A 461,373-nucleotide genomic window follows, 5' to 3' on the forward strand; every position below is an offset into this window, starting at 1 on the left:
ACAGCCCGGCGGAGACCCGGGTGCACCCATCGACACCATCGCCTTTGACGACCTCAGCTTTGGGTACACGGCTGGAGAACCCGTCCTTTCCAACGTCAGTTTTGCCGCAAAAAAAGGGGAGACCATCGCCATCGTGGGCCCCACGGGCGCGGGCAAGACATCCATCGTCAGCCTCCTCGTCCGGTTCTGGGATCCCCAGGGCGGCACCATCCGGGTCAACGGCCATCCCCTGGCCGAGCTGGATCCCCAAAGGTGGCGCAGCCGCATCGCCATGGTCATGCAGGACCCCTTCCTCTTTGCCGGTACCATCCGGGAGAACATCCTCCCCGACCCGGACCGTCCCCCCGCCCCCGAAGCCCTTGACGCCGCCCTGCGCCAGGCCGGGTGCGGCTTTGTCCTGGACCGGCTGGACCAGGGCCTCGACACCCTCCTCACCGAAGGGGGCCGCCCTCTGTCCAGCGGGGAACGCCAGCTCCTCTCCATCGCCCGGGCCTTTGTAAAAAACCCCGAACTCCTCATCCTGGACGAGGCCACCAGCTATGTGGACTCGGTGAGCGAATCGGAGATCCAGGCGGCCCTGTCCCGGCTCATGGAAAACCGCACCACCTTCCTCATCGCCCACCGCCTCTCCACGGCCCGGCACGCCCACCGCATCCTGGTGGTCAAGAAGGGTCGCATCGCCGAATCGGGCAGCCACGACGAGCTGATGGGCAAAAAAGGACTCTACTTTCGCATGCAGCAACTGGAAAACAGCACAGGCCATGTTCCTTCCTAAGGGTTGCGCAAACCAATTCAGTCAGGATAAGATGCAAGACAAACCGGGTTTCATTCCAGAGCCACCGTCATCAAGGAGGCCCCCATGATCATCTCGTTAAACATCGCCAAAGCCATCATTACCGACGGCCAGAACATCCTGATGCTCATGAAGGAGTACGACAACGGCCAGACTCTCTACACCCTGCCCGGCGGACGACAGAAAGCAGGGGAGACCCTGGAAGAGGCCGTAGTCCGGGAGGTCCACGAAGAGGTGGCCGCCACTGTCAACGTCCTGGGTCTCCTGGGCGTCTACGAGCACAGCCACCCGGCACGCAAAGACCCGGAGATCACCCAGCACCATGTGGAGTTTGCCTTTCTCTGCGAACTCACCGAGCCCTACGACCCCGTCATGGGGCACGCCCCGGACCCACATCAGGTTTCCGTGGAGTGGGTCTCCAGGCAATCCCTCCAGAAGCTCACCCTCCACCCCGAAGAACTGGAAGGATTCCTCAAAGCCTTCAAGCTTCCCGACCCCCCGATCTATCTCGGGCAGATCTCGTGACATTGAAGGGCCTGAGGAAACAACTCTGCCAGTCTCCCACCGGTGCGCACGGCAGTTCCACGGGCTCCCCGGGCCTGCCCCTTACCTGATAAATCCTCCCTGCCCTTCCCTCAATTCCGGTTGGACTTTTGCTGCCTCAGGTATATGGTAAGAAGGTATGCATGAACAGCCGAAAGGCCCCGCGCCGAGAGCCACCGGCATACCAAGTTGATATCAAAAGCCATACAAACAAAAAAAACAGCACGTATAAATACCTTCACGCTTTATACGAAGCATAAAAAGTTCCCACGAGAAAAAGAGAAAAGAGAGGAGAAAAGAAAGATGAAAGACGTTCTGCACGCAGCAGGCGAATTCGTCACGCGCCACAGGGGGCTGGCACCCGAGACGCTGGAAACGGCCCTCATGGGTGACTTGGAGGCCCGCTCAACGACGTGTGAGGTCAATGAACACGGCATTCACTGGATCGAAACCGGAGACGGCCCCCCCCTAGTGCTGGTCCACGGCTGGTCCTGCTCCGGTTTTTTCTGGAAACCCATGATCCCCCTGTTCAAAGAAAAATACCGGGTCCTGGCCCCGGACCTTCCCGGCCACGGCCTTTCGTCCAAGGAGCATACGTCCTACCTTCCCGAAAAACAGGCGGAAAGGCTCCTGGCCTGGCTGTCGGAAATCGGCGTGGAACGGTTCACCCTGGTGGGCCACTCCATGGGAGGTGAAATCGCCGCCCGCATGGCCCTGCAAGCCCCGGACCGAATCCAGACCCTGACCCTGGCCGGTGCCATCGGCTTAAAGCAGGTCCTGGACCGACTGCCCTGGTACGCCCGCCTGGCCCTGGCCCCTGTGCCCCAGAAAGTCATCAACCGGTTCCTCACGGAAAAGGCCCTGGCCCAAAGCCACCGCCTCTTCATGACCGGCCCGGGACGTCCGGACTACCCGGAGTGCACCCGGGACATCATCCTGACCAACACCAACACGCCCATGGACCTGGCCACCCTTACCCAAACCACCCGCGACGGCCTCTTCCGGGACTTCCTCGACGGGTGCGCCACCGGGATCAACCTGCCGACCCTCTGCATCTGGGGGGAAGTGGACAAGCTCGTGCCCCTGTCCGCGGGTGAGGAGTATGCCCGCCTCATCCCCGACGCGCACCTGGCGAAAATACCGGCCACCGGCCACATGATCCCCTGGGAAGAGCCTGAGCGCATGGCATCGGAGATCATCGGCTTTGACGAACAACACCGATAACGCCCCAGCTCATCCTTGCACGGCGCCCCCTGGGGACCCTGCCGGGAGCCAGATTTTTGCCAATTTTTGTGCGTTGGGTTTGGTAAACAGGGCATAATAAAACGTTTGAATGCATGCCGTTTTAAAGGCGGATGTGACTTGCCCCGGGGAATGAGGGACAAAACGCATCCGCTTCCTGTTTTTAAGATGGCACACCTTGCGGGGGGAGGCTGTTTTTGAGCTGAATAGTACCCTGTTTCGTATATCTTTTTTTTACCGTGTTCTAAATGTATTTGCCTTGACAAAACCACCTTTTAAATATGACACGTTCAGTGCTTTCTGATAGGATCAGGACCATTCGTGCCCGGACCGAAAACACGGTCCAATAGAGAGCCGCCAGGCAGTGCCCGGGCCCCTAAAGGCCCAAGCCAGCACCACGCCGCAGCCCCCCGGCATATGTGGTTTCACGTCGCCCCTCGGCAGCACGGGATGGACGGCATCCTTGATCAAAGCCGGCGATGCCCCTTTCGAGACAACATCGCCCCTATAGGGGCCTCACCGTAAAATGAACCAACGTCTCGGGACGCTTCGCCCGCGTCGTCACGACCCAACCTTTTCTTTTAAGGAGACACACACAATGGCATCACTGAAAGGAACCCAGACCGAAAAAAACCTCCTCACCTCCTTTGCAGGGGAATCCCAGGCCCGCAACCGATACACCTACTTCGCAGCCCAGGCAAGAAAAGAGGGGTACGTCCAGATCTCTGCCATCTTCGAAGAGACCGCCAATCAGGAAAAAGAGCACGCCAAGCGATTTTTCAAGTGCCTTGAAGGCGGGGAAGCGGAAGTGAAGTGGAGTTTCCCGGCAGGGGTCATCGGAACCACCCTTGAAAACCTCAAGGCAGCAGCCGAAGGGGAGAAGGAAGAGTTCACCAGCATGTACCCCGGCTATGCCAAAGTGGCCCGTGAAGAGGGCTTCGAGGCCATCGCCGTGATGTTCGAAAGCATCTGCGTCGCCGAAGAGCACCACGAAAACCGCTACCGCGCCCTGGCCGCCAACATCGAAGAAGGAAAAGTCTTCAAGCGCGAAGCCGGCACCGTCTGGGCCTGCCGCAACTGCGGGTACATCCACACCGGCGAAGAGGCTCCGGCCAGCTGCCCGGCCTGCGCACATCCCCAGGCCCACTTTGAGCTGAAGCCCGACAATTATTAATGGTTACAATGTAACCAGCATAAAAAAGGCCCCCGGTGATCCGGGGGGCTTTTTTAATCATAGTGAGACAAAACAGGGAGTTATCGAAACTCAAAGGTGTGCTCCCGCTCGGTGCTCACCTCCCCCACCACCCCGGTAATGGTGTTGTCCGTTCCTTTGTGGGTCCAGACCGTCACCTCATGGGGAAAAAGGCCCCCGGGGGTATCGAAGGGAACACTGTGGTAGTAAGTGTCGTGGCCGAAGCTCACGGCCCAGTAATAGGAGCGCACGTCCCCACCGTTGGCCCTCAGTTCAATGAAGGCCTCGTCCTTGGCCTTGGTCATCTTGTAGGCGATGCGCCCGTTGACAATGGCCCAGGGTTTGTAGATCCCGTTGAAAAACCCGTTGGGAAATCCGTTGAACTTCAGCACCAGCTTCTTCTCACCGGTGGTGGCCGGGGGGGCTACGGCCTTGATGGTCACCTCGCACACCCTGCCGTTTGACGCCGTCCAGTGGGACCCGCCATACTCCGGCCCCTGGCCCTTGGGAACGTGCCTCAGCACGGCAAGGGTCTCGGTTCCGCGGGACGCTGACCCCCCTTTTGCAAGGACCCACTCTCCCTTTGCACTGGCGCAGTCCCGGCCGTAAAGCCCCCCTGTGCCGAAGAGCGTTCGGAAAACAGGACAGGCCCCTTCCGACACCACCTCTTCATACAAGCCGTTTTCCACGCCCTGAACCGGAGACGCCACCTCCACATACCGGGGCATCCGAATGGTGATGAGGCGCTGATCCGGCCCGGAGTCGGTGACGGACTCGTCCACCCGCTCCACCGTGGACTCCGGGACGCCCACGGTCTGGCCGGCCACGGTATAGTAGACCATGCCGTTTTCTTTGTAGTACGTATCGGTGAGGATCTCCCGGCCGCTCTTCATGTAGATCACCGCTGCGTCGGCGGCCGTGGCCCCGACAAAAAGAGCACAAAAAACAACCCATGCTACCCGCTTCATACGTGTCCCTTTTTTGATAATGGTGTATTGAAAAAATCCGGTGGACAAACCGTCCCTAAATGACATACCCCCAACAAAGAGCAAGAATCAAGGGGGATAAGCAAAGAACGCCCGGCAGGCAGGTTGCCGGGACATGAAAAACAGACGTCACCCAAAAACGATGTCCACAGGGTTCGCGAGGTTGCATCACAATCCTCCGGCAGCAAGGAGTGCCACCTTGAACGCCCACTTCCCACAAGAATTATTCCCTCAATATTTCAACTGGTTGATATCCAAAGCAACCATCCATAGCAAAATCCCCATGAGATAGCCCTGCGACACCGACGCTGCCCTGTGGACAGACTCGGTTTCCGGTGTTATAGTCCGCACTCCTTGGCGCACTTCGGTCGGCGCCATCCACTTCCGTCCCGCAGTTCCGCGGACCAGGGAGTCCAACACACAAGCCCGGCCCAGGCCGACCCATGACTGCCGATGTATCCATGGCTCAGGGGCAGGGTGATCCCGGAGTTTTCTTCCCCATGTTATTTTCACAGCTCGGCCTTTCCGCCGAATTGTTGCGCGCGATAGCGGATCAGGGCTATGAGCAGGCCACCCCGATCCAGGAGCAGGCAATCCCTCTCGTTCTCAAAGGCCATGATGTCCTTGCCGGTGCCCAGACCGGCACCGGTAAAACCGCAGGCTTTGCCCTGCCCATGCTCCAGCGAATGCAGGCCAACCCCATCAAAGGCAAGCGCCGCGTGGTCAGGGCCCTGGTCCTGGTCCCCACACGGGAGCTGGCCGCCCAGGTCGGCGACAGCATCCGCGACTACAGCAAGTACATATCCTGCCACACCGCCGTGATTTTCGGCGGAGTGGGCATCAACCCCCAGATTTCAAAGCTCAGAAGGGGCGTGGACATTGTCGTGGCAACCCCGGGCCGTCTCCTGGACCACCTGCAGCGGGGCACCATTGACCTCGGCAGGGTTGAAACCCTGGTCCTGGACGAAGCCGACCGCATGCTGGACATGGGCTTTATCCACGACATCCGCAAGGTGATGACCGAGCTCCCCAAAGAGCGCCAGACCCTGTTGTTCTCGGCCACCTTTTCCAAGGAGATCAAAAAACTCTCCAGCGACCTGCTCAACGCCCCCTCCACCATCCAGGTGGCGCGGCAGAACACCGCCGCCGAGCGCGTGACCCAGGTGGTCCACCCCGTGGACCGCACCCGAAAACTGGAGCTGCTCTCCCACATGATCGGTGCCAACAACTGGAGCCAGGTCCTGGTCTTCACCCGCACCAAGCACGGGGCAAACTGGGTCAGCAAACAGCTCCAGCGCAACGGATTGATCTCGGACGCCATCCACGGCAACAAGTCCCAGAACGCCAGGACCCGGGCCCTCAACGATTTTAAAAATGGAAAAGTCAGGGTCCTTGTTGCAACAGACATCGCTGCCCGGGGCCTGGACATCGAACAGCTTCCCCACGTGGTGAACTACGAGCTCCCCAACGTGCCCGAGGACTACGTGCACCGCATCGGCCGCACCGGCCGCGCCGGACAAGACGGCCACGCCGTCTCCCTGGTGTGCGTGGATGAAAACAAGCTGCTCTCCGATATCCAGCGGCTCCTCAAGCGCAAGATCACCACCGAGGTCATCCCGGGCTATGAGCCGGATCCGTCCATCGCGCCCGAGCCCATCCTCAAGCGCAAAGGCAGGCGCCCTGCACGCACCGGACGCTCCGGGGCACGGCCCCAGCAGACCGCCCGCAGAACAGGCGGAAACGGCAACCGAAGCAACTCCGGCGGCAACCGTCAGGGCGGACACAGCCGTTCCGGCGGCGGTCGCCAACGTCGCGCGAGCTGATCTTAAAGCCGCATTCAAGGCACACGTGGCCGTGCCGAATCCCCCAGGGGCGTTCGGCACGGTCATCTCCGCCCCTCCTTTTTATCTTCCTGAGAAACTATTCAGTTCCGATAAGATGCCTCCGGTGACAAGGTGTGCCACCTTGAAAGCAGGGTGCGGGTGTGCTTTGCCCCTCGTTCCTCGGGTCAAGCCACATCCGCCTGTAAAGGAGGCTGAATCCAAGAAGAATGGCCACCCACCCCCGACTTAAACCACTGTAATAAATCTTTATTTATCTCATCCAATCGCTTTTTCAGCGAACATTTAGTCTATATCATGCAACACAGAACACAGCGGTGTGTGCCTTAAGGAGAGAGCAGCACCCTCACTGCCTCTTTGCCAACTTTTAAAACAGTTGCCCATGGGAAATCCCCAGAGAAAGGATACAGAGCATCACTAAATATAGCAAAACTCGATATAGACCTATATACTCATTGAAACTAAAAATTTGATCCCCTTTTTTAAAAAATATAGTCATAGGGCTTTTGTTGATCCGTGGCCTTAAAAGCCCCATCGTTTTTTTAATTAAGGAGTTTGTTGTGCATCCCGTTTTTCGTTCTCTATCCTGCCTGATCCTTCTACTTGTCCTTGCCGCACCGGCATCTGCCACCCCCTTTCTCACCGACAGCAGCCTTGAGCTGAGGCTGCGGGCCACAGGTGAAAATGCCCGCACCGACTCGGGGTACGGCCCTGAAACCTCACGAAACCAATCCGCAGGGGTCTTTAGCCTTCACTATGCATCCGGCCTGTTCAAAAACTGCATTGGCGTGGATGCCGTGGCCTACCACGTCATTCCCTTTAAATACGACAAAAAAAACGCCGCAAACACATACGGAAAAGACGAAACCTTTTTTCAGGAAGGAAAAAACGGTTTTGGAAAAGTGGGGGTCAGCGTCCGCATCACCCCCAATGACAACCTCCTGCTTCGCTATGGGCGCATGGAATCCGACCACGTCCTTCTGGGTCCGGGGGACTACAGAACCACCCCACGCATGTATGAACTGGTATCCGGTCAAATCTCCTGGGAACCTGTCACCCTGACCCTGATGCATGTCATGGGCGGCAGCGACTACTCCGACGACACCTTTCACAAATTCGGCCCCTACAAGGGGGACTGGCGGGACGGGATCGTTGATCCGCAGCCGGTTCAGATTGCTGATCTTCGATTTGAAAAAGGGCCCTTCGGCCTCAAAGCAGCCCATGGGCGCCAAAAAGAGATTCTTGAATATACCTTTCTGGAAGGGACCTGGTTCCATACGTTTTCTGACCTCTGGAACATCCAGACCGCTGGCGGGTACCGTCTCAAAAACGACACAAAACCCCAACACGAGGATATCGACCATACCCTCGGCATGGTGGGCGGCCAGGTGATCCTGACCCGAAAAAACACATGGGTGAAGTTCGCGATCTCCGATGTTGAGAAAAACACCGACTTCTTCGAATCCATCGACGGAACCATGGGAACGGACTGGGCCTTGAATGGCTCTACCCTGGCCGGTTGCAAGGACAATGGCTATTACACCACCGGGGTCCAGGGCATCTTCAACCATGACGGAGAGACCGCCCAGAAAATCGAAATCGGCCACGATATCACAGCTGGCCTCCTCTCCGGGCTTTCCGCATCAGCCTACTACGTGGAAGGACGCAACCTCCACGACGGCTCGGAGTATGTGGATAACTTGAGGCAGCATGAGTACGGCGGCCGCCTTGCCTATGCCCCCCCTGCCCTCCCCGGCCTCGCCCTTGAGATAGAGCACGGAAGCAACACCATGAAATCCGACGGGGAGTACGGCATGGACCAGAAGATATCCAACACCCAGGTGAATGTGACTTACACCATGACCCTTTTTTAAAATGAGCGGAGCAACCATGCACATCAAACAGACAATCCAGGTCCTGGTCCTGGCGTGCGCTTTGCTATCCTCAGCTTTTGTCTCCCCCGCCGTTGCAGCACACGCCGTGATCAAGATCGACTGCTGCAAGCCCGGCGGCTGCTTTATCGTAACGAAAAGCCGTTTTGGGAAACGCCACCAGGCCAAGCGCTTCGACTCCAAAGAGCAAGCCGAGGCCTTTATCAAAACCCTCTCCCCGCGGCTGAAGCACATGCACCCCCGAGCCGTGGAAACCGACTGACCAACCCCGCGCCCCTCCTCCGCACGTACCTTTAGAGGGCGTGCGGCGGAGGCACGTTCAAGGGTTAACCCTCGCTGACTTCTTGCAGAAACGCTCTCAGGGAAATGGGGTGACGAGTCAGGCCCAGTTTTTTCCGCAGGTGGTGCCGGTGGGTGTTGACGCTTCCCACGGAGATGCAGAGCAGGTCGGCGATCTCCTTGGTGCTTTTGCCGGATTTGATGAGATGGGCGATGCGGGTCTCCCGAGGCGTCAGGTTCCAGCCTGAGGTGGCCAGGGCCTCTGAAAAGGGGGAGGTGAACTCATCCAGGCCAGCCTCGGCCACCCTGAGGAGCGATCGCTGGCGAGGGGTGAGGCCCGTGGCTTTGAGGTCTTCCAAGGGCTGGCGGACAAGATGGGTAACGTTGGCGGCAAGGCGGGTTTCCAGAAGCCCCTTGTCCTCTGTTTTCAGGGCCATCACCGTCCTCAGGGCCGACTTCAGCTCGGCCACCTGTGCCTCCAGCTCGCGGACCCGGGCCTCTGCTTTCGTTCTGGGGGTCACATCATGGATAAAGGCAAGCACGCCGCTGACCCTGCCAGTGCTGTCCACAACCGGGGCGTGATACGAATTCCAGAGGGTCGTTACCTTTTTGTCCCCGAGGTCGGCCTCCAGAACCATGTTGCTCAGGGCCATGGGGCGTCCATGATCCAGGGTGCGGGCCAGAATGGGTTTCAGCCGCTCCGTGCACGCCGGGACGCAATCAAAATAGGAGACACCCCTGCCCGCCTCGGGAATCCCAAGGTTGTAGCGGGACAGGATCTCGGCATATCCCCGGTTGTACCCTGTGAGGGAAAACCGCTGATCCAGCAGCAAGGCGGCCACCGGCATGTCGGCTTCCATGAGGTCTCTGGCTGTCTTTTCCGCATACACCGGCGCTCTCCCATGCGTTGCTTTCACAGATTCTCTCCTTCCATCCAGGTGCGTTATGCCGTGACGATATATCGCCACCGGTTGCCGTTCCCACCCATGTTATCCCATGGGGGCCAAAGGGCAAGTCTTAGCCCGACTATAGAGCCCTGTGCCTACTTTTCTCTGCACTCTTTCCATATGGACTTCCCAATGTCCCACGATAAACTGAGGGGCATCAGATAACGGTCGGGGAGCCTGCCTCGGCCCCACAACAGGGAGAAGACACATGGCCGCAGAGCTGGTTATCAGAAATGGACACATCATCACCGTCGACAACGACAACAGCATCCGGGAAGCCGTGGCGGTGTCAGCAGGACGCATCGTCGCCGTGGGCACAAATGAAGAGATGGCCCCCCACATCGGGCCTGCCACCCGGATTCTCGACCTCCACGGCCACACCATGCTGCCCGGGATCAACGACACCCACATGCACGGCCCCTACTTCGGGGCCACCCGGCCTCCCCTGGCCCTGGACCTCACGGCCCCTGCGGTAACCTCCATTGAGGAGATGGTGGGTGCCCTGAAGGCCAAGGTGGCCGAGACACCTGCCGGAGAATGGATCCGCGGGTTCGGCTGGGATGTGGGGACCCTGAAGGAGTGCAAAAACGACCCGTCCCGCATGCCCCGGAGATCGGACATCGACGCGGTCTCACCGGACAACCCCGTGGTGTTCAACGACTTTTCAGGCCACACCCTGCTGGTGAACAGCAAGGCCCTTGAGATTGCGGGCATCACCGCCCGGACCCCGGCCCCACCCTCGGGGGAGATGGAGCGGGACCTTGCCACCGGAGAGCCAACGGGTCTCTTCAAGGAACCGGCGGCCATCGCCATGGTCTCCACCCACATTCCCCTTTTGACCCGGGAGGAAAAGCGCCAGGCCGTGCTCACCGCCATTCACGAACTCAACAAAAACGGCATCACCAGCTTTACGGACGCGGCCATCGGCCCGGGGGGCGAGACCATGCTCTTCGGGGTCATGAGCGGTGAGTTCGTGGAGATCTACCGGGAGCTTCTTAGTGAAGGAAAGCTCACGGTTCGCACCAACGTGCTCCTTCTCCTGGGAGACTACGGGGCCCTGACCCTTGAAGACATCCAAAAAAACATGGCCGGCTTCCCCATCCCCGGGGACACCGACCCGCACAGGCTTCAGTTCTCCGGGGTCAAAATGTTTGCAGACGGGGTCCCCCTCACCGGCACCAGCTGGATGAACGAGCCTTACGAGGCCGGCGGGTACGGAGCCTCCGTGGTCCCGGGTGACACTGAAGAGGAGAAACGGGACAACCTCAAGGAGATGGTGAACTACGTCCACTCCAAAGGCTTTATGGCAGGCATCCACGCCACGGGCGACCGGGCCGTGGACGCCGCTGCCGAGGCCTTTATGTACGCCTGTGACAACAACCCCGATGTGGCCGTAAGGCACCAGCTCATCCACGGGGACTTCATGGACCCTGAGACCACCCGGGCTTTAGGCAAGTACCCCTGCGGGGTCTCCATGCAGCCCACCATCGGCGCCATGATCTCCGACTTCGAGGTTGCCGTGGTGGGCGCCGAAAGGGCAGCAAAGGAGTTTCCCGCACGCATGGTCCTGGAGAGCGGCCTGGTCCTCACCTTCAGCTGCGATGCCCCGGTCACCCTGCCCAACTGGCGCCAGGGTGTCCAGGCTGCGATACTGCGAGAAAACGCGGTATCCGGAAGGGTCAACGGACCGGAAGAGCGCATCACGCGGGAAGAGGCGATCCGTGCCTACACCCTGAACGGCGCCTGGCAGGACAACATGGAAAAAGAAAAAGGGTCCATCGAGGTAGGAAAAGTGGCTGATTTCTGCATCCTGGGGGAGGACATCCTCACCGTGGACGCCCGCCGCATCGGGGAGATCCCGGTGCTGGCAACGGTATTCAACGGGGAGATCGTCTTTGACGAGAGCAAGGGGTTGTTCGGGGAGTAAAGAGCCGGGAACCTGCAGTGAATCCGAAGGCCCGTCACACGGCCTTCGGGTTGCCGCCCGGACTGGAGGGGCCCGGTGAGGCGCCTCGGCGCACTGGCAGGGGCATGGGTATATTTCAGATTGTACCCAGGCATGGTGTTCAACATGAAATATGGAGGTAAATAATACCCCCGCCGCCCCTTGGCGACCCCACCGGGACCCGACACCTATGCTATCTTTTTTTCTATGTATTATCAACTTCATTGTGCATGCAAAACGGCTGGAGCAATTCCAGTCATAGCGTCCGCATAATGCCCTCCAGGCAAAGCAGCCAGGGGCAAAAAGGATCAATCGCTATAACAAGACAGTACATCTTATGACTACCATTCGTAAGCATTGAATTCCCATTATCCCATTGACTTTTTCCTCACGCCTCCCCATATTGTTATCCAAACTTACATTAATCAAAATAAAATAGAATGACTGACATCTGCAGTGTACCCGTTCCGGTCCTGCTCATGCCACAGCCCGACGCAACGCCCCCGGTCGAACCTCCGTCCCGATGATGAAAGGAATGTGCAATGCTGAAACACCTCAAGGTCAAGACCAAGATGCTTCTCTACATCGGCACGGTCGCTTTTCTCTCCTTTGCCGTGACCATCGGTGTGGTCGCTGTAAAGGCCGGAAACATGGCCAAAAGAAGCGCCAAAGAGAACGCCATGGAAACATCCTACCGATACGGCGGCGTCGTCAAAGCGGAGCTGGAGACGGCCATGACCGCTGCCCGGACCCTGGCACAGACCTTTGAGGGCCTGAAACTCTCCGGGGATACCCCCGGACGAGAGGCCGTGGACACCATCCTGGCAAGCCTCGTTGCCGACAACCCCTCTTTTCTCAGCACCTGGATGGTTTGGGAACCCGACGCCCTGGACGGTCGCGACAACGAATTCGCCGCCACACCGGGTTACGACGCCACGGGGCGCTATGCCCGCTTTGCCAGCCGAAAAGGCGGAGAGGTTTCCCTGGCGGCCCTCAAGGGGTATGAGACCAAGGCTTACTATCGCCTTCCCAAGACCCAGGGCACCGAGACCCTCATGGAGCCTTTCATGGGAAGCGTCAACAACCGGGAGACCCTTATGACCACCCTGGCCGTGCCCATCCGCTTCCGGGGAGAGATCATGGGGGTTACGGGCGTCAGCATGGCCCTTTCCACGCTCCAAAAACGGCTCGCCGACATCCGGATCCTTGACACCGGCTACCTCACCGTCATCTCCAACGCAGGCACCTACGTAACCCATCCGAAAACAAAACGCATCGGCAGATCGGTGCTGGAAACCGACCCCTGGATCAAGGGCCTCCTCGGCAAGATTGCCTCTGGACAAGGCTTTGATGTGGCCAACCACTCGGCTTCCCTGGGGGAAAAGGTGGTACGGATCTGCGAGCCCATCCGCATCGGCAAGGCCAAAACCCCGTGGGCCGTCATGGTCAACGTGCCCTTGAGCGAGATCCATGCCGAGACCGACAGCATCAGGCGCATCAGCATGGGCATCGGCACGGTGTCGGTGCTGCTTCTCATTGCCATCATCTACGCCATCGTCCACAGCATCACCGGCCCCATCAAGGAGGGGGTCGATGTTGCCGAGGCCATGGCCACCGGGGATTTCAGCCGGACCCTGACGGTCCGGAACAGGGACGAGGTGGGAAAGTTGGGGGAGTCTCTCAACCATGTGACGGAAAACATCGGCGGGGTGATTCGGGAACTCGCCTCCGGGGTCGAGACCCTTTCGGCCTCATCCGCTGATCTCGCCGCCGTCTCCGGCCAGATGTCCTCCGGGGCGGGACTTGCCGCCTCCAAGACCGAGACCGTTGCCTCGGCAAGCGAAGAGATGAGCACGGGCATGACCGCCGTTGCCGCGGCCATGGAGCAGGCATCCACCAACGTCTCCATGGTGGCCGCGGCCGCCGAGGAGATGACCGCCACCATCCAGGAGGTGGCCCAGAACACGGAGTCGGCCCGTAGCATTGCGGACACCGCCGTCACCCGTGCCAGACAGGCCCACACGCAGATCTCGGACTTAGGGGCCGCCGCCCAGAAAATCGATGCCGTCACCGAAACCATCACCGACATCTCCGACCAGACCAACCTCCTGGCCTTGAACGCCACTATCGAGGCGGCCCGGGCCGGTGAGGCAGGCAAGGGGTTTGCCGTGGTGGCCTCGGAGATCAAGGAGCTGGCCCGGCTCACGGCCATGGCCACCGGAGACATCCGAGACCAGATCGGTGGTATCCAGCAGGCCACAACGATCTCGGTGGACTCCATCAACGAAATCACCACGGTCATCGACGAGATCAGTGAAATCGTGGCCACCACGGCCACAGCCGTGGAAGAACAGGCCGCCACCACCCGGGAAATCGCCGAAAACGTCAACCAGGCATCCCAGGGACTCTCAGAGATCAACGGCAACGTGGCAACAAGCGCCAAAGCCGCCGACGGCATCAGCGGAGACATCGCCGAAGTCCACAGCCAGGCAAGGGAAATGACAACCAGCAGCGCCACGGTCAGTACAAACGCCAGTGAGCTTCTGGACCTTGCCGGACGCCTTAAAGAGGTGGTGGGACGGTTCAGGGTGTAAGGGTGGTGTAACGATTCCGTTCAAACAAGCCTCCGGCGGCCCTGCCGGGGGCTAAACTTTTAAAAAGTTTAGCAAACAGGTCACAAAAAAATATTTGCATGAATGCCGTTTTAAATGCAGAAGTGATTTGCCCCGAGGAACGAGGGGCAAATCACTTCCGCTACCTGCTTTCAAGGTGGCACACCTTGCCGCCGGAGGCACGCTTTTTGCCGGGTACTTTCACCATAGAAGGCAGGCTGAATCGTTACAGGGTGTTCTTGGTCCGACGGCGATGAATGCCCAGTTTTTCCATGCGGCTCCGAAGGGTGGTCCGCGGAAGACCGAGCCTCACGGCCGCGCCTTCTTTGCCTCCCACCACATGGTTGCAGGCTTTCAGGGCGGATTCGATGTACCGTCGGTCGATGGTGGCAAGGGGAAGGACCTGGTCCGGGGTGGTGACCCTGTCAAAGACCGACAGAAGGGACGAGGCCTCTTTACCTGCGCCATCCGAAGGGTTCAGGAGAGAGCGGAAGGAGACGGAGCCACACCCCAGGATGAGCCAGCGCTCCAGGATGTTTTCCAGCTCCCGGATATTGCCGGGCCAGTCATAGGACGCCAGCTCGCTGAGTTCGAAGTTGTTGGGAAAAGGGGCGGTGCCCAGGTTCATCTCCCGGGCTTTCTTGCGTATGAGGTGGGCCACCAGGGCGGGGATATCCTGCCTGCGCTCCCGCAATGGGGGAATCCGGATGGGAAAGACGTTGAGGCGGTACCAGAGGTCTTCCCGAAAGGTCCCCTGGCGAACCATCTCCTGAAGGTTTCGGTGGGTGGCGCAGACAATGCGAAGATCCAGGGCAATGACCTTGTGACCGCCCACCCGCACGACCTCGCGGTGCTGGAGCAGGCGCAGGAGCTTGACCTGGGCGGTCAGGGAGAGCTCCCCGATCTCGTCAAGGAAGACGGTGCCCCCGTCGGCAAGCTCCAGGCTCCCGGGCTTTCGCCCCCCGGCCCCGGTAAAGGCTCCCTTCTCGTGGCCGAACAGCTCGCTTTCCACAAGGGTTTCGGGGATGGTGCCGCAATCGATCTTGATAAAGGGGCTGGCGCTTCGAGGCGACAGCGCGTGCACCGCGTTGGCGATCACCTCTTTGCCCACCCCGGTCTCCCCCAAAAGAAGCACGGAGCTGTCCAGGGGCGCCACCTTGCGCACCGACGCCATCACCGGCCCCAGGCCACCTGTTTCACCAATGACACTCCCCTCCACGGCACTTCCCATTTTTTTTGTCAGCTCGTGTTTTTCGTAGCGATACTGCTCTTTCAGGTGGAGCACTTCCTGGTACCGCAGGGTGTTGGAGAGGGCCAGGGCCATGGGCTCCTTCAAAAGGCTGAAGAGGTCCTGGTGGGTCGGGGTGAAGAGGTTCCTGCCGCTGGTGACGGCGATGAGGGCGCCGATGCGCTCCCCGTCCAGCATGAGGGTGATCGCCATGAACGAGTCATCGGCTGTGCCCGCATGCCGGACATACTCCCCGGCAAGCAGATCCCGCTCCGGGTCCTCGATGACAATGGCGGATTCTGTTCGCTTGAAGGCCTCCTCCACGTACTCCGCACCCTGTTCAATGTGGAGGTATTCCGGAAAGGCGTTGAACGCCTCATGCATCAAGGAGGCATACCCCAGGCGCTTGAAGCAGTTTTTCGGGTAATCAAAGTAGATCAGGACAAGCCGGTTCATGGGTATCCGGTCTTGCATGGACACCAGCAATCGCTTGAGGACCTGATCCATGTCCAGGCTCGCGCTGATGCACCCAATGGACTCCCTGAAAAACGAAAACCGCTCCGAATCACTCACAGGCTCCTGCATACACCCCCACCGTCACTTTTCAGCTCAACATTGCCTCCGACAGCCTTGCCGGGGGCCAAACGTTTGATCCGCCTCCAACCAAGGACTCCAACGCGACGAAACGTTCGACAAACAGGTTTTGTTTTTTGGGAACGCGCCCCACTTCAAAATAAAAGCACAAAAAGCAGCCTCCGGCGGCAAGGTGTGCCACCTTGAAAGCAAATTACCGCCGGGCTTTGCCCCTCGTTCCTCGGGTCAAATCCCAGCGGTATTCTGGCGAGCCATTGTGTGATTATGTGTTTCCGACAGCCTCGTCCCTCTTAGTTTTGCGAAGCTTTGCTCAAAAAGCAACCCGCCGGAGTGATTCCGGTCAACGTAAAGCGAAGCCCAAGTTCCCCATCATCGTATAAGTCACACACCACGCGAATGCCCCGAAAACGGTTACATGGTGGCCACCTTCATGCATTCGCCACAGGGTTTCCAGGTGCCTACACCTAACCGCCGGCGTTATTCCGGTTAACGTCAAGCGAATCCCCCATACCCTTCATCGTGTTTCCAGAAGAATAACATGGGCCTCTCCAGCGTATGCGGGTGCCATATGTCACACACCACGCGAATGCCCCGAAAACGGTTGCTTAATGCCCTCCTCCATGCATTCGCCACAGGGTTTCCAGGTGCCCCCACCTGGCCGCCGGAGGCTTGCTTTTCCCCTCTACCGGGGTCAGTTGAACATCCGCCTGATGAGCTTCAGCTTCCAGGGGGCGTAGGGCCAGTACTTCAGGGGAGCCTCAAAAAAGGTGGGTTTGTCCAAGATGCTCTTGTAGTGGGTAAAGGCCCGAAAGCCCGCTTTGCCGTGGTAGTTGCCCATGCCGCTGGCCCCCACTCCCCCAAAGGGCAGGTTGGGGTTGCTCAGGTGCATCAGGGAGTCGTTCACCGCCCCGCCCCCGAAGGAGACCTCCCGAAGGACCTTGCGGATCCGTGCCCTGTCCTTTGCATACACGTAGCAGGCAAGGGGCTTGGACCGCTCCTTGACCTTGCCGATGGCCTCGTCCAGGTTGGAGAAGGCGATGACCGGCAAGATGGGACCGAAAAGTTCATCTTCCATGACCGGGTCTTCGAAGTTTACCCCGTTCATGAGGGTGGGGCTGATGGTCCGGGTATCCCGGTTCACCTCCCCGCCGTGGAACACCTTGGCCGGGTCGATGAGGGCGGCCAGCCTCTCCAGGTTTCGCTCGTTGATGATCTGCACGTAGTTCTCCCGAAGGTCCTCTCCGGGAGCGTAGCGGGCCTGTATTTCCTCTTTCAGGGCGGCAAGCAGGGGCGCTTCCACCTCTTTTTCCACCAGCACGTAGTCCGGGGCAATGCAGGTCTGCCCGGCGTTGAGGAACTTGGCCCAGGCAATTCGCCGGGCGGCCACCCGGATATCGCAACCCGAAAGCACAAAGGTGGGGCTCTTGCCCCCGAGTTCCAGGGTCACGGGGGTGAGGTGTTTGGCCGCCTTCTGGTAGATGATGCGCCCCACCGGAATGCTTCCCGTGAAAAAGACCTTGTCAAAGGCGTTCTCCAGCAGCTCTGTGGTCTCCTCCACCCCGCCCTCCACCACATGAAAGTAGGCATCGGAAAAGCCCTGGTTGATGATCTCGGCCATGACCTGTGAGGTTCGGGCGGGCAGCTCGCTGGGCTTGAGGATCACGGTGTTCCCTGCGGCCAAAGAGGAAAGCGCCGGAATCAGGGAGAGGTTGTACGGGTAATTCCACGCCCCGATGACAAGGGTGGTGCCCAGGGGCTCGGGCAGGATGTAACTTCTGGACGGCACATTGGCCAGGCTCCCCGGGACCCTTTTTCTCCTGCTCCACCGGGGCACCTTTTTCACGAACATGTCGATCTCATGATAAATCTGGGAGAGCTCGGTGAGGTAGGTTTCAAACTCGGACTTGCCGAAGTCCTCGTAAATGGCCGTGTTGAGCCTGGCCTCGCTGGCTTTGAGCAACGCCTTGAGCTTTTTGAGCTGCGCCACCCGAAAGGCCGGGTCTTTGGTCGTGTTTGTGTTGAAGTACTCCCTTTGTTTCTCGACAAGCGCCTTTGCATCCATGGTTGCTCCTTGTTCGGGTAGGTGGTTGAAGCCATGCGGGCATCAACCTGTGCAGAATCCGTTCCAGGCACGCAAAAAGGAAAAGCGCCCCGCGATCCGGCCATGGGCACAGGCGGGGGCAGATGGGACAACCTTCTGTTCAGGCAGTATAATCCGGGCAACAACAAAACAACAAGAAAGGAAAAGCACCCGGCAACCGGAGGGCATCACAGCGCCCCCGGTTGCGACGGCAAAGACGACATTTCGCCACACAGAGCCCATCAAGACGGTATATCGCCTCGACGGATCTCCCTGCCCAAGCCCAAGACCCTTTTGGCGTCTTCAAGGATCATATAGAGGGCCGGGATGAGAAGCAGGGTGATGAGGGTGGCAAAGAGGATCCCAAAGCCCAGGCTGATGGCCATGGGGATAAGAAACTGGGCCTGGACGCTGGTCTCCAGGATCATGGGCACGAGGCCGAAAAAGGTTGTGAGCGAGGTCAGAAGAATGGGACGAAACCGTCGCTGACCGGCCTCACGGGTCCCTTCGAGGATGGTCATGCCCCTGGCCCGATTGGTGTTGATGCGGTCGATCATGAGCAGGGAGTCGTTGACCACCACCCCGGAGAGGGCGATGACGCCGAAGAGGCTCAGCATGCTCAGGTTGTAGCCCATGAGAAGGTGGCCGAAGATGGCCCCCACAATGCCGAAGGGGATGGCGAACATAATGATCACGGGCTGGCCGTAGCTTTTAAACGGGATGGCCAAGAGAGCGTAAATGGCAAACAGGGCCAGGAGGTAGCCCTCTTTCAGGCTCCCCAGGGACTCGCGTTTCTCTTTCTCCTCCCCTGCGAACCCATAGGAGAGGCCGTCGTAGGTCGCCATGAGGCCCGGAAGCAGCTTCTCCCGGATATCGGCGTTGATCTCCCCTGCGTTGCCCTCTTTGGCGTTCACCGTGGCCGTGACATTCACTACCCGCTTGCGGTTGTTCCGGGTGATGGTGGAGTACCCCCGGCCCCGGTCAAACCGGGCGGCCCGGGCAATGGGGATCTCCCCTCCACCGGGGGTGCGGATGCGCATGGCCGTGAGGGTCTGCATAAGCCTGCGGTCCCCTTCCGGGTAGCGGATCTTCACCTTCACCTCGTTGCGACCGATCTGCAGGCGCAAGGCTTCGCTGCCGAAAAAAGCGCCCCGCACCTGGCGGGCAAAGTCCGCCTCGGTGACACCCAGGGTCTTGGCCTCGTCCGTAAGGGTGAACTTGATCTCCCCCTTGCCCGGTGAGAAGTTGTCCTCAATATCGGTAACACCCGGGTAGCCCGCCACATAGGCTTTCACCTCTTCGGCGGCAGCCTCCAGGACCCGGTAGTCAACATGCCGCAGCTCCACGTCGATGTCGGCGCCCATCTGCACCAGGTCCGTGGTAAAGGTCAGGGAATCGGCGCCGGGGATCTCCCCCACCTTTTTCCGCCACAGGGCCTTGACCTCGCTGATGGGTACGGAGCGCTCTTCGGCCCGGGTCAGGAACAGGGCCACCTGGGCGATGTTTGTTGAGGACGCGGCGCCCTCGCCGTCGTTTCCAGGCCCGGTGGCCGCCATGGCCCCGCCCACGATGGCGTAAACATGGCGAAAGATGGTGGGCTCCCCCGGGTTTTCTGAATCCATCTCGGCCACGGCCTCCATGGCCGTTTCAATGAGCATGTCGGTCTGGCGGCCCGTGGCTTCCAGGGTGGTGCCCACGGGCATCTGCAGGGCCGCGGTGATGCGCTCCCCTTCCACCTCGGGCATGAAGGTAAACTTGATGAAACCGGATCGGACCAGCCCCACGCTCATCAAAAGCAGGGCGATACCGATGGCAAAGGTGGTGTACCGATGGGCAAGGGCCAGGTCCAGGGTACGCTTATAGGGGCCGGACACAAAGCGTTCCAACCGCTCCCCGAAATGGACCCGCACCGCATCGATGCGCCCCAGCACCGGGCCGGAAAGGGGCTTGGCCGATCCCCCGCTCAGGTGAGCGGGAAGCACGAAGAGACTCTCCACAAGGGAGACCAGGAGAAGAGAAATCACCACGATGGGCACCGCCACCATGAACTTGCCCATGGTCCCGGCCACAAAGGCGATGGGCAAAAAGGCGGCCACGGTGGTGAGGATGGAGAAGGTCACGGGAACCGACATCTCGGCGGCTCCGTCGATGGCGGCCTGGAGAAAGGGCTTTCCCTTTTCGCGATGGGCGAAAATATTCTCCCCCACCACGATGGCGTCGTCCACCACGATCCCAAGGGCCAGGATAAAGGCAAACAGGGAGATCATGTTGATGGAGACGTCAAAGGAGGGCATGAGCATCAAGGCGCCCATAAAGGAGATGGGAATTCCCAGCATCACCCAGAGGGCCAGGCGCAGCTCCAGGAAGAGCCCCAGCACGATGATCACCAGGCACAGGCCCAAAAGGGCGTTTTTCTTCAAAAGATTGAGGCGGCTCTCCAGGAGTTCGCTGGTGTCGTTCCACACGGCCGCGCGCACCGAGTCCGGCCACTGAGCGTTGAGCTCGTCCACGTAGGCCAGCACGATGTCGGAGATCTCCGTGGGTTTCTGGTCGCCCACGCGAAAGACGTTGATCATGGCCGCGGGCTTGCCGTCAAAACGGGCGTAGGTGCCCGTGTCTTCAAAGCCATCGGTGAGAACGGCAATGTCTCCCAGCCTCACCGTGGCCCCGTTGCCTCCCCGGACAATGACGATGTCGGCGTACTCAGCCGCCTTGTAGCGTTTCTCCTTGGTGCGCAGCAGGATCTCTCCGCTGCGGGTCTTGATGGTGCCCCCGGGCAGATCCAGGGAGGCCTGGCGCACGGCCGCGGCCACGGTCTCCATGGTGAGGCCGTAACGCCTCAGGTTCTCCTCCGTCACCTCCACGGTCACCTCGTAGGGCCGCACCCCGCCCAGCTCCACCTGGGTGATCTTGGGATGGTCAAGGAGCTGGTTTCTCACCATCTCGGCCCGCTCCCTCAGGGTCCGTTCGGGCAGGTCGCCGTAGACCACCACGGACACCGTCTCCTGAAGGTTTAAGATTTTACTGACAATGGGCTGCTCCGCGTCTTCCGGGAAGGTGGTGATGCGGTCCACCTCGCTCTTGATGTCCTGGAGCACCACGTTGGGGTCCACCCCGGTGCGCAGCTCGGCGATAACGCTGCCCCGGCCCTCGAAGGCCTGGGAGGAGAGCTCGTCAATGCCGTCGATGCCGGAGATGGCCTCCTCGATCTTCAGGATGATGCCCTCTTCCACCTCGTCGGGGCCCGCCCCGAGGTACTCCACCTCCACCCGGACCTTGTCCAGGGCGATCTCGGGAAACACCTCCTGCTTCACCCCCAGGCCCTTGATCAGACCGCCCACCACAAACACCATCATCAACAGGTTGGCCGCCACATGGTTGTTGGCCATCCATTCAATCCATTTTTTCATTTCGGCACCTAAGGGTCACACAACGTTATAGGTTTGAATACTTGCCCCGACATCGCCTCCTACGCAAGGTGGAGGGCACCTTGAAACCCTATGGCGAATGCATGAAGGTGGACACCATACTGACGTTTTCGGGGCATTCGCGTGGGGTATGACATATGGCAACCGATTTTGCTGCAAAGACCTATGTCATTCGCCTGAAAACCCCATGCCCTTCATGGGGTTTTTGCTTGGCTCTAAGCGGAATAACTCCGGCGGCTCCGCCCGAGGCTTTTTTTTGAGCGGGATGGTTACCAAACATTCTTCTTTGTGGACCACCCCGCACAAACCATCGGCATTCATATCGGGCAAAGCCCGTCAGCGAATGGGATCGGCCTGAGGAACGAAGGCCGGGAGCATTCGCGATACTGGGGTGCAGGGGATGTATCCCCTACCCGCCGGAGGCACCCCGATCAGGGCGCTGCCTGCCACTGCCTCAGCTTCATGCCCGGGGCGGCCCCGGCAACCCCGGAGGTAATGGCCAGCTCACCTTCCGCAAGGGGACCTGTAACAATGGCCCGGGCCTTGCGGCGCCACACCACGGTCACCTCCCGCACGGACAGGGTGTTTTCCGGGGTGAGGACATAGACCCATTTGCCGTCCACCAGGGCTTCAAGGGGAATGGAAAAACCGGAGTCAATGGGCCTGCCCGTCAGCTCCACCCCCACGTACATCTCGGGGACCACGGCGGCCACCTCATCCTTAAAAGGGGCTTCCACCCTCACCAGGAGCCGTGCCATGCGGCCGTCCGGGTCCACGTCGGCCAGGCGCCTCACCAGGCGTCCGGTGCGAAGGGCCTTTTCTTTGCCCGCCGTCAGGCTCACCCGGACCTCGTGTTGCTCCGGGTCCACCCAGGCCAGCTCTTCGGCCGTCACCGGCACCACCACGTCCATGCGGTCCGAGGCCAGGAGGCGGGCCACAGTCATGCCCTGGGAGACAAACTGGCCCGGGGCCACGGTTTCGGCAAGGACCCGGCAGGCAAAGGGGGCCTTCACCGTGCAGCGCGCGATATCCAGGCGCCGTGCCGCAAGGTCGGCCTTTGCCCCTTCAAGCTGGGCTTTGGCAGACGCCAGCTGCGGTTCATAAAGCAAGAGGGGGGAAGGAGTCATGCCCTCACGGCCCGGCATCCGTTCCCACTCCAGCTTGGCGGACCGGGCCTTGGAGCGCACCTCGGCCAGGGCCAGGGCGGCCTGGGCCACCTGGGATTCGGCCTTGACAGCGGCCAGGCGGTAGTCTTCGTCATCCAGGGTGAACAACACCTCCCCTGCGACAAAGGACTTGCCCACTTCCATGTGATCCGCCGTCACATACCCCGACACCCTGGGCACCACGTCCATCTGCTGGAAGGGAACCACCGTGCCCTGGGTCACGATGCGCACCCGCCCTTCGGCGCGGGTGACGGGCACGGTCTCCACCAGCTGGCCCCGCTCTTCGGCCGTGGTCCTCTCCGGTGCCCGTTTCAGGTGGATCATCACACGCATCACCAGAAACCCCGCCACCAGGATCACCAAGGGCAGGATCCATTTCAGCCGCGGGCGCCAGTTTTGTCCCATGGTTCTCTCCTTGCTCGACCGCCGTTCATCTTCCATGACCATTACTCCGTTTCTCTGTGTGTCGTCACATACGTCTCAACCCATGTGTCGCTGAAAGACCCTCCCAAAGCACGGGCCAGGCCGATGCGGTTGGACAGGAGAAGGCGCCGGCTGGTTGCCAGGCGGCTCCGGGCTTCATTTTCCGCGATACGCGCGATCATCAGGGTCAGGTAATCCGAGGCGCCTTCCAGGTACCGGCTGGTCACGTAAGCCGTGGTGGCCGATGACGCATCCAGGGACTCCTTGAGGCGGGCGTCTTCCCGCTCGCCGTTGCGGCACCGGGTGAGGGCGTCCGCCGCTTCGGTGAAGGCGGTAAGGGCCGTGGTACGGTACCGGGCCAGGGAATCGTCAAAGGCAGCCCTGTCGGCCTCCACCAGGGATTTTCGCCGTCCCCAGTCGATGAGGGGGGCCAGGAGCTCACCGCCGATGTTCCACACCGGGCCGCTGTTGGACCCCGCTTCCCAGCCGTCTCCGGCCCTGCCGTACCCGGCCGTGAGGCTGAAGGTGGGAAACCGGTCCGCCAGGGAGACGGCAACGGCCTCATCGGCCTTCATCACATCCAGCATGGCACGGACCATATCGGGTCGTCCGAGGATCAGGCGTGATGAAAGGGGATCCCGGGCCAGGGGAGCCATGGTGGGAAGGGGCTTGTCCGATATACCGGGGACAACGGCCTCAAGGCCTCCGGGTTTGCGATTTAGCAGGGCAGACAGGGCATGGTCGGCCACAGCCACGTCGGTGCGGTACCTGGCAAGGGTCACCTCATCCACGGCCAGCTCGGTGCGGGTGTCGTAGACATCCCGGGCCGTGGCCGTGCCCTGGCCGTAACGCCACTCAATCATCTCCAGCAGCTCCCGGCGCAGGGCCACGCGCTCCTCGGACAGATCCTGCTGCACCTGACGTTCAAGGCGGAGGTACCAGGTGTCCGCCACCTGGGCCGATACGGTCACAAGGGCTTCGGAAAGGGAGGCAAGGGAGGCTTCCCGATCCAGGGCCCGCTGATTTTCAAGGGCCTGCCTGCCGCCCCAGAGGTCCAGCTCGTAGGAGGCCGCCGCCGACAGGTTCCAGGAGTTGGAGATCCCGGCCATAAACCCTTCGGTGCGGGCGCGGCCCGCAGAACCGGTGAGATTGACCCCGGGAAGATCCGCCGCTTTTTGCGCCCCCAGTAGCGCCTCAGCCTTTCGCACGTTGGCCGCGGCCCTATCCAGGGTGGGGTTCTCCTCCAGGGCCGTCTCCACCAGCGTGTTCAAGGTCTCGTCTTCCAGAAAAAGCCACCAGTCCACCTCCGGGCGCGGGGTTTTATCCCCTGCCTCCCGTAAATCCGAGGCCTCCTCGGCCAGGGCCCCGGGCGCTGTCCGGTCATGGACGGAGCAGCCTGAAAGGATCCCCAGGCCAAGGGCCAGAACCATCATCCATCTTCGTTTCATGTGTCCTCCATGCCCCGTGTAACAAAATCGATGAGGGAGTCCACCACCTCGTCTTCGGGAATGGCCGTGGTCAATTCCTTCGGGCAGGAGTCCGTCTGGTGCCCGCGCACCGCATGAATCGCGTGCTGCATGGCCCCCAGGGACATCCGTAACCTCAAGACCACCTCCTCTTCGGGCAGGTTCGGGAGGGCCTCCCAGAGGGTCTCTAAGTACTGCTTGAGAAGGGGCTCGATCAACGGCCCCACACGTTCCATCATGGCCCCTTTGTGCTCGGTGAAGACGCGGCTCATGATGATGGAAAACCCGCCGAACTCCGGCTGGACAACCGCCCGGAGGGTGGGCTCGATAAGGGCCGTCATCACCGCCCGCACCGACGGACGCTCACCGGCCTCAGCCGCCTCGGCCCTCACGGCATCCAGCCGGGCCAGCCGAATGGCGTTGAGGGGCTCAAGGCGCCTTCGGAGCACCGCGTCCATGAGGTTCTCCTTGCTGCCGAAGTGGTAATTCACCGACGCGACATTGACCCCGGCGCGCTCGGTAATCTGCCTGAGGGAGGTACCGTGAAACCCCAGCTCAGCAAAAAACGACTCCGCTGCGTCCAGAATATTTGCCTTGGTCTCTTCCACCGCCATCTCTCGTCTCCTCTTCCAGTTATCCGCTTCAACCACACCATATCCCGGCATGTTTTCGATTCTGATTCAGCTTAATTCAAACATTTGTTTAAATCAACTGTTCATTTCAAACAAATGTTTAAAAAAATTCTTTTGTAACGATCAAGGGAGACGAAGGGCAAAGCCGACAAAGGCCCGCAAGACGGCAGGACATGTGCATGCCAGGGCACACGTATCGGAACTCATCTGAATAGAACCGGAAGAGATGGAGAAGAAAAACAGAGCGGCCCGCCCGCAACCACGGGCCGTGAAGGGTCTTTTTGAATAAGGAGGACGGAGGGTGGTGCAAACCCCAGCCCGGATATTTCACGGGTCGAGCAGAAAACGGTGAATTACATGGTGGGTTTTTGAACTACCTCAACAATCGGCGGCCCTCACCCACCTGCTCTTGTTTGGTGGTTTGCGTATGACATATCCGGGTCAGCAGGAGCCGGAAACAGCCCAGCGACCGATGGCCTCGGAGACCCCGCAGGTGTCGTTGTCGGAAACAGAGGCAAAGCAGGCTTTCAGGTCGTCCGGCGCGTTGGCCACCACAAACCCCTTGCCCGACCAGTGAAGGAGGTCTTCGTCATTGTAGTCGTTGCCCACGGCCATGGTCTGAGAGGGGCAAACCCCGCATTGCTCGGCAAGAAAGGAGACCGCCTCGCTCTTGCAGATCCCCTTGGGGAACACCTCCAGCCAGGTGCTGGTGCCGTCAAAGGGCGAGGTGGTGCGGATCACGGTGAAATCGGCCAGAGCCTCGGTGATTTCGGCAAACAGAGAGCTGGCGCGAACCTCCCGGGTAATGGCCAGGAACTGGGACGCCGGGCCGGAAAAGTGCCCGTTGATGGGCTCGGAAAACCCGTCGTAAAAGGAGAGACGGGTATCGAAGTCGGGGTTCTCCGGGGCGTGCCGGTGGTAGACAAAGCGATGCCCCTCGGGCACGGCCCCGTGGACCATGTAATCCAGGCCAAAGGAATCAAAGACGCCCTTGATGCACAGGCAGGCCTCATGGGAGAGGCTCGCCTCCCGGATCATGTTGGCCGCCGGATCGGGATAGCGGGCGATACCCACCCCGGTGGAAAAGACAAGGTAGTCCACGGGCAGATCCGCAGGGGCGGCCTTCATGAAGGAGTACAGATTTCGCCCCGTAGCGATGACGCGGATGACGCCCTGCTCACCCAGCTGCCGAAGGCTCTCGAGATCCTCGTCCGCCACCGTGCGGTCGCTGCGGAACAGGGTCCCGTCAAAATCCGTAATCATCATGCGCTGCATGGGCCGTTCCTCTTTCCTTTCCAGGTTTCATGGCATCGGAGCCCCACAAGACGGCCCCATCAAACGCCATAGCGTACCATGAAACATCCCGCGTCTCAATCAACGACAAACCGCACGTCCGAAGCCCCCCCGGAAAACCGGAAAGATTTGACGAAGGCACCGTCAACCACGTATCATCAAAAAATTGATACCCTTTCGTACCGGATCACCACCTGTGGTCATCCCCGTTGAAGGAGATCAGCACTCAACGCCTTCTGGAACCATGCCAAACGCAACCGGGCCCCGGCCCGCCTTATAAAATGATATAAAGGCCGCCATGAAAAAAGCCTTTGACGACATCATCTCCGCCATGAGCAGGGTGGTTTTCGGCAAAACCCACGAGGTAAAACTTGCCATCACCTGCCTCTTTGCCGGTGGACACCTCCTCATCGAAGACCGACCGGGCATCGGCAAGACCACCCTTGCCAAGGCCCTCTCCCGCTGCCTGGGGCTTGGCTTCACCCGGATGCAGTACACCAGCGACATGCTCCCCGGCGACCTCCTGGGGGTCTCCGTCTTCGATCAGGCCAGCGGCAGCTTCGTCTTTCACAAAGGGCCGATCTTTACCCAGGTGCTCCTGGCCGATGAGATCAACCGCGCCACCCCCAAAAGCCAGAGCGCCCTTCTGGAGGCCATGGAAGAGTGGCAGGTCACCGTTGAGGGCAACAGCTACCCCCTGGCCAAGCCCTTCTTCGTCATCGCCACCCAGAACCCCCTGGAGCAGTCCGGCACCTTTCCCCTGCCCGAGTCCCAGCTCGACCGGTTCCTCATGCGAATCAGCGTGGGGTACCCGGACCGCAAAGCCGAACGGGAACTCCTTGAAACCGGGAACCGAAAGCACGCCATTGAAAAAATCCGGCCGGTGCTGAACACCGAGCAGGTCATGACCATCCGAAGCAGCATCGCCGCCATCCATGTCTCCGCCGCTTTTCTGGACTACGTGCAGGACCTCCTTGATTTCACCCGGAACGCCCCCCACTTCACCCACGGTCTCTCCCCCCGGGCCGGGCTGGCCATCCTCCACGCCACCCGCTCCTGGGCCTGCCTCAACGGCAGGGACCACGTGATCCCCGAAGACCTCCAGGCTGTCTTCCCCTACATCGCCGGACACCGGCTCCAGTCCCGGGAGACCCGGTCCGAATACTCCTTCCGGCAGCTCCAGGACCTGCTCATGGAGGTTCCCGTCCCGTGAGAATCGCCGCGGCAAACGCCCTGCTCCGGTTCACCTCCCGGGGCCCTCGACGGCCCCTTCCCCTTGGGATCAGGGCCCTGCGCATTTACATCCTCCCCACGGGCCGGGGACTCCTTTTTGCCTGCGCAGTGACAGCCATGATCGGGGGGGCCCTGAACTACACCAACAACCCCGGGTTTCTCTTTGCCTTTCTCCTGGCCTCCATGGCCCTGATGTCCACCCTCTACACCCAGAAAAACATCAAGGTGCTCACCCTGGTATCGGAAAAGCACGTCCCTGTCTTTGCGGGCAAGCCCCTCTGGTTTGAGCTGGCCGTCAAAGCCGATGCAGCCCCCCGCTACAGGGTCGCGGCAGGTTTCAAAGACCAGGGACGCGTTGTGCGGGACATCCCGGCAGGGGAAACAGTCACCTTCCGCCTGCCCCTTGAGACCCTGACGCGAGGACGCTTTCGGCCCCCGCCCCTCATCGTGGAGTCCACTTACCCCTTCGGGCTCTTCCGCACCTGGGTAAGCATCCGGCTGGATGCCCACTGCCTTGTCTTTCCCGCGCCCCTGCCCCATGCCTTTGAAACGGCCGCAGCCCCTACCCCTGGGCAAGGCGCAGGCACCTCCCCCCACTCCGAGACCGGCGACTTCAGGGAACTCAAGACCTATCGGCCGGGGGACCCCGGAAGCCGAATTGCCTGGAAGCCCCTGGCCCGGGGCCAGGGACTCTGGACCAAATCCTTTGAGGCAGAGCAGAACCACGCCGTGACCCTCTCCTGGGACCTCATCCGGACAACAGGAACCGAGGCCCGCATCAGCCACCTCTGCCACCTGGTGCTGGAAGCCCACCGGCAAGGAATCCCTTACGGCCTGTCGGCCCCGGGCATAGCCATCGCTCCGGGTGCCCCGGCCAGCGTCCCCCATCGGGACCAATGCCTCACCGCCCTGGCCATGATGCCACCAAGCGATTAACAATAAGCGTGCCTCCGGCGTCGAGGTGAGCCACCTCGAAAGCATCTTGCCATGAGAACATGAAAGAAAAGGTTGGACCAACCACCGTGTCGACGTCTTCAACAAAAAAAGGCCGCCATCCCAGGGAAGAGGCGGTGAAAGACACCTTGCCCCTTCTGGTGGCGGCCCTTGCGGCCGGGCTGATTCCCCACATGACCCATCTCAGCCCCTGGATCCCAGTCTGGTGTATCGGGTTCTGGGGGTATGCGGTCCTGTCCGAGCCCAAGGGGTGGCCCCTGCCCCGGACCCTTTCCCGCGTGTGCCTCACCTTCCTGGGGTTTGCCTGCGTGTTTGTCTCCAGCAACGGGGTCATCGACAACCGCTTCGGGGCAAGCCTCCTGTGTGTCATGGCGGGTTTGAAGCCCCTGGAGACCCGGCGGGAACGGGACCTGTTCATCGCCATTTTCATTGCCTATTTCATGGTGGTCTCCAGCCTCTTTTTCTCCGCCTCCCTTGTGATGACAGCGTACATGGTGGCAGCCATGATCCACATCACCGCCATCCTGCTGCGCATCAACTGTCCTGCGGTCCCCTTAAAAGAAGCCTTCAAGGTGTCGGGGGCCATCACCGGCAAGGCCGTCCCCCTCACCCTGGTCCTCTTCTTCTTTTTCCCGCGCATCGACGGCAGCCTCTTCGGGATCACCGCCACCAGAAGCGCCTCCTCGGGGTTTTCAACCACCCTCTCCCCGGGCAGCGTCTCTCAGATGGTCAAAAGCCAGGCCCCTGTCTTTCGGGTAACCTTTGACGGAGTCATCCCCGCTTCGGACCAGCGCTACTTCCGGGGCATCGTCTTCCAGACCTTCAACGGCACCTCCTGGCGCGCCGCCATCCGCCCCCCATCGGGGGCAACGGTCAAAGGTTCCGGCCCCCTTGCGTCCTACGAAATCATGGTGGAAACCAAAAACACGGACCGGCTCTTTCCCCTGGACCTTCCCGTCACCCTGCCCAAGGGCACGGCACAGTTGGCGGACCACACCATGCAAAAGCCCAAGGGCGGCCTCAAGGAAGCGCCCTACCGGTTTGGCTCCGCCACCGCCTACACCACCGGGTCCTTTGCCCCCTGGGAAGCTGTGTTCACCCGCCTGCCCGCCGGGGGAAACCCCCAAAGCCGCCGCCTGGCCCGTCGCTGGCGGGCCCAGGCCACGGATGCCCGCCAGGTGGTGGACAGCGCTCTGGCCTATCTCGGCACCAACGGGTTCGTATACACCCTCACACCTCCCCTTCTCTCCGGGGAGAGGATCGACCGGTTCCTCTTTGACACCCGCAAGGGCTTTTGCGAACACTACGCCTCGGCCTTTGTCTTTCTCATGCGGGCCGCAGGGGTTCCGGCACGCATCGTGGGCGGCTACCTGGGCGGCACCGTCAACCCCATGGGCAACTACCTCATCGTCCGGCAGGCCGATGCCCACGCATGGGCGGAGGTCTGGCTTAAAGGACAGGGTTGGGTGCGGGTGGACCCCACGTCAGCCGTGGCCCCGGACCGGGTGGAGCGGGGGGCGGGCTTCGGGCTTCCCGAGGCGGACCGCCCCTCCTTTTTCATCGGCGACGGCGCCTCCTTCCTGGCCCGGGGGCTCCAGCGACTCAGCCTGGGGTGGGATGCCCTCAACTACCACTGGGACACGCGGGTCATCGGGTACTCCGGCAGCCTTCAGGAGGCGTTCCTTAAAAAACTGGGCGCCTCGTCCCGATCCGCCAAAGGATGGGTTGCCGCTGCAGCCTGGGGGGTTGCCCTCTGCTGCGCTGTCTTTGGACTGGCCTGGCTGATCCTGGAGCTGCGAAGCCGCACCAAAATCCCGCCGGTACGGGCCAGCTGGGCGCTCTTTCAAAAGAAAATGGAAAAAGAACAAATCACCCGCCACCCGGCCACCGGCCCCCTGGACTTCCTCGACCGGATCAAGAAAGAGGCCCCCCACCTTTACCCCGAGGCCCGCAGGATCATCCGCCTTTATGTGGCCCTCACCTACGGCCCGGGTGGTGACAGCACCGAAAGGCCACAGGAACTGAGGCGGGCGGTGAACCGGTTCAACCCGCGTAAAATACGCCCCCGATCCCCCAAAACCGGGTCTTAGGAAAAGCAGCCCCCTAACGGATCGGCATCAAGCGATTTTTTGTATTGCGTCCCCTTTGAATTCGTGTAAGCTGGGGCGCCAATACAACACGACAACATGGGTAAACCATCAAATTAGGATATGACACCACCATGAAAAAACGACTGAGAAAAAAACTGCACGTGGGTGAGTTCCAGGAGTTTGGCTTCAACCTCACCATCAAGTTCACCGACCAGAACACCAACGAGGCCCTGGACGCCTTTGTGGAGTCCTTCCTGGATGAAGTGATCGATCCCAACGGCCTGGATTTCGGCGGCGGCGGAGACCGTTTTGACTTTGCCGGTTTCGTGGTTCTGGCCACCCGCGGCAGCGTCACCGACGAGCACCGAGCCCTGGCAAACGCCTGGCTCGAAAAGCGTGACGAGGTCGTCTCCTTTGAGGTGGGCGAGCTGGTGGATGCCTGGTACCCTTAGGCCCACAAAAAAATAGGGCGAAGGCGCGATCATGGACGCCTTCGTCCGCCCTGACCTATTCAGGAACCGCACCTTCGCCCCGGGCCCGTCACAGGCCCATACCGTTCCATGGCTTCCCGGGCCGGCGTCGGGATCTCATCCCCTTCTCACCCGAGTCATCCGGCTCTCCCTCGCAAACCAGCCATGGCATCATAAAAAACTACCCTTAAAAACAAAAAAACCACGAAATGATGACGGACCGCGCTCTCGCGATGCATCAGCCTTCGTGGCTTAAGATTAGCCGTTTCCAGCCCTTTCCCATTCGGGGCCAAAACGCATAAAGAACCATTTTTGCTTCTGAAACCTACAGGCTTCCGTTGCCTTCCTTCCTGTCACACCCCGCCACCCGTGTCAACCGTTTTTGCACAAAAACGACGATCACATCCCTTCAAATCAAAGCGCTTCACGGCCTGCCACGCCCATCCCCCGGATCACCGAAGCATGAAAGATCCGGTACAAGCGGGTACATTTTTCCGTAAAAATCCTGTATACACCGTAAGGTTACGAGTAATGCAGTAAGGCGTTTTCCCCATGGGAACACCGCCTTTTCAATCCCATGCCATGAGGTCTATGATGAAAAAGCTCGCCATTGATGCTGCCACCACCCTGTTCGCCCTGCTGGCCCTGCTGTCGGTCTGCCCCACAGCCTCCGCAGCCCAGCAGCCCCCCACCCTGCGCATCGCCCTTTTGCCCATCCCCGATGTACTGCCCGTGTTCGTGGCCGAGGAAAAGGGGTACTTCGAAGAGGCGGGCATCCGCGTGGAGACCCTCCCCGTGGGCAGCGCCCTGGAACGGGACCAGCTCATGCAGGCGGGCCGCATCGACGCCATGGTCAACGAAATCTCGGGCACGGCAAGCTTCAACCGGGAGACGGTACGCATGAAGATCGTGGCCGTGGCCCGGGCACCCAAGGGGAGTTCGCCCCTTTTTCGCATCCTCTCCAGCCCCGGCTCAAAGATCACCACCCCGGACCAGCTTGCAGGGGTTCCCATTGCCGTTTCCAAACACACCGTCATCGAATACCTCACGGACCGGCTCCTGGGCGACAGCGGGCTCTCTTCCAAAGAGATCGTCAAAAAATCGGTGCCTGTCCTGCCCGAGCGCATGCAGCTGCTCCTCTCTGGACAGATCAAAGCGGCCACCCTGCCCGATCCCCTGGCCTTTGCCGCCATGAAGGCCGGTGCCCATGTGGTGATGGACGACACCCGCGCCCCCCTGTACAGCGCAAGCGTCCTCTCCGTCAGCGCCGAAGCCTGGACCGGCAATGAACAGGCGGTGGGGGCCTTTGTGGACGCCTGGATGAAGGCTGCCCAAGACATCAACGCCGACCCCGAGAGTTTCCGTCCCCTGATGCTTAAAAACATCCGGGTCCCCAAGAACGTCCGCCAGAGCTTTGTCATTCCGCCCTTCCCCGTCAACACCGTGCCATCAAAGGCACAGTGGGACGATGTCATGGCCTGGATGACGGAAAAAGGCATCCTCAAAAAACCTGTCGCCTACGGCACCTCCGTTGTGACCGGCCGTTTCAAGGAGTAAGCCGAGACCTGTGACAACTCCCATCATCGACATAGAGACCCTGGGCTTCCGCTACCGGGACCGAGCCCCCATTTTTGAGGATTTTTCTCTCACCATCCGCCAGGGCGAGGCGTGGAGTGTCATCGGCCCATCGGGCTGCGGCAAGACCACCCTGCTCTACCTCATGGCCGGGCTGACCCGGCCGGACTCAGGGGTGATCCGCGTGGGGGGCGCTCCCATTGAGCGACCCCGGCCCCGCACGGGCCTGGTGCTTCAGGACCACGGGCTCCTGCCCTGGGCCACGGTGGAGGAGAACACGAAGCTGGGGTTCAAGATTCGCGGGTTTTACGGCCCCGACGGCAAACACAGCCCCGAAGACGCCAAAAAAGACCCCGAGACCGAAGAGGCCCTGACCCGACACTGGCTCTCCTGGCTCGGCATCGATCACGTGCGGGAAAAATACCCCGCAGAGCTCTCCCGGGGCCAGCGCCAGCGGGCCGCCATTGCCCGAACCCTGGTCCTCTCACCGGACCTCCTCCTCATGGACGAGCCCTTTTCCGCCCTGGACGCCCCCATCCGTGAAGAGCTCCAGCGGGTGATGAACCGCTTTCACCGGGAGACCGGGCTCACGAGCCTCACCGTCACCCACGACATCGAAGAGGCCGTGGTCCTGGGCGAAAAAATTCTCGTCCTGTCCGACACCGTGAACCAAACGCCCACCATCGTGGACAATTCCCACGCCGGAGACCCCGACCTGCGCATGGGCAGACAGTTCCTGGACCAGTGCAGCGCCCTGCGCGCCCTCATCGAAACCCGGTCCCGAAAGGAGGAGCCATGAGCCAGACACGTCGGCGCTCCACCCCCATGGGAACCCTTCTGGGCAGCCTCACCCTGCTCCTGCTCTGGCAGGTGGCCTCCATGCTCCTTGCCCGGCCCATTTTGCCGCCCCCCACCGTGGTGGTGCCCCTGTTCATCAAGGCCCTGCCCGGAGAACTGGGCCTTCACCTTTTAGCCAGCACAGCGCGGGTCCTGGCCGCCATCCTCCTGGCCGTCATCACGGCAGCCCCCCTGGGCCTGGCCCTGGGCCAGCTGCCCAAACTCGACCGCATCGTCGGGCCCCTGGTGGCCATCATCTACCCCATCCCCAAGATCATCTTCCTGCCGGTGATCTACGTGCTGCTGGGGATCACCGATCTCTCCAAAATAACCCTCATCGCCTTTATCATCTTCTTCCAGATCCTGGTGGTGGTCCGGGACGAAGCCGCAGGCCTCCGGCGCGAGCTCATCATCTCGGTGCGCTCCCTAGGCGCGGGACGACGGGCCCTCTTCCGCTACGTCTACCTGCCTGCCTCCATTCCCGCTGTGCTGACGGCCCTGAGGGTCTCGGTGGGCACGGCCGTGGCCGTCCTATTCATCGCCGAACAGTCCCTCACCAGCTGGGGGCTCGGCTACTACATCGTGGTGGAGACCTACCAGGTCCTCATGTACCCGGAGATGTACACAGGCATCATGGCCATGGGCCTCCTGGGCGCGGCCCTCTATGTCCTGATCCATACCATCGAACGAAGGTACGCAAAGGGGTAAAAAGAAGACGAAATGCAGCCTCCGGCGGCCAGGTGGGGCACCTGGTAACCTGGTGGCGAATGCATGAAAGGTGTCGTGACATGCGCCACTATCGGGGCATTCGCGTGAAGGGTCATATAAGGCAACCTGTTTTGGGAAGAGACCTGTTTTATTGGTCAAAAAATCGCCACATGTACCGTTGGAACAGGGTTGACCTTGCTCGGAATAACACCAGGGGCCAAACGGGTTAACATGTTTACAAACAGAGCTTGAGTTCGCCCTTCCAAGCCCCTGACTGAAACAATAAAAGCATTAGAAACGTTTTTTTGCAGCTTGCCAGGACGTAGCCTGTACCTTTTTTCAAAAAAGCGACCCGCCGGAATTCGCCCGGTTGGAGTCAAGCGAATCCCCGATGCTCTTCATTGGGTTTCCAGAAAAATGAAATGAGCCTCTCCCGCAAAAACAGTTGCAACATGTCACACACCGTGCGAATGCCCCGAAAACGTTTGCATGATGGCTGCCTCCATGCATTCGCCATAGGGTTTCAAGGTGCCCCCACCTTGCCGCCGGAAGCATTTTTTATTTATTAAGGAGTTCCCCATGTCTGTCGTTCAAACCCTTACTGCATCCCCCTGGTTCCTTGCCATCCGGCCCAAAACCCTTCCCGCTTCAGCGGCTCCGGTTATCGTGGGTACGGCCTGTGCCATGGGCGACAACGCCTTTGCCTTTCTCCCGGCCCTGGCTGCCCTTTTCGGGGCCATGTTCCTTCAGGTGGCGGTGAACCTGGCCAATGACTACTTTGACAACAAGCACGGCATCGACTCGGAAAAGCGCATGGGGCCTGTGCGGGTAACCCAGAGTGGCCTCATCGCACCGAACCGGGTCCTGGCCGCCATGGTGCTCTGCCTGGTGCTGGCCACTGTCACGGGGATCTACCTGGTGGCCCGGGGCGGCCTGCCCATTGTGGTCATCGGCGTGCTGTGCATCCTCTCCACCCTGGCATACAGCGGAGGGCCCTACCCCATCGCCTCCAACGGCCTGGGTGAGCTTTTTGCCTTTCTCTTTTTCGGACCGGTGGCGGTGTGCGGCACCTATTACGTCCAGGCCCTTGCCATGGGCCCCCGGCCCCTCATCGCCTCCATCCCTGCAGGCCTCCTGGTGGCGGCCATCATGAACGTCAACAACCTCCGGGACATCCCCACGGACTCCGTGGCAGGCAAACGGACCCTTGCCGTTCGCATGGGGCGCGGCATGAGCTCCGTCTTCTGCGGACTCCTTGTCCTCATCCCGTTTTTCATGCTGCCCCTGCTCTTCCTCTCCGGCTTCATGGGCGCTGCGGGCTTCCTGGCTCTGGGAGCCTCTCCCATGGTGCTGCCTATTATAAAGGATCTCTTCCACACCAAGGGCCCCGCCCTGAACGAGACCCTGGCGTCAACGGCCAGGCTCTCGGTGGTCTTTTCCCTGCTCTTTTCCGTGGGCCTTGCCGTATAAGAAAAGGCCGCACCCCCAGAACAAAAGCCTTCGGGGGCTGTTCCTGTGCATGGTCACGTTACAAAAGGCCTTTTCAGCAGAGCAGCCCCCTTTTGCCTTTTTCCTTACCCAACCCGTATATAAGGTGAAACGCCCGCCGTTTCTGGAGCCAGGGACGTTCTCCGCGCACCCCGCCCTGCTGCCGGAACTCACCGAACCACAGAAAGCCCCCCGTCGTTTCAACTCAAATCGCAGAAACACACCCCGAACATTCCTTTTCGCGAATATTATTCAGTTCAGTTTCGCGATTGACGCAGAACAGGCAAAAGGCAGCGAATCGGCGAACCGTCCCCTTGACCGAACAACACTGTTTTTCACATATGTGATATATCAGATATCAAATAAATTCAGAACATTTCCGCCCGACAACCAGGGTACCAACCCTGGACCAACGACTGAATTTTACGTCAACGTCAGTTCACGGCGCGAAAAAAATGAGCATGGGCCTCTTTGTATTATTCGGCTGATCCCCATAAAGCCCGAATAAAATTCGGAGCGGTCTCCCCCCTTTTTATAAGTCATTCTAAAACTTATCGCAGGTAAATTACTTCAACCCATTTTTTTGCGGATTTTGCGCCTACTCCATTGCCCGATCCCTTGGAATATCTCGCTCAATTTTTTCTTGAACTGTCATATAAACTGTGTTTTGGTTCGATCTTAACGGTCAAACTAATAATACAAAGCGCTACACTGAATGTTTTGCGCCTTTGCTGAGTTCTCCTGAACAGCCAGAGACGTCCCCGGATAAAATCTGCCCAGGATCACGAACCGAGCATGCGATCTCATTTGCTTGCCATTGTACTCTCTATTAATCAAGGACTGCGATACCTGAGCAGGTATTTACATTCAGAACGCTGTGACCGAGCGCGTGAACATCACGCTGCATACAGAACATGCCATCCGCATCACGATAATTTTGATTTGACATATTTTTAAGATCACTTTGAGAAGGAGAATTGTCATGCGTTTTGCCAAAAACAACGATGTACTCGGAACCGTAAACCGTGGAAACCCCGCTGAATCAGGACTTTGCACCCTTTGCCGCGCCGACTGTCAGGGCAAATGCGAGACCTGGCTCTCCAGCATGGTCGGCCGTAAACTCCTTTACCCCCGTGATTTCGGTGTGGTCACCGCTGGTGCCAACAACACCACCCACCTGGGCGTCTCCTACAACTCCCTGCGAATCCAGGGCTACGCGTACGGCGCCATGGGCCTCAACGGCACCCTCACCAACGACCCGGACGACTGCATCTTCCCCAACGTGGACCTGACCACCGAGTTCGGTAACGAAATCAAGACCAAGTGCCGCATGCCCCTGATGACCGGTGCCCTGGGTTCCACCTTCATTGCCGCCAAATACTGGGACTCCTTTGCCATCGGCTGCGCCCTGACAGGTATTCCCATCGTCGTCGGCGAAAACGTCGTGGGCGTGGACCAGAAGTCCATCATCGAAAACGGCAAGGTCATCAACTCCCCTGAGCTGGACCGCCGCATCGAAACCTACCTGCGTTACTATGACGGCTACGGCGCCATCATCGTTCAGCTCAACGTGGAAGACACCCGTAACGGCGTGGCCGAGTACGTTGCAGAGAAGTACGGCGACAAGTGCATCATCGAGCTCAAGTGGGGCCAGGGCGCCAAGGACATCGGCGGCGAGATCCAGGTCTCCAGCCTCGATTACGCCACCTTCCTTAAAGAGCGTGGCTACGTGGTTGACCCCAACCCCCTCCTTCCCGAAGTTCAGGAAGCATTCAAGAGCGGTGCCATCAAGTCCTTTGCCCGACACAGCCGCCTCGGTGGAACCAACCTCAACAGCGTAGAGCTCGTTCGCGAAGACTTCATGAAGAGCGTGGACTACCTCCGCAGCCTCGGCTTTGCCCGCATCTCCCTGAAGACCGGTTCCTACGGTATGGAAGAGCTGGCCATGGCCATCAAGTTCGCCTCCGAAGCCAAGCTCGACCTGCTCACCATCGACGGTTCCGGCGGCGGCACCGGCATGAGCCCCTGGAACATGATGCAGAGCTGGGGTGTTCCCTCCATCAACCTCCACGCCAAGGCCTACGAATACGCGGCGGCACTGGCTGCCAACGGCCAGGACGTTGTGGACATCTCCTTTGCAGGTGGTTTTGCCCTGGAAGACAGCATCTACAAGGGCCTGGCCCTGGGTGCCCCCTTCACCAAGCTCATCTGCATGGGTCGTGCCCTCATGGTTCCCGGTTTCCTCGGGGCCAACATCGAAGGTGCCATCCACCACGAGCGCAAGGAAAATGTCAACGGCAACTGGGATGCACTTCCCAAGACCGTTACCCAGTTCGGCACCACCCCCCAGGAGATCTTCTCCTGCTACTACGACATCGAAAAGAAAGTGGGCAAAGAGGAGATGGAAAACATCCCCTACGGCGCCATGGCCATCTGGACCCTCGCCGACAAGCTCGGCTGCGGCATCCAGCAGCTCATGGCAGGTGCCCGTCGTTTCTCCATGGACACCCTGACCCGAAACGACATTTTCGCAGCCAACCGCGAGACCGCCGAAGAGACAGGTATCCTGCACATCTCGGACATCAACGACCAGTCCGCCAAGAAAATCCTTCTGGGATAATCTCCCTGGCAGGCGGCGCGTTGACCACCGCTGCATGATATAAAAAAAAGCCCCCGGTTTTCCGGGGGCTTTTTTGTTATGACAGGCACTCTGGCATGTCGATGCGAAGTCCGGGCACGGCGTCGCGGGCCTCTGCAAGGGTCTCGGGGCGGGAGCGGTAGAGGGACGGGTCCACCTGGGCGGCGCCGTTTTTAAGGTCGGTGAGGGGCCACCCGGCTGAGGAAAGGCGGGCAAGGACAGTTGACGGGTCGCTGAGCATCTCGGCGTGGGGCACCAGCAGGATCTCGGAGTCGCCCCGGGCATTCACGTCCCGAACCACCTCCGCCACCAGCTCGTGGTATTTCTGAAGGACAAAGGGGGGACGGCGCCTGAACATCTTGAGATAGCTCACCTCGATCTCCTTGGGATCCCGGGTCATAAAACAGATGCGATAGGGGTGAACGGGCAGCCCCTTGAGCCGCCAGTGCAGCACCTTGATGAGCTGCCCTGAAAAAATCCCGGGAAAGCCGGGGTCATCGAACTCTTTGCGGCCCAGCTCGAAAAACCCTTCCGGGTTTGGGTGGTAATCCTCCCTGCCGTACTTTTCCCCCAGCACCTCATCTTTTCTCGAGTTGTACCGGGCCACCATGCCCGCCCCTTCAAGCACCTTCATCATCATGGAAGTCCCGGATCGCATGTATCCCGAGACAATATATACCGGCTCGTCCATTTCCCTCTCTCCTTGCCTGCGTCTACCCAAAAACCTTTCCAAGCCATCTGCTATAATACACCCCCAGGCCCCGGCGCCACCTTTTCCGTCACATGTAATGACGGGACGCATCTGAAACCGCTCCCCATTCGCTATTTCCCACTCGATATTCACTATTGACCATTCACTCCCCACCCCCCTTTTCCTATTTCCTCCCGCCCCGTCCGATGGTATGAACGGACCACCTAAGGCTATCCGGCCATTGCCCCGTCCAGACTCGTTAAGGAATTGTTATGACGACCCGAGTGTTCACCCACAACCACCCTGTCACCCCGGGGATGCGTGCGTCCCAAAAGGGGCATGCCCCCCTGCTCCTCTGGTTCACCGGTCTCAGCGCATCGGGAAAGTCCACGGTGGCCGGTCTTCTGGAGCAACGGCTCCATGATCACGGGGTCCACACCATCCTCCTTGACGGGGACAATGTCCGCTCCGGTCTCAACCAGGACCTGGGGCTCTCACCTTCCGACCGCAAAGAGAACATCCGCCGCATCGGAGAGGTGGCAGGGCTCTTCCTGGATGCCGGGCTCGTCACCCTCTGCGCCTTTATCAGCCCCTACCGCGCCGAACGGAACGCCCTGCAGGAAAAATTTCAAAACCGGTTCGTGGAGATCCACGTATCCACCCCCCTTGAGGTGTGCCGCACCCGAGATCCCAAAGGCCTCTACGCCAGAGCAGAACAGGGGGTCCTCACCGGCATGACCGGCCTGGACGCCCCCTACGAGCCCCCGGAAAATCCGGATCTCACCATCGACACTAGCACGCGTTCCCCCGAGGCCTGTGCCGGCCTTCTCCTGAGCCAGATTCTCCCAATGCTGAAAAGGCAGCCCTGACATGGAATTCACCGCCGTTGCCCTCATCATTGTCTCTGCGTTTACCCATGCGGGATGGAACCTCTTGGGAAAACACGAGCACCCCTCCATCGCGTTTTTCCTGGTGGCCACCGTCATCGGCACCTTGGCCCTTTCGCCGGTGGTGCTGCCCGTGGTCCCCACCGTGCTGCGGTTTCCCCCGGCGGTCTGGCTTCCCCTGACCGTGGGGGGGCTCTTCCAGTGCCTCTACTACACCAGCCTCTCTGCGGCCTATCGGTGCGGAGATCTCTCCGTGGTCTACCCCATTGCCCGGGCTTTTCCCCTGGTCTTTGTGGCCGCCGGGTCTTTTCTCCTGGGGCGGGGTGACGCCATCTCCGCCACCTGCCTTGCGGGCGGCGCCTTGATCATGGCGGGCTGCTTTGTGCTGCCCCAGGCCTCCTTTAAAGACATCCGTCCGGGGGGATATCTCAACCGCGCCTCGGCAACGGCCCTTGTGGTGGCCCTGTGCACTGTGGTCTACTCCCTGGCCGACGACCACTGCATCCGCCTGCTCTCCCCCCTGACGGACCAGGGCATCTCCTCCTTCAGGCTCTCCCTGCTCTATCTTCTCGTCCAGAACCTCACAAGTATCGGCTTTATGCTCCTTCTGGTCCTGCCAAGGGCAACGGCCCGGGGGCGTCTCCGGCACACGGTCACCCGGCGCCTCAAGAACGCCGCCGTCACCGGTATCGGCGTTTCCGGCACCTACAGCCTGGTGCTCACCGCCATGAACTTTGCCTCAGACGTCACCTACGTGGTGGCCTTCCGCCAGCTCAGCATTCCCCTGGGCGCCCTCATGGGCATGGGGATCCTCAAGGAGAGCCGCACCGCGCCAAAATTCACGGGCATTGCCATCATGTCCGTGGGGCTTGTTCTCGTGGCTGCGGGATGATTCTTCAGTGGAAATCCTGACAAAAACCCTGTATAAACTCCCCCCAAACACGCTTAAATCCAGAAAGGGCCTGACAGGGCTCTTTTTTATAAAACCGGGGAGTTCACATGAGCCAGGTTAACGAAAAGATTTTTATCGACGCCCTCCAGATGGAACGGGACTGCTGGGGATTTGCCAAGAAAATTTTCACGGCAGGGGAAGATTTTGAGATCCTCTCGGGCATCACGCGGGGCGGGGCCCAGATCTGTATCTACATGCAGGAGGTCTTTGGCCTCCTTTCCGGAACCCCCAAGGAGTTCACCACCATCCACGCCCAGTCCTACACGGGCATCGCCCAGGCCGGTGAGGTTCTGGTAGAGAACCTGGACTCTTTGAAGCGCCGCATGGAAAAGGGCAAGCGCCTTCTCATCGTGGACGACATCTTCGACCGCGGAAAAACCTTCAAGGCGGTGTACGAGCGCGTTCTGGACGAGGTGGAGTGCAACCCCGAAGACGTAAAAATGGCGGCCCTCTACTACAAGCCGGAAAACACCCAGGTGGACATCACCCCCCACTTTCATTACCGCAAATACGCCTCCCAGGACTGGCTGGTCCTCCCCCACGAGCTGGAAGCCCTCTCCAAAGAGGAGCTCGCCGCCAAGGGATTCATCTTCCCGGATCCGACCAAGGGCAAGTAGCCCAACCTCCGGCTCAAACGCAGAAAAGCGGACCCCATACGGGGCCCGCTTTTTTTGTTTTCCAAGGGCATGGGAGCTTTATATACCCTACACCGTTACCGGCACCCAGCGTTTCATAAAACACACCTCAAACGGCAGGTGGTCAAAACGCTTCACCGACTCCGTCTCAAAGCCAAGGGACCGATACCAGGCCTTCAACTCGGCAAACTCTGAAATGATGCCGATGCCCAGGGTATCGACGCCCAGGTTGGCTGCCTCCCCCAGGGCATGGGCAACAAGGCGGATACCTGCTCCGCAGCGCCTCCTGTGGGGAAGAACCGATAACCTCTCCACGTACATTTCCTGATCCGACGCCCGTTCCAGGGCCATGCACCCTGAAGGAGAGCCGTCGGTATCCAGGAAAAAGTACCTCACGCCCCGTTGAAAATCAGCCTGAACCCACGAGTCCAGGCAAAAGGAGGGGTGCTTGGGACAATTTTCCTTTGTAAGGTCAAAACGCTCTGCAACGTCCCGGTGGGAGAGGCGTATCATGTCGGCAAGGGTATCCGCATCCTGCACGCGGGCTTCTCGAATTGTCATCTCTGCCATCACGTTTTCTCCGTAGTCATCTCAGCCTGAAAATCCGTATCGCCCTTTATCATGCGCCCGGGCGCCCCCTTTGTCCAAACCTTTTCACACGTCTCTTCCGTGTGTTACCCCAGGGGATACAGAGCTGGATGGCCACAGCCACGGCACACCCCGGTGGCTTTTTATTTTCTCCGATGCAAGGCAACAGAACCCTCACGTCCCCGACACACAACCGAAACAGGGATGTCTTTAAAATACATGCAACCACTCATCAAGGAGGCCATGTATGAGCACGCTCATCAAGACGTTCACAACCTGTGACGTGAGACTCTTCCTCTGGATTGTCCAAAGGCCCCGTGCCCAGCGTATCGCCGGGGTGTTCCGCTGGATCTCCCGGCTGGGGGACGGCTACCTCTACCTTGCCGCAGGATTGGGCCTTGCGCTCTTCGAGCCTGTAAGAGGACCCTACTTTCTTGCGGCCGGGCTCCTGGCCTTTGCCCTTGAGCTGCCCCTCTACCTGTTCCTGAAGCACACCATCCGAAGGCCCCGGCCCAACCACGCCCTGGGCCAGGTGTCAGCCTTCATCACCCCGTCGGACACCTTCAGCTTTCCCTCGGGCCACAGCGCCGCCGCCTTTGTCACGGCCACCCTGGTGGGACACGTCTACCCCGCCTTCATGATCCCGGCCCTGGGCCTGGCCTTTCTCATCTCCCTGTCGCGGGTGATCCTGCGGGTCCACTACCCCACGGACATCCTGGCGGGCATGACCCTGGGGATCAGCAGCGCCGTCTCCGCCCTTCTCCTGATGCCGGGAGGGACCCCGTGAAGATCTTTTACGGTGTCCAGGCCACGGGAAACGGCCACATCACCCGAGCCCGAATCCTGGGTCGTGCCCTTGAAGCGGCAGGAGCAAACGTTACCTGGCTCTTCTCCGGCAGGCCGCCGGAAAAACTCTTCGACATGGAGGCCTTTGGTGACTACCGGGCCTGCAAAGGGCTTACCTTTACCACGGTAAAAGGACGCATCGCCCCGCTGAAGACAGCGGTCAACCTCTCGTTTCCCACCTTTTTCCGGGATGTCCGCGCCCTGGACCTGTCTGGTTTTGACCGCATCATCAGCGACTTTGAACCGGTCACGGCCTGGCATTGCCGCTTCCATGGCCTGCCGTGCCTGGGCATTTCCCACCAAAACGCCTTTGCCGACCCCGTCCCCGTGGAAGGGGCCCGGCCCCTGCAGCGCCTTGTCATGAAATGCTTTGCCCCCTGCACCACCTCCGTGGGCCTTCACTGGCATCCCTTTGCCCCGCACATCCTGCCCCCCATCATCGACACGGCTCACTCCGCGGCTCCACCGGACCCAGGAAAAATTCTGGTCTACCTGCCCTTTGAAGAACGCCGCGCCGTTGAGAAGGTCCTTGCCCAGGCAGGACAGGCCCGGTACACGGTCTATTGCGACATCAACGCCCCCCGGGACCAGGGGAACCTGCATCTCCGCCCCTTCAGCCGCACAGGGTTCCAAAAAGATCTTGCCACCTGCCAGGGGGTGATCAGCAGCGCGGGCTTTGAGCTTGCAAGCGAGGCGATCCACCTGGGCAAAAAGCTCCTGGTCAAACCCGTGGACGGCCAGATGGAGCAGCTCTCCAACGCCAGGGTCCTTGAACTCCTTGGCTTTGCGACTCGCATGGAACGCCTTGCCCCACACACCGTCACAGCGTGGCTGGATGCCCCCATGCCCGCCCCCCGTCCCTTTCCCGACACGGCATCGGAGCTGGCCCACTGGATCACCCGCGGCTGCACCGAAAAAATCGACCTTCTCTCACGGCGCCTCTGGGCACGCGCAACTCGCCATGATCCCCTTCGGGCCATGGACCGGCCCACCGGCCGTCACCCCGATCCCCCCCTCCCCGCCCGGGGTTTTACGGCCTGAAGCCCCCTTAGCCCGGATATTTCATCAGCAAAGAAGGAACATTCTGCCGCCTTTCCTCCCCGCCCAGCCAGCCGGACTCCGGTGCCCCCCTTTACATTGTCCTAAACCTGCCCTATATTTATCCATTCGAGCAACGACACCACTGGTTGATGCGGTTGTTGGAAACGTCACCGCCAGCCGACGACACGGCGTGCGGGCACGGATGAAAAAGTAACGGACAACTATACAGCGCGGGCCCTTTGAACGCCGAGGCATTCCCGAGGCCGGACAGCGGTCGTCCCCCACCACCTTACCTGGGTGGCTGTATTGCTTTTTTTCCCTGCCCGGCCCCTGCGGCAGCTGGCGACATGTTGTATATATAACGCGGCCTCACCCATTTGTTTTTGAGGCCATCATGGGTTTATCCATGTCATTTACCTTGCCACTCACACTGGGCCTTATGAAAAAGAAATTAGGAATCAAAATCGGACGGAACGAACTCTGCCCCTGCGGCAGCGGGAAAAAATACAAGAAGTGCTGCGCTTTGAAAAAAGGCCAGCCCGATCCCGACAACGTGGAAGCGTATTACAAAAACAAGTTCGACATCCGCCTGAAAAAGCCGGAAGACATTGAAAAAATAAGGGTCGCGGGCGATCTGGTGGTCAGGACCCACGAGCTGGTCAAAGAGATGATCAGGCCGGGCATCACCACGGATGAGATCAACACCGCCGTCCACGAGTTCACCGTCAAGAACGGCGGCATCCCCGCCCCCCTCAACTACAAGGGCTACCCCAAGAGTGTCTGCCTCTCCCTGAACGATGTCATCTGCCACGGCATCCCCGGAGACCGGGTCCTCAAAGACGGCGACATCATCAACGTGGACATCACCTCCATTGTGGACGGATTTTACGCAGACGCCAACCAGACCCACTATGTGGGCACCCCGTCCAAGGACGCCGTGAAAATCGTGGAGGTGGCCAAAGAGAGCCTGAAGCAGGCCCTTGCCGTGGTGCGCCCCGGCAACACCATCGGAGACATCGGCCACGCCATCCAGAGCTACGCCGAAGGCCAGGGCTGCTCTGTGGTCCGGGAGTTCATCGGCCACGGGGTGGGCTACGAGTTCCACGAAGGCCCCCAGGTCCCCCACTTCGGCCGCAAGGGCCACGGCATCCCCCTGGTGCCCGGCATGGTTTTCACCATCGAGCCCATGATCAACTTAGGGAGCCCCGAGCTCTATATCCTCGATGACCAGTGGACCGCCGTCACCCGCGACGGCTCCCTCTCCGCCCAGTTTGAGGAGACCATTGTGGTCACCGAAGAGGGCTTTGAAAGCCTCACCCCCCTGGGCCTGTAGACACAAGCCCCTGCACTGCCCCCGGCCTCTCCGCCGGGGGCAGCGCCTCCGTCACATGGTTTCCGAATCATCCTCCGACACCGAATCCAGGATCACCTTCTGAAAAGTCCGGTCAAACAGGTAGATACGAAATGCCCGCCCCATGCGGGTCAGCTCCAGGGTCATGGCGCTGTTCTGCTCCACGCTGAGTCCCCGGCTCACCCCCCGTCTCAGCTTCATCTCCCGGGCCACCATCTTGCCCACCAGATCCGAATAAAAGGTGAGGTCCTCCAGGTCCACCCCCATGGCCAGGGCTTTCCGGGCCAGGGACGCCACCATCACGTCCTCCCGATCATACTTTCCTTCGCTCACCGGAAGCAGAAGGCCTAAGGCCTCCAGCCGTTCCACGATCTCTGCGGTGAGGCCGGTGTCGCGGATAAAGACCTCACGCGAAATGGCCTGGGGATCCTCCTGGCCGAACACCACCTCGTGGAGGCTGGCCATCACCGCCACCTCATCGTCGGCTGCGTTCTTGTGGAACAGGTCCCCGATCTGCGCCAGGGAGAGGCGATGCCGGTTCTGCAGCAGGCGGATCAGCCGGATCCGCGCCACGGTGTCCGGGGGGTACCACGCCACATTGGTCTCGGTCTTCACCGTTCCCGGCAGGAGCCCCAGGTTGGCATAGTGTTGAATGGTGGACCCGGGCAGCCCCGTCAGCGACTTGAGGTCGCGCATCTTCACATAAGGCACCCCGCGATTCGTACGGGGAATATCTTCGGATATCATCTGCTCCATTGTGCCTGATCCTCGATCCTTCGCATGGGTTGGCAATTCCGCCCCCACAGGCCTGGAATTGTAGAATTTTATCACCGTGTGTATCCCGACGCGGGTTGTCCAAACCCGACGACACGACCCTGCCGTCGTGGTGGCAGGCCCCTTCCCCATGTGCCTTTTTTTTTCAAAAAAAACAGCGGTTCAACAAAAAACCATAGTGGGTCTGAGCACTTACATAAAAAACAACAAATTCGAGTTTAAAACTGAGGAAAGCAATTACCGCGCGCCTCGGGGACTTGCGGCAAGAATGGTTCCGATATTAAAACATTGTTTACCAAGTTTCAACCACCAAAGTGGCAAGTGAAACTTTCCGCTTTACACACGAATTGACCGTCTGCTAAAACTCACTCAGTGGAGAAGGGGGAAGTAGACATTTCAGTAGTTTCATGGTGCACTTTCCGGCCCCTAAAGATTTGCTTTTGCAACTTCAAGGAGTCCAAAGATGAACATCACCGTCCTTAGTGGGAGCCCGAAGGGTAAGGACAGCGTTACCCTGCAATCGGTCAACTACATCAGTAAACTGTTCCCGGAACATACCTACGATGTGTTCCACATCGGCCAGACAATCAACGCCCTCATGGAAGAAAACGGAGATGCCTTTGACGCCGTCATGGAGTCAGTGAAACAGGCAGACCTCATCCTCTGGGCCACACCCGTCTATACCTGCCTGGTGCCTGCCCAGTACAAGCGCTTCATCGAGAAGGTGTTTAACGACGGCAAAGCCCCGCTATTCAAGGGAAAATATGCTGCGGCCATCTCCACCTCCATCAACTTCTTCGACAACTATGCCGTGGACTACCTCCGGGCCATCAACGACGACTTAGACACCCTCTTCGCCGGCTCCTACTCCGCAGATTCCTACGACCTCCTCAAGGAAGAAGGACAGATACGCCTGGCCCAGTTTGCCGCGCAACTCTTCGAGGATGTCGCCTCCGGGGCCATGTTCGGCAAGCGCACCTACCCGCTCTCCTACAGCTGGCATGTCTACGAAAGCGGCCCGGCGCCTGAACCCGTGGACTCAGGCCCCCTGAAAGTGCTGCTCATCCAGGACGAAAACTACGACGGAACCAATTTAGGGCGCATGGTGGCACGCTGCACCCAAGGGTTCAAGGCGGACATCGAGGTGGTTACCCTCTCAGAGCTCAACGTCAAGGGAGACTGCCTGGGCTGTATCCAGTGCGGATTCGACCACGCGTGCATCTACGAGGGCAAAGATGACTTCATCGACTTTGCCCGGGAAAAGGTGGCCCCGGCCGATATCCTCATCCTCGCCGGTGAAATCAGGGACCGGTGGCTCTCGTCCACCTGGAAGCAGTTCTTCGACCGCAGCTTTTTCCAGAACCATGTTCCCGCATTAAAGGGCAAGCAGGTGGGCCTGCTCCTCTCCGGCCCCCTCACCCAGATGGTGGCCCTGAAAGGGACCCTGGACGCCATCGTCGAATGGCAGGGCGCCCACCTTGCCGACACCGTCACCGACGAGGTGGAGAGAAGCGGCTTCATTGACTCCCGCATCGATACCATGGTCCGCCGCATCACCGCCTTTGCCGAGCGCGGGTATGTGCGCCCGGCCACCTTTGTGGGCATCGGTGGCCGAAAGGTCTTCCGAGACGACGTGTGGGGACGCCACCGCTTTGTCTTCCAGGCCGACCACGCCTACTACGAAGCCAACGGGCTCTACGATTTTCCCCACGACGACGCCGACGCCATGAAGATGAGCGAAGACATGATCAAGCTCACCCAGGACCCGGACATGCGTCAGGCCATACGGAAAATGCTGAAAAAAGAGATGGTCAAGCCCCACAAAGGCATCGTGGAAAAAGCCGACACCCCCAATGACTGAAGGGCGGCATAAATAAATACCGTTCGGTTTCCTCATCCAAAAGCCCTGCACGCCCGACTTGACGCGTGCAGGGCTTTTTTCATTCCTGTTTTCCCGAAACCCGCTCCCTTTGACGGCCTCAACCCATCAACACACGCCCAGCCCCTTGATAGGGAACCCGCACGCAAAAAACATCATGGATTCCCCACCATAGCCACAATTCCCTTGACAAATGACCGCCAGTCACGGTTTTTTAATGACGCATCACCATTCCACAACAAGGCGAAACACCATGGTTTCAGGCCGAGCCATCGCCACGGCCTTCGACGTGACATCACACCAGGATTTCCGAGGAGTGTACCATGACCCGACATGTCCTTCGCTGTTCCTGCCTTCTTCTTGCCGGGGCCCTTGCCCTGGCCCTTTTTTCCACCCCTGCAGCAGCCAAGACCTGGAAGCTGACCTACAGCGTCTTCTTTCCCGCCTCCCACGGCCAGGCCAAAGCCGCCGAAGCCTGGGCCAAAGAGGTGGAAAAACAGAGCAACGGCCGCATCAAGATCACCGTCTTTCCCGGCGGAACACTCACCAACGCCAAAAACTGCTACGACGGGGTCACAGGGGGCATCTCCGACATCGGCATGTCGGTGTTCGCCTACAACCGGGGCCGCTTTCCCGTCATGGAGGCCTGTGACCTGCCCATGGGCTATCCCGACGGCCTCACCGCCTCCCGGGTGGTCAATGCCTACCACCGGGCCATGGCCCCCAAAGAGCTGGACAAGGTCAAGGTGCTCTACCTCCACGCCCACGGACCGGGCCTGCTCCACACCAAAAAACCCGTGGCCTCCCTGGCCGACCTCAAGGGCCTGAAGATCCGCTCCACCGGCCTCTCGGCCAAGGTGGTAAAAGCCCTGGGCGCCGTGCCCGTGGCCATGCCCCAGGGCAGCACCTACGAGGCCCTTCAAAAGGGCGTGGTGGAAGGCACCTTCGGGCCGGTGGAAGTCCTCAAGGGCTGGCGCCAGGCCGAGGTGATCTCCTCCACCACCCTCTGCAAAACCGTGGGCTACACCACCACCATGTACGTGGTGATGAACAAGCGAAAATGGAATGCCCTGCCCGCCGACCTGCAAGCCATCTTAGAGCAGACCAGCGCCCGGTGGGTGGATGTCCACGGCAAAGCCTGGGACGAGCTGGATACCTCAGGCATGGAAGCCAGCCTTGCCCGGGGCAACCGCACCGTGGAACTCTCCAAAGAGGAAAACGCGGCCTGGAAAGAAGCGGTCCGCCCGGTGGTGATGGATTACATCACCCGGGCCTCAGAGAAAGGCCTTGACGGAGCCACCCTGGTGGAGACCCTCAAACGCATCATGGCCCTCCAACTCCAGGGGAGGGGCGCATGACCAGGCCGGGCCCGCTCACCACAGGCATCACCAAGGGAGCCACGTTCTCTGCCTGGCTCGCCGCCGCCTGCCTTCTGGCCATGATGGCGGCCACCTGCCTGGATGTTGTCCTGCGCTTCTTCCGCAGCCCCATCGCGGGGACCTACGAAACCGTGGGGTTCCTCAGCGCCCTCATGGTGGCCTTTGCCCTGGCCGACACCACCCTCAAAGGGGGCCACATCGCCGTGGCGTTCCTGAGGGAAAAGCTCCCCCCGGCCCCTGCAAAATGGCTGGACCGCACCGTCACCCTGGTGCTCATCCTCCTCTTCGGCCTCCTCACCCTGCGCATGGGCAGCCACGCCCTGGAGCTGAAAGAAGCCGCCGAGGTCTCCATGACCCTCAAAATCCCGGTGTGGCCCGTGGTGGCAGGCATCACCGCAGGCATGGGTCTCTTTGTGGCCGTACTGGCCACACGGCTAAAGTAGCGAAAAGCGTGCCTTGTATGGTCAAAAAGCCAGCCTCCGGCGGCCAGGTGGGGGCACCTGGAAACCCTGAGGCGAATGCATGAAAGCAGACATCATGCAACCGTTTTCAAGGCATTCGCATGGTGTGTGACATGTGGCCGCCGCTTTTGCAGGAGAGGCCCATTTCATTTTTCTAAAAACACGATGAAGGGTTTTGGAATTTTCTTAATATCACCCGGACTAAACAGATTATGAACCGTCCCGTAAAGCCGCCAGCTTTGGTTGCGGGCGGAGCCCGCAGAAAATGCCATTACGATTTGCCCTGAGGAACGAAGGGCGAAGCGCAATGGCAACCTGCTTTCGAGGTGGCACACCTCGCCGCCGGAGGCTTTTCGGCATTTTCAACCGAGCTATTGAAGGTCTGTATCTTTATGATGTCTCCAACAACCGCCGGGGCCGCCGGTTTTCTTTTTCTCTTTGCCCTTCTCTTCACGGGCATGCCCGTGGGCTTTGTCATGGCCCTAACCGGCATCCTGGGGTTTGGTGCCCTGGTCTCCTTTGACGCGGCGTTGAATTTGGCGGTGCGGGACATCATCGACGTCTTCGGATCGTACAACCTCACCGTGATTCCCCTGTTCATCTTCATGGGCCAGATTGCCTTCCATGCGGGCATCAGCACCCGGCTCTTCAAGGCAGCCTACCGGTTCATGGGTCATCTGCCCGGGGGCATGGCCATCGCCACCATCGGCGCCTGCGCCGGATTTTCCGCCATCTGCGGCTCCACCAACGCCACCTGCGCCACCATGGCCTCGGTGACCATCCCGGAGATGAAGCGTTACGGCTATAAGGACACCATGGCCGCAGGGGTGGTGGCGGCAGGGGGGAGTCTGGGGATCCTCGTGCCCCCCAGCGTCATCTTCATCCTCTACGGCATCATGACCGAGCAGTCCATCGGGGGACTCTTCATGGCAGGCATCCTTCCGGGGATCCTGCTCACCCTGCTCTTTGCCGCGGCCGTTGCCGTCTGGGCCCTCATCACCCCGGAGGTGGCGCCACGGGGACCCAAAAGCACCACCAAAGAGCGCCTGGCGTCGTTGAGCGGCCTGGTGGAGACCCTGCTCCTCTTTGCCCTGGTCATGGGCGGGCTCTTCTTCGGCATTTTCACTCCCACGGAAGCGGGGGGCATCGGCGCCTTCGGCACCCTGGCCATTGCCCTGGCCCGAGGCACCATCGACGTTTCAGGCTTTGCGGCCGCCCTCTTCGAAACCACCCGCATCTCCTGCATGATCCTTGTCATCGTTGCCGGGGCCACCATCTTCGGCCATTTTCTGGCCGTCACCCGCATTCCCTTTGAAATCGCCACGGCCGTGGCGGACATGGCCCTGCCCCCGTATGCCGTCATCGGCCTCATTGTCCTGGTCTACCTGGTGGGCGGGTGCTTCATCGACGCCCTGGCCCTGATCATGCTCACCGTCCCCATCTTCTACCCGGTGGTCACCGAGCTGGGGTTTCACCCCATGTGGTTCGGCGTGGTCATCGTGCTGGTCACCCAGATCGGCGTCATCACCCCCCCTGTGGGAATCAACGTCTACGTGGTGCGCAGCGTGGTGCCCGAGATCCCCCTTTCCGTGATCTTCAAGGGGGTGCTTCCTCTGCTTGCGGCCCTGGCCCTGGCCGCCCTTCTTGTGATATTCTTTCCAGATATTGCCCTGGTCCTTCCCGAGGCCATGGGATAACCCGAGCAACAGGCCGAGAGGACAGCACCATGCATCTCAGACACATCATCGCAGGACTTCTTGCCGCGGCCTGGGTTCTCTCCAGCGGGACCGGATATGCGGAATTCTACCAGTACAGAAACGAAGACGGGGTCATCTGCTTTACCGACGACCTGAGCCAGGTGCCCAAAGAGGAGGCGGAAAAATCAAAGGTCTTCTACGACCAGTTTGACGAGAAGCCCGAAGAGCCCGTGGTCGACCTCAAAGAGGAAGAGATGACCAAGGAAGAGCGGGAGCGGAAGGGCAAGCCCGCCCCCGTGGCCAATGCGCCCTCTACCCGGTTCACCTTTGCCGACAACAAAATCCTGGTCCGGGTGACCATCGGCAACAACAACCGGACGGTCTCGGCCATCCTGCTCCTGGACACCGGGGCCAGCACCACGGTGATCCACAAGGCCCTTGCACGCCGCATCGGTCTGAGGAACATGGCTACGGGCCATGCCTCGGTGGCAGGCGGCCACACCATCCAGACAGGTATCACCAGGGCGGATTTTATCTCCCTGGGTCCCAAGAAGCTTGAAAACCCCACCATCACGGTCATTCCCTATTACGGAGGCCATACCCAGCACGAAGGCCTTTTGGGCATGGATTTTCTCAAACACTTTCCCCACACCATCGACACGGCAAACCATCGCATCCTCTGGGCCAAGTAATCAGCCACTATGTTCCCCGTAAAGGAGGAATACCCCCATTGCGATTCGTCGATGTCGCCCGGCTCTCCCCAGCTTGCCCCGCACCCGGAAAGCCCCGGGGGGCAAACCCGCCTTTCCCGCGTGCGGAGAAACCGAAAAAAACACGTTTTTCCACGAAAAATCCATTTACAATCAAGGCATGAATTCGGTAAGAGATCCTGTAACATGAAAGGGATCATTCTCAAGCTGTTTCCTCTTCCCCCACCCGACCGGTGGACATCCCATCCGATCACGACGAGACAGGCTCACGATGCTTTTCAACCCCCGCCAGGGTGACCGGCGGTCAGCAATCCCGCAGGAAGGGCGCTCCACGTGCCTGCGTCCTGTAAGGAATCCGGCACCCCTTGTGATATTTGATGGCAAGCCATCCACCAACACAACATGAAGGAGTCGTTGCATGAAAATCGAGAAGATCGGCAGCCGTATTGCCGGCCTGATGAAACAACGGGGCATCACCCTGGAGGATCTTGTGGAGCGCACGGGACTTCAACGGGAGTTCCTGGAACAGATCGGTCGTGAGAAAGAGTATTTCCCCTCCCTTGGCCCCCTGCTCAAAATTTCACGGGTCTTAGGGGTCCGCCTGGGCACCCTTCTTGATGATCAGGTAAGCGAAGATCCTCTTATTGTGCGCAAAGGCGATCAGAAAAGAGAGATCGACATGCTCCCGGACAAGGACAAGCCCGTTGCCCTCAGGTTCTTCTCCCTGGGCCAGGGCAAAACCGACCGGCACATGGAACCCTTCTTCATCGAGATCCTGCCTGAATCTGCCCATGACAAAAAACTCTCCACCCACGAAGGGGAGGAGTTCATCGTGGTCACCCAAGGGGAGGTGGAGGTCATCTACGGCACGGAGACCCACCTGCTCAAGGCCGGGGACAGCATCTACTACAACTCCGTGGTCCCCCACTACGTAAGCTGTGCTTCAGAGACCCCGGCGTGCATCTACGCGGTGCTCTACATCCCGGAATAGTGGGGACGGACGCCCGCCACGCCCGTGCCATGAAGATCCCTCGGTTACGAACCCGGCCCGTGAAACGGGCCAGCGCAATACGGAGCAGCAGACCATGACCACCACCAATCTTCGGGAACTGACCTTAGGGCAGATCCTCGACAAAGCCGTTGCCGAGCACCCGGACAACGAAGCCATCATCTACGTGGACCGGGACTTTCGGCTCACCTATCGCGAATTTGGCGAGACCGTGGACCGGGTGGCCAGGGGCCTCATGGCCCTGGGGGTCCAAAAGGGAGAAAAGGTGGCGGTCTGGGCCACCAACATCCCCTACTGGGTGACCCTTCAGTTTGCCACTGCCAAGATCGGCGCCATCCTCCTCACCGTGAACACCAACTACCGCTCCGCCGAGCTGGAGTACCTGCTTAAGCAGTCGGAGTCGGAGAACCTCCTTGTCATCAACGGGTATCAGGACGCCGACTACATCAACATCGCCTGCGACCTCATCCCCGAACTCAAGACCTGCCAGCGCGGCTACCTCAAAACCGACACATTCCCCCACCTCAAACGGGTCTTTTTCCTGGGTCACGAAAAGCACCGGGGCATGTACTCCATCCCCGAGATCGAAGCCATGGCCCCCATGATCTCAGAGGAAGATTACCAAGCCCGCCAGGCCACCCTCTCCTGCCACGACGTGGTGAACATGCAGTACACCTCCGGCACCACCGGATTTCCCAAGGGGGTGATGCTCAGCCACCACAGCATCGGCAACAACGGCTTCTGGATCGGCGAAAACCAGAATTTCACCCATGAAGACCGTCTCTGCCTGCCGGTTCCCCTCTTTCACTGCTTTGGCTGCGTCTTAGGGGTCCTGGCCGCCGTCACCCACGCCAGCACCCTGGTAGTCTTAGAGAGCTTCGACCCGGTGCAGGTGATGGCCTCCGTGGAAGAGGAGCGCTGCACAGCCCTTTACGGCGTGCCCACCATGTTCATCGCCATCCTGGAGCACAAGCTCTTTGCCAAGTTCGATTTTTCCTCGCTTCGCACCGGCATCATGGCCGGGTCCTCCTGCCCCATCAACGTGATGAAGCAGGTGATCCGCAAGATGTACATGAGCGAAATCACCATCTGCTACGGCCTCACCGAGGCCTCTCCGGTGATCACCCAGACCCGCATCGAAGACAGCATTGAAAAGCGCGTGGAGACTGTGGGCAAAGCCATGCCCGAAATCGAGGTAAAACTCATTGATCCGGAAACCGGAGACGAAGTGGCTCCGGGAACCCAGGGCGAGCTCTGCTGCAGGGGATACAACGTGATGAAGGGCTACTACAACATGCCCGAGGCCACGGAAAAAGCCATTGATAAAGACGGCTGGCTCCACTCCGGGGACCTGGCCACCATGGACGAGGACGGCTACATCACCATCACCGGCCGCCACAAGGACATGATCATCCGGGGCGGGGAGAACATCTACCCCCGGGAGATCGAAGAGTTCCTCTACACCATGGAAGAAATTCAGGACGTCCAGGTGGTGGGCATCCCCAGCCGCAAATACGGCGAGGAAGTGGCCGCCTTCGTCATCCCGAAACAGGGGGCCGATCTCCTCCCCGAAGACGTGCGGGACTTCTGCCGGGGAAAAATCAGCCGCTTTAAAATCCCCAAACACGTGGCCATTGTCGATGCATACCCCATGACGGCCAGCGGCAAGGTGCAGAAGTACAAAATGCGGGAAAACTACAAAACCTGGTTTCCCCATCACGAATAGCGGAAAAAACACCAGGGGATAAATCCCCTGGACCCCAGGTTCGCAAATGCTCCGGGGCTCGTTCCTCGCCCTGCGCATTTGCGCCCCTGGGTTCCAAGGGCTCAGCCCTTGGCCGCCGGAGGCTTTCCCCTACCGCCATGCCGCGCTTCGCACAAAGCACGGCCCTCCCTGGTCGGTGCCCCCCACGGGGTCCGTATCCGGCGATGGGCTTGCCTTGGGAATGGCCACGGCAAGGGGGTCGTCGATGGTCCCGTTGACCTCGCCGTCGGCATCACCTGCACCTCCGTCGGTGAGGGTCACGTAGAGGGTGTTGCCTTCCATGCGGCATCGTTCCGTGATCTCCACGTATCCTGCCTCCGTCACCTTGTAGACCCGAGTCCCCTCAAGAAGGATTGAAGGAATCCCCACGGGCAGTTCCACGCTCTCCCCTGAAGGCACGGAAACCACCCGGTAGGCAAGGACCCCGTCGGGGAACTCGGCATCACGGGGTTTTCCAGTTGTCCCCAAAGAGGGGTCGAATTCCGAGAGGGTCCTCACGTCGGCAAGTTTCACCCCCCTTTCCAGCACTGAGGCATCCAGGGTAAAATGGCCCGTGTTGGTAACGGCCGCCACCGTGGCACGGGAGCTGTCCCCGGGAAATTTTTCCAGGGAATCGGGCACCCCGTCGCTGTCGTCGTCTGCACCCGGATTTGCCGTGATAAAGTGCAGCACAAATGTCTCGTACAGGCTGTTTCCCGCCCGGTCACGGACCGAGGTAGAGATGGTCAGGGTCAAGAGGGTATCGGCGGGCAGATCCGATTCGGGGATCACCACCAGGGTCCGGGAGGCCTCCACATACACATGGCGAAAAGACGGCTTGACGCCTCCGGCTGTGGTGAGGTTCACGGATGCAGGCGTCAGGCTTTCCGGGTCCATGGGCTCGCTGAAGGTCACCATGGGGGTGATGTTGAGGGAAACGCTGTCGTCGTTTTCTCCGATGTTGCACCCTGTCACCCGGGGCTCTTCCGTGTCGGGAGCCGACAGGGTGGTAAAACGCACCTGCTCGCCGTAGGCCGTGCCCCCGGTGTTCACGGCAAAGGCCCGCACATAATAGGTGGTGCCCGGGGACAACCCCGTCATGGCATGCCCGAACAGTCCGGTGGAGCCGGTCTTGCCTCCGTCGGTTCTGGAGCAGGTGGTATCCGGGTCCTGGGTGTCGGACCAGCACACCCCGTAGCTCACGGGATGCCTTAGCCCGAGTTCTTTCAAGTCCCCCCGCCCTGTGGCCGAGGTGGCGGCGATTTCCCACGGGGACAGGGTAGAGACCACGGCAGCCCGGGGATGTTTGTAAATGAGTCCCACAGAGGTCTCATCCCCGTCGGGCAGCTGAAAGGTATAGGTCCCCTCCGAAACACCCGGTCCCTTTTTGGCCTTGAGGCAAAGCTCAATCTCCTGAAATGTATCGCTTGGTGGCGCCATGATCAGACAGGGAGACTCCACGGCAACCCCACCCGGATGATAAACGTTCCCACCCCAGGTATCTTCTCCCAACCGCCTCTGCACCGGTTCCCCGTCCGTCAAAAACCGCGAGTCCCCATAACAAAAAAAGTCAGAATACGGAGTAAAAAAGTCACTGCCTGCGCCCTTCACCTTCAACTCTCCGCAGTCAAAGCCATTGATGTTATTGAACCTCAATCGGATGATCTCATCGTTTCCCACAAGGGTCGCGGGCTGTCGGGCCTCTTTCGTGGCCCAGGTGGCGGTCTCTTCGGTGCCGTCGTCATTGCGCCAGCGCCAATTCGTGTGTGCAACGATACGCGCGGAGGCATCCGCAGCAAAGAGCAGGACGCATAGAAACAATGCCATCAAGCAATGGGTGCGTTTTTTCATCAAGTATCTCCATGGTTCACGATTTTTTTGACGGTACAATAGGTCACAAACGGCTCTTTGGACTCCCGCCTCTGCACAATGATGCCGGAGGCGGAAATATGGCCGGACACCCCGAGGTTGTTGTTGACCACCAGGTCTTTGCGGTTCCGGATGGCCAGGAGCCGATTGAAGTAAAAATGGTGACGGATCAGGGGCGTGCCTGTGAACCAGTTGTTGTTGGCCAACACCACCAGGAAATCGTAGGGGCTGCGGGCAAAGGAGGCTGCCACCCGGTTGGTGCTGCTCTCGTTGCAGATGAGCACCCCGATGCGGGCACGGCCTGCCGCAAGGATCCCCCGGTTTGCCTCGGCAGGCTCTTCAAAGGGAGAGGCCTCAAAAAACGGAAGTTTCATCCCTGAAGCAGGCATTTCGATGCCCTTCAGAAGATTCTGTTTGTCGTAGCGCCCCGTCACCTGCCCCTTGCCGGTAAAAAGGTAAGCCGAATTAAAGGTGTGCCCCTTAACAGCGGTGGTCATGCCGATAAGGTGCAGGGTGTCGGCTGAGGTGTTTGTGGCCTTCAGAATGGCCAGAATGAGGTCATCATCCGGCCTGTAGGACCAGGGCACGACGCCCTCGTTCCAGATGGTCAGGCACTGGCCCTTCCCTTTAATGGATGCGGCCAGCCCCAGAAGGCGTTGCGCATACTCATCCACCCGCTCCCGGGTCCACCGCAGGGTAAACGAGGAGTTGTCGTTGGCAAGGGCCACAGGAAACCCGCCCGTGCGAAGCCCTTCCACCTGACGGACCGCCAGGGCCCCTCCCCCGTGAAGCAGGGCAAGAAAAAGCACAACAAAGGCCGCCCAGACTGGGGAGCGCCCTTTGATCGCCCGGGCACACACCAGATTGAGCACCAGCACGACAAAAGAGAGCCAAAAAATCCCTCCCAAGGCCGCCAGCTGACTCACATAAAGATTTCCGGCCTGGGAAAACCCCATGGGGTACTGAAACCAGGGAAAGCCCTCCAGAAGGTGGTACATTCCCATCTCCGCAAGGATGGCTGCCGCGGGCCAGAAAAGCAGCTGGACACCAAAGGGTTTCCTTCGCACCGGGACAAAGAGCATCAGGATAATTCCCGCCTTTGCGGCCATGATCCCCACGGCCACGCCGTGACAGAGCAAGGCCACGCCCCACCGGTCGCCTGTGTACCTTAAAGCGGCCCCAGCCACCCAGAACGACATGACCAGCCCGTAGGCCAGGCCTGCCCAGCACGCCTGTGCCACGGGCTTTTTTGCGCTCCGCACCGCAAGGAGAAAGGGAACCAGGCACACCCAGGCCAGCCAGGAGACCAGGGCCGTGGTGGCCACGCCCAAAAGCGCCCCGGACAAAGCCGAAAAGCCGACCCCACATGTGCTGAACCGTCTCCCTTCGCTGTTTCGCTCCATCAGGCACTCTCCCGCGCCAGGGCCTGATGCCAGCACCTGAGGGCCCCGCCAAAAAAAGTCACGGCATCAAAGGGGACCTCCATCACCTCCTGCCCGGCGGCCCGCAGACTGTCGGCAACGCGCGGCACCCCTGCGGTTAGGATCAAAGCCTTCTCATCCAGGATCAGGCCATTGCAGGCAAAGCCTTCCAACGCCTCGGCCGCCGATACGCCTACGGTCTCCCACTCATCCAGGCATTGAGGCAGGCCGTCAGGAAAGGCCTCGGGGTACACCACGGCCAAGCCTTCCTTCGGTGTGGAGAGACAGCAATCCAGGTGAAGCACATGGGGACTGAGCCTCACCCCATGGACGCGGTAGCCCGCTCCCAGGTACTCGGCCAGCCAGCGGACGCCCTCGGGGTTGCTTGCATTGCCGGAAAGCCCCACCAGAATGTCCCGCCCCAGCACAAGGACGTCTCCCCCTTCGAGGACAGCTCCCCGCCCCCATGGGGCGGTCCCCCTTCCGTACACCGGCGGCGGCACCAGGGGGGGCATGGAAACCCGGGCCATTTTGGTTTGTGCAAACCGCCGGTCCAATGCCCGCCGAATCCCGAAGCGTTCCCGCCGACGAAACGGGAACAGGAGCTCCGTTTCGATGAACCTGTCCCCAACCACCAAAAGCGGATCCCGGGGATAGAGCTGAGACCCGCAAGCAGGGAACGCTGTCGAAAAAAGGCTCAGCTCTTGCGGGGTCATCTCCGGGGCCCTGTGGACCGTGACGCCCCGGTCCATCAGCACCTTGATAACCGCCGTCATCTGGCGATCCATGCGTTGAAAAAGGGCAGAATCTGCCTCGGCCAGGGTTTTCCCGGCATGGGCTCCAAAAAACGCCTGCCATTTCCGGGGAAACCGCCGGCGAACTTCCGGGGACAGGTTTTCCGGGATCTTTACGTAAGGCGATCCCACAACGGCCTCTTTGAGGGTTCCCCACTCATGGGCAACCCCAAGGGACACCCCGGCCACGGTCGAAGCGCCATCGAGCAGGGCAACACGACCCATGCCGAGGCCTGCCAGCGCGAGGGAGGCTGCGGCCATGCCCTTGAGCAGGGTACGGCGGTTGATGTCAGGGTCTTTCATCACAAAACCATCCATGGGGTCAGGGATACGGGGAAAGGCAAAACCGGGCTGGACGCAGCTGCTCCCCAACCCGGTCCCCGCAGGTTTCCCACCTTAACGACCGATAAAAAGGGTAAAACGCACGAACGCCCCCAGCAGGTCCAGGTCTTCGGCCGTGGCTCCGGGAAGCAGGTCGGACCCTTCATGATGGGTATAGGAGAGACCGGCGCGGAGCCCCCAATAGTCACGGGTAAAGCCTGCGGCGATTTCCACCCCGGGTCCGGATCGGTAGTCCCGCAGAGGGCCATCCAGATCGGCGTCGAGAAAGCGCCACAAAAAGGCCATCGAGCTTACGGGCCGGATGGCTCCCAAGACAGGAACCGTGCACTCGGCACCGTGCCGGGACGCGCCCAGGGCCAGGGTCAGCGCACGCACAGAACCGTCATCGGGGCCCAGGGAGGGAGAGAGTTTCCAGCGCATCCAGTCGTGTCGCACGCCGCCCTCCAGATCCCAGTTCCCGTTCAGCCGATACGCCACCTGCACCATGGGGCTGATGCCGTGACGCACGCTCAGGTCGTAAGCCTCCCCCCCGTACGTTGAGGTGGCTTCGGCCCCATACCCGGCAAGGTCCACGCCGAGTTCCACGGCCCATGGGGATGCACTGTCTGATGAAAAGAGAGGATCGCCCTGTGCCGCGGCATCAGGGGAAGGGGATTCCAGGGCATGCAATGGAGCGCTCAGAAACATGCAGAGCAACCACACGCACCAGAAGAGTCGATATCTTGGAGAGTACATAACGTGCCTTTCGATGATTCCTTAATTCAGCATACCCGGTACAACCCGGAAGGCTGACTGAATGAAGTAAACCACCAATCGGCAAAAGTATACGCCCCCTTGGGGGCCCACCTGTCAGAGACCTGTCGTTTTCACGTAACCTGTTAAAACGAGATAAAAACCACCGGTGGGATGTCCTACCCCCAAAAGCTCTCCATGACCGCTTCCTGCTCTTCCAGGCTGTGGCCCGACCGGCGCAGGGACTTTCGCAACTGCTCCACCTGGTCCAGGGCCTGGTGGGGACGGTCTGCCTCAAGGCAGAGATCATGGATAAGTCGATTGAGGGACGGAGAAAGGGGAAGGAAGGTGAGGGCACAGCGCCCGGCATCCAGGGCCCGGTCCGTGCCGTGGGTCTGGGCCAGCACCGGACACCACGCCAGGGCGGCAAGGCGTACTTCCCGGGGGTCGGGGACAAAGGGGGCGGGATCCTTGAGAAGGGAAAAGGCACGGGTCAAAAGAACGGAGGCGGTCCAGGGGCGTTTCTGCTCCAAGATCAACCGCCCCTCTTCCAGCAGGTCATCGAGGCGGGCCGCCTCGCACCGGACATGGCGCAGCACAGCCGTGCCCGCGTCAATGGCCAGATAACACCGGGGCGACGTCGCGTCCAGGGCTGCGCCCAGGGTCTGCCTCAGGCGCTTCATGAGGTTGTCGAGGCGCCCCCTGAGGCCTCCGGGCTCCTTCTCTGGCCAGAGAAGGGCAGCCAGGCGATGGGCAGTCATGCAGGTGCAGGGCTCCCCAAGCAGGAGGGTGAGCAGCCGGACCTGCTGGGCCGCTCGAATCGTCACCGATTTTCCCGTGGAAAGGCAACAAACATCAAGGCGCCCACCGGGGGCGGGTCGGATGTCCAGCACGGGCACGGCGCTGCCGTCTTCCAGGAGATCCACGCCCAGCATTTGCCTGGCGGCCAGAAAAGCCCGTCGGCTCTCGGCTCCCCCGGACACCGCCGCGGTGAGCATGGGCGTGAACGTGCGGGGCTCAAACCCGGCAAAATTAAGGCAATCCACGGTCTCCATCATGGAGAGCATACGCGTAACAGTCCCCATGGCGGCATCGACCTCGCCGTCCGTCAAGTATCGCCTGGCCAGGTATCCCAACCCCAGAACCTGGATGGAAGCATCCTCGAAAAGGGTGTGGTCTGAGGTGTGCTGGATCAGGATGGGCACCGCACCATCATCCCCCGGGTCCAGGCTTCGGCTGCACCCCAGGATCATGGCACAATGGCGAGCGTAGTAGTGGCCGCAATCAAGGGGTCCCACCGGCCCGATCTCCGCAGACAGGGCCCGGGCTTCGTCGTGCCTGCCCAGGTGAGCCAGGCACAGGGCCTTCCAGCTAAGGGTCACGGCGTGGATGTTGTCTTGCCCGCCATCGGTGGTGAGTACCTCGTCAAATATCCCGAGGGCCTCTTCTGCCCGGCCTCCGCGCAACGCAGCCAGGGCGTCCCAGGTACGGGTCATCTTCACCAGGTAGGGCGACGAAAGAAAAGGCGCAAAATGGGTCTTCACATACCCCCCGGCCAGGGTAAAATCATCCACCCGGCCGCGGATACGCAGGATGTTCAAGAGACAAAAGTGGACGGCAAAACGGCTTGACGGGCTCAAGGCCGCCATGCGCTCCGGCACCACCCTGGCGTCGAGTTCGGCAAGGGCACTGGGAACGTCCGTCCGCAGGATGGCGTGCAAACAGGGCACCAGGAGGCTGAAAAGATCCAGGTGATCTTCACCACCTGCTGTAAGTTCCGGTTCCAGAAGGCGAAGCAGACCGCGGGCTGCGGCCCCGTCCAGGGCGTAGCATGCCCCCAGAGTCAGGGCCGCCAGGATATGACGCCGGTGATGCGCCGCCAAATCGATGGTTTCAAGAAGGTCCCTTCCCCGCTCGATGTCCGGGGCAAGCCTGCCGTAGGCCCCGCCGTGGAGCACCTCATACTCCACCAGGCGACCGATGGCATGAAGCTCTCCTGCCCCATCACCTGCCTCGCGCATGCCGTCAAGGCTCTGCTCCAGCCACTGCCAGGCGGAGACAGGGTCCTTGGTGAGCAGGATGATCCCCCGACAGAGGTCCAGCCAGGGATAACTTTTTGAAGACCAGGGCGATAGCACATCGAGAAAAGAGGCAACCAGGGCAAACCGGCCCCGTCCAAGAAGCGCCAGCCCGTGAGAACTCAGCTCCTCGGCAAGCCTTTGATGACAGCCTTCCCGACTCAGGCAGAGCAACCCCTCCTCCACAAGGCCCCGTTCAAGGCATCCGGCACCCAGCACCTCGGCCCAGCGGCGACAAAACTCCGGCATCAGGCTGGATTTACGAGCTGCAAAGGCATCCCGAAGCAAGTGATGCAGGATGACCCACTCCCCATCCTTGTCTTTCTGAATCCTCACAAAGCACGCCCTGTCCGCAAGGGAGGCAAGCTGCTCCCCCTCGGCGCGCCAGGGACCGTCGTCCGTCAGGATTCCTAAAGGAATACGCTCCAGACCCGCCAGAAGGGTCATCCTGGGAGACGCCTCGGTCCAGAGAAGATCCATGGCCCCGAGAATCCGACTGCCGGAGAGTTTGGGAAAATGTCCGGACAAGGGCCTGCCGCTCAGCCGCCCGTGCTCCAGGATCAGCCGCACCCCTCCGGGCCACCCTTCGGAGAGGGCATGGATGTCCCGAATGGTGTGGGCCGCAACAGGGTCTCCTTGGGCAGCCTGCACCACCTGGGCGGTTTCGTCCAGGCTCAGGGCCAGAAGGTCATTGTCGATGAAAAGGGTGTCCCCCAAGGGGGCCAGGACCGCGTGATCCGGGTACTCACGGGTCAGGATCACCAGGTGCAACGGACTGTGGGCAAGAAGCTGCTGCAGGCAGGTACGGTTTGCCGGGCTGTCCATGACCAGGTGGTAGTCATCCACAATCAGCAGGCCCGGCCCCAGATCGGGGGCTGCTTTTACAAGCCGCGCCAGGGCCTGCTCCCAGCGATTCTCTGGTAAGCCGCCCTCGGGCAGGGAAGGCAGCCCCAGGCTGTGGATCAGCCCGTCCATAAAGACCGACGGGTCATCCTGAGACGGTGAGCAGGCATGCCAAAGGGACGGGGCCGAGGCCATCAGCTGCCGTGCCAGCGTGGTCTTGCCCTGACCGGCACGGGCCGCCATGACCAGCAGGCGAAAGTCACCGGAAAAGAGCATCCGGCAATGGGAGAGAGCGTCGTGGCGGATGACCGGATCGGAATGGCTCATGGGTACGTCCTGAAAAGAAATGATGAATGCAACGATTCAGTTGCCTCCGGCAGGGCCGCCTGAGGCAATGATGAGCTGAGTCATTACCCAAAAAACTTACTTTAGCCGGATCCCTTTCCTCTGCGCAAGCCGGAAAACCCGTCCTTTCCTTCACCCTTCGCCTTTTTGCCTTTACCCCTTCCCCTTTAGCCCTCAGCCTTTTTGCCCTTAGCCCTTCCCCTTTAGCCCTTAGCCTTTTTACCTTTAGCCCTTTCTCCCATTCCCCCTTGACCTCTCCCCCCTCATCCGCAAAAATAGACATTCACACGCCCACCCACGGGCAGCAAACCGTACCCAACCCATCTCCGTGACATAGAAAACGAAAAAGGACCCGACATGATGAAACGCACCTGCATATGCCTGTTCCTGACAGCCGCCCTTGCCGTGACCGCCGCAGCCTGGGCCACACCGTCCTCCTGCCCCAACAAAACGGCCGACCCGTCCTCCCCATGCCCCCGCACCACCTGCACGGCAACTCAGGAAGCCTGCCTGACCCAGCACCGCACATGCGTCGCCCAGATGAAAAAACGGCCCCCCTGCGGCCGCACCGCGCCCAAGGTGATGGTCAAGGAAGAAGATGGCTGGAAGCTTGTGGTTCACATCCTCCAGCCGGGCAGCCGAAGCCAGGGCTACCACGGGAGCCTTTATAAGGACGGCAAACGCATGGAAGGAAAAAAAGGAGAGGCCCTCAAAACGCCCTGGGGCACCTTCACCTGGCAGGGAGCCATGGACGAACGCCACCATCTTTGGGACAGCACGGGCTGGGTGAGCAAAGACGCAAACCCCTTTGCCGAAAGCGCCGTCACCACCCCCAAAGAGCAGACAAGCATGGAGGAGCTGGACAGGCAAATTGAGGAAGAGATGAAAGGGACGCAGGGATCAGACCTTTAATTCAAAGCCCCATTTTTTTCATCCATTTCCACAAGGTGACCCTGCTCACCCCCAGGAGCCTTGCGGCTTCGGTTTTCACGCCCCCCGCCCGAAAAAGGGCGGCCTCCACGTCATCCCTGGTCACGGCCCGCCGTCCCCCCTGAAAGGGGACGGCTTCCCGGGAGTTCCCCACATGGACGGGCAGGTGCTCCACCTCCACGCGCCCGTTTCGGCTCAGGACCATGGCATACTCCATGGCGTTGCGCAGCTCCCGGACGTTCCCCGGCCAACCATAGGCGTCAAGGACTGCTGCAGCTTCCGGAGAGATGCCGGTCATGGGCTTTCCGTCCCGCAGGGCAAACCGCGTAAGAAACCGGTTGGCTAGGATCAGCACGTCGCCGTCGCGCTCCCGCAGCGGCGGGCAGATAACGGGAATGACGTTGATTCGGAAATAGAGGTCTTCCCGGAAATCCCCCCTTTCAACAAGGGCCCCCAGGTCCCTGTGGGTGGCGGTGATAACCCGCACATCCACCGGTACCGGGGTGTGGTCCCCCACCTTTTCGATCACCTTCTCCTCAAGGACCCTCAGCAGCTTCACCTGAATCGGGGCAGGCATGTCCCCGATCTCATCCAGGAACAGGGTGCCGCCGTGGGCCGCCTCAAAGCGACCGACCCGGTCCCGGGAGGCACCGGTAAAGGCCCCCTTCACATGGCCGAAGAGCTCACTCTCCAGAAGGTTTTCATTCAAGGCTGCACAGTTCACCTTGATAAAGGGCGCCCCTGCCCCCATGCTGCCCGTATGAATGGCCTGGGCAACCAGCTCCTTTCCCGTGCCGCTCTCGCCCTGGATCAGTACCGGGGCCGTGGAGGTAACCACACTGTCGATAAAGGCCAGGAGCCGGCGAATCGCTGCGGACTCCCCTTCGATGCCGTGGTGCTCCCGACTGGCCACCACCTCCCGTGCCAGGTCGTCCACCCGGTTCTCCAGGGCCACGAGTTTTCTCATGTCCGTAAGGATCTCCACGGCCCCGAGAACCTTCCCGTCTCCGTCTTCCATCACGCGGGCCCGCTTCAACACCGGGATGCTCTCACCGCTCCGGCACTTGATGGTGCATCGCACCACCTTCTCCCCCCCTGAGGCAAAAAGGCTGCAGTGCGGATGTTCCCCACCCTTTTCAAACCGCTTGCAGCCCGAGCAGTTCAGCATACGGCATGGGCCCCCTTTCAGCTCCTGCCGGGAAAACCCCGTGAGCTCCTCGGCAGCCCGGTTGGCATCGAGGATCCGCCCCTTGCTGTTCACAACGAGAACGCCGTCGGCAAGGGTGTCGAAAATATGGGAAATCAGGTGTTCCATGGGTCACCTCATGGGCGGAGTTAACGTAAATTAACATTTGTTGCCATACTTACGTTAATTTATTAACACACCCCAAACACACCTGCAATATGAAGCTACCATTTCCATATGTTACACGTGCAGCCACCTGGCACACCCTTTGCTCTTAACCATGAATGCAACTATTCAATGGCCTCCGGCGAGGCTGTTTTTTCACACATCGAAGGGAGAGGTTATGGGAGGAAACATGATGCGAAGGCTGGGGCTGATCATGGCGTGCCTGGCCTGCTTCGGGCTTGAATCTGCCCGGGCGGACGAAGCACCGGGACGCGCCATGGCAAGGCAGGCCACGGCAGACACCACACCGTGGATCACCACGAGCCATGCCGACCATGACATCTTGAAGCAGAATTTCACCTCGGGAAGCGAGGTGACCAAAGCCTGCCTCACCTGCCACAACGAGGCAGGCAACCAGGTGATGCAGACCATCCACTGGACCTGGCGGGACCCCGACAGCCCTGAAGAGGAGAAAATCGGCAAGGCAGGCCTGACCTTGAACAACTTCTGTATCAGCATCCACGGCAACGAGCCCCGATGCACTTCCTGCCACGCGGGATATGGCTGGAAAGATAAAAGCTTTGATTTCACCGACGAGACAAAGATCGACTGCCTCGTCTGCCATGAGCAGACAGGCACCTACAAAAAATTCCCCACCATGGCGGGTCTGCCCGTGGACAAACCCAAAAAGTTCGGGAAAAAGACCTTCACCCCGCCGGAGTGGAACACCGTGGCCCAGAGCGTGGCACGCCCCACGCGAAAAAACTGCGGCACCTGCCACTTCTTCGGCGGCGGTGGAGACGGGGTCAAACACGGAGACCTGGACTCCTCCCTCTTCATGCCGGACAACGCCCTGGATGTGCACATGGATGCCAAGGGCAAAAACTTCGACTGCGTGCGCTGCCACACCACCGTGGCCCATGACATCGCGGGCCGCTCCTACCGCACCCCGGCCTTTGAGAGCCGAAAAAGCCTGGTGGAGGATGATTTGACCCACAAAATCTCCTGCGAGTCCTGCCACACGGCCACCCCTCACCAAAAAGGATCCAAGGCCAACGACCATACCGACAAGGTGGCGTGCCAGACCTGCCACATCCCCACCTTTGCCCGGGAAAAGCCCACCAAGATGTGGTGGGACTGGTCAAAGGCCGGCGTCAAAAAGGAGGGAAAACCTTACGTGGAAAACGGCCCCTACGGCAAGCCCGTCTACATGACCAAGAAAGGGGACATGCGCTGGGAGAAACACGTCAAACCCGAGTACTTCTGGTTCAACGGCAGCATCGAGACCCTCACGGCCCGGGACACGGTGGATCCCTCAAAAGAGATCGCCGTCAACCGCCCCCTGGGTGACCGAGAAGATCCCAACGCCCGCATCTTCCCCTTCAAGGTCCACCGGGCCAGACAGCCCATGGATGCTAAGGCGAAAAACCTCGTCATCCCCCACCTCTTCGGAAAAAAGGGGAGTGACGCCTACTGGAAAACCTACGACTGGAACCGGGCCGTGGCCAGCGGCATGGAGCACGCCGGGCTTCCCTTCAGCGGGGAGCTCGCCTTTGCCGAGACCAGCTACGTCTTTCCCATCACCCACATGGTGGCCCCCAAAGAGGAAACCGTGGCCTGCGCCGAATGCCACACCCGGGAAGGGGGCCGTATGGACGCACCCCACCTGGCAGGTTTCTACATGCCGGGCCGCGACACCGGCGGCCCCCTGGAAGCCTCGGGCTGGGCACTGGTCCTGGCATCCCTTGTCGGTGTCGTGATTCACGGGACCTTACGCATCCTGGCACGGCGAAAAGGGTAAAAACGTGCCCTGGCGGAGAGGGATTGATCCCCTCCACCCAGGTTGCGGTTGCACGACGCACCTTTTTGTACTCGTTTCCAGGCTCTGGGAGGCCCTGCCTCCCTTACTTAACTGACCGGAGCGAAGCGACTCCACGGCCTTTCGCCTTTATCCATTGGCCCTTCGCCCGTTTTTTTAAAGGATATCCCATGAACCAACCCATCTATCTTTTCACCCGCTACGAGCGCCTCTGGCACTGGTTCCAGGTGGCCGTCATCACCGTCCTCATGGTCACGGGCCTTGAGGTCCACGGCAATTTTACCCTCATGGGCTTTGAGGCAGCCGTCACTATCCACAACATCTCCGGCATCGCCTGGGCCGTGGCCTTTGCCTTCTTTGCCTTCTGGATCGCCACCACCGGCGAATGGAAACACTACATCCCCACCACCCGAAAGATGGCCCTGGTGGTGCGCCACTACGCCGTGGGCATCTTCAAAGGCGAGCCCCACCCCGTCCCCGCCACGGAGCGAGCCAAGCACAACCCCCTGCAGCGGATCGTCTACCTCGTCTTCTCGGCAGTGCTCCTCCCCCTTCAGATGGTCACGGGGTTTCTCTATTACACCGTCAACACCCGCACCGACTTCATGGCAGACGTCGGCTTGGGAGCCATCGCCGTTATCCACACCCTGGGGGCCCTTATGATCCTGGCCTTTGTGATCATGCACGTCTACATGATCACCACCGGCCCGACCCTTACCTCCCACGTGAAGGCGATGATTACCGGGTGGGAGAAGTAACACGAACGAGCATCGGTCGACAGAGCACAGATAAAAAAGCCCTTTACCCGTTTTGGAGTAAAGGGCTTTTTTCTTGCCCTGAACGCCATCAGCCACGTATCATGCTGGAGATCTGAGACTGCAAAGCCCAAGGGAGTATCCTCACCCTCAAAAACCGAGTATGGCAAACCACAGGCAAGCGCCCCCATGAATGATAAAGCCCTTATCTTAGCAGACATCGAAGGCATCATCGGCGTTCACGCCAAAGCCCAGTGCACGCCCGGTGTCCATGCGTGGCACAAGGCAAGGCACCTTCTCACAGCCGATGTCAACGCCGCGGCCCGGGGCCTTCTTGACGCCGGTTACCACCGCATCACCGTCGGCGACATGCACGGTACGGGCTTTAACATCCTCCCGGAAAAACTCATGGCCGAAGCTCGCTGCGAGCAAGGCCACCGCTGGCACCCCGTGCCCCTCATCGGCACCATGCCCGAGGCAGACTGCGCCGTGATGGTCGGCTGGCACGCAGCCCCGGACCAGGAAGGGTTCAGCCCCCACATTTTCCATAAGCGTTTAAGAAAGCTCTGCATCAATGACAGCCCCGTCACCGAGGTGGAACTCTTCTCCGCCGTGCTGGGAGAACACAACATCCCCGTCACCTTTGTCAGCGCCGAAGGCGTTGCCTGTGACCGTATCCAGGGCCACATGCCCTGGATCCATCGGTTCGACGTCCCCAAGCGCCCCATCAGCCAATCACAGATCCGAGACCTTCGCACCCGGCTCACGGACGAAGTGCGTCAGGCCGCCTCCAACAGCAACGCACTCCCGCTGGTGTGGGGCACCCACAAGGTCACCGCCACCTTTCCCGACGAAACACAAACCTGGACCTCCCCGTCAGCGACCACAACCTTCCGCCGCCTCCTGGCCGATACAGCCCTGGGCTTTGCCCCGGGTGCCGCCATCCCCTGCCTCCTCTTTATCCTGCGCACCCGCTGCCGCATGGAGGAGTGGGCAAGAAAACGATAAAACCATGCCTCCGGCGGCGAGGTGTGCCACCTCGAAAGCAAGGTGCGAATGCTCCGGGGCTCGTACCTCGCCCCGTCACATTCGCTGACGGGCTTCACAGGTTACGGAGACATCACACATGGAGGCAGAGCCTCCGAAAAACATTCCCAGGCGGAGCCTGGGAACAATGGTGTCCGGGCGATGGGGACGAAAACAGGCCGATGGCCCAAACGATGATCAAGGGTTGACGTTTCCTTGAAAGGCGGATGTTTTTTGCCCCGAGGAACGAGGGGCAAAGCGCATTCGCAATCTGCTCTCAAGGTTGCACACCTTGCCGCCGGAGGCTGTGCTTTTTGGGATGTACACTTACCAAACAAAAACACCCCTGAACCGGCTGACACGGTTCAGGGGTGTTTCATGTTTCAGGTGGAGGACCTGGAAGAAAGGGAATTAGGCGGTCTTAATCGACCTTCTCGGCTTTGTAGCCTGCGCCTTTCCAGGCGTAGATGCCACCGCTGTAGCGGTAGACGTTCTTGTAGCCGAGTTTCTTGGCCCAGACCGCACCGTTGTGGCTCCGGGTGCATTTGACAAACCCGCAGTAGACGATGATGGTTTTCTCTTTGTCTGCGCCGAGGAGGGCTTCGTATTCGGCCTGGGTTTTACCGGCGGTCTCATCGTTGTTCCAGGTGTTCATGTCGGGGATGGGGAAGAGGAACTGCACGGCGCCGGGAACGTGGGCCTTTTTGTAGCTGGCTTCATAGGGCATGGTGTCCACGATGACCATCTCTTTGTTTTCATCGATCATCTTCTTCAACTCGGCGGTGGTCACCAGGTCGTAGCCGCCGCGCTGGATCTCGCGCACGAGTTTGACGGCGCCGGTCTCTTTTTCCACCTCTTTTTCAAACTTGCTCTTGCCGAAAGCGAACACGTTGCCGGCCAGAAGAAGGGTCAGGCCCACCGCAATCACCGCAGAAAATCGTTTCATCGTCATTCTCCTTAAAAAAACCGTTTCAAAAACCGCATAAATCCAAACACACAAAAAGGACTGTTCAATCCGCAAATCAACCGACGGGATGCGCTGTCATGCCATTCGAGGGTCAAGTCCCTGGACATCGACACGTTGATCCGCACCGCGCCTCAATCGTCGGCTCACGGCCGTCAGGCCCATGAGCCCGAAAAAGAAAACATCCCGGTAAAGGGCTGTGCGAAGTCCGCCAAAGGCCCGCGCCTCAGGATCTTCCGGGCCAAAGCATCCGCAATCGATATCGAGGCCGAGGTAGATCCCGTAGCCGAGGATCGCCATGAAAAACAGCAGAAGCACAAACAGGGTCTCCAAGGCCCCCCGCATATCGAAAATCAGGGCCAGCCCCGCCACCACTTCCACCACGGGCAACACCACGGCCACCAGGCCGGAGAACCCCTCGGGAAGAAGTCCAAAGGCATCGATCACCACGGTAAAAGCGGCCGGGTCCATGAGCTTTCCCGCACCGGACCACAGAAAAATTCCGGCCACCAGAAACCGGAGTCCCCTGTAAACCCATCTGTTTTTCAAAACATATGCCATGGTTCCCCCTGCCATCACCGTGCTTTTTCGACCGATTTCAATGGTGTTGCATATATCGGGCAGTGAGTAAAAAAACCAATCGTTTGTATTGATGGCATGGGGAAAAACCATTTACGATTTCAATACGGCCCCACCACGCCGTGAGGGCAAAACCACCCTGGCACTCCCCGTCCATCTGTGGCACACTTTCCCCATGAAAACGCACCCAGCCCCCTTTCCCACACTGACCGCCATCATCCCCACCCTCAACGAAGAGGCCGGAATCACTGAAGCCGTGGAAAGCCTTGCCATGGACGGGCCCTTTCTGGAAATCGTGGTGGCCGACGCAGGATCCACGGATGCCACCTGCATCCTGGCAGAGGCTGCCGGGGCCCGGGTGGTGAGGTGCGCACGTAAGGGCCGGGGCTTGCAGATCGCCGAGGCGTGGGCCACCTGCCACGGGGATGTATTGGTGGTGCTCCATGCCGATGCCCGCTTTCCTGCCCACGGCGCCGAGGCCATCCAGAGGGTCCTTGCCCACAGCGCCGTTCCCGGCGGCTCCTTTTCCATGGGGTTTTCCCCTGCCACGGCCCGCACCCGTCTCATCACAGGGTTAAATCACCTGCGCTGCCACACCACGGGCATCAGCTTCGGCGACCAGTGTCAGTTCGTAAGGCGCTCAGTCCTTGACGGGGCAGGGGGATTTCCCCCCATGAAGCTCATGGAGGATGTGGAGCTCTCCCTGATGATGAAGCGCGCAGGAAAGCCGGTGCTTCTCCCCCAACGGGTCACCGTCTCCCCCAGACGATGGCAAGCAACCCCCTTCACTCAAGGCGTCACCCGTGTCCTCTTCCTTTTCTTTGCCTATCTCATCAGACGGAAAATGGGCCGTCCCCCCGGTGACGGAGGCTGGTACCACAAAAAGTACTACAGCGCCTGACGAAGATTTCATATCTGCTGTATCAGACAGAAGATCAGTTCCTATTTTCCTATAAAGAAAAAACCGTTGGGGCGTTCGGCTTATTGCCGGACGCCCCAGTTATTTAGACTCCTCCCCCCTTGACAAACCGGTGGATTCCTCCTATCTGCACAGTGAAAACAAGTTAAAATTATTCACTGACAGTCTTTAAGGATTCTTCTATGGAACACATGGGTATCGTCTCGATTCTGCCGGTTGTGCTGGCAATCATCATCGCAATCAAGCTCAAAAACGTCATTCCGGCACTCTTTGCAGGCGTCCTCACAGGGGTTCTCATCCTCTCAGGGGGTCACCCCGTCACGGCTGTCACCACCATGATCAAATCCTATCTCTTTGCCCAGGTCGCCGACAGCTACAACGCGGGCGTCCTGGTTCTCCTGGTTTTTATCGGGGGATTTGTGGGGCTCATGGAAAAATCAGGCGGGGCTGCCGCCTTTGCCCTGAAGATGACGGAGATCGTCAACAACCGGTTCAAGGTGCAGCTCTCCGCCTGGCTGGGGGGAATCATCGTCTTTTTCTCGGACCTCGGAACGCCCCTCATCGTGGGGCCCATCTCCGAACCTCTCTTTGACAAGCTGAGGGTCTCCCGGGAGAAACTGGCCTGGATCATCGACTCCACAGCCTCCCCCATTGCCGTCCTCGTTCCCTTCATCGGCTGGGGGGTCTACGTCATGGGCCTCATCCAGAAGGAGTTCACAGCCCTGGGCATCGCCGAATCCGACTGGACCGCCTTTATCAAGGCCATTCCTTTTCAGTTCTACCCGATCCTGGCGGTCATCATGGTGCCGGTGGTGGCGTTCACCGGCTATGAGTTCAGCGCCATGGCCCGGGCCGAGAAACGAACCATCGACACCGGGGAGCGCTACTGGCCCCACTCCAAGCCCCTGAGGCACGCCAACGATGAGCGGAACGCCAACAGCAAGGCCATCCTCATCTGGCTCCCCCTCATCGTCCTCTTCGTCACCCTCTTCGGCATCCTGGGCCCCTTGGGATTTCCCCTGAAAAAGGTCCCGGGCAGCACCTTTCGCACGGCCCTGAGCACCGGGTACCTCTTTGCCGCCATCACCATCATCTCCCTCATGGTCTTTCATAAGGTGAAAACCCTGGGCGAAAGCTTCGACATCTATTTTTCCGGGATGAACAAGATGATGAACGTGGCGGTGATTCTCGTGCTGGCCTGGTCCCTGGGGGCTGTGGGGAAACACATGGGAACGGCAAACTACATCATCGAGGTGACCCACGGCACCCTGCCCGCCTGGGGCGTGCCTGCCGTGGTCTTTTTGATCGGTGGGATCATGTCCTTTGCAACGGGCTCATCCTGGGGGACCTTTGCCATCCTCATGCCCCTGGTCATCCCCATGTCGGAAACCCTGGGTGCCCCCCTCCACGCCTGCATCGGGGCGGTCCTCTCCGGCGGGCTCTTCGGAGACCACTGCTCTCCCATCTCCGACACCACCATCCTCTCCTCCACGGGGGCCGGATGCGATCACATCGACCACGTGGAGACCCAGCTGCCTTACGCCCTGCTCAACGGCACCGTGAGCCTCGTGGCCTACCTGCTTGCGGGCATCACGGGCAGCGCCCTCTGCCTGCTCCTGGCCATGGGCACCATTGTGGCCTCCCTGGTGATCCTCTCCAAACGAAACGGCGTCCATATCCCCAACACCACCGTTGAGGATGTGGAGCGGCTCACCGCAGAGCCTGCCGCGGCCCGGGAGTAAGAAAACAACGCACCTCCGGCGGACAGGGGGGACGGGGCAAAGACTCCGTCCCCTTTAATGCGTTTCCTTGCCTGCCGGGGGAACGGGACTCAGCATGTCCGCCACCAGGGCGTCAATGGCCTCTTTCCGGGCGGCATCCGCTTTTTTCATGTCTGCCATGCCCTGGGCCAGGGTCCGCCAGGCAGGCTCTTTGTCTCCCGGCCTGAACATGGCCACCAGGATGGAGCCTTTTTGAAAGGCCGACTGGTTGATCCCTTCGGTGGAAAGCCCTGCCACCATGCCGGTTTTCCGAAAAATATCCTCATCGGTAATCTTCGACTCCATCCCCAGGCCGAAGCCCATGATGAAATCGGGTTCCGCAGACATCGCCACCAGCACGTAGCCTTTGCCTTCCATGGTCCTGCGGATGGCATCCCGCGTCATGCCCACAAGCATCTCCGCACCGGATCCAGAGCCAAGGTAGGCGGCATTGCCCACCGGATAGATGGCAAAAGCACGTGCCGGAGGGGCCACCAGGCCCAGGTCTCCGATCACCAGCTTGCTCACGGTCCTGGGCTCGTTTCCAGACAGGGATGCACAGCCCGCAAGCAGCACCAGCCCCACAAATCCAAACCAGATCTTCTTCATGGTCCACCTTAAATTGATTGCATTGTTTGAGGGTAACAATTTATCAACAACAACGTATCAGACGGTCAAACCATGCGGTTCCCTGTAAGATCACCCCATGGATGCGGCGATGCGATTGACCTCAGCCATCACGGAGTCCACGTCCACGGTAAGGAGCCTGCCCTCTTTCACCACCTGCCTGCCCTCCACAAAAACGTCTCGCACATCGGCCCCTGAGGCGGCATACACAAGGTGGGAGACGGGGTTGTGGGTGGGGGTGAGGTGGGGTTTGTTCATGTCCACCAGGATGATGTCCGCGCGCTTGCCAGGGAGAAGGCTGCCGATACTCCCCCCCAGGCCGATGGCCTTGGCGCCTTCCCGGGTGGCCATCTCCAGGACAGTCCAGGCGTCCATGGCCACGGGGTCCAGACTGTATGCCTTGTGAAGCTTGGCCGTCACCTGCATGTCGTTGAAAAGGTCCAGATTGTTGTTGCTGGCCGCGCCGTCGGTTCCCAGGCCCACGTGGATTCCCTTGTCAATGAGGGCCTGGGCCGGGCAGAGCCCCGAGGCGAGCTTGGTGTTGCTCCCCGGGTTGTGGGATGCGGCGGCACCGCGGCGTGCCACAAGGTCCATGTCCCCGTTGTTCATCCAGACGTTGTGGATGAGCAGGGTGGCCTCGTCCAGGATGTGGAGGTCGTCCAAAAGCTGATACGGGGAAATCCCCCGCTCCTCTTTCAGGCGCTGCACCTCGTCTTCGGTTTCTGCCACGTGGATCTGGAACAACACGCCCAAAAGGCGGCAGGCCTCCTTGGCCGCGGACAGGGTCTTTTCGCTACAGGTGTAGGGGGTGTGGCAGAAGATGGACGGGGTGATAAGGGAAAAACGATCCTTCCACGCCTCCACAAAGGCGGCGGCTTTTTCCACGTTCACAGAAGGGTCGGGCACCCCGGGCGCGGGAAAATCGATGACGCCGTGGGCCAGCACCCCGCGCATCCCGGTCTCCACCACGGCTTCTGCCACCTCCCCTTCGTAAAAATAGCCGTCACACACCGTGGTGGTGCCGGACAAGAGCATCTCCGCGCAGGAGAGCAGGGCCCCTGCCCGCACCGTCTCCGGGTTGATGTGGGCGGCTTCGGCCGGGAAGATATGCTCGTTGAGCCATGAGGCCAGGGGCATGTCGTCGGCCAGCCCCCGGAACAGGGACATGGGGCTGTGGCAGTGGGTGTTCACAAGGCCGGGCATCACCACGCAGCCTGTTGCATTCACCACGGTCTCGGCCTCGGGGAGCGTGTCCCCCGCCCGGAACACAGCCCCCACCACCCCGTCTTTCACCAGCACAGCGCCCCCGTCGTAAACCTCGCGGTCCGTCATGGGGAGCACCCACCCGCCCTTGATTAACGTCGTCCCTCTGGTCATTGCTCCGTCCCTTTCAATAAAGAATCGCTTCTATGATCAAACGGCATCCCTGCCGCTTCCCACCCGGCCACGCCCTATCCCCTGCTCCCTACTCCCTACTCACTATTCACCTATTACCTATTGACCTATGACCTGTTTCAACACCATCTCAAACCCCGGCCGCGCTTTCTCTGCCACGGCCAGCACCTTTTCCACGGTGGCCTCTTCCGGGTTGTCCGGATCGTTGATGTTGGTGATGAGGGAGAGGCCCAGGGTACTCATCCCCGCATGGGTCGCGGCGATCACCTCCATGACCGTAGAAAACCCCACACAGTCCGCCCCGATGGTCCGTAGCCAGCGCATCTCGGCCGGGGTTTCAAGGCTGGGGCCCATAAGGCCCGCATAGACGCCCTGGCACACCGGCACATCCAGGTCGCGGGCCATGGCAAAGGCTGCATCGGAGAGGTCTCGGTTGTAGGCATGGATCATGGAAGGAAAGCGGAGGCCCCAGTCATCGTTGTTGGGACCCACCAGGGGATTTTCACCGGTGAGGTTCAGGTGGTCCCGTATCACCATGAGGCTCCCCTCTTTAAAGGTAGGGTTGAGACCACCGGCGGCGTTGGTGACGATGAGGGTCCGGGCCCCCAAGGCTCGGGCCACCCGAATGGGAAAGGTCACCTCACGGGCTGTGTAGCCCTCGTACAGATGAAAGCGCCCCTGCATCACCATCACTGGGGTACCGGACGCATCGCCGCAAAGAAGGCACCCGGCGTGGCTCTCAACGGTGGCCAGGGGAAACCCGGGGATCTCCCCGTACATCAGGGAAGCCTCTTCCGAGACAAACCCGGTGCAGTCGGACAGGCCGGTACCTGCCATGATCAGGATGTCGGGGGTCTTTGGCCAGCGGCTCCGAATATGAGCTGCGGCCTCGGTCAGTCGTGCGGTGCTCTCATCCATGGGCGCTCCCTTGTATGAACGGTGGACTCAGGTATGCTTCATGATGGAACAAAAAAGATATCGTTTTGCTGATGTCGCCATCTACTATCCCTTGGGGGCGAAAGGCTTGTCAAGAGCATCCCCGCTTTTCAAGCCCCTTGCTCCTTCGGCCCCGGGATGCGGTGCGCTGCGGACCGGCGTACAGGGGCTTTCCAGACGATTCTTTTCTGGCACCGGGAATCGTTTTTATCGATTTTATCCTTGAAAGGGTTGACCAATCGTGGTTGATTCTTATCTTCATTGAAAAACGTTCGGCAGCCCCAAAAATCATACGGCCCTTCAAAAATTCCAACCCAGGCGCCCTGTGACGGCCAGCCGAAAATGCTCAAGGCAACAACGCCTCGTCGGGACATCATGGACTTTCGAAATGTCGGCAGCACCCGGCTGCAAGCATTCGTGAACCGCCGGGTGGATGCGAGGCCATATATTATGCTTAACGGGAGAATACCATGTGGGATTATACGGAAAAGGTCAGGGAGCACTTTCTGAACCCCAGAAACGTCGGCGTGATTGAAAACGCCAGCGGTGTCGGTGAAGTGGGGTCCCTCTCCTGCGGTGACGCACTGAAACTCACCATTCGCGTGGGCGAGAACGATATCATTGAAGACGCTAAATTTCAGACCTTTGGATGCGCAAGCGCCATCGCCTCCTCTTCGGCACTGACCGAAATGGTCAAAGGCCTGACCCTGGACGAAGCAACCAAGATCACCAACGACGACATCGCCGAGTTCCTGGGTGGTCTTCCCAAAGAAAAGATCCACTGCTCCGTCATGGGCCGCGACGGCCTGGAGCGCGCCATTGCCGACTACCGTGGCGAGGTGGTGAAAGAGACCCAGGGCAACGTGGTCTGTGAATGCTTCGGGGTCACCGACCTCGAGATCGAGCGCGCAGTGAAAGAAGACGGCCTGACCACCATCGACCAGGTGATCAACCACCTCAAGGCTGGCGGCGGCTGCGGCAAGTGCCACGACGACATCGAAGCCATCATCCACAAGATCAAGGGTGATGCGCCCATGGAGATCATCAAGCCCGTGCGCATGAGCAACATGCAGAAGATCAAGCTCATCGAAAGCACCTTGGAGCGTGAGATCAAACCCACCCTCCAGAAAGACAGGGGCGACATCGAGCTTGTGGACGTGGTGGGCGACAAGGTCTACGTCCGCCTCCAGGGCTCCTGCGCCTCCTGCAGCAAGTCCCAGATTACGCTGAAAAACCATGTGGAAGCCAAGCTCCGGGAGCTGGTGACCTCGGAACTTGTGGTGGAGGAGGTGAAGTAATGCGCACCGTATATCTTGACAACAACGCAACCACCCGAGTGGCAGACGAAGTCCTCGAAGAGATGATCCCCTGCCTGCGGGATGTATACGGCAACCCCTCATCCATGCACCACAAGGGCGCCGAAGCCGGTGAGCCCCTGAACCTTGCCCGCCGGCGCGTGGCAGCCCTCCTGGGCGCCCAGCCGGAAGAGATCCTCTTCACCAGCTGCGGCACCGAGAGCGACTCCACCGCCATCAACGCGGCCCTGGTGGCTTACCCCGACCGAAAGCACATCATCACCACCATGGTGGAGCACCCCGCGGTCCTGAGCTACTGCGAGTACCTGGAGAAAAAGGGCTACCGCGTTACCTTCGTCCCCGTGGACAAAAAGGGATGCCTTGATCTCAAAGCCCTGTACGCGGCCGTCTCCGAAGAGACCGCCATTGTCAGCATCATGTGGGCCAACAACGAGACCGGCACCATCTTCCCCGTGGAAGAGATCGCCAAGAAGGTAAAATCCTTGGGCGCGGCAGTCTTCCACACCGATGCGGTGCAGGCTGTGGGAAAAATCGACATCGACATGGCCGACTCGGCCATCGACATGCTCTCCCTGTCCGGTCACAAGCTCCATGCCCCCAAGGGCGTGGGCGCCCTTTACATCCGCAAGGGCACCAAGTTCGCCCCCTTCCTCATGGGCGGCCACCAGGAAAAGGGACGTCGTGCCGGCACCGAGAACCACTCCTCCATCGTGGCCCTGGGCCGCGCCTGCGAGCTTGCCGCAGAAAAGATGGAAGAGGAGAACACCCGGGTCAAGGCCCTTCGGGACCGCCTTGAAAAAGGCCTTCTTGAAACCATCCCCAACAGCTTTGTCAACGGGGACCTGGATAACCGCCTGCCCAACACCTGCAGCATCAGCTTCGAGTATGTGGAAGGCGAAGCCATCCTCCTGATGATGAACGAGTTCGGGATCTGTGCTTCTTCGGGATCTGCCTGCACCTCGGGCTCCCTGGAGCCCTCCCACGTGCTGAGGGCCATGGGCGTGCCCTTTACCGCTGCCCACGGCACCATCCGGTTCTCGTTGTCCATCGACAACACCGACGAGGACATCGACACCGTCCTTGAGTGCCTGCCCGGCATCATCAACACCCTGCGCCAGATGTCCCCCTTCTGGGCAGAAGCCATGGCAGCCAAAGCCTGATCAAAACGGGAATGTCCACAAAACGCCCGTCATAAAAAACCGCCCCCCGTATTCGGGGGGCGGTTTTTTTGGTTGCGACGGTCACCTGACGCCCGGCGGCCACCTTCCGGAAACCTTCCAAGGCGTCAGGGAAACTGGGTTTCAAGGGCCTGGCCAGCCAGGCCCCCAAGGATCACAGCAGGGCATTGTGGGAGAGGTCGATCGTGGTGACCGGCTTGTGCTTGCTGCGCCATTTACCGACGCGCTGCCACTGCTCCCGCTTCTCCTCTTGCGTCCTGCGCTCAACACCCTTCCACGTGCCGGATTCCACGCGACGCCTGTCCTGGGCGGAGCGGTTGACCATCGTCTGTTTGTGTTTCATCCCATTCCCCCTTTCCCGTGCACGAAAGACCTTCATCACCATGCAACCGGGGGTACCGGAGCGACATGGCGGATTGCCTCGGCGGGCACCCTTGCGCCGCTGCCGCCCCTCGTTGGTCGTGGGCCGGTGACGGACATGGAAGAGATCAAAAAAACATCGCGGCCGGAAATCAAACGGAAAAAGAGAGAGAAAGGGAAAAGGCACTCATGGAGAGTGAAAGCAAGGGGTGAGGCAGCGCATCCATGTCCGTGTCACCTGCTACTATACTACGACGATAGAAAAATCCTGTCAAAGGGATGCACATGTTGTAACCCTTTTCCTGAAAGCGTCTCTTAAAGGGCATGGACCATGAATGGCGACGTCTCCGGGGATTTGCCCGGAGGCTTGTGTGCCCAACCCGGTGAACCCCGTACATGAAGGACACCCATGAACCCGACTTTATCACGACGCGCGTTTCTCAAGGAGAGCGTTGCCAGCGCAGCCACGGCGGTAACGGCAGCAGCCCTGCCCGCACGGGCCGAGGCCGCAGACCCCGAGGGCTACCTCACCACCCTGATGGACCTCTCCAGGTGCGTGGGATGCGGTGAATGTGTCATGGCCTGCAAGGAGGCCCACGAAAAGGACTTCCCCCAGCCCCAAAAGCCCTTTCCCGCCATGCACCCCAGCCGGGTGCCGGTGGAGGACTTCAGCGATGAACAGGATGAGGAGGGGCGCCTCAGCCCGTACAACTGGCTCACCATCCAGGAGGCCGAGGTCACCGTGAACGGCGAAGAGCAGACCCTATACATCCCCAGACGCTGCATGCACTGCATCAACCCGCCCTGCGTAAAGCTCTGCCCCTGGGGCGCGGCAGTCCAGGAAAAAAACGGGCTCTCCCATATCAACGACGCCCTCTGCTTAGGGGGTGCAAAGTGCCGCAAAGCCTGCCCCTGGCACATCCCCCAGCGCCAGACCGGGGTGGGGCTCTACCTGGACCTATTGCCCTCCCTTGCCGGGAACGGAGTGATGTACAAGTGCGACCGCTGCCACACCCGGCTCAAAGATGGAGAGGAGCCAGCCTGCATCGAGGCCTGCCCCGAAGGGGTACAGAGCATCGGACCAAGGGACGAAATGATCGCAAAAGCCAGGGCCCTTGCAAAGGAGATGAACGGGTACATCTACGGCCTGGAGGAGAACGGGGGCACCACAACCATCTACGTCTCACCCGTCCCCTTTGAGACCCTGAACAGCGCCGTGGACCAGGGCCCAGGCCTGCCCGACCTCGCCCCCCACGGCAACAGCATGGCCCTGGCGGAAAACGCGGGAACGGCAATGCTCCTGGCGCCCCTGGCCGGATTTGCAGCGGCCGCAGGGCGCGTCTTTCTGAAGCTCAAAAAAGCCTCAAAGGAGGAGAAAGCCCCATGAACCCATTGTTCCGCACCCTCTTTCGGGTCAACATGCTCTTTCTTGCCTTAAGCGGCGTGGGCCACATGCCCATCTTCAAGCGGTACTACATCGCCGACATCCCGGGCTTCGGCTGGCTGGCGGAGTTCCATATCACCCTGGCCGTCCACTACCTCACCGCCGCCCTCTTCCTGGCCATGGCCGCCTGGCTCGTCACCACGCACCTCCTGGAAAAAGGCGGCCCCCTCACCGCCGCCGCACGGGTGAAAACAGGCCTATATGCGGCCATCATCGCCTCGGGGGGCCTTCTGGTGATCAAAAACCTTAAAGGGGTCTACATGCCGGCGGCGGCCATCACCACCCTGGACCTCATCCACCTTTTCGGGGCCTTTGCCTTGGGTGTTGCCGCCCTTGTGGCCGCCATCAAAGGCACGGGATGGATCAGGTCCGCCGAAGGATAACGGAGAAAAGGCCTTCTATGGTTAAAACCGGTTTAAAAAGCAGGCCTCCGGCGGCAAGGTGGGGCACCTTGAAACCCTATGACGAATGCATGAAGGCAACCATTTCGCGACAGATTTCGGGGCATTCGCGTGATGTGTGACATCTGGCAACCGTCTTTGCAGGAGAGGCCCATTTCATTCTTCTAAAAACACGATACAGAAGGTTTGATAAAAAGGTCGTAGAGGCACAACCCTTGGCCGCCGGCAGTGCGGTTAAATCCACAATGGACAAGTGGCAACAACGTATCCTGTTACGTCGAAGCTTGTGAGCCAACCCGCATAAACCATCGGCGTTTATGTCGGGCGAAGCCCGAACCGAAGGCGCGTGCGCATTTTCCTGAGGAACGAAGGAAAATGCGCACGCGCAATCAGTTTTCGAGGTGACTCACCTCGCCGCCGGAGGCACGCTTTTTGCCGGTCACTTTAGTCATAGAAGACAAACTGAATCGTTACGTTTATTCGCTGTCCAACGTCCGGACTTTGCGATAATCTGAACCATGAAACACCAAGCCCGGATATTTCACGAGTCGGGTGCACCCATATTCAAGGCATCAGAGCTGCAGATGTAGTGGTTTACCTCAAAGCTCTGATAACGCAGAAGATGGGTGCACTCGGCTCGCCCGAAGGGTGAGAAAATCAAACAGCAAACGCTGATTTACATTTTACATTCTAAAAACAGCTGACACTTTTATTGTAGCCATCCGAAATCATATCATTTTCCTTTCTGATGGTTGGTTTCTCATGAAATATCAGGGCACGGGGACTTTGCCCCTTAAAAGAAGGAGTATCATCATGAACGCACTGCTTGCCATGGGACTCATCGTCGTGATCTGGATCGCCCTCCAGGTCTGGATCCTGCCTAAAATGGGGATCAGTACCTGAATGAGCGACGCCTGCCAGGTGGCGGGAAAAAAGAAAAAAGGTCGGGGACAAGCCAATGGGAAGGGACGCAAACCGGGTGCCTGACATCACGGACCAGGATACGGAGCTCATCACGGCCATCCAGAACGGGGCCGCAGAGAGGTTTGAAGAGCTGGTGACGCGGTACGAAGGAAAGCTCTACAACTTCGGACTCCGCATCTGCAAGGACGCCTCCGACGCCGAAGACCTTGCCCAGGAGACCTTCATCAACATCTTCCGGTATATCAAAGATTTTCGGCAGGAGACAAAATTCAAAAACTGGATGTACCGCATCGCCACCAGTGTCTGCCATCGCATGAGGCGCCGGTCCAAATACGCCCCGGAGCGGGAGCTCTCGCTTGATGAGTTCCTGCCCGCTGACCACGCCGACATTGACACGGAGCTGCCGGAATGGGCGGCCATGCCCATCCGCCAGGTGTTGAACCGGGAGCTGGGGGAGCACCTCAAGACATCGGTGAAAGAGCTGCCCCCCCAGTACCGGCTGGTTCTGGTCTTACGGGACATGGAGGGATTCTCCACAGACGAGGCCGCCGAGATCCTGGGCATCACGCCCGCCAACGTCAAGGTGCGGCTCCACCGCGCCCGTCTCTTCCTGCGGGAAGAATTAAAGGGGTATTTCCATGACAACCAACCACACACACCATGATCACGAAGCGTGCCTGAAGCTGTTTGCCAAACTCTCGGAATACATCGACGGGGAGACCGATGAGGTCACCTGTGAGGCGATCCGTGCCCACATGGAGGCCTGCCCCTGCTGCACCACGTGCCTGGAGACCCTGAAACGGACCGTTGGATTCTGCGAAGAGGTGGGGGAGGAACCGGTCCCCCCCGGGTTTTCCCAAAGGCTGAGGAAGGCCCTAAACAACATGCCCCACGGCAGTATGCCCTAAGGCGTAAAAAAAGCCCCCGGCGGTCCTGCCGAGGGCCAAACGTTCAAAATATCTACCAAACAGGTCGTAACACAGCCTTTCCAAGCCCAGCCGGAGGCAACCTGAAGGGTGCTCGCCGGTTTTAGAAGACGAATACGGCCACGGGAACCACGGCGGCTGCCGTGGCAACGGCGCCTGCGGTCTCGTGGTCTTCATCGGCAGCTCCCAGGCCTGCGGCCAGCACCAGGGCTGCCGTGGCCAGGTACCCGGCCCCTGCATGGATGTTCTCACGTGTCCACCCATCCCTGAAATTGATCCCCCCGCCGTAGGCCATATGGCCGGAGGTACCGGCAGCCACGCCGCAGAGGGCGGCGCTGGCCCCGCTGATCTTGTGAAAGGTGGAGTCATCCCCCGAGGCCACAGCCATGATGGTGAGGGCAATGGCCCCGTAGCCTGTGATGCGGTGGGTCTGATAAACATCGGGCATGTAAAAAAGCGGGGTGGCGTATCGGTCCTGATAGGTGTCCAGCTCCGCATCCTCGGGGTAAAGCTGCTCTTCCTGGTAGGTGACGTCGTCGGACGGCTTCATGTAATCGGGGGTCTGGTTCCAGCCCGCGGACACGGGACCGGCCCCCCCAAGCACCATGCCAGCCAACACCATCCACACCAGGCACCTGCGCCCCATCCAAAGCATCCCTTTCTTCATCAGCATCCTTGCTCCTTTTCCCCCGAAAAGGGGGACATTGCCACGGCCTGGGCCGTGCTGTTCCATCCGTGAACGAAAACACTTTTTATCCTGAACGCACCGGCAGTTGAACGTGTGCCGGTGGCTCCGGGTCTTGCCTACTTTTTTCAATCTGTGCCACGGGAAATCTCGGAAACGATGTCATGAAATTTATCCCTGATAGGGATTCTATCGGACACCGCCCAAGGGAGGTTTAATCGATTTTCCGGCCCGTAGCCTTCCTGCCCATCCGTCGCATTCTTCCCTCCGGGAGGGCAGGCTGTGTCCCACGGGGGCCTTTTTTGTGGCATTCCCGATTCACCTGTATTATATAACGGGCTGCAATTCGGATGGAAATTCACGAACAACGGAAAAACACGGCGTCGCCCGCCACCGAAAGGGGCGATGCGAAATACCATAGAAAAAGAGATGATCAAGAAAAAACCATACGGCGCCAACGCCAAAGAGCAGCTCAAGGCCAGCGCACGGGACAAAATGTACCGTTTTCTCCTGGCCGATGACACCGTCCGCGGTGTCTTTGTCCATGGAACCCGCATGATCAACGAAATGCGCGGCAACTTCGACCTGGGGATCCTGGAGACCTACATCCTCGGCCACGCCTACCTGGGGTGCACCCTCATGAGCGCCAACTTAAAGGGCGGGGACCGCATCGGCCTCTCCCTGGACGGCACCGGACCGGCCAAAGGCCTCTCCGTGGAAGCCAACGCCTACGGCGAGGTGCGCGGCTTCCTTAAAAAGAGCCCCATCCCGGTGAAGGCCCCCCTGGAGAGCCTCAACATGTCCCCCTTCCTCGGGGCAGGCATGCTCACCGTCACCAAGGTCATCGAGGGGATGAAACAGCCCTACACCGGCCAGGTGGCCCTGGAGTACGGCAACATCGCCGAAGACCTGGCCAACTACTGCTTCACCTCTGAGCAGACCCCCACGGTCTTCAACCTCAGCATCAACTTCGACCAGGACGGCGAGGTGGTGGGAGCAGGAGGCCTCTTCCTCCAGGTGATGCCCGGAGCCCCTGAGGAGACCGACAAGAAAATCGAAGAGCTTATGGCCTCTTTCCCCTCCCCCGGGGACATCGCCGAGCGGGCCGAAAACCCCGAAGAGGTCATTGAAACGGTCTTTTCCGAACTCTCGCCCAAGCTCCTTGGGAGCCACCGCGTGGAGTTCTTCTGCCGCTGCTCCGAAAAGGCCTTTGCAGGGCACCTTGCCATGCTCCCCAAAAAGGACCTGGCCGCCATCGCCAACGAAGGCCCCTTTCCCGTGGAACTTCGGTGCCACAACTGCAACAGCGTCTACCACTTCTCCAAAGAGGAGATCACGGAGATCCTGAACAAGAAAAAGGCTAAAGGCTAAAGGCTAAAGGCTAAAGGCTAAAGGCTAAAAAGCATGGAATGGCTGTGCTCCGTCAATCAATAAAAAAATGCCGGGCACAGGCCATCCCACCAAAGGGTCAACCGTCTCAACATATGCGTCTCCCCTTCGCCAACCTCGGCGCTATGACCGGTCAGCGGCTGTGATCAAACCCGGGGAACGAGGGGCTGAGAGCAACCGCAAACCCGGGAGTCTTTATTGTCACGCGTCATCACCGGTCTTGAACACCTTCTGGAATCACCGCCTGCCTGGGCGCGGGAGGGCAAACTGGCCCTTCTGGCCAACCCTGCGTCGGTGGGCCCTTCGTACCGCCACGCCCGCGACCTCATGGCCGAGGCCCTGCCGGGGAGCCTGGGGGCTCTTTTCTCTCCTCAACACGGTTTTTTTGCCGACAAGCAGGACAACATGATCGAATCGGGCCATGGGCTCGACCCGGTCACCGGGGTGCCGGTCTTCAGCCTCTACGGCGAAACCCGCTGGCCCACGGACGAAATGCTTGAGGGCATCGACACGGTGGTGGTGGACATCCAGGATGTAGGCACCCGCGTCTACACCTTTATCTGGACCCTCACCTACATCATGGAGGCGGCGGCTGAAAAAGGCTTTCACGTGGCGGTCCTGGACCGGCCCAACCCCATCGGCGGGGTTAAGGTGGAAGGCAACCTCACAGAAGCGGCCTACACCTCCTTTGTGGGGCGCTACCCCATTCCCATGCGCCACGGCATGACCATGGGCGAGCTGGCCCTCTTCTTCAACGAGCGGTTCGGCATCGGCTGCGACCTCACCGTGGTGCACATGAAAGGCTGGACCCGATCCATGCACTTCGGCGACACCGGCCTTCCCTGGGTGCTGCCCTCCCCCAACATGCCCTGCGAAGAGGCGGCCCTGGTCTACCCCGGCCAGGTGATCCTGGAAGGGTGCAACCTCTCGGAAGGGCGGGGCACCACCCGGCCCTTTGAGCTCTTCGGCGCCCCCTACCTCGACACCACCAAACTTAAAAACACCCTGGACCCCGCCAGCCTTGAAGGCTGCATCCTCCGGGAGACAGGCTTTGAGCCCACCTTCGGCAAATGGGCGGGTGAGCTCTGCAAGGGCTTTCAGATCCACGTCACCGACCGGGAGCGTTTTGCCCCGTACCGCCTCAGCCTCGACATCATCCGGGCGGCCATGGCCAACCATCCCGATGAGTTTGCCTGGAAGCAGCCCCCCTACGAGTACGAATACGAAAAACTCCCCATGGACATGATCCTGGGATCTCGTACACTCAGGGAAAGCCTTGAAGCAGGAACGGCCATTGATAAACTGGAAGCACAGTGGCAGGATGGACTCGACGATTTCAGGAAGAGCCGGGAAGCCTTTTTGATCTACAACACCTGACGCGGAGCAGACCATGGCCAAACAGGACGATGAGGGCGCCCTCTGGAAACGCATGAGTTTCAAGGGCAACAAAGTGTGGGCGGAGGTGGATGAAGCCGAGGCCCTTCGCCTTGACGGCGGGCGTGTGCGCATCAAGTACAACCTCAAGCAGCCCCATGAATACAAGGTCTATCCCGATACCCTGAAGTCCGACGCCCCGGAAAACCTCATCCCCAAAGGCGCCAAAAAGAAAAAAACAGAAGAGGAAAAAACACCCCCTCAAAAAGGGGAGGTCAGCGTGCCTCCACCCCAGCGCCCCGGCCTTGTGCGCGAGGTGCCCCTGGAAGGACTGTCCACCACCGAACCCGGCGTCATCCACATCTTCACCGACGGAGCCAGCTCCGGCAACCCCGGCCCCTCGGGCATCGGGGTCTTTTTCCGCTACGGGCCCCACGAGCGGGAGATCTCCCGGAACATCGGCCAGGGCACCAACAACATCGCCGAGCTCGAAGCCATCCGCACGGCCCTCTCCGAAGTGAAAAAGCCCGAGCTTCCCGTGCGCATCTACACCGACTCCAGCTACGCCCTGGGCCTCATCGCCAAAGGCTGGAAAGCCCAGGCCAACCGGGAGCTGGTGGAAGAGATCCGCGCCCTCACCCGAAAGTTTGCAAACCTCGTCTTCGTCAAAGTCAAAGGCCACGCCGGTTTTCCCGAAAATGAAAAAGCCGACCAGCTGGCCACCTCCGCCATCAAAAACTAAAATACAGGGGCTACAGCCCCTGCACCCCAGGCTCGCGAATGCTCCAACCCTCGTCCCTCGGGTTGTCACATTCGCTGACGGGCTGCGCCCGTAATGGACGGGGTGTGTCTCAAAAACAAAAAAACGCAGGCTGTATTCACATGAATACCGCCTGCGCCTGGCCTTCAGGGACCTGTTTGTGGGGATAAGGAGGATTACTTAGAAGATGTAGGAGAGGTTGATGCCGCCGGAGACGGCGAAGTCATGGTCGACATTGGTGAAGTCTTCGTAGTCGCTGGTGTCCCTGACGTTGACCACGTAATCCAGAGCCACCTTGCTCCAGGAGTAGCCGATACCGAAGGAGGCCTGGGCACCGGAAAAATCCTTATCGGCTTTGACACTCACACCGCCGATGGTCCCGCCGTCGTACTCCCAGGTTTCGGTAAACACCCCGATACCACCGAACACGTTGAACCCTTTATAGAAGTTGGTACCCAGAAGAAGCTGGAGATCGCCGCCGCTTACGTCCCATTTGGAGTCGTCATCATTTTCTGCGGCGTAAAACGCCCCTCGCAGGGCCACATGCTTGGTAAAACACGCGGTGCCCACAATGGCCCCCCCGTAGAATTCCTCATCATGGCTGTTTACGCTGGAGCTGTCGTCAGCAATGATCAGCCCGTAGGTTCCCACACCCAGCTTGAACTTGGTCCCGCTCTCTTCCGCCATGGCGTTTCCTGCGGTCATCATCATACATACGGCCACTGCCAACCCTGCAACTGCTCGAACTGCTTTTTTCATCGTGATACTCCTAAAACATAAGTGGTACGTCAAAGCCTCAACAGAGGCGGTTTATTTCCTATCAACGGGTCGGAAGCTACCACAGGGCTGATGCATCAGGTATGATCTGCTTCACATCTCCAAAAAAAATGGAAAAAATGTGCATAAAAAGCAGAGGCACCGCCATCAGACAACAAAAAAGGGGTTGATTTCAGCCAAGAAATCAACCCCTTAAATACGATACCTTTATTTCAAAAAAAGATCAGTGGCCGCCGCCCTTCCCTTCTTTTGTGTCCTTAAGGGCTTTAAAGATGCACCAGTTGAGCCCCACGGTGAGGATGATCAGCACGTACCACATCCCCCCGAAAAACAGGTAATGGCCCGCGTCCCAGACCCACTCCCAGACAAATGGAAACATGGCTCTCTCCTTTTCATGCCGGGGCCTGTGATAAAACCAAGGCCCCGGTTGGTTGGTCGTTTACGGTCTCTCGACAGGGTTGAGCTCTTTCTCCTGGGGAAACACCGGCAGGTACCGATAGGAAAGAGCAATGATCAGGATGGCCCCTGCCACGGGCAGGATGGTGGTGGCCCACTCCTGCCACGACGGAAAGTAGAGGACCCAGGAATCAAAGGTCATGACCGGCATGGCCATGGGCTGCATGACCATGACCCAGCGGTTCACGCACACCCCGATGACGGCCAGGGTCACGGCGACGATAAAAAGCCTGCTGTTCTGGCGCCACTCTTTTTTAAGGAGAATGGCCGCGGGCACGATGCCGCAGATCACCAGCTCCAGGATCAGAATCCAGATGCCGTGGTAGTTCTGGGAGTTGGTGTAAAACTCCATGAAGGTAAAGCCGGTCTTGGGTACGGTCACCACGGCCCACCAGATGGTATCGGCGATCTTGGCCACCATGTAGGTGCCCAGCATCCACCCGGAGATCTTGGCCAACAGGTCGTAGACGTTGTCCTTGACCAGGCGCTTGCCCGTGATCTTCTCGGTGATCTTGCAGCAGAGCATGGTAAAGCAGGGACCGCAGGCCGCCGCAGACCAGGTGTAGAGAAAGAAGGTCCAGGGCCAGATAAAGATCCCGTCCCTCAGGCCGAAGGGGCGCCCGTAGAGCACGCCGGTGACGCCGCCCAGGGATCCCTGGTGGAAGCAGGAGAGAAAGGCGCCGGTGGCGGCAAAGACCGCCATCACCTCGTGCATGCGGTGGCCCAGATTGTGAAAGAAGGGATTCTGGTCGATCTTTCGGTTCTCCAGCACCAGCGGCAGGTACTCAATGGCCAGCACCGACAGGTAGAGCGAAAGACAAAAAGCCACCTCCGTCAACATGGAGTGGACGTTGGCGTGCCAGAAAATAAACCACCCGCGCAAGGGCTGGCCGATGTCGATGGCCAGGATCAGCATGGCGGAGCAGTAGCAGCAGAAACCCACGATAACGGCAAAGTTGATGATGTTCTTCAGCTCGTCTTTTCCCACCACGTAGCGGAGAAAGCCGGTGAAGAAGGCACCGCCTCCCACGGCGATAACCGCCAGGTCGGCCCAGATCCAGAGGGCAAACCCGTAGGAATCGTTCATGTTGGTCTGATTGAGGCCCTTGAACCAGCAGAGGTAGGCGGCATAAAGCCCCCAGACCACCAGCGCCGCCGGAATGACCAGACCAAGGGTAAACCGCTTGAGAGAGCAACGCTCAACACCTTCGGGTATCAAAGCAGAGTCCATAAATCCTTACCCCTCGCCGCCTCCACCTGTGTGCAGGCGGCCATTTAGAGATTTTTTAAAACGCCCGTGGCTGCCGGGCGTCTGTCTTGTCCTGATAGAAGCGGGCCTGATCAGTGGCCGCCCTTGCCCTCAAGGTGATAGGCTCCGGGTTTTCCGGTGGGCTCTTCGCTGCTCACGTAGTTGTCACCTGCCCGTCTCACCCACTCACGGCTGGAGAGGTAGTAGACCTTCGGGTTGGTGTGCAGGCGTTCAAGCAACCGGAATGCACGCTTGTCTTTTTTCAGGGTGTACACGGCGTGGTCGGGGTTGTTCAGGTCCCCGAAGGTGATGGCGCCGGAAGGACACGCCTGGGTGCACGCAGTCTGGTACTCCATCTCCTCCACGTCCCGCTCTTCCAGATAGGCCTTCTCCTTGGCCAGCTGGTAACGGTGGAAGCAGAAGCTGCACTTTTCCACCACACCGCGCATACGCGGAGAGACGTCCGGAGAAAGGGACTCTTCCACCTTGGCGGGCCAGACCGGGTCCCACCAGTTGAAGTAACGGGCGTGATACGGGCAAGCCGCCATGCAGTACCGGCAGCCGAAGCAGCGGGTGTAGATCTGGCTGACAATGCCGGTGGAGTGGTCGTAGTCCGTGGCTGTTGCCGGGCAGACAGACACGCAAGGGGAGTGACCGTCGTCGTGCTTGCCGCCGCAATGCTGGCAGGGGCGGGGAATATAGCAGATCTCGGTGTCGGGGAAATCCTTGCCGTTGGTGATGCGGTAGACCCGGATCCAGGTCGTGCTCAAAAGCTTGTCGCTTTCGTCTTTCCTGACGGGGACGTTGTTCTCGGCCGAGCAAGCCACCATGCAGGATCCGCACCCGGTGCACTTGTCGAGGTCGATGACCATGCCGAATTTCTTCGCCCTCGTATCGTTTGATTCCGTATTCATGAAAAACCTCGTATGAGATGGGTTTTCGTCAGTTGTTCACGAGCCGTTGCCGCCCTCAGGCTACCCCTTGGCCAGGGATGCCTTGGCGCCCCAGGTGCAGTTGAGCCCTGTGGCAGGGTCGGCCATGGTGCCGGAAAGGGCTGTGTAGCTCGCCCCCTTGCCCCCGATGTAGTCGTCAAAGGCGGTATGCCCCAGGCCTGCGGCCAGGGCCACCACACCGGGCATCACCCCTTCGAAGAGGGTGACCACCACCTTGGCGCTGCCAAAGGGTGTGGACAGGGTAGCGGTGTCGCCGTCTTTGAGACCCGCCTGCCTGGCGGTCTTGGGGTGAAGCTCCACATGGGAGACCCCTTTGGTCAGCATCCGGTCCGAGATGGTCTTCATGGTAAACGGAGCGTCGGCCACGGGGCCGCTGGCAATGCGCAGGGACCACCTCGGCACCAGGGTGAAGGGAAGGCCGGAAGCCGTTCCTTCGGCAGCCAGGGCCACGGGTCCTTCGGGGATGACAAAGGTAAAGCGCTGGGACGTGCCCAGGATGCGCTCAAGGCCTTTTTTCCAGGCGATGTCACCCTGCCAGGTACCCTCGTCGTAAAGGGTCTCCCACATCTCCCCGCAGCTCTCTTCGAGGTAGGTTTCGTAGTCGTCCCAGCCAAAGGAGTCGCTGCCGCCTTCCAGCTGAGCGCCCACGCTGATGAGCACGTCCCCGGTGTGCTTGGTATCCATCACCGGGTCAATGGCTGGCTGGGCCAGGTTGACGGTGGGTCGCTCCAGGCCAGCACGAACCGGCACATCCTGGAGTTTTTCCAGGTGGGTGTGGTCGGGCAGGATCAGATCCGCCATGGCCGCGGTCTCGTCCATGTAAGGAGAAAAGCTGACGATGGTGCCGATGGCGGCCAGGGACTCTTTTGCCTTGTCCGAGGTGGCCAGGGTGTAGAAGGGGTTGGTGCCCCAGTCCATGAGGAGCTCGGTCTTGCCGGGCTCGGTAAGCTCTGCGAGCTTGGCCCCCAGGTCGGCGGTTTCGGCGGTGGCCACGGCGTAGGGCAGGGCCCCCACCTTCACCAGGCCGCCGTCGCGCTGGACGGACCCTTTCAGGGCGTTCAGGGCAAAGACCGCCAGGGCCTCGGCAAGGCTCACGGGGGTCTCCCCTTTTCCGCGACCGCAGATGGCCACGGGACGGCGTGCCCCGGCAAAGGCCACGGCCACCTTTTTCACCATGGCAGGAGTGACCCCTGTCACGGCTTCGGCCTTCTCAGGCGCGTAGTTCTCAAGGAGCCAGGCGCTGAAGGCGTCGAACCCTTCGGTGGCCGTTGAGACAAAGATGTGATCGTAGAGTTTTTCCTGAACCATGGCAGCGGCCACGGAGAGGGCAAACACCCCTTCGGTGCCGGGCTTGGCAGGTACCCACATGTCGGCCATGGAGGCGGTGGTAGAGAGGTAGGGTTCCACCTGGATCATCTTTTTGGAACCGGCGGTTTTGACCATGCGCACCGGAGCGCCCCACCCTTCGGCCACGGCGCTGCCGAGGCTCAGGATCAGGTCGGTGTTTTCCATATCAAAGCCCACGCCTTCCCCGGGCTTGCGGCCCATGGTCATGGCCATGGCCTGCTCCAGGGTGTCGTGAACAGACGGCAGGGTCAAAAAGCGGTCGGAACCCAGGGTGTCCAGCAGGCGCTGGAACAGGGCGGGAACGCTGCCGCTGCGGGAGGCCGACAGAGCGGCCACGCCCTTGCCGTCGGAGAGGCTGCCCAGCTTTTCCGCCAGCTGCGCTTCGGCCTCTTCCCAGGAAATGCGGTTCCATTTGCCCTCACCCCGCTTGCCGGCCCGCACCATGGGGCCCTCGATGCGCGAGGGGCCGTAGAGGAGCTGAGTGGCCGAGATGCCAATACCACAGAGGTCACCGCTGTTCACGGCGCTCTCGGGGCTCCCTTCGATTTTCACCACACGTTCGCCCACCTTGCGCACCGCAAGGCTGCAGCCGCCGGGGCAGAGGGTGCACGCCCCACCGACGTAATAGTACTCTCCGGTCTCGGGAACCGGCGTCCAGGACCAATTCTGGGTCCAGATGGACACATCGTCCGTCAACTTCCAGGGAAGGGGAGAGAGCAGGGTACCGGCCGTGGCTCCCATTCCCAAAGCGAGAAAATGTCTCCTGTTGATCTTCATATGTGAATCACCCCTTGAAAGGATTGATCGTTCGCGTTGAAGCTAAAAAACAGCGTCTACTTGTGGCACTGGAAACAGGCACCTTTGCTGCCCATGGTCTCCTGATGACAGGCGCCGCAGTCGTCCATCTTCATGCGGTCCCAGCTGTTTTTCTTGATGCCGGCGATGTTCTTGCCCCAGATGTCCCGGCTGTAGCCGGTGATCCGGTTCTCTTCGTAAGGCTTCAGGCTCTCGGACTCGCCGATGTCCCCGTGGCACTCCGCACACTCCATCCCCGCCCCTTGCACATGGGCGGCGTGGGAGAAAAAGACACAGTCAGGCTGCTTGGAATAGATCTTCCAGGGCACCTCTTTGCCTTCGGCCACATATTCGTTGACGAAGGTCTCTTCGGCTTCAGTCTCGCCCTGCACCTCTTCGTGGCACTCCGCGCACTGCTCCAGGGTGGGAACCCCTGCAAAGGTTCCGTCTTCACGGAAGTAATGGCAGCTGTCGCAGTCCCCCACCGCATCGGCGTGGGTGACATGGCTGAAATCAAAGGGCTGCTCACTCTTGGAATAGAGAAGTTTGGGGAAAACGATCCACCCTATGGCAAGGCTTGCGGCCAGGCCCACGATAAAAAAGAGGGCTACCAATCCCGATTCCCCCTTTTTCTCCGGACCTCCGGGTGACCCCGTTTGCTCACGACCAGTCTGTTTTTCACCAGTTAGGCTCATGAAAACTCCACGTGTTAATTGTTTTAAGCACCAGATACCCGACCACCGGGTGGTTCAGGCATGCGCCGCGTCCTCGGATAGTTCAAAAAAAGGGGCGCGGACATACAAAAAGCCCCTGGCCCCCTGTGATCTTACCGGGTGCTAACGGCTTTTTCCGAACCTGTGAACGGCAAGGCCGAAACCGAGAGCCGGGGCACGCATTGCACCGGCCTTGTCAAGCAGCCTTACCAGGTATAGCAAACCGGCATTCCCCCTTCGCCGGCCTTCACGCATTTGATTGCGTTTCTTATACGTGCTCATGCGTCCTTTTTCAAGCCATGGCAACCACGCCCGATGCCTCACGGCCCTGTCCGGAGCCCCACGGCGCAGCAACTAAGTACCTGCAGAAGAAACAGATTCAAGCGACACGACAGGCAAAAAGAAAACGGGTTTCAAAACGGGTCTGAGGTGGTCCGATGCAGCGGTCGCGTCACGCCGGTTCCCACTTGGGGACAACGGTTCGCTTCCCGGTCGCCGTCCCGCACCACCCCGGGGAACAGCCCCAAGGGGCACCCCCGGAATTTACTGCCATTTCACATGCATGAGGCTTTGAAACGCTGAAAATTGCTAGCCTCTTTTCTATAGTAACGACGCCGCACGTGTCAATAAAAAGATCCTTATCGTTTCACAAAGCAAGAAAATGAAATCCCAACGGCTCCGGTGGGTTGTTCCCACCCCAAAAAAAAGAGCCGCCCCTCCCCTGACGGGAAAGGCGGCTCCGCTTCAATCCTTGATTGATCTCCCTTACATGCTGCCGTAGCTGTGAAGCCCGGGGAGAAAATTGACCCCGAAATAGGTAAACATCACGGCCATGAACCCGATGATGGAGATGACGGCGATCTTGGCCCCGCCCCAGCCCCGCATGTAGCGCAGGTGAAGCATGATGGCGTAAACGAACCAGGTGATCAGAGACCAGGTCTCCTTGGGGTCCCAGCTCCAGTAGGAGCCCCAGGCCGAGTTGGCCCACACCGCGCCGGTGATGATGCCCACCGTCAGGAACAGGAACCCGAACATCACGGTCTTCTGGATCAGCTCGTCCAGGACATACCCCTCCGGAAGCCGGGAAATAAGGCCCCCCTCCCGGATGGTGGTGCACTCCCTCACCAGGTACATCACCCCGATGCCGAAGGCCGTGGCAAATCCGGCATAGCCGAGAAAGCAGGTCACCACATGGGTGGTGAGCCAGTTGCTCTTCAGGGCCGGGATCAGCGGCTGAATCTTGTCGTTCACCGTGGGGGACAGGGAGGCGTAGGCCAGGGCCAAAAAGGCCAGGGGCATGGCAAAGGTGCTGATCATGTAATTTCGGTACCGCACCTCGATGACCAGGGAGATCACGGCGATGGTCAGGGCAAAAAAGACCAGGGACTCGTAGAGGTTGGACAAGGGGATGTGCCCGTACCCGTGCCCGTAGGACTCCACCCACCGAAGCAGGAACCCGGCCAGGTTGCCCAGGGCCCCCACCACGGCGATATACCGCGCGCTCCGTGCCGGTGCCTCCTTACCGAAGATCCACCCGGAGATGTACAAAACGGCGGAAAAGCCATAGACAAAAGTCACAATGGACAAAATCAGGGAACTGTTGTTCATCTCTCCACCTGCCTTTCAGGACTAATGGCCTCACGGTCGAGTTTTTCGGTCAAGCGGCGAAGCACCATCTCCATGCCCAGCCTGTTTTTGTTTGTGTTTCCATAGAGGGTCACAGCCGACCCGGTGGAAGTCGGTTCCACAGCCACCATAAAGCCTTTGTGGCTCATGAAAAAGGTGATGTAGCACCCGGCGATGAGAAAGAGAAACCCGGCATACACCAGCCACACCCCGGGGTCCTTGGTCACCTGGAGCCCCGTGTAGTACCGCTGCGGAAAGTCCGCCACGGCAATCACCACATCCCCCTGCCGCATGCGGTCAAAGCCGGGGGATTTCACCGGAAGGGCCAGGCGGGTGGCCTCTCCCTCCGCGCTCTCCAGAACGCCGAGCACAGCGCCCCCCATGGACCTGCCGTGGAACCTGTAGTTGTTCATGAAATGCATGGGCGTAAAGGTCCCTAAGCCTTCGGGGATGGCGATGGGCTGCCCGAAATCACCGTCAACCGGGTAGCTCATGCCGCTGGCCTTGCTCGTAAAGGAGAAGGTTGCGGACTTCGGGGGCACCGTGCCGTAGCTGGCCTGGTAAAAACTGATGCCCCTGTAACGCAGGGGATCGTTCACCACGATCTGCTTTGAAAGGACTTCGGCCCCGCCCTCGGTCACCACGAGGTCGGACCGATACTCCTTGGGCGCACCCGTGTCGTAAAAAGAGACGGAAAAGGCATCGCATCGAAGTTCAAAGGGAAGGGGCATGGCCGCGTTGGAGCCGTTGAGCCTGACCACCTGGCTGCTCTCCCCTTCGGCCAGGTTCAGGGTCCCTTCGTACCCGAACAGGGAGCCCAGGAGCCCCCCCAGCAGGAGCAGCAGGACGGCGCCGTGGACCACATAAACCCCGAGGCGGGTCCAGCGGCCTTTTTCTGCAAAAAGATAGCGCGCATCCCCTTCGTCCACGGGGGTAAAGGTACCCATGGGCGCCTTAAGCTTTCCGGAGAGCACCCCGGCCACCTCGGAAGGGGACCCGGCCATGGACAGGGTCTCCCCTTTGATGGCCTTGCGGTAGGCCTCCGGGTTGAGGCGCTGTGTCTTGCCGATGATCTTGAGCACGGCGGGCAGGCGATCCATGGAGCAGATCACCAGGTTGATCCCCAGCAGCAGCAGCAACAGCTGAAACCACCAGGAGTGGTACATATCGAAGATATCGAGGAACGACAGCACGCGGTACGCGGCCTCACCGAACCGATCCACGTAAACGGCGGGAGACGCGTTCTGGGGAATCACCGTTCCGATGATGGAGGTGACGGCCAGGAGCGTCAGCACGATGACGGAAAGCCGAACCGATGCAAAGACACCCCAGAGGGTGTCGACCAGCCCTTTTTCCACTTGTTGTTTGTTCATAGATCCCTTTCGGCGCACCATCTACGTGGTGCGTTTGTCAAAAGTCACAGCCGAAGGCTTTGAGCGACAATGAAGCGCCCTTGCCCCCTGCGGCCCCAACGGGCAGCGCATGATACCACACCGAAAGGCGCGGGAACAACGTCAATCGTATCAGAACCCTATACACATGTGTGTCGCATAGCTGACTCACAATGCGGTCCACGCAAAAAGGCCGGGCAGTCTGTCTGCCCGGCCTTTCATCTGTTCAGCAATCCCTTGCCCCTTACATATCGCCCTGAACCACCTGGGCAATGTTAAAGGCCTGGTCCCCGGTTTTCTCCAGGTTGTTGAGGATATCCACAAAGAGGATCCCTGTCTCAACGGAACAGGAGCCCTTCTGGAGGCGCTTGAGATGATGCTTCTTGAACTGCTTGCGCATCTTGTCGATGGTGTTCTCGTCCTCGGTGTCGATGGCCCTGGGAAGGCCGCCCGCGTTATACGCCTTGATCACATTGTCCGTAAAGCGGATGGCCACGTCGTAGATCTCCTCCATCTCCTGCATGGCCTCGTCGGAAAAGCGGATATCGCTCTCGATGAGCTTTTCCGTGTAGTTGACGATGTTCTCGGCGTAATCCCCGATCTTCTCCAGGTCGTGGAGCACATGCAGGATGTTGTTGAGCTCCCGGGAGGTCTCGGCGCTGATCTGCTCCTGGTTCAGGCGGACCAGGAAGGTGGAGATATCCTTTTCCAGAAGATCCACGGTGTTCTCCAGCTCGTAGACCTTGTTGATGGTCTTTGTGTCCCGGGAGAAAAAGGCGTCCCGGCTCAGCTTCAGCATCTCCAGGGCCAGCCCCGACATGCGGCTCACCTCTTTTCTGGCCTGGGAGACCGCAAAATCAGGGGTCTCGATGAGGCAGTCGTCCAGAAAGACCAGGCCGTCGTCCCGGCCGTTGCCCTTGCCCGGAATCATCCGCTCGCACAGGCGCGCCAGGATATGAAGCACGGGAACGAAAATGATGAGGTTGACGATGTTAAAGCCGGTGTGGACGTTGGCGATATGGCGGGCGATGTAAGGAAGGTTACCGGAAGCGTTGACAAAGTTGGGGTCCCCCGGCGTCAACACATCCACGGCCTGCATGAAGAACTTCAGGAAGAAGAGCATGTAGCAGACACCCAGGGCGTTGATGAGAAAATGGCCGAAGGCGGCCCGTCTCGCCGTGGGGTTGGTGCCGATGGCCGCTAAGTTGGCGGTGATGGTGGTCCCGATATTCTCCCCGAGGACCAGGGCGCACGCGGCGTAGTAGTCGATGAGTCCCGTGGATGCCATGGCCACGGTGATACCGATGGTGGCCGAGGAACTCTGGACGACCATGGTCAGCACCGCGCCTGCGGCAACGGCCAGCACCGGATGATGGGAAAAGGTGATGAAGGCCTGCTGGAAGAACTCGCTGTGCCGCAAGGGAACAAACCCGTCCTTCATGATCTTGAGGCCGAGGAAGAGAAGGCCGAAGCCGATGATGACCTCTCCCCAGTAGTGGTACTTCTTGTTGCTGGTAAACATGCGCATAAACACGCCGATGCCGATGGCAGGCAGGGCAAGTTTACCAATTTTAAACGCGATGAGCTGCGCCGTGACGGTGGTGCCGACGTTGGCCCCCAACACCACGCTCAGGGCCTGGACCAGGTTCATGAGCCCTGCGTTGACAAAGCCCACCACCATGACTGTCGTTGCGGAACTGCTCTGGATCACCGCGGTCACCACCAGACCTACAAAGGTCCCGATGACCCGGTTGGTGGTGAGCTTTTCAAGGATGTTTCGCAGGCTGCTGCCCGCTGATTTCTGAAGGCCTTCCGACATCATCTTCATGCCGTAGAGAAAAAGCCCCAGCCCACCGACCAAACCGTAGACAAGCGCCAACCAGTTAACTGATTCCACCTAAATCTCCTGTAGTAACAGTACATTACACAGACGCGCCGTCTCAGTCTCCATGCAGGCGCACCTCACGTGAGTCGTAAATGTTTGTGGGGACTATATAAATGATCACCTGCATAAAATCAAGACCATTGCGACCCCCGGCCAGAGGCCTGCCACAAAGATGTTATCCCACCGTATACATTGCGTTTCCACCCCACCCCAAACCCTTGCTGATACGTTCTTTCCCAAGAAACATGACAAGGAAATAACTCACTGCCCCCTCACCCGGGTTTGAAACAGGCAAAAAAAAAGCCGCCCCGTTTTTGGGGCGGCATAAACTATGGCGGGGCTAAAACGGCGATCAGGACGACGGCACGGGCCGTACCGTCAGGACCGCGCCCCCCGGAACCTTGAGATAGGTTCGGGCCAGGGCCTGGAGCTCGGCTGCGGTTACGGCAGCATAGTCCTCCAGAATATCCCGGGGCCAGACCAGTTTTTCAGGATACCTCGAGGAGTCCTGCATGACGCTGTTGAGCCAGTACCCGTTGGTACGCCGGTAGTCGGCGATACGGTTCACCACGGGGTCCACCACACGCCGGAGTTCATCTTCGCTGGCCGGTGCCGCGCGGAGGCCGTCGGCGATCTCTTTCACCGCCGCGATGACCTCGTCCACCTGCCCGGGGCTCACGGTAATGACGGCACGGAGGGTACCATACTCCGGGTAGGCCCTGCTGGACCGGTTCCAGGCCCTGGGGGAGTAGGCCGCCCCCAGGTTTTCCCGAACGGTCTCACGCAGGCGCTCGGAGAAGAGGGACCCCAGGATGGAGAGACGGCGCACCGTGTGGATATCGCCCATGCCCGTGGTGGGCCAGGCCACCGTAACCACGGCTTTGTCGATGGAGCTCTCCACGGAGAGATCAAGGCGCTTTCCCTCGGGAAAGGCAAGGTCGTGGTCCGGGGCAGGCTGCGCGGCCTTGCGGGGAAGCGATCCAAGCCACTGCCCGCACAGAGAAATCACCTCCTCGATGTCCATGTCCCCCACCACGGAGAGCTCCAGGGGCGCCCCTTGCAGGTCGGGCATGACAAAGCCTTTGACAGCCTCCAGATCGATGCCCTCAAGGGAGGTCCCCGGGTACCCGAAACGGGCTGTATCTCCGGTGAGAAAGGCCTCAACCTGCTTCTGGAGCACGCCGTCCACGGTGCGATCCATCTCTTCAAGCCCCTGGGTATAGCGCTGGGTCGAAAGGTGGTAGGCCTCCTCTTTGAGGCGGGTGTCGGTGAGCTGGGTAAAAAGCACCTGGAACATGAGCTCCAGCTCCCCGGGGATGGTACGGCCCGAAAGGCCGAACCCGTCCTGCCCCGCGCCATAGTGGTAGGTGGTGTTGGTACCGGCCATGGCCCGGGCTGTCTCGTCACGGCCCAGGCGTCCCAGTCCGCTCTCGTTGACCACCATCTCGGAAACCGAGGCCAGGCCGGGAACAAGGTCCGGGGCCCCTTTGACACCCTGCCCGAATCGCAGGGAGTACAGCACCTCCCTGGCCTTGAAATCCGTCTGCTTCAGATTCAGGACCAGGCCGTTTTCAAACGTGACCACGGTGATCCCGAGGTCGTCGTGATCCACCCGCGAAGCGACTTTGCCCGGGGTTTCAGGTACCGGAAGGTAGGGGAACGCCGCCGCCGTCCTGGCCGGGGGCGGGGTGGCCGCCACAAGACCGCTCTTCTTATAAGCGGCAAGAAGGACGGCTTCTGGGCCTTTGTCACCGGCCTCCAGGCAGAGGTTGCCCTCCACCATCACAAGGCGATGGGAGGGGTTCCACACCTCTTTGAGAACGGTGTGCAGCTCGTCTGCCGTTACCGCGTCCACCACAGGCTCGAACAGGCGGCGCGCATCCCCGGGGGAGACAACCACCTTCTCCGTGGTGTAGCTCCGGATCAAAAGGGAAGCCAGGGCCCTGCTGTCCCGCGTGGAGGCCTTCTCCTCTGCCTGCAGGAGGGCATTTTTCATCTCCTTTTTGACCCTTGCCACCTCATCGGGTGCAAACCCGAAGGCCAGGGCACTGCGCAGGGTATGGTCGATGACGGCAAGACTTTCCTCCCAATTCTCTGCATCACAATCCGCCGCCACAATGCCGTAGCGCACATGGCGCAGATAGGTTCCGGCCCCTGCTCCGGCCGAGGTAAAGGGGGTACCGGGCTTTCCGATACGCTCCTCCAGCCGGTTGTCAAGGATCCGGCTCGCCATGTCAAAGAGCATCTGCTCCCGTCGGACGGCAAAGGAATCGGGCTGCCGCGCCACATGGCTCAGCACCTGAAGGGTCACAGAGGTACTCCCCGCCTCGGGGTTGTAGGCATAAAACGCCTTGGTCCCCACATGAGCAAATGATCCTTCGTCGGGAATCTCCCCTTCCGGGGCACGGGCTTCAAGGGAGGAAAAGCGGTCCCGGATCAGCGCCGTCACTTCGGCGGGGTCCACGTCTCCCACCACCACCACGGCCATGTTGTCCGGACGGTACCAGGTGTCGTAGTAACTCCTCAAAAGAGCCGAGTCCGCGCCCTTGATGACCGACTCCAGGCCAATGGGGTGCCGCTCGTTGATCCGCATGCCCGGCAACGCAAAGGCCAGGTTCTTCACAAAGCTGCGGTAGGATTCGGAGTCCCGGTCTCTCTTCTCGGCCAGGATCACCCCGCGCTCCCGGTCCACCTCGGACTCCAGGAGCAGGGCCCCGCCCGCATAGTCGCGCATGACCAGAAGCCCTTCGGCCAGGCTCTTGGTGTCGCCCGCGGGCAGCACCACGTCATAGACGGTTTCGTAAAAGCCGGTATGGGCGTTGGCATCGCCGCCAAAGCGCATGCCGATGCGCTGAAAGTATTTGATGAGCTCACCCGGGGGGAAGTGCTCGGAGCCGTTGAACAGCATGTGTTCCAGGAAGTGGGCCACGCCCCGCTGGGCTTCGGTCTCGACCATGGAACCCGATTTAACGGCCAGGTGCATGCTGACCCGGTCCTTGGGCTCCGTGTTCTTCATCACGAGATAGGTCATCCCGTTATCGAGGACCCCTTCCACCACGGCCGGGTCTTTGGGAAGGCGCGGTTCCGGAACGGTGGTCGTGCCGACGTCCCGTCGGGCACACGCAGCGGTGACAACCAGCATCACGGCCAGCAGGCCGTAAAGGACACGTTGAAACGATTTTCCTGTCATGGTTTCTCCCTCAAATAAATAAAAAAGGCCGGTTGGACGTCATGACGTTCTTCCCGGCCTCGCTATCATCGATTGTGCATGTGGTCACCGAACAAAGGCAAACCAGATGTACCCGACAAAGATCCCCGCCCACATCACGGCAGCGAGGTACCCGAAATAGTTGATGGGTTTTTTGGCCAGGCCGTATCGGTCCACCGTCCCCACGCGCTTGTGGCAGCTCGGGCAGGTCTCTGCAGCCAGCGACAGGCTGGTAAAACAATACGGGCACCTTTTGGACGGGAACACCCGTTTGGCTTTTGCTTTTCCCATGCACCATCTCCTGCTGAGTGGTTGTCGTGAGGGTCGTCTGGTCTTCTGGTCGATGGGCGACAGGCTTGAATATGCATCGGCGACCGGCTTTTCTCTCCGGACCCCGTGCGGGATCATGGCGGTATCGCGCAAGCCTTATTTGGTCAGCGCATACAGTTATGTATGCTACCATAAAAAAAACCTGCCGGGCAAGCCAATGAAGCGTTTCCGGCAGGTTTCTCGTCTCTTCGGGCCAGGGGTCAGGCCCCGGGCTCGTCCCCGGACGTCAGGAAGCCCGACACCCAGGGCCGCTTATTCGTCGTCGGCCGTGGCGAAACGGGGATCCCGCTTGATCTCCGCGGCGTTTCGCAACTCCTCAACCCACTTGGACAGCACATCGCTGCGCTTGCGATTGAGAAGCTCGGTTTTCAGGGCTTCCGATGCCTCGGGGTACCCGTCCAGGCCGGGAATCTTCTTCTCTTTGAGGGCCACCACATAGTAGCCTCCGTTGCCGCTGATCACCTCACCGGCAACCGGCTCTTCGGCGTTGAGGCCAAAGGCCGCTTCAATCACCTTGCGGTCCAGGGTATCGGCCCCTTTGCCATCCCGGGTAAACAGGGGAGACTCTGTGACCTTGGTCCCTTCGGGGAAGTCCTTGCCTTCCTTGAGGAGGGCCAGGAGGGCCGCAGCCTCGGACTCGGCTTTCTTGGCCTTGGCCTGGGACAGGGCATCGGCCTGTACAGCCTCTTTTACGGCGGTGAGCTCAGGCACAACGGACTCTTTCTTCTCCATGAGCTGAACGATGTAGTAGGTGCCGTTGTATTCCAGGATATCGCTGACCCCGCCGACCTCCAGGTCGAAGGCGTCTTTGGCGATACGCATGCGATCCACGCCGGGAACGGACTCGGGACCTTTCCAGCGGGTAAAAAATGCGCTTTCGGTTACCGGAAGCTCGGCGGTCTCGCCTGCCTCTTTGAGGTTGTCGCTGCCCAGGACCATGTCAAAGGCATTTTCCGACGCAGCGTAGGCGTCGGCTTCGGCCTGCTCATCCACAAGGCCCTGGCGGATTTCGTCGGACACCTCGGCCAGGCTCTTTTCCGTGGCGGGGTTTTTCTTCTCCAGCTTGATCACGTGCCAGCCGAACTGGGTCCGGACCGGCTCGCTGATCTCCCCTTCGGTCATGGCAAAGGCCTTGTCGGCAAAGGGCTTCACCATGGAGCTGTGGTCAAAGGCGCCCAGGCGCCCGCCGTCCTTGGCCGAAGGCCCTTCGGACAAGGCCTTGGCCAGTTCGGCAAAATCCGCGCCCTCGGCCGTGGCCTTGGCGTACACCTCATCGGCCCGCTTCCGGGCCGCAGCCTCTTCCTCGTCCGTGGCCTCATCGGCCACCTTGATGAGGATATGGCTCGCCTCCACGGTCTCAGGGGTCTGGTACCGGGCCAGGTTGGCCTCGTAGGCCTCTGATATTTCCTCGTCGGAGACACTCACCCGGGTGCGGAAGTCATCGCGGCTGAACCGCATAAAGGAGATCTTGGCCTCGGGGTCGGTTTTGTATCGCTCTCCATTTTCCGCAAAATAGGTCGTGACATAGTCATCGTCCACGGTGACATCCGCATAGGTGGCCGGATCAAACAGGGCGTAGCGGACCGAGGCTTCGGTGTTCTTGTATTTGTAGAGTTCCTGAACTTCGCCGTCCGTTACCTGCACGCCGCTTTCCACCATGCTTCGCAGCTTGGAGATGAGCATGGCCTTTCTCTGCTGTGCTTCAAACTGGGGAACGGTGAGCCCGTTCTGGCGAAGGAGAGCCTCATAAAGCGCCATGTCAAAGACGCCGTCCCGCTGAAAGTAGGGCAGCTCCGTGATGGCCTTCTCAAGCTCCTTGTCGGTCACCTGAAGCTTCAGGCGCTCGGCCTCCTGGGTCATCAGCTCACTGGTAATGAGGCTCTCCAGGGCCTGCTCACGGAGCCGGAACATTTTGATCATCTCCTGGCTCAGGTTTCCGCCCAGCTGACGCCGGTACCCTTCCACCAGTTCATTGTAGGCCAGTCGGTAATCGTCCCAGCTGATAACGGCCTTGTTCACCTCTGCAACAATGGAGTTGCCGCTGTTGCGGTCCGGTCCGAGTCCAAGAAAAATAAATACCAGGACAATAACGCCCAGCAGTATCTTGATTATCCAGGAGCCGGCATTGTCACGCATCATTTGTAGCATCAATATACCTCTGTACCCTTATTGTCGTCGTTGGTTTCGGGGGCTGGAACGGATGGGCGGCACCATCTGGTAAGGCAGTTGCTTGCGCATCACGACAGGATAGCCGAATGCGGTGAATCATCACCGCCCGGCGGCCGCAGCAAACGAGTGCCGCCACCTCATTTTCCCACGCCCATACGGGTTCATACCCTTATATTAAAAAACTCGAATACCTTTACCATCCCTTGTTTTGAGAGTACAGAATTTATTTTAAGCCCCCCGGGGCGCCCCGGTATTTCAAATGGGTCCGGGGCCCTATCGTCTCCGGGCATGCCGGAAGCGCAAAAAGAGTCATTTTTTTCATTGACACCCGTGCGGTGATGGTCTAAATACTCTCTCGTTTGTTGCGAGCGATTCTTTAAACGCACCAAGCACACACCGTGGGGCTGTAGCTCAGCTGGGAGAGCGCATGACTGGCAGTCATGAGGTCAGGGGTTCGATCCCCCTCAGCTCCACCATAAAAGATTTCAAAGGCCTGTCGATTCCATCGACAGGCCTTTTTTTGTTCCCCCCTTCCTTTTGGCCCGGTTGACCGGCAGTCACCGTCGGCGTTATACTGTTCCACCCGACACACCTTTATTAAGGCCACACCGGAACCCCCGGCACCCGCGCCTTAATCTTCAGCAAAAAGCACAGGAGACCCCATGGGCACCTTGAAAATCGCACACACCAACTTCACTGTTTTCGATCTTGACAAAAGCCTCGCCTTCTACACCGAGGCCCTGGACTTTGAGATCGTCCGCCGCCATAAGGCCGAAGACGGCAGCTTTGTCCTCGTCTACCTGGGAGACGGCACCGGCGGTCACCAGCTTGAGCTCACCTGGCTCAAAGAGCGAACAGAGCCCTACAACCTCGGCGACAACGAAATCCACCTGGCCGTCACCACCGATGCCTACGACGCCTGGCATGCCCGCCACAAGGAGATGGGCCTGAACCTCTGGGAGAACGAGGCCATGGGCATCTACTTTGTGGAAGACCCCGACGGGTACTGGATCGAAGTGGTCCCCGAAAAGATGATGAAGTAACATTTCTATTTATTACATTTTGAAGGAAGGGTATCGCCATGCAGTTCAGCACGACCGACACACGTATCGGATGGATCGGAACCGGGGTCATGGGGCAGTGGATGTGCCGCCACCTCATGGACCACGGCTTTCAAGCCACCGTCACCAACCGCACCAAAGCCAAGGCCCAGCCCCTCATGGACCTGGGGGCCCAGTGGAAAGAGACCCCCGAGGAGGTGGCGGCCGCCTCGGACGTGATCTTCACCATCGTGGGATTTCCCAAGGATGTGGAAGAGGTCTACCTCGGAGAATCCGGCATCCTCAAGGGCGCGCGACCCGGCACCGTGGTGGTGGACATGACCACCACCTCCCCGAGTCTTGCCCAGACCATTTATAAAGAGGCCGCATCCAAAGATGTCCAGGCCGTGGACGCCCCGGTCTCCGGCGGGGACGTGGGCGCCCGCAACGCCGCCCTCTCCATCATGGTAGGAGGCGACCACGACACCGTAAAAGCACTGACCCCGCTGTTCGAGATCATGGGCAAGCAAATGGTCCACCAGGGCCCCGCCGGATCCGGCCAGCACACCAAGATGTGCAACCAGATCGTCATCGCCGGCACCATGATCGGCATGTGCGAATCCCTGCTCTACGGAGAAAAGGCCGGGCTCGACCTTGAGGTCATGCTCTCGAGCATCACGGGCGGTGCCGCCGCCTGCTGGTCCCTGGACAACCTGGCACCCCGGATCCTCAAAGGGGAGTTCGACACCGGATTTTTCGTGGAGCACTTTGTCAAGGACATGGGCATCGCCCTGGAGGAGGCCCGGCGGATGAACCTGGCCCTGCCCGGCCTCGCCCTGGTCAATCAGCTCTACCAGGCCGTCATGGCCCATGGGGGCTCGCGCATGGGCACCCAGGCCCTCATGCGCGCCCTGAAGCAGCTCAACAACGCCACCTGACAACACCCCCGCTCGGGGCGGCCCCGGCAGCCCCGAGCCCTGCAACACGCCCCGTTTATTTACCTTTCCCCCCATCCGGCCCCTCTGATATACTTTTCTCACACAGCAACACACCTCAGCGCCCGGCACGCACCGGGCAGCCCCTTCAACCCCCACATGGACGGATGCATGAAAAGAGGCCTCTGGCTTGCAGCCCTGCTGATGACCTGCCTGGCCACACGGCAAACAGGCATCGCAGCAACGGATGTGGTCGTGTATTGCGACGACAACTACCCACCCTACAGCTACGCGGTGGAGGGGCAGGCCAAGGGCATCTACCCCGCCATCCTCGAGCAGGCCTTCCAGCGCATGGAGGGGTACCGCGTCACCATCCTGCCCATCCCCTGGAAACGGGGCCTTCACGACATCGAAAGCGGCAAGGTGTTCGCCATCTGCCCACCCTACTTCAGGCCCCGAGCGCGACCGTACATGTGGCCCTACTCCACACCCATCCTCCAGGAAAAAGTGGTGCTTCTCTGCCGGGACGAGATCCTGCAGAGCGCCCCAAGACGCACCTGGCCCGAGGACTTCCGCGGCCTTACCATCGGCAGCAACGACGGCTTCCTCTTAGGGGGCGAGGCCTTCTTCCGTGAAGTTGAAAAAAACAACATCCGTATCGATGAAGCCAGAAGCAACCGCATCAATCTCCTGAAACTTGGCATCAAGCGAACAGACTGCTACATCAACGACCGCCTCGCCATCCTCTGGGAACTCAACAAACTCAAAAAAGAGGGCCTCTACGACGAAGGAGGAACCCACGCCCTGTTAAGGGAGGCCCTTGTCATCAACACCGAGTGGGGCCACCTGGGGTTCACCAACCGGGATTACGGGCGATTTCACTTCAAGGAGGACTTCATCCTCAAGTTCAACGCCGTCATCAAGGACATGCAGAAAAAAGGAGAAATCCGGCGCATCATGACCCAGGCAATGACCGCCCCGGAGTAATCCTCAGCCCGCTCCACACCGTCATATCCTCCACCCACCCTTTCCGGGACATAATTTTCCGCCCGGACACTTCATGAGAAAACAATCAGCCCCAAACACCAAGATTGATCGTGCAACCGGCCAGACAGAAAGATTGCGATATTTAAAAAAGATGCAACATGTAACCCACCGTTTTGGGTATAATTTCCTCACCCGCCAGACAAGCCTGCCCCACCCATCGCCTTCATTATCGGAGCGTTGAGGTAAACCACTGCATATGCAGCCATGATGCCCCGGATAAGGGCGCACTCAACCCGGGAAATATCCGGGCAGGCAACATCACCTCAAGAGTAAAAAATCACTCCTGTACCAATATCTCATCCTTCCCTACTATTTACTCGTTACTGACCCGTCTTCGCGGGGCAGATTGCCACCGGGCGAACCTCCCTCACTGCCATGAGAGAACCGCCGGTAAGGCCCCGCCTTTTCAGGTCGTTCTTTACTTACCTACCAAAAGGAGTTTTGTACCATGAAAGACAAGAGTCACCCCCCGGCCATCGTCACGGGAAAGCTGTCTGAAGCGCTAAAGGAATCAGCCATTGAGGTATTTCTAAGCGGGTTCGGGCAAAAAATCGACCATCTCATGCTTAAACCCCGAAGCCGGGCCCAGGCCCTGAGGATCTATCGCGACGGCGCAGACTTCTCTTCGGGGATCTATGCCGTCAGCCGGGGACGCGTCACAGGCATGCTGGGCTTTCACTACCAAAACCAGAAATTCATCAACCTGAACCTTGCCACCCTGAACCGGGAGTTCGGATTCTTCGGGGGCGTCACGCGAAAACTCAGCGGCTCCGTGTTCAAGGACATCCACCCCTTGAGCCACGACGAGGTCAGGGTGCAGGTCATCGCTGTGGACAACGCCTTCCGGGGAACCGGGGTGGGCCACCGCCTCCTTGAAACCCTGTTTGCCTTCGGCAGGACCCGCGGCCTCTCCGGCGTTCGCCTGGAAGTCGTTGACACCAACCCCGGGGCCAAAAAGCTCTACGAGGAGCTCGGGTTTGCCGACTGCGGCACCCTGCCTTACGGCCCCATCGCCGCCAAAGCCGGGTTCTCATCACAGTTTCGCATGAAAAAGCACCTGTGATACGCCCCGCCCTTCCCACCCCAAAATCCCACAATAGTCAAACCGCCACAACATCCCATGCGACAAGCATGCATATACAGGCGAAACGTAACAATCGCAAAAAGACAAGGAACACACGACCTATGGAAAACTACAAGAAATTCGGTTCATTCACCATGGCTTACTCCATCAAGAAAGATCCCCAGTTCTCCCATTTCCCCCACGAAAAAGGCTCCATCGCCTACCAGGACAAATTCGGCGTTCGCATCTTTGTGGGCGACCCTTTCTGCCACCCATGCGATGCGGCGGCAGTAATCAACGCCTTTGTCAAGGAGAGCCGCCTGCTTCGCCGCCCCCTGGTGGGCATGCAGTGCAGCCTGGAGACCGCACGACACTTCAGCAACCACGGCTTTGACGCCACCCACATGGGGGTTGAGACCCTCATCCTCAACGACTGGTCCATCAAAGGGAAAAACGTGGGACGTCGAATCCGCAAGGCCCAGAAAAGAGGCCTCGTGATCTCCGAAGCCCGGTGGGACTCCGACCCCACCCTGGCTCAGCAGGCCATGGATATCTCCGAGGCATGGCGCCGGACGCGCAAAACAAAGACACCCCTGAACCTGCTTCTCCGCGAGCCCACCTTCCGTGATGAACCGGATGAACGCACCTTCTTTGCACGGCTGGACGGCACCCTCGTGGGATACGTCACCTTTGAGGCGATGTACGACCAGAACCGTAAGATCGGGTGGTATGCCAACATCAACCGCCGGGACGACAGCCGCAACATCGCCATCTTCGATGCCATTGTGGACGAGGCCCTGGGCACCTTCAAAGCCGAACCGAGGTTCCGCGTGCTCTCCCTGGGCCTGGCGCCCATGGCCGGAAGACACAACGAACACGGGTTCTCAAATCGGCTGGTGGAGCGGGTCTCGGACCTCAGCTACCACTACGGAAACGACGGGTACAACTACAAGGGAATCTTCCAGTCCAAAAAAGGCTACTGGCCCAAGTCCTTTGAGAGCAACCCGAACCAGGTGGAAGTCCGGGACACTTACTGCATCACCAAGGGCTCCATTCCCCTGGACCCCGTGGCAAAGGCGTTCATGGGGGTCGGCATTCTCCCCGAAGGCCTGGCCCACACAGCCTGGTTTGCCACCCGCATGACCGTTGCCGGCATGTGGCGTGAGTTCCGAAAAACCAGCCACTCCAACCTGGTGACATTCTGGAAAGGCCTCACCGCCTCCCTCTGATGTGTCACCGCGTAACCGGCTCCGGGGAGAGGCTCCTCCCCGGGGCCATCCTCACCCGGGGGCATTGCCCCCGGGCCCTCCCGGCCAGCCCGAGATCCCTTTTCCCACTCGGATAAATCCCATTGGCATATGCCTTGCTACCTGTTTAGCGATAAATGGATGGCTCACAGCCCGGAGCCGGCCGGCCCACCAATGAGACACCCCACCCTCATCAGCCCCGGCCCACCGGCCTGAGGTTCCGTTTTTACAGGTCCATATGGTCCCCACAGCCCGTCACGGACCGGCGGGCCACGTCTTCCCTGCCCGGCATCATGCCGCAGGAAGATCGCTGCGACGTTCGAAGAATTGCGAAGTGAGGTAATAAAAATGCGAAGCGAAACGACAGGCCAGGACACTCTCTCCATCATCGACAAAGGCCGCAGAGGCAAGGGCCTCACCAAAGGCGACGCACTGACGCTGCTCCACGAGATCCCCACCCGGGGTGAGGCATTCACAACCCTTCTGGAGGCAGCAGACAGCCTCTCGCGCCGCCAGTTCGGGAACATGGGCGAGGTGCACGGACAGATCGGCCTTAACGGAGAACGGTGCAGCAACGACTGCCAGTTCTGCATGTTCAGCGACACCTGGAGCTCCCTTGACACCCCGTTTTGCTTAGGCAAAGAGGAGGTCCTGGCCCACGCAGCAGCCCTTGACGCACAGAACGTGGGGTCCATTTCCCTGATGTCCACCGCCGATTACGACTTCGATCTCTTCCTCTCCATGGGTGCCCTGGTCCGCAAAGAGCTCAACGGGCGGGTCCCCCTCTTTGCCAACTGGGGAGACCTGGACCCGGATCAGGCCCGGGCCGTAAAAAAAACCGGTTTTACCTTCTACTACCACGCCCTGAGGCTCGGAGAAGGGGTGGTAACCCTCATCGATCCGTACAAGCGCATGCAGACCATTGAAAACGCCCACCGGGCCGGCCTGCTGGTGGGCTCCTGCCTGGAACCCATCGGCCCGGAGCACAGCTACGAGGAGATCGCCGACCTCCTGGACCTCATGCGCACCCTCAAGGTCTCCTGGATGGCCACCATGAAACGCATCCCCATATGCGGCAGCCCCCTTGAGCCATACGGCCAGATTTCCGATGAGGAGTTTGCCCGAATCACCGCCGTGACCCGCCTCTTTTTCGGCAACACCATCTTCACCCTGGCCGCCCACGAGCCTTCCCCCCTCTGCCTCAGGGCAGGTGCCAACTTTCTGGTGGCGGAGCGGGGAACCAACCCCCGGGACATGGACTCCCGAACCGAGACAGGAAGGGCCTGGGATGCCCCGGCCTGCCGTGACATGCTCAAGGAGGCGGGCTACGACGTCCACACAGGCCTGGTAAACCGGCGCTACCTGGCCATGAGCTTCAAAAACAGATATTTCGGGCACGCGGGACGTCTGATGAAAAATTGGCTGAACCCGTAACCGAAAGGGCTCCCACCCACTGCGGATGCCTCCCTTGTCTCCACCCGCGATTTCCGACCCCCGCTGGCCGTTCCACTGGCAGGCACACCCTGCCTGCACGGGGGTCTCGTAGGAAGCAATAAGACACAAACAAAGTTGGTTCAAGTATAGTAATAGAGCATACATCAAGGATTCAGCCCCTTACGCGGCGAAGAAATGCCACCTGCGCCATCACCACCAGAAGCACTTCGCACTATTTTTGTTATTTTGAAGATTTTACCTTGACAGAATTAACACCTGCAAAATAATATCCCCATACTACATTAAATATTGTAAGATTCGCCTGAACCAAGATTTTGAATTGCGCCCTGCAATCATGAATGAAGCCTCCTGACATTTCGGAACCACATACATTTTACGCAAGCAATAAATCCTCAATTGACGTCACAAGCACATAGTCAATATGCCGCAGGATTTATCGGCAGGGATGCTGCCGAATCCCGACACCGCCGCATCGCCAGGACACCCCGCGAGGGTGGGACGATCGGTGCCTGTACGGGAAAAAACCAGCCTTTTGTTTTACCAGTCGTACAATAAATAACCACCGGCGACAGCAAATCGCATGATCACGAACCGGTGTGTTGACGAGCAACATCGCCATGCCCGCCCCTTGCAATCCAGGCAAAGGAGGCAGCGTTTTGTGGCAACGGACTCGTAATATTCGATAATTCCAGAACATTAACCAAACCATCTATACCCAGAGATGCCAGTAACAGCTCCCGGTCCCTTGCCTGCGGCATGGGACCGGGGATCCACCTGCACCCCGGACGCGCCGTTTTCCAGGCCGTGCCGGATCTTCAACAGTTCAAGCCCCCCGGCTTTACAGCGGGATAACCTTTAATCTGCAATAAACACGAAGGGGACATGAATGATGAAAGAGACAACAAAACACAATGCGACAGCCTCAACCCTTGGGATCAAACTGCTGGACTCGACCTTGCGCGACGGCTCCTACGCGGTTGATTTCCAGTTTGACAAGGCCTTTGTCGTTGGCCTGGCAAAACGGCTCAACGCCCTGTCCGTCGACCTGGTGGAAGTGGCCCACGGCATTGGTTTTGAAGCGGAAAGGGCCGGGTACACAGAGAGCAACATCAGCCTCACCGAGTGGTGCGACATCGCCAACGAAAATTTCAGCACCTCGAAATGGGGAATGTTTGCTCAGCCCGGGTTCAGCCGCCTCTCCACACTAAAATGGCTGTGCAGCGAAGGGATGTCCTTTGTGCGGGTGGGCCTGGAAGCCTACCGGGTGGAAGAGAACCTGGATTACCTGGAACACGCCTTGACCCATTGCGATGACGTCTACCTGAATCTCATGAAGTCGAGTGTGGTCTCCCCGGACAAGATCGGCAATTTCCTCCGCAATGTGCCCTCGGAGATCGCAGGGGTCTATATCGTGGACTCCTACGGCACCATGCTGCCCGAAGATGTTGAGAACTACGTCCGAGCCGTCCGGGAAACCTTCCCCGTGGTTGGCTTTCACGGGCACGACAACCTGGGCATGGCCAATGCCAACAGCCTTGCCGCCATCTCTGCGGGGGCGTCCGTCGTCGACGGCACCCTGTACGGCATCGGCCGGGGGAGCGGCAACGCGGCCATCGAGTCGCTGGCGGGCATCCTGTCCAACATGGGAAGGGGTGACTACGACTACCGCGAATTCGCGAAGCTTGCCGAAATGTGCAACCAGGAAATGAAGGTCATCCCCGGAAGCCACTACCTCCAGGTCCTGGGCGGTGTCATCGGCTTGCACACCAGCCTCTTTCCGGTGATCGAAAAGGTGTGTTCCGAGCAGAAGATTGATGAGATGGCCGTCATGAAAGAGGCCCTGAACGTAGCCACTTACGACCCCAAGGAATCAGACATCTACAAGGCCTCTGAGATCGTTTCCCAGAAAATGTGCGCATAGGAAAGTGAGACCGACCCAGAGCCGGTTCGAAAGGAAAAAAGAGTGAAGCTATCTCGTTTGAAGCAAGGAGACATTGAGAAAACCCACGCCTGCAACGGCGACGGCAGGTGGGTGTGCCTGCCCGAGGAATTCCAGTCCTTCCGCCTGGTGGAGCTTCTGGCCGACAAGCCAAGGGAAGCCATTGAGGGCCTCCTGGAGGCACAGACGACGGCAGATGTGTCGGCAAGCCGCCTGGACACGGCGGCCCCGGTTGCAGGGGACGGCGGGGATATCTGGGGGGCAGGGCTCAATTACCGGGGACACGCCAAAGACCTGGACGCCGCCCAGCCGGTTTCGGGGCCAGGCTCCTACCTGAGGCCCTCCGGGTGCCTCATCGCAAACGGCGGGGCCATTGAGCTGCCCCAGCAGAGCAAGCGCGTCACCGCCGAAGGAGAGCTGGGCCTTGTCATCGGGACCCGCTGCAAGAATGTGCGCCGCGAGAACTGGCGGGATGCGGTGGCGGCCGTGACAACGGTCCTGGACATGACCGCCGAGGACGTCATCCGCGAAAACCCCCGCTACATCCCCTGGGCCAAGGGCTTTGACACCTTCTGCAGCATCGGGCCGGCCCTGGTCTCCATGGACACCTTTGCACCGGGAGAACTGGAAACCCTGCGCGTGTCCACCGTCCGAAACGGGGAGACCATCGCCTCGGCACAGGTGTCGGAGATGCGATACGACCTGGGTTTTCTGGTGGAGTATTTCTCAGCGGGCCGCACCCTCCTGCCCGGCACGGTGATCTGTACCGGCACCCCTGGGGCGGCGGCAATTAAGGCTGGCGACAGGGTGGAGGCTTTGGTGGAGAAGGTCGGGCACCTCTCCCATCATGTGAAATAGACCGCTCGACGGGCAATAGACCGCCCGCCGGGCGATCGTAAGACGAAATGGAACGGTATGCATCGAATCAACATGGATAAGACCAACGCCAGAGACGACATGTCCATTACGGAGATGATCGGTGAGAGCGCCCGTATCCAGCCGGACGCCACGGCCATTAAAACCCCGTTGGCATCCCTGACATACGGAGACCTCGACAAAAAGACAAGGGAGCTGGCCTCACGCGTGGAGCAGATAACGCTTCCCGGTGAATTTGTCGGCATTGAAGGGCGGCGGGATGCCGCAACCATTGTGGCGATGGCAGGGCTGTTACGGGCCCGTCGGCCCTTTGTGGTCATGGACCCGCGGGACAGCGAAGCTTCCAACCGCAGCAAGGTGTCCCGCCTTCGGATCAACAGGGTGGCCCGGGGCACCGCCACCGCCGGAGAGGTTGAGCTTGTGCCACCCCCTGCCCCCTGGGCAGGTGACGGCCCGGCCCCGCGCGAGCCCCACCCGGACCTTGGTGATGGGTACGGTGACCTTGCCTATGCCATCCACACATCGGGCTCCACCGGGGAGCCGAAATGTGTGGTCGTGCCTGCGGAGCCGCTGGCTTGCGTAATCAGGGGCCACATCCACCGGCTGGATGTGGGGCCCGGCAGCCGGACGCTTCAGTTTGCAAAGCTCACCTTCGACGGATGCCTCACCGAGATCTTCTGGACCCTCTGCGCCGGAGCCTGCCTTGTGGTGGTGGACGAAAGCGAGCTGGCACCCGGTGCGATCCTGCAAAACACCTTGGAGCACCATGCCATCACCCACCTGAAAACAACGCCCTTCGCCCTGACGGCCACATGGCCCACACCGGCCATGCACCTGCGCCACGTCGTCAACGGCGGCGGAGCCTGCAGGCCTGCCGTGGTGGAAAAGTGGGCGCGCGTAACAGACTTCCACAACGCGTACGGATGCACGGAGTCGACCATCTGCAACCTCCTTAGCGGCCCCCTGAGCCCCGACGCATGCCGCGACGGAGCCCCGTTGGGTGATGTGGTGGGGGACTGCGACGTCAAGGTGGCCCGGCAGCAGGCCGACCCCACGGAAGAGCCTTCTCCGGATTGTCGGGGAGAGCTTGTCATCACCGGCAAAAGCGTGGCCGTCGGCTACCTTGCCGAAGAGGGGCTGCAGCGCTTCCTCGACCCGGAAGGCCACCGGGTGTACCGCACCGGCGACATCGTCACGGTGCGAAACGGCCAGTTTTACTTTGTCGAGAGAAACGACCGCCAGGTCAAGGTGCGGGGCTACCGCATCGACCCCGGAGAGGTGGAAGGTGTGGCCTGCGGCCTGGACACCATCGTCGAGGCGGTGGTCCTTGCCGAGTCCCACGCAGGGGAAGAGGACGCAGGGGACGACGCCCTTGTCTGCTACTACCAGGGCATGGCCGAACCCCGCATGCTGCGAAAGCATCTGGAGAAAAACCTCAACCCGTACAAAGTGCCGTCGGTTTTCAAACGCCTGGAGGCCATGCCCTACACGCGCAACGGCAAGGTGGACCGCCACGCCCTCCAGGCCGCCCGCCACCAGGTCTTTGAGGAGGCCACCGCCGTCGAGGCCCAGATCCTCTCACTGGTGCGAAGCCTCACCGGCCTTGAAGACGCCAACCGGGACGACAACTTTTTCGACATCGGCGGGGATTCGGCCTCCACCATCATCCTGCTGGCCAAGCTCAAAGAGCTGGGATGGACCGACGTGGGCGTGCGGGACGTGCTTCGGGCCGAAACACTCGGCGACCTGGTGGATGCCTTTCCCGAAAAGGAGGTGGAACGCTTATGTGCGGTATAAGCGGAACCTTTGCCCCGGACGGTGGGCTGGACCGCAGCCTCTGCGTGGCCATGCACAACCGGCTGACCCACCGGGGACCGGACGAGGCCTACTCCCTGAACACGGCGTCCCTGTCGGCAAAGCTCGCCAGACTCGGGATGATCGGCCTGCAAAACGGCTGGCAGCCCGTGGAAGAAGCCAGCGGCCGCTTCGTGGCCCTGACAAACGGGGAGATCTACAACGCCGACAGCCTGTTCCGGGAGCTGGGCATCCCCCGGCCCAGCGGCAACGGGGTGGATGTGGCCATCCTTCCGGAGCTGGTGGCCCGCTACGGCATCGATGGCCTGGAGAAAATCGACGGGCAATTTGCCTCGGTGATCCACGACCGCCTGGAAAACGCCGTCTACCTGGCCCGGGACCGCTTCGGCATCTGCCCGCTGTTCTACACCACAGCGGGGCACGGAACCCACTTCTGCTCGGAGCTGAAACCCCTTGTGCAGGCCGTACCCGGCTCGTGGCGCCTCGATTATGCCGCCGTGGACCAGTACTTCTCCCTGGGCAATATCGTGGCGCCCAGGACCCTTGTGGCAGAGGTCTCTGCCGTGGAGCCGGGGTGTGCCGTCAAGATAAGCGAAGACGGCCGCAAGACCCTGCGCTACTGGCGCTACGGCACCTTCACACCAACGAAGGGGCCCGTGGATGCGGAAGCGATCCGCCAGGGCGTCCGGGAGTCCATCGCCGTACGCCTTCACTCCGATGTGGAGATCGGGTCCTACCTCAGCGGGGGGTTCGATTCCACGGCGATCCTCATGGACGCGGCCTCCTTGTCCAAGGGCCCCATGCGCTCCTTTTCCGTGACATTCGACGACCCGCGCCTGGACGAAGGACGCTACCAACGCTCTGTGGCGGCGGCCGCAGGCAGCGTCCACGAAGAGGTGCAGTGCGCCCCCAAAGACATTGCCGCCCGCTTCGAAAAGATGGTTCGCCACTGCTGCTTTCCCCAGCGAGAGACCTACAACGTCTCAGCCATGATGCTCTCGGAACGGGTGCACAAGGCTGGGATCAAAGGCGTGGTGTCGGGTGAAGGGGCCGATGAGCTCTTCTTCGGCTACGACTCCTACGCCTTTGACAGCGTCCGGCGCCGCCCGCCCAAAGCCAGTGCCCGCAACGAGCAGGCATGGGGCCGGGCGGATTTCAGCTGGGAGGTGGACTTAGACCGTGTGGAGGGCCGCCGCCGTGCCTTCCTGTCCGACCATGCGCGCCAGGAGATTGTGGGCCGGGAGTTCTGGCGCAACCGCCTGATCCCCTATTCGGAAACGGAGCTCACCGGGCTCTCCCCCATGCAGTTGCGCTCCATCGCCGATGTCTATGTCCAGCTCGGCGGGCACCTGCTGGGCGATCATGGAGACGCCATGGTCATGGCCAACTCCATCGAAGGGCGCTACCCCTTCCTCGGAAACTCGGTGGTCTCCCTGGCCCTCCAGGTGCCCGACGACGAAAAAGTCGTGAACTTCGAGGGCAAGACCTGCCTGAAAAAAGCCTATCGCGACACCGTCCCGGACCAGGTCATGAACCGTGCCAAACACGGCTTCACGGCCTATGACCTCAAATCCATCGTCGACCACCAGCTCTGGCAGGACTGGCAGGAGATGGTGGCCTCTGTGGAAGCCCTGAACCCGGAATGCATGGCCGGACCATCCCCTGAAACCGTCAACGAGAAATGGGATTTTCGCCTGGGCGCCATCAGCCTCGCCATGATCGTCGACGAGCTGGAACTGAGGTGCTGAAAAGAGACAAACCAACAAGGAAAACCATCATGGACCAAGCAACACGGGACGTTATCATCTTTCCCGGAACCGGATCCTTCGGCAGCGAGTTCCAGCCCATTGTGCGAACGCTAAGGCCAAAGGCCCAGGTTCTTCGCTACCCCTGGCGTTACGGACAGGCCGACGACATGGCCTCCTCGTTTCACGACGCGGCCATGTCCTGTCTGCCCCGGCTCCGGGGCATGCAGGAAAAGGGACCTATCCTCTTCGGGCACAGCTTCGGGGCATATATCGCTTACGCCCTTGCCACCGCCCTGGAAAAAACAGCATGCCGCATCGGCGGGCTCATTGTCGTTGGCGCCAACGCGCCCCATGTTCTGGACGGAGCCGCGTTACTACCGAGATCGCCCGAAGAAATCGAAGCCTACTGGGCCATGGTCGACCCAAGCCTGTTTGAACGAATTCCCGACCCGGAGTGGAAGGACGAGCTCATCGACACAAGCTGCAAGGAGCTGAATCTGCTGAGCGATTTTCACGCGCCGGATTTCGGGCGGCTGCACTGCCCCATTTTCGCGGCGTCCGGCGACCGGGACCCCCTGGTCACGAAAACCGGCCTCGACGGGTGGGACGAGTACACCACCGAGGGTGTGAAAAGCCGACGATTCAGCGGCGGTCACACGGACCTGCTGGCGACGGATGAATTCATCACATGGGTCAAAAGAATTACTTACCATTAAGCAATTCAGTTGTGCCATGAACCGAGACCATGTATGCTGCTGAATTAGCAGCGTTTGTCACTAAATTGACATTACCTACAAGGGAAATTTGGAATGCAAGAGCATATTCTGAACGCGCTGCGGAAGGCCCTGCCGGATAATGATGTAAATGCAGTCGAACAATGTGTAACAGACCTGCACGGCAGATTACCATACAAAGACAAATTGAGTAAAAACACGGTGATGGTTGCCTACGGCGGCGGCAAGGACAGCGCCTACACCACCGCCTTCATGCGGGCCGTGCACCTGGCCATGGCCGAGCGATTCGGCGGAGAGACCTTTCGCCTGGTCATCGTGACGATGCGTCACTCGGGCATGCCCTTTGTCGTGATGCAGAACATCCACCGGACCTATCAGGCCCTGGGCGTGTACGACGATCCCATGACCGAACTCCTCCTCATAGAGCGCGAGGAGGTTCGGCCCTTTGACCTGCACGCCCCCATGCCCCACCTGTTGATCGACTTTAACCGGACCGACCTGCTCATGGCCGGACATCAGTCCTACGGAGACGGCCGCACCTCCTTTTGCAATGCCTGCAATTTCAACGTGGCCAACTTCTTCGGGGTGGCAGCCCGCCATTGCGGCGTGGACCTCATCGTCACCGGAGATTCCCCGGACGAACAGCGGGATTATGCCGTGTGGATCAACAAGCTGGCACACAAGACCGGGCAGGAGCCGTCCGGGGACGCCACCTTTAAAGGCACCCTGAAGGTCCTCGACGGGATCTCCCAGGCCTATTTTAAGGAGATCCACGGCGCACGACATGCCCACCGGCTGGCGGATCGCCGGGTCACGTGGGACGTCTCCGAGACCCTCACCTTTTTTTCGATTTACGATTACACGGACTATGCCTCCGGTGCCCACTGGGCGCTGCTCACCGATTTCCTGGGGTTTGTCTTCGACGAGCTGGCCTTCAGTTTCACGGAATCGGACTGTGCCAATCCCGCGCTTATGGCGCACCTGCGAGGCCTTCGCACCGAGCGGGTCTACGGGCGGGGGTACCGGGAAGGCATTGATCAGTACACGGAGTTCGCCATTGAGCTCATGGAGCACAAGGACTTTCCGGAGCACCTCATCGAAGTCATCAAAAAGCGCTACGCCACGGACGAGGGCGTAACGCACATGCGCGACCTCGTGGAAGGGTACGCCCGCGACACCTTCGGCCTGACCACCGAGCAGCTGGTCTGCATGGTCTTCTCTCCCTTTGCGGGGCAATGTGCCGGGCTGCACAACTACCTCTCCGCCGAACAGCCGGACCTGGCTCCCCGGGAAGGGGAGATCCGTGCTCTTCTTAAGGGCGGGGGCATTGAAAGCCAGGAACTCGCCATTCGGCTGGAGCGGATCAGCGGCCTGAGCCTCACCGATTTGAGGCAGCTCGTGGCCTCACCCCTGTGGTCGCCCACGGGCAGCGACAGCGACCGAGAGGGGCTCCTGCCCTTTATCACGAAGAGCGACCCAAACCAGAAACTGATCCATGTGAATTTCGGAGGCGACGAATCGCCCATCATGGACCGGGTATCGGGAAGATAGCCGCAGGCGATCGCACGGCGCCCGGCTCCGGCAAAACCGGCACCGGGCGCAGGCACTGAGAGATGCCAAATCTGAAAAACCGCAAAAGACGACCCGCGCAGCCATGACGCCACCCGAAGGCCTGACCGGGCAGAAGCCCCCTTGTGCCCGGCGCCCTCACCACGAACACGACGGACCAGGCGTTCACGCCTTTTCCATAGATTTTTGTAATACAAACGTAAGAAAGGAGATGATGTTGTATGTTGACTGACAAGACTCAAGGCCGGGAGAAAACGGGTTCCAGTGCGTCACCTTATCTCAGCCTGCTGGTGACGATGGTGATGTTCGGCAGTGCATTTGCGAGTTCCAAATTCGTGGTAGGGGAGCTGCCCCACGAAGTGGCGGCGGCTCTAAGATTCGGGGGCGGGGGCGCCCTTCTGATGGTCCTTGCCATGGTGATGCACGGACGCTCCAAGCCCGTGGGATGGGGGGCTGCCATGTCTGCGGGGTTTGCTGGCCTCCTGGGCGTGTTTGCCTACAATCTCTTCTTTTTCTGGGGGCTCTCCCTGGCACCGTCCATCGACGGCAGCGTCATTGTCCCGGTGCTCAGCCCTGTCATCACCACCGTCCTTCTCATCATCCTGGGCCGGGAAAAGGCCTCGTCCATGAGGATCCTGGGGCTCTTCCTAGGGCTTGTGGGCGCAGGGGTCTTCCTGGCCGGGGCAGGCACCGGGGCGTCCTTGAAAACCCGGATGACCGGTGACATCTTCTTCGTGGTCGGTGCCTGCTGCTGGGCCCTTTACAGCATTGTGTCCAAGACCCTTCTCTCCAAGGGAACCATCGACCCGCTGCGGGCCACGACGTGGGCCACGGCAAGCGGGGCCGTGGCCCTCATTGCCCTGGCCGTCCCCCATGCCCAGGCGGTTGACTGGGCCTCGGTGTCCCCCACGGCCTGGTACAACGTGGCCTACCTCTGCGTGGGCCCCACGGCCATTGCCTACCTGTTCTACTATTACGGATTGCAACGGGTGAGCGCCTCCACCGCCACCATCATGATGTTCACGGTCCCCTTCTTCGGGTCCTTTTTCTCCATCCTCTTTTTGGGGGAATCCATCGGCCGCCTGCAGTTGACCGGCGCAACGGTGATGCTGGTGGGCTCTTTTATCGCCGTGATCATGGAGCGCAAACCCGCCAAAGCAGGCGCCCCCGAGCCCATCAAGGGTTCTGCAGGCGACCTGGCCCAGGACAAGGCATCGTAATTCGCCACCTCTCACCCAACAAGACGGCCGCCGCACCCCACGGCGGCCCATGGAAAGGACACCATGAAGATATTTTCCACTGACGGCTCTTTCCGCGCCACGGCCATTGCGTCGTGCTACGCGCGGCTCAGCGAAGTGTTCGACGAACCAGAAGAGGACCAACCCCCAAAAAAAGATCCCGGCACGCGGTTCACGGCCCTTGAAAACCGGGGACTGGTCTACCGGGTCCCCGAAGGCGACTCCCGGGAAGGGCTCTACTATCTCCCCTCTGCCGAGGCCAAGGCGTTCCTGGCAACATGGCTGGAAAAAGCCCCCGCCAGCCTGGGCCGACTGGCAAAGAAAGCTCTGAAACCCCGAAAAGGCGCCCTCATGGCCTTTCCCCTGCAGGAGACAGAACCCGGGGCCGAACCCAGTGAGCTGCACTGCTTCACCACAGACTGGAGCCCCCTACCCGCGGCCTGTGCCATTGCCGTTCACCCGCACCACAGGCTGGCCCCCAAGGGCAAAAGCCTTCCGGCCTTTACCGGGGCGTATGCCCGTCACCCCCTGCACGGCGACCTCATGCCCGTCTGGGCCGTGGACTGGGTGGCCCCGGACATCGGAACCGGTGTGGTCATCGTCAACCCGGCCCATTGCGCAGCAGACCTCAGCTTTGCACGGGACGTCGGCCTTCCCATCCGGTTCGGCCTGGTACCGGCAATCCCCGGCCCCGACAGCGACACCTGGATCGAGCCGCCGGTGATCCGCACGGGTGAGGCCTTCCGCACAGGCGGCCCCGCAGACGGCCTGACCCATGAGGCGGCTTCGGCCCGCTACCTTTCCATCCTCACCGAAGCAGGCCGGGCCCGAATGATCTCGGACTGCTCCCTGGGCGCCCGAAAAATCGCCGAGGCAGACCCGGCCACCGGCCATGTTGAGCCAGAGAGCCGGTTCACCGCCCTCCTCGACTTTCTGGATACCTTCACTGCCGCCAAAGGCTCGTGGATGCCCGTGCTGGACCGAGAGGCAGGTGCCCTGGAGGTGGCCCATCTGGTCTGCCTCTCCGTTGACTGCGACATGCCCCTTCCCGACCCGGGCAAAACCATCATCGTGGGCGCCACCGATTCCAACATCAACGGCGCCACCGACTCCCCGGCAGGACGCCTCGCCTGCCTGTCATCCGGGTCCCCTGCCGACACTCTCTCCCTGAAGCAGGAGACCATGGAGCAGGCAGAGCGGTTCATCGCAAACCTCTCCGATTCCCCTGACCTGCCGACCCTCTCGGACAAGGACGTTGCCAAGGGCGCCAAGCGATCTCGCAAGGTCATGGAGCTCATGGCCGGGGCAGAGCCCCACCTTGCCTTTCGTGAGCTCTACAGGCTGCAGCGGGACATCAAGCGAAACCAGGGCGTGGGAAAAGCCGATATGGTCTCCTTCCCCGCCCTGGCCTATGTGATGTCCGGCCAGGGAAGCGTGGGAGAGACAAGCGAAGTCCGTCGCCTTCTGGCCCCCTTCTTTCGCCCCTGATAAACCCCAAAAAAGTAACTATTCAGATCAACATGCCTTCGGCGGCCCTGCCGGAGGCATGTTTGGATTGATCAGTTACAAGGAAAAACAGACCATGGACTTAGGAATCAAAGGAAAAACAGCCCTTGTGGCTGCTTCCACCAGGGGGCTCGGCCGGAGCTGCGCCGAGGCCCTGGCGCAAGAGGGGTGTCGCGTTGCCGTGTGCTCCCGCAACGAAGACGCCGCCCGGGAGGCTGCACGGGAGATCTCGGCCCGCCACGGTGTCGAGGCAGTCGGTTTCGGGACGGACCTGACAAATAAAGAGGAGATCCACAGGTTGGTTCAAGGGGTGGACGACGCCCTGGGCACCCCGGATATCCTCGTCACCAACGCCGGTGGCCCGCCCCCCGGCACGTTTGAAACCACGGCCCTGGACGACTACCCCAAGGCCCTGGACCTCAACCTCATGAGCGCCGTGCGCCTGATCCACCATGTCTGCCCGGCCATGATGGCCAAGGGCTGGGGCCGAATCATTGCCGTCACCTCCATCTCCGTGAAACAGCCCATCGGGGACCTGCTTCTCTCCAACATGGCCCGGGCCGGGCTCACCGGTTTTTTAAAAACCGTGGCAACAGAGCTGGCCCCCCACGGCATCACCGTGAACGCCCTGCTGCCGGGCACCCACAAAACCGCCCGCGTGGACAAACTGGTCAAGGACCGCGCCGCACAGAAAGGCAAAACCCAGGAGGAAATCTCCCGGAAAATGGTCTCGGCCATTCCCTGCGGAAGCTTCGGCGACCCGTCGGACTTCGGCGCCGCAGCAGCCTTTCTCGCCAGTCAACAGGCTCGCTTCATCACCGGCCACAACCTGCTTGTGGACGGGGGGAGATACATGGGGACGTTGTAAGAATCGGCGCAAAAAAGCCCACCTCGTAACCCCGAGGCGGGCTTTCATCTTAAGGGCTAAATCTTCCTGTCCGGATAAATCGGCGTTGCCGAACAACGTGTTGGTCAGCAGCCTTCGGCCACAGGCAACCATGACATATGATGCCACGTTATTTACTGGATGACGTTGCCATGAGAATACCAAAACCCACAAAAACAGAGCCACTCGTCTGGCGTATTGATTTCATTCTGTTTGGCTTTTTAAACCAGCCTGTCGCTCTGTCTGCGATCAGGGCATAAAACACCAGAAACGTGCATGACGACGCCATTAACACCGAAATAAGCGTCAAGAATTGCGGTACAAGGGCTTCATCATGGTTTATGAAGGGTGGAAACAGGGCCGTGAGGAAAACAATGGCTTTTGGATTGGTCACAGCGACCCCAAATGCATGGGCGAATATTTTCCATGACGCCGTCCCGGCCTGATGACATTCGCTGGTTTCCATTCCGGCATCGGAGCCTTGATGAAAGATAAGCTTCACCCCCAAAAACATCAGGTACAATGAGCCGGCATATTTTACGGCGGTAAATATCGTCTCTGATGTTTGCAGCACGACACCCAGGCCTGAAACCGCCACAAGCCCAAGGCAAAAAAGCCCCGCGATATTCCCCAGGGCCGCAAATGTCGCCTGACGCCATCCATGCAACGCAGACTTTGTCATGATAAAAAAGACAGCCGGACCCGGGGTTGCGGTGGCAACGACAACCAATGCCAGGTATATAAGCCACGCTTGAATAGTCATCTTTCCTCTTTTACAGGTTTAACGGGCGTGGTGGCTTCCAATAGACGGACAACCTATTGGGCGGGTATTACCAATAAATATCGAGTCCAATGCACCTCAACTATGCCCGTGATCCTCGGGCCGGACAAGACGAAACGCATTGATCACCGGATAAATTTTCTCCAGATCGACACGGGTGAATGACCCCGGAATATACGATTCCTGAATCAGGAACTGGTATACGTTATGGGAAACCTCAAAATCCTCTGGAAAGTAGAGATAATAAGCTGCCTCGACAAAAAATTGTCGTTTGAAGCTCGCCACCGTGGCCGAACCCCTGGTAGCCCTGAATGTCATGGTATAGAGTTTCTTGCCGTTCAACTCCACGATTTCTTTTTTCACGTCCCTGAGTTCATAGCCATCGGGAGCTTCCCCTGCCGCTCTCATTGCCTGCTCTTCGTCGTCGATAAGGGCCTTTGCAAGCTCTGCCTGTGATGTGCCGTTTTCCAACGGGAGAAATTCCATCTTAGAAATCGATATTTCCGTGCGCCCAAGGATCTCACCATTAAGGGGATATACCTTCAAACGTTCAAACAATACGGTCTCATTCATCGGTGCTTTGGTAACAGCCCAATCTTTCCACGCGTCCAAGTCAGGCAGGTCAATGCAATACGTTTCCATTTCAATGGGACGGCTTATGTTCCCCTGATTCACAAGGCGCACCGTGGCGCACGAGACAACAAGCAACGAAAACACGATGAGCAGCAAGGCATGACATATTGGTTTCATTTCTTCCCTCTATCCCCAGAATCAATACCCGCATATGCGGCCGACGCCCAAAACGGCAATACGAAAAGGAAAAAAGCGATTCGTCGATTCCCCTTCACTGCATTCTTGCCCATACAGCCCCTTAACTCGGCACGCCCGAAATGTGAGAAAAGCGACCTGAGAGCAATGAAAGACATCTTGCATTTTACGGATATCTAATTTTCAGATAACAAGCTGTAATAATTATTTATAGCACAGAGACAATCTGTTTTCTCATGAAATATCCGGGTCAATGTGATGATGAGGCAATCAACACACACGCATAAATCAGGGTGCCGACCAAACCGATGGTAACCATGATATCTTTCAGCCTGAACGACACGTCAGGCAACCGAAAAAATGGTTTTACAGTGCCCGGTTTCCCATAACCAATGGCCTTGTTGCAGTACACGCAGGTTCTGGGATAGACCCCGCCAACAGGCTGCAATAATGCGTTGCAATAAGGACAATAAATTTTTTGATAAGAGTGGAACATAGCCCGTCACCTATAATTCCAGATGAAATGTCGTAGCCGCATACCATTTGATATGCCTAAAATCCTGTGCGTACACACAGCAACACGTCGTCTCTGGAGTTGGGCTCCACCAGCTTGACTCAGAGGGTGAAACGGATGAAAAGCAAACCACCACATTGAAGTTTTTCTAACGTCTCATGACACTTGCTTAAAGCAAAAATTTCAGCACCGATATCAGGCAGGAGCTTTGGATTAATTTTCTTGTGAATACGTCTATTCAATGTGTTTTAATTTGGAGTAATATTACTCATGAATAAAATACATATCGGTATCCTCGCCGTCATCCACCATTCGGACGACAACCTCTTCCAAGGCATCAAGAACCGGATCAAACTCAGCCTGAGTCAGGAGTGCGCCGCACATCTCATTATACCGTCTCCGAAGCTCAGCCCTTGATATTTTCAGTTTATCGATATCCAAAAGGTCTTGTTCATGAAGCAGGCAGGCAAGATTGTAAACCGGGATTGCAATTGCCTGGTTTTCCGATTGGTACCAACAAAAATCCTGGAACTCTTCTGGGTCATCCAAATCATAGATTACGGTACCTCGCACGTGCTCTTCCGTGACTTCCTTGAAAAGGACATCAACAGCACCTAAGGCACCAAGAAAGGCTTTTAAAAACGTTTCTCTTTTCATCAGTGAATCCACGAGTAGATGCTACGGGCCAAAGCCCTGTTGTCTCCGAATCATCTGTGTTTTCTTTTACTTAATCAACACGTCCACAGAAAAAATACAGCCAATCAGGAGACAGAGTTGGCTTATTTACTTTTCACCTCATTTTTTCGAGGTTCTCCCATGCATCTGGTTTGTTCTTGATTTCACATTCTAACTCAGCACACGGAAACTCGGAGCATTCGGCACAAGACGTATAATTTTTCCCAATGCAACACGGCCGCATTTTGCATCTGTTACTGCAAAAGAAGGAATGTCTTTTGTCTTCTTTGCAACCGTCACAGACAACATACTCCGGTCTGACTTCAGCCTGATAGATTTGCGCCAGATTTCGGGCAACTTTTTCCAACTCTTCACGTTTACCCGACTGAGTTGCTATATAGCTTTTGCATTTCGAACAGTCAATTCCACAGTAAGCAATCATTCATTCTTATCCTTACGGAGGTAACATATATCCGGGCTAACGTGCAGCAAGGTACGACAAGGTTAATTTTCCGTCACCATTGAAACCACAATGGCCACCGAAAATACGGCACAGGTGCGGATAAAGCCGATGGAATCACGATGAACCGTCATAGCCAAGCACATGGTTTTCGATGGTATGATCCCCAAAGGCAAAGCGGTGGGTGCCGATATGCTCAAATCCGCATTTTTCATAAAACCCCACAGACTTGTTCCTGACCCACGTGTACAACCAGAACCTGTCCCCAAACCGTTCTTTTATCTCGGCCAACAGCTTCCGGCCAATGCCACGCCCCTGGAAAGGGGAGTGGACGTATAGTTTTTCAATTTCAAACCCACTCACGCCACGTTGGAACCGAGATTCCAAATTGATGAGCGCATACCCCCTGATATACATCCCCTCTTCGAAGACCAGGCTCCGGTATCTGGAATCTCGCAGGCGCTGCATAAAATACTCTTCATTGAAAGTAGACAAGACAAATCTTGAATTCTCCAAGCAGATGCCTTCAGCGGAATATGTTTGAAGCCACACCCCCAAAGAAAGTGCCGCTAAATTGATGCAATCTGAATCACAAGCCTCTCTGATCATTGAAACCCCCTAACCCGGATAGTTTATGAGAAAACGACCCGTCCAAGTCAATAAAAATCCGTTATAGGTGGTCATCCGGACTCAGGCAAATTCCGTCCCTGCACGAATCCCTTTCCCACGTTTTCCCGCCTCCCGCCCCCTAAAGTCATATTGAATCATGTCTGAATCCCTGATATCTTGCAGGATAACTTTGTTTAACGAGGATCAACTCAAAGGCACCCCACATGACCTTACTTTTCGTTTACATCTCCATCGCCCTGTTTTTTTCTTTTGCCTGCTCCATGATGGAAGCGGTCCTTCTGAGCATACCGCACTCGTATATCGGTGTTGTGGAGAAAAAAAATCCAAAGGTCGGAAAGCGGCTCAATGACTACAAACAGAATATCGACAGGCCGCTGGCCGCCATCTTGAGCCTCAATACCATTGCCCACACCGTGGGCGCTGCCGGAGCAGGTGCACAGGCTGCAGCGGTGTTTGGAAACCAGTATGTTGGAGTTATCTCTGCGATACTGACCCTGTTGATCCTGATCGTATCGGAAATTATCCCCAAATCCCTGGGTGCCACCTACTGGAAGCAGCTTGCCGGAACCGTGTCGCTGATGCTGATGTACCTTATTCCCCCGATGCTGCCCTTTGTCTGGATATCAAAGTACATCACCCGGCTTTTTTCACCTGAAACAGCGCCGCACGCCTTCTCCAGGGAAGAATTTTCAGCCATGGCTGAGCTCGGGGAAAAATCCGGAGAGATCAAAAAACAGGAAGCCCGCATCCTGCGGAGCCTCTTCCGGTTCAACTCCCTGCAGGTCAAGGACATCATGACACCAAGAACGGTGCTGTTTGCCCTGAAAGAAGAGATGCTCTCCGAGGAGGTCATCGAAACCCATCCGCATATAATTTTCTCAAGAATTCCGGTTTACAGCGACAACATTGACACCATCACCGGCTATGTCATGAAAAATGACATCTTGCTGGCATCAGCCAAGGGAGAGGATTCCAAACCCATTTCTGAGTTGAAGCGAGAAATCATTACCGTTCAGGAAGCCACATCTCTGACGATGATATTCGACTTTCTGCTCACACGACAAGAACACATCTCGCTGGTGGTTGATGAGTATGGGGGGACCGCAGGGGTTATCACCATTGAAGACATTGTTGAAACCCTGCTGGGGATGGAAATCATGGATGAGGTGGACACCATCGCCGACATGCAGGCCCTGGCCCGTGCCCAATGGGAGGAGCGGAACCGAAGGATGCTCAAGGACAAGCAACTCGACCATTCGTAAGTGCCCGTATACCTGATTATGGACCAGTTGCGTATCCTGCCCATGCAGGCCGCAGCTTCCCATGGGCTACCCCGGATATTTCGCGAGTAGTCAGCTGTAGTGGTATCTTATAGGATTGGGGTGGACGTTTTCTCATGAAATATCCGGGCTAATACGTCCACGTCCCTTCTTCGCTCAGCAGCAGCTCACCCCCACGGTAAACCTCCAACAGCCCCTCCTCAAACACGAGATAGGAAATATTACCATTTTTAAATCGATACCCGATAAAACGATTGGGCGTAACGCCATCGGCACACATTGAATGCCAGGTGGACCCCAGCAGCATGATGGATTTACCTGTTTTGTTATGGGTGCCGACATAAGTCACATCGCCACATGAAACAACACCCTCCTCACAATGGGTCTCAATGGTGATGGTGTAGTTTTTTGTCTTCAGCTCAGACGCAAAGGACTGAGACGCCAAAACTAAAAATCCGATGAGTACTTTAATAATCGTTTTCATGGTTCCTTTTACCTAAAACACGTAACCGAGCGGCCCAAAATTAATAGGAAAGCGGTTGATACAGGTTAATCTGACCAGCTATAATTAGACGGCAATTTGGTTACACGTTCTTTATGAACGTATCGTAGCATTCTAAGCACAACCAGGTGCTACCACGCAAAAAGTAACCATACCCATGACTGGAATCGTCAGTGGCGTATATGGGCCAGCAACAAATCAAACAATGCTCATGATCACTGTTACAATCATACTTTTTTAGTTTCCAGAACTGCTTTTGTGACCATTCAACATTCTCTTTGATGTCTTCAAAGTTCCAACTGTCATCATGTATTTGTATCGTCTTTTTCATACATTTGATTGAGGCATTGAGCCTGCTTGAAAAGATTATTTTATGGAACACCGCCACCAATATTTGAGACAGGCTATTTTATAACCTTCTCATTTTTCGAAATAATCAAACCCAATTTTATTCACAGCCTGTTCAACCCTTTTTTTATCTTGAACCTTATGCAAAAGAACGATGTATTCATCTGATTCTGTATCGATAAACCCCAATTGCAGGCCATGTTCTCGCAATGGTTTATCGTAATCTTCGAAAACATAATCAAATGAAACAGTTGCGTCCTCACTGTAGGTATCGGGTGTTGGCAGATCTATGTTGAGTCCGTGGTTGTGCTGAATGTTTCAGGACCATGGGCCTTCCAAATCTGCGATATCTGCTGCCCAGTCCATGCGCATGATGAAATCGATCAGAAAGCCATGAACGACATGTTGCTTCAGCGTTGGCATTTACTCATGACATATACGGGCTAACGCTTCACAATGACCATATTGCTCTTCTCCACACCCAAAAGTTCGGCAATGGGGGCACACTTTGCGATCAGGAGAAAAAAGATGTTGGGATGATCGCTCTCCATGAGCCCCTCAAAGTTCCCCTGCCCCTTTGAAATCACCAGGTCCGCTTCGTAAAACGCCTCCTTGAACTCGTCCGAGCTGAAATCCATGAGTGTGGACGGCGCATCCGCTCCATTGGAAAGAACCCGGCACACGCGGTCCATGCCCACATACCCGGCATCTTCTTCTGTCACGTCATTGATGACGGGCTTGCCACGCACGGCAAAGGTTATATTCGGATGCCCCAGGGTCTCGATGAGCAGCTTGTCAAAAACCACTTCTCCGCAGTTATCACCTAAGTAAAGAACGCTTTCCGCACGGCCCAGCGCCTCTTTCAATTCCCCACGCATATCGATGGTCAGGTCCTGCTGGAGAAAGCCCTGAATCTGAGCGGAGATGTCACGGCTGACACTGTGGGCACCATAATCGATGATATTTCCGATCACGGCCAGTTTCGCAGCGGTGAGAAACGGGTCGTCTGTGTCACGCACCCTCTTTTTCCAGTCTTCATACTGGCTGAGTAGCAGGTCATTGGCCTCTTTTTTTTCCGCTGCATACAGATTCCCATTATCCAGGTGGTGCCTGGCAATCCGGTGAACCTGCGTTGCCAGCTGCGGGTTGGCCATATCGCGATTGGCGGCCAGCAGCTCATGCACGGCAAAAATAAAGCCTTCAGCGGTATCCGCATCAGGCTTGAATTTACGAATCAATGACTCAACGGTCTTGATATGGCAGAAATAGCACTCGTGTCTCATTTGCGTTCTCTTTTCTCTTTTTTACCCATTCGATATCCGGCTGCCGACCCACCATCACGGGGGCAAAAGAACTGGCATCCGTGTGGAAATACAGATAGAGTCATCCATGTGGCACCTCAAGGACCCGCAAAGGAGGACGTCGTATGTGGAAAACACCATGGCAACGCACTCGCCTTGACTGGCTGCAGATTGAAGTGAGTTCTGTCTGCGGCAATGCCTGTATTTACTGCCCCAGGACCGCATACAAAGCGTGCTGGGAAGACAGGTTCCTTGCCCCCGAACAGATAGACGCCGTCCTCCCCTTTCTTCACCCGAAGACCTACATCCATCTCCAGGGCTGGGGAGAGCCCTTTGCCCATCCGCAACTGGTCTCCATCATCAAAAACTTAAAAGATAAAGGATTCAAGGTCGGCACCACCACCAGCGGCACGATGCTGGATGACGACACCACGGAAGCGCTGGTGGATATGGGCCTGGACCTCATCGCTTTTTCCACTGCCGGCTGCAGCAGTGAAGAAAATGACCCCATTCGCCAGGGCACCTCCCTGGAGCAGGTCATCCGCTGCATCGATACCATCCAGAAGTACAAGACAGAAAGACACACAGCGTTTCCCAGGGTCCATATCGCCCAGATGCTGCTGCGGTCGAGCCTGCCCCATCTCGACACCTATCCGGCCTTCTGGAGGCAGTTCCAGGTTGATCAGGTGGTTCTCAGTTCACTGTCCCTGGTCACGCGTCCCGAGCTCCAGAAGGAGGCCTGCCTGACCGACACCATGGAAGAGTGGGATGATCTGAAGCGGAAGCTCTATGACATGCGCTCCATTGCCGGTCTGCAGAACGTGCTGCGGTTTCACCTGGTATCCCCTTTCATGCTCTTCAATCACTGCACGGAAAACATCGCAAAATCCGCTGTGATCGCCTCTGACGGCACCGTGGCACCCTGCGTTATGTCAAGCCTTCCCGTCACCGGGCAAGTCCGCCACTGGGCCCATGGCCGTTCTGCACCAAAAGAGAGCCTCCACTGGGGAACGATTCAGGAGGTGAATTTCAGCGATATCTGGAAGCAGAAGCCATACAGCGCATTCCGCAAACAGAAAAAACGGTCAGAGGGGCCATGCCGCACCTGCCTGAAACGGTCTGTCGAAACCATGGAAACAGCGTATCAGATCGTCCCCGAATCCATGACCTGTCGCTGGCAGATCATTCAGGAAGCCAACGCGGAAAGAGACGCCATACGGCGCATGGAAAAGGCCATGAAACCGTAAACCGTGGAGCCTACAGAAACAAGGCCGGAAATAAAACAAGGTTCATGATGTCTATGGTCATCATGAACCTGTCGCCTTACCCCCATGGGATCGGGCAGGAGATGCCCCGCTCAAAACACCCCCGTTCTGTTTCACCCAGACCTTCGGACATCCGCAGCCTGACAATACATGTAGGATGGGCAAAGCGGAGCATGCCCATCTGATGCTTGAAGCGCCGTCATCTCCCCATTGGCAACCCTATCTAAAACCGTCAAGGAGTTGGTTGGAGGTGGATCGTGGGGCTGTTTGAGGTGGGTTATGCAGCTTAATAAGCCTGTCCCCTGTTTCTCTGCTTGTCTCTTAGCCCTTTTTGACAACAGAGCATTTGAGATACATGGCACCAAAGCCTGTAATCTTACAGGAGATATCATGTCCATTTACAGGTTCATCAAGAAGCCTGATATTTTTGACCTTCGTACCACATTTCACGGTATCTTTCCCGGCCTTGAGATCCTTGATGGTGGTGACTGTATCTCCATCCTGCAACGGAGTGCCATTGGCATCAAGAAACTTGGAAGCATCTTCTGAAGAGGTATCAGAAGCCTCATCAGCTGACCACTCATGAGCACATTCAGGGCATACCCACATGAACCCATCGGGATAAGCATAAGGTGAATTACATTTGGGACACATCATCTCTTCAACTGACATAGTACTATTCCTGATTTTTTTTTAATATAAGCTTGGTTTAAAACACTTTTTTTTCCGTGCAACGAACCACGTAGCCCGGGTATTTCACAAGTCGGGTGCACCCACTATTCAAGGCATCGGAGCTGCACATGCCGTTGCCTACCTCAACGCTCTGATAACGCAGAAGATGGATACGCCCGGCTCTCGGCGTGTTGACGCTTTTAACATGCCAAACAGATCAAAGCCATAGCGGTTTTCATTGAACCAAAGACGGCAAGGAACAAACTCTTTTTGTGATGCGTCTTAATATCCCTGATGTCGGCTGAAAGGCGCGAAGACCTGGTCCGGTAGTGAGCCAGCTCCGCGTCCTCACCACAAAAAGACGATACCTGTAGGATGGGCAAAGCGGAGCGTGCCCATCGGATGCGTGAAGCGCCATCATCTCCCCAGTGGCCTGACGCGTCTAAAATCGCCAAAGAGTTTCTTGCAGGTAGAGCATGGGGCTGCTTGAGGCGGGCTATGGGTGCTCCATATAGCCAAAAGAGCCTGCCCCCTGTTTCGTTTTGTCCAAATAGACCCGACCCCGGTTCGACGGTCCCCCACCCCCCGGTGCCCTCAACCATCACACAACAGGTTTAACGCATTTAGATTTTTGCCTCCGGCGGCCCTACCGGGGGCCAAACGTTTGCCAATTTAGATGCCTTGGGTTTGACAAACAGGTTTTGTTTTTTGAAGGTGCGTTACGATAGAGCATAGTCCTTCTTCTTTTTTAATTCCCGGAACGTTTTTGCGGAACTTTTTTCAAAAATCAACCCGCCGGAGGCAACTGATTATTTAAAAGCGTTGACCCTGCATCCCCACAACCTTTCCCATTGAATAACGCAAACAAATAACGTAAGTTAATTAGTCGATTTAAAATTAGAGCAAAGTAAATTCAGTCAAGAACCTCGCTGTGATCTAACCAAAGCTCTCTACATCATTGATGTATAATTATAAAAGAGACAGCCGCAACCCAAACTCCAAGTTACAAATTACAAATTGCAATGCAGTGGAATCGGAGGATTTAATGAGCACCCAGTCAGTATCCGTGAATATGAACATTGAAGGCAAAAGCATGATCATTGCCTATGCACTGTGGTTTTTCTTAGGAATGATCGGGATTCACAGATTCTATTTAGGGCGTACAGGGACAGGTATCGTTCAGCTTATACTGTTTGCCATAGGGTCATTGACCGCTGTTATACTCGTCGGATACATCTTCTTGGCCATTCTCGGTGTATGGTGGCTCATCGACGCCTTGCTTATTTACCAAGCAGTAAACAAGCACAACAACAATTTAGGAATCAAGAGTTCAACGATTTCGATATCCAAATCCGGTGGCTTTCACAGCAACGATTTAAACCAACTGGAAAAATTACACTCGCTCTATGAAAAAGGCATCATAACCGAAGAAGAGTACAAAAAGAAAAAAGCCGAATTTCTCTGACCCATGCCGATATGAGGCCTACCTTCCCTTGTCCTGGGGGCTACCAGAGCCACATCGGTATCCCCCAGAATCTTGCATCACAAAGCAGCCCCGATTATTTTCAAGGCACACTCCTTTACGATGGCTGAAACAGCACCAACCCTGTCGAGAAACACGGCCTTTTTGGCATTGATCGTCGCCTGACTGCCCACGGCCTCAATCAGTGCTTTCAACTCCTCCTGATACGCACGATTCGGTAGCATCTCTGCAAGTTCTTCATCCGTCAGGGGAACCAGCTTATCCATGTCTCCCAACAGTTCGTTGTCGGTTTCCTTTGCCTCTTCTCCAAAATCATAATTTGGTGGGCACATAACGCCTCCTTATCAGGGTCATTATTTATTTTCAGATCAATTTGGTATCCTGCTACATCAACTTGTCTTTGCCCTCTTTAATTTTTTCTTTGATGTCAGCCATCTTTGCTTTGTATTCCTTGATAACCACATCCGCATCCTTATCATCGCCGATAAGATCGGTGAGCTCATCATTGGCATCCAACAGAGTATCCATCAATTGCTCACTATGCTTTAAGGCACCCAACTTTTTTAAGACCAGATCCTGATTTTCTTTGACGTCCAGAGCCGATTGCAAATACGCAGTAATCGATGCCTGAGCAGACTGCAAATCAGCGTAAGACGCATTAATCCGGCTTATAACAAAGGCCTCCTGCTGATTAATTGGCGCCATAAGCTCCGCACGTTTCTTGGTGATCTGTGCCTGACACGCCTTTGAGAATGCCAGCAACACATTACCAAGCCGACTCTGCTCTGCAGCCACCGATTCGTCAATTCCTGATATCAACGCTTCTTTGTAGGGCGATGCCGCAGGCTTTCCTTTAATCAAAATCTCGATATCCGCCAAATCAAGACTGGACACCAAATAAGCAGCATCCAAGTCTTTTCTAAAACCCTTATTCTTAACGGCTTTAGAAAGAAATAACGGTGTCCATTTTTCGGTCATGAAGATATCAACATCATCACGGAGCTTCTGGTAATAGCGCTGGACAAATTTAATGTGGGACGCCTGAAGCTGAAGGGTTTGTTCTTCTGTCACCACCGATAATTGAATCGTATCCTTGGTGATGGAAGCGCAGCCTGAAAACATACTGCCCAGAAAACAGAATGTGAGCACAATAAACGTCAAACTGATTTTTCTCATAGAGCCCTCTCTATCCATTAGATTAAATCAAACCGCTACCTAAAAAACCGCTGGGGCATTACTTTGAGCATTTAAAATTCCGAATAACCTTACCTAAGAAGCCGCCTTTATTTGCTCAGTATGCCGGCACTTGGGAAACGAAACACACCCATAAAACTGTAACCCGGCATTGGGACCCTTTTTGGCGGTTCGAAGAATGAGTCCACCACCACAGCGAGGACATGTACGGACTTCCTGAGCAGGCTGCCAACGCGTAGGATCAGGCTCGGTCACCTGCACATGATTATCGATGGGGACCGAAGCAACGCCTTTCTTTTCTTTTGTCGCCTGGACCTGGCTAATCAAGGCCTCAAGATGCCCCTCGTCCACCAAATCAAGGGGTTTTCCCGAAGCAAAATTCCGTGCCTCATGGGTGTACGTACCGGAGGTAATCACAATGGCACTCGCATGCTCACCCACCATGACGCCATACATCTCCCGAACCACATTGCCCCCCCACCCTCTGGGACCGCCACTGCTTGCACTACACAAGATGAAGATAGAAGTTTTTCTTCAGCCAAACGTCAATACCTTCGTCCGCCCCTCCCCCGGGGTTTTCAATCACCGTATACCCCTGCCGTCGATACGCCTCGGCAACCAACTCTTCGAACGCCTTCCAACTCAGGGATCGAATGGTCTCAATGCCCTTTTGCGTTTCCAAAAGCTGCCGCTTTTGCCAGGCGTTGAAAAAAGAAATGTGAGCGGGAGCAAGAAGGACAAGGGCAATAATATGCTCCATTGGCGACAAGCCCTTCGCCAGCCCCTCGGTAAAGATGTTACTGGAAACCAGCCCTGGCAAAATCCACTTCAAACCAACGTAAGCAACACCGGAAAACAGAACGCTCACCCACCAGGGAAGTTGAATCAACACGTTAAGGATGTTTATGTTTTTTCGGGCCATGAGGAGCCCTTTCTTTTCAATTCATAGATTGCAATAGGGCAAACAAACACGCTGGTACGTACTATATAGGGAAAAGCGAGTGTTCTTGGTAGAAATAGAGCCCTAACAACAAAGAATTTAGCCCCAGATAACACAAATTTAGGCAGATACAACAGGAACGCTAAAAAGCAAAGAAATCTAATTCTTCAAATGCATAGACATGGCTTTTAAAGAGAGAAAATGTCAGATGTGTAGGTCTGACCCCTCCTCCCCTGACCCCTCCTCCCACAAACATTATCATCGAAGAACGAAAGCCTCTTCCAATCAAAGAAATGTTTTTTGACGAGGACCTCCTCTTCACTGCAGAACGCATGTTGTCGGCAATCTATGAACTAAAAAACAATGCGAAACAAATAGAACGACGGGTTGAAAAAAAACTGAAGCTAAAAAGTGAATTTCAGAACCTTACGACCATTGACGGCATTGGCCCTATCCTTGCCCTTACGATCATGCTTGAAGTTGGCGATATAAGCCGCTTTAAGACCGTAGGTGACTTCTCCTCTTATTGTCGCTGTGTGTCATCTCAACGGACCTCGAACAACAAAGTGAAGGGCAAAGGAAACAAAAAAAACGGCAACAAGTATCTGGAATGGGCCTTTGTTGAAGCAGCTAATTTTATAAAGCGATTCAATACCAATGCTCAGCGGTTCTATCAAAAAAAAGAGGCGAAAACCAATGCGATCATTGCCACCAAGGCGTTAGCCCACAAAATTGCAAGGGCCTCTTATTACATCATAAGAGATAATGTACCCTTTGACGACGAGAAGCTATTTAACTATTCTCCATCTGTTAACTCTTAGGCCCCCTTGCCAAGCTTACCTCTGGAGCCCGCAGCTATCAAGGCCAAGCCTCGCTTCGCTCGGTGCTTCGCAGCCTTGACAGCTACGTTCTCCAGAGGTCAAGGGCGACAGGAGGTCTAAGGAGAAATATGATACTTCGTATCTTATAAACACTGGGCTGGTGTGGTAACCCACATAGGGGTTGGAATAAAAACCACCAGGTCTGATTGGAACTGCATCACCCCTTTGTTTTTGCACTTTTTATTTCGATCTGCCCATGCCGCGAACCAATAAGGGTTTGGTTAAAAACCACTTAGGTCTGTCATTTATTTTTGGACACGGTATGGCACTGGATGATTTCTGGGGCGCAAATGCGCCAAGGGCCGCAGGCGATGCGTAGCTTCTCCTGCACTGCCTTAATCCCGATGGGTGACTGGTGCAGATTGAATCTGCAACCGATTTATCGAAACTTCAGACGCAGGATCCGATGTAAAAAAAGCACTTTGTAACTACCTTTTATTGGTGCTTCAAACAAAAAGACTGAAAAGTTCAACTTTTCGGAGAAGAGGGTGTTTTTTCTCTTTACAAGATATTAAATGGGTGACCCCTTATCCACTTAATGTTAGAGCGTATTATTGAAGTTTTTTTATAATGTCTTCAAGTGAAAGCTCAGTTATATTAATTGATGGTTTTTTTCTGTAAAACTCAAAGAAATACTGTGCTTTAGATTTTGCAATTTTTTCAAGATCTTTAAAATAAACCTGTCTTTTTACATTTCTGTGGTTTGTATAGGAAACTCTTATAAAGCTGACGACATCAGTTGAATAGAAGCCGAATTGATTTCGAAAAGAATCATCCATAGATTCAAAATGGATGCGACTTGCATGGTGATTATTTTTCTCACCTATAAAGTTTGTAATCTGTCCAACAGGAGAGTCATCACTGAACTCTGTTGAGAAGTAACCCGTAATTGGAATGTATGATGTTTTTTCTCCGTTCTCATAATTTTTCAATTCTAAGAATGATCTAACGGTGACGTTTATATTATATGCAGGTGCCCCAGCATTATGTATAAACATTTCAATTTCATCATATTTACGGGTTTTTTGATTTATATTGTAAACTTGCTCAACATAAAAATGTGGTTCAGTATTAATTTCGCTAAGTTTTAACTGAACTTTGCTCACATTGTACGATGCATATGATATGAAAAAAGCCGCTAAACCAAATAAAATTGGAGACAATATTTCAAAGTAAATTTTATTTTCTTCTAAAAATTTTTTCATCTCTGTAAAACTATCCTACCTTAACTTCTCTGTAACATCATTCTTAAGCTCTAACGTGAAGGTAACCGGCGAGCTTCAGCGAGTCCGTGTTAACTGACTGGTTAAACAGAATATTTATCTTAATCAGCACTGGTTAGTAGTTTTGTGTATTAGCCTTTATAATATTTTGAATAATCAAACTCCTCGACTCCTAAGGGCTCTTCACGTTTTTTGTGATTAACAATATAATTGCCTGGACCCTTAATTCGAGGTGCCAATATACTAGTAGCATAATCTTCTGCAATAGCAAGACTCACGAAACCAAACCCAACTTCATATTCCTTGTAATTTTTAATCGGAACAGCCATTTCACATAAACACTCTTTGAGTGTTTGAGGGGTAGGATTTACATCTAAATTATATAAAACCTCACTTAACCAATATAATATACTTGACACATTTGCTGTAGCAAAACTTGTGCCGCTAATCGTGAATGTGTCTGGGCAATTTTTAACTGCTAATTTTGTTTCATCAGGTATTGGTACAACGACATCAATACCATGGGCAACAACAGTTGGTTTGCATTTCTTGCCACATGGGATACCTCGTGATGAAAACTCAGCTAGATGAGTTCCGTTCTTGGATGTTGCTCCAACAGATATTACCCAAGGAGATTGTGAAAAAGGATTCATAGTCCCAGGTAGTGGTCCAAAATTACCTGCGGCAACAACTATTGTTTTTCCTTTTTTATGAATATCTTCAAATAACTTAAATATCTCATGTGAGTCTGGAATTGTTGATGGCCTTATACTTAGAGAAATATTTACAATGCTAGTAGTATCATTCTCTAAAATCTCTGTTAGGGATTTTTGGAGAGCCACTAAGAATTTCTCTTCATCATTTGTAATATTACTCATCTCTATCCTCCTCAGCACATAAATTTTCAATACCTCTCTTGAAAATTAGTGTAGCAACCATAGCTACTGGAGGTACCCCTACGAAAGATGAAATTAAATCTGCTATAGAAACAACAATATTTACGTTATCTGAGAAACTTTTGTTAGTAAATTTAGAGTCAAGCTCCCAATTTTCACAAATTTTTTCTTTGAAAATTGGGTAGTGTTTTTTCACATAGTCATTGAAAGTTTTTCTTAGTTCATCGATACTTGGAACAGATTGAGTAGGGCCTTTACTTTCAGTATGAATTATTCTTGATATGGATCTTTCAATCTCCTCCTCAGGCATTTCTATGTAAACCTCAATTAATAATCTCTGATTATCATCGAGCATGGCATACCTCACTTTTGTTGTTTAACGCACAAATAAGCGGCGTCACGAAGTTACTAAGCGAGGAACGAGCGGAGCAGCTTTGTGACGTCCGAGTTTATTTTATTGTTTTGCTATAGCTTTATTTTTTCGATTTTTCCTGAAAAAATATCAATTACATTGACTTGCTCTTGAGTGAAGCTTGTAAATTTATATGCTCCAAATTTAATGATTGAAGTTTGGATATGTTTGTTTTCAAAATTCAAAATATGAACTTTGATTTTAGCCCCACCATCGTCAGGAAACCATGTCATAAATACAAATTTGCATCCATCATCTGATGCCATTGTACAAGACATTGCTTGTTCATATTTCCCAACACCCTGAATTATGGGGGTGCCGTGGCTTGGCCCTCCCATGCCACATTCACCTTTTGCAACATAGTCGATATTTGAAACCAAAGGTTCGAATTGGATGTCATAACTCTGAGAAAATGGATCATTAATAGTCATCTTGCCTCGACCTTTAGTAGCAGAACGCATGCTTCACCCGACGGGTGCCGAAGCACGACAGTATTTGAATTTTGACAACGTTCGGACGATGAAGATGACCGAAAGGCAGCACTTGCACCCGGTCGGCGTGAAAGCAATTGTTGGGCTGTCAATTAATACTATTGAGTATTTGTAGTTTAGCGCTGTCACAAGTTCATTGACTAATGAAGGGTCATAATTCATTCTGATCAATATCAATTAATAATTGTGGTTTCCCATTTTTTTAGCCATAACTTTAATGTCTACTACGCCTGGCTCTTTGAGGATAGAGCTTGAAATTTCATCAATGCTTTCTACGCTCATATCATTAAGGTCATATGCAAAACGGTAATGGGGAACTTGGTTTTTTGAAAGCCACATTTTTGAAGGATTTTTATTTCGTTCCAACCGTGAAATAGACAATCTTAAGCTCTTTAATTCTTGAATAATATACTCAGCGCCTGACACTTCTTTTGTGTCTAATTTTGCAACTTTAAACTCGCCAAAGTGCTTTAAAAATGTCGTGTATTGAAGATCTTCTTTTGATTTATTATATGTGCTAACTATTTTATCTTTTAATCGTTCTTTAAAATCAACGATTTTACCGAAGCGCAAGTGCCTCGGGTATTCCAGGTGTTCTATTGGTGATGTATCAAATGAATATGACGTTTTATCATCCTTGATTATAATTGTTGGCCTATCAAAAGCTAATCTCATCCCTAATTCAAACATTACATTTGGGTTTTTACCACTAACATCACATACAACAATTGGATTATCATATAAATTTTGTATTATTCTTTTTTGAATAATACCAACATCATCGGAATTGCTGACAATATTTGCCTCAAAACCAGCGCTTTCAATAGATTCTGTTAAAATACTTAATACTTCTGTCCAATGATCTTCAGAACATCCATCAATTGCAGAAATAGTCATTACTATGCCGCACAGCATATTTTTCTTATCACTTTTTGACATCATTTGATCCTTGTAATTGCCCAACGCATGGCTATGCCGACCCAAAAAGCTGATAGGGCGGCGGCTGAAATTACGAAAGACGTGGCCAGCTTTTTGGGGTCGGCCATAAGCCAATTGTTGTACGCACTGTGCGTCCATAGATTATAAATGATTTCAGAAGTCTAAAAAAGCAACTCTATTACTTCACCTTCTGCAAAATCACCTAACTCCCAAAAAACAATTTTGCTGCCAATTTTTAAATGTTTTTCTGCTACATCTGGAGATAAAAACGCTATTTCAGTCACGATAGTATCGCCATCTATAGCTCCATAATTATAGACTTTTATTCTTACATCCCACATGTTCATTGAGGGAAAAGTATCTATTTTGCATGGACATCCAAGATATCCTAACTGTAAGGGAAGTTGTTTATTCTTTAAAAAGCGTACCCGAATCTTGGCTTTTATTTTAATTTTAGCCCAGTCCATCTTCTACTCAGTTCAATTTTGTATAGAAACGTACAACATTACTAATACCCCGACAATTTTCCATGTATCACCCACATAAAATGGATAATTTTCCAGGGTATCAGATATTCAAGGGGTTAAAGTGAAAAAATATCCGTTTAAGATTCCACTTTTTGCTGTTCAATACTGCCGAACGGCACACTCAACACCCAGACAGTTTGCACACCAAAGAAACCGCGAGCACCTACCTATAAAATCCGTCTGATATTATTCAGATTTTGAACCAACCCACCATGTAGTCACCAACCACACAGGGTATTGATACACCCCGATTACATTTTCGTGTGTGCATGTGGATACTCGCTCATTTCCATGTTTGGCCTTTAGTACCCCCAAGCAAAATGGCTTCGCACACAACCTAACCCGCATATTTCGTGAGAAAACAACCAGCCAGAACGAAAACATCATGGTTTCAGATAGCGACAATAAAAATCTTAGCTATTTTGAAAATGCAAAATGCAAATCGACGTTTGCTGTTTGACTTTCTCACCCTTCGGGCGAGCCGAGTACACCCACCTTCCGCGTTATCAGAGCTTTTATAAAACCACGACTTCTGCAGCTCTGATGCCTTGAATATGGGTGCACTCGACACGTGAAATATCCAGGCTAACGGCTTTAGAGTAATGCGCAGGACCTTTTCCACCAGACAGGAACCTGTGCCCTGAGCACCAAGGCTCGCTCAGTATTTTTAGTCATACGCCGTAAACCTCCATTTTTCAACTCAAAAGCTCATTATCCCTGAAAGAGAACTTTGGACAACAGCCTGTAAATTTGTATAAAACCCTCTTTCTCATCAACACACATGCCTATCTCTCTTCGGTTCCCGGATCAACCTGAACACCACCTGTAGATTCTTTCACTGAACCAAAAAGGAGAATTTTGTTGGGTATCTGAAAAATGAACACAGGCCCGCAAGGTATGATGAGGATGAAAATGCCGGGAGGGGAATTGATTCGGTGATTTTCGAAATGAATAACAGCGGGATTTACCAACAAAAAAACTATTGACACGCAAAAAGGATGGAATTAGGGTGGAACGTAATAACTAGTTATTACGGTAATCATGGAATTCAAGATGCGACCCGACAGGATGCAGCAACATCCTGCCAGGCCTGACCAAAACAACCTAACCAGGAGGTCGTCATGGCTACACGGTTTTTTACACCACCCCCACCCCCATTTCAAGTCGTATTTTCCTCATCACGTGCAATCCCGCGCCCCTTCCATCAACGCAACCGCCTTTATAAATGGCCTATTTTTGAATAGTGATTGGTGAATAGGGAGTAGTGATTGGAGATTATAGGTAATGGGTCATGGGTCCCGTACGATTCCATGGTGCCCTTCCCTATCACCTATACCTATAAGCCTCACGGGCCCACGTAGTGCGTTGTCTCTGGTGTCCTGTTTTGGCCCGATCAACCCGATCTCCATTTACCACTTACGACTCGCGACCATGGTGCACAGAGTGAACCCTACGGGCTGGTGGTTCACGGGGCGCGGTAAAGGACCCCGGAGTCCCATCTCTATTCACTCTTCACCACTCACGACTCACGAAATCGGTGCACAGAGTGCACCCTACGGGGCGATGGCTCCCGGGGCCCTGTAAAGGGCTCCGGGCAGTCCTGTGCCTATTTACTCTTCAAAAAAAATGGGGGGTCATCATGATCTCATCGGACAGCCAACCCGGCCCGGGTATGTTTTCGGTATCGGAGATACCCGAGCTTTGTGACGCCATCAAAGACGTTCATCGCCTCCTCACGTCCGTGGGGGCCTTCTTTTCCGAACTGGAGGGTACTGAAGCGCCGGGAGGAAACGGCCTTCAGATAGACTTCAAGAAATGGGGCCTTCGCACCATCACGGAGGATCTCCTGGAGCGGCAGTACCAGGCCGTGGAGCACATTGTGGCGTTTTACAAGGGCGAACAGGAGAAAATGGCCCGGAAAAACAGGGGGTGACGGGAAATCCGGGGCAGCTTACACAGAGCCGGATGGATACGTTATTCCTTCCGAAGGGAAATACCCATGACCTTTGCGGTGGTGGGCCCTGTGTTCCAGACGGAGTGGCGTGTCTCTCCCGGAACCCTCAGAGACATCCCTTCTGTTACGGCAAAGGTTTCTCCATCCATCCTGATCTCGATTTCGCCTGCAATCACCGTGAACAGGTGGTCATGGGGATGCGTGTGGTCGGGGTCGGGGCCACCGCCCCGGGGGTCGATGTAGGCAATGGCGCAGTCTTTTACCTCGTCATCGATGTGTGAAGAGAGGACCAGTGCCTTAAACGCTTTGTGATTTTTGGGTGTGATAAAATCATTCATTTTTTTTCTCTTTCTTCATAGCTTGGGAAGACCTGACAAAAACCAGAATGTATTCCTCATTCATGACAACCGTAAGGATTAAACCACAGAACGCAGCGTGTCATCAACCGTACAACGGCTATTCGAGATCGTTCACGAAGGAATATCGCAAAGCGGCAAAGACCGTTCAGAATGGCTCACCATGCTGCGTAGTCCGCAAGGCCTTCGACATCGAATATCTCAAACTTGTTCTTGGTGATCTTGCCGATGATATTCTCGCTGCGCAGTTGGGAAAGAGCCCGGGAGACGGTCATGAGATGAAGGCCGAGAAAATTGCCGATGTCCTGCTGGCTGATGGTGATCTCGTTATCTCTTTCATAAAGCTGGAAAAGGATTTCCGCGACCCGGGTGATGGGCTTGTTGTTGGACAGGTTTGCCACGAAATGGCTGAGGTAGATCCGCTTGTAGATAATGTACTGGGAAAGGTTGATGGACAGCTCCGGGTATGTGCGGACAAAATCGGTATCCATGAATTGACGCGGTGAAAACGCATAGGCCTGGGTATCCGTCAGGAACTCGAACGAGACCCGGTCCTTGTGGTGAATCATGCAACCGGCTTCATTGCACAGGGAGTCTTGCCCCACAAAATACAAAATACGCTTTTCGCCGCTGTCCAGATAGCAGCTGTAGCTCAGGCACCCCTCCTTGATGAGGTAGACCCCATCGGCCGCCTGGTCCACCACCTGCCCCTTGGCAAAGGATTGCAGGGTCGCCATGTGAAGGATCTCTTTCCAGCAGGTGTTCATCCCTTCAATGATGATGTTTACCTTCTGGTGGTCCGGAAATCCGTATGGTCTTTCAGTCATCTCGCCCCCATGATCTCACTTACCGCTTCATACGTTCCCGCCAATGGATTCAGTCCAAAAACCACATGATCATCCCCCTGCCGAATCAGCAGCCGCAGCCCATCCCCGGGTTGTCCGGCACCAGGCAACGACGGGGTGAAACCATAGCCAACCGACCCTTTCTGTTAGCCGGACTCATTGTATGGAACTCATCAAACCAAAAACATAACAAATGTTATTTTTTCTCCACGTTGTACGGGCTAAAGTAGCCCCACATCAGAGGCGCTTTTGGTTTCAACCACTTACCCCGGGGCAAAAAATGATGCAAAGGCCGAAAGGCAGAGCATCGACGAGCCATGGTGATGTCATCACCCGAAGCTGGCTCAAGAAACCGCCATAAAAGCGCCCCCAAAAAAGAGAAACAAGGAGTGAGAAAATGGATATAGAGACGTTGAAAAAAACTATTGAAGCGAAAGTATATCATATTCAACCAGGTGAGAAAGTGCCGTTGCACGAGCACCCGACCCAGGATGAGGTGTTTTATTGCATCCAGGGCTCTGGCGTTGGAATCGTGGAAGACCAGGAATTCGAGCTGAATGTCGGGGATGTGTTTACGGCACCGGCCGGAAAAATGCACTCCGTCCGAAATGACGAGCCCCTCGTATTGGGGGTCCTTCTCATCCCTGTAAACAGGATTGTCTGCCACTGCAACCAGGTCAGTTACACAGATATCAGGAAGGCCATGGCCAGCGGAGCCCGCACAGTGGAAGAGATCCAGGAAATCACCGGCGCAGGCACAGGATGCGGGAATTGTATCGGCGAAATCGAGCACATCCTGTCCATCGCCTGCGGATGCAAAAATGTGACCATGGACGATGCGGTGAATGCTCTCCATGGGGGTGCCGATACCGTTGAAAAGATGATGGAGGCAACAGGGGCAGGCAATGGCTGTGAAAAGTGCAAACATCTCCTGCAAAACATCATTGACATAAAGAGGTGATGATTCCCTGAGAAAGGGGGCAGATCTTCCCTGTGGACAGGCACTTTCAACGTCACAGTCCACACACGATCGCCCCCCTTCTCCATGGGCCAGGGGCACAACGATGCCTTACCCGGCGGCAGATTGGTCATCTGTTTTTATCCGGCAAAAACATTCGTTTTTTTTGTTCAATCAATTCATGTCATGGACCTGTCCCCCTGCCAAAAGCACAGGGACTCATGCTGTCACCACGGCCTTGGCCAGCTTGCTGGCGGAGCCGGCATCCGGGGCGTAACCGTCGGCACCGATCTCGTCGGCAAACCCCTGGTTCACCGGCGCGCCGCCGATGAGGATCTTTACCGAATCGCGAAGGCCCGCCTCCTCGAAGGCGTCCATGGTCTTTTTCAACATGGGCATGGTGGTGGTGAGAAGAGCCGACAGGGCCACGATATCCGCATCATGCTCCCGGGCCGCCGCCACAAAAGCCTCGGGTTCCACGTCCACGCCGAGATCTACCACCCCAAACCCCGAACTTTCAAGCATCATACGCACCAGGTTCTTGCCGATGTCGTGCAGGTCGCCCTTGACCGTGCCGATGACGAGGGTGCCCACGTTGCGGTTGTCCCCCTCGCCCAGCCGGGGTTTAAGAACTTCCACGGCGGAGGTCATGGCCTGGGCGCACATGATCACCTCGGGGATAAACATCTCGCCCGATTCCATCTTCTCACCAACAATATCCATGGTGGAGATCAGCCCCTCATTCAGAATCTCCACTGCAGGAATGCCGGTATCCAGTGCGCTGTTGACCCGATCAATGAGCTGGTCGGTATCTCCTGACATCAATGAGGCCATGATGGCTTCGTGATTAGACATGATCGTTCTCCTCTGTGATGGGGTGACTGCAAAGTGACTCTTCCGTTGGAAACCCCCTCCGGCGGCCCTTTCGGTGCGTTTTTCCAAAAACGACACGCCGGAGGCAAGGCCCTATTCTTTGTCATCCATGGTTATATCAAGCGTTCACAGGCTCTTTTTCCTGCACATCAGGGGCCGGGCCGCACTCCTCAGAATCGGGAATACACGGGTCGTCCCTTCGCATGGACACCACCATGCTGACGCACATGCCCACCATGATGAAGATAATGAGCAGCGAGGCAATGATGGAGGAGAGCTGAAGCCCTGAGATCCCCTTGCCCACCATGACAAGGGTGATCCCTAAAAGGCCGATGACGATGGCCCACAGGGCGCGAATCCCCTTGGGGGGCAGATCCGGGTTTGCATCGGCGCGGGTGGAGACCTGGGCGCAGACGTATGAATACGAATCCACGGTGGTGGAGAGAAAAATCACCACAAGGATCAAAAAGGCTGCTGCCATGACGCTTCCCATGGGGAGCTGCTCAAGCATGGTAAAGACCACGCCGCCGGTACCGGTCTCTGCCATGGAGTCCACCAGGCCGGTCTTGGCGATGAGTTCCTGATAGAGGGCGGTGCCGCCGAAGGCGGTGAACCAGAGCCATGTGGCGATGGGGGCCACGAACATGTGCACGAGCACCATCTCACGAATGGTCCGCCCCTTGGAGATGTTGGCCACAAACAAGCCCGTTGCAGGGGCTGAAGCAATCCACCACGCCCAGTAAAAGATGGTCCACCCCTGGGGAAAGCCCCCCTTGCTCACGGAGTCGGTCCAGAAACTCATCTTGAAGAAGTTGGTCAGGTAAAGGCCAAAGGCGTCCATGCCCATGTTAATCTGAAAAATGGTGGGTCCTGCGAAGAAGACGAACAGCATGAGGACCATGGCCAGCGGGATGTTGATGTTGCTGAGAACCTTGATGCCTTTGTCGATGCCGCTGACGGTACTGAAGGTAAAGATGGAGATCCAGACCACGGCGATGAGAATATAAACCATTTTCGTTTCGGGGATCCCGAACAGGGAGTTGAGGCCGGAGGCAAGCTGCATGATGCCGAGCCCTGTTGCCGTGGTAACGCCGCCGATGACACCGATGACGAGAAACGAGTCCATCACCTTGCCAGCCCACCCGTCGGCGCGGTTCCCCATAAGGGGCCGAAAGGCGGCCGAAAAGCGGGGGCTTGCGCCCTTGCAGTGCATGAAATAAGCCATGGGCACACCGATGGCCATATAGATGGCCCAGGGCGTCCATCCCCAGTGGAAAAAGGCGTAGGCCAGGGAGAGCACCCCTGCTTCGGGGGTTCCGGTCTCGACCCCGAAGGGAGGGGCCTTGAAGATGGAGAGGGGCTCGGCAGCGCCCCAGTAGACGAGGCCCACGCCGTAACCGCAGGCAAAGATCATGGCGAACCAGGAGAAATAGGAATATTCGGGCTTGTCCTGCGGGCCTCCCAGCTTGATCTCACCGTAGCGGCCGTAGGCAAGCCAGAAGGCAAAAATCACAAGGAGGAAGCCGACCAGCAGATAGAGCCAGCCGAACTGATGGGTGGCCACCTTAAAGGCGCGGTTCATGACCTCGCCCATGCCGTCGGTGTCGGTGAATGCCCAAGAGAAAAAAGCGAGCACAACGGCCAGGGTGCTTAAGACGACCGGGATTTCTATGCGTTGATGCCAGGGACGATCCGTTTGATTTGTCTTCATCTGTTCCTCCATCTTCATGTCATTTTGGCCGGGCACTACCCTGCCGTATGGCCGAGGGGTATACCCAATGATTCAAGGAAGGTGTCCAGTTGGTTCTGACGGTTCGGTTCATGGTGCGGCGGTTTATATGCGCTCAGCAGGCGATCACGGGCGGCGTCGATGCGGTCGTCGAACACCTCTTTTCCCGTACGGCCCTTCAGGGGCCCCCGCCAGCTGACGGACGGGATCCAGGGAGTGGTGCGGCAGTTTTTCAGGGTGTGGGGGTGGGCCAGGAAGGGGACGCCATCTACCCCCTGCTCAATGACGGAAACGGCCAGGTCGTCGGTGGCGGTCTCATACCCGCCCTCCAGATACTCCACCATGGAGATCACCTCAAGGTCGGTGATGAACTTCTCCACGCTCATGGCCCCGTAAGCATCGAGGATCCCGGCGCTGTGCAGCATCAGGTTCACCTTTTCGCGACGGGAGACCATTAGGGACATCATGCTCTCATAGCCGCTCTGGGCATTGACGCAGCAGGCATCGGTTCCGGCTCCGCCGCCGCGGCAGGGAAGGCCGTAGCGTTTTGCCAGGCGGGCTGTGGTCATGGCCTCAAGGGAGAAGCCCGGCGAGCCGATGGAGACCCCGCCGGTGGCCATGTCCGCGGTGGTGGCCTGGAGCCCGTACACCACCGGGGTCCCCTCCCTCAACAGCTGGGTGATGGCCACACCGGCCAGGGCCTCTGCGTTGCCCATGGCAAGGTTCCCTGCCAGGGTCACCGGTCCCGTGGCACCGGCAATGGGGCCCGGAGAGATGATCACCGGCTGCCTGTACCGGGCGCAGACCTCCATGGTCTCCAGTGCAATGCTGTCGAACTGAAGCGGACTGGTGGCGTTGACCAGGGTGATGATCTGGGGCTTTGCCTCAAGGGCTTCTTTCCCTCCCCGGGCAATGGCCATCATCTCCATGAGAATCTCCACCTCACGGCCATGCCCCGGCATGCCCATGAGGCACTTTTCGCTGTGCAGGATGGCCGCGCGGAGCATCAAGGGAAAGCTGTGCTCCGGGGTGATGTCCGATGGCTGCACAAGGACCCCGCCGTTGAGGCAAAAAGCCGGACTGCTCTCCACAAGCTTTAGGAAGGTGAGGTAATCCTCAAAGGTTGCGCTTCGCCGCACGCCCTCCCCATCAAGGATGGAGGGGCACCCGTAGCCCGCGCCGTAGTACGTCCGATCTCCCCCCAGCACCATGTCATATGCAGGGTTTGCCGCGTGGAGCCTGATCTCCGACGGCGCTGAGGTGATGAGGGACTCCACCTGCGCCCGCGTGAAAAAGAGGGTATCGCCATCCCTTCGAATACCGCGACCCGAGAGCATCTCCAGCAGCTCCGGATGGTGGATCCGGACGCCGAGGGTTTCAAGGATGCTCATGGATGCTTCATGGATACTGCTTAACGGGCTGTTCATTACACCTCCTTCTCATGGCATGTACTCGCAAAGACGCTGGGCCGCTTCAAGGCCCCCCTCCCCTGTCGGACCGATCCCGTCACGTAAAAAAGAGGGGGGCATCCCATCACGGGTCACTTTTTAAGGCAGTCAAGGAGCTTGGGAAGCTCGCCCTCCACCATCTTGTAGGTGTGCTCGTCGGCCGGAAACTGCCCCGCCCTCACCTCCTCGCCGTAGGTTTCAAAGGCTTTGCGGATCTCGGCCCCGAGGGCAGCGTACTTCTTGACAAACTTGGGGGTAAAGGCCTGAAAAATCCCCAGGACGTCGCTGCAGATCATGAGCTGGCCGTCGGCGTGGATGCCTGCGCCGATGCTGTAAACCGGGATGTCCAGCCCCTCGGTGATAATCTTCATCACCTCAGGGGGCACGGCCTCCACCAGAAGGGCAAAGGCCCCGGCCTCCTGGATGGCGTATGCATCTTCGATAAGGGCCATGGCGGTCTCGGCGGTGCGGCCCTGGGCCTTGAACCCACCCAGTTGACCGGAGCTCTGGGGCGTGAGCCCGATGTGACCGATGACCAGCATGCCGCCGTCTGAGATGGCGCGGATCTGGGGACAGACGCGTTTGCCGCCTTCCAGCTTGATGGCGTCCACCGCCGCTTCCTTGTAAAACCGCCCGGCGTTGAGCACGGCGTCCTCCACGCTCACCTGGTAGCTCAAAAAAGGCATGTCGCCGACGATAAAGGTGTTCGGGGCGGCCCTTCGCACCGCCTCGCAGTGCATGAGGCACTGGTCCATGGTCACGGGCACGGTGCCGTCGTAGCCGTAGACGCACATGCCCAGGGAATCTCCCACGAGGATCATCTCGGCGCCGGACTGTTCGGCAAACTCAGCGGTGGGGTAGTCGTAGGCGGTAAGCCAGACCACCTTCTCCTGGTTCTCCTTCATCTTCTGCAGGTCAAAACGGGTGGGTTTGCGTTTCATATGCTTTCTCCCTCTGGGGTCTATGACGCGTCTGACATCGGGTTGATGTTGGGCCTTGCCTCAAGTGTCCGGGTCCATGCGTCCAGTTCGGCCAAAACGGCCTCATCAAGGGCAGGTACCTTGTGGGTGGCAAGGATGGCGTGCATGGATTCGCGGATTTTTGCCCTCACCTCGGACGTCTCCGGGTTTTTCATCTTGCGGCTGAAGAACTTGGGATAATGGATGGTCCTGAAGTTCTTCATGGTGTGCTTCTCCGTGAGATAGGCCCCACCGGGACCGGTACGGGTGATGATCTCCACCATCTCGTCAATGTCGTCCACGTCCACGCCGCGCACATAGTGCTTGAGGTTCTCGATAATCTCATCGCAGAGCACCACCAGCTCGGGGTTGACGCTGTTGCAATGATCGGAGACCCCCACGTCGTGCACCAGGTTGGCCTTGGACAGAAGGGTGGAGAAGATCTCCTGGGTCACCTCCGACACCGCCTGGATGTCCAGCCCCTTTGCATCGGTGCACCCTGCCGTGCCGTAGAAGGGCAGGCCATAGTAACTCACCAGCTCGGACGCCGCCGCCACCATCAGGTGGAACTCCACCGCGCCGTAACTGCCGATGGATGAGATCATGTCCATGATGGAGGGCATGGCACCGTAAATAAAAGGAGCCCCCGGGCATGTGCGCTGGTGCACCACAAGGCCTCCCAGGGCTTCGGCGTTGCACTGCACCAGGGCACCGGAAAAGCTCATGGGCGCGGTGCCCCCCATCATGCAGTACGGCATGTAGACCACGGGAATACGGTTCAACGCGCTGATGATCAGTTTTTCCGTGCTCTCTTCCGGGTGCGAGAGGGGCGGAATGGGTTCGCAGTAGTTAAAGATAAAGGGCTTTTCAGCCAGGGCCTCTTTGCCGCCGGCCACCACCGCCGCGATATCGATCACCTCCTGAAGGCTGTCGATGTCGTTGGTGGAAAAGTTAATGGTCTTGCTGAAGTGCTTCACCGTCTCGATAAAAGAGATCTGGGTCTGTATCTCCGGGGCCACGTCCTTGCTCATGCCCACCGACAGAATAAAGTCGATGTTGGGCAGGGCGTCGGCCAGAGTGCACATGGTCTTGGTGTCGGCCTTGAGAAAGGGGCGCACCTTGCCGGTGTCCGGGTCCACAAACTCCAGCTGGTCGGCGTGGGTACCGAAATGGACCGCGTTCTCGGCGTTGATCACCATGGCCTTCTCACCGGAACGGTTATAAAGCACCAGCTCCTTGGGGACCGTCTCCAGGGCCTCTTCCACCAGGGCCCTGGGGATCTTTACCATGCCGTCGGCGTCCACCTCGCACCCGGCGTCACGCAGCACCCGAATGCCGCGCTCCCCGCCCACGCGCATGCCCACCGTTTCCAAAAGGGTGAGGCTCGCCTCATGAATCTTCGCCACCTTCTCCGGCCCGAGGAAGGTGACATCGATCTGTCGCTTCATCTCAATTCCCATGCTCTCCTCCCAATCGCCTGGGGCCCCGGGAAAAAGGGGGCCCAGGCCTGTCTCTCTTCGCGATTAGGCTTCCAGGGGCTTGTAGGTGCCCTTGTGCAGGTACTCCAGCATCTCGTCACCGCTCATATGGCCGATTCCCAGGTAATCCAGGGTGTAACCGGTCTCGTAGTAATCCGATTCGGTCATGACTCCGGCCAGGCTGATAAGGGAATCCACGATGGGGGTTTTGACGCCGAACTTCTTGCCAAGCTCGTGATAGACATGGCAGCCCACGGGGATGTCTTCGGTGATGTAGCGGTTGTGGACGGTGAACGGCCCCGTGCCGTACTGGATGTAATCATGCTCTTCAAAGGGGATCTCGTAATCGGGGCCCATGTACTCGCAGCCCAGGATGTTCTCGCGGGAGAAAAACTGCTTCTTCTCAAAAAACTGGATGCCCACGTTCATGGCCTCGGCCAGGGCGCACTGCTCTTCATACAGCCCGTACTGAACCTTGGAGATGGAGGGGCAATAGGCATGGGAATAAATGGAAAAGTCGTTCTTCTCTTCGCCGTAGATAACGCCCCAGTTCTCCATGACGCCCACCCCCAGGATCACGCCGGGGCAGTGAAGGACCGGGTTGACGTTGGAAAAACCAGTGTCCATGACGGTGTCGCCCCCGGCAACGCCATCCCCGTTGGTGATGGCATCAAAGGCACCGATGTACTTGGTGGACTCCAGGAAAATCTCCTGGTCCAGGGAGGGCAGGGACGCCCCCCGAAGGGTGATGGCGCGGTAGTAGGCGCGAATGCTGGGAAGCACCACCCCGCCCTTGATGTCCACGCGGCTTCCGTAGGGGGAACTGGACCATCCGCCGATGATCACCTTCTTGTCGCACCCGGCTTCACGCATCATCTTTCGGAGCAGAAGCGACCCGTAGTTATCCGGAATGATGTGGATGATCATGCCGTCTTCAAGGGCGGGGATCAGTTTTTCAAAAAAGGCCCGGTGCCCGAGGGACGGGGTGGTGAGGATGACGATGCCCGCGCCTTTCACCGCTTCGGCCACATCCGTTGTCACTCCGTCAAAAAACACACGACCGGAACGTTCAAACCCGTACAGGTTGAGCTGATCGCCGTAAAACTTCAGGCCCTGCTTCTCCACACCGAAAAGGGTCTGGTCGGAAAAGGGGGGAAGGTCGCACAGACGCACAGTGTTCCCGGCCAGGGCGCAGTCCCCGGCCACAGCCTTGCCGACGCCACCGGCACCCAAAACGGCAATGGGTTTGTTTTGAACATTCTCGATAAAGTTCATGCGTCACATCTCCTTTGTTGCTCAGACAGTCTCGTATGATGGGCTTCACGGGTGTCCGTGAAACGGCTTGGACGAAAAACAAAGGGCCTTGCATCACCCGGGGTAACCCCTTCATCGAATTGGCCTTTTTTTCGTCTCTCGTTTGGTGAAACTGCCATCTGGGTATTGCCAGAGTCGTGCCAGAAGCCGCATTTGCGATTCAACACCATGTAAACAAAGGCTTTTTCTAATCCATCACCCGTTTGAACGCAGACAAAAAAACCGCGTCAAAACTGACGCGGTTGTGATCACTGCCTGAAAAAGAGTTTGTGTTGAAAGGGGTTACGGCCCAGGTGCGCCAATTCTGACGTATGCGTCACACCTGGCGCCCTCAGTCCCCTTGCGAAATTCCATGCTGACGCAGCCGTCGCTGCAGGGTGCGGAGCCCCACCCCCAGGCTCTTTGCCGTATGGGTCCGATTTCCGCCATGGCGTTCCAGGGCCTTTAAGAGAAACTCCTTTTCGAACCGTGCCACGGCCTCTGAAAGGCTCTCCGTGCCCACAGAGACGGCTAGGGTCTCCCCATCTTCAGGCACCGGGCTTTCGGGACATGTGGAGGCAATAAAATCAACCTGCTTGAGGGTGAGGTAACGCTGCACCATGTTCTGCAGCTCACGCACATTGCCCGGCCAGTGATAATTCTGCATGGAGCGGATCACATGCTCGGGCATGGTGGCGATATGGCTGTCGTCGCTGAACTTTTCGAGGAATCGATAGATAAGCAGAGGAATATCACTTCGACGCTTGCGCAACGGGGGAAGGTAAATGGGGACAATGTGGATGCGAAAGAAAAAATCCTGACGCATGGCCTGCTTTTTGACCAGCTCTTCAAGATCACGGTTGGTGGCTGCGATGATGCGGATATCGGGGCGTTTCACCTCCTGGCCCCCCACGGGGGTGAATCCGCCGTCTTCAATGGCCCGGAGCAGCTTCACCTGCATGGACAGGTTGATCTCACCGACCTCGTCAAGAAACAGGGTGCCGCCGTCGGCCATCTCCAGGTAGCCGGGCCGGTCTGCCGTGGCCCCGGTGAAGGCCCCTTTCTTGCACCCGAAGAACTCGCTTTCAAGGAGGGTCTCCGGGATGGCGCCGCAGTTCACCGAGACAAATCGGCCCTTGCTTCGTTTGCTGCGGTTATGAATCGCCCGGGCCACCAGTTCCTTGCCGGTGCCGGACTCGCCGTAGATGATGACGTTGGCCTGGGAGCCTGCCGTGTTTGCGATGAGCTCGTAGACCTCCTGCATGGCCGGGCTGTTCCCGATGATCTCACCGAACCCCGGCTCCCCCGTCACCAGGGATTTGAGCCTCAGGTTCTCATGCAGAAGCTCCTGCTCGATGGTTTTCTGGGCAGTGACGTCCATGGTGAACCCTTCGATACAGACCAGCTCGCCGCTGTTACCAAAGACCCCCGTGCCCCGTTCCCAAACCCACCGAACACCACCGGTGGCCGTGGTGATGCGGTAAACGATCTCATAGCGCCGCTTTCGGCCCAGGGCCTTTTCGACCTGGTCCCACACCAGGGGACGATCATCTTCATGGATGAGGCTGTTGTAGATCTCCCGGTCGCCCATGAGCTCCGAGGGGGAATAGCCGGTGAGCTCCAGGCTGCCGTCGCTGACAAACTCCATGACCCAGCCGTTGGCCGCCACCTCCCGGCACCGGTACGCCATCCCGGGAAGATTCTGGAGAAGCGTCTGATGGCGCCTCTGGCTCTCAAGAAAGGCCTCTTGCCAGTCCTCTTTGCCCGAAATACTGGAGACACGCCCCGAAAGACGCAGGGGCCTGCCCGGGCTCTCATCAAGGGTGCCCCGGCAGAGGGTCCAATAGTAGGCGCCGCCCCGGGCACGGAGGCGAAAGGCCACCTGCACCGACCCCCTTCGCTGAGTCAGTACCCGGGCCATGATTCTGCGGATGGCACGGTTGTCTTCAGGGTGGATATAGTCGATCCAGATGCCGGGGGAGGGATCCTGCTCATCCGGGGCGTACCCAAGCATGGCATAGTAGCCGCTGCTGCACACCGCTTTGTCCTCCCCTGCCACCCACTCCCACAGCTTGGGCTCTTCTGTTTCGTAGGGCGCACTGCGCTCCTCAAAAAAAAGCTCCTCGGGATTCAGCTGGCAAAGCCTGAATTTGAGGTAGGCAAGTTCTTTCTCCAACTCTTCATAACTGGGCGCTTGTGCCATCACACACTCCAGAAATCAAATCATGGAAAAACACAGATAATGACGTGATAACTGAAGATACTAAAATAAATAATTTAGAAATTAAAGAACTGATTTACTGAGGATCCAGAGGAAAGTGTTGAGGCACCATGGCAGCCGGGTCAGGTGCCCTGGCCGGTCTCCGGGTTCAATCGCTCCGAGCACACCCGGCAGAAAACCGCATCGGGGTCATGGCCCTCGGCCATGCAGGCCGGGCACACCTGGGTGGAAACCCGCTTCTGACCCGCCAGGCTCAGCTCGGAGGTGACGATGCCCGTGGGCACGGCGATGATGGCATAGCCCATGACCATGATCAGGGCGGCCAGGGCCTGCCCGGCATTCGTCTTGGGGGAGATGTCCCCGTAGCCCACGGTGGTCATGGTCACAATGGCCCAGTAGATGCTCCTGGGGATGCTGGTGAACCCGTGCTCCGGGCCCTCGATCATGTACATGAGAGAGCCGAAAATGATCATCAGGGTCAGCACGGTGAGGAGAAAAATCGTAATTTTCCGACGGCTCGACTGCAGGGCCCGGACCAGCACCGAGGCCTCGCCCACGTAATTCACCAGCTTGAAAACCCGGAACACGCGCAGCACCCTCAGGATCCTGACCACGATGAGATACTGACTGCCGGGAACCAGCAGACTGATGTAGGTAGGCAGGATGGCCAGCAGGTCCACGATCCCCAGAAAGCTGCCCGCATAGGCCAGGGGCCGGTTCACACAGGCCAGCCGCAGGATGTACTCCAGGGTGAACATCAGGGTAAAGGCCCATTCCCACCCGTAAAGGTAATACCCGTAACGGGCGCTGAAACCCGAAATGCTGTCCAGCATCACCACCAGAACGCTGGACAGGATCGAGACGATCAGGACCACGTCAAACCATTTACCGGCCCGGGTATCGGCTTCAAAGATGATCTCATGGAGCCGGTGTCGAAACCCCGACACCGCTTCTTTTGCAACGGCCATTGTCAGTTCTCCATAAAAAGACGAGGGCTACGCATCAGAAAGCCCCGCTGCCCTCAAGGTGCCATCATGGGACGGCTAAGCTTCGGTTCTTGAGTTCAACAGCCACAAATCTCTCCACGAGAAAATCCGGGAGGTCGTCCACAGACCTGAAATAATCCTTTGAGACAATCACCTGATCCCCGGTGTTAAGCTTATACACGATCCCTTCATCGATATATGCCAGGTACAGGATAGAACGTTCGGGGTTGTAGAGATAATCCGGCAGGCCTTGTTCCTCGACAACGCTCTTCACGATCCTCGAACAGTCGGACTCCCTGACCATCAGCTGGTACCCGAATAAGCCTGCAGCATAGTTTTTATCAACGCAAATCCACCCGAGTTTTTCATACTTGTCATGATCAAAGCCCGACTTAGACACCGCACACCCCGCCATCGACAGGAAGATCAGCACACACACACCATACACAACCCTCGCGCCGTATTTCCGCGAAACCATCCATACTCCTTTCCCGTACATTGCCTTTACCGGCCTTACTCCCGGCCAGTTGTCTTTGGCCAGTGCCTGGCCATCACCTCTTGTTTAAATTGCTGGAACACAGCCGACAACTCAACCTGATAGACCTGCAGGAACGCTTCATTCTCAGCCTCCGGGGCCCCCATATCCAGGTTCAGAAAGGCAAAAAACCGATCGGAACCGTAGTGCGTCATCAGGTAATCAACAAAACACCGGTACTCGGCGTATTCAAAAAGGTATCGCCGGTCGGCGGGAATATGCCCGATCAGGTCCGGGTTTTCCCCGTCGTCACCGGTGAAATCAAAAAAGTACCCTTTGTCCACGGCCAGGGAGAGAAACGCATCGCCCTGGTAGTAATGGTGGGGGTTCCCGTAGTACACGGCAAGGCCTTCCCTGATCCACCGCTTCAGCTTCAATGCATGGGGCAGGGTCATGTGCTGAAAAACAAGGGCATGGGACAACTCATGCTTCAGGAAACTTCGGATATCCCGTTTTGTCTCCTTCACCGTGGGGTTGACATAGATGACCGTCCCGGTACCCATGGTGCAGAGGTGGGATCGCTGGGTCGAATACCTGTGGTACTGAGCCGGTGTGGCGCACAGGATCACCTTCACGGGGTGGGTGTATGCCAGGTGGTGAAAGGCTTCGGTTTCCTCCATCAGGTCCCCGATATGCCCGTAGTCATCGGGCAGGGACGTACCCTTAGGGTAATACACCGACCACCGGGCGTTCCCCTCGTGGGCATACCCGGGCTTCACCGGTGACCACGGAAAGAGAAAGCCCCAAAGAAAAAGGTACACCACGCCAGACAACACCAGGAAAAGAACAAGTGCCAGGCCTTTTTTTATCATTCACAACACCTGTGCTTTCGTTGTTTCACAAACCCGCATCAGGGCGCCACGCCCCACCGGTGATATCCCCACGTGGACTCCCCGTCGGTGGTCTTCCGGCCGCCGCAGGCGGGGTACCCCGGGGGCACGCACAACACGTTGCGCATGGTGGCGTCGATGCTGAAGCGGCTGAACATCTCCGTCAGTTTTCCATGCTCGGGGTTCAGCTCCGGCAGGGAGTAATAGACCAGCTCGCCGATGGATTTACGCAGCCAGTCCTCCACGGACTCGTCTTCCCCCAGGGGAGCCCCGAAGGTCTCCGAAGCTGCCATGGCAGCCAGGTTGGCGTACTGCCGCACGGACCAGTCGCAGAACTCCAGGACGTCGTCTGCGTAGCAAAGCTCAAGGAGGTACGACCGCTCGGCATCGGCCAGGGTCTCCTCTTCCTCCTCGGTGAGCTGATCGTACAGAAACTTTGCCGCCGGGCTTTCCAGCTTATGGATCACAAGGCCCGGGTGCTCGCCGCTTCCCCCGCCCAAGATGAGGTCCGAAGGGGACGCGCTGAAATCATAGCCGCCCCAGTCATCGCCCTCGATCTCCTCCAGGGGATGATAGATGGGTAAATAGCCCAGGGACCCGATGTACTCATGATCATACGAATCGATATAGCTCATGCATTCCCCCTTGTGGGTTAATTTGATACGCCCCTCACCCGGATTACGGGTGCACTCGGCTCGTGAAATAGACGGGTTAGCTTTCGGAGCAGCTTTGCTCCTTGAACTCCAAAGGGGCGGCCGGTCCGACAAACCCTTTTGGTTTTGTCGTTTCCTTCCGCCCGAAAACGGCTTTGCACCCCTGGCCGTAATAGACGGTGTATGTCTCCAAATCTATGGATGTCACCGTGGCCGCGACTTCGGGATGTTTTTTGATATAGTCCATCATCACGTTCAGGTCCTTCATGTTCTGGTATTGGGGTGGCAGTGCTGCCACGGCAACAGATGCCCAAACCAGAACAATCCCTGACAGACCGATCCATTTCATCCGGCGTCTCCCGTTGTGAAATCGGTTCATAACACTCCTGTCCAAGGGCGCATGAAGCGCATTGCGTTAAAAGGTAAACCCCAGATTTATACCACCCACATGGGCCTTGGTGGTGGTCCTGTCGCTGATGTTGCGCAGGGCGCTGAACCTGTAAAACGGACTGATCCGGAACCGGCTGATGTCCAGGCCGAGCTGGGCCTGAAAATACCCGCCCACAAGGGTATCCATGCGCCGTTCGCTCCCCTCTTCCGAACGCTGGCCCCCACCCTGGAACCCGCCGGACAGCCGCAGGTGGGTCGGCGCAAGGGGCGTTGTGGGAATGTTGAGCAGGGGCAGCTCCACCCCGAGGCCAAGCCTGCCCAGGAGGGCCTGGTTGCCGATGGAGTATTCGGCACCCAGCACCAGGGGAAAGGAGATGCCGCTCACCTCAAAGGTGTCGATGCTGTAGCCAAAACCCAGGGTGCGGAACTGATCCAGGCTGTTCACCTGGAGAAAGACCCGATGCCGCCTGTCCCCCAGCCCCCCTGCGCTCACCGGTCCGGTGGGGGACAGCACCGTGTCGAATCCCGGGGCCGCCACGTTGGGCTTTCGCATGGGGAGACCGGCGCTCCTCAGCATGGAGGCCACAACCGAGTTGCAGTTGGGGCCGTCCGGGGCATACGGGATGTTCCACCCGTTGATCTGCCTGGCATGGCTTTTCATGGTCCGGGCCTTGGTGCACGCCTGGTTCCCCTGATAAACCGTCACCGAAGGAGAGCGGGTGTCGTAATCGATGAACCCCGGGCGGTAGGCACCGCAATTGGTCACGATGTTTCCGTACCCCCGGCCCCCGCCTGCCGGGCCGCCCCGGATGGCCCAGGGGTCGCCGTTGGCGTCGGTGAACACCACATAGAGATGAAAAAAAGAGATATTGGGCATGGAGATCTCCCCTGCCCGAACATCGATGCTCCCGCGACAGGTCTGGGGGGTGTTGCCCGCAAAATTATTGGCGCAGGAGCGCTGGATCACCTGGGGGTGTTCAGGGGCCCTCTGCTGCTGGGCCACATGGACGAGTTCGTGGGCGAGAAGGTGGCGGCCCGAAGGTGACTCGGGGGCGTATCGCTGCCTTGCAAAGACAATATCATTGCCAAAAGTATATGCCTCAGCGTTCAGACGCTCCGCAGACAAGGCGGCCTTGTGGTCGGCGTGGACTCGGACACGGGAAAAATCCCGGCCCAGGGAGGATTCGAAACGCGCCCTGGTTTTTCCGGGCAGGGGTTTTCCGTCGCCATGGGGAATGGGGGTGAGCGCTTCGGTGCCTTTCCCCCGAAAAAACCAGGGGGTGCCAGGGGCAGGCCGCCCGGTGATGGTCACGGAAGGCGCGGTGCTGCCCTCGCAGGCCTTGCACGCCACCTCGTCGGCGATGCGATGGGCTTCCCCCTCACAGGCGTCGCCGGGGGCACTCACCCTCAGCCCGGCCTGTACGGAAGCATGGGCGCCCTGCCGCGCCAGTCTTTCCACAGACCGATTGCCAAGGACCCGCTGCAAGGCGATGTTCGGACCGCCGTACAGGGAGGGCCCGACATGTGGCCGATGTGGCACCCCGGCACCCGTAACCGTTGCCGTACGCTCCTCCGCTGCCCTGGATTTTCCCGCCGACACACGCATGGCACGTCTCCCTTCACCCGAAAGGCACAAGCCTGTTTGTCAGAATTGTCTCAGCCCGCCCTTGGCGTTGAGAGTACCTCAACGCCACCGTCAGCAAGTATTCCCATGGAATCTGTATATTTTTCAGTGTGAAGCAAGTCCCAATTGAAAAACGGCACAGACCGCGTGCCCTTACCCCTTGTTCGTTGCAGTCACCACAAACAAGGCGCTTTGCCTTCCCACATCGGGATGGATGTTCCGAAGCATGTCGCACTCGGAAATGGAATACCCTTTCAACTCTTCGGTCAGTTCTTCCCGCGAATAAAAATGAAAGAGTTTACCGGTGCCGTCGTCAAAGGTAGAGGGCTCGATCTCTTCCCAGTCCTGCCTCGGGTAGGATTCATCCTCCCGGTCCAGCACGCTGGCAAAGAGGACACCGCCCTGTTTCAACACCCTCTTTGCCTTGACGAGTAAGTCTACCCGTTCTTTTAACGTTAAGCAATGAAGGACATTGAGCATCACCACCACATCAAAGGAGCCGTCGGGCACGTCCTCGGGAATGGAATCGTGCCTCATGAATCGGCATCGTCCGTTCGTCCGCGCGTTGCCCAGGGCCACGGCTTTTTCTACGGCCCGTAGCGAGATATCAACCCCTGTCACCCGAAGCCCCTCTTCGGCCATGAGGTAGGCATAGTTGCCGTCTCCGCATCCGAAATCCAGCACCGATGTCGCCGGAAAGTCACCCAGAAACTGCTGGAGCATGTGCCAGAGCGGCTCGTAGACAGGGGACGGTTCGGTGCCGTTGTAATCGGTATCCCAGGGGCTGAGGACTGTTGTTTCCATGATTCTTCCTTACTGCCTTTGCAGGGTAATAGGTCTGGGCGCTCATGGGGCCAGGGGCTTTTCATCATGGGAAAACCACACGGCCACGTGGGGGTACATCCGATGAAACCCACGAATCGCATTTGCCGATTCCCGAACGGCCTGCTGCCCTTCTTTCCCGCCATCGGAATTCATGAACACCCCCTGGGTCATGCCCCAGGCCGAGAGCTCCGCATCCCCCACGACAAGGATGGGGAACGGTTCCGCATTGATCAGGTAGGCAAGATGGTCCGTTGTGTGGCCCGGTGTAGACAGCGCCCAGAAGGAGCCGTCCCCGAACAGGTCCACCGCATGATCAAACGGAGGAATCGCCGGAGCTGAATCGGTATCAATAAGAGAGATATCCCCCTTTCCTTTCAGGTGGCTCCCCGTCATCAGGCGGTAGTGCGCCGAATTCTCCTTCTTTCCATAGCATATATTGCACCAGGGAGACAGGGCCGGTATCCCTGCGGTATGGTCCGGGTGCATGTGAGTCAAAAAGAGGTGGGAAGGATGGATGTTGTTTTTTCGAAGCCGGGACTCTAAGTCCTCATCTTTTTGCTGGGTGTAGCGGGCCCTGTTGCCCTCGAGAAAATCGATGACAAAGGGCGACAAATTCCCAAAGGGGGGATTTTCGTAAAACGACCTGTCAAACCCGCTGTCGATGAGGATATCGCCCTTCTCCGGGTGGTGAAAGTAAAACACCATCACCGCGTGGGAGACGGTCTTCGATGTGTCCACACCCGCCGGGATACTCTCCGCCTGGGTGTAAGGTGCCAGGGGGGAGGTAATCGTCCCTGTGTTCAATGCCCTGAATGCCATGGGCCTTGATGCCTGAAAAACCTCATCCCAGCTGTGATACTTTTTCCCGTTCATTGTCATGCCTGCGTCCATGGCTTCCTCCTGTGTGCCGTTTGGTTGCGTCTTGGTTTCCGGCCCTTCGCCTTGCAAAGGGGCTGTGCCGGTCTTATTGGAAATCAAGTTCCGTGCCGAACATCACATCTCCCCCGTTTTGAGCAAATTACGTCCGGCAGCCGCACACAAAGGATCGCATGCGGTGTCACACGGGGTCATATGTGGTCCTATGTCTGCAACGTGACGTATATGGCACCCAGAAAGCATGCTTTGGAACCTCAGGCATAGGAGACAACGTCGTAGTCAATCTGCTGCTCGTCAAACCACCGCTTGATGGCCGTAAACCCCCGGAAGCCACTTTTTAAAATCTCCAGAATGTTGCCGGGGCAGATGGCCTTGTCCGCATAGAGCCAGTACTCGTAGTCCCAGTCCCCGAACGTGCCGGCCGCCGAAGGGCCTGTGTCGCAGCCCTGTACCACCAGCTTGTCTCCCTTGAAAAAAGCCTCGATGGTTGTGCTCTCGCCTTTTTCACCCACGTACCTGTAAACCGTCACCTTCTCATCCATAATCGATTCCTTAATTTCTTTTGCCTTATGTTTCGATGTCCCAGCCCGGGGGCACCCGACCTGAAACCATGCCGAACACCCACGCGCAAGAGTATCTACCGTTTCTCCGCTGTTTCCCTATGAAACGGATCACGCCTTAAGAGACGCGGGGTGAAAGGCCCCATGGCTATTCATACCTTTAAAGTCAAAAGTTACGTCACAAGGTACCGAGGGCACAGGAAACCCGACATTAATTTCTTACCGAGAAGGTGCAACTTGTTGTTGACAAAAACGGAAAATGAGTGATAGCAAACCTCATTCACACAGATGTCCTTAATCGGACTTAATAGGGAAGACGGTGTAAATCCGTCACGGTCCCGCCGCTGTAATCGGGGACGAAAAACGCAGGCACGACACCCCTGGTGCGTGTTCATGTCACTGGCTTTGCCGGGAAGGCGCGTTGAGTAGATTGATCCGGAAGTCAGAAGACCTGTCTGTGATGTGGCATACCCATGTTTCTTGCGAGCGACGAAAAACGTGGGAGAGCCCCCTTAGGCGGGGCGACCCGGGGATCAAGTTTGAACGGGTGCAGTCCCTGGCTTTTGTATTGAAGCTGGGGATTTTTTGTATCCGGACCTGCCCATGAGCCACCGGGACCCTTGCCTGCCACCCGGCATGCACGTACCGCGGCCATGGATGCCCCTGCCCGGGTATCGTTTAAAAAAAATCCCTGTTGAAGCAATGGAAGCAATTCCACTTGAGATGCAGCAGGTGAGACAGTGAATTACGCAATACGAAGATGTGCAGTCCTGACCCTGGCCCTTTGCGCCCTGGGCGGTTCAACCGCCTCGGCAGAAACCACGGAAACGCCCTCCATGGAAGGAATCGTCGTCACGGCCACGCGGGTGGCGGAGGACCGGATGGAGGTACCCGTCACCGTTTCTGTGGTCACCCGTGAACAGATCGACCGCATGGGGGCCACCACCCTCGAACAGGCCCTCAAAACCGTTCCCGGCCTCCAGGTGGGAATCCAGGGCAACGCCTACCCCCACATCGAAGTCCGGGGCTCCCGGGACACCAAAGACCTGGCCGTTCTCATCAACGGCATCCCCTTCCGCCAGGTCAATGGCTCCGCCGACCTGACCATGATTCCTTTGAACATTGTGGAACGCATCGAGTTTGCCAAAGGCCCCTCCTCCTCCATCTGGGGCCGGGGCGCCGTGGCCGGAACCTTGAACATCATCACCGTCCCGCAGGATACCTCCAAAGCCTCCACCACTTTCGTGGCAAGGGGCGGAAGCTTTGACACCTACGGGGCAGACACCCGGGTGCTCAGGCCCACCGACAAAGGCTATGTGATGGTCAGCGGCGGCGGCACCACCAGCAACGGCTATCAGGACGGTGTCGGGCGGGACGCCCAGAACGCCATGGTCACAAGCCACCATGAGTTCTCGGACACCTTTGCCGTGGATGTCCAGGCCCTCTTGTCCAATGTCAACGCGGACAGGGGCTCCACCATCCCCATTGTGGACGGAAAACCCATGGACGGGGTCACCCGGGAAGAGAACCACGCCATCGACGGCGCGTGCTACGACGGAAGGTATCAGTCCGTCACCATCTCCCCCACCCTCTCCCTCTCCGAAAACGTGAAGATCACCAACGACCTGACCTTCACCCAATTCGACAGCTATGCCACCGGGGGCACCACGGTGACGGCAAGTCAGAGCAACAAGGGCTGGTGGGTCAGCGATTCCGAGCAGACCGCCTTTCACAACGACCTGCGCATGACCCTGGACCACACCGGCGAGACCGTGGACAACACCTTCCTTGTGGGCACCTATGTGGAGATCGCCTCCCAGGACAAGGACGCCCCCGGCTACTCCTGGAGCAGCATGCCCAAATACGGCCCCCCCAACTGGGACACCCCCTTGACCAACGTGGGCAACCCGGCCACGGGCAACCCCACCGGCACCACGGTCAAAAGCGAGTTTGAACAGACCGTCTACAGCGCCTACGCCCAGGACACCCTGGCCATCGGAGACGTCTCCCTCATGGCGGGCATCCGCTACGATCACTTCCACGAAGAGCTCACCACCTCCAATAAAGACGTGGAAGCCGACCAGAGCGACTCGGCCTTCAGCCCCCGTGTGGGCGCCACCTGGAACGCCTTCCGGGTGGGCTCGGTTCAGACGGCCTTCTTTGCCACCTATGCCGAGGGCTTTCGCACCCAGTTTCCCAAGCTCAGCACCAAAAACAACAAAACCCTTCCCCAGATCCTGGACCCGGAAGAGACCAAAAGCTACGAAGCAGGGGTCAAGTTCTCCTCGGGCAACACACTCTTTGCCCAGGTGAGCTGCTTCCGCACCGAGAAAAAAGGCCCCCGCTCCTTCCGCACCTCCACCGATGATTTTCTCTTTACCAACACCCGCACCGAGGTGGACGGCGTGGAAGCGGAGATCTCCTGCCGCATCACCGACGCTGTCAGCGCCTGGGGCCACTACGCCTACCACGACGCCCGCTACGAAGAGTTCACCGATACCTCGGGCAACTCCTTTGAAGGCAACCGGGTGCGCATGTCCCCCGAGCACATGGCAGGCATCGGCGCCAACCTGGCCACGGACTTTTTCAACTGGAACGTCTCGGCCAACTACGTGGGCGAACGCAACCTGCGGGACAACACCACCGGCAACCTCCACACCCTGGATGACTACATCACGGTAAACACCGCCGTCACCGTGCCCGTGAAGAACCTCTCCTTCCAGGTGGCCGTCCACAACCTCTTCGACGAGTACTACATCGCCGACGATTTCTCCTCCAAAGACGCCGGCTACCCCGGAGAGCCCCGGAGCGTCACCGTCAGCCTGAGGACTGATTTTTAAAGCGAGGTGAGCCACAAACTTCGTAGCAACCGGATACGTTCTTTCGTTCCCAGGCTCCGCCTGGGAATGATGCTCGGAGGCTCCGCCACAACGGTTGAAATCGCTTCACACTGGCAAGGTGAAGGTAGGGTGCGCTTGCGCACCGCCGAAGAATCGTAACGGTCATGAGCCCCTATGAAGATGCCCGCCAAACTGTATAGACGCGGTAAAAGACGTTGGTTTTTCGAACAGATGGTGCGCAAGCACACCCTACAGAATGTCACAAAACGAACTGTAAACATGGCTCTGCCAATCTGTGGTCGATTGGGCTGAATCGTTGCAACGTTTTCCACGGATCACCGTGACCTGACCAATTCCAAGGAGCCGGGCCATGCCCATTAAAAAAGTACTCATGCTGCTGTGCCTGCTGGCCCTTTTGGCAGGATGCCGCCCGGCCCCGGACGGAACCGTCACCCTGGTCTGGGCCACCAACAGCCACCCGTCCCGGGTTGACGCGGCCCGGTGGTTTGAAAAGCAGCACCCGGGGGTCCGCGTGGAGATCATGCCCATGGGCGATGCCAGGCAATTTTTCCTGAAATGCCTCTACGGAGACGCCCCGGATGTCATCACCTTTTTCTCCGCCGACACCTTCCAGGCCTTTGCGGAAAACGGGCTTTTGCGTCCCCTGTCCGGGCCATCCAGACACGCCTGGCCCTACTACGACGCCCTTCAGGATTACTGTTTCAAAGGGAAGACCGACGAGCTCATGGCCCTTCCCCAGGTGGCCTACCCCTATGTGCTCTATTTCAACCCCGACCTTGTGCCCAAGAACAAAGCCATGGCCGTGCGGACCTGGGGGGAGCTCCTGGCCCTGATCCGAACCCTGTCCCCGGCGGTCACAGACGCGGAAAAACCCGTGTTCGGCCTGGACATCCAAAACGAGTCCGTCTGGTTCACCACCTGGTACTGGCAGCGGGGCGGACGGTTCTTCTCCCCGGAAGGGGATTCCGTTCTGGACCGGGACATCGCCCGGGACACCCTGGCCGCCATGGCGTGCTGGCGGAGTCTTCCCGGGGTCATTCCGAAGCCGTCGGACCGCCTCAACCTGCCCTCTTCCGGTGCCAGCCAGGGCGTCCTGGGAAGCCTCTTTCTCCAGGGGCGCGCCCTGTTCTACTGGTCCGGGAGTTGGAAAATAGGCGATTTTGAAGCCCAGGACCGGGTGCCCTGGCAGGTGAGGATGCTCCCCTGCGGTCCGATCAATGATGTCACGGTGATGGGAGGCAACTCCTTCGGGGTCTCCGGGCGATCCAGCCACCCCGAACTCGCCAGGCAGTTCGTGGCCGCCTTGGGGGGGAAAGCGGCCCAAAAGAGACACCTTGCCCACCGGATCTACCTGCCCGCCCGCAAGGAGATCCCCGTTCCCCCATCCCTTTCCGTATTAAAAGACCAGGCTCAAAAGGCCCGGTGCCCGGAGCACAGCGCCCTGCTCAACGAAGGCCTGGTCAAAGAGATCTTCAAGCAGGCCCTGGAGGCCCACAGACTGGGCGTGGCCGATGCCGAAGAGGCGGCGGACATGATGGCCTCGGCCCTTGAGGCCGGAGCCGTGGAGGTGGCCTGTGACTGATCGCCGCGGTCTTGTCTTTGTGGCCCCCCTGCTCACCGGGGTCTTTTTCCTCGTCCTCATCCCCGGGGCGGCCTGCGCCGTGCTCTCCCTTTTCAGGTGGTCCCTGACCTCCCCGCCGAGCTTTGTGGGCCTTGAAAACTACCGCACCCTGCTGGGCCTGACCGGCGGCTCGCCCGATCCCCTCTTTCTCCAGGCCGCCACCAACACCCTCATCCTTTCCATGGCGGTGCCCCTCCAGGTGGCGGGCAGTTTTGCCCTGGCCCTTTTTTTGCGCGGGACAACCCCGTGGCACCGCCTGCTGCGCCTGGTGGTCTTTTTGCCCACCCTGGTGAGCCCGGTGGCCCTGTACATCATGTGGCGCTCCATCTTTTTTGCGGACATGGGGCTGTTGAATCGGTTGCTGGGCCTTGTGGGCGTATCGGCACCCCTGTGGCTGGACGACCCGGGCTGGGCCAAGGCGGCGGTGATGGTGGTGCTGCTCTGGGAGAGCGTCGGGGGATTTCAGATGCTTTTTTTCCTGGCTGGGTTCCGGCAGATCCCGGACCAGCTCCACGACATGGCAAGGCTGGACGGGCTGCCCGTGACACGCCGCATCCGGGACATCTACTGGCCCTGGATGAAGTCCCTGGTGGGATTCAACCTCTGCCTGGGGTTTATCGGCGCCATCCAGGGCGGCTTTGAGATCGCCTTTATCATGACCGGCGGCGGCCCGCTGCGATCCACCACCACCTTGTCCTACCTTCTCTACGAAAACGCCTTTCAATGGCAAAAAATGGGCTACGGAGCGGCCGTGGGGATCCTGATGTTCCTCATGATCTCCCCCCTTCTGGTCCTGAAATGGAAAGGAGAGCGCCGTGACTGACGCCCACGCACCATCGGTTCCCCGAAGGCTCGGTGCCCTGTTGGGGGGCCTTGGCCTGATCCTCGTGTTCATCACCCCCTTTGTGTGGATGGTCTCCACCTCCCTAAAATCCAACGCCGAGGTGTTCGACGGGGCCTCGGGCCTCGCCATGCTCGTGCCCAACGCCTGGCGCTGGCAAAACTACCGAGAGATTTTTACCCTGATTCCCTTTGGCCGCTACCTTGCCAACAGCGCCTTGACAGCGTCTGCAAGCGCCCTTCTGGAAACAGGGCTTGCCGCCCTTGCAGGCTTCGGCCTGGGCATCTTAAACTGGAAAGGACGCGAGCGCGTCCGCCGACTGCTCTTCCTCTCCTGGCTCGTCCCCTTTTCCGTGGTCCTGATCCCCCGGTTTTTCATGATGCTCCGACTGCCCGACATCCTTCCCTGCACCGATTTTTGGACCGCCCACCGCGTTGTGCCCGCAGGGGGCCATGGGATGGCCGTGGGACGGCTCCTGGGCCTGGACTCCTTTTTTACCCTTGTTGTCCCGGCCAGCGTCTCCATTACCGCCACCTTCCTGCTCATCACGGCCATGGAGCGGATTCCCCGCCAGGCCCTGGACGCCGCCTACCTGGAGACAGGCTCCCACTACCGGGTCTTCCGGGACATGGTGCTGCCCCTGGTGACGCCCACCCTCGTCACCGTGGCCTTCATCGCCTTTCTCTCCTCCTGGCAGAGCTTCACCTGGCCCCTTCTGGTGACCTCCACCCTTTCCATGCAGACCGCCACCGTGGGGCTCAAGGCCTTCCAGACCCTTCACTCCACCCAGTGGCCCCTGCTCATGGCAGGCAGCGTGGTCCTCACCCTGCCCTCCCTGGGTTTTCTGTTGCTGGCCCAGACCTTTGTCATCGACCGCTATCAACTCTCAGAACTTACGGAGCATCGGATTTAGCCCCATGGACACACTGGTTTTCAACGACGTCACCAAAGTCTTTGCCCCCAAAAAGAAAAAACCGGTCACAGCCGTGGACCGATTCTCCCTGACCGTCTCCCAAGGGGAGATGATCGTCCTTTTGGGCCCTTCCGGGTGCGGAAAAACCACCCTGCTGCGCATGATCGCAGGCCTTGACGCCCCCAGCGCAGGGGACCTCCTCCTCAGCGGGTCCGACCTGAAAGCCCTTCCCGCCCACAAGCGCCCCGTGGCCATGGTGTTCCAGAACTACGCCCTCTACCCCCACATGACGGCCCGGCAAAACCTCACCTACGCCCTGTCGGTCAAAAAAACGCCCAAAGAAGAGATCTGCAAGCGATTCACCGAGGCCTGCGAGATCCTCAAACTGGATGCCGACCTCCTGGGCCGCAAACCTGAAACCCTCTCCGGAGGCCAGCGCCAGCGCGTGGCCTTAGGGCGCGCCATCATGCAGCGCCCCAAGGTCTTCCTGCTGGACGAGCCCTTTTCCAACCTGGACCAGAACCTGCGCATGCACCTGAGGATTCAGATCCGCAAGATCCAGAAAGCCCTGAACCTCACCGTGATCATGGTGACCCATGACCAGGGAGACGCCCTGGCCATGGGGGATCGCATCGTCCTCATGGACCGGGGCCGCATCGTCCAGGTGGCCCCGCCCAAAACGCTCTACGACCATCCCGAGACCCTCTTTGCCGCCACCTTCATGGGCTGGCCCCCCATGAACCGCATCCCCGGGCGCATCCAGGCCCATGGGAATGCGAGCCTCTTCATCCAGGACGACGGCCCCCTCCGCGTCCCCCTGTCCCGCCCCGTGGGCGGGGACCGGGTGGTTCTGGGCATCCGCCCCGAACATGTCCGGGTGACAGCGGCCCCGGAGCCAAAAGACGCTCCGGGCCTGTGCGTCGACGAAGAGATGGTGGGCCTGGTCCGCTATGCCCACGCCCGCTGCGGCGCAGGCACCCTCACAGGCATCGCAGGTGAGGGAATCAGCCCCGGCAGCCCCGTCTACTTTGACCTGGCCCCGGACCATGTCCACCTCTTCGACCCGGAAACCGGACGGGTTCGCAAATGATCGGGGGCTTCGCCCCCTCCCATTTGCTGACGGGCTACGCCCGTGATGCTTACAAGGACAAGGCTCAATGAACGCTTTCAGGGTATCTTCGTTCCAAGGCTCCGCCTTGGAATGATGCCCGGAGGCTCTGCCTCCACGCTTGAGATCATTTCACCCTGTACGTTTTATCCACTGTGCCGCCATGCTTCACACCGGCAAGGCGGAGCCTTGCAACCCACACCCCCAGGCAGAGCCTGGGAGCGAGAAGCTTACCTTCAATGCTCAAGGTAACGGAATAAAAAAAACCTCCGCGACAAGGGGAGCTACCTTGAAAGCATATTACCAGGGATTGGATGGTGACAGACTGACACGGGCGAAGCCCGTCAGGGAATGTGAAGGGCCTGAGGCACGAAGGCCAGGAGCATTCCCGAACCTGGGTTCCAAGGGCTCAGCCCTTGGCCGCCGGAGGCTCTTTTTCCCCTACCTTGCGATAAGGAGACCTACCGTAACAAGTCGCTCAGCTCCAGCTCGCCGCGAATCCCAAAACGGGTCAGGGCAAAATCGTACCGAGTGGGATCCTCGGGGCAAAGGCGGCCGAGACGGGTTGTCACTTCAACAGCGGTTTTGAGGTCGGCGGCTTTGCGGGCGGTGAGCCCCAGGGCCAGGGAGATTTTATGCATGTGGGTGTCGATGGGAATGATGAGCTTGGCGGAAGGGAGAGCATCGTGCCAGCCCCCGGGGTCCACCTCATCGCAGCGGACCATCCAGCGAAGGAAAAGGTTCGCCTTTTTGCAGGCGCTTTTGCCGTCAGGGTCGGAGAGGAGGTGGCCGGGAAGGTCCCGGTTCCCTTTGATTGTTTTTGCATAGGCAGACAGGGCGGGCAGGAGGGTCTTGTCCCGGGCGTCGTACCCGGAAAGGAAACACGCCTTCAGGGAGCTGTGGGTGAGGAGCGCTTCCCGGATGCCCACGAGAAGCGCCGCCATATGGGTGTCTTTGGTAAAGCGATGGACAAAGCCCTTTAAGGCCGCCTCGATCTCGGCAGGCTCCCGGGAAAGGAGCCAGTTCCGGGGAGACGGCCCCATCAGCTCCAAAACCCTTCGCACGCTGATGAGAATCTGGGCCACGCGCCCGTAGGCCAGGCCCGAGGCCACCATGCCCACCACCTCGCGGTCCAGGGGGTCCTCGTAATCGTAAAGGGTCTCCAGGGGGTCAGGGCTTACGTATTCGCGCCGGTTCCAGCGATCGTGGAGCTCTTCCAACCGGGCTTTCAGGGCTTTCTCTTTTTTATTCAACCAATCCGTCCTTCGCTTTTATCAATTTGCCTTCGTTTCAATGGCAAGCCGGATCATCGTAACCGTGGTCGCCAACCGTCACACCCATCGTGTGAACTCCGTCCACCATCATTGAACACCCAACGGCCCTGGTTTTTGGGAGGCGTTCCAAGGATCGTTACGCTTCGGTTCCGGTGCGTAGAACACACCCTACGGGCCCCGGGGCTTCCAATGGTGGCGGGTTATGCGGTCAAAACCGGTTTTCTTCCTCGCCTGTGGAGCGCCGCACTCCTGTGCGGCTTTTTTCTCACCGCTTGGTCCATAACTGGCCCGGTTACCATGACGGAGATTGCAAACCGTCACACCCGTAGGGCGCACTACGTTCACCACCATGGGCCCCGGCGTGGGTTACGCAATCGCATTCTCTCTTTAAAATGTTACAACGATCTCGTCGTAGGTTTTGCGCCATTTGGGAGGGGCGAGTTCTTTTCCATTGTTGAAGTAACCCACGGCCATGAGAAGGGGAATCCAGTAATGATCGGGGATGTTGAACTCTTTCATGACGCCCTCCCGGGAGAAGCCGTCCATGGGGTGGGTATGGAGGCCTTTGCTCCGGGCGGCGAGCATCAGGGCCATGGCGAAAAAGCCGGTGTTCTTGGTGGCAAAGGCCACCTGGGACTCTTCGGAGGTGCCGTAGAGGTTGGTGCAGGCATTGGCAAACCAGTCCCGCCGGTCTTCGGTCATGGTTCCGGCCTTCATCATCTCTTGAAAATTCTTCTCGGCAAAGGGAGTGCCCGGGGCCCAGCCCCTGCGGTCGGCAAGGACGATGAGGGTCACCGGGGCTTCGCTCACCTTGGCCTGGCCCATGGCCTGCTTGCGAAGACGCATCTTCTCCTCTTCGTCCCTCAGGACCATGAGGCTCCAGGGCTGGAGGTTAAAGGACGACGGGGTGGTGGCGGCCATCTCCACGACCTCCCTTAACAGGGCATCCGGCACATCTTGGTTGGAATCAAAATGATTGACTGCGCGGCGGGTGGCAATAACGTCGGAAAAATCCATGGTTCCTCCTTGCGTGTTGAAATGGTTCACAACCTTTCAGGTTTCACCTGTTGCCGGGACAACGTGCATCCGCCCTGTGCATGGAAACAACCCCACGGCAAGAGACGTGATGCAACAGCCGCCCCCTATTCCCTATTCCCTATTCCCCTATGATCTATGACCTTTTTTCCTATGCCCTCTTTTATTTACCCCAATGCTTTAAAGGCTTTCTTACTCGCCCCGCACACCGGGCATCTCCAGTCCTCGGGCAGGTCGTCAAAAGAGGTTCCCTTGGCTATCTTGCCCTTTCTGTCTCCTTTATCGGGGTTGTAGATGCATCCGCAGTTGGCGATCTGGCACTGGTACATTTCGTGGGGCTGGCTCATGGTGTCTCCTTTCAGGTATCGCGGTCCGGGCCGTGACAGGCGGGGCCGATAGATTATGGTCAAAACATGCCGCACGGCAGGGCCGCCGGCGTATTCCTTGGTCTTCACAGTGACGACAATATATCAAAAAGCATGCCATCTTCGGGGCCATGCCCAAAGCGGGCACTATCTTTCCGGAATTCCGCAACATATCAGGGCGTATTCAACGGCGCAGCATGGGACGTGACACATCCCAGGGAAGATCATGAGATGATTCTGTCTCATGTACCTGCTCTCTTCGGGACAGTTTCGAAGCATTCCCCTTAGTCTCTGCCTGTAGAGCGTCCCTGTCAATGGTGCGTCAGCGGCCATCACGATTTTTCGCGACAGTGGTCTTCATCTTGCAATAACATTCCCAGGCGGTCCCACCCCGCCAAGGTGGCCGGATCACATGTTTCGGGATCGACACGCATTCCCACGGGTTACCCTATCCCGGATATTTCACGAGTCGAGTGCACCCATATTCAAAGCATCAGAGCTGCAGATGTAGTTGTTTACCTCAAAGCTCTGATAACGCAGAAGATGGGTGCACTCGGCTCGCCCGAAGGGTGAGAAAATCAAACAGCAAACGTCGGTTTACATTTTGTATTTTCAGAATAGCTGGCATTTCTATTGTAGCCATCCGAAATACTGGTGTTTTTTGACTGATTGTTTTCTCATGAAATATCCGGGCTAACCGAACCTCCCTGTGGGAAACAACGTGCGCCCCGAGTCCATGATGAAGGTGTCCATGTTTTTTCCACCCTGGCAGCCCTTGCTTCTCCTGTGCCGAGCATCAACGCCCGTCGTCACCATGGGCCTCTTCTCACCCTGACTGTTCGAATCACGGAGAGCAAGGGGGACTGCCTTTTTCACCCATAGCCAAGGAAAACCTGCCATGAGCCTTGACGACCGCATCAAAGAAAAAGCAAAAGCCCGAGGCCCGGAGTATGTTCCGCGCACCCGACACCTGAACACCGACGGCACGGCAACCTATACGAACCGCCTCTTTCTGGAGGAGAGCCCCTACCTCTTGCAACATGCCCACAACCCCGTCAACTGGTCTCCCTGGGGAGAAGAGGCCATGGCCCTGGCAAAGGAGACGAACCGCCCGCTTTTCGTAAGCATCGGGTACGCCACCTGCCACTGGTGCCATGTGATGGAGGAAGAGTCCTTTGAGGACGTGGAGATCGCCGAATTCCTGAACACCCATTTCGTGCCGGTGAAGGTGGACAGGGAAGAACGGCCGGACATCGACGCCATCTACATGGGCGCGGTGCAGGTACTCACCGGCGGGGGCGGCTGGCCCCTGAATGTCTTTTTGACCCCGGACGGCAAACCCTTTTACGGAGGCACCTATTTTCCGGCCCGGGACGGGGACAGACCGCCCCACCCGGGATTTCTCACCGTCTTAAAGGGCCTTGCCGAGGTCTATGAAAAGGAGAGGGAAAAGGTGGACCTCTCCGCCAGCCAACTCACCCAGGCCATTGACCACCTGGGGGGCGGTCAGGAAAGCGGGACCCTGCCCGACAGAGCGTGGGTGGACAAGGCCGTGGCCTTGTTTTCCCAAAGCTACGACCCGAGCTTCGGCGGCACCAGGGGTGCTCCCAAGTTTCCTGCCACCCTGCCCGTGCAGCTCCTTTTGCGCGCCCACCAGCGCACAGGCATCGGTGCGTACCGCCACATGGCAGAGCACACCCTCACAGCCATGGCCGACGGAGGCATCCACGACCAGGCAGGGGGCGGGTTCCATCGCTACAGCACCGACCCCAAATGGCTGGTCCCCCACTTTGAAAAAATGCTCTACGACAACGCCCTTCTGGCCTCTGCCTACGTGGAAGGATTCCTGGCCACGGAAAATCCGCGTTTTAAAACCGTGGCCGAAGCCACCCTGGCCTACCTTTTGCGGGAGATGGAAGACCCGGCAGGGGGCTTCTACTCGGCCACGGACGCCGACTCCCTCACGCCGGACGGCCACAAAGAAGAGGGATACTTCTTTACCTGGAGCAAGGCCGAACTCGATGCGGCCCTGCCCGGGGATTCCTGGGCAGCGGTTCTGGACCACTTCAGCCTCACCGGAGTGCCCCACTTCGAGGGGCGCTACATTCCCCACATCCGAAGGGACGTAAAGGAAACCGCAAAAAAACACGGCCTGGACGTGGCAGAGCTTGAAGCTCTTTTGGACAACGCCCGGGAGATCCTGCGCCAAGCCCGAACAGCAAGGCAAGCGCCCCTTACCGACAAAAAGATCATCGCCGCATGGAACGGGCTGGCCATCTCGGCCTTTGCCCGTGCCGGACGCGCCTTTGGCAACCAGACGTACCTGACCGCAGCCATGCGCACCGCGGATTTTATCCTGACCTGCCTCACCCGAAACGGCAGGCTCCACCGAAGCCGTCTGGAAGACCTGGGCCCCTTGGGATTCTTAGAGGACTACACCTTTGTCATTGCAGGCCTCATCGACCTTTTCGAAGCCTCGGGCGACGCCTCCTGGCTCACCAGGGCCCTTCACCTCCAGGGCGAAGCCCACCGTCTCTTTGCATCGGAAGAAGGAGGGTACTTCATGACCGGCAGCGACGGCGAGACCCTTATCACCCGAGAAAAACCCGGCACGGACGGGGCCATCCCCTCGGGAAACAGTGTGGCCGCCATGAACCTGTTCAGGCTCTACGCCCTCACAGGCGACACGGCACTGCTCACCCAGGGCCTGGGAACGGTTTCAGCCTTCCTTGCCCCGGACCGTTCTCCGGCCCCCTATGCCACCCTGGTGTCGGCCCTGGACTTTCACCTGGCGGGCCCCAAGGCCCTTCTCCTTGTCCTGCCGGAGACACCGTCGCCCAAAGAGACCGAGGCCATAAGTACCCTGGCATCTCTGTACACCCCCTATGCCGTCACAGCGCCCTTGCGGGAGGGAGAACAGTCAAAAACCATGGAGGCACACCTGCCTGCGGTCAAGGACAAAGCCGCACAGGGTGGAGAGCCCACCCTGTACCCATGTAAAGAGGGCACCTGCGGTCTCCCGGTGTCGGATCCGGGGGTATTCGGGCAGGTGGTTTTGGATAGCTGAGCACCGTGGGAGAGGCTGTTTCAGGAAGCGTTGCCCTTCGGTTCCGGTGCGTAGGACGCACCCTACAGGCCACGGGGCTTCCAACGGGGCTGGTTCAGCCCTTCTGCTTCGCCGGGCGAAGGCAAAAGAATGGTGAGATGGATCGCTCAGGTGACGGCACGTAGGGTGCACTCTGTGCACCATGGTCGGGTAACCTGGATCCCACCGAACCATACCCCAAAATGGCGGTTTCAAGGAGCGTTGCCCTGCGGTTTCGGTGCGTGGGACGCACCCTACGGGCCACGGGTCTTCCAACGGCGCTGGTTCAGCCCATTGAAGGCATTGGCATGGCAAGAGGGATCGCTCAACGACGACGCGTAGGATGAACTCTGTGCACCATGGTCGGGTACCCTGCGACCGATGCAGCACGACGATGCGGCTTTTCTCCCCCGCTTTTGAGGACAGGCCGGGCATCGTGGCAGTGGCGGCTTCAAGGAGCGTTGCCCTGCGGTTTCGGTGCGTGGGACGCACCCTACGGGCCACGGGGCTTCCAACGGGGCTGGTTCAGCCCATCGGCTGTGCCCATCGAAGGCATGGGCATGGCACTAGGGATCGGTCGACGACGACGCGTAGGGTGCACTCTGTGCACCAAGGTCGGGTAGCGACCCCTCTTAAATGCCCCAAGACGCCACCAATTTTTCTCGATTATCCATCAGCAGGTAAATATAGGAGAGTTCGAGGTTGATCATCTCGGTGTCGTCTTTGCGGAGCCACTCCGAGAGCCAGGCAAAGCGCAGGGCCATGACACACTCGGGAAGAAGATTCCAGCTTGCTGCATCGGCAAAATCAGCCTGGCGAAGGGCTCGGGTCAGGGTGGGGACCAGGCCATGAAGAAGGGCGTCGGGGGTCTCCATGCCGCAGCAGCCGACCATGTTGGCCACATCGTAAAGCAGGGGTTTGTGACCGAAGAACTCCCAGTCGATGACCGCTTCGATGCCCTTCTCCTTCCAGAGGATGTTGACGCCGTGGACGTCCCCGTGGGCCAGGGCCGTGGCAAGGCCCGGCCAGTGGGGGTAAAGATGGTCGGCGAGGTATCGGACGGCTTCGTCAAGGGCGCCTGCCACCTTGGGCCTTCGGGCCCGGATGGTGGAGGTCAAGGTGTCGATGTACCCGGGCAGGTCAAAGGACGCCCCCGGAAAGGAGAGGGCAAGGGGAACGGATGCGGTGCGCAGATCCGTCAGCAACCCGGCGAGAGCCTTGCCCCGCCATGCCTCTTGTGTGTACGCGGGCCGATCCAGGGGCAGGCCCTGCACAAAGGGCGTCAGCTGCCAGAGATGTCCTGTCTGGGGGGATAAAAAATCACCGGCCTGGGTGGCACGGGGCGCCGACACCGGAAGCCCGGCTTGGGCCAGGGCGCTCATAAACCGGGCCATCTCACGTTTTCTCGGTGCCGTGGCCGGATCAATGCGCTCCAAGAGAAAACGGGCGCCGTCCGCCCCCTGCACCACCCAGCGCCCCAGGGAGCGCTCCGGGCTCCCGGCAGGATCCTGTTCATTGCAGACCGTCGCGCCCTCAATACCCCAGGCCCGGGCGGCCTGCTTCATTACTGTCTCGTCCATGGTTTCTCGTCTCGCTTTTAAATCACTGTTCCATTGAGGGGCAAAGCCAGCCTCTGGGGCTTCGCCCCTTCACATGTGCATACGGGCTGTCCCCGTGACATGCCGTCCCACAACCGCACTCCTGCAGCCACCCAAACCAAAAGACCGCATGCGGCGTTCGCAGACGGTCTTTGTCCGGCCATGGGAGTGTGGGTTGGCCTTTTGAATATACGGGAGGCTACTCAGCGGGCTCGGTTGGCGCAGGCATGGCGCGTCCGGCCATCTCGCGGTCCATCATGAGCAGGGCCGATGGGTTGTCCCCCACGAGGCGGAGCCGTTGGAGGACCTGCTCGACGCTCTCTTCTTCTTCCACCTGCTCGGTGACAAACCACTGAAGGAAAATCCCGGTGGCGTGGTCCGAGGCGTCCCGGGCAATGTCCACAAGGGCGTTGATGGACCCGGTGACAAAAACCTCGTGCTCCAGGGTCTCTTCAAACAGGGCCAGGGGAGACTCCCAGGCTGCCTTGGGTGCTTCCACGGCGCTTAAGCGAACCGTGCCGCCCCGTTGCTGGATGTAATCGTAAAACTTCTGGGAGTGGGTCAGTTCTTCCACGCCCTGGGCGTACATCCAGTGGCTGAAGCCAGTCAAATTCCGGCTGCCCAGCCATGCCGACATGGAAAAGTAGAGATACGCGGAAAAGATCTCTCGGTTCAACTGAAGGTTCAGTGCGTCTTCAACCTCTGATTTCAACATGGTTACCCCCTTGTCCAGTGGCCGTGAAGGTTGCAGTATGCCCTGGCCACCACAGGTCCTGTGATCCCTGCAAAAAACGCCTCGGGCTTCTCTCCGGGCAGGAGGTGCTTTCGCAGGATGGTTGCTCCCTGGGTCACCTCGATCCAGGGAATCCAGTGTTCATCGGTCATGGGATGGGCTGTCTCGCCTACGGAAACGCAAATGCCACCGTCTACCTCGACCACGACGGGCACATGCTTCTCCCGAGAGGCGTCCCGGGTATTCTCTTCCAAAAGGGTCATGGCCTGCCCGCAGCACCTTACCGTGGGCCCGCCAGCCTGAATAATTTCAACGATATTGCCGCAGTGTTCGCATGCGTAGAGTTGATTGCGCCTCATCATGGTGGGTCTCCTTTTCCGTTTCCGATTCTGTATCCGCCGCAAGGATATGATCATGCCGGGGCCAAGCCCCTTTCCTTAACCTGTTGCCCAGGAAAACATTTCAATAAGCATGCCACACGGCATTGCCGGCACAAAAAAGAGACAACACACTGATTTCATGACAAGGTGATCGAGCCCAGGATTCGTTACGGCTCGAAAGCAAAACAGAGACGATACGGGCCATGAGACACCCGACGCAAAAAGTGTCTCACGGAAAAACCACCTCAAAAGGCGGTGTCCAGGGCCCCCACAATGGTATTCATGTGTTTTTTCTCCCCCTCGCTGATCTCCAGGAAAAGGGATTTCAAGGCGGGATCGCCGGTGGTTTCTCCGGCGTATCGGTAGAGGTCGTAGGCGGTGAACTCAATGTCCAGGGCCAGCTCATAAATGGCAAGGTCCATAGGGACCATGGTGCTCTCCAGGCGAAGCAGCGCACCTTCAAGGGGCATGCCCCCTTCGAGGATTTCGCCCTTCAGGCCATCGAAAACATCCTCAAACCGTGGCGGAATATCCTCCCGGCTTTGCCAGGCATCGTAAAGTGCCCTGGCATGGGCCAGCTCTGCCTGGCAAAGGGACTCGATGGTCCGGGTCAGGGCGGTGCCGGGGTACGCATCAAGGATATGCCGATAGATGTTCCATGCGCCCTTTTCAAGATCCATGGCCGCCATGAGGGTTTGCTGCATGCCCTCCTCGAGGACCAAAAGCCTTACCCGGGGAAAGTCCGTGACGGTATGTCCCTGCCAGGCAAGAATACCGCCTTCCAGATTGAAAATGCTTTGGTGCCGCGGCATCTTCTCCACGGCCATGTGAGCCGCCACCCGCGACCGCGCCCCGCTTCGGCAGGCAAAGATAATGTCCCGGTGTTCGGGAAGGTCTTTAAGACGGGTCTCCAACTGCCCCAGGGGAAGGAGCCTGGCACCGGGGATGTGGGCCTGCTCGTACTCCTGGGGCTCCCGAACGTCCAACAGGAGGTACTCGCTCTCCTCATGCTCACTCATATACGCTTTGACGGACTCAGGGGTTGCATCAACAACACGGTTTTCGCTCATGGGACCTCCGAAAGGCTCAATGGTGGGAAAGGATTACTCCGCTTTTTTACGAGATATCGAGGTTGAGGGGTCAACGGATGCTTCACCCGGCTTGCTTTCCGGTAATGTATCAAAAAATCGCCAGGTTGCACCAGAGATAATCCGTGCCCCTTTTTTGTTGGTAAGGTACGAGAGACACCACTTCAGAAAAATGGAGAGACGGTTGTTGAACCCGGAAATAAAATAAATATGCACCAGGAGCCAGGTCACCCAGGCCATGAACCCCTGGAGCCGAAAAAACCCGAAGTCCACGATGGCCCGGCTGCGGCCGATGGTGGCCATCTGGCCTTTGTCCACGTAGTCGAAGGGCTCCATGGCCTCACCGGCCTGGTCCCGAAGGATGTTTTCGGCAATGCACTGCCCCTGCTGAATGGCCACGGGCGAAAGGCAGGGAAGGACCTTGCCCGAAGGATCGGTAAAGGCGGCCTGGTCCCCGGCCACAAACACGTCCTTACGGCCGGGAATATTGAGGCAGGCATCCACCACAATGCGCCCCTGCACGCCGGTCTCCACCCCGAGGCCCCGGTTGAGGTCCGTTGCAGTGATCCCGGCAGCCCAGAGCACGGTCATGGTCTCGATTTTTTCCGACCCCACCTCGATGGAGGTCTCCCGGATCTCGCTTACGGGACTCTTGGTCCAGACCTGGACCCCTAAGTTTTCGAGGTCACGGGTGGCGCGACTGCTCTGTTTTTTGGGAAAGGAGGCGAGGATGCGGTCTCCGGCCTCCACCAGGATAATACGGGTGAGTTTGGGGTCGATGTTGCGAAAATCACGCCCCAGGGTGTAACGGGTCATCTCCCCGATGGCTCCGGCAAGCTCCACGCCGGTGGGCCCTCCGCCCACCACCACAAAGGTCAGGGCGCGACGCCGCACGGCTTCGTCTTCGGCCCGCTCAGCCACCTCAAAGGCACTCAGGATGCGCCGCCGGATCTCCAGGGCCTGCTCCAGGGTCTTCAAACCCGGTGCGTGGGGTTCCCAGGATTCCTTGCCGAAGTAGCAGTGGCGGACCCCGCAGGCCAGGATCAGGTGATCGTAGGACAATCGCCCGAAATCGGTCATCACGGTGCGCCCGTCAAAATCCACCCCGGCGACCTCTCCCTGGAGTACCTTGATGTTTTTGAACTCCGATAGAATGCTCCGAATGGGCATGGCAATATCGGACTGGCTGAGCCCGGCCGTTGCCACCTGGTACAACAGGGGTTGAAACAGATGGTGGTTGGCCTTGTCGATGAGCGTAACCTGAATTCCCTCTTTGTTGCCCAGGAGCTTGGCGGCCTTGAGACCGGCAAAGCCTCCGCCGACAATAATCACCTTTTTCGTCATAATCGCAGATTCCCGTTTTTGAGATACATAACTGTTGATCGCTGTGTGCGTGCTTCAGGAGACAGACGCCAAAAAGAAAAAAAGTGGGGCAAACCGGGCTTTTTGCAAGCCGTGATGCCCCACCTTATCAGATCCGCTTTTTCTTATACAGGTTCAGCCCCCGGTCATGTTGGGGAGCCCCTTTCACCTGGCCTTTTTCAGTGAACATTGAGCTGATCTTTCAGCCAGCTTTTGATGTTCGGGTCCAGTTCATAAATGCCGCGATGGTTGTTGATGGACTTCATAAATGCTTTCTCCAGCTTGGGAGGCATGCGGAACACGGCAAGCTCCTCCATATCGAACCCTTTGCGGTGTACCAGGGTGATCACCGGATACTCGCCCCAGGTGTTGATGGCAAAATAGGTGGACTCATCTTCGCTTCCACGGCCCCGCTGCTCGTCGCAATACCAGCCGGCGCCCCACTCGAGATGACGTCCCACCGCTGCGGCGGGGTTGATGTTCCAGTCCACGCTGTTGAGCAGGGAGAGGTCATTTTTAAGCTCTTCCAATCGTTTCATTCGGCGCCTCCTGTGTCGTGGCGTTCATCCCATGCCCATCCGGCCCGAAGTTCCTGTGCCTTGCCCTCCGGAGCCGATGGCCCCATGAAGCTCTTCATTACCGTCCAGGCTGTCCATTGCAAGGCGTGGCACCCGCCATCCTTGCCCGTTGACAAGATACAATACAAGAGCCGTGCCAAAATCGCACAAAAGAGATACAAGGCCGTTTTCACAGGACATTTCAAAACAAGACGTGTGTTTCACAGGCCCCCATGCAACACATGGTCGATACACCTGTGTATCAGGTAGGGAATAGGGAATAGGGAATAGGGAATAGGGAATAGGGAATAGGGAATAGGGAATAGGGAATAGGGAATAGGGAATAGGGAATAGGGAATAGGGAATAGGGAATAGGGAATAGGGAATAGGGAATGAAAACACGGGAATCGCCATCTTACAAGGCTTTTGCAGCTTTTTTGTGGACTTGGGACTGGATTCCCGAAACGTTTCGGTTTCCGGCACGTTTTGAAGGACCGTTGCCCTTCGGTTTCGGTGCGTGGGACGCACCCTACGGGCTGCGGGGATTCCAGTGGTTCTGGTGTGTTCGGTACGCGCCGCAGGGTGAGACATCACTGCCATTCCGATTTGGATTTCTTCCCACCCCGGGTATTCAAATCAATTCGGGTATAAACGATCCCGGTCGTTAGGCGACGGCCCGTAGGGAGCACTCTGTGCACCATGGACGGATCCCCCAAAGGAAGCGGTTTCCGGCACGTTTTGAAGGACCGTTGCCTCTCGGTTTCGGTGCGTGGGACGCACCCGACAGGCTGCGGGGCTTCCAGTGGTTCTGGTGTGTTCGGTACGCGCCGAAGGGTGAGACATCACTGCCATTCTGATTTGGTTTTCTTCCCACCCCGGGTATTCAAATCAATTCGGGTATAAACGATCCCGGTCGTTAGGCAACAGCCCGTAGGGTGCACTCTGTGCACCATGGACGGATCCCCGGAAGGAAGCGGTTTCCGGCACGTTTTGAAGGACCGTTGCCTCTCGGTTCCGGTGCGTGGGACGCACCCTACGGGCTGCGGGGGCTTCCAGTGGTCTGGAGCCTTCGAACCGTAGCCCGTCAGGGGTGAGAAACGCTTTGCCTCAGGGCCCTCACGCAGCGGGTGATGTGGCCGTGGGGGCCTTTGTCCAGAAAGGAGTCCAGGGGCTCGTCGAAGAAAGGGAACGGGGCGGTGCCGTTGCAGGCAAGGGCGGTGAGGCGGTCTGCTTCGGAGCCGAAAATGCGTCCAAGCTCCGGTAAATCCGTCTCCCTTATCCCGGCCTCCAGGCGGGCTTCCATGCACCGGAAAAAAAGGCGGCGGCCCTGGGGGATCTCCATCTGGGACGCCATGGCACTCCAGCGCGCGGCCCCTTCCCGGTCACCGGCCCGGAGGCTGCACAGGGCGATCATCTCTGCCACCCGGGCATCGGCCCAGGCGCTACCCGGCGTCACCTCCACGCCCACGAGTTCGCACACCAGGGCTTCGGGCCCCCACCCGCCCTCTTCCAGAAGGTCGGCGAGGCGTTCCGCCTCCCCCGGCTCCAGAGCTTGAAGCCGGATCAGACCATGGCGCACCTCGGCCTGCCTGCTGCGGTTTTCCCAGAGAAGGTCCTCCACGGGATAAATCTCGGACATCCCCGGCACCACCATACGGCAACAGGGCATGCCCAGATGGGTGGTCACCCAATTGTAGATCTCAAAACCCTCGTCATGGATCCGCGACACCAGAAGGTCGTACTCACGGCCCCTGCCGCCGCCAGTGGAGTCCTCCAGGCCCCAGGGGGCAAAGGAAAAATCCGGGGTCTGTTTGAAAAAGTCCCAGTGGAGCACGCCCGCAGAGTCCACGAAATGCTCCTCTATATTGGTGGGAGACGCCACCAGCTCCGCATCGAAGCTCGGAGCGGGAAAGCCCTTGATCTCGCTGCGTCCCTGGAGCATCTCGGTGAAGGTACGCTCCAGGGCCACACCGAACAGGGGGTGGGCACCGAAGGCTGCAAACACGCCGCCGTCCTCGGGGTTCACCGCGGCAATACAGATCAGGGGCCAGCGGCCCCCCAGGGAGGCATCCCGGGCGTAAATCACAAGGCCCCGGGCTTCCAGTTCTGCCAGGGCGGCCTGCACCACCGGATACCTGCCCAGCACCTCCCGGGGGATATCCGGCAAGGCAAGGCCCTCTGCAATAATGCGGGCTTTCACATAGCGTTCCACCACCTCAGAAAGGGCCTGGACCTTGGCTTCGAGAAGGGTGTTGCCCGCGGACATTCCGTTGGAGACATACAGGTTTTCCAGCACCGCCACGGGAAAGAGCACCGGAGCACCGCCCTCCTTTTCAAAGGGAAGGCAGCACACCCCGCGAGCACCGCCGGTGTTGAAATCCATGAAATGGCGTGCGCCCAGCTCTTCCTCCGGGTCGTAAAAATCCCAGAGCTCAGGGGAAAGCGCATCCTGCTTCAGGGTTTCCATGTCCGCAGAAAGCCACACCTCCCCGGGCCCATGAAAAAAACCGCCGTTCGCAGGCGGCTCAGGCAGGTAAAGATCCGAGAGCAGGTACCCGGTGCTCAGGCGCTCAAAAAGCTCTCCGTACGCGCTGGCAAGGGCCGCCCCTTCGGAGCTCCCTTTTCCGTTGGTATACAGGTTCGGGCAATCCGAAAGGCGCAGATTCACGGACCACGCTCCGTCCACAGGGTGAAGCCAGGCACGCTCCTCCACGGCAATTCCCAGGTCCAGCAGCTTTGCCCGCATCATATCAATGGACACCTCAAAGCCGGCGTCCTTGCCCAGGGGCAATGTCATTGTCTCGTGTTTCATATCTCTGTCTCGTCCCATAAATAAACGGCTCCCTCCGGAACCACCACATTGCGCCTCATTCACCTTCAGCCCTTCCCCTTTAGCCTTTAGCCCTTATCCCCTACCCACTATTCCCCACCCCCTGCCGAATAATCTCCACTCCCCATCCCCTCTCACCTATGCCCTATCACCTGTCCTACCTGCTCACCCTCACCCAGTACCAGACGCTCACCACGATGAACCAGACGGCCAGGCATTCGAAAAAAAGAAAGATCAGGTAATACCAGAGGCGGGTCACCAGGCCCAGGGGAAAGAGGATCCCGGCGGCCACCACGATGAGGCAGAACAGGGAATAGAAGGTGTAATAGTAGCCCTCGTCGATGACAAGGCCCGTTGCAAAAAAAAGAGAGAGGTTGGCCACCACCAGAAGGGCGTTGAGATGGGACAGCCCCGTCCAGTAGATGACGGCGTGTCCGGCAAAGGTGTCCGACAGGTGGCGATAAAGGGACATGACCCGGCCTCCCATTTTTTTTGCAGGTATGGTAATTTAATGAACGACGTGACCCATAGGGGTCCCCACCTGAAAAGAACTCCGTGCCACGGCCCTCGCCTGCAGGCCCGGCGTCCCACGGAGCCGTCTCAATACGGCCCACCCGCCTGCCGATCACGGGCACCCGACCCCTGTCACGAAACAAAAGCGTCCCACCAGAGCAAAAAAACGTTCCATTTCATGATTATAGTCAAGCCTCCAGGCACCATTCAAGAAAAATGCCGCCTGATTACGTCTTCTGGCATTGCCTTTGCTTTCACCATTTTTAACGCGCTTTGGCCGCCACCCCTCTTCGGGGGACGGCCCACAACGCATCAACCAAAGGAGCCTGCCGCATGAACCGCCACATGAAACTCATTGTTGTTCTTATCATCGCCATCCTGGTCGTGCTCTTTTTCGCCTTCGATGTCGGGGAGCTGCTTACCCTGTCGTCCCTGAAGGCAAAGCAGGCTGAGTTCGGGGCCTTTTACAAGGAGCACGCCCTCTTCACCCTCACCGTCTACTTTCTCATCTACGTGGCGGTGGCCGCCCTCTCCCTTCCGGGCGCGGCCGTGATGACCCTGGCGGGCGGGGCCCTGTTCGGCTTTCTCACCGGCCTTGTGGCTGTCTCTTTTGCCAGCACCATCGGTGCCACCCTGGCCTTTCTCGTCTCCCGGTTTCTCTTGAGGGACCTGGTGCAGACCAAGTTCGGGGACCGCCTGGGAGCCATCAATGAAGGGATGAAAAAAGACGGGGCCTTCTACCTGTTTACCCTGCGCCTGGTGCCCATCTTTCCCTTCTTTGTCATCAACCTCGTCATGGGCCTGACCCCCATCCGCACCCTCACCTTTTACTGGGTGAGCCAGCTCGGCATGCTGGCGGGCACCATGGTCTACGTTAACGCCGGAACCCAGCTCGCCCGCATCGACTCGTTGTCCGGGATCCTCTCGCCGGGGCTGCTCTTCTCATTTGCCCTGTTGGGCATCTTTCCCCTGGCAGCACGGAAAATCATCGATGCCGTCAAGGCCAGGCGGGTCTTCAAGGCCTACGACAAACCCAAGCGCTTTGACTACAACCTCGTGGTCATCGGCGCAGGGTCGGCGGGCCTGGTTTCGGCCTACATCGCGGCGGCGGTCAAGGCGAAGGTGGCCCTTGTGGAACGGCACAAAATGGGCGGGGACTGCCTCAACACCGGCTGTGTGCCCAGCAAGGCCCTGATCCGATCATCCAAGATGCTTGCCTACACAAGGCGGGCCAAGGAGTTCGGATTCAAGGAAGCCAACGTTGATTTTGATTTTGCCGAGGTCATGGAGCGGGTCCACACCATTATCTCCAAGGTGGAGCCCCACGACTCCATCGAGCGCTACACCAAACTCGGGGTGGAGTGTGTCCAGGGCGCTGCCGAGATCATCTCTCCCTTTGAGGTACAGGTGAACGGCCGGGTGCTCACCACCAAGAGCATCATCATCGCCACGGGCGCCAGGCCCTTTGTGCCCCCCATCAAGGGCATGGACCTCATCACCCCCCTGACCAGCGACACGGTCTGGGGCCTCACCGAACTTCCCAAGCGTCTTGTGGTCCTTGGGGGCGGCCCCATCGGCTGCGAGCTGGCCCAGTGCTTTGCCCGCTTTGGCTCCGACGTCACCCAGGTGGAGATGGCGCCAAAGCTCATGGGCCGGGAAGACCCCGAGGTGGCAGAGATGATTGCCCGCAAGTTCCGGCGCGAAGGAATCCAGGTCCTCACCGGCCACGCGGCCACGGAAATCCGGGTGGAGAATGGCGAAAAGACCCTGGTCTGTGACGCAGAAGGGAAGGCCGTGACCGTCCCCTTTGACGAAATCATCGTGGCCGTGGGGCGGAAACCCAACACCGAAGGGTTTGGCATGGAAAAGCTGGGCATTACCCTTGATCCCAGGGGGACCGTGGAGACCGATCCCTTCCTGGCCACCTCCGTGCCCAACATCTTCTGCGCCGGGGACGTTGCAGGGCCCTATCAATTCACCCACACGGCCTCCCACCAGGCCTGGTACGCCTCGGTAAACGCCCTCTTCGGGTTTATCAAGCGATTCAAGGCCGACTACAGCGTGATCCCCTGGTGCACCTACACCGACCCGGAGGTGGCCCGGGTGGGACTGTCCGAGACCGAGGCACAGGAGAAGAACATCCCCCACGAGGTGACGGTCTACGAAATCGGCGAAGTGGACCGGGCCATTGCGGACTCCGAGGACCATGGCTTTGTCAAGGTGATCACCGCCAGAGGAAACGACCGCATCCTGGGGGCCACCATCGTGGGCCACCACGCAGGAGACATCATTGCCGAATTTGTGCTGGCCATGCGCCACAAGCTCGGGCTCAACAAGATCCTGGGCACCATCCACATCTACCCAACCCTCTCCGAGATGGTCAAAGGCACGGCCGGCACCTGGAAAAACGCCCATAAACCGGAGAAGGTCCTCAACACCTTACAAAAAATCCACGCATGGAGGCGCGCATGATGAGCCATCACACACACACCAGACGACCCGTTCACCCGATCCGGCACCACACACCCAAGGCCCTGGCCCAGGCAAGGCCCGGCCCGTCACCGGCCCTTGCCCTCTGGGCGGTCCTTTTAATGGCCCTGGTCTTTGCCCTGGTGACAGGCGCCCGGGCCGAAACATACGACCACGCCCCCTTTGACGACCTCCTGGCAGCCCACGTCCGCGGTGGCGGCATCGACTACGACGGCCTGGCAGACGAGGAAGACAAGCTGGACGCCTACCTGGCCCCGGCAGCCTCCTACAGCGCGGAGGGCCTCTCCCGGGACGAGGCCATGGCCTTCTGGATCAATATGTACAATGCCTGGACCCTGAAGCTCATCCTCACCAAATACCCGGAGATCGAATCCATCAAGGATCTGGGCTCGGTCTTCTCTTCTCCCTGGAAAAAAGAATTCGTCAAGATTGGAGGCAAGACCCTCACCTTAAATGAGATCGAACACGCCATCTTGAGGGAGCAGTACCAGGACCCCCGGATCCACTTTGCCGTCAACTGCGCTTCCAGGAGTTGCCCCCCGCTGCTGCCGGAGGCCTACCTGGGCGATACCCTGGACGCCCAGCTTGACGCGGCCACCATCGATTTTATCAACAACAGCGCCAACACCCGGGTTGAGGGAAACCGGCTCGTCGTCAGCCGAATATTCAAATGGTACAAAGATGACTTCGGAGACGACATTGCCGCTTACATCGGCCGATATGCCGAAGGCCCCCTCAAAGCGGCCATGGCCCAGGCACAAGGGGACTTAAAGGTATCCTTCATGGCATACGACTGGTCCCTGAACGTACCGGATGCCTGAAAACGCAACATCACCACAACATTACAGAGATAAGCAAGATGATGAAACACACTGAGGTGACCCATGAACCTCGATAAATCGATAGTAAAAACCTTTGCCGCCACCCTGGCAATCTCATGGACCCTTATCACAGGAGTCTCGCACGTCATGGCAACAGAAACCCAAAAGGCCACCTTCGCCGGCGGCTGCTTCTGGTGCATGGAGCACCCCTTTGAGTCCCTGGACGGTGTGCTCTCCGTGGTCTCCGGATACATCGGAGGCCACAAGGAGGCCCCCACTTACAAAGAGGTCTCCGCAGGGAGCACCGGCCACGCCGAGGCCGTAGAAATCACTTACGACCCGGGTAAAATATCCTACGAAGAGCTCCTTGAGGTCTTCTGGAGACAGGTGGACCCCACCGACGGCGGCGGCCAGTTCGTAGACAGGGGCAGCCAGTACCGCACCGGCATCTTCTACCACGACGATGCCCAGAAACAGGCGGCCCTGGCCTCAAAAGAGGCCCTGAGCAAGAAAAGAATCTTCGGGAAACCCATTGTCACGGAGATCACCCGCGCCACCACCTTCTATCCGGCCGAGGAGTACCATCAGGACTACTACAAGGAGAACCCCATCCGGTATAAGTTCTACCGAAGCCGCTCTGGAAGGGATGCGTTCCTTGAAAAACACTGGACCGAAGACGGAAAAGGCATCAAGCAGACCACCTGGACAGAGGAAGAGCTCAAAGAGAGGCTCACTCCCCTGCAGTACAAGGTGACCCGCAAAAACGGCACGGAGCGTCCCTTTGACAACGCATACTGGGACAACAAGCAGGAGGGCATCTATGTGGACATCATCAGCGGCGCCCCCCTGTTCAGCTCCACCGACAAATTCGTCTCCGGCACCGGGTGGCCAAGCTTTACCCGCCCCTTGAAAGCCGCCGACATCGACGAAGTGGAAGACACCTCCTTTTTCATGAAACGGGTGGAGGTCCGCAGTGGCCACAGCGACTCCCACCTGGGCCATGTCTTCACCGACGGACCGGCCCCCACGGGCCTTCGCTACTGCATCAACTCCGCGGCCCTGCGGTTCGTCCCCAAAAAGGACTTGAAAAAAGAGGGCTACGAGCATTACCTGCCCCTCTTCGAATAACCCCCAAACCTTTGCCTCCGGCAACCCTGCCGGAGGCACTCCCCATAAAAGTAGGCTGCATGCCGTCAGCCCGTGGGATTCGTTCCACGCACCAAACCGAAGCGTAGCAGTCCCCGAAAGCAAATCAGAAACCACCGTTCTCCATGTACCGACCAACCATGGTAGACAGAGTGCACCCTACGGGTCGTCGCTCAGCGACCGATATCACTATGGTTCCGGCGTCAACGAAATCCCGGGATAAAAAAGCCGCACCGGAGTGCGGCGCTCCATCATGATGCGTCACCATTTGTGGCATGGCGCAAATCGATTTACCCCCTGGCCTGGGGCATGGCTTTGAGGATCGGCTCGTGGCCGTGTTCCGAAGGGGTCATCTCGCCTGGGAGAGGGGTTTCGTGGAACCTGCCGAACACCCAGAAGGTGGCCAGGGCGAACAGGGCCGCAAAGATGCCGATGGCTGCGCTCCAAAGGGGAGGGGCCACCAGGGCAATGAGGATCAGGACCGTCACCACGGCAAAACCGGAATTGCGAAAGGCCACCCGGTAATTGTGCCCGTGTCGCAGGGAGAGCAGCACAATGAGGATGTTGCTCAGGACAAGCAGGGTATAGACGGTCTCAAAGGCAGGCGGGGTGGGAACGCCCGAAAAATAGCCCATAAGGCTGCGCAGGGCGATGAGATGAAACGCCGCCAGCAGGGCCAGGGCAATGCACTTCTTGGCAGCGATGAAGCTCTGCCGGTCCTCCTCGTGCTCGGCAAGGGTCGAGCTTGTCTTGATCCTGTAATAGAGGGAGAGAAGCCCGAACACCACCAGGGCTCCGGTGACCGCGGCGGCAATGCCGGGCAATCCGCCCCGCAGGGATTCCCAGGAGAGGGGGTTGTGATGGGAGATCTCCTTGAAGACGTTTCGCAACAAGATCAGGGAGAGAATCTCCAGCTGACGCCCCACCGAGGTGCTCACCGAGTGGACCATGCTGAAGACAAGGCCCATGACCTCGATGATGAGAAGCAGGGTCAGGGCGATGCCGATGGAAGCCAGATGATTTTTCGGAACCAGGTGGGCCAGGGCTTCGGGGAGCTCCAGGACGCGTCCCAGCTCCACGCTCATGAGGCAGACCAGAAAGGTTCCCACCAGAAGGCTTCCGGCCAGGCGATGACCCGAAGGCCCCTCCCAGCAGGCTTCCAGGGTATCATACAGGCTCAGGACAGGTTGAATAAGGGACATGGCTTTTTTCTCCGCAGAATCATTGTTACCGAGTCGTAAACATCAAACCACAATCCTTGCACAGTTGCACATCCCGCGCCAGCCCCTTGATAAAAAGAAGAAAAACACGCCCCCCACCTCTATCCCTTTAGCCTTTCCCCTTTAGCCCTTTAGCCCTTTAGCCCTTTTACCTTTCAACCTTTCCCCTTCCCCCCTGTCCCCCCCTCCCCTGGGCCACCCCTGTCTCATTTTCAACCTGAGACACATATTTTCCCCTGTATTTTCAAACTCTTTTTATATTTCACCCGCCACACCTGCCGTATCACCGTGTCGGAGTGCCACGGCGAGACAGGCGTCGATACACAGTGCGGCCCCCATTGGCTGAGCCCTCGAGCCCAAATCGCAGCATCTCTTCATATTCAATAAGTTATGCTTCATACGCCCAGAAAAATTCACCTCCACCGCATTTTTTATTTCACTTTGGCACAGCACTCGCATACTACCCAGACACAACGCGACGCTGCCAAGCTCGCATGAATGATGCAAACAAAACCAAAACGATCTGAAATCAACTTTTGACCATTGGATCTCGAATTCTTGAAGGAGAAATGAACCATGTCCAAGTATGTATGCACTGTCTGCGGTTATGTCCACGAAGGTGAAAACGCTCCCGAAAAATGCCCCCAGTGCGCAGCCCCCGCCGCCAAGTTCAAGGCACAGGCCGAAGGCCCCCTGGCCTGGGCCGACGAGCACGTCATCGGTGTGGCCGAAGGCGTAGACCCTGAAATCGTTGAAGGCCTCCGCGCCAACTTCACCGGCGAATGCACCGAAATCGGCATGTACCTGGCCATGAGCCGCCAGGCCGACCGCGAAGGCTACCCCGAAGTGGCCGAAGCATACAAGCGCATCGCCTTTGAAGAAGCCGAGCACGCTGCCAAGTTTGCAGAGCTCCTGGGCGAAGTGGTCACCGGCGACACCAAGACCAACCTCACCATGCGCGTAGAGGCAGAGCACGGCGCCTGTCAGGGCAAAAAAGACCTGGCCACCCGCGCCAAGCAGCTCAACCTCGACGCCATCCACGACACCGTCCATGAGATGTGCAAAGACGAAGCACGCCACGGCCAGGCCTTTGCAGGCCTGCTGAAGCGCTACTTCGATTAACGATCCCTGTTCCTTTCCTCTCCCAGACCCGGAACAGAAAAAGGGCCTGCGGCTTCCCCGGCCGCAGGCCCAACCATCTTTTGAACTATTTCGAATTACGTGATATAGTCCCGAAAGTTTTACGCAATACCGTTTTAACCCTATGGAGGTTTATCCATGAAGCGTGTCCCGACTGTCGAGCTTTCCGACTGCGTCCTCTGCGAATTGTGCACCGACCTCTGCCCCGAGGTCTTTGTTATCAACACCAACGATTACGTGCAGGTGACGGACCTGGACACCTACCCCCAGGCAGAGGTTGATGACGTCATCAAGAACTGCCCTGCGGACTGCATCACGTGGGAAGAACAACCCTGACGGAGGCACCCCATGGCTCTTTCCGTTGTTGATCTGTACCGTGATATCCTGCCCAAAACAAACTGCGGGGAGTGCGGCCACCCCACCTGCATCGCCTTTGCGGGCCAGGTGGTTGCAGATGGTCTCTCCCTTTCCGAATGCCCCTACCTCTCCGCCGAAACCGTGGAGCGCTGCACCGTTGAGCTCAAGGAACAATACGCCAAAGGCAAGTGGGTCCGAAGAGACATGGCCGAAGACGCCCTGGCCTGGGCAAGGGAGCGCGCCTCAAACATGGACCCCGCCACCTTTCCTGCCCGGCTCGGCGGCAAGCTGGTCATGGAGGAAGGGGGACCGGTGTTTCATCTCCCCTATTTTTCCGACACCCTCCGTATCCGTGAGTTGACCATCGCCACCCGAACAGACCTTCCCCTCACCCGCTGGGAGCAGGTCTTCATCCTCAACCACCTTGCCCAGGGCGGCACGACATCCCCCACGGGAAAATGGAAGGGGTTCATTGAGCTTCCCAACACCACCTCCAAAATCAAGAACATGGTGGACAGCGTGGAAGACCCCATTTCCAGAGCGTTTTCCGACAACCTCCTCCTGCTGAGGGAGAGGGCCCTGGACTTAGGGGGCATCGTGGAGACCGAACATGCCGGTTCAGCAGACATCGCCTTTCGCTTCTTTGCCTTTCCCAAGGTCCCGGTCATTCTCCTCTTCTGGGATGCCGACATGGACGAGGGCTTTGAAGCCAAGGCAAAACTCATGTTCGACGAAACCGTCACTGACCATCTGGACATCGAATCCATCGTTTTTCTGGGAGAAGAACTTGCCGGGAGGCTGGTGGAATCAAAGCCAAAAGAACTATAACCCCATTTTTCTTTCATTAAAAAAAGTTGTGCATTGACTTCATTTAGAGTAAACGCAATACGGTGGAATTTGAGGATTCTTCAAGCCGCCCGTACTCTTTTCATGAAGCAATGGAGAACACCATGCTCGACTACACCATTCGCCCCGAACTCGCCCTGATTCTTATCTGGAACCGGGGCGAGACCACCCCTGAGGAGACCATCGAACAACTGGACATCATGCGTGGGGATCCAAACTACTCCCATGGGTTCGACACCCTCACCGACATCACGGACCTGACAACAGACTTTACCCGTCAGGAGATCGTCCAGATGGCACGATACTCCGAAAATCTCCCGCGCCCCCAAGCCGCAGAATCCACCAAAAACGCCATTGTCGCCCCTGCGGACCGCACCTTCGGCACCAGCCGCATGTTCGAGCAGCTCACCAACGGGTTCGTCCCCTTCAAGGTGGGCGTGTTCAGGGACTGGGCCTCTGCCCTCACATGGCTCGGGAAAGACCCCGGGGCCATGAACCATCTCCTGAACATCGGCTGCCCCCTTCCTTAAGCAAAATACCTCCAACCGACAAACTCTCCTCATTTCGCCGCGCCCGGGCCTCCCATCAATTTTTGTTTGCATTTCTCGCCGTTCCGGGCATAGAAATCTAAGACAGATTCCTGATGATGACCTTTGCCGTCGCGTCTTTCTCCATCACTGATTTTACCCGGAGGTTTGTGCCATGTCCGTCTTCGATCTCATCGGTGTCCCCGCCCTTCTTGACTCCACCAACCAGTGCATCCAGTGCGAAGCCTGCCTGGAGGTATGCTGCACCTCCGACACCGCGGACGGCCCTGCCATGAACCCCATGGAGCGCCTCACCGTCATAAACCGGAGCCTCAAAGGCTATGCGCCCCTGCCCGACGAGGTGAAGGCCCTTTATTACTGCACCGAATGCGGACGGTGCGACACGGTGTGCCCCCAGGAGATTCCCATCTCCCAGACCATTGCCGACGGAAAGGTGATGATGGTCAAAAAAGGATTCGGGCCCTTGGCCAAACACGAAAAAATGATCGCGGGCCTCCTTAAAAACCGCAACGCCGTGGGCAAACCCGCAGAAGAGCGCCTGGACTGGGTTCCCGAGCACCTCAAGGATAAAGTCCAATTCGAAGACGCCGAAGGGGACACTCTCCTGTACGTGGGCTGCCTCTCCTCTTACATGGACAAGGCAACAGCCGCCGCCTCCCTGACGATCCTCCTGGCCGCAGGAGAAAACGTAAAACTCCTGCGGGATGAGTACTGCTGCGGCATCTACCCGTACAACGCAGGGAAATGGGACGAGGCAAAAGCCATCTTCACGGAGATGGCCGAGACCTTCAGGAAATCCGGTATCAAACGCATCATCGTGCCCTGTGCGGGCTGTCACCGCGCCTTTTCCAGCTACTACCCGAGGCTTTTGGAAGATTTTGACATCAAGGTCCTGCACATCGCCGAGGTGATCAAAGAGCTCCTGGACGCTGGCCGCCTCACCCTGGCCCCGAAGACCCAAAACGTCACCGTCCACGACGCCTGCAAAATGGGTCGAAAATATGGTCTCTACGACATCCCCCGCGAGCTCCTGGCCGCCTGCGGGACTACCCTCACGGAGCTTCCCGAAAACCGGGATCAGGCCCTTTGCTGCGGCTCCGGCGCCGGAGTGCGCTACCTTGACGCCCCCCTCTCCATGAAGATCGCAGGCAAGGTCCTGAACACGGCCGAGGCAGACACCCTGGTCTCCACCTGCCCCTTCTGCATCTTCAACATGAACTACACCTCCCGCAAAACAGAGGCCGGCAAAAAAGCCGTGCATATCGCAACCCTGGTCCAATCGGCCATGGTCCAATAGAGAAAAAACGATGACGGGCCCCTTACGGGGGCTCGTCTCCGCCCTGCTGTGCCCATGACTGGCCCTGCACGTCAAAACTGTGCCCACACCAAATCCCGGAAATTGTGTCTTTTCTCCCGAAGCGTCCCGCAGTATGGTGACAGGCTCACACCTAACCCGGATATTTCACGAGTCGAGTGCACCCATATTCAAGGCATCAAAGCTGCAGATGTAGTGGTTTACCTCAAAGCTCTGAGAACGCAGAAGATGGGTGAGAAAAACAAACAGCAAACGCTAATTTACATTTTGAATTTTCAAAATAGCTGATATTTTCATTGTAGCCATTTGAAATTATAGTATTTTTATTTTAGCTGGTTGTTTTCCCATGAAATATCCGGGCCAACGATGGAGGAGAAAACCATGGGCCCTGTCATCTGGTTCCCCGGCCATGAAAAGCAGCTGGGCACCATCGCCAGCGCAACAAACTGCAGCCTCTTCGACGAGAACGGCGAACGGTACACAGACCTGGAGTCCGGTGTGTGGTGCACCTCGGTGGGACACGCCCACCCGCGAATCCTCGGGGTCATGGCCGAACAGGCCGCTCGCCTTGCCCACACGGGCTTCAGCTATTCAACCCGGGTGGTGGAAGCAGCCGCCGAAGAGATTCTTGCCCTCAACGGATTTGAAGGCGGGGCCTGCACCTTCCTCTGCTCGGGCAGCGAAGCCGTGGAGTACGGGGTCAGGACGGCAAGGCAGCTTTCGGAGCGCCCCCTCTTCCTCACCATGTCCGACTCCTACTTCGGCGCCTATGGCTCGGCCAGTACCCGGAGTACGGACCACTGGACCCTCTTTGACTGGTCCGGGTGCGACACCTGCCCCCATGCCGGTCACTGCGGCAGCACGTGCCCGACCTGGAAAAAAATCCCCTTTGGCCGCATCGGAGCCTTTCTCTTCGAACCCGGCAGCTCCTCGGGGTTTGTCCGCTTTCCCCCGGAAAAGCTCATCAACGGTATTGCCCGAACCGTCCGCCAGAACGGCGGGCTGCTCATCGTCAACGAAGTCACCACCGGTATCGGCCGCACAGGCCGCTGGTTCGGCTATCAGCACTACGATGTGACGCCGGACATCGTGGCCATGGGCAAGGGCATCGGAAACGGCTACCCGGTCAGCGTCGCCGCCTTTTCAGGCACCGTCACGAAGCGGCTGAACGCCACCCCCGTCCCCTATGCCCAATCCCACCAGAACGACCCCCTGGGGGCCGCCATCGCACGTGAGGTGATCCGCATCATCCATGACGACAACCTCATCCGGCGAAGTTCCGAGCTTTCGACACTCCTTACCCAGGAGTTACTGGCCATGCGGAAAAAAAGCCGTCTCCAGGCCTTCCGGGCCAGGGGCCTCATGGTCGCCATGGATATCGAGGATCTCCCCGGCGCCCCTGTAACCGACAGAATCCACCGCCGCCTCCTGGATGAGGGCTATGTCGTGGGCCGCAGGCCCGGCACCAACACCCTGCGCATCGACCCGAGCCTCACCATCGAAGAGAAGGACCTCCGGGGATTTCTCACAACCTTTGACGCCCTGCTCGCCGCAGAAGAGACGGACCATGCCTGACACCCCCCGAACACCTTTACGCACAAAGGCCGGTATCGCCTGCCTCATGGTCATGACTGCCGTTGCCACAGTGTTCATGACCCAATCCATCTTCCTGGAGATTTCCCAGGCCTTTCACATGGACATCTCAAAGGCCCGGTTTGCCTTCAGCGGGGCATCCCTGTGCTATGCGGCGGCCTTCTTCGTCATCGGCCCCCTGGCAGACCGCTTTGACCTGCCCAGAATGGCTCTCACCGGCCTTGGGGCCCTTTTGGCTGCCATCCTCTTTGCCTCAACGGCCCCGGGCTTTGCCACCTTTGTCATAGCCATGGGGCTCATCGGCTTCAGCGCGGCCCTGGTGCCGGCCTCCATGATCCCCCACATGACCCGGCTGGCCCCTCCGGACAAGCGGGGCCTCTATGTGGGGGCAGTGGTGGCCTCCGGCACCCTGGGCATCGTCTTCGGACGCGTGGCCGTGGGACTCCTCACCGCCCACCTGGGCTGGCGCGTGGCCTTTCGCATCGTCGCCCTTTTTCTCCTGATCCTTTCCGCGGCAGGCTATGCCCGGCTGTTAGAGCCCGCCCAAAAGGAAAAGCTCCCGGGGTATCCCCTTTGGGATCTCTACCTCAACGCCGTTCGCCTCGTGTGCCGTCCCCGGCCCCTGGCCCTTCTGGCCACCGGGTTCTTTCTCTTCTTCGGGTTCCTCGGCATGGTGACCTTCCTCACCTACCGTCTGACGGCCCCGCCCTTTCTCTTCACCGCAGGGGAGGTGGGCTGGATCAGCCTGGCCGGGGTCACCGCCCTCATCGCCCCCTTTGCTGGCAGCCTCTCCCAGAAAGCAGGGCCGTACCGGATCAGCCTGCCGGGTCTTGGCATCTGCCTGGTGGCCCTGCAGCTCATGGGCTGGTCCCAGTCCGTGCCCCTCATCACCCTGGGCCTGCTCCTGCTCTTTGCAGGCGCCTACTGCTGCCAACCCCTGATCTTTCTCCTCATAGGCGCAAGCGTCCCGGACTCTGCCCTGGGCAGCGCCTCCTCCCTGTACATCCTCGTGTGCATCGGCGGCGGCAGCCTCTCCTCCATGGTCCTGGGACCGGTTTGGGCCCACTGGGGCTGGACCGGCGTCACCGTTGCCTGCTCCCTCTCCCTGGCCGCCGCAGCAGGGGTCCTGGGCACCCTGGCTTCCCGGGAAACCGACCACGGAAAGGACGCGGGGACCCTGCCGTTGCCCCTCAAGTAAACAAGTGCTTTCTGTGGTCAAAGTGCGCAGGAAAAACGGGCCTCCGGCGGCGACGAAAGCTGGTTGCCCTTGCGATTTTCCCTTCGTTCCCCAGGGCAAATCGCAAGGGCTTTCGGCAGGGCCGATGGACAGTGCAATACCCCGGATCATTGCAAAAAACATGTTGAACCCGCCCCGCAACTCACGTAGTATAAGTAAAGATATCAGCAACAACCACTTCACTACCTTCTGAGCACCGCCCATCCCTTATTCGGTGGGTCCCTTCACATCTTAGTCATCGCTCATCATACCCCCCAGCCTGACGCGTCTTTGTCACGCGCCTTGGGCTCCCTCAGATACCCACCTGCGGCAAGGCGCCGCTCCAGGGGAGTCCCACGCCATGCCCCTTTTTTTGGTGAACTATCCGGGTGAAGCCGCCTTGTCGGCAATGCACACCTGTTACCCGATATGCTTTCAGGAGGGATATCCATGCAACACACCTACGATGCCGTCGTGGTGGGGTCCGGCCCCGGCGGAGCCACCGTGGCCCGGGGCCTTGCCATGGCCGGAAAAAAAGTGGCGATCCTTGAAAAGGGAAAGGAGCACCGGAACCTGGGCACCTACGCAGGGGCCTTGAGCATTGTGGAAAAAGCCGGTTTCTTCAAAAGCAAAGAGGGCGTTGCCATGCTCATGGCCTCCTCAACGGGCGGGGCCACCACGGTCTACTCGGCCTCGGCCGCCATGCCGCCCCCCTGGCTCAAAGAGCGCTACCACATCGACCTTGGCCCCTATGCCGATCAGACCTGGACGGAACTCAAGGCAGCCCCCCTTCCCGAAGCCCTTCTGGGAAACGCCTCCCGCCGCATCATGGAAACGGCCAACCACCTGGGGTACGACTGGGCCCCCACCCCCAAGCTGTATGACCGGGATAAGGTGGAATCCGGGTGCCGGTGCGGGGCGGGCACCTCCCTGGGATGTGCCTGCGGCGCCAAGTGGACGGCCCGGGAGTACATCAAGGATGCGGTGACCCACGGCGCCCACTTGCGAACCCGGGCCGAGTGCACCGAGGTTCTGGTGAAGGGCGGAAAAGCCACGGGCGTGCGTGTACACCTTGCGGGCCGGGATACCGAGGAATTCTACGCAGACAAAATCATCCTCGCCGCAGGGGGCATCCCCACACCGGGCCTTCTCCTCAAGGCGGGCATCCAAAGTGCGGGCAGGCAATGCGTCATCGATCCCACCGTACTCCTCTACGGCATCTCCCCCTTTGAAGGCTCCCACACCGACCCCCTGGTGAGCGTAGACACCTGGGAGTTCTGCGACAGCCACGGCATCCGCATGGGCACCCTCATCGACCCGAAACTCATGACCCTCATCAGCCTGGGAAAAACCGGCCTCAGGCACCTGCCCAAAGGCCGCCACTACCACCACATGGTGGGCATCCTCATCAAGATCAAGGACACCCCCGGAGGCTGGGTGGACGCCTCCGGCCAGGTCTCCAAAGAGCTCACCAAAGCCGACTTTGACAAGCTTGCCATGGGCAAAGAGATGGCCTCAGAGATCCTCACGGCCTCGGGATGCCACCCCTCGACCCTCGTGGCAAGCCCGGTGCGGGGAGCCCACCCCAGCGGCACCTGCGGCATCGGCAGCGTGGTGGACACCAACCTCCAGACCGCCATGGACAACCTCTATGTCTGCGACGCCAGTATCTTCCCCGAAGCCCTGGACCGGCCCACGGTCATTACCCTCATCGCCTTCGGCAAACGCCTGGTGGATCACCTGGTAAACGGAAAAAATGCGTAAAAACGCCATACCTGAGGCAAAAAACAACAGGAGCCAAGCATGCACATCATGGAAACCGAGACGGTGGTGATCGGGACCGGGCCGGGGGGAGCGACGGTGGCGCGGGAACTTGCGAAAAAGGGAAAAAGCGTTGTGCTTCTGGAGAAGGGAAAGGCCCGGGACTGGTCAGTGGGCAACCCCCTGGCCTATGCGGCCATGTATGACATCCGCAGGTCCAGGCAGGGGATCCTGGTGCGGCGGGGCATCACCCCAGGTGGTTCCACCATGATCTACTCGGGCAATGCCTACGATCCGCCGTCGTTTTTAAAAGACGACTTCGGCATCGACCTGGCCACCGAGGTGGCCGACATCAAAGAAGAGCTGAACATCCGCCCCGTTCCCGACCATTTTTACCAGCACTACCCGGGTACCCGGAGGCTCGTGGAAGCCGCAGGGGAACTCGGCCATGCCATGAAGCCCCAGGCACGGTTCATCGACTCCGACCTCTGCGATCCCCATTGCGACAGGTGCCTTTTCGGGTGCAAGCGGGGCGCCAAGTGGACCGCCCGATCTTACGTCAACGACGCGGTGGATGCCGGGGCCCGCCTTGTGACGGGTTGCGACGTCCGGGAGATCCTCCATGTCAACGGCACAGCCAACGGGGTTGCGGCCGAAACCGACCGAGGCCCCCTTGCGGTCTTCAGCCGCCGGGTCGTCCTTGCGGCAGGGGGCATGGGGACCCCTGAAATCCTCCACCGGTCCGGCATCAAGGGTGCCGGCACCCACTTTTTCACCGACCCCATGGCCGTGCTCCTTGGCGAAATGAGGGAGGGCCCGGGCACCTTTCGGGAGATCACCTACACCTTTGCCGACGAATCCCGCAAAGGGGAGTTTGTCTTCGGCAACGTGGGGGCGGTCAACGCCTTTGTGGCCCAGCTGGCCGCAAAAAATATCTCCTCCTGGCCCCGGGGCGTCCGCATGAAAAAGCTGACAGGCATGTTCGTCAAGCTTTGCGACGAGCCCTCCGGCGAAATCCGGGCCGACGGCTCCTTTCACAAGGCATTCACCCCCAAAGACGAGGCCCTCATGGCCAAAGGCATTGAGGCGGCAAAGGCGGTCATGGTGCAAGCCGGGGTCCGGGCCGACACCATCGCGGTGGCCAAGGGCATCGGCGGCCACCCGGGGGGCACCGCGGCCATGGGCCGGGTGGTGGGTCCCGACCTGCAGACAGCCGTCGAGAACCTCTACATCTGCGACAACAGCATCATGCCTGTCTCAGGGGGCACGCCCCCGGTTCTCACCCTCATTGCCCTGGCCAGGCAGTTTGCCGGAAGACTCGGTTGAAAAACCGGGCCTTCGCCGCCAACATTGCGTTGATAGTACATTGAAATTAAGATATATTCATACATAACACACGAGATTACGCTGCGCCCTCATCCGGCATCACGCGTTGTGACGGCCGATTCCATCGACCGTGCTTTCCATGCCTTCCCAAACGGCTCTCCGCCTCAACGGCCACGCCCCGCCGTTACAAAACAGGCAATGTTCAATCACTAAAAAATCCGTTTTTCATGAGCCCTCTTTGAGCTGCCCCGCATACCCGTAAACCATGACACACATGGGGAGGCTATGTGATGCCAAAGAAAATCATAGAAAACGCCGAGGCTCTGAATCTATCGGAGCTGAAGAACATGATACTGGCAGCGGAGAATCATAATATTCCCATCATGCCGGCCGAAGGACCGTGTGGTGGCTGCGACCTTGTCATCAAAACACCTGTAAAAACAGCTGAAGGGCCCTGCGGCGGGTGCGATGTTGTGACCCCGCCAAAAAATCAGGCCGAGGGCCCCTGCGGCGGATGCGACCTGATGAAAACCCTGTAGTACCTTGATATCACCAGCAACATCCGGGGCAGCTCAAATCCTTATACCCAACCACTCGCCTTCCTTGAAAGGATCCGCCATGGACGCAAACTGGACCCATCCGCCAAAAATTTTCCAGTGGGACACCACCTCGTCATGCAACCTCAATTGCCGCCACTGTCGAGCCAGCAACCTGGATCGCAACGACAGGGACCTCTCCTTTGACGAGGCCGTGGACATGCTCAACCAGGCAGACCAGATGGCCCCCGGCGCTGCCCTGGCCATGGCCGGTGGAGAGCCCCTCATGCGGGACGATCTCATTGCCCTGATGGACCACATCAAGACAAACCTCAGCCTCTCCATCGAGCTGCTCACCAACGCCACCCTCATCACAAAAAACAACGAAGAGGAGTTGTGCCGGTATGTGGACGGATTCAATATCAGTATGGAAGGGTCAACGGCGGAGGTACACGATCCGGTGAGGGGCAAGGGCTCATTTGCACGAACCCTTTCGGCCGTGGATCTTCTCACCGCCCGGGGGGTCCCCCTTGCCATTCGCATGACCTACTTCGGCCAGGGGATAGAGGAAGTGGAAAAACTTCTGGTCATGATCAAGGAACACGGCGTAACCACATTCAACTTCCGCTACGTGGTGCCCGTGGGCAACGCCGCCGGGGCTGTCTCCGATCCCCTGGAGCACAGGGACGTCAGCCGCTTTGTGTGGGAAAAGGGAAATGACCTGGGCCTCACCGTGGGCTTCAGCGACCCCTTCCCGGAACTCCTCGTAAACCCCGGTCGCCTGAGCGAAGTGGAGTCCGACGAGGAGCTCTTTAACGGTGTGGCCGTCACAGGGTGCTCCGTGGCCTTTTCCCTCATGTACATCAACCCCCAGGGGGTGGTGCAGTTCTGCCCTTACTTCCCCGTGGTGGTGGACCGCATCCAGAACCGCCCCCTTAAAGAGATCTGGTTTGAAAACGAAAAATTCAACACCTTCCGCTACTCCCGCTCCTTTTTAAGCGGCCAGTGCGGTGAATGCCGGTACAAATTCGCATGCGGCGGCTGCCGGGGTGCGGCCTACGCCACAGGTGACTACCTGGGCTCGGATCCGCGCTGCTGGCTGACCAAAGAGGAATCACGCCAGCTTCAGGAGACCCTTCCCAAAGAGTGAAATAAAATGACAACCCGAAATCCAATGCCTCCGGCGACCCTGCCGGGGGCAAATAGTTGATTTGGAGCGCCGCACTCTGTGCGGCTTTTTTTGGGGGGCACCTCTACTAACTAAGATAAAATGTAACGATTCACTTGCCTCCGGCGGGTCGCTTTTTTGAAAAAAAGCTCCGCAAAAAACGTTTCGAAGCACGGGTGCGAACATATCGGAATTGTTTCGGCGGCGCCTATGAATGATTACTTGAGACCTGTTTATCAATCTTTTTAAAAGTTTGACCCCCGGCAGGGCCGCCGGAGGCTTTTTTGATCTGAATAGTTACGATAAAATCAAATCAATGCCGCCCCAGGGTCCCCAAAACTTGCTCGATGACGCTCGTGACACGGCTTTCAAGGGATTCTGCCTCATCTCCGGGTTCTGCCCTCACAGAGGGTTCTTCAAAGGGATCTTTCTGAACGCCATGGGCATCACCATCGTCTCTCGGAGCATCTTCGACAGCCTTTTCCATGGTTTCATCACCCGTCCCAGGGTTCTCCACGGCTTCTGCTCCCCCTTGAGACCCGTGCCAGTACCCAAACAACGCCTCCAGGCTCTCCTGCTGAAAGGCCCGCACCTTCTCCCGGACGCTTTCAGCCACCTTGTCGGCATTGACGGAGAGCAGCCATCCGCTGAGCTGGTACAACGGCAAGCAGAGAAACTCCCGGGTCCTACCGTCCGTGCCGTCCATGGCAAGGAAACGGCAGGAGAGCTTCGAATCATGCTTCAGGCGACTCCGCTCCCCGGCCCAGCTCAGGCCCAGCCCCTCGCACAGGGGTTTTAAGGGCACCCAGTCCAGCTCGTCCTGTCGGAGAAGGGAAAGGGGAGCTCCATCCAGAATATGGGTAACCAGGGCGGGGCACAGGTCCGGTGAATCAACTGTTACCATGTGGTATCACTCCTTGCAGGCGTTTGAAGGTCTTATCGAGAGGTGTTCCTATCACAAATCGCCTGCGTTTTCATTTCCCTTCTCAGCCCCGCCCGGGCCGTCAGCTCCTTACCTGCCTCCAACTCCGGGTCCCCGGCATGCCCTCCTCCCACCGGTCCACCATGGCCGTAAACAACTCAACGGGAACGGCATAGGTCACCTCACCTTTGCCCAGGTAACGCAGGCCGTTGGTGTCAAACCCTCCGATGACGGCCCACTGCCGTCCATCCCCACGATACCGCCGCGGCCAGGTGATCATCCCGCAACACCCCTGGCCAAAGGGCATTCGCACGGCCTCCGTGTCTCCCGTCAGGAAAACGGTCAGGGCGTTTAAGGCGATCATGGCCTCGCGCTGGGGAAACAGAATCACGATCTCGGGCATATCTCCGTCCTCAAAGAGGCCCAGGGGCTGGATCACAAGGTTTGCCCCCGAGGCCTTCGGGGGCTTGATCTCCTCGTAAAAGGCCTTTCCCTTTTCCGCGGAGTCCAGATAGCACTCGCCCTGCATCTCTCCTGGGATCCCCGTGGAGATCAGGGCGGGCTCAAAGGGCTCGTAATAAGGCTTGAACCCCATGTAAAAGGCGGCACCCAGGCACCCGTAATGAGTCTCGTCAAAACAGGCCGGGGCCTTGTTCCGACGCGCACGCCTCACCGTACCCAGGGCGCACGACAGCCAGTTGATGCCCCCGTCTGACTCTTCCGGCAGGCGACTCACCGGTACCTGCGCCTTGGGAGACACCGCGCCAGGGGGTTTTCTTTCGGTGTAAAAAAGCCCCATGGGCTCTTCGTTCAAACCAAGGACGTCCATAAACGCCCGAAGCCTCTCCTTAAACTCTTCGCTGTTTATCGTCTTTTTTTTCATTTCTCCTCCCCAATGTTAAAGTGACCGGCCAAAAGCGTGCCTCCGGCGGCGAGGTGAGCCACCTCGAAAGCATATAGCCCTTGCGCTTTGTCCCTCGTTCCTCGGGTCAAAGCGCAAGGGCCTTCGGCTCGGGCTTCGCCCGACATAAACTCCGATGATTTATGCGGGCTGGCTCTGCAGCCAAGCCATGGTTACGATGCAAAGAAAAAGAGGGCCGCAAAGGCGCTCAGGATGCCCAGGCCTTCCTTGAGGGTCACGGGCTCTTTGAGCACAAGGCACCCCAGGGCCACGGTGATGATGGGGGACATGGAAGTAAACATCGCCACCACGGCCACCTTCCCGGACTTCACGGCAAAGAGAAAGCCCAGGGCACCGGTGAGGCCGATGATCCCGGTGGTGATGCCGAGGCACACCCCTTTCACATGGACCTCCGGCCGAAAATCCACCAGGGTGAGGACAACCAGCCCCACGATGGCAGCCCCGATTGTTTCGTAGATCATGGCGCTCATGGGGCTGATGTACTGGGTGGTCAGTTTGGGAATAAATCCCCACAACCCCCAGCACACAAGGGTCACAAGCGCAGGTGCTATCCAGTTGGCACTCATCGGATTCCCCTCCTTACATGTCTGTGTACGATGATGTGGTGTTGAACCGTTTACTTTCACCTTAGCAGGCCACCGTCCCCCAAACGTCCCTGACCCCGATATTTCATGACAAAACGAACAGCCAGGATGAAAGCTATATGATTTCAGATCGCTACAACGAAAATGTCCGTTTTTTTGAACATGCAAACTGTAAATGAGGGTTTGCTGTTTGATTTTCTCACCCTTCGGGCGAGCCGGGCTGAAAGGGGTTGGGCATGGAAAGCAAAGCATGGACGTGAAAAAAATTGTGAAACGCGGATCGTTAAGATACTTTCTCCACAGGAGAAAAGACCATGACGATGTTGCACATTCACTGTTTTGGGGCACCCCGGTTCACGGTGGACACAGAGCCCGTAAGGATTCCCCGGCGCAAATCTGCTGCCCTGGCAATCTACCTTGCCGTCACGGGCACGGCCCATACCCGGGAAAAGCTGGCCGACCTGCTGTGGCCGGACCAGGATCAGGGCAAGGGGCGAGCCTCCCTTCGGCGCGCCCTGTCGGACATCACACAGTCCCTGGGCAGGTCCTGGCTGGCTGCGGACCGGGAGACCATCGGTGCCCTTGCCAGCGACCAGGTCCAGGTGGATGTGGAGAGGTTCCGTACCCTGTTGGGCATGGGCCGAGAAGGGAGCCTTTCGGCCATGGAAGAGGCGTTATCCCTCTACACGGACTCTTTTCTCTCGGGCTTTCACCTCAGTGGCGCACCCGACTTCGACCACTGGCGGCTGGAGCAGGCGGAGGGCCTCGACCGCGAGGCCGCCGAGATCATGAAGGCCCTTTCCGAAAGGTACATGACCCTGGGCAAAGAGGGAGAGGCACAGGGGGTTGCCAGTCGCCTGGTGGCCCTGGATCCCCTGGACGAAGAGGCCCACAGGCGGCTCATGGACCTTTTTGTGCAGTCCGGTCGACGGGATGCCGCCCTGCGTCAGTATGAGACGTGCAGGGCGCTGCTCCGAACTGAGCTGGCCGTCGACCCGGATCAAGAGACCGAGGCGTTGGCAGACGCCATCCGAAGCCACCAAAAGCCCGTCAATAAACAGAAGCCAAACCTGCCAATATCCAACCTGCCGGCCCAGGCCACGGCCTTTGTGGGGCGAGCAGGGGAGGTCACCGGCCTTGTGGAACGACTCACCTCCCCGGAGGTAAGGCTGCTGACCCTCACCGGCCCTGGAGGCATGGGAAAAACCCGGTTGGCCCTCGAGGTGACAACCGTGGCGGCGAACCGCTTTGCCCACGGCGTCTTTTTCATCTCCCTTGCAGACCTTGAAGCCAAAGAAGCCCTGGTACGAGAACTCATCAGGGTCTTCGGGCTCAGCCAAGGCGAAACAGCCAACCCCATGGCACAGATCACAGGTTTTCTTCGAACAAGGGAGATTCTGTTGCTTCTGGACAACTGCGAACACCTGCCCGAAGGAGCCCCGGTGGCTTCCGAGCTGCTGGAGGCGGCGCCCCATCTCACCATCCTGGCCACCTCCAGAACCCGGCTGATGCTCAAGGGAGAGCACCTGTTTCCCCTGTCGGGCCTGTCCCATCCCGACCCCTCGGATCAGCCCCCGGCCCCTGAAAACCTGAAAAACGCGAAGACGACCTATGATGCCCTGGCCCTTTTCCTTACAACGGCCAGGATGGTGAACCCGGGCACTGAGCTGACGGCCTCGAATTACCCTGCCCTTGCCGAGATCTGCGACATGACCGAAGGCATGCCCCTGGCCCTGATTCTGGCCGCCGGGTGGATGGACACCCTGACGCCTTGGGACATTGCAGGTGAGATCCGAAGCAACCTGGATTTTCTGAACGCAAAGATGCAGGACCTGCCCCCGCGCCACCGGAGCATGCGTGCGGTGTTTGACTCCTCCTGGAAACGGTTGACGGAAAAGGAAAAAAAGGCCCTGCAAAGGCTCACGGTATTTCGAGACGGATTTACCCTGGACGCCGTGGCAAATGTAACGGGAATGGAAAAAGGGACGGCTGCCGAGACAACGGCAAGCCTGACGAGAAAATCGATCCTCAGGGCCGAGCCGGAAACCGGCCGGTTCGGCATCCACCCACTCCTGAGGCAGTACACCGACGATCACCTGGGAGACCCCGGCCATGACCATCCCATGGAAGACGCCCACATGGGGTATTACCTCGCCCTGGTCCAGAGCCGCGAAAAAGAGCTGACGAGCCGAAACATGCCCGCCTGCAGGCGGGCCATGGATGCGGACATGGCCAACATCCGCCAGGCATGGCTTCGCGCAGCAGCCACAGGAGCCTTAGACGCCCTTGGCCGTGCAGCCACCGGCCTGTATGCCTACTTCGACATGCACACCCGGTATCACGAAGGGGAGGCCCTGTTCCGACCGGCCAAAGAGTGCGTGATGACTGCCTCATCAAACCGGTCGGATGCCCGCCTGTGTCTGGTCCTCTTATGCTGGTTCGATATGCAGACCCAAGGGTTCCCCCCAAAAACACAAGGCAACGCCCCCTGCCCCGGGGAGGAAGAGGCCCGGGTGGAAACGGTCGCCCGGAGCACCTTAAGGTGGGCCGTCTCAACAGGAGACACCCGCGGCAAGGCCTGGGCCTTTCTGCTGATTGGGGCCCTGGCCCACCGCCGGAAACACCATGAACGGGCCCTTCGGCTCTTTCGCCTGAGCCTTACGGCCCACCCCGGCATTGAGCACGCCTTCTGGGTATCCCTCCGCATCGGGCTGTGCCTGCGCTCCCTGGGCAGGATCGAGGAGGCCACGGAACGGTTCCGGGAAAGCCATCAATGGGCAACCCGCACGGAAGACCGCATCAAAACTGCGTGGGCCATGGGCAATATCGGATCTGCAGCCCTGTGCCTGGGGGACCTGCACACCGCAGAGACCTGCCTTCAAGAGGCCGCAACCGCATTTCGAGAGCTCAACGCCCCCATCGGCATGGTGATCTCCTGCGAAGAGCTGGGACTCATCGCGTTCTTGAAAGGAGACCTGCAGCAGGCCTCAGCCCTTGCCGAAGAAGCCCTGACCATCGCCAGGGCCTCGGGCTTTGCCAGGGCCAGGTACCAGAGGGCCCAGGCGCTAAAAGGGCTCATCCTGATGGCATCCGGCTCCCCGGCCAAGGCCCGTCCCTGCCTTGAAGCGGTACTGGAAACGGGCCTCTCCCGATTTTCCGCCCACCTGGGCATGGTCTTCTGCGCCTGCCGGGCCACAGACCGAAAAACCGCAGCCACCCACCTGGCCCAGGCCCACCAACTGGCCCCAAAGGTCCACAAAACCCACCTTCTCCTGCTCTTAACCCTTGCCCAAGCGTCTGTTTCCGCCCTTTCGGATAACCACGATGAGGCAACACGCTACCTCACCCAGGCACGGCACCACCCCGGCTTCGGTGCAGGACTCTTTCAGGCCTGGAACATGGAGTGACTCCCCTGGCCATCAGGGCAAAACGTTTAAAAATTTTGGCAAGCAGGCTTTCTTTTTATGGACGCGTCGCAACCGCCCATAACCCCTCTCATTTTTTATTTTACCGAAAAGTTTTTGCGGAGCTTTTTTCAAAAAGCGACCCGCCGGAGGCAACTGAATTTTTGAATGCATTGGCCCTGCCCTGGCCACTACTCCATATGTACTTTTTCTCCTGCCTGTGAGACCATAAGGAAAGCCCGGACACTTGTTTGCTGAGTCATTGAGACCTCATCCCTTATCAGGAGGCCCCATGCTTACAGCCTTTGTTGTTCTGCTGGTCTGTACCGTCACCGCCCTGGTTGCCTTGCGCCTGATCTACACCCCGGACGGCCCCCTCACCGGCCAGGACGATGAAGAGGAAGAAGCCCCCTTTCAGGTAACCATCACCCCCAGTGAGCTCTCCTGCGAGCACCCAAGACGGGAGCGGGAAGCGGTTCCCTGGGAGGAGATCCACGAAATCGTTCTCATCAACGCCCAGGAAGCCCCGCCCATCCCTCCCTACTGGCTGGTCTTCGTGGGGGACGGCAAGGGATGCTCCGTGCCCACCGAGGCCCAGGGATTCTCCCGGCTCTGGGACGAAATCGAGGCCCGGTTTCCCGGTTTTGATTTCAATGCCGTCCTCGAACCGGAAGCAGGCATCACCAAGAAAAGCGTCTGGCGAAAACCCGAGGTTCCCCATTGACCCTGGGGAAAAACCGTCCTTCGCAATAGCCATGCTCCCTTTGTTCCGGTAAACATCAAAAGGGTGCCTTGTGTACTTTTTTTGCCATGTATGAGAAAGTATATTCATACATTACCACCCTTTCGTGTATCACCCCCGTGTTCAACCCAGCCCCTTCCCTGAGTGTTCCGACCGAGCCATGAAACGCCGAGCCCAAGACGGCCTGCGTGCCCCTTTGCCAGGAGGAGACATGAAAAAACCCGACAGCGCCCCTAAAAAGCTCGCCGATACGCACAGCCACAAAAAACTTGGGGACATCCTCATCGAGGCCGGAGTCATTGAACCCAAGGACCTCCAGAAAGCCTTGCACGCCCAAGCCACGTCACCCAAAAAAATAGGCCAGATCCTCATGGACATGGGGATCGTGGATGATATCCAGATTGCCCGGGCCCTGTCCGAGCAGTTGAATATCCCCTACCTCCACCTGCCCGATATAAAGATCGCGCCGGAGGTGATCTCCCAGGTCTCCGCGGAAATCGCCGAAACCTACCTGCTCCTGCCCACCAAAGAGGAAAACGACGAGCTTGTGGTCACCATGGCCAACCCCCTGGAGTTCTACGCCCTGGACGATTTGCGTTTCATGACCCAGAAACGCATCAAGATAGCGGTATCGCCCCAGAGCGAGGTGCTCACCGCCATTGACACCTACTACCCCAAAAAAGGGCTCCACCTTGATGAAGCCCTTCAGAACGAAGTCCAGATTGAGGTGATCAAGACCACCGAAGCCAATGAGAAAGAGCTGGACAAGGGTGCCCTGACCTCCATCGCAGAAGACCCGCCCGTGGTGCGATTTGCCAACAGCATCCTGGCCGATGCCGTAAAGCTCAAGGCCAGTGACATCCATATCGAACCCCGACAGGCATCGGTTATCATCCGGTACCGCATCGACGGGATCATGCGTGAAATCCTCAAGACCGACAAACTCATCCACTCTGCCCTGGTCTCACGCATCAAGGTGTTCTCTTCCATGGACATCTCCATCCGGCGCAAGCCCCAGGATGGTCGCGCCCAGGTAAAGTACGGAGGGATTGCCTATGACTTGCGGGTCTCCTCGTTTCCCACATCCTACGGAGAAAAGATCACCATACGGATCCTCAACCCGGAATCCGCCAAGATGAGCTTTGAAAACTTGGGGCTCCAGGGGACGCACTACAAAGACCTGGAAAGCAGCATTCAGTTGCCCCAGGGCATTATCCTGGTCACCGGGCCCACGGGCAGTGGAAAATCAACCACCCTGTATGCCTGCCTGAACCGCCTCAACTCTCCGGAGGTCAACATCATCACGGTGGAGGACCCTGTGGAGTACAAGGTGGAGGGCATCAACCAGGGCCAGATAAACCCCAAGGCGGGCATCACCTTTCCCGCGGCCCTGCGGTCCATCCTGAGGCAGGACCCGGACATTGTGATGGTAGGAGAGATCCGGGACGGAGAAACCGCAGGCATCGCGTGCCAGGCGGCACAGACCGGGCACCTTGTCCTTTCCACCCTGCACACCAACGACTCGCCCTCGGCCGTCACCCGGCTTTTGGACCTCGGAGTGGATGCCTTTGTGGTGGCGGACTCGGTGGTGGCATGCATCGGCCAGAGGCTGGTCCGGCGCATCTGTGATAAATGCAAAACCACGGACAACCTGTCGGCCCAGCTGCTTGAAAAGATTCCTTCGGGGGAAAACGGGGATGACGATGTCAGGTACTACAAAGGGGAAGGATGCGAAGCATGTCGGTATTCAGGGTATGTGGGACGGATCGGCATCTACGAAATCCTGCGCATCACCCCGTCGATCCAGTCCCTCATCAAAAAAGACGTGTCGGCGGCCACCATCAAGGCCCAGGCCATGAAGGAGGGGTTCCAGCCGTTTTTCATGGATGGTGTCATGAAGGCCCGGCAAGGCCTCACCACCTTAGGAGAGGTTCTCCGGGTGGCCGGCCCGGACACCCCACATATAGAAACCGCAGCCTCGGCCTCGGTAGCCCCCCCCGCCCCTGATGCCGTCACGTCGGTTCCGGCCTTTGACCCCACATCCCATGTAACGGTGGTGGGTCATCCCACGGTCCTGGTGGTGGACGACAACGAAATAGAGCTGGAAATGATGTCCCACCTCCTTAAAACCCAGAACTATCGTATCGTCAAAGCATCAAACGGTGCGGAAGCCTTGAAATCTGTCTATCAGGCCATGCCCGACCTCATCGTGACAGATTATGTCATGCCGGAAATGGACGGGTTCACCCTCATCAAAAAGCTGAAAGAGGAGATTGCCACCCGCATGATTCCCGTGATCATGCTGACGGCCAACGAGGACCTCAAATCCGAGGTGGAGGTGCTCAATGTCGGCGCGGACGATTACATGACCAAACCCGTCAACTACGAACGGTTCATCGCAAGGGTCAACAGGCTCCTTCAACGACGGCTGGAGAGCACCAAGGGGTGAAACGCCCTACTCGAAGGTATCCGTTGCAATGACCTCGACCTTGTCTATCAGGGTTCCCAGCCCGTTGCTTTGCCCGGCGATCTCCGACAGGGACAGATCCATGGAGTCGCCGGTTCCCGTCACCTCAACCGTGTACTCTTTCCACTCGTTGGTGGGCGGCGTAAAGGTCTCCACCTCATCCCCACCCCACCCCACGGAAAAATCCGATGAGTTGGCGCGCCTGGCCCGGGCCGTGATTTTGATTTCATAGACCCTTCCCGCTTCGGTCTCAACGCTCTGGGAGATGGTGTCGCTTGCCCTGCCGCCGTCGAGCTCTACGATATGCCCCCCGTTGGGGGAGTTGTACCCCAAAAACCCATCCTTCCAGATTTCAATGGCCCCTGTGTTGGACTCCCATCCGTTGATCCTTCCGGTGGGTACCGGGGCCCATCGCCTCACGTTCCTGTTCACCGAATCAAAGGTCGAGTTGTCCAAAAGGTTCTCCCCGGCGGGGATGTCGGACTGAACCTGCGATGCCGACGTATGGTGCAACGAGCACTGCACCTGGCCGTACTCGGGCACCTCGATGGAGGAGCTGGACCAGGTATAAACGCCACCCCGGGGGCACTGGTAGGAGTTAATGAATTCCGGCGTAAAGACTTCATGCTCGAAGTAGTAACTCTGGGTCTGGGTCTCGATGTCTCTTCTGAGCAGGAGACAGTTGGCGGCGTAGACCTTCTCCTTGTAGTTGAGGTATCGCGGAATGGCGATGGAGCTCAACACCCCGACGATGGCCACCGTCACCATGAGTTCAAGGAGCGAAAATCCCGCATTGTGCGTGGTTTGAGGGGTCATGGCACAAGCTCCGGTATGGGTTTGGCGGTGCTGATACGAACATGGGAGAACCCGTGACGATGTGCATTGGGACACTCCACAACATAGCCGCCCTTCACCTGATGCACCTCATAGGGGACTCCGCTGAGCGGACAGGTAAAGCCCCCCACATCCGTCTCCCCGAGCTGCAGTGCCCGGACCACCTTCCACAGGTTGTGGATGCAGGCGTCTGTCTGCATGTCGGTGTCGGCCGTGCCCACACGAAGGGGTTTGGCATGCTCCTCACGCAGGGAGAGTATCCTGGGCACCTGAAAGGCCAGAACCACGATGCTGAGTGCCAGGAGGGCATAATAGAGAAGGCGGCGGTCTTTTTTCTTTTTTTTCTCCTGCTGCTGTTGCTCCCGTTCGGCCTCTTCTTTGGCAAACTCGGCGACGGCGTCCTTGGCAATATCCGTATCCTTGTGATCGTCCATAATAAATACAAAGTCCCATGGGTTGATGTGATGATGGGAAAACGCTCTCCAGGCAAGGCCTGAAGCACAGACATGTCTTGAATCCGGATGTCATGAATGGAGGGAAAACACGGCGATCTTTCAATGGAATGGTTGCTTATCCTCAAGTATACTGAATCAAAGGTGCTTTTTCAAAAAAATAAACTGCTTTGAACCTTTGCCCCATCGCAGTAAATCATTTAAAAAAACCTCAGCCAGGGGCTGCCCGCCCCTGTACGGCATTTTTCTGCCCGGGTCCTTTGATGAATTCTGCGGTTGATTTGAACCCCGGATAACGGGATAAAGGATATCATGCAAAGACCACGACTCTGCGTTCTCATACTGCTCGGGATCCTCTGCCTGACGGCCACGGTCCGGGCCGAGCCCGCCGTTACCGTCCAGACGGAGTACTACGACATCTACGGAGACACGGGGCAAGAGCTGCGCGAGGAGATGGGGCGCTTGGGGACCGTGTGGCGGGACGGAAATACCTACGATGCCCTGACCACCTGGATGGCCAGGTGGTGGTTCACCTGGGAGTCCGGCCCCGACAGCTGCCGGATTACAGGCGTTGAGACCTCGGTGGAAGTACTGCACCGCTACCCCAAATGGGCAAATCAGGATGAGGCGGCCCCCGAGTTGCAGAATCGCTGGACCCGTTACATGAAAAACCTCAAGACCCATGAAGACGGTCACAAACGCATCGGCATCGCGGCAACCGCAGCCATCGAAGAGGCCATCCGGCAAATGCCACCTCACCGCAGCTGCCGGGAGCTGGAAGCCGCGGCCAATACCCTGGCGGAAGAGGTACTGGACACCTACAGGGCCCGGGAAGCCGACTATGACAAAAAAACCGGTCACGGAAAAACCCAGGGAGCGGTATTTCCCTGACACACCAAACACGGGGAGCGGATCCCCGGGCAGGACAACCCCATGAACATCACACAAGACGACAAACACACCCTGAAGGTTGAGGAAAAGAACCGCACCATCGTGGCCATCGCAGGGATCGCCATCGCCTTCTGCCTGATCCGCACCGCCTTTTCGGTACACACCTTCGGCCTTGAGTACGCCTACTACCTCCACTGGATTTTCCTGGCCGCCGTGGCAGCCCTTGCCGGATGGCGGTTCACCGAAGAAGTCACCTTCACCTTTGACCGCACCGCCAAAACCGTTACCTGGCGACGAAAAAAACTCTTTGGGTCGGCCCTGGAAGGGGGCCTCACCTTTGACGAGGTGGAGGATGTCCGGATCGGGTACCGCGGAAGCGGAAAGCGCACATCCTACCGCATCGAATTTGTGGTCAAAGGTGCCCCCTTTCCCCTGTCCGACCTCTACTCCCAGGGCCACCGGGGCCGGGAAGCCTGCAATACCATTGCCCGGCGCATCCTGGAGGTGATGTCCCGAGCCTGAAGGTAAAAAAATCTGTAACCATTCAATACAAAACCCCAATCCATGGCACTGGATTGGGGTTTTTTCACGCGCAGGCAGATCGGAATGTGTGGGTTGACCTGCGCGGTCCTTCCTTAAACAAAGGGACCAACGGCCCCTGTCAGGCCCTGCTGGGGTCCAGGGTGGGCAAATTGATGCAGGTGGCCGCCGCCTCCATGCCCCTGGGGCACTCCTGAAGGGCCATGGGCAGGGGATGGGCCGCGGATTGAAACCAGACCCCCACATCTGCCCCCAGGCGCTTCTCCAGGTATGCATAATTTTTCTTGATGGCCGGATCCACGCGCACGGGAAACCGCAGCCAGGTGGGGGTGGCATCCGGCGATGGCTTCGGTGGCTCCAGACCGTTTCTCAGGCACCAGACCGCCCATTTTTCTGCTGCCCGCCGCCTCTCGGCCAGTTGGCGGTCCACCCGGGAGAGTTGCTGCATCATCAAGGGCGCCACCGCATGGGGCAGGCTCCAGTGGTATTGGCTGCACGGAGCGCCTGCCAGCTCTTCATCGTGCATCTGGGGCACAAGCCGGTCCGAAAGGAGCCCTTCGGCCAGGCCGGAGGTCACAAACCGAAACGGGCAGCTGTGGGTAAAATAGCTGTGGATGAGGGTCCAGAGAATCCGCCGGGTGAACTCCGGCGGAGCCGGGGTGAGGCGAGCCGCGTCCTCTTCCAGGCGACGGCCGATCTCCGGGTTGTCGGTGATCACAAACCCGCCGTGGATGGTGTTGATGATCTTGGAACGCTCACTGCTGAAAAACCCGATGTCCCCTAAGGTCCCCAGGAGCTTGCCGCGCCAGCGGCCGCCCGTGGCATGGGCGCAGTCCTCAATGACATAGAGCCCGCGGCCCCTGGCAAGGGCAAGGAGGTTTTCCAAATCCCGGCCGGGCATGCCGAATGTGTGCTGAATGAGTATGGCGCGGGTCTTGCCCGTCAGCGCCCGCTCCACAAGGGAGGCGTCCATGCCGTAGGTGTCAAGTTCGATGTCCACGTAGACAGGCTCGATCCCTTCATACCGAAGGGCGTTGACCACGCACTGGCAGGTAAAGGCAGGAATAAGCACCTCGTCCCCCGGGGTAAGCCCCAGGGCGCGGACCACCGCACACAAAGACGCCCTGCCCCCCATGTAGAACCCGGCGTGGGCCACGCTGAACCGCGCCTTCACCGCCCGGGCGAGCCGCTGCAGCCCCTCCCCGCCTGAACGGGTTCCCGGATGCATCAGGGCCCTTGCCGCCAGAATCACATCGGCCATGCGCAAGGTGGCCGAAAGCAGCGGCACCGGCATCACGCGCTGGCGGCGCTTGAGTCGTTTCACATTGATCCCCTGCTGGCGGGCCAGGCATCGGATCGTGTGTCCCAGCCTTTCCATGATCACCCTCCTTCGCTAAGCACTAAGCAAACATCTCATGTTCTCATGGGGTAGCACAGTAAACCGGGATACTCAACTATCACAATATCGTCTGAAAACTATTTTCCTATCTACTTCCACCATCATAGATCTTTAAAATCCAAGAGGATCCTGAATGTCACAATCCCTTTTTCATATCACCAAATAAATTCAGGATAATATTTTGTTATGGACAATTGTGCCACGCTTCTATATCAAATTACTTATCAGTACCCGGCTTGTATCACGATGCCAACGCTATTTACTCTTCGGTAGACATTCAGAATGTTCCCCGATACCTGCCTTTGCATTGTCATACGACCGATTTGAAGGGACAGGCACACACGTGAATCGTCCGCGCCCTGCGAATATTTCGATGACGATTCGTATCGTACGACGCGATATCCCGCCGTTCGCACCCACGCGACAGGAAGCGATTCAAAAGGGCCATGTCCTCAATTCGCGACGCCATCATCACATCTTACGTGCTGCATCATGGGAGTTGAAAGGCGACGCAGCGTCGGGCACCGCAATGCCGTACCGGACCGTTTTTAAAGGCGACCAACCGCCCATGCAGGCAAAAAAAACGATCCTGCCAAGCCCCGAAAATCATGACGTGATAAGCGGTTGTCGCATGTCACACTATTTTTTGAGGAGGAGATTGTGGATATTTTCAGCAACCGTTTCGAGATGAGATGGGCCGCCATCATCCTGACCATGTACGGCCTCATCATGATTCCCTTTCCCTGGTATTTCAACGAAACCTACGTGCCTGGTTTCGGGGGGGTCCCCCTGTTTGTGTACGCCTGGGTCCTTCACGGCATCGCCGTGCTGATCCTTGTCTGGCGATTCAGCCGCGAGGCACTGAAGCGCCCCGAGTACCGGAACTTCGAAGACATTCAACCTGAGAAGTAGAAAGGAGCGAGCAATACCATGGCTGACCCCTCAACATTGGTGACCCCCACACCGGTCCCGTTTTTCGTATCCATTGCCATCTACTTTGCCCTCATCGGCTATATCGGCTGGCGAGCGGCCAAATCCACCAAAACCCTGAGCGATTTTTTCGTCATGAGCGGCAAAGCCGGCGCCCTGGTGGGCGGTTTTGCCTACTTCGCCTCCCAGTACAGCATGAGCACCTTTATGGGCGTGCCTGCCGTCACCTATTCCACAGGCTTTTCCGGCATGAGCATCTCGGTGCCGGGGCTTGCCTTCTCCATGATCATCCCCGCCCTCTTTGTGGGGCGCAAGCTGATGCTCATGGGCAAGAAATACGGTTTCCTCACCATGACCGATTACCTCTCGGACCGCTACGAATCCAACGCCATCCGGGCGGTCCACGCCGTGATGATGATCGCCTTTCTCGTGGCCATCATGGGTGCCCAGACCGTGGGCGCAGGCGTTATCCTCAACACCTTCACCGGCCTTCCCCAGTGGATGGGCGTGGTGGGCATGGGCATCATCGTCATCTGCTACTGCATGGCCGGCGGCATGAAAGGTGCCATGATGACCGACGTCCTCCAGGGCTTTCTCATGGTGACCACAGCCATCGTCACCTTTATCGTCTCGGTGAAGGCCGGGGGCGGGCTCAGCCAGATCACCACCTCCCTTGCCGACGCCAACCCCGCCTACCTCACCCACCCCGGCGCCAAGGGCAACTTCCCCTGGGCCTCCTACATGTCCATGATCGTCATGTGGAGCTTTTTCACCATCGGGCAGCCCACCCTCTTCACCAAGTTTTTCACCATGAAAAACTACGAAACCATGTTCAAAGCGGTGATCCTGGGGACCCTGGGCATGCTGCTCTCCGCCACCCTCATCGAGTGGGCCGGGGCCAACGCCATCGTCTCCGTGCCCGGGCTGACCGGCAAGCAGACGGACTTCATCGTGCCCATGCTCCTTCAGGGCAACCTCAACCCCGTCCTGGCCTCCATCCTCATTGCAGGGGTGGTCTCTGCCGGTATGAGCACCATCGACGCTCTGCTCGTGGTGGCCACGGGCGGCGTCACCCGGGACATCTACCAGAACCTCATCAACCCGAAGGCCTCCGAGGGCCAGATTTTTGCCCTCTCCCGCTGGGTCACCGTGGTCATCGGCGCCTGCGGCATCGCCATCGGCATCATCAAGCCCACCACCATCTTCGGCCTCATCAAGTTCGCCTTCGGTGGGCTGGGCATCTGGGTGGCCCCCGTGATCCTGGGCATGTACTGGAAAAAAGCCACCCGCACCGGGGCCATTGCCGCGGTGATCTTCGGGGAGGCTCTCTACATCGCCATGAAGCTCTGGTTCAAAACCTGGTCCTTTGGTTTTGACCCCCTCATCGTCTGCTGGGCCGCCACCATGTGGGTCATGGTTCTCATCAGCCTCTTTACCCGCCCCGCGGGCCAGGAGACCATTGAGCGCCACTTTGACCGGCTGGTCCCAACGGCCGTGGCCCCGGAAGAGCCTGCAGCCACACCGCAACCCCACGTCGCCTGACAATAACCTCGCGGGAGGGCCACGGCGCCCTCCCGCACAGTCATCCATAATAAAGCACAGAAACCATTCGAGCCGCCGGGCTCAGTCTCCCGGGAGGAGTTGTGAAGATCACCATTGACAAAACCCTGCCAGTCTCCATATCCGTCCAGATCGAGGGTGCCGTGGAGTTCGGCATCATGGCCGGAGCCTATCGTGAGAACAACCAGCTGCCCACGGTGCGTGCCCTGAGCAGCGAACTCGGGGTGGCCCCCATGACCGTCACCAAGGCATACAAATCCCTGAAGGCCAAAGGCCTTCTGGAGTCGGTCACAGGCAGGGGGACCTTCGTGGTGCGGGACCCCAGGGAACTCAAACACCAGAACCGCCTGGAGATCCTTCGCCGGGAGTTTCTGGCCCTGCTGGAAAAAGCAAGGGTCCTGGAGGTGGACCCCGCGCTTTTCATCGGCATGTTCAACCAGCGGGAAACCGAGGTGGAAGCCCCGGTGCCCCTTCGCATTCTCATGGTGGGGAACTCCCGGCGCATCAACGAGTGCTACATCCGGAGAATCCGGGATTTCCTAGGCCGGGAGCCCCGGTTCGATAACATGGATTTTGCCCAATTCAACACGTTGACGGACACCAGGGCCCGCAACTACGACCTCATCCTTACCATCCCCCACTGCATGGCCCGAATCCGGCTTAAAGTAGGGGATACCGTCCCGGTGATGGCCCCGTACCTCATTCCCTCCAAGGAGACGCGGGAAGCCCTCGCCGCCCTGCCCCCCGGCACCACCGTTGGAGCCATCTCCCATTTTGCATCCTTTGTGCCGGCCATGGCCGAAGGAATCCGGCGTTTTGCCCCCCAGGTGGGGACCATCCGCATGGAGCTGGCCAGCAGCCCGAAGCTGCAGGAGCTCGCCGACGTCACCGACGTCCTGATCTACAGCACCAGCAGCCTGGGGACAGCCAAAGCCTTAACGGGCGTACGCGTTATGTTCGAGTACGCCCACACCCCAGAAACACGGTACCTGCGGGAGATCCTGGTCCCCGCGGTCCAACACATCCAAAAAGAAGTACAGATATGAAGATCGCCGACATGAACTGGTTCCAGGTCGAATCCTACCTGAAAACCGACGACCGGGTGGTCCTTCCCCTGGGAAGCACCGAGCAGCATGCCTACCTGAGCCTCTGCACCGATTTCATCCTCTCAAACAAACTGGCCGTAGAGACCGGTGAGGGGTGCGGGGTTCCGGTCTACCCGGGCCTGCCCTACGGTATCGCCCCTTACTTTTCCGCCTACCCGGGGACCGTCACCATCCGCCCTGAGACCTATGGCGACTTTGTGACGGACATCCTCAACAGCCTTGTGAAAAGCGGCTTCAGGCGCGTGCTAATCATCAACGGCCACGGAGGCAACAGCCCGGTGGAGGAGACCATCCGGTCCCGCATGGACAGTGTGCCCGAGTGCCAAATCCTCTTCCACAACTGGTGGTCGTCCGAGGATGTGATGGGTGCGGTCCACGCTGTGAGCCCCAACGCCTCCCACGCCTCCTGGATGGAGAACTTCCCCTGGACCCGCCTTGAGAGGGTCTCCCTTCCCTCCCGGGAGAAGGCTCCGTGCGATCCCCCGAACCTGAGGCAGCTTCCCCCCACCGAGGTGCGCTCCCTTCTGGGGGACGGCAACTACGGGGGCGCCTACCAGGCCGACGATGATGCCATGCTCACCATATGGCGCACGGCCGTGGCCGAGACCACCCGGCTTCTGGACACCGGGTGGGAGAACTGATCGTCCCGCCCTTCCCCTGCCCCAGCCCCGCAGGGAGCGCGTGCCTTGCTCCGCCCACAAAAAAAACCCGCCTTTTTTTGAAAAAAGGCGGGGTTTTTCTATGGAGTCACGGGCCAGCCGTGGCAGGCCGCGGGATCTTTTTTACTTCTGGTCTTTGACCTCTTCGAAGTCGGCATCCACCACGTCATCGTCGGCGGGTGCGGCCCCGGCGCCACCTTCGGCACCGGCCTGGCCCTCTTCAGCAGCCTTCTTGTAGGCGGCTTCGGCGATCTTGTGGGAGGCCTGGGTCAGTTCCTCGGTGAGCTTGGTGATCTCCTCGGCGTCTTCCCCTTCCATGGCCTTCTTGAGCTTTTCGATCACCTCGGCCACATTGGCCTTGGTGGCTTCGTCAGCGCCCTCGCCCACTTCCTTGACGGCCTTTTCGGTCTGGTAGACCAGGGCGTCGGCGGTGTTGCGGGCTTCCACAAGGGCCTTCTTCTGCTTGTCTTCGTCGGCGTGGAGCTCAGCGTCCTTGACCATCTGCTGGATCTCTTCTTCGGAGAGACCGCTGTCGCTGGTGATCTTGATGGACTGCTCTTTGCCGGTGGCCTTGTCCTTGGCGGAGACGGAGACAATGCCGTTGGAGTCGATGTCAAAGGTCACTTCGATCTGGGGCACGCCGCGGGGTGCGGGGGGAATGTCAGACAGGTCGAAGCGGCCCAGGGTCTTGTTGGTTTCAGCCATCTCGCGCTCACCCTGGAGCACGTGGATGGACACGGCGGGCTGGTTGTCGGCTGCCGTGGAGAAAACCTGGCTCTTGCGGGTGGGGATGGTGGTGTTCTTCTCGATGAGCTTGGTCATCACGCCGCCCAGGGTCTCGATGCCCAGGGACAGGGGAGTAACGTCCAGCAGGAGAACATCATCCACGTCGCCTTTGAGGACGCCGCCCTGGATGGCGGCACCAAGGGCAACCACCTCGTCGGGGTTCACGCCTTTGTGGGGCTCTTTGCCGAAGATGGACTTCACGCGGTCCTGAACAGCGGGCATACGGGTCATGCCGCCCACCAGGATGACTTCGTTGATCTCGCCAGCAGAAAGGCCTGCATCCTTCATGGCGGTGACGCAGGGCTTGGCCAGGTTCTCCAGGAGGTCAGCCACCAGGGACTCCAGCTTGGCGCGGGAGAGTTTCACGTTCAGGTGCTTGGGACCGGAAGCGTCGGCGGTGATGAAGGGCAGGTTGATGTCGGTCTCCATGGCGGAGGAGAGCTCCATCTTGGCCTTTTCAGCAGCCTCTTTCAGGCGCTGCAGGGCCATCTTGTCGCCGCGCAGGTCGATGCCCTGCTCACGCTTGAACTCGTCGGCCAGGAAATCGATGATGCGAAGGTCGAAATCTTCGCCGCCCAGGTGGGTGTCGCCGTTGGTGGACTTCACCTCGAACACCCCGTCGCCGATCTCGAGGATGGAGACGTCGAAGGTACCGCCGCCGAGGTCGAAGACAGCGATCTTCTCTTCGGACTTCTTGTCGAGGCCGTAGGCAAGGGAAGCTGCCGTGGGCTCGTTGATGATACGAAGGACGTTGAGGCCTGCGATGCGGCCTGCGTCCTTGGTGGCCTGGCGCTGGCTGTCGTTAAAGTAGGCGGGCACGGTGATGACGGCGTCGGTCACCTCTTCTCCAACGTACTCTTCGGCGGTCTTTTTGATGTTGGCCAGGATGAACGAGGAGATCTCTGCGGGGCTGTGCAGGCTGCCGCGCAGATCGATGCGCACGTCACCGTTGTCTGCTTTTTTCAGTTCGTAGGGCAGAATCTTTGCGTCACGCTGTACTTCGCCGGAGTCGAACTTGCGTCCGATGAGGCGCTTCACGCCAAACACGGTGTTTTCGGGGTTCGTGATGGCCTGACGCTTGGCAATCTGGCCCACGAGGCGCTCGCCGCTCTCAGAGACGGCAACGGTGGACGGTGTGGTGCGCCCCCCTTCGGTGTTGGTGATGACTTTGGCGTCTCCGCCTTCCATGATCGCGACACACGAGTTGGTTGTTCCCAGATCGATACCAATTACTTTACCCATTTTTTCCTCCATGCCTGTGCATCCGAGAGCAGGCTTCCAAATAAGTCTTTCCTGATAACTGTTCTGATGTGTATGGCCCGGGACTTGGTCTATTCGGCCTCGGCCTTTTCGTTTTCACCTGCGCTGAGAGCAGCCGCCTTTGAGACGACCACCATGGCCGGGCGAATAAGCCTGTCATGGAGCAGGTAACCCTTCTGCATCTCTTTCACCACGGTGTTTTCAGGGACCGCATTGGTCTCTTCCTGAATCACCGCCTGGTGGAAGTTGGGGTCAAAGGGCTTGCCTTCGGACTCCAGTGGCTTAAGGTGAAACTTTTCGAACACTTTCGTTATTTCAGTCAGGGTCATTTTGACCCCTTCAATGACGCCCTGTCCGGACTCGTCACCGCCATCCCCGGTGGACTCTACAGCCCTTTCGAGGTTGTCGATAACGGGAAGAAGCTGCTTGATAAACGCCTCGTTGGCGTACTTCTTCGACTCCTGAAACTCCCGGGCGGAACGTTTCTTATAATTCTCAAATTCGGCGGTGGACCGAAGCAGGCGGTCGTAACTCTCAGCCGCCTTGGCCTCTGCTTCCTTGACTTTCTCTTCCATCAACTCCTCAGGGCTTTTGGCGACCTCTTCGGCCTCAGCGTCTTCGGCAGTGGCCTCGTCAACAGCGGTCTCCTCTCCGGTGACCTCTTCAACGGCCTCATCCACCTGTGATACGGTTTCTTCTTCAGGCGTCGCGCCTTTTGCTTCTGTATGGTTCTGACTATTTTTGGCCAATGCTCACTCCTGATTCTCTCGACCCGGAAAACTCCGCTACGCTCCGTGAAACCACCTGACTGGGTTTATCTCCAAAAACCATCCGGTTTTTTCAGCCGGACGGCCGCGTCTCACAAGCAACCAATTCACAGTCCCATGAATATGAGGATTCGGGGCCACGCAGTTGAACCGGGTCTCTCACCCGGATATTTATAAAGGACAAACAGTCGAACTTTTTGCCTAAACCATTGGTGAACCGTCTGCATCATGCGATTCGAGAAAAAAATAATACGTATTGATCAGTTGTCAATGGGGGATTTACGCAAAAAAATGGGGAAAAGGGATCCGAAGGGGGGCCCAAGGGGGAGATCACCGGGAAAATACGGCAAAAAAAAACCTGACCGCATCCGCCGACCGGGATCGATCCACGACACAGACCACATCCCTTAGTGCTGCTTCCTTCCGGACCTGACACGGTTCGAGCGGGGCTGTTGCATGGCGGCCGGTCGGCAGGACACGGCCAGGAGAGATACATATACGTCGAACGACGGACCTTTTCAAGCCCCTTTTTGACCAAAGGTGAGGTATGAAGGAATCTTTGCCCCGCCCCGGAAGCGCCCCGATCCGGCACATTTCTTTTAAAATCAAACAACAAGACACATTTTATTCCAATCTTCACGCGTCTCCCCGGTTGACACCGGACAGGGGGTATTCTACCCTCAGCATCACCCGGTGGGTCGTGTCTTACAATGCGGCCAAACGCCCTAACCCCAACCCCCTAAAAAACAGTTCATGACACGACACCTCCAGACAGGGCCCGTACAGACCGTCCGCGACACTCTGGCCCGCCACGCCATGTGCCTGCCGGGCGATCACCTGCTGGTGGCCCTCTCCGGCGGCCCCGACTCCATGGCCCTGCTCCATATCCTTTACCTGCTGGCCCCCGAGCTGAGCCTTACCCTTTCGGTGGCCCACCTCAACCACGGCATCCGGGGCGAGGCCGCGGACAGGGACCAGGCCTTTTCCAGGCAGGCAGCTGAAACCCTGGGCCTTCCCTTTGTAACGGAGACCACAGATGTCCCGGCCCAGGCCCGCCAGTCCGGCACGGGTCTGGAGGAAGCGGCCAGAAACGCCCGCCACGCCTTTCTCCGTGAAGCAGCCCTCTCCTGCGGAGCCCGACGCATTGCCGTGGGCCACCACAAAGGGGACATGGCCGAACAGGTGTTGATGAACCTGTTGCGCGGATCGGGCCTCAAGGGGCTTGGCGGCATGGACCCGATGACCTCCGACGGCATCATCCGCCCCCTCATGGAACTCTCCAGAAACGAAATCACAAACTGGCTGAGCGCCCGGGGCATCGGCCATGTCACTGATGATTCCAACAGCGACACCGCCTACACACGCAACCGGATCCGCCACCGGCTCATCCCCATGCTCGAAGCCGAGTTCAACCCCTCGGCCGTGGACACCCTGGCACGGACGGCGAGCCTTCTCAGGGACGAGGAGGCCTGGCTCCGGGAGCTGACCGAGTCCCTGTTCGACGACTGTGCCGTCTCCCGGGGGGATCGGCACCTGGAGCTCTCCGCCCCCAAGCTCCGGGCCCTTCACCCAGCGGCCCGGAACCGGGTGCTGCGCCGCTCGGCGGCCGCCCTCTGCGGCTCCACCCGGACCCTCAGCGCCGCCCATATCCAGCGCCTCACCGAGCTTCTGGACCGGGGGCAATCCGGTCACTACGCGGACCTTTCCCGGGGTCTCCGCGGTATCTTCACCCAAGGGGCCCTTCACCTCACCACGGAGACCGGCAACCTGAGGCACACCCGACCGCAGCTCCTTTCAGGGGTACCGGCATTCTCCTATGAGGTGCCCCGCCCTGACCCCGGAGAATCCTGCACCGTGCACATCACCGAGACAGGGGACAGCCTGACCATCGGCTGGGCCCAGGCCCCGGAGGAACTTGCCACCAGCCGCAACGCCAGCAGGGTATACGTGGCCCCCGGGTCCGCGGGCTTTCCCCTGACCATCCGAAACCCCCGCCCCGGAGACCGCTTCCGGCCCCAGGGCGGCAGCGGAGGCCGCAAGCTCGGCCGCTTTTTCTCCGACTGCGGCCTGGAAGCGTCGCTGCGATCACGCGTTCCCCTGGTATTCTCAAAAAACACCCTCATCTGGGTGGCGGGATACCGCCTGGACGAGGCTGCAACCCCACCGTCTCCCGGTGCCCCTGCCCTTGAGATGGTGTTCCACCCGTATAAAAAAGGATAAATCCCCCCGGATGCGTCTCATTATGTCTTGCCTAAATTGCAATGATGATTAATATGAGGGTAACCCTGCGCTGAATTCAGGGATGAACCGATGACGAAAGATCATGGAGGACCCATTTCTTGAACCCATTCTATAAAAATCTCTCCCTCTGGCTGGTAATCATTCTGATGATGATCATGCTCTACAACATCTTCAATCAGAACCAGCCCGGAGGCCAGACTGTCCCTTACTCAGAGTTTATCTCGCAGGTGGAAAGCGGGAATGTGTCCCGGGTAACCATCCAGGACCAGAACCTCCTGGTAACGAACAGCAGCAACGCCACCTACAAGGTATTTGCCCCCAACGACCTCCAGCTGATCCCCACCTTGCGGGACAAGGGCGTCATCATTGAGGCCAAGCCCCCGGCTGAGGCCCACTGGCTCGTCTCCATCATCGCCTCCTGGCTACCCATGATCATCCTCATCGGGATCTGGATCTTCTTTATGAAGCAGATGCAGGGCGGGGCAGGCGGCAAGGCCATGAGCTTCGGCAAGAGCCGCGCCCGCCTTCTCTCCGAAGACCGTGAGCGGGTGACCTTCCGCGACGTGGCAGGGGTGGAAGAGGCCAAGGAAGAGCTCACCGAGGTGGTGGACTTCCTGCGCGACCCCAAAAAATTCACCCGCCTGGGCGGCCGCATCCCCAAAGGTGTCCTCCTTGTAGGCCCTCCGGGAACGGGCAAGACCCTTCTGGCCCGCTCCGTGGCCGGAGAGGCCGAGGTGCCTTTCTTTACCATCAGCGGCTCCGACTTTGTGGAGATGTTCGTGGGCGTGGGCGCATCCCGTGTGAGGGACCTCTTTGCCCAGGCCAAGAAAAACGCCCCCTGCATCATCTTCATCGATGAGATCGACGCCGTGGGACGACAGCGTGGCGCGGGCCTCGGCGGCGGCCACGACGAGCGGGAGCAGACCCTGAACCAGCTCCTCGTGGAGATGGACGGCTTCGAAAGCAACGAAGGGGTTATCCTCATCTCCGCCACCAACCGCCCCGATGTTCTGGACCCTGCCCTTCTTCGCCCGGGTCGCTTCGACCGCCAGGTGGTGGTGGACCTGCCCGACATCAACGGCCGCAGGAAGATCCTGGAAGTCCACATGCGCAAGACCCCCCTGGCCGACGACGTCCACGCCCTGAACCTGGCCAAGGGAACCCCCGGTTTTTCCGGTGCGGACCTGGAGAACATGGTCAACGAAGCCGCCCTCCTGGCCGCAAAACGGGACCAGGACAAGCTCCGCATGGTGGACTTTGAAGACGCCAAGGACAAGGTCTACATGGGCCTTGAGCGCAAATCCAAGGTCATCAAGGAAGAGGATAAGAAGACCACGGCCTACCACGAAGCGGGCCATGCTCTGGTGGCACGGTTCCTTCCCGGCACCGACGCGGTGAACAAGGTCACCATCATCCCCCGCGGCAGGGCCGCAGGCGTCACCTGGTTCCTCCCGGAAGAGCGGGACTTTAAATACAAGGACCAGCTCGTCAGCGAGCTTTCCGTTGCCTACGGCGGACGCGTGGCCGAAGAGCTGATCTTCAACCGCATCAGCACCGGGGCGTCCAACGACATCAAGCAGGCCACGGGCCTTGCCAACAAGATGGTCCGGGACTGGGGCATGAGCGACTTAGGTCCCCTGTCCTACGCCAACTCCGACGACCATGTCTTCCTCGGCCGGGAGATCGCCCAGCACAAGGATTATTCCGAGCACACGGCCCGGCTCATCGATGAAGAGGTCTCCCGCTTCATCACCGACAGCTACACCAAGGCAAAAGAGGTTCTCACCGAGAACATCGATGTGCTCCACGCCCTCTCCGAACTCCTCCTGGACAAGGAGACCATCATGGGCAAAGAGCTCGACGACCTCATCTTTGCCATGCGCCCGGGCATCGTCCTCCCCTCCAACCCCCTGGACTCAGGCGACGATGCCGAGACACCCGACGAGGTGATCCTGGAGTCCGACAGCCAGGACGACCCCGGTACAACCGTTTAAACCGACGCTTCCAGGTGACGGGGCCTTGTTTTAAAGGCCCCGTCGCCCCTGCCCGGCCCCGTTCCGGGGCGAAAGGACCTCCCATTGCCATGATCCCCTTCGACATCTCCTGGAAAAACCACCGACTCAACCTCGGGCACCGCACCTGCATCATGGGTATCTTGAACGTCACCCCGGACTCCTTCTCCGACGGCGGCCAATTTTTCAACGCGCAAAACGCCGTCAACCGGGCCCGCCAGATGGTGGAAGAGGGGGCAGACATCATCGACATCGGCGGCGAGTCCTCCCGCCCCAACGCCGACCCCGTGTCCCTGGAAGAGGAGCTGCGACGCGTGGTGCCGGTGGTTGAAGAGCTTGTCAAACACATCGACGTGCCCATCAGCGTGGACACGGTCAAGGCAGAGGTGGCCCGGCAGGCCCTTAAAGCAGGCGCCGCCATCATCAACGACATCACCGCCCTCACCGGCGACCCGGAGATGGCCAAGGTAGTGGCCGACTTTGACGTACCCGTGGTCCTCATGCACATGAAAGGGACCCCCAGCACCATGCAGAACAGCCCCACCTACGACGATCCCGTCGGGGAGGTCAAAGCCTACCTGGAAGAAGCCATCGCGCGGGCCGAGGCCGCGGGCATCGCACGGGACAAGATCATCGTGGACCCGGGCATCGGCTTCGGCAAAACCGTGGGCCACAACTACACCATCATCAAGCACCTGAAAAACCTGGAGTCCCTGAACGTACCCGTACTCATGGGCACGTCGCGTAAATCCTTCATCCGCAAGACCCTGGAGGAGGGTGTACGCACCGCTCCCATGGACGAGATCGAAATCGGCACCCAGGCTACGGTCTCCGCGTCCATCATGGGAGGCGCCCACATTGTCCGCGTCCATGACGTCAAATCCACGGCCGTCACGGTGAAGGTGATGGACAACGTCACGGCGGCCCGATAACCGAGCCGGGGCTTCCCGGTGAAGCCCCTTTTCCACCCCACGTTCAAAAGCCCCGGAGACCACGGTGACCGCAGAGGAACATCACAACCGGAGACACCTGTACCGATTCGCCCTGGGCCTGGGCCTCGCAGCCCTTATGGCCCTGATCCTCCTCTCCCTTGTCCTTCTCACAGGGCTCCGGCGGGAGGAGCACACCCTGGTCTCCCCCATTGAGGTCACCGGGATTCCCGAAGGCTATGTCATGCTCCGGCAATCCCACGCCCGGGCCAAGATCCGGGTGAGCGGGACGCCAGCAGACCTCGACCACATGGAACTGCTCCGCCTCCAGGTGAGCCTTCCCGACCACCCCGCCATGGACGGCTCCTACCCCGTCACCCTGCGTCAGGAAGAAGCCCCCCCCGTGGAGATCCTTGAGATCACCCCGTCCGAGGTCCATGTCCGCCTGGCCGAATCCGTCCAGAAAAACATCCCGGTAACGGTTCGCCTGGAGGGCAGCCCCGCCCCGGGATTCCGACTGGGCGAGGTCACGGTGACCCCCGACGCTGCCCGGGTCTCCGGCCCGTCCGAGGTGGTGCGAAACATCACGTCCATCCGCACCACCGCTGTCTCGGTTTCCGATGCAACGGCTCCCCTGTCCGTCAAGGTGCCTGCGGAACACGACCCCGGAAAAAGCCACCTCACCTTGTGCCCCGATCTCTTCACCGTTCGCATTCAGGTAAAAGAGATCCACGCCACCAGGCGCCTTGCCGGGATCCCCATCACCACCGGCCCGGACGAATCCCGCCACATCTCCATCACACCTTCCACCGTGGACATCTCGGTGACGGGTCCGGCCCGGCTTGTGGATAAGCTACAGACAGCCACAGGGGTCTCCGCCGTCATCGATACCCGCGGCCTTGCCTCCGGCATCTATGTCCGCAGAGCGGCCATCACCCTCCCCCGGGGGGTCGACCTCATCAGCGCCAGCCCCGAACTCTTCACCGTCACCATTCCCGGGTCCTGACCCCCGGTCCACACAAGAAGCCCGCCGCCTTCGCGCAGAAGTGTTGCCGGGGCCCGTCAAATGGGGTAGGATGCCGGGGTTTGTATGTTCCGGCAGTCGGGCCCCTCGCCCTTGCCGTCCCTTGAGAAACGACGATAGAAAGAAACGGCAGCGGCGGCTTGCGCCCGAAAGGCCATAAAGCCGCCATGATGAGGAGACTATGGTACTGGTTATCGATGTGGGAAACACCAACACGGTGATGGGCCTCTTTGAAGGAAAAACGCTGATCCACGACTGGCGAATCCGCTCCCAGAAAAACATGACGGAGGACGAGTTCAACCTGCTGGTCAACGGCCTTTTCAAGGAGCGGGACATCACCCCCCAAAGCATCCGGAAGACCGTCATCTCCAGCGTGGTTCCCCGCGTCAAGGACATCCTCCAGACCTTCTGCACCAAATACCTCGGTCACGCCCCCATCTGGGTGGACAACGAAACCACCAAAGACCTCATGCCCGTGCTCTACCGGAACCCGGCCGAGGTGGGAGCCGACCGCATCGTCAACGCCATCGCAGCCTACGAGAAATACGGGTGCGCCATCATCGCCATCGACTTCGGCACGGCCACGACCTTTGATATCATCTCCCCCAAAGGGGAATACATGGGAGGCGCCATCTCTCCGGGCGTCATGATCGCCTCCGAGGCCCTGTTTGCAAACGCCTCCAAGCTGCCCCGCGTGGAGATCTGCTCTCCGCCCGAGCGGGTCATCGGCCTGGACACCGCCGAAAGCATGAAGTCCGGCATTATTTTCGGATACGCAGGCCTCGTGGACGGCATGGTGGAGCGCATCAAAAAGGAGCTGGGCTGCACGCCCAAGGTCATCGCCACAGGCGGCCTTGCCACCCTCATCAGCCACGTCTCCTCCACCATTGAGTCCGTTGAGCCCGAGCTCACCCTGGAGGGCCTCCGCATCATCAGCGAACGCCTTTAACCCGGGGAAGCGCAGCGCCTCCCCGCCATACCCTATCGGCCGAAAGAGCCCCTTTCGGCCGCCCCTTGTCCCCGGAAAAACCAAAGCAAACCGTATTGATTCAGCCCCGCAGGGGCTGCTCACCTGAAACGGGATAACCCCCGAAAATTCCTGCGGAGCTTTTTTTAAAAAGCACCCCGCCGAAACCAATCGATCCATAGAAACAAATCATACACGGAAGGAAAGACCATGGCCGACGTACTGAGCAACAACCTGTTTTTTGTCAAAGAGCATGTAGGCATGTTCAAGGCCGCAAGTAACTTTGATATCTTCGACCCCGAAAACGGCGACACCTGGATGGAGTGCAGGGAAGAGGGACTGGGCTTTTTCACCAAAATGTTCCGATTCACCAAATACAAGACCATGACCCCCTTTAACATCATCATCCGGGACACCGAAGGAAACCAGCTCATCCGAGTCTCCCGGGGGGTCTCCTTCTTTTTGTCCAAGGTAACGGTCTTTGATGAAAACGATGAGATGATAGGCGGGTTCAAGCAGAAGTTCCTCTCCATCGGCGGGGCCTTCAACGTGCTGGATGCCAAGGATGAGACCGTCTGTACCCTCAAGGGGAAATGGACCGGCTGGGATTTCCGTTTTCTCATGGAAGACAGGCAGCTGGCCCATGTCAGCAAAAAATGGGCGGGCATCGGCAAAGAGCTCTTCACCAGCGCCGATAACTACATGCTTGAGATCTCGGACTCGGTTCCCCAAGGCCACATCTCCCGCAAGCTGATCCTGGCAGCGGTCATGTGCATCGACCTGGTCCTCAAAGAGTAAGGGACATCACAAAAAACGCCGCCCCCAGGAGGACTCTCCCCGGGGCGGCGTCTTGATCTCTTTTCTGCAACATAACCTCAGGCACGGTGCGGTCAGTCCATGCCCATCTCCTTTTCCAGCCGTGCGATCTCCTCTTCCAGCTCCTTCTTTTCATCCGGGGTAAGCCCGCCTTGAGCCAGGCGTTTTTTCAGCCCCAGGAGTACCATCTCCTGGCGATAGTCGCCGCAGGTATACGGCGTTCCGGGTTTGCGAGGCGCCATATCACCTACCTTGAAAATTCGTTGTAAATCCGATAAAAAAGGGTGTTTTCCCTCACCCCTTTCTGCAGAATCATGTCGATTTTATCGATGTCCCGGTTGTTCACCACCATGTTCACGCTCTTATGGAACCCCACCATCTCATCGCGGGTGCGGTGGGTGTCGGACATCAGGAACACCGTCGTGTGACGCCGTGTCACCATGGGCTGACGGTTCAGGTAGATCATCACGCCGTTTACGTCTGGGTTCCGGGTGTCGAACATGGCATCCAGCACCACCACGTCGTAGCTGTGGTACCGCATGTTCTTGAGGGCATCCCGGGTGTCCGAGGCCTGGGTCACGCTGTACTCCAGAAGGTCCAGGGCAATGCGCACCTTCTCACGCCTCTCCTCATCCTTGATGCAGACAATGGCCGTGAGCCCGTCCTCTTCCATGAAGTCAAAGGGCCTCTCATCGTCATCGTAGCTGTCTGCCTCTTTTTCGTCGAACCGGATGGCCGGCTTTCGCTCGTCATCCTCTTCAAACCCCATGGCCGTGCCCACGGGCGTCCCACCACGGGGCCCCACAGACAACTTGTTTCCGCACCTGGGGCAACTCAGGGTCAGGGTCCGGTCTTCCGGGACCTTGTCATCGGGGAAATTGAATTTGCCGCCGCACTTTTCACACGTAATATTCATGCTCGCCTCCCGGAACGCCTCACTTCATTTTCTCTTTGTACCCGTGATCGATCTCAAGGGAGTCGATGTCGGTGGTTTTTTCACCCCGGGCGCTCTTGACGGAATCGATGCCGCGCCCCACCACCGCCTTGTGGCTGGCGTAGACCATGGCGGTCTCCTGGGTGATCAGGCCCTGCTCATACAGCTGGACAATGTAATTGTCGAAGGTGGACATCCCGAAGTGCTTGCCCTGCTCCATGACGTCGTCGTAGGTCTTGCCGTCGGACTCGCCGTTTAAGATCAGGTCCTTGACCCTCAGGCTTGTACCCAGGATCTCGAAGGCTGCCACCCGGCCGCCGCCCACCTTGGGCAAAAGGCGCTGGCAGATGATCCAGCGCACCGAGTCGGCAAGCCTCAAGCGAAGCTGCTTCTCCTCCTCGGATTCGAACATCCCCAGGATACGGTTGATGGTTGCACCGGCGTTGTTGGTGTGCAGGGTGGTGAGCACGAGGTGCCCGGTCTCGGCCGCCCGCAACCCGATCTCCACGGTCTCCTTGTCCCGCATCTCCCCCACAAGGACCACCTTGGGGGCCTGGCGGAGTGCCGCCCTCAGGCCGCTTGCAAAGTTTTCGAAATCGCTGCCCAGCTCCCGCTGGTTGAAGGTGGCCATCTTGTGGGCGTGCTGGTATTCGATGGGGTCTTCAAGGGTGATGACGTGCACAGGCCGCGTGGCGTTGATCTCGGAGAGCACGGCGGCAAGGGAGGTGGTCTTACCCGTGCCCGTGGCCCCGGTTACAAAGACGATGCCGTTTAAAAGCTTGGGGACCTCGTAAAACGCCTTGGGAAGGTTCAGCTCCTTCACCGAAGGGACCGTGGTCTCCAGGCGACGCAGCACAATGGAGTAATTGCCCGACTGGGAAAAGATATTGACCCTGAAACGGGCCTTGCCTGGGAGGCTGTACGAAAGGTCGCATGAGCCTGTTCGAATGAGGACCTCGGTCAAGCGTCGGTCCTGCCCGATGAGGTTCATGGCGATCTGCTCGGTCTGAAACGGGGTGAGCTCCTTGATGTCCGGCTCCAGGTCCACCTTGAGCAGCTTGCCCGAACTCTCCACCTGCAGGGGACGCCCCACGGTCAGGTTGAGGTCCGAGACGTTGTTGTGAGAATCGAGCATCCGCGAAAGGATGTAGTCCATCTCCTGTTTTCTCATATCCTACCCTTTTGTAGATGATGGCCTTGGATAACGGCGCCCCGGTTCCCACCGCCCACTCGGAAAAAAACGAGGGCCGCGGAAGGAACCGGGAAGCATCTAAAGCGACGGCATGGCTCGCAGCCTGTCTCAACCGTCGGTGAAATCATCCGGTGCCCCTGCAAGAAGCGGCCTGAACCGCTGCTTGTCGTAGGACTTGCTGTAGGCCTCTTCGGAGCTGATCATGCCCTTGTTGTAGAGCTCCATGATGGAATCGTCCAGGAGCTGCATCCCGAACTTCTGTCCCACCTGGATGGCCGAGGGGATCTGATGGGTCTTGCCCTCCCGGATGAGGTTCCGCACCGCCGGGGTGGCGATCATGATCTCAAGGGCCACGCAGCGGCCCTTGCGGTCGGTGCGCCGGAACAGGGTCTGGGCCACCACCGCGCGGATGCTGTCGGACAGGGTGGAACGCACCTGGGCCTGCTGGTTGGCAGGAAAGACCTCCACCAGGCGATCCACGGTCTTGGGGGCGCTGGAAGTGTGCAGGGTGGCCAGGACCAGGTGGCCCGTGGAGGCCGCCTCAATGGCCAGGCTGATGGTCTCCAGGTCTCGCAATTCGCCCACGAGGATGATGTCCGGGTCCTCCCTCAGGGCCCCCCTGAGCGCGGCGCTGAAGCTCTGGGTGTGGTTGCCCACCTCGCGGTGGTTGATGAGGCAGCCTTTGCTCTGGTGGACAAATTCAATGGGGTCTTCGATGGTGATGATGTGGTCCTGGCGCATGCGGTTGGCCACATCCAGGATGGCGGCCAGGGTGGTGGACTTGCCGCTGCCCGTGGGCCCGGTGACGAGAACCAGCCCCCTGGGCAGGGTGGCGAGACGGGAGATCACCGGGGGAAGCCCCAGCTGCTCGGCGGTCATGATCTGGCTGGGAATCTCCCGGAACACGGCCCCGACCCCGTTTCGCTGCATGAAAAAGTTGGCCCTGTAGCGGGCAAGACCCGGGATTTCATATCCGAAATCTACGTCGCCCGTCTCTTCAAACACCTTGATCTTGCTCTCCGGGGCGATCTCATAGATCATCCCCTTCAGGGTGTTGTTGTCCAGCACCTTGTACTTGACCCGCTCGATTTCGCCATTGATTCGCAGGGCCGGAGGCTGGCCCGCCGCAAGGTGCAGGTCGGACGCACCCTGATCGTGCATCAGCTTAAAGAACGCATCGATTTTTGCCATGGATAATCACTCCTGATTGTGTCAAATCCACGTCATACCGCCGGGGCCCCTTTGATACCCACCGCCCGTTGAGAGACGCTAAAATAAAAATGCGGCTACTAGCCAGGGGGGTCCTACATCATGCCTCGTGCCAGATGATACAGGGAATCCACCAGAAAAATTCTCAAGAAATAAATCGCGGCGATCACCACCAGGGGGGAAAGGTCGATCCCGCCCAGATACGGAATCTTCGAACGAACCCGGTAGAGGACCGGTTCGGTGGCGTTGTGGATAAACCGGACGATGGCGTTGTATGGATCCGGGTTGACCCAGGACAGGACAGCGCGGGCGATCACGACAAACAGGTAAAGGGTCAGGGCCATGTCAAGAACCACGGCCGTGGCTTTGATAAAATTGGCTAAAATAAACATAGATTATTGGCATCACCTTTCGAAAAAGCCTCAAACAGGGAAGACCCCGCTGGCGGGGTCGGAGTGAATAGATATCTTGATAAAAATATGTTATATATCGGCGATAAGTCAAGGTATTTTGTCCGAAAACGCCAGGCTCCACCGCCACCTTCCACGCCGTGAAGCATCGGTTTTTTCCCGGAATTTTATTCCCTTTCCACCTTCAGCAACCCCTTCTCAAGGAGCAGTTCCATGAGCACATCTGACAGTCGCATCGGTTTCATCGGTGCAGGAAACATGGCCGAAGCCATGGCGGGCGCCCTGATCTCATCCGGAAACGTGCAGAGCCGGCAGCTCACCCTCTGCGACCTCAGGCAGGAGCGACTCACCTATCTGGAAACCCAGTACAACGTCCACACCTCCACCTCGGCCGCAGATACCTTTGCCCAGGCCACCACCGTGGTCCTGGCCGTCAAGCCCCAGGGCATGGCGCCTCTCCTCAAGGAACTGCAGGACAAAGGGCTCACCCGGGTCAGCGAGCGAAAACAGATCATCACCATCGCCGCAGGCCTGCCCCTCTCCTTTTATGAAGAAACCCTCTATGACGGCCTCCCCGATGCCTTCGCCGCCCTCCTGCCCATCATGCGCGTCATGCCCAACACCCCGTCCCTGGTTCTGGCGGGCATGTCCGGGCTCTGCGGCAATCGCCACGCCACCGCCGAAGACATGGACCTGGCAGAGGAAGTCCTTTCGGCCATGGGCGATGTGCTGCGCGTCTCCGAAGACCAGATGGACGGGGTCACCGCCGTCTCCGGCTCCGGGCCCGCCTACTTCTTCTACGTGGTGGAGGCCATGATCAACACCGCCAGAGAGATGGGTTTTGACGGCGAAGCCGCCAAACGACTGGCCTTAGGAACCATCAACGGCGCCGCAAAGCTGCTTCTGGCAAGTGACGACGAACCCGAAGACCTCCGCCGGAAGGTCACATCCCCCGGGGGCACCACCGAGGCAGCCATCAACGAGATGAAAGCCCGGGGCGTGGCAGACGGCATTCGGGAAGGGATGCTTGCCGCGGCACGAAGGTCCCGAGAATTAAAAGAAGAGATAGGATAGGGGCTAAGGGCTAAGGGCTAAGGGCTAAGGGCTAAGGGCTAAGGGCTAAGGGCTAAGGGCTAAGGGCTAAGGGCTAAGGGCGTAAATCTCATCTGCCACGGCCTGTCAATAGAGCGTGCCTGGTTTTTTCTGCGATTTCCACCAAAGAACCGGATGCAGACAAGGCCACTGGATGTGAGGCTTGGCACAGGCACGGCCCTTTTATCCTCCGGCCCTGTTGCCAAAAAGTGCGGCCTTCTATATGATCCCCGGACCGAATTGAGCGTGTTCGCACACCGTTATTAGTGTTTCATCAGGGACTCCGGGAGATCGACCATGGGATTCAAAGTGGCAGTCATCGCCGTGTACGCGGCCGTCATCGCCTTTGTGGGCATCATCAACCTCAAGAAAAACAGCTCCTTCGGGGATTTCTTCCTCGGCGGGCGGGCCATCGGCCCGTGGATGAGCGCCTTCACCTATGCCACCGCCTACTTCTCTGCAGTGCTCTTCATCGGCTTTGCCGGAAAAATCGGATGGGGCTTCGGCTACTCCGGCCTCTGGATCGCCCTGGGCAACGCCTTTGTGGGGGTCTTCGGGGTCTGGTACTTCATGGGCAGCCGCATCCGCCGCATGACCGAAGAGCTCTGCGTTCACACCATGCCCGAATTCTTCGAGGCCCGTTACAAAAGCCCGGCCTTCAAGCTCCTGGCCTCCTGCGCCGTCTTTGTCTTTTTCATCCCCTACACCTCGGCGGTGTTCATGGGGCTGAGCTACCTCTTTCAGTCCAACTTCCAGCTGCCCTACACCCTGGCCCTGGTTCTCATGGGCGGGTTCACCGCCCTTTACATGAGCATGGGCGGGTATCGTGCCATGGCCTCCCTGGACGTGCTCTTCGGCATGATCATGTTGGCCGGGGTCCTCACCCTCCTGGGCTTTACCGTCAAGGCAGGGGGCGGCCTTGAGAACCTCACCGCCTCCCTTGCCGCCGTCGACCCCAGACTCACGGCCCCTGTGGGCCCTCCGGGTGCCTGGCCCCTCTTCTGCCTGGTCTTTCTCACCAGTGCGGCCCCCTTCTGCATGCCACAGCTGGTCCAGAAGTTCTACGCCATCCGGGATGACCGAGCCATCAAGGTGGGGATGGTGGCCTCCACCTTCTTTGCCCTGCTCATCGGCGGCATCGCCTACTTCACCGGGGCCACGGCCCGGGTCTTCCTGACCCCTGCCAACACCCCCGGGGCCTTCAAAGGCGGAAAACCCCTTTTCGATGCCCTGATGCCCGAGCTCCTGGCCAACGTCATTCCCGACTCCCTGTCGGTCCTCATGCTCCTTCTGGTCCTCTCCGCCTCCATGAGCACCCTGGCCGCCCTGGTGCTTATCTCCAGCTCCTCTTTGGTCAAGGACATTTACCAGGGGTTTCTCAACAACGACGCAACCGAGAAAGGACTGACCCTCTTCATGCGCGGGGCCAGCATCTTTTTTGTGGTGGTCTCCGTGGCCCTGGCCTGGATGCGCCCGGCCACCATCGTGGCCATCCTCGGCATCTCCTGGGGCGCCATCGGCTCCCTCTTCCTCGGCCCCTTTATCTGGGGGCTCTTTGTGAAAGGATCCCCGGTCCACGGCAGGGGCGCCATGGCCGCGGCTCTGCTCTCCCTTGCCTTGTGTATCGGCCTCTACGCCACCGGCACCAGCTCCCCGGAAGCCGGCACCCTGGGCATGCTCTGCTCCCTGGCTGCAACGCCCCTTTTGGGCCTGCTGCTGCCGGAAAAGTAACCATTACGGACACGATTCTGCTATTCCTGGCCTCCGGCGGACCTGCCGGGGGCCTTTAACAAACAGGTTCTCACAGGCAAAAACCCCTTACCGCACCACGGAGCCCCCATGATGTCTTCACGTCTCAACGGGTTTGGTTTCCTTGCCGGACAACCCCACCCCGACCCCCAGCGCAAAACCCTTCTCTTCATTCACGGTGCCGCACAGAACAGCCGATTCTGGGAGGCACAGGTCAGCGGGCTGGCCACGGGCTTCAACACCGTGGCCCTGGACCTTCCCGGCCACTGCCGCAGCCAGGGTCCCCTGTACACCTCCGTTGAGGAGATGGCCTCAGCCGTCCTGGAGTTTATGGATGGGGCCGGGCTCCCCTCGGTGGTTCCCTGCGGCCTCAGCATGGGGGGCGGCATCGTCCTTCAGCTTCTCCTGGACCACCCGTCCCGGTTTCCCGAAGCCATCCTGGCCAACACCGGGGCGCGCCTTCGGGTCCTGCCCGACATTCTCGAGGCGGCCCGGTCCAACTACGACGCCTACCAAAAGGCCCTGTTTCACTTTGTCGTGCCCGAACCCCGGCGCACACCGGGGCTCAAGGCCGCCCTGGACGTGGCCACGGAGACAGGCAACGCCGCGGCCGTGGCCGACCTGTCGGCCTGCGACGCCTTTGACGTGATGGACCGCCTCCCGGAAATCCGAAGCCGTGTGCTTGTCCTTGCCGCAGAAAAAGATATCTCCACCCCCCTAAAGTACGGACGCCTTTTGAGCGATAAGATACCCGATGCATCTATGAAAGTGATTCAAGGGTGCGGCCATTTCTCCCCCATGGAATCCCCGGAGGAGTTCAATAATCACATTGCGACGTTTCTCGCTTGATGCGGCATAAGGTTCGCGGCACATTCAGCCCGGCCCCGGAACCGCCTCTTTTTCCGAGCGTTTCCATCCCCGGGCGGCACCATGATGTCCCCCCCTTGCGGCGTCGTCCTCTTTTGATCACCCTGGAGTGTCGAGTCAATGAAAGTCACATGCAGCGGATGCGGCAAAAGCTATACTGTAAACGATGAAAAAATCCCGGAGGGACGACGGATCGACATTCCCTGCCCGGGATGCAGCACCCCCATCGTGGTGGAAAAACAGGAAACCGCTCACACACACCACGGCCTGCCCGACCACGGCGAAGCCCTGCTCAAAAAAATCGTCCGTGAATCAAGGGCCCTGCCCCCCATGCCCGAGGTCATGGGACGGGCCCTTCGCGTGCTGTCCGACGAAACCTGTGGATTCAACGAAATCGGTGCGGTCATCAACACCGACCAGGCCCTGGCCACACGGGTCCTGAAAATCGCCAACTCCGCCTATTACAGCCTGAGCGTCCCGGTCTCCACGGTCAAGCAGGCGGCCGCCATCATGGGCTGCCAGGCCATCTCGGACTTGATCACCGTGGTCAGCACCTCCAAGATGCTGGGAAAAAACCTGGCGGGTTACCGCCTCTCCTCCCGACACCTCTGGGAACACAGCCTGGCCTGCGCTTACACCTCCAGGCTCATTGCCGAGGCAAAAAGCCCCTCCCTTGCCAACGACGCCTTCAACGCCGGGTTGATCCACGACTCCGGCCTGCTGATGCTTGATCCCTTCATCGGCATGCTCAAGCCCGCTTTCGACGAAGCCATGAAGCGGAACCACACCACCTTCTGCGACGCGGAAAACGAACTCTTCGGGTTCACCCACGCCGAAGTCGCAGGCCTCTTCTTCCAAAAATGGAACCTGCCCAGGGTGCAGACCGAAGCGATTCGCTTCCAGCACACCCCGGATGAGGGAAACAGCCCCCTGGCCCACATCATCCACGTGGCCGATGCCCTGGCCATGCGATCCATGGAGAGTCCCGACCCCACAGGGGCCCACAGCCGTATGAGCCCCGACTCGGTCAAAGAGCTCGGCCTCACCCCCGAAGAGCTGGAAGAGATCGCGGCCAAGGCCAAAGAGGCGGTGGCCTCGGTCACCCAGTCCCTGGCGTGAGGTCCCGGGTCCCATTAAAGGGGCAAAACCGGAGACACGACAAAAAAAATCACGTGCCACGTCTTGCCGGGCAACCCGCTGTGGGAACGGGATTTTTGGCGTTTCCGCAGTGGCCACCATGGCATTTCGGGCTCTGGCTGCAAAAATTCCGATTGACAGACCCACCCCATTTTCCCTATGTAAAGAGCCACGCGTCACCGGAACATCATCATGGACGCCACCCGATTTCGGGGCTGTAGCTCAGCTGGGAGAGCGCATGACTGGCAGTCATGAGGTCAGGGGTTCGATCCCCCTCAGCTCCACCAAATACAAAAAGCCTGCTGATCAGACGATCAGCAGGCTTTTTTTGTTTGAAGCCACCCACAGCCCCGGGCCTCAGCCCCCGCTCTTTTTGAAAAACACCCACACCGCAGAGAAAAAGTAGACCACCGCCAGCCCCGCCAGGATGGCGACATCCTTTGCCACATCCCCAAGGCCCGCCCCCATGGTGGAGACCCTCAAAAACCCGTCGATGCCTGCCGTACTCGGGATCCCATAGGAAACGATTCTCAGCCAGAGGGGAAAAACCTCCACCGGCCAGGAGATGCCGGAGAGAAAAATCGCCGGCATGGAGGTGCCGATGAGCACAAAGAGGCTGGTCTCCCGATGGGGAAAAAGCACCGAAAGGGTCAGGGCAAACAGAATGACGGATACGAGAAACAGGGCCATGACCACAGCCATCTCACACACCGCCCCGCGCGCAACAAACCGGTAGAACCGATGCAGCACCCCGAAATAGACCAGGGCGTGGATGCTGTAGAGGAGCAGGTAGGCTGCCAGTTTGGACGACACAGCCTGCACGGCCCCCAAAAGCCCTGGCCCTGCGGAAAACCAGGAGCTGTCCCCGGCCTCGGACCGGGCACCGGCCACCATCCCCACCCCCATGAGCAGGGTCTGCTGGAGAATCAGGGCAAAGACCAGGGGCACCACGTAGGTGCCGTACCCCCCTGCGGGGTTAAAGAGCTGCACCGTCTGAAGCGGCAGGGGCTCCATGGCAGAAAAGGCCGCTTCTTCGCTCAGCCCCGCCGCCGTCAGGCGCTTCATCTCGATGCCCGCCGACAGGGTCTTGGAAGCGACCAGCAGCCCGGTGGCCACCTGGCGGTAGGTGAAAAAACTCAAGGCCTCGCTCCAGACGGCTACCTCAGCCTTTGCCCCTTTGAGCACCTTGCCCTGGAACCCCTCGGGCACAAGGAAGATCCCCTGAACCTCCCCGGCCCGGCACAGGGCCTTGGCACGTTCAAGGGTGGGGGCCCGGACAGCCACCCGCACCCTGTCCCCGGCACCTGCCATGCGGATCAACTGGCGGGAGAGACTGGTGTGATCCAGGTCCACCACAACCACCGGCACATGGTCCTGCACCTCCGGTGAATAGGGGTAAGGATAAAAAAACGCGTACAGCACCACCGAACCCAGCAGCAACAGACGGGTGGCGGAGTCCCCCAAGGCCAGGCTCAACTCGCCTGCAATCAATCGAAACCAGTTCATGACAACCCTCCCGGTGCCTGGCCCGCTGCCGACAGCCTCTGGCAAAGCCTGGCCCAGGCCGGGACACCGCACGCCAGCCCGATGGCCACAAAGGCCAAAAGGGTGCCTGCGGACCCGTCAAAGGCGAGGCCCTTCAAGGCCTGTTCGTTGATCAGCCGCACCATGTGCGTCAGCGGCAAGGTGGCGTGCCAGACCCGCGCAGGAAGGGGCATGGCCGCCGCCGGAAAGGTGACCCCGGCAAAGACAAAGGCCGAGCCCGCGTAAAGGCTCATCATGCTCACCGCCTTGGCAAGGCCTCCGGTAAAGGCCACCAGAAAAAGGGCGGCGGCCTGGCAGGCCGCAACAAAAAGAACGGTGCCCCCCATGAGGGTGGCCACCCGCTGGGGGCGAGGAAGCTCCATGGCCCCGAAAAAAAAGGCCAACATGGCCCAGCACACCAGAGTGAACCAGAGCGTCTGGGGCGCAAGCTTTCCAAAGAGGGCTGCATGAACCCGCCCCTCGGATGCCCGGAGCCAGGCCAGCACGGTCTCCGATTTCATCTCCCTGCCCACGCTCCACACCGTGGCGCTCATGATAAAAATCTTCATGAGAAAGGGGCAGATGGCTGCATACAGATACCATCGGTAATCAAGGTTGGGATTATAAAGGACACGGGAGGCCACATGGATGCCGTCAAGGCGCTCCCTGGCCCGGACCTCGGGCATCCCCTTTGCCAGGTTCACCCTCAGCTTCACCCCGGCCGAGGCCCCGGAGAAGACCTTCAGCATGGCCCGCTTGATAACCCCGGCCGGCAGCATGATCTGATTGTTGATGTAAAACCGGGACACCGGCGCCCTTCCGGCCACCACCTCCCTCTCCATGCCCTCGGCAAGAACCAGAAGCCCGTAGGCCCTGCCCGAGAGGATGGCACGGCGACCCGCCTCCGGGTCGGCCACCGGAACAACGGCCATGGAGGAGGTGGCCTCCACCATACGAACCATAGAACGGGAGAGGACGGTCCTGTCCTGATCGCATACGGCCACCGGCAGGTTTTCCGGGCTTCCCTGGCGGAACAGGGCGGTGAACAGAATCAGGGCGGCAAGGGGAAACCCGACGGTCAGCAGCCGAAAGAGCCGGTCGCTGAGAAAGGCGTCCCGCTCCCGGGCCACCACCTTTGCAACACGCGTCATGGCCTTCACCTCAGCTGCCCATGTCCCAGGCCACCACCGCGCTCATGCCGGGGCGCAGCCCCTCAACCCCGTCTTGGGGCACAGCCCGCACCTCAAAGGTCTTCATGTCGAAGTCCCCGGTGGCCTTGGTGGCGTGCCAGGTGGCAAAGGCCCCCAGGGCCGCAATGTGATTGACCGTCAGGGTGACCTCCCGGTTGCCCAGGGCGGGAATCTTCGCACGCAGGGTGCTGCCCATGCGGATCCCTGCCAGCAGGTCCTCCCGCAGGTTGAAGGTCACCCACACATCGGCCAGGTCCACCAGGGTCACCACAGGACAACCGGTAGCGGCAAGTTCCCCGGGGTCCACCACGATATCCGACACCTCGGCGGCCCGCGGCGCCGCAAGGCGGGTCTCCTCCTCAAAGGCTTCGGCCTCGGCCAAAGCACCTGAAGCCCTGCTTACCATGGCCAGGGCCGCCTCCTTGTCCTCTTCCCGGGCGCCTTTCTCGGCCATCTCATAGGCTGCACGCGCCGCCTCTGCGCTGCGACGGGCCGCTTCGAGCTGCGCAAAGGCCTCGTCGAGCTTCTGGGCAGGCAGGACCCCGTCGGCGTGAAGCTTTGCCACACGGGCATGGGTCTTTTTGGCCAGGGTCAGCCCTGCCTCGGCTTTGCGCCACAGGTTACGGGCCGCCCGGACCTCCTCTTCCCTTGCCCCCCGGTTGGCCTTGGTGAGCTGGGCGTTGGCCCCTTCCACCGCGGCCCGGGCCTGACGAACCCTGGCCCTTATCTCCGGGCTGTCGATGACAAACAGGGGCTGCCCCTTGACCACCCGTTCCCCGCGGGCAACAAAGACCTCGGAGACACGCCCCGGCACCTTGGAAGCCACATCAATCCGGGTGGCGTCCACTTCCCCCTGGACCACCAGGGGAGCGGGGTTCATGCCCAAAAGGCACACAGCCCCCACGGTGGCCGCCAGCCCCACCAGAACCATTGTCCATGCTGCGTAGGGTTTCTTCATCAAAAGGTCACCTCCAGTTCCTTGTCGTTGCGATAGGTATGAAACGCCTGGGTCAGCCCCGCCGTTTCCAGGAGCCGTGCCAGGGCCACGTCGTATTCGTAAACAGCCAGGAGCTGCGTGATCACTACCCCGGACAGGGTGAGCCGGGCATCCACCACATCCAGGGAGGTGGCATAGCCTTCCTCAAAGGCCCGTGTCTGGACTCGAACGGCCTCCCTGGCCAGAGCCCGTGAGGTTTTCAAAGCGTCGTACTGCTCCACCTGGGCCAGCACCTCGCAGTAGAGTTTCTCCGTCATGGTTGCGATGTCCCGTTTTGCCTGGGCGGATATGTGCGCCACCCGGGAGGTCTGGACACGGGCAGATCGAAGGCGATTCACCGAAGAGAACCCTTCAAAAAGAGACATCTCCATCCCCACACCCGCCGCCCACTCTGGCTCAAGCATGGTCAGGTCGTCCGTCACCAGCTCCTGCCTGGCAAAAAGATAAACCTTGGGGAGCAAGGCCCCTTTCTCCGCCTTGACCCCGGCCCTGGCCTGCACACCCTTTTCATCGATTTGCTGTAGCATCGGGTTCAAGCGAAGGGCCGCAGAGACAAAGTAATCCATGGGCTCAATGTCCCGGGTCAGAAACAGAGGGGAGACAGGATGAATCGCCCCGGGTCCTCCCTGCTCTTCGGCCAGAAGGTTCGCAAGGGCTGTTTCTGCGATGTCCCGGTCCCGCACAGACCGCTTCAACAGGCGCTCGGCTTCGGCCCGGGCCACCTCCGCGTGGAGACGCTCCGAACGGGAAATCATCCCCTGGGCCTCCAGCTGCCTGGCCTCAGACACATGCTGCTCCATCCCCTTTAAATACGCGGCACGGGCATCCACCACCTTTTTTGCAAAGCGAAGGCCGTAGTAACGCGTCACCATATCCCGCATCAACCGGCTGCCTGTCTCCCGAAGCCTGGCATCCGACTCCTGGACCCGGGATGAGGCCGCCTGGTTGGCCGCCTGGATCCGCCCCCCCGCATACAGGGGCAACGAAGCGGTGATACGCCCTTTGACAAAGGTGTCGTCCTGGACAAGCATCGAATTTAACGTTATTGGGGCAACATCGTTTCCCGTTAGCTTTTTCATCAGACCGCCCAAAGTATCCGGCATCTCAATAGGCGGAATATCGATCTCAATGGGCTCATCGATGCGCGTCCAGCGCATGGAGGCTTTCACCGAGGGCAGATGAAGGCCGAAAGCCGCCTCCTTTTCATAGGTTTTGGCCGCTTTCTCCTCCCGGGCCGCGGCCAGGGTGTCGTTGCCCGCTTCCATGCGGGAGAGGGCCTCATCCAGGGTCAAGTCACCGGCTGCGGCCACGGCAGCCCAGCACCACGCTACCGTCAGAAACCACGGGATCCATTTCAAGCCTCGTCGCCACCGTCCCATCACACCAGCACTCCTCGTCGGATCATGGCCTTGATGTGGGTGCGCAGGGTGGCCCAGTCGTTCTCCCGGTCACTTGTGACCCGCTCGTACAGGATCTTTCGGATGCCCCCCAGAATAAAATCGCAGATCACCTCCCCGGGAAGGTGGGGATTCACCACCCCCTGGGCCTGCCCCTCCGTCAGTATGGAGAGAAAGGCCCCCTGGAACTCGGTGTAATGGCGAGCAAAGCTCACCTCTTTGTTTTTCATGAAATTATTGAATTCGTTGGCAAACACGATGATCAGATTCCGATCTTCGGTAAGCACGTCGAAGATCAGGTCGATGGCTGCTTCCAGCTTCTCCAGGGGACTCAGGTCCTCCCGGGTGGCCAGGGGCATGAGACCGGCCCAGTCCTTTTTCCAGAGCACCTCGAAAATCCGGTCGAGGATATGGTCCTTGTCGCTGTAGTACGTATAGAGGCTCCCCGCACTCACCCCGGCCACCTCAGCGATCTTTGCCATCTTGGCCTTGTGGAAACCGTACTCGCTGATCACCTCGATGGCCGCCTTGTGGATGGCCTGCTCTTTGTCGACACTGACTGCCACGTTTCTCTCCTCCCGACGGATGGGGCTGTGTGGCCCCAAATTTGAACCACCGTTCAATATATGGACGCATGATGCCCCCATCGTCCCAATGGGCTCGGCTGTAAGGGCCCCATGAAGCCCTGTCAAGCGCGCACCATTTTATTACATAATTAGGGTTCTGTAGGTTCAAACGTGATCCATGGCCCCCATGGTCTTCACCATAGCTGAGGCTGTGGAGGCGTCATTGAACTTTGAATCATGATTCAATCTAAGGTCATCCACTTCCCCTGTAAAGGGGCGAACGGCGTTTTTTTTCTGGATCTCGGCTCCCTGATCCGATAGGCTCCCCCTTGGATTCCCTGACGGGGAACCATTTTGTAATCCATCGGCCTGTGGTATGATAAATCGTACCTTTACTGAAAGCGCCACGCCCCCTCTCCTTGGTTTCGGAAGGGACGAAACCCGACGGTTTCACCCAACAATGGTGCGCCTGATTCAGATGCGGTCTCCCCGACGCCGGTGCCCGAAATGCCTCAAGGGCACCTTGGTGGATTATTCGCCGTTCGTGACCGTACCCAGCGGAGAAGCGACAGACACCGCTTCAGGCTTCCCAAGGCCATCACCGCCATACGCCGCGCGACAATCCTGAGGCCTCTTGAAGGAACGCACCATGGAGATGCAACTCAAAACCACCCGAATCCTGGTCGTGGACGACGACCCGGCAACCCTCCTGCTTCTCAAAAAAACCATTGAAAAACAGGGCGCCCAGTGCCTCACGGCCACCTCCGGGGAGGAGGCCCTTACCGTCATGCGCACGACGCCCATGGACCTGGTGCTCACCGACATCCACATGCCGGGCATGGGAGGGCTGAGCTTCCTGAAGCAGCTCAAGGAAGAGATTCCGGTGGACGTGGTGGTCATGACCGGAGACATCAAGGGGTTTCGATACGACACCATCATCCACATGGGCGCCGTGGACTTCCTGGTCAAACCCCTGGAACTCAACGAGGTGGTCTTGAGACTGCAACGGGTGATCCGGGAGCGGCGCCTCATGCGCGAGCTGGAGATGGCCCACGCCACCATCAAGCACTCCTACCTCGATACGGTACGACGCCTCGTGGTGGCAGCCGAGCACAAAGACGAGGGCACCGGGGACCACATCGTCCGCATGGGCGACTACTGCGTTCTCCTGGCCAGCCTGATGGACCTCTCCGATGACTTCATCGAGCGGTTGCGCTACGCGTCCCCCATGCACGACATCGGGAAAATCGGGATCCCCGACGCCATTTTGTCCAAACCCGGCCGCCTCACAGACGACGAGTTCGATATTATCAAGACCCACACCACCATTGGCGCCAAGATCCTTGCCAACTCCAGTTCCGAGGTCATCCGCCTCGGCCGGGACATTGCCTTGTCCCACCACGAACGCTGGGACGGCACCGGCTACCCCAGAGGCATCAAGGGCGAGGCCATCCCCCTGGCCGGCCGCATCGTCTGCGCCGCCGACGTGTTCGACACCCTCACATCGCGACGCCCCTACAAATCCATCTACCCGCCCCATGTGGTCTACGAATTCTTTGAAAAACAGCGCGAAGAACACTTCGATCCCGCCCTGGCCACCCTTATCCTGGACAACTTCGACCACTTCATCGCCCTGGCCAACCTGAACCAGACCGACCCCTACCCCGGAGACTCGGATCTCTTCCGCCTGAGCGAGCGGGATATAGCGGAGATGCGTTAGACCGGATTTTTCACGAGCCGAGTACACCCGTATTGAAGGCACCAGAGCGCAGAAGGCAGGGTGAATTCGGCTCTCCCCAAGGGCGGCAAAATCAATCAGGTAACCGTGAATGGCAGGCGGCAATGCATCATGTGGCTCTCATCCCGGCTGTTTTCCCATGAACGATCCCCCCCCATGGGGTGGTAAGCCGTGAGGAAGCCTTTGGGTGTGTTTGCGGCCCCATCCACCGATACGATCATCTCGCCCCCTCTCCCCATGGTACGAACAACTGCTCTGCCCCCGTGCCGACAGACAGTTAACGCCGTTCGTATCAACGATCCCGGATCACGCACTATCAACATAACCCCCCTGAAAAACAACCACATACCAACTATTCATTTGCGTTCCCATATCCTCCGCTGTACTATATGGTTTACAAATCACAGCGCTTTTGATTGGTATATGAGCCATCCAATGCACCGCCGAAAAGAGGGTGCATTTATAAGTAACGAAATCAACGAATTGGTCCCCCCGGACAAACCATTCCATACAGCAGAGACTCGAAAACAACTCAAACCCCGGCTACTGAAAACATGACTCCTAAACAACTCAACCCCATGGCAAGTGCTGCCCTTCGTTTTACGTTTTATATTCTTTTTCTTGGAACCATGGTCCTTCTGGTGACCTGGGAAGCCAGGAGACAGCCCGGAGAAGTTCTCTTTAATGAAAACTCCATTCTGGAAAGCCTCCAGGCCATCCTGCTGTTCCTCACGGCTGCCTCAGCCTACCTGGCAGGCCACATCAACGAATCCGACACACCCCTGGCCTCGCTCCTGGTGGGCATCGCCAGCATTGCCGCCATCCGTGAATTCGACTTTGCCCTGGACCGATATGTTTTTGACGGTGCATGGCAAGCCCTGGCTCTCCTTGTCGCCATCCTCACCTTTGCCCTTGCCTGGCACCACCGGAAGGAATTGAAAGACGCCGTCCTCAGCTTTCTCAGCCGTCCCAGCTTCGGCGTCATGGCCTCAGGGGCCCTCACGGTCCTGGTATTCTCACGCCTCATGGGCCGCCAGGTACTCTGGAAGGCAGTGATGCACGAAGAGTACATACGGTCCGTCAAAAACGCGGTGGAAGAGAGCTGCGAGCTTTTGGGCTACTGCCTGATCTTCTTCGGAACCCTGGAACTTCTTCACGAAGCGTTCCTGTCCCGGAAAAAGGCCCGCCAAACCAGGTCCGAGCAGACGTCCCAGACAACGAATCCGGACAAGGCATCGCCGTACCTTCGAAAGAACTCCGAGCTTCACGTATAACGGTTCCACCGTCCGCGATACCTCTCCGTTTTTTGTAAGAACACCAACAAGGTGAAACGCACCCGTGCATACCACGGGTGCAGACACCGCCCCTACCGGTGTCTCCACGATTCTCCCATCCCTGCCACCGCCCCCATTCCCCCTTGATATTTCTATCTTCCAAAGATATGAGTTTATCGTTACACGCACCAATCGTCATATGTTCACCCCCCCATTCAAACGGAGACACCCACCCATGAACCGACTCTTTCGACCGATCCTTCTTGCGGCACTTATCTGTTTTCTACCGGCATCCCTTTGGGCCGCCCCCAAAGGCAAGGTGACCATCTTCCACGCAGGCAGCCTCACCGTCCCCTTTGCAAAAATCGAAAAGGACTTTGAAGCCCTCCACCCCGACATCGACATCCAGCGGGAAGCAGGGGGCAGCACCAAAATGGCCCGCATGATCTCGGAGCTGGGCAAGCCCGCCGACATCATGGCCTCCGCCGATTACGCCGTCATCGACAAGGGCCTTATCCCGGCCCATGCGGACTGGAACATCCGCTTTGCGACCAACCGCCTGGTCCTCTGCTACACGCCGCAGAGCCGCTACGCAGGCGAGATCAGCGGAACCAACTGGCATGAGATCTTAAAACGCACCGACGTGGTGTGGGGCCACTCCGACCCCAACCTCGACCCCTGCGGCTACCGCAGCGTCATGGCCCTTAAGCTTGCGGAAACCCATTACGGCGAAAAAGGGCTCTTTGAGGCCCTCGTCGCCAATCGCCCCAAAAAGAACATCCGCCCCAAATCCGTGGAGCTCATCTCCCTTCTCAACACCGGCAACATGGACTACGCCTTTGAGTACCTCTCCGTGGCCGTTCAGCACGGCCTGAAATACGTGGAGCTCCCCAGCGCCGTCAACTTAGGGGACTACCGCTACGACGACACCTACAAAACCGCTGAGGTCAAGGTCTCCGGCAAAAAACCCGGCACCTTCATCACCCGAAGGGGAAAATCCTGCACCTACGGCATCACCCTGGTCAAAGACGCCCCCAACAAAGAGGCGGCCGTTCTCTTCCTCGACTACCTCCTGAACCCCGAAGAAGGCCTGAAAACCCTTAAAGAGATGGGCCAGCCTCCCTTTGTCCCCTGCCGGGTTGCCTCCGATGCCGCCTTGAGCAAGCTGCCCGCCGTCCTTCAGAAACGAGTTGAAGTCAGCATGTAAGGGGTGCTTGTGAAGCGATCTTTTTCCCGCGTTCATTCAGGGCCGGCACTCTGGCTTATGGTCTCTGCCAGCGTGCTGGTGGCCCTGATGATCCTGTTGCCCCTGGTCCAGATGATCACCGGGCCCACCCTTGCCAACCTGGCAGAGGCGTTGAAAGACCCCGACGTGCGCGGGGCCATCGGCCTGAGCCTGGCCACCTCCTTTGGGGCAGCCGCCATCTGTCTGGTCTTCGGCACCCCCTTTGCCTACCTGCTGGCCCGGAAGCACTTCCCGGGAAAACACCTGGTGGAGAGCATCGTGGATCTTCCCATCATGATCCCCCATCCGGTCATCGGCATCGCCTTTCTGGGCATCGCCGGCAAAGGGCATGTCATCGGCGACCTGATGCACGGCCTTGGCATCCGCATTATGGGGACCACCACGGGTATTGTGGCAGTCCTCACCTTTGTGGGGCTGCCCTTTTTCATCGGCAGTGCGGTGAGCGGGTTCAAAAAGGTGCCCCAACGCCTGGAAAACGTGGCCCGGAGTCTGGGCGCCTCCTTTCCCCAGACCTTCCTGCGGGTCACCCTGCCCTTGTGCTGGCGCTCCATCCTCGTGGGCTTTATCATGAGCGCGGCCCGCGCCTTGAGCGAGTTCGGCGCTGTCATCATCGTGGCCTACCACCCCATGACCGCACCGGTCATGGTCTACGAGCGATTCACCGCCTACGGCCTCTCCTACTCCCAGCCCGTGGCCTTCTGGCTTATTGCGGCAAGCCTCCTTCTCTTTGTGGCCTTGAGGGTCCTTATCCAGCGCGGAGAAACACCGGAATGATAAAAATCGATAACCTTTCCATCCACCTGCCCGATTTTGCCGTCCGGGACGTCTCTCTGTCCGTCGCCCCCGGGGAGTTTTTCATTCTTTTAGGGCCCACCGGTGCCGGAAAGAGCCTGATCCTGGAGGCCCTGGCAGGGCTGGCGCCCATCACCCACGGGACCCTGCACTTAAACGGCACGGAGATCACCCACCTGCCCCCGGAAAAACGCCACCTCGCCATCGTCTATCAGGACGGCGCCCTGTTTCCCCACCTCACCGTGGAAGAGAACATCGCTTTTGGCCTGCGCTATCAAAACAAAAAGGCGGATAACGCCCGGCAGACGGTCCATGATCTCATGGACCGCCTGGGCATTACCCGCCTTAAGACTCGAAAACCCCCGACGTTAAGCGGGGGAGAAAAACAACGCACGGCCCTGGCCAGGGCTTTGGCCGTCAAACCCGACGTCCTGCTTCTGGACGAGCCCCTCTCCGCCCTGGACCCGGCCACGCGGAGCGAGATCTCAACCCTTCTTAAAACCCTTCACCGGGACGAGGCCATGACCTGCCTCATGGTCACCCACGACTTTGACGAGGCCCGCTACCTCGGCCAGTCCATGGCCGTGATCCGCGACGGCCGCCTCGAACAGTCCGGCCCGGTCCAAACCCTCTTCCACCACCCCGAAACACCCTTTGTGGCCCGATTCCTCGAAGCTACCCTGTGATGCCTCCGGCGGGCAGGGGATAAATCCCCTGCACCCCAGGTTCGCAAATGCTCCGCCCCTTCGTTCCTCAGGGACGTCACATTTTCTGACGGGCTGCGCCCGTTCCGGTCGTGTCTTCTTCGGCCGTACAGCACCGTTGGACTGAACGACAGAAGACGATGCATGTCCGATATGTTTACAACACTCGGCTGGCTGATATCTTTCGACCGGCCAGGGACGTTCGCAAGACCTGTTTGTCAAACTTTTTAAAAGTTTGGCCCCCGGCAGGGCCGCCGGAGGCAAGCATTTGCGAACCCGGGTTAGGCAAAGGATGTGGCGGGCAGGCCGCTTTCGGTGCGGATGCGGGAGGCGATGGCTTCAAGGGAAGGAGCGTCAAGGGCCGTGACATGGGAAAGTCGGGGTTGCCGTGCCACGGTGTAGACCTGGACGCCATCGATGGCCGCCCCGGCTTGGCTCAGGCGTTTCAGGCACGCAATATAGCTGTCCACGGCTTCCGTGGCCGGGGGCCTTCCCCAGCGTTTCATGAACATAGACTGGAGGGTGACAGGAAGGATCCGGCTGGCGTCAAAGATGTTCTCTTCCAGCTTTTCAAGGGAAAACAGGGTGCTGTTGATGCGGGACATGGTCTCCTGGTCCCCGGCATCCAGTTTGATCCACACCTCGCCTCCTGCGGCGGCCAGCCGGGTCAGGGCCCGCTGCCCCCAGGGGCGGTGGATAAAGGTGCCGTTGGTGATGACCACCACGGGAACGTCGGTAAAGCCAAGGGTATCAAGGGTTTCCGCAGCCAGGTCGATGCAGCGGTCCAGGCACCGCACGGCCATGGGCTCGCCGTTGCCTGCAAAGGTCACGTCCCGCAGGGCCGGGGAATGAGGAGAAAGATCGGAGAGCATCTGGTAGAGCTCCTGGCCCAGGGCTTCCGGATCCACCCGGCCACGGGAAACCGGCACGCTTCGATCCACCTCGCAGTAGAGGCAGTTGTAGTTGCAGCGGTTGTCCAGACTCAGGTTGACCCCGATGGAAAGGCCGTGGGATCGGCGGGAAATAACAGGATAGATGTACGTAAAATGGCCGTAAGCCCGGGAGTGGCTCAGGGTGGACAGTTGAGAGCGTTGGGTAAACACGAGATATTCCTCACACATGGCAGGCCCTGTGCGGGGCCCGGAAAATCAATCATGCCGGAAGAGGCGGGCAACCCCGACCACCTCCCTCTTTTTTGATATCTGATATACCACACTACCCGACCGCATGCCACCCTTTACCAATCTGGCACGCAGCGATTCACCCACTCCGGCGCTGCCGCGTCTCAAGGGGCCTTTCGGATCACCACGCGGTTCCTCCCCGCCTCCTTTGCCGCGTAGAGGGCTTTATCGGCTTGCCTGATCAGGGACTCCCTGTCCTCCCCCGGTCGGGGGCAGACCACGGCCCCGCCGATGCTGATACTCACATGGCCCCACGGCAGGGAGGGATGCATCAGCCCCAAAGCCCCCACACGCCGCCTCAGGGACTCCCCCAGCACAGCCAGGGCATCTGCATTCGCGCCGGGAAAGATCACGGCAAACTCCTCGCCACCGTAGCGAGCCACCATCTCACCCTGGCGCCGCACCCCGGCGCCCAGGGACCCTGCCACCTGTTTCAGGCAATCGTCTCCGGCCTGGTGCCCGTAGGTGTCGTTGTAGGCCTTGAAAAAATCGATATCCAGCATCAACAGACCAACGGGCGCTCCCACCCTCATGGCCCGACGCCACTCCCCCTCCAGGGCTTCGTCAAAGGCACGCCGGTTGCTGACTCCGGTGAGGCCGTCCACATACGTAATGGCCTGGAGCCTGCCGTTGGCCTTTAAAAGCTCCCGGTTCGTCTCCTTAAGTTGACGGTGCTGCTCTTCCATGGTCCGACTCGTCAAATACCGTCCCACGCGATCGGAAAACCGAAATCGCACCATGATCAGCCCCACCAGGGTCGTCAGTACCACATCCCCGATATCAAACCAGGAAAAGCCCGGCCACCCGCCTGCCCATGCAGACCCCAGGAAAAAAAACAGTAGGGCCCCCAGGTAAAGCCCCTGGGAAAACACAGGGGTCACCACCACAAGAAGGGAACTCAGGAGAAGAACCGATTCGAACACAAAGGGGGTCTGCATCAGGATGGCTGCCAGGGCCGCCCCGAACAGGAGAAGAATCAGGTTCGCCCGATGAAAACCAAAGAGCAGAATCGATCCGACGAGGAACCTCCGGGCATAAAACGAAATCCCCAGGGTTAAAAGGGGGGGCAGGAAAACAGCCCCGAAAAAGAGGCCCCGGGGCATGGCGGGCACCATCCCGGATAAAAGGGCCCCAAGGTCCTCTGTCCCCCCCACCCACACCAGGGAGAGAAGGTACTGACCCAGCACCAGCAGGGCGATGACCTGCTCCCGGACAATGTTGTCTCTGGCCGTGCGGCGATTGAAACCGGGCACCTCCCCCGGCGGTATGTCCTTGCTGCTTTTCAGGTTGCACCCCATGGCATTCCCCCTTCTTTTTACCGGATATTGTCAACCCTATCGGATGAATGCTCACGGAACATAAGAAGGTTTTTTCCATGGCCCCCCGCAAAAAAACACCGGTTCGGCAGCAGCCCCCAATCCCATGACCTTTCGGATGAAACCCGCCTTGCAGCCCCAGGTTTTCCAGGGAATTACCGGGCGGACACGGATTCGCATTGCAGGGACAAGAGGGCTGGAGTATGGTAAGAAAATACCCCCCGAAGAACCAAGGAGTGCATCATGGACATACATATCGGCATCGGCATCGGCCCTATACGGTTCGGCCAGGAAGAAGAGAGCGTCACCGAACACCTGGGCCTTCCCGAATCCCGGGAGTACATCGAATTCGAAGATGCCCTGGGCGACGGCACCAAAGTCCTTGGGTACTATGGGGACGGCCTTGTCTTCAACTTCGACTCTGACGACGACTTCCGCCTCTCCACCATCGCCGTTCGCGAGCCCGGCCACACCCTGTTCGGCAAAGACCTGTTCGGCCTGACCAAACTGCAGGTCCTCACCCACCTTGCAGGCCATATCAATGAAGCGCCCCAGGAAGAGCTTCACACCGAAGACGACGCCCCGGATTACCTTTTGGTGGAATACGTGGACCAGAGCCTTTTTCTCTGGTTCGATGCCGACACCCTGGTGGAAATCGAAATCGGATACAGGTTCGAAAATGACGAACCTGTCTGGCCGAAAAACAGCTGATGGTAAACCATGTCGGCCCAGTCACCGATGCACCCTGCCCCACCCGGTTCATGATGGTTGGTTCGGCCTGACCGTGGGGCCCAGCAATCCCGCGAGTTTGCCAAAGCCTTAGACCAACAAAAGCGATGAGTAAGGATCGTCGCTTTTTTTCTTGACAAGAATAGTTAATCAGCTTTACCATTATCCCATGAAAAAGCAAGAGCCCCCCATAAAGGACCTGATCCAGAAGATCACACAGGTCCTGCACAAGTACGAGCGCATGGAAAAGCTGCCCCTTGTGGTCGACGCAGGCGAAGGCGCCACGTTGACCGTCTCCACCAAGGAGGTTCACACCATCGAGGTCATCGGCGATCACCAGGAGATCAACATCACCGATGTGGCCGGGCACTTCGGCATCACAAAAAGCGGGGCGTCCCAGATGATCGCAAAACTCGAAAAAAGAGGTTTTGTAGAGCGTCGCCAGTCGACCCACTCCAACAAGGAGTACTGGCTCTACCTGACCCGCAAGGGCTGGGCCGCGTACCACACCCATGAGCGCATGCACGGCGAGGACCGGGAGGTTCTTTTCGAGCACCTCTCGGGGGTGCCTATTTCCGACCTGAAAAAAACGGCGCAGATCCTGGGGATGTTCGAAAAAACCCTGGACGCGCGACTGAAACAGGCTGACATCAAAAAAGCGTAACACGTTGCGCCGGCGCCCCCAGCGCCTGAGCCGAAGAGGGCTTTGAGCGGATGCGCCTTTATTTTTCACAACAAAATAGTTAAGCAGATTAACAAAATAGATCGTCACACAGACCCAACCCGACAGCTTAGCCTGACAGTAGTGCGCCAGATTTTCTAAGCCCCAACATCCGTGCCGGGTACCACGGTCCCCCTGCGCTTGATTGGTGCGCCCTATTAGTTAAGCAGATTAACCTTTTATTTTCATGATGCAGCCCTTTCCAGGGCTGCCCCAGACCAGAACCCTTTACCCTCAAGGATTTGGAGACCCCCCATGAACGGCTTGAAACGATTCCTGATCAACGCGGCCATTATCCACGCCAAAAAGGTAGCCCTGCTCATCCTGGCAGCCACCCTTGCGGCGGCGGCCTTTTTCCCCCGGGTGGTCATGGACACCGACCCGGAAAACATGCTCAAGACCACCGAACCGGCACGTCTTTTCAACGATGAGACCAAAAAGAACTTCGCCTTAAGTGAAATTGTCATCGTGGGCATCGTCAACGAGGAGGACCCCGACGGCGTCTTCAACCCCGCGACGTTGTCCAAAATCCACACCCTCACCCGATTCGCAGAAACCCTCAGGTGGCCCGACGAATCAGACCCGGCCACAACCCACGGGGTCATTGCAGCAGACCTTGTGGCCCCCTCCCTGGTGGACCACATGAGCCAGGACGCCCCGGGCTCCCTTCGCTTTGACTGGCTGATGCCCGAGCCCCCCACGACCCGGGAGGCAGCACGGACCATCCGGGACAAAGCCCTTTCCAACCCCCTTCTCAAAGGCCGCATGGTCTCTGAGGACGGGCGCGCCATCAGTCTCTACCTGCCCCTCACCAAAAAACTCATCAGCTACAAGGTTTACACGGCGCTCCGGGAAAAGATCGCCGAGATCAACACCTCCCCGGAAGGCGACGTCTTCCACATCACCGGCCTGCCCGTTGCCGAAGGCGCCGTGGGCGTGGAGATGTTCACCCAGATGAGCACGGCCTCCCCCCTGGCCATGGTGGTCATCCTGGGCCTTCTGGCCCTGTTCTTTCGAAAATGGGAGCTCATCATCCTTCCCATGATCATCGCCACGGTCTCCATTGTCATCACCATGGGCCTGATGATTGGTGCAGGGTATCCCGTCCATATCCTGAGCTCCATGCTGCCCATTTTCCTCATGTCCATCGCCATGGTGGACTCGGTGCACGTCTTGTCCGAATTCTTCGACACATACACCCCCAGGGCCGGCCGGGCCCACACCATCCGGTCCGTCATGGAAACCCTGTTTGCCCCCATGCTCTACACCTCCCTCACCACGGCTGCCGGTTTTTTGTCCCTGACCCTGGCCCCCATCCCCCCGGCAAAGGTCTTCGGCGGCTTTCTCTGCATCGGGGTCATGGTGGCCTGGCTGCTGACGGTTCTCTTTGTCCCGGCGTACGTCATGATGATACCGGAAAGGCGCCTTGCATCCTTTGGCCACACTCACCAGTCCGGCGGGGAAGCAAAGGGACTGGCACGCCTCCTTTCGGCCCTGGGCCGCTTCACCTTTGCCCACGCCAAGGTCATCCTGGCCGGTTTCTGCCTGGTGGTGGCCGGCTCCGTCTGGGGGATCACCCGCATCCAGGTCAACGACAACTACGCCAAGCGCTTTGACACCAGCCACCCCATTCGCCAGGCAGACACCGCCTTGAACCGGCACTTTTCAGGCACCTACACCGCCTACCTGGTCCTGGGCGACACCCGGAACGAAGCCCTCGACCAGCAGGATATCCAGGACCTGGCACACCGGCTGGACCGCTTTGCAGAGGGACACGAAAATCCCCTGGTCCGATCCCTTGCAACACAAATGAGGTCAAAGCTCCCGGCACTGGGTCACGGGAGCCCGTCCGCCCCTGAGCTGTCCGAACGCATTGTCGGGTCCATTGAAACGGCATCGTCCGCGGCCAACGACGCCCAATACGATGCCTGGCTCGACATCCAGACCTTTCTGGAGGTCGAGCTCCAGAACCACGCGATTTTCAAGCGACCCGATCTCCTGGCCTATGTGGCGGACCTCCAGGCCGCCATGGACGCAAAGCCGTATATCGGAAAAACCGAGTCCGCCGCCGATGTGGTCCGCAAGGTCAACCAGGAACTCACCACGGGCCGCCCCGAAGACTTCACCCTCCCGGACACCCTTCCCAAAGTGGCCGAGTGCTACCTGCAGTTCCAGCAGAGCCATCGGCCCAACGACCTGTGGCACCTGGTCACCCCGGACTACAAAAACGCCATCATCCGCCTGCACTTCAACTGCGGGGACAGCATGGCGACCCGCAAAGCCGTGGAGGCCGTCAACGCCTACACGGCCATCCACCCGCCCCCTGTGCCCCTCTCCTTTGAGTGGGCAGGCCTGCACTACATCAACCGCGTCTTGGAAATCAAACTCGTGGGGGGATTCCTTCGCTCCTTTGCCGGCAGCTTCCTCATGGTGCTGGTGATGATGGCCTTTCTCTTCCGATCCCCCTTATGGGCGATGCTGTGCATGGTCCCACTGGCCATTACCCTGCCCCTGATCTACGGGGCCACCGGCCTTGCGGGCAAAGACTACGATCTGCCCATTGCCGTAATGAGTGCCCTGTCCATCGGCATGGCCGTGGACTTTGCCATCCATTTTCTGGAGCGCAGCCGAAAGGCCGTTGCCGCCACCGGCAGCTGGGAGGCGGCACTGCCACTCGTCTTCGGCGAACCCGCCCGGGCCATCAGCCGCAACGTCCTGGTCGTCGCCTTCGGGTTTCTGCCCCTGCTCGTCGCCTCCCTGGTGCCCTACAAAACCACCGGAGCCATGCTCTTTGCCATCATGGCTGCCTCGGGCCTCATCACCCTGGTGGTTCTGCCTGCGATCCTCACCGTCTGGGAAGAACGGTTCTTCCCCGGGAAAAAAACGACCCACTCCGGTGCCTCGGCTCGGATTCACCCCAGAAAGGTGCCTTCCATGATGGAGATAAAGAAAAAAAACGCGCATCCGGGGTGCACCCGCAAGTAGCGTTCAAGGCGGCCCTGCCGGGGGCCAAACGTTTGCCAATTTAGATGCCTTGGGTTTGACAAACAGGTTTTGCTTGGGTTTCACGAAAACCTTCGAGGAAGCCCTTCCCCTGAGGAACGAAGGGGGAGGGCTTTCGCAACCTGGGGTCCAGGGGTGGCGAAGCCACTTAGGCTAAAAATCCCCTGGCCGCCGGAGGCACGCTTTTTGAGCCCACTTTAACCTTAGAAGGCTTGTTTTTTGAATCGACCTTGACCAGACAAGGCATCTTTTACGAAGGAGACACCATGAACACACACAGCAAGACAATCCCGGCCGTTTTCCTGGCCCTGTGGATCCTGATCCTCACCATCCCCTGTGGCCCGGCCCTGGCGGATGACCTCACCGACGCCGATGAAATCGTCCGGCGGGCAAACCATGCCGCCCTTTACCCCGGAGACGACACCAGTGCCAGCGTCCGCATGGTCATCACGGACAAGCTCGGCCGAACCCGGAAGCGGGCCTTCAACACCCTGAGGAAAAACCACCCGGCCGAAAACGGCGATCAGTTCTACCTCATCTGCTTCAAGTCCCCGGCGGACGTGCGCAAGATGACCTTTCTGGTGCACAAGCACGACAGCCCGGCCAAAGACGACGACCGGTGGCTCTACCTGCCCAACCTGGACCTTGTGAAACGCATTGCCGCAGGGGACAAGCGGACCAGCTTTGCAGGCTCCGACTTTCTCTACGAAGACATCTCCGGGCGAAACATCCACGAAGACCGCCACGTGCTAAAGGAGGTCACCGACCGGTACTATGTCATCGACAACATCCCCCTGCGCCCGGAGAGCGTCGCCTTTTCCCACTACACCGCCACCATCGACAAAGAATCGTTCCTCCCCGTCAAACAGGCGTTCTTCGATAAAACCGGTGCCGTGGCCCGGATCATTGAGGCCACCCGGGTGGAAAGCATTTCCGCCTTAGAAAACGGGCAGGAGCGTCACTACCCCGTCATCACCTGCTCTGTGGCCACAAACATCGCCTCGGGCAGTGTCACGGAGATGAGGGTCTCCAACGTCCGGTTCAACACCGGGGTGTCCGATACCCTCTTCACGGAGCGGTACCTGCGCCGCCCCCCGCAGAGGCTCCTGAGATGAAGGGATTCTGCAGCATCGCAGGTTTAATCCTCCTCTTCCTTTGCCTGGCCGTTACGGCCCGCGCAGGACAGGCCCTGCCTGCCTGGCTTGAGCCCATGGAGTTCCACGGCTACGCCGAAGCCCGGGCGGGCTGGCGACCTGAAAAAGGCCCGGAGGAGACGGGGTGGTCCCCCCTGGAAGCCCGTTTTCAAGGGGACTTCTCGGCCATGTACGATGGGTTTGAGCTGAAGCTGAAAGGGGATATCTGGGCGGACGGGGTCACCGAAACGGTGGAAGATGACCTGCGGGAGGCCTGGGTGTTCACACGGGTGGGGGAGCACACCGACCTGACGGTGGGACGCCAGATCCTCACCTGGGGCACCGGGGACCTGGTCTTTCTCAACGACCTCTTCCCCAAGGACTGGCAGGCCTTTTTCATCGGGCGGGACGGCGATTACCTCAAGGCGCCGTCAGACGCGGCAAAGGTGAGCATCTTCACGCCCCTGGCCGGTGTCGACCTGGTCTACACCCCTCGCTTTGACCCGGACCGCTACACGGACGGCACCTATATTTCGCCAGGAAACACAAGCCCTGTGGACACGCCCGATGACTGGTTCAGAGATGATGAGATCGCCCTGCGACTCAACAGGCGGGTGGGAACCTGGGAGGTGGCGGCCTACGGCTACAAAGGGTTTTGGAAACAGCCCTCAGGCACCACGCCCGAAGGCGTGGACCGCTTCCCGTCTCTAGAGGTCTACGGCGCCAGTGCCCGGGGCCAGTTTGGCCCGGGCATCGCCAACCTGGAGGTGGCCTGGTACCGCTCCCTGGAGGACCGCTCGGGCACCGACCCCCTGGTGAACAACTCGGAGCGGCGCTACCTTCTGGGTTACGCCCGGGACATGGGCCGAGAGCTCACCATAAGCCTCCAGTATTATGTGGAAGAGATCCTCGATCACGGGGCATACGCCCACGCCCCCGGAGCCACCCGAGACCGCTTTCGCCAGGTGCTCACCTGCAGCATGGAGCAGCAGCTCTTCAACCAGACCCTGAGCCTTGGGTTTTCCGGTTACTGGTCCCCCACGGATGAGGACGCCTATCTCCGGCCCCTGGCTGTCTACAAGGTGTCGGACCGCGTGCAGGTCACCACCGGGGCCAATGTATTTCTGGGGCGCAGCAACACCACGTTTTTCGGGCAACTGGAAGACAACACCAACATCTACACCTCAATCCGGTTTGCCTATTGAAACAACGCCGCCGGAGCCATTCCGGTCAAAGTCAGGTCAAAAAACGAGTCTCCGGCGGCGAGGGTGGCGAAGCCACAATAGCGAAAACACATCGAAAGCTTATTGCCCTTGCGCTTTGCCCTTCGTTCCTCAGGGCAAAGCGCAAGGGCCTTCTACGCGGGCTAAACGGATGGTTTATACGGGCTGAATAGTAACGGAAGGGTTCCGTCAAATCTGATTCTGGGCCTGGAGTTCGGACGTGATCCATTTCTTGAAGGCCAGGACCTTGGCGTCCTGTACCTTGATCTCCGGGGTGAGGAACCAGTAGGAGATGGGCGAGATGACCCCCACCTTAAAGGGGACCACCAGGGTCCCGGACTGGACGTGGTCATGGATCTGGATGGTGCTGCCCAGGGCCACGCCCTGGCCGTTGGCAGCGGCCTGGATGGCCATATAGAGAAGGTTGAAGGTGGGCCCCTGCCGCATCTCCATGAGGTTCATGCCCACGCTCTCAAGCCACATGGGCCAAAGGCAGAGCTCGCTGTTGCGAATCAGCAGGTGGTGCTTCAGGTTCCGGATGGTTGTCAGGCCGTGGGCCCCTTCCAGGAGTTCCGGACTGCAGACCGCATACACCCTGCCGTGGGACAATTTGGTGCAATGCACCCCGGGCCACGGTCCGGCACCGTAGCGAATGGCCACGTCCACATCCTCTTTGCCGAACTCCGTCCGCACCGCGGTGGCGTTTATTTTCAGGTCAATATCGGGATACTCCTGGCAAAACAGGTGAAACCGGGAGAGCAGCCACTGGTTGGCAAAGCTCGGGGAGACGTTCACGGACAAAACGCCCCTGGCATCTTTTCGGGAAAGTGACGCCGTGGAGATACGGATCTTGTCCAGGGCCTCGGTGACGGACGGCAGGTAATCCACACCGGCCTGGGTCAGACTCAGGGACTGGTGTCCCCGTCGGAACAAAGGAAGCTCCAGAAAATCTTCCAGCTTTCGGATCTGCTGGCTTACCGCTCCCTGGGTGATGCAGAGCTCGCCTGCGGCGGTGGTAAAGCTCAGGTGCTTGGCCACCGTTTCAAACACGACCAGGGCGTTTAAGGGGGGTAGGTTGTGAGGCATTAGTTTTTCTAATAGTTCGTTAAGTATTAATGGTTTGTGAATTTTCGGCGCGGGAGGTATCTCTTTTGTCACTCCAACATGTAACACCCCCTGCCGGCTTCAGCCATCCTTTTGCCGGCAGGGGTCAAGAACGGATTGATTCTCCTCCTAAGTAGATTTCTGGCCGCCGGCAACGCCGGCGGCGGCCAGAAATTTTTTTTTGCCCTGCCCCCTCATGTTTCTCTCTTTTATCCCATAGATGTCGTTCGGTACCGCTGAAGGGCATGCAAATCGTGGCAACATACAACAGGACGCGATCCGTGTACACTCACTTCGTCGGAGGCCAGGGTTAACGCATTTAGATTTTTGCCTCCGGCAGCCCTTCCGGGGGACAAACTTTTGAAAAGTTTGACAAACAGGTTTTGTTTTTTGGGGATGCGTCCCTACAAGGCATAGCCCCTCTTCTTTTTTTATTTACCAAAACGTTTTTGCGGAGCTTTTGTAACTATTCAGCTTATGTTTGCCTCCGGCGGCCCTGCCGGGGGCCAAACTTTTCAAAAGTTTGACAAACAGGTCTTGACGGCTTTGGCATGAATTTCAGGGATTTTGACTGTTCTAATCTTTCTGAACCTGAAAGTTTTTTGCGGAGCTTTTTTTTAAAAAAGCGACCCGCCGGAGGCACCATGCCGACCAAGGTCGTCCCCGTCCTTCACCCTGGTTCCCACCATGGCAGCTATGGTATAATATCCCCCTGAAAAAAGCGATAAAAGCCACAGGCTCCCAGAGCCTGTCGGGTATCGTTTACCCACCATCCGTGAGGACCCGTCCCCCGAGCCCCCACCTTCCCGTCTCAGGGTTCTCCCAACGCATTTTCAAGGAGAAAACCATGAAACGTTTTTCCGGTATCTTCGGGCTGTGCATGGCATGGGTCGTTATCCTTTCGGCCCCGTCCGCCTTCGCCCACTGCCAGGTCCCCTGCGGGATTTACAACGATGAGATGCGCTTTGAGATGATTTTCGAGCACATCGCCACCATCGAAAAAAGCATGAAGGCCATCAACGAGCTTGCCCTGTCCGACAAGGGCAACACCAACCAGATCGTCAGGTGGGTCTCAAACAAAGAGCACCATGCAGAAGAGATCCAGAAAATCGCCACCCAGTATTTTCTCGCCCAGCGGATCAAGCCCCCCAAGGACACCAAAGAGATGCCCGGTTATGTGGAGAGCCTGAAGTACGTCCATCAGCTGGTATTTTTTGCCATGAAGGCCAAACAGTCCACGGATCTTGCCCACGTCAAGTCCCTGAAGGAGACCACCGAGGCCTACCGGGCACTCTACCGCACCATGACGGGCCATTGACACAAGGGGCCTTACCCGCACTCACAGGCCGCATCGGAACACCCCCCGTGGCCCCCCCTGCCGAAAAGCACGAGGCCGAAGAGGACCAGTGCGCTCACCGTGCCCACAAAGGTCCGCCCGGCATGTTCGGCGCCTGCCTGCCACCCGGCGCTGAGGCCGGTAGTCGCATAAATGGCGTCCACGGCAAACCCAAGGGCAAGGGATGAGACCATGATGCCCACCAGATAAAGGATCATGGACTTTTTCCCCAAAATGCGTGTGATCACGGAAAGTGCTGCGGCATTGGTGGCGGGTCCTGCCAGCAGGAACACCAGGGCGGCTCCGGGGCTGAACCCCTTGAGCACCAGGGCAGCGGCAATGGGTGTGGAGGCGGTGGCACACACGTACAGGGGGGTACTGATCAGCAGCATCACCAGCATGGCCACCAGGGGGCTCCCCAGGTAGGTCTCCACAAGATCAGGCGATACAAAGACGGTGATGAGCCCTGCAATGCCCACCCCCACAAAAAACCATCCGGCAATATCGGTAAACAGATCTCCAAAGGCGAATCCCATGCCCGTGCGCAGCCGCTCCATGACCGTGGGCTTGCTGGCCGGAGCGCTGCACCCGCATCCGCAGGCCACGGGCTCTTCGTTTGCCGGAGCCATGGGAAATGCCGCCCTGGGGGCCGGGGTGTCGGTCGTCTCCTTTACGTCCGGGTCCAGGGTACGTACCAGCTGCCCGGTGACCATGGCGGTCAGAAAGGCGGAAAGGGGCCTCAGCAGTGCCATCAGGGGATCCAGAAGGGCCCAGGTCACGGCAATGGAGTCCACCCCGGTTTCCGGCGTGGAGATCAGAAAGGAGGTGGTGGCGCCTTTGCTGGCCCCCTGCCTGCGCAGACCCGCAGCAGCAGGCAACACCCCGCAGCTGCACAGGGGAATGGGTACCCCGAAAAGAGAGGCTTTCAACAGGCTCGATCCGTTCTCACGCCCGAGGTGGCGGGCCACAAAATCATCCGGTATAAAGGCCTTGAGAAGGCCTGCAACAAAAAATCCAAACAGTACATAAGGAGCTGAAAGGCACAGGACGGTCCAGCTTTCGAAAAGAATCCGTTCCAGTAAGATCATATCGTTTCCTTTAACTCATGTGTGACCATATGTTCACATGTTGTATTAAAAAAAAGCGGGAGAAAGCCCTCCCGCATTCGATCTGTCCCTGCTATTCGTTCACATGCTGAAGCCCTTGTTCAAAGAGGGTATGCACATGCATATCGTCCAGGCTGTAAATCGCGTTTTTCCCATCTTTTCGGTACTTGACCAGCTTGTGGGAACGGAGCACCCGAAGCTGGTGGCTCACGGCCGATGAGCTCATGTCCAGGATATCGGCCAGGGCACACACGCAAAGTTCTGAAAAGGAAAGGGCATGAAGGATCCGAACCCTTGTGGAGTCCCCCAGTGCCTTGAAAAGCTCCGCCAGGTGAAACAGAGTCTCTTCAGACTCCATCCTGGCGCCCACTGCAGCGGCGATTTCGGGATTCATGCACTCAGTCTGACAGGCATCGGGTCTGTTGTCCATTGAGACTCCTTACATTTGAATATATGCTCACTTATTCTATTAAGCAACCCCTGTCAACACAATCCGGGGCTACCCGATGAAAATAATTTAAATAATCGTCCATATCAATCAGAGGACAGCACCTGGTCCAACTGAATATTGCGGGGATAAAACCCCAGACGTTTGTAAAAGGAAAGGGCCGGTTCATTGCCGTACACCACGGAGAGAATGCGACGAGTAACCTTGTTTTCATCCATCCAGGCAAGCCCGCGACGGACAAGGGTCTCCCCCAGGCCACAGCCCCTGTCTCCCTCCTCCACATAGAGAGAATCAATCTCCCCCACCCCGGAAGGTGAGATCGTGCAGACGCAATACCCCACGTCCACGCCCCCCCGAACGGCAAGGTCCACCCGGACCATGCCGCCGTGGCACAGGATATCTGCGGAGCGATCGGCAAAGGACCGTGCCGCAAGAAATTCAGAAAAATGGATGGAATGGGCTGCATGGTGAGCCTTGAGTTTCTCCCACAGGGGAGCCACCCGCCCCAGGAGCTCTTTGCCCCCGGTGTCAAACACCGTTTCGTTCATGGGTTATTTCCCGGACTCCAGGTATTTCAGCATCTGGCGCATGGTCAGGCTCAGGCTGGAAGGCCCGCTGCGCACATAAAAGGACTCCTCCTTTTTGTTCAGGAGAAACACAGGCCGGTCCGCCCGCTCGCATTCGATGACCAGAACCGTGTGGCCGTCGATGACACCGATGTAGAGATGTAGGTACTGGGTGAACTCCAGGCCGATGTGCTGGTTCATCAGGTTTCGGAAATGGAGCCGGCACTTGTCCTCGCTTTCGAACCCGTCCGGTGCCGTGCCCACGACCTGTCCGTCGTCGTCCACGCCGATGACGATGATCCCCCCGGCCGAGTTCATGAAGGCCACCACGGTTTTCAGCCAGGCGATCTCAATGTGCTTATCGTTCTTCTCCGTCTTGAGGTTCATGCGCATGGTGGACTTGAACTCCAGGGAGGATCCCTCACCGCGGGTAATCAGGCGGCGAACATCGTCTTCAAAATGATCATCCCGGATCACCCGGTTCGGCATATCCCGGAGCTGGTGCCGGTATTTCCAGGTCAGGAACCCGGCCATGACAAACCCCGCCCCCAGGATAATCAAGCCAATGAACAGGATGCCCCACCGCCGCTCCAGAACCTTCTGCAGAAAATCCGACTGGGGCACCACAACGCCGATCCAGAACTCTTTGGTATCTGCCGTGATGGGCTGCACACCGGCCCAGTAGGCTCGGCCCTCAATGGTAAAGGTAAAGGCCCCCGTGGGCTTTCCCTTGGCGTGCCAGGCCCCCATGGCCTCCCGGACGTCCGGGGCTTCCACGGCGGTATGATGCAGGAAAAACTGATGGGTCTCGGCACGTTCTTCTCCGCTCACCGGGTGATAGACCGAGGCGTCCCCGTCAAAGAGAAACGCCGTGCCGTTGGGGCCGACATCGGTCTCGGTGATCCGGTTGAAGAGGTCATTGACGGGCACGTCCAGGGCAAGCACCGACGTAAGGGGCTCCTTTCCCTCCGAGGTCCAGGCCATGACCGCCGACAAACCGGGGACTTCCTTGTAGTCCAGCATGTAGGGGGGCAGCCAGGTGACATCGTCCTGTTTATCCGAGGTCAGGGAGAGGCCCTCCCTGTACCAGAAGCGGTTCGTCACGTCGTAGGTTTTCTCTTCCTCACGGGTATCGATGAGCTGGCCGTTCACCCACTGCTTCCAGGTGATGACCTTGGGGCGATGGGGAGAAACGGTCCGGGTGATCCAGATGTTTTCGTTGGCCGTAAGCAGGTAGGAGCGCCCCTCGGTGTCCCCGAACTTCACCGCCGCCACCTGGGGCATGTTCTCCATCATGGGAATGAGCTTGGTGGTGATGGAGGCGATGTCGTCCATCTGCCAGATCCCGGCAACCCCCCATTTCTGGATCAGCAGGGCGTTGCTCCGCACCGGGTCGTAAAACTGGAAGATGGCGTCGGATGTGGCCCGGAGGTTCTGGCGGATATGCTCCTGGGCGATCTCCTTACGTATGTTGGCCCCCTGGATCAGGGTCACCGCGGTGATGGCCCCGGTGGTCAGAAGGATCACCACGATCAGGTCGCGCAGCAGCCGTTGCCGTGTCCCCGCAGGATTGAGCAATGTTTTAATCATGAGAAACCCTTTTCTCTCCTTCGAGTGCATACAAAAAGGGGCAGTATGCCATAAAAATCCGGGACTCAAAACCTTTCACCGGGCACACGCCGGGGTGATCTTGCCTCCCACCACCTCATATGATAGGGAAACGACCAGCTCACAAGGCTGGAGAAGACCCACCAGGCCCCCATGACCAGGTCACCGGCCGATTTCGCTGAACGCTCCGTTATCCTCAAAAATCCCGGGGCATCAACCTCCCCCCAACCTCCGTTGGCCATTCGACGGTGGGCCCGGGGCCTATACGGAGCAGTCGCCCCCCATGCGTACCAACAAACGTCCGCTGTATGCTATACTTTTCACGGTTCTGTGCCTGTGGCTCTTCATGTTCCCCCATTTCCAAAAAGAGTTCCTCGACAAATTCTACTACATGCCGTTTCTGGGGGTCATCGCCGCAACGGTTGCCAACACAACTCCGGCAGCGGCGGGCATCGTCTATTTTCCGGTTCTCACACGGCTCCACATCACCCCGGCCAGCGCCGTGCAGTTCAGCCTCATTATCCAGGCCTACGGCATGGGCCTTGGGACCTTCAAGTGGTACCGAGTCAATAAGAGGCTGTTCATCGCCAATGTCATTCCGCTGTGCCTTTTGGGAGGTATCCTGGGCATTGTCACCAGCATTGTGGTGGTCCCCATAAAAAACCCCGAGCTGCTCACCCTTATCTTCAATACCATGGGGTTTGTCTTCACCCAGATCATCTTCTTTTCCATCCTGCGCAAGCACCACTACCCAAACCTGAGCATTGACCTGACCGCACTGAATTCGGCCATCCTTTTTATTTTTTCACTCATCGGGGGCCTCATTTCAGGCTGGATCGGGTTCGGCATCGACACCCTGTTCTACTTTATCCTGACCTTTTTGTTCAGGGTGAACCCCGCCGTTGCCATTGTCACGAGCATCTCGCTGATGGCGGCCCTTTCGGCGGTGGGCACCCTTTTGAATATCGCCCTCTACGAGGTTCCCTTCTCCCTGTGGTACGCAGCAGTGCCGGGCGTCACCGTCGCCGGGTTGTTTCTGGCATCGTATTTTGCGGTGAAAATCGGGCCCAAGAACATCCTCCTGCTCTTTGCCTTTCTGATGAGCGCCGATTTTTTCATGGCCCTGTGGACACAAGACACGATCCCCATGAGCCAGACCATCCGAATGGTCCTGACCTACGTCCTGGTCACCTACCTTCTGGTCATCCACGTCAAGATATTCAAGCTGAGCTACCAGGATCTTGACCAGCGCTGCGGCGGGTTCAAACCCGACGAACCGTAACCGGCCCGCTGCGGCTACACATGCCCCTCCGCGCATCGCACAATGGCCCTCTCATGAAAGTCCACGATGCGACGTCGCCCCTCCGGGGTCATCAGGATCTGACGGCACTCCTCTTCGTTGTCCATAAAAAAATTTTCCGTGAGGACGGCTGGCATGGCTGTGTGCTTCAGCACAAAAAAATTCCTGTCCTTGTCAAAATCCCCGTCCCTGACGTCCGCACGCAGGGGCCTGTCCGGGAACTCGCGGACAAACTCCTCGGCAAAACAATGGGCCGCCGCATCGCTTTTCGTCGTCCCCTTGGATGAGTACACTTCAAACCCGGATCCGCCCCCTGCGTTGGCGTGCACACTCACATACAGAGAGGACTTGCCCCTGTAGCGGTTCGCCCGTGAAACCCGGGTCCCGAGGGTTACGTCCCGCTGCTCCGGGGCGATGAGGACATAGGGAATGCGCCTCTGGCTCAGGCGCTCCGACAGCCCGTTGACGATCCATCGGTTGAACTCCCCCTCAAAAAGCTGGCTCCCGTCCTCCCATCGGGGCGACCGCTTCCCCGAGGTCTGGTAGACACCATCAATCACACCGCCATGGCCCGCATCCAACAAAATCAGCATCTTTCTCTCCCTTCCCACCAGAAAAACCGTTGTCCCACGAAAGCAGAAGCCGACATTCCGGCTATGGGGTTTCTTTAAAGGCAGAAGCCGGGAAAAAGCAGTAGGGACAGGCCTCCGGGGGCTCGTCTCCCTGGTGGACGTAGCCGCAGACTCGGCACCTGAAGGTTTTGCCGCCGGGGTTTTCCAGGGGATCGGTATCGCGCTGAACAGGCAGGTCCTCCAAGGGGGGCATGGCCGGCTTGTAGCCGGACAGGAGCCAGCCCGAGACAATGAGGCGCTGGATTTCGCTGGTGCCCTCATAGATCCTCAGCAGGCGGATATCCCGCATGAATTTTTCCACGGGGAACATTTTTGTGTATCCGTATCCCCCCAGGATCTGCATGGCCTCGTCCACCACCTCCCAGGCGGCCTCCGTGGCGTAAAATTTGGCAATGGAGGCGGCGATGGTGGGGTCTTTTCCCTCATCGGCCTTCCAGGCGGCTTTCCAGGTCAGGAGCCGGGCAGTCTCCACCTTCTGGTACATCTCGGCGAGCTTGAACTGCACGGCCTGGAACCCGGAGAGGGGCGAGCCAAAGGCGTGCCTCTTCTTGGCATAGTCCAGGGCAAACTCCATGGCGGAGCGGGCCGCGCCCACGGCAAAGGCGCCGATCATGGGGCGGGTGCGGGCAAAGGTCTTCATGGCCAACACAAAGCCCTTGCCCGGGTCTGCCAGCACATTGGACTTGGGCACCTTGACCCCGTCAAAGCGGACCCCCACGGTGTTGGAGCATCGCTGCCCCATCTTGGGGATGGGCTTGCCCACGGTGATCCCCTTGCACCGCATGTCCACGAACAGGGCACAGATCCCTTCATGGCTTGCCTTGGGGTCCACGGTGGCAAAAACCGACATGAAATCGCAGACGCCGCCATTGGTGATCCAGTACTTGGTGCCGGTGAGCAGGTAGTGATCCCCGGCGTCCGTTGCCCGGCACTTGATGGCCGACACATCCGAACCCATGGTGGGCTCCGAGGTGGCAAAGCTCACCCGGGCCCCCTCCACCAGCACCTGGGCGAAAATTTTTTTCTTCAATGCCTCGTTGTCCGACAGGATCAGGGGCTCCAGCCCCAGGGAGCTGTCGAAGACACTGGTGGCAATACCGGGGCATGCCGCGGCCAGCTCCTCGGTGACAAGGGCCGCGTCCACAAGTCCGTACCCACGCCCCCCGTACTCGGACGGGATATCCGCATTCATGAACCCGGCGTCCAGGGCCTTTTCCAGCACCTTCACCGGTATCTCATCCTGTTCATCGTAATGCCAGGCCACGGGCAGCACATGGTCCGCAGCAAATCTCCGGGCCCGTTCCCGAAGGGCCAGCTGAGCGTCCGTCAGATGAAAATTGAGCATGAATCGTCTCCTGTCATGGGTTGAAGGGGAGGAAAAGGGCCTGATAAAAATGAAAAAAGTATACCACAGGCAAGAGACCCTGTGCAAAGCCGGGAGCAAGGAATCGTGGAAAAAGCCCGCCCCTGTCAGGCCTGGGGGAAGGAGCGTGTGAGGAGCTCTGAAAGGGAATCGGCCAGCCACTCCGCCGCAGGGGTCAGGGGCCGCCCTTTTTCCCGGATAAAGTAGATATCGCTTTGAAAGCTGCCCCCGCCAAAGACCACGGGGAGCTCCACCAGACGCCCTGCCCGGACATCCTCGGCCACCTGGTGCCGTGCAAGGGCGGCCCAGCCCTGCCCTTTGAGAACAAGCTCCCTGATCACATGGCTGCTCTCGCACTGCCAGATCCGCCGCCCGAACCGAAAGGCCTCGGGCTCCCGCTCCCCTTTCCGGCTCACCGTCACCAGTTGCCTGTGGGGGGCCATGTCCCCGGGGGTCACCTTTTCCAACCGGGCCAGGGGGTGGTGGGAAGCCGCCATCACCGCAAATTCCATGTGCCCCAGAAGGCGCCAGTCACACGCATCACCGGGAGCCGCAAGGGGAAGCTCAATGCCTGCGTCAACCCGTCCCGAGGCCACCATCTCCCCCACATCTCCCATCACCCCGGTGAGCAACTCCACCTCGGTGTCGGGGAAAGCGCCGGAGAACCCTTCCAAAAGATCGGAGAGGATCGAGGAGGGCACCAGCTCATCCACGGCAAGACGGATCATGGGTTCGGCCCCGCCGGCCAGGCGGTCGGCATGCTCTGAAAAAGCCCGGCATCGCTCACGGATCTCCCGGGCCTCCCGCAGGAGAGACTCCCCTTCCGGGGTCAGGGACGGGTACTTGCCCGAACGATCGAAAAGCACCACCCCCAGATCGATCTCCAGGTTGGCGATGGCCGTGCTCACGCGGCTCTGGGCCTTGCCAAGCCGCCGCGCCGCCGCTGAAAACGACCCGGTCTCCACCGCGGCGATGAACGCGTCTATATACTCCAGGCTGAATCCCATGATGTCTCCCCTTAAAAGCGTATTTCCCGTGGACTGAAGGCCAGTGCGCTGTCGTAAGCCCTGCCACCGCCTGCCGCCATCAACCCATCCGAATATCGGATAGTATCAAACTTTTATCCAACCGAAAATGCGATTATATAACACCCAAAACGACCACACAGGCACCGCACACCGGCGGTGCCGCCACCCCATACGGCAATTACACCGAAGGAAGAACCATGAACACCACCATGCGAAGCACAAAGGACAGGCTACGGCACGCCCTCCTCTTTGAAATCACCCTGCTCATAATCTGCGTCCCCCTTCTCTCCTGGGTGATGCACTCCCCCATGGAGAAAATGGGTGCCTTGAGCATCACCATGAGCCTCATGGCCATGGCCTGGAACTACCTCTACAACATCCTCTTCGACCATGCGCTGCTTCGGGCGGGCAGGCCCCTGTACCCCCGTGGGCTGGGGCTGCGAACGGCCCACGCCCTGCTCTTCGAAGCCGGGCTGATGTGCGCCACCATCCCGTTGGTGATGTGGTGGCTCCACCTCTCCTTTTTCAAGGCCCTGATGCTGGACCTGGCTTTTCTGGTGATGGTGCCCGTCTACACGATTCTTTACAACGGGCTCTACGATCGGATCTTTCCGGTGGGTGGGCTTTCCGGCAAAGACGGAAAGATGGCGGGAAAACCGGCAGGGGTTGGAGGATAAAAGGGCTTGGAAGGTGGCCGACGGCCGGAGGGGTTATTTCCAGAACTCCCACCACCGCTTTTCAGGGTAGAAGGTCCGTTCCATGTCGATGCGCGAGTCATCATAGGTCACGTCCAGCTCCCAGAGGGTATGCATGGCAACCTTCTGGGGGTTCTCGGGCGTATTGAGGGTCTTGGCCCGGAGCTCACCGTCGTGCCAGATTCGTGAGATGGCCTGGAGCTCGGCCTGCCTGGGGCTGTCCGCTTTGATGATCATGTTCTGGAAAAAGCCCTGCCGCACGGTTTTTCCATCCACCGCCATCAGATAATTGCTGCCGTTCATCAGTAAACGGTATTTTTTCATCGTCACTCGTCAATTGTATCGGGTTACGGAGCGTGGGGAAGGATCACCAATCAACGTTCCCAAGAAAAGCACAGATCGCCGCCATAACGAGGCGGATGATTTGCCGCTGAAATGGTCCTTCTGCAAAATGGCGATCCATTGCTCATGTGCCCGGTCGTGCCCGGTCCCCCCCACCAAGGGAAATGGGTACATAGCACAAGATGACTTTTCAGAGAAGAAAAAAGGCAGTATCCCCAACCGTTACCATATCCGAAGGCCACCGTCTGCCAAACATCTTCACGTTCCTTTCAGAGGCAGGCCGTGTTCCCTTCTCCCTATTTTAAGAAGGAGAAAAAAGGCCCGGGGACACCGGGCCTTTGCTATCTCTTTGATCCATGGCTCGACAGGCTCCCTGTGTCATCCGGACGGCTCCCGGGTCAGTTCCACCCCGGGGGCAAGGAAGGGGACCAGTACCCCCACCACCGCATACTCCAGGGTTGTCAGGGCCCAGGCCCTGGTGTGGGTCTCCGGTGCCAGAAACCACCGCTGCCCCACCCCCTGGTAGATGGCGGCAATGGAACGGGCCACCGGTTCGGGCTCCATCCCCACAAAGAGCCCCCGGGCCATGCCCTCCTGCAGGGTCCCGGTCAGGAGCGCCACGCAACGTTCCGCCCAACGGGCGAACAGGGGGCGGTACTCGGGGTGGTGCATGGCCTGGTACATGAAATCGGCCACAAGGGGATAGCCCGTTTCCACCTCTTCCCGCTCCCTGTCGAACAGCACGTGGATACGGGCAAGGCGGGAAAAGACCGAAGGTTCCTGCTCAAGCTCCCGCTGCACGGCGTCGAAGACGGCATCGAAGTATGCGGTGAACGCCGCCTTGATAAGGGACTCTTTGGAGGAGAAGTAGTAGGCGATGCCTCCTTTTGAGAGGCCGGAACGGTGAGCGATATCGTCCATGCGAACGTTGGTGCTCCCTTTGTCGGCGATGGTTCGCACGGCGGCATCGAGGATCTGAGACTTACGAATCGCTTCCAGCTCGGACAGGTGGGCCATGGGTCTCCTTTTGGGCGCATGAATACACGGCATCGTCGTATCTGTGGAAGCAGGGAGGCCCCTGCGTTACGGCTGAGGAGATCGCAGAACGGGTATCCGACCATCAGGTTGACAAAACGGCTGATCGAATTTCTCTGACGTTAACATCGTTCACGCCCAGATGTCAACCCAGGGTCGTGGGCAACTCGCCGCCATTGCGGCGCAAGCAAAAAAAACCGACCCGCGTCACGGATCGGTTTTCCCCAAGGGCCTTTATCTGCGCAGCATCCGCTGATGGCGGCGGTACAGCCGGGCCCTTGAAAATTCAGTACGGGTGATGCCCCTGTTCCCCGGAAGCATCACCCCTTTTTCCTACCCGCCGAAGTTTCCGCCCCCGATGATGCCGTCGCTGTCATCCGGGTTGTAATCAAAACCGGTGAGCACACCGCCGGGCTCCATGACGCTCTCTGCGTTTTCTGGTCCCCAGAAGGCGGGGCATTGGGTTTTCAGCTGAGTGATGCGTTCGTCCATCTCAGCCTCAAGCATCCTCAGGTCCTCCACAAACGCCTGCATGGGCAGCTTGTCCGCCGAGGACATCTTGGAAATAATTTCGTTTTCCTTGTGGATGGCATCCCGCCACCGTTGAAGTTCCAGACTCAGGTTGGCACAGTATTGCTTGGTGTCCATAGCCCCTCCTTGTTTTTCAGCGTCAAGGTCACCGTCGCCCACGTATGCACGTATGGTGCCTGCCGACGCGGCGTGGCCCTGAAGGCCAGACGGCCTGTCCGTCACACAAAACGCCCGTTTGGTTTTCGCGTGCGTCCTCTTTGGCGATGTGCCCGGGTCCTTAGGAGAGAGTAAGGGGACATGGTGATGCGTTGCATAAGGGGGCGTCGTGAGGTTGCGGCAGGGTGCATGGGAAGAGGCGTTAAAATACGAGGATCGTTCCTGGGCCAAGGCCACGGGTCTGGGCCTGTTGGCTCCGCAGGCGGGTTCACTCCGGAAAAATTGATAATGATGAGCATGGCTGCCCGGCCGGTCACATCTGCCTCTATTCTTCATCAGGCGCCAAAGTAAGTCAACAAGAAAAACCAGCAATTAACGGCAATTATGCTGATTTCAGTTTATCCTCCCAGGCAAAGCCATCGCAAACTTACATCACGGTTCCCACCATGGCCACAACAAAGGCATAGCGACCCAGCTTCCCGATAAAGACAAGCAAAGCAAACCGGAAAAAAGGCACCCGAAAAAGCCCTCCCACAAGGCAAAGGGGATCCCCCACAACGGGCACCCAGGAGAGCAGAAGGGACCAGCTTCCCCACCGCCGGTACAGAGCCCGGGCCCGGCCCCGGGCAGCGGGATCGATGCGCAACACCCTCTCCATGAGATAAGGACCGCCCCAGACCCCGATGCCCCAGGTGGTCAGGGCCCCCAGTACGTTGCCCGCAGTGGCCGACGCCAGGAGCATCCCGGGCTGCCCACCCTCCGCCAGCAGGGCCACAAGCAGCCACTCTGACCCCAGAGGGACCACGGTGGCCGCAAGAAAACTCACCGCAAAAAGAGACAGGACGCCGTGTTCGACAAAAAATTCCAGCATGTGGGATGGGGACCTTTCCTTGGTGTGATGGGCGCACGGGCGCGCTGGTTTCTCGCCGCAGAACCGGCGCCGGAGACACAAGATACATCACCCGGTCCCACAACGCAAAAGGCTTTCACGCGGCCCGTGCAGGTCCCCATCCTCACTCAAGCAGCCGCACCCCGAAGACCAGGGAGACGGAGACATCAAGGATATCGATCTCACTGGTGCGACCGATCCCCGTGGTGTAACCGGTACTGAACCGGATGGCAAGGTGGCGGTTGAGGGCCTGGTCGAAGCCGATCCCCAGCCTCGCGGCCCCGCCGGAGCGGCTGGAGGCATAGGCCGTGCCTTTGGGGTCCACGTCCATCATGCCGCCGGCAAGATCGATGAAACCGCGGGTGGTGCTCTCCGGGTTGAACAGCCAGCGGGTCTGGAGCATCAGGGTGGAGATCTCCACCTCTCCGTCGGTGATGTCATTATCGGCTTCGAAGTTGCCCGTCTTCATAAATATGGCGCCGATCTCCACATGATCTGTCACGCCGGCGGCATAGGCGATCTGCCAGCCCACCGAGGTATCGCCCTCGGACACGTCATAGGGGGCCAGGACCCCGCCCGACAATTCGATGGAACCCACGTCCCCGTAAGCCGTGCCCACCGCTGCACACAGCCCCAGGAGACAGATCCAGGGGATCCAACGGAAAAAAAGGATGCGCTTCATGGCGTCCTCCCAAACAAAACCCGGCTGCCGAATCACTGGGAGCACACACAAAAACCCTCAGGGCAACACGCGGAAGGCACGGGCGCCGACAACTCCTGAGGCGCCGTGGACCGAATTCATGAAATCAATGATGATGGGGATACCCGGAGCCTGTGGTGTCCACAGCAATCCGGGATGGAAGGCAAGCAGGACAAAGCGGAGGGAACCAACGTAACGAAATGAAGGCAATAAAGACAAGCGGGTAACGATGGGTGACTAATGATGAAAAATCCTGTAAGCCTGACGATGGTTCATTTTCTCCCAAATCGCGCATCCTGTCAACAATAACACACTGTCTTTCCACCACATAAAGACCGCATCGCCGAAATCACCGTCCCTGTTCTTCCCGGCGATGAGAAATGGGTCCACGCGAGAAAAAGCGCCCTGCCCCCGAGCCTTGGCGCGCCCTTTACACCCTGGGCATAACCTGTTAAAAATAAGCGTATTACAAAAATCGCCGCCTTTTTTCGCCGGCATCAAAACGGCGACCGCGGCGGTCACCCGTCAACGCCCCATGATGCTCCGGCAATGGTGCTCCGCAATCTCGCCGGTGCCAACCTCAGACCATCCAACAGCCCGGGTCTTGCCATGTTGCAAAAGCCTGCCCACATGCTTGTCTGTTCCCACATGCTGCTCAGCTTCGGGGGCCTCTGCCTCCATGCCGGCCTTCACCCGCCCGTCAAGAGCCTCTTCTTCTGGTGGGCAGCCCCTGTCAGCGTGTTCAGCCTCCTGCTGCTGCCTCCCCTTTTCCTGCGGCCCGCCACCGTGGGCGTGGCTGTCCTGATGAACGCCTTTGCCGTCACCGCAGGGGTCGTGGGCATGGTGTACTTCTCCCTTCTCAACCCTCCGGTTCCCCTGACCCCGGGGACCCTCCTGTCACACTCCACCCTGGCTCCCGTCTGTATCCTCCTGGGAAAACTCCCGCTGGCCCAGGCCATCTTCATGGTCATGAAACAGGAGGCCCCATGACCATCCGCACGGCTCCCATCCAAGCCCGGGGTGCCCGGTACGGCATCATCATGGGGAGCCTGGTCGTTCTGTTTCTCCTCTTCTGCGGCGCCCTTGCCATCCCTTTTCTTTTTGAATCCTTTTCCATCAAATACAAATTCGGCCTTGCCAAGCTCCTTCTCCGGGCAGGAAAGCTGGCGGGCATGGCAGCAGCCCTCCTGTTGATGGTGCAACTGGTCCTCGCCTCCCGCCTCACCTGGCTCAATCGCCTGGTGGGCATGGACCGGCTTTTGACCCTGCACAAGGCCAACGGCATGCTTATCGCCCTTCTCGCCCTGGCCCACCCCCTCCTTGTCTTCGGCCCCGAAGAGGTAACCTCCCTGCCCCTGAAGGCCGCCTACTGGCCGGAAATCGTGGGGGCCGGTCTTCTCATGGGCCTCTTTTACCAGACCGCATCCGCCCTGTTTAAAAAATCCCTGGGCTTTCCCTTCCATCTCTGGATGCGTGCCCACCAGCTGGGCGGAGGCCTTGTGCTGGTCCTGCTCTTCGTCCACCTCCTCTTCTCCAGCGAAACCTTTGAGGAGGGACTTCCCCGGGCCCTCGGCCTGCTCTTCGGCACCCTCTGCCTCGGGGTGGTCATCCGTCGCCACCTCCCTGTCCTGCGCCACCTCTCCCCCTGGCGGGTCGAGAAGGTCGCCCCTGCCGGCAAGCGCGCCACCCGCATCCATCTGCAGCCCGAAGGAAAGCGCCCTTTTCGTTACCTTCCCGGACAGTTTGCCTTTCTCTCTTTTCCCTCTTCCGTGGTGTCTCCCGAGGAGCACCCCTTTACCATCGCCTCGTCCCCCACCCAACCCAACGCCCTGGAGTTCATCATCGGAAAGAGCGGAGACTGGACCCGTGCCATGGATTGCGTCAGGGAAGGGGAGCCTGTCTTCATCGACGGACCCTACGGCAGCTTCTCTCACCTGGTGCGTGCAGACGACGCCCCCCTGGTCTTCATTGCCGGGGGTATCGGCATCACCCCCATGCTCAGCATGCTCCGATACATGAACGATACCCGGGACAACCGACCCGTCATCCTGATCTGGAGCAACCGCACCCCGGACTCCCTGTTCAACGCCGAGGAGCTGGTCCGGATCAAGCGCAACCACCCGGCACTTTCGGTGCACCTTCTCTTCACAGGGGCCCCGGAAAAGGAACGGCTCACCCCAGAGGCCCTGCACGCGTTCATGGGCCACCTCCAGGCGCCCCAGGTCCTTGTCTGCGGTCCCCCCCCCATGATGACCGCCGTTGAGGCCATGCTCAGGGAGATGGGCATCCCGGCAAGTCGAATCCATACCGAAACCTTCGGTTTTTGATATATGTCACGAGTCTATATTAAAAGGAGACCATCGCCATGAAAACCATGCACCTTGTCATCCCCATACTGTTTCTTTGCCTCACCGCAACCGCCCAGGCCAAACCGAGTGACTGGAAGCTGGACACCGCCCACTCGGGAATCTATTTCGACGCCCGACACATCTTCTCCACGGTTCGCGGCCATTTTGAAGACTTTTCGGCCACGCTCACCATCGACCCGGAGGCCATGGAAAACTCCCAGTGCCTCATCACCGTCAAAGCCAAAAGCATCACCACCTTCAACCGCAAACGGGATACCCACCTGCGGTCCGATGAATTGCTGGACACAGGAGAGTACCCCACCCTCACCTTTCAGAGCACCCGGGTCATCCCCAAAGGGGACAACCAATACCTCATTGAAGGGGACCTCACCATCCGGGGTGTCACAAAAACAATATCAGCCCCCATGACCTTCCACGGAATCAAGCCCAACCCCTTCAAACCGTCCCAGCAGGTGGCGGGCTTCACCACCGAATTTGCCATCAACCGCCTCGACTTCAAGGTGGGCGACGGTACCTTCTACAAGATGGGCGTCATAGATAAGGATGTGGACATCACCATCTCCATTGAAGCCTTAAAGTGACAGGCTGAACAGGGCCCGCGGCTCCGACACCGATACTCGCCACCACAGACACCTCACCAGGGAGACCCCATGGATATCCACGCCCTCTTCAACGCCCTCACAGCCGACGACACCGGCGTCCACCTCACCATCCCCTCCACCTGGCTCCAGGGCCGAACCGCCTTCGGCGGCCTCGTTGCCGCAGCGGGGCTTGCCGCCATGCGCCGCAAGGTGCCCGGGGACCTTCCCTTGCGCAACCTCCTCACCGCCTTTGTGGGCCCCACGGGCACCGACGGCATCCGGGCCGAGGCGTCCCTCCTCAGGCAGGGAAACTCCGTCACCCACGTACAGGCCCGGGTGCTCACCTCAGACAACGAGCCGTGTGCCACCCTCCACGGGTGCTTCGGCACAAGCCGTCCCTCACGCATCCGCCACCCCGGCCCCCCGGCGCCTGACTGGCCGGCCCCGGAGGCCCTCACCGAGCTCCCCTTCATGGAAGGGCTCACACCCAGCTTCACCCGATACTTCCGCTACCACTGGGCCGAGGGGCCCTACCCCTTTGAGGGGCGCTCCGAAGGATCCTACGGTGGCTGGATCAGCTGCCGGGGCGAGGCGCATAAAACCCGCGAAGCCCATCTGCTCGCCTTCATGGACGCCTGGCCCTCTCCCTCCCTGTCCATGCTCGACACCGTGGCACCGGCCAGCACCCTCACCTGGCATCTGGAAATGTGCGATGCCCCTTGCGATTTCGCCACCACCGACAGCTGGCGATTTAAGACCCGCGTGGACACCGCGGAACACGGATACGTGGGCGAGGAGGCAAGACTCTGGGCCCCCGACGGAAAACTGGCGGGAATCTCAAGGCAGGTGGTCACGGTGTTTGGTTGATCCCCGGCCCGTGAATCAACCTGAAATTTGGGACTTATCCCGGATATTTATATTGACAATTGGTGATAATCCGATTAACCGTTATGACAATTACGGCACCATGGACCCGGCCTTGTCCCGGCGCTCCATGCATCGCGCCACACACGAGCGTTTCGAAAAGAGACATCCGTCCCAGAAGAACCCTATTCTCCGAATCTGCAGCGGGCGCCCCGCAGCCGAGCGGATCATCCAGCGGAGGTTCATCCCATGTCTGACGGCACCATTGTGATCAACGGCAACAGCCACCCCTTCAAACCCGGCCAGACCATTCTCGAGGCGGCGGAAGATGCGGGAATTCCCATTCCCACCCTCTGCCACTTAAAGGGCACCACACCCACCGGCGCCTGTCGCCTCTGCGTGGTGGAGGTCAAGGGGGCCAGGAACCTTCTGGCGTCCTGCTCCACTCCGGCGGAAGACGGAATGGAGATCCAGACCGAGTCCCCCACGGTCGTCCGGTCACGAAAAATGACCCTTGAACTCCTCCTCACGTCGGGAAACCATGACTGCTTAAGCGACGGGTCCCTCAAAGACGCCAAGGCCCTCTTCGATGCCAGGGCAGAAGCAGACGGACACTCCGAGCACCTCTGCCCCTCCTGGGGGGATTGCAAACTCCAGGAGTACGCCCTTCAGTACGGAGCCACGGGCACCGCGTACCCGAAAACCCCGCCCACCTATCCGCCCGAACTCAAAAACCCGCTGATCATCCGCGATTTTTCCAGGTGTATTCTCTGCGGACGCTGCGTCCAGGCCTGCAACGAAGTCCAGGTCAACGAGGCCATCAGCTACGGGTACAGGGGCGCCGAGAGCAAGATCGTCGCCCTGGGGGACCTGCCCCTGTCCGAATCGGCCTGCGTCTTCTGCGGTGAATGCGTCCAGGCCTGCCCCACCGGGGCCCTGGTGGAAAAGAAATCCAAGGGTGTCTGGAGGCCGTGGGATGTGACCACCGTCCGCACCACCTGTCCCTACTGCGGGGTGGGCTGTCAGCAGACCCTCCACGTCAAGGACGGAAAAATCGTCAAGGTCACCGGAGACGAGGAGGCCCTTCCCAACAAGGGCCGCCTCTGCGTGAAAGGGCGGTTCGGCTACGACTTCATCTACTCAGACGAACGGCTCACGACCCCCCTTATCCGGAAAAACGGGGAGCTCCAGGAGGCCTCCTGGGACGAAGCCCTGGATTTGGTCACCGACAAGCTCAAAACCATCATCGACGAAAGCGGCCCCGACGCCGTGGCAGGGGTCAGCTGCGCACGGAGCATCAACGAAGACTCCTACCAGATGCAGAAACTCTTCCGGTCGGTGTTCAAGACAAACAACATAGACCATTGCGCCCGCACCTGACATGCCCCCACCGTCGCCGGTCTGGCGACAAGTTTTGGTTCCGGTGCCATGACCAACTCCTTCGGGGAGTTTGATCGCGCCAAGATGTTCTTTGTTATCGGCTCCAACATGACGGAAGCCCACCCTGTTGCGTCCACCTTCCTGAAGAACGCCGTGAAAAAGGGCGCAAAACTCATCGTGGCGGACCCGCGCCGCCACAAGCTGGTGGATTACGCGGACCTTCACCTCCAGCTCAAGGTGGGCAGCGACATCGCCCTGATCAACGCCTTGATGCATGTGATCATCGAAGAAGAGCTCTTTGATCCCGACTTTGTCACAGAGAACACCGAAGGGTTTGCGGCCCTCTCCGCCGAGGTCTCCAAGGCCACCCCCGAGGCCATGGCCCCCATCTGCGGCATTGAGGCCGACACCATCCGGCGGGCCGCCCGCATGCTTGCCTCGGTGCGCCCGGCCATGCTCTGCTACACCCTGGGCATCACCGAGCACACCTGCGGAAAAAACAACGTCATGTCCGTGGCCAACCTCCAGATGCTTTTGGGGAACATGGGCGTGGAGTGCGGGGGCGTCAACCCCCTGCGCGGCCAGAACAACGTCCAGGGAGCCTGCGACATGGGCGCCCTTCCCGGGGTTTTCCACGGCTACCAGAAGGTCACCGACCCCGCGGCCCGGGCAAAATTCGAGGAAGCCTGGAACGTCACGGGCCTTCCCGAGACCCCGGGGCTCATGATCCCCCACATGATGGAAGGCCTGGAGGACAAAAAAGTCCGGGCGTTCTGGATCTTCGGGGAGAACCTGGCCAACACCGAGCCCGATATCCGAAAAGTCGAGCATGAGCTCGCCTCGGCCGAGTTCCTCATCTGCCAGGATATCTTCCTCAACGAAACCACAAAGTTCGCCGACGTGGTCCTTCCGGCAGCGGCCTGGAGCGAAAACGACGGCACCTTCACCAACAGCGAGCGCCGGGTCAACCGCGTCCGCACGGCCTCCACCCCACCGGGTGAGGCCCGGCCCAACTGGTGGATCTTCCGGGAAATCGCCAAGCGCTTCGGCCACCAGTGGCCCTCGGCAAGCGCCCGGGAAATCTGGGACAACGAGATCTCGGCCCTGGCCCCCAACTTCAAGGGGATCACCTACGGCCGCATCGAAGGGGACGGGCTCCAGTGGCCCTGCCCCAGTGCAGACCACCCCGGCACCCCCTTCCTCCACAAGGACGGGCGATTCACCCACGGCAAGGGGATCTTCAACCCCACGGCCTGGACCCCGCCCGCCGAGGTAACCGATGAGGACTACCCCTTTGTCCTGAGCACAGGGCGACGCCTCTACCACTACCACACCCGCACCCAGACCGGCCGATGCGACGGACTCAACGACCTCCTGGGCGAAGAGACCTGCGACATCTCACCGGCAGACGCCAGACGCCTTGGCATCCGGCAGGCAGAGCCCGTCCGGGTCTCCTCCAAGCGCGGGGCCGTCACGGTGAAGGCCCGGGTGACCCCGGAGATCCCCGAAGGCATGATCTGGATGGCCTTTCACTTCCGGGACGGCAACGCCAACTGGCTCACCAACCCGGCCTACGACCCGGAAACCCTCACCGCCGAATACAAAGCCTGTGCGGTGCAGGTGGAAAAAGTCGCCCCTGCGGCTGACGGGTCCGTAGAAACCGCGGAAAGCCTCACGGCCGCCGCCGGATCCTGATCCCTTTACGGGGTCCACATCCGAACCGTTAAACCTGAAAAACCCTTTGCACGTATCCGTGCAAAGGGTTTTTTGTTTCAAACTGTACTGCTGGCCTTCTATGGTTAAGCGGGTTTGATAAACAAGCCGATGGCCCAAACGATGATCAAGGTCGACGTCTGTTTGAAAGGCGGATGTGATTTCAAGGTGGCACACCTTGCCACCGGAGGCATCTTTTTGGTTTTTCTCTGAGCCCTCTTGCCCCTGTAGCGCACCCGAATTTGGCTGGTGAGACATGCTTGCATCTCACGAAAATTTATCGAAAAGGATCATCTCCTCTTCCACGCCGAGGCTTTCGAGCATGGCAAGGATCGCGTCGATCATAAGGGGAGGCCCGCAGAGGTAGTACTCAATCTCGGCGGGGTCGGGGTGGTCTTTCAGGAAGTTTTCATAGACCGAGCTGTGGATGAAGCCGCGAAAACCATCCCAGTCGTCTTCGGGAAGGGGTGCGGACAGGGCAACATGGTAGTCGAAGTTGGTGTGTTCCTCGGTCAGCTGCCTGTACTCCTCGTCGTAGAACATCTCCCGTTTGGAGCGCGCCCCGTACCAGAAGCTCATGGTCCGTTTGCAGTCCAGGGCATGGAGCTGGTGGAAGATATGGCTGCGCATGGGGGCCATGCCTGCCCCGCCGCCAATGAAGCAGAGCTCCCGCTCCGTCTCTTTGACGAAAAACTCCCCGTAGGGCCCGGAAAGGGTCACCTTGTCTCCGGGCTTTAAGTTAAACAGGTAGGTGGTACCCACCCCCGGGGGGGCATCCGGAACGTTGGGAGGGGGCGTTGCGATGCGGACGTTAAGCATCACGCGTCGGTTGTCCGCCGGGGGATTGGCCATGGAGTAGGCCCTGAAGGCATTTTCCTCGTTTTTGTGGGAGAGGGACCACAGGTTCTGGGCATCCCAGTCTTCCCGGTACTCTTCTTCGATGTCAAAATCCGTAAACCGGATGTCGTAGGGGGGAATGTCGATCTGGATATAGGACCCCGCCTGGAAGGACATGGTCTTGTCCTCATCGAGATCGATGATGAGTTCCTTGATAAAGGTGGAGACATTGGCGTTGGAGACCACGGTGCCGTCGTATTTGCAGATGCTGAAGATCTCGTCGGGCACATGGATCTCCAGGTCATCTTTCACCTTGAGCTGGCACGCCATGCGCACGTTGGACATGCGCTCCTTTCGCGAAACGTGGCTGAGCTCCGTGGGCAAAAGCTCCCCTCCCCCTTTGTCCACAACGCACTTGCACATCCCGCAGGATCCGCTTCCCCCGCAGGCGGACGGCAGCAGCACCCCGCTTCCCAGAAGAGCCGAAAGCAGTGTGGGGGTGCCCTCCACCCGGATGGGGTTGCCGGTGTCGTCGTTGATGACGATGGTCCGCTCTCCCTGAATCGTGACGAGCCGCTCCACGATAATCAACACGATCACCAGAAAAAGAATGATGCCGACAAACACGGCCAAGCTCACCAGGTAAATCAAGGGTGCCTCCTTGGGTTTACGTCCCCATACCCGAAAAGATCATGAAACTCATGGCCATGAGGCCGCTGACGATCATGGTGATGCCGAACCCTTCGAGCCCGTGGGGCACATGGGCATAACGCATCTTGAAACGGATGGCGGCCATGGTTATGATGGCCACCATCCAGCCGGTGCCGGACCCGAAGCCGAAAACCAGGGACTCCGTGAAGGTGTAGTGCCTCTCCACCATGAACAGGGAGGTGCCCAAAATGGCGCAGTTAACGGCGATAAGGGGAAGAAACACACCTAAATTGGTGTAGAGGGTTGGCGAATAGCGGTCGATGATCATCTCCACCACCTGCACCATGGCGGCGATGGTGGCAATGAAGGTGATGTACTTCAGAAAATTGAGGTCCACGTCTGGAAGGCCCGCCCAGGAAAGGGCCCCGGGGGCCAGGAGAAAATGGTAAATCAACCAGTTGGCAGGGGAGGTGATGGTCAGGACAAACACCACGGCAAGCCCAAGCCCCACGGCCGTGCGCAGGGTCTTGGAGACCGCCACAAAGGAGCACATGCCCAAAAAATAGGCCAGCAGGATGTTGCCCACAAACACCGAGTTGAAAAACAGGTCGAACAGGTCACCCATCATCTAATCCTCCTCCTCCGGCATGCCACCCTGGATCCAGACCAGGAGCCCGATGACGATAAAGGCCCCCGGCGCCAGGGTCATGAGGCCCATGTTCATAAATCCTGCGTCGTACAGGGCCTGGGGCACCACCTGAACACCAAAGATCTTGCCCGCCCCCAGAAACTCCCGCAGAAAGGCCACCCCCACCAGCACAATGGCGTACCCCATGCCGTTGCCCAGGCCGTCGGCCAGGGCAAGGGGCGGGGGGTTGGCCATGGCAAAAGACTCGGCCCGCCCCATGATGATGCAGTTGGTGATGATCAGCCCCACGAAGATGGAGAGCTGCTTGCTGATGTCGTAGAGGTAGGCTTTCAGGATCTCATCGGCCACCACCACCAGGGAGGCGATGACCGTCAGCTCCACGATCATGCGGATGTTGCGGGGAATGTGGTTGCGCAGGATGGAGATGATCACGTTGGAGGAGGTCAGTACCCCGGTCAGGGCCAGGGCCATGACAAAGGCGGTTTTCATCTGGACCGTCACGGCAAGGGCCGAGCAGATCCCCAGGATCTGGCGGGAAATGGGGTTGTCGTCCCACAGGGCCGCCTTGAATGTACGAAACCATCGAGTTCGGGTAAAGCCCATGATCACTCCAGGGATTTCAGGTTATCCAGGTGTTTTTTTATGAGGTTCTGGCGAAACCTCAGGGAAACCCTCTCATAAGTAGCCAGGTTGGTGGCCAGCCCCTCGCTTAGATACTTCCCGGTGAGGGTGGCCCCGCTGATACCGTCCACCTCGTTTTCCGGGTCTCCCAGGGCTTTGCCCTTGGCGATTTTGATGGCGGCGAATTCACCGGATTTTCCCACGATCCTCTTGCCCACGAAGTTCTTCTGGAACCAGTCGCTTTCGATCTCTCCGCCCAGGCCGGGGGTCTCCTGGTGGGAGTAAACGGTAAAGCCCTTAATGGTGGTGCCGTCGGCTTCGATGGCCATGTACCCCTTGATGCGCCCCCAAAGCCCCCGGGAGTCCACTGGCAGGATGTAGGAGATAATCTCTCCGTCGTCCAGGGTCAGGTAGAGGGGCAGCCTCTGCTCGTCCCCCTCGGCGGGGTCGGGGTGCAGCTTTCCGTCGGAGCCGGCCCACACCTGGAAAATGTGGGATTTGAAAAGCTCTTCGATATCGGCGGGGGACGCCGTCGACGGGTCATAGTCGATGGAGGCCGCCTTGAGGATGTTCTTCTGGCGGTCGATGCGCATGTTGTTCTGTTGCCGTGCCTTGAGGCCCGTGGATGCCGCCGTGATGCAGAGGCAGCACACAAGGGCTACAATCACGGCAAACCCGACGGCCTGTTTCGTATCAGACATTGGGCACCCGCTTTCCTGTCCGGAGTTTGATCTCAATAATCTCCAGCATGGGAGAAAAGAGGTTCATAAACAGGATGGCCAGCATCACCCCTTCGGCGTAGGCCAGGTTGTAGGCCCTGACAATGACCGTCAGCACCCCGATGAGAAACCCGTAGACCCAGCGGGCCCCGTCCGTGCCTGGAGCGGACACCGGGTCCGTGGCCATGAAGGTGATGCCGAAGGCAAAGCCCCCCATGATCAGGTGGTTCACCGGGTTGATCCAGTGCCAGGGGGAGAGCTCCGAGGAGAGGAGCACCACGGCAGCGCCCATGGCGCACACCCCCAGCACGCCCCCCACAATAATACGGAAGCTCGCCACCCCAACCACGCAGAGGAAGACGGCACTCACCAGGCAGAGCAGGGCCGAGGTCTCCCCCACGCTTCCGGGAATCTGGCCGGAGAACATGGTCCAGAAGGTGTACCCGTTGCGAACCAGGGCCTCGGGCACCGCCTCCCCTTTGGCCCCCAATGCCAGGGAGAGGGGGGTGGCCGCTGTGACGGCGTCCACGGCCTTGGTGGCCACCCACACATAGTCCCCGCTCATGGAGACCGGGTAAGAGAAAAAGAGAAACGCCCGGGCGGTCAGGGCCGGGTTCAGGATGTTCCGGCCGGTGCCCCCGAACACCTCTTTTCCCACCACCACCCCGAAGGAGATCCCGGCGGCCACCTGCCAGAGGGGCACGCTGGGGGGCAGGGTCAACGGGAACAGAAGGCCGGTCACAAGAAAGCCCTCGCTGATTTTGTGCCCCCGCACCACGGCAAAGAGCCCCTCCCAGGTCAGGCCCACCCCGTAGGAGACCACCAGCATGGGCAAAAAGGCCTCGGCGCCCCGGTAAAAGGCATGGCCCCAGGTGGGGTCCGCCCCTTCGGCCAACAGGGCCATGGTGCCGGTGTTGTACATCCCGAAAAGAGTCTGGGGAATCAGAGCAACGATAACCAGGGACATGAATCGCTTCAAATCCAGGCTGTCCCGTACCGCGGGCATGCGCACCGTGGCCTCCCCGGGGAGATAGAAAATGGTACGGATCGCATCGTAGACCGGATGCAGGGCATGGAGCTTCGTGCCTTCCTGAAAATAGGTGCCCAGGCGATCCAGGGCGTCTTTGACGTTCTTCATCTATCCGTCTCGCTCCTTCCGGTACTGGGCCTTGGCGGTTTTCAGGGTGTCCAGCAGCTCGATCTTTGACGGGCAGACATAGCTGCAGAGCCCGCACTCGATGCAGTCCAGGAGCCCGTGGGCCAGGGCCTCCTCCACCTCTCCTGCCACCATGCATTTCATGGTGTACTGGGGCAGGATCCCCACCGGGCAAACCCGGGCGCACCGACTGCAGTTAATGCAGGGCCGTTCCTCACCGTGCATGCCGCAGTCCAGGTTCAGGGGCTTTTTGTTGAACACGGACAAAAAGGTTCGGGACTGGCTGGGCCGGGCATACCCAGCCCTTAAAAAACCGAAGAGGTCCTCTTCGTCGCCCACGGGCAACAGGGTCAGCCCCTTGTCGAAAAAATTCATGTAGCCCGTGGCCGGCAGGAAAAGCCCGGCAAAGGGGGTACCGCCGATGCGACGCCTGCGCTCTTTCTGGGGATCCAGGGTGGAAACGGGGGCGCCCACCCGGGTCCGGATGTGTTGGCGTACGGTGGCCCCGTTGCCCCCCACGGCCACGACCCGCTTGGGATAAAACCGTCCTTCGGTGACAAATCGGGCCAGGGCCACCAGGTCCTGGCCTTCAATGTACCAGCTGTGGTTCTCCGCGGGGTCTTTGCGGATACGGTACAGGTAGTGGCCGGGATCACCGGCGGGGTAGCCCCCGCGGATGTGGGCGGTGACGGATTTCAAGATGGGTTCCGGGAGTTTACCGGAGTGGACCGGGGTGATGACATGCACCGATGGGCAGAACCGTTTGAGGATGTCCAGGCCGTGCTGAAAAGCGGCCTCCTCCCCTGCCAGGGCCAGGGAGGGCAGGGCAAGGTGCCCTCCGGCCCATCCCAGGGTGACGATGATGTGGGCGGGACGGCTGGACGGATCGGCATGGTCCCGAAAAGGCAGCTCCCGAAGCAGGGGCCAGGCCCCCCCTTTGAGAAGCATGTGGCGAAGTGTATCGGCGTCCGTGGACGCGATGCGCTGGGGCGACACGGGCTCGAAGCGCTCCCACCCCTCTTCCGCGTCAAGGGTAATCACCACCTCGTCAATGCGGCGACGCGGCCCGAAGGCAATGCGCGACACCACCCCGCCCCCCGGGCTCGGGTAGGTGACCACAGGGTTTCGCTTGTCCTCGAACAGGGGTGTGCCCCCGTTGACAGAATCGCCTTCTTTCACCAGGAGCCGGGGCTTGACATGGGGAATCCACCCCGGCATCAACGCCACGGTGGACGGGGACGGGGCCTCGGTCACAGACTCGGCCACCCGCCCGGAGATGTTGAGTGAAAAACCGTTGGTAAGGGTGAGGGTTTTCATCATCGGGACACAGCTTTCGGGAATGCGGCGCCTTTCTCCGGGGCATCAAGGGGAAGACGCGTCGGTTATAGGGGCATGGAAGCCATGGAGATATCACGCAATCAGACCGGAAGCGGCCCTTTGCGTGCGATGGGTTCAGGGAATGCGACGGGCAATGGGGAAGAGATAAAAACGGGAGATTCAGGTGTTGCCCATGGCATGGGACAGTCACACATTGTCCGACTGACAGAGTACACCAGGCAAAAACAATGTGTCAACCAAAGGAACAAAAACAAAACATAAGATAAAATTGGCGATGGAGCATGGCGTTGCCGCCGGAGACCCCATGTTTAAATAAGGAGACGGGCTCAATGCCCGGGCCTGCTCACCCGTCCCGGACGGGAACAATGAAAGGCCCGGACAGATTCAGGGAAGCCCAGGGCAGGAGAATGCGGGTTAGCGGGACCGATCCACCCACCCCTCTGAGGCAGAGACCTCCAAGGTGCCGTCGGGTTTGCGGACGATGAGCAGGCACTCCACGTTGTCGAGCCGATCCACCAGAGCGATCCCTTTGGCAGGGCCCATCACCATGAGGGCTGTGGCCAGCCCGTCGGCAAAGACCGTGGAATCGGCCAGGACCGAGGCACTGGTGACGCCGTTTTCCACGGGATATCCGGTGCGGGGGTCAATAACATGGGTCCAGATGCGCCCGCCCACGTTGCGGTAGTTGCGGTAATCTCCGCTGGTGGCAAGGGCCTGGCCCTTTAAGGTCCGAACCTGGAAAAGGTCCCCCACCATGGCTCCCCGCCGGGGGGTGTTGATCCCCACGCGCCAGGGTTTTCCGTCCAGGCGATGGCCTTCGCAGTAAACCTCCCCGCCGATCTCCACCAGAAAGTGGGAGATCTTTTTCTCACGCAGCAGGGTGGCCACGGCATCCACGCCGTAGCCCTTGGCAATGGACCCGAAGTCCAGGAAGAGGCCATCACGGTCTTTGACAAGGGCTTCCTCACCTTTGCGTGATACAGATTTAAAGCCCACCCGGGCCAGGGCGCGAGCCACCTCGTCCTCCCTGGGAAAACGGTCCTCGATTTTGCCAGGTCCGAACCCCCAAAGGGTGACCAGAGGCCCCACGGTGGCGTCCCAGGCACCGTCGGTAAGGCCGTGGATTTGAGTTCCCACGGAAAACACCGTGAGAAGGTCCTCGGAAACAGGCACGGCCACACCTTTGCCCGCACGGTTGAAACGGGAGATCTCGCTGTCCGGGTCGTAGACGGACATGCTGCGGTTGAGGGCCTCAAGGCGCCGGGTTACGGCCAGGCTTAAGGCATCCGCCGACATCTTCCCCGACACCACGGCCTTGATATGATACGTGGTACCCATGGTCCGGCCGGAGAGCACCACCTCCTGCTTTGTGTTGAACCCCGTGGTCACCCCGGCAGCCACCACCAGGGCAAACACCCCGAAGGCCACCACAATGGCCCCAAGGACCTTGTTTCTGCTTATTTTTGTTGACGCGTGTCGCGTGTTGGCTGTGTTCATGGTCACCGTGACTCAATCCGCTTGATAATCCAGCGCTGCATTTTTTCATCGTCTTCGCTGACGGCCTCGATCCCGCACTCGGCCACCACCATCTCGGCCCGGGCCATGTCCTTATGGCCCCCGGCGCTCCCATAACACCCGAAGCTCTGCTCGGCCAGGCGCCCGGCGTTTTTCCTCACCCCGTCGTTGCGGAAAATCACCACCAGCTTTTTGCCGTAGATCCCGGAGACGATGCTCCAGCTCACGGAATCCACCTTCATGAAAAAATCGGCGATGAGGACCAGCACATCGGGCGTTGGCACCGTGCCCACATGGGAATACATCCGCCCTCGCCTGATGTGCCTGTTTTTCAGGGCCCGCTGAAAGTACTTGAGGAAACTGGGCTTGAGCTCCGCCTGTTCCACCTTCTGGAGCATGTGCACGTTGCAGAGGCGGTAGAGGTATTGAAAGGCCCTCACATCTTCCACCAGGGTCTGGCGCTGAAAGTTGTTGGTGTCGGTCTTGATGGCGTAGAAGAGGCCGGTGGCAAGACGCACCGACGGCTTGATGTGGGCCCCTCGGAGGTACTCGGTCATCATGGACGCCGTGGCGCCGTAGTCGGGGCGGATATCCGTGTACCCGTCCCGCCGCCCTCCGTCAGGGTGATGATCGATGACCACGTCAAAGTTGATTTTTTCAAACACTTCCGAGTGGTGGGGCTGGGAGTCCACCAGCACGAACCGGTTGAACCCCTGCATCAGCGCGTGGGAACACGGCTTGATGTCGGCCTTCATGTAACGCACCAGGGCCAGGTTATCGGGCCGCTTGATGACGTTGATGGAGGCAATGACCACATGGCTCACCCGCCGCCATAAAAGGCGCTTGAAAGCCACGGCACTGGCAATGGCATCGGGGTCGGCATTGATTAGGATCAACACCTGATCGTCCCGGTTAAACCGGGAGTAAATACCTGCCAGCTTCTCTTTAATCCTTACGCTCATGAATCACGTTCCAGGTATCAGGTGTCTGATTTTCTTGTGGTTGCCTTCAAGGTTTCCGCTTTCACCGCCCGGCGAACATCGCCGACGCATCAGCGTTTCTCCGGATGGGTCTCGGCACAACGGCACTCACCTGAAAGCTTGGCTCGGGTGATTTTCGTCAGCAGCGTGGAGGTTCCATGGCGCGCAAGGTCATCGGAAATATCCCCGCGGGTCAATCCGAAACAATGGCACAGGACCTCATCTTTATCAGATGGTTTCATAACCAATTATTATGGAGCCCCTGCCCCGTCAAAAGCAAGGAGAAAGGTGGACACTCCCGGGCCCGGCTCATATGTTTTTTTGCACCGGGCGGCCTTGCCGGGGGCCAGGATTTTGCCTGATTTTATGGTTTGGGTTTGACAGACAGGTTTCAAAAGATATATCGACTCGCCAGAACATCTTGGTTTGTCGAGCAATTTGGATTTAATGACCAAATCGTCATTCACGGTTTTCCGCTCATTCGTCTTCCCCTTCGGGCAAACCGAGGGCACTCGGCCCGTGATATATCCGGGTAAGGATGATACCGTGGAAAGTTGAAAGGAGATCCCATGCCCCTGATCATTCTCTTTGTCAAAGCCCCGGAACACGGCAAGGTCAAAACCCGTCTGGCGACCCGTCTGGGACATGCCACGGCCCTTGCCCTCTACCGACGCTTTGTGGAAACCACCCTTGAGCGCCTGGCCCCTTTAGGGCCCATCCGCATTGCCTACACCCCGGAAAGCAGAAAGTCGCTCATGGAAGACTGGTTTCCAGGCCATGCCGACATGCGCCCCCAGCGGGGGGACGACCTGGGAGACCGCATGAAAAACGCCCTCACCGAGGCCTTTGACGACGGACATCACCGGGCCGTCATCATCGGCGGGGACATCCCGGACCTGCCCACGGACCGTATCCGCGAGGCGTTTCATGCCCTTGAGGGGCACCAGATGGTGCTGGTTCCGGTATCAGATGGAGGGTACTGCCTGGTGGGGGCGCGCAAAGGAACCCTTCTTGCGCCTGTCTTCGACACAATGAGATGGAGTTGCGATACGGTGACGGCAGAGACGCTCAAGCGGGCTGAGGCCCACGGCATCCCCCTGAAATGCCTTGAGGGCTGGTACGACATCGACACGGCCGATGATTTCCTGGCCTTTGTCCGGCGCCATGAAGAGACGGACGAGGTGCCCGCGCTCTACCAGGACGCCGCACGCCTGCTGCTTAATGATGGTGATGGGGCCTGTCCCCGTGGCGATGGACATGGGCGTGACGATGCAGGTGAAGGCCTTCGTCCATGACCACCTTGCCCCTCACCAGGCTGCACAGGGAGTCGGTCACCTGCTCCAGGAAATCAAAATCGTGGGAAATCACCACCCGAGCCACCTTGGAGGCCTGAAGGACGGCCACCAGCCGCGCAAAGGTGTCACGGTCCAGGCCCGTGGTGGGCTCATCCAGGAGAAGCAGATCAGGGTCCATGGCCAACACCGTGGCCAGAGCCACCATGCGCTTCTCCCCGCCGGAGAGCCGAAAGGTGATGCGCTCTTCGTAACCGGAAAGCCCCAATTCCGAAAGAACGCCCCTGGCCTTGTCCAGGGCGTCATGCCGCCCCAGGCCCAGGTTCATGGGGCCAAAGGCCACGTCCTCCAGCACCGTTGGGCTGAACAGCTGATCGTCGGCATCCTGAAACAACAGCCCCACCCGCCGCCTCACCTCCTTGAACCCCTTTTCGCCGGAAACCTCCCGCCCAAAGGCCGTGATCACACCGGCCTCGGGTTTCAGCAGCCCCATCATCAGATGGAACAAGGTGGTCTTTCCGCTGCCGTTGGGCGCGATGAGTCCGATGCTGGCCCCTTTGTCCACGGCAAAGTCCAGCCCGTTGATCACCGGTTCCCGGTCTCCGGGATACCGGTAGGTCAATCCTGAAAGATGCATCAACTGCTCAGCCATCGCATACCGCCTTCCTGTATTTGAATATATGGACAGGATAAAAATAAAACCGGGTTTGACAAACAGGTCTTAAGCAAACCTTTCCAGGCTCCGCCGAAATAATGTCCACCTTTTCACATTAGAAACATTTTGTGCGGAGCTTTTATTCAAAAAAGCGACCCGCCGGAGGCAAGCTGAATCGTTACACTCGCTTTTTTCAACCCCCCCCCCACCGGACGGCCACGTCAAGCCCCACAAGGGCCGCCACACAACCTGCCATGCAGGCGGCCTGGGGAAGGCAACCGGCCAGCCCCCGGGAACGTCGTGCCGCGGGCAGGCTGAACCGGCCGTCAAAGCCCCTCAATACCATGGCGCTGTACACCCGCTTTGCCCGCAGGTGGGAGCGGACCAAAAGCATGGCGGCCATGTGGGCAAAGGTCCTGTAGCTGTGCAGGGAGGTGTCGGGCTGAAACCCGCGCATGCGGGCCGCGTTCCTCAGCTTGCGGTACTCCCGCTCGATGACGGCGATGTACCGGGCACTCATGACGATGAGAAAGGCCAGCTTAACGGGAATGCCCAGGGCATTTAAGGCATGGCCCAGATCAAAGGTGTGCATGGTGGAGACCAGGGCCATGAGGATCAGGAGGATGGAAAAAGACTTCAGGGAGATCAAAAAGGCCAGGTTCAGTCCGTCCCCTTTGACGGTCAGAGGCCCCAGGGCTTTAAGCACCGGCCCCTCTCCGGTAAAGGGAAGGACAACCCAGAGAATCAGCAGGAACAGGAACAGGGGCAAAAGCCTCCTGGCAACCGAGCCAAGGGGCAGCCGCGCCACCAGGACAAAGCAGCTTCCCAGCCCCAGGGCGGCCACGGGCACCGCAGGGCTCGCGGCAAGGGCCGTGACCAACGAGAGGGCAAAGGCCGCCGCCACTCTTACGGTGGGGGCTATGTGGTGGATGGAGGAGTCGATGTCCGCAAAGGCTTCGTTCATGTGCTCCCCTTTCGGCTTCGGACCCAGGCAGCCATCCCCAGAAGGCCCACGATGTAGCCGAGCCCCCCGATGACGTCCCGGACCCGCGTCTCCTCCTGCTGCCTGTGCAGGGCTTTGGCCACGGCAGTGTCCACCACCTGCGCCAGGCGCTCCCAGTCCCGGTCCGCAAAACCCGGCTCCACGGGGTGGGCCTGCGGGGCGGGCTCACCGGTCACTCCGGCCGGGGCCTCAACCGCGCCGGACGGCTCCAGATCCCAGCGGCTCTTGTGGCCCATGCCGGCGTCCACCTCCACGGTGAGGGCACCGGGCTCGGGGCGGGGAAAGGTCAGCTCCCCCTTGTCGTTTGTTTCCCCGGTGAACACCACGGTACCGCCTGCGTTGTAGACCCGGATCACCCCGTGTTTCACGGGACGCTTTCCGGCAAAGGTGCTTTCGGTGTAGATCTCCCCCCCTTCGTCAAGGGCAAAAATGTTGATGCGATGGGCCAGGGCCGGGGAGGCCGCCAGAAGGAGAACACTTAAAACAAGGAGACATCGCAGGGGGTTCATCGCCCCTCCTTTCGCCCGTCCGAAGGCGACATGAGCCCTCCGAGCAGTTCAGGGTAGACCCGCAGGAGAAACGAGACCACAAAAGCGGTAAAAAGCCCTTCCACCACCATCACAGGGGCGTTGCCCACCACCGACGCCCAGGCGATCACCGTAAAGTTCTCCCCGGTGAACACCAGGGAGGCGGCCAAAAGAAGGGAAGAGATAAAGACGGCGAGAAACCCGCAGCCAAAGGAAGCGGCAAGGCCCACGCGCCCCGAACGGGATACCAGGGGCCCGAGAATCAGATAAACCGCCACGGCAGGGGCTGCCATCACCACGGTGTTCACCCCCAGGGTGGTGAGCCCCCCGTACTGGAAGAGAAGGGCCTGCAGGAGCAGGCCCGTAAAAATAGCGGGGAAAGCGGCCCAGCCCAGGACCAGGCCCACCAGCCCGTTCAGGACAAGGTGGACACTGGCCGGACCGATGTTCAGGTGAATCAGGGACGCCACGAAAAACGCGGAAGTCACCAACGCGGCGCTGACGGTCCCCTCCCCGTCCATCCGTTTCAGCCCGTAGGCCACACCGCCCGCGGCAACGGCCGCTCCGGCCAGAAGAACCGGAGCGGACAACACCCCTTCGGAAATATGCATCACTGAATTCCTTGGTCAATCACATGGTTCTCTGGTGCCCGGTGCCCCGGATCACCCCTGCCATTTGGAAAACTCCACCCAGAGGACGGCACCAAGCTCCACGCCCTTTTTCTCCCCTTCGGCCTCCAGCTTGTAATCCGCCTCGTTGAGGGCGGAAAATCCCCACCACCCCTCGTTCGGCACGGTAAAGGAGAACACGCCGTTGGCATCGGCCTTGACCACCTGGGTCACCAGATACTCATTGGCGGCTTTGGCCTTGCCGTCCTGGTTGTAGAACTCCACCTCCACCTCGGCCCAGGGCACGGCCTTGCCGTCGAGCTTGACCACTCCCTGGAAGAGATTGCCGGCATACAGGCCAAAGGGCCGGGTCAGGGGTACGATCTCGGTTTTCAGGCCAAGCTCGTCATCCCAGCCCTCTTCGCTGCCGTAAGCCGGCACAATGGTCTTGGTGTAGTGGATGATGAAAAGATCCTCGGCGGGCTCCCAGTAGGGCTTCGGTGTCATGACAAAGGTATAAACCCCGGGCCGCTTCACAGCGTAAGAGGATGCCCAGGAAGGGTTCCCCATGACCTCAGAAGGGGTCAGGGTTCCGGTGAGGTCGCGCTTCTTTCCGTCCACGACCACGGAAAACTCCGCTGGTTTTTCAAGGGGCATGCCCACCCCTTCAAAGGGGTGCGAAAACGAAAGGGAAAGGCCCAGCTCTTTTCCTGTTTGCCGGGATACAACGGATGTGTCAGGGATCACCATGCCGAAGTGGGCAAGGGCGGATAAGGGAAGGGAGGCCACAAGGGCCAGGGCAACGGCTGCTGCGAAGCGTTTCATTTGGATTCCTCCATAGTTCGAAAAAAGCAAAAAGCCACATAAACGTAAACCGCATGACATCACCGCAAAAAACGACACCGGCCTGGGCCTGGGGTGGCCCGGTTCACCCGACGGGGTGGTCCCAGAGACGTTTTTTACGAACGCATCATCTCACGTGAAAGCCTTCGTGGCTGTTTACCTTCGTGGAGCGCCCATTCATGACAACTTCAGAACAACGACTTTCGCAACAGACTTCGTGTCTGCCATTATTTAACACAGATAGCGTGAAGGAATTGCTCTTGTCAAATCCAAAGTGAAAAACAAAAGCCCTTGCCTTTCGAGGCTTCGCGGCCTTTCGTCGTGCTTATTCATCGGCTGTCCGGCTGCGACGCATTACCGGTAACCTGCTGAAATCCCAATTGACACGCCCACCACCGATTCGGTATATTTGTTAAAAGCATCCTCACATTTCAAAGAGATATCCACACCGACAAAGCCGTCGCTTGCAAGCACCCCTCTCCCGACGACAGGTGCCCCGTCACCAGACGCGAAACGCCATTTTTCCCAAGACGTCAACAGAGACTCAAAGTCGGAGAATTTCCCGTGGTCCCTGCCGGACCATTGCCTTTGCACTGACCATGCAATGGAGACCATCATGACCTCAACCCATAGCACCCCCCGGGGCCCCATCCTTGTCGTTGACGGAGATGCCTCGGTGATCAACAGTTACGCCCCATACCTGGAAACATGCGGCTATGAGGTAATGACGGCCCGGGACGGTTTTGCCGCCACCCAGCTCATCGCCGTTCACCCGCCGGAGCTCATCATCTCTGAGCTGCGCACCCCCGCCATGGACGGGCACTCGTTCTTTCGGCACCTCCAGCGGAGGTGGCCGGAGATCCCCGTCATCGTCACCTCCACCACCTGCGAACCCACCGAGGTGGTGACGTGCCTGCGAAAAGGGGCCAGCGACTTCCTCATCAAGCCTTTGAAAAACATGGACATACTCTCCCTGTCCGTGACACGCACCCTACGGGAAGTAAAACTCCGGCAACAGAACCAGAGATACAAAGAGCTCCTGGAACAGCGCATTTCCCGCAACTCCGAGGAGTTGAGGACCACCAACCGCTACCTCACCGAGCTCAACCATCGCCTCACTGAGGTGGTTGAATCCTCCAGAAGGCTCTCCACCTGCGTCACCATCGAGAGCTTCGGCACCCGCCTGCTCGAAGAGTTCAGCCACCACTTGGACGCATCGGGCGGAAGCCTCTACATCGCCGGCCAGGAAGGCCTGCGCCTCGTCCACTGCCTGGACGGGGGCCACGCTCCGGGGCTCATCAGTTACCCCGTGGCCAAAAGCTCACCCTTCGGCTACGCCCTGTACCGGAAAGAGCCCGTCCTCATCGGGGACATCCGCAACGAAGGGGCCCTGCGCCCCAGCGGATACGGAGGGTATCACAACGGCTCCTTCGTCATCTTTCCCCTGCAGAACCAGGAGGGCAAGCCCTTTGGGCTGGTCTCCCTCCACGGGAAAAAGAGCCCCCCCTTTGTCAATCAGGACCGCGAGGTGGGGGGCCTTTTGGCCTCTTACAGCTCCGAGACCCTGCGAGCCGTACGGGCCATGGAAGCCCTGTCCAAGAGCGAAGAAAAATACAGACTCGCCGCTCTCACCGCCAGCGACCTCATCAGCGAATGGAGCCCGGCCACCGACGACCTTGTCTGGTTCGGCAACATCGACGCCGTCATCGGCTCGGCACCGGAGACCCGGCCCACCACCATGGAAGCCTGGCTCGCCCTGATTCACCCCGACGACAGGCAACGTATTGCCGAAACCTATCGAGGCAACACCCACTGCGCCACAGCCCCACCCATGGACTATCGGGTCCGACACCTCTCCCACGGCTGGCGCCACTTCCGCGAGCGTACCACCACCCTCAAGGCCAAAGGGGGCGCCACCAAGATCCTGCGCGCCTGCAACGACATCACCCGGGAAAAAAGCGCCGAAGAGGAGCGCATCATCTTCGAGCTGAAAATGCAGCATGCCCAGAAGCTGGAAAGCTTAGGCATCATCGCAGGGGGCATTGCCCACGACTTCAACAACATCCTCATGGCGGTCCTGGGCCACGCCGACATCGCCCTGGAAGAGGTCGCCGGCAACCCCGGCCCGCAGAAAGCCCTCAACAACATCGTCACCGCAGGAAAACGGGCCACGGAGCTTGCCCGGCAGCTCCTTGTCTACTCGGGCAAAGGAAAACTGGAAACCAGCATTGTCGACATCAACACCCTGGTGACCGACATGATGAGCCTCATCGAGGTGTCGGTCTCCAAAAAAGTGCGCATCCTCTTTCACCCGGGCCGCCACACCCCCCACGTGGAGGGCAACCTCAGCCAGCTGCGCCAGGTGATCCTCAACCTCCTCACCAACGCCTCCCAGGCCATCGGCAACGCCAGCGGCCAGATCGACATCCGCACGGGCAAGGTCTTCTGCACCCGAAGCGACCTGAACGCCTGTTCCATGCCCGTGCGCCCCGGCGTGGACGCAACCCTGCCCGAGGCCACCTACACCTTCATCGACATCGAAGACACCGGCTGCGGCATGGACGAAACCACCCGGGACAAACTCTTTGACCCCTTTTACACCACCAAGAAGACCGGCACAGGCCTGGGCATGGCCGCGGTTCTAGGCATCATCCGGCAACTGCGGGGCACCATGACCGTGGACAGCACCCCGGGTGTGGGCACCCGCATCCGCGTGCTCCTGCCCGCATCCCTTGCTGCCATTGAGCAACGGAAGCAGCCGAAAGCGCCCTCTTTGGAAAAACCCATCCAGCAACAGGGCGGCCTGGTCCTCATCGCCGACGACGAGGAGCCCGTAAGGAAGATCTCCCAGCGCATGGTGGAAAAGCTCGGGTTTTCTGTTATCTCGGCCAAAGACGGCAGGGAGGCGGTCTCTCTGTACAAGGCCCACCGGCAGGAGATCCGCTGTGTCATCCTCGACATGACCATGCCGGGGCTAAGCGGCAGCGAAGCCCTGGACCAGATCCGGCAGGTCGACCCATCGGCCAAGGCCATCATTGCCAGCGGGTACGGATCGGCACCATCCCAATCGGCACCGGCCGAAGACGACACCTGCGCTTACCTCCAGAAGCCTTACCAGATAAACGAACTCAAGCAGGTCCTTCGTGAAATGCTCAACGGCAGCGGCCTGCCGCCCCAGCCATAAAGGGGCCCAACGCCACCTTGTACCGGCTCCCCGGGGAGCCGGTCTTTCCCTCCTTAAGCAATAATACCCCCGATCTTGCCATCTCCAATCTATGACCAACGTTTTGAAGCAGCATTTGATTTTTTCCCACCTCGGTCGTATATCTAGAGCAACGAGACAAGACAAACATACAGATTCATGGAAGGAGTAATAAAGCGATGGAACGCCCGAAGAAATTATGGGGGGTCAATGTGGCCCTTTTTGTGCTGGGGGTTTTTCTTGCGGTAACAGGGTTGATCAATGCATGGATTCTCCCCCACGGGTACGAGGCCAAAGGAAGCGTGCTGGTGGACATCCGCCATGTACTGACCGATGTCCACGAGTGGGCGGGACTCCTATTTATCCTTGCCGTGGCTCTCCACCTGGTACTGCACAGCACGTACATCCGCAAAAATATGGCCGCCTTCGGTTGGACCCGCTGGATCAAACCTTAAAAAAGCACTGGGCACCCCTTGCCTCCGTCCCCACCGGGGACAAGGGCTCGGCCGACAAAGAGCCACGCCGCCACGTGTTTGTTTTATGTGTGCCATAGCCCATCCTGCCTGTTGTTGATCCCACCTCACATCACCGGATGTCAGACCAGCTCCAGGGACAGGGTGTCGGCAATGGAGAGCCGCTCAAAGGGAGGCTCTCCCCCAAAAAGCGCCTGGCAGAACATGGCATTGACGGCGGCCAGCGTCTGGTTCATGGGCTCCAGGTCGATCATGACGTCCCCTGAAAGGGAGGAGAGCCCCCGAAAGTTCTCCGGGCAGAAGTCGACCCTCCGGTTCCCCTCGCCGTCGTCAAAAAGGATGGGAAGGCCGTGGGTGCGGCAGATCAAAGGCCGGTCCCCGTAAAGGAGGCAGGCCCCGTTCCCGTCCAAAAGGGGGCAGGGTCCTTCATCGCTGCTTTCGGTGGCCCGGGCCAGGGCTGAAGCCTTCTGGGTCTCGGAAAGGGTGTCAAAAGCCAGGCGAAGGCTGACGGCCTCCACGGGAAAAAGAGAAATATTCAGGCAACAGGCGCTGCACCCCTTACGACAGGCCATGTGGCCTGTAAGCGCGGCTTCGATCTCCCCGCACCGGGCGTTCACCCGCGAAAGAAGTGTCCTGTAGTTTTCAAACAATGCGTCCATGGATATCTCCATAATAGGGTCAGGAAAAAAAACAGGGGGAGGCCAGACATGGAGGCAGGACGATGTACGACGTACCTTAGATTAAAGCCACCCGATTCGTATGGCCTTCATCCCGAAGGCATACGACACATGCGCCGGTGGCGGTTTCTTCAGAAACATGATGTGCGCGTGCTTATGTAGTGCATTTCACTCCCCCAGACAAGAAAAGGAGCACCCCAGACCATGGAAATAGCCCCCATCGGCACCCTGTACACCCCCCACACGGAACTTTCGTCCATGCCCATCCAGCCCAAAGGCGCCACAGAGGTGCAGGGGCGCGCTGTCCTCCTCCCGGAGTACGCTGAGGGCCTGGCCGACCTGGCGGGCTTCAGCCACATCTACCTCATCTATCACTTCCACAAGGCCACACGCACCGAACTCACCGTGGTCCCCTTCATGGACACCCATCCCCGCGGGGTCTTCTCCACCCGATCTCCCCTGCGCCCCACCCACCTCGGCCTCTCCATCGTCCGCGTCACCCGGGTTGATGGAGCCACCGTGCACTTCACCGGGGCCGACATGCTCGACGGCACCCCGCTTATGGACATCAAGCCCTACATCCGAAATTTCGATCATGTGGAGGAAAGCACATCAGGATGGATGACCGCAGACGAAAAAACAGTATCCGATAAGCGGTCCGACGACCGGTTTGTGTAACATAAGGGGAAACGCTTCAGCTTGTTGCTGCCTCCGGCTGCCCTGCCGGGGGCCAAGCGTAAAAAATTTGACCAACAGGCCTCGCGAGTCCCTTTGACCGGCCAAAAGGCAACGCAACCCAAACGTTTCTGCGGAGATTTTTTCAAAAAGCGACCCGTCGGAGGTTGGCTTTATAGGTCAGCGGGCCCACCACGCCTTCAGCTTCATGTACAGGGCCCTCCAGCTCTCTCCGGACCCACCGCAGGCGGGCCGAGCCTTACCTGTACAGCAGCTTCCTTCCATCTCAAGGGGGGACACGCCCATCACCGCGGCCATCTCTTCGGGGGAGGCATCCGCGGTTCCCGTAAGCCGGGCCGGATAGCCGCTCCGAGTAATGGCCCGGCCGACGTCCTCGGGAGAGATGCCGGTGTCATGCATCACCACCACCACACCGCTTGAAAACGCCCCGGTCACCCGGGCCCCCTCCGCCACCCGGGAAACCCCTGTTGAAATCACGGAAAGACAGTCACCGCATGTCATCCGCTCCACGGCGTATGTTGACTTTTTCCCTGCACCCTGCGCCCAGGACAGCACCGACACAGCGTTCACAAAGAGCACCGCAAGGACAACCATCGCCCATCGCATCTTCCCTCCTTTGCGCATTGCACGCTCACCGTGAGTTTTTTCCAATTTGTGCGCATCTGTTGCGCCTGCGTGTAAATCTTTCATAAACCATGCCGAACGGACGAAGAATCGCCCTTGGCTGCCCCGTAGGCGACCATAAAGAAAGGGGCGGGACGCAAAGGGCACAGGGCTGGCGAATACTCTGCACCTGCCTGAAGACTATTAGGTAAGTCCCGGGCCATATTCCCGGTTGATTTTACGGGTAACAATGATACGAAAGGCGTGTTGAAGGGAGTGCCCGTCGGCTCTACGGAAAAACGGCACACGGAGACTCCGAGATACCACAGGTTGAGCCCCCGTATCAGGGCAGGCTCCTCCCCAACCATCCACCATCGCTGGGAGCCCCATGGATTTTGCCCTTACCCCCGTCATCGCCCTTTCTCTTTTTGCCACCGGAACCGCCGCAGGATTTGTGGATTCCATCGCAGGGGGAGGCGGCCTCGTGGCCCTTCCCATGCTGCTCTCCGTCGGTGTGCCGCCCCAGCTTGCCCTGGGCACCAACAAGCTCCAGGGATCCTTCGGCACCTTTTCAGCCGCCCTCACCTACATCCAGAAAGGCGAGGTAAACCTGAAAGAGGCTGCCCTGGGCATCGCCGCCACCCTTTCGGGCGCCGCCACCGGTGCCTGGACCATCCAGCACATGGAGGCAGGGTTCCTCAAAGGGCTCATCCCGATTCTGCTCCTGGCGGTGCTGGCCTACACCCTGCTCTCCCCCGATTTCGGGGACACCCAGCGCAAACCCAAGCTCCCGGCCCCGGTCTTCTACACCCTCTGCGGCCTGCTCCTGGGCTTTTACGACGGCTTCTTCGGCCCCGGCACGGGTTCCTTCTGGACCACAGGGATGGTGCTGTTCATGGGCTTTTCCATGACCCGGGCCGCAGGCTACACCCGCGTCATGAACTTCACGAGCAACTTTGTGGCCCTCTGCGTCTTCATCGCCCTGGGCAACGTGGTCTGGACCGCAGGGCTCATCATGGCCGCAGGCCAGATCATCGGCGCGCGCACCGGCTCAGCCCTGGCCATCAAAAAAGGAGCCAGGCTCATCAAGCCCATCTTTGTCACCGTGGTCTTTCTCACCACGGCCAGGCTCATCTATCAAACGTACGCGTAGCGACTCCCCCCGTTTGACGCGTAAAAACGTGACCAAGCCATTGCCTCCGGCGGCCCTGCCGGGGGCCAAACGTTTAAAAAGTTTGACAAACAGGTCTTACGAACGACTTGGCCCCACCGAAAGTTAACGACTGCCGGACTGTTTTGAATGCACCGAAGGCAAAGCGGAGTCGTTACGCGAAGACAAAAAAACCCCGGCCTCTCCAAGAGACCGGGGCGTAAACATGACATGGGCAGAAGCCTCCCGTTGCACAATGACTGCAAGGGGCCTTAAGAATCCAGCTCGCGTTTGAATTTTTCAGCGATGTCGTCGAACAGGTCTTTTTCTTTTTTCTTCTGCTCTTCCTGAATGGCCTTGACCTTCTGCTCGTAGATCCCGGCGGTCTTCTCCTTGAACTTTTTCAGTTCCTCTTCCATGCGGTTCTCCTGCACTTTCTTAGGAAGAGCTTCCACGGCAAGATGGTCTTCCACCACAATGCAGGTGGTCTGAAAAGGGCCCTCCACCAAGGCGACGATTCCTTTGTCCGCCAGCTCCGTGCACACCCGGGAGACCCAGTCCGTGGTCATGCCGAGGATCTCGGCCACCTCTTTGAAAGAGGGGGACGCTTTTTTTGTAAACTCATGGACCCTAACGGCAGCCACCAGGGCCTGAGCCTCGTCATAGGGGGTCAACCGACTCATCACGCACCTCCCACCCGGTGGTCACCTCCTTGGAAACACCGGGGCAATCAAGGGCTCGGCTCACGCCTCTCCAGCCTACCAAGCCCATTATCCACATCACAGGCGAATTCGCCCTTCGTACACCAGCCTGGCCGGACCGGTCTTTAAAATATGGTTGTCGGCCTCGTTCCAGGCAATGGCCAGATCTCCGCCCTTGAGTCCCACGGTCACCTCGCGGCCCGTCAGGCCCAGAAGGTGGGTTGCCACGGCCGTGGCACAGGCGCCGGTGCCGCAGGCCAGGGTCTCGCCTGCACCCCGCTCCCAGACGCGCATCTTCACCTCGGAAGACGACACCACCTCCACAAACTCCACGTTGGTCTTTTCAGGGAACAGGGGATGGACCTCAAGGGCAGGGCCGAACGCTGTGGGCTCGTCTCCGGTGAGGCGGTCCACCACAATGACGGCATGGGGATTGCCCATAGAGACGGCCGTCACGGCATACTCCCTGCCATCGGCTGTGACGGGAACGGACACGGCCCGATCACCGTCCACATCAAAGGGAATCTTCCGCGGGAACAAAATGGGCTCGCCCATGTCCACGCACACCCGGGTCACGCCGTTTTGTGTTGCCTCGATGATCTCGGGGACAATGGTCCCGGCCTTGGTCTCCACGGTAAAGCGGGTACCGGAAAGGAGCCCCCTGTCGTTGACAAAGGCGGCAAAGCAACGCATCCCGTTGCCGCACATCTCCGCCTCGGACCCGTCGGAGTTGAAGATACGAAACCCGATGTCGCAGGTCTCCGAGGGAAGGGCCATGATAATGCCGTCGGCACCCACGCCGAACCGCCGGTCGCAGAGCTTTCGTGCAAGCTCAGGGTACCCCATGGCGCCCAGGGCCCCGTCCATGTCGTCCAGCAGGACAAAGTCGTTTCCAATACCTTCCATTTTCGCAAACTTGAGAACCATGATACCCTCCGGGGTCAATAAAATGTTGTGATCCCATTTTCATACCGAATACGCATGTATCACACAATATGTTTGGCGGCCTAACAATAAAAACCCGCCCGAAAAGAAGGCGCAAAACGTCATCAAATCAGGAACACGGCGTTTGACACAAATCCTTGTTCAAAGGTATAGTTAACCACAGACTACCCACCACACACCACACGACATAACCGCACCACATCACCCCCGTCAGGCATGCCCCCCCCGCACCGCCTGTCGGACAACCCAACCATCAACGTCGAAACGGAGGTGAGCCGATGAAAACCTTTATCATCCTGACGGAATTGACCGAAGAGGGCAAAAAGGCCATCCAGAATGACCCGGCCGGCATGAAGCTCTCGGCCCAGGCCATTGAAAACCGTGGCGGCATCCTCGTGGACCAGTTTGCCCTGCTGGGGCCCTGGGACTTTCTTACCATCATCAAGGCCAAGGACGAAAAATCCATCTTCCGCATCACCACGGAGCTTGACGCCCTGGGCACCGTCAAAACCATGACCCTTCCGGCCATGCCCATCGAGGAGTTCATCGACGACATCATCACCTCCATGTGATCCCTTTCCCCCACTGATTCCCGACACACAAAAACAGCCCATGATCCGAACCGGGATCATGGGCTGTTTTGATGTGTCCGACAGCCGTTTCGGAGGTTTTTTGCTACTGCCCGTTACCTTCCCGTGCGTTGCGCTTCCAGGTGATCGATGTAAGAGGGCCGAAGGGCGTCCTGATAAAAAATGCCGGTCATGAGGCGCTCGTCCCGGGCCAGGCGCAGCGCGGCTTCGTGGTCTTCGGGGTCATGGGTGTGGGGCAGGGGAAGGGCCAGCTTCGAGAGGCGCTTCCAAGTGTAGTTCTCCTTGTCGAAGGTAACGCACGGAGAGACAAGGTGCAGAAAGCTGAACCCCTTGTGAAGAATGCCCTGATGCATGATCTGCTTCATGCCCTCCACATCCCCGGCAAAGCCCCGGGCCACAAAGGAGGCGCCGTAGGAAAGGGCCAGGGCCACGGGGTTCAGGGGGGTGTCCGGGTTGCCCCGTGGGTGGGAGCCGGTGACGTTTCCCATGGGGGTGGTGGGAGACGACTGTCCCTTGGTGAGGCCGTAGATGGAGTTGTCGAAAAGAAACAGGGTGACATCAATGTTCTTCCGGGCGATGTGGGGCAGATGGCCGCCCCCGATTCCCAGAATGTCCCCGTCCCCGCCCACGGTAAAGACCGTGAGATCCGGGGAGGCCAGCTTCACGCCGCTGGCGATGGGAACGGCCCGCCCGTGGAGGGTGTGAAACCCGTACACCTTCATGAAGATGGGAAACCGCCCGGCGCAGCCGATGCCGCTGACCACGCACATCTCTTCATTGCGAAGGCCCAGCTCCCCCACCACCTGCAAGAGAGCATGGGCAATGCCGAAATATCCGCACCCCGGACACCAGGTGGGCAGCTCACGGGTACGGTAGTCAAGGAACCCCTCTCCCCGGACTTTGACCAGGGCGTCGCTGATGTAGGTCATGGCAACTCCGTCTTTGGTCCAAAAGCGCCTCCGGCGGCCCTGCCGGGGGCCAAACTTTTGAAAAGTTTGACAAACAGGTCTGTGGCGAGCAGTATTCGAAGGCCCAGCCCTTACCCAGTAAACACTTGCAATAACAGATCATTAAATTAAACAGGCCGTAGTCTCATAAACTATCCGGGTTAAAACTTAAATTTCCCGATAAACTCCAGAATATCCTCGGACGCCATGGGAAGGCCGGAGATAAGGTTTAAACGGTGCACCTGCCGGTTGATGACAGGTGCCACGAGGTTGGCGTATTGACCGGTGTGGTTGAGTTCGGCCACCACCAGGGTTTTGCAGCGGTTGCTGAAGGCCCTCAAGGCCTCTTCAGGCAGGGGATAGATCACCGAAGAGTGGAAGGAAGCGATGCGGTGCCCCTTTTTCCCGGCCCTTCTCACGGCCTCTTCCGCGGCCCCGGAGGAAGATCCCCAGGAGAGAATGCCGATGTCCACCTCCCCTTCGGTGCCGGACTCCATCACGGCCGGCAGCTCGTCCTGAAGGGTCTTGAGCTTCCTGAACCGCTTCTCGGTCATGGTCAGGTGGTTCTCCCCGTCGTAGACGGGCTTGCCGTGGGTGTTGTGCTCCAGGCCGGTGGCCACAAACATCCCGTAGGGCATGCCCGGCAGGGTCCTGGGAGAGATGCCGCTGTCGGTCACCTTGAAGCGCTCGTAATCGTCCAGGGCCTCGTCCGGCGGAAACACGTTGGCGGACAACATGGCCTCCCCGGGGGGATCGGGCTTGGGAATGTTTCGGATGCTGTTGGAAAGGTAAAAATCTAGGAGAATCACCACCGGAGTCTGGTACTTCTCGGCGGCATAAAACGCCAGGCAGGTCATGGCGTAACAATCCATGACATCCCGGGGGGCAAAGACCACTCGGGGCGAATCCCCGGTGCCGCCCCACACCGCAGCGGACAGGTCGCTCTGCTCCATCTTGGTGGGAAGCCCGGTGCTGGGGCCACCCCGCTGGGAGTTCACGATGACGGCGGGCACCTCGGCCATCACCGCCAGGTTGATCATCTCCCCCATGAGGGCAAAGCCCGGGCCAGAGGTGGCCGTCATGGCCCGCTTCCCGGAAAAACCCGCCCCCACCACGTTACCCGCAGCCGAAATCTCGTCCTCGGTCTGGAGCATCACCCCCCCGGAGTCTCCAAGGCGCTTGCTCAGGATCTCCATGATCTTGGTGGCCGGGGTGATGGGGTACCCGGCATAAAGGCGAAGCCCGCTGTCCATGGCAGCCATGGCCACGGCCTCGTTGCCGTTCATGATCACCTGCTCGCCCTCCGGGGGAACCGTGGCCGCGTCTTTGAAGGTGTAGGGATCTTCCTTGGCCACATGGCTTGCCGTCCACTCATAGCCCAGGGAAAAGGATGCCAGGTTGCTGTCGATGATCACCTGTTTCTTGCCCTTGTAGCGAGCCTCGATAAAGGCCTTCATGGCCTCGGCATCGATGCCGAAAAGGGCGGCCACCGCACCGATGGCAACCATGTTGCGCCCCTTGGCGTTGCCCGCGGCCTTGTTGGCAAGCTCCAGCATGGGAATGCCGTAGGCGGTCATGCCCGGCTCAGCCCACCCGGCGATGCTCTTGTCCTCTTCGTGGCAGACCGGGGGCTTGCTGTCGTAGATCAGCACCCCGTTTTTCCGAAGCCCGCCCAGCTGGGTGATGGCGTGGGCGTCGTTCAGAGCCACCAGCACGTCCGTGTACTTCCCCGGCGAAAGCACCTTGTCCGTGCTGACGCGAAAGTGGGCCACACACTTGCCGAAGCCCCTGATCTCCGAAGGAAACGAATCAAAGGAGACAATGTCGTAGCCCTCGCTGCTCATGAAGCGGGTCATCACCTCGCCTGCGGAGATGGTCCCCTCCCCTGCGCTGCCACAGATCTCAATCACAATATCAACGCTGGTCGTCATCGTGTTCGCTCTCCTGTATTGAACATGCAGCACAAAAAATTATCTGCCTCCGGCGGCAAGGTGAGCCACCTTGAAAGCAAGTTACGAATGCGCTTTCCCCCTCGTCCCTCGTGGAAAATCACATTCGCCTTTATTTTTCATGATTGGTTTTTAACCATAAAGCTCCCTTCGACACATGGGGGGGAATACCCCACACCGCCCATCACGGGCGTAGCCCGTCAGCGAATGTGATCGGCCTGAGGAACGAAGGCCGGGAGCATTTGCGAACCCGGTTATGCGAAGGATTTCCACCAGGAGGTGCGGATGGTAACCCCGTCCATCTCAAAGATCTCCTTGGGCTGATAGTCGATGATCTTTTCCCGGCCCAGAAGGTTCATGGCGGTGATCTCCCCTTGTGCCTCGGCATTGCCCCAGCCTACGGAAACCCAATAATCCTTGAGGTCCGGGTTGTAGATCTGGGCGCAATCCCCGCAGGCGTAGACGTCTTCGTGGTTGGTGCGCATGAGGTGATCCACCAGCACCCCTTTTTCCGTGTTGATGCCGCTGCCCACGAGAAACCGGATGTTGGGCACGGAGCCGAAAAAGGAGAAGACCAGATCCGCCGAGAGCTCAGCGCCGTCGGGCAGGGTAAGGGTAAACCCCTCCCCTTCGGGCCGCACGTCGGTCACGGGCTCGGCATCGGTGATGACCGTCACCCCAAGGGAGGTGAGGCGCTTGGTCACGCTTTTCTGAATCTCATCCTTGAGGCTCACGGGCCAGAAGAGGCTGCTGTAGAGGACAAACACCACCTCCTTGCCAGCTTTTCGCGCCTCCCGGGCAAAGCCCATGCTGGTAAGGTCCCCGCCAAGAACGGCCAGGCTGGAGACTTTTTCCATGGCGTCTCGGACGCTCCGGGCGTCGTCGAACCCTGCCAGGCAGTGAAGGTGATCGGCAAACCCGGCGTGTGTGGGGAGCCTTCGGGCCGAGGCCCCCACAGCCAGGATGAGTTTGGTAAAATGAACCTTTTCCATGTGCCGGAGGTAGACCACCTTTTCGGCCGGATCCACCTTCTCCACGCGCTGGCCCAGGCGCAGGCGGATATGCTTCTCCTGATAGCCTCGGTAGGGACGAATCACGAGGTCCTCGGCCTCGCAGCCTCCCACGGTGTAGAGAGGCACCCGGTGCTTGTAATAATACAGGGGCTTCTCATCGGAGATGATGGTGATCCTGGCCTCGGGGTCTTCCCGGCGCAGGGTATCGGCCGCGCTGTTGCCCGCCGGGCCGTTTCCTATGATGACGTAATGGTCGTCCTTGGGCATCACTCCTCCCTGTCCACTTCCACCAGCTCGGTTTTGGTTATGGTTATGCAGTCCATGGGACAGACCTCGTAGCACTTCCCGCAACGGATACAACGCTTGTTGTCGATGGCAATGGCCACCACGTCGTTCCAGTTGCCCGTTTCATTATATTCTCCGTAGCTTCCGTCCGGGTTCTCGGCAACGCTTGTGATCATCTTGATGCAGTCCCGGGGGGCCACGTCGATGCACATGGAGCAGTAGATGCAACGGGAGACGTCGATCTCGTACTTCAGGCTGCAGAGGTAGCAGCGCAACGACTCCTTGACGGCCTCGGCCTCGCCGTAGCCCTTCTCCACCTCGTTGTCCGCCTCCTCAAAGCGTTCTTCAACGGGCAGGGTGGGCATGGGCACCGGCTTGATAAAATCGTACTCCCGCTCCCGGTCGGTCTGTTCCGCCGGTTCAAACCGCACCAGAAGCGCCTTTCTCCTGCGCCCGGCAAAGAGCTCGTCCACCTCGTGGGCGGCGTGTCGCCCTGCGGCCAGGGCGGAAATAACGTTGGAGGCACCGGTGACGCAATCCCCGGCTGCGTAGAGTCGGTCCACGGAGGTGAGAAAGCGGCCTGCCTTGACTCCGATGCGCTGCCCGTCCATTTCCAGGGGCTGGCCCAGGTCCACCCGGGGGTGCTGGCCGATGGCGCTGATGATGGTGTCCGCTTCCATGACAAACTCGGAATTCTCAATGGGAACGGCGATGCGGCCCTTTCCGTCCGGGGTGTCTTCCAGGCGGGTTCGCAGGAACTCAATCCCCTCCACCCGGCCCCCTGTGCCCAGGATCCGGTGGGTGCTCACCAGGCTGTAGATGCGCCCCCCCTCCACCTTGACCTCGCGGATCTCATGGTCGTCCACGGGCATGTGCTCTTCAGTGGCCAGGATATTGATGCGCACGCTTTCCGCCCCCATGCGAAGGGAGGTGCGGGCACAATCCATGGCCGTGAAGCCGTCCCCCACCACGATGACCCGCTTGCCCGTCTCCACGTCCTGGCCGAGGTTGGTCCGCACCATGTAGTCCAGGCCGGAAATCACCCCCTCCATCTCCTCCCCGTCCACCCCGAGGCGGTTGGGTTCCATGCAACCCACGGTGGTGATCACGGCGTCGTGTTTTTTCAGGAGGTCTTTGAGAACGACATCGTGCCCCACCAGCACCCGGGTCTGGAGCGTCACCCCCAGCCTCAGGACATTTTCGATCTCCAGGTCCAGGATATCCCGGGGAAGCCGAAACGCCGGAATCCCGTAGCGCAGCATCCCCCCTGCTTCAGGCATGCTCTCATAAAGGGTCACGTTGTGCCCGTAAACGGCCAGGTCGTGGGCCGCGCCGATGCCGGCAGGGCCGGAGCCGATGACGGCCACGCTCTTGCCGGACGGGGCGTACAGATCCTCTTTGATGCGGTGCATGACCGGTTTCAAATCGGCTGCCGACCGCTTCAGGTGGCAGATATTCACCGGGTCGCCCAGGTCGTCTTCCCCGTGGCGGCAGGCCGCCTCGCAGGGCCGGGAACAGATCCTGCCCAGGGTGGCGGGCAGGATGTTGTAGACCCGGTTCAATTCATAGGAGCGCCCGTAGCGGTTCTCGGTGATGCACCGGATGTACCCGGGCACGTTGGTAGCGGCGGGGCAGGCATGCTGGCAGGGAACGTTATCGGCCATGTACCCGAAATCCCTCGGGTCGTCTGAAAAGGCGATCTCCTTGATAATGCGGAGCATGCCGCTGGTCCCGTCGTTCCCGCGCTGGCTGCTGTAGATCTCTCGTTTCATCGGCTTTTCCCGTGGGGTCTTTTCTGTAAGGCTGATTGACGATTCGTGACACTAATCGTGGTGAGACGGTTACGGTCTTGGTTCAAGGAAGCGGGAAGGGCCGAGGTCGAGACGCAAGGCAAGAAGATGGAAACCGGACCAGGGGAAGAGGCCGCCCCGCAAGGGAAGAGGGCCCCTGCAGAGATGAATCCCCGCACCAGGCCCGTGACATGGAATTGTTACCGCTAAATATACTCTCTTTTTGACAGCCACGCAAGGCGGTTGCGTTTTTTTAACCTTGTGGTTCTCAGGGATTTCATGTTTAATTAAGTATTCCAAGCCGCCGCAAGTTCGACATAAAAACACCTTTCATATCAACTTCTTGCAGAGCTTCTATCCATCTCTTCTGCGCTTCTGCTTGCTACCCTGCCTGCTCGCATCGCCCGCATCCGGGCCCTCTTTTGTTGCACGGTGGCGCCTTCGGAGTGTTTTGCCCAATCCGTTCCCCCCTGTGCCTCCCGCGGCACTCCGTGACGTTTTTGCCCGGGCGGATATGGCCGCACCCGGCCCCGCTCCCGACCCCATGTCAACACGACCCGACGCCTAACAAGGAGGACCCCATGGACAGCAGCATCAAGAACATCGGCCTTCGCGGTGTGGTTATCGCCAGCACCAAAATCTGCGACGTGGACGGTGCCAACAGCCGCCTCCTCTATCGCGGCTTCCTCATCCAGGACCTGGCGATGGAGACCACCTTCGCCGAGGTGGCTCACATGCTCCTGTATGACAAGATGCCCGACATTCATGAGCTGGTGAACTTCTCCAACCAGCTGGAGAGGAACCGAACCCTGCCCCCCAACCTCATCTGCGCCATGCAGACGCGGCCGGTGACCACGCCCCCCATGGACATCCTCCAGGCCTGCGTCGCCCTCCTGGCACACCACGACGACACCCTCCCCGAAAACAGCCTCCCCCTGGCCCGCAACCGGGCCATGAGCCTCATCGCCAAGCTCCCCACGGTGGTGGCGGCCTGGACCCGCATCCGCCAGAGGCTGGCGCCCATCGATCCGGTGCCGGGCCTCTCCATGGCCGAGAACTTCTTTTACATGATCACGGGCAAGCGGCCGGACCGCCGAGTGGCCGAACTCTTTGACCGGGCCCTTATCCTGCACGCCGAACACGCCTTCAACGCCTCCACCTTCGCCGCCCGGGAGGTGGCCTCCACCCGGGCCCATATGTACGCCGCGGTGTCCGCGGCCATCGGCTCCCTGTCCGGAGAGCTCCACGGCGGGGCCAACACCCGGGTCATGGAGATGCTTAAAGCCATTGGCAGCAAGGAGAACATCCGGCCCTTTGTGGAGGAAAAACTGGAAAAAGGCGAACTTGTCATGGGCCTGGGCCATGCCGTCTACAAAAACGGAGACCCCCGGGTAGAGATCCTGCGCCCCATGAGCAAAGAAGTGGGAGAGCGTGTCGGGGACACCCACTGGTATGAAATGACCGAAGAGCTGGAGCGGGTGGGCAAGGCCCTGTTCAAAGAGAAGAAAGGCATGGAGATCTTCCCCAACGTGGACTTCTACAGCGCCTCCCTCTACCACACCATGGGCCTGCCCCACGATCTCTTCACCCCGGTGTTCGCCATGAGCCGCATGGCCGGATGGGGCGCCCACATCATCGAAGAGCAGTTCGCCGACGAGGCCCACAAGCCTGTTCTCTACCGGCCGGAATCCGAATACATCGGTACCTACTGCGGCCCCGAAGGCTGCACCCTTGTCCCCATGGACAAACGATAATGCAAGGAGGCAACCTGTGATCTCCCTGGACTCCCTGATCCAAGACGTGGTTGTGGACGGCCGTCCATACGCCGCCGTGCATGTGGATGGCCTTGCCGGGGTCTACAGCGCAACCCCTTCCCGGCTTCCCTATTCCCTGAAAATCCTGGCGGAGAACATGGTGCGCAACATCCTCTGGGGACGCCTTGCCCCGGAGAACCTCACCCGGCTCCTCTCCTGGCGTGCCGAAGGGTTTTCCGCCGTGGGCATCAGCTTCTACCCGGCCCGGGTGCTGATGCAGGACTTCACGGGCGTCCCTGCCCTCTGCGATTTGGCCGCCATGCGGGACGCCGCCGTTAAGGCCGGGTTCCCGGCTGAACGGGTCAACCCCGAGGTGCCCGTGGACCTGATCATCGACCACTCGGTGCAGGTGGATTTTTTCGGTATGAAAGGAGCCCTTGAAAAAAACGTGGGCCTGGAGTTCGACCGCAACCGGGAGCGCTACGCCTTTTTGAAATGGGCTCAAAAGAGCTTCGACAACCTGAAGATCGTGCCCCCCAACTCCGGCATCTGTCACCAGATCAACCTGGAAAAACTGGGCACGGTGGCAGCCACCGCAACCCGGGACGGGCGTGCCTGGGCCTTCCTCGACTCCCTGGTGGGCACCGACTCCCACACCCCCATGATCAACGCCCTGGGCACCCTGGGATGGGGTGTGGGCGGCATCGAGGCCGAGGCCGTGATGATGGGTCAACCCCTGTCCATGCGCCTGCCCAGCGTCACCGGGGTGCGCATCTGCGGCGCCCCTGCCAAAGGGGTGACGGCAACGGACGTGGTGCTTTTTATCACCGAGCGCCTGCGCCAGGAGGTGGTGGTGGAGCAGTTCGTGGAGTACTTCGGCCCCTCCCTGTCCGAACTCTCTCTGCCGGACCGGGCCACCATCGCCAACATGACCCCTGAAAACGGGGCCACCGTGGGCCTCTTCCCCGTGGACGAGGTGACCCTGGGCTACCTCAAAGCCACGGGCAGGGACGATGCCGCCCGATTTGCCGAGGCCTACACCAAGGAGACCGCGCTCTTCCACGACCCCGCATCAGAGCCCTCCTACAACCGGGTCATCGAACTCGACCTCTCGGCCATCACGCCCTCTGTGGCAGGTCCTTCCCGCCCCCAGGACCGGATTCCCCTGCCCAAGCTCAAACCCGCCATGGAGGCCGCCTTCGACGGCCGGAAAAAGGGCCGGAGTATCTCCATGGGCGGCACCCTCTGCCGCGTGGAGGACGGCTCCGTGGTCATCGCAGCCATCACCTCCTGCACCAACACCTCCAACCCCCATGTGATGCTGGGGGCCGGGCTCATCGCCAAAAAAGCAGCGGCATTCGGGCTCTCGGTGCCGCCCTTTGTCAAAACATCCCTGGCCCCGGGATCCAGGGCCGTGGTGAAATACCTGGAAGATGCGGGCCTCTTGGCTCCCCTGGAGCAGCTCGGCTTTCACCTGGCGGGCTTCGGCTGCACCACCTGCATCGGCAACAGCGGCCCCTTGCCCCCGGAGGTGGCCCACGTGGTCGAAGAAGAAAACCTCAACGTGGCCGCCGTGCTATCGGGCAACCGGAACTTTGAGGCGCGCGTCCACCAGAAGGTGCGCAGCAATTTCCTGGCCTCCCCCATGCTCGTGGTGCTCTTTGCCCTTGCCGGGCGCACCGACATCGACTTCTTGCACGAGCACATCGGCTGCACCCCCGAAGGCAAGGAGATCTTCATGGCCGACCTCTGGCCCTCCCGGGAAGAGATCGAGGCGGTCGTCAACCGGTGCATCACCCCCGATACATTCACCGCCACCTACGCCTCCCTCTACGATGGGGACGAGCACTGGCAGGCCATTGCCTCGGGAGCGGGCCTCACCTTTGACTGGGACACGGACTCCACCTACATCCGCAAGCCCCCATTTTTCGATGAGTTCTCCCTGACGCTCCCCACCCCGGACACCATCACCGGCGCGCGGGTCCTGGCCAAACTCGGGGATTCGGTCACCACCGACCACATCTCCCCGGCAGGGGCCATTCCCCCAGCCTACCCGGCAGGGGCTTATCTCACCGCCAAGGGGGTGCCCCCGGACCAGTACAACTCCTACGGGTCGCGCAGGGGAAACCACGAAGTCATGATGCGCGGCACCTTCGGCAACATCCGCATCAAAAACGAGCTGGCCCACGGCCGGGAAGGGGCCTACACCACCCTCTTTCCCGAACACGATGAAACCTTCATCTTCGATGCCGCCCAAGCCTACCAGGACCGGGACACCCCCCTTATCATCCTGGCCGGCACCGAGTACGGAACCGGCTCCAGCCGGGACTGGGCCGCCAAAGGCAGCCTCCTCCTGGGAGTCAAGGCCGTCATCGCCCAGTCCTTTGAACGCATCCACCGCAGCAACCTCGTGGGCATGGGCGTTCTCCCCCTGGAGTTCCTTGCAGACGAGTCCGCCCGTACCCTCAACCTGAACGGCACCGAATCCTTTTCCCTCTCAGGCCTGGACACACTGGAAGCCGGAGGCACCCTGTCGGTCCGCGCCCAGAAAGAAAGCGGCCAGGCCATCCTCTTCGGCGTCAAGGTCCGCCTGGACACGGCCAAGGAGGTGGAAACCTACCGCCACGGCGGCATCCTGCCCATGGTGTTGCGTGAATTGCTTGAAAAATAATTTTTCCAACAAAAAAGCCTCCGGCGGCCCTGCCGGGGGCTAAAAAGTCTAATCCGCCTTCGTTCCTGAATCAACAAAGGCTTATCCGTAATAATCGCCATGGAGATACGTATGCACGCCCAACATGTCACAGGGACATGACCATCATCGTCCCCCCACCACGCCCCTTTCACCTCAATGACACCTGTATCAGAATAAACGCCACGTCATCCCATGGAATAGCGGGATATGGCCCCATTTGCTTCTGAAAACGCCACCCCGTCCCCATATCCACCCAGATCATTCTGCCCCCCGACCAAAAACACGCCGTTCCACGCTTGCTTTGCCATACAAACTGTGGTCTCATTCCAATAACTGATATCAAATAAAATAGTATTTACCTTCAAAACATGGAGATCCAGATACCGCTCCATATTGACCCTTTGAATTCGGCACAGCTCACCTGATTATGGAATTGACAAAAGGGGAGGGAGACGCCTGAAAAGGCCAGGGCATGTAGCCCCAGAAAGCATCCCTTTTCACGAGGCAAGCTTCGTCACAATATCAACGGGAGGAAAAAAATGACTATTTTCGCACTGATCGCAAACACCATCCAATTTTTCATCGCTATTCTGATGTTAACACAGCTCTCTTCTCCGTGGAGTGACAGGGACGTCTTTCTAATTTTTATCATGATTGTTGTCCCGGCTCTGAACCTGATGTGCTTTTTGCCTGTTTCGGAAAAGAAAAAGGACAAGAGCGGTTTTATCTCCATGCATTAGAACAGTAAAATTTCCAGATTCTTCACGAGTAAAGGAGAGAGGAGTAAGGTTGGCAATCCCATCCATTGTTCCATGCTGCTAAAAACGGCTTCTCTTATGATGCATGGCTCGGTAAAAGAGTAGAAAAAAATCGTCAACCCACAGGAGGGTTGGCCACCATAGCCTGATAACGACACACACCATTCGAATCGAACCATGATAACAAACACATTTGTGAAAGACCGAGTCAACACCTATTACTGGAAAGACGATTTCAACTGTACAACGACAACGCTAAAAATACTGGCGGAAGCGTTTGAGATCCCCCTTGATGAGCAGGTGATCAGCTCCGCCATTGGCCTGCCCGGTGCCGCTAAACACGGCGCGCTCTGCGGGCTGGTCTCCGGCACCCTCATGTTTATAGGTATCTGGGGAAGAAAACACAGTATCCCGGACTCTGAGATCTCTGATCAGTGCAACCGCTTTTCCACCGCTTTTGAGAAACGCTTTGGCAGCCTGCAGTGCAGCGTCCTGAGACCCGAAGGATTTCACCCCGACAACCCGCCTCACCTCTGCGAGCCCATAACATGTAAGGCCCTTGAGCTGTCCATACAACTTCTCACAAACGTCACCCCATGACACACAGGACACATCAAGGAGAAGCCCTAATCCCCACGCAAAGATAAAACCGAGAAAAACAATAACTTATCGCGACATAGTTAAACCACATTGAAAGCGAATTTCCGTAGCGCCCCCTAATCACAAGCGGCATATCTCGTTTTGCAACAAACACGTTTGAAGAGCGTCAAATATGATCCAAATAAACCCTTATTAAAAATCAATCCTATTCCAACCAAGCACCTTGCCATTTTCTATAGTTACCGTGAAGTTCGGGGACGATGTAGAACACCAGGTAATACGGCCGCTTCTAGCTGGCTCATATTTCCAACTTTCTCGGGCCTTGTTTTTTAAATCTTCTTGTTCAATCTGAGCTGGTCGCCCTATTGAATCAATTAATTGATCTTCAGTCTGGCCTTGCCAAATCATTTTCTTCATTAATTTATCAACTAATTGCTTATCATTATATTTATCCATTAACCGGCCTCTCTTTTTCTCTTCCAAGTTATCACCTACTACATGGAGAAATGTTGAACAAATTAAGAAAACGACAACGCCAAATAAAAAGAAATTCATATAAACCCTATGAGTTAAAAAATAGTTGAGTTACCGTATTTAAATTGAGTTGAGTAAACCGTTTACATGCTTCTGATGAAAAATGGGATATTTCCTTGAACTGGAGCTTACATCCATTTCGTCCGATGGGCTTGCGGGATACGGGCGGGTGCGCCGTGCGCACCGCCCAACGTTCAGAAAACAGCAATAGGGGATCCGTGATGATCGCTATGGGGATGCGTTAGAAAGAAAAGCTGGCGGCTTGCGAGGCGGTGGTCGGTGCGGGAGCCGCACCCTACACTTCGCATCCCGTGGGGCCAGGGTGGCAGCATGGAAAAAGTATCTGGGGGTAGGCTCCTGCATCCGAAAATATGGAGCGAAAGGGACACCAGAAAGCCCCCTTTTACTTGTTTTCTGTCCCACCATGGAACACACCGTCTTCCCGTGCTTCCGTGAGCAGCTTATCATAGAAGGCTTTCAACATACCCCCGGATTGAAAATACGGGCCCATGTACGCTTTCACTTCTTCATGGGTCACGGACAGTTGCCTGTAGGAGGAGTGGGTATGGTTGGTGCACAGGTTCTGGATCAGGGGCATCAGCTTGTCTGCGGATTTGACGATTTTTGCCTCTGCGGTCTCCTGGGCCATGTACTCATCGAACAGGCCGGACAGTTTGGTTCCAAGGGCTACGGGCAGCTGGGAAAAGAGTTTTTTAGCAGCTTTTTTCTCGTTTTCTTCCTTGTCATCGGTGTTGCCCCTGTACGGGTTCGTGTCCCCCGCGTAAATCTCCGGGAGATCATGGATCAGGGCCAACTGAAGGAGTTTCATGCGATCGACACCTTCGAGCTCGTCTTCAATGAGCATGAGAAACAGGGCCAGGTGCCACGAGTGCTCGGCATCGCTTTCCGGGCGATCTGCACAGGTCGTGCGGCATGTTCGCTCACAGGTTTTAAAGGTTTCAACTTCTTTGAGAAAAGCGATGATCTGGTCATATTCCATGTTTATTTTCCTGCTTCTTCTTTCCGGGCCTCTGCACAAAAAGCACTCAGCCCATTATTCGGTCGATGCCTCTTTTTATGGCGGCGGCCAGTCCTTTGGGATTATCCCAGGCCATTGCGTGCCCGGCATCCTCGACGATTTCAATATGGATATGCTCTTTTTTCAAGGTCTCGACGTCTGGGTCTGGAAGCGATTTTTCACCGAAAAAATACGTTTTCGGGGCTTCAAGGGAGTACAGCATCTGACGCCAGCTCGGATTTTGTCCCTCCACCAGACATATTGATTCTTTATAAACGGCCTCAGGAGAACTCACCAATAGACTGGCCGTCCAGTTTTCATTGGGTGAGCCCTTGTTTTCCCGGATCATTTCAGCATGCCCTCCGGCAACATACTCCTCTTCACCATACGATGCGATTTTTTTGCTGTAGTAGCCTCCTCCTGAATCCAGGTTGGCCTCACTGAGTATGATCCCTTTGAGTTGTTTCCCGCACCTGGCTGCAAGGGAGATCGCTATGGCGCCACCCATGCTGTGTCCGTAGACAATAAACCGGTCCACATCCAAAAAACGAACAAACGCTTCAAGGTAATCCACATGATCATTAAGGGAGTAGCCAAAGTGGTCCGGCCTATCGCTGTACCCAGCTCCCAACAGATCGATCAAAATTCGTCTGTGCCCTGCCAGGTCGGGCATTGACGCAACCTGGGGATAATCCAGGGACGAGGTGCAACCCAACCCGTGAATAAAAAGAATCGGTGTCTCGTTGCCTGGTAAATCATGATACCGCATTCGTGCATTCATGTGTTCTATTGGAAATTCTTTCATCGCTATCCTGTACACGCTGCCTTAATCAATGCGTTAACCCGAAGAGACCGTGAAAAAGATACCCATGTATCCTGAAAGCCCCTTTTTTCCGAAACCCATACACAATCATACCCACCAAGCACGTCCGTTAAACCAGCCCCACGATGTGTCTACCCATGTCAGGGTCGGCGCAAAGACAAATCAGCCAAAAACCGATGCGTCCGGCGAGTCGCTGTTTGAAAAAACTCAGCAAAAACGTACCGGCTACCACAGCATTGGGCCAGCCAATATTCTTTTTAAGACCTGTTTGTCAAACCCGGTTTTATAACTCAGGCTAAAAGTTTGGCCCCCGGCAGGGCCGCCGGAGGCAATATTAAATAAAATCAGATATTTTTTACACCAGACTTTATTCTTCAGCATCCCTGAAGTGAAACGACCGCACAAACCCGTCGAACCCAGGCAGGTACCTGTCATAGTTTGCTTTGCTGTTTGACGAATACACCAGCACAGCAAAGGAGTGCTCCGTCTCCACGTACACGATATCCTCTCTGTACCCCCCGTCAATGCCTGAAAAAGTGTAATGCCATGAGGCAATGCACGGAGGCTTTATGGCCGATTTTTTTCTGGTGAAGGCCAGGCTGTGTTGCTGGTTTTTAAAATCGTTGAGGTCCGACTCAATAAAGTCTTGAATTGTCTGGGACCGGTCTGCTTTGTCCCAGGCCTGGGCATAGAGATAGGTTTCGGTCTTGGTCACGGCATGGGCAGGACAGAAAAAAGACAGGAGGTCGAACGCCCGGGCAGAGGGGCTGTCCGATACCCAGCCCTCAGGCGTCCTTACGGTAAAGGCATGGCCGTTTCCATATATAAATTCAAGAGCCGGGCTGTTTTCCCGGCAATAGCCCACGGCAAAGGGGGACAAAACACACATCACCACAGCAACCAGAATCACCTGTTTCATAAAAACTCCCAGAACGTCCGTACCGCCTTAGGACCGGCGCAAAAGTAAAACATACAAAAACAGGCCTTCTATGATTAAAGTCGGATGAACGACAGGGGCAAGAGGGCTCAGGGTAAAAACCAAAAAGATGCCTCCGGCGGGTCGCTTTTTTGAAAAAAGGCTCCGCAAAAAACGTTTCTAATGTGAAAAAGTGGAAATTATTTCGGCGGAGCCTGGAAAGGCTTGCTTAAGACCTGTTTGTCAAACCCGGTTTTATAAATCAGGCTAAAAGTTTGGCCCCCGGCAGGGCCGCCGGAGGCTTTTTTTTCTGATGTTGACTGTGGAAGGCATGGCCTTACAAAAGCACCATTGTCGCTTTGTACAGGATCATACACCCCATGGCCCCCAGGAGGGAAAAGAGGATCTTCCGATAAGAAAAATCCCCGATGAGCCGTGAGATACGGATGCCGATCCAGCCGCCGGAGACGGCAGAGGGAACCGCCACCATGGCAAGGGTGACGGAGGCGGTGCTCTGGAGGCCTGCCAGGGTCTGGGCCGTGATCATGATGATGCCTGCACACATGAAAAAGCTGCCGATGCCTGCCTTGATCTGCTCCTGCTTCCAGCCGGTCAGGGAGGTATAGACAATGGTGGGGGGACCGCCCATGCCGAAGGAGGTACCGATGGCCGACGAGGAGAAGCCCGCAAGGACGCCCCAGTATTTGGAGACCACACGCCGCGACGCGCCTTCGAAGAAGAGGCCCCAGAGGGCGTAGGTGATAAGAAAAATCCCCATGGCGAGTTTCAGGGTATCGCCGGGGAGTTTTTTCATGAGGGTCACGCCGGTGAGGGCACCGGGAAAGGCACCGAAAATCAGCGGTCGCAGCCGGTCCCAGTCTGCGTATTTGCGAAAGGTAAGCCCCATCTGCATGTTCATGGCAAGGCCGATGATGGTTCCGGCGGGGATCGCTATGGGAAGCTCGATAAACTGGGTGGCAAGGGGGGTGGCAACAAGGGCGCAGCCAAAACCGGCGATGCCGTTCACAAGGCCGCCGAGGCCCCAAAACAGGGCCATGATCAGGTAATCATTCATACAACACATCCTAAAAAGGAGAAAAAATCCAACACCCCGTGGCCCAATATGCCATGCAGGGATGACGCTCGACTCTTTACCGTGTTACCGGCCTTTTGTAAATTCTGATCCCAACCCGGATATTACTTGGGAAAATCTCTTTTCCGGATATGTAACAACAAAACAATATTCAGAACACGCCCCTATCACACCTTCTCCAACCTTGACCAGACGAACCGCGCCTCTCTGCAGGGTCAACGCATTTAAAAAATCAGTTGCCTCCGGCAGGACCGCCGGAGGCACCCTTTTCCTTTTTCCATTCATCACCACGCGTAGGTAAGATTGCCCCCTGCCCCCCACTCATCCCCATGGGCATTGAGAGAGTAAAGCACGCCGCCCCGTGCCTGCACACGGCTTGAAAGAAAACTTCCCAGGCCGATACCCATTGTCATGATGTCACTGCCCCGGTTCTGGCCTTCAAAGGTCTGGGTAAATTCCGGGTGGGAGACAAGGGCCATATCGTAGCTGCCATCAGCCCTTTAGATAGCCCATGTCAAAGCGCACCCATGACCGTCAGAGCTTGCCATGGCATGCTCTAGGAGGCCTCCCCTCTTCACCTTGTCCGGGAACAGCGCCTGTGCTAAACCGTTGTATGATCAGGAAGGAAGCACGCACCAAGGCGATTTACTCAACATGTGCCAAGGTCGCTGGAATGCGCTTTTCTGACGTTACGTCCATGCACACCCAACCGGAGGGAACCGAACATGAAAAAGATCGGCATCTTAGGCGGCCTCGCCTGGCCCGCAACCGTTGAATACTACAAAGCCATCTGTGAGTTGAGCCAGAAACACCATGCCGACGCCGGGCTCCCGGGGCCGTCCCCCATGCCGGAGATGTGCATTGAATCGGTGAATATCAACTATTCGTTCAACCGGAGAGGCACCTTTGGTGACGAGGAGTCATGGAAGGCCTACGATGCCTACTTTCATACGGCGCTGAAAAGGCTTGAAGACAACGGCGTGGACTTTGCCATCATTGCCAGCAACACGCCCCACAATCGATTTGATGCCATTACAAAAGGGCTGCGCATCCCGGTGCTCAGCATTTTTGAGGCTGTGGCCGCAACATGCAAGGCCCATGGGGTGTCCGACTGCCTCATTCTGGGAACAGAGCCCACCATGGACTCCGGGATCTTCCCCGGTTATCTCAAACGACACGGGGTCAACGGATTCGCCCCACCTGAAGCGGCCTTGAAAGCCAAGGTAACGGGGCTGCTCTCCGAACTGTTCAAAGGCAAAAGCGACAATGGCAGCGCCCGCATTGATGAGGTCGTCCGTGCGTCCTGTGATCAGACGGAAGGAAAGCAAAGCGTCGTGTGCCTGGCATGCACCGAGCTTCCCCTGGCCTTTGAAGGCAAGGAGCAATGCGAAACCTTCCACCACAATGGTGTTTTCTACCTGAACACCACCATGATCCACGCCAACGCCACATTTCGGTATGCTGTAGAAGGGGAAGGCGCCTGACACCGAACCCAGCTCAAAAATAAAGCAAAAAAGCAATGCCTCCGGCGGCGAGGTGTGCCACCTCGAAAGCAGGTTGCGAATGCGCTTTCCCCTTCGTTCCTCAGGGGAAATCACATTCGCCATTGATTCAGATTAAACTGAATCTATCCTTAAAACCTAACTGTTAAACTCATCGATATAAAATCAGGCAAAAATTTAGCCACCGGAGGCATCTTTAACTTGGCTGCCTCCGGCGTCAAGGCGGGGGGCACCTTGAAACCCTATGGCGAATGCCAACGCCCAAATATAAGTTGTCACTTTCCCCTTTACGGGCAGGGCAACGAGGGGATGACCTTTTCGTGATCAGCAGGGACCACTTTATTGTACTTCACTGCGAAATAGTAATCGGTCCCAGGATCGTACGAACGGTAGGCAGGATCGCCCTCAGACAAGCCATATCTGGTATTGTACGCGCTGATGACCTGCGCAACGTCCACAGAGACGGACTCCACGTCTCCCCTTTTCTGTTTCGGCGCCGGTTCATTGGCCACGTTCAGCGCTGCCCAGTAGTTATTGTACATACCCGGGTCGTATTGGTAGGTTCGGGTCATCTGGTTGAAATTGAGGTTTTCCACCATGGGAACGGGAGCAACCTTGATCTGGTACCCATGAAGCCCGTCCATGGGAGCATTCCACGTGAGGGTGTAGACGGAGCCCTGGCGCGCAACGGAAGCCGCGCTGGAATTTCCCATGTCCACGCGACCGTTGCCCACAGGGGCCACATAGCCTGCGACCACGTTTCGATTGTAGTAGTCATAGATAAATCTTGACGAATAGGGGGAGTAGATCCGTTCTTTGCTTTGCACCACCAGCATCCTTTTGTAATGGGATTTGTACTGTACCAGAAAAGCGTCGTCCCCGGTCATCTCGTACCCTAGGGCCATCAGGAAGGAAAAGGGATACTCCCCACTATCATCGGACTCATTGGCGAGATCCAGGGACAATATGTAGACCTGATGCTCCAGCGGAATGATCTCTCTCAGGCAATGGTAGGCGTCCCCCAAAAGGTAATCCCGAAAGTCTTCATACATCAAAGGATCGTCGAAGTTTTCAGGTTGATACGTCCAGAACGAATTCGGAAAGATATCGTATGCCATGAACACCTTGTTGCATCTGCGGCCCTCCGGACAGTTTCCGGCTTTGCTCATGTAAAAAAAACCACGATCCAGATCCCATCCGTTCTGGTCGATGTCTAAAGGCGTTGCTCTCATGCTCATAAAATTACGGACAATGCGATAAATCTTCTCCCGCCACACCTCCGTACTTGCATAGAGACCAAAGGCCCCGGCACGCCTGAGCGCCCTCGAAAACACGCGGGGATACCCCACGTAAGTGGTCCCATCGTAATAACTCCCTACAGCCCCTTTGCCGGAGCCCTGATCGTAGAGCGTATACTCCCCGTGATCTTTCCACCCGTCCATGAACGACTCATCCCCTGTAAGGAAATAGCCAATGGGGACGGAGATATCATGAGAATGCTCTCTGTCGAAGGGCTTGTAATTAAATGACAGCTTCTCCTGGTCCGGTGGTATAACCGTATTTACATTGGGAAAAAGCTCAGGGCCGTCAGCATAGAAATCAAAATCATCCGCATGCCGTGTCGACCCGAACATTTTATGATGGTCCATGTTCTGGGCAGCCAGAAGCGCCCCACCGTTGCCGGTCTGCAGATAGTGAAGGTACTGGCACAAATTGACATCATACTGATTGGAGCCCCCGGCCTGCCCCCAGGCATAATACCTGCGCATGCTGTCCACATTGGAGATCTCATAGTTTTCAAGCCCGATCTCGGCCAGGAACCTCCGCGTCTCTTCATGGGTCGCGAGCCTCTTTTCGTAATAGACGGCTCCGGTGTCCCTGTAGTGTTGAAATGCCGCCCGCCCGGTGAGGGGGTATTGTATGGCGTAAAAGGTCTCTCTCGGTAACGGGGCATCTTCCTCTTTCGAAAACTCCAGCACCACCTGCCGTTTGTCATGGGCAAAAAAGGCGAACCCGATATCATCTTTTGAGTTCCACGGACTGAAGATATCAATGAACAGATCGCCGTCTTCCTCCATGGTGAACCCAGCCGGCCACATGCCGTAAAGATTTCGGATCCCGCAGTTGATCTGCTTTTCTGACGAGTACATGGCCGCGAACCCTTCGCTGTGGTGGGTCTCGTCCCCGAGGGGGTGGATCACCGCCCCTCCGTTGGCGACTTCAAGGCCCGTATCGGGGACCAGGCGCTCCCGGAGCTTGGAGGCGCCGCCAATGTACTGGATATATTTGTGGCTGCTGTAGCCCTGGTACAGGTATGCGGTTTCGTTGATGGGGCCATGGGATTCCGTCCCCGGGCCGGTGGAAAAGAGATAATTGGGGGCAGAGACCGTGGAGGGCAGCTCAATGCGAATGGACTCGAAGAGCTTCACCGAATAGGAAGCTATCTCGGCGTTTTTGATGATCAGGTCAAGCCTTACTCGGCCGGTGTTCTTGTAAAAATACATGCGCATGGTGTAGCCGAAAAGCCACGGCCCGCTTTCAGGCTTAAGGTGGCCGTCACAGCGGATCACCGCTTTAACGGGACCGTTTTCTTCGATGACCGCTGTGGAGTCATTATCCAAGGCCGACGAGTAGCGGGTTGATCCGCTGACGGCCGTAATCCCACCCGTACCCCGCAAAAACGGGATCCCATCCACAACCACGGAGTCAAACACATTGTAGTTTGTCTTCCTGATCACAAACCGGGCAGTACCCGTATTCACCGTAATACGATCAGAACCGTCCACGGCAAGGTGAGGCCCTGCACTGTTGCCGGAACCATTGGTGAGCCAGATTACCTTGTTGCCGCCTGCCTCAACAGACGCCAGGGTATCCACAAGCACCCACTGAATGGCGCCGTCTGGGTACCTGTGAAGCGCTCGAAATTGATAATCGGATGCCCCCACAAGACCCAGCTCGCCGATGGATCGAACACCATTTGACCTGTCTAAGGGAATGCCGAAGGATGAAATTGCCTGGACTCTTTTTATGCCCGCCACGCCTTCCGGAAGGACCTCATGAACAAGAATCTTAACAGCCGGATTAATACCGCACACCCCTTGAAAAGGTGCCACTCCGGCGACACAGAACACCATGAATAAACAGCACAAGACACGCCCCACCAGTTCACACCGTAACAACGCCATCACCATGCACTCCTAACAAGTTTGATAAATATAAGAAGCCTAAGGATGGGGGGGCGCACCAAAGTATCAGGTCAAATCAGCGTCGTCCGTTTCAATGGCCGCACCGGCAATAGGTGTTCAGATTAAGTATCCTGGCTGCCGCCGAAACGGTAACTCCGTAAAACACAACGGGTTTGCCCCGGTTCAGGAATATCGGCAGGGAACCGTTGACCAGGGTTGAGCCCGTGGCAAAAATCGTATCGCACCAGGAAATCGCGTCTGCCGTCATCTCCGGCGACTCGATAACCACCCCGGAAAACGCGGTGCCTATGTTGCCCTCATCCATGTCCACGGCCCGGACAGTACATTGAGCGGCAAGGTTTTCCAGGAACCGGGGCTGATGCCCCACAAGGAGTACCTTTTGGCCCGGGGCAACGGCTTCTGCCACATGGCCCGCACACTCCATGGGTTCGGCGTCCCTGCAGTGTACCGTCTTCTCGCAGAGGTTCAGGTACCGGTACACTGCGTTGAGCCCCGCCACAAAGCTGGCCCGTTTGCTGTTGGAGTCAAGGGGCATGGTCATCAGGTCGTCCACTGAGTAATCGGCCTGTTCGTACTCATCGGCAAAGGCCTGGCCCTTGGCACCGCCGAACTCCGCCTCCACCATCACCTCCCTGCCCTTGATGATGGGGTAGTCATCGTGCTCGGGTGTTCCGATGGCCTCTTTGGCCGAAAGGGCCTTGCATCTCACCTGGATCCGTTGCCCTGAAAGCTTGTGAGCACTGATCTCCCGCCCTAAGGCAACGCGCAATTCGTCAAATAAGTTCATGGGGATCTCGTCGTCCTTTTCTAAAGATGTCATTCACATTTTCTGCTCGCTTTTCTCTCGTTCCGGGCACTGCATGAAATATCCCGGCTCACTGCGAACCAAATATCTACATTACACAACAAGAGAATTTGTTGCAAACATCAAGCCCAAAAAGAAATGGGACCACCTTTTACAGCCCCACATGACTTGCCCCCACCAACACCTTGTGATAACCATCTGTATATAATAAAGACATCCCCACCCAAAGAAAGGCATGCCCCAAGACAACAAAATCAGACATCATGGTTTTGAGACACCCCTTCACAAAGCAAACGGAGGCATCACCATGGCTGAAAAAGCTCCCGTATTTGATCAGATCAAAAAGGATTATCTCCGTCAGGTGGAGGCCCTTGAAGGGGCCCCGAACATCGCCGAGACATTGGGCATCACCGCCGGTGAAACCACATGGCGTATCCCGTTTTTCGATAGGACATACACCGTGACACCCCATGCCGTATCCGATGAGACTGGGAAAGAGGCCAATCACATCACCTGGGTCGTAGTGTGCAAATACCTGCTGCTGTGCCCCGAAAGCCCGTCCGAGGATGCCTCTTTGGTGACGTACAAAGACTTCAAAGATGCCGTGCCCTATGTGACCGGGTTCAGAAACACGGCGTCCCGCCCCATCTCTGCCCATTTCGAAGGAGCCGTGGAAGCCTTAGAGCAGCAATGCCATACCATCGGTGGCCAGCCCTTTGCCACGGATGTCTCATGCGAGCTCGCCTTTCGCTTCCAGGCCCTGCCCCGGGTCCCTGTGGTTCTCCTCTTTAACGATGCAGACGAAGACTTCCCGGCCCAGGCCACCCTGCTGTTTCAACAAAACGCATCGACCTACCTGGACATGGAATGCCTTGCCATGGTGGGCTCCACACTGGCCGCCCGGCTCAAGGGGGTTTCCCTGGATTACCTGTAACGTCCTCCCGTTGCCCATTGAAGATGTGCCGCCCCCCTGGGCCCCGGTTCAGGGGGCGGGCGGTCCATACCCTGTAGCCTCGGAAAGGGGCGTCCTGCCCTTGACAAACACCCCGTTCCCCCTGCCGACTTCCCGTCCCTTTTCATCATAAAGGACAGATTCTGCGATAAACTGACTCCTGCCGATATTGACCACACGGCCTTCGGAGCGTAAAGTACCCTGCACAACGGGCCTCAGCAAATAGGTGGTAAAAGAGCTGGTCAGGACAAAGGTCTCATGCTCAAGGGAGTTGGCCGCGAAAAATGCGGCGTCGTCCAGCATCTTGAAGTAGACGGACCCATGGGCGGCACCGGCTGAGTGATGATGGTGCTCGGCAAGCACCATCTCAATGGTGGCCTTGCCTTCCCCGACGGTCATGGTCGGGTGATAAAACGCCATGTTCAACGGGGCGGCTGCATACATTCGTTCCAGGGAACGGTAGTGATCGGTGGGGCTCACGGAACCTCCTTGTCTCATCGTTAACCTCAAGCACGGATATTTCATGAGAAAACGATCTTGTTAAAACAATAAAATTGTTATTACACTTGGCTGTTGAGAAAAATGAGGCATTCCAAAAACGCACAATGTAATTCAACATTTTCTACTCGATTTTCTCATCCTTCGAATGAGGGCCTATCTGGACACATGACACTGGGAAAAACCGAGTGATCCTCCATCGGCCATAAATACTATAAAACGTGAGAATAACTCAATCTTAATCCCATAACAGCCTGAATGACGGAGATTTGCTATGAACCATCCCATGCGCGAGGGAAAAAAGCCATGAACCCGATTGACGTTCAGACAGCCTACTGGGACAGCGTTGCCCCGACAAAGACCTTTTCCCACCCCGTTGATGTGGACACACTCCGAACATGGGTGCGACCGGATGAGAAAATCCTTGATTACGGCTGCGGGTACGGGCGCACCTGCGCCCAGCTCACGGAAAACGGGTACAGCAACGTCACCGGAGTCGATATCTCTTGCCAGATGATTAAAAGGGGCCTTGCCGAAAACCCGGCCCTTGACCTGCGGCATGCCGACGCCGAAACCCTGCCCTTTCCCAGTCACTCGTTTTCCGCGTGCACCCTCCTGGCCGTCTTGACCTGCATTCCCACAGACGCAGGCCAGCGGCAGGTGATCAGTGAAATCTTCCGGGTCCTTCGACCCGGAGGCATCCTCTACCTCAGCGATTACCCCCTGCAAAACGATGAAAGAAACACCGACAGATACCGACAGCATGAAGCCGAATACGGGAAGTACGGTGTCTTCGGGCTTCCCGAAGGAGCTGTGGTCCGGCACCATGACATGGCCTGGATCCACCAGTTGCTCGCCCCCTTTCAACGTATCCGGGAGCAACCCATTGAGGTTTCCACCATGAACGGAAACAAGGCCACCATCTTCCAGATCATCGCAAAAAAGCCGGAAAACCGGGAGACCACCCCAGCAAAGGAATACCCAAAGTTATGAGCACCATCCTTGTGTCGGACATTTTCGGAAGGACATCGGCCCTTGGAGAGCTCGGAGACGAGCTGCCTGGGAACGTCGAGATCGTCGACCCATACTGCGGGCTCTTCATGGAGTTCAAAGAAGAATCCGCCGCCTACCAGTACTTCACCGAGAATGTCGGCCTGGATCGCTATTGTGAGATCCTCTCAAAGAAAATCGATGACACACCCGGCCCTGTGACTCTTATTGGGTTCAGCGCGGGAGCATCGGCCGCCTGGCGCCTTTCCGAAGCCGTTACCTCCGAAAAAGTCCGCCGGGTGGTCTGCTTCTACGGCTCACAAATCAGGAACTGGCGCACCGTCAACCCGGCGGTACCCACGGACCTCGTCTTTGCCAGAGAAGAGCCCCGCTTTTCGGTGGCCGAGCTTGCCGACGATCTATCCGGTAAAGAAAACGTCCGGGTTCACCGCTCTCAATATCTCCACGGGTTCATGAACCCTGCCTCCCTCAACTTTCATAAAGACGCCTACGCCAGCTACATCCACTGGCTCACCGGTGGAATTGCCGAAACAGCCTATTGCGGCATCTATTGCCCGGACTGCATCCGGTACAACAACCGATTCGAAGCCCATGCACAACACCTGAAAGAGGAACTCGAAAAGGTGGCCTTCCACGAGTACGCGGCCGTGGACTCACCCTTCGGAGCTAATTTTTCTCACTACGGCAAGTTCTCGGAGGTCCTCGTCGCACTGGCGGAGTCCGGGTGCAAAAAGCCCTGTCGGGTAGGAGGCGGGTGCTCAGGGACACCCTGTAAAATTATGGAGTGCTGTCTTTCAAGAAAATATGAAGGGTGCTGGGAGTGTGACGAGGTGGACGCCTGCGACAAATTCGACCTGCTGGAGCCCCGGTGCGGAGAAATGCCCAAAAACAATCTCCGGGCCATCAGACAATACGGCCCCCAGAACTGGATTGCCTTCAGGGAGCCGTTTTATATCTGGCAACAGAAGTAAAAACCTCGCAACTGTTCAGGATGCCTCCGGCGGGTCGCTTTTTTGAAAAAAAGCTCCGCAAAAACCGTTTCTGATGAAAAAATATCTGAATTGTCTCGGCGAAAACTCGAAATGCTGGACTAAGACCTGTTAATCAAACGTTTGGACGCCGGAGGCATTACCCTTTTCCGGCTAAGTCCCAATCATTTACCAACAGGAGCTGAAACACATGCCCACACTGTTTGCCATGCTTGCCGCAAGCGCCTCTGCCTACACGGTCTCCGGGTTATTTGGAGAGCACAAAGGGTTTATCTCTTTTTTCCTTTCCTTCCTGGTATGGGTGGTGGTCTTTTGCCTGCTTAAACGATGGCTCAAGGAGCTGCGCCCGTAACCCCCAAGCCCGGATATTTCATGAGAAAACAACCAAACAAAAGAAAAATACTATTTTTTCGAATTGTTACAATAAAAATGTCAACTGTTTTGAAAATACAAAATGTAAATCGACGTTAGCTGTTTGATTTTCTCACCCTTCGGGCGAGCCGAGTGCACCCATCTTCTGCGTTATCAGAGCTTTGAGGTAAACCACTACATCTGCAGCTCTGATGCCTTGAATATGGGTGCACTCGACTCGTGAAATATCCGGGCAAGGAGATGTATCGTGACCAAACAAGGCCCGCCCCCCAGCCGGGAAGAGCTGCTCCAAAGGCGTAAAGAACTCAAGGCACGACTGGAGCGGGAACGGCGCATGGCCCTCATTGAGGACCTTGCAGCCAGCCTGAAGGCCCTGAATGTCTCCTTTGCCGTCCACCTGGACCGCAAGGCCGTTGGGTGGATCTTCGACCATTTTCCCGTGGTGTTTTCCGGTATCGACTGGACCAAGGTGCCGGGAAGCACCACCTGCCCCTATATCGAAGACGAGGAAAAAGAACGGTTGATCGCAGGCATCATCTCGGAACACCTCTCACCGAACGATACGGTCACCGTGATTTTCGGCAATGCCGACACCCCTTGCCTGAGCCTTGAGGCCCGGTCGGTGATTAGCCACACCCACCTGTTTACCGACGAATGCGAAGACTTGTGGGTTGTCTGCCCGGAAAAGGGATTTTGTCTGGAGTTCTACCACGAGGGGTATGTGGGGTATAAGGTGGGGGAATAGGAAAAACAGGTCAGAGGCAATAACAGGGGATAGATAATAGGTTATAAGGGAAGCACCTGATTTATGCCGCAGTGATTTGCCCCGAAGGATTCTCGTGTGGAGCGCCGCACTCCTGTGCGGCTTTTTTGCATGGGCGGAACGTCTGCCGCACGGGCGTGCGGCGCTCCATCTTTTGTTACTATTCAGCCTGCCTTCGGCGTGACAAGCCTCAAAAAACTATCTTAATGCCCCCACCCTTCGTGTTGATAGCCCTTCAGGGCGATCAACACGAAGGGTGGGGGCGAAACTGGCAAAATTATTTCGGCAGAGCCTGGAAGCCCTGCTTATGACCTGTTTGTCAAACTTTCTAAAAGTTTGGCCCCCGGCAGGGCCGCCGGAGGCTTTTTAGCCCCATGTGCAGGGAAGTTACTCCCCGGCCAGCCCAAAGGGCCTGATCACGCGATCCAAGAGTCCCTGGACCTTGGAGATGGCCACCCCGTAGTTGGTGATGGGCACGCCCCGTCTTCGGCACTCGCGGACGCGCCGGAGCATGGCCGTGCGGTTGAGCATGCAGCCCCCGCAGTGGACAGCCAGGGCGTATTTTTCCAGGTCTTCGGGAAAATCGTTGCCGGCGTAAAACTCAAAGTTGAGGTCCAGACCGGTGTACTGGGTGATCCAGCGGGGAATTTTCACCCGGCCGATGTCGTCGGCCACCTCGTGATGGGAGCATGCCTCGCCCATGAGGATGGTGTCCCCGTCCTTGAGCTTGTCCAGCATGTCGGCGCCTTCCACCAGGGCCTCAAGGTCCCCTTTGTACCGCGCCATGAGCGTAGAAAAGGTGGTAAAGGGGACATCCTCCGGCACGTCCGCGGCCACCTTGAGGACCGCTTGGGAATCGGTGATAACCAGCGCCGGTTTCTTGCCCATGTTGGAGAGGGTCTCTTCCACCTCCCGCTCCTTGACCACCAACCCCACGGCGTCGGCATCCAGGATATCTCGCAGCACCATCACCTGGGGCAGGATCAGGCGCCCCTTGGGAGCCGCCAAGTCGATGGGCACCACGCAGACCACCCAGTCCCCTTCGTTCACAAGATCCCGCACCAGAAGAGGCTCCTCGCGGAACTCTGCGGGGGCCAGGGCAATGAGGGCCTCCTTGAGCTCCCGCACCCCGTCCCCGCCGTTGGCAGAGACGGCCAGGGCCTTGATGCCCTCCTCGGCACACCACCGGATATCAGCCTCGGTCTCATCCCGCAGGTCCCTTTTGTTCAGGGCCACCAGAAAGGAGATGTCCATGCGGCGGAGCTCGGCGATGATCTCTTTTTCATAGTCCGTGATCCCCTCTTCACCGGCCACCACCACGGCCACGTCCGTCCGGAACAGCACCTTCCTGGCCGCCTGGATCCTCAGCTCACCCAGGGCACCCTCGTCATCCAGGCCCGCGGTGTCGTAAAAGGTCACCGGCCCCAAAGGCAGCAGCTCATGGTGCCGGGCCACCGGGTCTGTGGTGGTGCCGGGCATCTCCGAGACAATGGCGATCTCCTCCCCGCAGATGGCGTTGATGAGCGATGATTTTCCCGCATTGCGGCGCCCGGTGAGCGTAATCACCAAGCGAACCCCCTTGGGTGCTTTCACAGACATCTCTTACTCCCTCATATTAAAACAGAAACGCTTTCCCTGAGTTTTTTTTAAAAAAAATCAGCCTCCGGCGGCAAGGTGTGCCACCTTGAAAGCAGGTGGCGGATGCGCTTTGCCCCTCGTTCCTCGGGTCAAATCACATCCGCCTTTCAAACAAAATTCGGCATTGATCTTCGTTTGGGCCATGGTCGTATTTACATCATACCCCGCCCCACCTGCCCCTGGAGCGCCGCACTCCTGTGCGGTACGAGTAACGACGGACTAAAAAGCCGCACGGGAGTGCGGCGCTCCGTTTCGGTCGATTTTTTTCAGTTTTTTTTGAAAGTCGCAGCCCAAACGATAACCAAGGCCCGAACTTCGTACAAAAAAATAACATAGGCATCTCCTGCAGAGGTGCCAGCAAAACGTCACACGTCACGCAAATGCCCCGGCAACACCCGCTTAACAACGGTCTCCATGCATTTGCCATAGGGTTTCAAGGTGCCCCCACCTTGCCGCCGGAGGCGTTTTTCCTTTTCCATGCCCAACCTCACCAAACGCTCTACCCCGCCCTTTTTTTAGAAACCTTGGATCCTCCAAGGCTTGAGGATGGGGAAAGCCCCATGCTCCGAATGAGTTCCCGGGCGTTTTGCACGGTGTGGGCGGCGGTGCGGGTCTCCTGGTTTTTGCCCGGGTAGATGGCGTAGTTTTTCCGCACCGAGGCCGGGGTAACGGAGAACATGAGCACGTTGGCTCCGGCGTCGATGCCCTGTTTTCTGCCCTCTTCCCGGACGGTTTCCAGGGCGCTGGTGGCCGGGATGTTGGCATAGGGGTTGAGGAGCCTCAAGATGGCCATGGTTCGCAGGGCAAGCTGGGGGTCGCCGGGATTCTCGGTGCCGAAGGGGGTCTGGGGATGGGGCACAAAGGGGCCGGCGGAGATCATGTCCAACGCCAGATCGGTAACGGCCAGGATATCGTCCGCCAGGGTCTCCGGGGTCATGCCGGGCAGGCCGGTGATGATGCCGGAGCCTGCTTCGTAGCCCAGCCGCTGAAGGGTGCGGACCCCTGCCAGGCGCTGGTGGAAATCGCACCCGGGCCGGTAAGTGCCGTAAAGGGATTCACCCAGGGTCTCCATCTTCAGGAGGTAACGATCGGCCCCGCACTCCCGCCAATGGGAAAAGGCCTCGGCACCCCGTTCTCCCAGGGAGAGGGTCACGGCGATGCCATGGTTCGCCTTGATGCTTTCGATAATGCGCCCGATAAAGGCCGCATCGTAATGGGGGTCTTCCCCGCCCTGGAGCACCACCGTGGGAAGGCCCAGGGCGGCCAGTTCGTCCACGGCGTCCAGGATCTCTTCTTCGGTGAGCCGGTAGCGAAACACCTCGTCGTTGGGCGCCCGAAGCCCGCAGTAGTTGCAGCGGCACCGGCAAAAGCTGGTAAACTCCACGATGCCCCTTAAATAGATCTCATCCCCGAAGATTTCGCGCCGAACAGCCCGTGCCCCGGCAAAAAGCCCGGCATCGTCCTTTCCTTGCAGATAGGCAAGAATCTCGTCTCTGGTCATGATTGCTCTCCTTTGAAGAGGGCTTCATCTGCTGCGTCAAAGCCCAGCTTCTGCATGCGCTTGGGAGAAAGAACCGCCGCCACCTGCTCGCTGCTCAGCACGCCCTCTTCCACCACAAGGTCAGCAACCGAATGCCCCGTGGTCCGTGCCTTTTCCACCAGCCCGGCCACCCGGTCATACCCGATAAAGGGGACCAGGGCCGTAAGCAGGGTGTCGCTTGCCGTCACGTGGGCCTTGCAGGCCTCGGCGTTGGGGGTAATCCCCTCCACACAGAAAACCCGAAAGCTTTTTACCGCTCCGTTTAACAGGGTGAGGGACTCCAGCAGCCCGTGGGCCACCAGGGGCATAAGGTGGTTTAAGTCCAGCTGGCCCATGGAGGCTGCGGCCCCGATCATCTGATCGTTGGCCATGGTGCGCAGGCCCACCTGGATCACCGCCTCCGGGATCACCGGATTCACCTTCCCGGCCATGATGGAGGAACCCGCCTGGCGAGGCGGCAGGTTGATCTCCCCCAGGCCGCCGTGGGGACCGCTGCTCAACAGCCGCAGGTCCGAGGCGATCTTCACCAGGTTGGCGGCGTAGGCCTTGAGGATACCGGAGACCTCCACAAAGGAGTCGAGGTTCTGGGTGGCGTCCACCAGGTTCTCCGACCGGGCGATGACCACGCCGGCCAGGGCCTTGAGACGCTCCACCACTTTAAAGATATACGCCCTCGGAGCGCCCAGCCCCGTTCCCACGGCCGTGCCGCCCAAGTTTACCTGCTTGAGCCGCTCCCGACACTTGAACACCCGCCAGCGATCCCGGGCGATGGCCTCGCCAAAGGCGCCGAACTCCATGCCCAGGGTCATGGGCACGGCGTCCATCATCTGGGTGCGCCCCAGTTTCACCACCGAGGAAAACGCGGTCTCTTTCAGTTGAAATGCCTGCTGCAGGTGGCCGGTTTCCGTCTCCAGCTCTTTCAGGAGAAACAGCGCCGCCACCTTCAGGGCCGTGGGGTACACGTCGTTGGTGGACTGATGGAGGTTCACATGATCCAGGGGCGAAACAAGCTCGCGGTCCCCCCGGTGCGATCCGAGCAGCTCCGCTGCCCGCCCGGCGATCACCTCATTGACGTTCATGTTGGTGGAGGTGCCTGCCCCGCCCTGGAAAGGATCCACCACAATCTGAAGCCCCAAGTCCCCTTGGGCCAGCTCGTCGCAGGCAGCGCAAATGGCCTCCCCCACGGAGGCGTCCAGGTACTTCAGAGAAACGTTGGTTTCGGCACAGGCCCGCTTCACCAGGGCCAGGGCCCGAACAAAGGGCGCAGGAATCCTCTGACCCGACGAAGGGAAATGGTCCAGGGCTCGCCGGGTGTGCGCACCCCAATACGCCGAGGCAGGCACCGCCACCTCCCCCAGGCTGTCCGCCTCTATCCGTGTGTCAGGACATGTCACGTCCATGGCATCTGTCATCTAAGGTATCCACCGTTGTGTCGTTTTTTTCGTTTGCCCTCTGTGCCCGATACAGAACCACAAGGCCCAGACCAAAAAGCCAAAAACATGCCTCCGGCGGCGAGGTGTGCCACCTCGAAAGCATATTGCCATAGCGATTTCCCCTTCGTTCCTCAGGGAAAATCGCTATGGCGTTCGCCGCGGGCTGCGCCCGCCACCAACGCTGGCGACTATTCGGGCATTGCCGCAAGCTCTGTAAAACCTTGGGCGGAGTATCTCCGACGGCAGTGGGCATTGCCCTGTCTCAGGTTTCGTTCCCAGGCTCTGCCTGGGAATGATCCACGGAGGCTCTGCCTCCATGCTTGAAGCCGTTTTCCCCTGTACGTTTTATCCGCTATGCCGCTATGCTTCACACGGCAAGGCGGAGCCTTGCCATCGACACTCCCAGGCAGAGCCTGGGAGCGAGTGACACGATCTTCTCCTGCAAAAACAGTTGCCGGATATCACATGCCACGCGAATGCCCCGGCAACAATCGCATAACCACGACGTCCGTGCATCCTCCACAGGGTTCAAGGTGCCCCCACCTTGCCGCCGGAGGCACCAGCGACATTTAAAAATACAGATCCCTCTCACCGTCGGTGACGCGCTTTAAGAGCTTGGAGAACTCTTTGCCGCACTTGCGCTGGGCCATGGTCTCTTCGCTCTTGGCCAGAAGGGCTTCGCCTGCGGCCCGGGTTTCGGGGCTGGCGTAGTCGCTCAGGTACTCGCGCAGGGTCAACAGGGCGTTGGGGATGCAGAACTCCTGGATAAAACCCTGCTTGGCAAGGCCCATGAAGTGGTCGCCGGTGCGCCCTTTGCGGTAGCAGGCCGTGCACCAGGAGGGGGTAAAGCCGTTTTCCGCCATTTCGCGGATCACTTCGTCCAGGGAGCGGTTGTCGCCGAGGCAGAACTGCTGAACGTCGGGGCGATCGTATTCGGGGTCGGAGTAGGCTCCGGGGTAGGTGCGGGACCCGGCGCTCATCTGAGAGACGCCGAGTTCCATAAGCTCGCGCCTAAGCTCCCTGGTTTCGCGGGTGCTCATGATGAGGCCGGTGTAAGGAACGGCCAGGCGCGTGATGGCCACGATCTTTTTAAAGCGGTGGTCGGTGATCACATCGGGAGGGTTGGTGGACATCTCGGAACCCAGGGCAGGCTCGATGCGCGGAAAGGAGATGGTGTGGGGGCCGACCCCGGTGTCTGCTTCCAGCTGCTGGGCGTGGGCAAGCAGGGCCAGGAGTTCAAATCGATGATCAAAGAGGCCGAAGAGCGCCCCCATGCCCACGTCGTCGATGCCGCCTTCCATGGCCCGGTGCATGGCGTGGAGTCGCCAGAGGAAATCGGTCTTTTTGCCCTTGAGGTGAACCTTGGCGTAGGTTTCCCGGTGGTAGGTTTCCTGAAAACACTGGTAGGTGCCGATACCGGCGGAGGCCAGGGTCTTGAAGCCCTCGACGGACAGGGGCGCGCAGTTGATGTTGACGCGGCGGATCTCTCCGCTCTTTTCCGACTGGGTGGCGTAGACCGCTTCCACGGTCTCTTTCATCCATTCGGCGCCGAACCGGGGGTGCTCGCCGTAGACCAGCAGCAGGCGCTTATGGCCCTGGTCTTCCAATACCCTCACCTCGTCCTTGATCTCATCCATGGTGAGGGTTCGACGGGTCAGCTCCTTGTTCGTGGCGTTGAACCCGCAGTAGCTGCAGCAGTTGCAGCACTCGTTGGTGATGTACAAAGGCGCGAAGAGCACCATACGGTTCCCGTAGATGCTCTCTTTGACCCTCTTTGCCGTGGCGAAAATCTCGTCGTCCAGGCCGCTGTCTTCGCAGGCGAGAAGAACCGCTGACTCTTCAAGGGTCAGCCCTTTCATCTCACCGGCTTTGGCCAGGACCTCCCGGACCCTCTCAGGTGCCGGGTTGCTTGCTGTTTCTATGTGATTCCAGATGCTCGCCGCATCGATAAAATCCTCGGGGTGCTCAGGGTCATACGTCATTTCATCCATCCAGTGGCATGGTGCCTCGGCACCACACCGAAAGTCCCGGGCGCCGGCAGATATACAGGCGTCAAGGCTTCCCGCAATCTAATATGTTATTACAAAGGCTCCAACAGACCATCTGGTCCATGGGGACAACCGTGGCGATTGCCCCCATGGCAAATAGCATATTTTGTGCCAGAAGGCTCATACAATACGAGAATCCGAAGAAAAAACACCTCTCCGGGCTGTGCCGGAAAGCTGTCAACAACAGCCGGAACCGCGACCAGGGAACCGATCAACCCATCCCTTGCCTGTGCCCCTCCTGAATGCTCTCCATATCGACGAACCTGTATTTGTACCGGGTGGGAGTCAACCCATGGCAGTAAGGCCCCCGGAGCCGGGCCAGGGGCCCGGCATGGATGCATCAGATGTACAATTCGATGCCCTTATCTTTGAGGGCCCGGATGCGAGCACTCCGGTCCTCGTAGGTGGTGTGGAGCAGGTGGTGGGAACGGTGCCCGCAGGGTCCCTCCTCCAGAAAACCGCCCCGGGCGTAGAGTGCCCTCACCATGGGGTTATCCTGGGACTTTCGAAGGGCATATTTACGGGGGTCTGCGTCAGCGTTGTACACGGACTGCTGGCGAAGGCCCACCAGGTCCAGGACCGCTGCCACACTTTTCTTTGCCATGCCCGCGCCCACCACAGCGTACCCGCAGGCCAGGCCCGCTGCCTTGATAAAACTGCGCCTGGAGAGATCCCATCTTCCTTTTTTCATAGCCTTGCCTCCTTTACCCCACCTTCCTCATGTTGAACCGCTTGTTGACCGTGGCCATCATCTTCTTGAACAGAGAGGCCTCCATAATGGAATCATCCACGGGCTGGCCCCCGCCGTTGACGCAGCCCCCCGGACAGGTCATCACCTCGATGAAGTGCAGGTCGCTTGTTCCGGCCCGCACCTCCTCGCAGAGTTTTGCCGCCTCATGAAGGCCGCTCACCACGGCCACGCGCACGGGCCCGAAACCAGGCACGTCCACGGACACCTTGTTGATGCCCGTGCCGGTGCGAACGGCCTTGATGGCCGGATCCGCAAGGGTCTTGCCGGAGATGGCCTCGTAGGCAAAACGCAGGGCCGCTTCCATGACCCCGCCGCTGGTGCCGAAAAGGGTGGCGGCCCCGGTGGCCATGCCCAGGATGGGGTCGGCCTCCTCATCGGGAAGGGAGGCAAAGGAAATCCCTGCTTTTTTGATGATGTAGGCCAGCTCCCGGGTGTTGATGGTGGCATCAATATCCCGAGAGCCGCCTGCGTTCATCTCCGGTCGCAGACCTTCGTATTTCTTGGCGATGCAGGGCATGATGGAAACGGTGTAGACCTTTTTGGGGTCTGTGCCGGTCTGCTGGGCCCCGTAGGTCTTGGCCAGGGGCCCCAGCATGGCAACGGGGGACTTGCAGGTGGAAAGATGGGGGATCAGGTCGGGGTAAAAGGACTCGCAGAACTTGATCCAGCCCGGACAGCAGGAGGTGAACTGAGGCAGGGGCTTATCGCCTTTGCCCCCGTTTTTCACGCGCTCAAGAAGTTCGGTGCCCTCCTCCATGATGGTGACGTCGGCGGTCCACTCGTTGTCCCAGATATAATCGAAACCCAGGCGCCGCAACACCGCATGCACCTTGCCCCCCACCCAGGTGCCCGTGGGCATGCCGAAACACTCGCCCAGGGCATACCGCACGGCAGGGGCTGTCATGGACACCACCACCGTATCCGGGTCTTTCAGCTTTTCCAGCACCTCGCTTACATAGGAGACACGCTCGGTCACGGCACCGTAGGGGCAATGGGTCAGGCACTGGCCGCAGTTCATGCAGACGGAAGGATCCACGATGTGTCGCGTGCCGTCCTCGGTCTCCTGGATCGCGCCGGTGGGGCAATGATGGGAGCACTCCCCGCAGCCCTGGCACACCTTCGGATCCACCTCCACGAAATAGAGGGTGTTGGGGTCTGTTGCCCCCGGAGAGTAAACGGTATTGCGGATTCCTTCCATGGTTCGAACCGCTCCGGGCGGATCCACCCGGACCCCGGACAGGTCCATGGCGCGAGTTGCGGGTCTTTTCCTGGTTTCTTCTGTCATGTTGCGTGCTTCTCCTCCCATGTGGGTAAAGGGCAACCCCCCGTCGTAGACTGTATTCCTTATATTTAAGTTGCCTACCCACGCCGATGGGAAAATGCAACAGGGATATGTGTCCGAAAAAACGAACCAGACCGCGTACCGCGTTAAGCCGCCGAAACACCTGACACATCCGGACGCACCTCTTTTTATTCAATAATTTCTATTATTCCCTTCAATTTCATTAAAAAATCGTTTTTTGCCACTGAAATAGCGGTATCGCAAGATAACTCATGTAAGCCAACGGCAATTTACATCGCCCACCGAACATCTTTGCTTAAAACACCCTCCAAGGCCTTAAAAAAGGACTCCAAGTACGAAAAACAGGCCGCCATTTCAGCCTTTTTCCCAATGTCTGTTTTTTGTTCCACACTCGTTCGGGCTTTTGTGATCCGTTCTTTCGTCACACCCCGCAACAAGCAAACACAAGCAAAACAGCGTTTGCCCTCTTCCGAAAATCATCCCCGGTCACCGATGTGCGTTGGTACCGTTCCTTTATCGGTAACATTCAGTCGAACAAGTAGTTTTGGGAATTGTGTTTTTAATAAAACGGAATTTTACCCGGCTTTTTTTACATAAACAGCACATCACTCCGGCGGCGGTTCCGAAGCCCCTTCATGCCCCTCACCACCGGCAGACTGTCGAAAATCCTTGAATATTCGTTCTAAACTTTTCCAGAAGAGCCGCCGATAGCATGAAGGTAATGGAAGTCGTTTTTCCATCGCCGCAGGTTCAGGGCCACCGCAAGCAGATCAGGACGCACCGCTCTCAAGACATGGGATGGGTGATTCGGTGCATTACCATGAGGAGCCGAGACATGACCGATACAGGACACGCGGTAATACCCCTCACAGAGATTCCTGTCTCCCGGCGGGAGCAGGCCAAGGCCGATATCCTCGAAAGCTACCTGTTCAGCTCCCAGGTCCACACGCTCCAGACCCTCACCGTCACCATCACGGCCGGCATCAAGCCGGGTGAAGAAAAAATCAACGCCCTGGCACTGCTCCAGCTGCTGCAGCGGTTTCATCTGGAGACTGTCAAGATCAGCGCCCTGATTATCCACGGCGTGCTGGCCGAAGAACCCTTTGACGAATCCCTTTACGTCCCCTGGGATGACGACGGCCTCGGCCGAACCGTGCGCCTGGTTTCCAAGAACAACGACATCACCCTCACCGTCTCCGGCACCCTTCCCCGGGGCGGGAAAAGCGGCCGCATCACCCGCACCTTTTTCGACAAGGGCTCCAACGCAGGCAAGATCCTCTCCGACGGACGCATCGACTTCCGGGAGATGCTCCGCTACCCCTCGGCCAAGGCCGGGGATCTCCTGTTGCAGGTCTCCCTGCCCGACACCGCCAAAGACGGCCTCTCCCATGACGGCACCCCGGTCCAGCCCCCCGTGGCCAAGGAGTACCCCCTGAAGCTGGGAAAAAACGTGGAGCAGGTCTACATCACCACCGACGAAGGCGAACCGGGGTACGATGTAAAGGCGAGCCGGGACGGCGTGGTCATCACCCACCTCGGCCCGGAAGGGATCTCGGCCATTGACATCACCGATCGCATCGTGGTGGGGGATATCGATTTTTCCGTGGGAAACATCGGCAGTGATGTGGTCTGCCCGGTGAGCATGCAGGCGGAATCGGTCAACGAGGGGTTCCTGGTAAAGGTGGCGGGGTCGGTGACCATCCGCACCATCAACGGCGGCCATGTGGAGTCCGGCAAAAAGGCAACGGTGGATCAGATGCTGCCCGAAAGTCACCTCACCAGCGACGGGGATGTTGCCTGCCGAAGCGTCTCCTCCTCCACCATCTGCTGCGAGCACGGCACCGTGTCCATTCAGCGGGAAGCCATCGACGCCACCATCCATGCCCACCGGGTGGCCATCAACACCTCGGCGGCCCTGCTGCTCAACTCCCACATCCACGCCTGTGTGGCGGATCTGGACAATGTACGGGTCAGCGGCACCAACCACCTCATCCTGGGGCCCGGTCTCTTTGCGAAACGCGATGAACTGATCCTTGAAAAGCGGCGGATCAACACAGCCCTTCACGAGCTGGAGGAGACCCTCAACAAGGCCAAGGCCTCCCTTGTGGCCGAACTCAAGAGCCTGTCCGCCGAGTTTGGAGAAGACGACTCCGTCAGGCCGGTGTTCAAGAAAATTGTCGCATCCCTCAAGGCCTATGAGTTCGAGGGGGTCCCCCAGCTGATGGCCTCCCTGAAGCGGGGCAACACCTGCCTGGCCGTCAGCGGCGCCATGCAGACCATTGAGCACACCCGCACCCTGTGCGGACGGTTCTGGGACCTTGAGGCCCAGGCCAAGGCCCTCCAGAACGAGATCTCAGAGCTGGAAGAGGCGCTCAGAACCATCAGCTTCAGCATCAACGCACGCCTGCGTCCCTCTGCTGTCATCGCCATCCACCTCGGCAGCAACGACCCCGCTCCCCTCACCCTGGAGGCCCCTCCGGGCAGTGACCACGACCACGCCGTCAACATCAAGGGCAAATTCACCGTTGAAGAGGGGTTGGTGACCTCACAGCGTTCGCGTTAGCCCGGCATCCCCCCGGATGTTGACAGCCTGTCGGCGGCCCCGTATCCTGAACAAAACCAAGCATCAGCAAGACGTTTGCCAGCAGCCGCCCCGGCCTTCCGTCATGGGCTCCCCGCCCGGCCAGGGCCACCCCGTCCCCCACATCATACAGGTGCCCCATGCCCTTGGAACCCCGTCTAAAAAAAGAGGTCGGCGCCATGCTCCGCGCCGCCCGCACAGCCGGTCGGGACATGCTCTTCGAGCATGAAGTGTACGCCATTCTCCGTGCCATGGACATTGAGGTCCCCCGCCATGCCCTCGTCGCCTCGGCCCACGCGGTCACCCGCGAGCTTCTCCACGGCATCGGGGGGCCCGAGCTGGTGATGAAGATCGTCTCGCCGGCTGTCACTCACAAAGCGAGCGCAGGCGGCGTGTGCATGGTCCACGCCGACCCGGACTTTGTCCGCTACACCTTCGAGAAAATGACCTCTGCGTTTCGGGATATGGGCGTCCCGGTGGAAGGGGTGCTCATCACCGAAAAGGTGGACTACCAGCCCGAGCTGGGCAATGAAATCCTCCTCGGGTTTCGGGAGAGCGAGACCTTCGGGCCGGTGCTCTCCTTTTCCAAGGGGGGCAGCGACGCCGAATTTTTTGCCAGGCACTTTTCCCAGCCCAACCTCATCCTCGCCCCGGTGGACCGGGACTGGACAAGGGCCCTTCTGGAGTCCTCCCACATCCACGAAAAATTCAAGGCCTGGAACCGTGAGGCGGACGTGGGGCGCATCGTGGACGTGGGCGTGGCCTTCTCAGACCTGGCTGTTGCCTTCTCCTCCTACTTCAACACCGGCTCCGACCACGTCATCACGGAGTTCGAGGTCAACCCCCTGGTCTTTGCCACCGACGGCCGGTTTGTGGCCGTGGACGGCTTTGCCCGTTTCAAGCCCCGGGGGCCCCTGCCCGACCTGTCCATCGCCCCCGAAGCCACCATGAAGCCCTTTTTCGAACCCAGGGGCATCGCCGTGGTGGGGGTCTCCACATCGGACCCCACCAAGGCGGGGAACATCATCGTCGAAAACCTCATCCGTATGGAACGGCCCGACATCTTCTGCGTCAACCCCCGGGGAGGCACCCTCTACGCAGGATCCCGGGAGTTTCCCGTCCACACCGGCCTGGAGACCATCGACGCCCCCGTGGAGCTGGTCATCGTCACGGTACCGGCAAGCGCCACCCTGCCCGTCATCGAAGGGTGCGTAAAAAAAAGGGTCAAGGCCGTCATCCTCATCCCCGGGGGCTTTGCCGAGGTGGACAAAAACAGGGATCTGGAAGAGGAGATATCCCGCCTCGCCAAAAAGGGCGGGTTTCGCCTCATCGGACCCAACTGCCTGGGCATCGTCTACGAGGGGAGCCGGACCGCCAAAGGCCTCAACACCTTCTTCATTCCCGAGGATAAATTCTCCGTCAGCATGGAACGTGAGAACAAGGTGGCCATCCTGAGCCAGAGCGGGGCCCTGGGCATCATCGAAATCGACAACCTGAAAAACGCCATCTCCCCCAAGGTGATCGTCAGCTACGGCAACCAGCTCGATGTGGACCCCTGCGACCTGGTCACCTATTTTCAGGACGACCCCAGGATCAACGTCATCGGCTGCTACATCGAAGGGTTCAAGCGCCACGCGGGGCGCAAGTTCTTCGACGCCGTCAGGGCCGGAACCAAACCGGTCATCGTCTACAAGGCCGGGCGCACCGAGGAGGGGCGAAAGGCTACGGAGTCCCACACCGCAAGCATCGCAGGGGAGTACGCCGTGGCCCGGGCCGCCATGAAACAGGCCGGGGCCATCGTGGCCGACACCATGGTGGACCACGGAGACTTCATCAAGACCTTTGCCCTCATGAACGACTTTGTGGTCTCGGGCAACCGCGTGGCCATCATCGCCAATGCCGGGTACGAAAAAACCTACGCTGCCGACAATTTGGGGGACCTGGTCCCGGCGGATTTCGATGAGGCCACCCTTTCGGCCTTAAGGGCCATCATCCCTCCCATGGCCGAGGCCTCCCCCCTTCTGGACCTCACGCCCATGGCCGATGACGCCATCTTTGCCGGTGCTGTCGAGACCATGCTCAAATCCCCGGACGTGGACGCCCTCATGGTCTCCATCGTGCCCCAGAGCGCCCTGATCCATACCACCGACGATGAGATCCGAACCAACCCGGACAACATCGCCGCCCGCATCATCCGGCTGGTCCATGCCTACAAAAAACCCGTGGCCGTCTCCGTCAACGTGGTGAGCCGTGCCGATGCCGTCTACAACGAGTTGGGACGCACCCTGGATGCGGGCGGGGTCCCCACCTATCTCACCGCCAACCGGGCCATGGTCTGCCTCAACGCCTTTATCCGCCACCGCCTGAGCCGGGACATGACCCGGCCCTTGAGCCACCGGCTGAAATAAGGCACAAAAAAACGCCGTGCGAGTGACCTCGCACGGCGTTTCATCACTATTTCAACACATCAAACCAAATAAGCCCGGTGGATCACTGCAGGGGCCTGAGTTCCACCCGACGGTTCTGCTTTCGCCCTTCCTCGGTCTCGTTGTCCGCCACGGGATTTTCCTCGCCAAAGCCCTGGTACTCCAGGCGCCCTTCGGCAACCCCTTTGCTCACGAAATACTCCTGCACGGCCTTGGCCCGCCCTTCGGAAATTCGCTGGTTGGCCGCATCGCTCCCCTCGCTGTCGGTGTAGCCTTCGATGGAAACCCGCACATCGGGGTTGGTCATCAGAATCTCCACCACCTCGTTGAGCAGGGGAAGGAAATCGGACTTGATGCGGGTCTCGCCCGTATCAAAGGTCAACCCCTGGATCACCCAGCACCCGCGGCTGTCCACCACGGCCCCCTGGGGTGTGTCCGGACAACGGTCCATGCTGTCTTCAACCCCGTCACCGTCCGCATCGGCTATCACGGGGCAGCCCAGCTCATCCACGGGCTGGCCTGCGGGGGTGTTCGGGCACACATCCATGTCGTCGGGAACCCCATCCCCATCGGAATCCAGCACCACAGGACAGCCAAGCTCATCCACGGCCTGGCCTGCGGGGGTGTTGGGGCAGGCGTCCACATCATCGGGGACCCCGTCGCCGTCACTGTCCATCACGGCCATGGGCTCCTCTGCGGCGGCTTCACGCTTGCCGAAACGCCAGCTGATCCCAAGCTGCCAGGCAAGGTTGTTGTAAAAGTCATCAAAGGGCATGACGTGGCGAAGCTCGGCCCTCAAGTCCAGGTTGTCCATGATGGCGTATTTGAGTCCCGCTCCGTACTCGGCCATGAAATCGGTCTCGGAATCCCCCACATCCGGATCCAGGCGCAAGGCACCCGCCCCGATAAGCACAAAGGGCCTCAAGGCCTCCTCGGGCATGAAATGGTAAAGGGCGTCCAGAGAATAGCGCTGACCGTCCACGTCCACATCGAACTTTTTCGTCTCCGTGGAGATCCAGGTAAAGCCGCCTTCCAGCGTGCACCGCTGGTTTATGGCATACCCCAGGGCAAGCCCCATGGTGTACCCGTCATCCAGATTCTGGTTCCCCTCGAAAATGTGCCCTCCCACCATGGGGGAGAGGTCAAAACGATAGTCCGATCCTTCGGCGCTCGGCTGCCCTGCCCAGACCATCACCACGGCAACCAGAGCCAGGGCTTTCATGCATCGTTTCATACTGCCTCCTTTGTCCTTTGTATCGTGGATTGCCTTGCGAAGCCGTTTCAACGAAAAAACATGCCTTGCCGACCAAACCTCAGGAACCTGAGACCAGTATGCGCGAGATGACGTGTCGATGTACGCCGGGGACGTAGAAAAATGCAGTTCAAAAAAAGGTGCTGTAAGGAAGAATTCCTGACGCCGCATCCTTGATGGCCGGTGCCAAGGACATTGAAAAAATGCTGAGATGTTACGATATATATCCGGGCAAGGCGGGTAACTGCCCCTTTGATACGGCGGAAAAGGGACCGCGGCTTAAAGCAGCCCCCTTTCCCCGGTTAATGGAGGAAGTATACACCAACGGCACGCCGATATTCAATCAGCAATCCCCTAAATTCATTTAAAAAAATACTTCAACCCCAAACATTCTGCAGCAACCTGGCCTTCTACACGGGGCAAAAGTCAGTTGAGGCAGGTGTGCCGCCTGACATGGGCCGCGATGATGGGGTTCACCTTGGGGCCGTGGGTCAGGGGCGCCATGTGACCGGCATCCACGAGGTGGTAGTCCACATGGGGAATCACCCCGGAAAGGGCACGGGAAATTTCATAAGAGAGCGCCGGACTCTGACGCCCGGCCATGAGGCAGGTGGGGGCTTCAAGCTTTCCGTAGCGCCCCATGCGAAGCCCTTTGTGCGCGGACGCAAAATAGTCCAGGGGCATCTTTTTGACACACCCGGCCAGCGCCTCCTGGACCTCGGAGGGTAACAGATCGAACAGCCCGTCCCCGCTGAAAAAATCCACGAACATGGAGGCCCCCGTCTTAAGATTGCCCCGGTTGATCTCCTCGATGACCGACCCCATCAGGGTCTTCTGCTTTTCGTAGAGGGCGTCGTCTATTTCACGAACCACGTGGTTGGCCATGGGCTCATACAGGGAGATGCTGCGAATGCGCTCGGGCATCTCCAGGGCCAGATGCATGGCCACGGCCCCGCCGTAGGAGTGCCCCACCAGGTGAAACGGGGTGTCGCCGGGAACATCATGGGCAAGGGCCCGGCGAATGAGGGTCAACTCGTCATCCAGGGTAAAGTCCCCCGCCTGTTCATCAGAAACGGACGGGGCATCCCCGTACCCCCAGAGATCCACCGCCACCACCCGATGGGTCTGCTTCAGCTCTTCCATCAGGGAAACCCACTGCACCTTCGAACTCATGGAGCTGTGGAGCAGCACCACAGCCTCCCCTTCGCCTTCGGACACCCAACCCATGCCTATCCCCCTTGATTTGCCGTAATAAATAAAAAACCCCGATGCATCATTGGGGCATCGGGGTTCATGTTAAAGGCCTTGCACGGCATGTCAAGGATGTTGGGCCCACGCCCGCTGTCAAGCCGTGAAACGTTGCCAGAGGCATCACCGCTCCCGTTTGAAAGCACGACCCCGATGGCTGAGGGGCCCCGTTCGGTACAACCAGTAGGTCTCCAGCTGCTCGGGGGTGAGAACCTCCTGAATCGGTCGGGCCATCTCGCCATCGCCCTCAGCGCCCCGCGCCACCCGAAGGATATCGAAACCCTCTGTGGTGTGCATCACCCGAGCCACAACCTTCTGTGCATTCACTCGCCGGGCCACCATGGGTTTCAGGGTCTCCTGCTGATCCGGGGTCAGGGAGAGGACCGCCGTCAACTCGTCCATTACCTCTTCGGCGCTCTTGTCCGCCCAGGGCAGGCGCCAGCTGGTACGGAACATATTGAAACGTCTCGCCTTCCGTGTCTCTGAGAGAAGCCGTTGGTACTGATCGGGCGTCAACACCTCCACAATCAGGGAATACCGTTTCCGGATAATCGCGTTGATTTCGGCCAGGGTGCGATCGTGGAGCTCCACCAGCTCTCCCCGCAGCCCGGTAAGAAGGGGGTCGACGGCCCTGCCCTGATCCGGAGTCAGGTCGATGCGGCCCACCATGCGCGCAATAATCATGGCCGCAGGGGGGCCTCCGTGGACAAACCGGCGCACCTTATGATGCGTCACCTGGCGAGCCGTAAAAAAACCGGCCAGGGCCCCCAGTGAAAAAATCAACCCCACCCCCACCATGAGCTTTACTCGTTTCATGACAACCTCGATCAAAACATGTAAGCGATCAGGTGCTCGACATACACCGACGTGTCTATCAGCGCCAGGTTCAACAAGTCGTCACTCCCATGGTACCAAAGCGCCAGTATCACGGCGAGTCCGCCCGCCGCAAGGGAGGTCAGGGGAACAAGGCGCCAGACGGCCTCGGAAAAGCCCTCCTCCTGCGGTCTTGCCGGGTGAACCCGGAGACGGGCCACGTCTCTCATCACCCCGGCCTGGAAGGCCTCCGTCTCCTGCCGGCTCTGCCACAGCCCCGACGTGACCTGTCGGTCTTTCAAGGCCCGCATCAGACGGATATCCCACTGTTTTTCTTTCATCACACGTACCTCCTCCCGGGCCACTCACCGGGCCGACGCCCTTCAGGTGATTTTTTCAAGAACAAGGCGCAGTTTCCTGCGGCTTCGAAAGGCGTTGATTTTCACATTGGCCATGCTCATGTTCAGAAAAAGCGCCACCTCACGGGTCGAGTATCCCTCCAGGTAGTAAAGCTCCATGATCATGCGCTCCCGGGCGGACAAGGCGCCGAGGGCAAAGGAAAGCACCTCTTCAGCGGTCTTCCGGGTTTCATCGGCGTGGAAACGACGGTGGGAATCGGCGGACAGCACAGCATCCATCCACTCCGCCGAAGGCAGGTCCCCCCCGGGCACGAGGGAGCTCACCGGCGTCTCTTTGCAGCGCATCTCCCTGCGCCAGAAATCATAGCAGGTGCGCACGGCCACCGTGGTCAGCCATGCCCGGAACGAACGCCCCAGGGTAAAGGATCCCAGGGACCCGTAGGCCCTGACAAAGACGTCGTGTGCCACCTCCTCGGCCTGGTCAAAGGGCACATGCCTGCCGACAACACGCCCCACATGCGGGGTATACTTCACCAGCAGTGCCTCGTAGGCATTGGCATCCCCCGACAGCACGCGCCTCACCACGTCGTCGTCGCATGTGTCAGGCATCTCGTCTTTCGGATAATTCTCCATCGCCCGCTCAACCCAACCCGTTCCGCGCCACAGTCTTTCCGGCCTGCCGTCCTGCTTTATCCCCCTTGCGGACCCTGCCGGAATCCCCCCGCCGTTTCAGACATATTCTCCTTATGGGTCGTACGGGACAGGCAAAGCGTTACAAAAAAACGTCTGTCGTCACCCCAGGCCGGGGGCCCTTACTGTTTTTTCCTCCTCCGATGTAACCTCCGGCCGGTTGCAGGCGACTACAACAACAGAAAACCGAGCCGTTCGGGTAAACAGGCCGCCATGGGCATCTCACCTTACGGCAATGGCGGCAGGAGCCAACCCGTGACCAGGCGTTGCCTTACTTCCCCCCAGAAAAGAGGCGCCATCGCCTGGTCACCCCCCGCAAGCCCCTGCCGACCCAAGCGCCCCGCCATGCAGCTTGCATGACGGGGCGTTTAAATTCCCGGGTCGCACCAGCCCTTTGCATGTCAAGCGATCACAGGCTCGATGTCGTCTTCTTCGATGAGTTTCCCGCTGAAAAACATCAGGTAGAGGAACACCCCGTACCCCACCGTAGCCACCACCGCCATGGTGGCAAGGGCATCCCCCAGGGGGACGGCCACGGCCACCAGGAGCCAGTGGCCTGCGATGAGTTGTTTTGAGTTGAGGCGAATGGGAAAGTCAAAGCGCCGGTAGATCACCGCCAGCCCGCTCAGGTTCCACCCGTAAAGGGCGGCCACCGCATGGAGCCGAAGCAGGAGATCCCCCCAGCGAAGGTAGCCGTCGGACATGATCTCAAGGAGAATGTACGCAATGCCGGTAATGGCCGTGTACAAAAGGAACAGCATGCCCGACACCAGAAAGCTCTTCTGTTGCAGCCCCTTCACGTAGGTAACAAACAGGACAAAAATGAGGATGACCGTGAAAAAAAGCACCAGGGTCACGGCCACCTGAGGCCACAGGGACCCGGCCACGATAAAAAGAAAAAAGACAATCACCCCCAGGTTCACCGCCCAGAAGGCAAACTGGCTGGCCGCGCTCATAAAGGGCTTTTTCAGGTCCGGGATCAGGGAAAACATGACGCTCATGGTGATCAGGGACACCGGAAAGGAGAACCCCAGGAAAAAGGTGTCGATGCTCAGGGTCTCCAAGGTAAAGAGATGAAGCCAGGCATCGTTTAAAATCACCAGCACCGAGGCAAGGAGCCCCAGGACCAGGCAGAGCAGGGAGGCATGGGCAAACCGGTCGGATGTGGTGTGCCCCCTTAAGAAAAACTCCTTGGGAAAAAAGGAGTAGGCATTGCAGCGCACACTCTCGGCGATGATTGCCAGGCCCAGGCCGCAGACGGCAGCCGGGACAAAGAGCTCCAGCCAGGCAAAAACGGCAAAGACCACGGAGAAGACCAGGAAAAAGCGCACCCGTACCGACATCCCTTTTTTGTTTTCGATATAATAGAGGATGGAGGTCCCGCCTGAGGTGAGGTTGAACAAAAAGATATGAAGCCGCTCAAAGTTATGGGCTCCGGGCACCATGTGATGCAGGTAGCCGAAACCCAGGGCCGCCACCATGATGAACATAAACAGCAGTCGGTATCGTTTCCTCAAAGCAAATCTCCTAAAGCACTTCGGAAAGAGCGTCGGCAAGGGTGGGATGGACAAACCCGTACCCGCTCTGTTCTAGAACGCCGGGCAGGGCTTTAACGCCTTCCAGCAACACCTCCCGCCCCATCTCCCCGAAGGCACCGGTAATAACCGCCGCAGGAAGGGTGGTGAAGGAGCAACGATTCACACTCGATGCAAGGGTCCGGGCAAAGGCCCTATTGGTGACGGGGTGAGGCGCGGTGAGGTTCACCGGGCCTTCCAGGTCAGGAGTCCGCAGGATATGGCCCACGGCCCCCAGGACATCTTCCATGGAAACCCAGCTCATGTACTGATCACCGCGACCAAAGGTCCCCCCCAGCCCGGCCTTGAACACAGGAAGCAGCCGTGCCAGCGCTCCACCGGCAGGGGTCAGCACCACCCCGATGCGCAGGGTGACCAGCCGACCGCCCGGCCGGGTCCAGTTGGCGGCGGCGGCCTCTTCCCACCGCCTGCACACCTCCGAAACAAAGGACCCGCCGCAGGAGGCGGCCTCGGTCACCGCCTCGTCACACCGGTTCCCGTAAAACCCCACGGCCGACGCCGATAGAAAAACCCTCGGGCCGTCTTTGTGCCGGGAGGCGGCCCTGGCCAGAAGGGCGGTGCCATCCAACCGGCTCTTCATGATCCGCTCACGCTTTGCAGGCGTCCATCGGGCGTTTCCGATGTTTTCTCCGGCCAGGTGAATCAGGACATCACAGCCCTTGAATTTTTCGTGTTCCACGGTCCCTGCCACCGGGTCCCAGGCGATCTCATGGGCCCCCGGGGCCCTTCCCCTCACCAGGGGCATCACCCGATGGCCCTGGCTTCTCAACCACGGCACCAGGGCCGAGCCGATGATTCCGCCGGCCCCGGAAACAGCAATGGTGAGGTGGGGCTCCCTTGCAGCGGCAAGGCGTGAAGCAATGTCCCGTGCGGTGACGGCATGGCGATAACGAAACATTCGCGTTAGCTCTCTGTCCGCAAAGGACCCGGCCACGGCGTGGGATAGGGGCGCAAGGGGAAGGCGGTATTGAATCGTATCTGTGAGAAGGCAGCCCCCGTCGTCTTCGTCAAACCGATGGGTATGCTCAAAGGCCGCAAAGGGCCCCCTGACCATGGTGTCGGTGAAGCCCCGATCACGGGAACAGGCGGTATGAACGGAATGCCAGTGAATGGGCAGGGGCCCGAGTTTCAGGGTCAGGGAGGTGGTGGCGCCCTCTTCCAGCCCCCCGCGCCGCCTCAGGTTCCGGTATGCCACCCAGGGCGGGGTCAGGCGCTGAACAACCCCGTCGCCCCCGTGCCAGTCATAAACCTCACGGGCTGAACAGTTCAGTCGAAGCCGCCGTATAAATCGTCGATGCATCCAGGCCCCCATGGGGTTGATGTGTCGGTCTGAAAGCGATGATGAAGGCACGAGGGGCCGGGGCCTTATAGGTGCACACAGGGCCCGGTCATCGGACATGTGCGCCAGAATCGTTCCGTGATCCCGGATTCTTCGTGCCTGTAACCATACCAGAGGCATAGTACAGGACCGGGGAGACACGCAACACAAAACCCCCTTGGCCCGGATGACCATGGAAGAAAAACAAACGGACCGTTGCGTGCCCACAGGCCACTGGCAACGGCCCGTTCTCGGGCGTTCCGGTCAGACGATCCCGAATCGTTCATGGGAAAGCGACCACATCAAAGGCATAAAGTGCGACCATACGTGATGACTTCGGAAAATCGGACAGGTCAAAAAACCAACGTGTCGTTCACGACGTTCTGTTCGATTGCCTCACCCTTCCGGCGGCCGGCCAGCCCCTTCCTCCTTCTCCTCTTCACGCTCCAGGGGCACCTCCACCACGATCTCACACCCCTTCTCTGGAGACGAATAGATGCGAAAGGTTCCCTTCATGAGGCGGGCCCGCTCCTCCATGTTTCGCAGCCCCATGTGTCGCCCGCAGGAGACCCCGCCCTCCAGGGCCTGGGGCATGAAGCCGCTGCCGTTGTCGCGAATGCGAAGGATCAGGTTGGGGTGAGAAAAAACCAGGCGGATGAAGACTTTGTCGGCGTAGGCATGCTTGTAGATATTGGCCAGGGATTCCTGGATGATGCGGAAAAAATTGATTTTCGTGTCGTACTCAAGGAGGGCCTCACGGACCCCTGCCACCCGGAAATCCACCTCCACCCCGTATTTTTCCGAGTAATCCGCTGCGTAGACCTTGATGGTATGCACCAGGCCGAACTGAGCCAGTGACGGCGGCTGCAGATCATAAGCAATGTTGCGGACCGAGTCGATGGAGCCCTTCAGAACCGACACAAAGGCCTGGAGGTCCCCGGGTGGCACCGCCTCTTTCCGGGACGCCATCTCCTGCATCATCCGGGCGGTAATCATCAGGGAGCCCAGGTCCTGGGCCACGTGGTCGTGGAGATCAAAGGCGATGCGTCGCCGCTCATCTTCCAGTCCCTTTTGTACCTGCTTGCGATAGCGCCGCTCCCGTTCGGCCAGCTCTCGCCGCTTGCCCACGTTGTCGATGCTGAGCCCCACCTGGGTGGCCACCCCGATGAGCAGGCTCAAGTCTCCCTGGGTCAGGGCCCGCTTGCCGTGGAGGTTGGCCGCCACCAGCACCCCCGAAATCCGCCCTTCCATGGTCACGGGCACCACCAGAAGGCTCTCCAGGGCCTGGACATCGGGAAAGTCAGGGCCGAACAGCGTGGTCTCGGAAAACCCCTTCACCCCGTTGACCACGATGTTCTCTTTGTTCCAGAGCACCCGGGTCATGGACTCCGTCCGGCAGATGATCCCCCCCTGCTCCTTGAAATGATCCACCTGGGCCGGGGTGTACCCCACCTGGGAGGCCAGCTTCAGCCGCTTGCCGTCATAAAAAAAGAAGGCAATGCGGTCGTAATCCAGGTGCCGGGCCATGACATTGATCACCCCCTGGGCCCCACCCTCCTGGGAGTCGGTCATGGCCGCTTCCTGGCTGATGCTCTTGATCAACAGCGAGTGCCGGTTGCGGATGTTGTCGTCTTCTGCCAGGTCCCCGGCATAATTCCCCTGGGCCTGGATGATGTTCAGCAGCTCCTCTTCCCGCTTGTGATGAGCCACCCCCCCAAGGCCCGCGATCGCGAGAAAAAGAGAACAGCTGAGCAACAGGACAAGGGGTGACGGAAACAGCACCGCCATCCCGATGCCCAGGGGCGCTCCCACCACAAAGGCACGATTTCGCATCCGACGCCACACCACAGAAGGCGCCGCGCTCCAGGTCACCTCAAATCGGCAGGCTTCGCCCCCTTTATGGATGCACTCCGTGTGCTTCACATGGGCAAAGGCATTGGTAAAAAGAAGCCCGACAGCCTCCAGGATTCCCACGCACACATCGCACTGATAGGGTTTGATAGCGGTTCCGGGAGCCGGGCGACAGGTCATCTCCGCCGACTCTTTTCCCGTGAGGTGGGCCGTGGCGTGGACACCGCGGCTCACCTTGCAGTAATTGCGCTCAATGGTGGAAAAAAAGGCGGACGGAGAGACCATGCCCAGAATGAACTGCCGGACCACCCACATCTCTTTGGAGCGGATGATATACCGACCGGCTTCCCTTGCGAACTCCGGGCTGCCGCACATATCCATGAGAGAAAAATAATACTTGTCGCACTGATCCTGGGTAAACCAGTGGCCTGGATCATCGATCTCGTACTTGCGAATTCCGGCGGCTTGATACACCGGTTCCAGGCTCAACAGTGCATACTTCTCCCGGGCGTAGTTGTCACAGAACTTAAGCAGACGACTGTTGTACAACGCCCCGGAGGATGCATTCTTTTTTTTACACACATGCAATGCGCCTGTCATCATCTCTCCAGTGTCCACCCTGAGCCCTTGGCATCACCTTCACCGAGACCCCTGGCGTGTTTATGAAATATCCGGGAGCATCTGCGGCTCCCGGTTCATCCGGCGAATAAATAGGACGCATCTCAAATACTGCCAGAAAAGATAGAGATGAAACTTCTTCCGGAACAGGTACTTCACAAAAAGTGGCTGCAATTCGTCGCAGCTGGAGACCGGCTCCCTGTTGGCACGCAAAAACCGGACGTAGGTGCTGCCCATGAGGGCACGGACGCCCTTGCCGTTCTTTTTGGCTTTGAGCATCTGGTCGTCAATGGAGGGGACCGGACAGGACACGTTGAGGATATCGTTGGGGTCCAAGTGCAGCATGGCGTGGTTCTTGCCGTCCCAGTCCACCAGCTTGGCCGTGGGGTTAAAATGCCCGGTGGCGCGGCAAAAATCGTAATCATCCGACGGGTCCACCTGAACCCAGCGCCCCTCGAGAAAAACAGCGCCATAGACGTGCACGGACTCCGCACTCATAAACTGCCGGAACAACGGAAGCATCACCGGTCCGAAGTAACTTTTCCCCTTGACCCGAAGCACACCGTACCCGGCGGGAAGCCCGGCGGCACGACACATGGCCACAAACAGGTTGGCTGCGTTGGTGCAGGTCCCTTCACGTTCGTACAGGGTCTCGGAAGCCCGCTTGTGCCAGTCCCCCACACGATAGAGAATTTTATCGCGCACCCAATAAAAAATCGCCACGGCTTTTTCCGTGTCGTTTGTGATGGTCGCTGTCACAGCTCGTGCCTGCCGAATCACATCGGGATGATCGTAATCGCAAAACCGGGTCGTCTTGAGATACTCTGCCTGAGGATGAGTCATGTCCGCCTCCGCTTAGGTTTTTGGAATAACGTTGTCAAATCAGACTTACGGCATCAAATAGCTATAGATATTACGAACCAGGGCTGTCGCCTGGATATAATGCATGGCGGCATGGGCCCATGACTGAATCCGGGGACCTTGGCGGTCTGCGGCCCATGTGAGGTAGATCTCAAAGTATTGTTGTGCGTTCAGAAATGCCGTTTGTGTTTTCAAAGCCCCAGGATCCATGACGGTGGGTTCACCCTTGTCAAACAGGCATGGGGGGCTTGGAAAAAGGGGAATACCGGCAGGATTGTGAAGAAAGCAATACAAGGAAAGAAAATCGCACGGGGACACAAAAGCAAGCCAGTGCATCAACGTCAGATGCCTGCTGACAGGTTAACAACCCGTTGTTGCGGGGCATCGTCTCGGTTCTTGATGCCCTTCGCCATGACGATGTCATGGTTCCCAGCCCCAGGCCATTGTCGCGCCAATCCGACATGGAGATGTATTGCGGGATCATTACTATGCAAGGTGTTGACTACTCGACAGGCCGGCACACCCGATCTTATGGTCAAACACTATAGCACAAAGCAATCATAAATGGACATATTTTTACTCACAAAACAGAGTATTTATTCTCTCGCGACACCCGCAGAGTATTTCCCGGCACATCGTATATCGCGGTATCGCAATGGGCGAAAGGCCATCAATCGCCGACGGGCGGGCCCCGCTGTTTTCTCCGGGGGCAATATCTGCTATACGTACGCCTATGAAAGATGACACATCATATCCAGAAGACGGCTTTTCATCCCTGACCCCGGACGTCCTGCTTGGCGCCGTGGAACAGGCCGTGGGCGAGCGCCTCACCGGGCTCACCTCCCCCTTGCCGAGCTACATCAACCGGGTCTATGAGCTGTTGGCGTTTTCTGGCAAGCGCTATGTGGTGAAGTTTTACCGCCCCGGCCGCTGGAAAAAAGAGGCCATCGAAGATGAGCATCGCTTCATGATGGACTGCGTGGCAAACGAGATTCCTGTGGTCCCCCCCCTTGCCCTTTCCGACGGGTGCACCCTGGGCGAGGTGAACGGCATCCTCTTTGCCGTCTTTGACAAGCGCTCCGGCAGGGAGATGGAACTCAACACCGACGAAGACTGGCGCAGGGTCGGCACCCTCCTGGGCAGGGTCCACATGACGGGGTCAGCCGGTTCAAGCCCCCACCGGGTCCACCTTCACCCGGAAAAATCCCTGAAAAACGACATCGACTGGCTCCTCTCCGGCCGGGACATCCCGCCCCACATGACCCCGGAGGTCCGAACGGTGCTGGAATCGGTCCACGACGAAGCACGCCGGGCTTTTGATGCGGTACCGGACGCGGACACCATTCGCCTCCACGGGGACTGCCACCTCAAAAACTTCCTGTCCCGGGACCACGAAGGGCTGCTCATCATCGACTTCGACGACATGGCCACGGGCCCGGCTGTCCAGGACATCTGGCTGCTCCTGCCCGACCGGGTGGCAAAATGCCGCCGAGAGTTCAACCTCCTGCTTGATGGCTACGAGCAGTTCCGGGAATTCGACGACCGCACCCTGCGCCTCGTGGAGCCCCTGCGCGCCATGCGCATGATCTACTTTCTGGCCTGGTGCAGCCGCCAGAGGCAGGACTACCGCTTCAAGACCCTCTTTCCCGACTGGGGCACCGAAAACTTCTGGCGGGCTGAAATGAACGACCTCACCCGGCAACTTGAGCACATGGGGGAATCAGAACCTTCGGGTAACATGTAAAGGGCGCACAACAAACCGTCTATCGCACCATCAGGGTTCCCACCGCCATTTCCGCCACCTCCATGAAAAACTGGGGAAAAATCCCCACCAGGAGGATGGCGGCCATGAGGCCGATGCCGAGAAGCGAGGCGGGCTTGCCCACGGGAAGGGTTTCGCCCGGGTCCTCTGCCGGGGAGTAGGCAGCGCGCACCAGCTTCAGATAGTAAAAAGCGGAAATCCCGGCGTTGATCACGGTGATGATCACCAGAGCGTAAAGGGATTTTTGAATGGCGGCGGTGAAGATGAACAGCTTGCCGAAAAAACCCACCGTGGGCGGAATCCCGGCCATGCCAAAGGCCCCCACGGCCAGGACCAGGGCCAGCATGGGAGAACGCCGATACAACCCGGTCAGGGAGTCCATGGTCACATTTTCCCCTTCCTGCCCCACATGGTACACCACGTAAAAACAGGCCAGGTTCATCATCATGTACCCGGCGATGTAGTAGACCGCCGTGGCAAACCCCAGAAGGTTCACACAGAGAAGGGCCACCATCACGTACCCGGCGTGGGCAATGCTGGAGTAAGCCAGAAGACGCTTCACGTCCTCCTGCACCAGGGCCGACAGGTTGCCCAGCACCATGGAAAAAACCGCAAAAGAGGCCAGTATCCAGTTGAAATCCCCAAGCTCGGTCCCGGCGGCAAGGGAGATGAACCGGATGAGAAGGGCCACGGCCCCTGCCTTGGGAATGGTGGCCACAAACCCGGCGGTCTCGTTGGCCGCCCCCTGATAGACATCCGGCGCCCAGAAATGCATGGGAAACAGGGCCAGCTTGAAGAAAAACCCGGCCAGCATCATCACCAGCCCCACAATGAGCATGGGGCTTGCCCCAAGCAGGCCCGGGACCACGGCCCCCAGCTCGGCAAGGTACGTGGTGTGGGCGATGCCGAAAACATAGCTCATGCCGAACAGAGAAATGCCGCTGGCAATGGCCCCGAACAGCACATACTTGATCCCAGCCTCCATCTGCTCCCGATGCCTGGCCCCTGCCTTTCGAAAAGGAATGATCACATACAGGGCAAAGGAGGAGACCTCCAGGCTGATGAAGATGGTGATGAGCTCCACGGCGCTGGAGAGAAACACCAGCCCTGCCGCGCTCACCGTCACAAAAAGAAAGTACTCGGGCCGCAGCTTCTCCTCAATGCCCTTGAGCCCCTCCCCCATGACCAGCACCACAAACAGCCCCATGGTAATGACGATCTTGAAGAGCTGGGAAAAGGCGTCCACCTGATACGCCCCGAAAAACAGGTCCCCCTCCTGGCCCCAGGACGCCACCGCGCACACCACCACCGTGGCCCCCATGACAAGGGACGCCCCGTACACACGCTTCACATTCCAGGAGGCAAGGCTCGCGAAAAAAAGCACCAGCGCCATGGCCATCAACGCACACTCAGGCAGAAAAATCAGCATGTTCATCCCATCCCCAATTCAGCTTATGCCTCCGGCGGCCCTGCCGGGGGCCAAACTTTTGAAAAGTTTGACAAACAGGTTTTCAAGAACGATTTCGGCTCACTCGAATGTCATTGTCTACCAATCGATTTAGCCTGACGAGTAACCGGAAAGTTTTTGCGGAGCTTTTTTCAAAAAGCGACCCGCCGGAGGCAGGCTTTTGTGTTAATCCTTACGGCTGCGTCCTGTCCGTGCGAAGCCCCGGTTCCAGTGAAGAGTGCAAGGTGCCATGGGGGAGCTCACGTGCCTCCTCCACCTGCTGGAGCAGGTGGGCGAGGCTGGGCTCCATGACGCGGATCAGGGGCTTGGGATTCAGGCCGATCCAGAAGACAAAGACCAGCAAAAAGCCCAGGGTCACGATTTCGCGCAGGTTCAGGTCCCAGAGTGTGTGCCCCTTGCCGTCATCAGCGTGGGCGTGCCCGTCGGAGTCGGCCCAGACCATGGCCTGCACAAGGCGCAGCATGTAAGCCGCGGCCAGGATGGCCCCCAAAATGGCGATGAGCCCCACGGTGGTGCTCACCTTAAAGGCCGAGACGAGCACGAGAAACTCCCCCACAAAGCTGTTGGTCCCCGGAAACCCGAAGGAGGCCAGAGAAAAGACGACCAGGTAGGAGACATAGGCGGGCATCAGCATGCCCAGGGCCTTGTTCTCCTCGATCTCCCGGCTGTGGGTGCGCTCGTAGATAATCCCCACCAGGATAAAGAGAGCGCCGGTGACAATGCCGTGGTTGACCATCTGGAGCATGGCCCCCTGGAGCCCCCCTGTGGTCAACAGAAAAATCCCCAGGGTCACAAACCCCATGTGCCCCACGCTGGAATAGGCGATCAGTTTTTTCACGTCGCTCTGGCCCAGGGCCAGGTAGCCCCCGGCCACAATGGAGATCAGGGAAAGCCCGATGAGCCAGGGCACAAAATAAAGGGTGGCCGCAGGTGTCATGGGCAGGCAGAACCGCAAAAAACCGTAGCCCCCCATCTTCAACAGGATACTGGCCAGGATAACGGAGCCGGCCACCGGGGCCTCCACGTGGGCCGCCGGAAGCCAGGTGTGCAATGGAAACATGGGTATCTTGATGGCAAAGGCCAGGGTAAAGGCCAGAAAGAGCCACACCTGAAAGCCAAAGGGAAAGCCCACGTCCATCAAAGCCGGAATGAAAAAGGTCCCGCACCGGATGTAGAGCACCGCAATGGAGACCAGCAGAAAAACACTGCCCAAAAGGGTGTAGAGAAAAAACTTGATGGAGGCATAGTCCCGACGCTCCCCGCCCCAGACAGCGATGAGCAGGTACATGGGCACCAGCATCGCCTCCCAGAAGATAAAAAAGAGGACCAGGTTCAGACTCACGAAGACCCCGATCATGGAAGCCTCCATGAGAAGCAGCACACAGATGAACTCCTTGTGGCGCTCCGTGATGTACGTCCAGGAACAGAGAACGCATAAAGGCATGATAAGGCTCGTCAACAGCACCAGAAGAACACTGATGCCGTCCACCCCCACCACGTAACTCAGGTCAAGGAAGGGAAACCAATGGGCCACCTCGGCAAACTGGTACAGGGCCGTGCCGTGCTGAAAGGACGTGTACAAAGGCAACGAAAGCACCGCCGTGGTCGTGGTCACCACAAGCCCCCATGCCTTCAAAACCTTCTCCCCCTGAAGGAAAAAGGTCACCAGCCCCCCCACAAGCGGCAACAACACAAGGATCGATAAAACAGGATAGCCCAACGTGTTTGCAATCAGATAGGTGTCCATACGTCCCCAATGTCAGTAAAACGAGAAAGAAATGAGCCTTCTATGATTAAAGAAAAAACCTGCCTCCGGCGACGAGGTGAGCCACCTCGAAAGCTTATTGCCATTGCGCTTTTGCCCTTCGTTCCTCAGGGCAAAGCGCAATGGCCTTCGGCTCGGGCTGCGCCCGTAAGGAAGTCGGTCGGTTTAGGTGCAGACTTTCGAATTCCATCGCTAAAAAAACACACATCCTCATTTTTACAATTCATTGACCATACCAACAGCATGTACCTGCCAGTAATCATGCACCCTGTACTTGCCACGGGCGAAGCCCGTCAGGGAATGTGATGGACCTGAGGAACGAAGGTACAGAGCATTCCCGTACCTTGGGGTCCGGGGGATTTATCCCCTGGCCGCCGGAGGCCCCCCCTGCGATTACACAAAAAAGACGACAGCAGCCAGGATCACGAAGATGGCGGCCACGGCGCTGCCGATGTATTGCTGGACCTGACCGGTCTGGACCTGCCGGAGTTTGTTGCCGCCTTCCACCACCTGCCGTGCGGACCCGTCGATGGTAAAATCGATCCCCTCTTTATCGAACCAGGTAAAGGCCCTGGCCAGGACCATGGAAAGGGGGGTGCCAATGGTGCGGTAGACATTGTCCATCCATTCGTTGAAGGCGTGGATGGGTTTTGACGCCACCCACATAAACACACGGGCCCCTTTTCGGTAGAACCAGTCGAGGTCCAGGCTCATGTGGTCTTCGGGAGTCAGTTTCTTCACCATGAGGTAGAAACCTAAGCCTGTGAAACTTAAAATCTGAAACGTCTCGGAAAGATGATAGGCGCTGTAGGGATGGTAGCCCACGCCAAAGGGAAGCATCTGGTAGAGCCAGCGCGTGCCGGGCCCGAAGCCCAGGAAGAAGCAAAAAAAGGCAGCGACGGCCATGGCCAGGTTCATGTTCCAGGGGGCCTCGCGCCCCTCCACGCCGGAATCTTTGCCGAACCATATATAGTAGGGCAGCTTGATGCCCACGGACAGGAAGGTCCCCACCGAGGCCAGGGTGAGCATCACCAGCAACACGGGCCGATGGTCAGCCCCTGCCCCTGCGATGATCATGGATTTGCTCACAAACCCGCTGGTCAGGGGAAAGCCCGAGATGGAGATGCCACCGATGACCGTGAAAACCATGGCCCAGGGCATATGCTTCCACAGCCCGCCCAGGTCGCTCAGCTTGGATTTTCCGGTCATCTCCAGGACAGCTCCCACGCCCATGAAGAGAAGGGCCTTGTAGAGGATGTGGGCGTAGGCGTGGGCACAGGCGCCATTGATGCTCATGGCGGTTCCGATGCCGATGCCGCATACCATGTATCCCACCTGGCTGACGATGTGATACGCGAGGATCCGCCTGGCGTCGTTTTCGATGACCGCGTAGGCAACGCCGTAGAGGGTCATGATGGCCCCCAGGATGGCCAGGGCCTCGAATCCGGGGAAAGCGCGGGCCAGGACATAGACGGCTGTCTTGGTGGTAAAGGCGCACATAAAGACGGCCCCTGCCACGGTGGCCTCGGGGTAGGCATCGGGGAGCCAGGCGTGGATGGGGGGCACGGCAGCGTTCAGCATAAACCCGATCATAATGAGGTAATCGGCCAGGGTGGCGCCGTCCCGGGCGATCTGCTCAAAGGCCAGCCCTTCGAGGCCCACGTTCTGGTAGCGCAGAAAGATGCCCGCCAGAAGCACTAGCCCCCCTGCGGTGTGCACCAGCAGGTACCGAAATCCTGCCTCAACGGATTTTTTCTTCTTTCGGTACCAGACAAGGAAGGTGGAGGCAAAGGCCATGAGTTCCCAGAAAGCGAACAGGGTGAGGTAATCCCCGCAAAGGGTCACCCCAATGGAGCCGGCCACGTAGAGAAAGGCAGCGGTGTGGTGGCCGCTCTCTTTGACGTGAAGGCTGTAAAAGCCCCCGATAAGGGCCATAAGGGTGAAGACATTCAAAAAGACAAAGGTCAGCTTGTCCACCCGTCCGAAGACAAGGTCAAACCCCATCCAGGTCACGGTGCCGAAGCTCTCCGGAAGCTGGTAGATCAGCACGATGGAAAGAGCGGGAACTCCCACCAGCGCCAGCTTCATGAGCACGGGGTGGATCCGCTTTAACAGGGGCATGGACACCGCTGCCAGGAAAAACCAGGTGGTGGGGTGCATGAACAGCTCATGACTTGTCATAGTAGTCCTCATCCTGCATCAGCCAAAGGTGATAGATCCCCTTGCAGACAAACGCCATCCCAAGGCAGCCCAAAAACCCGAAGGCCGACCAGAACCCGATGACGTTGTCCCCGAAAAAATGGGGGTCGTGCCGGGAAATCGTGACGTCAAAAAGAACGGTAAAGCCCAGCCAGAGGAAAAAGAGCCAGGTAAGAAGCCCGGACCGGTTTCGTAAAAAGCCTATGAATTTGACCATCACAACCCCGCTGTCGCCTGAGTCAGCCCGGTGAAAAAGCCCACATCAAGCACCGAGATGAGTTTGAAAAAAAGATCCGGATAGAGCCCGAACAGCACCGAAAAAATAGCGGTGACCGTCAAGGGCACCACCATGAAACGGGCCAGGGGCGTCTGCTCCAGGCTTCCTGTCTTGCCCTGGTCTTCAGGAAGGGGCGCGCCGTAAAAGGCCTTGATCACCACCGGCACGAAATATCCCGCATTAAGAAGGCTGCTCACCAGAAGCACGGTGAGCAGAATGCCGTTGTGGATCTCCATGGTGCCCAGGGCAAGGTACCACTTGCTCACAAACCCGCTCACCGGCGGCACCCCGATCATGGAAAGGGAAGCCAGGGCAAAGGCCCCCATGGTCCAGGGCATGCGGTACCCCAGCCCGCCCATCTCCCGGATATCGCTCTTGCCCGAGACCACAAAGATGGCCCCGGCGCAGAAGAAGAGCGTGATCTTGGAAAAGGCGTGGTTGGTGATGTGCACGATGCCCCCGGTGACTCCCGTGGGGGTCAGAAGGGCCACCCCCAACAGGATGTAGGAGAGCTGGCTCACCGTGGAGTAGGCAAGACGGGCCTTGAGGTTGGTTTTCGTCAGGGCGATGACCGAGGCGCAGAGGATGGTAAAGCTGACGAAGTAAGCGGTGAAAAGCCCCAGCCCCGTGCTGTGGAGAAGGTTTACCCCGTAAACCGAAAGCATCACCCGGGCCGTGGAAAAGACCCCGACCTTTACCACCACCACCGCGTGGAGCAGGGCCGACACCGGGGTGGGTGCCACCATGGCCGAGGGCAGCCAGTTGTGAAAGGGCATGACCCCGGACTTGGCAAACCCGAAGAGAAAGAGAAGGAAACTCGACACCACCAAAACCTTGCCGGTGCCCGCCGGGAAAATCCCGTCCATGATGCCGGAGCCGAAATCCAGGGTCCCTGCCGTGAGGTACACCAGGGCCATGCCCGTCAGGAGAAAGGCCTTGGAGGTAAAAAAGAGGTAGATGAGGTACTTCCTCCCCCCTTCGTAGCCCTCTGCGTCCTGATGGTGCATCACCAGAGGATAGGTGACCACCGAAACGATCTCGTAAAAGAGGTAGAGAGTAAACAGGTTCCCGGCAAAGGCCGCGCCCATGGCCGCTCCCACCGCCGCCGCATAGCAAACGTAAAACCGTGTCTGGGCGTGTTCCTCAAGGCCCCGCATGTACCCCACGCAGTAAAAGGCCGCAAGGATCCAGAGAAACGAGGAGGTGCCCGCAAAGATGAGCCCCAGGCCGTCGAGCTTCAAGGTCACTCCCACCCCGGGCAGAATCTCCGCATAGGTATAGGAGAGGACCTCCCCTCCCAATACCCTGGGCGCCAGGTTCACCACCGAGGCAAAGGTCAGCACCGCCCCCACCACAGACCACGCCTCGCGGAGGTTGGGCCGCCTGCCCGAGATCATCACCAGAAAAGCCGCCACCATGGGAATGACAGCGGTGAGTATCAACATGCCGGGAGTCGTCTCAATCATCTCTATCAGCCTTGTGAGGGTCACTGTTTGGGTTAGAAAAAGCGTAACTATTCAGATTAAAAAAGCCTCCGGCGGCAAGGTGGGGACACCTTGAAACCCTGAGGCGAATGCATGGAGGCAGCCATTCTACCTGCGTTATCGGGGCATTCGCGTGATGTGTGACATTTGGCAACTGTCTTTGCAGAGAAGCTCATTTCATTCTTCTAAAAACACGCTGAAATGGTCAAGTAGCGACAACGTATCGAGTTGGGTCGAACCTTGTGTGCCAGATCGCACACACCTTCAGCGGTTGTGTCGGGCGAAGCCCGAGTCGAAGGCCCTTGCGCTTTGCCCTGAGGAACGAAGGGTAAAGCGCAAGGGCAACCAGCTTTCGAGGTGGCTCACCTCGCCGCCGGAGGCTTGCTTTTGCTCCCGACTTTAGCCATAGAAGGCAGGCTTTTTGAAACGCCTTTCACCACAGACCTTTTTTAGCCACTACCCTTTCAAGTCGGTCACGTCCCTGGGGTCGCCGGAGGAGAACTTTCTGTAGACCGCCAGGATAAAGCTGATGGCGATGGCGGCTTCGGCGGCGGCGATGCCCATGATAAAGAGGGTAAAGATCTGGCCCACGGCGGGGTCCGGGGCCAGGAATTTATTGAAGGCCATAAAGTTGAGGCCTGCGCCGTTCAGGACCAGTTCCGTTGAGATCAGCATACCGATGAAGGTCTTGTGGCGGATCATGCCGTAGATGCCCATCATCAGGAGAAAAAGGGCCAGGATCAGATAGGTGTCCAGAGTGGCGTGAAAGCTCATGGGTTCACCTCCTCGCGCCCGCCCCGGGCCAGGATAATGGCCCCCACGATGGCCACAAGAAGCACCACGGAGATCATCTCAAAGGCAAGGCACCAGGTGAGAAGAAGGCCTTTGCCCACGAGCTCGATGGATAAATCCCCCAGGCGTTCAGGAGCCGGGACCCAGTCGGTTTGACCGATGACCATGACCATGAGGAAGAAGGCAGCGGCCCCGGAGGCCACAAGGCCCAGGAAGGCATAGCGGCCCATGGGCACCTTTTCCGCCACCTCGTTGGGGGTATAGCCCACCATGATGCCGAAAACGAGCACCACGCAAATGGCCCCCACGTAAATGAGCACCTGCATAAGGGTGAGAAAGGGGCTCCCCAGGTAGAGGTAGAGGCCGGCCACACCGAGCAGGGAGACGGCCAATCCTAAAACGGCGTGCATGAGCACCCCGGCCCGCACGGCCAGTAAGGCCCCTGCCATGGTCAGCACGAGAAAGCCAAAGAATAAGAGATCCATCAACACGTTCATTCCCGCTCCTTTACGCGTTTCAGGAGGTCATAGAAGAACTCCTCCCGGGAGAAGCCCGCCAGTTCGTATTCACTGGAAAAATCGATGGCCCGGGGTTTGCAGGATTCCACGCAGAGGCCGCAGAGGCTGCACTTGGTAAAATCCAGGGTAAACAGGGTCAGCACCTTGCCCTTGACACCCTCCTGCTTCTCCCCTTCCACGGTGATACACTGGCAGGGGCAGATCTTCATGCAGGAGAGGCAGACAATGCACCGGTGGGTCCCTGTGGTCTCGTCCTTTACCAGGTCGATGTGGCCCCTGACCGACGGGGTCACGTCGATCTTCTCCCGGGGGTACTGCACCGTCACCACGGGAGAGACCATGGCTTTGAAGGTGACCCCCAGGCCCACCAGCAGGCTCTTGCTTCCGGTTATCAGATCGCTGAAGTATCCACTCATAGCAACGCCACCACCAACGCGGTTAAAAGAAGGTTCACCAGGGAAAAGGGGATCAGGTATTTCCAGGCAAGGTTCATGAGCTGATCGAACCGCACCCTCGGATAGGTCCAGCGGACCCAGATCATGGTAAGCATCAGGAGAAACACCTTCAGAAGAAACCAGAGGGCCCCTAAGTACTCCCCGCTGAAGGGGCCGTGCCACCCGCCGAAAAAGAGCACCGTGGCCACGGCGCAGACGATAAACATGTTGCCGTACTCGGCGATCATGAACAGGGAGAACCCGAACCCGCTGTACTCGGTGTGGTACCCGGCGGTGAGTTCGCTTTCCGCCTCGGGCAGGTCAAAGGGAGCCCGGTTGGTCTCGGCCGTGGCCGAGATCAGGTAGATAAGGCAGGCCACGGGTTGAACCAGGACGAACCACACCTTCCCCTGGGCGGCCACGATGCCCTGCATGCTGAAGGTATTGGTGATGAGCACCACCGAGAGCAGGGACAAAAGGATGGGGATCTCGTAGGCGATGTTCTGGGAGACCGAGCGTACCGATCCGAAAAGGGAGTACTTATTGTTGGAGGCCCACCCCGCAACAAAAATGGAGAGCACGTTGATGGAGGAGACCGCCAGCACGAAGATGAGCCCCAGGTTGATGTCCCGCCCCACCAGGCCTTTGGAGAAGGGCATCACCAGGAAGGGAAGCACCACCGGGGTAAAGGAGAGCAGAGGCGCCACGCGAAAAACAGTGCGATCGGCGTCCCTGGGGACGATAAGCTGCTTGGCGATGATCTTGATGCCGTCGATGACCATCTGGAGCCAGCCCTGGACGCCCACTTCCATGGGTCCCCAGCGCCGCTGGATTCTGGCCGCAACCTTGCGCTCCAGGTAGCCCATGACCAGTGCGTTGATAAACACCAGGGAGATGAGCATCACAAAAGCGATCACCAGCCGCATCATGTCGCCGAAAGAAAAGTGTATCGTGTCCATAATCACCTGTCGATTTCCGGGATCACAAGGTCCAGGCTCCCCATGGCCGTCACCAGGTCCGAGAGGAGCATCCCTTTGCAGAGTTCGGGCAGGGGGCTCAGGTTGCTGTAAGAGGGCACCCTCACCTTGAGGCGATAGGGGGTGTCGCTGCCGTCCCCTACCAGATAGTACGAGAGGGAGCCGCGGGCCGCCTCCACGGTAAAGTTGCAGGCCCCGGCGGGCAGCTTCAGTTTTTTGGTCTTCTCCATGACGGGCCCTTCGGGCAGCCCGTCCAGGGCCTGTTCGATGATGCGCAGGCTCTGCTCGATCTCCCGGATCCGGACGATGTACCGGTCGAACGAGTCGCCGTTTTCACCCACGGGGACCTCAAAGTCAAAGCGATCGTAGATGGAGTAAGGCTCGCTCTTGCGCACGTCGTAGGCAATGCCCGAGCCTCGGAGCACGGGCCCTGTCACCCCGTATCGCGCGGCCATGTCCCGGTCGATGACGCCGATGCCCTTGGTGCGCCGCAAAAAGATGATGTTGTCGGTGACCAGGTCCCGGTACATGGGGAGCCGTGATCGCATGCGGTCTATGAAGCTGCGGGTCCTTCGGATAAAGGTGTCGTCGATGTCTTTTGTCACCCCACCCACACGGAGGTAACAGTAGGTCAGGCGCGAGCCCGTGGTCTCCTCCAGGATATCGAGGATCTTTTCGCGATCGTCAAAGGCGTAGAGGATGGGGGTAAAGGCCCCCAGGTCCAGAACGTAGGCCCCAATGCCCACCAGGTGGCTGGCGATGCGGTTAAGCTCTGAGGTGATTACCCGCACGTACTCGGCCCGCTCCGGGACTGAAACCTTGCACACACGCTCCAGAAGCCCCACATAGCCGTGGTTGAAGAGAATCGCCCCCAGGTAATCCATGCGCCCGGTGTTGGGATAAAAGCCGTTGTAGGGCCGGCCTTCGGCCATCTTTTCATGCATGCGGTGCCCGTAGCCCAACACCGGATCCAAGGCCATGGCGTATTCGCCGTCCATCTCCAGCACCACGCGCAGGACCCCGTGGGTGCTGGGGTGCTGTGGACCCATGTTGAGCAGGAACCGGTGCCTTGGACCGGCGATTTTTTCGAGCTTGGTTACCATGGCTGCTCCGTGTTGGTGTGCCGTTTCATGCCGCGGGCCTGTTTAGCGTCACAGGGCCCTCAGGCGGGCTATCCCCACCCGATGCTGTCCGCGGCTTTGCGTTTTGCCTCGGTTTTGAGCAGGGGCTTTAAGTCTTTGTCTTCGTCGCAGAGAATCAGGGGAGTCAGGTTGGGATGCCCGGAGAAGACCACCCCGAAAAAATCCCGGGTCTCCCGTTCGTGCCAGTCCGCCCCCTGGAAGATATCGCTGATGGTCTCCAGGGTCCCCGATTCGGGCAGCGAAGTCCTGCCGTTGATGCGGCAGGGGGCATCGTAATGGGCAAACTGGTAGATGACCTGAAGGGCAGGAGAGACGTCCACGGCCGTAACAAAGTCGATGAAAAACCCTGCCCCCTTCAGCCACTCGGCAAAGGGACGCACCTGCTCTGCCGAAAGGGTCACCAGGACATGGACCCCGGTTTCATGGACGGCTGAGGGTTCTGCTGAAAACCCGGCCTCCGATAATTTTGCCACCGCATCGCTTGCCTTCACACTGCACCTCACAGATCACGCCGTACGGGAACGTACGCCGCAGACTCAGTCAATGGGATGAATTCTTGTCTCTTTCTTGAACCGCCGCTGGGGCCAGGGGTGCCGTTTGCCAGCGATCTTCTCCTGAAGCTTGAGGATCCCCTCAATGAGGGCTTCGGGCCGGGGTGGGCATCCCGGGATGTAGATATCCACGGGAATCAGGGTGTCCACCCCTTCGATGACGCTGTAGTTCTCTTCCACCTTGAAGGGACCGCCGGAGATGGCGCAGTTACCCATGGCGATGACCCACTTGGGGGCGGGCATCTGCTCATAAAGGGTCATGAGGGCCGGTGCCATCTTCTTAGTCACGGTGCCGGAGACAATGAGCAGGTCGCACTGGCGGGCTGAGGGCCGGAAGACCTCGGCGCCGTAGCGTGCCATGTCCATACGGGCCATGCCCGTGGCCATCATCTCGATGGCGCAGCAGGCCAGACCAAAGGTCATGGGCCACAGGGAGTTGGCCTGGCAGACCTGGAGTACCTGCCGGGTCAGGGGAAATCCCAGGATGCCGCCCCCCTCTTCAGCGACGGCACCGGCTTCGGCTTCATGCCTCAACGACTGGGCGTAGCGTTCGACCTCTTTCATTGCTTTCTCTTCTCCCAGGTAAAGACCCCTTTGGCCCAGGCGTAGACCACAGCCAGGCTGAGAATGCCGATGAAAATGGAAAATTCCACGGCCCCGCGCATGCCCGGGACGGCGTTGAACACCGTGGCCACGGGAAAGAGGTAGAGAACGTCCACGTCAAAGGCCAAAAAGATCAGGGCATAGAGGTAATAGGAAATTCCGAAGCGGTAGTCCCACATCTGGTTGAAGGGCTCGATACCGCACTCGTAGGTCTGGTGGGTGCGGGGGGTGACGACAGTTGCGGGGCGGAGCATCCAGGCGATGACAAAAGGAAGGAAGGCGGCGATAAACCCGCCCAGGATAAAAAACATGACATAGATGTAATCCAGAGCCAATGTCGATTCCATAAGCGATTCTCCATACCGTCTCGCGAACATCGTTACATACCGACTCAAAAAAAAGGCCAGGCCAAAGGGTCAGGTACTGCCGGTGGTCGTCAACTTGCGGGGGTGAAGCGTTCTGCAAAAATCGAAGGGCCCTCTCAGCGGAGGGACTAGGCATTTCGGATAAATCTCATTCATGCTTAGTCCCACAACAGGGGAGATGTCAAGGCATTTTGCGAGGAACAACATAGAAATAACCAGGAGGGAACATGACGGGTGTCATGAGGAAAACAACAAGGGTGGGCCCCCTTGAAGGCTACACCTGCTTAAGGGAGAGGCACTTCGGACCTCAAGGGGACAACAAGGAGACAACGGCGGAAAAATCCTCGGGCAACGGAGCCTGCCAGGTCATCCTCTGCCCTGTTGCGGGATGGGTAAGCGAAAGGGTATGGGCGTGGAGCAGTTGCCCGGAAAGCCCTCGAATGGCTGCCCGCAGGGGAGCTGTCTGGGGCAGCCCGCGATCTGCTTTACGCCGCGTGTAGACAGGGTCCCCCACCACGGGATGACCGATCCAGTGGGTGTGGACGCGAATCTGGTGGGTCCGGCCCGTTTTCAAGTCCACATCCAGCAGGGTGGCACCCGGGAAACGGTCCAAAACGGTATAATGGGTTTCCGAGGGCCTGCCCACCGGGCTGTTCACCCCCATGCGCTTGCGATCCCTGGGGTCCCTGCCGATGGGCTGGTCGATGATACCCCGGTCCTCGGACACCTCTCCGTACACCAGGGCGCGGTACCGCTTGCTCACCTCCCGTTCTTTGAACTGGCGGGTGAGTTCCAGGTGGGTTTTCTGGTTCAGGGCCACCACCAGCAGACCCGTGGTGTCCTTATCCAGGCGGTGAACGATCCCGGGACGCAGCTCCCCGCCGATCCCTTCCATGTCGGGAAAATGATACAGCAGGGCGTTGACCAGGGTGCCCGACTCATGCCCGGCAGCGGGATGCACCACCAGCCCACGGGGCTTGTTGACCACCACCAGGTCTTCGTCGGCATGGACGATGTCCAGGTCGATGGCTTCGGGTTCCACGGTGAGGGGCTTGGCTTCGGGTACCACCACCCGCACGCACTCACCGCAGCGCACCTTGTGTTTGGGCTTGCGCACGTCACCGTCCACGGTGACAAAGCCGTTTTTGATGAAGTGGGCGGACTGGCTGCGTGAAAGCACCAGTCCTTTCTCCGCCACAAACAGATCAAGGCGCCGTCCGTGATCTTCGGTGGAAACCGTCACGGAACAGGCGCCTTGCTGATCCAAACTTTCGATATGGGTCGTCAATGGATTTTACGTCAACTCAGGTTGCGTTCCGGCCAGACCCTCATCGCTGAAGAGGGACTCGATCTCCTTCATCATGGACTTCTCGTCCGTCTGCTTGGCCATGCACAGCTCCTTGAGAAGAAGGCTCTGGGCGGTGTCCAGCAGTTTGCGCTCCCCAAAGGAGAGATCCTTGGTCAGCCTCAAGAGGAACAGGTCCCGAAACACCTCAGCCACGTCGAAAAGGGAGCCTGTTTTGATTTTTTCCATGTATTCGCGGTAACGACGGTTCCAGGTCTGGTTGTCGAAGGCGCACTCGCGCTTCTGGGTCATCACTTCATAGACCTTGGGGATCTCATGTTCCTTGATTACCCGCCGGAGCCCCACAGACTCCACATTGGCGGTGGGGATCATGATCACCATGCCGTTTTCAAGAACTTTCATAATGTAAAAGGTCATATCCTCTCCACCGATCTCTTTGATTTCGATGGATTCGATACGTCCCACACCGTGTGCCGGATATACCGCGAGGTCACCTACCTGAAACTCCAGATTATCTGTATGTCCCATGTCCTCACCTGTTGCTACTCAAACGACGGCATCAAAAGCTTCATTCGATGAATTTACAGAAAAGCTGTTGACAGAAGATTCGAATCGTCGTATGCAATCGTCGAGTCAAATAGTAAATTAGGATAAATGTAACTGGTAAATCGTCATCTCAAGAAATATATCACACCCCTGTGCCATTATCAATGGCAAAGATGATCATCGCCCCTCAGCAACCCACTAAAATGAAGATGTTTTTCCTTCACCACACACCCTGAGGGCCTCTTCCCCTTGGCCTGAACCCCGGAAACGCCTTCATCGGAGCCCGGCTCCTGAGCCATGGGTTCACACCAAAATCCCCCCGGAAAATCACAAAAACCCACGGGAGAAAACTGCGGCCACCGCAGAAAGGCTCCATATCCTGGCGCGCACCCCGCCCCAAATGCGTTTTTGCGCATGGGTACAGGCTGTTTATCAAGCACCCGAAGGCAAAGACCGCCATAAAAAATGGCTGCCTCCTTCGAGGAGGCAGCCATTGATGACTCGTAATCCGCACCAAAGGGACCGGCCTCACCTGAGCGGCAGGCCCCTTTCGCCGGAAACGTCAGATGCCCTTAGGCAAACACTTTTTCCAGGTTGGGCACAACCTGCTTCTTACGGCTCAGAACGCCGTCGAGCCACATCTTGGAATCCGCAGACTGGCCGTTGAAGGCCTTTTCGATGATGGCGGTGTCGTCGGAAGCGATGAGAAGCTCGGAGCCTTCCTTCATGATGTCGGTGAGGAGCAGCAGCACGCTGTGGCGCTCGCCTTCTGCCTTGAGCTCGTTGATGTCCTTGAGCAGGTCAGCCTTGATGTCGTCGAAGATAGCCAGGTCAACAACCTCAAGCTGGCCAACGCCCACTTTCTTGCCGCCCATGTTGAAATCCTTGTAGTCGCGCTTGACCAGGTCACGGATGGGGGTACCGGCAACGGCAGACTTCACGTTGAACATCTCAACACCCAGGGCAACCACGTCGTCAACGCCGGCGATGGCCGCAAGCTCTTCAACGGCTTTCTTGTCGGCGGGGGTGCAGGTGGGGGACTTGAAGATGACGGTGTCGCTCAGGATGGCACACAGCATGAGGCCGGCGATGTCCTTGGGAATCTCAACGCCGCTTGCGTCGAACATCTCCTTGACGATGGTACCGGTACAGCCTACGGGACGGATCCAGCACTCGAGGGGCTCGCTGGTGGTAACGTCGCCGAGTTTGTGGTGATCCACGATCCCCAGAACTTTGGCGTCGCCCAGGTCATCGGGGCTCTGAGCCAGGTCGGAGTGGTCCACGAGGTAAACAGACTCACCGGCAAAGGAGGTCTTCATCTCGGGAGCGGCCACGCCGAATTTTTCGAGGATAAAGGTGGTCTCGGGGTTGAGTTCACCCTGTACAGCTGCCACGGTGTCTTCACCGAGCTTGCTCTTCAGGTAAGCCAGGGCGATGGGGGAACAAACGGAATCTGAATCAGGAATCTTGTGTCCAATTACATAAATACTCATGATTTTGTCCTTTCTCTTGTTAAACGTGTATCTTATATAGTTATATAGTCTAACCTTGGGTACACAAGGTTGTAAAATCACATACAGATACCCCCGATACGCCGCGGGCCACACCCATCACACAAAAAAAGCAGCATACCAGAAACCGGGCCACAAATCGACTGACGTGGGCAGCGGCCTCAAAAACAGATTGTAAACATCGGGAAAATATCAGAAACAAACAGAGACGGGGCCGGTCAGCCACCGAAGCGGAAACAAAGCAAAGAAGCCCACCATCACGGAACAAAACAGAACCGGTGGTGCGTCGAAAGCCGGAGAGTGTCCCGGAGAAGAGGGTGCACCCACCGAAGGAGGCAAGAAGCATGAGAAGGACCAGACCCGCGAGGCCCGCGTAAATACCCACCGTCGGTAGATTTTCCATTCGCCCCTCCATCATGTTGTGGAAAAATCGAAACACACCCTACTTGATGCAGTTAAAGGCGTTCATCCCCTTGATCAACCCCTGGGTCAAAATGGCCTCCACTGCATCGGCGGAACGGTCGATGAAAGGATCCAGGGACGCTGCTTCATCGGCGGAAAACCTGCCGAGAACCCAGTCGCTCACCTCAATCCTGGGATCCGGCCTGCCGACCCCCATGCGGATCCGGGCAAAAGCCCTGTCCTTGAGGGTATCGATCAGGGATCGGACACCGTTGTGGCCGCCGTGCCCCCCCTTGGCAACAATCTTCATGCGGCCGTAGGGCAGATCGATTTCGTCGTACACAACGAGGATCTCCCCGGGGGCAATATCAAAATAGTCGGCCAGGGCCCGAACAGGGCCGCCGCTCAGATTCATGAAGGACTGGGGCTTGGCAAGTATCACCTCCCGGTCTTCATGGCGCCCCTTGGCGTAGAGGGCGTCAAAACGAGATCGGGTTACCGACATGCCGAGACGCTCTGCCAGGCGATCAATAACCCGAAATCCGATATTATGTCGTGTGTTCTCGTAGCGGGCACCCGGATTTCCGAGCCCCACCACCAGCCTGACCGAAGATTCATTCATAATGATAACCAGTTACAGACAGAAACTCTTTTCCATCAATGCCACAGGAAGAATATCTTCTGTGCGGCGGAATGAAGGAACCTTCAGTTCGAGGGCGCAATGCCCCCTTGTACCAGGCATTGGGTTCAGCCATGGCGACCGTAGCCGCCATGGGCTGGGAAAAAGGCCTAAGCCTCTTCTTCCCCTTCTTCCCCTTCCTCTTCTTCGGTAAGGCTCATGCCTTTGGGAGGAACAACGGTCACAACGGTGAAGTTGACGTTGTGGGGAATCTCGACGCCGTCGATCTTGATCTCATCCACGTGGATGGACTTGCCGATCTTGAGGTCGGTAACATCCACCTTGATGGAGGTGGGGATGGCAAGGGGCAGGCAGAGTACGTCGAGCTGACGACGGATGACCTGGAGGATGCCGCCCATTTCAAGACCTGCGGCTTTACCGACGGTCTCAACGGGAGCAACGGCCTTGATCTTCTTGTCAAGGGCCACCACCTGGAAATCCACGTGACGGAATTCACCGCGGGTGGGGTCGGTCTGCACATCCTTGATGATGGCGACCTTGGGCTCGGCATCGCCCACCTTCAGGTTCACAACAACCTGAATGGTCTCGCTCTGCTTGAAAGCCTCTTCCACGTCGGCAACGAGCACGTCCACAGCAACGGCGTCCATGTTGTCACCGTATACAACGGCAGGGACCCGGCCCTCATTGCGGATAACGCGCGCGGCGTTCTTGCCTCTGGTTTCCCTTATATTTGTCTTAAGTTCGAAAAGTTCCAAATCGATCCTCCTGAAGAACCTGCTTAATTTTTCAAAATGGTGTCATTACACAAACAGCGTCGTAACCGAGTCACCCCGATGGCTTCGAATGATGGCCTCACCCACCAGCGGGGCGACGGAGAGGACCTTGATCTTGTCACATGCCTTCGCCTCTTCGCTTAAGGGGATGGTGTCCGTTGCAACAAGACTCTTCAACGCTGATTTCTCAATACGTTCCACGGCAGGTCCGGAGAGAACCGGATGCGTGCAGCATGCGTGGACTTCCTTGGCACCCATTTCGCTGATGGCGTTGGACGCTTCAGTCAGTGTGCCGGCCGTATCAACCATATCATCAAGGATGATAGCCGTCTTACCTTCCACATCACCGATAACCGCCATGGCCTTGGCTTCGTTGGGACGGTCGCGACGCTTGTCCACAATGGCCAGCCCGCATCCCAGGCGCTTGGCAAAGGCCCGGGCTCGTTCCACACCACCGGCATCGGGAGACACGATCACCAGGTCTTCCCCGGCAAAATCTTCTCGAATACGTTCAATGATGATGGGAGCGGCGTAGAGGTTGTCCACGGGAATGTTGAAAAAACCCTGGATCTGGCCTGCATGGAGGTCCATGGTGATGATACGGCATGAACCGGAGTGGGTAAGAAGATCGGCAATCAGCTTGGCCGAGATGGGAACCCGCGGTGCCACCTTCTTATCCTGACGCGCATAACCGAAGTAGGGAATGACAGCCGTGATACGAGACGCAGACGATCGGCGCATGGCGTCGATCATCAGAAGCAGTTCCATAAGGTTGTCGTTCACGGGAGAGCATGTGGACTGGATGATGTACACATCCTTTTTCCGTACATTCTCCTCAATTTCAATCTGGATCTCGCCGTCGCTGAAGCGATTCACCTTTGCGCTTCCAAGATCTTTAAAAAGATACTTGGACACCTTCTGGGCAAGCTCTTTGTTGGAGTTCCCCGTAAATATGGAAAGATCGTTCATTCCATTCCCGTTTTCCCGGAAACACTGCCGGTATAAATAAATTTGGCAGGGGCGGCAGGATTCGAACCTGCGAATGCTGGAATCAAAATCCAGTGTCTTACCACTTGACGACGCCCCTGCAATGTATATTCAAAATGTCAACAACAATTCAGCCAAAAAAACCTGCCATCCGGCATACTCTTTCGGCCTATCCCCCCTCAGGCACATCAGCAGCGTTTCCCCCGCCTGCGCCTCTTGTGACTCACGGAAAAGGCCGAAAACCGACGAACCGCTCCCGGACATCAGCACGCCTTCCGCTCCGGCCTTTTCCAAGGCCGCTTTGGCGTCCCCGACAGCCGGTGACAGCTTCTGCGCAGGGGGTTCCAAGTCGTTATGAAGATGGTGGAGAGGATCGATCACCCCTTCATTCAACAGACGACTTTTAATTTTTTTTTCACTTTTTGTCAATCCCAATTTGAGATTTTTATACACTTCTTCCGTGGATAACCCCGTGCCCGGATAGATAATAAGCAGGTGATACGGCTTGATGGGCGGCAGGGGCTCAAAACATTCCCCCACCCCCGTAGCCAAAACCGGGGCACATCGGATAAAAAAAGGGACATCGGCTCCAAGCTGAAGGGCCAGGGCCTCCAGGGCCGTCTCATCAAAGGGACCTCCGTACAGGGTGTTGAGTCCCTTAAGAACCGTTGCCGCGTTTCCACTGCCCCCCCCGAGGCCCGCCCCGGGCGGGATACGCTTGTCGATGGCAATGCGGCAGCCACCGTCAATGCCCGCGGCGTCAAAAAAGAGAGAGGCGGCACGCCAGGCCAGATTGCTTTCGTCCTCGGGAACCCCGGGGTACATACAGGACAGGGAGATACCCGCATCCGACGGCTCGATGACCACCCGGTCGTAAAGGCCGACACCACACATCAGCGAGCAGAGGTCGTGGTACCCGTTTTCCCGCCTGCCCGTCACGTGCAGGAAAAGATTTACCTTGGCAGGACTCTTGAATTCCACCTACGCCCCCTGCTCCTTGAGCTTGACATACATCATCCGCAGATCATGGAGCATGTTGGTCAGCAGGTTGATCTCCTCATCCGTGAGGTTGCCGGAGGTCTTCTCCTCAAGCATCCCCAGGATATCGATGGTCTGCTTGGCCAGGGGCAGGTTGATGGCCTTGGCCCCGCCACCGGGTGCGGTGATCATGCCCAGATGCACCAATGCCGAAGAGTTCAGGGAAAAAATAAACGTGGAGAAGTTGATGCCGGGCAAGGGAGGGGCTTCCTGCCCGCCCTTGGTTCCGGACGCCTCGTTGCCGGTGTTATCCTGTTTTTCCATGGTGCCTTGTCCTTGACGATTGGTTTAAATACGCCTGCCGCCCATGCCGTCCGCCGGAAACCCGGCCGGACCAGGCACGCGGCGATTGCCCCACTATAAAAAAACCGTTCACCGACATCAAGGATGAGTTCCTCCCCCGCTACAGAAGCCCCAACTGGTTCAAGAGCGGGCGCGGGTCCACCAGGTGCTTTTTGACCCAGTTCTGGTAACCGGGCAGACGGGCGGCCATGCCGATGAGTTCGGAAATATAGAAAACCGGCAGGGGCTCCACCTCCTTGCCCCGAAGCTCCAGATTCACCTGGCACAAGGGGCAAAAGGCGATGATACAGTTGGCACCGGCCCGCCGGGCGTGATCACGGATCCGGTCCACCATGCCGTCCACCATATCAGGCTTGGTCACGGCCAGGTGAGATCCGCAGCACTGTTTACTGTAACTCCAGTCCGGAGTCTCCACGTCCAGCACATTCACAAGACGCTTGAGCTTTTTTTCGTAGGGGCGGATATCAAAGCCGGTGATCCATTCGGGACGCGTCAGAAGGCACCCGAAATAGAGCACGCCGCGAAGCCCCTCCAGGGGATTGACCACCGCCTTTTCAAACACGATGGGGGCATCGGAGAGGATCTCCGGGGTAAACTTCAGGCGCACGCCGCCCTCATACTCCCGGCCACAGGCCTTGGCGAGCTTGGCGTTCATGGAGGCATCGGTGGCCAGGATCTTTTCCGCCGTACGAAGACGAACGAAACAGCTGGGGCAGACCACATAGAGGTCGTCGATGCCCTGGCGCTCGGCAAGGAGAATGTTCCGTCCGGCAAGGAGGGTGGCATAATCGGGGTTGACGCTGTGGGCCGGCGAGGCTCCGCAGCAGTTCCAGTCTGCCAGGGGCTCCACCCAGGTGCCCATGAGACGGAACATCTGAAACAGGGAGGTGCCGAAATCCCTGGCCGACGACATCAGGGAGCATCCGGGGTAGTAGTGCACACGACGCAGCCTTTTTTCTCCGGTGCTTTTTGTGTTACTCATCGCAGGCCTCCCTGATTTTTTTCATGATCTCTTTGTGCTTCACACTGCTGGGCAGGAGCTCCAGCCGCCCGAGGCGGAACATCTTCATCCCCATGGCCACATCCTGAAACAGGTTGCCGGTGGCCAGCTTGTAGCGCGCCATGAATTCGAGTTCGTAGATCCGGCCCCGCTTGTGAACCTGCTTCAAAAACTCCCGGTGGAAGGCCCAGATGTCTTTTTCACCGACATTGACCTTCTCGGTCAGGGCGATCTCACGCAGGGCGTCCATCATGTAGGGGATATGTACCCGGTTTGGGCACTCGGTGACGCAGGCGTAACACCCGACGCAGATCCAGATGGCACGGCTCTCCAGAACCTCCTGTTTCATGCCCAGCTGGATCATGCGCAGGATCTGGTTGGGCAGATAGTCCATGCCGTGGGCCACCGGGCAACCGCCCGAGCAGCACATGCAGTGAAAGCACCTGGAGAGGTCCTGGCCGCTTTTGGCCGAAACCTCCTCGAAAAAAGAATGATCAACCTTCATATCAGCCCACCCGGATCGGTCACCGCGACAGCACGCCCGCCGGAGCAGCGGCATCATCGGTGAGGTTGCAAAAAACTGGCACCCGGCTTCCCCCTCAAAACAGCGTCGCCCGACCGAAGCGAACCCAAAAAAGGTGCACTCGATCTCTGCCTGCAAAGGACCGACACCTGCCGCTTCCCGGAGCAAAGCCCGCCCCATGGGAAATGGTAAGGGGGTATGTCATTTTCTAATTGTTCACCTATCCTGTCAAGCCATTGTCCCCTGCCGGGAACACGAAGGCAATCCCGCAGCTCGCGCTGCCCTACAAAAAATCCCCAACAATGGCAATAGGTAACACACTCAAAAGGGTCCGCGTTTATACCTAGCAGGCAAAAAAATGTCAACACAGTCCCGCAGCGCGGTTTACCATCCGGTAAATTTATCCCAGGGAGATCTTTAAGTTTTTTAATTGATTAACTTAATAAGAATTATTACTAACATCACTCAATGGTTACCCACAGCAGAACAGTCAAGCAAGTCATCCCGACAGCAGTAACAACAAGGCACAACCAGAAGCCTGAACAGGGCCAAAGCAAACGCATTTAGCTCTTGCCTCCGGCGGCCCTGCCGGGAGCCAAACGTTTGAAAAGTTTGACAAACAGGTTTCATTTTTTTTTGGGGCGCGTCGCAACCGGCCATAGCCCCTCTCATTTCTTCGCTTATCAAGACACGTCTCTTCAGTCCCGCAGAGACTGAAGAGACGTGTCTTGATTACTGGAACGTTTTTGCGGAGCTTTTTTCAAAAAGCGACCCGCCGGAGGCAACGGAATTGTTAAATGCGTTGGCCCTGTGAACAGAGCAACGATCCATTGCCATGGCAAGGACGAAAGACAGGAAAATACCTGGGGCCGGCAGTGATGAGAAACCCGGAACCTGCCGATCACCTGTCGCCGGAGAGCCTGACCACGGCGTCATACACCTCCCCTTTCGGGAGCCCCAGACGCTTGGCAAGGGACTTAGCAAGACGGGACGGCGAGTCATCGGAGTCGGCCAGGGCCCGGCGGATCTCTTCATCAAGATCCACCACAGCGGGAGCGGCACTCTCCGTGGCGCCCCCCACCATCAAGGTGCACTCCCCCTTCACAGAGGGGCGCGAGGCCAGTTCACGGGCAATGGACGAGAGCGTCCCCCTCAAGAACTCCTCATGGCGTTTGGTCAGCTCACGGGCCAGCACCGCCGGTCGATCTCCAAGGAGATCCGTCAGCTCCCCCAGGAGCCGCTCAATCCGGGCCGGGGATTCATACAGAACGAAGGTATGGGTAAGGGAAGCCAGGGCCGAAAGAATCTCACGACGTTTGCCCTGCTTTTTGGGAAGGAACCCCTGGTAATGAAAGGCATCGGTAGGGAGGCCCGCTGCAGCCAGACCCGCCAGAAGGGCTGACGCCCCGGGCACCGGAACCACCCGCACCCCGGCGCGGGCCGCAGCCGAGACAAGGCGGTAGCCGGGATCGGAAATACACGGAGTGCCCGCATCGGTGACCAGGGCCACGCTCTCACCGACCAGGACCTTCTCAATGACTTTGGCTGCACGCTCTTCCTCGTTGTGCTCGTGAAGGGCCGTCATGCGCGTGGTGATATCGTAGGCAGAGAGGAGCTTTCGTGTATGCCGCGTGTCTTCGGCGGCAATAAGGGAAACCTCTTTGAGGATGCGAAGTGCCCGGAGGGTGATATCCTCCAGGTTGCCGATGGGGGTTGAAACAATATAGAGGGCAGGACCGTCGTCCTGCTTATCGGATGGGGATGGGAAAGGCATTTTCAATCACCTGAACCTCCGAGGCGCCGCCGGCCATGATGGCCACCACATCAAACCGTGCCGGTCTCGAAAGGGCATCGCGGCTTTTCAGCCAGTAAAGGGCGGCGCGGCCCAGGGTAGCCTGCTTGGCCCGGGTGACAGCCTCTTCGGGGTGTCCGAACAAGAGAGTGGTTCGCGCCTTGACCTCCACAAAGACAAGGGTCTCTCCGTCCTCGGCCACAATATCGATCTCCCCCACGGGGGTCACGGCATTCATGGCCAGGATTCGATACCCACGACGTTTCAGGTGGCGGGCCGCCCGCTTTTCACTGCGTCGGCCGAACCGCATGCGGGAAAAGGACATGGTCCCTCGAAAGAGGTCGACTGGGAACAGGTTTGTCAGGCGACGTGTTCAGCAACGCCCCTGAAGGTCTTGCGGTGGATGGGGGTGGGCCCGAAGGTCGCAATGGCCTCTTTATGGGCCTTGGTGGGATAGCCCTTGTGTCCGGCGAATCCGTACTCGGGATAGGTTTCGGCGTACTCCGCCATCATTCGGTCCCGAACCACCTTGGCCACAATGGAGGCCGAGGCAATGGAGGCCGACCGGGAGTCGCCCTTCACCAGAGCTTCCTGTGCAAGGGACATGGGCACCTCGAACTTTCCGTCCACAAGGAGGAAGTCCGGAGCGTCGCCAAGGTCCATGACCGCTTCCCGCATGGCAGCGAGGCTTGCCTGGAGAATGTTGACGCTATCGATGGTTTCGGCGTCCACAATTCCGACACCCACGGCCGTTGCTTCCGAGCGGATATAGTCGTAGAGGCGATCCCGTTTTTTGGGGGTGAGCTTTTTGGAGTCGGTGATCTCTCCGACCTCAAAGCCTGTGGGCAAAACCACCGCCGCAGCCACCACCGGCCCTGCCAGGGGGCCCCTTCCGGCCTCGTCCACTCCCGCAACACGCAAAAAGCCGTTTGAAACGGCTTTTTTCTCATAGGTCCACATAGCAACCCTTTATCGCAATACTGATATCCATGGCACGCGGCCCGGATTGAATCAATCCGGACCAGCCACGGATCGGAATTAGTGAAGGCGACGCTCTTTGATACGCGCTGCCTTGCCTCGCAGGTTGCGGAGGTAGTAGATACGGGCACGACGAACACGGCCGCGAGTCACCACTTCAATGTGGTCGACGCTGGGGGAGTGCAGGGGAAAAACCCTCTCCACACCGATGCCGTTGGAGATCTTGCGCACGGTGAAACGTGCATTGACCCCGCCCTTGCTCTTGCTGATTACAACCCCTTCAAATACCTGAATACGGGTTTTTTCACCCTCGACAATTTTCACATGAACCCGAATCGTATCGCCGGCCACAAAGTGAGGTACGTCGAGACGCATCTGCTCTTTTTCGATTTTAGTAATTATATCCATTATTTACTCCCAAACGTAAAATTGGTCACCGTATAGTCTAACAAATCCGGTAATCAATATCAGACATCCCACAGGGCGTCAATATCGATCAACAAGAAAAACACCGACGCATCCATTTCCGCTATCGCCGACCGAGGAGGCGATCCAGAATAATCGCCACTGCGGCCCGCACCGGAAGATGATTGTAATGCGTGCCCCCGTCAACGGGTTCCAGCACATGATCCGCTGAAGCAATCACCTCATCGGTGACGCCCCAGGCTGTTCCGAAGATCAGCACCATGGGCCTGCCGCCTTCGCTCAGGCACGCTCGACCCGCCTGCCACGACAGGGCATCGGCGTATTGCCGTGCCGACGTGGCCACCACACGGGGCGCCAGCCCCGAGTCGTTGCGAATCTCCGCCACCACTTCGTCAAGGGACCCACGAATCTTGACAAGCTCAAGGGCCTCTTTCCGAGCGGGGTTGAGTTCGCCACCCCGACCGGTGGTCCAGTGGGCGACGATCTTTTCCGTCAGCACCTTCTGATCTTCCAGGGTGGTCACGATATAGTATCCCTTGACACCGAAGGTCCGTGAGGTCCTCGCAATGTCGTGGATATCCAGGTTCGTCACCGCCGAACAGATGGTCTCACCGGTTTTGTTACGCACCGGATGATGAACCAGAACCACATGAAGGTCCGCCTGTGTTACGTTACCGTCACCCGACAAGATCTTCAATCCTTCTGCACCATTCGGTTAACACGTGTTTTTCCTCGCGACTGAATTCCCGCTGTTCAAGCAGGTCCGGCCTTTTGAGAAAAGTACGGATGAGGGAAGTTTCCCTGCGCCACTTCTCAATCTCGGCGTGGTTTCCGGACATGAGAACATCCGGCACCCCCTCGCCGCCAAAGACAGATGGCCTGGTGTAGTGCGCGTGTTCCAGAAGCCCGCCGGAAAAGGAATCCTTTTCGGCCGACTCGTCTCCCCCCAGCACTCCGGGTAAAAGGCGTGTCACCGCATCAACGATCACCATGGCAGCGAGTTCCCCGCCGGTCATCACGTAATCACCGATGGACACCTCTTCGTCCACCATGCCCTGGCAGATCCTCTCATCCACCCCTTCGTAACGGCCACAAATAAAAATCAGACCATCAGACGCAGCAAAGTCATGCGCCATGGCCTGATCAAAGGGCCGTCCCTGGGGAGTCAGGAGAATCCGTCTTGCAGTGGGAGCTATCTCAGAGGCCGCCCCAATGGCCCGGGAAAGCGGTTCCGGTTTCATCACCATTCCGCATCCGCCGCCATAGGGCTTGTCGTCGGTTACCCTGTGCTTTCCTTCGGCATAGTCACGGATGTTCAACGCCCGGGCATCAATAATTCCACGTTCCACGGCCAGCCGAAGCATGCCGTTTTCCAGAAACGGGTTGATCATCTCGGGAAAGATCGTCAGAACTACAAACTTCACAACAACCCCTCCGGAAGATCCACCACCATGATCCCCTGATCCAGATCGATCTCCTTCAATACCGACGCAAGGGCCGGCACAAGGATCTCTTTTTTTCCATCCTTGACCACATACACATCATTGCTCCCCGTGGGAAAAATGGAAGCCACCTTCCCGAGGAACTCCCCGTCTTCCGTCTCCACCCGAAGCCCGATGATATCCACCCAGTAATAGGATCCATCCTCAGGTTCCGGGAGGTCGGCTCGATCCACAAAGAGCTCGCTACCGACCAACGGTTCCAGGTCATTGATGTGCCCCACCTCTTTAAAGGTGAGGAGCAGCCCCTTTTTATGGGGAGCTGCACTCTGCACGGTCAGTTCGACATCACCGGACGGAGCCGCAGCGGTCAGCTGCATACCCTTGGCGTAGGAGTCCGTGGACTCCGCCCAGGAGTAGACACGCGCGCCGCCTTTCAGCCCGTGGGTGCCGATGATCTTGCCGATGGCTATACGCCTGTTTCCCGAATCGCTCTTACTCGACAATTTCCAGAACAGTCCTCTTCTTCACCTTAGCAGATGCTGCACTGAGAATTGTCCTCATAGCGCGTGCAGTACGTCCCTGTTTACCTATCACTTTTCCCAAATCCTCTTTCGCCACCTTCAACTCGAGAACAGACGTCTGATTGCCTTCCACTTCAGAAACCACAACTTCATCCGGGTTGTCCACAAGGGCCTGGGCAATATAGTTGATCAGCTCTTTCATCTCGCATCTCCTTTCGGGCATATGAGAATTGGGTTGGTGCGTAGATTAGCTGGCGGAAGCCGGCTCGCCTTCCTTTTTCAGGATGTCGCGAACCGTATCGGTCGGAATGGCACCTTCGCCAAGCCAGTAGCCCACGCGGTCATGTTTAACAGTCACTTTTGCAGGGTCCTTGAGCGGATCGTAGGTCCCGACGATCTCAAGAAACCGGCCGTCTCGCCGTGCTTCTGAATCGGCCACAACAATACGGTAAAAAGGCTTCTTCTTGGCCCCACCCCTTGCTAATCGGATCTTTACTGCCATTGCTTTTTCTTTCTCCTCATCTAAAATGGAAGCATGCCCCGTAAGGAGCGCATGCCGCCTTTATTGAACTTTTTCATCATTTTCATCATCTGGGTGTAGTTCTTCAGGAGCTTGTTGACATCCTGTACCGACGTCCCGCTGCCCATGGCGATACGCTTCCGGCGGCTGCCATTGACAATGGCATGTTTGCGCCGCTCTTCCGCCGTCATGGAATTGATGATGGCCTCAATGCGGACAATCTCCCGATCATCCACCTCCAGGTTCTTCAGCTGTTTATTTCCCGACACCCCGGGAAGCATCTTCAGCATATCACCCAGCGACCCCATCTTGCGGATGGAAACCAGCTGATCCCTGAAATCCTCCAGAGTGAATTGATTCTTACGCAACTTTTTCTCAAGGTCCTGGGCCTTCTTCTCATCCACCATCTCGGCGGCCTTCTCGATGAGAGTGAGGGTGTCCCCCATCCCCAGAATACGAGACGCCATCCGATCGGGATGAAACGGTTCCAGAGCACTTGATTTTTCACCGGTACCGATGAACTTGATCGGCTTGCCGGTAACGGCTTTGATGGAGAGGGCCGCCCCTCCCCGCGCATCGCCGTCCATCTTGGTGAGGACCACACCGCCGAGGTCCAAGGCACCGTCAAAGGACTTGGCAATGTTCACGGCGTCCTGACCGGTCATGGCATCGGCCACCAGAAGAATGTCCGAAGGGGTTACCTCGGACTTGATCCGGACCAGCTCGGCCATGAGCTCCTCGTCCACGTGGAGCCGACCCGCCGTATCCAGGATCAGGGTGTCACACCCGTTCTGCTGGGCCGCGGCCCGTGCCGACCGACAGATATCAACCGGATCCATGCCCACTTCGGAATCAAAGACGGGCACATCCAGCTGAGACGCCAGTTTTTTCAATTGATCGATGGCCGCGGGGCGATACACGTCCGCAGGCACCAGGAAGGGTTTTCTGCCCTTTTTGCGGAGATAAAGCGCCAGCTTACCGGCCGTGGTTGTCTTACCGGAACCCTGGAGCCCTGTCAACATCACAGAGACAGGTTTCTCTCCGGCAAGGACCAGATCCTCATGGCTCGACCCCATGAGGTCGGCCAGGGAATCATTGACAATCTTGACCACCTGCTGGCCGGGGGTGAGACTCTCCATGACCTCGTGGCCAAGGGCACGTTCCTTGACCTCACCCACAAAGGTCTTGGCTACCTTATAATGGACATCCGCCTCAAGGAGCGCCATGCGCACCTCTTTGAGGGCGCCGTCGATGTTCTTCTCCGTGAGTTTTCCATGGCCCCTCAGGTCTTTAAGGACCGACGTCAGCTTTTCGGTTAAATTATCGAACATACAACCTTAAATCATTATCAGAGGCGTCAAGGGCGCATGAAAGTCATTGAAATTTTTACCGGATAAGGGTATACCAAGAAAACGAAACTCCTTATTATACACGATTCCCATGGAAAATATATGAAAAAAAGAGATATTAAAGATTTTTCCCGGCCCGAGCTTGAAGCCTGGCTCAAAGAGCGCAACATCGCTCCATATAGAGCTGGACAGATTTTCAAATGGATTTACATCCGTCAGGCCGACTCCTTTGAGGAGATGACGGATCTTGGCAAAGAATTAAGGGCATTGCTTGACGAAAACTATACCATACCCCGTCTCGAAAAAGCAAACGTAGAAATTTCCTCTGACGGAACACGGAAATACCTGTTCCGCCTTGCCGACGGGGAATACACCGAGTCGGTCCTCATCCCCGGAAAGGACAGGAAAACCCTGTGCATTTCCAGCCAGGTGGGGTGCGCCCAGGGGTGCAAATTCTGCCTCACCGCCCAGGGGGGATTCAAGCGAAACCTCACCGCAGGGGAGATCATCGGCCAGGTGAGGGACGTCCTGTCCGACCTGCCCATGGACGAGGATGCGGCCGAAACGGAAAAACCCTTTCAGAACATCGTCTTCATGGGCATGGGCGAGCCCCTGGCCAACCTGCCCCGGGTTCTTACCGCCCTGTCCGTTCTCACGGACAGCGACTACGGCCTGCGCTTCTCCTCCCGACGGATCACGGTCTCCACCTGCGGCCTGGTGGGACGGCTTCCAGAGCTGGGGGCCAACAGCCCGGTGAACCTTGCCGTCTCCCTCAACGCCTCGGATAACGCCACCCGCAGCGCCCTGATGCCGGTAAACGACACCTACCCCATCGAAACGCTCCTGGCGGCCCTGGCAAAATACCCCCTGCGCCAGCGGGAGAAGATCACCATCGAGTACATCCTCATGAAAGGGATCAACGACAGCGACGCCGATGCAGCCCGGCTCATCCGCATGCTCCGCCCCCTGTCGGTGAAGATCAACCTCCTGCCCTTCAACGAGCACGAGGCCAGTGACCTCAAGCGCCCCGACGACGCCACCGTGGATCACTTTCTCCAGCTGCTCCACGACGCGGGCTACACCGCCATCGTGCGCCAGAGCAAGGGACGGGACATCTCAGCGGCCTGCGGGCAGCTGAGGGCCAACCAGCTCAAGAAGACGCCGGAGGCCTGAAACCAGGACGGCCCCACTCGCTTTCAGCGGCCTTGCGCCAAAGGCGAAGGCCCCTGAAAAACAGACAGCCCGATGGGGATCCGTCCCCCATCGGGCTGTCTGTTTTTCAAATCTGAACTGAACCGCTTAAGGTGTCAGATGATGCTGTCCCGGAAATCGGCGGGATCCACCGAAGCCACAGAGATCACGCGACGGCCGCCCGCTGACTTCACCACCGCTTCCACCACCTCGCCGGGGGGCACCTTGGCATACCCCGCACAGAGGGCGGCGCCCACCTCAATGGTCTCCTCGGAGGCGTCAACATCCACCAGAACCGTTGGGCTCCCCTTGCCCTTGAGATCAATGAGCAGGTGACGCTCGGGCTCGTGATAGGTGATGATCCAGCGGTTGTCCCCTTTGGTGCGACCCACAATCACCTTCTCACCGCCGGGCAGGCGAAGGTGCCGCCCCTGCTTGAGCAGGTGAAGGTCGCTCGGCGCGTAGGCCTTGCCGCTGGCAAACAGGTCCCGCAGGCGGTCCGAATATTTTTTGTCCGTCAACAGGCACCCGCCGGCGGGCGAAGGATACTCTTTGATGCCGTAAGCCTTGGCCAGGGCCATCTGCTCCTTTCGGGAGCGCCCCTGGATACCGAGGAGCCGCTCACGGTCCACCAGACCCAGGGTCTCCACCTCGGTTTCGGGCAGCACCTTGGCCGACAGGGGCCGAAGCACCTTTCCGTCGAAGCCGGAGCGTTTCTCCACGTAACGAAGGGCCTGCTTGTTCTGGGACAGGGGCCGCTGACCGGCCACCTCTCCGCTGAAGAGAAAATCATACCCCCCTTTTTCCAGCTCTTCGCCTGCCAGGCGGAACATCAGGGCATGGCAGTCCCTGCAGGGGTTCATGTGCTTTCCGTACCCGCACGGGGGGTCGGTGAGCATCTCCAGGTAAGTCTCGGTAATCTCTTTTACGATAAGGGGAATCCCCGTCATCTCTGAGGCTTTCCGTGCCTTGTCCGCAGGGAAAAACGGGGTCTCGAAACAGATCCACGTCACGTCGATCCCCTGGTCTTTCAGAACCAGGCCTGCCAGGATGCTGTCCAGTCCCCCGGAACAGAGCCCGATGGCCCGTACACTCTTCTTCTTATCTGTCATGGAATGGGTTCCTTACGATATCAATTCAAGGCGGGCCCGGCCCCTGAAGGGATCCGGGATACCGGCTGCTCCATGCGCCCGGTCAAAAGGGACGGGTCTTGGGTCGCCACGCTGTGGCCCAACAAGCCGTTCAGGAACACAGGGTCCCCCCCGGCCATGAGGGACTCCACATGTGTGGAGAGGATCCCCGCCACCAGCTCCTCGCGATCCAGCCCCTGGACATAGTCACCATCCATCATGGAGGCGCGCTTCTGGTCAGGGGCTACCAACGCCTCCAGCTGCTTGCAGAAGACTGTTCTGAGGCCCTTGTCTCCCGTGGCCCTGACTCGGTTCACAAGCCCTGCCAGTTCCGTGGGTTCGGGAATATTGGGGGAGGTGAGAAACCGGCCCAGGTGCGCTGCAAAGCGCTCGATCCCATCGGCAATGTGATGGGGACGTACCATGTTTTTGCCCATCCACCCGGCATTGAGCCACTTGCACGACACCGCGGTGAGGGTGCCTGAGCCCGGCGAATCCTCAAGATAAACGGTAATGGCAATGGAGGTGTAAATGTAAGAGTCCACCCAGCCGAGGCCCGTTTTGGTAAGCCCCTTCTTCCCGGAATAGCAGTAAAGGGTCCCTCCGTCACGCGTGGCAACAGGGTATCCCTTTTTGCCCACATCCGAAGGAGCGGTCTGGCGGGATGCCGTCAGGAGAAACCGCCGCCCGTTTCGCGAAGAAAGCAGGGTCAGCTCGTTCTGGTTGTAGCCATAGTACGCCCCGGAGTTTCCGTCCGGGGTAATCTCCATGACGTAGCGGCTGCGCACCACCACAGGGGATTCAAGCCCCCCGCCCTCTTCACCCAGACGGGTGTAGCTCCCCTTGCAGGCCTCCGTGCTCCCGGCATCGCGAACCAGGCGCACCACGCCCGGCACCACCGCGCTCACCGGAATATTCGGATCGTACATGTACCGGATAAACCGGTCCATAGAGGAGGGGACGGCAAAGGCAACACCCACGCCTGTGCCCCGGCCCTTACGGGTTTCTTCCCAGACAGTGCCGGATGCGGAGATGTTGTCGACAAAGGCGAAAAGGGTGTCCAAAGACTCGGCGTCCGGTGCCCCCGACGGGGCCCCCACGCTCTTTTCGAGGTGATCAAAGGCGGTAAAAAGCGCTTTCTCAGAAGGGGCGTCCGCATAAGCGGCCGTCCCGAACACACACAGGAGAAAGGCAAGACAAATCAACAAAGCTTTTTGTGTCATAAACCATCCCGGTTCCCCGTTGGGAATCCCGGCTCTGTAGGTCTGTTACGGTTGGGCCGCGGTCAGATAAAAGGCGTTTAGAAAGTGGTACTTGCGCTTACGCACCTGGAGGGCCCGTCGAAAGGTGAAGAAATAATAACGCCTGTCTTTTTTTAACATACCGCGACCATGGGTCGAGACCATCTTTTTAACCCAATTGCGATCATTTTGCAAACACCCCCACCGTGCCCCAGGGAACATCCCCTTTTTTCCCACGGCCCCCGGCAACAAAAAAAGGCGGCCCCCGCGCCTGAGGACCGCCCTTCTCGCCGTTATGGAGTCACCGGCTTATTTGCTTCCGAAGCTTTCTTCCGAGATGCCGATAACCGCATCGTCCATGCCCTCGATGGCGGCAAGGCGACCCAACGTCACGGCCAGGGTGTTGTTGATGTAATAGGCGCAGGTCTTGATCTGGCCCTCGTAGAAGGGAAGGTCCTTTTTCTTGGGTTTGCCGGCCAGGGCTTTCTCCGCGGTGAGGGCTCGCCAGAGCAGCAGCCAGCCGAAGGTCAGGTCACCGGTGACCGTCAGCAGGGGATGGGACTGGGCAAAGGCGCTCTGCACCTTCTCGCCCATGGTCGCGTTGGCAAGGGCCACCACCACCTCGTTGAACCGGGTGTAGACCTCTTCAAGTTTGGCTGCCAGGGGCTTCAGCTCCGCAGACTCCTTGGCCTCGTCGATGGTCTTTTTGATGCGGGCCAGAAAGCTCATGAAGGGCTTGCCCTTGCTCATGCCCACCTTGCGGCCCAGAAGGTCCATGGACTGGATGCCGTTGGTGCCCTCGTAAATCTGGAAAATCCGGCTGTCCCTCAGGAGCTGCTCCACCGGAAAATCCTTGCAGTACCCGTAACCGCCGTAGACCTGGACACCGTGGCTGCACACTTCATTGGCCTTGTCCGTGACATACCCTTTGATGATGGGGGTCAGCACCTCCAGGAGCTGGCTGTACTCCAGGCGGGTCTCCTCGTCTTCGGCCAGCTTGACCATGTCGTGGCAGATGCCGGAAAAGTAGATGAGGCTGCGCATGCCCTCCACATTGGCCTTCATCTCCAGGAGCTGGCGCCGCACATCCGGGTGCTGGATGATGGGTACGCTGCCCTCCTTGGGCTTCACCATGTTAGCCCCCTGGACCCGCTCACGGGCGTAGGCCAGGGCGTGCATGTAGCTGGCCGTGGCCACGCCGAAGCCCTGCAAGCCCACCAGCTGCCGGGCATCATTCATCATGATGAACATGTTGCGCATGCCCTTGTTTTCCTCGCCCAGAAGCTCACCGATACAGTTTCCGCTGCCCCCCAGGGTCAGAGAGCAGGTGGCGCTGCCGTTGATGCCCATCTTGTGCTCGATGCCGGTGCAGACCACGTCGTTGAATTCACCCAGGGACCCGTCCTCATTGACACGGTATTTGGGAACCAGAAAGAGGCTGATGCCCCGGGTCCCGGCAGGGGCACCCTCGATGCGGGCCAGGACAGGATGGACGATGTTGGGCGTCATGCTGTGCTCGCCCCCGGAGATAAAGATCTTGCTGCCGGTGATGGAGTAGGTCCCGTCCGGGTTCTTTTTGGCCGTGGTTTCCAGGGCCCCCACATCGGACCCGGCACACGCTTCGGTGAGAAGCATGGTCCCGGCCCACTCACCGGAGTAGAGTTTTTTCAGGTAGAGTTTTTTCTGCTTTTCGTTACCGATCTCCTCCACCATCTTGGCCGCCCCGTGGGTGAGGCCGTGGTAGAGCATAAAGGCCACGTTGGCCCCGATGAAATACTCATTGGCAGCCAGCGACACGGTCTTGGGCATGCCCTGCCCGCCCCACTCCGGGGAATCGGACATGGCGAGCCACTCCCCTTCGATGAAAAGTTCCCAGGGCCGTGAGTAACACTCCGGCAGGGTCACAGTGCCCCCTTCAAAGTCACACCCGGCGTCTCCGGGCTCCTGGGTGGGCATGATCTCCTTGATGGCGAGGGAACGTGCCTCGGAGACAATCATGTCGATGGTCTTTTTGTTGAATTCGGCGAAGGTCTCGTTGTCCGTCAGCCGGGTTACCTCCATCTGTTCATGGAGAACAAAGTCTACATCCCGTCGATCGGCAATGGGTTGGGCCATGAAACATCTCCTTTCATTATGAAATCATCTGTCCGTGTTTATCCTGTCGGCAAAAACCGGGCGCCTCCCCTGCCCCAAGGCTTCCGGGAGGCGGATCAAACCGGATCCGTGCCCCGGGGTGCCACCTGCCCTGCTTGACACCCCCTCTTTTCATACCATCATTGCGGGTTGATAGGTCAAGGATTCCGACCCTTTCACGAAAGGCACATGAATACGCGACTGTAAACAATGTACCGAAAGAAATGAGATAGTAATAAATGTGATTGGGGATGTCAAGCTGAGGAGGCATTTGCCGCAGCAAAACAGCGCTCCCATTCGGACCGGCGAATGCCCCTCATATCCTGAAATATGACGCCCACCTAGTGAAACTTGCGTTGCTTCCAAAACACCGTCATCAGGCAAAGTGACGCCACGGGCCACATGCACCTTGTCTGACACCGGCCCTATGCGCTATGCTGTCTCACAATGCCTCAACCCAAGGCGTCAATAGGCCATTTTTATTCAACCCGCATGGGAAAACACCCATGCCATGACCCTGAGGGACCGACATGTACATCAAGTGCTGGGGCTCCCGCGGCTCGATCCCAGTCTCCGGACCGGGCTACCTGACCTACGGCGGCGAGACAACCTGTCTGGAAATACGAAGCGAAACCAACGACCTTGTCATCATCGACGCAGGAACGGGGATTCGCAACCTCGGCAGCCTCATGGCCCGGGAGGGGTGCCGTTCCTGCCACCTCCTGTTCACCCACGTCCACTGGGACCACCTCATGGGCCTCACAGCCTTTGCCCCGCTGTTTTCCGACACCTGCCAGATCACCATACCGCGCCTGCCCTTCGGGGGAAGCTACATCGAAGAGGCCCTGGACACCCTCTTCTCTCCGCCACGGTTTCCCGTCCCCTACCGGGACATCAAAAAACACATCCGCTTTGCCGATTTCCCCCTGGATCACTTCACCATCGGGAGCCTCACCTTCGACACCATCCCCATCAGCCACCCCAACGGGGGGCTGGGCTACCGCATCCGGGAAAACGACCGTCAGGCAGTGTTCCTCACCGACAACGAACTGGGCCAAACCCACGAAGGCGGGGGAGCCTTTGACGACTACGTCGCCTTTGTCCGCGGCAGCGACCTCCTCCTCCACGACGCCGAATACACCCAAGAGGAGTACGAGCCCCGCAAGGGGTGGGGGCACTCGGCCTGGCCCGATACCCTGCGCCTGGCCCTGGCAGCGGAGGTGGGCCGCCTGGGACTTATCCACCACAACGCCGAACACACCGACGATGCCATCGACGATATCGTCAACGCCTGCAGGGACGAGATCCTCCGGGCGGAGTCGCCCCTGGACTGCTTTGCCGTGGGGTCCGATACCGTTATGTCGGTATAAGAGCCTTAGGAGAATAACATGGAGACAAACATCCTCGATGCGGTGCACGCCCTGACCCGAAGCCGCCTCACCGTGGCCCTCACCGGCGCGGGTATCTCCGTTGAGAGCGGAATCCCGCCCTTCAGGGGACCGGGGAGCCTCTGGGAGAAAATCGACCCCACGGAATTTGCCCATATCGATGCCTTCATGAAAAACCCGGCAAGGGTATGGGAAGTGCTCATGGGGGCCATGAAAAAGGTCCTGGACACCGCCAGGCCCAACAAAGCCCATCTGGCCCTGGCCGAGTTCGAACGCCGGGGCCTGCTCTCGGCCGTCATCACCCAGAACGTCGATTCCCTCCACCAGAAAGCCGGAAGCCAGGATGTCATCGAGTTCCACGGCACCTTTGCCACCCTGGTCTGCATGGCATGCGGTAAGGCCACCCCCAGCGAAGAGATCGGCCTTGAGAGCCTTCCTCCGCTCTGCGCCTGCGGGGGTATCTACCGGCCCGACTGCGTCTTTTTCGGGGAAAATATCCCCATGGAGGCCCTGGGCCGATCCCGGGAGTTCGCCTCCCAGTGCGAGGCCATGCTCGTGGTGGGCACCTCGGCCACAGTCCAGCCCGCGGCCATGATGCCGGTCCTGGCCAAACAGAACGGGGCCACCATCATCGAGGTGAACCCCACCCCCACGCCCCTCACCGCCGGAGTCACCGACATCTTCCTCCAGGGAAACGCAGGGGCCGTTCTCTCCCGCCTGGCCGAGGCCATCCCCATCCCGGCCAGGGGATAACACCCCTTCAAGGGCGGCCTGCCCCAGGCAAGGCAAACCAAAATAAAAACGGGCCGTCCATGATGCGCATCATGGACGGCCCGTCGCGTTTTGTCCTTCCTTGCCCGGGCCAAGTCACACCCGGCTTTACCTCAGCTTACCTTTACCACCAGCACGGCCATGCCCTCCAAGGCCCGCACCAGCTTGATGCTGGCATCTCCCAGGACAAATTCTTCTGCCTTGCTCATGCGCTTGCGCCCGATGACCACAAGGGAAGGGTTGACCCGCCGGGCCTGGTCGATGATGCCGTCGGCAATGGTGTCGTAGGGTTCGGTGACCATGAGGAGGGTGATGTTCTCCGGGGGCACCCCCTTCTCCACAAACCGGTCCCTGGCCTGTTCCAGTACCTCCATGTACCGGGCAGGCTGCTTTTTCATGAACTTCTGCCCCATGAGGGCTTCCCCCCCCGACTGCTTGCGGAACACATGGAGCAGGGTCACCTGCAGGTCCTCGGGGCACCAGGCCATGGCCAGAACATATTCCAGCACCGCCTTGGAACTCATGGAATCACTTAAGGCAATCAACATGGAATCCATGCCCACCTCCGATTGGTCACTCCCGTTAGAAGATAGAATAAAGGCAGCGTGTCACGTCTTCGATCAGCTCGTCCGTGTTTTCGTAATACACCTCGCACCCCCGTGAAAAGTGAAGCAGAATGTTGTTCAACGACTTGGGGATGTAGGGGTAGACCTTGCGCAGGTTCATCACCCGGTTGCCGTCCAGGATCGACAGGTCGGTTGCCACCAGCGAGTCAAAAAGATCGCCGTAGATGCGGGTGTCGTACTTGATCATGTGAAGGGTGTGAAACCCCTTTCCGATGGCGTAGAGCAGGATATTTCCCATGCCGAAGATATCCAGCCCGAAGGGGTTCTCCGTGGCCTGGTAGTCGTAGTCGAAATCGATCCAGGTGTAGTTGCCGGACTCGTTGTCGATGATGATGTGGTCGTTCCTCACGTCCCCGTGCCGGAACCCGTTCACATGCAGGTATCTCAAGGCCTCGAAGGCCTTGACCAGCCCCTTGAGGATCCCGGGGAGCACCTCCTCAAAGTAGACTTTATGGGGCATGTGCAGCCCCTCGATGTAAAAATAGAAATTTTCTCCCCGTACCACGTCGATGATCCGGACGCTGTTGTCCCGGTTGTCGTTAAACTCCACCCCCTGCATGAAATAGGGATGGTCCTTGACCAGGGAAAGGATCTTCCCCTCCTTGACCGGGTCCCGGAAGCAGCGGATCTTCACGCCTCCCAGGGAGGTGACAAAGGTCTCGAAAAAAACCAGCTTCATCACCTTGCGATCCCCGGTGGCCTCATCCACCACCCACTTCACCCACATCTTGGGGTCTTCCACCCCGAAGCGCCCCTCCCGCGCGTTTCCGGTGACCCGGTACTCCCGGCCCCCCACCGCCACGCGGTCCCCGATATCAATGGACATGAAATCGGAGGTATCGGTCACCAGCCGCCCGGCCACCTTACAACCCTTTGAGCTTGCGGAGGGGAAGGCTTCCCATGGCCACCTTCACCTCATTCAGAAAATTCTGGAGACCGTTGTTCTCAATGACAAGGCCGTACTGCTCGGCCAGGACCGCCACACTCATGATGTCCTCGTCATGGAGAATCCAATGTTCGGAGTTGTAGAGCTTGAGCAGCCCGAGGATGTTGTCGCTGCGCTTGATGGGAACCGACAGCATGGAGGCGATGCCCTCTTTTTTCACGGCTTCCCTGTTTTTCACCCTCGGGTCGTTGGCAAAGTCTTCGAAGTAGACCCAGCGCCCCTGGGTGAACTCCTGAAACATATCGGAGAACTCGGGCACCACGCGATTGTACTCCTGGCTGAGCCCGTGGCTGCAGACATTGAAGAGCATCTTTTCCCGGTCATCGAAAAGAAGGATGCTGGCCGCCTTGATCTCAAAGGAGATGCAGATACTCTCCACCAGGTGATGGCCCAGCATGGTGACGTCTTCATAACGGGAAATGGCGTGGCTGATGGCTCGGAACTGAGGCAGCCCGATCTTCCTTTCCGGTTCAAAGGTCATGGAACCTCCTAAAAGCGACGCCCACAAAAGGGGAGCCATTCACGAAGGAACAAAATCAGAACATGGATGAAGCAACGAAGCTGTGGTGATTGTCCGGCAGGAATGGGCATACGCAGGCAGGAGGGCACCGGACCCAGAAAGAGAAAAAAGAGAGAAGCATGTACGCGTCGTGTAACCGGAGATGCCAAAGGCCGTCAGGCAAAGGGCAACCCGCGGGAAGTCATGGATAAAATGCTACTCCAGATCCCCTCGGTGAGTCAATACCCTTTTCGGCGAAGACACCTCGAAACAGACGGCAAATCAGGGACGGGGGGCAGGGAGCCCCCCGTCGCCATGGAAAGAAAAGTAGTCAAACCCGGAACCACTGTGTGGAAGAAAAAGTCGGGAACTACTCGGAACGGGTCAGGAAAAGCTGCATAAACCGGGCATCGACCTGCTGGGGGTCCAGGTGGGCATACTCGTCGGCCACTTCCCCGAAAAGGCGCTCCAGCCCCCGGGCCAGCCTCTCGCTGAGTTCCACCCGGCTCAAGCCTGTTTCCTCGGAGAGCCAGGCCAGGCAGTGGGCCTTGGCCTCGTCCGAAACCTGCCTGGTGCCCCCCTCATCGGTCCAGATGCCGGAGAGAAGCCGTTTCACCTGGTCCAGGGTAAGGGGCCCCCCATGGTCTCCCTCCCCCAGCCACGCGGCAGCCCACAGGGTCAGCAACAGGCTCTTGATGGTAAAGTCGGGTCCCTTAAAAGGCTCAGGGTCCGGATCCAGCAGGCTCAGCACGGCATCGATGCCCGTCACATCGGAGAGCACCGCCTCGGTGGCCTCGATATCGGCCAGGGTCTCAAACTCCCGGTACAGGGAGCCGCTCTGGTAGTTGTCGTAAAAGAGGGGCCGGTTGAGAAGCAGGCCTCCGGTGACGCCCATCCACGCCTCCCCCAGAAGGGAGAGGGAGAGGCCGCGTCCCAGGAGCCAGCTCTCTTTGCGCCAGCGGTCCGCCTTGAACTTCAGCCCCATGGCCAGACCGTAGCCCACCCTGAAGATCTCTTCCAGACTGGTTTCGGCAAGCCATGCGGCCAGGCCCTTATTCATCTCCGCGTCGCGGTTCAGCGCCTCAAGGCCCAGGGAGATGTACCCGCACACCTTCTTCACCACCGAAGAGAGCTCGGCGCGCTCCCGCACCGGCTTCTGGTCGGCGGCAATGACGCGGTTGCACAAAACGGCAAACTCCATCTGAAGGGCGGACAAAAGCGTCACGTCGTCCAGCTCCGCCAGGGCATCTGAGAACAGGGAGCCCTCGGGCACCTCACCGGTGTGGGCGTGGGGAACCACGGTGGCCGCATCCAGGGGAGGTGTCTTTTTAAGGCCCTTGCGCAGGGACTCCGCATCCAGGGGCGCATAAACCCCCAGGGCCTCTTCAAAGGGCAGAAAACCCTTTTCGGAAAGCCGCACGTTGCGCAGGCGGTAGCTCTCCTCTTCCACCTCGGCGGAAAGGACGCTCATGGCCTCCAGCATCACGGCCTGAAAGCGCGGGTGATCCTCTTTGGAAAGGGTCTGGAGCAGGGAGAAGACCACGTCGTTTCGGTCGTCCGGGTGGATGTACGGCGCGCCGTCCTCCACCGGCTCGTCCGGGACCTCGCGATGCCGGATGTAAAACCAGTCGTCAAAGGTGAACCAGCCGGGCCCGAACTCGGACGGATCCTCGTTTTTCTCACGGACCCTCACCTCGATGTGCCGGGCCAGGTAGTCCTCGAAAAAAGCGGTGTGCTCCACGACCATCCAGTTGACGCATCGCTTGGGATCGGCCTTGAGGAGGAGATCGAACCAACGGGTCAAGCCGTCCACGTCCAAGAGGTCCCGCTGCCACACCTCCGCGTCCACAAAGTACTCCCACTGCTCGGACGAGGCCACGGCCAGCACGGGCAAGGCGTCCTCTGCCCCGATGTCGTTGACAAGGAAGTAGAGGTCCTGATGGGGAAACGACTGCACCAGGGCCGCAGGGGTCGGATCGCTGATGATAGCGTCCAGTGCCTTCTCCGGCTCCATGCCCATGATTTTCAGGCGACGCTCGTAGCGCGCCGCATCCGCGGGAGAGAGGCTCCCGTTCAACTCCATTTTCTCTTCAAGATTCATCTGTTTTCCTCGTATGGCATGGACCGAGCTGCTCGTGCAGCATCAGGCCGGAATAAGGGTCGGCTAACCACCCGTGGCCGGGGGGACGCCCCGGTCTTTCCCGGGACCACCTAAAGTAATGCCGGTGGGGCGGTCTGTCAAAAACCCGGCCCCTTCTCCGGGAAACACGGGGGTGCGGCAGGGCTCATCACGGCCGCCAGAGCCGGGAGATGAGGTACGCGATGACCGCAGCCACAAGGATCAGCCCCCCTGCCTGGGCATACCGAAGGAACATGAGGCTCCCCACGCCAAAGCAGAAGGCGTAAACCCCCACGGCCCCCATGCCCCAGAGCAGGCAGGCCCGCCCAAAATTGGGACGCCACCCAAGATGGGGGTATCGCCTGTAAATGGGCCCCCAAAAGGCGGGAAACGGCCTCACCCGCTCGCAAAAGGCCACAAGGTGGGCCTCGTCGTCCGGCTCCGTCAGGAAACAGACCACCACCCAGCTGACGGTGCAGATCCCCACCACGATAAGAAACCGGTACTGCCACCGGATATGGGGGATGGCGTCCCAGTACCCCAGGGCCTGGGCAAACTTGGGCGACAGCAAAGTGCTGGTGACCCCCGAGGTGGCCAGGGCAGTGATCTCGGCCCAGGCGTTCACCCGCCACCAGAACCAGCGGATCACGATGACGATGCCGTACCCCGCTGTGATCATAGACATATAATACCAGGCATCGGCCACGGAATCGAGGTTGTAGGCCACCACCACGGAAACAAGGAGCATCAGCACCGTGCTTACCTGGGAGGCGCGCACATAATGGGTCTCTGAGGCCTCCTTCACCATAAACCGGCGATAGATGTCGTTGACCATGTACGAGGCCCCGTAGTTGATGTGGGTGTCCACCGTGGACATGAAGGCCGCCATAAGGGAGGCCATCATGAGCCCCAGCATGCCCGAGGGCAACAGGGTCGTCAGCAGCATGGCATAGCCCGTCTCCGGGCTTGAGGCATCGGGAAAGGCGATGAGGGAGACCATGGCGGCAAAAATCATGGGCCAGTAGTTGAACCCGAAGGCCAGCACCGCAAAAAAGAGGGTGGCCTTGGAGGCGTCCTGCTCGTTTTTGGAGGCGATGATGCGCTGGGTGATGGCCGGGGGCGGGTTGCCCCACCACTTCAGGGTCATAAACACCACAAAGGTGACAAAAAACGGGGTCCCCACCTCCGGAAGGAAGGAGAGGCGAAGCCCGGCGTCCGCGGCCCCGTATTTTTCCGTGAACCCGATCACCACCTGGTCGATGCCGCCAATGTACCGCCAGGCGTAAAAAGCCAGGAGAAAGGAGCCCACGCTCCCGATGACAAACTGGATAAAGTCGGTGGCGGCAATGCCCCAGAGCCCGCTCATGGCCGTGTAGATAAGGGTGAACAAAAGCAGCACAAAAAGCAACAGGTCCCGGTTCACACCCGGAACCACCACCTCCGAGAGGGTCCACACCGCCTTCAAAATCCAGCCCAGGGTAATGGCGTTGGCAAACACCCCGAAGTAGAGCCCCTTAAAGGCCCGGAGTACCGCGGCCTGGGGCCCGGAGTACCTGAGCTCGATGAGCTCTGCTGTGGTGATGATGCGGGACCGGCGCAGCATGGCGGAAAAGAGGAAGGCCCCCAGGGTCCCCGCGCCCCCCAGCACAAAGGACCAGGCAAACCAGACCCCCGGGATGCCGTTTTCCGCCACCAGCCCGGTAATGCCCAGAGGGGTGTCGATGGCAAAGGCCGAAGCCACCATGGAGACCCCTGCAAGCCACCAGGGAAAGGAACGGCCCGAGACAAAATAGTCGTCCACGCTCTTGAGGGCCCGGCGTGAAAAATAGAGGCCGAGAGCCACGCTGAACAGCAGGTAGCCCCCGACAATCGCCCAATCCAGATGGGACATAACACCTCCACATGCAATTGATAACAGTTCCGTCCCACCCATATCAGAATTGGGACAGGGTAGCACGCGAATCCATGGAACCATGCAAGGCAAACGCGTTTAACAGTGAGTTGCCTCTGGAAGGCCGGTTAAAGATGCCTCCGGCGGCCCTGCCGGGGGCCAAGCTTTTGAAAAGCTTGACAAACAGGCCTTTAAATCTTCCAACACCTTGGAGACAATCCGGTTAAAGCGAATAATCAACGCGTTACGATAACGAATCTTAGCCCTTCAAGGCTTGCCGTATCGCTCGTACAAACCACCAGCCTATGTTTCGGGCCAAACCCGAGCCAAAGGCCCTTGCGCATTGGCCCGAGGAACGAGGGACAAAGGGCAAGGCAATATGCTTTCGAGGTGTTTTCGCTATGGTGGCTTCGCCACCCTGGCCGCCGGAGGCAAAATCCAAAGGCACCTCCCCCCAAAAAAAAGGCCCCGCTCGATCGCCATCGAGCGGGGCCTTCGCCGTTTTCAGCATGGGTCTATCTAAGCGGCGTTTTTCTCCTTGAGTGCCTCGGGGCTCACAACGGCACCGAAGCTCTCCTTGAGGGCTTCAAGGCCCTGCTTCTGCTCCTTGAGAACCTCGAAGAAGCGGGCGGGAATGTCCTCTTCCTTGCCGTAGGCTTCATTCTGCAGATCGATACGGGACATGATGTTGTCCACGTACAGGGAGAACTGCTTGGTGTAGAGGTCCATGGGGTAGGGCTTGTCCAGAATGTCGGTGAACAGGGCCTTCAGGTCTTCGTACTCGGGGATGATGCCGATGGGGGTCTCGATGCCGCCCACCTCGCCGTGGAAACGACGCTCCAGCCATGCCAGCCAGACCTTCACGTCCCTTTTTTCGCCCAGGAGCTTGGTGGACTCGCCGCCGCGGGCCTGGTGGGTCAGGAAGTAGTTGAGGCCTGCCATGAGGGGGCGCTTGCCGTCGGCAATGCGCTCGTTGGCCCAGAAGGTGAACTGCGCGTCCATGTACTCACCCAGGGCGCCGGGGATAAAGGGAGCGTTGGCCCAGGGGGCACGCTTCACGCCGGTGGCCCCTACCTCGGTGGCGGTGGCGGCGGAGACGATGCACGCGCCGATGGCCACGCCGTGGTCGGAGTTCTTGGCGACCCATACCGGGGGCATGGTGTCGGCATCGCGACCGGAGTAGGTGATGACGCTGGTTTCAACGCCGCTGGGGTCTTCGGAGGAGGGGGAGTAGTTGGCCAGGGAGCTTGCCACCAGGGTGGCGCGGGAGTTGGGGTGGGAAACGGGAACGGGCTTGCCCTTCTCGTCCACCATGCCGGCTTTCCACTCGCCCTGGAAGTTGCGACCCTTTGTGGGGGCCTCTTCGCCGTTGCCGGTCCAGTGGGGCTTGCCGTCGTCATCAATAAGGACGTTGGACCAGATTACCTCGGTGCCCTCTTCGCGGAGCAGGGGCATCAGGCCGGGATCGCCTTCCCAGTTCACATCTTCCACGATGCCGAAGATCCCGCTCTCCGGGTTGATGCTGCGCACGGTGCCGTCTTCGGCAATCCACATCTGGGCCAGGTCATCCCCCACAAAATGGTGGCCGGCCATGGCCGTGGTGGTCTTGCCGCAACCGCTGGGGGCGGCGCCTGCAAACCAGGTGGTCCGCTTGCCGGGGCCTTCGATGCCCGTGATGAACATGTGCTCGGAGAGCTCGTTGCCGCGGTTTTTCACTGCCTTGTCCACGGAGAAACGATGGTTGCCCTTCTTCATCAGCAGGGTGTTGCCCGCGTAGGTACAGTTGATGGAGTAGGTGGTCTGGTCGTTTCGGTCCATGTAGACCCTGGCGTTGGGAAGGTCTTCCGTTCGGTTCAGACCCTGGGAGTGGATGTTGGTGTAGAAGTACCCCAGACGCTCCACTTCGTTGTCAAAGTCGCTGAACCGGTTGCGGTAGAGCATCTCCGCGCTGTGGGCCACGTAAAAGGAGCTGGTGATCTGAAGGGAGGGGTTGGAGCCCAGGGCGCCAACGGGTCCCCTCATGTAGAGGCCCACGATCATGGTCATGCCCTTCATGATCCCGCCCATCTTGGTCTTGACGTCGTCAAGGCCTTCGGACCGGTCGATGCGGTTGGCCAGGGAGCTGACCTTCTCTTCGGGCTCGGCCAGGTAGAAGGTGCGGTCGGTGATACGGCCCTGCTCCTCCTTGAGCTCGAAATGGATCGTGTGGTTCGGCATGGGAAGAGCGTCCTCCTCCCCGTTGGCCAAAGCGCCTGCACGAACGGCTTTTCCGTCCGCATCGGATCCGGTGTTGATGAAGATGCTGTCCGGCGTGCAGAGTTTCGCAGCGTTGGCGATGGTTTTCACCACCTCTTCGGTGCGAATCTGTTTAAGTTTCGCCAGGGTCTCAGCGTCCATGCGAGCCTCGAGGAAGGCCAGGGCCTCCTCAAGCGTCTCGATCCCCCCAATCATCTCTTTTTTCTGTGCCATGTTCTTCCTGATCCTGAAAGTGTGATGACAACCCGAAGCCCCCGTCGCCGGGCAATACTTCACACCCGGCCTTCTCACGCGCCTTTGTGCCGCAACCCCATGCGGATAAAAAAGGCCTGAGAGGCTCTGTTCGAGTCATCATACGTTGGAATGTGAATACATCTTTAAATTGAGCGCGTTCTGTTCGCCGAGACAGCGGACATCAACAGGTCACATGGCCCATAAGAACAAACCCCATCGTTCCACGGGCCATATGTGCATCAGGGCCTGATCAGCACCCCTTGCACTCAAACCGCTCCTGGACCGGCGTGTGCATGTCGATCCAGGTCAGCACCTTGTCGAATTCGTCCGCCACTTCTTTCAAGGCCCGGCCCCTGTGGCTGATCTCCCCTTTCTCTTCCATGGTCAGCTCCGCAAAGGTTTTCCCTTTGTCGGGGCAGAAAAAGAGCGGGTCGTAGCCAAAGCCGCCCTCTCCCGAAGGCGCCTGGGCAATCACCCCGTCGCAGCGACCTTCGTAGGTTAGGGCCTGCCCGGTGGGCATGGCGATGGAGAGAACACACTGAAACGCCGCTCTGCGATCTTCAACACCAGCCATCTGTTCCAGAAGCTTGGCGTTATTGGCTGCGTCGTCGGCATTCTCTCCGGCATATCGGGCCGAATAGACCCCGGGCTCACCATTCAGGGCTTCCACCACCAGCCCCGAATCATCGGCGATGGCAGGGTAGCCCAGAACACGAGCCGTAAAACTCGCCTTTTTGTAGGCGTTATCGTCAAAGGTGTCCCCATCCTCAATCACTTCGGGAATGGGCCCGAAGTCGTCGAGGTTCTTCAATTCAACCGGGAACCCGGCCAGCAGGGCCCGGATCTCTTCGGTCTTTCCCTTGTTCCGTGTGGCCAGAACAAGAATAACGGATTTACTCATAGGAGCGTACCACCCTTCCCAGACAACGGGGCCGGCCTTAACGCGGCGACACCGTTGCGTAAATATATGTTGACGGGCATCTCAAGCGTCTGTTCCTTTGGAAAAAACAACACCAAACGGCCCGATCTTAAACAAATTACACTTCCTCTTAATGTATAACCAGAGGCCTTGTAAAGGGTTTTGGGCCATGACAGGCGAAGGTTTTCCAAGACGAACATTTCCGCACTTTTTTACCTCTCGAAACGAACATCTTGTTCATTTTCGAACCTTCTTTTTAACCCATCTGCACCGAAAAGAACACCGCCTGAAGACAGGGTGCCCATCCGGCAGAGAAACGGTCCGAAACCCCTCCTTATTATGACCGTCCGAAGAGAAGGCAACCCCCGCGTCTTCCTGTTTTTCCCCGGCGTCAGTGGCCCAAGGCCTTGACATTCGGGGCTATCACGTCTAAAAAAATGGAGATTTAACTTTAACGAGAACGTCAACACCCATCCATAAGGAATTTTGCCATGCACAAGCTTCTCACAGACAACCCGGGCCAGAAGATGCTCATGCTGGGCAACGAGGCCATTGCACGGGGCGCCATTGAAGCCGGCGTCGCGTTTACCGCCTCTTATCCCGGGACGCCTTCGTCGGAGATTTCCCTCAACTTTTTTCAGATGTCGAAAGAAAGCGATCTCTATTTCGAGTACAGCATCAATGAAAAGGTCTCCGTGGAGGTGTCTGCGGCAGCGGCGAACTGCGGCGTACGAAGCATGTGCGTGATGAAGCACGTGGGGATGAACGTGGCGGCCGACGCCCTTCTGACCCTTGCCTACATCGGCGTCACCGGCGGCATGGTGATCTTAACCGCCGACGACCCCTTTATGTTCTCCAGCCAGAACGAGCAGGACAACCGCTACTACGGCAAGCTCGCAGGGCTCCCCGTGCTGGAGCCCTCCTCCGTTGCCGAAGCCAAGGAGATGACCAAGCAGGCCTTTGAACTCTCCGAAGCCCTGGGCGAGCCCGTGATCCTGAGGACCACCACCCGCATCAACCACTCCACCGGCGTTGTGGAGCTGGGCGAGATCACCGAACGCAAAACCAAGGGCGACTTCACCAAGGACCCCATGCGCTGCGTCACCGTTCCCGCCGTCTCACGGGGCCTCCACGTCAAGCTCCTGGCCAACCTGGACAAGGCCGAAGAGATCGCCTGCACCTCCCCCCTCAACAGGGTGGACGGAAGCGGCTCCTTGGGCGTCATCGTCAACGGCGTCAGCTACAGCTACGTCAAGGACGGCCTCAAGGACTTAGGCGCCACCGACAAGGTCAAAATCCTGCGCATCGGCTTCTCCAACCCCCTGCCCAAGGCCCTGGTCCTCGATTTCATCAAGGGCTGCGACAAGGTCCTCGTGGTGGAAGAGGGCGAGCCCTTCATGGAAGAGGCGGTCAAGGCCGTGGCCCAGGAGAACGGCCTCACCCTGCCCATCTGCGGCAAAGGGGAGCACCTCTTCTCCCGCCTCTACGAGTTCGACCCCAAGATGGTCCGCAACATCATGGCCGCCTACTTTGAGCTGGCCCCGGTCCCCAGCCAGAGCGTGGACACCTCCAACGTGCCCGAAATCCCCAACCGTCCGCCCAACCTCTGCGCCGGCTGTTCGCACCGGGCCACCTTCTACGCGGTGAAACAGGCCACCCAGGGCATGGACGTCATGTTCCCCTCGGACATCGGCTGCTACACCCTGGGCTTTATGCCGCCCCTCTCCACCGGGGACTTCGTGCTCTGCATGGGCGCCTCCACCAGCACCTCGGCTGGTTTTTCCACGGTGACGGACAAGAAGGTCATCTCCTTTGTCGGCGACTCCACCTTCTTCCACTCCGGCATCATGGGCCTTATGAACGCGGTGTTCAACAACCACAACTTCACCCTGGTGATCCTGGACAACCGCATCACCGGCATGACGGGCCACCAGCCCAACCCCGGCGTGGACATGGACGAGATGGGTTTTGAAGGATACAACTCCATTGACATCGAAGGGCTCGTGAAAGCCGCAGGCGTCAAGCACGTCTCCGTGGTCCGTCCCTACAACCTCAAGAAGAGCATCGCTGCCATCAAGGAAGCCGTAGAGTTCGAAGGGGTCTCGGTGGTCATCGCCAAGGAGAAGTGCACCCTCTACGCCAAGAGCCTCAAGCAGCTCACCGGCAAGAAGTTCCAGGTGAACCCCGAGAAGTGCAAGAACCACAGGGACTGCATCGACACCATCGCCTGCCCCGCCTTCACCACCGAAGGGGGACGGGTCCGGATCAACGAGGATATGTGCGCCGGCTGCGCCATCTGCGCCCAGATCTGCCCTGAAAACGCCATCCTGCCCGTAAAGAAGTAGGCAGAGCGGCTCCATGAACGACACCGGCCCCGCCTGTTTTCAAAAACAGGCATGGGCCTTCGTCATAACCTTTTTTCAACACAAGGTGACACCCATATGGATACCAAAAGACTGATCATCGTGGCGGTGGGCGGACAGGGCAACCTCCTGGCGTCCCGGGTTCTGGGCGAAGCGGCTCTGCTCCAGGGCATCCCCGTGCACATGAGCGAGATACACGGCATGGCCCAGAGGGGCGGGGTGGTGGAATCCTCCATCGTCTTCGGCGATGCCGAAAGCACCATCATCTCTGACGGCGAAGCCGATGTCTTCGTCAGCTTCGAGCCCTCCGAGGCCCTCCGGGCCCTGGGACGCTGCAAAGAAGAGACGGTGACCATCACCAACCTCTCCCCCCTGCCCCCCTTTACCGTGGCCATCGGCAAAGGGGAGTACCCGGAGATCGACAAGGTCACCGAGCTGCTGGCAAACAAAACCAAGCGCCTCATCGCCTTTGACGCCGTCAAGCTCGCCGAAGAGGCCGGCAACGTCCTTTCGGTGAACATGGTGCTCCTGGGCGCCCTCATCGAGACCGGTGTCCTGCCCATCAGCGCCGATGCCATCCGCGAGGCCATCTCCACCAAGACCAAAAAAGCCTTTGTGGACGTGAACCTGAAAGCCTTTGAGCTTGGCTTTGCCGAGGCGGCAAAACACTAAAGCTCCGCGAATCACGACAGGGTCCGGGGGGCTTATGCCCCCCGGACCGGAACACGCCTTCCCGGGCCCCCGCCCATGGAAAAAAAATCTCCGGCCATCGATTTCGCGGCCAATTTGTGTCACCTTATTATTAAGCACGCATTCTTACGAAGCGCACCGCAACGGCCACCGTCTTTCAGAGACATCGACACACGAACCACCCCAATCCCCTTAGCCCGAGGGGCATTCGCGAACCCGGGAAAGCTCCCCGGAGGAGGCACCGTCCATGATTCAGAAGCGAATCACCACCTTTCTGCTGGGCATCCTCGTGGTGGTGGCCATCGGCACCGCCGGCTACTTTCTTATCTTCCACGGCCAGGAGCGCTGGATCGACTGCCTCTACATGACGGTCATCTCCATCACCAGCGTGGGCTACGGAGAGATCCTGGACGTCTCCAGCAGCATCGCGGCCCAGATCTTCACCATGGGCCTCATCACCTTCGGCATGGGGTTCATCCTCTATGCCATCAGCTCCATCACCGCCTTTCTCATCGAAGGGGAACTGTCCGGTGTGCGAAGGAGAAGACGCATGAACCGAGAGATCAATCGCCTCACCGGTCACATCATCCTGGTGGGAGGCGGGGAAACAGGTCGCCCCCTGGCCAACGAGCTGCTCACCTGCGGAGAGCAGGTGGTGATCATCGAGCAGGAGAACGACCCTGCCGCAGCAAGCCTTTCCGCACACCACATCCTTTTTATCGAGGGAGACCCCACCGACGACGCCAACCTGGAAAAGGCAGGCATCGACCGGGCCAAAGGGGTGGTCATTGCCCTGCCCCAGGACAAGGACAGCCTCTACGTCACCATGACCGCCCGCATGATGAACAAAGACCTGCGCATCGTCGCCCAGGTGAGCGACCCGAAAATGGCCCCCAAGTTCACCAAGGCAGGGGCCGACAGCATCGTCTCCCCCAACACCATCGGCGCCCTGCGCATGGCCTCGGAGATGGTCCGGCCAGCCGCCGTGGACTTCCTGGACCAGATGCTCCGCAGCGAACAGGGCCCCTTAAGGATCCACGAGCTGCCCATCACCCCGGGCTCCCCCATGGACGGCAGGCGACTCTCCGAAACCGACCTGAGGCGGGAACACGACCTCCTTGTCCTGGGGCTCAAAGACAAGGAGACCACCCTCTTCAACCCCAAGGCCGACACCCTGCTGGCCTCGGGCATGACCCTGGTGGTCATGGGCAACATCGACGAAATCAAACGCCTCCAGGCCAGGGTGAGCTGAGATGCCGCGGCCGTGGGTCCTCCTCCTTGCCGCAGCGCTCCTGTGCGTCCGGTGCGTCCCGCCCGTCACGCACACCGCCCCCTTTGCGTCAACAGACACCCTGGAGATCCTCGAACCCCTCGAAGGGGCGATCTACCCCCGGGACATGGCCCCGCCCCTATTTGAATGGAGGGGGCTCCATCAAAACGAAACGCCCTGGCTCGTGGAGATCCGCCTTCCAAAAGGCCCTCCCATCCGCCGGGAGGTACCAGCCTCCCCCTGGCAGCCCGACCCGGGCCTGTGGCACCGCATCAAGCAAGAAGCCACCGGCGCCCCCGTAACCCTTTGCATCTCACGGCCAGGCGGGCCATCCCGCCCCGGCATGGCCCCTTCAACGCGGCGCTTTTTTATCTCCAACGACCCGGTGAACGCCTCCATCCTCTACCGCCAGCTCCCCCTGCCCTATGGCTTCTCAAAAGACGATATCCGGCGCATCACCTGGAAGCTCGGCGCGGTGGATGACACCCACGCCCCCAAAACCGTCATGACCGACCAGCCCACCTGCAGCGGCTGCCACCAGGCCAGCGCCGACGGCCGCCTCCTTGCCATGGAGATGAATGTGGACGGAGACAGCGGCGTCCAGTGGGTGAAACCCGTTGCCAAAACCATGGAGATCACCCACAACGACACCATGAGCTGGAGTGATTATCCCACGCCCCCCTTCTTCCCTCCGCCCCGGGGAAGTTTCGCAAGGCTCTCCCCTTCAGGACGCTTCATGGTGGGCCCGGTCAACGACATCGGCTTCATGGTCACCACCGGCGATGCCGCCTACTCCCAGCTCTTCTTCCCCACCTTCGGCTTCCTGGGGACCTACGACAGGCGCTCACAAACCTTTGCCCCGCTGAAAGGCGCTGACGACTGGGACTTTGCCCACACCGACCCCAGCTGGACCCCGGACGGCTCCGCCCTGCTCTTTGCCCGGGCCGAGACCAAAAACGCTTACCACCCGGACCTCGGCAACATCCGTATCCTCTCCTCCCCCAAGGGCATCGACGCACTCAACCGCCAATACCCGATCCGGTTTGATATCTGCCGCCTCCCCTTTGATAACGGCAAAGGGGGCACGGCCACCCCCCTTGAGGGCGCCAGCAACAACGGCATGAGCAACTACTTTGCCCGGGTCTCCCCGGACGGAAACTGGGTGGTCTTCACCCAAAGCTGGAGCGGACTCATGCTCCAGCCGGACAGCCGCCTTTACATCGTTTCGGCCACCGGAGGCACTTCCCGAAAAATGACCTGCAACCGCACCGGCATGAACTCCTGGCACGCCTGGTCCCCCAACGGCAAATGGCTCGTCTTTGCGTCCAAAAACCGCGCCATGGCAACGGAGCTTTTTCTCACCCATGTCAATGAAGACGGCACCGACTCACCGGCCATCCGGCTCCACCGCTTCAGTCACCCGACCATGGCTGCCAATATCCCGGAATTCGTGCCCTTCAAACCGGAGGCCATCGATACCATACGATTGAAGTAACAGAAAAAAAACAGCCTCCGGCGGGCAGGGGATAAAGCCCCTGCACCCCAGGTTCGCACATGCTCCGCCCCTTCGTTCCTCAGGGACATCACATGCGCTGACGGGCTGTGCCCGTAATGGGCGGAGTGGGGTGTTCATGATTCACATGTCCGTTCGATCATACAGCAGCCCTCTCCTTCAGCCCTGCAAGGGCTGAAGGAGAGGGCTGCTACCGAAACGTTTTTGCGGAGCTTTTTTCAAAAAGCGACCCGCCGGAGGCTTTTTCCTTTTTTTCACTATCAGGGAGGCACCATGGGAAAACAATGGAAGGCGTTACTCTTGTGTGTGGGACTCTTTCTCATCGGCTGCGGCGTGCAGCAGGCCAAGGTCTTCAACGAAAGGTACGGGCCGGAGCAGGTGGTCGCCCGGGTGGACGGGGAGCCCAGGGAAGAGCTCACCTATTATGAGGACATCCAGCCCATCCTGGAAAAACGGTGCAGCGCCTGCCACAGCTGTTACGATGCACCCTGCCAGCTGAAGCTCACCTCCTTTGAGGGACTGGACCGGGGGGCCACCTCGCTCATGGTGTACAACGCCTCCCGCATCACGGCAGACGACCCCACCCGACTCTTCATCGACGCGGACACCACCCAAGGGTGGCGGGACAAGGGGTTTCACCCGGTCCTTAACGAACGCACCCAGGAACCTGCCATCAACCGGGAGAACTCCGTCCTGGCCCGGATGCTGGAATTAAAGGCGAAAAACCCCCAGCCCAAAAATGAGCTCCTGCCCCAGTCTTTTGACCTCTCCCTGGCCAAGGCCAACAACTGCGAACCCAGCGAGTCCTTTGACAGCTTTGAGGAGCGCTATCCCCTGTGGGGCATGCCCTACGCCCTGCCCGGGCTCACCAGGGAGGAACACGACGCCATACTGAAATGGATCGCAGACGGCGGGCTCATGAGACAACCACAAACAACATCGCCGCAGGCAGCCGACATCATTGCCCGCTGGGAGCTCTTTTTCAACGGCACCTCCATGCGGGAACAACTCGTAAGCCGCTACATCTACGAGCACCTGTTCATCGCCCATATCCACTTTAAGGGCCTGCCCAGCCGGGAGTTCTACCGCCTGGTGCGCTCAACCACACCGCCCGGAGAGCCCGTGGACGAAATCCCCAGCGTGCGCCCCTACGACGACCCGGGCATCCGCCCCTTTTATTACCGGTTGAAAAAGACCCCCGCCGTGGTGGTGAAGGACCACACCGTCTACCGGCTTTCCGATGCCAAGATGAAACGCTTCAACGACCTCTTCTTTACGCAGCCCTACGAGGTTACCAGCCTGCCCTCCTACGACCCGGACACCGCAGCCAACCCCTTGAAGGCCTTTGCCCAGCTTCCGGCCATCTCCCGCTACCGGTTCCTCCTGGACGACGCCCACTTCTTTGTAAACGGGTTTATCAAAGGCCCGGTCTGCCGGGGACAGGTGGCCCTCAACGTCATCAACGACCACTTTTTCGTGGCCTTTTTCGACCCGGACAAGGACATGATCAGCAACGACTCCGACTTCCTCGCGGAGATGAGCCCCTTGCTGGCCCTTCCCGGAGAAAAGGAGAACACCCTCAACATCCCCAGCATCTGGTTCACCTACTCGCGCAACCAGAAAAAATACCTCAAGGCCAAGGACGACTATATCGACCGCCTCCACCCCGACCACATCGGCAACGACATCACCCACATCTGGGATGGAGACGGCGGCACCAACGACAACGCCCTGCTCACCGTCTTCCGCCACTTTGACAGCGCCACGGTCCTCAAAGGCCTGGTGGGCCAGGTTCCCAAAACCGCCTGGGTGGTGGACTTTCCCTTGCTGGAGAGGATCCACTACCTGCTTGTGGCGGGCTTTGATGTCTACGGCAACGTGGGGCACCAGGCCGTCACCCGCCTCTACATGGACTTTCTCCGCATGGAAGGCGAAAACAACTTTTTAAGCTTCATGCCCAGTGACCGCCGTGAGGAGATGCGAAAAAACTGGTACCAGGGCACCCGCGCCGAGTTCAAGAACCACATTGAAAACCCCTTGCTGGGCCTTTCCCGCGAAACAGGCATCACCTATCGAACCCTGACCCCGAAAGACGAGTTTTTTAAGCAGGTGCTGGCCCATGTGGGTCCCGTCATCCCGCAGCACGACCCCATCAACCGCTGCCCCTCCGGGCATTGCCCCACCGAGGGGGCCAGCCCGCAGAGGATAGCCGTTGAAAAGGCCCTTCGCCGCATCACCGCTATCAAAGGAAGAAAGACCGAGGTGTTCCCGGACGTCTCCTTTCTCCGGGTGGTCACCCCGCCCAACCAGGAGGATCTGGCCTACACCATCATCAAGAACAAGGCCCTGAGCAACAACTCCTTCATGTTCGGCGAAGAGAGGCGCCGCCGCCCCGAAGACGACACCCTGAGCATCGTCCGCGGCCACGTGGGAAGCTATCCCAATGCCTTTGTGCGCATCGACGTTGACAAGGTGGAAACCCTGGCCGACCGTTACCTCAAGGTCAAAGACGAGGTCACCTACTACCTCATGGCCAGGCGCCACGTGGTCCGCCGCACCAGCCCGGACTTCTGGGACGAATACGACTGGCACTGCCAGACCTTTCTGGATGCCCACCCCGTGGAAGGTGGCACCTTCGACCTCTACCGGTACATCCGCATCGCCGAAAAAGAGGACGGGACCCTGGTGGAGTGGTGATAAAGCAGCACCCTATGGCCAAAGCCAGACAATAGCCTTGCCTCCGGCGGCCAGGGGATAAATCCCCTGGACCCCAGGTCCACAAATGCTACGGGGCTAAAGCCCCTCCGCATTTGCCGTCGGGCTTCGCCCGTAAATAAGGTGACGGCTTATTGAAGCACCTTCATGTTGCCCGAAGTTTTTTTTCATGTTTTCACGGGCGAAGCCCGTCAGGGAATGTGATGAGCCTGAGGAACGAAGGCGAAAGGGCATTCCCGAACCTGGGGTGAGCCCCTTGATGCCGGAGGCCTGCTTTTTTTACCCACATTGACCATAGAAACGGCCCTATCTTAATAAATCCAGCCCAAAAGCGGCCTTGACCTTTTGGGCGGTCTCTTCGGTTTCTGCCCTGGCTTTCTCCGTGCCCGCGCGCAGGATGTTCATAAGCCCGGCCGGGTCTGCGAGAAAGCGAGCCCTGCGCCTGCGGATGGGAGCCAACAGCTCCTGCAGGCATTCTGTAAGAAGAGATTTCAACTTGCTGTCGGCCAGGCCGCCGCGTCGGTAGTCCTCTTTGAGGCTCGCCACAAGGGCTTCATCCGGGCAGAAGGCATCGAGATAGGTGAAGACCACGTTCCCCTCCACGGCCCCGGGGTCTTCGATGCGCAGGTGGTTGGGGTCGGTGTACATTTTCTTCACGGCGCGCTCGATCTCGGCGTCGTCGCTGCCCAGGGTGATGACGTTCCCCAGGGATTTGGACATCTTTGCCTTGCCGTCCACCCCGGGCAGGCGAGAGACCTTGCTGAGCAGGGGGCGGCACCCCACCAGCACCTCGCTGCCCGCAACCTGGTTGACCTTGCGCACCACCTCATTGGTCAACTCGATCATGGGCAGCTGGTCCTCCCCCACAGGGACAAGGTCCGCCTGAAACGCGGTGATGTCTGCGGCCTGGCTGATGGGATACGAGAGAAAACCCGCAGGGATGGACGCACCGAACTGCTTGCCGGCAATTTCCGCTTTTACGGTAGGGTTTCTCTGAAGACGGGAGACCGTCACGAGGTTGGCGTAGTACATGGTGAGCTCGGCCAGGGCAGGCAGCCCCGACTGAAGGCAGATCACGGTGCGCTCGGGGTCAATGCCCACGGCCAGGTAGTCGGCCAGCACATTGAGGATGTTGCCGGACACCTTGGCAGGGGTGTGCCCGTTGTCCGTCAGGCCCTGCATGTCCGCGATGAGAATGGTCTGGGAAGAGGTGTCCTGCAGCGCCACGCGCTGGGTAAGGGAGCCGACGTAGTGGCCGAGGTGAAGGGAACCGGTGGGGCGATCGCCCGTAAGGATTTTTTGAGACATCTTGTTCTCCTTTGATGTGTTTAACACCACCGAAGGAGACGATTGCACGCACGTGTCAATTCATTCGTCGCCCTTCGGCGGCAAATGAAGACAATACAAGTCCATGTGCCGCTCCGTCAGGAGCGCCACCAGAACATGCGCGTCGTTACTGTCTGTGTCTCTGTGTTTTTCATACCCACGACCTACCACCCTTCCCACAAAAGAGCAACAAATGCATGCCTCCGGCGGCAAGGTGTGCCACCTTGAAAGCTGGTTGCGAATGCGCTTTCCTTCAGGGCCTTTCAGGAGACCTTGCAAGACACCATTTGTCGAGGGTTTCAAAAGCCTGCCCGGCTTTCCACGGGCCAAGCCCGTAAGCACGTGTGAAGGGCTTTAGCCCCGGGGCATGTGCGAACCTGGGGTTACGCTTCGGCGTCGTTGTCAAACGCGGGCTTGCAGAGGATCTCACGGATTTTCATCTTGAAGAAATCGGCGGTATTGACGGCGCGCAAAACCACGGCAGTGTCGGCACCCCTGCCGGAGCCCCCCACACAGATGACGTTCTCACCGGCAGGGATAAGCCCGGCGTCGGCGGCCATGAGGCTCACCTCCACGGCCACTTTGAGGCCCGCTCCGAAGAGCTTCAAGGTTTCGGCAATGACCTCGTCCACCTGGTAGGTGTTGAACCGCAGGCGCACGGCCCTGCCGATACCGAAAAAGGTGTGACCACAGGTGAGGACCTTCACGCCCGAGGCTTCGAGGCGCCCCCGGGTGTCCGGCTCCAGCTCCTGGACATTGGGCCCTTTAAGGCCCGTAAAATGGGTGACGGCCACCACATCGAACCCTTTGAGGATCTCTGCGGCCAGTTGGGCTGTGTAGCCGCTGGTCGTTGCCAAAACGCAGGTTTTGATGCCAAGGGCCTCGCCCTGTTCCCTGACGCATCGCAGCACATCGTCGGTGTTGGTTTTTCCGGGCTGGTCAAAAAGAATCATAGGGTGTCCATCTCTTTGGTGGGGTGGTGTGGATTGTACTCGAAACCCGGGCCGTTTCGGCCCGGGCATGTTTTTTCAGGAAGGTTCCCCCCGCCTCCGGCCCTTGCGGCTGGTATCGCCCTTGAGCCAGGCTGCGTAAATGGCCTCCTGCTCATCGAGGATATCCCGCAGCACATCCATGGTGGTCAAAGGATTCATGAGGACGCTGCGAAGGACCACGACCTTTCCTTCGGGATACCCAGGAAAGACGGTCTCGTGCTCCAGCACGGTCCGGGAGACAAAGCTGTTGCCCGCCTCCCGCTGCTCCTGCTGAAGGGCGCGGTTCACCTCGTTGAAATATTCGTTGATCTCAAGGATCCGCTCGGGGGAGGCCTGGACCATCTCCTTTTGGAAGGGGGTCGGACAGACGCGGTAGGTGAGGATGTTGAGTTCCGGCCGGGTCACCAGCTGGAAAATGTCTCGGCCATCGATCTCCTCGGCAAAACGCCGGGCCAGCTCGATGCCGTGGTCGATGAGCATGCCGTAACCCCGGCTGCCCATGATCTTGAAGGCGCTGTCCAGAATAAGGCAGTTGGCTTCCCGGGAACCGGAGAGGGTCTTGCTGCCTAAGTCCACGCTCCCTTTGCGGATGATGTAGTTGGCATGGTAGGCCACAGCGTCCAGGCTGGTGGGGTCTTTGAAAAAGACCATGCCCGAACTCATGGGCATGTAAAACTGCTTGTGGGCGTCGATGGTGACGGAGTCCACCTCTTCGATGCCCTTGAGAAGATGGGCGTAGGTCTCGCTCATGAGTGTGGGACCGCCCCAGGCCGCGTCGGCGTGGAGGTGGATGCCCTCTTTGCGACAGATGGCGCTGATCTCGGGGATGGGGTCCACGTTGCCGGTCTCGGTGGTCCCTGCCACGGTGACCACAGCAGCCACCCGGGTCCGTCCCTCCTTTTTAATACCGTCGAGGATCTCGGCCAGGCAATCCACCCGCATGCGGTTGGTGTTGTCCACGGGCACAGGAATGATGTTGCCGTTGCCGATGCCCAGGATCCCACCGCATTTCCGCAGGGAGTAGTGGCACCTCTTGGAGACAAGGATCACGCACCGGTCGATGTTGTGAGCGGCGTAGGCGGCGGCCAGCCCTTCGACTTCAACGCCCCCAAAGGATTCCGTGGGCCCCAGGGCCCTGTTCCTGGCCACCCAGAGAGCGGTGAGATTGGCCGTGGTGCCCCCTTCGGTGAAGGAGCCCAGGGAGGTATGGGTGTTCTGGACGTGCTCCCGGTAAAAGGCGTCCTCTTTCTGGTAGATGATGCGGTGCACCTTGGCCACCACCTGCTTCTCCAGCACGGAGAGCATCTTGGAGGTTTCCAGCTTCACCACGTTCTGGTTCAGGGCCGCCACAATGGCCTTTAAATGCACCATAAAATAGGGAATGGCAGCCGTCATGTGTCCCACGAAATAGGGTGAGGCCACGTTCACGGCGTGGGGCACAATCTCTTCGAAGACCCCGCTGACCACATCGGCCAGGCGCTTTTCAGGCAGGCTGTTCATCACGGTGTCGGTACACCGGTCTGCGATCTCCTTGAGGCTCACGGCTTCTGTGATTCCCACGTTCTGGATCAGAAAATCGTGGAGATCAAAGAGGATATGGCGCATATGATGCACCAGAACGTCCCGTGTTTTTTCATCTTCCGGGCTGGTAAACACCCGAATCAGGTTGACCCATTCCTGCTGCTTGCCGTCGTTTTTCACTGCACTGCCCTGTTCTTCCATGCCCCTTCTCAAACCCCCTGTTTCAAGACCCAACCATCCATCATGATGGCATATATCCCGTTTACGCAAAAATAACAACGCCGACTGAAAAAAAAGCCCCTTGACAGCCCCCGTCTTTCAAGGGTTTCTGGCCTCCCCTGCTCCTTTCCTCCCTTTCGGATCCATTGGGGCATGAAAAGCCCCTGAGTCCGGGGCAGCCCTCAGACGTGCTAAAATACGTGAATACAGGAGCAATCCCGTGCCTCATTTCTTGACAACCTTTTCATTATAGCCTAAATTTTGCTGGCTCACAGCGGCACCCACCCCCATCGGCGCCCGAGCCGTCGCCAACGGCCCGGAACCCATGGGATTCCGTAACAAGGGTTCCGTTCACCCTGTCTGGGGACTGTTCCCGGGCAGACGCACACTTGAGACACCGGGACGCAATCCCCGGGCAAGGCAACAGGGAGCCATGACCGAAGACGGAAAAGGACAAACCGGGGTTTTTGTGGCAGCAGCCGTGGCAACGCTGGTCATCGTGGCCATCTTCTCCTTTTTCTCGGGCCCCGACGCCGCCCAGAGGAACATCACGGAGGCCCCCATTCCGGCCAGCCACTCGGGTCGCATCGAAGAGGAGAGCTTTTTTCTCTACTTTGCCCAGCGAGACGGCCGTTTTCTCACCTCCGAGGAACGCACCGTCTCCACGACAAAAGATCCCTGGCAGCTGAGCCAGAAGATCATCGCGGCCCTCATTGACGGCCCCGAACGGGGCAGCGCCCGAACCCTGCCGGCAACCACCCGCCTGCGGGCCCTGTACATCACCGACCCCAAGGTGGCGGTGGTGGATTTTTCCCGAGAGATCCGGGAAGAACCCATGGGTGCGGCCTCTGAACTGCTCACCGTCTACTCGGTGGTCAACTCCCTGGCCGTCAACATCCCGGAGATCGATGCCGTCCGGATCCTCATCGAGGGCGAGCGGGCAGAGACCCTGGCCGGCCACATCGACATCTCCGAGCCCCTTGCTCCCGACATGCTCATGGTACGATAGGGGCCGACAAGGGCAAAGCAGCACGTAACACAACAGTCACATGCCCCTAACACGGGACAGGCTGTGTCCATATTAGAAGGAAGAGTGACGGACGACGGGAAGCTCCCGCCCCGTTTGCAACATAAAGATCGAAAAAAAGTCAACATCACGTGCCCGGGCCATGTGGCCGCACAGCGGGCTGGTGACCCATCGCATCGCTGGTGAACCCCACCACCCTTTGCCGGACTTTTTTTGAGGCCATCAGGAAAAACACGCACACATGAAAAAGACCAAAATAGAACAGATACGAAACATCGGCATCATGGCCCACATCGATGCGGGAAAAACCACCGTCACCGAGCGCATCCTTTACTACACGGGGCGGTCCCACAAAATCGGTGAGGTCCATGACGGCGAAGCCACCATGGACTGGATGACCGACGAGCAGGAACGAGGCATCACCATCACCTCGGCGGTCACCACCTGCCAGTGGCACAACAAGCAGATCCAGATCATCGACACCCCGGGCCACGTGGACTTCACCATTGAGGTGGAGCGATCCCTGCGCGTCCTGGACGGCGCCATCGGCGTCTTCTGCGCCGTGGGCGGGGTTCAGCCCCAGTCCGAGACGGTGTGGCGTCAGGCCGACAAATACAAGGTTCCCCGCATCGCCTTCATCAACAAGCTGGACCGCATCGGCGCCGACTTTAACGGCGCGGTGACCGCCATCCGTGAAAAACTCGGGGCCAATCCCGTGGTGATCCAGCTTCCCGTGGGAGCCGAAGAGTCCTTCCAGGGCGTCATCGACCTCATCGCCATGGAGATGATTGCCTGGAACGACGACTCCCTGGGCGCCGAGTTCGAAACCGGTCCCATCCCCGAGGCCATGATCGACGACGCCGAAGCCGCACGGGATGCCATGATCGAGGCCCTCTCCGACGTGGATGAGGAGATCATGGAGGCCTACCTGGCCGAAGAGCCCGTCACCAACGATCAGATCAAGGCGGCCCTGCGCAAGGGGACCATCGACCTCTCCATCGTCCCGGTCCTCTGCGGCACGGCCCTCAGGAACAAGGGCATCCAGCCCCTGCTCGACGCCATCTGCGACTACCTGCCCAGCCCCGTGGACATCCCGTCCGCCCACGGCATCAACCCAACCAGCGGCGAGGCCGTCACCTTTGAGCAGAAGGTCAAAGAGCCCCTCTCCGCCCTGGTCTTCAAGGTCTCCATGATCGAAGGCCGCAAGCTCTCCTTTGCACGCATATACAGCGGCAAGCTCATTGCGGGCAGCGAGGTATTCAACCCGCTGCTGAAAAAAAAGGAGAAGCTCTCCCGAATCCTGCAGATGCACGCCAACCGAAAAGAGCGGGTGGCCGAAGCTGGCCCGGGAAGCATCGTGGGCATCGTGGGCCTCAAGGACACCTCCACCGGAGACACCCTCTGCAACGCCGACAACCAGGTCATCCTGGAGCGTATCGACACCTACGAGCCGGTAATCTCCATCGCCGTGGAGCCCAAGACCCACGCCGACCAGGACAAGCTGGACACGGTTCTGGCCAAGTTCACCACCGAAGACCCGACCCTGAAGGTCCGCACCGACGAGGACACCGGCCAGACCATCCTCTCCGGCATGGGTGAGCTGCACCTGGAGATCATCATCAGCCGCATGCAGCGTGAGTTCAACACCGACGTCAACGTGGGCAAACCCCAGGTGGTCTACCGGGAGAGCATCACAAACGAGACCTCCGCCACCGCCACCTTCGATCGCGAGATGGCCGGTCAGAGCCACTACGGCCAGGTCTCCCTCACCCTCAAGCCCCTGGCCCTGGGCGAGGGCAACCGGTTCGTCAACAGCCTCTCCGAAGAAGAGCTGCCGCCCCAGTTCAGCGCAGCCATCGAAAAAGGGGTCATGGACGCCCTGGACAGCGGGACCCTCCTGGGCTACCCGGTGGTGGATGTGGAAGCCACGGTCACCGGAGCCGACACCCGGGAAGGCCACGGCACCGAGCTGGCCTTCTCCGTCAGCGCCTCCATGGCCATGCGGGAGGCCCTTTCAAACGGCTCCCCCTTCCTGCTGGAGCCGGTGATGGCCGTGGAGGTCTTTGTACCCGACGACTTCATGGGCGAAGTCATCGGCGACCTCAACTCCCGTGGCGGCAAGATCGAAGCCATCAACCCCAACGCGGGCATCCAGGAGATCAACGCAGCCGTGGCCCTCTCCCGGATGTTCGGCTACTCCACCGCCCTTCGTTCCGCCACCCAGGGCCGGGGCAACTTCACCATGAAGTTCTCCCACTTCGACCGCGCCGTGGACAAATAACGGGTCGCCTCACGGCACCCACCCGCATCGCATAAAACATAAAAAAGGGCCGCCTCCCCATGGGAAAGCGGCCCTTTGTTATGTGCGGTGCCTCGCTTAAAAAAAATTCAGTGCCTATTCACCACTCACAATTCACTATTCACCACTTACGTCCCCTTCCGGTTTCGGCTCCTCGGCCTTCTCTTTCTTCTTCTTTTTCTTGCCCGTAATCGATACAAGGGCTTTTTCCACCTCTTTGCGGGAGGCGTCGTCAGGCGCCATCTCCTTTGCACGCTTCAGCTGGAACACGGCGTTGCGGAGGTCCCCTGATGCCCGATAGGAGAGGCCGAGGTGGTAGGCGGACTCATAGGATTTCCCCAGTTTGGCATAGGCATTGCCCAGGTCGTAATGGGCCCGTGCCCCGGGACCGTAATCCCTTGCCAGGGGCAGGAGGCGGTCCACCGCTCCGTCGTAGTCCCCCTCTTCAATAAGGAGGCGCCCCATCCAGAGGTTGCTTTCAAAATCATCCGGATCCATGCTCAGGGCCCCCTCCAGCAGGCGGCGTGACTCCGCAAGCTTGCCCTGATGAAAATAGATCCAACCCAGCCCCTTGAGGGCGTCCTTGTCAAAGGCTCTTTTTTCCAGGACCCGCCGCATGTGAACGGCGGCCTTGTCGTATTTCCCCATGCGATCCATGAGAAGAGCCAGGCCGTACTCGGTATACAAGGGGGCATCGCCCCGCTCCATGGCGTTCATAAACCGTTCTTCAGCCTGGTCCACCGGGGTGTACAGGGCCGTAAGGCGCGCCTTGATCTTCAGGAACTCCGACTGGTCGATGACCTTCCTTCGGGCGTCGAGTTCCTCTTTATGGGCCTCGATCCAGTTGCCGATATAGACAAGCCGGTCTTCCAGGGCGGGGTGGGTGGTGAGGTACGTGGGGATCTCGGAAGGCCCGAACCACTGCTTGGAGCGAATGGTCTTCAGGGCCGTGAGCATCTCCTCTCCGCCGTACCCGGCCTCCATCATATAGGTCATGCCCACCTGGTCGGCCTGCATTTCGTCTTCCCGGCTGTAGGCCAGGGCAGCGCTCTGGGAGCCCGCCAGGGACCCCAGGGTCAGGGCTCCGGCAGCCTCGGAGTTCCCCCCGGCCACCCCCACGAGGATACCGGCGGCCACACCGGCCAGGGTTCCCAGGCCGATCTTTTTGGAACGCTCGATGCGGTCGGAGATATGCCGGCTGTAGACATGGGAAATTTCGTGGGCCACGATGCCCGCCAGGGCCTCTTCCGAAGGGAGCCCCTGGATCAGGCCGCTATGGAAAAACACGTGCCCACCGGGCCCTGCAAAGGCGTTGTACACGTCGCTTTGCACCACATAAAAACGGTACTTGAAGTGCTGCTCCGGAAAGGCCGAGAGAATACGGTTCCCCAAGGTGTTGATATAGTCGCTGACCACGGGATCGTCCACAATCCGGTACTGGGCACGTATCATCCGGATGAACTCTCCGGCCACTTCGTTCTCCTCGCGGATGGTGATGGCCGAGGCCACCTGACCGCAGAGAAACACACACATTATCGCCATGGAGACAGCCCGTAGAAAAGGTCGTCTTCTTTTTTTCATGTACACCTCAACATTGCGCTCGTTTCGTCCTGCAACGGCCCTTTCGGGCCCGACAAAATGCGGCAGGTTCCTTTGAAAATATCATACCTTGCGCCATGCGCTCTGTCTGTGATCCCAGGCACAACCGGGGTTCCCGGCTTCCGACCCGCATCACAGCCAGCCCACTTTAGCACACCCCCTGCTGCCCCACAACCGGCCCCCGGTGGCCCCCCGGCAGGACCCTGCGGGGGGGACACGCCCATCTCACAAGGAACTAACACTCCAATTATACAAGCAATATCTGCACTGCCGTTTTTTGCTCATTTTCTTTGCAAAACCCCTTTTTTATGCTAATCTCCACGACCATGGCACAGATTATCTGCATAGCAAACCAGAAAGGCGGCGTGGGTAAAACCACCACATCCATCAACCTGGCAACGGCCCTGGCCAAGATCGGGAAACGCACCCTTCTTGTGGACTGCGACCCCCAGGCCAACGCCACCACCGGCATCGGGATCGACAAGACAGCCCTCCGGGAAAACCTGTATCACGGCCTCATCGGTGATGCGGACGCACAGGCGCTCATTCATCCCACGGCCGTGGAGGGACTCTCCGTGATTCCTGCCCGGGTGGAGCTCATCGGCTTCGAGGTGGAGATGATGGCCCACGAAGGCCGGGAGCTGGTGATGCGCGAGCTTCTGGAGGAAGTAAAGGAGACCTTTGATTACATCGTCATCGACTGCCCTCCCTCCTTGAGCCTGCTCACCCTCAACGCCATGGCCTCGGCCGACTCCATTCTGGTCCCCCTGCAGAGTGAATTTTATGCCCTGGAAGGGCTCACCCAGCTCATCGACACGGTAAAACGCATTAAGGCCAGCTTGAACCCGCGCCTTCGCATCAGCGGCATCCTGCTCACCATGTTTGACCGCCGCACCAACCTCTCCTTTCAGGTGGCGGAAGAGGCTGAAAAACACTTCAACGACCTGGTCTTCACCACGCGTATCCCAAGGAGCGTCCGGCTCTCCGAAGCGCCGAGTTACGGCGAACCCATCTTTCTGTACGACCCCTCCTCCGTGGGAGCCAAGAGTTACCTGGCCCTGGCCAAAGAGGTGGTCGAGCGGTGATGACACCGTAAGCCCCGATGCCCGACGTAATGTGGCCGGTTGACAACCACCGGCACAAACGCGCCCTTCCACTTTCCGGCCGCCCATGGCCGGAACCTTCGGACGAAACGTCTCGTCCACCATTCAGACACATGGCGCCCGATGGGGGCAAGGCCCGCCCGGCCCTTGCCCCTGTTAACCCGGGACCTTGAGCAGACCCTGCCGTGCAGGGCCGATAACCTTCACCAAGAGAGACGGTGAGATAAAAAACATGACCACTACCGCCAAATCACGCAAAAAAAAGGGCCTGGGCCGAGGGCTCTCCGCCCTGATCCCGGAAAGCAGCCTTCAGCTCGACGACGCCCCGGAATCGTCCCAGGAATTCTTTCGCTGCGACATCCACCGCATCAGCCCCAACCGATACCAGCCCCGGCACACCTTTTCCGATGAAGAGCTTTCGGAACTTGCCGACTCCATCCGGGAGCAGGGCATCATCCAGCCTTTGGTGGTCCGCGCCGCCGAGGCCGGTGCCTACGAGCTGGTGGCAGGTGAAAGGCGCCTGCGCGCCGCAAAGCTGGCGGAACTCGACACGGTCCCCGTGGTGGTCCGCGACGTCTCCGATGCCAAGCTCCTGGAAGTGGCCATCGTGGAGAACATCCAGCGCGAAAACCTGAACCCCATTGAAGAAGCCGACGCGTACCACCGCCTCATGGAACTCTTCTCCCTTACCCAGGAGGAGATGGCCGCCAAGGTGGGCAAGAGCCGCCCGGCCGTGGCCAACTTCCTGCGCCTGCGACAGCTTCCCCCGGAGATCAAAGCCAGCATTCAGGACGGTCGCCTCAGCATGGGGCACGCCCGGGCCCTTTTGGGAACGGACAACCCCCTCACCCAGAAAGAGGCCTTTCGCACCGTCCTGGAAAAGGCCCTCTCCGTCAGGCAGACGGAAGCGCTGGTCCGTCGCCTCAAAACCGAAAACCAGCAACCCGAACAAGAGCCCGAGGTGCCTTCCGCGCACCAACTCCAGCTCGACACCATTGCCGAGCGCCTGAGCCACCGATTCGGCAACAGGGTCCAGATCAAGCAACGGGGGAAAAAGGGCCGACTTGAAATCGAGTTTTACGGCGATGACGACTTCAATCGCCTTCTCACGCTTCTGGAAACAGCCTAACATGAAAATTATCATCGCGCGCACCGCCGGATTTTGCATGGGCGTCAGACGAGCCGTGGAAACGGCCCTGGACGCCTCCAACGGCCAGGACGGCCCCATCTGCACCTACGGCCCCCTGATCCACAACCCCCAGGTCCTGGACCTGCTCAAGGAAAAAGGGGTCCCCGCCATCTCGGAGATCCCCGAACAGGGCGACGGCACCGTGGTGATCCGTGCCCACGGGGTTCCGCCCGAGGCCAAAGAGGCCCTCAAGGACGCGGGCTTTTCCGTCATCGACTCCACCTGCCCGCGCGTGATCAAGGTGCAGCGCATCATCCACCGCTACGCCAAAAAAGGCCACCACGCCATCATCATCGGGGACCGGGACCACCCCGAGGTCATCGGACTCAACGGCTACGCCCACGGCCTGGGCCATGTGGTGGAGACCCTTGACGAGGTCAAGGCCCTCCCGGATTTTGAAAACGCCATCCTCGTGGCCCAGACCACCCAGAACGTGCACTTTTACGACGAGGTCAAGGCGTGGATCGCCAGCACCCACCCCCACTACCTCACCTTCGATACCATCTGCGATTCCACGGAAAAAAGGCAGGCGGACATCCTGTCCATCGCCCAGAACGTCGACGCCGTGGTGGTGGTGGGCGGCAAAAGCAGCGGCAACACCCAGCGCCTGGCAGAACTGGCCAGGGAATCGGGCAAGCTCACCTTTCACATCGAGGACACCGACGAGCTGGACTTAAGCCGGATCAAGCACCTGAAATCCGTTGCCATCACCGCCGGGGCCTCCACCCCCAACTGGATCATCAACAAGGTCTACCGCTTCATCGAAAGCGGCACGGCAAGTGAAAAGGACCTTTTCGGCATCCCGGTCTCGGCCTTGAAGATGGCCTTGCTGCGCAGCAACGCCTACCTCGCCCTGGGGGCGGCCTTTCTCTCCTATGCCTGCTCCATGCTCCAGGGCATCGACCGCTGGCTCATCCCCGCGGCCGTGGCCATGCTCTACGTCCTGTCCATGCACATCTTCAACCACCTCACCGCCATCTCCTCGGACCGTTACAACGACCCGGAGCGAGCCGATTTCTACGACCGAAACAAGTGGCCCCTGGCGGGCTTTGCCTTCACCGGCGGCGGCGTGGGCCTTCTCCTGGCCTACAGCCAGGGCCTCTTTGCCTTTCTCGTGCTGCTGGGCATGAGTCTGGCGGGCCTCTCGTACAACGCCCCGGTGATCCCCAAGCGATTTTTCCAAGGCAGGTACCGATGCCTGCGGGACATCCCCGGCTCCAAGACCATCCTCATCACCGCGGCCTGGGGCACAGTCACCGCCCTGCTGCCCGCCCTCACCAGCGACAACGGGTTCGGTCTCGCCACCCTTCCCGCCCTGGTCTTCGCCTGCGGCATGGTCTTTGCCCGGACGGTCTTCTTCGACATCCTCGACATGCAGGGGGACCGCATCGTGGGCCAGGAGACCTTCCCCATCATCCTGGGGGACAAAAAAACCATCCGCCTGCTCAAGAACCTGCTGGTGGCCCTGGCCGTGATGCTACCGCTTATCAGCGCCCTGGGCATCTTCTCAAGCCTGGGGCTTCTCCTCTGGATCTGCCCGGTGCTGATGTTTGCCCTGCTCATCGCCTACCAGAACCATCTTCTCCTGGCAGGCGTGCAGCTTGAACTCCTCATCGAAAGCCACCTGGTGCTGGCAGGGGTCCTGGCCCTCACCTGGAGCCTCTGCATCGGGTAAAATGGCGGCCCTGCCGGGGGCCAACCTTTTAAAAAGGTTGCCACACAGGTTTTACATATGGATTGGGCGTCGCTCAAGCCGGTGCGAACACAAGCGGGCCTGGCAACCTCCAACCCTTCGTTTCCCCACAAACCACAACGGGCCATCACCGATTCCCATGAATCGGTGATGGCCCGTTTTTTATACCCCGACAGCCCTTCTTCTGCGTTACGCCTGCCAGACCACGCTGAGCTGGTAGCCGTCCCGGAAGGCAGGGGTGTCCCAGGCGATGCCTGTCACCACCTCGCCGTTATGGCAGATGCCGCGATTCAGGATCTCCACTTTTTTAAGGCTCTCGTGAAAGCCCTTGGCGATGTATTTAAGGTAGGCCTCTTTGAGGGTCCAGCGCCGGTACCACTCGGCATCGGAGGCCCCGTTCAGTTCGGCGATCTCACGGGGGGTAAAGGCCACGCGGGCCACATGGGGCATGCGACCGGCCTCCACCTGTTCCAGGTCCACCGCCACGCGCCGTTCCTTTCGGGTGGACACCACGGCCACGGCGTGGTCCCCGGAGTGGCTGATGGAGATGTGGGTGGCTGAATGGTCCGCCAGAAAGGGAGCCCCTTCGGGCTCGGTGTCCACGGTGACGCCCCGGGGTGAAACAGACAACACCTCTGCCGCGGCCTGCTTCACAGCCAGCCTTCCGCAGAGCCACTCCGCCTGTTTTTTCAGCACGCGGAACCCCGATGCGCGTTCGGTCTCGGCATCGGTGAACAAGGTGGAAAGGCCGGAGACCGATTGCAGGTCCACACCGGGCAGGCCCCGTTTCCCGGACGGAAATTCAGGGAGAAATACCCCCATAAAAGCGGCAATATCCACGTCGGCCAGCATCATCCCCCCGTCAAGCCGGGATAAGTGCACCATCTGTTCCAGGGAAGGGTTCACGTCTCATGACTCCTGAATAGGGTTGCGGTTCGTGCCCGATATCCTCTTCGGGCAGCGTATGGTGCCATGTTTGCCAACGGTTGTCAAAACAGGTGCCAGAGAAGAAGGGATTCGGAAAAACGGGCAAAAAGACGAATAAAAAAAGGAAATCATGCCATTCTGCCGTTACCACAAAGAGAACATTTTCTCACATATCGTCCCATACCCCGATACATCGCTATGCCTTGCTCCGAATCCAAGTGTTTTCATCACGTCGCCATGCCACCGAATTTTCTTCATACTAACGATGTGTTATAGCTAACCTCCACACATACCCCGGGGTCCCGACAAAGGCTTCAACCGGAGCACTCATCGCCACAGATTACCCATTCAAGGAATTGACAAGTATTTGACACCAGGAGAACAATATTCTATAATTCCGCGACCCAGTGATCAGGAGACGTTCCGATCACCCCCAAGCCGCCTCCAGGACATCCCGCCCATGCGTTTCAAGCAAGGGGTATCCCAACGGCCCTCCGCTTCCAGCGTTTTCAGGACCCACAATGCTCGTCCCCTAAGTGACGACCGACATTGTGATATCAACAGGTTTTACAGGGAGACGACACATGATTCGAATCAACGAACACTACACCAAACTCAAAGCATCCTACCTCTTTTCGGATATCGCCAAGCGCGTCTCCGCCTTTCAGGAGGCCAACCCTGAGATGGATGTCATCAAACTCGGCATCGGGGACGTGACCCGCGCCCTTCCCCAGGCCTGTGTCGAGGCCTTTCACAAGGCCGTGGACGACATGGCCACCGAAGAGGGTTTCCATGGATACGGCCCCGAACAGGGATACGCCTTCCTGCGGGATGCCATTGCGGAAAACGACTTCCAGAGCCGGGGCGCCGACATCTCCCCGGACGAGATCTTCATCAGCGACGGCGCCAAATGCGACACCGGCAACATCCAGGAGATCTTCTCCGGGGACGCCACCATCGCCATCCCCGACCCGGTCTACCCGGTTTACCTGGACACCAACGTCATGGCCGGGCGCACCGGCGTCAACACCGACGGACGTTACGACGGGGTCGTCTACCTCGACTGCCGGGAAGAAAACGGCTTTATCCCCGCCCTGCCCGAAAAGCCCGTAGACCTCATCTACCTGTGCTTCCCCAACAACCCCACGGGCACCACCATCACCAAAGAGCAGCTCAAGGCCTGGGTGGATTACGCCAAAGAGAACCGCGCCATCATCCTCTATGATGCCGCCTACGAGGCCTTTGTCACCGACCCGAGCATTCCCCGCTCCATCTACGAGGTGGAGGGCGCCAAAGAGGTGGCAATCGAATTCCGCAGCTTCTCCAAGACCGCCGGTTTCACCGGTACCCGTTGCGCCTTCACCGTGGTTCCCAAAGAGCTCAAGGCCTGGGACACCGAAGGCAATGCCCATTCGGTCCACGCCCTCTGGAATCGCCGCCACTGCACCAAGTTCAACGGCGTCTCCTACCCCGTCCAGAAAGCGGCGGCCGCCGTCTACTCTGAGGAAGGCAAGGCCCAGGTCAAGGGACTGGTGGACTACTACCTCAACAACGCGGCCATCATCCGCAAGGAGATGGCAGCCCTGGGATACGAACTGGTGGGAGGGGACAACTCCCCGTACATCTGGATCAACGGCAAATGCGACTCCTGGGAGTTCTTTGACCTGCTTCTCACCAAAGCGGGAGTCGTCTGTACCCCGGGGGCCGGTTTCGGCTCCTGCGGAAACGGGTTTATCCGCATCAGTGCCTTCAACAGCCTGGAAAACGTCGAAAAGGCCATGGCCCGAATTCGAGAGGCATTGAACTAATGTTCACGCCCCCCGCCCCTGACCGGGCGCGGGGGGCACACACAGGAGCATCCTAAATGAACAGATGGCTTTGCCTGAGTATGGTTGTGCTCTTCACCGTTGCAGCCGGTTGCAGCCAGCCCGCCGACAAGGAAACCACCGACACCAAGAAAAGGACCGCCTTTGTCACCATCGGCACAGGTGACATCACCGGGGTGTACTACCCCACCGGTGGGGCCATCGCCAAAATCGTCAATAAAAAGCGGGAGACCTACGGCATTCGGACGACGGTGGAGGCCACCATCGGATCGGTCTACAACGTCAATGCCATCATGTCCGGAGACCTGGAGTTCGGCATTGTCCAGTCCGACCGCCAGTACCAGGCCATCAACGGCATGAAAGAGTGGGACGGAGCGCCCCAGAAAGACCTGCGCGCCGTCTTCTCCATTCACCCGGAATCCGTCACCCTCCTTGCCGCGGTGGACGCCGACATCAAAACCATCTCAGACCTCAAGGGCAAGCAGGTCAACATCGGAAACCCCGGGTCCGGTCAGCGGGGCAACGCCATCGACGCTCTGGAGGCAGCGGGCATCAACTGGCAGACCGACATCAAGGCCAAGTCCGTTGAAGCGGCCAAAGCGCCGGGCCTGCTTCAGGACAAGAAAATCGACGCCTTCTTCTACACCGTGGGCCACCCCAGCAGCGCTTTCAAAGAGGCCACCTCCGGAAGCCGCCCCACGCGGTTTGTGGCCATCACCGAAATCGACGACCTCATCAGGCGCTTCCCCTATTACGCCAAATCCTATATCCCGGCAGGACTCTACCCCGGCGCCGCCAATGAAGAGGACAACCCCACCTTCGGGGTAAAGGCCACCTTCTGTACCTCGGCCAAGATGCCTGACGACGTGGTGTACGCCATCACCAAAGAGGTGTTCGAAAACTTCGAGGAGTTCAAAAAACTCCACCCGGCCTATCAGGTGATCACCAAGAAAAGCATGCTTGAAGGCCTCTCCGCCCCCTTGCACCCCGGGGCCGTCCGGTACTACAAAGAAGCGGGCCTCATGTAAGGCCCCAAAACCGTAAAGGCCATCGAGCGGTTTTCCATGGGCACCCGAGCCTGGTCAGCCCAGGGGCACCATGCCCCAGCAACAGGCACCGGGGCCGACGTTGACGGAGATGGCTGCCCCGGCCTCCACCACGTGGATGGTGTGCACCTCCTTTCCCAGGGCATCGGCCAGCCTGTTCCGCAGGTAAAAGGCGCTGGCCTCGGCATCGCAATGACACACCCACACCTCCAGGGCCCCTTCGCCCCGCAAACGGGCGGCACAGGCGACCATCTCATCCAGGGTCCGGGTCATGCCCCGGACCTTGCAGACCAGGGCCAGCCCCCCATCCCGCATCTCCAGGAGGGGTTTGATATCCAGCATGCCACCCAGCACCGCCGAAAGTCCCCCCAGCTTTTTTCCCCGCTTGAGCCAGGAAAGGTCGTCCACGACAACCTGGATCACCCCCGATGCAAAGGCAGATCCCAAAGCCTCCCTCATCCCCTCCATGCGCCCGTGTTTTTTCAGGTACCGAACGGCCATCAGGGTGTACATGGCCTGACCGATACTTACCGAGCAGGTGTCGACCACCGTCACGCGCTCGGCATCGGCCGGATCAAGGAGCTTCAGGGCGTTTCCCGCGGATTCCCGGCAATCTGAAAGCCGGGCGGAAAGATGAAAGGAGATCACCCGGTCATAACGGGCCAGGAGGAAGTCGTAGAGATCCGCATACGCGGCAGGTGCCGCGGCACGGGTGACGACCTCGGCCCCCTTCTTCATATGCACCAGCAGCTCGGACGGGGTGATGGTAACCCCGTCCAGGTGGTCCACCCCGTCCACCACAACATGCACGGGCACGCACCGTATCCCCAGTTTTTCAGCCACCCCGGCCGGAAAGTCCGCGGTGGAATCCGTGACAATAGCTATTCTCTGTCCCATGGGGCTCCTGCGTCCTTTGTTTCGGGTATTCTATGGTTAATGTCAGCCTCAAAAGCTCATTGCCCATTGAATTTAGGAACCTGCCGGCTTGCCGGTAAGGCCCAAACGGTCAAGCCGGTGTATCTGTGGCGTTGCGCCGGGCACGCACCGCTGTTTTCTCCTTCCGGCAATAGCAGATGAGCCTCCCGGAAGGCTCCAGCCCCGGACGCATGATCAGCACGCCCTTTCCCTCGCCGTTGACCCGGGCCAGGGGGATGTCCCCGTCCCTGAGCTCCTCCACCTCCTTCTCCGTAAGGAAGGCCTGCCCCTTTTCCATGCGCCTCACCGCCTCGATGATAAAAAAACCGTCGGAAAAAGCCACATGGGCCACGTTGTCCTTGCCGGTGAGGAGGGTCTCTTCAGCCCTGCGGGCCACCCCCCGATACACCCGCCCAGGGGCCATGTGGGAGGCCGCCCGCAGGGCCACCAGCTCATTCAGGGCGTTGTTCCGCGTCAGGGCCACCAGCCGGTCGTACCCCTCCCGTGACGCCTCTTCGTACACATCGGCGCTGAGCATATCGGCGCACACGGTCTGAAACCCCTGATCCGTGGCCAGGGAACAGGCATCCCGCCGCGTCTCAAGAAAAGCCACGGGCACGTGCAGGGAGAGAAGCCGGGCAAACTCCCGGCTCATGGGGTTGGACCCCACCAGGAGGATGCCGGTCTGGGCCTGGGGCACCCGTACTTTCAACAGGGAGGCCAGAGGGCGGCACAACACCGTGGCCACCACACCGGAAAAAAAGATAATGGCCATGGTCTGGTTAAGAATCACCTTCATCTCGTAGGGGAAGCCGGGCAGCTCAAAGGCAGCGTAGGAGGCCGTGGCCACCGCCACGATGCCCCTGGGCCCGATGATGCCCATGTACCAGCGCTCCCGAAGGGTCACATCCGACCCGGCCATGGCCAGGTGCACGGCCAGGGGGCGTACCACCGCCCCCAGGATAATGGCCACGGCCAGCATGGTGGGCCAGAGGTGCAGAAGCTCCAGTGGATTGACAAAGGCGGAGAGCATCACGAACATGGTGCTGATAAAGAGGCTGGCGATCTGATCCTTGAAGTGGCGGATCCCCACCACCGCGTCACCGCACTTCAGAGAGAGGTACATGCCGGCGACCACAACGGCCAGGGGCCCTGAGGACTCCACCAGCTCACCGGAGAGGAAAAAAAGGGCCACGGCCCCGCCAAAGGAGGCGATACCCGACAAGGTGGGGTCTTTCAATTTTTCCAGCCATGCCACAATGTGCTTAAGCAGCATGCCCCCCGCAAGGCCCACGAGGCTTCCGGCAAAGGTTCCCAGAAGCAGATGGGAAAAGACCCCGGCGGTGATCACCCCTCCCTTGGAGACAAGTATCAGCTCCAGGGCCAGGGCGCTCACCATGACCCCGATGACGTCCCCCCAGAGGGACTCCCAGTTCAACAGCGTCTCCAACCGCTGGTTCAGGGCCACGCTCTTGAGAATCGACCCGATGACCGTGGGGCCTGTCACCACGATAAGGGCGCCGAAAAAAGCGGCAAAAAGCCAGGGAATGCCCGTGAGATAGTGGCAGAGAAAGGCTGCGGCCCCTCCGGTGATGGGGATGGTGATAAACAGAAGGCGCCTGATGGCCTTCTTCTCCATGCGAAACCCCTGGATGGAGAGGGAGAGCCCCCCTTCAAAGAGAATGATGGCAACAGCGATCTCCACCATGGGGGCGATGCCCCCGCCGATGGCCGCCTCCGTGCGGATCAGGTTGAGCCCGGCAGGGCCGAAGGCAAAGCCGCAGATCAGGTAGAACACAATGGCGGGAATTTTGTACGCCCTTGAGATAATGTACGAAAAGACCCCCAAGGCGATGGAAAGAGAAATCGTCTGGAATGCGTCGTGGGACATCACCACCCCTGTCGTTCATGAGTGTTTTTCCATGGGATTGCCTGGGAGAGGCGGGAGAGACACACCGGGTTTCCCGGGCACGGGACACAACCGAACAGCGCCGTGAACAAGCGTCACCTTAGAAAAAATACCACACGCCACAGGGCGAATCCATCCCTTTTCGCAACTATTCAGTCTATCTCCGCAGGGTCGCTTTTTTGAAAAAAAAGCCCCGCCAAAACCGTTTCTCATGGCGAACATATCGAAACTATTTCGGCGGGGCCTGTCAATGAGGCCTTAAGACCTGTCTGTCAAATTTTTTAACCATTGGGTCCCAGGCAGGGTCGCCGGGGGCTTTTTTGACCGAAGCGGGTCCCCCTTGTCTACCCCAGAAGCCCGGCAAGACGCTCCCGGATCAGGACTTCAGCCTCGTCAACGATACGCTGGACAAGCTCGGCCACCGTGGGGATATCGTGGATCAATCCGGTCACCATCCCGGCTGTCCAGACCCCGGCGTCCAGGTCTCCGGTTTCATACACCGCGGCCCCGCGCTTGCCGCTCACCAGGGGAGCCAGCTCTTCGATGGTGACGTCTCCCCGTTTCTCAAGGGCCATCACCTCCTCGGCAATCCTGTTTCTGTAAATGCGGGCGGTGTTGCTGAACGAACGCAAAATCAGGGCGGTTTGGCGCTCATCGGCATCCACCAGGGCCTTCTTCACATTGTCGTGGATCGCGGCCTCCCGGGTGGCCAGGAAGCGGGTGCCCATGTTCACGGCATCCGCCCCCAGGGAAAGGGCCGCGGCCAGGCCACGCCCGTCCCCGAACCCGCCCGATGCGATGATGGGGATGGAGACGGCATCGGCGGCCAGGGGCAACAGCACCAGGGCCGGGATGTCGTCTTCCCCGGGGTGACCGGCACACTCGAACCCGTCCACGCTCACCGCCGCGCACCCGAGCTTTTCGGCTTTCAGGGCGTGGCGCACCGATGTGCACTTGTGGATCACCTTGATGCCGGCCTTTTTAAACAGGGGCATAAAAGGCTCAGGGCTGCGCCCGGCGGTCTCCACAATGGTGATGCCTTCTGCCACCATCACCTCCACATAGGCCTCGTAGGAAACGGGCTTCAGGGTGGGCAGCAGGGTGAGGTTCACACCGAAGGGTTTGGCGGTGAGGGACCTCACCGCGGCGATCTCGCCTGCCAGGCCCTCGGGGGTCGGATGGGTCAGGGCGGTGATGATCCCCAGCCCACCGGCCTCGGACACGGCGGCCGCCAGCCCCGCACGTCCCACCCACTGCATTCCGCCCTCGATGACGGGGTGCTCAATGCCCAACAGATCCGTTACCCGTGTCTTCATAAAGGCCTCCTGTTCATCCTTGGAATTAAATACGACGATGACATCAACCAGCCCCATTGCCCTGGGATGGTCAGCGTTGGAAATAAGGCGCCTCCGGCTTTCAAAAACAGGCCGGGCCCATCATCAATCCCTCGTTTCTTTTCAACTGTGTACATAGTAAGATCACATATTCCCATGTCAATCATACAGCAAAGGTGATCCCGGGCACAGACATGCCCACCGCCTTGTGATAAGGTTTCCCGGCACCGAAAAAGGCATGATCCTGCCTTCCCGGGCATACACCCCGTCGAGCCGCTCCGTGCAGGTTGCAGGACTCGCACAGGCGGTGGGAAACCGCCGGTGTCAAGGCAATTGGCCTCCCGGTCTCCTTGACACCACGGGGAGCGTCAACTAATCTATGGAATGCGACTGTTTAACACCACCTGCCGGGCCAGGCCCCGGCAGATAACGACGATGCGCCTCCCCCCCTGCCCAAAGAGAGGGCTCGGCACCAAGCAAGGCACTGCGCGACGTCACGGAGGACCCATGATCAAAAAAACAGTGATGACCACCCTTGTCCTTTTCCTGCTTCTGGTGCAGACGGCCGGTGCCGTGGGAACGGACACTGTGGAAGCCCTGCTGAAGGGGAAACTCGATTTTATCTTCTTTACCCTGAAGAGAAACGATATCCAGCTTGAAGAGAAAAAAGCCCTCATCGTGGAGAACGTCTCCCCCATCTTCGATTTTTCCCTCATGGGCAAACTCACCCTGGGCAAGAAAAACTGGTCCGGCCTCACCAAAGAGCAGCGAAAAACCTTTATCCACACCTTCACCGAGGTGATGAAGAGCTCCTACTCGGACAAGCTCTCCCTGTACACCGATGAAGAGATCGTCATCCTTCCCGTAAAAAATGCCAACAGCAAAAAAGTGGTCATCCCCACGGAGCTCATCTCCAAGGAGAACCGCTACGCCATGAACTACAAGTTCTACAAATCAAAAAAAGGATGGAAGATCTACGACATCGAGCTCCAGGGGGTCAGCATCGTCAAGACCTACCAGAGCCAGTTCAACCAGGTCCTCAACGAAGAAGGCTTTGACGAGCTCATTACCAAGCTCAACCACATCAAGGTCTGAGCCCCAGACACGCGCCGTCGGATGCCCGGTTCCTTCGGCGCGCCTTTGCCCGACGCTGCCTTCCCCCACAGACACCCTGAAAAGGCCCGATCCCCATGGAGCGATTCAACCACCTCATCGAACGTATATACCGCAACACCATCTTGAAGTACCCCATCCTCACCCTGGTGCTGCTTGCTGCCCTCACCCTCTTTTTCGCTTATGAGATGAAGGACTTCCGGCTCGACGCCTCGGCCGAGACCCTGGTCCTGGACAACGACGAAGACCTCAACTACTTTCGCCAGATCAGCGAGCGCTTCGGACAGCAGGACTACCTCATCATCGCTTACAAGCCCAAAGGGGATCTCTTCTCCGAGGGGGTTTACGAGGACCTTAACGCCCTCAAGGCCGAGCTCTCCGAGGTGAGCCTGGTGGAGTCGGTCCTCACCATCCTGGATGTGCCCCTGCTGGAGAGCCCGCCCCTGCCCGTCAAGGAGCTGGCCGCCAACATACGGACCCTGACCTCCCCGGAGACCGACCAGGCCATGGCCCGGGAGGAGATCCTCCAAAGCCCCGTCTACAGGGACCTTCTTGTCAGCCCCGACGGCACCATCACCTCGGTGATCATCAACCTCGCGTACGACCACACCTACATGGAACTTCTGGGCAAACGTGATGCCCTGAAAAACATCGCCCGGGAACGCGACCTCACCCGAGAGGAGAAGGCAGCCCTCAAACAGGCCGAAACCACCTTCTGGCAGTACAGGGAAGAGGCGCGGAGCCTCCGGCATGACGACATCGCCGCCATTCGCGCCATCATGGACACCCACCGGGACAAGGCCGACCTCTTCCTCGGCGGGGTCTCCATGATCGCCGACGACCTCATCACCTTCATCAAAAACGACATCCGCCTCTTCGGCGGGGGCATGGCCCTCTTTCTCGTGGTAACCCTGGGCCTCATCTTCGGCCAGGTCCGGTGGGTGATCCTGCCCATGCTCTGCTGCTTTGTCTCGGTGATCCACATGTCGGGCATCCTGGGCTTCATGGGGTGGGAGGTGACCGTCATCTCCTCGAACTTCATCTCCCTGCAGCTCATCATCACCATGGCCATCGCCATTCACCTCATCGTGCGCCACAGAGAGCTCCACAAAGCCAACCCCCAGTGGAGCCAGATGGACCTTACGGCCCGAGCCGCGGCCCTCATGGCCACCCCCTGCCTTTTTGCCACCCTCACCACCATCGCAGGGTTCGGCTCGCTTATCTCCAGCGACATCCTGCCCGTCATCACCTTCGGCTGGATGATGAGCGCAGGGATCGTGGTTTCCCTATGCGTTACCTTTATCCTGTTGCCCGCCCTGCTGGTGCTGCTTCCCAAGGGACGCCCCCCAAAGCGACTCACCCTGAGATTCCCGTTGCCCGAGATCCTCGGCGGCTTCACCGAAAGACACGGCCGGGGCATCCTCACGGCCTCATTCCTGGCCCTCCTCTTCTGCCTCACCGGCATGATGCGCCTGGAGGTGGAAAACAGCTTCATCGACTACTTCAAAAAATCCACGGAGATTTACCAGGGCATGAAGCTCATCGACGACCACCTGGGCGGCACCACCCCCCTGGACGTGGTCATCACCTTTGACGAACCCGATCAGGCCGCGGACGAGGCCACCGAATTGCCGGAAGACGACGAGGCCAATGGAGACTTTGCCGACTTTGAAGAGTTCGAAGAGATCGATACCGGCGACAAGTACTGGTTTACCCAGGATAAGGTGGCCCTGGTGGACAAGGTCCACACCTACCTCGATGCCCTGCCCGAGACCGGAAAGATCCTTTCCCTGGCCTCCCTCACCCGCATCGCGGAAAAATTAAACGACGGCAAGCCCCTGGACAACTTCGCCCTGGCCCTTCTCTACAGCGAAATTCCCGATCAGTACCGGGAACTCCTCTTGAAGCCCTACGTCTCGGTGGAGCACAACGAAGCCCACCTATCCATCCGCATCAAGGACTCGGCGCCGGACCTGCGCCGGGACGAGTTCCTGAAACAGGTCAACGCAGGGCTCATCAACGAGGTGGGGCTGGCCCCGGACAAGGTGAAGCTCAACGGCATGCTGGTGCTCTACAACAACATGCTCCAGAGCCTCTTCTCCTCCCAGATCCTTACCCTGGGCATCGTGCTGGCGGCCCTGGCCGGGATGTTCCTCCTTCTGTTCCGCTCTCCGGTCATCGCCCTCATCGCCCTGCTCCCCAATATCCTCTCCATCGGCGTGGTGTTGGGGCTCATGGGCTGGCTGGGCATCCCCCTGGACATGATGACCATCACCATTGCGGCCATCAGCGTGGGCATCGCCGTGGACGACACCATCCACTACATCCACCGGTTCAAGGCGGAGCTGGAAAAAGACGGGGACTACATGGCCACCATGCACCGCTGCCACGGCTCCATCGGCCACGCCATGTACTTTACCTCCATCACCATCATCTCGGGGTTCTCCATCCTGGTCCTTTCCAACTTCATTCCGAGCATCCTCTTCGGGCTGCTCACGGGCCTGGCCATGGCCATCGCCCTGATCTCAGCCCTGACCCTTTTGCCCAGGCTGATCCTCATCCTTCAGCCCTTCGGAAAGGAAGCATCCGCCCCTTGAGGAAAAGAGGCACACACCTTAATCTTCCGGCAACGGGGCCATGGCCCCGTTGTCTGAATTTCTCCCCCCGTCGTTCCAACATCCCAACACCACGGCAAAGGAGACCAAAAGCAACTTACTCAAAGCACCTGCGAGTAGAAAAGATCTCCCTTCAAACATTGACAACACGTCAAACCCTGCATAGATTTACTCGTTCAGTGATGCTTCCCCTTGCAAGGTTTTCCTTCTTCGGGCCCGACACGCTGAGTTCAATGACATAACACCGAACCCAAGGGCCACCATGACGCTTCGAATGACACCACGATTCCTCTCCCGCTTCACCCTCTTCCTGCTTACCCTGCTGGTGGTCTCGTTTTCCGTAAGCGATGCCGATGCCAGGCGATCCAGTCGCTCCAGCCGGTCAAGCCGCTCCAGCTATTCCAGCCACTCCTCCTCTTCTTCTTTCTCGAAGAGTTCCAAGAGCTGGTCCAAATCGTCCAGCCCCAGCAAAAAGGTATGGGGCCAACGGGACGGCGGCGGCATATATGGAAAGCAGAAAACCAAACAAACGACCCAGAAGTCGTCCGGCTACGCCAAACCGGGAAGCACCCAGCCGAAGCAGTCGGTGGCGACCCAGAAAAAAAGTTCGTCAAACGGCTACAGTAAGCCCGGGGCCACGCCCCCGAAAAAGAAGTTCACCAGCACCTCGTCCTTTGACAAAAAGACCGCCACGGCCCTGAAGAAAAAAAAGGCCGCAGCGTCTTATTCTGCCTACAAGAAGGAAACGGGCAAGTTCAAGCAGAAGAGCGAGACCGTCAAGGCCTCCTCCTATGCATCAAACCCCATCTACCGAAAGACAAAAACATACAGCGACTTTGACTATCGTACCCATTACCAGCGCCGAAACAGCTACTACCGCGGGCGGGGCTGGACGCCTCCGCGCTACGCCTACCGAAGCCGGTCCCACTTCGGCATGTGGGACGCCATGGTCTGGTGGATGGTCCTGGACAACCTGGGAAGCCGGAACAGCTACGCCATGGCCTACCACCACGCCGACGACCCCGGCTACCGCCAGTGGCGCCAGGAGGCCGATCGCATGGCCCAAGACGACGCTCAATTGCGGGCCAAGCTCAACGAACTCGACGCCAGGGTGGCCACCCTGGACGGCACGCCCAGGCAATCCGGCTACCTGCCCGAGGGCATGCCCCCGGAAGTGGCCCTCTCCGCCGAAGCCCTTGCCAGTAAGAGCGTGGACAGGCCCACCCTCACCCTGGCCACCGCATCACCAGGCGGCAACTACACGGCCTTCGGAACCATGCTGAAGGAGTCGGCCCCGTCCGTTGACGTGAACCTGCGGACCACCGCAGGCTCCATGGAAAACCTGCGCCTTCTGGTTGCCAAGGAAGTGGACGCCGCCATCGTCCAGTCCGATGCCTTTGAGGTGTTCCAGCGCAGCTTTCCCAAAATGCCCCTTGCCGCCTCCGAGCAGGTGGCCCTCTACCCGGAGGTGGTGCAGATGATCGCCAATCGGAAGTCGGGAATCCAGACCGTTCAGGACATCGAGCCCGACGGAGAGCATATCCTCTACATCGGCCCACGGGGCTCGGGCACGGCCATGACCTGGGAAGGCCTCTGCCTGCAGGACAAAGGGTACCGAAAGATCCGGACCCAGAACGCCAGCTACGACGAGGCCCTGCAGCAGGTCATCAACAACCCCAGGGCCGTCATGATGTTTGTCTCCGGCCTTAACTCGGACCTTCTGGCCAGGGCCGAAGCCGTGGCCAAAGAGACCAAAAAAATCCGCCTCGTCCAGGTGGACGACTGGGACTTCAACGACGCCCGGGACCGCAACTGGAACCGCATCTACGAGTTTGTCACCATCCCGTCCAAAACCTACCCGGGACTCCAGAAAGGATTTATCCTGGGCAGTGACGTCGAGAGCATCGCCGTTTCCGCCGTTCTCGTGGTCCGCACGGACTGGGCCCGGCAATACGGCCCCGAAGCCATGGACGCCCTCTCCTTTGCCATCATGGAGAGCAAGCCCGAAATCCAGAGGCGAACCAACGGGTTGGACCGCTAATTTACGTTTAAGGAGTTGTTTTGGGAGTATTTAACCTGTTCAAGGCCGTGGCCGGAAAAAAAATGGACACCGCAAAGGAGACGTTCACCAAGGGGAAAAAGGAGCCCGTGGACACCCAGTTGCCCCTCCAGATCCACCTGGGTAGCAGCCTGGCGCTGGACACCACTCCGTTTCTCATCCACGGCGAAGCCATCACCCAGCCCCGACCCGGGGCCGAGTCCGTGGTGGTTGGCTACGGGCGCATCGACCTGGACGGGTCTGTGGCCCATCGGTTCTACCTGGAGTCGACCGATGACCCCGAAGCCAAATCCATGCTCCAGGTGGTGGAAGGCGACGCCATCGAAGAGTGCCGCCTCTTTGCCTGCCTGGACGAGGTGTACCCCGAGTCCGAAGAGGAATGGGCTTTCTGGATCGGGGAAGAAGACGGCTACATCGGGCTCCCCGCCTTTGAAGACAAAAAGGGCAACCTCTACGACCGGGCCTGGGGAGACGGCGAGGGCCGCATGGATCCCAACGAATTCAGCGAAACCCTCTTCCTCGACCGCTTCGGAGACAAGACCGTCTCCCTTGACCACGCTGCCATGCTCTACGGCCGCTGGATCGACGAGGAAAGCGAGATGGCCGAGTACATCCTGGTCTCCAGGGAAGAGAACACCGACGGAAGCGCCCTCGTCCGGATCTCCACCGGCATCGATGTGATCCCCGAGTCCATCTCCGTCAAATACTAAACCGGTGGACAATCCCCTGGTTCACGAAAACTCAACCCCCTCGGGCCTCGGGGTGTGGCATTCGCTGACGGAGGCTGTTTTATAATTTGATTATCGCATCCCGCAACCATGACACATAAGGAGTAACATTCCATGGGTTTTTTCAGTTTTGTGACATCATTCGGCAAGAAAAAGAGCGAAAACGTCGGCCAGAGCATTGTCCAGATCCTGGCCTCCTGGGACCCCGAAACCGCCTCCAAGGCAGAGCTTGAGCAGATGGAAAAACGACTCAACAAGCTGGTCCAGGAAGTGGGAGAGGCCCGCCAGGTATACAAGAAAGAGCAGGCCGAAGCAGACGCCATCAAGGGCCTTTACGACCAGCGCCTCAAGGCAGCTGAGATCCTTCAGACACGCCTTGCAGAGGAACCGGGAAACGCCGACGCTGAAAAGGCCCTCACCGAGCTGGTACAGCTCCTCGAAGAGATGCAGCCTGAGATGGAAGTGGAAGAGCAGGAAGCCGTGGAAGCCAAGGCCTTCATGGAAGAACTCGAAGAGGTGGCGTCCCTTTCCGCCGAAAAGCTGAAAACAGCCAAAAAGAGCCTTGAAAAAGCGGTTCAGGACATGAAACGGGCCAAGGTCCGGGAAGAGCGGGCCAAAGATTCAGCGGAACGCGCCGCCAAACTCGCCGGGCTGCGCGAGGAGTCCGACCAGCTGGGCAGTGCCCTCTCCGCCATGCGCAAAAACGCCGATGAGGCCAACGCCAAAGCCGAGGCTGCCCGCATGAAGGCCAAGCTCCTGGCCCCCGGCAAGGCCGAAAAAGAGAACGACCTCATCGCCTCGGCCATGAAAGAGGCGGGCGGTTCCGCCCCGGCCACCAGCTCCATCGCCGACCGCCTGGCCGCGTTGAAAAAATAACACGCCAGGGCAGACGTGATGCCCCTTGCTTCGTTCCCAGGCCCTGCCTGGGAACGATTCACAAAGCCCCGCCTCCCTTCCCTCCATCCACGGAGCCCCACACAAAGCCCCTTTACTTCAGGCATCAATCAAAGATATTCTTTGGTGAATGTTTTCAGGCCACTGTTCACTCACCCGGTCTTTCTTCTTCACACCCGACAGCCCACCAGGGAGCTGCCCCATGGACAATCACCCCACGCCGCCTGAAAAGGCTGCACCCCAGGCTGACGCCACAGCACCCGTCAAAAAAAAGTCCCGTTTGAAACGATGGCTGGTTCGCCTCTCCGCCTTTCTCACCATTTCGGCCGTCGCCCACGGCATCGGGGCCTGGACCTCGGTCCACGCCATCATGGAGACCCGCACCGCCCAGGGGGCCGTTGCCTGGGCCGTCTCCCTCAACACCTTTCCCTACCTGGCCGTTCCCCTCTACTGGGTCTTCGGCCGCAGTGAGTTCCAGGGCTACACCACGGCCCGCCACCGGGTGGACGAAGAGCTGCTGGCCTTGGAGCCGGAGGTGGAAGCCGCAGGGGACAGCTTTCTCGTAACGCCCAAAGATCCCCGGGGGAGCCACCGGGTCCTCACCCGCATGACCGAGCTGCCCATGACCACAGGCAACGACGTGGAGCTGCTCATCGACGGGGACCAGACCTTTGAGAGCATCTTTGCGGGCATGGATGCGGCCAAAGAGTACATCCTTGTCCAGTTTTTCATCGTCAAAAACGACGGGCTGGGCCAACGCCTCAGGGACAAGATGATCGAAAGGGCCCGGGCAGGCATTGATGTCTATTTCCTCTACGACGAAATCGGCTGCCACGCCCTGCCCCGGAGCTACTTAAACGCTCTGCGCGAAGCAGGGGTCGAGGTTTCGGCCTTCGGCACCACCCAGGGCCGGGGCAACCGCTTCCAGCTCAACTTCCGCAACCACCGCAAAATCGTGGTCACCGACGGCACCACGGCCTGGGTCGGAGGCCACAACGTGGGAGACCAGTACCTGGGCCTCTCCCCCAAATTCGGTCACTGGCGGGACACCCACGTGCGCATCGTGGGCCCATCCGTCCTTGCCGTGCAGCTCGCCTTCCTCGAGGACTGGTACTGGGCCACCCGCAGCTTTGTGGAGCTTGACTGGCTGGCCGCCCTCACGCGGCAGGGGGACAAGGTGGTCCACATCATCCCCTCCTCCCCGGCGGATCCCCAGGAGACCACCGGTCTCATGTTCCTGGAAGCCATCACCACAGCCCGGGAACGGATCTGGATCGCCAGCCCCTACTTTGTCCCGGACGAGGGGATCATCGCCGCCCTGAAGCTCGCCGACTTAAGGGGCGTGGAGGTAAAGATCCTCATCCCCGACGACCCGGATCACAAGCTCGTCTACCTCACGGCCTTCACCTTCCTGCGGGACCTCGAGGGCACGGACATCAAGATCTTTCGGTACCAGAAAGGGTTCCTCCACCAGAAGGTGATGCTCGTGGACCGCGAAGCCGCAGTGGTGGGCACGGCCAACCTCGACAACCGCTCCTTCCGGCTCAACTTCGAGATCTCCGCCCTGGTGGTGGATGCCCCCTTTGCCGCCGAGGTGGAGGCCATGCTCAAAGAGGATTTTGCCCACTCCCGCCTCATGACCCCCAACGAGCTGGATAACAAACCCTTTTGGTTCCGGTTTGCCGCCCGTGCTGCCCGACTTACGGCGCCGGTGCAGTAACATCCCGCACAGGGGCTCAAGCGTCCCCGTCCCCCCATCGTTTCCTGGTCAGACCGAACCGTTTGAGCTGGGCGTAAAGGGTGGACCGCTTGACCCCCAGAATCTCCTCGGCCCGTGCGATGTTGCCCTCGGACAGGGTCATCACGTGCCGGAGGTACCGCCGCTGGAGCTCCTTGAGGGTGGGCAGGTCGTCGTAGAGGGTCGGGCCGCCTTCGCCCCGGGCCGGGTCTGCCTGGCCCCCGGAGGACTCGGCGGGCTGCAGCATGAACTCCAGTGTTTCGCCGTTTGAAAGGATGGCAGCCCGCTCCACCACCCCTTTGAGTTCCCGGATGTTGCCGGGCCAGGGGTAGCTCTCCAGCCCCTTGATCTGCCCCGGTGTCAGCTCGGGCAGGGCCTTGTTGTAGCGCTTGGCAAAATGATCGAGGAAAATCCTGGCCATGTAGGAGATGTCTTTTCCCCGCTGCCGAAGCGGGGGCAGGGTCAGGGGCACCACAAAGAGCCGGTAAAAAAGGTCCTCGCGAAAGCGCCCCTTTTTCACCTCCTGGGTCAAATCCCTGTTGGTGGCCGCCACCAGCCGGAACTTGGAGTGGATGGCCCGGGTCCCTCCGACGCGGGTGAACTTCCTGTCCTGCAACACCCGAAGGAGCTTGACCTGAAGAGACAAAGGGATCTCCCCCACCTCGTCGATGAACAGGGTCCCCCCGTTGGCCATCTCAAAAAAGCCCGTCTTCTGTTTCACCGCCCCGGTAAAGGCCCCCTTTTCATGGCCGAAGAGCTCACTTTCAAAGAGCGATTCCGCCATGCTGGCCGGGTGCACCGGAATAAAAGCCCCCTCCCTTCCGCTGGCCTCGTGGATATACCTGGCAAAAAGCTCTTTGCCGACCCCGGTCTCCCCTAAAATCAGAACCGTCGCATCGGTGACCGCGGCCTGGTTTGCCTGCTGCAGAATCGACTGCATCAACTCCCCGTAGTACACAGGCGCTGAAGAGCCCTGGTACTGGGGACGGATTCGCTTGGCCTCCCGCGCCTCATGGAAGCCCAGGGCCGAACGGACCTCGGCGGAGAGGACCAGCGCCAGCTCATCGTTGACGGCATCAAGGGTCTGCCTGAAGACGTCACGGGTGTGTTTGCTCTCGGCATAGAGAAGCAGGGGCCGGCCGTCCTCCACCTGCAAGGGAATGCAGACAGAAGCCACCGCCTCGGTCTCGATGCGGCGGATCTTGCCCAGCCTCAGCGCCTCGTCAAAGCGAGGGACCACCGGGTCCAGGGCCCCGTGTTCCACCTCGGCCCCGGTAAAGTTGCACCCCGTCACGTACCCCACCTCTCCCTTCTCACCAAGACGCAAAAGAACCACGCGCTCGGCAGCGAACTCCCGCTGAACCAGGCAGACAAGATCCTGAAAGTAATCGACCGTGTCCCCCCGGGACGGCATGTCTTTGAGCGCTCCCGCACACTGCCGCATCAGGTTGGCCGGCTTGGGCATCTCCAGAGGGGTATCTTTTTTGATCTCAAACACCCTCTCCGGGGAGAGCACCTCCCGGTCGTCTTCTCCGGCCCGGTTCAACGCCTCCAGCATCGCCTCGGTGGGGGCCTGGTACAAAAGGCACCCTGCTTCATGGAAGGTCTTTGCGCTCAACCGGAGGTGCCGCGCCACCGATGAGCGGGGAGCCCCCGCGTCAAAGGCGAACAACCCCCGGGCCCGAAGGGCGATGCCGGTCAGGACCTTGTTCTCCCCCTCCAGTGCCCGGTCCAGCTCATGCTCCAGGTCAACCCCCGGAAAAGCCGGATACCCCCTGCGACGGAACTCCACGCAAAGCTCCAGGGTGTTGGCAGGGCCGAATACCGGCTTTGGGATCCCGTATCGCCGAACCGTCTCAAAGCAGGAGCCCATGCACTCGTATGCCCTGGAAATCTCGCCGCGGCTGAAGCAATAACAGGCCTTGACCTGAAGCAACCCGGCGTATACCGCGGTGTGCTGTGCCGGCGTCACGATCTCCTCGACCCGCCGGAGGTGGGCTTCGATCTCCTGTTCCTTGCCCTTAACAGGCATGAGCACCGCGCAATACTGAAGCCGCCACCACACCTCGGCCACCTCCAGGCCCAGGAGCCTCGCCCTCTGGTAGCCTGAATCCGCGATGCCCAACGCCAGGGGAAAATTGCCCATGAGATGCGCTGCCCCGCAGGAGGCCAGGGGAAAGATCTCGCTGAGGAACCGGCAGTTCCATAAGGGGGGATGAAAGGCGGCCATGTTGTGATGGTGGAGGAGTTTCCGCATGTCCCCACGGAAAAAATAGAGGGGGCAGAGAAAAATGGACGAGCGCAGCCGGATATCCCTGTCCCCTAAGATATGAATGGTATCGATGCACTCGGCAAGGGAAGAGCCCGCCCCGGAAAAGGGCTCTCCCACCAGGCAGTGCAGCATGCCCTGGGCAAGGGTCAGGATGGATTTCAGTCGCAGGTCCCCGCGCTCAATCACAAGCTCCATGGCCACGCGGCACAAGGCCAGGGCCTGCCTCAACCCTTTGCTGAGGTAGATGCAGACGTCCTGAACGGCCAGGACAAGCTCGATATAGGCCAGCTGCTCCGCTTCCCCTTTGCTGCGGACCTCGTAGGCATGGAGCAGCCCCATCACGGTGTCGAGCCGCTCCAGGGTCCTCGGGGTCACCTCGATGCCGACCTGCGTGACGATCTCGTTGATCAGCCCCTCACACTCCCCCAACACATCCGTGGCAGCAACCATGCCCAGGTCCTCCATCGCCCCTCCTGATTGTCCAATAAATTGTAAACTGATTTATACTTTTTTAGACAACGTACAGTTTTATTGATTCACCCTACACAAAGGAACTTCTCCATGTAAACATCCTTTTTTCATTCCCGCCAACGTTCCCTCACAACAACCATTCGTGTTTTCAAAACAAACCTCTCCAGGCACGCCCCCAGCCACCATAAAAAACGCTGTTTTCCACAATTCGGCACACACTTTGCTCTTAACCCCGTCATCCCACAAAACAGGTTTCACTTGACTGAAAAAAGGGGCTGAGGAAGGAGGCCACCCCCTTTCGAAGGTAAATCTATTTTTTTGTATTTGTGAATTTTTCGAGACACCAGCTGTGTCCAGCAGCTCAGCGTATCAGGAGAGAAACGCAATGATGGAGAGTATGAAGTACCTGAAACACCTCGTGTGCGGCACCTTGTGCCTTGCCATGTGTGTCACTGCCCGGGGGACGGGCGCAACGGAGTTCAAGGTTCAGGCGGAACTGACAAACCAGGCGTTTTACCTCGGAAACACCGAGTTCAACCCCGATGCCAACATCGTGGACCCCTTCACCGTCCACAGCCGCCTCCGCACGGAGGTCGAGGCCAAGATCAACCCGTATGCCTCGGGCGTAGCCCAGGTTGAAATCGGCTACATCCCCTGGGGCAACGACTCCCTGGGCAGCGTGGGCCAGGGGGCAGGCGGCGCCCTGGGCACCGACGGCGTCAACGTGGAGACCCGGCGGCTCTATGCCAAGGCCCAGATTCCCGACACCCATTTTTTCTTTGATATCGGCCTTCAAGGCCAGCTCACCCTGCCCACGGCAGCCTTTCATTCCCCCATCTTCTTCGACGACGTGGCGGCCCTTGTGACACGCTACGACAGGGGCAAAGAGGGCGGAGTCCGCATGCTCTGGGCACGCCCCACCCGCGACCCCTTCAAGGGAGACAACGGCAACATCGAAATCGGGGCCATCGACGGCTGGTTCTCCCTGGGCAACCTCACCGCCATGCCCTACGCCATGTACTCGGACATCGGCAAGGACACCACCATTTACATGCGAAACTTCGGCAAGCGCAGCCACCCCGGCCAGGGAGTCTTCTTCACCCCCACCACCGACGCCGACGGGTACTGGTTCGGCCTCCCACTCTCCTACACCCCGACGGAAAACCTCTACCTCGGGGCGGACCTGATCTGCGGCACGGTGCAGTCGGAGACCCGCCATGAAGAGGCCGAAGGCTACCTGGCCACCCTCAAGGTCCAGCATACCATCCCCGGCAAGTTCGCCACCGTCCTCTCCGGATGGTACGGCAGCGGCAACGACGCCAATACAGACAACGGCATCGAGGTGCTGCCCGTGCTCAGCGGTCCCCAGTCCCGGGGCCTCAAGGCCACCACCCTGGCCACCGATGCGGATATGTACAACATCAGCCTTGTCACCAAAACCGGCCAGGGCACCGCCGGGGTGAACCTGGGGCTCAAGGGCATCCGCCTTTACAAGGGCATCCTTCTGGACATCGGCGCCAGCTACATCACGGGCACCTCGGAGAGGGGCCACGGCATGCCTCTTTATTTCGGATGGGATTTTGCAGGCCAGAACATCGGCTTTGACAAGGGGGACTACGCCCTGGAGTACACCCTGGACACGGACTGGTGGATCACCAACAGAGTCCGGGCAGGCATCAGCTTAGGCGCCGTGGACATGCGCCTGGAAGGGGAAAAGCAGAGCAACATCGCCACCAAGGCGACCTTTGCCCTGTCTTACTACATCCTGTAAGGCGCCGGCAAAAAGCATTCCGACAACCCAACACAAGGACTCTTTATGACACAAGATACAAAACCCAAACTATTCTACGGATGGTGGGTGGTGGCCGCCTGCTCCCTCATCGTTCTTCTGACGGCCATGAGCCGCTATTCCCTCACCATTTTCATGCCCACCCTGGAGGCCGAGCTGGGATGGAACCGAGCCACCCTCGGTTTCGGCATGACCGTTCACCTTTGGGTCTATGCCTGCGCCTCGCTGCTGGTGGGGGTCCTGGTCGACAAGTTCGGCTCCAGGCTCCCCATGCTGATGGGCGGGGCCCTCATCTCCGTCGGGATCTTCCTCCTCTCCGGGGTGGGCACTACCTTTGAGTTCCAGCTCTTCTACGGGGTGATCCTGGGGCTCGGGGTCTCCTTTGCCTACTTTGTGCCCGGCGTGGCAGCGGCCCGGGTGTGGTTCCAGGAAAAGGGGGCCCTGGCCATTGCCATCACAAGCCTGGGCTCGGCCTGCGGCCTGGCCATCGTGAGCTTTCTCATCCCCGCCATGATCGAGACCTGGGGCTGGAGAACGGCCTGGCTTTACCTGGGCCTCACGGCCGGGGCCCTGATCATGATCCTCTCCCTTGTGGTCAAACGCTCCCCGGCGGTGATGGGCCTCTACCCGGACGGGGTCTCGGCCGAACAACACGCCGAGCGCATGGCCGCCACCGAAGGCACCGCCGCCTCCGCCCGGGAGTGGACCGTCAAGGAAGCTCTGAAGACCCCCTCGTTCTGGTGCGTTGCCTTGGCCTACACAGCCTTCAACTTCCCCGGGATGGGCCTTGTGGCCCACGTGGCAAGCTGGGGGTTCGATATCGCCAGGCAAAGCGGGGTTGCCCCCGCATCGGCCAAGACCGCCATCACGGCTGCCATGTTCGCTCTTTCCATCCTCGCCGTCGTGGGCATGCTCTTAGGGGGCGCCCTGAGCGACCGGTTCGGCAAAAAGCCCGTCAGCATCGTGGCCCTGGTGACAGGCCTGCTGCTCTGCCTGACCTTCACGCAGGTCTCCTCCCTTTTCGGGTTCGTGGCCGCCATGCTCCTTTTCGGGCTGATCCCCTCCTTTTTTTACCCCATCTGGACGGCCCTTTTGGGGGACATGTTCGGAACCAAGCCCCTGGCCACTCTGATCAGCGTCGGCATCTTCGTCGGGGCCATCATCGGGGGGACAGGCTCCTATGTCTACGGATGGGCCTTTACCTCTTTCGGCAGCTACAACCTGGCCTTTCTTGTATCCGCGGGCTGCTTTGCCGTGTCGGCAGCCCTCATCCTGCTCGCCCGACACAACCCGGCGCCCGTCACCTCGGCCCCGGGCACCCTGGCAGACGCAAAAGGCAACTGAGCCGCGCCCTTTTCACGGAAAGGCACGTGACTGAACGATCAACACCCTGCGGGGTTTTTCCAAGGAGACACTTATGCTTGACATCAAACTGACAAACGGAACCATCATCGACGGCACGGGATCCCCTGCCTACCAAGGGGATATCGGCATCACCGGCGACAAAATCACCTGTATCGGCCACCTGGACGACACCGAGGCCAAAACAACCGTGGATGTAAGCGGCCGAATCGTCAGCCCGGGCTTCATCGACATCCACACCCACTCCGACACCGTCCTCCTTGCCGACGGCAGCGCCCAGAGCCAGGTACGTCAGGGGGTCACCTTCGAGGTGTGCGGCCAGTGCGGCGCCAGCGTCGCCCCGTACGAAAACGTCGAGAACATGAAGAAATACTGCCCGCTGCCCCTGCTGTCCCCCGTGGACTGGGACAGCTTCGGTACCTACCTGGACACCATGGAAAGGCAAGCCCTGGGCCTTAACGTGGCCTCCATGGTGGGACACGGCGCCCTGCGCATCAACTGCATGAAATACCCCCAGGGGCAGGCCGGAAACGATGAGATCACCGCCATGGAGGAGATGCTCGAAAAGTGCCTGGAGCAGGGCGCCGTGGGCCTCTCCTTCGGCCTGGAGTACGAACCCGGGTTTTCATCCGCCGTGGAGGAGCTGGAGCGGCTCTGCGCGGTGGTGGCCAGGCATAACGGCGTCGCCGCCATGCACTCCCGGGACCGTGCCCGGTACTACGATACCGGCATCGATGAGGCCATTGCCCTGGCGCGCAACACCGGGGTGACCATGCAGGTCTCCCACATCAACCCCAAGTACGGGCGCCCGGACAACGGCATGCAGCGCATCCTGGATGCCGTGCTCAACGCCCGGAAAGAGGGCATCAACGTCTACATGGACGTGATGGGCGTGAACCTCAACCACACCAACATCGCAGCCATCCTGCCCACCTGGGCCACCGAAGGCTCGCCCCAGGACGCCATCGAGCGATTGCAGGACCCTGCCCTGCGCCAGAAGATAAAGGGGGAACTCAAGCCGGTCTGGCAGATTGTAAGGGAAGAGAAATGGGACAAGGTGTGGCTGCTGAACGCCGCGAACTCACCGGAGCTTGTGGGCCTGTCCTTTGAGGAGATCTCGGAAAAACTGGACCGCCCGGCCCTGGACTGCGCCTTTGACATCATGATCAAGGAAGGTGAACGACTCAGAAGCGCCCTGTGGACCTCCCGGAGTTTCTCTTACGACGACGTGACCGTGGCCCTTCAGGACCCGGAGTGCCCCTGCATTTCCGACGGGTTTGCCATGGCCTCCGAGGGCCTTCTCTCCCAGCTCCCCTGCTCGCTACACACCTTTGACTGGGTTCCCCTCTTCCTCGACGAATTTGTGACAAAACGGCAGATCCTGCCCCTGGAAGAGGCCATCCGCCGCCTGACCTCGGTGCCTGCACGCCGTGTGAACGTGTCGGACCGAGGCCTGATCAAGCCCGGCCACCATGCGGACATCGCGGTATTTGATGCTGCGCGGTTCAAGCCCTGCGCCACCTTTGACGAGCCCCGAAAATACCCCAAAGGCATCGATCACGTGCTCTGCAACGGCAGCTTCGTCATCAAGGATGGAGAGCGCCTGGACAACAACCCGGGACGTGTCATCAGAGGATAGAAACCACGTCCCACCGCGCGCCTTGTAAAGCGCCCCCCGCCTGCCGGATTCGATACAGATAACGACAGGCGGCCGGGCGCTTCATGTTTAAAGGTTAAATATGAAACCGGGAGACCAGGTTTTCGAGGTGCCGGGAGAGCTCCTCCAGGGAGGAGGCATGGGATTTGACGGTGGACCCGTTTTTGGCGTTGTGCTCGGCATGCCGGTTCACCGCCTGGATGTCACCGTTGATCTTTTCGGTAAGATGGGTGCTGGTCTGGACGCCGTTGCTGATCTCCGTGAGCCCGTCGGCGGCCTGGGCGATATTGCCGGTGATCTCCCGGGTGGTGGCTGACTGCTCCTCCACAGCGGAAGCAATGCCGGAGACGATGCCCGCCACCTCCCGGATCACGCCCCGGATCTCATCCACGGCCGTAACCGCGTCACCGGAGGTAACCTGGATCCCCGTGATCCGCTTACGGATGTCGTCGGTGGCGTCCGCTGTCTGCATGGCCAGTGCCTTGATCTCGCCCGCCACCACGGCAAACCCTTTTCCGGCCTCCCCGGCACGGGCCGCTTCGATGGTGGCGTTCAAGGCCAGGAGATTGGTCTGCTCGGAGATCTCGGTGATGGCCTCGGTCACCGCGCTGATCTCCTGGGCTGCCCGACCGAGTTCGTCGATGCGCTCGGAGGTGGTATCAGCCAGAGAGACAGCGCTGTCGGTAATGGAACGGGCGCGCTCCGTATTGCCTGCGATTTCGCCGATGGTGGCGCTCATCTCTTCGGCAGCGGCCGCCACCATGCCGGAGTTGGCCGAGGCCTGCTCCATGGCGGCGGCAATGGAGGTCATCCCGTTTTCCGCCTCGGCGGCCGCCCTGGCCGCATCACCCGATCGCGTGGAGACCGCCTGGGAGGTCTCCGCCATGTTCCCGGAGACAGACTGAAGGTTGGTGGCGGAGTCTCCCAGCATGTCCACCCCTTCCCGGATTTCCCCCACCATCTCTCCCAACCCTTCTGCCATACGGTTCAACGCATCGGCCAGGATCCCGATCTCATCGGTCCGGCGGCTGGTCACCCGAACGGTAAAATCCCCTTCCGCCATCTTCTCGGCTGCCTTCACATCGGTGAGGATGGGCCCGGTGATCGAGCCTGTCAGCCAGTAAATGATCCCCCAGACCAAGGCAACCGAGGCAAGGGCAATACCCAGCCCGATCAGCATCATGCGTCTGACCTTGGCCAGAACGGCAGCCTTGGGGATGCTGACGATGACAGCCCAGGGGGTCCCGGTGGCCCCGATGGTCACGGGCACCCCGATGCGAAGCACCTGCGCGCCCAGGGTTCGGGAGTCGTTCTCAAGGGAAAAGGCCTCTCCCTTCCTGACAGCGTCAAGATAAGGGGCAATCCATGGCGTCGCCTCGGCGGCGGGGCGTCCCACAAAGGAGGCATCGGGATGTGCCACATAGGAGCCGCCATGGCTCACCAGGGAGATGATTCCCCCGCCGAAGACATCAAACGCCCCAACCTGTTCCGCGATACGATCAAGGGTCAGATCCACCCCCACCACCCCGAGTGTCTTGCCCTCCAGGGCGACGGGAGAAACCAGGCTGGTGATATTGACCTTCCGCCCACCCATCATGTACTCGGAGGGCTCCGTGATCACGGCCTTCCCGGTATTGACGGCGGTCAGATAATAATCCCCGGCCCCGGCCTGGTCATAGTTGGCAAGGGGCTTGACTGAAAACTCGCCGGCTTCGTTCCGGAACCAGCACCAGATAAACCGGCCGGTGGCATCATGGCCTTCGGTGTTGGCAAAAATCTCGTCATAGCCATCCATGGCCCCCGGTTCCCATCCCGTCCACACAGAGTGGAACTCCGGGTTTTTAATGAGAACCTGCTTTAACATGCGAGAAAACGAGCTGCGGGAAGGGGAGGGATCCCCCTGTTTGATGCCCTCAAAAAGCTGGGCCACGGTGATGGCCTTATCAAGGCCCTCTTCCAGATTGATCTGGACCTGGCTCCCGTAATGGAAAGCGGCCTCTTTTGCCAGAGAGACGGCCTCTTCGGTGGCAAGTTTTTTGGAAAGGGTAAGAGTGGTGCCGAGGGTCAGGCCCAGGGCAAGGGTGGCAACTCCGCAAATAAGGAGAATCATGCGTGCGCGCAAGGTGAGTTTCATACTGCCTCGATCATCGTCGGCCCAGAAGGATAAAGATCCGGCAACCGTGGCCGAGGCTGCTGCCGAATCGAATACGAACGGGGATATCCTATATCGAGGAATACGACTTGCCTACTTTTTTTATAAAATAATTTAGAAAATAAACATCTAAACACCGTAACCCTTTGTCTCCGACGGATCGATCTATGATCAAGCGATTTTCGTATTTTTATCGGGTCGTTTTCCCACGAAATACCCGGGCTACCGATCCAAAAAGGGGTAATCGGTGTAGCCCCTTGCGTCGCCTCCGTAATAGGTGGCTTCGTCCGGCTCGGCCAGGGGCGCATCCTGCTCAAAACGGGCCACCAGGTCCGGGTTTGCGATGTACAGGGCTCCGAAGGAGACAAGGTCGGCCACGCCGTCTCGAAGGGACGCTTCGGCCCGATCTTTGGTGTAGCCCGCGTTGGCCATGTACGGCCCCCGGAACCGCTCCTTGAGCCGTGAGTAATCCAGGTTCGCTTCCCCGGAGACAAAATCGCCCTCCACCACGTGAAGATAGGCCAGGCGATAGAAGCTCAGCATCTCGGCCACGGCGTCAAAGGTGGCCTGGGGATGGCTGTCCCGGATATCGTTGAAACTGTTCTCAGGGGAGAGCCGCACACCCACCCGCCCCGGCTCCACCACCTTCAGCACGGCCTCGGTCACCTCCCGCAAAAAGCGCCCCCTGTTCTCCACAGAGCCACCGTAAGCATCAGTCCGGTGGTTGGTGCCGTCCCTTAAAAACTGATCGATGAGGTACCCGTTGGCTCCGTGGATCTCCACCCCGTCAAACCCTGCGGCCATGGCGTTCTCCGCTGCCTCGGCGTACTGGGCCACAATGCAGGGGATCTCTTCGGAGCCCAGCTCCCGGGGCGTCTCAAAAGGCGCCATGCCCGTCGGGGTAAAGCTCTCCCCGGCAGGGACAATGGCCGAGGGCGCCACCGGCTTTTCGCCGTTGGGCTGAAGGGACGGGTGGGACACCCGCCCCACATGCCAGAGCTGGAGAAAAATGCGCCCCCCCTTGTTGTGCACGGCCCCGGTCACCTGGGACCAGCCCGCCACCTGCTCCGGCGAATGGATCCCGGGGGTGCCGGGATACCCCACGCCCTGGGGCGAAATCTGGGTGGCCTCGCTGATGATAAGCCCTGCCGTGGCCCGCTGGGTATAATACTCGACATTCAGGGCATGGGGGACGTTTCCCTCCCCTGCCCTGCTCCTCGTCAAGGGCGCCATCACCACGCGGTTGGGAAGGGTCAAGGGACCGATGTGAAACGGGGAAAAGAGCATCTCACGGGACATGGCCTGATCTCCTGTTTTTTTGGGGTTGGTCAACGAAGGGTAAGGGCGGAGCCAAAAAAGCCTCCGGCGGCAAGGTGAGCCACCTTGAAAGCTGGTTACCGCTGTGCTTTCCCCCTCGTTCCTCGGGCGAAATCACAGCGGTATGCTTGTGGAGATGTGTACATGCACGATGCAAGCACCCTCCACAAAATGAATTATTTCTTTATCATACCTCATCACAGGGCAAGACGGTACCATGTAACGCACAACATGGCCCGCACTCCGGCAACGTCACGGCCCGCCGGCACCTGAGGAAGAGACTTTCAGCCCGAGGTATATACGAATCAGTATTCCAGAAGAATGACATGGGCCTTTTCTGCAAAACCGGTTGCCACATGTCGCACATCACGCGAATGCCCCGAAAGCGAATGCATGATGTCTGCCTTCATGCATTCGCCACAGGGTTTCCAGGTGCCCCCACCTGGCCGCCGGAGGCCTGCTTTTTCCACCCACGATCCCAATAGAAGGCAGACTATTTGAAACGGCTGTCAGCGGGGCCAGATCACCGTGGCCGTGCCCTCCAGCACCAGGGTCCCGTCCTGGTTGGTGCAAGTGGTCTTGAGGTGGGTGAGCCCTTTGTCGGTGGGAGGCTCGGTGACCTCCACCCGGGCGGTGATGGTGTCGTTGACCTTCACCGGGGCGGTGAAGGTGAGGTTCTGGCTCAGGTAGATGGTCCCGGGCCCGGGGAGCCTTGTACCGATGACATTGGAGATAAGGCCCGCCGTCAGCATGCCATGGGCGATGCGCCCTTTAAAGCGGGTGGCCCCCGCATAGACATCGTTGATGTGCACGGGATTAAAATCCCCGGTGATTCCGGCGTATCCGTTGATGTCGCACTCCGTGATGGTCTTGGCAAACTCTGCGCAGGTGCCCTGCGCCGAACGCGTGGTCATGAGGTGCCTCCATGTATCCTTAACTTTTTATCGAAGAGTTCAGGCAAAAAGCACATATTTTCGTTGTGCCTGAATGCCGCAGTGATTTAACCCGAGGAACGAGGGTTAAAGCGCTGCGGCAACCAGCTTTCAAGGTGGTTCACCTTGCCGCCGGAGGCAGTGCTTTTGTATGTTTTGCTCTTGTTCCGTCCTTAAATTGAGTAGGCTCACCGCCCGTAGACATAGGTCCCCGGAGCGGCACAGCCTTCTCCCTCCCCAGAAAACCGGCCCAGGGCCGGGGGCGCGCCTTTCTGTCCGGATCCGGCCATGAGCCATTTCTGCCAGTCCACCCACCAGGACCCCTCCTTGACGGGGGTACTGGCGAGCCAGCGTTCGGGGGGGACGTAGATCTCCCCCTCCCGCCGGGTGGCCATGCGGTAGGAGCGACCCGGGTGGCCGGGCTCGCTCACGATGCCCGAGTTGTGTCCCCCTGCGGTGAGCACAAAGGTGATGCTGCGGGCATCGGCGGCCAGATGGAGCTTGTACACCGAGGTCCAGGGGGCCACGTGGTCCTTCTGGGTGGCCACCAGGAAGATGGGGACATGGATGTCGCTGATCACCACGGGCCTTCCCTTGACCTCGAAGCGCCCCTCGGAAAAATCGTTGTCCAGGAACAGCTCCCGGAGGTAGCGGCTGTGCATCCTGCTGGGCATGCGCGTGGCATCGGCGTTCCAGGTCATCAGGGCGTTCATGGGCCGCCGCTCGCCCTTTAAGTACCGGCCCACGGCCTGGGACCAGATAAGGTCGTAGGCCCGCAGCAGCTGAAAGGCCCCGGCCATCTGCCCGGTGTCCAGGTAGCCCTGGAAGCGCATGATGTCCTCCAGGAAACTGAGCTGGGCCGGGTCGATGAAGAGCATGAGCTCTCCGGCTTCGGTGAAGTCGGTCTGGGCGGCCATGAGGGTGAGGCTCTTAAGCCGCTCGTCCCCGTCCCGGGCCATGGCCGCGGCGGCTATGGCAAAGAGGGTCCCTCCGAGGCAATACCCCACCCCGTGGACCTTCCGGTCCGGCACCACCTCCTCCAGCTTGTCCAGGGCCGCCATGATCCCTGAGTCCATGTAGTCTTCCAGGTCCAGGTCCCGGTCGCCTGTGGCCGGGTTCTTCCAGGAGACCATGAACACGGTGTGGCCCTGGTCCACGAGGTACTTCACCATGGAGTTTTCAGCCGAAAGATCCAGGATGTAGTACTTCATGATCCAGGCCGGAACGATAAGCACGGGGTCCGCAAACACCTCCGGGGTGGAGGGACGGTACTGGATCAGCTCCATGAGCCGGTTGCGGTAGATCACCTCCCCGGAGGTGACGGCCAGGTTGCGGCCCACCTCAAAAGCACCGGCCTCGGCCGGGGGCATGCCCTGAAGCAGGCGGCCCATGTCCTCGGCGTAGTGGCAAAGGCCCCGCACGAGGTTGCCCCCCTTCTCCTGTCGGGTCAGGCGAAGCAGCTCGGGGTTGGTGGCCAGGTAGTTGTACGGAGACCCCAGCTCCAGCACCTGCCGCCCCATAAAGGCCATGAGCTCCCCGTGGTGGGGTTCCACCCCGGGCACCCCCACCGCCAGTGTGCCCCATGCGCGGCAGGCCAGGCTGTAGAGGCTCCGGAAGGTGCAGAAGGGCTCCTGTGCCCAGCCCTCGCCGTTAAACCGACGGTCGGCTGCGCCTCCCTCTGCCTCCACGGCGTGGGCCTTTTCTGCCTGAAGGGCGGCAGGCAGGGTGGCCAGGGCCATCCAGAGCTCGGTCTGCTTTGCCGGGGAGTTGGCCAAATGCATGGCCCAGTCCCCGGCGGCAAGGGCGGTGGCCACCGGGGAAAAGTTCATGGTTCCCCGCCCCTGCAGGGCGTGCCACAGGGTGTCCAGTGCCTGAAACGATTGGTCAGTCTGTGTATCGCGTTTCATCTCCATCCCTCTCTTCCGTTGGGACCGCCGGGCGGTCCCGCGTATCATGCGGCGGCCGTGGCCTTCTCTTTGTCGCCCTTGGTTTTGCGGACCTCTGCCCCATCACGCTCCTTGAGCCACCCCGCGATATGGGGCACGAAGTCTCTCTGGCATTTTGAGCTCACGTAAATGCCGATATGGCCGGTGTCGAGGCAGAGGTCCTGAACGTCGGCGCTTCCCACGGCCTTGGTAAACCGGTCGCAGGCCGAAGGAGGCACCAGATGATCGTATTTGGCGTAGATGTTCAAAACGGGCATGGTGATGCGGGTGACGTCCACGGCCTTGTCGCCCAGGGTGAAGCTGCCGTTGAGCAGACGGTTTTCCCGGTAAAAAGCCGTGATGAATTCCAGAAAGGTCTCCCCGGGGACGTCCGGGCTGTCAAAGATCCACTTCTCCATGCGGATGAAGTTCTCAAGGAAATCCTTGTCGTTGAGGTTGGCCATGAGGCCGTGGTACTTCTCCACCACCAGCTTGGCCGGGTTAAGCATGAGAAAGCCCAGGTTCATGACGTCGCCGGGCATGTTACCGCACGCCTCCACCACCCGCTCCACGTGGGTCTCCTTCATCCAGAGGTGAAGCAGCCCCTCTTCGGTGTCGAACCAGGTGGGGGTCACCGTGGTGATGAGGTTCTTCACCTTGTCCGGGTGAAGGGAGGCATACACTGCACCCATGGTGCCCCCCATGCAGATGCCCATGAGGTTGAGCTTGGCCAGGCGCTTTGTCTTCAGGATATGATCCACCACATGGTCTATGTAGCCCTCGATGTGGTCCTCCAGGGTAAGCCAGCGGTCCTTGCGCATGGGATAGCCCCACTCCAGAACATAGACGTCCACGCCCTCCTCCAGAAAATTCCTGATCACGCTCTTGTCGGGCTGAAGGTCCAGCATGGTCTCCCGGTTGATCAGGGCGTAGACAATGAGAAGCGGGGTCTTGAGCCCTTTTCCCCTGGTCTTCTTGGGGCAGTAGTGCTTCAAACGGATCCGGTCTTCGGTGTACACCACCTCAAAGGGGGTGGTGGCAATATCGGTATCCAGGTTTTCAGAGAGGTTGCGAAGGCTCTCCTCCGCGTAAGCCATGCCCTGGCTGAAGGTTCGCATGGACTCCCGGGCAAGGGACTCGGCTGTCTGTATGGTGGAAAAATTCATGGGGTCCTCCGTTTTCATGCAGGCTGTTTTGACTGGGGCCGCACCGCAATAACGCCGCGACCGGGTTCACACCAACTGAAGGGTCGATCACGCGGACTTCTGGGACACGCCGTCCCCTTTTTCCAAAGCTCCCACCCGTTTTTTCAGCTGGTACACATCCCTGGACAGGGCGTCCATCTCACGCAGGGACGGCACCCCCGAGGCCTGGAGGAGGTCCTCTCCCACCCCCATCATCCGGTGCCGGGCCTCTCCGGCCGTCACCATGAGCATGTCCAGGGAATCCAGATATCCCTTGCTCGTAAACAGCCCCTGGTACCCCTCCTCCATGTGGCGCATCATGTGCTCGCCAAAAGCCTTCCAATCCTCCGGAGTGTTCGCGCTGCCCATCTCCTTGACGGCATGTTTGAAGGCGGCCTCCACCGGCAGCATCATGTAGGCGGTGAACTCCAGGATCGCCGCGTTCAGGGCCCCCAGGTGCTTCACGGCCCCGTCCACCTTCTCCTGATGAAAACACGCCGGTCCGATGCGACCGGGAAACCCGCCCGTCAGAAACCGCTCCATGGCTTTTCCGCCGGACTCACGCCAAAAGGAGGTAAGCCCTGTCATTCCGTCTTTTCCAAGGGATCCCATGGACTCAGACATGCTGTTCCACAGGGTGGCATTCTGCTTGAACAACTCCTCGTAAAAAGCCGCCATCTTTTTTTTCCTCGCTGTGTTATCGGGGTGAAAACCGGTCGGCTTTGCTCCGGCTCACCCGAAATGGACGTCACCGGAACCAACCAGCCTCCGGCATTCGGGCCAACCCATCGGCCCCGGATCGCATCGCTGACACATGGAAGCGATGCGTTACAATGCAAACAAGCAAAAACAATGCCACGTTTTAGCTATCAATTTTCACAAAGGATCCTCAGGCAGGTACGGATTATGGGGAATGGGCACGAAGGGCGGGGTAATTCGCGGTTTCGCAAGGGTTGGATCAGAAGGGGCAAGAAAGGAAGAAAATGGAACGGGAAAGCCCTTTGGTCAAGGGCCTGAAGGGCTTCAGGAGAAACCTCCAGTTTTCAGGGTGTCAGAAAATTTTACAACCCCAGGCAAGGCCCGACCCAGCGGCCCGTGAAGAGCCGGGAAACTGGGACGGACCGAAATTCACGGATCAGGCGGTGCAGTAGGCAATGGCCGCCGTGAGCTTCTCCCGAAGGGCCTCGGAGGCCTGGGAGAGATTGGCCAGGAACTCCTCCTGGGTGGGGGTCTCGGTATCCACCAGGTCTGTGACGGACTTCAGGGCAAGGAGCGGCACATGATAGAGGTCCGCCACCCAGGCAATGGCCGCGGCCTCCATCTCCTTGACGTCGGCCCCGTTGGCCCGGAGCCGCTCCAGGTCCTCAGGGACCATGTCCAGAGAGTTGCCCGTTGAGATGATCCCCCGCTTCAGGCCAAGGGCCCGCGCAAGCCCCTTGAACTCAGGAACCGGATAAGACCCCACGCCGTAAGCGTCCATGCCGGGGATGGGAATGCGCCGATCGTGGAACCGGATGCACCCGCTCCCCAGGTACACATCCCCGATGTGGGCCCCCCGGCCGCGAAAGCCCCCTGCCGTGCCCGCGTTGATAAGAAGGTCCGGCTTGAACCGCTCGATGGCCAGGTACGCGGCCAGGGTCGCAGGCTGGGTGGCCACGCAATCCACACCGTGGCGCGGGTCCTTTCCGCCCACAATGAGAACCAGGTCCGCGGTCCCCGCCTTTCCGGCGTAGACGTCCAAAGGCAACGGGCCGTCAATGGCGGCCTCCACAGGCACAAGGCCCATCTCTCGAATAAACGGCTCGGCCTCTTCGGCCATGGCCATGATGACGGCAATGGTTGAAATCTGCATGGGCAACTTCCTTAATCTTAAAACTATTCAGCTTATGCCTCCGGCGGCCCTGCCGGGGGCTAAACTTTAAAAAGTTTAACAAACAGGTCATAAAAAACATTTTTACGGGTGTCGCTTTAAAGGCGGATGTGGTTTGACCCGAGGGACGAGGGGCAAAACGCATCCGCTACCTGCTTTCATAGTGGCACACCTTGCCGCCGGAGCAGTGCGGTTAAATCGGCAATGGGCAAGTAGCGACAACGTATCCTGTGACTTCGAAGCTTGTGAGCCAGCCCGCACAAACCATTAGCGTTTATATCGGGCGAAGCCCGAGCCGAAGGCCATTGCGCTTTGCCCTGAGGAACGAAGGGCAAAGCGCAATGGCAATCAGCTTTCGAGGTGGCTCACCTCGCCGCCGGAGGCTTGCTTTTGCTCCCGACTTTAACCATAGAAGGCTGTTTTTTTTGAGCTGAATGGTTACCTATCTGTTCATGTATGGACCCCGGATAAGATCCTGGGCCAGGGCTTTCAGGGCGCTGTAGAATTCGTAGAACCCGGCCAGGATGTCCAGGTCGAACCGGAACGTGGCCCCTTGTTTGCGCAAGGCAAGGAGGCGGGCATCGCAGGCGGAGAGGGCCAGCCGAAGGTCCCGGCAGTCCACGGGCTCGTCCGTGTCCCGCATGCGGGTGAGGGTCACGGCGCAGGCTTCGGCAAGATCCAGGATCTCTTTTTCCATGTGAAACCGCTCTTTGAGCAGGGCCTCTTTTTCCAGGGCGTGGGCCATGACCGCAAGGTGTTCTGCGGTGCGTTCCAGGCCGTTGATGACCGATTCCAGGGTGTCTCCCCTTTTTCTGCGAACGAAAAGAAACTCGTGATGGGTGATGCCCGAAAGGGTCTCCCGGTTTTTCCTGATCTCCGCCGAGAGGGCCTGCATCCCGTCAAACGGCGGGGAGACCTCCCCGTGGACAAAGGCGGCGGTGAGCTGTCGGCAGAGGTCTGCGGCCTGGCCTTTCTGGCTGTTCAAGCGCTCGCTCAGGTGCTTTTCCAGGCGCTCGGGAAAAACAAGGACCGACACGAGAAAGGCGGTGCCCACGCCCAGGGTGATCTCCAGGACCCGCCAGAGGGCATAGACGATCCGCTCGTCCATGGGGGAACCGAAGCTGCCCACAAAGACCACGGAGACGGTGATGGCCGCCATGCGGAACCGGGGGCTGTAGCGTGTCATGAACCCGCAGAAGCCCAGGGTCAGGGCAATGGCCGCGTCGTTCCAGAGGTCCCCCGGGGGAAAAGCCCAGATGGAGAAGATACCGATGGCCGCGCCCATGGCCGTGCCGAAAAAACGGTAGAGGCACATCCGCACGGAGTCTGCCACGTACACCTGCATGACGATGACCGTGGAGATGACCGCCCAGTAGCCGTAGGGAAGGCCCATGGCGCGACTCGCCTCATAGGAGATGAGGGAAGCCAGGCCGGTTTTCAGGCCGTGACGCAGGTGGGCGGCGGGGATGCGTTCAAAAAAGGTGGCGATGCTCATGATCGGGAAGTCCCTTGTCTGGGGTCTTGGGGTGCGGCTCGGGCCACGTGCGGCCCGATTCGCCCTTGTCGTTATACCTACCTGTCCTGTTTGTCAAATGTTTCAAAAGTTTGCCCCCGGGAGGACCTCCGGAGGCTTTTTGGAAGCTGAATAGATACCTTTTTTTACATGCGCCAACAGGCTTCGTTGACACCCCGCATCCCCTGCCATATGTTTAAAAAACATCCAAAACCCGGATCACCGGACACAACAGCAGCCAGCTCGACAAACAAGTACCACGTGTTTCTCCAACCCGCTTTGAAGGCGGCCCACCTTGCCGCCATATCCCATGCCGCTCCGGCGACTGGCCGGGGTGAAAGGAGTCTTCCATGCATGTCACGTTCTACGGTGCCATTCGCGAAGTCACCGGGTCCATGCACCTTCTTGAAGCAGGCAAAGATCGCATCCTGCTGGACTGCGGGCTCTTTCAGGGCCGACGCAAAGAGACCGAGGCCAAAAACCGCGTCTTCCCAGTGGACCCCGAGTTCATCACCAACATGATCCTCTCCCACGCCCACATCGACCACTCCGGGCGTATTCCCCTGCTGGTCAAAGGGGGCTTCAACGGCCGCGTCATCACCACCCGTACCACGGCCGACGCCTGCTCCTTCCTGCTGCGTGACTCCGCCCACATCCAGGAGTCGGACGCCCTTTACCTCAACTACAAAACCGTCCGCGGCCACCTCTACAACCTGGCCAACGGCAAGAACAAACTCACCAACCGAGAGCGTGCCGAGATCACCAAGCTCCTCAAGCACAACGGCCTGCGCCTGAACAAGGGGGCCATCGACGAGCTCCTGACCAAGCACAACCTCAACAGCGTGGAACCCCTCTACACCATGGCCGACGCCGAGGCAGCCCTCTCCGCCTTTGACGGCTACCCCTACAACACGGCCATCACCGTGGGCAAGGGCATGACCGTCACCTTTTACGAGGCCGGCCACATCCTGGGCTCTGCCCTGTGCCTCCTCTCTTTCCGCGATAACGGACGGCGCTTCAACGTTATCTACACCGGGGACATCGGGCGCTTCGGACGGCCCATCCTGAAAAACCCCACCCTCCACTTCCCGGACGACATCGGCCCCATCGACCTTATGATCATGGAGAGCACCTACGGCGCCCGCCACCACGAGCCCGCCGAAGAGCTCAAGGACAGGCTGGCCGAGGTGATCAACGACACCTTCGACAGAAAAGGCGTGGTGGTGATCCCCGCCTTTGCCTTCGGAAGAACCCAGGACGTGGTCTACATCATCCACGAGCTGAGAAACGAAGGACGCATCCCCAAGTTCCCCGTGTTCGTGGACTCCCCCCTGGCCGGCAACCTCACCCGGGTCTTTGCCGAACACCCAGAGGTCTACGACAAGGAAGCCCACCGCACTTTCCTGGAAAAAGGCATGAACCCCTTCGAGTTCAAGGGGCTCTCCTACATCAGTACCGTGGCCGAATCCATGGAGTGCATGAAATCAATCACCCCCCACATCATCATCTCCTCCTCGGGCATGTGCGAAGCAGGCCGCATCCTCCACCACCTGCGGTACCGGGTCCACAACCCCAACA

The 461,373-nt window shown here is 58.9% G+C and carries 396 protein-coding genes, 3 tRNA genes, 1 other RNA gene, 1 pseudogene and 1 riboswitch (2 of these 402 running past the window's edge); of the genes and pseudogenes, 174 read left to right on the top strand and 227 right to left on the bottom strand.

Annotated elements, in window-relative coordinates:
• The 4 genes from ACOYW0_RS06805 to rbr form a co-directional block, all read left to right on the top strand.
• Positions 1–775 carry the final stretch of an ABC transporter ATP-binding protein gene (locus ACOYW0_RS06805; protein WP_482417781.1) on the top strand. It extends 1,184 nt beyond the left edge of the window, so 775 of the gene's 1,959 nt are visible here — the last part of the coding sequence; the start codon falls outside the window, past its left edge; the stop codon is at positions 773–775.
• An 84-nt stretch (positions 776–859) separates the two neighbouring features.
• Positions 860–1,318 carry an NUDIX domain-containing protein gene (locus ACOYW0_RS06810; protein WP_482417782.1) on the top strand — a complete coding sequence of 153 codons (459 nt, stop codon included), beginning with the start codon at positions 860–862 and terminating at the stop codon, positions 1,316–1,318.
• A 321-nt stretch (positions 1,319–1,639) separates the two neighbouring features.
• Positions 1,640–2,560, top strand: a complete 921-nt coding sequence (locus ACOYW0_RS06815) for an alpha/beta fold hydrolase (protein ID WP_482417783.1) — start codon at positions 1,640–1,642, stop codon at positions 2,558–2,560.
• A 616-nt stretch (positions 2,561–3,176) separates the two neighbouring features.
• Positions 3,177–3,752, top strand: a complete 576-nt coding sequence (rbr, locus tag ACOYW0_RS06820) for a rubrerythrin (protein WP_482417784.1) — start codon at positions 3,177–3,179, stop codon at positions 3,750–3,752.
• Between the two features lie 80 nt (positions 3,753–3,832).
• Here rbr and ACOYW0_RS06825 read toward each other — a convergent pair whose 3' ends face one another.
• The gene (locus ACOYW0_RS06825) at positions 3,833–4,738 is read right to left on the bottom strand and encodes a hypothetical protein (protein ID WP_482417785.1); all 906 of its coding nucleotides are present in this window, start codon (positions 4,736–4,738) and stop codon (positions 3,833–3,835) included.
• Between the two features lie 518 nt (positions 4,739–5,256).
• Here ACOYW0_RS06825 and ACOYW0_RS06830 point away from each other — a divergent pair.
• The 3 genes from ACOYW0_RS06830 to ACOYW0_RS06840 all read left to right on the top strand — a co-directional run bounded on the left by ACOYW0_RS06830 (position 5,257) and on the right by ACOYW0_RS06840 (position 8,751).
• Positions 5,257–6,579 (top strand): DEAD/DEAH box helicase, encoded by a 1,323-nt coding sequence (locus ACOYW0_RS06830; RefSeq protein WP_482417786.1) that lies wholly within the window; start codon positions 5,257–5,259, stop codon positions 6,577–6,579.
• Between the two features lie 578 nt (positions 6,580–7,157).
• On the top strand, positions 7,158–8,471 hold the full coding sequence (locus ACOYW0_RS06835; RefSeq protein ID WP_482417787.1) for an OprD family outer membrane porin: 1,314 nt from the start codon (positions 7,158–7,160) through the stop codon (positions 8,469–8,471).
• Positions 8,472–8,487: 16 nt separating this feature from the next.
• A complete protein-coding gene (locus ACOYW0_RS06840; RefSeq protein WP_482417788.1) occupies positions 8,488–8,751 on the top strand; it encodes a hypothetical protein in 264 nt (87 codons plus the stop codon).
• Positions 8,752–8,815: 64 nt separating this feature from the next.
• Here ACOYW0_RS06840 and ACOYW0_RS06845 read toward each other — a convergent pair whose 3' ends face one another.
• Entirely contained in the window at positions 8,816–9,685 is an 870-nt protein-coding gene (locus tag ACOYW0_RS06845; protein ID WP_482417789.1) for a LuxR C-terminal-related transcriptional regulator, read from the bottom strand.
• A 238-nt stretch (positions 9,686–9,923) separates the two neighbouring features.
• On the opposite strand from ACOYW0_RS06845, the gene ACOYW0_RS06850 reads away from it, so the two are divergent.
• On the top strand, positions 9,924–11,642 hold the full coding sequence (locus ACOYW0_RS06850; RefSeq protein WP_482417790.1) for an amidohydrolase: 1,719 nt from the start codon (positions 9,924–9,926) through the stop codon (positions 11,640–11,642).
• Between the two features lie 560 nt (positions 11,643–12,202).
• Complete coding sequence (locus tag ACOYW0_RS06855; RefSeq protein ID WP_482417791.1) at positions 12,203–14,254, top strand: methyl-accepting chemotaxis protein; 2,052 nt, start codon at positions 12,203–12,205, stop codon at positions 14,252–14,254.
• 244 nt (positions 14,255–14,498) lie between these two features.
• On the opposite strand, the gene ACOYW0_RS06860 is transcribed toward ACOYW0_RS06855, so the two are convergent.
• From ACOYW0_RS06860 to ACOYW0_RS06890, 7 genes are all read right to left on the bottom strand, one after another.
• Positions 14,499–16,073, bottom strand: a complete 1,575-nt coding sequence (locus tag ACOYW0_RS06860) for a sigma-54-dependent Fis family transcriptional regulator (protein WP_482417792.1) — start codon at positions 16,071–16,073, stop codon at positions 14,499–14,501.
• Positions 16,074–16,785: 712 nt separating this feature from the next.
• Positions 16,786–18,156 carry an aldehyde dehydrogenase gene (locus ACOYW0_RS06865; RefSeq protein WP_482417793.1) on the bottom strand — a complete coding sequence of 457 codons (1,371 nt, stop codon included), beginning with the start codon at positions 18,154–18,156 and terminating at the stop codon, positions 16,786–16,788.
• A gap of 260 nt (positions 18,157–18,416) precedes the next feature.
• Entirely contained in the window at positions 18,417–21,584 is a 3,168-nt protein-coding gene (locus tag ACOYW0_RS06870) for an efflux RND transporter permease subunit (RefSeq protein ID WP_482417794.1), read from the bottom strand.
• A 449-nt stretch (positions 21,585–22,033) separates the two neighbouring features.
• On the bottom strand, positions 22,034–23,173 hold the full coding sequence (locus ACOYW0_RS06875) for an efflux RND transporter periplasmic adaptor subunit (protein ID WP_482417795.1): 1,140 nt from the start codon (positions 23,171–23,173) through the stop codon (positions 22,034–22,036).
• Positions 23,174–23,214: 41 nt separating this feature from the next.
• On the bottom strand, positions 23,215–24,639 hold the full coding sequence (locus ACOYW0_RS06880; protein ID WP_482417796.1) for an efflux transporter outer membrane subunit: 1,425 nt from the start codon (positions 24,637–24,639) through the stop codon (positions 23,215–23,217).
• Positions 24,636–25,271: a TetR/AcrR family transcriptional regulator gene (locus ACOYW0_RS06885; protein WP_482417797.1), complete on the bottom strand. Its 636-nt coding sequence runs from the start codon at positions 25,269–25,271 to the stop codon at positions 24,636–24,638. The genes ACOYW0_RS06880 and ACOYW0_RS06885 overlap by 4 nt, the downstream gene beginning before the upstream one ends.
• Positions 25,272–25,730: 459 nt before the next feature.
• Complete coding sequence (locus ACOYW0_RS06890; RefSeq protein WP_482417798.1) at positions 25,731–26,564, bottom strand: HAD hydrolase family protein; 834 nt, start codon at positions 26,562–26,564, stop codon at positions 25,731–25,733.
• A gap of 316 nt (positions 26,565–26,880) precedes the next feature.
• On the opposite strand from ACOYW0_RS06890, the gene ACOYW0_RS06895 reads away from it, so the two are divergent.
• The 10 genes from ACOYW0_RS06895 (at position 26,881) to ACOYW0_RS06940 (ending at position 38,557) form a co-directional block, all read left to right on the top strand.
• Positions 26,881–27,795 (top strand): AAA family ATPase, encoded by a 915-nt coding sequence (locus tag ACOYW0_RS06895; protein ID WP_482417799.1) that lies wholly within the window; start codon positions 26,881–26,883, stop codon positions 27,793–27,795.
• Complete coding sequence (locus tag ACOYW0_RS06900) at positions 27,792–28,751, top strand: DUF58 domain-containing protein (RefSeq protein ID WP_482417800.1); 960 nt, start codon at positions 27,792–27,794, stop codon at positions 28,749–28,751. Before ACOYW0_RS06895 ends, ACOYW0_RS06900 begins: the two co-directional genes overlap by 4 nt.
• 59 nt (positions 28,752–28,810) lie before the next feature.
• Positions 28,811–30,859, top strand: a complete 2,049-nt coding sequence (locus tag ACOYW0_RS06905) for a transglutaminase TgpA family protein (RefSeq protein WP_482417801.1) — start codon at positions 28,811–28,813, stop codon at positions 30,857–30,859.
• A gap of 131 nt (positions 30,860–30,990) precedes the next feature.
• Positions 30,991–31,311 (top strand): YggL 50S ribosome-binding family protein, encoded by a 321-nt coding sequence (locus tag ACOYW0_RS06910; protein ID WP_180139396.1) that lies wholly within the window; start codon positions 30,991–30,993, stop codon positions 31,309–31,311.
• A 609-nt stretch (positions 31,312–31,920) separates the two neighbouring features.
• A complete protein-coding gene (locus ACOYW0_RS06915; protein WP_482417802.1) occupies positions 31,921–32,886 on the top strand; it encodes an ABC transporter substrate-binding protein in 966 nt (321 codons plus the stop codon).
• A gap of 10 nt (positions 32,887–32,896) precedes the next feature.
• Positions 32,897–33,703: an ABC transporter ATP-binding protein gene (locus tag ACOYW0_RS06920; RefSeq protein WP_482417803.1), complete on the top strand. Its 807-nt coding sequence runs from the start codon at positions 32,897–32,899 to the stop codon at positions 33,701–33,703.
• Positions 33,700–34,449, top strand: coding sequence for an ABC transporter permease (locus ACOYW0_RS06925; protein WP_482417804.1), 750 nt, complete (start codon positions 33,700–33,702; stop codon positions 34,447–34,449). Before ACOYW0_RS06920 ends, ACOYW0_RS06925 begins: the two co-directional genes overlap by 4 nt.
• Positions 34,450–35,028: 579 nt before the next feature.
• Positions 35,029–35,919, top strand: a complete 891-nt coding sequence (locus ACOYW0_RS06930; protein ID WP_482417805.1) for a 1,4-dihydroxy-2-naphthoate polyprenyltransferase — start codon at positions 35,029–35,031, stop codon at positions 35,917–35,919.
• A 49-nt stretch (positions 35,920–35,968) separates the two neighbouring features.
• On the top strand, positions 35,969–36,445 hold the full coding sequence (locus tag ACOYW0_RS06935) for a hypothetical protein (RefSeq protein ID WP_482417806.1): 477 nt from the start codon (positions 35,969–35,971) through the stop codon (positions 36,443–36,445).
• Between the two features lie 474 nt (positions 36,446–36,919).
• Positions 36,920–38,557, top strand: a complete 1,638-nt coding sequence (locus tag ACOYW0_RS06940; protein WP_482417807.1) for a glutamate synthase-related protein — start codon at positions 36,920–36,922, stop codon at positions 38,555–38,557.
• 76 nt (positions 38,558–38,633) lie between these two features.
• On the opposite strand, the gene ACOYW0_RS06945 is transcribed toward ACOYW0_RS06940, so the two are convergent.
• Positions 38,634–39,266 (bottom strand): hypothetical protein, encoded by a 633-nt coding sequence (locus tag ACOYW0_RS06945; RefSeq protein WP_482417808.1) that lies wholly within the window; start codon positions 39,264–39,266, stop codon positions 38,634–38,636.
• Positions 39,267–39,538: 272 nt separating this feature from the next.
• Here ACOYW0_RS06945 and cysC point away from each other — a divergent pair, with 272 nt between their 5' ends.
• The 3 genes from cysC (at position 39,539) to ACOYW0_RS06960 (ending at position 41,722) form a co-directional block, all read left to right on the top strand.
• A complete protein-coding gene (gene cysC / locus ACOYW0_RS06950; RefSeq protein ID WP_482417809.1) occupies positions 39,539–40,135 on the top strand; it encodes an adenylyl-sulfate kinase in 597 nt (198 codons plus the stop codon).
• 1 nt (position 40,136) lies between these two features.
• Positions 40,137–41,045, top strand: a complete 909-nt coding sequence (locus tag ACOYW0_RS06955; protein ID WP_482417810.1) for an EamA family transporter — start codon at positions 40,137–40,139, stop codon at positions 41,043–41,045.
• 107 nt (positions 41,046–41,152) lie between these two features.
• Positions 41,153–41,722, top strand: a complete 570-nt coding sequence (locus tag ACOYW0_RS06960; protein ID WP_482417811.1) for a phosphoribosyltransferase — start codon at positions 41,153–41,155, stop codon at positions 41,720–41,722.
• Between the two features lie 87 nt (positions 41,723–41,809).
• Here the strand turns inward: ACOYW0_RS06960 and ACOYW0_RS06965 are convergent, their stop codons facing one another.
• A complete protein-coding gene (locus tag ACOYW0_RS06965) occupies positions 41,810–42,310 on the bottom strand; it encodes a GNAT family N-acetyltransferase (RefSeq protein ID WP_482417812.1) in 501 nt (166 codons plus the stop codon).
• Between the two features lie 265 nt (positions 42,311–42,575).
• On the opposite strand from ACOYW0_RS06965, the gene ACOYW0_RS06970 reads away from it, so the two are divergent.
• The 3 genes from ACOYW0_RS06970 (at position 42,576) to map (ending at position 45,548) form a co-directional block, all read left to right on the top strand.
• On the top strand, positions 42,576–43,115 hold the full coding sequence (locus tag ACOYW0_RS06970; protein ID WP_482417813.1) for a phosphatase PAP2 family protein: 540 nt from the start codon (positions 42,576–42,578) through the stop codon (positions 43,113–43,115).
• Positions 43,112–44,215 carry an MJ1255/VC2487 family glycosyltransferase gene (locus ACOYW0_RS06975; RefSeq protein WP_482417814.1) on the top strand — a complete coding sequence of 368 codons (1,104 nt, stop codon included), beginning with the start codon at positions 43,112–43,114 and terminating at the stop codon, positions 44,213–44,215. The genes ACOYW0_RS06970 and ACOYW0_RS06975 overlap by 4 nt, the downstream gene beginning before the upstream one ends.
• 439 nt (positions 44,216–44,654) lie before the next feature.
• Entirely contained in the window at positions 44,655–45,548 is an 894-nt protein-coding gene (gene map, locus ACOYW0_RS06980; protein ID WP_482417815.1) for a type I methionyl aminopeptidase, read from the top strand.
• A gap of 51 nt (positions 45,549–45,599) precedes the next feature.
• Here the strand turns inward: map and ACOYW0_RS06985 are convergent, their stop codons facing one another.
• Positions 45,600–46,322, bottom strand: coding sequence for a MerR family transcriptional regulator (locus tag ACOYW0_RS06985; RefSeq protein ID WP_482417816.1), 723 nt, complete (start codon positions 46,320–46,322; stop codon positions 45,600–45,602).
• A gap of 481 nt (positions 46,323–46,803) precedes the next feature.
• Between ACOYW0_RS06985 and ACOYW0_RS06990 the strand changes: the two genes are divergently transcribed.
• The 7 genes from ACOYW0_RS06990 (at position 46,804) to ACOYW0_RS07020 (ending at position 55,201) form a co-directional block, all read left to right on the top strand.
• The gene (locus tag ACOYW0_RS06990) at positions 46,804–48,201 is read left to right on the top strand and encodes an NAD(P)H-dependent oxidoreductase (RefSeq protein WP_482417817.1); all 1,398 of its coding nucleotides are present in this window, start codon (positions 46,804–46,806) and stop codon (positions 48,199–48,201) included.
• A gap of 341 nt (positions 48,202–48,542) precedes the next feature.
• Entirely contained in the window at positions 48,543–49,577 is a 1,035-nt protein-coding gene (locus ACOYW0_RS06995; protein ID WP_482417818.1) for a TRAP transporter substrate-binding protein, read from the top strand.
• Positions 49,574–50,041: a TRAP transporter small permease gene (locus ACOYW0_RS07000; RefSeq protein ID WP_482417819.1), complete on the top strand. Its 468-nt coding sequence runs from the start codon at positions 49,574–49,576 to the stop codon at positions 50,039–50,041. Before ACOYW0_RS06995 ends, ACOYW0_RS07000 begins: the two co-directional genes overlap by 4 nt.
• A gap of 413 nt (positions 50,042–50,454) precedes the next feature.
• Positions 50,455–51,756, top strand: coding sequence for a TRAP transporter large permease (locus ACOYW0_RS07005; RefSeq protein ID WP_482418823.1), 1,302 nt, complete (start codon positions 50,455–50,457; stop codon positions 51,754–51,756).
• 29 nt (positions 51,757–51,785) lie between these two features.
• A complete protein-coding gene (locus ACOYW0_RS07010; protein WP_482417820.1) occupies positions 51,786–52,448 on the top strand; it encodes a retropepsin-like aspartic protease in 663 nt (220 codons plus the stop codon).
• A 436-nt stretch (positions 52,449–52,884) separates the two neighbouring features.
• Positions 52,885–53,457 carry a helix-turn-helix domain-containing protein gene (locus ACOYW0_RS07015; RefSeq protein WP_180139290.1) on the top strand — a complete coding sequence of 191 codons (573 nt, stop codon included), beginning with the start codon at positions 52,885–52,887 and terminating at the stop codon, positions 53,455–53,457.
• 94 nt (positions 53,458–53,551) lie between these two features.
• Positions 53,552–55,201, top strand: a complete 1,650-nt coding sequence (locus ACOYW0_RS07020; protein WP_482417821.1) for an AMP-binding protein — start codon at positions 53,552–53,554, stop codon at positions 55,199–55,201.
• Between the two features lie 129 nt (positions 55,202–55,330).
• Here the strand turns inward: ACOYW0_RS07020 and ACOYW0_RS07025 are convergent, their stop codons facing one another.
• The 5 genes from ACOYW0_RS07025 to ACOYW0_RS07045 all read right to left on the bottom strand — a co-directional run bounded on the left by ACOYW0_RS07025 (position 55,331) and on the right by ACOYW0_RS07045 (position 63,625).
• The gene (locus ACOYW0_RS07025) at positions 55,331–57,070 is read right to left on the bottom strand and encodes an Ig-like domain-containing domain (protein WP_482417822.1); all 1,740 of its coding nucleotides are present in this window, start codon (positions 57,068–57,070) and stop codon (positions 55,331–55,333) included.
• Complete coding sequence (gene lnt / locus ACOYW0_RS07030) at positions 57,070–58,491, bottom strand: apolipoprotein N-acyltransferase (RefSeq protein ID WP_482417823.1); 1,422 nt, start codon at positions 58,489–58,491, stop codon at positions 57,070–57,072. Before lnt ends, ACOYW0_RS07025 begins: the two co-directional genes overlap by 1 nt.
• Positions 58,491–59,606, bottom strand: coding sequence for a dimethylarginine dimethylaminohydrolase family protein (locus ACOYW0_RS07035; protein WP_482417824.1), 1,116 nt, complete (start codon positions 59,604–59,606; stop codon positions 58,491–58,493). Before ACOYW0_RS07035 ends, lnt begins: the two co-directional genes overlap by 1 nt.
• Before the next feature lie 93 nt (positions 59,607–59,699).
• The gene (locus tag ACOYW0_RS07040) at positions 59,700–60,332 is read right to left on the bottom strand and encodes a hypothetical protein (protein WP_482417825.1); all 633 of its coding nucleotides are present in this window, start codon (positions 60,330–60,332) and stop codon (positions 59,700–59,702) included.
• 224 nt (positions 60,333–60,556) lie between these two features.
• The gene (locus tag ACOYW0_RS07045; RefSeq protein ID WP_482417826.1) at positions 60,557–63,625 is read right to left on the bottom strand and encodes an AfsR/SARP family transcriptional regulator; all 3,069 of its coding nucleotides are present in this window, start codon (positions 63,623–63,625) and stop codon (positions 60,557–60,559) included.
• A gap of 375 nt (positions 63,626–64,000) precedes the next feature.
• On the opposite strand from ACOYW0_RS07045, the gene ACOYW0_RS07050 reads away from it, so the two are divergent.
• Positions 64,001–64,555: a hypothetical protein gene (locus ACOYW0_RS07050; RefSeq protein WP_482417827.1), complete on the top strand. Its 555-nt coding sequence runs from the start codon at positions 64,001–64,003 to the stop codon at positions 64,553–64,555.
• Between the two features lies 1 nt (position 64,556).
• On the opposite strand, the gene ACOYW0_RS07055 is transcribed toward ACOYW0_RS07050, so the two are convergent.
• Positions 64,557–65,888 (bottom strand): sigma-54 interaction domain-containing protein, encoded by a 1,332-nt coding sequence (locus ACOYW0_RS07055; RefSeq protein WP_482417828.1) that lies wholly within the window; start codon positions 65,886–65,888, stop codon positions 64,557–64,559.
• A gap of 250 nt (positions 65,889–66,138) precedes the next feature.
• Between ACOYW0_RS07055 and ACOYW0_RS07060 the strand changes: the two genes are divergently transcribed.
• From ACOYW0_RS07060 to ACOYW0_RS07070, 3 genes are all read left to right on the top strand, one after another.
• Positions 66,139–67,725, top strand: coding sequence for a tetrathionate reductase family octaheme c-type cytochrome (locus ACOYW0_RS07060; protein ID WP_482418824.1), 1,587 nt, complete (start codon positions 66,139–66,141; stop codon positions 67,723–67,725).
• A 188-nt stretch (positions 67,726–67,913) separates the two neighbouring features.
• Complete coding sequence (locus ACOYW0_RS07065) at positions 67,914–68,501, top strand: cytochrome b/b6 domain-containing protein (RefSeq protein ID WP_482417829.1); 588 nt, start codon at positions 67,914–67,916, stop codon at positions 68,499–68,501.
• Positions 68,502–68,687: 186 nt separating this feature from the next.
• A complete protein-coding gene (locus ACOYW0_RS07070) occupies positions 68,688–69,506 on the top strand; it encodes a M55 family metallopeptidase (protein ID WP_482417830.1) in 819 nt (272 codons plus the stop codon).
• A 439-nt stretch (positions 69,507–69,945) separates the two neighbouring features.
• Here ACOYW0_RS07070 and ACOYW0_RS07075 read toward each other — a convergent pair whose 3' ends face one another.
• Positions 69,946–70,470, bottom strand: a complete 525-nt coding sequence (locus tag ACOYW0_RS07075; protein ID WP_482417831.1) for a rhodanese-like domain-containing protein — start codon at positions 70,468–70,470, stop codon at positions 69,946–69,948.
• 96 nt (positions 70,471–70,566) lie between these two features.
• Entirely contained in the window at positions 70,567–71,049 is a 483-nt protein-coding gene (locus tag ACOYW0_RS07080; RefSeq protein ID WP_482417832.1) for a MauE/DoxX family redox-associated membrane protein, read from the bottom strand.
• A 193-nt stretch (positions 71,050–71,242) separates the two neighbouring features.
• Here ACOYW0_RS07080 and ACOYW0_RS07085 point away from each other — a divergent pair, with 193 nt between their 5' ends.
• Positions 71,243–71,968, top strand: coding sequence for a TIGR04283 family arsenosugar biosynthesis glycosyltransferase (locus ACOYW0_RS07085; RefSeq protein ID WP_482417833.1), 726 nt, complete (start codon positions 71,243–71,245; stop codon positions 71,966–71,968).
• A 200-nt stretch (positions 71,969–72,168) separates the two neighbouring features.
• On the top strand, positions 72,169–73,728 hold the full coding sequence (locus ACOYW0_RS07090; protein ID WP_482417834.1) for a Na+/H+ antiporter NhaC family protein: 1,560 nt from the start codon (positions 72,169–72,171) through the stop codon (positions 73,726–73,728).
• Positions 73,729–73,782: 54 nt separating this feature from the next.
• On the opposite strand, the gene ACOYW0_RS07095 is transcribed toward ACOYW0_RS07090, so the two are convergent.
• From ACOYW0_RS07095 to ACOYW0_RS07105, 3 genes are all read right to left on the bottom strand, one after another.
• Positions 73,783–74,355 (bottom strand): DUF4136 domain-containing protein, encoded by a 573-nt coding sequence (locus ACOYW0_RS07095; protein WP_482417835.1) that lies wholly within the window; start codon positions 74,353–74,355, stop codon positions 73,783–73,785.
• Between the two features lie 90 nt (positions 74,356–74,445).
• On the bottom strand, positions 74,446–75,750 hold the full coding sequence (locus ACOYW0_RS07100; RefSeq protein ID WP_482417836.1) for an amidohydrolase: 1,305 nt from the start codon (positions 75,748–75,750) through the stop codon (positions 74,446–74,448).
• Positions 75,751–75,867: 117 nt separating this feature from the next.
• On the bottom strand, positions 75,868–76,686 hold the full coding sequence (locus tag ACOYW0_RS07105) for a purine-nucleoside phosphorylase (RefSeq protein ID WP_482417837.1): 819 nt from the start codon (positions 76,684–76,686) through the stop codon (positions 75,868–75,870).
• A 488-nt stretch (positions 76,687–77,174) separates the two neighbouring features.
• Here ACOYW0_RS07105 and nifU point away from each other — a divergent pair, with 488 nt between their 5' ends.
• Both nifU and nifS read left to right on the top strand, forming a co-directional pair.
• Positions 77,175–78,002 carry a Fe-S cluster assembly protein NifU gene (gene nifU / locus ACOYW0_RS07110; RefSeq protein WP_482417838.1) on the top strand — a complete coding sequence of 276 codons (828 nt, stop codon included), beginning with the start codon at positions 77,175–77,177 and terminating at the stop codon, positions 78,000–78,002.
• A complete protein-coding gene (nifS, locus tag ACOYW0_RS07115) occupies positions 78,002–79,180 on the top strand; it encodes a cysteine desulfurase NifS (RefSeq protein ID WP_482417839.1) in 1,179 nt (392 codons plus the stop codon). Before nifU ends, nifS begins: the two co-directional genes overlap by 1 nt.
• A 172-nt stretch (positions 79,181–79,352) precedes the next feature.
• On the opposite strand, the gene ACOYW0_RS07120 is transcribed toward nifS, so the two are convergent.
• Positions 79,353–79,541, bottom strand: a complete 189-nt coding sequence (locus ACOYW0_RS07120; RefSeq protein WP_482417840.1) for a hypothetical protein — start codon at positions 79,539–79,541, stop codon at positions 79,353–79,355.
• Between the two features lie 426 nt (positions 79,542–79,967).
• Between ACOYW0_RS07120 and ACOYW0_RS07125 the strand changes: the two genes are divergently transcribed.
• The 4 genes from ACOYW0_RS07125 to ACOYW0_RS07140 all read left to right on the top strand — a co-directional run bounded on the left by ACOYW0_RS07125 (position 79,968) and on the right by ACOYW0_RS07140 (position 83,235).
• Positions 79,968–80,945, top strand: a complete 978-nt coding sequence (locus tag ACOYW0_RS07125) for a 4Fe-4S dicluster domain-containing protein (RefSeq protein WP_482417841.1) — start codon at positions 79,968–79,970, stop codon at positions 80,943–80,945.
• Complete coding sequence (locus ACOYW0_RS07130) at positions 80,942–81,385, top strand: hypothetical protein (RefSeq protein ID WP_482417842.1); 444 nt, start codon at positions 80,942–80,944, stop codon at positions 81,383–81,385. Before ACOYW0_RS07125 ends, ACOYW0_RS07130 begins: the two co-directional genes overlap by 4 nt.
• Positions 81,386–82,361: 976 nt before the next feature.
• Positions 82,362–82,991: an RNA polymerase sigma factor gene (locus ACOYW0_RS07135; RefSeq protein ID WP_482417843.1), complete on the top strand. Its 630-nt coding sequence runs from the start codon at positions 82,362–82,364 to the stop codon at positions 82,989–82,991.
• Positions 82,966–83,235, top strand: coding sequence for an anti-sigma factor family protein (locus ACOYW0_RS07140; RefSeq protein ID WP_482417844.1), 270 nt, complete (start codon positions 82,966–82,968; stop codon positions 83,233–83,235). The genes ACOYW0_RS07135 and ACOYW0_RS07140 overlap by 26 nt, the downstream gene beginning before the upstream one ends.
• Before the next feature lie 121 nt (positions 83,236–83,356).
• On the opposite strand, the gene ACOYW0_RS07145 is transcribed toward ACOYW0_RS07140, so the two are convergent.
• Positions 83,357–83,926 (bottom strand): hypothetical protein, encoded by a 570-nt coding sequence (locus ACOYW0_RS07145; protein ID WP_482417845.1) that lies wholly within the window; start codon positions 83,924–83,926, stop codon positions 83,357–83,359.
• Between the two features lie 417 nt (positions 83,927–84,343).
• Between ACOYW0_RS07145 and ACOYW0_RS07150 the strand changes: the two genes are divergently transcribed.
• The 3 genes from ACOYW0_RS07150 to ACOYW0_RS07160 all read left to right on the top strand — a co-directional run bounded on the left by ACOYW0_RS07150 (position 84,344) and on the right by ACOYW0_RS07160 (position 87,443).
• Positions 84,344–85,309 carry an Hsp33 family molecular chaperone HslO gene (locus ACOYW0_RS07150; protein ID WP_246317760.1) on the top strand — a complete coding sequence of 322 codons (966 nt, stop codon included), beginning with the start codon at positions 84,344–84,346 and terminating at the stop codon, positions 85,307–85,309.
• 216 nt (positions 85,310–85,525) lie between these two features.
• Positions 85,526–86,704, top strand: a complete 1,179-nt coding sequence (locus tag ACOYW0_RS07155; RefSeq protein WP_482417846.1) for an exo-beta-N-acetylmuramidase NamZ family protein — start codon at positions 85,526–85,528, stop codon at positions 86,702–86,704.
• Positions 86,705–86,717: 13 nt separating this feature from the next.
• Positions 86,718–87,443: an RNase H family protein gene (locus ACOYW0_RS07160; RefSeq protein ID WP_482417847.1), complete on the top strand. Its 726-nt coding sequence runs from the start codon at positions 86,718–86,720 to the stop codon at positions 87,441–87,443.
• Positions 87,444–87,641: 198 nt separating this feature from the next.
• Here the strand turns inward: ACOYW0_RS07160 and ACOYW0_RS07165 are convergent, their stop codons facing one another.
• The 12 genes from ACOYW0_RS07165 to ACOYW0_RS07220 all read right to left on the bottom strand — a co-directional run bounded on the left by ACOYW0_RS07165 (position 87,642) and on the right by ACOYW0_RS07220 (position 104,330).
• On the bottom strand, positions 87,642–88,220 hold the full coding sequence (locus ACOYW0_RS07165; RefSeq protein WP_482417848.1) for a hypothetical protein: 579 nt from the start codon (positions 88,218–88,220) through the stop codon (positions 87,642–87,644).
• 241 nt (positions 88,221–88,461) lie between these two features.
• Positions 88,462–88,617, bottom strand: coding sequence for a hypothetical protein (locus tag ACOYW0_RS07170; protein WP_180139201.1), 156 nt, complete (start codon positions 88,615–88,617; stop codon positions 88,462–88,464).
• A gap of 60 nt (positions 88,618–88,677) precedes the next feature.
• Positions 88,678–89,925, bottom strand: coding sequence for a menaquinone reductase integral membrane subunit QrcD (gene qrcD, locus ACOYW0_RS07175; protein ID WP_180139197.1), 1,248 nt, complete (start codon positions 89,923–89,925; stop codon positions 88,678–88,680).
• A gap of 110 nt (positions 89,926–90,035) precedes the next feature.
• Positions 90,036–90,857 carry a menaquinone reductase iron-sulfur cluster-binding subunit QrcC gene (gene qrcC, locus ACOYW0_RS07180; protein WP_180139194.1) on the bottom strand — a complete coding sequence of 274 codons (822 nt, stop codon included), beginning with the start codon at positions 90,855–90,857 and terminating at the stop codon, positions 90,036–90,038.
• 60 nt (positions 90,858–90,917) lie between these two features.
• Positions 90,918–93,020, bottom strand: coding sequence for a menaquinone reductase molybdopterin-binding-like subunit QrcB (qrcB, locus tag ACOYW0_RS07185; protein WP_482417849.1), 2,103 nt, complete (start codon positions 93,018–93,020; stop codon positions 90,918–90,920).
• Positions 93,021–93,076: 56 nt separating this feature from the next.
• Positions 93,077–93,652 carry a menaquinone reductase multiheme cytochrome c subunit QrcA gene (qrcA, locus tag ACOYW0_RS07190; RefSeq protein ID WP_482417850.1) on the bottom strand — a complete coding sequence of 192 codons (576 nt, stop codon included), beginning with the start codon at positions 93,650–93,652 and terminating at the stop codon, positions 93,077–93,079.
• 864 nt (positions 93,653–94,516) lie between these two features.
• Entirely contained in the window at positions 94,517–95,359 is an 843-nt protein-coding gene (gene ccsB, locus ACOYW0_RS07195; RefSeq protein WP_482417851.1) for a c-type cytochrome biogenesis protein CcsB, read from the bottom strand.
• Positions 95,356–96,750 (bottom strand): cytochrome c biogenesis protein ResB, encoded by a 1,395-nt coding sequence (gene resB / locus ACOYW0_RS07200; RefSeq protein WP_482417852.1) that lies wholly within the window; start codon positions 96,748–96,750, stop codon positions 95,356–95,358. The genes ccsB and resB overlap by 4 nt, the downstream gene beginning before the upstream one ends.
• A 262-nt stretch (positions 96,751–97,012) precedes the next feature.
• Positions 97,013–98,665, bottom strand: coding sequence for a Na/Pi cotransporter family protein (locus ACOYW0_RS07205; RefSeq protein WP_482417853.1), 1,653 nt, complete (start codon positions 98,663–98,665; stop codon positions 97,013–97,015).
• A 340-nt stretch (positions 98,666–99,005) separates the two neighbouring features.
• Positions 99,006–101,843, bottom strand: coding sequence for a M16 family metallopeptidase (locus tag ACOYW0_RS07210; RefSeq protein ID WP_482417854.1), 2,838 nt, complete (start codon positions 101,841–101,843; stop codon positions 99,006–99,008).
• Positions 101,844–101,927: 84 nt separating this feature from the next.
• Positions 101,928–102,152 carry a hypothetical protein gene (locus tag ACOYW0_RS07215; RefSeq protein WP_482417855.1) on the bottom strand — a complete coding sequence of 75 codons (225 nt, stop codon included), beginning with the start codon at positions 102,150–102,152 and terminating at the stop codon, positions 101,928–101,930.
• A gap of 291 nt (positions 102,153–102,443) precedes the next feature.
• On the bottom strand, positions 102,444–104,330 hold the full coding sequence (locus ACOYW0_RS07220; protein ID WP_482417856.1) for a peptidylprolyl isomerase: 1,887 nt from the start codon (positions 104,328–104,330) through the stop codon (positions 102,444–102,446).
• A gap of 430 nt (positions 104,331–104,760) precedes the next feature.
• On the opposite strand from ACOYW0_RS07220, the gene ACOYW0_RS07225 reads away from it, so the two are divergent.
• The 16 genes from ACOYW0_RS07225 (at position 104,761) to ACOYW0_RS07300 (ending at position 123,440) form a co-directional block, all read left to right on the top strand.
• Positions 104,761–104,836: transfer RNA gene (locus tag ACOYW0_RS07225), tRNA-Ala, on the top strand.
• A 186-nt stretch (positions 104,837–105,022) separates the two neighbouring features.
• Entirely contained in the window at positions 105,023–105,403 is a 381-nt protein-coding gene (locus tag ACOYW0_RS07230) for a VOC family protein (protein ID WP_482417857.1), read from the top strand.
• 38 nt (positions 105,404–105,441) lie between these two features.
• Positions 105,442–106,338 carry an NAD(P)-dependent oxidoreductase gene (locus ACOYW0_RS07235; RefSeq protein ID WP_482417858.1) on the top strand — a complete coding sequence of 299 codons (897 nt, stop codon included), beginning with the start codon at positions 105,442–105,444 and terminating at the stop codon, positions 106,336–106,338.
• Between the two features lie 168 nt (positions 106,339–106,506).
• On the top strand, positions 106,507–107,322 hold the full coding sequence (locus ACOYW0_RS07240) for a substrate-binding periplasmic protein (protein WP_482417859.1): 816 nt from the start codon (positions 106,507–106,509) through the stop codon (positions 107,320–107,322).
• A 508-nt stretch (positions 107,323–107,830) separates the two neighbouring features.
• The gene (locus ACOYW0_RS07245; protein ID WP_482417860.1) at positions 107,831–108,445 is read left to right on the top strand and encodes a GNAT family N-acetyltransferase; all 615 of its coding nucleotides are present in this window, start codon (positions 107,831–107,833) and stop codon (positions 108,443–108,445) included.
• Positions 108,446–108,567: 122 nt separating this feature from the next.
• Positions 108,568–109,674 (top strand): DUF2156 domain-containing protein, encoded by a 1,107-nt coding sequence (locus ACOYW0_RS07250; protein ID WP_482417861.1) that lies wholly within the window; start codon positions 108,568–108,570, stop codon positions 109,672–109,674.
• 366 nt (positions 109,675–110,040) lie between these two features.
• A complete protein-coding gene (locus ACOYW0_RS07255; protein ID WP_482417862.1) occupies positions 110,041–111,126 on the top strand; it encodes a radical SAM protein in 1,086 nt (361 codons plus the stop codon).
• A 907-nt stretch (positions 111,127–112,033) separates the two neighbouring features.
• A complete protein-coding gene (locus tag ACOYW0_RS07260) occupies positions 112,034–113,068 on the top strand; it encodes a beta/alpha barrel domain-containing protein (RefSeq protein ID WP_482417863.1) in 1,035 nt (344 codons plus the stop codon).
• Between the two features lie 42 nt (positions 113,069–113,110).
• Complete coding sequence (locus ACOYW0_RS07265) at positions 113,111–113,944, top strand: fumarylacetoacetate hydrolase family protein (protein WP_482417864.1); 834 nt, start codon at positions 113,111–113,113, stop codon at positions 113,942–113,944.
• A 57-nt stretch (positions 113,945–114,001) separates the two neighbouring features.
• On the top strand, positions 114,002–115,759 hold the full coding sequence (locus ACOYW0_RS07270; RefSeq protein WP_482417865.1) for a non-ribosomal peptide synthetase: 1,758 nt from the start codon (positions 114,002–114,004) through the stop codon (positions 115,757–115,759).
• Positions 115,747–117,525, top strand: a complete 1,779-nt coding sequence (asnB, locus tag ACOYW0_RS07275; protein ID WP_482417866.1) for an asparagine synthase (glutamine-hydrolyzing) — start codon at positions 115,747–115,749, stop codon at positions 117,523–117,525. Before ACOYW0_RS07270 ends, asnB begins: the two co-directional genes overlap by 13 nt.
• A gap of 29 nt (positions 117,526–117,554) precedes the next feature.
• A complete protein-coding gene (locus ACOYW0_RS07280; RefSeq protein ID WP_482417867.1) occupies positions 117,555–118,241 on the top strand; it encodes a thioesterase II family protein in 687 nt (228 codons plus the stop codon).
• A gap of 204 nt (positions 118,242–118,445) precedes the next feature.
• On the top strand, positions 118,446–119,810 hold the full coding sequence (locus tag ACOYW0_RS07285; RefSeq protein WP_482417868.1) for a hypothetical protein: 1,365 nt from the start codon (positions 118,446–118,448) through the stop codon (positions 119,808–119,810).
• 239 nt (positions 119,811–120,049) lie between these two features.
• Positions 120,050–121,048 (top strand): DMT family transporter, encoded by a 999-nt coding sequence (locus ACOYW0_RS07290; RefSeq protein ID WP_482417869.1) that lies wholly within the window; start codon positions 120,050–120,052, stop codon positions 121,046–121,048.
• A 63-nt stretch (positions 121,049–121,111) separates the two neighbouring features.
• Complete coding sequence (locus ACOYW0_RS07295) at positions 121,112–122,554, top strand: hypothetical protein (protein ID WP_482417870.1); 1,443 nt, start codon at positions 121,112–121,114, stop codon at positions 122,552–122,554.
• 58 nt (positions 122,555–122,612) lie between these two features.
• Positions 122,613–123,440, top strand: coding sequence for an SDR family oxidoreductase (locus ACOYW0_RS07300; protein ID WP_482417871.1), 828 nt, complete (start codon positions 122,613–122,615; stop codon positions 123,438–123,440).
• Between the two features lie 148 nt (positions 123,441–123,588).
• On the opposite strand, the gene ACOYW0_RS07305 is transcribed toward ACOYW0_RS07300, so the two are convergent.
• From ACOYW0_RS07305 to ACOYW0_RS07325, 5 genes are all read right to left on the bottom strand, one after another.
• Positions 123,589–124,221 (bottom strand): LysE family translocator, encoded by a 633-nt coding sequence (locus tag ACOYW0_RS07305; RefSeq protein WP_482417872.1) that lies wholly within the window; start codon positions 124,219–124,221, stop codon positions 123,589–123,591.
• Positions 124,222–124,317: 96 nt separating this feature from the next.
• Positions 124,318–124,989 carry a hypothetical protein gene (locus ACOYW0_RS07310; RefSeq protein ID WP_482417873.1) on the bottom strand — a complete coding sequence of 224 codons (672 nt, stop codon included), beginning with the start codon at positions 124,987–124,989 and terminating at the stop codon, positions 124,318–124,320.
• A 796-nt stretch (positions 124,990–125,785) separates the two neighbouring features.
• Positions 125,786–126,178 carry a hypothetical protein gene (locus tag ACOYW0_RS07315; protein WP_482417874.1) on the bottom strand — a complete coding sequence of 131 codons (393 nt, stop codon included), beginning with the start codon at positions 126,176–126,178 and terminating at the stop codon, positions 125,786–125,788.
• Positions 126,179–126,311: 133 nt separating this feature from the next.
• The gene (locus ACOYW0_RS07320; RefSeq protein ID WP_482417875.1) at positions 126,312–126,638 is read right to left on the bottom strand and encodes a DUF3795 domain-containing protein; all 327 of its coding nucleotides are present in this window, start codon (positions 126,636–126,638) and stop codon (positions 126,312–126,314) included.
• A 135-nt stretch (positions 126,639–126,773) separates the two neighbouring features.
• Positions 126,774–127,265 carry a GNAT family N-acetyltransferase gene (locus ACOYW0_RS07325; protein ID WP_482417876.1) on the bottom strand — a complete coding sequence of 164 codons (492 nt, stop codon included), beginning with the start codon at positions 127,263–127,265 and terminating at the stop codon, positions 126,774–126,776.
• Between the two features lie 224 nt (positions 127,266–127,489).
• Between ACOYW0_RS07325 and ACOYW0_RS07330 the strand changes: the two genes are divergently transcribed.
• Positions 127,490–128,548 (top strand): CNNM domain-containing protein, encoded by a 1,059-nt coding sequence (locus ACOYW0_RS07330; protein WP_482417877.1) that lies wholly within the window; start codon positions 127,490–127,492, stop codon positions 128,546–128,548.
• 148 nt (positions 128,549–128,696) lie between these two features.
• Here ACOYW0_RS07330 and ACOYW0_RS07335 read toward each other — a convergent pair whose 3' ends face one another.
• From ACOYW0_RS07335 to ACOYW0_RS07345, 3 genes are all read right to left on the bottom strand, one after another.
• On the bottom strand, positions 128,697–129,050 hold the full coding sequence (locus ACOYW0_RS07335) for a hypothetical protein (RefSeq protein WP_482417878.1): 354 nt from the start codon (positions 129,048–129,050) through the stop codon (positions 128,697–128,699).
• A gap of 438 nt (positions 129,051–129,488) precedes the next feature.
• Positions 129,489–129,731 carry a DUF6630 family protein gene (locus ACOYW0_RS07340; RefSeq protein ID WP_482418825.1) on the bottom strand — a complete coding sequence of 81 codons (243 nt, stop codon included), beginning with the start codon at positions 129,729–129,731 and terminating at the stop codon, positions 129,489–129,491.
• Positions 129,732–129,859: 128 nt separating this feature from the next.
• Positions 129,860–130,699, bottom strand: a complete 840-nt coding sequence (locus ACOYW0_RS07345) for a damage-control phosphatase ARMT1 family protein (RefSeq protein ID WP_482417879.1) — start codon at positions 130,697–130,699, stop codon at positions 129,860–129,862.
• A 143-nt stretch (positions 130,700–130,842) separates the two neighbouring features.
• Here ACOYW0_RS07345 and ACOYW0_RS07350 point away from each other — a divergent pair, with 143 nt between their 5' ends.
• Positions 130,843–131,964, top strand: a complete 1,122-nt coding sequence (locus ACOYW0_RS07350) for a radical SAM/SPASM domain-containing protein (RefSeq protein ID WP_482417880.1) — start codon at positions 130,843–130,845, stop codon at positions 131,962–131,964.
• 339 nt (positions 131,965–132,303) lie between these two features.
• Here ACOYW0_RS07350 and ACOYW0_RS07355 read toward each other — a convergent pair whose 3' ends face one another.
• The gene (locus ACOYW0_RS07355) at positions 132,304–132,654 is read right to left on the bottom strand and encodes a zinc ribbon domain-containing protein YjdM (RefSeq protein ID WP_482417881.1); all 351 of its coding nucleotides are present in this window, start codon (positions 132,652–132,654) and stop codon (positions 132,304–132,306) included.
• Positions 132,655–133,699: 1,045 nt separating this feature from the next.
• Here ACOYW0_RS07355 and ACOYW0_RS07360 point away from each other — a divergent pair.
• Complete coding sequence (locus tag ACOYW0_RS07360; protein WP_482417882.1) at positions 133,700–134,119, top strand: TM2 domain-containing protein; 420 nt, start codon at positions 133,700–133,702, stop codon at positions 134,117–134,119.
• A 77-nt stretch (positions 134,120–134,196) separates the two neighbouring features.
• Here the strand turns inward: ACOYW0_RS07360 and ACOYW0_RS07365 are convergent, their stop codons facing one another.
• From ACOYW0_RS07365 to ACOYW0_RS07380, 4 genes are all read right to left on the bottom strand, one after another.
• Positions 134,197–134,469, bottom strand: a complete 273-nt coding sequence (locus ACOYW0_RS07365) for a hypothetical protein (RefSeq protein ID WP_482417883.1) — start codon at positions 134,467–134,469, stop codon at positions 134,197–134,199.
• Positions 134,470–134,521: 52 nt separating this feature from the next.
• Positions 134,522–135,313, bottom strand: coding sequence for a hypothetical protein (locus ACOYW0_RS07370; RefSeq protein ID WP_482417884.1), 792 nt, complete (start codon positions 135,311–135,313; stop codon positions 134,522–134,524).
• Positions 135,314–135,406: 93 nt separating this feature from the next.
• Entirely contained in the window at positions 135,407–135,799 is a 393-nt protein-coding gene (locus ACOYW0_RS07375; RefSeq protein ID WP_482417885.1) for a topoisomerase DNA-binding C4 zinc finger domain-containing protein, read from the bottom strand.
• Positions 135,800–135,836: 37 nt separating this feature from the next.
• Positions 135,837–136,253 carry a restriction endonuclease gene (locus ACOYW0_RS07380; RefSeq protein WP_482417886.1) on the bottom strand — a complete coding sequence of 139 codons (417 nt, stop codon included), beginning with the start codon at positions 136,251–136,253 and terminating at the stop codon, positions 135,837–135,839.
• A gap of 350 nt (positions 136,254–136,603) precedes the next feature.
• On the opposite strand from ACOYW0_RS07380, the gene ACOYW0_RS07385 reads away from it, so the two are divergent.
• Entirely contained in the window at positions 136,604–137,092 is a 489-nt protein-coding gene (locus ACOYW0_RS07385) for a transposase (protein ID WP_482417887.1), read from the top strand.
• Between the two features lie 611 nt (positions 137,093–137,703).
• Here the strand turns inward: ACOYW0_RS07385 and ACOYW0_RS07390 are convergent.
• The 6 genes from ACOYW0_RS07390 to ACOYW0_RS07415 all read right to left on the bottom strand — a co-directional run bounded on the left by ACOYW0_RS07390 (position 137,704) and on the right by ACOYW0_RS07415 (position 141,580).
• A complete protein-coding gene (locus tag ACOYW0_RS07390; RefSeq protein ID WP_482417888.1) occupies positions 137,704–138,357 on the bottom strand; it encodes a hypothetical protein in 654 nt (217 codons plus the stop codon).
• A gap of 149 nt (positions 138,358–138,506) precedes the next feature.
• Entirely contained in the window at positions 138,507–139,253 is a 747-nt protein-coding gene (locus ACOYW0_RS07395; protein ID WP_482417889.1) for a S8 family peptidase, read from the bottom strand.
• Positions 139,246–139,626, bottom strand: coding sequence for a hypothetical protein (locus tag ACOYW0_RS07400; RefSeq protein WP_482417890.1), 381 nt, complete (start codon positions 139,624–139,626; stop codon positions 139,246–139,248). The genes ACOYW0_RS07395 and ACOYW0_RS07400 overlap by 8 nt, the downstream gene beginning before the upstream one ends.
• Before the next feature lie 110 nt (positions 139,627–139,736).
• Positions 139,737–140,114, bottom strand: a complete 378-nt coding sequence (locus ACOYW0_RS07405) for a hypothetical protein (RefSeq protein WP_482417891.1) — start codon at positions 140,112–140,114, stop codon at positions 139,737–139,739.
• Between the two features lie 237 nt (positions 140,115–140,351).
• Entirely contained in the window at positions 140,352–141,116 is a 765-nt protein-coding gene (locus ACOYW0_RS07410; protein ID WP_482417892.1) for a hypothetical protein, read from the bottom strand.
• Between the two features lie 158 nt (positions 141,117–141,274).
• Positions 141,275–141,580, bottom strand: a complete 306-nt coding sequence (locus ACOYW0_RS07415) for a hypothetical protein (RefSeq protein WP_482417893.1) — start codon at positions 141,578–141,580, stop codon at positions 141,275–141,277.
• Positions 141,581–143,279: 1,699 nt separating this feature from the next.
• On the opposite strand from ACOYW0_RS07415, the gene ACOYW0_RS07420 reads away from it, so the two are divergent.
• Positions 143,280–143,573: a hypothetical protein gene (locus ACOYW0_RS07420; RefSeq protein ID WP_482417894.1), complete on the top strand. Its 294-nt coding sequence runs from the start codon at positions 143,280–143,282 to the stop codon at positions 143,571–143,573.
• A 41-nt stretch (positions 143,574–143,614) separates the two neighbouring features.
• Here the strand turns inward: ACOYW0_RS07420 and ACOYW0_RS07425 are convergent, their stop codons facing one another.
• Together ACOYW0_RS07425 and ACOYW0_RS07430 are read right to left on the bottom strand one after the other, a co-directional pair.
• Positions 143,615–143,932, bottom strand: coding sequence for a cupin domain-containing protein (locus ACOYW0_RS07425; protein WP_482417895.1), 318 nt, complete (start codon positions 143,930–143,932; stop codon positions 143,615–143,617).
• Positions 143,933–144,108: 176 nt separating this feature from the next.
• On the bottom strand, positions 144,109–144,777 hold the full coding sequence (locus ACOYW0_RS07430; RefSeq protein WP_482417896.1) for a Crp/Fnr family transcriptional regulator: 669 nt from the start codon (positions 144,775–144,777) through the stop codon (positions 144,109–144,111).
• A gap of 415 nt (positions 144,778–145,192) precedes the next feature.
• Between ACOYW0_RS07430 and ACOYW0_RS07435 the strand changes: the two genes are divergently transcribed.
• Entirely contained in the window at positions 145,193–145,756 is a 564-nt protein-coding gene (locus ACOYW0_RS07435) for a (2Fe-2S)-binding protein (RefSeq protein ID WP_482417897.1), read from the top strand.
• A 216-nt stretch (positions 145,757–145,972) separates the two neighbouring features.
• On the opposite strand, the gene ACOYW0_RS07440 is transcribed toward ACOYW0_RS07435, so the two are convergent.
• The 16 genes from ACOYW0_RS07440 to ACOYW0_RS07515 form a co-directional block, all read right to left on the bottom strand.
• The gene (locus tag ACOYW0_RS07440; RefSeq protein WP_482417898.1) at positions 145,973–146,608 is read right to left on the bottom strand and encodes a corrinoid protein; all 636 of its coding nucleotides are present in this window, start codon (positions 146,606–146,608) and stop codon (positions 145,973–145,975) included.
• 136 nt (positions 146,609–146,744) lie between these two features.
• Complete coding sequence (locus ACOYW0_RS07445) at positions 146,745–148,337, bottom strand: BCCT family transporter (RefSeq protein ID WP_482417899.1); 1,593 nt, start codon at positions 148,335–148,337, stop codon at positions 146,745–146,747.
• Between the two features lie 35 nt (positions 148,338–148,372).
• Positions 148,373–149,782, bottom strand: a complete 1,410-nt coding sequence (locus ACOYW0_RS07450) for a trimethylamine methyltransferase family protein (protein ID WP_482417900.1) — start codon at positions 149,780–149,782, stop codon at positions 148,373–148,375.
• Positions 149,783–149,895: 113 nt separating this feature from the next.
• Entirely contained in the window at positions 149,896–150,744 is an 849-nt protein-coding gene (gene panB, locus ACOYW0_RS07455) for a 3-methyl-2-oxobutanoate hydroxymethyltransferase (RefSeq protein WP_482417901.1), read from the bottom strand.
• Positions 150,745–150,764: 20 nt separating this feature from the next.
• On the bottom strand, positions 150,765–152,210 hold the full coding sequence (locus ACOYW0_RS07460) for a trimethylamine methyltransferase family protein (RefSeq protein ID WP_482417902.1): 1,446 nt from the start codon (positions 152,208–152,210) through the stop codon (positions 150,765–150,767).
• A 75-nt stretch (positions 152,211–152,285) separates the two neighbouring features.
• Positions 152,286–153,515 carry an NAD/NADP octopine/nopaline dehydrogenase family protein gene (locus tag ACOYW0_RS07465; protein WP_482417903.1) on the bottom strand — a complete coding sequence of 410 codons (1,230 nt, stop codon included), beginning with the start codon at positions 153,513–153,515 and terminating at the stop codon, positions 152,286–152,288.
• A 370-nt stretch (positions 153,516–153,885) separates the two neighbouring features.
• Positions 153,886–155,736 (bottom strand): sigma 54-interacting transcriptional regulator, encoded by a 1,851-nt coding sequence (locus ACOYW0_RS07470; RefSeq protein ID WP_482417904.1) that lies wholly within the window; start codon positions 155,734–155,736, stop codon positions 153,886–153,888.
• A 140-nt stretch (positions 155,737–155,876) separates the two neighbouring features.
• Positions 155,877–156,722, bottom strand: a complete 846-nt coding sequence (locus ACOYW0_RS07475; protein WP_482417905.1) for an ion transporter — start codon at positions 156,720–156,722, stop codon at positions 155,877–155,879.
• Between the two features lie 64 nt (positions 156,723–156,786).
• Positions 156,787–157,218 carry a hypothetical protein gene (locus ACOYW0_RS07480; RefSeq protein ID WP_482417906.1) on the bottom strand — a complete coding sequence of 144 codons (432 nt, stop codon included), beginning with the start codon at positions 157,216–157,218 and terminating at the stop codon, positions 156,787–156,789.
• A 35-nt stretch (positions 157,219–157,253) separates the two neighbouring features.
• Positions 157,254–158,087, bottom strand: a complete 834-nt coding sequence (locus ACOYW0_RS07485; protein ID WP_482417907.1) for a gluzincin family metallopeptidase — start codon at positions 158,085–158,087, stop codon at positions 157,254–157,256.
• Positions 158,088–158,125: 38 nt separating this feature from the next.
• Positions 158,126–158,740: a hypothetical protein gene (locus tag ACOYW0_RS07490; protein WP_180147215.1), complete on the bottom strand. Its 615-nt coding sequence runs from the start codon at positions 158,738–158,740 to the stop codon at positions 158,126–158,128.
• 76 nt (positions 158,741–158,816) lie between these two features.
• The gene (locus ACOYW0_RS07495; RefSeq protein ID WP_482417908.1) at positions 158,817–159,107 is read right to left on the bottom strand and encodes a ssr3402 family protein; all 291 of its coding nucleotides are present in this window, start codon (positions 159,105–159,107) and stop codon (positions 158,817–158,819) included.
• Positions 159,108–159,173: 66 nt separating this feature from the next.
• Positions 159,174–160,754: an eCIS core domain-containing protein gene (locus ACOYW0_RS07500; protein ID WP_482417909.1), complete on the bottom strand. Its 1,581-nt coding sequence runs from the start codon at positions 160,752–160,754 to the stop codon at positions 159,174–159,176.
• 171 nt (positions 160,755–160,925) lie between these two features.
• A complete protein-coding gene (locus ACOYW0_RS07505; RefSeq protein WP_482417910.1) occupies positions 160,926–161,576 on the bottom strand; it encodes a class I SAM-dependent methyltransferase in 651 nt (216 codons plus the stop codon).
• A gap of 42 nt (positions 161,577–161,618) precedes the next feature.
• A complete protein-coding gene (locus ACOYW0_RS07510; RefSeq protein WP_482417911.1) occupies positions 161,619–162,488 on the bottom strand; it encodes an MBL fold metallo-hydrolase in 870 nt (289 codons plus the stop codon).
• Between the two features lie 239 nt (positions 162,489–162,727).
• Complete coding sequence (locus ACOYW0_RS07515) at positions 162,728–163,015, bottom strand: hypothetical protein (RefSeq protein ID WP_482417912.1); 288 nt, start codon at positions 163,013–163,015, stop codon at positions 162,728–162,730.
• A gap of 287 nt (positions 163,016–163,302) precedes the next feature.
• A riboswitch (cobalamin riboswitch) is annotated at positions 163,303–163,506 on the top strand.
• Between the two features lie 267 nt (positions 163,507–163,773).
• Between ACOYW0_RS07515 and ACOYW0_RS07520 the strand changes: the two genes are divergently transcribed.
• The 5 genes from ACOYW0_RS07520 to ACOYW0_RS07540 all read left to right on the top strand — a co-directional run bounded on the left by ACOYW0_RS07520 (position 163,774) and on the right by ACOYW0_RS07540 (position 170,359).
• Positions 163,774–165,873, top strand: coding sequence for a TonB-dependent receptor (locus tag ACOYW0_RS07520; protein WP_482417913.1), 2,100 nt, complete (start codon positions 163,774–163,776; stop codon positions 165,871–165,873).
• A 370-nt stretch (positions 165,874–166,243) separates the two neighbouring features.
• Complete coding sequence (locus ACOYW0_RS07525) at positions 166,244–167,476, top strand: ABC transporter substrate-binding protein (RefSeq protein ID WP_482417914.1); 1,233 nt, start codon at positions 166,244–166,246, stop codon at positions 167,474–167,476.
• Positions 167,469–168,338 carry a carbohydrate ABC transporter permease gene (locus tag ACOYW0_RS07530; protein ID WP_482417915.1) on the top strand — a complete coding sequence of 290 codons (870 nt, stop codon included), beginning with the start codon at positions 167,469–167,471 and terminating at the stop codon, positions 168,336–168,338. The genes ACOYW0_RS07525 and ACOYW0_RS07530 overlap by 8 nt, the downstream gene beginning before the upstream one ends.
• The gene (locus ACOYW0_RS07535; RefSeq protein WP_482417916.1) at positions 168,331–169,269 is read left to right on the top strand and encodes a carbohydrate ABC transporter permease; all 939 of its coding nucleotides are present in this window, start codon (positions 168,331–168,333) and stop codon (positions 169,267–169,269) included. The genes ACOYW0_RS07530 and ACOYW0_RS07535 overlap by 8 nt, the downstream gene beginning before the upstream one ends.
• 4 nt (positions 169,270–169,273) lie before the next feature.
• On the top strand, positions 169,274–170,359 hold the full coding sequence (locus ACOYW0_RS07540; protein ID WP_482417917.1) for an ABC transporter ATP-binding protein: 1,086 nt from the start codon (positions 169,274–169,276) through the stop codon (positions 170,357–170,359).
• Between the two features lie 479 nt (positions 170,360–170,838).
• On the opposite strand, the gene ACOYW0_RS07545 is transcribed toward ACOYW0_RS07540, so the two are convergent.
• The 3 genes from ACOYW0_RS07545 to ACOYW0_RS07555 all read right to left on the bottom strand — a co-directional run bounded on the left by ACOYW0_RS07545 (position 170,839) and on the right by ACOYW0_RS07555 (position 173,033).
• Positions 170,839–171,630, bottom strand: a complete 792-nt coding sequence (locus tag ACOYW0_RS07545; RefSeq protein WP_482417918.1) for a TIGR02757 family protein — start codon at positions 171,628–171,630, stop codon at positions 170,839–170,841.
• Between the two features lie 408 nt (positions 171,631–172,038).
• The gene (locus ACOYW0_RS07550) at positions 172,039–172,668 is read right to left on the bottom strand and encodes a nitroreductase family protein (RefSeq protein WP_482417919.1); all 630 of its coding nucleotides are present in this window, start codon (positions 172,666–172,668) and stop codon (positions 172,039–172,041) included.
• 185 nt (positions 172,669–172,853) lie between these two features.
• A complete protein-coding gene (locus tag ACOYW0_RS07555; protein WP_482417920.1) occupies positions 172,854–173,033 on the bottom strand; it encodes a rubredoxin in 180 nt (59 codons plus the stop codon).
• A 916-nt stretch (positions 173,034–173,949) separates the two neighbouring features.
• Here ACOYW0_RS07555 and ACOYW0_RS07560 point away from each other — a divergent pair.
• A complete protein-coding gene (locus ACOYW0_RS07560; protein ID WP_482417921.1) occupies positions 173,950–176,118 on the top strand; it encodes a thioredoxin domain-containing protein in 2,169 nt (722 codons plus the stop codon).
• Between the two features lie 650 nt (positions 176,119–176,768).
• Here ACOYW0_RS07560 and ACOYW0_RS07565 read toward each other — a convergent pair.
• The 8 genes from ACOYW0_RS07565 to ACOYW0_RS07600 form a co-directional block, all read right to left on the bottom strand.
• Positions 176,769–177,716: a phosphotransferase enzyme family protein gene (locus tag ACOYW0_RS07565; RefSeq protein WP_482417922.1), complete on the bottom strand. Its 948-nt coding sequence runs from the start codon at positions 177,714–177,716 to the stop codon at positions 176,769–176,771.
• Between the two features lie 217 nt (positions 177,717–177,933).
• A complete protein-coding gene (locus ACOYW0_RS07570; protein WP_482417923.1) occupies positions 177,934–178,449 on the bottom strand; it encodes a ferritin in 516 nt (171 codons plus the stop codon).
• Between the two features lie 2 nt (positions 178,450–178,451).
• The gene (locus ACOYW0_RS07575) at positions 178,452–178,829 is read right to left on the bottom strand and encodes a desulfoferrodoxin (protein ID WP_482417924.1); all 378 of its coding nucleotides are present in this window, start codon (positions 178,827–178,829) and stop codon (positions 178,452–178,454) included.
• A gap of 263 nt (positions 178,830–179,092) precedes the next feature.
• On the bottom strand, positions 179,093–179,917 hold the full coding sequence (locus ACOYW0_RS07580) for a rhodanese-like domain-containing protein (RefSeq protein WP_482417925.1): 825 nt from the start codon (positions 179,915–179,917) through the stop codon (positions 179,093–179,095).
• Positions 179,918–179,950: 33 nt separating this feature from the next.
• Complete coding sequence (locus tag ACOYW0_RS07585) at positions 179,951–181,279, bottom strand: NAD(P)/FAD-dependent oxidoreductase (RefSeq protein ID WP_482417926.1); 1,329 nt, start codon at positions 181,277–181,279, stop codon at positions 179,951–179,953.
• Positions 181,280–181,476: 197 nt separating this feature from the next.
• Positions 181,477–181,836: a DVU0772 family protein gene (locus ACOYW0_RS07590; RefSeq protein WP_180147170.1), complete on the bottom strand. Its 360-nt coding sequence runs from the start codon at positions 181,834–181,836 to the stop codon at positions 181,477–181,479.
• A 1,102-nt stretch (positions 181,837–182,938) separates the two neighbouring features.
• Entirely contained in the window at positions 182,939–184,666 is a 1,728-nt protein-coding gene (locus ACOYW0_RS07595; protein ID WP_482417927.1) for a YcaO-like family protein, read from the bottom strand.
• Positions 184,667–184,841: 175 nt separating this feature from the next.
• Entirely contained in the window at positions 184,842–185,156 is a 315-nt protein-coding gene (locus tag ACOYW0_RS07600; protein WP_482417928.1) for a hypothetical protein, read from the bottom strand.
• Positions 185,157–185,530: 374 nt separating this feature from the next.
• Between ACOYW0_RS07600 and lpdA the strand changes: the two genes are divergently transcribed.
• The 3 genes from lpdA to msrA all read left to right on the top strand — a co-directional run bounded on the left by lpdA (position 185,531) and on the right by msrA (position 189,636).
• Positions 185,531–187,669 carry a dihydrolipoyl dehydrogenase gene (gene lpdA, locus ACOYW0_RS07605; protein ID WP_482417929.1) on the top strand — a complete coding sequence of 713 codons (2,139 nt, stop codon included), beginning with the start codon at positions 185,531–185,533 and terminating at the stop codon, positions 187,667–187,669.
• Complete coding sequence (locus tag ACOYW0_RS07610; protein ID WP_482417930.1) at positions 187,666–188,508, top strand: DUF547 domain-containing protein; 843 nt, start codon at positions 187,666–187,668, stop codon at positions 188,506–188,508. The genes lpdA and ACOYW0_RS07610 overlap by 4 nt, the downstream gene beginning before the upstream one ends.
• A 147-nt stretch (positions 188,509–188,655) precedes the next feature.
• Positions 188,656–189,636, top strand: coding sequence for a peptide-methionine (S)-S-oxide reductase MsrA (msrA, locus tag ACOYW0_RS07615; protein WP_482417931.1), 981 nt, complete (start codon positions 188,656–188,658; stop codon positions 189,634–189,636).
• Positions 189,637–189,944: 308 nt separating this feature from the next.
• On the opposite strand, the gene ACOYW0_RS07620 is transcribed toward msrA, so the two are convergent.
• On the bottom strand, positions 189,945–190,856 hold the full coding sequence (locus ACOYW0_RS07620; protein ID WP_482417932.1) for a hypothetical protein: 912 nt from the start codon (positions 190,854–190,856) through the stop codon (positions 189,945–189,947).
• 594 nt (positions 190,857–191,450) lie between these two features.
• Between ACOYW0_RS07620 and ACOYW0_RS07625 the strand changes: the two genes are divergently transcribed.
• From ACOYW0_RS07625 to ACOYW0_RS07675, 11 genes are all read left to right on the top strand, one after another.
• On the top strand, positions 191,451–191,996 hold the full coding sequence (locus ACOYW0_RS07625) for an NADH peroxidase (protein WP_180142998.1): 546 nt from the start codon (positions 191,451–191,453) through the stop codon (positions 191,994–191,996).
• A gap of 156 nt (positions 191,997–192,152) precedes the next feature.
• A complete protein-coding gene (locus ACOYW0_RS07630) occupies positions 192,153–192,350 on the top strand; it encodes a ferredoxin (RefSeq protein WP_180142996.1) in 198 nt (65 codons plus the stop codon).
• Between the two features lie 12 nt (positions 192,351–192,362).
• Positions 192,363–193,199, top strand: coding sequence for a DUF3786 domain-containing protein (locus tag ACOYW0_RS07635; protein WP_482417933.1), 837 nt, complete (start codon positions 192,363–192,365; stop codon positions 193,197–193,199).
• A 122-nt stretch (positions 193,200–193,321) separates the two neighbouring features.
• Complete coding sequence (locus ACOYW0_RS07640; protein ID WP_482417934.1) at positions 193,322–193,747, top strand: hypothetical protein; 426 nt, start codon at positions 193,322–193,324, stop codon at positions 193,745–193,747.
• 172 nt (positions 193,748–193,919) lie between these two features.
• Positions 193,920–195,062 carry a (Fe-S)-binding protein gene (locus tag ACOYW0_RS07645; RefSeq protein ID WP_482417935.1) on the top strand — a complete coding sequence of 381 codons (1,143 nt, stop codon included), beginning with the start codon at positions 193,920–193,922 and terminating at the stop codon, positions 195,060–195,062.
• Positions 195,063–195,461: 399 nt separating this feature from the next.
• Positions 195,462–196,655 carry an aminotransferase class III-fold pyridoxal phosphate-dependent enzyme gene (locus ACOYW0_RS07650; RefSeq protein WP_482417936.1) on the top strand — a complete coding sequence of 398 codons (1,194 nt, stop codon included), beginning with the start codon at positions 195,462–195,464 and terminating at the stop codon, positions 196,653–196,655.
• The gene (locus ACOYW0_RS07655; protein WP_482417937.1) at positions 196,648–197,871 is read left to right on the top strand and encodes an MFS transporter; all 1,224 of its coding nucleotides are present in this window, start codon (positions 196,648–196,650) and stop codon (positions 197,869–197,871) included. Before ACOYW0_RS07650 ends, ACOYW0_RS07655 begins: the two co-directional genes overlap by 8 nt.
• Positions 197,872–198,339: 468 nt before the next feature.
• Positions 198,340–199,653 (top strand): FAD-dependent oxidoreductase, encoded by a 1,314-nt coding sequence (locus ACOYW0_RS07660; RefSeq protein ID WP_482417938.1) that lies wholly within the window; start codon positions 198,340–198,342, stop codon positions 199,651–199,653.
• Positions 199,654–199,692: 39 nt separating this feature from the next.
• On the top strand, positions 199,693–200,976 hold the full coding sequence (locus ACOYW0_RS07665) for an FAD-dependent oxidoreductase (protein WP_482417939.1): 1,284 nt from the start codon (positions 199,693–199,695) through the stop codon (positions 200,974–200,976).
• A gap of 290 nt (positions 200,977–201,266) precedes the next feature.
• The gene (locus tag ACOYW0_RS07670) at positions 201,267–201,515 is read left to right on the top strand and encodes a hypothetical protein (protein ID WP_482417940.1); all 249 of its coding nucleotides are present in this window, start codon (positions 201,267–201,269) and stop codon (positions 201,513–201,515) included.
• Positions 201,516–201,594: 79 nt separating this feature from the next.
• Positions 201,595–202,662, top strand: coding sequence for a radical SAM protein (locus tag ACOYW0_RS07675; RefSeq protein ID WP_482417941.1), 1,068 nt, complete (start codon positions 201,595–201,597; stop codon positions 202,660–202,662).
• A 331-nt stretch (positions 202,663–202,993) separates the two neighbouring features.
• On the opposite strand, the gene ACOYW0_RS07680 is transcribed toward ACOYW0_RS07675, so the two are convergent.
• The 3 genes from ACOYW0_RS07680 to ACOYW0_RS07690 all read right to left on the bottom strand — a co-directional run bounded on the left by ACOYW0_RS07680 (position 202,994) and on the right by ACOYW0_RS07690 (position 205,090).
• On the bottom strand, positions 202,994–203,584 hold the full coding sequence (locus ACOYW0_RS07680; RefSeq protein WP_482417942.1) for a phage antirepressor N-terminal domain-containing protein: 591 nt from the start codon (positions 203,582–203,584) through the stop codon (positions 202,994–202,996).
• Positions 203,585–203,684: 100 nt separating this feature from the next.
• Positions 203,685–204,485 carry a DUF169 domain-containing protein gene (locus tag ACOYW0_RS07685; RefSeq protein WP_482417943.1) on the bottom strand — a complete coding sequence of 267 codons (801 nt, stop codon included), beginning with the start codon at positions 204,483–204,485 and terminating at the stop codon, positions 203,685–203,687.
• A gap of 191 nt (positions 204,486–204,676) precedes the next feature.
• Positions 204,677–205,090, bottom strand: coding sequence for an EamA family transporter (locus ACOYW0_RS07690; protein WP_482417944.1), 414 nt, complete (start codon positions 205,088–205,090; stop codon positions 204,677–204,679).
• Positions 205,091–205,422: 332 nt separating this feature from the next.
• Here ACOYW0_RS07690 and ACOYW0_RS07695 point away from each other — a divergent pair, with 332 nt between their 5' ends.
• From ACOYW0_RS07695 to ACOYW0_RS07710, 4 genes are all read left to right on the top strand, one after another.
• On the top strand, positions 205,423–208,515 hold the full coding sequence (locus ACOYW0_RS07695; RefSeq protein WP_482417945.1) for an AfsR/SARP family transcriptional regulator: 3,093 nt from the start codon (positions 205,423–205,425) through the stop codon (positions 208,513–208,515).
• Positions 208,512–208,736 (top strand): hypothetical protein, encoded by a 225-nt coding sequence (locus tag ACOYW0_RS07700; protein WP_482417946.1) that lies wholly within the window; start codon positions 208,512–208,514, stop codon positions 208,734–208,736. Before ACOYW0_RS07695 ends, ACOYW0_RS07700 begins: the two co-directional genes overlap by 4 nt.
• Before the next feature lie 68 nt (positions 208,737–208,804).
• Positions 208,805–209,236: a hypothetical protein gene (locus tag ACOYW0_RS07705; protein WP_482417947.1), complete on the top strand. Its 432-nt coding sequence runs from the start codon at positions 208,805–208,807 to the stop codon at positions 209,234–209,236.
• Between the two features lie 229 nt (positions 209,237–209,465).
• The gene (locus tag ACOYW0_RS07710) at positions 209,466–211,703 is read left to right on the top strand and encodes an ATPase, T2SS/T4P/T4SS family (protein WP_482417948.1); all 2,238 of its coding nucleotides are present in this window, start codon (positions 209,466–209,468) and stop codon (positions 211,701–211,703) included.
• Positions 211,704–211,709: 6 nt separating this feature from the next.
• Here ACOYW0_RS07710 and ACOYW0_RS07715 read toward each other — a convergent pair whose 3' ends face one another.
• Both ACOYW0_RS07715 and ACOYW0_RS07720 read right to left on the bottom strand, forming a co-directional pair.
• Complete coding sequence (locus ACOYW0_RS07715) at positions 211,710–212,537, bottom strand: type IV pilin protein (protein ID WP_482417949.1); 828 nt, start codon at positions 212,535–212,537, stop codon at positions 211,710–211,712.
• A pseudogene (locus tag ACOYW0_RS07720) lies at positions 212,534–213,031 on the bottom strand (nitroreductase family protein); the annotation flags it as partial. The gene ACOYW0_RS07715 and the pseudogene ACOYW0_RS07720, both read right to left, overlap by 4 nt.
• 288 nt (positions 213,032–213,319) lie before the next feature.
• Here ACOYW0_RS07720 and ACOYW0_RS07725 point away from each other — a divergent pair.
• Entirely contained in the window at positions 213,320–213,898 is a 579-nt protein-coding gene (locus ACOYW0_RS07725) for a DUF922 domain-containing Zn-dependent protease (RefSeq protein ID WP_482417950.1), read from the top strand.
• Between the two features lie 42 nt (positions 213,899–213,940).
• Positions 213,941–214,420, top strand: a complete 480-nt coding sequence (locus ACOYW0_RS07730; RefSeq protein ID WP_482417951.1) for a hypothetical protein — start codon at positions 213,941–213,943, stop codon at positions 214,418–214,420.
• Positions 214,421–214,559: 139 nt separating this feature from the next.
• Here the strand turns inward: ACOYW0_RS07730 and ACOYW0_RS07735 are convergent, their stop codons facing one another.
• On the bottom strand, positions 214,560–215,816 hold the full coding sequence (locus tag ACOYW0_RS07735) for a DegT/DnrJ/EryC1/StrS family aminotransferase (RefSeq protein ID WP_482417952.1): 1,257 nt from the start codon (positions 215,814–215,816) through the stop codon (positions 214,560–214,562).
• A 681-nt stretch (positions 215,817–216,497) separates the two neighbouring features.
• Between ACOYW0_RS07735 and ACOYW0_RS07740 the strand changes: the two genes are divergently transcribed.
• From ACOYW0_RS07740 to ACOYW0_RS07755, 4 genes are all read left to right on the top strand, one after another.
• Positions 216,498–216,749 carry a hypothetical protein gene (locus tag ACOYW0_RS07740; RefSeq protein ID WP_482417953.1) on the top strand — a complete coding sequence of 84 codons (252 nt, stop codon included), beginning with the start codon at positions 216,498–216,500 and terminating at the stop codon, positions 216,747–216,749.
• A gap of 18 nt (positions 216,750–216,767) precedes the next feature.
• The gene (locus ACOYW0_RS07745) at positions 216,768–218,309 is read left to right on the top strand and encodes a sodium:solute symporter family transporter (RefSeq protein WP_482417954.1); all 1,542 of its coding nucleotides are present in this window, start codon (positions 216,768–216,770) and stop codon (positions 218,307–218,309) included.
• A gap of 101 nt (positions 218,310–218,410) precedes the next feature.
• Positions 218,411–219,373 carry a GntR family transcriptional regulator gene (locus tag ACOYW0_RS07750; protein ID WP_482417955.1) on the top strand — a complete coding sequence of 321 codons (963 nt, stop codon included), beginning with the start codon at positions 218,411–218,413 and terminating at the stop codon, positions 219,371–219,373.
• Complete coding sequence (locus ACOYW0_RS07755; protein WP_482417956.1) at positions 219,370–220,074, top strand: creatininase family protein; 705 nt, start codon at positions 219,370–219,372, stop codon at positions 220,072–220,074. The genes ACOYW0_RS07750 and ACOYW0_RS07755 overlap by 4 nt, the downstream gene beginning before the upstream one ends.
• A 141-nt stretch (positions 220,075–220,215) precedes the next feature.
• On the opposite strand, the gene dnaK is transcribed toward ACOYW0_RS07755, so the two are convergent.
• From dnaK to ffs, 3 genes are all read right to left on the bottom strand, one after another.
• Positions 220,216–222,120, bottom strand: coding sequence for a molecular chaperone DnaK (dnaK, locus tag ACOYW0_RS07760; protein ID WP_482417957.1), 1,905 nt, complete (start codon positions 222,118–222,120; stop codon positions 220,216–220,218).
• Between the two features lie 89 nt (positions 222,121–222,209).
• Complete coding sequence (gene grpE, locus ACOYW0_RS07765) at positions 222,210–222,887, bottom strand: nucleotide exchange factor GrpE (RefSeq protein ID WP_482417958.1); 678 nt, start codon at positions 222,885–222,887, stop codon at positions 222,210–222,212.
• Positions 222,888–223,285: 398 nt separating this feature from the next.
• An RNA gene (gene ffs, locus ACOYW0_RS07770) (signal recognition particle sRNA small type) lies at positions 223,286–223,368 on the bottom strand.
• A gap of 290 nt (positions 223,369–223,658) precedes the next feature.
• Between ffs and tilS the strand changes: the two genes are divergently transcribed.
• The 6 genes from tilS to ACOYW0_RS07800 all read left to right on the top strand — a co-directional run bounded on the left by tilS (position 223,659) and on the right by ACOYW0_RS07800 (position 230,876).
• Positions 223,659–225,125 carry a tRNA lysidine(34) synthetase TilS gene (tilS, locus tag ACOYW0_RS07775; RefSeq protein WP_482417959.1) on the top strand — a complete coding sequence of 489 codons (1,467 nt, stop codon included), beginning with the start codon at positions 223,659–223,661 and terminating at the stop codon, positions 225,123–225,125.
• A 119-nt stretch (positions 225,126–225,244) separates the two neighbouring features.
• Positions 225,245–227,140 (top strand): ATP-dependent zinc metalloprotease FtsH, encoded by a 1,896-nt coding sequence (gene ftsH / locus ACOYW0_RS07780; protein WP_482417960.1) that lies wholly within the window; start codon positions 225,245–225,247, stop codon positions 227,138–227,140.
• 89 nt (positions 227,141–227,229) lie between these two features.
• Entirely contained in the window at positions 227,230–228,090 is an 861-nt protein-coding gene (folP, locus tag ACOYW0_RS07785; RefSeq protein ID WP_482417961.1) for a dihydropteroate synthase, read from the top strand.
• A gap of 64 nt (positions 228,091–228,154) precedes the next feature.
• The gene (locus ACOYW0_RS07790; protein WP_482417962.1) at positions 228,155–229,093 is read left to right on the top strand and encodes a CdaR family protein; all 939 of its coding nucleotides are present in this window, start codon (positions 228,155–228,157) and stop codon (positions 229,091–229,093) included.
• 199 nt (positions 229,094–229,292) lie between these two features.
• Positions 229,293–230,060: a type III pantothenate kinase gene (locus ACOYW0_RS07795; RefSeq protein ID WP_482417963.1), complete on the top strand. Its 768-nt coding sequence runs from the start codon at positions 229,293–229,295 to the stop codon at positions 230,058–230,060.
• Positions 230,061–230,288: 228 nt separating this feature from the next.
• Positions 230,289–230,876: an LURP-one-related family protein gene (locus ACOYW0_RS07800; RefSeq protein ID WP_180142933.1), complete on the top strand. Its 588-nt coding sequence runs from the start codon at positions 230,289–230,291 to the stop codon at positions 230,874–230,876.
• Positions 230,877–230,968: 92 nt separating this feature from the next.
• On the opposite strand, the gene ACOYW0_RS07805 is transcribed toward ACOYW0_RS07800, so the two are convergent.
• From ACOYW0_RS07805 to ACOYW0_RS07825, 5 genes are all read right to left on the bottom strand, one after another.
• Complete coding sequence (locus ACOYW0_RS07805) at positions 230,969–231,136, bottom strand: hypothetical protein (protein WP_482417964.1); 168 nt, start codon at positions 231,134–231,136, stop codon at positions 230,969–230,971.
• A gap of 5 nt (positions 231,137–231,141) precedes the next feature.
• Complete coding sequence (locus ACOYW0_RS07810; protein WP_482417965.1) at positions 231,142–231,810, bottom strand: zinc-ribbon domain-containing protein; 669 nt, start codon at positions 231,808–231,810, stop codon at positions 231,142–231,144.
• Positions 231,811–231,829: 19 nt separating this feature from the next.
• Positions 231,830–232,999 carry a type IV pilus twitching motility protein PilT gene (locus ACOYW0_RS07815; protein ID WP_482417966.1) on the bottom strand — a complete coding sequence of 390 codons (1,170 nt, stop codon included), beginning with the start codon at positions 232,997–232,999 and terminating at the stop codon, positions 231,830–231,832.
• Between the two features lie 129 nt (positions 233,000–233,128).
• The gene (locus ACOYW0_RS07820) at positions 233,129–234,211 is read right to left on the bottom strand and encodes a type IV pilus twitching motility protein PilT (RefSeq protein WP_482417967.1); all 1,083 of its coding nucleotides are present in this window, start codon (positions 234,209–234,211) and stop codon (positions 233,129–233,131) included.
• 113 nt (positions 234,212–234,324) lie between these two features.
• Entirely contained in the window at positions 234,325–234,621 is a 297-nt protein-coding gene (locus ACOYW0_RS07825) for a YggT family protein (protein WP_482417968.1), read from the bottom strand.
• Between the two features lie 231 nt (positions 234,622–234,852).
• Between ACOYW0_RS07825 and proC the strand changes: the two genes are divergently transcribed.
• From proC to ACOYW0_RS07850, 5 genes are all read left to right on the top strand, one after another.
• Entirely contained in the window at positions 234,853–235,713 is an 861-nt protein-coding gene (proC, locus tag ACOYW0_RS07830) for a pyrroline-5-carboxylate reductase (protein ID WP_482417969.1), read from the top strand.
• Between the two features lie 315 nt (positions 235,714–236,028).
• Positions 236,029–237,462, top strand: a complete 1,434-nt coding sequence (locus tag ACOYW0_RS07835; RefSeq protein WP_482417970.1) for a sodium:solute symporter family protein — start codon at positions 236,029–236,031, stop codon at positions 237,460–237,462.
• Positions 237,463–237,570: 108 nt separating this feature from the next.
• Positions 237,571–238,329: an alpha/beta fold hydrolase gene (locus ACOYW0_RS07840; RefSeq protein WP_482417971.1), complete on the top strand. Its 759-nt coding sequence runs from the start codon at positions 237,571–237,573 to the stop codon at positions 238,327–238,329.
• 138 nt (positions 238,330–238,467) lie between these two features.
• Entirely contained in the window at positions 238,468–239,466 is a 999-nt protein-coding gene (locus ACOYW0_RS07845; protein ID WP_482417972.1) for an HDOD domain-containing protein, read from the top strand.
• Between the two features lie 229 nt (positions 239,467–239,695).
• A tRNA-Ala gene (locus ACOYW0_RS07850) sits at positions 239,696–239,771 on the top strand.
• A 70-nt stretch (positions 239,772–239,841) separates the two neighbouring features.
• Here ACOYW0_RS07850 and ACOYW0_RS07855 read toward each other — a convergent pair.
• The 6 genes from ACOYW0_RS07855 to ACOYW0_RS07880 all read right to left on the bottom strand — a co-directional run bounded on the left by ACOYW0_RS07855 (position 239,842) and on the right by ACOYW0_RS07880 (position 245,566).
• Positions 239,842–240,990: an ABC transporter permease gene (locus tag ACOYW0_RS07855; protein ID WP_482417973.1), complete on the bottom strand. Its 1,149-nt coding sequence runs from the start codon at positions 240,988–240,990 to the stop codon at positions 239,842–239,844.
• Positions 240,987–242,159, bottom strand: coding sequence for an ABC transporter permease (locus ACOYW0_RS07860; protein ID WP_482417974.1), 1,173 nt, complete (start codon positions 242,157–242,159; stop codon positions 240,987–240,989). Before ACOYW0_RS07860 ends, ACOYW0_RS07855 begins: the two co-directional genes overlap by 4 nt.
• Positions 242,160–242,169: 10 nt before the next feature.
• Entirely contained in the window at positions 242,170–243,156 is a 987-nt protein-coding gene (locus ACOYW0_RS07865; RefSeq protein ID WP_482417975.1) for an HlyD family secretion protein, read from the bottom strand.
• Positions 243,156–244,574: a TolC family protein gene (locus tag ACOYW0_RS07870; RefSeq protein ID WP_482417976.1), complete on the bottom strand. Its 1,419-nt coding sequence runs from the start codon at positions 244,572–244,574 to the stop codon at positions 243,156–243,158. Before ACOYW0_RS07870 ends, ACOYW0_RS07865 begins: the two co-directional genes overlap by 1 nt.
• The gene (locus tag ACOYW0_RS07875) at positions 244,574–245,158 is read right to left on the bottom strand and encodes a TetR/AcrR family transcriptional regulator (protein WP_482417977.1); all 585 of its coding nucleotides are present in this window, start codon (positions 245,156–245,158) and stop codon (positions 244,574–244,576) included. The genes ACOYW0_RS07870 and ACOYW0_RS07875 overlap by 1 nt, the downstream gene beginning before the upstream one ends.
• Before the next feature lie 165 nt (positions 245,159–245,323).
• Positions 245,324–245,566 carry a hypothetical protein gene (locus ACOYW0_RS07880; protein ID WP_482417978.1) on the bottom strand — a complete coding sequence of 81 codons (243 nt, stop codon included), beginning with the start codon at positions 245,564–245,566 and terminating at the stop codon, positions 245,324–245,326.
• 241 nt (positions 245,567–245,807) lie between these two features.
• On the opposite strand from ACOYW0_RS07880, the gene ACOYW0_RS07885 reads away from it, so the two are divergent.
• The 5 genes from ACOYW0_RS07885 to ACOYW0_RS07905 all read left to right on the top strand — a co-directional run bounded on the left by ACOYW0_RS07885 (position 245,808) and on the right by ACOYW0_RS07905 (position 250,894).
• Positions 245,808–246,878, top strand: coding sequence for an HD-GYP domain-containing protein (locus ACOYW0_RS07885; RefSeq protein WP_482417979.1), 1,071 nt, complete (start codon positions 245,808–245,810; stop codon positions 246,876–246,878).
• 572 nt (positions 246,879–247,450) lie between these two features.
• Positions 247,451–248,170 carry a hypothetical protein gene (locus ACOYW0_RS07890; protein WP_482417980.1) on the top strand — a complete coding sequence of 240 codons (720 nt, stop codon included), beginning with the start codon at positions 247,451–247,453 and terminating at the stop codon, positions 248,168–248,170.
• Positions 248,171–248,405: 235 nt separating this feature from the next.
• Complete coding sequence (wtpA, locus tag ACOYW0_RS07895) at positions 248,406–249,377, top strand: tungstate ABC transporter substrate-binding protein WtpA (protein WP_482417981.1); 972 nt, start codon at positions 248,406–248,408, stop codon at positions 249,375–249,377.
• 9 nt (positions 249,378–249,386) lie between these two features.
• A complete protein-coding gene (locus ACOYW0_RS07900; RefSeq protein WP_482417982.1) occupies positions 249,387–250,190 on the top strand; it encodes an ABC transporter permease in 804 nt (267 codons plus the stop codon).
• Complete coding sequence (locus ACOYW0_RS07905) at positions 250,187–250,894, top strand: ABC transporter ATP-binding protein (protein WP_482417983.1); 708 nt, start codon at positions 250,187–250,189, stop codon at positions 250,892–250,894. The genes ACOYW0_RS07900 and ACOYW0_RS07905 overlap by 4 nt, the downstream gene beginning before the upstream one ends.
• Before the next feature lie 299 nt (positions 250,895–251,193).
• On the opposite strand, the gene ACOYW0_RS07910 is transcribed toward ACOYW0_RS07905, so the two are convergent.
• Both ACOYW0_RS07910 and ACOYW0_RS07915 read right to left on the bottom strand, forming a co-directional pair.
• Positions 251,194–252,015, bottom strand: a complete 822-nt coding sequence (locus tag ACOYW0_RS07910) for a radical SAM protein (RefSeq protein WP_482417984.1) — start codon at positions 252,013–252,015, stop codon at positions 251,194–251,196.
• Between the two features lie 182 nt (positions 252,016–252,197).
• Positions 252,198–253,391 (bottom strand): GGDEF domain-containing protein, encoded by a 1,194-nt coding sequence (locus ACOYW0_RS07915; protein ID WP_482417985.1) that lies wholly within the window; start codon positions 253,389–253,391, stop codon positions 252,198–252,200.
• A 261-nt stretch (positions 253,392–253,652) separates the two neighbouring features.
• Here ACOYW0_RS07915 and ACOYW0_RS07920 point away from each other — a divergent pair, with 261 nt between their 5' ends.
• The 5 genes from ACOYW0_RS07920 to ACOYW0_RS07940 all read left to right on the top strand — a co-directional run bounded on the left by ACOYW0_RS07920 (position 253,653) and on the right by ACOYW0_RS07940 (position 260,200).
• Positions 253,653–254,120: a hypothetical protein gene (locus ACOYW0_RS07920; protein ID WP_482417986.1), complete on the top strand. Its 468-nt coding sequence runs from the start codon at positions 253,653–253,655 to the stop codon at positions 254,118–254,120.
• Between the two features lie 187 nt (positions 254,121–254,307).
• Positions 254,308–254,802 (top strand): MarR family winged helix-turn-helix transcriptional regulator, encoded by a 495-nt coding sequence (locus ACOYW0_RS07925; RefSeq protein ID WP_482417987.1) that lies wholly within the window; start codon positions 254,308–254,310, stop codon positions 254,800–254,802.
• Positions 254,803–255,114: 312 nt separating this feature from the next.
• Positions 255,115–257,844 carry an efflux RND transporter permease subunit gene (locus tag ACOYW0_RS07930; protein ID WP_482417988.1) on the top strand — a complete coding sequence of 910 codons (2,730 nt, stop codon included), beginning with the start codon at positions 255,115–255,117 and terminating at the stop codon, positions 257,842–257,844.
• Positions 257,845–258,128: 284 nt separating this feature from the next.
• The gene (locus tag ACOYW0_RS07935) at positions 258,129–258,977 is read left to right on the top strand and encodes an outer membrane lipoprotein-sorting protein (protein WP_482417989.1); all 849 of its coding nucleotides are present in this window, start codon (positions 258,129–258,131) and stop codon (positions 258,975–258,977) included.
• On the top strand, positions 258,974–260,200 hold the full coding sequence (locus tag ACOYW0_RS07940) for a hypothetical protein (protein WP_482417990.1): 1,227 nt from the start codon (positions 258,974–258,976) through the stop codon (positions 260,198–260,200). The genes ACOYW0_RS07935 and ACOYW0_RS07940 overlap by 4 nt, the downstream gene beginning before the upstream one ends.
• A gap of 207 nt (positions 260,201–260,407) precedes the next feature.
• Here the strand turns inward: ACOYW0_RS07940 and gcvA are convergent, their stop codons facing one another.
• Positions 260,408–261,304 (bottom strand): transcriptional regulator GcvA, encoded by an 897-nt coding sequence (gene gcvA, locus ACOYW0_RS07945; protein WP_482417991.1) that lies wholly within the window; start codon positions 261,302–261,304, stop codon positions 260,408–260,410.
• An 865-nt stretch (positions 261,305–262,169) separates the two neighbouring features.
• Here gcvA and ACOYW0_RS07950 point away from each other — a divergent pair.
• Complete coding sequence (locus ACOYW0_RS07950) at positions 262,170–262,640, top strand: superoxide dismutase [Ni] (protein WP_482417992.1); 471 nt, start codon at positions 262,170–262,172, stop codon at positions 262,638–262,640.
• A gap of 11 nt (positions 262,641–262,651) precedes the next feature.
• On the opposite strand, the gene ACOYW0_RS07955 is transcribed toward ACOYW0_RS07950, so the two are convergent.
• From ACOYW0_RS07955 to ACOYW0_RS07970, 4 genes are all read right to left on the bottom strand, one after another.
• Complete coding sequence (locus ACOYW0_RS07955; RefSeq protein WP_482417993.1) at positions 262,652–263,746, bottom strand: SO_0444 family Cu/Zn efflux transporter; 1,095 nt, start codon at positions 263,744–263,746, stop codon at positions 262,652–262,654.
• Positions 263,747–263,837: 91 nt separating this feature from the next.
• The gene (locus ACOYW0_RS07960; RefSeq protein ID WP_482417994.1) at positions 263,838–264,194 is read right to left on the bottom strand and encodes an ArsR/SmtB family transcription factor; all 357 of its coding nucleotides are present in this window, start codon (positions 264,192–264,194) and stop codon (positions 263,838–263,840) included.
• A 104-nt stretch (positions 264,195–264,298) separates the two neighbouring features.
• Positions 264,299–264,760 carry a GNAT family N-acetyltransferase gene (locus ACOYW0_RS07965; RefSeq protein WP_482417995.1) on the bottom strand — a complete coding sequence of 154 codons (462 nt, stop codon included), beginning with the start codon at positions 264,758–264,760 and terminating at the stop codon, positions 264,299–264,301.
• A 3-nt stretch (positions 264,761–264,763) separates the two neighbouring features.
• Positions 264,764–266,368, bottom strand: coding sequence for an RNA-binding domain-containing protein (locus ACOYW0_RS07970; protein ID WP_482417996.1), 1,605 nt, complete (start codon positions 266,366–266,368; stop codon positions 264,764–264,766).
• Positions 266,369–266,669: 301 nt separating this feature from the next.
• Here ACOYW0_RS07970 and ACOYW0_RS07975 point away from each other — a divergent pair, with 301 nt between their 5' ends.
• Complete coding sequence (locus ACOYW0_RS07975; protein WP_482417997.1) at positions 266,670–267,668, top strand: sulfite exporter TauE/SafE family protein; 999 nt, start codon at positions 266,670–266,672, stop codon at positions 267,666–267,668.
• A gap of 14 nt (positions 267,669–267,682) precedes the next feature.
• On the opposite strand, the gene ACOYW0_RS07980 is transcribed toward ACOYW0_RS07975, so the two are convergent.
• The 3 genes from ACOYW0_RS07980 to ACOYW0_RS07990 form a co-directional block, all read right to left on the bottom strand.
• The gene (locus tag ACOYW0_RS07980) at positions 267,683–268,279 is read right to left on the bottom strand and encodes an N-acetylmuramoyl-L-alanine amidase (RefSeq protein WP_482417998.1); all 597 of its coding nucleotides are present in this window, start codon (positions 268,277–268,279) and stop codon (positions 267,683–267,685) included.
• A gap of 61 nt (positions 268,280–268,340) precedes the next feature.
• Positions 268,341–269,663: an acyl-CoA dehydrogenase family protein gene (locus tag ACOYW0_RS07985; RefSeq protein WP_482417999.1), complete on the bottom strand. Its 1,323-nt coding sequence runs from the start codon at positions 269,661–269,663 to the stop codon at positions 268,341–268,343.
• A 125-nt stretch (positions 269,664–269,788) separates the two neighbouring features.
• Positions 269,789–270,688, bottom strand: coding sequence for a LysR family transcriptional regulator (locus tag ACOYW0_RS07990; protein ID WP_482418000.1), 900 nt, complete (start codon positions 270,686–270,688; stop codon positions 269,789–269,791).
• Between the two features lie 218 nt (positions 270,689–270,906).
• On the opposite strand from ACOYW0_RS07990, the gene ACOYW0_RS07995 reads away from it, so the two are divergent.
• Positions 270,907–271,386 carry a PACE efflux transporter gene (locus tag ACOYW0_RS07995; protein WP_482418001.1) on the top strand — a complete coding sequence of 160 codons (480 nt, stop codon included), beginning with the start codon at positions 270,907–270,909 and terminating at the stop codon, positions 271,384–271,386.
• A gap of 33 nt (positions 271,387–271,419) precedes the next feature.
• Here ACOYW0_RS07995 and ACOYW0_RS08000 read toward each other — a convergent pair whose 3' ends face one another.
• From ACOYW0_RS08000 to ACOYW0_RS08020, 5 genes are all read right to left on the bottom strand, one after another.
• Positions 271,420–271,728 (bottom strand): hypothetical protein, encoded by a 309-nt coding sequence (locus ACOYW0_RS08000; RefSeq protein WP_180142862.1) that lies wholly within the window; start codon positions 271,726–271,728, stop codon positions 271,420–271,422.
• A 396-nt stretch (positions 271,729–272,124) separates the two neighbouring features.
• Entirely contained in the window at positions 272,125–272,763 is a 639-nt protein-coding gene (locus tag ACOYW0_RS08005; RefSeq protein ID WP_482418002.1) for a TetR/AcrR family transcriptional regulator, read from the bottom strand.
• Between the two features lie 351 nt (positions 272,764–273,114).
• Positions 273,115–273,429: a hypothetical protein gene (locus ACOYW0_RS08010; RefSeq protein ID WP_180142858.1), complete on the bottom strand. Its 315-nt coding sequence runs from the start codon at positions 273,427–273,429 to the stop codon at positions 273,115–273,117.
• 466 nt (positions 273,430–273,895) lie between these two features.
• Positions 273,896–274,339: a YqaA family protein gene (locus ACOYW0_RS08015; protein WP_482418003.1), complete on the bottom strand. Its 444-nt coding sequence runs from the start codon at positions 274,337–274,339 to the stop codon at positions 273,896–273,898.
• 142 nt (positions 274,340–274,481) lie between these two features.
• On the bottom strand, positions 274,482–275,039 hold the full coding sequence (locus ACOYW0_RS08020; protein ID WP_482418004.1) for a hypothetical protein: 558 nt from the start codon (positions 275,037–275,039) through the stop codon (positions 274,482–274,484).
• A gap of 627 nt (positions 275,040–275,666) precedes the next feature.
• On the opposite strand from ACOYW0_RS08020, the gene ACOYW0_RS08025 reads away from it, so the two are divergent.
• The 5 genes from ACOYW0_RS08025 to fdhF all read left to right on the top strand — a co-directional run bounded on the left by ACOYW0_RS08025 (position 275,667) and on the right by fdhF (position 281,946).
• The gene (locus ACOYW0_RS08025; RefSeq protein WP_482418005.1) at positions 275,667–276,047 is read left to right on the top strand and encodes a hypothetical protein; all 381 of its coding nucleotides are present in this window, start codon (positions 275,667–275,669) and stop codon (positions 276,045–276,047) included.
• A complete protein-coding gene (locus ACOYW0_RS08030; RefSeq protein ID WP_482418006.1) occupies positions 276,044–277,384 on the top strand; it encodes a ferredoxin reductase family protein in 1,341 nt (446 codons plus the stop codon). The genes ACOYW0_RS08025 and ACOYW0_RS08030 overlap by 4 nt, the downstream gene beginning before the upstream one ends.
• A gap of 38 nt (positions 277,385–277,422) precedes the next feature.
• Positions 277,423–278,007, top strand: a complete 585-nt coding sequence (locus ACOYW0_RS08035) for a YceI family protein (protein WP_482418007.1) — start codon at positions 277,423–277,425, stop codon at positions 278,005–278,007.
• Positions 278,008–278,076: 69 nt separating this feature from the next.
• The gene (locus tag ACOYW0_RS08040) at positions 278,077–278,874 is read left to right on the top strand and encodes a thioesterase family protein (RefSeq protein ID WP_482418008.1); all 798 of its coding nucleotides are present in this window, start codon (positions 278,077–278,079) and stop codon (positions 278,872–278,874) included.
• Between the two features lie 246 nt (positions 278,875–279,120).
• Positions 279,121–281,946, top strand: a complete 2,826-nt coding sequence (gene fdhF / locus ACOYW0_RS08045) for a formate dehydrogenase subunit alpha (protein ID WP_482418009.1) — start codon at positions 279,121–279,123, stop codon at positions 281,944–281,946.
• Between the two features lie 285 nt (positions 281,947–282,231).
• Here the strand turns inward: fdhF and nqrF are convergent, their stop codons facing one another.
• The 8 genes from nqrF to ACOYW0_RS08085 all read right to left on the bottom strand — a co-directional run bounded on the left by nqrF (position 282,232) and on the right by ACOYW0_RS08085 (position 290,412).
• Entirely contained in the window at positions 282,232–283,452 is a 1,221-nt protein-coding gene (gene nqrF, locus ACOYW0_RS08050) for an NADH:ubiquinone reductase (Na(+)-transporting) subunit F (protein ID WP_482418010.1), read from the bottom strand.
• A 16-nt stretch (positions 283,453–283,468) separates the two neighbouring features.
• Positions 283,469–284,080 (bottom strand): NADH:ubiquinone reductase (Na(+)-transporting) subunit E, encoded by a 612-nt coding sequence (nqrE, locus tag ACOYW0_RS08055; protein ID WP_482418011.1) that lies wholly within the window; start codon positions 284,078–284,080, stop codon positions 283,469–283,471.
• Positions 284,081–284,704 carry an NADH:ubiquinone reductase (Na(+)-transporting) subunit D gene (locus tag ACOYW0_RS08060; RefSeq protein ID WP_482418012.1) on the bottom strand — a complete coding sequence of 208 codons (624 nt, stop codon included), beginning with the start codon at positions 284,702–284,704 and terminating at the stop codon, positions 284,081–284,083.
• A gap of 2 nt (positions 284,705–284,706) precedes the next feature.
• Entirely contained in the window at positions 284,707–285,423 is a 717-nt protein-coding gene (locus tag ACOYW0_RS08065) for an FMN-binding protein (protein WP_482418013.1), read from the bottom strand.
• Entirely contained in the window at positions 285,416–286,579 is a 1,164-nt protein-coding gene (locus ACOYW0_RS08070) for an NADH:ubiquinone reductase (Na(+)-transporting) subunit B (protein WP_482418014.1), read from the bottom strand. Before ACOYW0_RS08070 ends, ACOYW0_RS08065 begins: the two co-directional genes overlap by 8 nt.
• Positions 286,580–287,917 (bottom strand): 4Fe-4S dicluster domain-containing protein, encoded by a 1,338-nt coding sequence (locus tag ACOYW0_RS08075; protein WP_482418015.1) that lies wholly within the window; start codon positions 287,915–287,917, stop codon positions 286,580–286,582. It abuts the gene before it with no gap.
• 432 nt (positions 287,918–288,349) lie between these two features.
• Positions 288,350–289,432 carry an FAD:protein FMN transferase gene (locus ACOYW0_RS08080; protein ID WP_482418016.1) on the bottom strand — a complete coding sequence of 361 codons (1,083 nt, stop codon included), beginning with the start codon at positions 289,430–289,432 and terminating at the stop codon, positions 288,350–288,352.
• A 2-nt stretch (positions 289,433–289,434) separates the two neighbouring features.
• A complete protein-coding gene (locus ACOYW0_RS08085) occupies positions 289,435–290,412 on the bottom strand; it encodes a DHH family phosphoesterase (protein ID WP_482418017.1) in 978 nt (325 codons plus the stop codon).
• A 587-nt stretch (positions 290,413–290,999) separates the two neighbouring features.
• Here ACOYW0_RS08085 and ACOYW0_RS08090 point away from each other — a divergent pair.
• On the top strand, positions 291,000–291,725 hold the full coding sequence (locus ACOYW0_RS08090) for a TIGR04282 family arsenosugar biosynthesis glycosyltransferase (RefSeq protein ID WP_482418018.1): 726 nt from the start codon (positions 291,000–291,002) through the stop codon (positions 291,723–291,725).
• On the opposite strand, the gene ACOYW0_RS08095 is transcribed toward ACOYW0_RS08090, so the two are convergent.
• The 5 genes from ACOYW0_RS08095 to ACOYW0_RS08115 all read right to left on the bottom strand — a co-directional run bounded on the left by ACOYW0_RS08095 (position 291,649) and on the right by ACOYW0_RS08115 (position 295,340).
• Positions 291,649–292,374, bottom strand: coding sequence for an energy-coupling factor ABC transporter ATP-binding protein (locus ACOYW0_RS08095; RefSeq protein ID WP_482418019.1), 726 nt, complete (start codon positions 292,372–292,374; stop codon positions 291,649–291,651). The two genes, ACOYW0_RS08090 and ACOYW0_RS08095, sit on opposite strands and share 77 nt — an antisense overlap.
• Positions 292,375–292,570: 196 nt before the next feature.
• Complete coding sequence (locus tag ACOYW0_RS08100) at positions 292,571–293,341, bottom strand: energy-coupling factor transporter transmembrane component T family protein (RefSeq protein WP_482418020.1); 771 nt, start codon at positions 293,339–293,341, stop codon at positions 292,571–292,573.
• Positions 293,338–293,889 (bottom strand): hypothetical protein, encoded by a 552-nt coding sequence (locus ACOYW0_RS08105; RefSeq protein ID WP_482418021.1) that lies wholly within the window; start codon positions 293,887–293,889, stop codon positions 293,338–293,340. The genes ACOYW0_RS08100 and ACOYW0_RS08105 overlap by 4 nt, the downstream gene beginning before the upstream one ends.
• Positions 293,886–294,518 (bottom strand): cobalt transporter CbiM, encoded by a 633-nt coding sequence (gene cbiM, locus ACOYW0_RS08110; RefSeq protein WP_482418022.1) that lies wholly within the window; start codon positions 294,516–294,518, stop codon positions 293,886–293,888. Before cbiM ends, ACOYW0_RS08105 begins: the two co-directional genes overlap by 4 nt.
• A gap of 51 nt (positions 294,519–294,569) precedes the next feature.
• Positions 294,570–295,340 (bottom strand): DUF4198 domain-containing protein, encoded by a 771-nt coding sequence (locus tag ACOYW0_RS08115; protein WP_482418023.1) that lies wholly within the window; start codon positions 295,338–295,340, stop codon positions 294,570–294,572.
• Between the two features lie 634 nt (positions 295,341–295,974).
• On the opposite strand from ACOYW0_RS08115, the gene ACOYW0_RS08120 reads away from it, so the two are divergent.
• Positions 295,975–298,542, top strand: coding sequence for a response regulator (locus ACOYW0_RS08120; RefSeq protein ID WP_482418024.1), 2,568 nt, complete (start codon positions 295,975–295,977; stop codon positions 298,540–298,542).
• A 197-nt stretch (positions 298,543–298,739) separates the two neighbouring features.
• The gene (locus ACOYW0_RS08125; RefSeq protein WP_482418025.1) at positions 298,740–299,015 is read left to right on the top strand and encodes a DUF4405 domain-containing protein; all 276 of its coding nucleotides are present in this window, start codon (positions 298,740–298,742) and stop codon (positions 299,013–299,015) included.
• A gap of 140 nt (positions 299,016–299,155) precedes the next feature.
• Here ACOYW0_RS08125 and ACOYW0_RS08130 read toward each other — a convergent pair whose 3' ends face one another.
• Positions 299,156–299,692 carry a YkgJ family cysteine cluster protein gene (locus ACOYW0_RS08130; protein ID WP_482418026.1) on the bottom strand — a complete coding sequence of 179 codons (537 nt, stop codon included), beginning with the start codon at positions 299,690–299,692 and terminating at the stop codon, positions 299,156–299,158.
• A gap of 222 nt (positions 299,693–299,914) precedes the next feature.
• Here ACOYW0_RS08130 and tsaA point away from each other — a divergent pair, with 222 nt between their 5' ends.
• Positions 299,915–300,388, top strand: coding sequence for a tRNA (N6-threonylcarbamoyladenosine(37)-N6)-methyltransferase TrmO (gene tsaA, locus ACOYW0_RS08135; protein WP_482418027.1), 474 nt, complete (start codon positions 299,915–299,917; stop codon positions 300,386–300,388).
• A gap of 177 nt (positions 300,389–300,565) precedes the next feature.
• Here tsaA and ACOYW0_RS08140 read toward each other — a convergent pair whose 3' ends face one another.
• Positions 300,566–301,012, bottom strand: coding sequence for a heavy-metal-associated domain-containing protein (locus ACOYW0_RS08140; RefSeq protein ID WP_482418028.1), 447 nt, complete (start codon positions 301,010–301,012; stop codon positions 300,566–300,568).
• Positions 301,013–301,397: 385 nt separating this feature from the next.
• On the opposite strand from ACOYW0_RS08140, the gene ACOYW0_RS08145 reads away from it, so the two are divergent.
• Positions 301,398–302,162, top strand: coding sequence for a TSUP family transporter (locus tag ACOYW0_RS08145; RefSeq protein WP_482418029.1), 765 nt, complete (start codon positions 301,398–301,400; stop codon positions 302,160–302,162).
• 269 nt (positions 302,163–302,431) lie between these two features.
• Here the strand turns inward: ACOYW0_RS08145 and ACOYW0_RS08150 are convergent, their stop codons facing one another.
• Both ACOYW0_RS08150 and dapF read right to left on the bottom strand, forming a co-directional pair.
• Entirely contained in the window at positions 302,432–302,842 is a 411-nt protein-coding gene (locus ACOYW0_RS08150; protein ID WP_482418030.1) for a hypothetical protein, read from the bottom strand.
• Positions 302,843–302,938: 96 nt separating this feature from the next.
• The gene (gene dapF, locus ACOYW0_RS08155) at positions 302,939–303,787 is read right to left on the bottom strand and encodes a diaminopimelate epimerase (RefSeq protein ID WP_482418031.1); all 849 of its coding nucleotides are present in this window, start codon (positions 303,785–303,787) and stop codon (positions 302,939–302,941) included.
• Between the two features lie 296 nt (positions 303,788–304,083).
• On the opposite strand from dapF, the gene ACOYW0_RS08160 reads away from it, so the two are divergent.
• Positions 304,084–304,377, top strand: coding sequence for a GYD domain-containing protein (locus ACOYW0_RS08160; RefSeq protein ID WP_180142785.1), 294 nt, complete (start codon positions 304,084–304,086; stop codon positions 304,375–304,377).
• Between the two features lie 113 nt (positions 304,378–304,490).
• Here the strand turns inward: ACOYW0_RS08160 and ACOYW0_RS08165 are convergent, their stop codons facing one another.
• From ACOYW0_RS08165 to ACOYW0_RS08180, 4 genes are all read right to left on the bottom strand, one after another.
• Positions 304,491–305,324 (bottom strand): thiamine pyrophosphate-dependent enzyme, encoded by an 834-nt coding sequence (locus ACOYW0_RS08165; RefSeq protein ID WP_482418032.1) that lies wholly within the window; start codon positions 305,322–305,324, stop codon positions 304,491–304,493.
• 179 nt (positions 305,325–305,503) lie between these two features.
• On the bottom strand, positions 305,504–307,273 hold the full coding sequence (locus ACOYW0_RS08170; RefSeq protein WP_482418033.1) for a 2-oxoacid:acceptor oxidoreductase subunit alpha: 1,770 nt from the start codon (positions 307,271–307,273) through the stop codon (positions 305,504–305,506).
• A gap of 272 nt (positions 307,274–307,545) precedes the next feature.
• Complete coding sequence (locus ACOYW0_RS08175; RefSeq protein WP_482418034.1) at positions 307,546–308,571, bottom strand: NAD(P)/FAD-dependent oxidoreductase; 1,026 nt, start codon at positions 308,569–308,571, stop codon at positions 307,546–307,548.
• Positions 308,571–310,361, bottom strand: a complete 1,791-nt coding sequence (locus ACOYW0_RS08180; protein WP_482418035.1) for an FAD-dependent oxidoreductase — start codon at positions 310,359–310,361, stop codon at positions 308,571–308,573. The genes ACOYW0_RS08175 and ACOYW0_RS08180 overlap by 1 nt, the downstream gene beginning before the upstream one ends.
• A 599-nt stretch (positions 310,362–310,960) precedes the next feature.
• Here ACOYW0_RS08180 and ACOYW0_RS08185 point away from each other — a divergent pair.
• The 4 genes from ACOYW0_RS08185 to ACOYW0_RS08200 all read left to right on the top strand — a co-directional run bounded on the left by ACOYW0_RS08185 (position 310,961) and on the right by ACOYW0_RS08200 (position 316,183).
• Positions 310,961–312,133 carry a citrate/2-methylcitrate synthase gene (locus tag ACOYW0_RS08185; protein ID WP_482418036.1) on the top strand — a complete coding sequence of 391 codons (1,173 nt, stop codon included), beginning with the start codon at positions 310,961–310,963 and terminating at the stop codon, positions 312,131–312,133.
• Between the two features lie 16 nt (positions 312,134–312,149).
• Positions 312,150–314,804 (top strand): aconitate hydratase AcnA, encoded by a 2,655-nt coding sequence (acnA, locus tag ACOYW0_RS08190; RefSeq protein ID WP_482418037.1) that lies wholly within the window; start codon positions 312,150–312,152, stop codon positions 314,802–314,804.
• A 560-nt stretch (positions 314,805–315,364) separates the two neighbouring features.
• Complete coding sequence (locus ACOYW0_RS08195) at positions 315,365–315,565, top strand: hypothetical protein (protein ID WP_482418038.1); 201 nt, start codon at positions 315,365–315,367, stop codon at positions 315,563–315,565.
• Positions 315,566–315,760: 195 nt separating this feature from the next.
• Positions 315,761–316,183: a C-GCAxxG-C-C family protein gene (locus ACOYW0_RS08200; protein WP_482418039.1), complete on the top strand. Its 423-nt coding sequence runs from the start codon at positions 315,761–315,763 to the stop codon at positions 316,181–316,183.
• Between the two features lie 192 nt (positions 316,184–316,375).
• Here the strand turns inward: ACOYW0_RS08200 and ACOYW0_RS08205 are convergent, their stop codons facing one another.
• The 3 genes from ACOYW0_RS08205 to ACOYW0_RS08215 form a co-directional block, all read right to left on the bottom strand.
• A complete protein-coding gene (locus ACOYW0_RS08205) occupies positions 316,376–316,666 on the bottom strand; it encodes a hypothetical protein (RefSeq protein WP_482418040.1) in 291 nt (96 codons plus the stop codon).
• Between the two features lie 454 nt (positions 316,667–317,120).
• The gene (locus ACOYW0_RS08210) at positions 317,121–317,717 is read right to left on the bottom strand and encodes an HD domain-containing protein (RefSeq protein WP_482418041.1); all 597 of its coding nucleotides are present in this window, start codon (positions 317,715–317,717) and stop codon (positions 317,121–317,123) included.
• Between the two features lie 46 nt (positions 317,718–317,763).
• Positions 317,764–318,540: an alpha/beta fold hydrolase gene (locus ACOYW0_RS08215; protein WP_482418042.1), complete on the bottom strand. Its 777-nt coding sequence runs from the start codon at positions 318,538–318,540 to the stop codon at positions 317,764–317,766.
• Between the two features lie 49 nt (positions 318,541–318,589).
• On the opposite strand from ACOYW0_RS08215, the gene ACOYW0_RS08220 reads away from it, so the two are divergent.
• Positions 318,590–318,847 (top strand): hypothetical protein, encoded by a 258-nt coding sequence (locus ACOYW0_RS08220; RefSeq protein WP_482418043.1) that lies wholly within the window; start codon positions 318,590–318,592, stop codon positions 318,845–318,847.
• Positions 318,848–318,925: 78 nt separating this feature from the next.
• On the opposite strand, the gene ACOYW0_RS08225 is transcribed toward ACOYW0_RS08220, so the two are convergent.
• The 3 genes from ACOYW0_RS08225 to ACOYW0_RS08235 form a co-directional block, all read right to left on the bottom strand.
• Positions 318,926–319,477, bottom strand: a complete 552-nt coding sequence (locus ACOYW0_RS08225) for a hypothetical protein (RefSeq protein WP_482418044.1) — start codon at positions 319,475–319,477, stop codon at positions 318,926–318,928.
• Between the two features lie 334 nt (positions 319,478–319,811).
• Positions 319,812–320,549, bottom strand: a complete 738-nt coding sequence (locus ACOYW0_RS08230) for a sulfite exporter TauE/SafE family protein (RefSeq protein WP_482418045.1) — start codon at positions 320,547–320,549, stop codon at positions 319,812–319,814.
• A gap of 302 nt (positions 320,550–320,851) precedes the next feature.
• A complete protein-coding gene (locus ACOYW0_RS08235; protein ID WP_482418046.1) occupies positions 320,852–321,046 on the bottom strand; it encodes a hypothetical protein in 195 nt (64 codons plus the stop codon).
• 246 nt (positions 321,047–321,292) lie between these two features.
• Between ACOYW0_RS08235 and ACOYW0_RS08240 the strand changes: the two genes are divergently transcribed.
• Positions 321,293–322,051 (top strand): aspartate/glutamate racemase family protein, encoded by a 759-nt coding sequence (locus ACOYW0_RS08240; RefSeq protein ID WP_482418047.1) that lies wholly within the window; start codon positions 321,293–321,295, stop codon positions 322,049–322,051.
• A 305-nt stretch (positions 322,052–322,356) separates the two neighbouring features.
• Here the strand turns inward: ACOYW0_RS08240 and ACOYW0_RS08245 are convergent, their stop codons facing one another.
• The gene (locus ACOYW0_RS08245) at positions 322,357–325,107 is read right to left on the bottom strand and encodes an exo-rhamnogalacturonan lyase family protein (RefSeq protein ID WP_482418048.1); all 2,751 of its coding nucleotides are present in this window, start codon (positions 325,105–325,107) and stop codon (positions 322,357–322,359) included.
• A gap of 238 nt (positions 325,108–325,345) precedes the next feature.
• The gene (locus ACOYW0_RS08250; protein ID WP_482418049.1) at positions 325,346–326,095 is read right to left on the bottom strand and encodes a Rossmann-like domain-containing protein; all 750 of its coding nucleotides are present in this window, start codon (positions 326,093–326,095) and stop codon (positions 325,346–325,348) included.
• 292 nt (positions 326,096–326,387) lie between these two features.
• Here ACOYW0_RS08250 and ACOYW0_RS08255 point away from each other — a divergent pair, with 292 nt between their 5' ends.
• The gene (locus ACOYW0_RS08255; protein WP_482418050.1) at positions 326,388–327,014 is read left to right on the top strand and encodes a DUF3786 domain-containing protein; all 627 of its coding nucleotides are present in this window, start codon (positions 326,388–326,390) and stop codon (positions 327,012–327,014) included.
• A 48-nt stretch (positions 327,015–327,062) separates the two neighbouring features.
• Here the strand turns inward: ACOYW0_RS08255 and ACOYW0_RS08260 are convergent, their stop codons facing one another.
• A complete protein-coding gene (locus tag ACOYW0_RS08260) occupies positions 327,063–327,512 on the bottom strand; it encodes a PaaI family thioesterase (protein WP_482418051.1) in 450 nt (149 codons plus the stop codon).
• Positions 327,513–327,836: 324 nt separating this feature from the next.
• Here ACOYW0_RS08260 and ACOYW0_RS08265 point away from each other — a divergent pair, with 324 nt between their 5' ends.
• From ACOYW0_RS08265 to ACOYW0_RS08280, 4 genes are all read left to right on the top strand, one after another.
• Complete coding sequence (locus tag ACOYW0_RS08265; RefSeq protein ID WP_482418052.1) at positions 327,837–328,523, top strand: class I SAM-dependent methyltransferase; 687 nt, start codon at positions 327,837–327,839, stop codon at positions 328,521–328,523.
• Positions 328,520–329,512 (top strand): DUF3795 domain-containing protein, encoded by a 993-nt coding sequence (locus ACOYW0_RS08270; protein ID WP_482418053.1) that lies wholly within the window; start codon positions 328,520–328,522, stop codon positions 329,510–329,512. Before ACOYW0_RS08265 ends, ACOYW0_RS08270 begins: the two co-directional genes overlap by 4 nt.
• A 208-nt stretch (positions 329,513–329,720) precedes the next feature.
• Positions 329,721–329,882 (top strand): hypothetical protein, encoded by a 162-nt coding sequence (locus ACOYW0_RS08275; RefSeq protein WP_482418054.1) that lies wholly within the window; start codon positions 329,721–329,723, stop codon positions 329,880–329,882.
• A gap of 267 nt (positions 329,883–330,149) precedes the next feature.
• Complete coding sequence (locus ACOYW0_RS08280; protein ID WP_482418055.1) at positions 330,150–330,647, top strand: hypothetical protein; 498 nt, start codon at positions 330,150–330,152, stop codon at positions 330,645–330,647.
• Positions 330,648–331,052: 405 nt separating this feature from the next.
• On the opposite strand, the gene hydF is transcribed toward ACOYW0_RS08280, so the two are convergent.
• The 6 genes from hydF to ACOYW0_RS08310 all read right to left on the bottom strand — a co-directional run bounded on the left by hydF (position 331,053) and on the right by ACOYW0_RS08310 (position 339,360).
• On the bottom strand, positions 331,053–332,264 hold the full coding sequence (hydF, locus tag ACOYW0_RS08285) for a [FeFe] hydrogenase H-cluster maturation GTPase HydF (RefSeq protein ID WP_482418056.1): 1,212 nt from the start codon (positions 332,262–332,264) through the stop codon (positions 331,053–331,055).
• Positions 332,265–332,802: 538 nt separating this feature from the next.
• The gene (gene hydE, locus ACOYW0_RS08290) at positions 332,803–333,804 is read right to left on the bottom strand and encodes a [FeFe] hydrogenase H-cluster radical SAM maturase HydE (protein ID WP_482418057.1); all 1,002 of its coding nucleotides are present in this window, start codon (positions 333,802–333,804) and stop codon (positions 332,803–332,805) included.
• Entirely contained in the window at positions 333,801–335,255 is a 1,455-nt protein-coding gene (locus ACOYW0_RS08295) for an aspartate ammonia-lyase (RefSeq protein WP_482418058.1), read from the bottom strand. The genes hydE and ACOYW0_RS08295 overlap by 4 nt, the downstream gene beginning before the upstream one ends.
• A 590-nt stretch (positions 335,256–335,845) precedes the next feature.
• Positions 335,846–337,258 (bottom strand): [FeFe] hydrogenase H-cluster radical SAM maturase HydG, encoded by a 1,413-nt coding sequence (hydG, locus tag ACOYW0_RS08300; protein ID WP_482418059.1) that lies wholly within the window; start codon positions 337,256–337,258, stop codon positions 335,846–335,848.
• Between the two features lie 406 nt (positions 337,259–337,664).
• Positions 337,665–338,015 carry an iron hydrogenase small subunit gene (locus ACOYW0_RS08305; protein ID WP_482418060.1) on the bottom strand — a complete coding sequence of 117 codons (351 nt, stop codon included), beginning with the start codon at positions 338,013–338,015 and terminating at the stop codon, positions 337,665–337,667.
• Positions 338,016–338,028: 13 nt separating this feature from the next.
• Positions 338,029–339,360, bottom strand: coding sequence for a [FeFe] hydrogenase, group A (locus ACOYW0_RS08310; RefSeq protein ID WP_482418061.1), 1,332 nt, complete (start codon positions 339,358–339,360; stop codon positions 338,029–338,031).
• A gap of 853 nt (positions 339,361–340,213) precedes the next feature.
• On the opposite strand from ACOYW0_RS08310, the gene ACOYW0_RS08315 reads away from it, so the two are divergent.
• Both ACOYW0_RS08315 and ACOYW0_RS08320 read left to right on the top strand, forming a co-directional pair.
• Positions 340,214–341,941, top strand: a complete 1,728-nt coding sequence (locus ACOYW0_RS08315) for a flagellar assembly protein A (protein WP_482418062.1) — start codon at positions 340,214–340,216, stop codon at positions 341,939–341,941.
• A gap of 158 nt (positions 341,942–342,099) precedes the next feature.
• Positions 342,100–344,367: an acetate--CoA ligase family protein gene (locus ACOYW0_RS08320; protein ID WP_482418063.1), complete on the top strand. Its 2,268-nt coding sequence runs from the start codon at positions 342,100–342,102 to the stop codon at positions 344,365–344,367.
• 82 nt (positions 344,368–344,449) lie between these two features.
• Here ACOYW0_RS08320 and ACOYW0_RS08325 read toward each other — a convergent pair whose 3' ends face one another.
• The 9 genes from ACOYW0_RS08325 to ACOYW0_RS08365 form a co-directional block, all read right to left on the bottom strand.
• Positions 344,450–345,619, bottom strand: coding sequence for an OmpA family protein (locus tag ACOYW0_RS08325; protein ID WP_482418064.1), 1,170 nt, complete (start codon positions 345,617–345,619; stop codon positions 344,450–344,452).
• A gap of 444 nt (positions 345,620–346,063) precedes the next feature.
• A complete protein-coding gene (locus ACOYW0_RS08330) occupies positions 346,064–346,864 on the bottom strand; it encodes an alpha/beta fold hydrolase (RefSeq protein ID WP_482418065.1) in 801 nt (266 codons plus the stop codon).
• Between the two features lie 144 nt (positions 346,865–347,008).
• Complete coding sequence (locus ACOYW0_RS08335) at positions 347,009–347,701, bottom strand: hypothetical protein (protein WP_482418066.1); 693 nt, start codon at positions 347,699–347,701, stop codon at positions 347,009–347,011.
• 11 nt (positions 347,702–347,712) lie between these two features.
• Entirely contained in the window at positions 347,713–348,039 is a 327-nt protein-coding gene (locus tag ACOYW0_RS08340; RefSeq protein WP_482418067.1) for a hypothetical protein, read from the bottom strand.
• Positions 348,040–348,081: 42 nt separating this feature from the next.
• Entirely contained in the window at positions 348,082–348,690 is a 609-nt protein-coding gene (locus tag ACOYW0_RS08345; protein ID WP_482418068.1) for an RNA polymerase sigma factor, read from the bottom strand.
• A 458-nt stretch (positions 348,691–349,148) separates the two neighbouring features.
• Positions 349,149–350,264 carry a hypothetical protein gene (locus ACOYW0_RS08350; RefSeq protein ID WP_482418069.1) on the bottom strand — a complete coding sequence of 372 codons (1,116 nt, stop codon included), beginning with the start codon at positions 350,262–350,264 and terminating at the stop codon, positions 349,149–349,151.
• 10 nt (positions 350,265–350,274) lie between these two features.
• Positions 350,275–351,642, bottom strand: coding sequence for a TIGR01777 family oxidoreductase (locus tag ACOYW0_RS08355; protein WP_482418070.1), 1,368 nt, complete (start codon positions 351,640–351,642; stop codon positions 350,275–350,277).
• 414 nt (positions 351,643–352,056) lie between these two features.
• On the bottom strand, positions 352,057–354,093 hold the full coding sequence (locus ACOYW0_RS08360) for an ATP-binding protein (RefSeq protein ID WP_482418071.1): 2,037 nt from the start codon (positions 354,091–354,093) through the stop codon (positions 352,057–352,059).
• A gap of 78 nt (positions 354,094–354,171) precedes the next feature.
• Positions 354,172–354,972, bottom strand: coding sequence for a transglutaminase-like domain-containing protein (locus tag ACOYW0_RS08365; protein ID WP_482418072.1), 801 nt, complete (start codon positions 354,970–354,972; stop codon positions 354,172–354,174).
• A gap of 751 nt (positions 354,973–355,723) precedes the next feature.
• Between ACOYW0_RS08365 and ACOYW0_RS08370 the strand changes: the two genes are divergently transcribed.
• On the top strand, positions 355,724–356,734 hold the full coding sequence (locus tag ACOYW0_RS08370) for a serine/threonine protein kinase (RefSeq protein WP_482418073.1): 1,011 nt from the start codon (positions 355,724–355,726) through the stop codon (positions 356,732–356,734).
• Positions 356,735–356,753: 19 nt separating this feature from the next.
• On the opposite strand, the gene ACOYW0_RS08375 is transcribed toward ACOYW0_RS08370, so the two are convergent.
• Complete coding sequence (locus tag ACOYW0_RS08375) at positions 356,754–358,181, bottom strand: NADH-quinone oxidoreductase subunit N (protein ID WP_482418074.1); 1,428 nt, start codon at positions 358,179–358,181, stop codon at positions 356,754–356,756.
• Positions 358,182–358,392: 211 nt separating this feature from the next.
• Complete coding sequence (locus tag ACOYW0_RS08380; protein ID WP_482418075.1) at positions 358,393–359,967, bottom strand: complex I subunit 4 family protein; 1,575 nt, start codon at positions 359,965–359,967, stop codon at positions 358,393–358,395.
• Between the two features lie 42 nt (positions 359,968–360,009).
• Here ACOYW0_RS08380 and ACOYW0_RS08385 point away from each other — a divergent pair, with 42 nt between their 5' ends.
• A complete protein-coding gene (locus ACOYW0_RS08385) occupies positions 360,010–360,291 on the top strand; it encodes a hypothetical protein (protein ID WP_482418076.1) in 282 nt (93 codons plus the stop codon).
• An 87-nt stretch (positions 360,292–360,378) separates the two neighbouring features.
• Here ACOYW0_RS08385 and ACOYW0_RS08390 read toward each other — a convergent pair whose 3' ends face one another.
• The 32 genes from ACOYW0_RS08390 to ffh form a co-directional block, all read right to left on the bottom strand.
• Positions 360,379–362,166, bottom strand: a complete 1,788-nt coding sequence (locus tag ACOYW0_RS08390; RefSeq protein WP_482418077.1) for a Na(+)/H(+) antiporter subunit D — start codon at positions 362,164–362,166, stop codon at positions 360,379–360,381.
• On the bottom strand, positions 362,153–362,401 hold the full coding sequence (locus tag ACOYW0_RS08395; protein WP_482418078.1) for a hypothetical protein: 249 nt from the start codon (positions 362,399–362,401) through the stop codon (positions 362,153–362,155). Before ACOYW0_RS08395 ends, ACOYW0_RS08390 begins: the two co-directional genes overlap by 14 nt.
• Positions 362,401–363,927 carry a monovalent cation/H+ antiporter subunit D family protein gene (locus tag ACOYW0_RS08400; protein ID WP_482418079.1) on the bottom strand — a complete coding sequence of 509 codons (1,527 nt, stop codon included), beginning with the start codon at positions 363,925–363,927 and terminating at the stop codon, positions 362,401–362,403. The genes ACOYW0_RS08395 and ACOYW0_RS08400 overlap by 1 nt, the downstream gene beginning before the upstream one ends.
• Positions 363,928–364,401: 474 nt before the next feature.
• The gene (nuoK, locus tag ACOYW0_RS08405) at positions 364,402–364,719 is read right to left on the bottom strand and encodes an NADH-quinone oxidoreductase subunit NuoK (protein ID WP_482418080.1); all 318 of its coding nucleotides are present in this window, start codon (positions 364,717–364,719) and stop codon (positions 364,402–364,404) included.
• Positions 364,716–365,234, bottom strand: a complete 519-nt coding sequence (locus tag ACOYW0_RS08410; protein WP_482418081.1) for an NADH-quinone oxidoreductase subunit J family protein — start codon at positions 365,232–365,234, stop codon at positions 364,716–364,718. Before ACOYW0_RS08410 ends, nuoK begins: the two co-directional genes overlap by 4 nt.
• The gene (locus ACOYW0_RS08415) at positions 365,231–365,671 is read right to left on the bottom strand and encodes a NuoI/complex I 23 kDa subunit family protein (RefSeq protein WP_482418082.1); all 441 of its coding nucleotides are present in this window, start codon (positions 365,669–365,671) and stop codon (positions 365,231–365,233) included. Before ACOYW0_RS08415 ends, ACOYW0_RS08410 begins: the two co-directional genes overlap by 4 nt.
• Complete coding sequence (gene nuoH / locus ACOYW0_RS08420) at positions 365,668–366,648, bottom strand: NADH-quinone oxidoreductase subunit NuoH (RefSeq protein ID WP_482418083.1); 981 nt, start codon at positions 366,646–366,648, stop codon at positions 365,668–365,670. Before nuoH ends, ACOYW0_RS08415 begins: the two co-directional genes overlap by 4 nt.
• A gap of 2 nt (positions 366,649–366,650) precedes the next feature.
• A complete protein-coding gene (locus ACOYW0_RS08425) occupies positions 366,651–367,769 on the bottom strand; it encodes an NADH-quinone oxidoreductase subunit D (RefSeq protein WP_482418084.1) in 1,119 nt (372 codons plus the stop codon).
• Positions 367,770–367,837: 68 nt separating this feature from the next.
• Positions 367,838–368,281 (bottom strand): NADH-quinone oxidoreductase subunit C, encoded by a 444-nt coding sequence (locus tag ACOYW0_RS08430; RefSeq protein WP_482418085.1) that lies wholly within the window; start codon positions 368,279–368,281, stop codon positions 367,838–367,840.
• A gap of 63 nt (positions 368,282–368,344) precedes the next feature.
• Positions 368,345–368,923 (bottom strand): NADH-quinone oxidoreductase subunit B, encoded by a 579-nt coding sequence (locus tag ACOYW0_RS08435; RefSeq protein ID WP_482418086.1) that lies wholly within the window; start codon positions 368,921–368,923, stop codon positions 368,345–368,347.
• Positions 368,920–369,309 (bottom strand): NADH-quinone oxidoreductase subunit A, encoded by a 390-nt coding sequence (locus ACOYW0_RS08440; RefSeq protein ID WP_482418087.1) that lies wholly within the window; start codon positions 369,307–369,309, stop codon positions 368,920–368,922. The genes ACOYW0_RS08435 and ACOYW0_RS08440 overlap by 4 nt, the downstream gene beginning before the upstream one ends.
• A gap of 325 nt (positions 369,310–369,634) precedes the next feature.
• Positions 369,635–370,570: an RluA family pseudouridine synthase gene (locus tag ACOYW0_RS08445; RefSeq protein WP_482418088.1), complete on the bottom strand. Its 936-nt coding sequence runs from the start codon at positions 370,568–370,570 to the stop codon at positions 369,635–369,637.
• A 51-nt stretch (positions 370,571–370,621) separates the two neighbouring features.
• Positions 370,622–371,161 carry a CarD family transcriptional regulator gene (locus ACOYW0_RS08450; protein ID WP_482418089.1) on the bottom strand — a complete coding sequence of 180 codons (540 nt, stop codon included), beginning with the start codon at positions 371,159–371,161 and terminating at the stop codon, positions 370,622–370,624.
• Positions 371,162–371,751: 590 nt separating this feature from the next.
• The gene (locus ACOYW0_RS08455; RefSeq protein WP_482418090.1) at positions 371,752–372,672 is read right to left on the bottom strand and encodes a manganese-dependent inorganic pyrophosphatase; all 921 of its coding nucleotides are present in this window, start codon (positions 372,670–372,672) and stop codon (positions 371,752–371,754) included.
• Positions 372,673–373,132: 460 nt separating this feature from the next.
• Positions 373,133–373,714 (bottom strand): aminoacyl-tRNA hydrolase, encoded by a 582-nt coding sequence (gene pth, locus ACOYW0_RS08460; protein WP_482418091.1) that lies wholly within the window; start codon positions 373,712–373,714, stop codon positions 373,133–373,135.
• 167 nt (positions 373,715–373,881) lie between these two features.
• Positions 373,882–374,487: a 50S ribosomal protein L25 gene (locus ACOYW0_RS08465; RefSeq protein WP_482418092.1), complete on the bottom strand. Its 606-nt coding sequence runs from the start codon at positions 374,485–374,487 to the stop codon at positions 373,882–373,884.
• 45 nt (positions 374,488–374,532) lie between these two features.
• Complete coding sequence (locus tag ACOYW0_RS08470) at positions 374,533–375,474, bottom strand: ribose-phosphate diphosphokinase (protein ID WP_180142652.1); 942 nt, start codon at positions 375,472–375,474, stop codon at positions 374,533–374,535.
• Between the two features lie 43 nt (positions 375,475–375,517).
• A tRNA-Gln gene (locus tag ACOYW0_RS08475) sits at positions 375,518–375,592 on the bottom strand.
• An 11-nt stretch (positions 375,593–375,603) separates the two neighbouring features.
• On the bottom strand, positions 375,604–376,473 hold the full coding sequence (ispE, locus tag ACOYW0_RS08480; RefSeq protein ID WP_482418093.1) for a 4-(cytidine 5'-diphospho)-2-C-methyl-D-erythritol kinase: 870 nt from the start codon (positions 376,471–376,473) through the stop codon (positions 375,604–375,606).
• Complete coding sequence (locus tag ACOYW0_RS08485; RefSeq protein ID WP_482418094.1) at positions 376,474–376,794, bottom strand: DUF1844 domain-containing protein; 321 nt, start codon at positions 376,792–376,794, stop codon at positions 376,474–376,476. It lies immediately after the preceding gene.
• A gap of 139 nt (positions 376,795–376,933) precedes the next feature.
• Positions 376,934–377,815, bottom strand: a complete 882-nt coding sequence (locus ACOYW0_RS08490) for a heterodisulfide reductase-related iron-sulfur binding cluster (RefSeq protein WP_482418095.1) — start codon at positions 377,813–377,815, stop codon at positions 376,934–376,936.
• Complete coding sequence (locus ACOYW0_RS08495; RefSeq protein ID WP_482418096.1) at positions 377,808–378,338, bottom strand: 4Fe-4S dicluster domain-containing protein; 531 nt, start codon at positions 378,336–378,338, stop codon at positions 377,808–377,810. The genes ACOYW0_RS08490 and ACOYW0_RS08495 overlap by 8 nt, the downstream gene beginning before the upstream one ends.
• A gap of 919 nt (positions 378,339–379,257) precedes the next feature.
• Positions 379,258–380,130 carry a 16S rRNA (cytidine(1402)-2'-O)-methyltransferase gene (gene rsmI / locus ACOYW0_RS08500; RefSeq protein ID WP_482418097.1) on the bottom strand — a complete coding sequence of 291 codons (873 nt, stop codon included), beginning with the start codon at positions 380,128–380,130 and terminating at the stop codon, positions 379,258–379,260.
• On the bottom strand, positions 380,105–380,473 hold the full coding sequence (locus ACOYW0_RS08505; RefSeq protein WP_482418098.1) for a YraN family protein: 369 nt from the start codon (positions 380,471–380,473) through the stop codon (positions 380,105–380,107). The genes rsmI and ACOYW0_RS08505 overlap by 26 nt, the downstream gene beginning before the upstream one ends.
• A 35-nt stretch (positions 380,474–380,508) precedes the next feature.
• Entirely contained in the window at positions 380,509–381,108 is a 600-nt protein-coding gene (locus ACOYW0_RS08510) for a ribonuclease HII (protein WP_482418099.1), read from the bottom strand.
• Positions 381,109–381,186: 78 nt separating this feature from the next.
• Positions 381,187–381,534: a 50S ribosomal protein L19 gene (gene rplS, locus ACOYW0_RS08515; protein ID WP_092211417.1), complete on the bottom strand. Its 348-nt coding sequence runs from the start codon at positions 381,532–381,534 to the stop codon at positions 381,187–381,189.
• 121 nt (positions 381,535–381,655) lie between these two features.
• The gene (locus ACOYW0_RS08520) at positions 381,656–382,240 is read right to left on the bottom strand and encodes an RNA methyltransferase (RefSeq protein ID WP_482418100.1); all 585 of its coding nucleotides are present in this window, start codon (positions 382,238–382,240) and stop codon (positions 381,656–381,658) included.
• Entirely contained in the window at positions 382,230–382,976 is a 747-nt protein-coding gene (gene trmD / locus ACOYW0_RS08525; RefSeq protein WP_482418101.1) for a tRNA (guanosine(37)-N1)-methyltransferase TrmD, read from the bottom strand. The genes ACOYW0_RS08520 and trmD overlap by 11 nt, the downstream gene beginning before the upstream one ends.
• Positions 382,973–383,497: a ribosome maturation factor RimM gene (gene rimM, locus ACOYW0_RS08530; protein WP_482418102.1), complete on the bottom strand. Its 525-nt coding sequence runs from the start codon at positions 383,495–383,497 to the stop codon at positions 382,973–382,975. The genes trmD and rimM overlap by 4 nt, the downstream gene beginning before the upstream one ends.
• Positions 383,487–383,717 (bottom strand): KH domain-containing protein, encoded by a 231-nt coding sequence (locus tag ACOYW0_RS08535; RefSeq protein ID WP_092211420.1) that lies wholly within the window; start codon positions 383,715–383,717, stop codon positions 383,487–383,489. Before ACOYW0_RS08535 ends, rimM begins: the two co-directional genes overlap by 11 nt.
• A 45-nt stretch (positions 383,718–383,762) precedes the next feature.
• Positions 383,763–384,017: a 30S ribosomal protein S16 gene (gene rpsP / locus ACOYW0_RS08540; RefSeq protein WP_482418103.1), complete on the bottom strand. Its 255-nt coding sequence runs from the start codon at positions 384,015–384,017 to the stop codon at positions 383,763–383,765.
• A 20-nt stretch (positions 384,018–384,037) separates the two neighbouring features.
• Positions 384,038–385,366: a signal recognition particle protein gene (gene ffh / locus ACOYW0_RS08545; RefSeq protein WP_180142632.1), complete on the bottom strand. Its 1,329-nt coding sequence runs from the start codon at positions 385,364–385,366 to the stop codon at positions 384,038–384,040.
• A gap of 120 nt (positions 385,367–385,486) precedes the next feature.
• On the opposite strand from ffh, the gene rlmN reads away from it, so the two are divergent.
• Entirely contained in the window at positions 385,487–386,557 is a 1,071-nt protein-coding gene (gene rlmN / locus ACOYW0_RS08550; protein ID WP_482418104.1) for a dual-specificity RNA methyltransferase RlmN, read from the top strand.
• A gap of 134 nt (positions 386,558–386,691) precedes the next feature.
• On the opposite strand, the gene ACOYW0_RS08555 is transcribed toward rlmN, so the two are convergent.
• The 3 genes from ACOYW0_RS08555 to ACOYW0_RS08565 form a co-directional block, all read right to left on the bottom strand.
• Positions 386,692–387,687, bottom strand: a complete 996-nt coding sequence (locus tag ACOYW0_RS08555) for a tRNA 4-thiouridine(8) synthase ThiI (protein ID WP_482418105.1) — start codon at positions 387,685–387,687, stop codon at positions 386,692–386,694.
• 20 nt (positions 387,688–387,707) lie between these two features.
• Complete coding sequence (locus ACOYW0_RS08560; protein WP_482418106.1) at positions 387,708–388,928, bottom strand: hypothetical protein; 1,221 nt, start codon at positions 388,926–388,928, stop codon at positions 387,708–387,710.
• A gap of 327 nt (positions 388,929–389,255) precedes the next feature.
• Positions 389,256–391,061 carry an acyl-CoA dehydrogenase gene (locus ACOYW0_RS08565; protein WP_482418107.1) on the bottom strand — a complete coding sequence of 602 codons (1,806 nt, stop codon included), beginning with the start codon at positions 391,059–391,061 and terminating at the stop codon, positions 389,256–389,258.
• A gap of 548 nt (positions 391,062–391,609) precedes the next feature.
• Between ACOYW0_RS08565 and ACOYW0_RS08570 the strand changes: the two genes are divergently transcribed.
• Together ACOYW0_RS08570 and ACOYW0_RS08575 are read left to right on the top strand one after the other, a co-directional pair.
• Complete coding sequence (locus tag ACOYW0_RS08570) at positions 391,610–392,449, top strand: MBL fold metallo-hydrolase (protein ID WP_482418108.1); 840 nt, start codon at positions 391,610–391,612, stop codon at positions 392,447–392,449.
• An 18-nt stretch (positions 392,450–392,467) separates the two neighbouring features.
• Entirely contained in the window at positions 392,468–393,220 is a 753-nt protein-coding gene (locus tag ACOYW0_RS08575) for an SIR2 family NAD-dependent protein deacylase (protein ID WP_482418109.1), read from the top strand.
• 131 nt (positions 393,221–393,351) lie between these two features.
• Here the strand turns inward: ACOYW0_RS08575 and ACOYW0_RS08580 are convergent, their stop codons facing one another.
• From ACOYW0_RS08580 to ACOYW0_RS08610, 7 genes are all read right to left on the bottom strand, one after another.
• Positions 393,352–393,795, bottom strand: a complete 444-nt coding sequence (locus ACOYW0_RS08580; protein WP_180142618.1) for a universal stress protein — start codon at positions 393,793–393,795, stop codon at positions 393,352–393,354.
• A gap of 25 nt (positions 393,796–393,820) precedes the next feature.
• Positions 393,821–394,711, bottom strand: coding sequence for a protein kinase (locus tag ACOYW0_RS08585; RefSeq protein WP_482418110.1), 891 nt, complete (start codon positions 394,709–394,711; stop codon positions 393,821–393,823).
• 16 nt (positions 394,712–394,727) lie between these two features.
• Entirely contained in the window at positions 394,728–395,291 is a 564-nt protein-coding gene (locus ACOYW0_RS08590) for a GAF domain-containing protein (RefSeq protein ID WP_180142616.1), read from the bottom strand.
• Positions 395,292–395,679: 388 nt separating this feature from the next.
• Entirely contained in the window at positions 395,680–397,410 is a 1,731-nt protein-coding gene (locus ACOYW0_RS08595; protein ID WP_482418111.1) for a DUF6178 family protein, read from the bottom strand.
• A gap of 187 nt (positions 397,411–397,597) precedes the next feature.
• Positions 397,598–399,319 carry a sodium:solute symporter family protein gene (locus ACOYW0_RS08600; RefSeq protein ID WP_482418112.1) on the bottom strand — a complete coding sequence of 574 codons (1,722 nt, stop codon included), beginning with the start codon at positions 399,317–399,319 and terminating at the stop codon, positions 397,598–397,600.
• Between the two features lie 519 nt (positions 399,320–399,838).
• Positions 399,839–401,788: a phosphoenolpyruvate carboxykinase (GTP) gene (locus ACOYW0_RS08605; protein WP_482418113.1), complete on the bottom strand. Its 1,950-nt coding sequence runs from the start codon at positions 401,786–401,788 to the stop codon at positions 399,839–399,841.
• A 271-nt stretch (positions 401,789–402,059) separates the two neighbouring features.
• Positions 402,060–402,710, bottom strand: a complete 651-nt coding sequence (locus tag ACOYW0_RS08610; protein ID WP_180142608.1) for an XTP/dITP diphosphatase — start codon at positions 402,708–402,710, stop codon at positions 402,060–402,062.
• A 509-nt stretch (positions 402,711–403,219) separates the two neighbouring features.
• On the opposite strand from ACOYW0_RS08610, the gene iorA reads away from it, so the two are divergent.
• The 5 genes from iorA to ACOYW0_RS08635 all read left to right on the top strand — a co-directional run bounded on the left by iorA (position 403,220) and on the right by ACOYW0_RS08635 (position 411,261).
• Positions 403,220–405,073, top strand: coding sequence for an indolepyruvate ferredoxin oxidoreductase subunit alpha (gene iorA, locus ACOYW0_RS08615; protein ID WP_482418114.1), 1,854 nt, complete (start codon positions 403,220–403,222; stop codon positions 405,071–405,073).
• Between the two features lie 96 nt (positions 405,074–405,169).
• Positions 405,170–405,763, top strand: coding sequence for an indolepyruvate oxidoreductase subunit beta (locus ACOYW0_RS08620; RefSeq protein WP_482418115.1), 594 nt, complete (start codon positions 405,170–405,172; stop codon positions 405,761–405,763).
• 265 nt (positions 405,764–406,028) lie between these two features.
• Complete coding sequence (locus ACOYW0_RS08625; RefSeq protein ID WP_180142602.1) at positions 406,029–407,033, top strand: potassium channel family protein; 1,005 nt, start codon at positions 406,029–406,031, stop codon at positions 407,031–407,033.
• Position 407,034: 1 nt separating this feature from the next.
• On the top strand, positions 407,035–408,546 hold the full coding sequence (locus ACOYW0_RS08630; protein WP_482418116.1) for a TolB family protein: 1,512 nt from the start codon (positions 407,035–407,037) through the stop codon (positions 408,544–408,546).
• 291 nt (positions 408,547–408,837) lie between these two features.
• The gene (locus ACOYW0_RS08635) at positions 408,838–411,261 is read left to right on the top strand and encodes a fatty acid cis/trans isomerase (protein WP_482418117.1); all 2,424 of its coding nucleotides are present in this window, start codon (positions 408,838–408,840) and stop codon (positions 411,259–411,261) included.
• Positions 411,262–411,585: 324 nt separating this feature from the next.
• Here the strand turns inward: ACOYW0_RS08635 and trpS are convergent, their stop codons facing one another.
• The 3 genes from trpS to ACOYW0_RS08650 form a co-directional block, all read right to left on the bottom strand.
• Positions 411,586–412,587 carry a tryptophan--tRNA ligase gene (gene trpS, locus ACOYW0_RS08640; protein ID WP_482418118.1) on the bottom strand — a complete coding sequence of 334 codons (1,002 nt, stop codon included), beginning with the start codon at positions 412,585–412,587 and terminating at the stop codon, positions 411,586–411,588.
• A 401-nt stretch (positions 412,588–412,988) separates the two neighbouring features.
• Entirely contained in the window at positions 412,989–413,558 is a 570-nt protein-coding gene (locus ACOYW0_RS08645; RefSeq protein ID WP_482418119.1) for a pyruvate kinase alpha/beta domain-containing protein, read from the bottom strand.
• Between the two features lie 75 nt (positions 413,559–413,633).
• Positions 413,634–415,319: a pyridoxal-dependent decarboxylase gene (locus tag ACOYW0_RS08650; protein ID WP_482418120.1), complete on the bottom strand. Its 1,686-nt coding sequence runs from the start codon at positions 415,317–415,319 to the stop codon at positions 413,634–413,636.
• Positions 415,320–415,770: 451 nt separating this feature from the next.
• Here ACOYW0_RS08650 and ACOYW0_RS08655 point away from each other — a divergent pair, with 451 nt between their 5' ends.
• Both ACOYW0_RS08655 and fusA read left to right on the top strand, forming a co-directional pair.
• Positions 415,771–416,346 carry a GerMN domain-containing protein gene (locus ACOYW0_RS08655; protein WP_180142590.1) on the top strand — a complete coding sequence of 192 codons (576 nt, stop codon included), beginning with the start codon at positions 415,771–415,773 and terminating at the stop codon, positions 416,344–416,346.
• Positions 416,347–416,605: 259 nt separating this feature from the next.
• Positions 416,606–418,645: an elongation factor G gene (fusA, locus tag ACOYW0_RS08660; RefSeq protein WP_482418121.1), complete on the top strand. Its 2,040-nt coding sequence runs from the start codon at positions 416,606–416,608 to the stop codon at positions 418,643–418,645.
• Positions 418,646–418,780: 135 nt separating this feature from the next.
• Here the strand turns inward: fusA and ACOYW0_RS08665 are convergent, their stop codons facing one another.
• On the bottom strand, positions 418,781–420,205 hold the full coding sequence (locus ACOYW0_RS08665) for a M48 family metalloprotease (RefSeq protein ID WP_482418122.1): 1,425 nt from the start codon (positions 420,203–420,205) through the stop codon (positions 418,781–418,783).
• A 383-nt stretch (positions 420,206–420,588) separates the two neighbouring features.
• On the opposite strand from ACOYW0_RS08665, the gene ACOYW0_RS08670 reads away from it, so the two are divergent.
• The 3 genes from ACOYW0_RS08670 to ispH all read left to right on the top strand — a co-directional run bounded on the left by ACOYW0_RS08670 (position 420,589) and on the right by ispH (position 424,229).
• On the top strand, positions 420,589–421,347 hold the full coding sequence (locus tag ACOYW0_RS08670) for a ParA family protein (RefSeq protein WP_482418123.1): 759 nt from the start codon (positions 420,589–420,591) through the stop codon (positions 421,345–421,347).
• A 250-nt stretch (positions 421,348–421,597) separates the two neighbouring features.
• Positions 421,598–422,494 (top strand): ParB/RepB/Spo0J family partition protein, encoded by an 897-nt coding sequence (locus ACOYW0_RS08675; RefSeq protein ID WP_482418124.1) that lies wholly within the window; start codon positions 421,598–421,600, stop codon positions 422,492–422,494.
• Between the two features lies 1 nt (position 422,495).
• Positions 422,496–424,229 (top strand): 4-hydroxy-3-methylbut-2-enyl diphosphate reductase, encoded by a 1,734-nt coding sequence (ispH, locus tag ACOYW0_RS08680; protein ID WP_482418125.1) that lies wholly within the window; start codon positions 422,496–422,498, stop codon positions 424,227–424,229.
• Positions 424,230–424,436: 207 nt separating this feature from the next.
• Here ispH and ACOYW0_RS08685 read toward each other — a convergent pair whose 3' ends face one another.
• Positions 424,437–425,153 (bottom strand): 4'-phosphopantetheinyl transferase family protein, encoded by a 717-nt coding sequence (locus ACOYW0_RS08685; RefSeq protein ID WP_482418126.1) that lies wholly within the window; start codon positions 425,151–425,153, stop codon positions 424,437–424,439.
• Between the two features lie 605 nt (positions 425,154–425,758).
• On the opposite strand from ACOYW0_RS08685, the gene ACOYW0_RS08690 reads away from it, so the two are divergent.
• Both ACOYW0_RS08690 and ACOYW0_RS08695 read left to right on the top strand, forming a co-directional pair.
• Positions 425,759–426,982, top strand: a complete 1,224-nt coding sequence (locus ACOYW0_RS08690; protein WP_482418127.1) for an LL-diaminopimelate aminotransferase — start codon at positions 425,759–425,761, stop codon at positions 426,980–426,982.
• 56 nt (positions 426,983–427,038) lie between these two features.
• Positions 427,039–428,028 carry a TAXI family TRAP transporter solute-binding subunit gene (locus ACOYW0_RS08695; protein WP_482418128.1) on the top strand — a complete coding sequence of 330 codons (990 nt, stop codon included), beginning with the start codon at positions 427,039–427,041 and terminating at the stop codon, positions 428,026–428,028.
• A gap of 54 nt (positions 428,029–428,082) precedes the next feature.
• Here ACOYW0_RS08695 and ACOYW0_RS08700 read toward each other — a convergent pair whose 3' ends face one another.
• The 3 genes from ACOYW0_RS08700 to ACOYW0_RS08710 all read right to left on the bottom strand — a co-directional run bounded on the left by ACOYW0_RS08700 (position 428,083) and on the right by ACOYW0_RS08710 (position 432,186).
• Complete coding sequence (locus tag ACOYW0_RS08700) at positions 428,083–428,943, bottom strand: DegV family protein (protein WP_482418129.1); 861 nt, start codon at positions 428,941–428,943, stop codon at positions 428,083–428,085.
• Between the two features lie 109 nt (positions 428,944–429,052).
• Positions 429,053–430,852: a cation:proton antiporter gene (locus ACOYW0_RS08705; protein WP_482418130.1), complete on the bottom strand. Its 1,800-nt coding sequence runs from the start codon at positions 430,850–430,852 to the stop codon at positions 429,053–429,055.
• A gap of 362 nt (positions 430,853–431,214) precedes the next feature.
• Entirely contained in the window at positions 431,215–432,186 is a 972-nt protein-coding gene (locus ACOYW0_RS08710) for an NAD(P)H-dependent flavin oxidoreductase (protein WP_482418131.1), read from the bottom strand.
• Between the two features lie 525 nt (positions 432,187–432,711).
• On the opposite strand from ACOYW0_RS08710, the gene ACOYW0_RS08715 reads away from it, so the two are divergent.
• From ACOYW0_RS08715 to cls, 6 genes are all read left to right on the top strand, one after another.
• Positions 432,712–433,299, top strand: a complete 588-nt coding sequence (locus ACOYW0_RS08715; RefSeq protein ID WP_482418132.1) for an MlaC/ttg2D family ABC transporter substrate-binding protein — start codon at positions 432,712–432,714, stop codon at positions 433,297–433,299.
• A gap of 95 nt (positions 433,300–433,394) precedes the next feature.
• Complete coding sequence (locus ACOYW0_RS08720; RefSeq protein ID WP_482418133.1) at positions 433,395–435,914, top strand: efflux RND transporter permease subunit; 2,520 nt, start codon at positions 433,395–433,397, stop codon at positions 435,912–435,914.
• A gap of 292 nt (positions 435,915–436,206) precedes the next feature.
• The gene (locus ACOYW0_RS08725; RefSeq protein WP_482418134.1) at positions 436,207–437,973 is read left to right on the top strand and encodes a TAXI family TRAP transporter solute-binding subunit; all 1,767 of its coding nucleotides are present in this window, start codon (positions 436,207–436,209) and stop codon (positions 437,971–437,973) included.
• 20 nt (positions 437,974–437,993) lie between these two features.
• Positions 437,994–438,701: a DUF2491 family protein gene (locus tag ACOYW0_RS08730; RefSeq protein WP_482418135.1), complete on the top strand. Its 708-nt coding sequence runs from the start codon at positions 437,994–437,996 to the stop codon at positions 438,699–438,701.
• A gap of 132 nt (positions 438,702–438,833) precedes the next feature.
• Positions 438,834–439,595: a hypothetical protein gene (locus tag ACOYW0_RS08735; protein WP_482418136.1), complete on the top strand. Its 762-nt coding sequence runs from the start codon at positions 438,834–438,836 to the stop codon at positions 439,593–439,595.
• A 220-nt stretch (positions 439,596–439,815) separates the two neighbouring features.
• Positions 439,816–441,333, top strand: a complete 1,518-nt coding sequence (gene cls / locus ACOYW0_RS08740; protein ID WP_482418137.1) for a cardiolipin synthase — start codon at positions 439,816–439,818, stop codon at positions 441,331–441,333.
• Between the two features lie 16 nt (positions 441,334–441,349).
• On the opposite strand, the gene ACOYW0_RS08745 is transcribed toward cls, so the two are convergent.
• On the bottom strand, positions 441,350–444,088 hold the full coding sequence (locus tag ACOYW0_RS08745; protein ID WP_482418138.1) for a sigma-54 interaction domain-containing protein: 2,739 nt from the start codon (positions 444,086–444,088) through the stop codon (positions 441,350–441,352).
• Positions 444,089–444,479: 391 nt separating this feature from the next.
• On the opposite strand from ACOYW0_RS08745, the gene ACOYW0_RS08750 reads away from it, so the two are divergent.
• From ACOYW0_RS08750 to ACOYW0_RS08760, 3 genes are all read left to right on the top strand, one after another.
• A complete protein-coding gene (locus ACOYW0_RS08750) occupies positions 444,480–445,865 on the top strand; it encodes an alginate export family protein (protein ID WP_482418139.1) in 1,386 nt (461 codons plus the stop codon).
• Positions 445,866–445,910: 45 nt separating this feature from the next.
• Positions 445,911–447,227 carry an MFS transporter gene (locus tag ACOYW0_RS08755; RefSeq protein WP_482418140.1) on the top strand — a complete coding sequence of 439 codons (1,317 nt, stop codon included), beginning with the start codon at positions 445,911–445,913 and terminating at the stop codon, positions 447,225–447,227.
• A 73-nt stretch (positions 447,228–447,300) separates the two neighbouring features.
• Positions 447,301–448,884, top strand: coding sequence for an N-acyl-D-amino-acid deacylase family protein (locus ACOYW0_RS08760; RefSeq protein WP_482418141.1), 1,584 nt, complete (start codon positions 447,301–447,303; stop codon positions 448,882–448,884).
• A 94-nt stretch (positions 448,885–448,978) separates the two neighbouring features.
• Here ACOYW0_RS08760 and ACOYW0_RS08765 read toward each other — a convergent pair whose 3' ends face one another.
• From ACOYW0_RS08765 to ACOYW0_RS08800, 8 genes are all read right to left on the bottom strand, one after another.
• Complete coding sequence (locus ACOYW0_RS08765) at positions 448,979–451,036, bottom strand: methyl-accepting chemotaxis protein (RefSeq protein WP_482418142.1); 2,058 nt, start codon at positions 451,034–451,036, stop codon at positions 448,979–448,981.
• Between the two features lie 240 nt (positions 451,037–451,276).
• Positions 451,277–452,353: an alkene reductase gene (locus ACOYW0_RS08770; protein ID WP_482418143.1), complete on the bottom strand. Its 1,077-nt coding sequence runs from the start codon at positions 452,351–452,353 to the stop codon at positions 451,277–451,279.
• 527 nt (positions 452,354–452,880) lie between these two features.
• Positions 452,881–453,285 (bottom strand): MaoC family dehydratase, encoded by a 405-nt coding sequence (locus tag ACOYW0_RS08775; protein ID WP_482418144.1) that lies wholly within the window; start codon positions 453,283–453,285, stop codon positions 452,881–452,883.
• 206 nt (positions 453,286–453,491) lie between these two features.
• Positions 453,492–455,210, bottom strand: a complete 1,719-nt coding sequence (locus ACOYW0_RS08780) for a PHA/PHB synthase family protein (protein WP_482418145.1) — start codon at positions 455,208–455,210, stop codon at positions 453,492–453,494.
• Between the two features lie 44 nt (positions 455,211–455,254).
• Positions 455,255–456,394, bottom strand: coding sequence for a class III poly(R)-hydroxyalkanoic acid synthase subunit PhaC (gene phaC, locus ACOYW0_RS08785; protein ID WP_482418146.1), 1,140 nt, complete (start codon positions 456,392–456,394; stop codon positions 455,255–455,257).
• A gap of 87 nt (positions 456,395–456,481) precedes the next feature.
• A complete protein-coding gene (locus tag ACOYW0_RS08790) occupies positions 456,482–457,090 on the bottom strand; it encodes a poly(R)-hydroxyalkanoic acid synthase subunit PhaE (RefSeq protein ID WP_482418147.1) in 609 nt (202 codons plus the stop codon).
• Positions 457,091–457,547: 457 nt separating this feature from the next.
• A complete protein-coding gene (locus ACOYW0_RS08795) occupies positions 457,548–458,264 on the bottom strand; it encodes a phosphorylase family protein (protein ID WP_482418148.1) in 717 nt (238 codons plus the stop codon).
• Positions 458,265–458,724: 460 nt separating this feature from the next.
• Positions 458,725–459,777, bottom strand: coding sequence for an FUSC family protein (locus ACOYW0_RS08800; RefSeq protein WP_482418149.1), 1,053 nt, complete (start codon positions 459,775–459,777; stop codon positions 458,725–458,727).
• 368 nt (positions 459,778–460,145) lie between these two features.
• Between ACOYW0_RS08800 and ACOYW0_RS08805 the strand changes: the two genes are divergently transcribed.
• Positions 460,146–461,373: the 5' portion of an MBL fold metallo-hydrolase RNA specificity domain-containing protein gene (locus ACOYW0_RS08805; RefSeq protein ID WP_482418150.1), read on the top strand. 347 nt of this gene lie beyond the right edge of the window; only the first 1,228 of its 1,575 coding nucleotides appear in the window; its start codon is at positions 460,146–460,148; its stop codon lies off the right edge, out of view.

The sequence above is a fragment of the Desulfoluna sp. HI9BLuna genome, from assembly GCF_056829775.1.

What these genes read in the sequence shown, in the direction of transcription:
- ACOYW0_RS08765 (WP_482418142.1), bottom strand. Translation starts at nt 451,036, where the DNA reads ATGAAACTCACCTTGCGCGCACGCATGATTCTCCTTATTTGCGGAGTT.
- ACOYW0_RS07710 (WP_482417948.1), top strand. Translation starts at nt 209,466, where the DNA reads ATGAAAAAACCCGACAGCGCCCCTAAAAAGCTCGCCGATACGCACAGC.
- map (WP_482417815.1), top strand. Translation starts at nt 44,655, where the DNA reads ATGAAAAAGAAATTAGGAATCAAAATCGGACGGAACGAACTCTGCCCC.
- ACOYW0_RS08600 (WP_482418112.1), bottom strand. Translation starts at nt 399,319, where the DNA reads ATGTCCCATCTGGATTGGGCGATTGTCGGGGGCTACCTGCTGTTCAGC.
- ACOYW0_RS07355 (WP_482417881.1), bottom strand. Translation starts at nt 132,654, where the DNA reads ATGTCAGTTGAAGAGATGATGTGTCCCAAATGTAATTCACCTTATGCT.
- ACOYW0_RS07510 (WP_482417911.1), bottom strand. Translation starts at nt 162,488, where the DNA reads ATGGACGCAGGCATGACAATGAACGGGAAAAAGTATCACAGCTGGGAT.
- ACOYW0_RS07860 (WP_482417974.1), bottom strand. Translation starts at nt 242,159, where the DNA reads ATGACGCGTGTTGCAAAGGTGGTGGCCCGGGAGCGGGACGCCTTTCTC.
- ACOYW0_RS06935 (WP_482417806.1), top strand. Translation starts at nt 35,969, where the DNA reads ATGGTCACGTTACAAAAGGCCTTTTCAGCAGAGCAGCCCCCTTTTGCC.
- ACOYW0_RS08060 (WP_482418012.1), bottom strand. Translation starts at nt 284,704, where the DNA reads ATGGGCTTTACCCGAACTCGATGGTTTCGTACATTCAAGGCGGCCCTG.
- ACOYW0_RS07630 (WP_180142996.1), top strand. Translation starts at nt 192,153, where the DNA reads ATGAAGCGTGTCCCGACTGTCGAGCTTTCCGACTGCGTCCTCTGCGAA.
- ACOYW0_RS08375 (WP_482418074.1), bottom strand. Translation starts at nt 358,181, where the DNA reads ATGCTGATTTTTCTGCCTGAGTGTGCGTTGATGGCCATGGCGCTGGTG.
- ACOYW0_RS07975 (WP_482417997.1), top strand. Translation starts at nt 266,670, where the DNA reads ATGCGTACCAACAAACGTCCGCTGTATGCTATACTTTTCACGGTTCTG.
- ACOYW0_RS06925 (WP_482417804.1), top strand. Translation starts at nt 33,700, where the DNA reads ATGAGCCAGACACGTCGGCGCTCCACCCCCATGGGAACCCTTCTGGGC.
- ACOYW0_RS07925 (WP_482417987.1), top strand. Translation starts at nt 254,308, where the DNA reads ATGAAAAAGCAAGAGCCCCCCATAAAGGACCTGATCCAGAAGATCACA.
- ACOYW0_RS06930 (WP_482417805.1), top strand. Translation starts at nt 35,029, where the DNA reads ATGTCTGTCGTTCAAACCCTTACTGCATCCCCCTGGTTCCTTGCCATC.
- ACOYW0_RS08535 (WP_092211420.1), bottom strand. Translation starts at nt 383,717, where the DNA reads ATGAAAGAGCTGATCAACTATATTGCCCAGGCCCTTGTGGACAACCCG.
- ACOYW0_RS06910 (WP_180139396.1), top strand. Translation starts at nt 30,991, where the DNA reads ATGAAAAAACGACTGAGAAAAAAACTGCACGTGGGTGAGTTCCAGGAG.
- ACOYW0_RS07140 (WP_482417844.1), top strand. Translation starts at nt 82,966, where the DNA reads ATGACAACCAACCACACACACCATGATCACGAAGCGTGCCTGAAGCTG.
- ACOYW0_RS07410 (WP_482417892.1), bottom strand. Translation starts at nt 141,116, where the DNA reads ATGATGTCAAAAAGTGATAAGAAAAATATGCTGTGCGGCATAGTAATG.
- cbiM (WP_482418022.1), bottom strand. Translation starts at nt 294,518, where the DNA reads ATGCATATTTCCGAAGGGGTGTTGTCCGCTCCGGTTCTTCTGGCCGGA.
- ACOYW0_RS07040 (WP_482417825.1), bottom strand. Translation starts at nt 60,332, where the DNA reads ATGTTTCTGAGCGCTCCATTGCATGCCCTGGAATCCCCTTCCCCTGAT.
- ACOYW0_RS08145 (WP_482418029.1), top strand. Translation starts at nt 301,398, where the DNA reads ATGGATTTTGCCCTTACCCCCGTCATCGCCCTTTCTCTTTTTGCCACC.
- ACOYW0_RS07835 (WP_482417970.1), top strand. Translation starts at nt 236,029, where the DNA reads ATGGGATTCAAAGTGGCAGTCATCGCCGTGTACGCGGCCGTCATCGCC.
- ACOYW0_RS08710 (WP_482418131.1), bottom strand. Translation starts at nt 432,186, where the DNA reads ATGAAGACACGGGTAACGGATCTGTTGGGCATTGAGCACCCCGTCATC.
- ACOYW0_RS08065 (WP_482418013.1), bottom strand. Translation starts at nt 285,423, where the DNA reads ATGTCTGATACGAAACAGGCCGTCGGGTTTGCCGTGATTGTAGCCCTT.
- ACOYW0_RS07380 (WP_482417886.1), bottom strand. Translation starts at nt 136,253, where the DNA reads ATGGCCCGAAAAAACATAAACATCCTTAACGTGTTGATTCAACTTCCC.
- ACOYW0_RS06965 (WP_482417812.1), bottom strand. Translation starts at nt 42,310, where the DNA reads ATGGCAGAGATGACAATTCGAGAAGCCCGCGTGCAGGATGCGGATACC.
- hydE (WP_482418057.1), bottom strand. Translation starts at nt 333,804, where the DNA reads ATGACCAGAGACGAGATTCTTGCCTATCTGCAAGGAAAGGACGATGCC.
- ACOYW0_RS07240 (WP_482417859.1), top strand. Translation starts at nt 106,507, where the DNA reads ATGAAAAGAGGCCTCTGGCTTGCAGCCCTGCTGATGACCTGCCTGGCC.
- ACOYW0_RS06850 (WP_482417790.1), top strand. Translation starts at nt 9,924, where the DNA reads ATGGCCGCAGAGCTGGTTATCAGAAATGGACACATCATCACCGTCGAC.
- ACOYW0_RS08180 (WP_482418035.1), bottom strand. Translation starts at nt 310,361, where the DNA reads ATGAAACGAGAGATCTACAGCAGCCAGCGCGGGAACGACGGGACCAGC.
- ACOYW0_RS07950 (WP_482417992.1), top strand. Translation starts at nt 262,170, where the DNA reads ATGAAACGTTTTTCCGGTATCTTCGGGCTGTGCATGGCATGGGTCGTT.
- ACOYW0_RS08755 (WP_482418140.1), top strand. Translation starts at nt 445,911, where the DNA reads ATGACACAAGATACAAAACCCAAACTATTCTACGGATGGTGGGTGGTG.
- ACOYW0_RS07090 (WP_482417834.1), top strand. Translation starts at nt 72,169, where the DNA reads ATGGAACACATGGGTATCGTCTCGATTCTGCCGGTTGTGCTGGCAATC.
- ACOYW0_RS07500 (WP_482417909.1), bottom strand. Translation starts at nt 160,754, where the DNA reads ATGCGTGTGTCGGCGGGAAAATCCAGGGCAGCGGAGGAGCGTACGGCA.
- ACOYW0_RS07980 (WP_482417998.1), bottom strand. Translation starts at nt 268,279, where the DNA reads ATGCTGATTTTGTTGGATGCGGGCCATGGCGGTGTGATTGATGGTGTC.
- ACOYW0_RS08565 (WP_482418107.1), bottom strand. Translation starts at nt 391,061, where the DNA reads ATGGCCCAACCCATTGCCGATCGACGGGATGTAGACTTTGTTCTCCAT.
- ACOYW0_RS08330 (WP_482418065.1), bottom strand. Translation starts at nt 346,864, where the DNA reads ATGGGTTGGGTGTCCGAAGGCGAAGGGGAGGCTGTGGTGCTGCTCCAC.
- ACOYW0_RS07215 (WP_482417855.1), bottom strand. Translation starts at nt 102,152, where the DNA reads ATGGGAAAAGCAAAAGCCAAACGGGTGTTCCCGTCCAAAAGGTGCCCG.
- ACOYW0_RS08115 (WP_482418023.1), bottom strand. Translation starts at nt 295,340, where the DNA reads ATGAAACGCTTCGCAGCAGCCGTTGCCCTGGCCCTTGTGGCCTCCCTT.
- ACOYW0_RS06990 (WP_482417817.1), top strand. Translation starts at nt 46,804, where the DNA reads ATGAACATCACCGTCCTTAGTGGGAGCCCGAAGGGTAAGGACAGCGTT.
- ACOYW0_RS08150 (WP_482418030.1), bottom strand. Translation starts at nt 302,842, where the DNA reads ATGAGTCGGTTGACCCCCTATGACGAGGCTCAGGCCCTGGTGGCTGCC.
- ACOYW0_RS07105 (WP_482417837.1), bottom strand. Translation starts at nt 76,686, where the DNA reads ATGGATGAGAGCACCGCACGACTGACCGAGGCCGCAGCTCATATTCGG.
- ACOYW0_RS08210 (WP_482418041.1), bottom strand. Translation starts at nt 317,717, where the DNA reads ATGGAATATGACCAGATCATCGCTTTTCTCAAAGAAGTTGAAACCTTT.
- qrcC (WP_180139194.1), bottom strand. Translation starts at nt 90,857, where the DNA reads ATGAATACGGAATCAAACGATACGAGGGCGAAGAAATTCGGCATGGTC.
- panB (WP_482417901.1), bottom strand. Translation starts at nt 150,744, where the DNA reads ATGAAACGCAAACCCACCCGTTTTGACCTGCAGAAGATGAAGGAGAAC.
- ACOYW0_RS08165 (WP_482418032.1), bottom strand. Translation starts at nt 305,324, where the DNA reads ATGACCTACATCAGCGACGCCCTGGTCAAAGTCCGGGGAGAGGGGTTC.
- ACOYW0_RS08340 (WP_482418067.1), bottom strand. Translation starts at nt 348,039, where the DNA reads ATGAAAGAAAAACAGTGGGATATCCGTCTGATGCGGGCCTTGAAAGAC.
- ACOYW0_RS08085 (WP_482418017.1), bottom strand. Translation starts at nt 290,412, where the DNA reads ATGAGCGTAAGGATTAAAGAGAAGCTGGCAGGTATTTACTCCCGGTTT.
- ACOYW0_RS07655 (WP_482417937.1), top strand. Translation starts at nt 196,648, where the DNA reads ATGCCTGACACCCCCCGAACACCTTTACGCACAAAGGCCGGTATCGCC.
- ACOYW0_RS08000 (WP_180142862.1), bottom strand. Translation starts at nt 271,728, where the DNA reads ATGAAAAAATACCGTTTACTGATGAACGGCAGCAATTATCTGATGGCG.
- ACOYW0_RS07435 (WP_482417897.1), top strand. Translation starts at nt 145,193, where the DNA reads ATGGATATAGAGACGTTGAAAAAAACTATTGAAGCGAAAGTATATCAT.
- ACOYW0_RS08435 (WP_482418086.1), bottom strand. Translation starts at nt 368,923, where the DNA reads ATGAAAGAGGTCGAACGCTACGCCCAGTCGTTGAGGCATGAAGCCGAA.
- ACOYW0_RS08170 (WP_482418033.1), bottom strand. Translation starts at nt 307,273, where the DNA reads ATGACGACCAGCGTTGATATTGTGATTGAGATCTGTGGCAGCGCAGGG.
- qrcD (WP_180139197.1), bottom strand. Translation starts at nt 89,925, where the DNA reads ATGGACTCTGCTTTGATACCCGAAGGTGTTGAGCGTTGCTCTCTCAAG.
- ACOYW0_RS08770 (WP_482418143.1), bottom strand. Translation starts at nt 452,353, where the DNA reads ATGTCCCGTGAGATGCTCTTTTCCCCGTTTCACATCGGTCCCTTGACC.
- ACOYW0_RS08040 (WP_482418008.1), top strand. Translation starts at nt 278,077, where the DNA reads ATGGATATCCACGCCCTCTTCAACGCCCTCACAGCCGACGACACCGGC.
- ccsB (WP_482417851.1), bottom strand. Translation starts at nt 95,359, where the DNA reads ATGAACAACAGTTCCCTGATTTTGTCCATTGTGACTTTTGTCTATGGC.
- ACOYW0_RS07260 (WP_482417863.1), top strand. Translation starts at nt 112,034, where the DNA reads ATGATGAAAGAGACAACAAAACACAATGCGACAGCCTCAACCCTTGGG.
- ACOYW0_RS07365 (WP_482417883.1), bottom strand. Translation starts at nt 134,469, where the DNA reads ATGTGCCCACCAAATTATGATTTTGGAGAAGAGGCAAAGGAAACCGAC.
- ACOYW0_RS07475 (WP_482417905.1), bottom strand. Translation starts at nt 156,722, where the DNA reads ATGGCCGTTGCAAAAGAAGCGGTGTCGGGGTTTCGACACCGGCTCCAT.
- fusA (WP_482418121.1), top strand. Translation starts at nt 416,606, where the DNA reads ATGAAAAAGACCAAAATAGAACAGATACGAAACATCGGCATCATGGCC.
- ACOYW0_RS08195 (WP_482418038.1), top strand. Translation starts at nt 315,365, where the DNA reads ATGACTATTTTCGCACTGATCGCAAACACCATCCAATTTTTCATCGCT.
- ACOYW0_RS07905 (WP_482417983.1), top strand. Translation starts at nt 250,187, where the DNA reads ATGATAAAAATCGATAACCTTTCCATCCACCTGCCCGATTTTGCCGTC.
- ACOYW0_RS07890 (WP_482417980.1), top strand. Translation starts at nt 247,451, where the DNA reads ATGACTCCTAAACAACTCAACCCCATGGCAAGTGCTGCCCTTCGTTTT.
- ACOYW0_RS07635 (WP_482417933.1), top strand. Translation starts at nt 192,363, where the DNA reads ATGGCTCTTTCCGTTGTTGATCTGTACCGTGATATCCTGCCCAAAACA.
- ACOYW0_RS08315 (WP_482418062.1), top strand. Translation starts at nt 340,214, where the DNA reads ATGACCGATACAGGACACGCGGTAATACCCCTCACAGAGATTCCTGTC.
- ACOYW0_RS07420 (WP_482417894.1), top strand. Translation starts at nt 143,280, where the DNA reads ATGATCTCATCGGACAGCCAACCCGGCCCGGGTATGTTTTCGGTATCG.
- ACOYW0_RS07095 (WP_482417835.1), bottom strand. Translation starts at nt 74,355, where the DNA reads ATGAAGAAGATCTGGTTTGGATTTGTGGGGCTGGTGCTGCTTGCGGGC.
- ACOYW0_RS07325 (WP_482417876.1), bottom strand. Translation starts at nt 127,265, where the DNA reads ATGATCAGAGAGGCTTGTGATTCAGATTGCATCAATTTAGCGGCACTT.
- ACOYW0_RS06855 (WP_482417791.1), top strand. Translation starts at nt 12,203, where the DNA reads ATGCTGAAACACCTCAAGGTCAAGACCAAGATGCTTCTCTACATCGGC.
- ACOYW0_RS07245 (WP_482417860.1), top strand. Translation starts at nt 107,831, where the DNA reads ATGAAAGACAAGAGTCACCCCCCGGCCATCGTCACGGGAAAGCTGTCT.
- ACOYW0_RS08560 (WP_482418106.1), bottom strand. Translation starts at nt 388,928, where the DNA reads ATGACACAAAAAGCTTTGTTGATTTGTCTTGCCTTTCTCCTGTGTGTG.
- ACOYW0_RS08035 (WP_482418007.1), top strand. Translation starts at nt 277,423, where the DNA reads ATGAAAACCATGCACCTTGTCATCCCCATACTGTTTCTTTGCCTCACC.
- ACOYW0_RS07820 (WP_482417967.1), bottom strand. Translation starts at nt 234,211, where the DNA reads ATGGCAAAAATCGATGCGTTCTTTAAGCTGATGCACGATCAGGGTGCG.
- ACOYW0_RS08455 (WP_482418090.1), bottom strand. Translation starts at nt 372,672, where the DNA reads ATGAGTATTTATGTAATTGGACACAAGATTCCTGATTCAGATTCCGTT.
- ACOYW0_RS06945 (WP_482417808.1), bottom strand. Translation starts at nt 39,266, where the DNA reads ATGGACGAGCCGGTATATATTGTCTCGGGATACATGCGATCCGGGACT.
- ACOYW0_RS08015 (WP_482418003.1), bottom strand. Translation starts at nt 274,339, where the DNA reads ATGCTGGAATTTTTTGTCGAACACGGCGTCCTGTCTCTTTTTGCGGTG.
- ACOYW0_RS07015 (WP_180139290.1), top strand. Translation starts at nt 52,885, where the DNA reads ATGAAAATCGAGAAGATCGGCAGCCGTATTGCCGGCCTGATGAAACAA.
- ACOYW0_RS07525 (WP_482417914.1), top strand. Translation starts at nt 166,244, where the DNA reads ATGCCCATTAAAAAAGTACTCATGCTGCTGTGCCTGCTGGCCCTTTTG.
- ACOYW0_RS07985 (WP_482417999.1), bottom strand. Translation starts at nt 269,663, where the DNA reads ATGCTCAATTTTCATCTGACGGACGCTCAGCTGGCCCTTCGGGAACGG.
- ACOYW0_RS07755 (WP_482417956.1), top strand. Translation starts at nt 219,370, where the DNA reads ATGAAGATCGCCGACATGAACTGGTTCCAGGTCGAATCCTACCTGAAA.
- ACOYW0_RS07570 (WP_482417923.1), bottom strand. Translation starts at nt 178,449, where the DNA reads ATGTTGAAATCAGAGGTTGAAGACGCACTGAACCTTCAGTTGAACCGA.
- rlmN (WP_482418104.1), top strand. Translation starts at nt 385,487, where the DNA reads ATGAAAAAAAGAGATATTAAAGATTTTTCCCGGCCCGAGCTTGAAGCC.
- ACOYW0_RS07330 (WP_482417877.1), top strand. Translation starts at nt 127,490, where the DNA reads ATGACCTTACTTTTCGTTTACATCTCCATCGCCCTGTTTTTTTCTTTT.
- ACOYW0_RS08005 (WP_482418002.1), bottom strand. Translation starts at nt 272,763, where the DNA reads ATGGCCCACCTGTCCGAGCTGGAAGCGATTCGTAAGTCTCAGATCCTC.
- ACOYW0_RS08570 (WP_482418108.1), top strand. Translation starts at nt 391,610, where the DNA reads ATGTACATCAAGTGCTGGGGCTCCCGCGGCTCGATCCCAGTCTCCGGA.
- pth (WP_482418091.1), bottom strand. Translation starts at nt 373,714, where the DNA reads ATGAATGAATCTTCGGTCAGGCTGGTGGTGGGGCTCGGAAATCCGGGT.
- ACOYW0_RS08355 (WP_482418070.1), bottom strand. Translation starts at nt 351,642, where the DNA reads ATGCATCGACGATTTATACGGCGGCTTCGACTGAACTGTTCAGCCCGT.
- ACOYW0_RS08665 (WP_482418122.1), bottom strand. Translation starts at nt 420,205, where the DNA reads ATGGCGATAATGTGTGTGTTTCTCTGCGGTCAGGTGGCCTCGGCCATC.
- ACOYW0_RS08175 (WP_482418034.1), bottom strand. Translation starts at nt 308,571, where the DNA reads ATGCCCAAGGACGACCATTACGTCATCATAGGAAACGGCCCGGCGGGC.
- ACOYW0_RS08345 (WP_482418068.1), bottom strand. Translation starts at nt 348,690, where the DNA reads ATGGAGAATTATCCGAAAGACGAGATGCCTGACACATGCGACGACGAC.
- ACOYW0_RS07085 (WP_482417833.1), top strand. Translation starts at nt 71,243, where the DNA reads ATGAAAACGCACCCAGCCCCCTTTCCCACACTGACCGCCATCATCCCC.
- ACOYW0_RS08305 (WP_482418060.1), bottom strand. Translation starts at nt 338,015, where the DNA reads ATGAAAAAAGGAAGATGGGATCTCTCCAGGCGCAGTTTTATCAAGGCA.
- ACOYW0_RS07080 (WP_482417832.1), bottom strand. Translation starts at nt 71,049, where the DNA reads ATGGCATATGTTTTGAAAAACAGATGGGTTTACAGGGGACTCCGGTTT.
- ACOYW0_RS07385 (WP_482417887.1), top strand. Translation starts at nt 136,604, where the DNA reads ATGTTGTCGGCAATCTATGAACTAAAAAACAATGCGAAACAAATAGAA.
- ACOYW0_RS06870 (WP_482417794.1), bottom strand. Translation starts at nt 21,584, where the DNA reads ATGAAAAAATGGATTGAATGGATGGCCAACAACCATGTGGCGGCCAAC.
- ACOYW0_RS06960 (WP_482417811.1), top strand. Translation starts at nt 41,153, where the DNA reads ATGAGCCAGGTTAACGAAAAGATTTTTATCGACGCCCTCCAGATGGAA.
- ACOYW0_RS07070 (WP_482417830.1), top strand. Translation starts at nt 68,688, where the DNA reads ATGAATGATAAAGCCCTTATCTTAGCAGACATCGAAGGCATCATCGGC.
- ACOYW0_RS07730 (WP_482417951.1), top strand. Translation starts at nt 213,941, where the DNA reads ATGAACATCACACAAGACGACAAACACACCCTGAAGGTTGAGGAAAAG.
- ACOYW0_RS08380 (WP_482418075.1), bottom strand. Translation starts at nt 359,967, where the DNA reads ATGGACACCTATCTGATTGCAAACACGTTGGGCTATCCTGTTTTATCG.
- ACOYW0_RS08140 (WP_482418028.1), bottom strand. Translation starts at nt 301,012, where the DNA reads ATGCGATGGGCGATGGTTGTCCTTGCGGTGCTCTTTGTGAACGCTGTG.
- ACOYW0_RS08080 (WP_482418016.1), bottom strand. Translation starts at nt 289,432, where the DNA reads ATGAACACAGCCAACACGCGACACGCGTCAACAAAAATAAGCAGAAAC.
- iorA (WP_482418114.1), top strand. Translation starts at nt 403,220, where the DNA reads ATGCACAAGCTTCTCACAGACAACCCGGGCCAGAAGATGCTCATGCTG.
- ACOYW0_RS07560 (WP_482417921.1), top strand. Translation starts at nt 173,950, where the DNA reads ATGAGCCTTGACGACCGCATCAAAGAAAAAGCAAAAGCCCGAGGCCCG.
- ACOYW0_RS07695 (WP_482417945.1), top strand. Translation starts at nt 205,423, where the DNA reads ATGACGATGTTGCACATTCACTGTTTTGGGGCACCCCGGTTCACGGTG.
- ACOYW0_RS08120 (WP_482418024.1), top strand. Translation starts at nt 295,975, where the DNA reads ATGACCTCAACCCATAGCACCCCCCGGGGCCCCATCCTTGTCGTTGAC.
- ACOYW0_RS07000 (WP_482417819.1), top strand. Translation starts at nt 49,574, where the DNA reads ATGACCAGGCCGGGCCCGCTCACCACAGGCATCACCAAGGGAGCCACG.
- ACOYW0_RS08790 (WP_482418147.1), bottom strand. Translation starts at nt 457,090, where the DNA reads ATGGCGGCTTTTTACGAGGAGTTGTTCAAGCAGAATGCCACCCTGTGG.
- ACOYW0_RS08485 (WP_482418094.1), bottom strand. Translation starts at nt 376,794, where the DNA reads ATGGAAAAACAGGATAACACCGGCAACGAGGCGTCCGGAACCAAGGGC.
- ACOYW0_RS07465 (WP_482417903.1), bottom strand. Translation starts at nt 153,515, where the DNA reads ATGAACTTTATCGAGAATGTTCAAAACAAACCCATTGCCGTTTTGGGT.
- ACOYW0_RS07130 (WP_482417842.1), top strand. Translation starts at nt 80,942, where the DNA reads ATGAACCCATTGTTCCGCACCCTCTTTCGGGTCAACATGCTCTTTCTT.
- ACOYW0_RS07940 (WP_482417990.1), top strand. Translation starts at nt 258,974, where the DNA reads ATGAAGGGATTCTGCAGCATCGCAGGTTTAATCCTCCTCTTCCTTTGC.
- ACOYW0_RS08335 (WP_482418066.1), bottom strand. Translation starts at nt 347,701, where the DNA reads ATGAAACGAGTAAAGCTCATGGTGGGGGTGGGGTTGATTTTTTCACTG.
- ACOYW0_RS08705 (WP_482418130.1), bottom strand. Translation starts at nt 430,852, where the DNA reads ATGTCCCACGACGCATTCCAGACGATTTCTCTTTCCATCGCCTTGGGG.
- ACOYW0_RS08620 (WP_482418115.1), top strand. Translation starts at nt 405,170, where the DNA reads ATGGATACCAAAAGACTGATCATCGTGGCGGTGGGCGGACAGGGCAAC.
- ACOYW0_RS07150 (WP_246317760.1), top strand. Translation starts at nt 84,344, where the DNA reads ATGCGAAATACCATAGAAAAAGAGATGATCAAGAAAAAACCATACGGC.
- lpdA (WP_482417929.1), top strand. Translation starts at nt 185,531, where the DNA reads ATGAACCGCCACATGAAACTCATTGTTGTTCTTATCATCGCCATCCTG.
- ACOYW0_RS08265 (WP_482418052.1), top strand. Translation starts at nt 327,837, where the DNA reads ATGAACCCGATTGACGTTCAGACAGCCTACTGGGACAGCGTTGCCCCG.
- ACOYW0_RS06915 (WP_482417802.1), top strand. Translation starts at nt 31,921, where the DNA reads ATGATGAAAAAGCTCGCCATTGATGCTGCCACCACCCTGTTCGCCCTG.
- ACOYW0_RS08125 (WP_482418025.1), top strand. Translation starts at nt 298,740, where the DNA reads ATGGAACGCCCGAAGAAATTATGGGGGGTCAATGTGGCCCTTTTTGTG.
- ACOYW0_RS07230 (WP_482417857.1), top strand. Translation starts at nt 105,023, where the DNA reads ATGGGCACCTTGAAAATCGCACACACCAACTTCACTGTTTTCGATCTT.
- ACOYW0_RS08100 (WP_482418020.1), bottom strand. Translation starts at nt 293,341, where the DNA reads ATGAACGAAGCCTTTGCGGACATCGACTCCTCCATCCACCACATAGCC.
- ACOYW0_RS07645 (WP_482417935.1), top strand. Translation starts at nt 193,920, where the DNA reads ATGTCCGTCTTCGATCTCATCGGTGTCCCCGCCCTTCTTGACTCCACC.
- ACOYW0_RS07125 (WP_482417841.1), top strand. Translation starts at nt 79,968, where the DNA reads ATGAACCCGACTTTATCACGACGCGCGTTTCTCAAGGAGAGCGTTGCC.
- ACOYW0_RS08655 (WP_180142590.1), top strand. Translation starts at nt 415,771, where the DNA reads ATGACCGAAGACGGAAAAGGACAAACCGGGGTTTTTGTGGCAGCAGCC.
- ACOYW0_RS08575 (WP_482418109.1), top strand. Translation starts at nt 392,468, where the DNA reads ATGGAGACAAACATCCTCGATGCGGTGCACGCCCTGACCCGAAGCCGC.
- ACOYW0_RS07100 (WP_482417836.1), bottom strand. Translation starts at nt 75,750, where the DNA reads ATGACCAGAGGGACGACGTTAATCAAGGGCGGGTGGGTGCTCCCCATG.
- hydF (WP_482418056.1), bottom strand. Translation starts at nt 332,264, where the DNA reads ATGTCTGTGAAAGCACCCAAGGGGGTTCGCTTGGTGATTACGCTCACC.
- ACOYW0_RS07800 (WP_180142933.1), top strand. Translation starts at nt 230,289, where the DNA reads ATGGCCGACGTACTGAGCAACAACCTGTTTTTTGTCAAAGAGCATGTA.
- ACOYW0_RS07725 (WP_482417950.1), top strand. Translation starts at nt 213,320, where the DNA reads ATGCAAAGACCACGACTCTGCGTTCTCATACTGCTCGGGATCCTCTGC.
- ACOYW0_RS08255 (WP_482418050.1), top strand. Translation starts at nt 326,388, where the DNA reads ATGGCTGAAAAAGCTCCCGTATTTGATCAGATCAAAAAGGATTATCTC.
- ACOYW0_RS08645 (WP_482418119.1), bottom strand. Translation starts at nt 413,558, where the DNA reads ATGATTCTTTTTGACCAGCCCGGAAAAACCAACACCGACGATGTGCTG.
- ACOYW0_RS07745 (WP_482417954.1), top strand. Translation starts at nt 216,768, where the DNA reads ATGGCTGACCCCTCAACATTGGTGACCCCCACACCGGTCCCGTTTTTC.
- ACOYW0_RS06875 (WP_482417795.1), bottom strand. Translation starts at nt 23,173, where the DNA reads ATGGGACAAAACTGGCGCCCGCGGCTGAAATGGATCCTGCCCTTGGTG.
- ACOYW0_RS07010 (WP_482417820.1), top strand. Translation starts at nt 51,786, where the DNA reads ATGCATCTCAGACACATCATCGCAGGACTTCTTGCCGCGGCCTGGGTT.
- ACOYW0_RS07295 (WP_482417870.1), top strand. Translation starts at nt 121,112, where the DNA reads ATGAAGATATTTTCCACTGACGGCTCTTTCCGCGCCACGGCCATTGCG.
- ACOYW0_RS07320 (WP_482417875.1), bottom strand. Translation starts at nt 126,638, where the DNA reads ATGATTGCTTACTGTGGAATTGACTGTTCGAAATGCAAAAGCTATATA.
- ACOYW0_RS07160 (WP_482417847.1), top strand. Translation starts at nt 86,718, where the DNA reads ATGGCCAAACAGGACGATGAGGGCGCCCTCTGGAAACGCATGAGTTTC.
- ACOYW0_RS07440 (WP_482417898.1), bottom strand. Translation starts at nt 146,608, where the DNA reads ATGTCTAATCACGAAGCCATCATGGCCTCATTGATGTCAGGAGATACC.
- asnB (WP_482417866.1), top strand. Translation starts at nt 115,747, where the DNA reads ATGTGCGGTATAAGCGGAACCTTTGCCCCGGACGGTGGGCTGGACCGC.
- ACOYW0_RS07845 (WP_482417972.1), top strand. Translation starts at nt 238,468, where the DNA reads ATGAAAGTCACATGCAGCGGATGCGGCAAAAGCTATACTGTAAACGAT.
- ACOYW0_RS07970 (WP_482417996.1), bottom strand. Translation starts at nt 266,368, where the DNA reads ATGATTAAAACATTGCTCAATCCTGCGGGGACACGGCAACGGCTGCTG.
- ACOYW0_RS08230 (WP_482418045.1), bottom strand. Translation starts at nt 320,549, where the DNA reads ATGAATGATTACCTGATCATGGCCCTGTTTTGGGGCCTCGGCGGCCTT.
- ACOYW0_RS07575 (WP_482417924.1), bottom strand. Translation starts at nt 178,829, where the DNA reads ATGATGAGGCGCAATCAACTCTACGCATGCGAACACTGCGGCAATATC.
- ACOYW0_RS08490 (WP_482418095.1), bottom strand. Translation starts at nt 377,815, where the DNA reads ATGAGTAACACAAAAAGCACCGGAGAAAAAAGGCTGCGTCGTGTGCAC.
- ACOYW0_RS06905 (WP_482417801.1), top strand. Translation starts at nt 28,811, where the DNA reads ATGAAAGAAAAGGTTGGACCAACCACCGTGTCGACGTCTTCAACAAAA.
- ACOYW0_RS07825 (WP_482417968.1), bottom strand. Translation starts at nt 234,621, where the DNA reads ATGTTTATTTTAGCCAATTTTATCAAAGCCACGGCCGTGGTTCTTGAC.
- ACOYW0_RS07425 (WP_482417895.1), bottom strand. Translation starts at nt 143,932, where the DNA reads ATGAATGATTTTATCACACCCAAAAATCACAAAGCGTTTAAGGCACTG.
- ACOYW0_RS07235 (WP_482417858.1), top strand. Translation starts at nt 105,442, where the DNA reads ATGCAGTTCAGCACGACCGACACACGTATCGGATGGATCGGAACCGGG.
- ACOYW0_RS07685 (WP_482417943.1), bottom strand. Translation starts at nt 204,485, where the DNA reads ATGAAAAAAAAGACGATAAACAGCGAAGAGTTTAAGGAGAGGCTTCGG.
- ACOYW0_RS07350 (WP_482417880.1), top strand. Translation starts at nt 130,843, where the DNA reads ATGTGGAAAACACCATGGCAACGCACTCGCCTTGACTGGCTGCAGATT.
- ACOYW0_RS08650 (WP_482418120.1), bottom strand. Translation starts at nt 415,319, where the DNA reads ATGGAAGAACAGGGCAGTGCAGTGAAAAACGACGGCAAGCAGCAGGAA.
- ACOYW0_RS07810 (WP_482417965.1), bottom strand. Translation starts at nt 231,810, where the DNA reads ATGAATATTACGTGTGAAAAGTGCGGCGGCAAATTCAATTTCCCCGAT.
- ACOYW0_RS07585 (WP_482417926.1), bottom strand. Translation starts at nt 181,279, where the DNA reads ATGACGAAAAAGGTGATTATTGTCGGCGGAGGCTTTGCCGGTCTCAAG.
- ACOYW0_RS08450 (WP_482418089.1), bottom strand. Translation starts at nt 371,161, where the DNA reads ATGGGACATACAGATAATCTGGAGTTTCAGGTAGGTGACCTCGCGGTA.
- ACOYW0_RS07885 (WP_482417979.1), top strand. Translation starts at nt 245,808, where the DNA reads ATGGAGATGCAACTCAAAACCACCCGAATCCTGGTCGTGGACGACGAC.
- ACOYW0_RS08735 (WP_482418136.1), top strand. Translation starts at nt 438,834, where the DNA reads ATGGGTTTTTTCAGTTTTGTGACATCATTCGGCAAGAAAAAGAGCGAA.
- ACOYW0_RS07255 (WP_482417862.1), top strand. Translation starts at nt 110,041, where the DNA reads ATGCGAAGCGAAACGACAGGCCAGGACACTCTCTCCATCATCGACAAA.
- ACOYW0_RS07995 (WP_482418001.1), top strand. Translation starts at nt 270,907, where the DNA reads ATGAACACCACCATGCGAAGCACAAAGGACAGGCTACGGCACGCCCTC.
- ACOYW0_RS08470 (WP_180142652.1), bottom strand. Translation starts at nt 375,474, where the DNA reads ATGAACGATCTTTCCATATTTACGGGGAACTCCAACAAAGAGCTTGCC.
- ACOYW0_RS07370 (WP_482417884.1), bottom strand. Translation starts at nt 135,313, where the DNA reads ATGAGAAAAATCAGTTTGACGTTTATTGTGCTCACATTCTGTTTTCTG.
- ACOYW0_RS07580 (WP_482417925.1), bottom strand. Translation starts at nt 179,917, where the DNA reads ATGAGCGAAAACCGTGTTGTTGATGCAACCCCTGAGTCCGTCAAAGCG.
- ACOYW0_RS07050 (WP_482417827.1), top strand. Translation starts at nt 64,001, where the DNA reads ATGATGAAACGCACCTGCATATGCCTGTTCCTGACAGCCGCCCTTGCC.
- ACOYW0_RS08070 (WP_482418014.1), bottom strand. Translation starts at nt 286,579, where the DNA reads ATGAAGAACGTCAAAGACGCCCTGGATCGCCTGGGCACCTATTTTCAG.
- ACOYW0_RS07430 (WP_482417896.1), bottom strand. Translation starts at nt 144,777, where the DNA reads ATGACTGAAAGACCATACGGATTTCCGGACCACCAGAAGGTAAACATC.
- ACOYW0_RS07670 (WP_482417940.1), top strand. Translation starts at nt 201,267, where the DNA reads ATGCCAAAGAAAATCATAGAAAACGCCGAGGCTCTGAATCTATCGGAG.
- ACOYW0_RS07650 (WP_482417936.1), top strand. Translation starts at nt 195,462, where the DNA reads ATGGGCCCTGTCATCTGGTTCCCCGGCCATGAAAAGCAGCTGGGCACC.
- ACOYW0_RS08780 (WP_482418145.1), bottom strand. Translation starts at nt 455,210, where the DNA reads ATGAAACGCGATACACAGACTGACCAATCGTTTCAGGCACTGGACACC.
- ACOYW0_RS08020 (WP_482418004.1), bottom strand. Translation starts at nt 275,039, where the DNA reads ATGAAGCGCATCCTTTTTTTCCGTTGGATCCCCTGGATCTGTCTCCTG.
- ACOYW0_RS08690 (WP_482418127.1), top strand. Translation starts at nt 425,759, where the DNA reads ATGATTCGAATCAACGAACACTACACCAAACTCAAAGCATCCTACCTC.
- ACOYW0_RS07990 (WP_482418000.1), bottom strand. Translation starts at nt 270,688, where the DNA reads ATGGGATTCAGCCTGGAGTATATAGACGCGTTCATCGCCGCGGTGGAG.
- ACOYW0_RS08580 (WP_180142618.1), bottom strand. Translation starts at nt 393,795, where the DNA reads ATGGATTCCATGTTGATTGCCTTAAGTGATTCCATGAGTTCCAAGGCG.
- ACOYW0_RS06970 (WP_482417813.1), top strand. Translation starts at nt 42,576, where the DNA reads ATGAGCACGCTCATCAAGACGTTCACAACCTGTGACGTGAGACTCTTC.
- ACOYW0_RS08800 (WP_482418149.1), bottom strand. Translation starts at nt 459,777, where the DNA reads ATGAGCATCGCCACCTTTTTTGAACGCATCCCCGCCGCCCACCTGCGT.
- ACOYW0_RS08295 (WP_482418058.1), bottom strand. Translation starts at nt 335,255, where the DNA reads ATGACAGATGCCATGGACGTGACATGTCCTGACACACGGATAGAGGCG.
- ACOYW0_RS07505 (WP_482417910.1), bottom strand. Translation starts at nt 161,576, where the DNA reads ATGGAAACAACAGTCCTCAGCCCCTGGGATACCGATTACAACGGCACC.
- ACOYW0_RS08635 (WP_482418117.1), top strand. Translation starts at nt 408,838, where the DNA reads ATGGGAAAACAATGGAAGGCGTTACTCTTGTGTGTGGGACTCTTTCTC.
- msrA (WP_482417931.1), top strand. Translation starts at nt 188,656, where the DNA reads ATGGCAACAGAAACCCAAAAGGCCACCTTCGCCGGCGGCTGCTTCTGG.
- ACOYW0_RS08775 (WP_482418144.1), bottom strand. Translation starts at nt 453,285, where the DNA reads ATGACCACGCGTTCGGCGCAGGGCACCTGCGCAGAGTTTGCCAAGACC.
- trpS (WP_482418118.1), bottom strand. Translation starts at nt 412,587, where the DNA reads ATGTCTCAAAAAATCCTTACGGGCGATCGCCCCACCGGTTCCCTTCAC.
- ACOYW0_RS07705 (WP_482417947.1), top strand. Translation starts at nt 208,805, where the DNA reads ATGCTTACAGCCTTTGTTGTTCTGCTGGTCTGTACCGTCACCGCCCTG.
- ACOYW0_RS06865 (WP_482417793.1), bottom strand. Translation starts at nt 18,156, where the DNA reads ATGGATGCAAAGGCGCTTGTCGAGAAACAAAGGGAGTACTTCAACACA.
- ACOYW0_RS07035 (WP_482417824.1), bottom strand. Translation starts at nt 59,606, where the DNA reads ATGAAAGACCCTGACATCAACCGCCGTACCCTGCTCAAGGGCATGGCC.
- ACOYW0_RS07310 (WP_482417873.1), bottom strand. Translation starts at nt 124,989, where the DNA reads ATGAAACCAATATGTCATGCCTTGCTGCTCATCGTGTTTTCGTTGCTT.
- ACOYW0_RS07865 (WP_482417975.1), bottom strand. Translation starts at nt 243,156, where the DNA reads ATGAAGAAACCCTACGCAGCATGGACAATGGTTCTGGTGGGGCTGGCG.
- ACOYW0_RS06895 (WP_482417799.1), top strand. Translation starts at nt 26,881, where the DNA reads ATGAAAAAAGCCTTTGACGACATCATCTCCGCCATGAGCAGGGTGGTT.
- ACOYW0_RS08025 (WP_482418005.1), top strand. Translation starts at nt 275,667, where the DNA reads ATGTTGCAAAAGCCTGCCCACATGCTTGTCTGTTCCCACATGCTGCTC.
- ACOYW0_RS08745 (WP_482418138.1), bottom strand. Translation starts at nt 444,088, where the DNA reads ATGGAGGACCTGGGCATGGTTGCTGCCACGGATGTGTTGGGGGAGTGT.
- ACOYW0_RS08235 (WP_482418046.1), bottom strand. Translation starts at nt 321,046, where the DNA reads ATGGCCCTTGTCTCCCACCCGGAATTTACCCAGACCTTTGAAGGCCAG.
- ACOYW0_RS08215 (WP_482418042.1), bottom strand. Translation starts at nt 318,540, where the DNA reads ATGAAAGAATTTCCAATAGAACACATGAATGCACGAATGCGGTATCAT.
- ACOYW0_RS07390 (WP_482417888.1), bottom strand. Translation starts at nt 138,357, where the DNA reads ATGAAAAAATTTTTAGAAGAAAATAAAATTTACTTTGAAATATTGTCT.
- ACOYW0_RS08030 (WP_482418006.1), top strand. Translation starts at nt 276,044, where the DNA reads ATGACCATCCGCACGGCTCCCATCCAAGCCCGGGGTGCCCGGTACGGC.
- ACOYW0_RS07675 (WP_482417941.1), top strand. Translation starts at nt 201,595, where the DNA reads ATGGACGCAAACTGGACCCATCCGCCAAAAATTTTCCAGTGGGACACC.
- ACOYW0_RS08555 (WP_482418105.1), bottom strand. Translation starts at nt 387,687, where the DNA reads ATGACAGATAAGAAGAAGAGTGTACGGGCCATCGGGCTCTGTTCCGGG.
- ACOYW0_RS08090 (WP_482418018.1), top strand. Translation starts at nt 291,000, where the DNA reads ATGCCCCTGATCATTCTCTTTGTCAAAGCCCCGGAACACGGCAAGGTC.
- ACOYW0_RS07470 (WP_482417904.1), bottom strand. Translation starts at nt 155,736, where the DNA reads ATGGCACAAGCGCCCAGTTATGAAGAGTTGGAGAAAGAACTTGCCTAC.
- dnaK (WP_482417957.1), bottom strand. Translation starts at nt 222,120, where the DNA reads ATGGGTAAAGTAATTGGTATCGATCTGGGAACAACCAACTCGTGTGTC.
- ACOYW0_RS06840 (WP_482417788.1), top strand. Translation starts at nt 8,488, where the DNA reads ATGCACATCAAACAGACAATCCAGGTCCTGGTCCTGGCGTGCGCTTTG.
- ACOYW0_RS07395 (WP_482417889.1), bottom strand. Translation starts at nt 139,253, where the DNA reads ATGAGTAATATTACAAATGATGAAGAGAAATTCTTAGTGGCTCTCCAA.
- ACOYW0_RS08410 (WP_482418081.1), bottom strand. Translation starts at nt 365,234, where the DNA reads ATGAACGTGTTGATGGATCTCTTATTCTTTGGCTTTCTCGTGCTGACC.
- ACOYW0_RS08760 (WP_482418141.1), top strand. Translation starts at nt 447,301, where the DNA reads ATGCTTGACATCAAACTGACAAACGGAACCATCATCGACGGCACGGGA.
- tsaA (WP_482418027.1), top strand. Translation starts at nt 299,915, where the DNA reads ATGGAAATAGCCCCCATCGGCACCCTGTACACCCCCCACACGGAACTT.
- ACOYW0_RS08390 (WP_482418077.1), bottom strand. Translation starts at nt 362,166, where the DNA reads ATGACAAGTCATGAGCTGTTCATGCACCCCACCACCTGGTTTTTCCTG.
- ACOYW0_RS07135 (WP_482417843.1), top strand. Translation starts at nt 82,362, where the DNA reads ATGGGAAGGGACGCAAACCGGGTGCCTGACATCACGGACCAGGATACG.
- ACOYW0_RS07795 (WP_482417963.1), top strand. Translation starts at nt 229,293, where the DNA reads ATGGTACTGGTTATCGATGTGGGAAACACCAACACGGTGATGGGCCTC.
- lnt (WP_482417823.1), bottom strand. Translation starts at nt 58,491, where the DNA reads ATGGAGCGAAACAGCGAAGGGAGACGGTTCAGCACATGTGGGGTCGGC.
- ACOYW0_RS08075 (WP_482418015.1), bottom strand. Translation starts at nt 287,917, where the DNA reads ATGATGAAAACCCTCACCCTTACCAACGGTTTTTCACTCAACATCTCC.
- resB (WP_482417852.1), bottom strand. Translation starts at nt 96,750, where the DNA reads ATGAACAAACAACAAGTGGAAAAAGGGCTGGTCGACACCCTCTGGGGT.
- ACOYW0_RS06815 (WP_482417783.1), top strand. Translation starts at nt 1,640, where the DNA reads ATGAAAGACGTTCTGCACGCAGCAGGCGAATTCGTCACGCGCCACAGG.
- ACOYW0_RS08160 (WP_180142785.1), top strand. Translation starts at nt 304,084, where the DNA reads ATGAAAACCTTTATCATCCTGACGGAATTGACCGAAGAGGGCAAAAAG.
- ACOYW0_RS07345 (WP_482417879.1), bottom strand. Translation starts at nt 130,699, where the DNA reads ATGAGACACGAGTGCTATTTCTGCCATATCAAGACCGTTGAGTCATTG.
- ACOYW0_RS07315 (WP_482417874.1), bottom strand. Translation starts at nt 126,178, where the DNA reads ATGAAAAGAGAAACGTTTTTAAAAGCCTTTCTTGGTGCCTTAGGTGCT.
- ACOYW0_RS07335 (WP_482417878.1), bottom strand. Translation starts at nt 129,050, where the DNA reads ATGAAAACGATTATTAAAGTACTCATCGGATTTTTAGTTTTGGCGTCT.
- ACOYW0_RS06880 (WP_482417796.1), bottom strand. Translation starts at nt 24,639, where the DNA reads ATGAAACGAAGATGGATGATGGTTCTGGCCCTTGGCCTGGGGATCCTT.
- cysC (WP_482417809.1), top strand. Translation starts at nt 39,539, where the DNA reads ATGACGACCCGAGTGTTCACCCACAACCACCCTGTCACCCCGGGGATG.
- ACOYW0_RS07965 (WP_482417995.1), bottom strand. Translation starts at nt 264,760, where the DNA reads ATGAACGAAACGGTGTTTGACACCGGGGGCAAAGAGCTCCTGGGGCGG.
- ACOYW0_RS08400 (WP_482418079.1), bottom strand. Translation starts at nt 363,927, where the DNA reads ATGATTGAGACGACTCCCGGCATGTTGATACTCACCGCTGTCATTCCC.
- ACOYW0_RS06955 (WP_482417810.1), top strand. Translation starts at nt 40,137, where the DNA reads ATGGAATTCACCGCCGTTGCCCTCATCATTGTCTCTGCGTTTACCCAT.
- ACOYW0_RS07165 (WP_482417848.1), bottom strand. Translation starts at nt 88,220, where the DNA reads ATGAAAAAAGCAGTTCGAGCAGTTGCAGGGTTGGCAGTGGCCGTATGT.
- ACOYW0_RS07595 (WP_482417927.1), bottom strand. Translation starts at nt 184,666, where the DNA reads ATGAAACACGAGACAATGACATTGCCCCTGGGCAAGGACGCCGGCTTT.
- rplS (WP_092211417.1), bottom strand. Translation starts at nt 381,534, where the DNA reads ATGGATATAATTACTAAAATCGAAAAAGAGCAGATGCGTCTCGACGTA.
- ACOYW0_RS08695 (WP_482418128.1), top strand. Translation starts at nt 427,039, where the DNA reads ATGAACAGATGGCTTTGCCTGAGTATGGTTGTGCTCTTCACCGTTGCA.
- ACOYW0_RS07210 (WP_482417854.1), bottom strand. Translation starts at nt 101,843, where the DNA reads ATGACAGGAAAATCGTTTCAACGTGTCCTTTACGGCCTGCTGGCCGTG.
- ACOYW0_RS07930 (WP_482417988.1), top strand. Translation starts at nt 255,115, where the DNA reads ATGAACGGCTTGAAACGATTCCTGATCAACGCGGCCATTATCCACGCC.
- ACOYW0_RS06885 (WP_482417797.1), bottom strand. Translation starts at nt 25,271, where the DNA reads ATGGCGGTGGAAGAGACCAAGGCAAATATTCTGGACGCAGCGGAGTCG.
- ACOYW0_RS07935 (WP_482417989.1), top strand. Translation starts at nt 258,129, where the DNA reads ATGAACACACACAGCAAGACAATCCCGGCCGTTTTCCTGGCCCTGTGG.
- phaC (WP_482418146.1), bottom strand. Translation starts at nt 456,394, where the DNA reads ATGAATTTTTCCACCATACAGACAGCCGAGTCCCTTGCCCGGGAGTCC.
- ACOYW0_RS08700 (WP_482418129.1), bottom strand. Translation starts at nt 428,943, where the DNA reads ATGGGACAGAGAATAGCTATTGTCACGGATTCCACCGCGGACTTTCCG.
- ACOYW0_RS06995 (WP_482417818.1), top strand. Translation starts at nt 48,543, where the DNA reads ATGACCCGACATGTCCTTCGCTGTTCCTGCCTTCTTCTTGCCGGGGCC.
- ACOYW0_RS08510 (WP_482418099.1), bottom strand. Translation starts at nt 381,108, where the DNA reads ATGTGGACCTATGAGAAAAAAGCCGTTTCAAACGGCTTTTTGCGTGTT.
- ACOYW0_RS07955 (WP_482417993.1), bottom strand. Translation starts at nt 263,746, where the DNA reads ATGATCTTACTGGAACGGATTCTTTTCGAAAGCTGGACCGTCCTGTGC.
- ACOYW0_RS07045 (WP_482417826.1), bottom strand. Translation starts at nt 63,625, where the DNA reads ATGAGCCATTCCGATCCGGTCATCCGCCACGACGCTCTCTCCCATTGC.
- ACOYW0_RS07495 (WP_482417908.1), bottom strand. Translation starts at nt 159,107, where the DNA reads ATGAAATGGATCGGTCTGTCAGGGATTGTTCTGGTTTGGGCATCTGTT.
- ACOYW0_RS06940 (WP_482417807.1), top strand. Translation starts at nt 36,920, where the DNA reads ATGCGTTTTGCCAAAAACAACGATGTACTCGGAACCGTAAACCGTGGA.
- ACOYW0_RS07305 (WP_482417872.1), bottom strand. Translation starts at nt 124,221, where the DNA reads ATGACTATTCAAGCGTGGCTTATATACCTGGCATTGGTTGTCGTTGCC.
- ACOYW0_RS07065 (WP_482417829.1), top strand. Translation starts at nt 67,914, where the DNA reads ATGAACCAACCCATCTATCTTTTCACCCGCTACGAGCGCCTCTGGCAC.
- ACOYW0_RS07145 (WP_482417845.1), bottom strand. Translation starts at nt 83,926, where the DNA reads ATGCTGATGAAGAAAGGGATGCTTTGGATGGGGCGCAGGTGCCTGGTG.
- nuoK (WP_482418080.1), bottom strand. Translation starts at nt 364,719, where the DNA reads ATGAGCTTTCACGCCACTCTGGACACCTATCTGATCCTGGCCCTTTTT.
- ACOYW0_RS07590 (WP_180147170.1), bottom strand. Translation starts at nt 181,836, where the DNA reads ATGAAACGATTGGAAGAGCTTAAAAATGACCTCTCCCTGCTCAACAGC.
- ACOYW0_RS08795 (WP_482418148.1), bottom strand. Translation starts at nt 458,264, where the DNA reads ATGCAGATTTCAACCATTGCCGTCATCATGGCCATGGCCGAAGAGGCC.
- ACOYW0_RS08225 (WP_482418044.1), bottom strand. Translation starts at nt 319,477, where the DNA reads ATGAAACAGGTGATTCTGGTTGCTGTGGTGATGTGTGTTTTGTCCCCC.
- ACOYW0_RS07665 (WP_482417939.1), top strand. Translation starts at nt 199,693, where the DNA reads ATGCACATCATGGAAACCGAGACGGTGGTGATCGGGACCGGGCCGGGG.
- ACOYW0_RS07555 (WP_482417920.1), bottom strand. Translation starts at nt 173,033, where the DNA reads ATGAGCCAGCCCCACGAAATGTACCAGTGCCAGATCGCCAACTGCGGA.
- ACOYW0_RS07840 (WP_482417971.1), top strand. Translation starts at nt 237,571, where the DNA reads ATGATGTCTTCACGTCTCAACGGGTTTGGTTTCCTTGCCGGACAACCC.
- ACOYW0_RS08130 (WP_482418026.1), bottom strand. Translation starts at nt 299,692, where the DNA reads ATGGACGCATTGTTTGAAAACTACAGGACACTTCTTTCGCGGGTGAAC.
- ACOYW0_RS07660 (WP_482417938.1), top strand. Translation starts at nt 198,340, where the DNA reads ATGCAACACACCTACGATGCCGTCGTGGTGGGGTCCGGCCCCGGCGGA.
- ACOYW0_RS07920 (WP_482417986.1), top strand. Translation starts at nt 253,653, where the DNA reads ATGGACATACATATCGGCATCGGCATCGGCCCTATACGGTTCGGCCAG.
- ACOYW0_RS07815 (WP_482417966.1), bottom strand. Translation starts at nt 232,999, where the DNA reads ATGAGAAAACAGGAGATGGACTACATCCTTTCGCGGATGCTCGATTCT.
- ACOYW0_RS07680 (WP_482417942.1), bottom strand. Translation starts at nt 203,584, where the DNA reads ATGGTAACAGTTGATTCACCGGACCTGTGCCCCGCCCTGGTTACCCAT.
- ACOYW0_RS07600 (WP_482417928.1), bottom strand. Translation starts at nt 185,156, where the DNA reads ATGTCCCTTTATCGCCACCTGTCGGACACCTTTGCCGGACACGCCGTC.
- ACOYW0_RS08240 (WP_482418047.1), top strand. Translation starts at nt 321,293, where the DNA reads ATGAAAAAGATCGGCATCTTAGGCGGCCTCGCCTGGCCCGCAACCGTT.
- cls (WP_482418137.1), top strand. Translation starts at nt 439,816, where the DNA reads ATGGACAATCACCCCACGCCGCCTGAAAAGGCTGCACCCCAGGCTGAC.
- ACOYW0_RS07250 (WP_482417861.1), top strand. Translation starts at nt 108,568, where the DNA reads ATGGAAAACTACAAGAAATTCGGTTCATTCACCATGGCTTACTCCATC.
- ACOYW0_RS07620 (WP_482417932.1), bottom strand. Translation starts at nt 190,856, where the DNA reads ATGTCCCTTATTCAACCTGTCCTGAGCCTGTATGATACCCTGGAAGCC.
- ACOYW0_RS08610 (WP_180142608.1), bottom strand. Translation starts at nt 402,710, where the DNA reads ATGAGTAAATCCGTTATTCTTGTTCTGGCCACACGGAACAAGGGAAAG.
- ACOYW0_RS08495 (WP_482418096.1), bottom strand. Translation starts at nt 378,338, where the DNA reads ATGAAGGTTGATCATTCTTTTTTCGAGGAGGTTTCGGCCAAAAGCGGC.
- ACOYW0_RS07565 (WP_482417922.1), bottom strand. Translation starts at nt 177,716, where the DNA reads ATGGACGAGACAGTAATGAAGCAGGCCGCCCGGGCCTGGGGTATTGAG.
- ACOYW0_RS06830 (WP_482417786.1), top strand. Translation starts at nt 5,257, where the DNA reads ATGTTATTTTCACAGCTCGGCCTTTCCGCCGAATTGTTGCGCGCGATA.
- ACOYW0_RS07640 (WP_482417934.1), top strand. Translation starts at nt 193,322, where the DNA reads ATGCTCGACTACACCATTCGCCCCGAACTCGCCCTGATTCTTATCTGG.
- ACOYW0_RS07610 (WP_482417930.1), top strand. Translation starts at nt 187,666, where the DNA reads ATGATGAGCCATCACACACACACCAGACGACCCGTTCACCCGATCCGG.
- ACOYW0_RS08595 (WP_482418111.1), bottom strand. Translation starts at nt 397,410, where the DNA reads ATGAATCTTGAAGAGAAAATGGAGTTGAACGGGAGCCTCTCTCCCGCG.
- ACOYW0_RS07960 (WP_482417994.1), bottom strand. Translation starts at nt 264,194, where the DNA reads ATGGACAACAGACCCGATGCCTGTCAGACTGAGTGCATGAATCCCGAA.
- ACOYW0_RS06810 (WP_482417782.1), top strand. Translation starts at nt 860, where the DNA reads ATGATCATCTCGTTAAACATCGCCAAAGCCATCATTACCGACGGCCAG.
- rsmI (WP_482418097.1), bottom strand. Translation starts at nt 380,130, where the DNA reads ATGCCTTTCCCATCCCCATCCGATAAGCAGGACGACGGTCCTGCCCTC.
- ACOYW0_RS07060 (WP_482418824.1), top strand. Translation starts at nt 66,139, where the DNA reads ATGGCGTGCCTGGCCTGCTTCGGGCTTGAATCTGCCCGGGCGGACGAA.
- ACOYW0_RS08590 (WP_180142616.1), bottom strand. Translation starts at nt 395,291, where the DNA reads ATGACCTTTGAACCGGAAAGGAAGATCGGGCTGCCTCAGTTCCGAGCC.
- folP (WP_482417961.1), top strand. Translation starts at nt 227,230, where the DNA reads ATGATCCCCTTCGACATCTCCTGGAAAAACCACCGACTCAACCTCGGG.
- ACOYW0_RS07735 (WP_482417952.1), bottom strand. Translation starts at nt 215,816, where the DNA reads ATGGAAAGGCTGGGACACACGATCCGATGCCTGGCCCGCCAGCAGGGG.
- ACOYW0_RS07290 (WP_482417869.1), top strand. Translation starts at nt 120,050, where the DNA reads ATGTTGACTGACAAGACTCAAGGCCGGGAGAAAACGGGTTCCAGTGCG.
- ACOYW0_RS07915 (WP_482417985.1), bottom strand. Translation starts at nt 253,391, where the DNA reads ATGGGGTGCAACCTGAAAAGCAGCAAGGACATACCGCCGGGGGAGGTG.
- ACOYW0_RS08440 (WP_482418087.1), bottom strand. Translation starts at nt 369,309, where the DNA reads ATGGAATCGACATTGGCTCTGGATTACATCTATGTCATGTTTTTTATC.
- nifS (WP_482417839.1), top strand. Translation starts at nt 78,002, where the DNA reads ATGCGCACCGTATATCTTGACAACAACGCAACCACCCGAGTGGCAGAC.
- ACOYW0_RS08625 (WP_180142602.1), top strand. Translation starts at nt 406,029, where the DNA reads ATGATTCAGAAGCGAATCACCACCTTTCTGCTGGGCATCCTCGTGGTG.
- ACOYW0_RS08320 (WP_482418063.1), top strand. Translation starts at nt 342,100, where the DNA reads ATGCCCTTGGAACCCCGTCTAAAAAAAGAGGTCGGCGCCATGCTCCGC.
- ACOYW0_RS07120 (WP_482417840.1), bottom strand. Translation starts at nt 79,541, where the DNA reads ATGAAACACAAACAGACGATGGTCAACCGCTCCGCCCAGGACAGGCGT.
- ffh (WP_180142632.1), bottom strand. Translation starts at nt 385,366, where the DNA reads ATGTTCGATAATTTAACCGAAAAGCTGACGTCGGTCCTTAAAGACCTG.
- ACOYW0_RS08095 (WP_482418019.1), bottom strand. Translation starts at nt 292,374, where the DNA reads ATGGCTGAGCAGTTGATGCATCTTTCAGGATTGACCTACCGGTATCCC.
- ACOYW0_RS07515 (WP_482417912.1), bottom strand. Translation starts at nt 163,015, where the DNA reads ATGGATGAGAAGGTGACGGTTTACAGGTACGTGGGTGAAAAAGGCGAG.
- ACOYW0_RS08250 (WP_482418049.1), bottom strand. Translation starts at nt 326,095, where the DNA reads ATGACATCTTTAGAAAAGGACGACGAGATCCCCATGAACTTATTTGAC.
- proC (WP_482417969.1), top strand. Translation starts at nt 234,853, where the DNA reads ATGAGCACATCTGACAGTCGCATCGGTTTCATCGGTGCAGGAAACATG.
- wtpA (WP_482417981.1), top strand. Translation starts at nt 248,406, where the DNA reads ATGAACCGACTCTTTCGACCGATCCTTCTTGCGGCACTTATCTGTTTT.
- ACOYW0_RS08725 (WP_482418134.1), top strand. Translation starts at nt 436,207, where the DNA reads ATGACACCACGATTCCTCTCCCGCTTCACCCTCTTCCTGCTTACCCTG.
- ACOYW0_RS07170 (WP_180139201.1), bottom strand. Translation starts at nt 88,617, where the DNA reads ATGTTTCCATTTGTCTGGGAGTGGGTCTGGGACGCGGGCCATTACCTG.
- ACOYW0_RS08395 (WP_482418078.1), bottom strand. Translation starts at nt 362,401, where the DNA reads ATGGTCAAATTCATAGGCTTTTTACGAAACCGGTCCGGGCTTCTTACC.
- ACOYW0_RS08605 (WP_482418113.1), bottom strand. Translation starts at nt 401,788, where the DNA reads ATGGCACAGAAAAAAGAGATGATTGGGGGGATCGAGACGCTTGAGGAG.
- ACOYW0_RS07055 (WP_482417828.1), bottom strand. Translation starts at nt 65,888, where the DNA reads ATGGAACACCTGATTTCCCATATTTTCGACACCCTTGCCGACGGCGTT.
- ACOYW0_RS07360 (WP_482417882.1), top strand. Translation starts at nt 133,700, where the DNA reads ATGAGCACCCAGTCAGTATCCGTGAATATGAACATTGAAGGCAAAAGC.
- ACOYW0_RS07075 (WP_482417831.1), bottom strand. Translation starts at nt 70,470, where the DNA reads ATGAAACGATTTTCTGCGGTGATTGCGGTGGGCCTGACCCTTCTTCTG.
- ACOYW0_RS07485 (WP_482417907.1), bottom strand. Translation starts at nt 158,087, where the DNA reads ATGATAAAAAAAGGCCTGGCACTTGTTCTTTTCCTGGTGTTGTCTGGC.
- gcvA (WP_482417991.1), bottom strand. Translation starts at nt 261,304, where the DNA reads ATGCCTCACAACCTACCCCCCTTAAACGCCCTGGTCGTGTTTGAAACG.
- ACOYW0_RS07450 (WP_482417900.1), bottom strand. Translation starts at nt 149,782, where the DNA reads ATGAACAGCCCGTTAAGCAGTATCCATGAAGCATCCATGAGCATCCTT.
- ACOYW0_RS07480 (WP_482417906.1), bottom strand. Translation starts at nt 157,218, where the DNA reads ATGGTTTCGCGGAAATACGGCGCGAGGGTTGTGTATGGTGTGTGTGTG.
- ACOYW0_RS07625 (WP_180142998.1), top strand. Translation starts at nt 191,451, where the DNA reads ATGTCCAAGTATGTATGCACTGTCTGCGGTTATGTCCACGAAGGTGAA.
- ACOYW0_RS08425 (WP_482418084.1), bottom strand. Translation starts at nt 367,769, where the DNA reads ATGGTAACCAAGCTCGAAAAAATCGCCGGTCCAAGGCACCGGTTCCTG.
- ACOYW0_RS07405 (WP_482417891.1), bottom strand. Translation starts at nt 140,114, where the DNA reads ATGACTATTAATGATCCATTTTCTCAGAGTTATGACATCCAATTCGAA.
- ACOYW0_RS08385 (WP_482418076.1), top strand. Translation starts at nt 360,010, where the DNA reads ATGATTAAAGAAAAAACCTGCCTCCGGCGACGAGGTGAGCCACCTCGA.
- ACOYW0_RS08325 (WP_482418064.1), bottom strand. Translation starts at nt 345,619, where the DNA reads ATGAAACGATGCATGAAAGCCCTGGCTCTGGTTGCCGTGGTGATGGTC.
- ACOYW0_RS07690 (WP_482417944.1), bottom strand. Translation starts at nt 205,090, where the DNA reads ATGAGTGCCAACTGGATAGCACCTGCGCTTGTGACCCTTGTGTGCTGG.
- ACOYW0_RS07445 (WP_482417899.1), bottom strand. Translation starts at nt 148,337, where the DNA reads ATGAAGACAAATCAAACGGATCGTCCCTGGCATCAACGCATAGAAATC.
- ACOYW0_RS08505 (WP_482418098.1), bottom strand. Translation starts at nt 380,473, where the DNA reads ATGTCCTTTTCCCGCATGCGGTTCGGCCGACGCAGTGAAAAGCGGGCG.
- ACOYW0_RS08275 (WP_482418054.1), top strand. Translation starts at nt 329,721, where the DNA reads ATGCCCACACTGTTTGCCATGCTTGCCGCAAGCGCCTCTGCCTACACG.
- ACOYW0_RS08010 (WP_180142858.1), bottom strand. Translation starts at nt 273,429, where the DNA reads ATGGACACCAAGCAATACTGTGCCAACCTGAGTCTGGAACTTCAACGG.
- ACOYW0_RS08185 (WP_482418036.1), top strand. Translation starts at nt 310,961, where the DNA reads ATGGACAGCAGCATCAAGAACATCGGCCTTCGCGGTGTGGTTATCGCC.
- ACOYW0_RS08270 (WP_482418053.1), top strand. Translation starts at nt 328,520, where the DNA reads ATGAGCACCATCCTTGTGTCGGACATTTTCGGAAGGACATCGGCCCTT.
- ACOYW0_RS07005 (WP_482418823.1), top strand. Translation starts at nt 50,455, where the DNA reads ATGTCTCCAACAACCGCCGGGGCCGCCGGTTTTCTTTTTCTCTTTGCC.
- ACOYW0_RS08630 (WP_482418116.1), top strand. Translation starts at nt 407,035, where the DNA reads ATGCCGCGGCCGTGGGTCCTCCTCCTTGCCGCAGCGCTCCTGTGCGTC.
- ACOYW0_RS07220 (WP_482417856.1), bottom strand. Translation starts at nt 104,330, where the DNA reads ATGATGCGTGACAATGCCGGCTCCTGGATAATCAAGATACTGCTGGGC.
- ACOYW0_RS07460 (WP_482417902.1), bottom strand. Translation starts at nt 152,210, where the DNA reads ATGAAGCGACAGATCGATGTCACCTTCCTCGGGCCGGAGAAGGTGGCG.
- ispH (WP_482418125.1), top strand. Translation starts at nt 422,496, where the DNA reads ATGAAAATTATCATCGCGCGCACCGCCGGATTTTGCATGGGCGTCAGA.
- ACOYW0_RS07300 (WP_482417871.1), top strand. Translation starts at nt 122,613, where the DNA reads ATGTTTGGATTGATCAGTTACAAGGAAAAACAGACCATGGACTTAGGA.
- ACOYW0_RS07870 (WP_482417976.1), bottom strand. Translation starts at nt 244,574, where the DNA reads ATGGGACGGTGGCGACGAGGCTTGAAATGGATCCCGTGGTTTCTGACG.
- nifU (WP_482417838.1), top strand. Translation starts at nt 77,175, where the DNA reads ATGTGGGATTATACGGAAAAGGTCAGGGAGCACTTTCTGAACCCCAGA.
- ACOYW0_RS06985 (WP_482417816.1), bottom strand. Translation starts at nt 46,322, where the DNA reads ATGGAGCAGATGATATCCGAAGATATTCCCCGTACGAATCGCGGGGTG.
- rbr (WP_482417784.1), top strand. Translation starts at nt 3,177, where the DNA reads ATGGCATCACTGAAAGGAACCCAGACCGAAAAAAACCTCCTCACCTCC.
- ACOYW0_RS08670 (WP_482418123.1), top strand. Translation starts at nt 420,589, where the DNA reads ATGGCACAGATTATCTGCATAGCAAACCAGAAAGGCGGCGTGGGTAAA.
- ACOYW0_RS07020 (WP_482417821.1), top strand. Translation starts at nt 53,552, where the DNA reads ATGACCACCACCAATCTTCGGGAACTGACCTTAGGGCAGATCCTCGAC.
- ACOYW0_RS07550 (WP_482417919.1), bottom strand. Translation starts at nt 172,668, where the DNA reads ATGGATTTTTCCGACGTTATTGCCACCCGCCGCGCAGTCAATCATTTT.
- qrcB (WP_482417849.1), bottom strand. Translation starts at nt 93,020, where the DNA reads ATGAAGATCAACAGGAGACATTTTCTCGCTTTGGGAATGGGAGCCACG.
- nuoH (WP_482418083.1), bottom strand. Translation starts at nt 366,648, where the DNA reads ATGGACACGATACACTTTTCTTTCGGCGACATGATGCGGCTGGTGATC.
- dapF (WP_482418031.1), bottom strand. Translation starts at nt 303,787, where the DNA reads ATGGTTCTCAAGTTTGCGAAAATGGAAGGTATTGGAAACGACTTTGTC.
- ACOYW0_RS06825 (WP_482417785.1), bottom strand. Translation starts at nt 4,738, where the DNA reads ATGAAGCGGGTAGCATGGGTTGTTTTTTGTGCTCTTTTTGTCGGGGCC.
- ACOYW0_RS08310 (WP_482418061.1), bottom strand. Translation starts at nt 339,360, where the DNA reads ATGACAGAAGAAACCAGGAAAAGACCCGCAACTCGCGCCATGGACCTG.
- ACOYW0_RS08105 (WP_482418021.1), bottom strand. Translation starts at nt 293,889, where the DNA reads ATGAACCCCCTGCGATGTCTCCTTGTTTTAAGTGTTCTCCTTCTGGCG.
- ACOYW0_RS08365 (WP_482418072.1), bottom strand. Translation starts at nt 354,972, where the DNA reads ATGACTCATCCTCAGGCAGAGTATCTCAAGACGACCCGGTTTTGCGAT.
- ACOYW0_RS07400 (WP_482417890.1), bottom strand. Translation starts at nt 139,626, where the DNA reads ATGCTCGATGATAATCAGAGATTATTAATTGAGGTTTACATAGAAATG.
- ACOYW0_RS07280 (WP_482417867.1), top strand. Translation starts at nt 117,555, where the DNA reads ATGGACCAAGCAACACGGGACGTTATCATCTTTCCCGGAACCGGATCC.
- ACOYW0_RS08675 (WP_482418124.1), top strand. Translation starts at nt 421,598, where the DNA reads ATGACCACTACCGCCAAATCACGCAAAAAAAAGGGCCTGGGCCGAGGG.
- ACOYW0_RS08750 (WP_482418139.1), top strand. Translation starts at nt 444,480, where the DNA reads ATGATGGAGAGTATGAAGTACCTGAAACACCTCGTGTGCGGCACCTTG.
- ACOYW0_RS08200 (WP_482418039.1), top strand. Translation starts at nt 315,761, where the DNA reads ATGATAACAAACACATTTGTGAAAGACCGAGTCAACACCTATTACTGG.
- ACOYW0_RS07270 (WP_482417865.1), top strand. Translation starts at nt 114,002, where the DNA reads ATGCATCGAATCAACATGGATAAGACCAACGCCAGAGACGACATGTCC.
- ACOYW0_RS08370 (WP_482418073.1), top strand. Translation starts at nt 355,724, where the DNA reads ATGAAAGATGACACATCATATCCAGAAGACGGCTTTTCATCCCTGACC.
- ACOYW0_RS07715 (WP_482417949.1), bottom strand. Translation starts at nt 212,537, where the DNA reads ATGACCCCTCAAACCACGCACAATGCGGGATTTTCGCTCCTTGAACTC.
- ACOYW0_RS07805 (WP_482417964.1), bottom strand. Translation starts at nt 231,136, where the DNA reads ATGGCGCCTCGCAAACCCGGAACGCCGTATACCTGCGGCGACTATCGC.
- ACOYW0_RS08720 (WP_482418133.1), top strand. Translation starts at nt 433,395, where the DNA reads ATGGAGCGATTCAACCACCTCATCGAACGTATATACCGCAACACCATC.
- ACOYW0_RS07855 (WP_482417973.1), bottom strand. Translation starts at nt 240,990, where the DNA reads ATGAACTGGTTTCGATTGATTGCAGGCGAGTTGAGCCTGGCCTTGGGG.
- hydG (WP_482418059.1), bottom strand. Translation starts at nt 337,258, where the DNA reads ATGACGTATGACCCTGAGCACCCCGAGGATTTTATCGATGCGGCGAGC.
- ACOYW0_RS07540 (WP_482417917.1), top strand. Translation starts at nt 169,274, where the DNA reads ATGGACACACTGGTTTTCAACGACGTCACCAAAGTCTTTGCCCCCAAA.
- ACOYW0_RS06890 (WP_482417798.1), bottom strand. Translation starts at nt 26,564, where the DNA reads ATGCAGCGCATGATGATTACGGATTTTGACGGGACCCTGTTCCGCAGC.
- nqrE (WP_482418011.1), bottom strand. Translation starts at nt 284,080, where the DNA reads ATGATGGGTGACCTGTTCGACCTGTTTTTCAACTCGGTGTTTGTGGGC.
- ACOYW0_RS07025 (WP_482417822.1), bottom strand. Translation starts at nt 57,070, where the DNA reads ATGAAAAAACGCACCCATTGCTTGATGGCATTGTTTCTATGCGTCCTG.
- ACOYW0_RS08715 (WP_482418132.1), top strand. Translation starts at nt 432,712, where the DNA reads ATGATCAAAAAAACAGTGATGACCACCCTTGTCCTTTTCCTGCTTCTG.
- ACOYW0_RS08415 (WP_482418082.1), bottom strand. Translation starts at nt 365,671, where the DNA reads ATGAGTGGATACTTCAGCGATCTGATAACCGGAAGCAAGAGCCTGCTG.
- tilS (WP_482417959.1), top strand. Translation starts at nt 223,659, where the DNA reads ATGACACGACACCTCCAGACAGGGCCCGTACAGACCGTCCGCGACACT.
- ACOYW0_RS07415 (WP_482417893.1), bottom strand. Translation starts at nt 141,580, where the DNA reads ATGGACTGGGCTAAAATTAAAATAAAAGCCAAGATTCGGGTACGCTTT.
- ACOYW0_RS07490 (WP_180147215.1), bottom strand. Translation starts at nt 158,740, where the DNA reads ATGAGCTATATCGATTCGTATGATCATGAGTACATCGGGTCCCTGGGC.
- rpsP (WP_482418103.1), bottom strand. Translation starts at nt 384,017, where the DNA reads ATGGCAGTAAAGATCCGATTAGCAAGGGGTGGGGCCAAGAAGAAGCCT.